The organism is Leucobacter denitrificans, from assembly GCF_014396385.1.
Classification (GTDB): Bacteria; Actinomycetota; Actinomycetes; order Actinomycetales; family Microbacteriaceae; genus Leucobacter; species Leucobacter denitrificans.
On sequence record NZ_CP060716.1, the window covers coordinates 1841248 to 2302620 of the forward strand.

The following is a 461373-nucleotide window of genomic DNA, read 5'->3' on the forward strand; positions in this document are numbered from 1 at the left end:
GATGAAGAGAGTGTTAAGCGGGTACGCGAGTGGGCTGCCTCGTATGAGGGGTAGTGCTTACAGCCGCTCGATCTCAACGAACACGATGTTCTCGTCGGAGTAGCGGTTGCTAATCGTGTGCTCTTGCCCGGCGGAGCGCGTGTAGCTCACGCCCTGCGTGAGTTCGGCGACAAACTCGGTGCCATCGGAGTTCTCGGCATGCATGCGTCCCGTCACCATGGGAACGACGACATACTCGTAATCGTGGCGATGCATCGGAATCGAGCCGCCCGGCTCGATCGTCCACTCAGTGACACGAAAGTGCTCGTTTTCAAGCTGTACTACGCTATGTGATCCGGTACCCACGAGGTCCTCCTTGGCTACGACGATACGCGAGTTCCGAGCACCGCGGGGTTTTCAGGAGCGAGCGCGCCCTCAGCCAGCTTGCGCACGACTCCAGTGAGAGCTTGCAGTCCTGCCAAGAGATCGTCATCATGAGTGAACTCGTCGAGGTTGTGCGAGACTCCGTTGACGCTCGGCACGAAGAGCATGACGGTCGGCACCTCATCCTTCATATTTGTTGAGTCGTGACCCGCGACTGTGAGCACGCGATCGTGGGTGAGTGAGAGTTCGGCAGCGACTTCGCGAGCCAGTTCGACTCCGGCTTCAGGGTACGGGTTCTGGTCCCAGCTGTGTTCAGCAATGATCTCCACGTCCACACCATCGTTCTGGCGCACCTTCTCGACGGTTGCCATGAGCTTTTCGTACGCGTCGCGAATCACATCACCACTTGGGGAACGCAGGTCGAGTAACAGCGTGACCTCACTCGCGACGACAACAGGAGAGTTGGGGTAAACGTTCAGCTCGCCGCACGCGGTGTGCAGCATCCCCGGCTCGAATTCGTCAACGAGTTCACGAGCGGCCACAACGAGTCGCGCTGCACCGAGCAGCGCGTCGCGTCGGTCTGGCATCGCTGTCGCGCCCGAGTGCGCCTGCTCTCCCGTGATCTTGAACTCAAACTTATGCGCCGCCCACGTCGCGTTCACGAGCCCTATGGTTACGCCGTCTTCTTCCATGCTGCGACCCTGTTGCACGTGGATCTCAGCGTAGGAGGCCACCTCGATGCGGTCGAGGTCGCCGCGCTCATCGATGAGGTCGAGGGCTTCTCGAACAGATACGCCTTGACCGTCAACAGTGTCCAGTGCAACGTCGAGAGGAAGTTTGCCGGTGAACACCGAGCTTCCCATCATTGAAGGCTTGAAACGTGAGCCCTCTTCGTTAAACCAGTTCACCACGGCAAGATTGAAGCGGGCGCGCTCTGGGTGGTTGCGGAACTCTTCGGCGAGAGCGAAGCATGCGTGAGCGCCTGACATTACACCATAAGCCCCGTCGAACCGGCCGGCCGTCGGTTGCGAGTCCATATGTGACCCGACGAGCACGAACGGCGCACCCGGTACGAGCTCGAGTAGCCCGAACTGGTTGCCGATTGCGTCTCGTTTCACGGTGAAGCCGTGGCCTTCGAGCAGCCCTTCAAACCACTTGCGTTGCTCGCCGTCGGCAGCGCTCGCTGCTTGTCGTTCGACGCCGTTCGTGCCTTTGACAGCTCCGAACTTCGAGCTCACGGCCCAATCGGTGAGAAAGGATTCGTTTATTTCGTTCACGTGTGTAGCTCCTCGGGTTAGCAATGTATCGGCACTAGCGCAGCGATGGTGGTGCGCAGGTGCGGTTTAGCTGGTGCTCGGCGCGCGAGTCTCGGGGTCGGTGATGACGTGGATCACGCTTCCCGTGCTGCTGGCGAGAGCGCGGTTCAGTGCCGGTGCGAATTCCTCAGTCGTTCGCACCGTTTCTCCGTGAAGCCCGTAGGCCCGACCGAGCGCTGCGAAATCTGGGTTCGTGAGATGGGTTCCCGACGGGCGATCAGGGTAGTGCGCCTCTTGATGCTCGCGGATCGTCGCGAAACACCCATTATCAACCACGATGGCATGCACTTTAGCGCCATAACCGACTGCGGTCGCGAGTTCTTGACCGTTCATCATGAAGCACCCATCACCTGCGACCGTGACGACGGTGCGCTCAGGGAAGATGAGAGCACTTGCGACCGCAGCAGGAACTCCGACTCCCATAGCACCATTTCTCGGTGCGACAAGTGAATTTGGAAGCTCATGGGTGAGGTAGCGTCCCGCCCAAATAGCGTGGTTACCTGCGCCGTATGTGACCACGGCTTCACCTCGAGTTGTTTCCTCGAGTACTTTCATAGCCTGATAGAGGTCTACGCCTGAATCCTCGTGTGCGCTCGGGGTGCGAAACTCAAGGTGCTCGTCACGGGCCTCGGAGCACCAGTCGGTCAGGGCTCCTGCGCGCGGGGGAGCAGGGGCACAAAATTGGCGGGCGTGCTGACGATCTGCAGATCGACGCGCCCCGAGTGCCCAAGCAGAGACGCATCGGGCGAGACGACGACGGTAGTCGCTCCGAAGCCAATGCGGTACCCGTCACTCAGCACGTCCGAGCGTACCGCTCCAACAAATACGAGTAGGTCTGCTTCGTCAAACCTGCGAGCCAGCGCATCGCTGCGGCCATACCCGAGACTCCCCACGTATGAGCTCGAGGCGTGAGGTATCGCGTCGTACGCCCGAAAGTCGGTGGTGACGGGGACGTGTGCAGCTGCAGCCCACTCAGCGAGAGCTGGCCCTGTGCCGTCGCGCCAGCCGTCTCCTCCGAGAACGAACAGTGGGCGTTCGGCACGGTCGAGAAGCGCCTTAAGCTCGGCCATTTGGGCGGTGCCCGGTGCTGGCGACGCAGCTGGGCGCGGTCTCACTGGCTCTTGCTCAGTGAGATGCGTGAGTACGTCTTCGGGAAGTCCGATTACCACCGGTCCGGGCCTGCCTGACGCCGCAGTGAAGAGCGCATCGTCGACGAGCTCCGCAGCGGAGTCGGCGTCGTCGAGTATCACGACCTTCTTCGCGGTGGAGCCGAACCAAGCATGTGGATCAAACTCCTGGAAGGACTCACGATTGCGGTCCGCAACGGGAACCAGCCCGATCATGAGGACAAGCGGCGTCTGATCTTGGTACGCAGTGTGGATAGCGATTTGGGCATTTGCAGCCCCCGGGCCTCGGGTGACAAGCGCAATTCCGGGCTTTCCCGTGAGGCGGCCCTCGGCGAGCGCCATGAACGCTGCTCCACCTTCGTGGCGGGCAACGACGTTCGTAATGTCCGAATCGTAGAGCCCGTCCAGCACATCGAGGAAGCTTTCCCCGGGCACGCTGTAAACTCGTTCAATACCCGACGCAGTCAGTTGCTTGACGATCAGGTGACCGGCGCTATGGGCCATTCTCAGGAGCCTTTCCGTGCGGAGGAAGCGGTGCGCTCGATCACACCGTCGTACTGGCAATCGTTCCATCTTCCCGAAGCGAAGTCGCCGGGCTAACGTCGCGAATTCGACGGCATAGAATGTGCTCATGCACACTGAGTCAGGTTTGGATTCGGATGAGACCAAGGTATGGCGTTCGCTCATGGAGCAGCTCGGGGCCGCAGTAAATGAACTTGCGGACGACTTTGTAGAACGGGTTACCGACATACCCTCGTACAGCGGTGGTGCTGTTGGAATCGAAGAGCTGCACTCTGCGGCGGTTGAATCATTGGGGCTCGTGACAGCTGCCTTGGCTGACCCGACGCTGTTCCCTCGAGTCGAACGTTACGCTCGTGAGCTCGGTGAGCGGCGCGCGTCGCAGGGCGTTCCTTCGGAGGGGCTCACGACTGCCGTGCGACTGAACTTTCCGGTGATCTGGTCAAAACTGACCGAACTGGCCGGTCCGGAGCTGCTGCCCATGCTCATGACCCGGGTCGAACTTGTATGGACAGTGCTCGATCAGTACGCGGTCGCCTGTTACTCAAGCTATGTGGCGGTTCGCATGCGGGAGGCGCGGACAGAGGTGAGCATCAGACAGGAGTTCATCTCGGCCATGTTCACGCCTGAGGGGCAGACACCCATGGCTCAGAACAGGTTCGCGTCAATCTTTCGGGCTCCGATTGATACCCCATACGGGATCCTTGCGGTAAGCGGTAGGCCGACCGAGAGCATGAGGACTGTCGGGCGCGATCCACTGCGCTTTCTGCACGAGACTGCATCGCACACTTACCTTTTCTGGCCGATCTCGGTGACGGAGCTCGCGGAAGGTCCCGCTCTACCTGCCGAGCTCTCAGCATTTCCGTGCGGAATCTCCATGAGCGGAGATCTTGGCGGTGTTGCTGCCGCATCAGAACGAGCGAGGTTTCTGGCCGATCACCTCACCCAAAACGATAATGCGCCGCTTTCGTTCGAAGCGGCGTGGCCTAGGCTGAGCCGCACACACTTTGAAAAATCAGGATTCCTCATTGCCGAAGAACTCGACATAATGCTTGAGGGGCGCGGAGCGAAGACGAGCGGTTTCGTATCCGCGAGACGGTCGAGGTGTTCCTCAACACGGGAAGCATCGCTAAAACTAGCAGCGAACTTTTTGCTCACCGCAACACCGTGCTCAACAGGCTGCGTCGCTTCGGGGAGCTCACGGGAATCGACCTAAGAGTACCTGCCGAATCGGCGCGTGTAGTAGTGGCTTGGCTCGGCTAATGTGCAGATGCCCAATTTTCGTAGGTGAAGCCTGTGCTCTCGCGGCTTGCCCGCCCCGAGATGCCAGTCAATAGTGGGTAGCTAGGGTAGGGCGCACGAAAGCTCCTGCCCGGTATTGCGAGACGGTACCGACGATGGACCTCAGCAGGAAGGCTCACCTCAATGATGAAGAAACGATTCGTGCCAATAGCGGTGCTCTCGGCAGCAGCTCTAGCGCTCACCGGCTGCACCGGCGGAGGGGGCGGCGATGCCGCTGAAGATAGCGACAAGGTATACAACCTAAAGCTTGCCTCGTACCAACCACCAGGGGCAGCTGAGGCTGTCGCGACCGGCAAGTGGGCAGAGCAGGTTGAGGAAGCAACTGACGGACGGGTGAAGATTGAGTTCTTCTTCCAAGAGGGCCTGCTTCCGGGCGCCGAGACGCTCCAGGGCGTCGGTGACGGGCGCGCTGACCTTGGCTACATTGCCGATGCTTATTACCCGAATGAGCTTCCGCTGACGAATATCGCGGGCCTCCCGTTCGCGACGAGCAGCCCAGAAGCACAGGGGCACGCTTTCAAGGATCTCTATGCCGAGAACGAAGCGTTTAAGCAGGAGTGGGAAAACCAGGGCGTGCATGTGCTCATTTGGGCACCAGTCCCACCGAACGCCGTCGCGCTCAAGGACCCGGCAGAAAACCTCGACGACCTCGACGGACGCAAGATCCGTGCTATCGGCTTCTCGGCTGAGGCGTTTCAGGAAGCTGGCATGACCCCGGTCGCAATCTCGCAGAGCGAGGTGTACGAGTCGCTGCAGCGCGGAGTTATTGACGGCACCTCGGGTGGATCGTTCGATATCCTTACCGACCGCGACTACCAAGAGGTCGCGCCGCACTTCATGGACCTACGCTCGGGCAACTACGCCCTGACCATGAACGTCATCAATAAGCGTCTCTGGGACGAACTTCCCGCAGACCTGCAGGGAGCAATCACCGAAGTGAGTGACGGCTACCTCGACACCTACCTCGAAACTCTCTACGAGCACGAAGATGCAGCGTGTGACAAGCTTCTCGACGCTGGCGGCACGATCACCATTCTCGATGAAGCAGAGGCTGACGACTGGGCGGATCGCACGAAGGACCAGGTGAAGGAATCGTGGATGCAGGCAGTGAACAGCTCGGGTGCGGGTGTTGACGCAGAGTCGTTCTACGAGGACTACATGTCTGCGCTCGAAACCCACGAGGCTGACGCGAGCTACGAGCCCGCGCTCCAGCGCTGCGCAGTGCGCTAACACGCAGGATCTCAGTGCCGTGAGGCCCCGCAAGATAGAGAGTGAACAATGACAGAACCTACGACTCAGGTGCGTGAAGGAGTGTTACGACGATCCATACACGTCATCTCACGCACCTTCGGCATCATTGCCGTGCTCGTGATCGTATTTATGATGGTGGCGACCGTCGCTGACGTCGCCCGCCGATACTTCACCGGTGCCCCGATTCCAGGGGTTACCGAGGCCGGTGAGGTGCTCATGGTCATGGCCGTGTTCTTAGGAATCGCGTTCACCGAATATCGCGGGGCCCACGTGCGCGTCACGCTTGTGCTCGAGAAGCTGCCACCTCGGGTGGCGGCTATTATCAACTCGCTTGCGATGCTCGTCGTACTTCTTCTGCTCGCATGGATGGTGTGGGTGACCACGGGGCGCGCCCTCGAATCGATCGAGGTCGATGAAGTACGGTTCGGTCTCGTAAAGATTCCTGTATGGCCGGGCCGCATCGCGATCGCCGTGGGCCTCGCCGCTTACTTCCTTGAGGCGATCCCGAGACTGTACGACTCTGTTCGACAAGCATTCGCGAAAGAGCCAACATTCGTCGTCTCATCCGCTTCGAGCGATTACTGAGTGGTAAGGATCGAAACACACCATGGAAACCATCCCAGTCCTCGTAGCGCTTGCGCTTCTCCTGTTTTTGCTGCTTTCGGGCGTCCCGGTCGCGTTCTCGTTGGCCAGTACCGGCATCGTGGGCCTCGTACTCATCTCAGGCGGCGACATTGTCGGTAGCGTTATCGCCGGCACCACATATACTGCCGTCGGCAAGTCGAACCTTGTCGTTGTTCCGATGTTCATACTCATGGGTATGCTCACGCTCAATAGCGGTATAGCCGAACAACTCTTTGCCGTCGCGGCGAAAGTCTTGAAAAAGCTTCCCGGAGGCCTCGCTGTTGCGACAATCTTTGCCTCCGCTGGCTTCGGGGCAGTGTCGGGCTCGAGCCTCGCGAGCGTTGGAACGATCGGTAAGCTTGCCATTAGCGAGATGGTGCGTCACGGTTACAACCGCAGTTTTGCTGCGGCCTCGGTGGCCGTTTCTGGTTCACTCGCGGTGCTCATTCCCCCGAGCATCATCCTGGTCCTGTACGGTGCGGTGACAGGGGAGTCAGTGGGTAACCTGCTACTCGCTGGCATTATTCCTGGTGTACTCTCGGCCCTAATGCTCGGGGCTTCTCGCTCTACCGAGCATGGCGCAAGCCCGCACTCATCGATGGCAGCGATATGCGCCGGCGCCAGGAGCTCGCTATCGCTAAGGGACAGACCTTTGAGGTCGAAGAAGCTGCCACGGTGAAGATCAGCCCGGCGTCTGTTACAGGCGCGCTGATCGCAATCGGCCTCATCTTCCTCGTCGTTATGGGAGGCATTTACTCGGGCGTATTCACACCGAGCGAATCGGCCGCAGTTGGTGCGGTGGTCGCACTTCTTTTGCTCGTGGGCCAGTACATCAAGAAGCCGCGTGTCATGTTCCGCAACCTCGGCAAGGCGTTCACCGAGACCGTCTCGCTCAATGCGATGATCTTCATGATTCTTGTCGGTGCAGGCATCTTCTCCTACTTCCTAGTCGTTGCAGGAGTACCGACCGCGCTGTCCCAGCTCGTGGTGGGCCTGCCCGTACCGCCAGAACTTACGGTGATCTTCCTCCTGCTGATTCTCATCCCAGGTGGTATGTTCCTCGACTCGATCTCTCTGCTCGTGATCACCGTGCCGCTTGTGTACCAGCCGATCATGGATCTCGGGTTCAACGGCATCTGGCTCGGAATTCTTATCGTGAAGCTCATTGAGCTTGGCATGATTACTCCGCCGATCGGTATGAACGTCTTCGTCACAGCCGGCACCACGAGAGGGTTAGGTGTGCACGAGGTGTTTAAGGGCGTGATTCCGTTCTACATCGCCGACGTCGCGATCATCGCGGTGCTGTTCGCGTTCCCGAGCATCGTGACCTGGCTCCCTGACCTGTCGATGGCAGCAGGAGGCTAGGCGGCATGGCGGCAGAGTCTCTCGAGTCGAAACTCCGGCGCGTAGAGTTTCCTACACTCGGACACTTCCTGGAGGAGGGCTTTCTCCCGTCTCCAGGGGTGCGCGCTATTGCCCCGGGTATGACCACAGTCGGCCGGGCGAGGACAGTCCAGATTCCCGACGCCGACGCGGCCGCAGTGAACCGCGCGATCCTTGGCCTGAATGAGGGTGACGTGCTTGTCATCGATATGGGAGCTACAGACCAGCACGCGTGTGTCGGAGCCGTCACAATCGCTGCGCTCCGGGCGGTCGGTGCCGCGGGCGTTGTCGTCAATGGGCTCGTGACCGATCTCGACGACCTAACTGCGGAGCGAGAGGCCCAGCGCCGGGTGCCCGTGTTTGCTCGTGGAAGCACCAGCTTGACGACGAAGCGTCACGCGTCAGGACATTCGAAGTACGATGTGCCAGTGAACATAGACGGTGTCATCGTCACACCGGGTGATTGGGTGCTCGGAGACCGCAACGGGGTACTCGTCGCGAGCGATGAAGCGCTCGCAGCGGTAATCGATGCGGCACTTGAGTCAGACGCGGCAGAGCCAGCGCTCCTCGAACGCATAGCCGCTGGCGAGCCACTCGCCGCACTGCTCTTTACGGGCGAGTAGACGCTAGATCCTCGCGATCTCCTGCCGCGGGCGCACCGCAATGTCGGTGATCTGGGTATCGGCCGGCGCGTCGATCACGAACCGCACGGTCGCGGCGACCGTCGACGGCTTGATATAGCGCTCGGGCGTATACGACCCGGGCTTGCTATGGTTGCGCAGCATAGGGGTGTCGGTCTGCCCGGGAGCGAGCGTGACGACGCGCACGCGGTGTGGCTCCTCGTCGATCCGCAGCACGTCAGCGACAGCACGAAGCGCGTGCTTGCTCGCCGAATAGATCGCGCTTCCAGGAACAGCCTTCGTGCCAGCGCCCGAGCCAATGAAGATAATTGTTCCCTCGGCTTCGCGAATGAGCGGGAGCGCAACGCGGGTGATGAGCGCGGGGCCGACGACGTTGGTGGTGAGCTGCGCGTCCCAGTCGGCACGGGTTGCGTCGCCGACCGAGAGGTGGTCGCCGATCGCGGCCGTGTGCACGAGCACATCGAGGCGCGAAAGCCCCGCAATCGCGGCCGCAAACGCTTCCTCGTCGGTGACCTCGGCGACGAGCGTGTCACAACCTGTCTCGGTAGCCAGTTCCTCGAGTGCCGAAGCGCGGCGACCCGTCGCAATCACGCGGTGCGTGCGGCTGAGGTCGCGCACAATCTCGACACCCATGCCCCGGTCGCGCCGGTGACAAGAGCCACCGGGCGCTCGGCACCAGCCAGGTCAGCCGCAGTCATTACGGCAGCAGACGGTTCGGGCCGCGGAACAGGTAGGTGGTCTCGCGGATCGACGACTGCTTCAGCATGAGCATAAGCACGCGGTTGAGGCCCATTCCGAATCCGCCGTGCGTCGGAACGCCGTAGCGGAAGAAGTCGAGGTAGAACCCGAGCTCCTTCGGATCCATGCCCTTCTCAACGGCCTGCGCCTCGAGTACGTCAATGCGGTGCTCGCGCTGCGCGCCCGTGGAGATCTCGGTGCCGTTGTAGATGAGGTCGTAGCTGTTCGTGAGCTGCGGGTTGTCGGCGTGCCGCATGTGGTAGAACGGGCGGATCGACGCGTCATAGTCGGTGAGGAACACGAAGTCGTGTCCGTACTTCTTCTTGACGTGTGCCGAGATGCGACGTTCGCCCTCGGGATCCATATCGGCGTCGGCGCGGGGAACCTCGTAGCCCTCGGCCTTCACGATCTCCTTCGCCTCGGCGAGCGGGATACGCGGGAAGGGGCGGGCCGGAACCTCAAGTTCGACATTGAAGAACTTCTTGATCTCTTCGCCGTGCTTCTCCTTGACCGCGGTGAGGCCAGCGACCATGAGCTCCTCGTGCAGCTCCATGACGTCTTCGTGCGAGTCGATCCAGCTCATCTCGGCATCGACCGATGTGAACTCGGTTGCGTGGCGAGAAGTGAATGATGGATCGGCGCGGAATGCCGGTCCGACCTCAAAGATGCCGCCGAAACCAGCCGCCTGCGCCATCTGCTTGAAGAATTGCGGGCTCTGCGCGAGGAACGCCTTGCCCTCGAAGTACTCAACCTCGAAGAGTTCTGCGCGTGACTCAGACGCAGAAGCCATGAGCTTCGGAGTTTGGATCTCGATGAAGCCCCTATCTACCCACACCTGGCGCAGCGCGTGCAAGAACGTCGTCTGCACCCGGAACACGAGATTCTGCTCGGGGCGGCGGAGATCGAGGAACCGCCAGTCAAGGCGCACGTCGATGTTCGAATCGTCGGCGACCGGGTTGTCGGGCAGCGCGGCCGCGACCACATCAATCGTTTCGATCTGGATCTCAACGCCGCCGAGCTTCACACGCTCGTTGTGCTGCAGCTCACCGGTCACGGTAATAAAGGTGCCGTGAGTGAGTTCGGAGATCGTAGTCGTGCGGGGCACGAGAATGTCAGAGCGTGGATTCTCGGGATCGGGCTCGCGCAGCACGCCGCCGTTCACCAGCTGCACCGCGCCACTCTCGTCGCGGAGCACGACGAACTGCACGTAGCGCTGGTCGCGCACCTTTTCGACCCAACCAGAAACTCGTACGAGGCCGTCTTCGCGGGCGGCCAGATCCTTAATTAATACACGCTCAGTCACCCGGTCAGTCTACAAGGGTTCGTTGCCTCTGGCTCGCAGCACCTCGGTGAGCAGCGCATCGGCGACCTCGCGCTTGCTGCCCTGCACGGCACCCGTCACAGAGTCGCTCGCATCAATAAAGATGAGTGAGTTGTCGCCCGCCTCAAAGCCCTCGTTCCAGCCGACGGCGTTGACGGCGAGTAGATCCACACCCTTGCGCGCGCGCTTGCGCTTGCCGCGCTCGACGAGCTCTTCTTCGCTCGCAACAGTTTCAGCAGCAAACCCGACGATTGTCAGCCCCGACCGGCGGTGCTCCTGCACGAGCCCAGCGAGAATGTCTGGATTCTCGGTGAGCGCGATCGACATGCCCTTGCCCCGGGAGTTTTCCTTACGCAGCTTGCCATCTGCGACTTTGGCGACGCGATAGTCGGAGACCGCCGCCGCCATGATCACAATGTCGGCACTCGCGACCTCTCGCTCGACAACACCTTGCATCTCGGTCGCGGTGCCAACCGGCTCGATGCGAACGCGAGGGTGGATCGCATCATCAAGCACGCTCTGCTCGATGTTTGCACTCACGAGCACCACATCTGCACCCCGGGCCGCCGCGGCCGCAGCGAGCGCGACACCCTGCCGGCCACTCGACCGGTTGCCGATGTATCGCACGGGATCGATGGGTTCGCGCGTGCCACCGGCGCTAACAAGCACCCGAATACCCTCGAGGTCTGGGGCGGGCGTTTCGAGATCGCTTTCGGTCAAGATGCGATCCACCGCCTCGGCGATTGCCTCGGGCTCGCTCATGCGCCCCGGCCCACTGTCGGCGCCCGTGAGCTGCCCTGATTCGGGACCGATGAACTCGATACCGCGCTCGCGCAGCACCTGCACATTCGCCTGGGTCGCCGGGTGCTCCCACATCTCGGTGTGCATCGCTGGCGCGACGAGCACCGTGGCCTGGGTCGCGAGCAGCGTCGTGCCGAGCAGGTCGTCGGCGATGCCGGTCGCCATGCGGGCGATCGTGTTCGCGGTCGCGGGCGCGACGATCACCAGGTCGGCCTGCTGCCCGAGCCGCACGTGACGTACCTCGGGCACATCGTCGTGCACGGAAGTCGTGACCGGGTTGCGGCTAATGGCCTCCCAGGTCGGCAGTCCAACGAAACGCAGCGCATCTGCGGTCGGCACGACATGCAGCTCGTGCCCGGCGAGCACAAGCAACCTTGCAAGCGAGACCGCCTTGTACGCCGCAATTCCACCAGTCACCCCGAGTACGATGTTCATACCTGGTATCTTCCCATCTGAACCCGCCGCAGTGGGCGGCTATTTACGAATGGAGCCGCATGTGCACCGCAATCATTGAGGTGCCGCGTGATTCTTCACGGGCCACGCGCATGCTCGCGGTGCGCGACGAAGACCGAAATCGGCCGTGGGATCCACCGGGGCAGTGGTGGCCCGAGCTTCCCGGTGTGATCGGGGTGCGAGACCGGCTCGCGAACGGCGCGTGGCTTGCGGCGTCGCCCGGTCGCGGCACACTTGCGGTGCTGCTGAACCGTGCTCCCGGCGGGCCCACTCACGGTGCCGGCACGCACGCTGACGAGCTCACGCTGCGGTTCTCGCACGCGACCCCGGCAACGTCGGGCCTGCGGTCGCGCGGTTCGATCGTGCTCGCCGCGGCTCAGGGGCTGCCGGTGAGTGACCACCCCGGCACTGGTGCGTTCAATCTTGTTGAGGTGAGTGGATCCACCGCCCGCGTCACGACCTGGGACGGCGCGCGTGTCACCCGAACTGACCTCGAGCCTGGCGTGCACATGATCGCGCACCACGAGGTTAATGATCCGACGACCGCGCGCATCGCTCGCTGGCTGCCTGAGTTTCGCGCGCTCGAGGGGCTCGCTGACGAGAGTTGGCGGGCAAAGTGGATCGCGCTGCTCGACCGCACAACCGACCTGCACCCAGATGACGACCGTGCAATCGTGCGCGACAACACCGTGCATGGGTACCCGACGCAGTCGCTGCTCATGTGCACCGCCGAGGTGCGCCGTGGATCGGGCGTGAGCGGCGCTGAAGTCGAACTCGACTACCGCGTGCTGCCCGAAAAGCTTGGCTAGAGCCCGTAACGCCACTCTTCTGACGAGGGCAGCAGCCCCGACCCATCGAGCCTCGCCTCGACCTCTTCGACCAGCATCGTCGACGCGTTCTCGGGGTAGATGCGCTCCCACGAGATCTCGCCGCGGTGCGCGAATACCTGGCGGATCACCTCAGCGATCAGATCTCCACGCGTCGGCGGGGCCAGGAAGTTGCCGCCAGCAAGGAGCGACTCGCCGCGGTCGGACCCGAAGCGCAGCGTCACACATGGCACCCCGAGCACGTTCACTTCTTCCTGGATGCTCCCGGAATCGGTGGCGATCAGCGCACACCGCTGCATCGCCGCGAGCACGTGCGAGTAGTTGTCCCACACCGGCGTCGAAATGAGCCGGTCACCGTGCCGGGCCTCGAGCTCGTTCAACCACTCCCGCATCCCGAACCGGTCGATCGCCGACTCTGTGCCGTTCAAGCGAATGAACAAGACTGAGTGGCCGCCCTCGAGCAGCTCCTCCATGCCGTCCATGAGCGCGGTGAAGCGGGCCCGGTTTTCCGTGTTCTCCTTGCGGTGCACGCAGTACCTGATGAACTCACCCGACGCGAACGCGGGGAACCGCTCGAGCAGCTCCTGATCCGCCGTCTCAGTCATGCCGGTCTGCAACGCGTCAACGATCGAGTTACCGACCACCGCGATCGTTTTCGGGTCAAACCCGTCTTCGAGTAGGTACTCGCGATTCAACTCCACTGGCGCCGCGTGAAACTGTGCGCCAGCGTCAACGACACGGGTATTGAACTGCTCGGGCGAGGGCTCGCGACTGCCGCGCCCAAAGTTTGCGCGCACGAGGTGCTGCGCCTTGAACGTCTGAAAGTCGAACGAGCCCGTCTCGATACGGTCGTGCCACTCATGCAGCACCTCGCGAATGGGTGAGAGGGTGCGCAGGCCAGCTTCGACGTGCACGAGCCCCTGACCGAGCCCGAACGCGGCGAGCGACCCAGACATCGCGGTCGACGTGTCGCCGTGCGCGTAAGTAATTGGCGGGCCAACCTCACGGTCAAGCTCTGTGAGGTAGTCAGCGAGCTTCCTGGAGACCCCGCTCGTCACGTCGATCGCACTGCCAGACACCCCAAGGTTCACGCTCTCACGAATATTGAACTCCTCGAGCATCGACCCCGACAGGTTGTGCGAGTAGTGCTGGCCCGTGTGGCACACGATCGCGTGATGCCCCCGCGCGACAAGCTCGTGATACACCGGAGCCTGCTTAATGATGTCGGGCTTCGTGCCCACGAGCACGACATGCACCGGCTCGCGGGTGCCCCCGATAATCGGTGTGGATCCATGCGCCTGCGCGTTCACAGCAGCCCTTCCTCTCCAGCGCCCGCAACCGCGGCACGCCACTCCTTTACCGATTCGAGCGAACTCGCGACCGATCGATTCAACACGTACACGGCGTCATCGTGCGACACGATAACGAGATCTTCGACCCCGCACGCAACGATCGGGCGGCCGTCTGTCGAAATTGCCACAATATTGCGCGAATCGGGAATCAGCGCCGCAGGAAGCTCGGGCCCAAGCTGTTCCCGTGCCTGCAGCACGCGCTCCCACGTGCCCACATCGCTCCACCCAAAATCGCGCACGAGCACATCAACCTCAGCGTCCGCAATAAAGAACGGGTCGAGCTCGTGCCCCTCAAGCGGCACCCCGTCGTATCCATAGGTGCGCTCGTCAACATCGTCGACCCAGTGCTTCGCATACGCCACAATTTCAGCGGTGTGGATCGGGTACACCCTACGCAGAATCTCAAGTACGGCGCCCGGTTTCGCGAGGTAATTCGCGGTGTTCCAACACGCAACCCCGCTCTCCCCAAGCTCTTTCGCTTCCTCAAGGCTCGGCTTCTCAGACAGCGTGACCGCATGGAAAAAGTCGGGAGTCTTCGTCGGCTCAAGCCGCATGTACCCGAGACGATCGTCGGGTTCGGTGGGCTTCGCGCCGAGCACCGTCACGGTCGCGCCGTTTTCGAACACACCGTCAGCGAGTTCGGCGATCGTGCGTTCGAACTCTGCCGGGTCTTGTACGTAGTGATCAGACGGGCAGGTGAGTACCCGCACGTTATCGCCGTGTAGCTGCTGCATCACTGCGTGGGCGAGCACGAACGCGGTCGCCGGGCCGAGCGGGCGACGCTCCAAAATAATGTTTTCCTCGGGCACCGGAATGTTCGCGGCGCACACATCCGACAGGTACTTCTCGGTCGTCGAGATGTAGATGCGTTCTGGGGGGAACACGCTGAGCAGCCGATCCACCGTGGTCTGAATGAGGGTCTTCTCGCTCACGACCGACACGAACTGCTTCGGACGATTCTTTCGGCTCAGCGGCCACAGGCGCTGGCCCTTGCCGCCGGCGAGCACGACAGCTACGGGTTCAGTCACGTACGACGACTCCTCGTGAGTAGTTGACACGGGCAGGGTGCTCACCACAACCCGTGCAGTGAACATTTTGCGAAATAAACACAGCCCCGTGGTGAGCCTACCCCAGGGGGTGGATCGGCGACTGGCATCCCGGTGGGAACCCGCAATTACGTGTTTTCATCTGATGAATGCACGGGATTCGGCGGGGAGGGGGTGTGCCGGGACGGCATTGAAATGGTGCCATAATGGAAGACGCAGTGAATTCTCAGCAATGTGGCGCGCCCGCAATTCGAGCGCTTGGCAATGTGATGTGAGCCTGTAGCGTGACGACCAAGGAGGATACTCGTGTCAGCCCAAACCGCAGAAGCCCCGGTGGCGAAAAAGAAGACCCGACCGGGCGGAACGCTCTATCGCGGTAATGAGGGAATGTGGTCGTGGGTGTTGCACCGTATCACCGGTGTTGCGATCTTCTTCTTCCTGCTCGTGCACGTGCTCGATACGGCACTCATTCGCGTGAGCCCCGAGGCGTACAACGCGGTGATGAGCACATACAAGACCCCGATCATGGGTCTCGGCGAGGCCGCACTGGTCGCTGCGATCGTCTTCCACGCGTATAACGGTTTGCGCATCATTTTGGTGGATTACTGGAGCAAGGGCGCTAAGTACCACAAGACGATGTTCTGGATCGTGATCGTGCTTTGGGTTGTGACCATGGCAGGCTTCCTGCCCCGTCACCTGATGAACGTGTTCGGTCACTAAGCGAGGTTTGGAATTATGGCAATGACAATTGACGCGCCCCGCTCGCAGACCCCCGCGAAGAAGCGCACCAACTGGGAAAAGTGGGGTTGGATCTACATGCGAGTCTCGGGCGTACTGCTCGTGGTGCTCGTGTTCGGACACCTGTTCTCAAACCTCATGCTCGGTGACGGCGTGAGTGCAATTGACTTCGGGTTCGTTGGCGGCAAGCTCGCCAACCCCTTCTGGATGGTGTGGGACACGCTGCTTCTTTGGCTCGCCTTGATCCACGGTGCAAACGGCATGCGCACGATCGTGAACGACTACGTGACCCGTCCGGGCCTCGCGAAGACGTTCCGAGTGCTGCTCTTCCTGTCGGCAGCACTCCTGATCATTCTTGGCACCCTCGTGATCTACACCTTCGATCCGTGCCCTGAAGGCGCAGACCCCGAGCTCGTTGCCTCCTTCTGCTCGACCCTGTAGTCAGCGCGAGCGTCTAGATTCTCAAAGATTTCGAAGTTAGGAACCCTGTGACCACGAATACCCATGAGGGCGAGGACGTAACCGTCAAAGACGGTGTGACGTACCACCAATTTGATGTCGTCATCGTAGGTGCTGGCGGTGCCGGCATGCGCGCGGCGATTGAAGCCGGCCCGAAGGCGAAAACCGCCGTGATCACGAAGCTGTACCCGACCCGCTCGCACACCGGTGCTGCGCAGGGCGGCATGGCTGCGGCCCTCGCGAACGTCGAGGAAGATAACTGGGAGTGGCACACCTTCGACACGGTCAAGGGTGGCGACTACCTCGTCGACCAAGACGCGGCAGAGATTCTCGCGAAAGAAGCGATTGACGCGGTCATCGACCTCGAGAACATGGGTCTTCCGTTCAACCGCACGCCCGAGGGCAAGATCGACCAGCGTCGCTTCGGTGGTCACACACGCGATCACGGCAAGGCTGCGGTTCGCCGCGCGTGCTACGCCGCAGACCGCACGGGCCACATGATCCTGCAGACGCTCTTCCAGAACTGCGTGAAGCTCGGCATCAACTTCTACAACGAGTTCTACGTGCTCGACCTCGTGATGACGGGTGAAGGCAAGGACCGCAAGCCAGCGGGTGTCGTCGCATACGAGCTTGCGACTGGCGAGCTCCACGTGTTCCAGGCGAAGTCGGTGGTCTTCGCGACCGGCGGTTTCGGCAAGATCTTCAAGACGACGTCGAACGCACACACGCTCACCGGTGACGGTGTCGGCATCATCTGGCGCAAGGGTCTTCCGCTCGAAGACATGGAGTTCTACCAGTTCCACCCGACGGGCCTCGCGGGTCTTGGCATTCTGCTGACCGAGGGTGCACGTGGTGAAGGTGCTATCTTGCGTAACGCAAGTGGCGAACGCTTCATGGAGCGATACGCGCCGACCATTAAAGACCTCGCTCCGCGTGACATCGTTGCACGTTCAATGGTGCAAGAGGTGCTCGATGGTCGCGGTGCTGGCCCACACAAGGATTACGTCTACCTCGACTGCACCCACCTTGGCGCAGAGGTACTTGAGACCAAGCTCCCAGACATCACCGAGTTCGCTCGCACCTACCTCGGTGTCGACCCGGTAGTCGAGCCGGTTCCCGTGTTCCCGACCGCGCACTACGCAATGGGTGGCATTCCGACCAACGTGCAGGCAGAGGTGCTCATGGACAACGACACGGTTGTGCCTGGCCTCTACGCAGCTGGCGAGTGTGCATGTGTCTCCGTGCACGGTTCGAACCGACTCGGCACGAACTCACTGCTCGACATCAACGTCTTCGGCAAGCGTTCGGGTAACGCCGCAGCCGACTTCGCACAGACCGCATCGTTCGTCGATCTCCCCGCAGATCCGGCGAAGGAGATTCGCGAGCTTGTCGAAAGCTTCCGCACCGGCACTGGTACCGAGCGCGTGGCAGACCTCCGCCGCGAATTGCAGGAGGCCATGGACCGCGGGGCGCAGGTGTTCCGTACCGAAGAGTCACTCACGAACGTGCTTGGTGTGATCCACAACCTTCGCGAGCGCTACAAGAACGTTGGCATCCAGGACCGCGGTATGCGTTACAACACCGACCTTCTCGAGGCGATCGAGCTCGGATTCTTGCTCGACCTCGCAGAGGTGCTCACCTACGCGGCCCGCAACCGCAAGGAGAGCCGCGGTGGTCACATGCGCGATGATTACCCTGATCGTGACGACGCAAACTACATGCAGCACACGATGGCATACCTCACGGGCGACCCGCACTCGGCGAACCCTGAGGATCACATCCGCCTCGACTGGAAGCCCGTCACCGTCACAAAGAATGAGCAGGGCGAGTTGAGGTACCCGCCACTTGAGAGGAAGTACTAGGCATGAGCACCGCAACTGCTGAAGCTGGCGTCGCAGTAGAGGAAGCACCGAAGCCGTTCACGGTCACTCTCCTCATTCGTCGCTACAATCCCGAGTCGGGTCGCGACGCATACTGGGAAGACTTTGACGTCGAGATGTACCCGACCGACCGTATTCTCGATGCGCTCCACAAGATCAAGTGGGACGTTGACGGTACGCTCGCATTCCGTCGCTCATGCGCACACGGTATTTGTGGCTCGGATGCGATGCGCATCAACGGTCGCAACCGTCTCGCATGCAAGACGCTCGTGAAAGATCTCGATATCTCGAAGCCGATCTACGTTGAGGCAATCAAGGGTCTGCCCCTTGAGAAGGATCTCATTGTCGACATGGAGCCGTTCTTCGAGTCGTACCGCCAGGTGCAGCCGTTCCTCGTTGCGAACTCGCAGCCTGAGTCGGGCAAGGAGCGCATCCAAGACGTAGTGGCTCGCGAGCGCTTCGACGATACGACCAAGTGCATCCTGTGTGCTGCGTGCACCTCATCGTGCCCAGTGTTCTGGACCGACGGTCAGTACTTCGGTCCAGCAGCGATTGTGAATGCGCACCGCTTCATCTTTGACTCGCGCGATGACAACGCGCAGGTGCGCCTCGACATTCTCAATGACAAAGAGGGCGTGTGGCGCTGCCGCACCACCTTCAACTGCACCGAGGCTTGCCCGCGTGGCATTCAGGTCACCAAGGCGATCGCTGAGGTCAAGGCAGCGATCCGTTCCGGCAAGACTGACTAGGTTCAGGTTTAGACTCGCCATATGAGCGAGCGCCCATTGCCAGCCGTCGTCACCAAGTGGCGGCGGCTTTGGCATTGGTTCAGGCGACAGCGTCCGTACCGTACGTTTTCGCACTTCACGAACGTTGGCGGCAACGTGCTTTCCGGGGGCATGAGCTACCAGGCGCTGTTCGCGGTTTTCGCGGGGCTCCTTGTCGGATTCGGTGTATTCGGCATTTTTCTCCGCGAACACGAAACGCTGCTCGACGTCATAGTCGACCAGATCAATACGTCGATTCCGGGCCTCCTCGGAGATGACGGCGCGGTATCGGTGCAGGAGCTGCTCGCGACGCGCGCAATCGACTGGACGAGCATCGTCGCCGCAGTGTCTCTGCTGTGGATCGCAGTGAACTGGTTTACGGGAACCAGGCGTTCGATCCGCATCATTTTTGGTCTCGAAGTGAAGGAGTACCGCAACGCGGTCTATCTCAAGATTCGCGACTTTGTGCTCGCGCTTTGCTTCGCACTCGCCATTGTTATCTCGGCCGCGCTCACGGTCGCGAGTTCTAATATCGCAGACACGGTGCTCGGGTGGCTCGGCGCGAACCCCGACAACTGGTTCTTCGGCACGCTCGGCACGGTCGTGAGATACGGCGCCCTGTACGTCTTTGACGTGCTCATTCTCATGGCGATCCACTGGGCGCTCGCAGAGGTGCGTATCGGCTGGTGGAATTTGCTCATCGGTTGTTTGCTCGGCGCGGCCGCGCTCTTTGGCCTGAAGTTTCTCGGTGCCGCGCTGCTCGGTGGAGCTTCGAGCAACCCGCTGCTCGCGACCTTCGCGATCTTCGTGGGTCTCTTGCTCTGGTTCAATTTCGTGTGTCGCGTGTTGTTGCTGACGTCGGCGTGGATCGCGACGGGCCTCGACAAGTCGCTCGGGTTACCTGAGGACCCTGCGCGGCGTAGTGCTTCCGCATTCTTTTGAGAGACGGCCTCGGTAGGATGGTCGCATGGCATTGGGCGACAACGGCAGCATTCGCATTGGCGTGATTGGCGGCGGGCAACTTGCACGCATGATGGTGCCGCCGGCGATCCACCTGGGACTCGAGATTTCGGTGCTCGCTGAGACCGAGGGCATGAGCGCGAAGCGCGCAGCCGATCAGGTGGGCGACTACCGTGACCCAGAAACCGTGTACGCGTTTGCCGAGACTGTCGACGTGGTGACCTTTGACCACGAGCATGTGCCGCAGGAGATTCTGACAGAACTTGAGCGCCGCGGGGTGCCGGTGCACCCGAAACCGCACGCGCTGCAGTTTGCGCAAGACAAGATTTTGATGCGCGAGAAGCTTGCTGAGCTCGGCGTGCCGGTACCGCAGTGGGCTGCCGTCGAAGACGAGGCGTCACTGCAGGAGTTTATTGACGCGAATGGCGGCCGCGCCGTTGTGAAGACCGCGCGAGGCGGGTACGACGGCAAGGGCGTGCGCGTCGTGTCGAACGCCGACGAAGTGCGTGACTGGTTTACGGCGCTCGCAGAGGATGCCCGCGGTGGGTTCCTGCTCGTCGAAGAGCTTGTCGATTTCACCCGCGAGTTGTCGCAGTTGGTGGCACGCCGCCCGTCGGGCGAGATGCGGCACTGGCCCGTGGTCGAGACGATCCAGCGCGACGGAGTGTGCGCCGAGGTGCTCGCGCCCGCGCCGGTTTCGAACGAGGCAATACTCGACGAGGCCGCTCGCATTGGTGAGGCAGTTGCTTCGGGCGTAGATGTCACAGGCGTGCTCGCGGTCGAAATGTTTGAGACAACCGACGGCCGAGTGCTTGTGAACGAGCTCGCGATGCGCCCGCACAATTCGGGTCACTTTTCGATTGAGGGTTCGGTGACGAGCCAGTTCGAGCAGCACCTGCGTGCGGTCGCAGACTTGCCGCTCGGCGACACGTCGATGACGGCTCCGGCAGCGGTCATGGTGAACGTGCTCGGCGGCCCCGAAGAGGGCCCGATGCCAGTGCGTTACCAGAAGGTGCTTGCGGAGTATCCGTCGGCGAAGATCCACAGCTACGGCAAGCAGCCTCGCCCCGGTCGCAAGGTTGGTCACGTAACCGTCGTGGGTGACTCACTCGAAGAGGCTCGCGCCGAAGCGCAGGCCGCCGCGAACGCGTTTGGGTAGTTGCTCGGCGGGTACGATAGACCCATGAGCGAAACGACGCCGCGCGAAACGAGCCAGGGCGGCAGCCCACTCGTGGGCATCATCATGGGATCCGACTCCGACTTTTCGGTGATGAGTGACGCGGTGCAGATGCTGCGCGAGTTCGGCATCGCGCACGAGGTCGAGGTGGTGAGCGCGCATCGCACCCCCGACAAGATGGTCACCTACGCGCGCGAGGCGGCGGATCGGGGCCTCAAAGTCATCATCGCCGGTGCAGGTGGTGCCGCGCACCTACCCGGCATGGTTGCTTCGATGACAACGTTGCCTGTGATCGGGGTTCCCGTGCCGCTCGCGAAGCTCGACGGGCTCGATTCGCTGCTGTCGATTGTGCAGATGCCGGGCGGAATCCCCGTTGCGACGGTGTCGATTGGTGGTGCGAAGAACGCGGGCATTCTGGCTGCGCGGGTGCTTGGCGCGAGCGATCCACAACTGCGCGCGAAGCTCGATGCATATGCGCAAGGCCTCACCGACATGGTGGAAGAGAAGAACGCGGCGCTCAAGGCACGCGTTGCCGCCAGCGAATAGGCGTGAACGCCACACCCGACTTCACGTCTGACGTCCCTGACCGGCGGTTTCAGCAAGGCGGCCGCGCCTACAAGCGCACACTCATCGCACTATTCTGCGCGGGTCTCGCGAACTTCGCGCTCATGTATGCTCCGCAGCCGCTGCTGCCAGAGCTCGCAACCCGATTTCAGGTCAGCGCCGACGCCTCATCGTGGGTCATCGGCGCCACGACGATCGGGGTCGCGCTCGGCGTGCTGCCGCTCGCGAGGCTATCTGACCGCGTTGGCCGGGTGCGCCTCATGCGGTGGGCACCTACATCGCGGGCACCACGGTCGGTGGGCTCGCGGGGCGCATTGTGGCGGCGATGGTCGCCGACTGGTGGTGCCTAAATGCGGGGCAGCTCGCGATCGTAGCGTGTGCCGCGCTCGCGACAGCGGTATATCTCGCGACGATGCAGCCCACGGTCGTGGATCGCAGCTCGTCACTTCCGTTCTGGTCGGCTCTCGCCGCGAACCTGCGAAACCCCGGCGTTATGGTGCTCGTCGCGCAAGCGTTCTTGCTGATGGGCGGGTTCGTCGCGACCTACAACTACATCGCCTTCCGGCTCGAGGCCGAACCGTTCGGGCTGAGCCTCGCCCAGGTGTCGTGGCTGTTTCTCGCGTACCTGGCGGGCACGGTGTCATCGCGGGTGGTTTGGCGATTCGCAGCGGATCGAAACCCAACCTTCACCCTGTTCGTCGTGCTCGGCCTCATGCTCGGGGGTCTCGCGCTCACGCTGATCGAGTCGCTCATCGCGATCATGGTCGGCATCGTCATCTACACGGCGGCGTTCTTTGCCGCGCACTCGATCGCTTCGGGGCTCATCGACCGTCGCGCCACTCGCGCTGGAGTGAGCCTCGCGCCGCCACTGTATTACCTCGGGTACTACGCCGGGTCGAGCGTGCTCGGCTGGGTTGGTGGCGTCGCCTTTTTGAACACAGGGTGGATCGGCGGCTGGGTCGGGACCGTCACGATGGTAGCGGCGACGATCATACTGACCGGAGTGCTTGCGGGGTTGGCTGAGAGGTTTGCGAAGCCCTAGATCGTGGCGTGGGTTTCCCACAACTGCCAGGCGACGCCCTCCCAGGAGAAGGTGCGGCCCCGATCCGCTGCTTGCACGGTGAGCCGCTCAAACTCGCTCGTACCGTCGCCGGGGCTCGCGATAAAGAGGCGCGAGAGCGCGCTGGCAAAACCAACCGGGTCTGACTCGGCGAGGCCACCGTCGAGCACGAGCTCACCCGTCGCGTCGACGCCGGCGTGCAGCACCGGAACCTTCGACATGAGCGCCGCGATAACCGGGTAACCGGTTGCGGCGAACGACTGCGGCTGCAGCATGAGGCTTGCGCCTGAGATGACAGCACCCGCGTCGCGCAGATCGTCGGCGGCCACCACAGTGATGCGGTTGCGTAGACGCTCTGGAATACGGCTCGCGAGCTCGGAGGTGGGTGCCTGCCCCTTGCCCTGCACCACCGGATCGAGGCCGGTGATGACCACAACGTGTGGGAGCGTGGAGTCGGCCTCGAGAGCGTTGTAGACCCAGTGCAGCCGGCCCGCTTCGTCGTTGTTTGCCGTGGTGACCATATAACGCTCGGGTAGACCGAGGCGCGCGCGTCTCGCGGCAGAGTCGACGCCGGCAAGCAACACGTTCGGGGCAACCGGTGGAATCACCTGCACGGGCAAGTTGTACCCGTACATGTTCTGCAGCAGCGACGCGGTTGAGTGAGAGGTCGTCACGATAATGTCGGCGAACCTCACGGCCCGTTTCACGAACGCGCGAACCAGCCGCGCCTGTGCGGGTGAAAGCAGCTCGGGTGCCTCCCACGCGAGCGCGTGGGGCACAGTGACGGTCGACTGGGTGCCGTCGTCGTCGCTCCGAGCACGCAGCGGCATCATCGGGGTGATCGAGTGGGTCATTTCGCCGTCGAGCGGCCTCGCGGTCGCGTTCGACTGCCAGAGAATTGGCAGCGAACTCGCACGCATGGGCAGCACCTCGACAGCGATCTTCGGCGAAGCGAACTCGGGTGCGTGGCTGCCGCGGGCGAGAAGAAATCGCGCGCTACAACTGCGGGGAGCCGTGCTGGCGATGGCATTGACCAGGTCGTGTGCGCCCGCAAAATGCATCGGAGCTTCCCAATCGGGGAAGGGTTCGGCGATGAGGCTGAGCGTCGCCATTACTACCTCCCGTGTGCATGTTGAGCATAGCTTCCACCTATTCTAGGGGGCCGCAAATCACCAGATGTGCGCCCTACCCTGTGAGTTCACGGAGTGCCTCGCGGTTCTGCTCAGTCTTGCGAAGTACCCTGCTTGCTATGCGTGTTCTTCTCACCGGCGGGGCCGGGTACATTGGCTCCCACACTGCTCTCGTGCTGCTCGAACGCGGCCACGACGTGGTTGTGCTCGATGATTTTTCGAATTCGAGCAGCGAGTCGGTGCGGCGGGTTGAAGAGCTGACGGGCCGTTCCATCGAGGTCATCGAGGCGGATCTCGCGAATCGCGAAGCGGCCGACGCTGCCTTGGCTGGGGTCGACTTCGAAGCGGTGATCCACTTCGCGGGACTCAAGGCAGTGGGCGAATCAGTCGCGCAACCCACGCGCTACTACCGAGTGAACATCGATTCGACGCTGAACCTGCTCGACATCATGCGCGAGCGTGGCGTCGACAAGCTCGTGTTTTCGTCGAGTGCGACTGTGTATGGCGACCCCGAGTACGTGCCGCAAGACGAGGAGCACCAGGTCGGTGTGGGTCTCACGAACCCATATGGTTGGTCGAAGGCGATGATCGAGCAGATGATCCGCGATGCGCAGGTCGCGTGGCCGGGGCTCGGTGCGGTGCTGCTGCGCTACTTCAACCCGGTGGGCGCGCACGAGTCGGGGCGCATTGGCGAGGATCCGTCGGGGATTCCGAACAACCTCATGCCGTTCATCGCGCAGGTGGCGGTCGGCAAGCGCGAGAAGCTCAGCGTCTTTGGCGACACGTACCCGACGCCCGACGGCACGGGCGTGCGCGACTACATTCACGTCATGGATCTCGCCGAGGGCCACGCGGCCGCACTCGAGCGCATCATTCCGGGGGTTGCGACGTACAACCTCGGGTCGGGAACCGGTTCGAGCGTGCTCGAGGTGGTGCGCGCGTTCGGTGAGGCGGCCGGGCGCGAGATTCCCTACGTGGTCGTGCCGCCGCGCGAGGGCGACGTCGCCGAGACCGTGGCGAACCCGTCGAAGGCGAATCGCGAACTCGACTGGCAGACGATGCGCACACTTGCTGACGCGTGCCGGGACTCGTGGGCTTGGCAGTCCGCGAACCCTGAGGGGTACGGCGCATGAGCGGAGTCGCGACACACGACGTCGCTGGCTTCGGCCCCGCTTTCGACCTCGAGCGGCCGCTGCGTAACCCAGACCTCACCTCGCCTCCGCTCATGACCAAGCGGGCGCGCTGGCTCGTCATACTCGGGTTCCTGTTTCCTGGCATCGCGCAGTTGCTCGCGGGCAATCGAAAGCTCGGGAGGTTCGGCCTCACCGTCACAGTTATCGTGTGGATCCTCGGCCTCGCCACCCTCGCCGGTCTCATCTGGGCGCGCACCGCGACCCTGTCGGTGCTCACGAACGGTATTTTCCTGTTCGCACTGCAGTGGATCATTCTCGCGGTCGCGGTGATCTGGCTGGTGCTCGGGTTCGACACGCTGCGCCTCACTCGGATAGTGAAGGTCAAACGCGGCTGGCGACTACCGATCGCGATGCTCTCTGTTCTACTCACGGTGGTTCCCGTTGCGGGTGCCGCGTGGGCGTCTACCTTGGTGGGGGCTGGGCGATCCACCATTGGCGATATTTTTGTGGGTGCGCCCGCGGTCGCGCCGGTCGACGGCCGCTACAACATTCTGCTGCTCGGCACCGACGCCGGCTCGGACCGCGAGGGCATGCGCCCCGACTCGATCTCGCTCGTAAGCGTGAACGCCGAGACCGGCCAGTCGGTCATTGTGGGCCTGCCGCGCGAGCTCATCGAGATGCCGTTCCCCGAATCGTCGCCGATGCACGAACTGCACCCGAACGGGTTCGGCGTCGCGCCCAACGTGTTCGGCGACTGGGGTGGCTGCTACACGACCTGCTACCTTAACGCGATCTACACAGAGGTTACCGACTTCCCAGATATCTACGGCGGGCTCTACCCCGACGCGGTGTCGCGCGGCTCGTCGCCCGGCATCGAGGCGACCAAAGACGCCGTGCACGGCGCGACAGGGCTCGACGTGCAGTTCTACGTGCTGCTCAACATGGATGCTTTCTCGAGCATCATCGACGCCCTGGGTGGGGTCACCGTGACGGTGCCCGAGGACCTGCCGATCGGCGGCAGCATCGATGAGTATACGGGCGAACTCGTGAACGTTGAGTCGTGGATCCCCGCGGGCGAGCAGCATCTCGACGGGTACCACGCGCAGTGGTTCGCGCGTTCGCGCTACGGCTCGGTGAACGGCGACTATGACCGCATGCAACGCCAGCGCGACTTGCAGGCGGCGATCCTCGCACAGATGAGCCCGGCGAATGTGCTCTTGCGCTTCCAGGAGATCGCAAAGGCCGGGTCACAGCTCGTGCAGACCGATATTCCCGATTCGATGCTTGGGCGGTTTGTCGATCTCGCTGACAAGGCGCGGGCGCACACGCCGGTCGATGTTGAGCTCGTTCCACCGGCTGTGGATCCCGAGTTCCCCATTTACGCGGATATTCAGCAGCTCGTCGCCGAGGGTGTCGCCGCCGCGACCCCCGTGCCCGAGACCGAGGAGGCCGCCGGCTAGGTCGGTGCGTTGTTCAGAAGCGGTCACGTAGAATAACTAGTTCAGTGGTCACTTTGGTGCAGCAGTTGGCAAAAAGGTGCAGCAAACTGACCACTCAATGAGGGTCAGCGGGAGAGGATTTATGCGCGTTACGGCAGTGCTGGTCGCATACAACCGACGCGAGCTGTTGCGAGAGGCGCTTGAGGCGCTCGCCGCGCAGACGCGACCCGTGGATCGGCTTATCGTCGTAGACAACGCGTCGACTGATGGCTCGACCGAGGTTGCCGAGGAAATCCTTGAGGGGTGGGGTGAGCGCGCGCGATTGATCCGGTTGGACGTGAACACCGGCGGCGCGGGGGGCTTCGCGGTTGGTATCGCGGCGGCCGTTGCCGACGAGGAGACCGAGTGGGTGTGGGTCATGGATGACGACACCGTGCCGCAGCCAGAGGCGCTCGCGGGTGCGCTTGAGACACACGAGCGGTACCGGGCGAATGGGCCCGACGACCTGGCAGTCATGGGTTCGCGAGTCGTGTGGACCGATGGCGAGGACCATCCGATGAACACGCCAAAGGCCAAGATTCGCGCTGATAAGGCAGAGCGTGACCGGGCGGCGAGCGTGGGTGCGATGGAGATCCGCTCGATCTCGTTCGTTTCGGCGTTCTTGCGTGCCTCACGCGTGCGCGAGCTCGGTCTGCCGATCGCCGAGTACTTTCTCTGGAACGATGACTTCGAGTTCTCGGCCCGCCTGCTGCGCGGTGCTCGGGGGCTCTACACGCCAGCCTCGGTGGTGGTGCACAAGACCGCAAAGCGTGGATCGAGCGACGCTGACCCGGGGCCGCGTTTCTACTACGAGGTGCGCAACAAGCTGTGGGTGTTCCGTGCGAGCGACGCGCTGTACCCGTGGGAGAAGGCGCTGTACGAGGCCGCGACGCTTAGGCGCTGGGTGCGTACGTTCAAAGCGTCGGCGGATCGCGCGCAGTTGCAAGACTGCCTGAAGCGTGGCTGGCGCGATGGCACTCGAACGAAGCCGCGCTCGACGCGTGACGTGCTGCGTGGCACCGGAGTACCGGTCGACGTGATGGTCGAGGTAGAGCGCCTCGAGAAGGCCGAGCGCCGCGCGTAGTTCGCTAGTGCTGCGTGCCCGACCCTCTCGAATACAGCTACACCGCCGCGTATGCCTCGTAGGTGGTGTCTGCGGGCAGTGGATCGCTGAACATTACTTCAAACTGTGCGCTGCCTTCAGAGGGTATGCGCTCAACATAATTGGAGCCTGACGCGATGATGCTGCCAGCGGCATCGCGCGCGATTACGACGACTTCGATAAGTTCCTGCTCCTCAGCGAAGGTGCTCGTCACCTTGCCGTGAATCGTGGTGAAGTAGTCGTCGGTAGTAGGCGCAATGTCGGTAACTTCAAACGTGCCCAGGTCGCTCGCTGAGATTCGAGTGGCCTCAGAGGCTGATGGAAATCTCACGTCGAGTGAGTCGATCTCCGAATCTCCGACTGAGTAGAACTCCCCAGCGATAGCTGACCGGCCGGAGAGAAAGGTCTGATAGCTCGACGAAGTGTCGAGGATGGTCCCGTTCGAATCGAGCGCCTCAATTGATGCACCCTCGAAAGCGAAGTCTTCGTTTGGGTTCTCGAGGATCACCGCAAACCACCAGACCGACTCATCGTAGCTTGAGCGGCCGAACACGACTTCCTCGACAACGAGGTCTGCTTCTGCGCCAGCAGAAGCAGTGCCCTCAGTTCCGGAGTAGACGCCACTCAGCTGGCCCTCCTCAAGCATGCTCTGTCCGAGAAGACCGAGCGAGATCAAACCTACAAAGATGGACACGATTCCACCGATGACCGAGAGTGCGAGGCCCGCAATACTGAAGCCTTTGCCGCCCTGGTTTTTCTTGAAGAGTGCGACGAGCGAGAGTACGAGTGCGCCGAGTAGAGCGATTCCAGCGAACCACGTTACAAAAGGTATGCAGGCCATGATGAAGCCCACGATGCCAAGCACGAGGGCAACGATGGCGAGGGTCTTGCGTTCAGTCTTCTGAGGTGGGGCTGGAGGCAGCACCACTGGCGGGACTGAAGGCGGCCCTGAGGGCGGGGCGATCTGCGAATGCTCATTCGGGGCAGGCTCAGGCCGCACAGTTGGGTTAGACATATTTCTCCTATCTTGCGACGAACATACGTGAGCCATCGGTTTGCGACGCGGGCATTGCGCATAGTGCAGGTGAAGCTGCGCATTCTGATCGACAGGCCAGCGAATTCGGGCACCCCGACCTCGCTCATGCTCACTCGGGTCAAGCGCCCTAAGCTAGAGGAGTCATGCACACCAACGCCACGTTTTCCCTGCTCCTGCCCGTATACGCGGGCGACAACGCAGAGTTCCTGAGGCTCGCGTTCGAGAGCTCGGTAAACGATCAGACGCTGCGACCGACCGAGGCGGTCATCGTGCAAGACGGCCCAGTGCCGGTCGAACTCGCGACAGAGCTCGAGCGCATTGAGCGCGAGAGCCCGATCCCGGTCACTATTGTGCGGCTGCCTACGAACCAAGGCCTCACCCGCGCGCTTAATGTCGGCCTCGATGCCTGCACGCAACCGGTGGTCGCCCGCATGGACGCCGACGATGTCTCGCGCCCCGACCGCTTCGAGCGCCAGTGGGCGATGCTCTGCGACGGGTTTGACCTCGTTGGCACGGGCATGGCGGAGTTCGAGCACGACCCGACGCGGCCGGTGTCGGATCGCATTCCTCCCGTTGGGGCCGAGCGGATCCGCAATCACGCTCGCACCCACAACCCCTTCAACCACCCGACCATGATGTATCGCATATCGGCGCTCGATCGGGTCGGCAGGTACGAGCCGTTCGGCAAGATGGAAGACTACTGGCTGGGTGTGCGGCTCATCGCGTCGGGGGCTTGGGTTGAAAACATTGCGGATCCACTGGTGCTGTATCGCGTCGGCGCCGGAGCGTTCGCGCGCCGCGGTGGGTGGCGCGAGGCGAGAACCGAGTGGAAGTTGCAGGGCGCGATGCGCAAGATCGGGTTCATCACTCGCGGTGAATATCTGCGCAATGTGCTCATGAAGGGCGCGTATCGGCTCATGCCGGCGTCACTCAAGCGGGTTTTGTTCCGACGCTTCGTGAGCGGCGGGCTCCCCGGCGATCGCGCCGCCTGAATCAACGCCGGGCGCGCTCCGAGGCGATGACCCCGACTATGCGCTCAAGGTCGTCGGCCTCAAGCGGGCGGTGCAGGGTGAAGCGGATCGCGGTCTGGGCAAGCTCTGGCTCGATGCCCATGGCGAGCAGCGCGGGCGAGGCTTCGTCGTGTCCGGCAGCGCAGGCGGATCCACTCGACACCGCAAACCCCGCCGTGTCGAGCGCGACGAGCACTGACTCACCGCTGATGCCCTCGACCACAAACGACGCGTGTCCCGGCAGCCGCTCGCTCGGGTGCCCAGTGACCCGAGCCCCAGGAACCTCGGCAAGCACGCGCGCAACCAACTCATCGCGTGACTCCATGAGGGCGATTGCGTGGCTCCCGACGTCGACGCGCGAGGCGGCAACCGCGGCGGCGAACCCGGCGATCGCCGCAACATTCTCGGTGCCCGAGCGCAGCCCGCGCTCCTGACCGCCGCCGTGCAGCACGGGCTCGATCGCCAAATTCTGCCGCACGAGCAGCGCACCCGCGCCCTGCGGCCCGCCGAACTTGTGCGACGCCACAGTCAGCGCATCAATGTCAGGCCCCGGCCACGCCCCCGAAGCGAGCGATACGGGCAGCGCCGCCGCCGCCTGCACCGCATCGGTGTGGATCAGCGCACCGCACTCCCGCACCACGCCAACCAGCGAGGGCAGGTCTTGCACGGTACCGACCTCGGCGTTCGCGAGCCCGATGCTCACGAGGGTGGTGTCTGGCCTGAGCGCACGCGAGAGGGCTGAGGGGGTGACGCGCCCGTCGTGATCCACATCGACGAGCGTCAGCTCGAACCCGTGCACCCGCTCGAGAAACCGGCAACTTTCGAGCACCGACGGGTGCTCGATCGGTGTCGTGACCAGGTGTTTGCCGCGGGGGTTTGCGAGCGAAAGCCCGATGATGGCGAGGTTGTTCGCCTCGGTGCCGCCGGAGCTGAAGACGACCTCGGACGGGCGCACCCCGAAGGCGTCGGCGAGGGTGTGACGGGCGTGATCTACGGTGCCGGCGGCGCGGTGACCCGGCCCGTGCACGCTCGATGGGTTGCCCGGGCCCGCCTGGTACACGGCGAGCATCGCTGCGAGTGCCTCGGGGCGCAGCGGCGCGGTTGCGGCGGCGTCGAGGTAGCGGGCGTGTGGATCGGGCGCAGGCCCCCCAGCAAGAGCATTCATGGCGTTGCGGGCTCGGTAACGGCGGGGCCCATAGCGTCAGCAGGTACAGCCCCAGCCTCTACTGCATCGAGCCCGAGGTCGAGCGCGCGGAACCCGTGCGTGAGCCGCCCGACTGAGATGACGTCGACCCCGGTGCGGGCGATGTCTGCGACGGTGTCGAGGTTCACCCCTCCGCTCGCCTCGGCGACCGCGCGGCCGTCGATACGGCGCACGCCCTCGACAAGGTCTTCGAGCGAGAAGTTGTCGAGCAGCACCCCGGTGACGCCCGCCGCAAGCACGGCGTCGAGTTGGTCGAGGCGATCCACCTCAACGATGATCGACACCGTGTGACCCGCGCGCCGGCGCAGCTCGCGCAGCGCAGCGGTGGTCGTCGCGTCGTCGACGGCACCCAAAGCTGCGAGGTGATTGTCTTTGATCATGATCGCGTCGGAGAGGCCGAAGCGGTGATTTGATCCACCGCCTGCGGCGACCGCGTGCTTCTCGAACGCACGCAACCCCGGTGTCGTCTTGCGGGTGTCGGCGATCTGCGCGTGCGTGCCCGCGACGGCGCGAACGTACTCGGAGGTGAGGGTCGCGATGCCGCTCATGCGCTGGCTGAAATTCAGCGCGGTGCGTTCGGCGGTGAGCACTCCGCGGGCCGGGCCCGAGATGCGGGCGAGCGTGTCACCAACCTCGAATGCGGTGCCCTCGGGGGCGAAGCCGGTCACCTTGATGCGCGGATCAACCTGGCGAAAGCACTCTGCGACGACGGAGCCGCCCGCCCAAACGCCCGGTTCGCGCGCGACGATGTCGGCGGTGAGCTGGGCGTCTGCCGGAATCGCAAGCTCGGCAGTGAGGTCGCCCCAGGGCGCATCCTCGGTAAGCGCTTCGCGCACGGAACGTTCGATGGTGTTGGGGGTGAGCACGGGTGGGGCTCCTTCAGTGGGTGGTCGTTGGTTCGAGCGCGGGGGCGCCGGTTGCTTCGGCGCCAGTCGTGGGTGCGTGGTTCGCGGTGGATCGCAGAGCGTCCACCCTCTCCGCGAGATGCGAGCCCTCAAACACCGCCCGCACCGAGCGCCTGACGGCCTGCGCGGGGTCGGTCTCGGGGTAGTCGCTGCGCTGGTGCGCGCCTCGGGATTCGGTGCGGGCCTCGGCAGCGGCGAGGATGAGCGAGGCGAGCTGTGCAGAAGGCGACGTCGAGGTGGAGAACACCTCGGAGGCGGCCCGGAAGTCGTCAGCGTGCCGCACGATTCCGAGGCCCGTACCGATCGCCTCTGAGACGCGAGTTGTGTCAGAGCGGACCTGGCTGCCCCCGCTAGTGAGATCCACAGCGTGTCCGGCCTGGTGAGCAGCAGCATCGCCCGCGATGGCGACGAGCAGTTGTTCGCGCTCGAGATCCGCAAAGGCACCCGGCGCAAGCCACTCAGACCCGCGAGCGCCCGTGACACGACCTCCGAGCCCGACATCACCCGCCCCGGCCGCAGCGCGCCCGGCCCGCGCACCAAACACGAGCCCTTCGAGCAGCGAGTTCGACGCGAGCCGGTTGGCACCGTGCACTCCGGTTGAGGCGACCTCGCCCGCGGCGAAGAGCCCGGGCACGCTCGTGCGCGCATCGAGATCGGTGACGACCCCACCCATGGAGTAGTGCGCGGCGGGGGAGACCGGAATCGGCTCGCGCGCCCAGTCAAAGCCGTGCGCGCGGGCAGCAGCGGTGATCGACGGGAAGCGCTTCTGCAGCGTTCCCGGGCCGCCCTCGCGTTCGATGCCTGTCGCGTCGAGCCACACGGCGTCGTCGCCGCGCTCGCGCAGCACTCGGTGGATCTCGCGCGACACCACGTCGCGCGACGCGAGGTCGCCCTGCGGGTGCGCGACCTCCATGAACCGCGCCCCGGCTCCGTCGCGCAGCACCGCACCGGCCCCGCGCACGGCCTCGGAGACGAGCGACCCGGTGCCGTGAATAACAGTCGGATGAAACTGCACGAACTCGAGGTCTGCGAGCAGCGCTCCGGCGCGGGCAGCGAGCAGTATCCCGTCGCCGCGCACCCCCTCGGCGTTCGTGCTGCGCGGATAGAGGCCGGCGTAGCCGCCGGTCGCGAGCACCACCGCGTCGGCAGCGTGCGCATGCACGACCCCAGACGTATCGCGCAAGAGCGCCCCGCGCACCTCGCCATCGCGAACATCGAGCCCAACTACCGTGCGTTCGTAGAGCACCGCAATGCGCCCGGTGCACACCTCGCTCGCAACTTCCATGCGCAGAAACGCGTGCAGTGCGGCGCCCGAGCGGTCCTCGCCCGCGTGTACGATGCGGTGCTGGCCGTGCGCACCCTCCATGCCCAGCGTGGGGTGGCCTGAGGCGTCTCGATCCACCGCGAAGCCCGCCGCAATCATGTCGCGAACCGCGCGCGTCCCGTCGGCAGTGAGCACCCCGGCCGCGATGGCGTCGACGAGCCCGGCGCCCGCGGCCACGGTGTCAGCGGCGTGCTTCGATGGATCATCGCCCGCACCAATCGCCGCAGCAATGCCGCCCTGGGCGAGCTGCGTGTTGCCGCCGCGGGTCGCGAGGTCGGTGCCGGCCGAGACGAGGGTCACGTCGGCCCCGGCCCCCGCAGCACTGAGCGCCGCCGAGAACCCCGCGACCCCGGTGCCAATCACAAGCACGTGCGCGTGCTGGGTGTGGATCATCAGCGGATCACGGCCGTGCGGCGAGCATGCGCTCGAGTGCGACCCGCGAATCGTGCGCGACCGACTCGTCGACGCGAATCTGGTTCGGGGTCTCGCCGCGCACGAGTGCCTCGAGCGTCCATGCGAGGTAGGCCGGGTGGATGCGGTACATCGTCGAGCACGGGCAGATGACCGGGTCGAGGCAGAAGATCGTGAGGTCGGGGTGCTGTTGCTGCAGGCGGTTCACGAGGTTGATCTCGGTGCCGACGGCGAAAATGGTACCGGGGGCTGCGGCCTCGATTTGCTTGCGTATGTAGTCGGTGGATCCCGATCCATCAGCCGCCTCAACGACCGGGGCGGGGCACTCTGGGTGCACGATCACGCGCACACCGGGGTACTCCGCGCGGGCCTTGTCGATCTGTGCCACGGTGAACCGCTTGTGCACTGAGCAGAAGCCGTTCCAAAGAATGACCTTGGCATCGCTCAACTGCTTTGCGGTGTTGCCGCCGAGCGGAAGGTGCGGGCGCCAGAGTGGCATCTCGTCTTCAGTAATGCCCATCGCCTTCGCGGTGTTGCGCCCGAGGTGCTGGTCGGGGAAGAACACGACGCGCTGGCCGCGCTCGAACGCCCACTCGAGCACCGTGTGCGCGTTCGATGAGGTGCAGACGATGCCGCCATTGCGACCGCAGAACGCCTTGATCGCGGCCGACGAGTTCATGTACGTGACCGGAATCACCGACTGGCGTCCGTCAGCAGCGGTCTCCCCGAGCGTGCCCATGAGCGCCTCCCAGCAGGCCTCGACCTGGTCGATCGTCGCCATGTCTGCCATCGAGCAGCCCGCGGCGAGGTTTGGCAGAATCACCGACTGCTCGGGCGTCGATAGCACGTCACAGGTCTCGGCCATGAAGTGCACGCCGCAGAATACGAACGACTCGGCCTCTGGGCGATCCTTTGCCGCCTGCGCGAGCATGAATGAGTCACCGATGAAGTCTGCGTACTGCACGATCTCGTCGCGCTGGTAGAAGTGCCCGAGAATGCTCACCCGGTCGCCGAGCGTTGCCTTCGCATCGCGGATCCACCGGTCAAGCTCTTCGTCTGTCGCGTTGCGGTACCGCTCGGGCAGCGGCCCCTGGCGCGGCGCCGTCTGCGGAATCTCATCCTGCGTATTCGCACCCGGCCCGTAACCCGGCTTCTCGTCGACCTCCCACGGAGCGACCGTCAGGTCAACGTCGCAGGTGCCAGTCGACTTCAGCGCGATCGGCTTGCGGCCCTCAAGCGTGATCGACCCGGGCGAGATGCCCCCGATGGTCTTCTCAGCGCTCGCCGCAGTACGGATGAGTTCTTGCACGCTAGTCATTGCATGCTCCCTTGGAGTGATGTGGTGAGGGTGTGGTCTTTTGGTGCCGAATCCTGTGTGCTTGACACCTTGTGGGGCGCCATGGGCTCGGGGGCTGTAGATTCTGGATCCGCGCTAAACCGGTACAACTTCGCGGGTCGATGCGCAGACCCGGTGAGATAATCACCGGTCTCTGAGAGGGTTTTGGTGGCGAGCACCTGGCGCCTGAAGTTCGCGGGGTCGACCTGTTGGCCGAGAATTGCCTCGTGCACGCGGCGCAGTTGGGCGAGCGTGAACTCGGGGCCGAGAAAGCGGTGCGCGACTGCCGAGTACTCGGTTTTCACGCGCAGGCGCCAGAGCGCGTACTCGACGATCTCTCGGTGGTCGAACGCGAGCTCGGGCAGGCGGTCTGCCGAGAACCAGGCCACGTTCGGGTCGGGCGTCGCGTCGGCGTGGTTCGTGGGTGCGGGTTCGGGGTGTGGATCGTCCCACCGCGCCCGCCCCCTCTCGCTCTGCTGCGGGGGCGTTGGGCGTGCCGGGGGTGAGGCGAGTTCGCGCTCGCCGTATTGGGCCCAGTAGGCGATGGTGACGAGGCGTTGTGCCTGGGCGGATCGCTCCACCGCACCAAACGCGTAGAGCTGTTCGAGGTATGCGGGTTCGCGCAGCACCGCCGCCGTGAGTGTGCGGAGGGCTGTGTCGGTGAGGGTTTCGTGCCACTCGGTCGGGCCACCGGGGAGCGCCCAGTACCCGGCGAACGGTTCGCGGGTGCGGCGCACCAGCGGGATCCACAGGGTGGTCTCTGTGCCCACTCGCTCGCCAGTCTTACCGAGCAGCGCATCCTCTGGCGGCTCAATTGCGAAGGCGACAGCGGACACCGCGATCGCGGGAGGCATGGTGCGTCGCTCGCTGACGCTTGCTTGCTCGTAGCGCATCTCGCACCTCCGCCCACACCTTCATTAGTTATAGTCAACTTGACCATAACTAAGAATATGCTTGTTTCCCGAGTTGTCAAGTTCGGTTCGCAAAGCAAAACCCCGGATCACCTTTCGGTGAGTCCGGGGTCAGAGTAGATTACGCGACGCGATCGATCTGTGGGTTGAAGCGAACGCCTTCCCACAGCTTCTTGCGAATTCCGCGCTGGAGCTTGCGTGAAACCTTTCCGCGGCGCATTCCAACGAGTACCTGAGCCGCGAACACGAGGAAGTGCGGCTTCGACCGATGGTGCCAATGGAACGAGGCTTGGTTACGCGCTCCGTACGCAAACTTCCAAGCGTTCTTCTCGTCAACCATGCCCCAGTTGACGCCCTTGTTCTCGCCCATGTCGTGCACGGTGACGCTGTCGAGAACCTGGATCCCCGGTGTTTCGCGCGAGATGCGGATCGTGTACTCAGCGTCATCGAACCAGATGAAGTACTCCTTGTAGGGGAGGCCGTGCATTGCGATCACCCAACGAGGAATGAGAACCGATACGAAAGAACACTGCGAGACCAGCACATTGCGCTGACCCTTGACGAGTAGACGCCCCCAGTCCCAGGTGGGAACTGGGTTGTTCATTTCGCAGATTTCACCGTCGGTGAATGTGACCATCGAGCAGGCGAAGGGCACTTGTGCACCAAGCGCGGCACTCGCTTCGGTAAGGCCCGCGTCTAGCTTCGCTAGGGCATCAGGTTCCGGATAACCGTCGTCGTCCATGATCCACACGAAATCTGCACCGAGTTCGTACCCGCGCCGCATCCCAGCGGAGAACCCACCGGCACCGCCCGTATTCGTTTCGAGCGAAACTACCTCGTGAGGTAGGGGTGATGTGAGCTGAGCGAGGTACTCGCCAGTGCCGTCTGTCGACGCGTTGTCGACAATCACGAGGTGCGATGGAGCGTGTTCCTGCGCCTCAATCGACGCAATGACCTTCTTGAGTTTTTCGAGACGATTGAACGTCACAACTACTGCGGCTACGCCTGCCATGATTCGAAGTACCCCTTCATCCATTCGTGCGCAGTCGGAAGCGCTGAAAATTCTTTGACTCGCTCTTGCTGCTCGTCCCAAATACTTTCTCGCAAAGCTTCATCCCGCTCAAAGTTTGCGATAAGTGCAGAGGCACCTTTGATAAACGGGCGTGCAGGGCGGGGGAGTAGAGCATCCCCTTGAACTATTGTGCTCTGCGAACCTACGTCTGTCGAGATCACCGGAATGCCCGCAGCGATCGCCTCAAAGGTGGTGAGCGTCAGACCCTCATTGATCGACGTGACAATAAGAACGTCTGCTTCGGATAATGTGTCATTGACCGGTACATCTTCGAAGCGTTGTTCGATGACGTCGCTCAATTTCATCTGGGCGATGAGTCCATCGACAAGGTTGCGCAGTTCGCCGTCGCCGTGCAGAATTGCGCGGAATCTGACGCCTTGCTTGCGCAGACGCCGCACGAGTCCGAGAAAGACGTCGGGGCGTTTCTGTCTCGAGAGTCTGCCGACAAACGCGATGACGAGTGGCTTTGCGGGGTCATGCGGCTTAAACTCGCCGAGCGCTTCAACTGTGAGTGCGGTAAGTGGGGCGAGCGCGAGCTTCTCTTGATCCACACCCTGCACCCTGGTGAGCCACTGCACAAGTTGCGGCGAAATGACGTGATGCGTGTCGATGTGTTCGTCGTAGTGCGCTGCGTACCCCGGATAACCGCCACCGAGGTATTCGACGATGTGCAGTGAATCTATGACGGGGATATTTGGTCGAACCGAACGAATCCAGGGGAGGCTGCGGTAGAGCCATTCGCTGTGGTGGATCACGATGCCGCGAATGTCGTAGTTCTCGAGTAGTGCGTGCGCTAGCGAGAGATCGAGTTTGTGTTCGTGTTGGGAGAAGCTCAGCGAGATGATGAGCGCGCCCTCGAGTTCGGGGCGGATCGACCACGGGTGCACCGAGTTCTGGTCGGTCACGACGATCGGCACGAAGCCTGCGTCTTTTGCGAGCTGGATCGATTCAACTGCCCAGCGTTCTGCGCCTCCGGTTTGCAGCCAGTGCAAGCCGAAAAGCACTGCCCGAGGCGCGTTCGCGGGTGGGGCGAGCGGTTTACCCACCCAGGCATCGATTACCTCAGGCGATGCGTGAGCTGGGCCCCCTGGGTAACGGGGTAGGCGGGAGCTGATTGCTTGCTCTCGCCGGTTCATGATCGTTTCACGCACCGCATCGACCAGAAGAGGGGCTCGGCGTTCAAGTTCGCGGTAGACGCGTCGAGGTAGCGACTGTGGCGCGGGTGATTCGGTGCTCGCCGGGGAGGCTTCAGCGTGACCGAGACGAATTGTGCGGCGAAGTTCTCGGTCTTGGCCGGGTGAGCCAATCGCGGTGCTGCGAATTGTAATTGTCGCAACTTCAGTGGCATCGCCAGCGGCGGATCCATCGATTGTGGATTCATCGGTGAGCGCGGGCATGCGGGAGGGGCTGCCTACGACGAGTCTGGCTTCGATCCGCGCTGCCGGGTTTGTGAGGGAGTGAAAGTTGAGTGCTGAATTCAGTTGTGCGTGCTGCACAGCTGTGAGTGATTCGAGTGCAGCAGTGGTCGCCTCGTCCGCGACACCTTCAAGCTTGAACAGCAGTGGGGTCGGCACTTCTAACCTTCGGTCAGCTCAAAAGTCATGGGCTTTCGATCTTCTCGGTTGGTCCATTCCGAGAGGTGGCCGTTCAGTACGCTCCATTGCGACAGTTCGGCTTGTTCAAGCAGTACATCACCAGTGGCATAGGCGCCAACGAGTGCCTCAATTTCGGACTGGGGTACGCCTGCGCGTTCCATACCTATCGTGTTGACGCCTTGCACGCGGGAAGGGGATCCGTACGCCTTGGTATAGGGCGGAACGTCACGGGCAACCGGTGTGCCCATACCGACCATTGAGCCTGCACCGATGAAACGACGCTGATGGATGCTCGCATTCATTCCGATGTTTGAGCGGTCTCCAATAACGCAGTGGCCGCCAACAGAGACTCCAGCAGAGATTGTCACCCCTTCGCCAACGAGAACATCGTGCGCGAGGTATGCACGGTTGAGGATCCACGATCCGTCACCGACTGTCGTCTCGCGATAGCTGCCCTGGTGAATGACTGCGTTTTCGCGTATCACCGCACCCTTACAAATACGCACACCTGCATGGAGAAGCTCGCCAGTCCAGGCAGCATTCTGTTCGTGGTCACTCATCTCTGGTGGTGCACCTATTTGGGCGCCCGGACCGATCCAGACATCATCTTCGATGACACAGGGTCCAAGGATCACAGCGCCCGGGCCAATTTTCACATTGGCTCCGAGCTCTACGCCCTCTCCAACGAATGCATGTGGGCTAATCATCGGTTCGCTCAAGTATTAGGCCTTTGTGTCGAGGTGGACCGTGTGACCGTCTCTCGCGGATTCGAGTGCGGCTTCGCAGACCCGCAGAACTTGGAGCCCTTCTCGCAAGGTCACGGCCTCTGAGGGTTTGCCGAGGATGCGGTCGCGGAAAGCTTCTTGCTCACTTTTGAGAGGCTCACGCTTCTCGATTTGGAAACGGGTAATAGTGCCTTCAGTCACGCCGCGGAACGACGTGACTGCCTCCCATTCAGTGGCGTGCGTGCCATTCTCGTAATAGGTGAGGTCTGCAGTGAGGGTGTCGGCGACGAACGACCCTCGTTCACCGGTAACGAGGGTGAGGCGCTCTTTGAAAGGCGTGAGCCAGTTGACGAGGTGATTAGTGATGATGCCGCTCTCGAGTTTTGCCGAGATGCTCATCATGTCTTCGTGCTCGCGACCGCTCTGGTACGCGGTTTGAGCAGAGACATGCGCAAAGTCCGAGCGTGCGAGCCAGGCAGTGAGGTCTACGTCGTGGCTGCCGAGATCTTTCATCACACCGACATCGGCTATACGCGCTGGGAAGGGACCTTGACGGCGGGTGTGGATTTGGTAAACCTCGCCCAGGTCGCCATTCTCCAAACGTTTGCGAAGGCTCATAAGCGCAGGGTTGAAACGTTCAATATGCCCTACGGCGCCGGTCAAGCCTTTGGCTTCGAATGCTTCGACGAGGCGTTCGCCTGCTTCGAGGGAATGTGCTACGGGCTTTTCGATGAGTGCGTGAATTCCCGCATCAGCTAGCTGGAGCGCGACTTCCTCGTGAAAGCGTGTTGGGACTGCCACAACGGCAGCGTCAATGCCGTGTGCGATGAGCTGATCTACTGAATCATAGAGCGGGAGACCACCGGCAACTTTGTGTGGATCTCCCATCGCGTCTGCAACGGCAACGAGTTCGACGTCTTCGATTTCCCTTGCAACGCGCGCGTGGTGCCGACCCATCATGCCGAGACCGATCAATCCGATTCGGAGCGTCATACACTCTCTCCTTTTGCATGCGATTGGATAAGCCTGAATAGCCTGCGGCTCGTAGTGAGACCGTCGCGTGTGCTGCGGGGTCTGAGACTGAGGGTTATTCGAGTCCAGGGGCGAAATGAATTCCAGTATCTAGTGTAAACACGGCTCGACCCTTAGTGAATTGCATCGTGCGCTGTTCAAGGTCTTCAAGGTTTCCATGCGGTTGAGAAACGATCAATCCCCACGGGCCAGTAGGGCCGCCGTTCTTTAGATACATGGGTAGGAAATGGCCACGGGTTAGGCCTTGAGTTACATAATTGCCTGAGTCATCGGTATAGCTGGTTATTACTCCCCGTTCAAAGAGCTGGTAAATTCCCTCTTCCGTGCGTTCTTGGGGCCCCAATGGTTCCCCGAAGTTGCCGGGCTTGGTCAATAGATAGTCATAAATCTCACCCTTTACAGGGTGGGCGAGTTTTAGATCATTGGCGCCAGATTGCAAGCGGACGATAGCTTCGTCGATGGTCCCATCAAACACGATGCGTCCACGTTCCAAAACTATGCCACGTTCGCATAGCTTCCTCACTTGACCAGCATTGTGACTGACGATAAACATTGTCTTTCCTTGCGATTGGAGTTCCAACATGCGCTGCTCGCACTTCAAGCGGAACTCTGCGTCGCCGACCGACAAGACCTCGTCGACAAGCAAGGTATCCAACTCAGTGTGCACAGCGACCGAGAAACCAAGTCGGGAGTACATCCCTGATGAGTATCTCTTTACCTCAGTGTCTATGAAGTCACCGATCTCTGAAAACGCAAGAATCTCGTCAAAGCGGGCATCTGTCTCTTCCTTGCTCATCCCAAGAATTGCCGCATTCAAGTAGACGTTTTCCCGTCCAGTGAGATCAGGGTGAAAGCCTGCACCGACTTCGAGCAGGCCCGCAATGCGTCCCCGCGTGCGAATCCAGCCAGCGTCGGGATCCATAACTCCAGAAAGAAGTTTTAGTGTGGTGGATTTACCAGAGCCATTTCGACCCATGAGTGCAACTGACTGGCCCTGAGGAACTTCGAAATCGAGCCCATCAACAGCATTGAACTGTGTGGATATCTCTTTCCGCTGAATTGCAGAAATGAAAGCTTGTTTAAACGAATGTGCATGCTTTATCTTGAAGGTTTTGCGCACCTCGTTGAATACTATGGCCGGTTTGTTTGACGAACTAAAGGTTCTGGGCAAAGGAACCCTCCAACTTTCTGAAGGTGATCTGGCCAATTACAAAGGTTATGGCGGCAATCGCGAGGGCGATGGAAGTGTGCAGTATTGTGTCGGTTGGTCTGATTGGGTCCTGCGCGATCGGTTCCCAGAATGCGATGTGGAAAAGTTCCACCGCGGCCGTCATAGGGTTCACCATGTAGATCTGGTAGAGCCAGTTCGGTGCGCGATCTGCAACCATCGCTGACGAATAAAGTACCGGTGATGCCCAAGTTGCAAACATGAGGATGAGGTCGACAAAGTTCTTTGCATCTCGGTAGGCCACATTGATTGCACCGAAGAACAGTCCAAGACCTAGAGCGAACATAAGAATGAGGATGATCCCGACCACAAATGCCAGGACCTGAACCCATCCGATAGTCCAACCAAGAAGTAGTGAAACGAGCAAGAGAAGGACTGCTTGGGGGAGGAAGTGCACAAACCCCACTCCAATTGCGGCAATCGGAAAGAGTTCTCGTGGAAGATAGATTTTTTGAACGAGAGATTTGTTGTCAACAATCGAACTCGTGGTATTTCGTAAGGCTTCGCTAAACAGGTTTACCGCAACGATGCCAGCGAAGAGATAGACCGGAAACGGATTCATTCCCTTATTCGCGCCCATAATCACTTCGATGACCAGCCAGTACATAACGAACTGCGCCGCAGGGCGAATATAAGACCATACCCAGCCCAAAGCTGAGCCGTGGTATCGCGTAGCCACGCCCTTCTTGAGCAGCAGTGTGAGTAAGTGTCGTTGTCTGAAAACACCGAGTAGACCACCGCCGGACCCCGGCCGGCGGAACTCAGGATTGTCTAAAATCGCTCTAGCGCTCACATCGGGAGTCTACCGGTCCGGTGCGGACTATCAGATTCAAATCGTTACCATTGAGGGTGGAAGTGTTCATGATGTTTACTACTGCGAGTGAGATGCGATGACTTTCACGGCCGATGCTGCGGGCATCACACTTCCCGACCTTGAATCAGGCACTCCATCGGTTGACGTTTGCTTTGGAAACGATCGCGTCTGGTCGATTGATCTCAGTCAAAGAGGTTCGCCCCATGGGCGGATTCTTTGGCCAGACCCTATCAGGCCCTATCTCGTAGGATTTGCACGAGTTTCGCTCAGAGATTCGAGAGACCACCGAGAAATCGCATCTGTAGATGCTCGCTTCACGGACGCAGATGTCGAAGCTCGGATCCTTGATGGCAGCGGTATACCGCTCGCAATCAACAAGTGGGGAAGATTGGGCAAGACCCTTGAGCTGGGTAACCCGGGAGTGCAAGAACGCATTCTAGATAGAACAGAAGAGGTCATCGAGCACCTTTCCGGGATGGGGCTTCGACCCTTCATTGTCGGAGGGACCCTGCTAGGGGCCATTCGAGAAGGAGCACTGCTGCCACATGACGACGATGCAGATGTAGCCTACTTTTCACGTTTCACGAACCCAGTTGATGTGGCTGTTGAAGGATTCGAGATTGGCCGCAACCTTATCGAACTTGGGTACGAACTCGTTCGCCACAGCGCCACGCATATGCAGCTTTACTTCCGAAATGAAAACGGCGACCTAGACCACTACGTTGACGTGTTCTCCGCATTCTTTACAGAAGATGGTTACATCAACCAACCATTTCATGTTCGGGGCGAGATGAGCCCAGAGCAGATGTTGCCGTTCAGTTCAGTTGAGATTGATGGGCGACCTTTTCCGGCACCTGCCAACCCGGAGTCGTGGTTAATCATCAATTACGATGAGAATTGGCGAACTCCAATTCCCGGGTACCGTTTGGAGACTCCCAGACCCACTATCCGTCGCTTTCAGAACTGGTTTGGTTCATTCCACCGTGATCGAGATTTCTGGAATGAGTACTATCAATCCGGCGCGGGACACTCGGATGATCCTTGGCTTACGGGGCGTAGCTGGATCCTTGCCCAGGAGGCGGACCTTCAAGCCCAGTGGCTCATAAATTTGGGGAGTGGGTCAGGAGCTCTTAGTCAACAGCTGATTGATGCTAATCAAGGTCGACAAGTAGTTTCTGCAGACTATTCACAGTACGCCCTCGACTTAACCACCAGGCAGGTGAGCGAGAGGCATCGTGCAATGCATGCCAATCTGTTTCGAACACATTCACTCAGTTTGCCTCTTGATGCGAATATAGTTGGGCCGTTTGACCTGGTGGCTAATCACCTCATCGATCAACTCGGCACTCATGCGAGGCCTCAGACGATGCGTCTGATTCGTATGTCACTTCGCTCTGGCGGAAGTGCATTTGCAACGCTATATGGAAGACCTGATCCTGAGGCCTTGCCTAATCCCACGGCGCGTGGACTGGCCGTGGGAGAACTCGCGCGTATTGTTGAGCCCTTTGGAATTACCATTGACAAGGTTCGGTTAGCACCTGCAATACACGAAAAACGTCGTGATCCGTATGGAGTGAAGTTCTCCCTAAATTCAACTATCTCTGAGGAGAAGAAATGAAGCAGCGAATCAAAAGATATGCCCGCCGCGTATTGAATCTACTCCCGTCGAGCCCAAACCCCGCGCTTGAGGCTCGCGTCTTGAGACTTGAACAAGAACTTGATGAGTATCGGCGCGATAGCTTGCGGGTGGCTGAGATGTTGGATCTTCTTGAATACCGACTCTCACCAAGTTCGCGTAAGAAAGGTCACTAATGGCAGAGTCTTTCGACGAAAACCGTCCAAATACACGCCCGGTGCCGATTGTTGACCATCCTGCGCATACTAACCTTTCGGGCCGAGTAGCAGCCATAATCGTCACATTTAATAGACTGGGTAAGCTGCCAAAGACGATTGAGACGGTACTCGCGCAAAGCTACGGCTGTGATTGGGTTGTAATCGTAAACAACAACTCGACCGATGGTACCCGCGGATACTTGGATGACCTCAATGACCCGAGACTCCGAGTTCTTCACCTCGATGAGAACCTAGGTGGCGCTGGTGGATTTGAACACGGTATGGCCTACGGGTATAACCTGGGCGCTGACTATGTCTGGGTTATGGATGACGACTGCTATCCAGAATCAAGTGCTCTTGAGATCTTGCTCGATCAACGCGATCGAGCATCTCAGGCGCTCGGCTACGACGTGCCATTTGCGTGCTCTCTTGTCAAGTTCATAGATGGCTCACTATGCGAAATGAATAATCCGATCACCACATGGGATTGGCCGAGAGCTTATCTTGACGGATTGAATTCATTTAAGGTCGCCGAGTGCACTTTTGTGTCAGTTTTGATACCACGATGGGCTATAGAAGAGGTAGGACTCCCACTAGGCGAGTATTTCATTTGGTTTGATGACAAGGAATTCACAAAACGACTTGAGGGACACTTCGGAGCCGGGATTATTGCGCTCGAGAGCCAGGTCGTTCATGACATGGGGGTGAATGCTGGAGTGAACTATCGCCAAGTCGATGAATCCAATATTTGGAAGTTTGAAAAAGGCGCCCGTAATCAGGGTTCCTTCCTGATTCACTATCGCGGACGGATTCCATACGCGCTTTACTGCCTACGCATATTTCGAGAGATGCGCGAAGGCAAAGTTGCCCGGCCGGTTAGGAGGCGAATGTACAAAGCACTCAAAGAGTCATGGAAATTCAATCCGAAACCTAGATTCGCTCAGGACCCACGTTACGCTTTAGGGCAATAGATGACGTCTTGGATGGAAGCAATTCCAGTGATCACGGCGAGCGTCGGGATATTGTTTCTCCCCGGGCTAGTTGTTGCCTATCTGATCGGTCTAAGAGGGCTTTGGGCTGCGGCATTGAGCCCTTTGGTATCAACCACGTTGTTGGTTGTTGCTGCAGTAATTACCCCAGTACTTCGACTTCCATGGTCTATCTTGAGCGCAGTCTCAATCGCAATGATCATTGGGTTCTTGGTGGTTGTATTGCTCCGCGGGGTCTTGCGTACCAGATTCTCATTGCCAGATCGCTCGGGCGGAACAGTTGTCACAGCATGGGCATTGGCAGCCGTTCCGACTGCGCTTATTATTCTGATTTCAATTGGGAACCCTGGATCGATTTCGCAGACTTATGACAGTATTTTTCATCTCAACTTAGTCGAGTTCATACTGGATGAGGCTAACGCCTCACCTCTGGTTGCGGGGCGCCTGGTTTCGCCAGATGCCTCAACCGCTTTCTATCCAAATGCGTGGAATCTCATTGTCTCGCTGGTCGTTGGTTCTACGGGAGCTTCGATCCCTGTTGCTGCCAATGCATTAAACCTAGTACTCGCGGTAGCAGTGTGGCCGATAGGGCTTTTACTTCTCATTCGTCAATTGATTGGGGATTCGAGACTGCACATGTATGCAGGGGCACTTTTGTGTACCGGACTTACAGCATTTCCGCTCAACTTGTTGTATTACGGCGTGCTCTACCCTTTCTTTTTTGGGCTGTTGTTCTTAGCGCCGGTGTTGGCATTGCTGGTTCAGATTCTGCGAGTGGGACATGAAGCACGTATAACTAAGGTTCTAGGGCTTTGCGTGTTGCTTCTAGGAGTTTTGCCTGGAATGCTTATTGCTCATCCTGGAGCTTTTATGGCGGCGCTCGCGCTATCAGTACCATTGGTACTAGTCAGTGCGGGGTCTAATTTTAGGCAGTTGCCTAAAGAGAAGAAACTGCAGCGCTTGCTTGGGGTTGCAGTATATTTTGCTGCTGGGTTATTGATGCTTTTGCGGCTCCGGCCGTCGTACACTTGGCCACCGAGAATCTCGACCTTGGAAGCAGCGGGACGAGTGTTTACCCTAGCATTGCAAGGGTACGGTTTACCTATTGTTGCTGCAGCACTTGCGATCATCGGGCTAGTCGTTGCGCTTCGACGGCGGGGCCCGGCTGATCTTGCAGTAGTTGGGATCTGGATTGTCGGGGCACTTACGTTCTTTGTTGCTGCGGGGATACCGTTCTGGCGTCTCCGACAATTCACCGTAGGCGTTTGGTACGCGGACACTCCAAGGCTTGCCGCTGTGTACGCTATCGCGTTGCTTCCGGCGGCTGTTTTGGGCGCAACGTGGCTTGGTAAATGGCTTCTTTACAAGAGTCGATTTTCAGTTAAATTAACAGGATCTTTCCTTGTTGTTCTTTGCGGTGTCGGGATTCACCTAACAGCAGGATGGACTGAGTTTGTTCCAGTCGTAAACAAGAGCTATTCGGCAGACTCAGATTCTAAGCTGTTAACCGCTGATGAGATTACGATCCTCGAAATGCTTCCAGAACTAGTCCCAGAGAACTCCACTATTGCGGGAAATCCCTGGACCGGGACAGCATTGGCCTATGCGTTAGGGCAGAGAGACGTTCTTATGTCGCATGTTCAGTCCAAACTCAATTCAGACGGAGAGAAGATCGTACAAGAGTTACGCTGGGCAGATGAGAGACCCGATGTTTGCGGCGCACTAAATCGGGAAGGTGTCGGATACGTTTTGGACTTTGGAGATCGTGAAGTCCACGGAGGTAATCACCGTTTTCCCGGTCTGGAAGAGTTGGCTTCCTCACCCGCGGTTGATCTAGTTGCGGTCGAGGGAGAAGCTAAGTTGTATCGCCTTGTAGCCTGCGAGTGATGTGGGCGGCAGGCTTAATCTATTTACCAGAATCACCATGAGAAGGTGATTCCTTTTCTAAAGTGCGTGCTTCGATAAGCGCAACTGCCCGCGCGAGGTCAGTGACACGAGCGTCGCTCCGCGCCTTCGCTCTAATAATTGCTACTGCAAATATCAAAGTCATAACTATGAAGACGTACAACAATAGGTCGGTACCGCGGCCGATACCCAGCACGTTTGCGATAGCGGTCACTGTACTCGGGAAAATGATAGCAAGGATCGCAGCAACCACGAAGAGCAAAGCGAGAATACGTTTGAGCGCAAGGGAGCGCTCACCCGGCAAAACACGAATCGCGAATACTGCTGCACCGACTACGCCGATGATTAGTGCAAACTGGAATATCGTCACGATGTAGTCCTAACGAATGAAGAGATCGACGAGGATGTTTACCGAGTTAAGCAACGATTGCCCCTTCGCTTTCGAGTAGTCAGTGTATAGAACTTTGACCGGGTGCTCAGCGTAAGGCAGTTTGGTCTTACCGAGCTGGACAACAATCTCGGTACCGTGAGCCATTCGGTCTTGGCGCAATTTGATCCCGCGAATAGCGTCTTCGCGAATTACGCGAAGACCGTTATGGGCATCAGTGAGCCTGGTTCGTGTGAGGACATTCGTAACCCAGACGGCAGTTTTAAGGACAATTCTCTTCAGTATCCCTGGATTGGTGCGGTCATCTAGAAAACGTGAACCGTACACAATCGCAAGATTCTCGTTGCGTGCTCGCTCTATCATTTCGGCGGCATCAACGACCCGATGCTGCCCGTCGGCGTCGAATGTTACGACATACCTGGCGTCACGTTCAAGTGCAAACTCAAAACCAGTTTGCAAGGCGGCTCCTTGGCCCAAGTTGATCGGATGCGTGACGACTTGCGCGCCTGCGTTTTGTGCAATCCGACCCGAATTATCGTGTGAACCATCATCTATGCAAACTACGTTAGGGAATGCAGTGAGAAGATCCAAGATCACTCCACCGATTACGGTGGCTTCGTTATAGAGGGGGATAATGACCCAAGTATCGTGATTCGATCGGGCGCCGGTAGGTTCGACCGGGGGATTGGAGATCATGTGTCTTATTCTTGCAGACCGATCTTAAGGCCTGATGTCGTGCTCGAATATCGGAGCGGCATTCTCCAACAAAACTTCGTTGTTCAAGTTATGCTTGAACCTTAGTGTTGGTAATTTAGGGGCGCGGAATGAGAATAATGGGCAGAAATGCTTGGCTGATTGTGCTTGCTTCGATCACCAGTCTTCTCGTGATCATAGGTGGAGTATCGGCAGTTCCGGCGCAGGCTGCTAATCCCTCAGCCGGTTTCGACGCAACTAACATTATTGATGATTCGCTCTTTTACGATGGCGATGCAATGAGCGCCTCTCAGGTCCAGAGTTTCCTCAATCAGCAGGTTCCAGAGTGTTGGTTGGGTAGGCCTGGTTACGAGGTGGGTAAGAAGGTCCATTGGGGGGTGCCAACACAGTTGGCTTCGAAATGCACCAAGGACTTCACCACTCAGACTCAGAGTCGGGCCGCAAATGCATACTGTGCTGCGTACTCAGGTAGCACCAAAGAAACAGCCGCAAATATTGTTGCGAAGGTTGGCAAGGCTTGCGGGATAAGTCAACGGGTATTGCTTATTACGCTGCAGAAAGAGCAGAGCCTGATTACTGATCCGTGGCCAAATGAACAACAGTATTTCCTGGCGATGGGTTACGCCTGTCCGGACAGTGGCCCTGGCGGCACCGCAAACTGTGACACGACTCAAGGTGGTTTCTTTCAGCAGGTTTATCGTGCTGCATGGCAGCTAAAAGTCTATAAAGCCAATCCTGACAGTTTTAATTACAGGCCATTCCGAAATAACACTATTCTCTATCATCCCAATCAGGCCTGTGGTAGCTCACAGGTCTATATCAAGAATTGGGCAACTGCCGCACTCTATATTTACACTCCTTACCGCCCGAACCAAGCTGCTTTAAATGCCGGATGGGGGACTGGAGATTCGTGCTCATCCTACGGCAATCGTAATTTCTATAATTTTTATACCTCCTGGTTTGGTAGCCCGCGTGGTGTAGCTGTGCACGCCACATTTGATTCTTACTATCAGGGCCTTGGTGGGGCGGATAGCATATTCGGTTACCCTGTGTCGCCAGCCCAGAGTGTCAATGGAGGTCTACGTCAGGAGTTTGGCGGGGGTACTTTCTTCTGGTCATCTGTAACTGGGGTGTCGGCTGTAAGGGGTGCCATTGGAAACCTATATCTTTCTAATGGTGGGCCCGCCGGTCACCTCGGTTTCCCTAAGGGCGTTGAGTCAGGCCTCCCAGCTGGGGCGAAACAAGAGTTCGAGAAGGGAACGATATATTACACCGGTTCCACTGGTGCGGGTTCTGTAAATGGTGCTATTAAGGAGCTCTACGAAAGCCACGGCGGCCCGAATGGTTTCATGGGCTACCCAGTGGGGGTAGAGCAAAGAGTATCTGGGGCTGTCAAACAGGAATTTGCGAATGCGACTGTCTATTACACCGGGGCTACGGGGGCAGCTTCCGTGCATGGTGCTATTCGAGCAAAGTTTGAGGAGCTTGGCGGGGTTCTAAGTTTCCTTGGAGTTCCTATAGATGAAGAAATCATAGAAGGAAATTTCATCCGTCAAGAATTCGCACGCGGAACTGCGTTTTACTCTGGAGCCACCGGGGTTTCCACTGTTAATGGGGCTATCAGAACTCTCTACTTGGAAAACGGTGGATCTGGCGGTTACATGGGTCACCCGAAGGGAAGTGAAGTCATTTCGAGAGGTGTGGTTCGCCAGGAATTCTCTAATGCGACTGCTTACTATACGGGCAGGACGGGTGCTGCAGCATTACATGGTCAAATGCGGGACTTCTATTACGAAATAGGTGACATTGAAAGTTACCTTGGCTTACCGATTGGCAGCAGTTTCGGGGACTCTCATTTCAGCGGTCAGGAGTTTGAGCGTGGGACTGCGTACTTCAGTGAGGCTACGGGGGCCGGTGCCGTCAACGGGGCTATTCGGACTTGGTATGTTGCGAATGGTGGCCCTACAGGTTCACTCGGGCTACCGGTCGGGATCGAAACTAAAGTTGGTAGTTCAGTAAAGCAAGAATTCGAACACGGCTTCGCGTTTTACACGGGACCGACTGGGGTTGTATTTGTTGGGGAAGCTTTTGGTGATCTGTACGGGAAGACCGGTGGCCTGACGGGGTTCCTTGGAGAACCGTTGAAGGCTGATCGAACCGTGGGTGGAGTTACGACCCAGGAGTTTGAGCGTGGGACTGCGTACTTCAGTGAGGCTACGGGGGCCGGTGCCGTCAACGGGGCTATTCGGACTTGGTATGTTGCGAATGGTGGCCCTACAGGTTCACTCGGGCTACCGGTCGGGATCGAAACTAAAGTTGGTAGTTCAGTAAAGCAAGAATTCGAACACGGCTTCGCGTTTTACACGGGACCGACTGGGGTTGTATTTGTTGGGGAAGCTTTTGGTGATCTGTACGGGAAGACCGGTGGCCTGACGGGGTTCCTTGGAGAACCGTTGAAGGCTGATCGAACCGTGGGTGGAGTTACGACCCAGGAGTTTGAGCGTGGGACTGCGTACTTCAGTGAGGCTACGGGGGCCGGTGCCGTCAACGGGGCTATTCGGACTTGGTATGTTGCGAATGGTGGCCCTACAGGTTCACTCGGGCTACCGGTCGGGATCGAAACTAAAGTTGGTAGTTCAGTAAAGCAAGAATTCGAACACGGTGTGCTGATGTACGCAGGTGGTAAAGGCGTGTGGGTTGCCTAACCCCGAAGGTTCAAGTTATTCGGCCTGAACCAAAGCACTTGGCTGAGACAGTCGTATCTGGGGCGGCTATGTTTTGTGCTGGTTAAACTAGATCCTGGTCGTAGAGCTCACATGCAAGAAAGAAGACATCGTGACTGATTTCATTCCAGCCGCAAAACCAATCATCGGTGCCGAGGAGCGATTAGCTGTTGACCGGGTACTTCAATCTGGAATCATTGCTCAAGGACCGGAAGTTGCGAGCTTTGAGAAGGAATTTGCTGAGCATTTTGTGTGCGGGCGGGAATCGGTTGCAGTGAATTCCGGCACTAGCGGCCTGCACCTAGGGTTGCTTGCTGCTGGTATCGGACCCGGTGACGAGGTGATCGTGCCGTCATTCACGTTCGCTGCGACTGCAAATTCTGTAGCCTTGACAGGCGCCACTCCAGTTTTTGTCGATATTGAACCGGATTATTTCACATTGGATCCCGCTTCGATCCGGGCTGCGATCACCGGACAAACACGTGGGATTTTGCCGGTCCACCTATACGGTCACCCATTTCTCGTCGAAGAAATTGAGGCAATTGCCACTGAGAATGGGTTACTTATCTTTGAGGATGCTGCACAAGCACATGGCGCAAGCTGGAGGGGACGAAACGTCGGTACGATCGGCCACTTCGCGATGTTCAGTTTGTACCCCACCAAGAATATGACCTCGGGTGAGGGAGGAATGGTTGCTTGTTCAGATTCGGAAACTGCGAGGAAGTTGCGTCTACTCCGGAATCAGGGAATGGAGACGCAGTATTCTAATGAGCTGATTGGATTCAATGCCCGTATGACGGACATTCACGCAGCCATTGGCCGAGTTCAGTTGAATAAGATTGATGCCTGGAATACTAAGCGCAAAGAAAACGCCGACACACTCACGGCTGCACTCGCTGACGTGGCTGAGATCACGGTTCCCAAAGTGGCGTCCGGCGCGGTCCACGTTTACCATCAGTATACGATCCGAGTGGATGCAGATGAGAGAGATAGCATTCAACGAGCGCTTAGAGATGAGTATCAAGTAGGGTCAGGCGTCTACTACCCGATCCCGAACCATCGTTTGCCGTCATTATCTAGGTTTGCGCCAGATCTCTACCTCCCACAAACTGAGCGGGCTGCATCGCAAGTACTGTCTCTACCCGTACATCCGTCACTCACGGCTGCCGACTTAGAACGAATTGTCAATGCTGTAACCGCAGTGGTGAGAGCCGGGGCCTGAGCGGCTGTGCGCGTTGCGATAGTTACACGGATATTCGAACCCGAGCCGAGTGCAGCTTCACTTAGGCTGGGAACATTGGCAAATTCGTTCTCAGAGTCAGGGCACACTGTCAATGTTTTGACGGTTAAGCCAGCTCGTGGGGCTAGGACAAATGATGCTGACCGAACCTATAAGGTTCGCCGCTTCCCTGTGTTGCGAGATTCTTCCGGGTACGTACGTGGATATTTGCAGTATTTGAGCTTCGATATCCCGATCTTCTTCAGAATCCTATTTGGGGCACGGAGGGACATTTTTGTAGTCGAACCACCCCCAACGACTGGACTATTCGTGCGGATCGCTTCGGGGCTTCGCAGAATCCCATACATCTACTATGCGGCAGACATATGGTCTGATGCAGCGGCCCAGACGGGCGCCCCTAAATGGATTCTCCGTTTAGTTAGAGCCGTCGAATTGTTGGCAATGCGAGGGGCTTCGAAAATCGTTTCAGTTTCAGTGGACCTCACTGAACGATTGCATGAGTTCGGTGTTCAGCCACCGATAGTGACGGTTGGTAACGGGGTCGACACGGATCGATTGTCGAAGTCATTGCAAGCTACGGTTACGAGTGGTGAGACTAGGCGTGAGTCGAGAGTATTTGTCTATGCAGGGACCGCCTCGGAGGTTCATGGCGCTGAAATTTTTGTAGAAGCAATGCCAATGGTGCTAAAAACCTACCCCGATGTAAGACTCCGATTTATTGGAGGCGGTTCGGAACGGGATTCGTTAATTCGGCGTGTCAATCAATTGGGCATATCGCACGCGGTGACTTTTGAATCAACTAAACAGATTGAAGAACTTGCCCCAATTCTTCGGCAAGCAACAGTTGCTATTGCTAGCGTTCGGCCCAATTCAGGATATGATTTTGCGTTCCCTACCAAACTCTACGCGGCTGCAGTTTGTGGGGCTAAGTTACTGTACACAGGAAATGGTCCAGCTCGAGACTTTGTGAACGTGGAGCTAAGTGGAGAACCTCTCGGTACTGCTGTAGATTTTGACCCACTTTCAGTTGCAAGTGCAATGGTCGAGTTAATACGAGAGGAACAGTCGATAGAACGCCGTATCGCTGTATCGACATGGGCGAAGGAAGCACTGAGCCTAAAGAAAGTTTCAGAACGAATCGTAGAGGTTGCTTCACAAGTGGTTGATAAAGAGGGGCCAAAGGCATGAAGAACCTATGGCAAACGTTGTCGAAACTTTTTCGCGTACTACCATTTGGTGCGCGCAAGTTCTTCGTAGGATACTCGTTAATAACTGGAGCCTTAGCTCTGCTGGACATAGTCGCGTTGGGTCTAGTACTTCTAACGGTAAATGCGTTAGCTGCAGGGCACGCAGTTAGCCTCCCGCTGCTTGGGGACCTCCCCGAAAGTATGACGGTTTGGGTGGCAGTGGCGGTTGGTGTGCTCTTCATTGTTAAAGGAGTACTAGCAATCGGTCTCCATTGGGTAGCCACTCGTAAATTTGCCAGTTACGAGCTGACTGTAGGTGACAGAATATTTGACCGATATATGAGATCGGACTGGGCAAGAAGATCTCAGATGAGCACTGCAGAAGTGACCCGGCTTGTCGACACTGCAATGGCAAACACCACGATGGGGTTCCTTGTTCCGCTTTCTCAAGTTCCGGTCAACGCGCTTACGTTCGTAGGGGCGCTTTCAGTTCTTGTTGTCTCACAACCGCTTACAGCTTTGACAGCTTTCTTGTATTTGGGTGCCGTCTCGACATTGATGTTCTTTGTGATCACTCCCCAGGCTAGGCGCGCGGGCGATCATAATCGCAAGTTTAGTTACCTTGTAGCGACACTAATCACTGAGATGATAGATGCGTTAAAAGAAGTAACACTTCGAGGTAAATTAGATGACGTCGGTGCGACAATTAGCAGGAACCGGCGTAGAGCTACTCGAGCTCGGGCGAATGTTGCGTTCTTATCTGCGGTACCGAAGTACGTGTTTGAAGCGGCACTGATTGGCGGCTTCCTTGTAGTTGGCGGGGTCGCATACTTGGTTGGTGGGCCTGAAGGGCTTGTAACTGGTCTCACGCTTTTTGCGGCCACAGGATTTAGGATGATGCCTGCGATGAACAGCGTCCAAGCTTCCATCACTCAAGCGTCGTCGAATTCGGTCTATGCCAACGATATAGTCAACGAGCTGCAATTTCCGCTTCGGGAAAGCGTAGAGATAGCCCGTGATGAGTCCAGTCTCCCTTCCAATCCAACTGTATTGAAGCTAAGTGAAGTTTCATTCTCTTACCCGGGCTCCTCTACAAAGGTTCTCGACGGACTCAACCTTGAAATTCCCATTGGCTCGAGCCTGGCACTCGTTGGTCCTTCTGGTGCCGGAAAGTCAACACTGATTGACATTCTCTTGGGACTCAGTATGGCTTCCGGTGGCACGGTCGAACTCGACGGAATGCCGTTAGAGAGTGTTATCTCTCAATGGCGCAGTCGCGTAGGTTATGTCCCTCAGCGAGTGGCTCTATTTGATGCTTCGATTGCCCAGAACGTTGCACTTACGTGGAATGATGATTTTGATTCTTCCAAGGTAGAAGAGGTTCTCGAGCGCGTCAATTTGAGCGATCTCTTGGACCGAGAAGCCGGAATTTATAGGGCGCTCGGTGAGCGAGGAGCTACGGTTTCTGGTGGCCAACAACAACGTATAGGGATCGCTCGGGCTCTGTATTCTGACCCTTTTGTCATGGTGATGGATGAGGCTACAAGCGCTCTCGACACAGCAACTGAGAAGGTCGTAACGGATTCGCTCAATGAGCTTCGAGGAAGTGTTACTTTCATCACAGTGGCACATCGGTTATCGACTATCCGTAACTATGATCAAGTCTGTTATCTGGACAGCGGGAAGATCCTTGCTAAAGGTACCTTCGACGAGGTAGTTGCGGAACTCCCTGAGTTTGAAGCGCAAGCCCGATTGGCTGGCTTAACTTAGGGCTGACGAAAGCGTTTGAGCGTAGCTGGAACGAAGATCAACCGGATTGCGACCCTCAAGCCTCCCGCAGGGTTAAAAATATGCGTTACTCGGTGGGTTAGGAACTTATCGAGAAAGCTACTGATCTTTGAAGTACGGAAAATTGTTCCCAATTCATTGTTCTCGGTAGAGCCAAGTACTCTGGCAGCGCGTGCTTCGTGCGGAGTGAGAAGCCCTAAAGCATTTGGAGACATTCTCAATAGCAGCCACAAAACGTTCCGCGCTGCCTCTCGATCGAGGGGTCCGATTGGCCCAACGGACTCTAAACGATGGCACAGGCGAAGAACCTGAAATTTAATGAGCTTTGCGCAAGCCGCAGTCTTTTGCTGTGGTGAAAGTTCCTTAAACCAATCCATTTGAACTATCCTGGCGACCGGAGCGAGGGCGCTTTCTACGGACAGTGTCCGTCCGGTTACGCGATCAGTTCCATCTTCGTGTACCAAGTAGCCGGATGCATACCGTGAGTATGAAATACTTCTCGTCTGATTCCACAGGTAGAGTCCAAGTTCTATATCTTCGCCGATTGGATAGCCCTCGCTAAACCTTGGCGCTCCAGTAGATTTGAGTACTTCGCGCCGTATCATCACGCCGATCGGTGCGGTTCGATTATTTAGCAAGTCTTTCACTGGATCAAGGTTCTCGAAACGTCGAACTCTTGGTAGGGGCGCCATAATCCGACCTTGTGAAGTGCCCCTTAACTGACCGATTAGCAAATCAGGACTAGACGCAGACTGAAGCTCATTGCAAAATGCGTCGAGTGCACCGATTTCATATTCATCATCGGAATCCAGAAAGGCAATGTATGTTGCAGAGGAAGCGTCAATACCTGCATTTTTGGGACCCGCAGGGGAAAATACTCCGTCACGATGTTCAATGACTTGGAGCCGCTCAAGGTCGAGATCCTTAAGCTTTCTAAGTATACTTTCACGCGGGATATTGTGCGCGATCACTAGCGCTCGAATTCGAGGATTTTTGGCGGAGATGACGCTCAAAACAGAGCGTCGGATAGGTCGTTCAACATTGTGAACGGGGATAATTACATCAAGCGACAAATTCGCAATGCTCAAGTGAACGTTCTCCCTCGCATACTGATCGAAGGCAATCATGCCTAATCGGAGATTGGGCCAGCAAGACCCGCTATATCTTGCGTGAATTTCGAGTAGTTTCTCTCTGCAGACCACTTACTTTCCCAAGCTAGCAAGCTTGCCTTGACGTAATTCGCATAATCTGAATCAGATGATTCCAACAGCGCCTGAATTGCTGAGGCAACTTCTGTGGGACTTGGATCACTACTTAACAATCCAGGAAACATTCCGAGCTTCGTGTTAATTAGTTCGCGAGAGCCGCCGACGTCAGTTGCGATGAGAGGAAGTCCCTGGGCAAGTGCTTCCATCATCGAAACAGGCACCCCCTCAGAAGATGACACATTAATAAAAGCTGTTGCTGGTGTACTGCCGTAAACTGCGCGCAAGTCGGAGTTTGGAATTGCGCCCTTGAAATCAAAGCTCCCGGGCGTAAGCTTTTCCCGCGCGAGAGCAACCACACTGTCCACAGCGCTACCTTCTCCCCACCCGTAGTGGATCCACACAACGTCTGGATGTGATTTCTGGAGGATGGCAAGAGCTTCGATAAGTAGCGGGAGGCGTTTCACGTTACTAATTGCGGAACATGTGACTAGTTGCTTGCTTTGCAAACTAGGATTTCCAGCATTGGTGGCGGCATTTACCCCTAAGTAGCGAGTCTCAATTTGTTTGGCGAAGCGTGGGAACTTTTCCTTCAAATACGCTGTGCCGTCTTCTGATACCGCATAGAGTTTCTTCATATCGGTGATCATTATTCTGCGCTGAGGAAGGTGCCCGTTCAAATGTGCTTCCTCGTAAATGTCGCTACGATGACCCCGAGATATTATCGGAGTGCTTTGGAACTGAATTAGTGATTTGAGTGCGACTGCGACACGGGCCTGAGTGTGGAACCAGTAGCAGTAAATAATCGAGAGTTCTGGGTCGTTGTAATTCTTCGAAAGCGCGCCATTGATATTTTCTGCAAGCATGCTGCAATGAAGGTCAAACATAAGGTCTATGTGCCTGAAGCGCAGCTTCTCCTTGGAGAAAATTGAACGCCTAATTGACAAGAAGAAACGTCCGGGATGCCGCAGTATGAAACTAATGATGTCTCTGAGGTCTGACGCAGTTCGGTAGCGGGCTCCAGGCAAAACCAACTCGACGTTCTCTGGCACCACTCTCGTCTGCGACATTCCAGGCCGATAAGAGAGTGGAGCGATGAGGACCTTAGTGAATCCTTTCGAAAGATAAGTGATCTCGTTTTCGATGAATTCCTCACCAGTTCGGAAAGGAAAATTGCTCGTTAACAACAGGACAATTGATGGCTTCTTTTCAGTATTCTCAGGCAAGTGATTGGCTCTTCTCAACTGCCTGACGATAGGCGTGAATAATAGGCGGCATCTGCTCATCCCAGGAGGGTAGCTGTCTGAGCTCATCCTTGAACTCTTCGATGCTTTCCCTATTGATGCGTGACAACGCGTTCCCCAGCTGTTGCTCTGGGGAACTTAATATCCAATCGTTGGCTCGTTTGCCTAAGTAACGCCTAACCTCGACCAAGTCTGAAGACAGAGACGGTATTTCTGCAGCCAAAGCTTCCATGAATTTATTCGGCGTCGAGAGCTTCCCGGAAAGACTCAAATGCTCAATGAGGCAAAGTCCGACGTCCGCGCCACGTGCGTAGCCAACAACAGACTCAGGCGCTACTGGTGCAAGCCAGTGGATATTGGAGTGTTTGCTTGATGCAGCAACTATGTCGGAACGGTAAGGCCCATCTCCGAGGAACACGACGTGTACTGAAGGGTTCTCAGCGAAGCTCTCCAGAATGACAGGGATACTACGCCCAGCCATTAGGTGCCCAAGATGAATATAAAGCAACTTATCGTCGGGAATACTAAGTAGTGTACGAAGGTCTACACTGCTGCCATCATCTTCTGGAATATTTGTGATCGCGAAAGGACGAGGGATGTCATACTCTGACTCGTACCAATCTGCGATGGACTCGTTCACCACTGAGAACACATCGACGTGACGGATGTATCTCCGTTCGATTGCTTTCGCAATCCGCTGTTTCAAGCCTTTGCTTGCAATACTTTCGGTTTCCAGCTCGTGGGCGTTATAGGCGAAAACAGCACCCGCACGTTTTGCTAGATGGAATGCGAAAGGAAGTAGCCAGACATTGTGTGCCGCAACCGCATCCAACTTCTTATCTCGGTATTTAAACAAGATTGACGGTTGCCAGAGTGCGAATGCAAGTGCCTTCGCGAGCTTGGAACCTCCGAGTGAGCGGCCTATACGAACGAGTTTGACCTCCCCTTGTACGGTTTCTTGAGGGGGAAGGTCTTTGCCACCCATACCTACCGCGTGAGTCTCACTAAAGCATCCCGTTGAATGGATACTCTTAGCAACCTTGCGAACACGCCCTGCGCCAACCAGGGTTGAAGGGTATATGTGCAGGTTCAGCCCCCGGGGATTGAGTGTGTTGCGTGGATCTGCCATTACTCGTTCTCTAAAACATGATTGCCGGAGCATATATCCTGCCCGATTGCAGGATATATTTTAAGATTATCACTGCATTGTGAGTGAGTCCCGGTGGCTCTGTTGGATAGAGTTATGCCTACGATATGTTGGCCCAGGTAAGCTAGTTACGTGAAGATCGCAGTAGTTGCCACAGGCAAAATTGGACTCCCGCTCGCAACTCAATACGCATCGATGGGGCATGAAGTCGTTGGTGTTGACGTTAATGAGGCACTCGTTGCATGCATTAATCGTGGCGAGGAACCGTTTCCTGGTGAGCGCGGATTAGCCGAGAAGCTTGCAGAACAGGTGCCGGCTGGCAAGCTCAGGGCGACCACTGATTACTCCGATGCGATTCCAGGTGCTGACGCGATTGTGATCGTTGTGCCTCTTCTCGTGGATGAGGAGACTTGGGAGCCGGATTTCAAGTGGATGGACGCAGCGACGCGATCATTCGCCGAACACATCACGCCTGGAACGCTTGTGTCATACGAAACCACCTTGCCAGTTGGTACGGTTAGAGGCCGCTGGAAGCCACTCATCGAGGAAGTTTCGGGCCTGACAGAAGGCGAGGACTTTCACGTCGTGTTCTCTCCCGAGCGGGTACTCACCGGTCGCGTCTACGAGGATCTGAAGAAATACCCGAAGCTGGTTGGTGGTCTGAGTGAAGCTGGAACTCAGAAGGCTATTGAGTTCTATGAGTCAGTGCTGACGTTTGACGAGCGAGAGGACCTTCCGCGCCCGAACGGTGTTTGGGACATGGGCACCGCTGAAGCTGCGGAGATGGCGAAGCTCGCGGAGACTACCTACAGGGACGTGAACATCGGTCTCGCGAACCAGTTTGCGCGATTTGCCGACACCGCAGGTATCGATGTGTACAAGGTGATCGAAGCTTGTAACTCCCAGCCGTTCAGCCACATTCATCGCCCTGGAATCGCCGTCGGCGGTCATTGCATTCCTGTATATCCACGTCTCTACCTGTCGACAGATCCGGATGCAGATATTGTGCGCACGGCCCGAAATTACAATGCCACAATGCCGAAGTATGTAGTCGATCGAGTTGAGCAGACAATCGGTGATCTCAGTGGGCAGCGTGTCGTTGTATTGGGCGCCTCATACCGTGGCGGTGTGAAGGAAACCGCGGTCTCTGGCGTGTTCCCAACTGTCGAGGAGCTCAACGCCCGAGGTGCCGTTGTAACTGTGCACGACCCGGTCTTCACCGACGAGGAACTCGCCGGTTATGGTTTCACGGCTCACGCGATTGGTGATCCTGTAGATGTGGCTATCTTGCAGGCTGATCATGCCGACTACCGCGACCTCGGACCGAAGGACTTCCCGGGGATCAAACTGTTTGCTGATGGGCGCAACTACACTGACCCAACGGCCTGGACTGGAGTCCCAAGAATTGTCATTGGCTCAGGTAACTGAGAATTAGGCGTAGCTGAGTCGGCGAATAGACTGGACACCATGGATCTTCTCGTAGTCGGGTCAGGCTTCTTTGGGCTCACCATCGCTGAGCGTGCAGCAAGTGCAGGTAAAAAAGTGGTCGTGATTGACCGCCGGAGTCATATCGGTGGCAACGCATATTCAGAGGCGGAGCCCGAGACGGGTATCGAGATCCACAAATATGGTGCTCACCTATTTCACACATCGAATGAGACCGTGTGGGAGTATGTGAACCGGTTCACGAAGTTCACGAGCTACGTGCACAAGGTCTATTCGCACCACAAGGGAGTCGTCTACCCACTGCCAGTGAACCTTGGCACGATCAACCAGTTCTTCCAAGCCGCATACTCGCCCGAAGAAGCTCGTGCGCTGATCAAAGAACAAGCTGGTGAATTCGATGTGAAGACTGCGCAGAACTTCGAGGAGAAAGGCATCGCTCTCGTCGGTCGCCCGCTCTTCGAAGCATTCTTCCGTGACTACACGGCGAAGCAGTGGCAGACCGATGCGAAGAAGCTTTCGGGCGACATCGTGAGTCGACTACCGGTTCGCTACACCTATGACAACCGGTACTTCAATGACAAGTACGAGGGTCTGCCCGTTGACGGATACACCGCCTGGCTCGAAAAGATGGCTGACCACCCGAACATTGAAGTGCGCCTGAACACCGACTTCTTCGATGAGTCGCAACCCTTAAATAAGAAGGCTGTCGTTGGCAAGACCCCGGTTGTTTATACCGGCCCGGTCGATCGTTACTTCGACTATGCGGAGGGTGAACTCGGCTGGCGCACACTCGACTTCGAGCAAGAGGTCGTGCCTGTCGGGGACTACCAAGGCACCTCAGTGATGAACTACCCAGATGCGAATTTCGAGTACACTCGCATTCACGAGTTCCGCCACTTTCACCCAGAGCGCGAGTACCCGAACGATAAGACGGTCATCATGCGAGAGTTCTCACGCTTCGCTGATAAAGATGATGAGCCGTATTATCCAGTAAATACCCCGGATGACCGTGAACGTCTTTTGAAGTATCGTGCGCTCACTGAGCAGGAGCCGAAGGTGCTTTTCGGGGGTCGACTAGGCACCTACCAGTACTTGGATATGCACATGGCCATCGGTTCTGCGTTATCAATGTGGAACAACAAGCTCAACGAGTCTCTTTAACTCAACCGCAGCAAATCAATCTGCGCGTGGCCTCATATGAGACCACGGGCAGATTGATGCTGTACTCATAAGTTACGTATTTTTCCCTGACTGAATTTTTGACACACGCCCCTAGGCTCCATATCAGACAAATTTTATTACTTGCTGAATCTGAGCGCGTGTCGTCAAAGGGGATGATATGTATTCGACGGGGGATCTATGGTGGCGGAATGCCACGCGATATCCCCTAGCTGCCCTCATCATCACGGCATCATTGCTCCTGGCTATGTCGGGCTTGAGTCCCGCCGTTTCTTACGAACCCGACGAAACACCCGTTCACTCGGTGGCTGAAGTCGTCGTAGCGCCGTCTCCAGAGAATCTTGAAGGGGTTGTCGAGGTTGAGAAGAGTGGCGATGAGGTAATTCCGAGAACCCTTGAAGTTCAACCCGCAATTGCGACACTAGACGACGACCCTCTTGAGGGAACGGCGGAGCCGACGCCTGGTGAGCCACCGGAAGTTCCCTCGGAACCAATCACTGCAGAAGTGGATCCGCCAGAGACGCCTCCTCCTGACTCAGATACTGAGATCGTGGAACAAGAGGAGCCTCTGGATGAGGAAGTTCCGAATATTCCGGAGGGAGGGGAAGCGCCGGTTCCGCAGGACAAGGACCCGCCGGTCGCAGAGCCCGATCCAAACGCGCCAGCGCCAGAACCCACGCCAGCGCCAGAACCCACTCCAACTCCATCACCAACACCCACCCCGCAGCCCGAGCCGAAACCGACTCCCGAGCCGATTCCGGCACCAAAGACTCCTAGTCCGACCTCACCGACGAACAAGTACCCGTCGAATCCGCAACCTGGATCACACGGCCAAATCTGGCTCCAGGGCGCTCCAGCTCCGACGGGCGGTCTCATCGGGGATGACTACCCAACCAAGTACAAGGTGCTCCCTTATTCCCCGATTGTCTGGGATGAATGGGGCTTCGCCCACCGTCAGTGCACCTCATTTGTAGCGTGGCGCCTGCAGCAGGTAAATAAGGTTCCCTTCTCGAATTGGTCGCTTGGCGTTGCCCGATGGGGAAACGCCGGCGAGTGGGGCGATTCCGCTCGAAGGGCCGGTATTCGAGTAGACACGACGCCAGCCATCGGCGCGGTAGCGTACAGCACGCCGTATCACGCGGGTGCCTCACCATTCGGCCATGTGGCATGGGTTGCGCAGGTGCTCGATGATGGCCGCATCGTCGTTGAAGAGTACAACTACGGCTCACCCGCGGGCCACTATTACGCACGAGTCGTACCAAAAGAAACGTTCACCGGATACATTCATATCCGCGACCTTGCTGCCGCTCCTCAGCTTCCGAAGCCTCAGCTAGCATCGGTATCCACCTCGGCGCCCGCACCAGTCCCAGCGTTGGTAACGACTCGAGGACTCACCACAGCGGCTGCATGGCTCACCGAATCCGAACTTGCTCGGTCGCTCGGGCTCAAGGTCGAGCCAGACAAGCGGGAAACGCAGGGGGATAACGAAGCGCAAGAAGAGTTGCAACGACAGAACATTGAGGACTTGCCGTTGCCATTGCAGTTATTAACTGAATCTGAGGCGGTTCGATCAGCAGCGAACCTGTGGTTCGCCATATTGGCAGTCACCATGCCAATCAATACACTCATTGGGTCGCGTGCCCCTCTGTATGCAGATCTTCGACGAGAGATCTTTCTCACCACTCCACGCCTCTGGGTGCTGAGCTTTTACTCGCGACTTCTTAGACCCTCAGATTTAGTGCTGTTGACCGGTCCGCCTCTCGAGGCATCCGGCTCGCTGCTCGCTGCACAGCACATTGAAACGTATCCGGTGGCGCTGGGCCAACCGGTTCGAAATGGAAAGGGGGACATCATGAGAAGCAAGCGCTATGTAGCGGCAGCAATGACGCTGTGCGCATTAGCGATGCTCACGGCGTGTAGCGACGCTGGAGTATCGGGCTTCGAATCGATTGATGAATTAAAAGAGGCATACGTTAATGCGGGTGCCCAGTGCGACGAGTGGCAACTTGGAACACAATCAGGCAGTTGGAGCGCGTTCGGTAACTGCGACGTTACCGGTGCCACGTTGTCAATTTATGACAGCACTGACGACCGGGACAGCATGATCGAACAGCTCCAAGGCGGTACAAGCCTGCACTCGCAGGCGTTAGTGGGATCGAACTGGATCATCACAACCGACACCGATACGTCCATCGCTGAAGAGATGGGTGCCGATGTCGTTGAGCTCTAATTCTTTTCCAGATTTTCACTCACAAAGTCATGACGAAAGCAATGGAGGTTTCGGATCATGAAACAAGAATCACCGCATCGACGGCCTGTTAAAAGGGTCGTCGGTGTACTACTCGGGGCGCTACTTGCGATTCCGATGTATGGAGTAGCAGTCACCCCGGCTGTTGCTGCCACGGATGAAAATCCATCGTTCTATTTGAATGCGAACGATCTCGATTTCATCCTCCGCCAGATCCAGATTTCAGAAGCGCACGCGGCAGGGGGACAACTGCTGTGCCCGACGCCGACGGATAAGTCGGGCAAGTGTGTTGCGAGTCCGAAGCTTCCTCACGGACTTCGTACAGTCGATGGTTCATTCAACAACCTCACCGAGGGACGCAGTCTCTGGGGGGCGTCAGATCAACCTTTCCCGACGATTCTCGAACCCTACTTCCGGCAAGCAGACCCCGCTCTCACCGCACCGGGTGCGCCTCCCGCAGGTAACACTGATATGTGTGAACCGGGACTTACCTGCTACGCGCAGTGGGAACCAGGGCACATTGTCTACGATTCGACTCCGAGAATTATCTCGAACCTTATCGTTGACCAGTCCACGAACAACCCAGCGGCAGTGAACGCAGCCTCGCACCTGCCAGGTTCGGAGATCAGGCCTGATGGCACGATCCACCTGCCAAACATGGCGTCGGACGAAGGTTTGTCAGCGCCGACAAATGCCTTCTTCACCTTCTTCGGCCAGTTCTTCGATCACGGTCTTGACCTGGTCGACAAGGGCGGAAATGGAACTCTCATTGTTCCGTTGCAAGAAGATGATCCGATACGTGACCACCCTGATTTCAACCCTCAGGCACCGTATCTGGTCTTGACGCGCGCAACTCGGCAGCCTGGGCCTGACGGTGTGCTTGGAACGAACGATGACACCCATAACAATGAGACGACACCGTTTGTTGATCAAAACCAAACATATACCTCGCACCCCTCGCACCAAGTGTTCCTGCGTAAGTACGAGATTGCAGAAGGGGCACCGATTGACACTGGTGAGTTGCTTGATGCCCCTTCAGGCGGCCTTGTTACTTGGACGGACATCAAGAATCAAGCACGAGATGTGCTTGGAATTGAACTGACAGACAAGCGGGCGCTTGATGTGCCGCAGGTAGTAACCGACCCTTACGGTAACTTCATCCCAGGCCCTAACGGTTTCCCCTTGGTGGTGACCGATAACGGCGGTGAGCCGCTGAACGTCGAGGGTAACCTCGGGACTCCAGTCAATGCAGATCTTGCCCTGACAACCGGTCACGCGTTCCTCGAAGATATCGCGCACGGCGCCACCCCGGTGGTAGTCGGAGGCGAGTTGATGCCGCGATTCGATGAGGAGGGCAATCCTGTACTTGATGACAGTGGAAATCCTGTTCTGAGCGGGTATGACAATGTCTCGCTCGGTGCACACTTCGTTACAGGTGACGGTCGAGGCAATGAAAACATTGGTCTCTCGACAGTGCACCATGTGTTCCACGCAGAGCACAACCGAATGGTCGGCTCGGTAATGGAAACGCTTGATGCGAACCCTGAACTGAAAAAGGCGTATCAGGGGCTCGAACACGCATGGCCGAATGAAAGGCCGGAGGATGTGCTGCCCGGGCCAGAAGCAGATGACTGGAATTACCCACAACGCGTATTCCAGGCGGCACGATTCGCAACTGAGATGCAGTACCAGCACCTCGTGTTCGAGGAGTTCGCGCGCACGGTTCAGCCATCGATTGACGCAGTCGTGTTCAATGAGAACTCGTACAACGCGAACATCGATCCTTCGATTACGGCAGAGTTTGCACACGTTGTGTATCGTTTCGGACACTCGATGCTCACTGACGAAATTGAGCGGAGTGGATTCGATACCACAAAAGTTGAACTGCTCGAGGGGTTCTTGAACCCCGCGGCCTATACCGACAACGGCAGACTAAGTGCAGAACAAGCTGCCGGTTCAATCGTTAACGGTACAGTTCGACAGCAGAGTTCGCAGATCGATGAGTTCGTAGTAGGTACCCTGCGCAATAACCTGCTGGGGCTTCCACTCGATCTCCCGACGATTAACATGCTGCGTGCACGCGATGCCGGTGTACCGCCCCTGCAAGAGGCGCGTCAGACATTCTTTGACGCCACCGGTGACCCGATGCTGCGACCGTATGCAAACTGGGTCGACTTCGGCGACAGCTTGAAGAACGGTAATATCTTCGGGCGTGATGCTACGAATGCCTCACTTGTGAACTTCGTTGCAGCCTATGGCACGCACGAGTCAATCCTCGCGGAGACCACGATTGATGGAAAGCGCGAAGCAGCTTCGCTTCTCGTTAATGGTACTCCGCTAGGTGACGAAGCATTCATTTCTCGCCTTGCAGGTGGAACTGCTTTCGATACTGCAGTGCTTATCTCGGAGTCGAACTTCTCGCCAAATGTGCCAGTCGTGTACCTGACAACAAACGAGAATTTCCCAGACGCACTTGCCGCAGGGCCTCTTGCGGCTGCAGGGCCTGGCCCACTGCTGCTGACGGGAAAGAGTGTTACGCCTACGGTTACGATCAACGAGTTGATACGACTCAATCCAGCAAAGATCGTGGTGCTCGGCGGTGAGCTTGCCGTCAGACCTTCGGTGGTAGATCAGCTTGAGAGGGCAGATATTGCTCCGGTTGAACGTATGGGTGGAACAACGCTGTATGACACTGCAGTGCTAATCAGTCAACAGCTGATTACGGCTGATGGCGGTGCCGACACAGTGTACGTGGCGACAGGGGAGAACTTCCCAGATGCGCTTGCCGCATCAACAGTTGCCGCAAGGGATGGCGATCCTATCTTGCTCACGAGGAAGGGGCAGCTCCCTCCAGTTACAAGGGCTGAGTTGGAGCGACTTGACCCAGATCGGGTCATCGTGCTCGGAGGAACATCTGCAGTTACGGCCGGTGTGTTCAACGCAATTGTGTCTGCGGTTCCTGGCGCAACTGTGGAACGTGTTTGGGGTCAAACTCAGTACGACACTGCGGCTGAAATCAGTTCAGTTTCGTACCCTGCTGGACATGGAGGAACACTCTATATCACCACAGGTGGAAACTTCCTAGATGGTCTAGCAGTCGGACCCGTCGGTGGACTCAATGACCGACCAGTGTTGCTCGTGCCGCACGGGAACACAACTGGGGTCACTTCGATTCCTGCTTCAGTTATGGCAGAGATTGAACGGCTCCAACCAGACCACATTGTGGTGCTCGGTGGCCCGCTGGCGGTGAATCCTGATGTGGACATCCAGCTCGGAGCCTTTGCGCCGCCGATCCCAACGGAAGTTCCAGAAGATCGCGTGGAGTACATGCTCTCGACTGGCGCCTACACAAATGTGGACGGTAAGACGGTCACAGGCCTTGAGAATGTGGACTTCTGGACCGGTGGTCTCGCTGAACGAGTGAATCCATTCGGCGGGTTGCTCGGCTCATCGTTCAACTTCGTCTTCGAGGAACAACTCGAAGCGTTGCAGTTCGGTGACCGGTTCTACTACCTGTTCCGCAATCAAGGTAACCAGCTGTTTGCAGCTCTCGAAGCGAACTCGTTCTCGTCTCTCATCGAGCGAAATACAGACGCCTCGGAGCTTCCCGCGAATATCTTCTCCATACAGGATCCGGTGATCTCGCTCGCCAATGTGCAGCAACCCTATCCGGGAACGCTGCGGCAAGACCCAGACGATACATGGCGCTGGGTTGGTGACGAGCACATCGAGATCCACGGCACTTCAGGTGATGATCGCATCAGAACCGATGAGGGCGATGATTCCGTCTCAGGTAAGGGTGGAAACGACATAATCGAAGGAGGTTCGGGCAACGACGTGCTCGCTGGCGGAGAGGGTAACGACGTGCTCACCGACACCTTCGGTGATGACGTGCTCAAGGGTCAGTGGGGTAATGATGTTCTTCACTCCGGCCCGGGCTTCGATATCGTGCACGGCGGACCAGGGCATGACTACCTGGTCAACGGCGGCGACACCGACAACATGTTCGCGGGCGACGGCAACGACGTCATCCTCGGCAGTACGGGTCGCATCGTCGCAGCGTTTGGTGGCGAGCAGAATGACTGGCTCGAAGGTAGCCGCCATGCCGACCTCTTGCAGGGCGACAACGGCGACCAATTCCAAGCTGACGTGATCGGCGGCGACGATGTCGTCATTGGTCGCGGTGGTGACGATGACATCGAAGGTGAAGGTGGTGACGACATTCTCGTCGCCGAAGTCTTCGGTACCGACCGTCACCTTGGCAACATGGGTTGGGATTGGGTCACATACTACGGAGAGACGCAGGATGTTGACGCCGACTTCCTCTTCACTCTGCTGCAACGCCCAGACGTGAATGCCGTTCGTGATCGGTTCGATCAACTCGAGGGGCTTTCCGGTGGATCGGGAGACGATGTACTTCGTGGACCGAACCGCGCAGTTGAAGGTGAGTTCGCTGGAGACGAGGAGTACCTCCACAAGATGACAGAGGACACTCTGGACCTTGTCGATGGTCTCCGAGAGATGCTCTACCCAGATGGCATGAACTTCGGACAGCAGTTCATGCGAGAAGGGCCCATCGCAGATTCGGATGGCTTCCCAAGCATCGTCATTGGCGGTGAAGGAAGCGACCTGATCGAGGGTAGATTCGGCAACGATTACCTTGATGGTGACGCGTACCTCGCGGTACAGCTCGCACTGGTCGACGCTGAGGGCAATGTGCTCGAAGCTCACGACAGCGCAAGTGCATACCAAGCGCGGATGCTCGCAGGAGAAATCGACCCGGGCAATCTCCAGATAATTCGGGAAATCCGCTACGACGATCCAGCAAGCGGTGCGATCGATGTGTCAGAGTATGCGGATGTGCAAAGTGCCTACACGGTCACGTACATCAAAGATAGCTACTGGCAGGTTGAGCACACCGGTGCAGTCGAGGCTGAGGAATCGAGTGGTATTGACATCATCAATAACATCGAACGACTTCAGTTCCTTGACAGCTGCGTGATCCTGGATTCGGAGAACGGAACGATGGCACCGTGCGAACCTGTCGGTGAGATTGTGCTGACCTTCGAGGATCCACTCAATGAGGGCACGAATGTTGTTGCCGAACTGCTCGACAACGAGGGCAACGCCTTCGACCTGAGTGAGGCAACGAATGTTCGGTACACCTGGTTCGGTGGTGAAGGTGGCTCGCCCGCTGAGATCACCGAGATTGAAGAACTGACAATCGGTGGCGTCGCCCCGGACCCGGGTACTCCAAACATGAGTACATACGTTCCGACCGACGATGCCGTAGAGCAGTACTTGCAGGTGAACGTGAAGTTCGAGATCGACGGCACGCTCTACACCGTAGTGTCGCCGTGGACCACGCTCGCTGTGGTGAACGTGAATGATCCGGGAGTACCGCCGGCAATTGTTGGGCCTCTCGAGGTCGGATCGACACTCGCCGTCACCGTTCCTCAAGATGAGGACGGGATCGAAGATGTCGTATTCACCTACACATGGCAGAGTGCGGCAACAGTCGATGCTGCTGACGGTGACTGGGTAACGATTCAAGGTCCGGGTTCAAACCCGACTGGAGACACCGCCTACCTGGTCGCTGCCGCGGATGGAGATCGCTTCATCAGGGTCCAGATCACCTACACGGACAATTTGGGAGGGGATGAGACGGTAGTGACTGTGCCGGTCGGTCCGGTGCCGGCAGCCGCTCCAGCTGCCGCTCTGGTAGCGCCGGGAATTCAAGGAGATGAATCCTTAATTCCTGAGGCGGAGCCGCCAGTAACGCCATAATATCCACTGAGAAAAGGAGGAGAAGTGGAGTGGGTCGGTGCGAGCACCGGCCCACTCCACTTCTAGTTACCCGCGATTATCATGAGCAGACAATCTGCAACTTGTATGCGCCCTACATCTCCGCTGCAACGGGTTCGCTGAGGTCTATTGAAAGCGTCACTGAAAGCTCTCGCTGGAGGATTGGTGCGAGGGATCTGGCAAAACTTGCTGACACATGGTCGGCGTCGTAGAACACGGGAACGGCGCCGATGACTCCCGAGCACTCGTTGTCAAGACAGAAGTAGCGAGTGAGATCGATTGAGGTGATTTGCGGATCCGCGACCAAGGCGAGTGCTTCGACCATGGGATCAACATGGAGCACCTCCGATTGCGGCGCCACGCAGCCTCGTGGTTTCTCGCCCATGAGCAACACACAGTCGGCGCCGAGTTTCTCACCGGCAGTTGGTACATCTCGTATGACTACCACCCGAGCTCCAGCGTCAGACCACGCTTTGAGGCTGACTGCCATTCCATCTGCCAGTTGCTCAGATTGAGGTCGTCCCGATCCATCTTCAACGACTTCTGTTGAGGCGAAGTTCGAAACGATGACGAGATCTGGCTCATTCTTGAGTACCCGAGCCGACGCCTCCTCGATCCATTCAAGACACGCATTCTGCTTCGCCTCCGTGGTTTCAGCCCCGAACGCTTGCACCATAGGCACGGGCACACTTGGACAACCGCCCTGCATCGTCGTATGAAGCTCCCACTCATTTGCGCGGGCGATATCAAAGATGGGGGCTCGCCAGTGCTCCGCATGCGAATCACCGATGAGCCACACTCGATACGGGTCGCTTATTGATGCATCATTCTTGAAGTTGCACTCCACGTATGATGGCTTACCGTTTGCCAGGATCTGACGATCCTCTGGGGCGGTTTGGCATTCGGGCGCACTAGCACGCCAAGGCGCTTCAGATTCGGCACCCGCGGGGAAAAGCGCAGGCCCAAACGGATCTTCGCAGGTATTGCCTGATTTGAGGGCCGCGGCACCAAAACATCCGGATCCGATTGCGGCCTCAATGCGCGCTGTTTCACGAGCATGTATTACACCTGCCCCGGCAATTGCGCCCGCAGAGAGTGCTGCGACCACGCCAACGGATGCAAGCGTCGCGAGCAACGTTCTCCGCGGACGAGCTTGTGCAAATAGTTTTGTGCGACCCGGATCCTCCACGAAATGTTTGGTCAGCGCTGCGAGCAGAAAACTTAGCGCGAGCATACCGAGACGATCCACCAGACGCACCTCGCGGGCCAGCGCGAATGGAACGATGACTATCACCGGCCAATGCCAGAGATAGAGCGAGTACGAAATATCACCGACGTACTGCACAGGCTTCCAAGCCAACAGCTTCGCGGGACTCCAGCGCGGAGTCTCGGGTCCCGCGACGATCACGAGCGCCGTGCCAGCGACCGGAAGCAGCGCCCATGGTCCGGGGAATGCGGTCGCATCGTTAAAACGAAGCGCGGACCAAAAGATCATCGCGTATCCGGCGAGTTGAGCTATGCCTCGCAGTGTGGCCACGGGTCGGCGCTGGTACCATCCTGCGATTGCTGGTGCCACGACGGCGATGCCCGCACCAATCATGAACTCCCAAACGCGGCCAAACGTATTGAAATATGCGGCCGCTCGGTTGGCGTCGGTTTGCCACACTGAAAAGGCGAATGAAAGCACCGCAAAAATTGTGATCGCAAGAAGTATCGCCTTTGACCGCTCAGTCCGGAGTCCAAGAATACGGCGTGCTAAGAGCGTGCTGAGAACTACTAAAGTGAGTGGCCAGAGTAGATAGAACTGTTCCTCGACTGAAAGCGACCAGTAATGCTGGGCTGGGGTGGCAGCCTGACCTCGGTCAGAATAGTTCACTGACGAAGCAGTGAGGAGCCAATTCTCGAAATACGCCGCAGAAGCAAAAATCTCTTTGGCAATACGGGACCATCGCTCTGCAGGAATCCATATGAGCGTCGCCACTAGGGTGAGTGCCCCCACGAGCAGCGCGGCTGGCAGCAATCTCCTTGCTCTCCGCGCATAAAACTTAGGAAGAGATACTGTGTTTGTGCGGCGAAGCTCGCTGAGCAAATGAGCCGTGATGAGGAAACCTGAGATGACGAAGAACACGTCGACCCCGACGAAACCGCCACTGAGCCTCATCGGCCAGATATGGTTGAGTACCACCAGCAGAACCGCAATCGCGCGGAGCGCTTGGATGTCGGCGCGGAAAGGCTTGCGCTTGTTTGATTGGCCTGTGGAATCCACCTGATTCTGAGGAGAATTCGTCATAGTCACCCGGTATAACTTACCAGCACGGAGTTCCTTCTGTTACGAAGGGTAATTCAGAGATTCAGCTCGGTAACCACCGTTCGAGTCGCAGATGACCTTTACATTGGCTGCCTGATTCGTGCGCGGGAGATTTAGGTCGACTCTCATCACGGAAAGAGATAAAAAACAATGTTACTTAATGTGCACTTGTGGATCATTGTCGAGAAACAACGATCCACAAGTGGCAGATGAGTCAGCTTGTTTGCGAGGAATGTTCGTCATCGAGCGTTTTCGCTCGCCGGTTTGGGTCATACAAAAGTCCGGCCAGGTCCATCACATTGTGTGTTCGTGGCAAAACTCGGTACTCACCGTTCACAAGCCGGACAAACGTTACCTTGGAACCTGCCGCGAGACCGAGGTCAGCCCGCATCTCGTTCGGGACCGTGAGCCGACCTCTGCTCGTCATAGTTACCGTGAACATACTGAGCCCCTTCTCCTCGCCCGTATCTTATATTCACGTCAAAGTAAGGAGTCAAGCACCGATTCTGGGCAGAGCGCGCACGCTACGAAACGCTCGCGGCCGGTTAGAGGTCTAGCCGATCCGCCGACCGCCACACGGCGACCGTGAGCTCGGGCACCGACTCTGCGATCTCACGGAGCAGCTCGAACTCAACGCGATCGGCGTTCGCGCGATGCACATCTGCGTCGGCGCTTCCCGAGCTAGCCGCCAGTCGAGCGAGTTCGTACTCGGCGAGCTGCCCACGCTCCTCAAGCATCTCGTCACGGAGGGTGAGCACGACGAGCTCGTCGACCTGGGGAACGAGGTCGTAAGCAACCGAAGGATCTTCACCCATGCGCACCCGATGCTCGAGGAAGGTATCGCGCTCGAGCTGAGCGTCGGCCCGCAATTTAATCAGGCGCTCTGTGGTGAGATTCACACTCTCAGGGTACCAACCCAATTCGTGAGCGTCGGTTCGAACTCACACGTGGGAGCTATCGGTCTCGCGCACAATCGGCACCTTGCGCCACGGCACCTTGCGCGGCTCAGCATCGTGAGACGGCAGCTGAAAATCGAACCGTGACTTCACGGCAAGAATGATGAGCAGCAGCCAACCGCTCTCGATCAATATGCGGCTCTCCGCGAGCGACTGAATGACCAGGGCGACCATGAGGAGGAACGGCCAAATCGCACTCGTAGCATAGGGGAGGGCGGGGCCGAAGCCGCGACGCGGCTGATCCACCGCGCGAAACCACACACGCAACAGCGTAAGCACCACGAGCGGCGCGAACACGAGCACCCCAACGATGCCGAGCTGCAACCACACATCAAGCCACGCATTGTGCGCACTCATGACCTGAATGCCGCCCTGCTGATCGAGTGACTCGAACGGCTCGACCCACGGCGCCCAATAGCTCACCCAGCCCCAACCGAACCACGGCCGCTGCTGCGCGAGCTCGATGACCTTCTCCCACGTCTCGAGACGGCCCGTCATGTCGCTGCTCTTGCCGAGCAAGCCAAACACGAAGCCGCGCGCGAACAGCACCGTCGCCGTGATCGCAGCGATGAGGGCCGCGCCCGTGATGTAAACCGGCAGGCGCCGCTCGGGGCCAATGCGTCTCGCCCAAATGACGAACGCGAGAGCGACGGTCACCGCCGCGAGTGCGACCGTCACCGTTGCGGATCGCGTCAGCGCAAGCGTCAGTACTGCCATCGCAACCCAGAACCACCCTGTGAGCCGCGAGACGAGCCCCGCGCGGAGTTGGACCACGAACACGATGAGCGCGATGAGCCCCACAAATCCGAAGAGCGTGGACGAGCCGAGCAGGCCCTGGATCGGGCCACCCTCGAAGAGGAGATCGCGACTCCAATAGAGGAGCTTCGGGGTCTTGCCCTCGGGCACCTCCTGCCACCAGGGGAGGAGCGGTTCTCGGATAAACAGCGAGACCCAGAGCTCGAACGCGAACGAAAGACCGATCACGTACCTGAGCGCGCTGCTCAGCGTTCGGAGCATCTCGTGCCACGTGAGAATGAACGCGAGCACCACCGCGAGTACCGTCGTTGCGATCTGGGCGAGGTTGCCAAGCACACTTTCGAAGCGGTACTGCGACCAGAAGGTCGACAGGAGCGCGAGGATTAAAAACCAGTAGATCGGCGAAGGAAGTCGGTACCAGCGGAAGCGCTCTGGCTTGAGCTTGAGGAACATCACGACGCCCGTAGCGACGAGAGCTACTGCGCAAATAAGGAACCCAGTCCAGTCGAGCAGGTTGCGTACAGCGTTCGTCGAGATCATAAAGACGAAAGCAATGATCGCGTACGCGCCAACGCCAAGCCTGGTCTTGCTATTCGCCATACCTGCAATGGTAGAGCACCGCATATACAACGGCCGGTCGCCTTTCGAGTGAAGACGACCGGCCGTGAAGCTCTTGCTTGCGAGTGGCTGGCTACTCGGCGAGGAGTTGCTGGATGCGGCGGATACCCTCTACGAGTGCCTCGTCGCCGAGCGCGTAGCTGAAGCGCAGGTACCCCGAGGGGCCGAAGGCCTCACCAGGAACCGCTGCAACCTCGGCCTTCGAGAGGATGAGGTCTGCGAGTTCGAGAGAGGTCGTCGGGGTGACGCCGTGAATCTCGCGGCCAAGCGCACCCGTCACATCGACGTAGGCGTAGAACGCGCCCTCGGGTGTCGGGCAGTTGAAGCCAGGCACCTTATTGAGCTCTGCAACAATGAGGCTGCGTCGGCGATCAAACGCCTGGCGGAACTCCTCGACCGGCTCCTGCGGGCCGTCGAGAGCTGCCGCCGCCGCGATCTGCGCAATGTTGTTGATGTTCGAGGTCATGTGCGACTGCAGGTTTGCGACGCCCTTCACGATGTCTGCAGGGGCGATGAGCCAACCGATGCGCCAGCCGGTCATCGCGTATGTTTTCGCGACACCGTTGACGAGGATCGTGTTATTTGCGAGCTCGGGAACTGCTTCGACGATCGAGAGTGCGCGCACGCCGTCGTAGGTGAGGTTCTGGTAAATCTCATCGCTCACGACGAGCAGGTCGTGCTTGAGCGCCCACTCACCAATCGCCTTCGTCTCGGACGGGGAGTACACAGCCCCCGTCGGGTTAGAAGGGGAGCAGAAGAGCAGCGCCTTCGTGCGGTCGGTACGAGCAGCCTCGAGCTGTTCGACGGTGACCTTGTATCCCTGATCCGCCCCCGCGAAGACCTCTACTGCTTTGCCGTCGGCGAGCATGATTTCTTCTGAATAGCTCGTCCAGTAAGGAGCGGGGAGGATGACCTCATCGCCCGGGTCGAGGATCGCCTGGAATGCCGAGTACACGGCGTGCTTGCCGCCGTTCGTGACAACTACCTGGCTGGCATCGATGTCGAGGCCTGAATCGCGCTTCGTCTTGCGCACAATAGCTTCGCGGAGCACCGGCAACCCGACAGCGGGGGTGTACCGGAAATTCTTGGGGTCGTCGAGTGCCGCCCGGGCCGCGTCGACAACGTGTGCCGGTGTCGCAAAGTCGGGCTCGCCGGCCGCATAGCTAATGACCGGTCGACCATCGGCCTGGAGTGCCTTTGCCTTCGCATCAACCTTCAAGGTTGCCGACTCGGCGATAGCTGAAATCTTCTTCGAAAGGCGCGTATTTGTGCTCACACGAAATAGCCTACTCCGCCCGCGTGCCGCACTCTATCCCCTGCCGAATCCGCTCGGTGATCGGAGGGCCAAATACCCTCCGATGGAGGGAGGAGAATTTTTGGTTTAATTTTTGTCCATATTAGGGTTTGCTCTCGTTGTTGCGCGGATTCATAGAGTCCGCGTCCCCTTATACGAAATCGGTATTCACCCCTAATGTTGCAGAAAAAGTACGACGATCAGGTCTCTCCCGAAACCTCGGTGGGACTCACTAAGGCGACGAAGAAGCTCCGCCCGCGCCACGTCACGATGATCACCCTCGGTGGCATCATCGGTGCGAGCCTCTTCGTGGGCTCGGGCAACGTGATCCGCTCGGTCGGCCCCGCCGCGATCATCTCGTACCTTATCGGCGGCCTGCTCGTCTTTCTCGCGATGCGCATGCTCGGTGAGATGGCGGCCGCGCGCCCGGCGATCGGCTCGTTCATGGAGTACGCACGCGTCGGCCTCGGCAACTGGGCTGCCTACCTCGTGGGCTGGCTCTACTGGTACTTCTGGGTGGGTGTGCTCGCTTACGAAGCGGTGCTCGGTGGCGAGACGCTCGGGGAGTGGTTCCCACAGGTGCCCGCGTGGGGTTGGTCGCTTGCGCTGCTCGCGATATTCATCGGCACGAACCTCATCTCGGTGCGTACCTTCGGCGAGGTCGAGTTCTGGCTCGCAAGCATCAAGGTTGCAGCGATCGTGGTCTTCCTCGGTGCTGGTGTGCTCTTCGCGCTCGGCTGGTGGCCAGAGTCGAACTTCTCAGTGCCAAACCTCTGGGAGCACGGCGGCTTCGCGCCGAACGGCCTCGGCGTTGCTGTCACAGGTGTTGCTCTCGTGATCTTCTCGTACTTCGGCACCGAAATCGCGGTTATGGCTGCGGCTGAGTCAGAGGATCCAGCAAAGGGCATCAAGCAGGCAACCTCGACCGTCATCTGGCGTATTCTGCTCTTCTTCGTTGGCGCGGTGCTCATCATCGTGACGATCGTTCCGTGGGACGAGCTGCCAGAGCCGACGAGCGTCGCAACAGCGCCGTTCACCTACGTGTTCTCGCTCTTCGGTCTTCCCGGCGCCGCTGCGGTTATGCAGCTCATCATCTTCACCGCTGTGATCTCGGTGCTCAACTCGGGTCTCTACTCGGCATCGCGTATGTTCTCGGCGCTCGGCGAGCAGGGCTTCGCGCCCCGCATCGTTGCGAAGAAGGCGAAGAACGGCGTGCCAGTCGCGGCGCTGCTCGCATCGACGATCGGCGGGGTGGTTGCGACCATCGTGAACTACGTCGCACCAAGCTCGGGAATCTTCGACTTCATCATGAACTCGGCTGGTCTCGTGGCTCTCTTCGTCTACGTGTTCATCGCGCTCACGCAGATGCGTATGCGCCAGAAGATGACGCCAGAAGAGGTCAAGGGTCTGAAGCTCAAGATGTGGCTGCACCCATGGCTCAACATCCTGCTCATCGTTGCAATCATCGGTGTGCTTGTCATCATGCTCATGTCAGAAAGCGGCCGCACTCAGGTGTGGACGAGCCTCATCGCGACCGCTGTGCTCGTTGCGTTCTGGCCGCTCGTGCGTCGTAATCTCAAGAAGCGGGGCCCGGTTGCCCCTGAGAACACTGACGCGATCTCAGTTCGACAAGACGAGGTGGATCGCGTAAAGTAAACGATAGGCATTGACTTCTGCCATGATCGATCGTGCCCAAAGCATGATCTTGGCGGAAGTCAAACCTATTTAGGGTGGTGGCGCAATTGGTAGCGCAACGGTCTCCAAAACCGTAGGTTGCAGGTTCGAGTCCTGTCCGCCCTGCCACTCCCGGGCCGTACACCCGGGACACTGAAAGGACATCCGATGAGCAGCTCAGAAATCGCTGAGAACGACGGAAACGTCGGCCCCGCGAAAGACGACCGCAAGCGCGGTTTCTTCGGCCGCATCATCCTGTTTATTCAGCAGGTTATTTCAGAGCTGAAGAAGGTCACGACTCCGACCCGCAAGGAGCTCATTAACTTCACGCTCGTGGTGCTCGCGTTCGTCGTCATCATGATGGCGATCGTGTTCGGCCTCGACAAGCTGTTTAGCTTCCTCACTATTTTCCTGTTCGGCTCGTCGGTGTAACCGGCCAGCCGATCCACACCCCGCACACGTAAGAAGGCACCGTTCAGATGACGCCCGAGAACAACTCACCCGAGGCCGAGCTCGACGCAGCACTCGATGCGCTCGCGCACGCAGCTGACCCCGAGGTTGACGCAGCAGTTGACGACGCTCTCGAGATCGACTCCGCGGCAGAGGCCGACGCAGCAGCGAGCGCGATTGTTGATTCGGCCGCTGAGGAGACCGCGGCTGAGGACTCAGCCGACGAAGCAGAGTCTGCGGAAGATCCGTACAAGGCGTTTAAGAAGGACCTGCGTCGTCGCCCGGGTAAGTGGTACGTGATCCACACCTACGCTGGCTACGAGCGCAAGGTGAAGTCGAACCTCTGGAACCGCCGTGAGGTTATGGGTGCTGTTGACGACATCCATGAGATTCAGGTGCCCATGGAAGAGGTCATGGAGGTCAAGAACGGCCAGCGCAAGATGGTGACCCGCGTGCGTATTCCGGGTTACGTGCTCGTGCGCATGAACCTCACCGAGAGCACCTGGTCTGTTGTGCGCCACACCCCTGGTGTGACTGGCTTCGTGGGCAACGCTCACAACCCAGTGCCGCTGCGCCTCAACGAGGCATTCGAGATGCTCAAGAGCACTGTCGAGTTTGAGCCCACCGACACCCAGAAGGGCAAGGCTGCCGCAAACGCAGTTGCTCAGGGTCAGGTCGAGATCGACTTCGAGATTGGTGAGACCATCACCATCAAGTCGGGCTCGTTCGAGGGCCTCGCAGGCACCATCAGCGAGATCAACCCGGCGTCGGGCAAGCTCACCGTGCTTGTTTCGCTGTTTGAGCGTGAAACCCCGGTCGAGCTTGGCTTCGACCAGGTCACCAAGATGGTGTGACCCTGAGCGGGTTACCAACTCTCACTAAAACGCGTGTTGCCCTTTGGGACAACGCGCGTTTTGTGCTCATCGTGCTCGTCGTGGTGGGCCACATGGTTTCAACCGTGCGCACCGACACCGCGCTCGGCTTCGGCCTCTACGCCTACATCTATCTCTTCCACATGCCCGCGATGATTCTGCTCTCGGGGGTGTTCGCGAAACCCGCGGTGAACCCGAAGGCGATCAAGTCGACGGTGCAGCTCCTCGTCGTTTGGCTCGTGTGGGAGGGAATCTGGGCCGTTATTCACGCGGTCGTCGAGCAGAAGGCCCTCTCGAAGAACTTCCTCGTGAGCCCTGCCTGGACACTCTGGTTTCTCGTCACGCTCGCAACCATGCGCGTGCTGCTGCCCTACATCGCGAGGCTCCGGCATCCACTGCTCGTATCGATCGGGTTGGCGCTTATCGCGCCGCTGTTCGAGGGCATCGGCGTGCACTTCTCTTCCGCGCGCACGCTCGCGTTCCTGCCGTTCTTCGTCGTCGGGTGGCTTGCGCGCGAGCGCGGCTGGCTTACCGGCGAGTGGTTCTTGAAGCCACACATTCGCGCGCGAGCCTGGGCGTGGGCGCTGCTCGGCGGGGTCGCCGCACTGTTCTCGCTCGCTCCCGGTGGCTTCAAAGAGTTCTGGCGCATCGACAGGTGGCTCACGCACCGCGACAGCTATTCGTGGATGTTCGAGCACGCCCCCATCGGGTCATTCGGCCCTTCCGGTGACGGGTTCGTGGGGTGGATCGGCTTCGCCATCTCCGGCCTACTCATTTCACTGATACTGCTCGCTGTCGCTGCGGCGATGACCCTCGCCGTGCTGCTCGTCGTACCTAGGTCGCACTCGGCGATCACTGTGTGGGGTGCGCACACCCTCTACGTGTACCTGCTCCACGGGGTAGTGGTGTGGTTCTTGCGCGAGAGCGGGTTCATTGACCTGGTGGGTGAACTTGGGTGGATCGGCGTGGTCGTACTCTCCCTGCTCGCGACCGGCCTTGCAGTTGTGCTTTCAATGCGCTGGGTAACACGGGTGTTTCGCGTGATTATCGAGCCGAAGTTCGATTGGCTGCTGCAGAAGGAACAGAGGGAAGAAGAGCCCAAACCCGTCGGATAGTTACTGGCGGCATTCACGCTCAGGCGAAAATCAAGCACCATACGAAGACTTTTTCGCTGAGAGTGCGCGTGATGCTCAAAGTTCGCCTGAAGCTACACGCCGATGTTGTGGGCACCAGACAGTGTGTTTGGCCCTGTAGGCAGAATGTGTCTGAATTGTGATGCATTGAGCCTCGAAGGCGGTACACTCACCAGTACCATTGCACATAGTAGATGGGTGCTTGTTGCCTATCACTGACCGATGAATCAATGATGACTCGACCGGAAGGAACATAGATGTTCTCACGATCCACCAAGCGCCTGAAGCGCTCGGCGGCAATCGCTGCAATCGCAGCCTCGGCCGCACTCGTACTTTCGAGCTGCTCGGGCGGACTCGCCTCGGGCGGCGATGAAGGCGAAGAAGAGACTGGCCCCATCAAGATCGGCATGCTCGCACCGTTCTCGGGTTCGGAAGCCGCTTTTGGCGATTACATGAAGTTCGGCGCTCAGCTCGCCATCAACGAGATCAACGCAGACGGTGGCATCGACGGGCGCGAGCTCGAGCTCATCACTGAAGACGACGCGTGTGACGCGACGGCCTCGGTCGCCGCAGCGCAGAAGGTCGTCACCGCTGGCGTCGTAGCTTCGGTTGGCGGCTACTGCTCGGGCGCAACGCTCCCGACCCTGCCGATCTTCGCAGAGGCAAACGTTCCCATGGTGATCCCGGCCGCGAACTCGAACGCGCTCGTGGGCCAGGGTGCATTCATGATCAACGGCACGGGCGCACAGCAGGCAGAAGCCGCGCTCACGTTCGCCAAGCAAGAGGGCGCAACCCGCGTGGCAGTGCTCAACGACCAGACCGACTACTCGAAGGACCTCGCGGTGACCTTCATCGGCGACGCTGAGGCAGATGGCAGCGTCGAGATCGTGCTCGACGGTGCAGTGAACCCCGCTGACAAGGACTTCTCGGCAAACGTGAAGAGCGTCACTGACTCGGATCCAGACTTCGTGTTTTGGACGGGCTACTACCAGGCCGGTGGCCTGCTTGCTCGTCAGCTGCGCGAGGCAGGCTACGAGGGCCCACTGCTCGTAGGCGACGGCACCGTTGACGCACAGTTCGCTGCGATCGCGGGCGACGGCTTCACCGAGAACGTATTCGGCACCTTCACCAAGACCCCTGACATGCTCGAGGGTGCAGACCAGTGGATCGCCGACTACCAGGAGGTATCGGGCGGAGCGGATCCCGGCCCCTACTCGATTCAAGCATATGACGCAGTGCGCGTCGTTGCGCAGGGCATGAAGGACGCGGGAACCACCGAGGGTACCGCAGTGCACGAGGCGATCGGAGCGATCGACGGCCTCGAGCTCTCCTCAGGGCCGCTGAAGTTCACCGACGAGGGCACCCTCACCGGTGGCGGCTTCGTCATCGTGACGGTCGGCCCAGAGGGCGACTTCATTCTGCACGACGACCTGCAGGGCTAACGGCGCTGGTCGGGTGGGGAGATCACACAGTGGATCTCCCCACCCGTACGTCCGTGACCACCTGAACCGAGAGGCACCCTCGCAATGTTTCAACTCATCTGGAACGGCCTGTTCGTCGGCTCGTTCTACGCGCTCGTCGCGATCGGCTACAGCATGGTGTACGGCATCATCAAACTGCTGAACTTCGCACACGGCGACATCTATATGCTCGGCGCATTCTTGTCGTTCGTCGTGCTCGGCGGCATGACCGGCATTCTTGGCATCGGCAATTTACCGATCCTGCTGCTCGTGCTCCTCATCGCAATGCTCCTCACCGGTGGCCTCGGCGTGCTCATCGAGCGCGTCGCGTATCGGCCGCTGCGTGGCAGCCCCAGACTTTCTGTGCTCATCACTGCGGTGGGCGTTTCGTTCACCCTTGAGTACGCAGTACGCCAGATTTGGGGGCCAAACCCGAAGGTGTTCCCGATCCGACTCTCTGGTGACCCCATCGAAATTCTCGGCGCACGAATCACGGTGCCCCAGATCGTGCTTATGGCCGTAGCGGGTCTGTTGATGTGGATCTTGCAGCGCTACATCATGCACACCCGCGAAGGCCGTGCAATGCGTGCCATCGCCCTCGATCAAAAAGCTTCGCTGCTCATGGGCGTGAACGTGAACAAGGTGATCTCGCGCACATTCTTCATCGGATCAGCGCTCGCGGGCGCCGCCGGTGTGATGGCGGCGGCGTATTACGGATCCATCGACTTTCTCATGGGCTTCGTGATCGGGCTGAAAGCCTTCACCGCGGCGGTGATCGGCGGCATCGGCAATCTCTACGGTGCGATGCTTGGCGGTCTCGTGCTCGGGCTACTCGAATCGTTCGGCACGAACTTCTTCGGGGGAGAGTGGCGCGACGTCTTCGCGTTCGGCTTCCTCATTCTGTTCCTCACCTTCAGGCCCACCGGCATTCTCGGTGAGCGCGTCGTAGAGAGGGTGTGACCATGGCGAAAGACGCGGTAAGACTGCCGGCTCCCAAGCCGTTCATTGAGCGGCCGCCACAACTGTCGGGCCTACTTGCCCCTGGCACTTTCATGAAGGTTGTCGGCGCGGTACTGTTCATCGCTGCGGCGGTGCTTCCATTCATTACGGCTACGCCCTACATCATCTCGATTCTCACCAGCGCGTTTATCTACATCGTGCTCGCAATGGGACTTAACGTCGTCGTCGGATACGCGGGCCTGCTTGACCTTGGTTACATCGCGTTTATGGCGGTTGGCGCCTACACGAGCGGCATTCTCACGACAACCTTCGGGCTCTCGATGCTCGAGACGCTGCCCTTCGTCGTCATCGCGTGCATCATCGCGGGCGTCATTATCGGTGGGCCGACGCTCAGGCTTCGCAGCGACTACCTCGCAATTGTGACGCTCGGCTTCGGTGAGATCATTCGCATTACCGCGAACAACCTCAAGATCACCGGCGGCCCGTCGGGCGTGCACGGTATTCCAACCTGGTCGTTCTTCGGGTGGTCATTCTCTGACGGCCTTAACCTCTTTGGGATCCACTTCAACTCAAAGGTGCTGTTCTACTACTTCGTGCTCTTCGTGGGCATCGGGCTCGCGGTGGTTGCCGTGTCGAGGCTCGGCCGCGGCAAAATGGGTCGCGCCTGGAAGTCAGTGCGCGACGACGAAGACGTGAGCGAGGCAATGGGTATCAACGGATACACCACGAAGCTCATGGCCTACATCATCGGCGCAGTGTGGGGCGGTTTCGCGGGCACGCTCATGGCCGGCCACCTCAGTGCTATCTCGCCAAATAGCTTCCTGTTCCTCTACTCAGCACTCGTGCTCATGGCAGTGGTGTTGGGCGGTATGGGATCCACCCCTGGCGTGATCATCGGCGCGCTCTTCGTGTCGCTCGCCCCCGAGTTCTTGCGCGAATTCTCTGAGTGGCGCTTCTTGTTGTTCGGCGTGCTGCTCGTTGTCGCGATGATCTTCAGGCCGAAGGGCATCTGGCCGGCGAACGCGGTGCTTCCATTCTTGAAGAAGCGCGAGATTCCGCAGATTCCGCCGACAGCCGCGGTGAGCGTCGTCGGAGTGCTCGACGATGGAACCGAGGACGACGATGGCGACGCGTGGGTAGACGCAGACGCAGACGCAGGAGCAGACGCAGGCAAGGAGGGCAAGCGATGACCCACATCGAGACCCAATCAGAAGCCGAACCAGAGGTCACTCCGGTTGCGCCGGGCGAGCGCGGTCGCACACTGCTCGAAGTAAAGAACCTTGCGGTCTCATTCGGCGGCATTAAGGCCGTCGCGGGCCTGAGCTTCTCGGTGCACGAGGGCGAGATCGTATCGGTCATCGGGCCGAACGGTGCTGGCAAGACATCGGCGTTTAACTGCATCTCGGGGTTCTACCGGCCCAACGAGGGGTCAGTTGTGTTCGACGGCGAGCCCGTGACGCGCAAGAAGCCGTCGTACATCACGCGCAAGGGCATGGCTCGCACGTTTCAGAACGTGCGACTCTTCAAAGAGATGTCGGTGCTTGAGAACGTGAAAACGGGCATGCACTCGCATCTCAGGCAGAATGTGTTCGACGCGATGTTGCACACGGCGAGGTACAAGCGCAGTGAGGCTCAGTGCACCGAAGACGCGCGCGGTTGGCTCGACTTCGTTGGCTTCAAGGCCGACGACGAACTACTCGTCACCCAGCTTCCGTATGGTGAGCAGCGCCGTGTCGAGATCGCGCGCGCACTCGCGACACAGCCCAAGCTGCTGCTGCTCGACGAGCCCGGTGCGGGCCTGAACCACAATGAGAAGAATGAGCTCATGGAGCTGATCCGCCGCATTCGCGACCTGGGAGTCGGCATCGTGCTCATCGAACACGACATGGGACTCGTCATGCAGGTGTCGGAGCGCATCGTTGTGCTCAACTACGGCAAGGAAATTGCTGACGGCACGCCAGAGCAGATTAAGCAAGATCCCGTGGTGATCGCCGCGTACCTCGGGGAGGAAGAGGAATGAAACTCACACTCGAGAACGTCGAGCTCTACTACCACCGTGTGCACGCGCTCAGAAACCTGAGCATTGAGGTGAACGAGGGCGAGATCGTGTCGCTGCTCGGCAACAACGGTGCCGGCAAGACGTCGACGCTGTCGCTGATTTCGGGGCTTGAGCGCGCGAAGAGCGGCCGCGTCACGTGGGGTGACAAAGACCTCACAAAGATGCAGCCGTGGGACATGGTCGGAGCAGGGCTGCTGCATATTCCTGAGGGGCGTCGCATCTTCTCGACGATGTCGGTGCATGAGAATCTGCTGCTTGGCGGGTATCTCGTGAAAGATCAGAAGCTCGTGCAAGAGCGGGCGGATCACGCCTACGAACTCATGCCGCGCCTCGCTGAGCGCCGCGATCAAGAGGGCGGCACGTTGTCGGGCGGTGAGCAGCAGATGCTCGCCCTCGGTCGCGCGCTTGTCGGCGGGCCGAAACTGCTGCTGCTCGATGAGCCGTCAATGGGTCTCGCGCCGCTCATCGTGAAGCAGGTCATGGACATCATCAAGCAGATCAACGCCGAGGGCACGACCGTGCTGCTCGTTGAGCAGAACGCGCGCTCCGCGCTGAAGATTGCGGATCGGGCCTACGTGCTCGAATCCGGGCGTGTCACAATGTCGGGGACCGCTGCTGAGCTTGCGCAAGACGCCCGCGTCATCGAGGCGTACCTCGGGGCGTAGGGAGCTGGCGGCGAGTGCGAATCGGCGCAGAGAAGTTCGTTAAATCCTGAGTGTAGAGCGGATCTTTCTGCGCGGATCTCGTAGGTAGTTGGGGAGGAATCATGATTGATCTCAGACAGTACCGGGCGCTGAGCTTTGACGTGTACGGAACGCTCATTGATTGGGAGGCGGGCATCGCCGCTGTGCTTCGCGAGTGGGCGGGGCGCAGCGGATCCACTCTCGATGACGAGGGGTTATTGCTCGCGTACGCCGACAACGAGGCCGCGGTCGAACGCGAGTACCCCGGGCTCGCATATGCCGAGGTGTTACAGGCTGCGTTTCGGCGCACCGCGGCGGATCTCGAACTGCCAGCAACCGACGAGGACGTGCAGGCGCTCGGCCGGTCGGTACCCGACTGGCCTGCGTTCGACGACACCCACGAGGCGCTCACGCGACTCAAGCGACGCTACAAGCTCATCATTCTGTCGAATGTGCACGCGCAGGGCGTCGCTGGCAGCATCGCGCGCATGGGAGTTGAGTTCGATCAGGTGCACACCGCAGAGAAGATCGGATCGTACAAACCAGCTGCCCGAAACTTCGAGGTGCTGCTTTCGCGGCTCGACGATATCGAGGTCGAACGGCCGCAGTTGCTGCACGTCGCGCAGTCGCTGTTTCACGATCACGTGCCTGGCAAGCAAGCAGGGCTCGACACTGTGTGGATCAACCGACGTCACGACCGCCCCGGCTGGGGTGCGACACCCGACCCCGGCGTCGGGGTGACGCCTGACCTTGAGTTCCCCTCGCTCGCGGCCTTCGCCGACGCGGTCGACGAAGCGTTCAACGGATCGTAGTCGGGAGTTAGTTCTCGAGGTTTGCGAGTTGGGAGAGGGGGAGCGGCTGTGCGATCGGGCGTTTAGCGGCGTTCGCTAGCGACGTGTGATCCGCCACGTCATTCGACGCGAGACCCGACACCGCGAAACCGCACACGCGGCCCTGACACCAGCCCATGCCCGCGCGGGTGGTGCCCTTGAGTGCGCGCTGGTCTTCGCTCGCGAGCGTCTCGCGCGAGGCGCAGATCTCGCCCGCTGTGACCTCCTCGCAGCGGCACACGGTGGTCTCGGGAGTGAGGCGATCCTGCCAGCCCTGGGGCACGGGGTGGGCGAGGTGCATCGCCTCGGCGAAGCGGCGCTGGCGGCCGATCTCGCGTAGCTCGCGCGCGCTCGCAACAGCGGATCGCCCCTGGGACTCAGCACCTGCGACGCGTCCGGCGATCCGCCCCTCGATGACCGCAAGTGCGGCCCCGCCGACCCCCGTCAACTCGCCCGCGAGCAGCAGCCCCGCGACTGAGCTGTGCTGGGCATCATCGACCGGGGCAATGAGCGAACCGTCGACGTCGACACGGGTCGAGACTCCGAGCTGCAGCGGGAGTTCGAGCTGGGGCGTGAATCCCCACCCGAGACCGACGCCGTCGATTCCGGTGATCTCACGCTCACTGCCTGCCACGATCTCGCCTGTCGGACGAACCTTCGCGGTGCGCACGCCGGTCACGTGGTCGTCGCCAAGTATCTCGGTGATCACGGTGCTCGTGCGGTAGGGGATGCGGTGCTTGAGGAACTCCCAGACGTAGCCCGCGCCCTCGACGCCCTTCGCGGGCACGCCCGCCGCTCGGTGTGCACGGGGCAGCCAGCCCATGAGATTCGAGGACTCGCAGACGGCCGCGACTGATCCACCGGCTGCGACGATGTTGGCCGCGACAGGGAGCAAGAACGGCCCCGTGCCCCCGACGACGAACCGCTTGCCTGGGAGTGTGCCGTTCTGCTTCACAAACCCCTGAATGCCGCCCGCGGCCATGACGCCAGGGAGGTCCCAGCCAGGAACCGGTATTTGGCGGTCATAGCCGCCGGTCGCGAGCACGAGGCGCGTCGCGGTGACCGACCGAATGCCTGATGGGGGACCCCAACTCGGGGTGAGTTCGAGCAAAAAATCTTCATCGGCGCGCTTGCGCAACATCCACACACTGGTGCGGGGCAGGTAGTGGATCGCGCCCGAAGCGACGTGCTCGTCGAATGTCCGTCGCAGGTCGAGATACTCGTTCCATCCGTGGTGGAGCTTGCCGTCTTCTGGCACACCGGCCGACTCGCTGCGGTGTCGCCAGTATTGGCCGCCCGGTTGATCGGCCGCGTCGATCACCACGACCCGTGCGCCCTCACTCGCCGCTGCACCCGCCGCCGCGAGACCTGCGGGGCCCGCGCCTACGATCGCGACGTCGAAGCTCGGCCGTGTGCCGGTCTCACGGGGCTGGGAATCGTGCTTCGCGTTCACTTGGTGGCCTCGGAGTTCGAGTCTGAGACGGATGAGTCGTTGCTGGTTGCGTCGCCCGTGGGCGGAGCCGAACTGCGCGAGCGCTGCGGTCGCACATCCATGCCGTCTTCGAGCGGGATCATGCAAGCGCGCTGCCCCGATTCACCGTCGACCTCGACGATGCAGTCGAAGCAGATACCGATGCCGCAGAAGAGTCCGCGCTGCTTGCCGTTCGCTGTCGTACGCCAGGCTGAGCAGCCCGACTCGGTGAGCGCTGCGGCGATGCTCGAGCCAGCCGCGGTTTCGATGGGTTCACCGTCAAATGTGGCGCGCACGCGCTGAGATGCCTGCGGCGTTTGCGGCGATGGTGAGTGGGCTGCGTGGCTCATGCGGCGACCTCCTCATCGGTGTTGCTGTCGTGGTGTGGATCGGGTGCCCCCGGCTCGTCGAATCGCTCTGGCCGGAACGGGGTGAGCGGCATCTCTGGTTCGATGCCAGCGAGCGCCTGACCGAGCAGCTTGCCTGTACCAACCGAAAGCCCAATACCCGCACCCTCGTGCCCGCTCGCGTGCCAGAGCCCTGGCGCCCTCGGATCGTGCCCGATGACCGGCAGATGATCAGGGCAAAATGGGCGGAACCCGTGGTAGTGCCTGAGGATGCGCGTGCGCTCGAGAAACGGGAACAGTTCGATGGCGTTCTGGGCGATTTGCCGCAGTGCGTCGACGCTCACCGACGAATCAAACCCGATCCGCTCGCGGCTTGACCCGATGAGAATTGTGCCCGCCGGTGTGCCCTCGACCACGGGAGACGACTGCAGCGACGCATCGCCCGATCCGACATTGTCGATGTACTCGGCGGCATATACCTTGTGGTGCACCATCGGGGGCAGCTGTTCGGTGACGAGCACGTAGCCACGGCGCGGGTTCACCGGTACGTTCACCCCAGCGAGGGACGCGATCTCGGGGGCCCAGGTGCCGGTCGTGTTCACGACGTGATCCGCAAAGAAATCACCCTGCGGGGTGCGCACGCCAGTCACGCGTGTGCCGTCACGCGTGGGGCCATGAGTGCGCTCGCCGCCGCCCCCACCGCGAATCAGCTCGGTGACGGGCGCGTTCGTCACAAGCTTCGCACCGCGCTCGCGCGCGAGGCGTAGTAGGTGTGAAGCCGCGAGGATCGGCTGCACCTGGCTGTCTTCAGGGTAATACGCGGCGCCGAGTGCGCTATCGGTGACGTTCGGCTCAAGCTCGCGCAAGGCCGCGCTATCGAGCTGTTCGGCGACGATGCCGTGCATGCGTTGTGACGCGGTGACGCGCTCGAGTGAGCGAAGACTCGACTCGCGCGACGCGACGATGATGCCGCCCTTCGACTCGAACTCCCAGAGGTGCCCGAACTCGGCGAGCTCACCTTTCCAGACATCTAGCGAGTACTGCATGAGCTCAAGCTCCGGGCCGCGCTCTTTGTCGGAGACAAGGATGTTGCCCTCGCAGCGTGAGGTGGTGCCGCTCGCGGGAAGACCGCGCTCGACGACGGTGACCGAGAGCCCCTGTAGCGATGCAAAGTACGCCGTTGCCGCACCGATGATGCCGGCGCCTATGACGATGACGTCGCTGGTACCGCTCATGCGCCGTCGGCAGAAGTGGGGTCGCCGGTTGCCCAGGCGTCGCGAGCATGCCCGATGTGCTGGCGCATGAGCTGCTCGGCACCAGGGCCGTCTCCGGCGCGCAACAGCTCGATGAGGCGGTGGTGCTCACGAGCCGAGTCGGCAAGCAGGCCCTTGTTCGCGAGCGCAGCGATGCCATACAGCCGTGTGCGAATGCGCAGTGAGGTAGCAAGTTCAACGAGCTGCGGGTTGCCGGTGTGCTTCAAAATCGCGGCGTGAAACTCCCGGTCAAGCTGCAAATATGCGCGCAGATCCTTGGTTTCGGCGGCTCGCAAGCACTCGTCGGCAAGTGCATCGAGTTCGGTAAATGCCGCATCGGGAATATTCTCGATGACTGCGTGCATGATCGGGGGCTCAATGAGCAGGCGAATCTCTGTGAGGTCGTCAAGATCTTTCTCGCTCATCGTCGTGATGAGAAAGCCCTTATTCTTAATTGTCTCGACGAGGCCCTCGCGCGCGAGATCCATCATCGCCTCGCGCACCGGCGTCGCCGACACGCCAAGTGCCTGCCCAAGCACCGGGGCAGACACGACGGTGCCCTCAGCCAACTCGCCCGTAATGATTGCAGCGCGCAACTGATCGAGCACCGTTTCGCGCAGGTTGCGTGGGCGCTCAAGGGGGGTGAGTTGGCTAGAAAGGCTCATTAGGAATCTCCCTCGATTTCCGTTGTGGCGATGGCGGAGGCACACACGAGATCTTCCCACGACATGCCAACCCCAGAATAGAACGCTGGCTTGCCTGGTGTGCGTGTCGCGTTGCCCTGTGCGAGATCTTGCAGGTTCTTCGGTGGGTTGGCCTGCCAGTCATCGGCACTCAGTGCGGTCGCAAAGTTGCCGTTTTCGCGCTGCGCGGATCCACGGCCCTCGACAAACAGGTCGGCTCGGCCAATGAGCGCATCATCGACCTCGCGGCGCTCGAGCCCGTGCGTTCCGGCTGCCGCGACGATCGCGTGGTTCTGCACGAGATTGCCATCAAATAGTGGATCGCTCGCGCTCGTCACGCAGATGATGACGTCTGCCTCGCGCACCGCCTGGTCGGCTTCGCTCGTGCGGTCTCGCACGGTGAGCCCCGCGGTCTCTTGAGCCTCACTGAGCGCGGTGATGAGATCTGCGATCCGCTCGGGCCTGCGGCCAACGATGTCGAAGCTTGCCCCGGGAAATACCAGCGCTGCGGCGCGCGCGTGGCTCAGCGCCTGCACCCCGGCACCGAAGATGAGCACGCGGGGAGCGGCCGGAATCTCGGAGCCCTCGGGCGCAAGGTTCGCGAGCTGACGAACCGCCGACAGCGTCACCGCCGGGGTACGGATCGCCGTGAGACTCGCGCCCTCGAGCACAGCAACGGGCGTGAGTGTGTCAGACGAGTACAGAATGTAGAGGCCCTGAATCTTCTCGAATCCGCGCTCTGGGTTGTTCGGGGCGACCGTGAGCGCTTTCACTCCCGAGTAGGTCGGACCCTGCGCGGGCATGAGCAGGAACTCGCCGTCGGGCGCGTCGCTGAAAAGCCTCGGCCCGTCATCTTCGGGGTTGATTGCCACCCCGTTCGCATCTCCTCGCAGCGCCTCCTCGAGCGCATCCATGGCACGGTCGAATGGGAGAAACCGCTCCACATCGGCTGCGTCAAAGAACGAGATACTCACAGCAAGAACCCCCTGGGGAACGGGTCAGTTGGATCGAGGAAGTATTGCGCCGTGCCCGTGATCCAGGCGCGACCGGTGATGGTCGGGATGACAGCCTTGCGCCCCGCCACCTCGGTTTCTTCGACCAGGCGCCCGATAAACCGGGAGCCAATGTATGAATCGTTGATGAAGTCTGTGTCGAGCGCGAGCTCGCCGCGCGCGTGCAATTGAGCCATGCGGGCGCTCGTGCCGGTGCCGCACGGTGAGCGATCGAACCAGCCTGGGTAGATCGCCATCGCGTGGCGTGAGTGCTTCGCAGTGGATCCCGGAGCCTCAAGATACACGTGATGGCAACCGCGAATGTCTTCGCGTTCCGGGTGCACCGGCTCGTCGGTCGCATTAATTGCGTCCATGATTGCGAGGCCAGCTGAGAGAAGCTCGTCTTTGTTTTCGCGATCCTCACGGAACTCAATGCCGAGTTCTTCGAGCTTCACGATTGCGTAAAAGTTGCCGCCAAACGCGAGGTCGTAGTTGACCTCACCGAAGCCGGGAACCTCGACGTGGGCGCCCAAGCGATCCGCAAATGAGGGCACGTTTGTGATGGTGACCTGCTCGGCCTTGCCGTCTTTCACGTCGACCTCGGCGACCACGAGGCCAGCCGGGGTGTCGAGCCTGATCGTCGTGACCGGCTCGACGACCTCGACCATGCCAGTCTCGACGAGCACCGTGGCCACCCCGATGGTGCCGTGTCCGCACATGGGCAGGCACCCAGACACCTCGATGTACAGCACGCCCCAGTCGGCATCAGGCCGTGTGGGAGGCTGCAAAATCGCGCCACTCATCGACGCGTGACCGCGCGGTTCGAACATGAGCAACTGGCGAAGCTCGTCGTTGTTCTCCATGAACCAGGTGCGGCGCTCGGCCATCGTCGAACCCGGAAACACGCCGACCCCGCCAGTGATGACGCGGGTCGGCATGCCCTCGGTGTGCGAGTCAACTGCGTGGTAGACGCGAGAGGTGCGCATAAACGGTGTGCCTTCGGGGTGGATCGAGTGTGGTGAGTACTACTTACCGTAGCCCTTTGCCGCAGCAGCGCGGGTGTCGGCGATGATCTTGTCGGCGACCTCCTTGGCGAGCGGGAGGCGCGGTGGGCGGCAGGGGCCACCGTAGAGGCCCAGCTCGTCCATCGAGAGCTTGATCGACTCGACAAACTCGGTCTTCGTGTCCCAGCGCAGCAGACTGTGCAGGTCACGGTAGATCACCTTCGCGCGCTCAAGATCTTGCACGTTGCCCGAGGTCGAGAGCTTGAACAGCTCGACCGTCGCCTGAGGAATCGCGTTCGGGTAGCCAGCAACCCATCCGACAGCACCCGCGATGCCGACCTCGAGCACGCTATCGTCGGTGCCGATGAGGATATCCATCGTGGGAGCGAGCTCTTGGATCTCGTAGATGCGGCGTGGGTCACCCGTGAACTCCTTGACGCCGACCATGTGGCCTGCCTCGTGAATCTCAGCGATGAGCGACGGGATGAGGTCGACCTTGGTGTCGAGCGGGTTGTTGTAGCCGACGATCGGAAGCCCAGCCTTCGCGACGGTTGCGTAGTGGTGCTTTACCTGCTCGTGGTTTGCGCGGAAGGTGTTGGGTGGAAGCTGCATAACGCAGTCTGCGCCAGCCTTCGCGGCCTGCTCTGCCCAGTGCAACGACTCGAGTGCGCCGTAGGCACCGGTGCCCGCCATGACGCTGAAGCCCTCGGGTGCTGCGTCGACCGCAACCTCGATGACCTTGGCGCGCTCTGCCTCGGTGAGGTTCTGGTACTCGCCGAGCGAGCCATTTGGTGCGATGCCGTCGCAGCCGTTGTCGGCAAGAAACTGCACGTGTTCTGCGAACTTGTCGTAGTCGACAGAGAGGTCTTCCTTAAACGGAAGCGCGGATGCAACGATGACACCGTGCCAGGGCTTCTTCTCGGCCATGTGAATCCTTTCGGAGAGGTCTAGTGAGAGTCACACGGTATAACGTGTGACATTGCACAGGTTAGCACGTATTGGATCGCGAGTGGAACAGGTCTCCCTATCGCAGGGTGAAGCCGGTGCCGAGGGTGTCTGCGGGGTCGAGGGTGAACGCTTGCTCGCCGGTGAGGTATGCCGTGCCGGTCACGCTTGGAATGACGGTGGTGGTGCCGTCTGGCCGATCCGCACCTGCGACCCAGCTCGCAGTAAACACCGAATCGACGATCGACCTGTGCTCAAGCGTCTCATTTGCACCGAGCGTGCCGTCGTCGGCGAGCAGCGCAACCCGGGCGCCGGTGCCGGAGCCGCAGGGGGAGCGATCCACCTCGCCGTCGGCAAAGACCGTGATGTTGCGCTGGATCGGCCCCGACTCACTGCGGCCGAGGTCGTCCCAAATAATGGTGCCGTACACGCCCGAGAGCCTGGGGTCATCGGCGTGCTGCGCCTGGGGGAGTCGTTGAGCGCCCACTTGATTTCGCGACCGATCGCGATGAGATCGGTGTAGTGCTGCGGATCGACAGAAAGCCCGAGATCTGAGGCGCGCACCGACGCGTAGATCGCGCCGCTGAAACTCATATCGACTCGCACCGTGTCGCGCGAGGTATCGAGTTCGATCCCACGCGCGATCACGTGCGAGGGAACATTGCGGAACGTCGCCCCGACCAACGCGCCGTCGCGACGTTCCACGAGCGCAGCGACCCGACCCGAAGGCACGTCAATAGTGACCTCGGTGACGCCGTTCGGGTCGCTCTCGACGCGCCCGGTGTCGGTCGCCCAGACACCGAGCGCGATCGTGCCGTGACCACAGGCTGTCGAGAAGCCGTCTTTGTGCCAGAACAGCACGCCGAGATCCGCCCCGTTGTCGTTGGCCGGCACAATGAACCCGCCATACATGTCGGCGTGCCCGCGAGGTTCATTGCAGAGCAGCGCGCGCAGGTCGTCAATGCCGCCCGAGTTCTCGATCGCGGCGATACGACGCTCGCCGACCGTCGACCCCGGCAACGTGGGTACGTCGCTATGCACAATGCGGAAGGGCTCTCCCGCGGTGTGGTAGTCAGTCGTACGCACCCACGTGCGTGCTGCATTGCCTGCCAATTGAACCTCTTACTTGGACTATCTGCCGGGAACCACGATCGACTTGGTCGTCGTGAATTCCTGCTCGATGGCCTCGTCACGCTTGTACGTAGCGAGACTCACGATGATCGCGGTGATGAGCGCGAACACGAAGCCGGGGAGCAGCTCGTACAGGTCGAAGATTCCGCCAGATGCGGCACCCCACGCAAATACCGTGATGGTGCCAACGACCATCGCCGAGAGCGCGCCCCAGTTGGTGAGCTTGCGCCAGTAGAGGCTGAGCAGGACGATCGGGCCGAATGCGGAACCAAAGCCTGCCCAGGCAAAGCCGACGAGACCCAGGATTGAGTCGTTCGGGGTAATCGCGAGCAGCGCAGCGACGATCGCCACCGCGAGCACGCACAAACGGCCGAGCAGCACGAGTGTCTTCTCTGCGGGCGGAGTCTTCCTGATTACTTTGAAGATATCTTCGACAAGTGCCGACGAGCACACGATGAGTTGACTCGAGAACGTGCTCATGATGGCGGCGAGCACGGCAGCGAGCACGAGACCAGCGACGAGCGGATGCAGCAGTGCCTGTGACATGAGCAGCACGATCGTCTCGGGGTTACCGAGGTCGATATTGTTCCGTGCAACGTAAGCGATGCCGATGAAGCCCGAGAAGAGCGCGCCCGCGAGCGAGATGATCTGCCAGGTCACACCGATGCGCCTCGCGCTCTTTGCCTCAGACGGCTTGCGGAGCGCCATGAAGCGCACCACAATGTGTGGCTGGCCGAAGTAGCCGAGACCCCAGGCGAGACCCGAGAGCACCCCGATGGTCGTGACCGAGCTCAGTCCGGTGCCGCCGAAGAGGTCGAAGTGGTTCGGACCGAGCTCGCGAATCAAAGACATCGCCTCTCCTACGCCGCCGACAGAGACGACGGCCGCGACCGGAACGACGATGAGCGCGATGACCATCATGAGGCCCTGCACCACGTCGGTGAGGGAAGCGCCGAGGAAGCCACCGAACAGGGTGTACCCGAGCGTGATGACGGTGACGAGCACCATGCCCCAGATGTACTCGCCGTTGAATGTACTCTCGAAGAACACGCCGCCGGCGACCATTCCCGACGAGACGTAGAGGGTGAAGAAAACGAGGATGATGATGCTCGACACGATGCGAAGCGAGCGGGTCTTATCGCGCGTGCGGTTCTCGAAGAAGCTGGGCAGCGTGATCGAGTTCTGCGACACCTCGGTGTAGGCGCGAAGGCGGGGAGCGACGACCAACCAGTTGAGGTAGGCGCCGAGCGTGAGGCCAATGGCGATCCACGCTTCAATGAGACCGGCGACATAGATCGCGCCGGGCAAACCCATAATGAGCCACCCAGACATGTCTGAAGCGCCAGCGCTGAGCGCCGCAACCCACGGTGGAAGCCCGCGGCCGGCGAGCATGTAGCCCTCGTGCCCCGAGGTTCGTCGGTACGCGATGTACCCGATGAGCAGCATCCCGGCGAAGTACGCGCCGAGTGCTATGTACAGCCATACCTGATCGGACATCTTTGTCCCCTTTCAACGGTTTACAGGTGTTCTGTTCTCTTTCAGCCTAACTACGGGTCGGGCAGACTGCTAGGAATGCCCGACCCTCGCAGATCGCTAGATCAACGAATCGGAGAGGTGATTCGGTGTGCCGAATCGGTGTGCGGTAATCGAAACTGCCTGCTCGTGGAGGTATGGCAGTAGTTCCACGCGACCAGCCGAAACGACCGGGTTGCCGTAAACAGCAACGTCGGGCTTGCCATCGGTCGCCTCGTAAATCGCGGCCACGATCTCGTCGCGTGACTCACCAGCAACCACCCGAATCCGAGCGCTCGCGTGCGGCCCCTGGGCTGCGGCAAGCTTTTCGACCCGCGACTTCCAGGCCTCGTCGTCTTCGAAGTGCACTGCGAACCCAAGGCGCTCGATCGCGGTGCGCAGGGGCTGCGGCAACGCTGTCGGTGAACTCACGGTCACTGCGCCCTTGGCGGCGGTCGCGGCGGCGAGTTCGCGCGCGATATGGTGGATCGGCGCGTCGGCACCTATCCGCACCGTTACCGGCACGGGAAGGTAGCGCAGAATGTTGCGCTCGACCCCGAGCTGCGAGGCGTCGCGGGCAATACCGAACTCAGTCTCCCAAGCAGTCGCGTCGCTGCCGAGGGCCGCGCGCAACCAGCTGAGTTCGTCGCCTGTGGCACCTGACTGCTCTGCGGCGGTGAGGATGATCGCGGCGCGATGCAGCGGTGCACGCAGCTCTTGTGAGACTGGTGCGTCGATCCACGCGCCGAGACCGTGCAGGTAGTTCGGCCCGCCAGCCTTCGTACCGGCGCCGATTGCCGACTTCTTCCAGCCGCCGAAGGGCTGACGCTGCACGATTGCGCCGGTGATGCCGCGGTTCACGTAGAGGTTTCCGGCTTCGATGCGGCGCAGCCAGATGTCGAGCTCGTCGGCGTCGAGCGAGTGCAGGCCGCTCGTGAGTCCGTAGTCGATGTCGTTCACCATGTCGATTGCTTCGTCGAGAGTCTTCGCGGTCATGATGCCGAGGATCGGACCGAAGTATTCGGTGAGGTGGTACTCGGAACCGCGCTTCACGCCGTAGCGAACACCGGGACTCCAGAGTTTGTTCTCGCCCTTCGCGTCGAGTGCGAGCGGGCTGTCTGACTCGAGCGGTGCTGGCTCGATCGCCCAGATCTCGCCCTCGCCGAGCGTCGTGAGCCCGCGCAGCAGCTTGCCCGACGGGGCCGAAATGACCGGGCCGATCTGTGTGCGCAGGTCTTCTGGCGTGCCAACCTTCATCGAATTGATCGCGTCGAGCAGCTGCCCGCGGAAACGTTTCGAGGTGGCGACCGATCCGACGAGGATCACGAGCGATGCTGCCGAGCACTTCTGGCCAGCGTGGCCGAATGCTGACTGTGCGACGTCCTTCGCCGCGAGGTCGAGGTCGGCATTCGGGGTCACGATGATCGCGTTCTTGCCGCTCGTCTCGGCGAGGATCGGGAGATCCTTGCGCAACTCGCGGAACGTCACCGCCGTCTCATAGGCGCCGGTGAGGATCAGGCGATCCACACGGGGGTCAGCGACCAACTTCGAGCCGAGCGGCCGGTCTGCGAACTGCACGAGCTGCAGCACGTCGCGCGGCACGCCGGCCTCCCACAGCGCCTCAACCATCACAGCGCCCGAACGGGCCGACTGCGAGGCGGGCTTGATGATGACCGACGCGCCCGAAGCGAGGGCCGCGAGCGTGCCGCCGGCCGGGATTGCGACCGGGAAGTTCCACGGCGGAATCACCGCGATGAGCTTCTGCGAAACGTACTGAGCACCATCGACCTTCGCGACCTCCTGGCCGAGCGCCGCGTAGTAGTGCGCGAAGTCGATCGCCTCGCTCACCTCGGGGTCACCCTGATCGAGGGTCTTGCCACACTCCGAGCCCATGACCTCGAGCAGGTCGGCGCGGCGGCGCTCCATGATCTGGCCGGCGCGGTGCAGAACTCTCGCGCGCTCGTCAGGCGAGAGCGCTTGCCACGACTCGGAGGCCGCGATGCCGCGCTCGATCACTGTGTTGAGCTCAGCCTCGTCTTTCACCTGCGCGGCCGCAACTGCGTCGACGCCGAGCTTCGAGCCCACCATGCGCGAGGCGATGCCACGACCCCACTCACGGTTGCCCGGCAGGTCTGGGTCAGTATCAGGGGTGTTCTCGAATCCCGCGAGACCCGTCTGGGTGCGCACCTTCACGCCGAGATCGTCGAGTTCTGGGTTCGATACTCGGCGGTCTTGCTGGCGGTTCGACGGCGGCACGTCGAGCTCTGCGTCGGTGCCATCACCGGTGATGTTCTCGAGGTCTGCGAGCGAGGCGAGGAATCGGTTCCTCTCGCGCTCGAAGAGCTCCTCGTTGTCGTTGAGCTCGAAGACTGCCGACATAAAGTTCTCGTGGCTCGCGCCCTCTTCGAGGCGGCGAATCAGATAAGCGATGGCAACGTCGAACTCTTCGGGCTTCACGACGGGGGTGTAGAGCAGCAGCGATCCAACCTCGCGGCGCACCGCCTCAGCCTGGCCGGTCGCCATGCCGAGCAGCATCTCGAACTCGATGCTGTCAGTCACGCCGCGGCTCTTTGCGAGCAGCCACGCGAGGGCGATGTCGAAGAGGTTGTGCCCCGCAATGCCCACGCGCACGTGCTTCACACGCTCGGGGTGCAGCGAGTAATCGAGCACTGCCTTGTAGCTCGTGTCGCTATCTTGCTTGGTGCCCCAGGTGGCGGCGGGCCAGCCGTGGATCGCAGCATCCACAAGCTCCATCGGCAGGTTTGCGCCCTTCACGAGGCGCACCTTGATGGGTGCCCCGCCGCGAGTGACGCGCTTCGCCGACCACTCCTGCAGGTGGATCATCGCGCCGAGCGCGTCGGGGAGATACGCCTGGAGCACGATGCCCGCTTCGAGATTCAAGAACTCGGGGCGGTCGAGGATCTTCGTGAACACCTCGAGGGTGAGGTCGAGATCCTTGAATTCCTCCATGTCGAGGTTGATGAACTTGTGCGGCGTCGATGCAGCGGCGCGCTCGAAGAGTGGCACGAGGTGATTTTCGATCTTTACGACCGCCTCGTCGAACGACCAGTGGTTGTGCGGCGCTACCGTTGACGACACCTTGATCGACACGTAGTCGACATCGTCGCGTGCGAGCAACTCGTGGGTGCCAGCGAGTCGGCGTTCAGCCTCACGCTCACCGAGAATCGCCTCGCCGAGCAGGTTGATGTTCAGGCGCACGCCGTCGCGCTTGATCTTCGCGATCGCGGGGCCGAGCTTCGACTCGGTTGCGTCGACGATGAGGTGGCTCACCATCTGGCGAAGCACCTTGCGCGCAATGGGAACAACTACGCCGGGGAGCGGTTTCGCGAACGCGCCGCCCAGCCCGATCGCGCCGCGCATGACACCCGGGAGGAACTTCGGGGTCAACGGCACGAGCTCCTTGAGCTTCTTCGCCGCTACGTCGAGATCTTCTGGGCGCACGACGCCGTCGACGAAGCCCACCGTGAAGTCGAGGCCGTTCGGGTCGCGGAGCACGCCAGCGAGGCGCTCGCCGGATGCATCTGCGGGAATCTCGGCGGCCTCTTCGAGCCAGCGGCGAACGAGCGCAATCGCGTCGTCGGCGAGGTCTTGCGGGCGCACGTTGACGTCAGCGTCAGCGAGTTCCTGAGGGCGAGCGGGTGCTGGTGGGGTGGTATTCACGATTCTCCTCGAATTCTGCAGGGCAGACACGGCAAGCGGCCGGGCGCGGGTGGCCGTCGACTGCTACGGCTCTCTGCCTCCAGTGTGAATCGTTTCAAGCGTGAAGTACAGCAATAGTATCTACGCGTTATTGTTAAGTAAAACAGAATGATTTGAAGGTGGATCGACATGCTCGACATGAAACGATTGCGACTGCTCTGGGAGCTGTCGGCCCGCGGCACGGTCGTCGCCGTTGCCGAGGCGCTGAATTACAGCCCCTCGGCCGTGTCGCAGCAGCTCGCGCTCCTCGAGCGCGAGGCCGGTGTACCGCTGCTGCGCAAGGTCGGGCGCACCCTCGAACTCACCCCCGCCGCCGAGGTGCTCGTCGAAGAAACCGAGGGTCTGCTCGCCGGGCTCGAGCACGCAGAGGCCGCGCTGCACCGCCGCCACGCTGAGGTTTCTGGCACGATTCGTGTTGCGGTGTTCCAGACCGCTGTGCTCTCGATTATGCCGAAGGCGCTGCACAGTCTGCGATCCACATACCCCGCCCTGCGCGTGGAGATGGTGCAGTACGAACCCGAGATCGCGCTGCGCGAGACCTGGGGGCGAGGGTTCGATCTTGTGGTCGCCGAGCAGTACCCGGGGCACGCGGCGCCGCACTTCGCGGGGCTGGATCGGCAGCCGCTCACGAGCGACTCGATCAAGCTGTGCGTGCCCGCTCACGATACAGACCCTGCATTCGAGGCTGTGACCTCGATTGAGCATGCGGCGGGGCTTCCGTGGGTGATGGAGCCGCGGGGTGCCGCGTCTCGGCACTGGGCCGAGCAGGCGTGCCGCGTCGCGGGGTTCGAGCCCGATGTGCGGTACGAAACGGCGGATCTGCAGGCGCACGTCAGGCTTATCGAGTCGGGGAACGCTGTCGCGATTCTGCCTGGGCTGGTGCAGGTCGGTCAGGCGGGCATGCTGCGCGAGGTGCAACTCGACGGTAAGCCTCGTCGCACGCTCTTCACGGCCGCCCGTGCTGCTGGCGGCATGCACCCGGGCATCGTCGCGGTGCGCGAGGCACTCCAGTCAGTCGCCGCTTCGCTCGTGTAGTTTCTGCGGATTCACACCGATTGCCACTTGTAATGCAGGAATCCACATTTAGCGTCAGGCGAAGTGTGGGCATCAGGCGAACGCTCAGTGCGAAATCGTTCGTATGGTGCTCCATTTTCGCCTGACGCTGAGTGGCAAATAGGCGCTCAGTCTTTGGGAACGAGGAGCTGGTGCTGCGCGAGCTCCCGGTACAGCGGCACCGACTCGACGAGCTCGGAGTGTGTACCCTCGCCGACCACGCGGCCATCGTCAATGACGACGATCTTGTCTGAGTCGACCACCGTCGACAGCCGGTGCGCGATCACGATGAGCGTGCGGCCAGTCGCGACCGAGTCGAGCGCCTCGCGCATGAGCCGTTCGTTGACGCCGTCGAGTGACGCGGTCGATTCGTCGAGCAGCAGGATCGGGGGAGCAGTTAACAGCGCACGCGCTATCGCCAGGCGCTGCTTTTCTCCACCCGAGAGCATGATGCCGTTCTCACCGACCTGCGCGTCGAGGCCGCTGTTTGGGTTTGTGCTCTCGGATCCGCTGCTCGGTGATGGCACGCCATCAGAAAGCGAGGCACTATCCGCCCGGGCTGATCGGTCGAGCAACCCGCCGAGGTTCACGGCCCGAAGCACGCGCTCGCAAGCCGCGTCGCTTGCCTCGGGTGAGGCGAGCAGCAGGTTCTCGCGCAGAGTTCCAGCGAGCACCGGCGCGTCTTGTTCGACGTAGCCGAACTGGCCGCGTAATTCTGCACGATCGAGGGTGCGCAGGTCGGCGCCATAGAGCTCGATCGCGCCTGAGTCGGGGTCGTAGAAGCGCTCGATGAGGCCGAGAACGGTCGATTTGCCAGCGCCAGACGGCCCAACGAGCGCGACTCGGGACCCGCGCGGCACGTCGAATGAGACACCGTGCAGAACGGGCGTTTCGACGATCGGAGCGGGCGCGGCCTCCGCATCGCGACGGCTACCGCGGCCAGACCCGCGCACGAGCTCGCGCGCGTCTACGCGGTCGGGGGCGGCTGAGCGGTATGAAAAATGCACATCGGTGAAGCGGATCGCTGGGGCTTGATCCACCGTGACGTCAGCGAGCGGAATGATCGTGCCTGACGGCGATAGCTCGCGGTCTCGCTCAGTCTCGGTGGGCAGCGAGTCGATCTCTTGAATGCGGCCGAGCGCGCCGAGCGCCTGGTTCACCGCGGAGATCGCGCCGAAGGCCTGGCCGAGCGGCATGATCATCATGAAGAGGAAGATGATGAAGGTGACGAGTTGGGCGATCGAAATTGCACCTGACGCCACGCGGAACCCGCCGAAGCCGAGCACCGCGAGCATAGACACCTGCAGCGCGATGAACGACACTGGCACGATGAGCGCCGAGATGCGTGCGACGCGCACTCCGAACTCGTATGCTTCTTCGGCCTCAGACTCGATTGATTTGCGCTCACGCTCGGCAGCGCCCGCTGAGCGGATCGTGCGCATCGAGCTGATTGCGCGGTCGACCGCGGCAGCAAGGTCACCAACCTTCTCTTGTGACCGGGCGACTGCGGGGCGAATGCGGGCTGACAGACCAACCACGACGACGAGCGACACGAGGATGATCGCGAAGGTGATGAGGAAGAGGAACGGGTCGATGACGAGCATGCCGATGAGCGCGCCGAGGAACAACAGGATTCCCCCGACCGCCTCGACCAGACCCTGCGTGAGCACAGCGCGGAGCAGCGTCGTATCTGAGCCCACGCGCGAGACCAGATCTCCTGTGCGGCGGCGGTCGAACTCCGAGATGGGCAGATGCAGGATCTTCGCGATGAGTCGGCGCCTTGAGCTCAGCACGACACTCTCGCCCATGCGCTGCAGCAGGTAGTGCTGGTAGCTGTTGATGAGCGCGCTGAGCAGCACGATCACGACGAGCGCGCCGACGAGCCACCCGAGCGGAAGCGACTGCTGCACGCGCTCAATGACCTGACCGACCAGCAGTGGCTGGGTGAGTGAAACGAGCGCACCGACGAGGCTGAGCGCAATGATGAACGCGAGTTTGCCCCGCTGTTCAAACAGGTACGGGAGCAGCTGACCGAGTGTCGCCCGAGGACCCCTGGAGCGGCGCTTTGGCGATGCGGGTTTTGGCACGAAATTACTGTACCGAGAGCCGTTGCGCGATCCCTGTGAGGGGTCAGGCGCTCGGGCGCTCAGCCAGGTGCGCGGTTACGCGGTGAGGTCTCGCATCTGGATCGCGAGATGCAGCGCAGCCTCAGCGGCCTCGCGGCCCTTCGACTCCGGAGACCCCTCGAGGCCCGCGCGATCAAGGGCCTGCTGCTCGTCGTCGGTGGTGAGTACACCAAAGCCGACCGGCTTGCCCGCATCGAGCTGTACCCGCGTCAGCCCATCTGTGACCGCGCTCGCGATGTACTCGAAGTGTGGAGTGCCGCCCCTGATGATCACTCCGAGGCACACCGCAACATCAAAGCCGCCGCCACCCGCATCGCGCGAGGCGAGGGCCTTTTGCGCGAGTGCGGGCAGTTCGAAGGCGCCCGCTACGCGGAGCAGCGCGTGATCCGCCCCCGCCTCGGTGACGGTTTCGACGGCGCCCGCAACAAGCCCGTCCATGACCTGTGTGTGCCAGCTGCCTGCGATGATTGCGACCTTAAGCCCGGCCGCGTTGACTGAGAGGTTGGGTGCTCCAGCTCCACTCATGTGTGTACTCCTTGAAGGTCTAAGTGTTTGATCGCGCCGCTCGTGGGCGTGCGCAGTGTGTGGAAGGCGCAGTTAGAAGTCGCCAGCGGGCAGGTCGTGGCCCATGCGGTCACGCTTCACCTTGAGGTACCCGCGGTTTTCGTCGGTGATGCCGACGAAGAGGGGCACGCGGTCGCGCACGCTCAAGCCATGGGCTTCGAGCTGGGTGACCTTGTCGGGGTTGTTCGTGAGCAGGCGCACCTCGTTGATTCCGAGGTCATGCAGAATGCTCGCCGCGGCGGTGTAATCGCGGGCGTCTCCCGGAAAGCCGAGCGCGAGGTTTGCGTCGAGCGTGTCGACGCCCTGATCCTGTAACTGGTAGGCGCGCAGCTTGTTTGCGAGACCGATGCCGCGACCCTCATGCCCGCGAAGGTATACGATCACGCCGCCGCGCTCGTGAATGAGATCCATCGCTGCGTCGAGCTGCGGGCCACACTCGCACTTGAGCGAGCCAAATGCCTCACCGGTGATGCACTCTGAGTGCACGCGCACGAGCGCGCCCTCGCCTGGCATCTCCCCATCTGGTGTGCGGGCGACGAGCGCGAGGTGATCCACACCTGCGCGACGATCGCGGTATGCGAGCGCACGGAACTCGCCGTGCTCGGTCGGGAGCACGGCGTCGGCGCGCAGCGTAACTCGGCGCGGCTGTGGGCCGCTCGCGGGAGCACCCTCGGGGTCGTGCTCATTCAGGTACTCAATGAGCTGCGCAATAGTGATGACGGGAACGTCTTCTTCCTCACCGAGTTCGATGAGCTCTGGGAGCCGCATCATTTCGCCGTCGTTTGCGACAATCTCGGCGATGACCGCAACGAGCGGAAGACCCGCGAGTCGCATGAGCTCGACGCCCGCCTCGGTGTGGCCGTCGCGCACGCGCACCCCGCCATCCATCGCGCGCAGCGGGAGGATGTGCCCCGGGCGGTTGACGTCGGCGGGAACCGAGTTGGGGTTCGCGAGCGTGCGCACCGTGGTTGCGCGGTCGCTCGCGCTGATGCCGGTCGTCACGCCGTGCGCAGCGTCAACGGTCACGGTGTATGCCGTGCCGCGTACATCTTCGTTGCGCTCGACCATCATCGGGAGGTCAAGCTGATCGGCTACCTCGTTCGACATCGGTGCACACAGCAGGCCCGACGAGCGTCGCACGGTCCATGCGATCCAGTCTGGAGTTGCGAGTGCGGCCGAAAGAATTACATCGCCTTCATTTTCGCGATCTTCGTCGTCGGCGACGATAACCGGCCTGCCTGCCTTGATTGCCTCGATCGCATCGTCAATGGTTGAGATGCCGGGCGTGCGTGGAGTACTCATGCGGATGTCCTTTTGGTGATTACAGAGAGTCTAGGAGGTTTCTATAGGCCGGTTGTTACGCGCTGCCATCGGGCGTAAAGCTCAGCATGCGTTTCACGTGGCGGGCGATGATGTCGGTCTCAACGTTCACCCGATCTCCGGGTGCAAGCGCCCCGAGCGTGGTGGCCTCAAGTGTTTCGGGGATCAGCGAAACTTCGAACCACTGCTCGGGCTCAGACGCGTCAGAAATGTTCGACACGGTGAGCGAGGTGCCCGAGAGAGTGATTGACCCCTTGTCAACGAGCATCGGGGCAAGCTCGCGCGAAATTGAGAAGCGCAGCGTGCGCCAGGCGTCGCCGGGCGTGACCGTGAGCAACGTCGCAGTGCCGTCGACGTGGCCCTGCACGATGTGCCCGCCGAGCCTGCTATCGATGCGCGCAGCCCGCTCGAGATTCACGCGGCTGCCTCGCTGCAGTTCGCCGATTGTCGACATGTGGATCGTCTGAGCCATCACATCCGCAGTGAATGTGCCGCGCCCGAGCTCGTCATCGCCGAGCTCAACGACGGTGAGACACACGCCCGACACCGCGATCGAGGCACCGTGCACGGCGTCGCTCGTCACGTGCGGTCCCGCGATCGTGATCCGCAACGAATCGGAGATGTGCTCGACCGAGAGCACCTCGCCGATCTCTTCGATGAGTCCTGTGAACATTAGCGTTCCTCCTTTGGTACGACTGTTGTCGCTCGGATGAGCAGGTCGGCCCCGAGCTGCAGGGTTTCGGTCACGTGTAGGCGCCTGATGTCGGCGATGCTGTTCGCGCCAATGTCATTAAGGGCGAGCCGCGGGCCGCCGAGCAGCGCGGGGGCCACATAGACAAGCACCTCGTCGACGAGCCCGGCGCGAATGAGCGCACTCACAATCGTGGGGCCGCCCTCGACGAAGACGCTGTGGATCCCGAGTGCTTTCAAATGCTCGAGGTCTGCGGCGAGATCGTCGCCAGTAAGGCGAATCGGTTCGGCTACTGGTGTTCCAGACGTGCCGAGCGGGTGACCGAGCCTTGGGTGTTCGAGCAGCTTCGCGCCGCTGGGAATCTCGCGGCGCCCCACCACAACCGGCACGGGTTGCTCTTGGGATGGGACGAGGAGTTCGCCTGCGGGCGTGCGTGCGGTGAGCGACGGGTCGTCTGCGAGCACGGTGCCGGTTCCGACGAGGATCGCATCGGCTGCCGCCCGCCGCCGATGCACATCTGCGCGCGCCTCGGCTCCGGTGATCCACTGGCTCGACCCGTCGGCCGCTGCCGCGCGACCATCGAGAGTCTGCGCCCACTTCGCCGTAATGAAGGGCCTGTTGGGTGCGCTCGTCATGATCCGCCACCGCCCGTCGAACCGGCCGATGACCCTGCTCGCGCGTTGGCTGCGCTGCGTTCAACCCAGGATGCAAGCAGTGCCCGGGCCTCCTCCTCAAGCACGCCACCCACCGCCGGGATTCCTGCGGCTCGCAGCGTCGAGGCACCGCCCGCTGATTCCTGGCCCGGATCCGCCATGCCGTACACAACCTCGGCGAACCCCGCAGCGGAGAGTGCCTGTGCGCATGGGCCAGTGCGGCCCTGGTGATTGCAGGGTTCGAGCGTTACCACGACAGTGAGTCGGCGGGCTTCGGCGAGGTGCTCGTCGGACAGATGCTGCATCGCCGCGATCTCGGCGTGCGGGGTTCCCGCGCCTTCATGCCAGCCCTCGGCTACGAATTCGCCCTGGGGGCCGAGAATGACGCAGCCCACCTGGGGATTCACGTCGGTACTTGGGCCCCGCTCAGCAAGCGTGAGCGCGCGGCGCATGGCCGACTCAATCACCTCTGGTGAGAGTGTGCGCGACACGGGCATTCTTGCTCCCTTAACGGGTACCCGGGGGCGGGTGCACGACACGTATGGCGCGAACCCGCGTTCCTCACATCCGGACTTGTGCGCTCACTTTCGCTTGCACATCACCGTCGGTACCGGAATTTCACCGGTTCAACCCCGCGGGTGCGGGGGTCGCGGACTCTCACCGCCGGTTCGGATTTTCACCGACCCCGGAACACGTAATCAGCATACCCCCATGAGCCGCGGGCCTGCTCGCTAGAGTGCGAGCGTTCGCGGTGGGCGGATCGGAGCCTAGCGGCGGAGGATGCCGAGCGCGTCGTAGACCTCGGCAAGCTTGCGCTGAGCAATCTCGTTTGCCCGGTCGGCCCCGCGAGCGAGCAGGCGGTCGAGCTCCGCGGGATCCGCCATTAACTCTTCTGTGCGCTCGCGCACGGGCGTGAGTGTCTCATCGACTACCTCGGCGACGGCCTGCTTGAGGTGGCCGTAACCCTTGCCCTCGAACTCTGCCTCGATCGAGTCGAGAGTGCGCTCGCCGAGTACCGACAGAATCGTCATGAGGTTCGAGACGCCCGGCTTCGCCTCGCGGTCGAAGCGGATCTCAGCACCGTCGTCGGTGACCGCCCGCATGATCTTCTTCTTGGTCACATTTGCTGGATCGAGAACCTTGATAAGGCCTGCCTCGGACTCCGCCGATTTCGACATCTTCGCCGTTGGGTTCTGCAGGTCGTAAATCTTCGCGACAGTCTTGGGGATCTGCGCCTGGGGGAGTACGAAGGTCTTGCCGAAGCGCGAGTTAAATCGTGTCGCGAGGTCGCGGGTCAACTCAACGTGCTGGCGCTGGTCCTCGCCCACCGGAACGAAGGCGGCGTCGTAGAGCAGGATGTCTGCGGCCATGAGCATCGGGTAGGTGAACAGCCCAACGTTTGCAGCGTCGATACCACCCTTTTGTGATTTGTCTTTGAACTGCGTCATGCGGCTCGCCTCACCGAAACCGGTGATGGTGTTGAGCACCCATGCGAGCTCGGTGTGAGCGGGCACGTGCGACTGCACGAACAGCGTCGACTTCTCGGGGTCGATGCCGCCCGCGATGTACTGTGCGGCGGTGCGGCGGGTGCGCTCGGCGAGATCGCCCTCGCCCTGCGCCGACGTGAGCGCGTGCAGGTTCACAACGCAGTAGATCGCGTCGTAGTCTTCTTGCATCTTCGTCCACTGGGTGAGCGCCCCAATGTAGTTGCCGAGTTGGAGGGAATCGCTCGAGGGCTGCATTCCAGAAAAAATGACAGGCTTAGGTTCGCTCATGATGCTCACCATTCTAGATGCGGTAGTCGACCACGACGGGCGCGTGATCCGACCAGCGAGTGTCGTACGAGGGTGCGCGGTCAATGCGGTAGTCGACCACCCGCTCGCCGAGCGCAGGGGTGACCACGTGGTAGTCGATGCGCCACCCGGTGTCGTTGTCGAATGCCTGACCGCGGTTCGACCACCAGGTGTACGGGCCTTCAACCTCGCCTGCAAAGGTGCGGCCCACGTCGATCCACCCGTGGCCCGGCCCCTCTGAACCGTCGACGCCGGTGATGAGCTCGCCGCGAGCCCCAAAATAGCGGTCAAAGAAGGCGCGTTCGCGCGGAAGGAACCCAGACTTTTTGCGGTTGCCGCGCCAGTTCTTGATGTCGAGTTCGCGGTGACCAACGTTGAAGTCGCCGACGATCGCTGCGAACTCGCGCGTGTCGGAAAGCTCATTCATGCGCTCGCCCATGGCCTCGAGAAACGCCCATTTCGCCTCTTGGCGGGGCGTCTCGGCCTCACCCGAATGGGTGTAATTGCTCACGACTGTGAGCTGCGAATCTCCGAACTCAAATTCGGCCTCGAGCCAGCGCCCCGAGGACTGCACTTGCTCCTGCGCGTCGAGGCCCCCGAGGCCAACTCGGTGCGACAGCGAAGGCACTCGGCTCGCAATCGCGACACCCGCACGGCCCTTGATTTCACAGGGATCGTGGAGCCAATGCCACCCCGCGCTACCCAGGAACTCTTCGAGGTGTTCGTCTTGCGCTCGCACCTCTTGCATTGCGAGCACATCGACGTCTCGAGCGGCCAGCCAGTCACCCATTCCTTTGCGGAATGCAGCACGAATACCGTTGACGTTTACCGATGCGACACGAAGTGAGTTTGCCATGCGTTCTAGCTTAGAGGTGCGACACGCGACACACCGCTGACCCTCAATTAGTGGTTGAGGGTTTAAAATCCTCGGCTTGACACGAGGGGAATGACAAGGGTGTAATTATTCGAGAAAGACGGCGTGGCTACATTACTTGCAGGCACATTCAGGCGAAGGGAGCGGAAATGGATCACAGTTCAGGCTCCGCGGTTCCCAGTAACTGGTTCGTCGATCCCGTATTCCTCGGAACACCTGGCATTCGCCAGTCCGAGGAAGACGAGATTCTCAGTTGGCAGGCTGATGCGCTTTGCGCGCAGACTGACCCTGAGGCGTTCTTCCCCGAAAAGGGTGGATCGACTCGTGAAGCGAAGCGCATCTGCGAGACGTGTGAGGTGCGCAGTGAGTGCCTCGAGTACGCTCTCGAGAACGATGAGCGCTTCGGTATTTGGGGCGGGCTTTCCGAGCGTGAACGCCGCAAGCTCCGCCGCGAAGCGGGCTGACCTTCACGTTGCACGGCATGGCGACCGCAAGTTGTCGGTGGCCCTCTCTAGACTGACGGCGTTATGCGCAGCTCAGTTACCGCCGTTCTCGTAGCTTCCCGTGGTGGGGAGTGGCTCGATGAGACCATCGCCGGAGTGAAAGCTCAGACCAGGCGTCCGAATGCGATCATCGCTGTCAATAATGGTGGATCGGAGCGGGTCAGCTCACAGCTTGTCGAGGCGAGTTACGGCTCAGAAACAGACGGTTCGGCCCGGGTCATCGGTATTCAGTCGAAGGTGTCGTTTGGTCGGGCGGTCGACGCCGCTGTAAGCGCAGTCGCGCCGGGAGACCGGCCCGAGAGTGAGTGGATCTGGCTCCTCAGCGAGGACTCGTGCCCCGAGCCCGAAGCTCTCGCACGCATTCTCGCGCGGGTTGAGAAGGCCCAGTCGGTTGTTGTTGCTGGCCCGAAGCTCGTGGACTGGGATCGACCTGAACGAATTATCGAGCTCGGACAAAGCCTCACGCAGGGTGGATCGCGTTGGCTGCTCCGCAGGCAAGAACTTGATCAGCAGCAGCACGATCACCTCGAAGATGTGCTCGGTGTAGGCCCGGTCGGCATGCTCATTCGCCGAGACGTGTGGGAGGAGCTGCGGGGGTTCGATCCCGCGTACACAAGCTACGACGACGGCCTCGATTTCTCGGTTCGCGCGAGGCTTGCGGGCTACCGCGTTGAGGTTGCCCCGGAGTCTCGGGTGCGCTTTGCGAGAAGCGGTGTCGCTGGCCCTCGAATTGACCGCGCCCGCAAGGTGATGCGCACCGCGCACCGCCAGGCGCGCACCGCACATCTGCACCGTCGCATTGCGTACGCGCCAGCGTTTTCCGCCTTCTTCCTTTGGCTCGGGCTGCCGCTGCTTGCGGTCGTGCGAGTGTTCTGGATGCTCATCCGCGAGCAGCCCGGCAATATGTTCGGCGAGTTCATTGCTGCATTCGCGGTGTTCTTCCGGCCCGCGTCGCTGCTCGCCTCTCGTAAACGCGTGAAACAGGCGTCGAAAGTCGGGTGGGCCGCGGTCCGCCCCTGCGCACCGATCGCAAGACCGTGCGCACCGCGAAAATGATCGATCGCGAGGCCATTCTCGCGTCTCAGGGCCGGGTGCCTCGCGAGATGCACTTTATTTCAACCGGTGGGCTTGCGGTGCTCGTCGCAATGGTCGCGGCGACGATCGCGCTCACCTGGTGGGCAGTCTCGAAAACGAGCCTCATCGGTGGTGGCATCGCACCCCTGAGTGCGATTGGCGAGCTATGGCGCAACACCCGTGCGCTCGATGGTGTCGCAGCAGACCCGTTTGCGTGGGTGCTTGCGGTGCTCGGCTCGCTCACATTCTGGAACCCGTCGCACGCACTCGTCATTGTCATCGTGCTTGCGGTGCCCCTTGCGGGCCTCGGTGCGTGGATCTGGGCAGCACAGATCAGCGAATCTGTGGCCGCCCGCGCCGTCACCGCGATCGGCTTCGCGCTCAGCCCGGTGCTGCTCGGTTCGATCGCTTCCGGGCGGATCGCACCACTCATTCTTGCCGCGGTGATGCCGTGGTTGCTGCTTGCGGCAACGCGATGCCGAGAATCCTGGAGCTGGGCCGGCACCGCTTCGCTGCTCGCGGCCGTCGCGCTTGCCTGCGCGCCGATCCTCATTCCTGTGGGTCTCATTTTCTTGGTCTTTGGTATTCTCAGCCGCCCGCGGGGCACACTCCGAGTGCTGTCGGTGGCGATCGCGCCAGCCGTGCTCTTCGCCCCGAAGATCATCGCGACGGTATTCGATGGTCGCCCGCTCGACCTGCTCATGGATCCGGGCATCGCTCTGCCGTATGAGCCCGGCAACCCGTGGCACATGCTCCTAGGGTTCCCCGAATTCGGTCTTGAAGGCTGGGCAAGCATTTTCGACACGATCGGACTCGGCGGTGCGCCTGCAACGCTGCTCGTCGGCGTGCTCATGCTGCCGCTCGCACTGCTCGCGCTCCTCGGGCTTTACACGGGCCGCGTTGCCGTCACCGTGCTGCATGCGCTGCTCGGCGCGCTCGGCATCATCACCGCGGTCGCGTCGACGCACCTCATGCTCACGACGAACGGCGACACGCAGGTTGCAGTATGGACAGGCTCTGGACTCGTCTTGTACTGGCTCGCGATTCTCGGGCTTGCCGCGGTTGGGGCTGACACGGCCCGCGCCGCAGCTCCGGCCGTCGTGACCGTTGCCCTCATTGGCGCGCTCATCGCAGCTGGCCCGCTCGCGTTCCGCCTCGTGACCGGCAACGTGCCCATGGCCTCGGGCGACACCCAGGTGCCCGCAATTGTGCAAGTGGCTGGCGAGCAAAATCCGAACACGCGCACACTCGTGATTTCGGCGACCGGAGAGCGCAGCCTGCGGGCTGACATTCTCACCGGAACCGGCACCAGGCTCGACGCACTTCGCACAGCGAACAGCGTCGGTGGCCCGACCGAAGAAGATGAGCAGATCGCTGAGCTCGTCGGCGCACTCGCGAGCATTGGCGGCGCTGACGTCGGCGAAGCGCTCGCCGCAGAGCGCGTGAACTACGTGCTGCTGCAGCCTGGCAGTGACGCCGCAGAAGAGACGCTCATTCAGCGCACGCTCGACCAGCACGCCGAGCTCGCGACCGTCGGCGAGACCGCGCAGGGTCTGCTCTGGCGCGTTTCCGACTCTGCGGTGAATCGCGACGAACTTGGCGACGACTCGGTGGCGCTTGAGGGCACATCATTCGCGGGTCACACTGTGTGGATCGCGCAGCTCATCGTGCTCTTCGCAATCTTCCTGTTGGCACTTCCCACCGGTGAAGTGGTCGAGCGCCCAGAGCGACGCAAACGCCCGGGACGGTCGCGCAAGTCGAAAGCGGCGCCGACGCAAGCAGCGGCACCGGCCGCAGCCGAGTCGACTGAGACAGTGTCTGATGAAGTGGACTCAGTGGCGCCCTCAGAACCAGTAGAGGCAACCACCGAAGCTACTCACCCGGCTGATCCGGTGGCCCATGACGCGCTCCGCGAGCATCACGCCCCAGACGAAACGTTCTCGATCACCGAGACCGCGCCGGCGGTGACCTTCGAGGAGGCTCCACCGGTTGATCACGAGGCATCCGGCGATCCACAGGTTGCACAAGAAGCACAGACGGCCCAGGATCCGGAGGGAGAGAAATAATGACCGAACGTACGAAGCTCGTAACGGGCGGTGCACGCGCTCTCACCGGTGTACTGATCACCGCCGCGGCTGCCGCTGGAGCGCTCCTCATCGGCACGCTGAATTTCCCGACCGTTGAGAGCGAACCAAGGGCCACCCAGGTCGACACGATGCAGACTGGCGCGCGCGAACTCGTGTGTGCGGGTGCCTTTGCCGAGCTTGGCGCCGATCCATCGCGGCCCGACGTCGCTCTGCCAGTCGGCCGCACGAATGTGTCGGTGAGTGGCGATGGTGAGCGGAAAGAACTGGGGTCGAGCGACACTGATTCGACGAGCGTCGGCGGTGCTGCCGTATTCACCGGCACGATGAGCGAGCCGCTTGCCGCTGCGCAGATTCAGCAACTCGATACCGCGACGCTCTCGGGCACGGTCGCGGGCGAGTGCGTCGAACCAGTGAACGAGCAGTGGTTGCTCGGTGGTGCCAGCATGCTTGGGTATTCGACGACCCTGAGCCTTGGTAACCCGGGGTCGGTCGCTGCTACCGTGCACATCTCGGTGTTCGACGAGAACGGCAAGATCGACGACCAGCAAACTTCTGGAGTCATCGTCGCGCCGCAGTCGCAGCAGATCATCTCGCTCAACGGATACGCGCCCGACAGTGAGCGCTTCGCCGTTCGCGTGACGAGCACCGGTGCTCCCGTCGGTGCGAGCTTGAGTGTCTCGCAGATCGACGGCATCAACCCCGTAGGCGCAGCAACTGTGACGCGCCAAGTGCGTGCTGAGACGGTATCCGTTGTTCCCGGGGTCGCAAACGAGGCCGTCGGCAATCACGGCGACGGCGACGCTGACTCGTTCCCAGTGCGCGTGCAGGCGATCGCGCCAGGCGAAGCAGCGGGCACCGCTGAGGTATTCGCACTGAGTGCCGAGGGCGAGCGCATCTCCCTTGGGGGATCGAATTGCAGCCAGGCACACTCAGCGAGCTCGAGGTCGTCACCTGGCCAAAGAGCGCCAATGCGGTGGTTGTTGAGTCCGAGGTGCCGGTGTTTACTGCGGTCGGTGGATCAGCGAACAACGACACAGCCCACGATTTTGACTGGTTCATCCCGGCCCCAGAACTCTCGGCAGACACTGAACTGCGCGCCGCGATCGTGCCGGGCGGCAAACTCATTCTCACGAATAGCGGATCGGAGCCAGCAACGGTGACGATTAGCAGTGACGACGATTCCGCTCCACGCACCGTCGAGGTGCAGGCGGGAAGCGCTGTGCCAACCGATGCGAAGGGCAGCGTGACGATCGAAAGCACCGCCCCGGTTTCGGCAGGTGTGCGCGTGCTCTCTGGCGGAGCGATTGCGGGCTACCCGGTGATCCCAAGCTCGGAGCCCGACGGCGAACTCACCATCTACACCAGGTGACCGCTGATTAGACTGGTGGCATGAACGTTCGCCGCACCCCTGGCCGTGGCACGCCCACCCGCCACGGGCGTCGGCCGATCCGCTCATCGATCACCGGGCCTGCATTGCCGAACCCGCACAGCCGCGTCAATCGGTTCGACTCAGACGCTCGTGGCGTCGTCGAGTTTCTGCAGTCGATGTTTCCCGAAGAGTTGCACGATGTGCAGATCGGGTTTCAGACTGTGCCGACGGGGCTCGGCACGAGCAACAACCCGCTGCTGTACTCAGTGGATCGCAAGGCGAGAACGATCATGATGTACCGCATGCCGATTCAGCGCGCGAGAGGGTTGCACGTGAATGACGACGAGCATCGCCGGTATTTTGTTGAGCACTGCGTGTATCTCGCGGTGTGTGAATACCTCGGCAAGGAGCCGTGGGATCTGCTTCCGGGCCGCTTCGATCACTTCTGAAACTGCCAGCCTCCCATTCTTTTGAGCGTTTCCCGACATAATGGGAATCATGAGCGCACGAATCCTTGTAGTGGACGACGACAGGGCACTTGCCGAGATGCTGAGCATGGTCTTGCAGGGCGAGGGTTCTTGGTTGAGCACGCATATGACGGGCCTACCGCGGTGGATCAGTTTCGTGCGAGCCGCCCCGACCTCGTGCTGCTCGACGTGATGCTTCCGGGTCTCGACGGCATTGGGGTGTGTGAACAGATTCGCGCAGAATCTGGCGTACCGATCATCATGCTCACCGCTCGCACCGACACTCGCGATGTCGTTCGCGGGCTTGAGGTTGGTGCCGATGACTATGTTGTGAAGCCGTTCAACCCGGCCGAGCTTATCGCGCGAATTCGCGCGCGCCTTCGCGAGCCGCAGGACGACGTGAGCGAAACGCTCGCGATCGGCGACCTGTCAATCGACGTTGCGGGCCACCAGGTGACGCGCAATGGCGAGATCATTCCGCTGACACCGCTCGAGTTCGATCTCCTCGCGATCCTCGCGCGCAAGCCTCAGCAGGTGTTTACCCGTGAGGTGCTGCTCGAGAAGGTGTGGGGCTACCAGTACAAGGCCGACACTCGCCTCGTGAACGTGCACGTGCAGCGTTTGCGCGCCAAGATCGAGGTCGATCCTGATCATCCCGTCATCGTCACGACTGTGCGAGGCGTCGGGTACCGCGCGGGTGCACGCGCAGAATAACTGGGCACATGGCTGAGACGGGGTCACGCGGCAGCACACGGCGCGCGTGGCGCCGTGTGAGGCTATTTGCGCAGCGCACCTGGCTACGAATCAAGCGGCTGGTTCGGCCGATCCTCGACCCCTTCATCACACTGTGGTCGCGCTCGCTCATGGTGCGCACCATGACAATCACCGGTGTCGTGACCGGCGCGATGATTGCGAGCGCTGGCGTCTTCGTGCTCACGAGCGTGAGCAACGACCTGTACTCGTCGCGACGCGACCAGGCTCTCCAAGACTCGGCGCGAGCGACAGTCGCCGCGCAGGGGCTTCTCGATTCGTTCGATACGGCGGATCGTGGCGGCCTCTCCTCACTCGCAAGCTCTGTGACGCAGACCGTGCAAGACACCTCGGCGAGCCAGATGATCTTCGTGCGTCGCCAGATCGGGCAGACACCGTTTCTTGAGATTCCATCGTCGTTCGACACGACCTCGGTGCTCGTGCAGGCTGTCTCAGCCGAGCTCACGGCGTCGGTGCGGAGTGATGGCGAGCCGCAGCACTGGCAACCCGTCACCTTCTACCGAGACGGTGGCGACTCCTCGCCGGGCATCATCGTTGCGTCATCGCTCACCTTCCCATCAGGCGCGGGCGTGTTCGACCTGTATATCGGTTACGACCTCGCCGACACCGAGCAAACGCTCGCGTTCGTCGCGCGCACCCTGCTGCTCACAGCCATCGCGATGATGCTGTTCATCGGCCTGCTCGTACTGGTCATCTCGCGAATCGTGTTCAGGCCGATCCGCGTCGCAGCAGACACGAGTCGACGGCTCGCCGCAGGCGAGGCAGACGCACGCATGCCGCGCCAGCACGACGAGCACTTCGACGTGCTTTCCGACGGCTTCAACGACATGGCAGACACCCTGCAGGCCCGCATTCGCGAACTCGATCAGCTTTCGATCATGCAGCAGCGATTCGTGTCAGACGTGTCGCACGAGCTGCGCACCCCACTCACTACGATCCGCCTCGCAAGTGAGGTGCTCAAGGGTGAGCAGGATTCGCTCGGCGCGGGGCAACAGCGCGCCGTCGAGGTGCTGAGCACGCAGGTGGAGCGCTTCGAGCTGCTGCTCACCGACCTGCTCGAGATCTCGCGCTATGACGCGGGCCGAGTCACCCTTGAAACCGAGCCCACGAACCTCGTGCACCTCGTTGACGAGGTCGTCGCGTCACTGCAGCAACTCTCACCAAGTGTCATCGAAATTCGTGCGCTGGGCGGCTACACGCCGGTCGATGTCGATGCGCGGCGAATCAGGCGGATCGTCTCGAACCTCGTCGGCAACGCCATCGAACACGGCGAAGGCCACCCCATCGTGGTCACCATCGACTCAAACGCAGATGCCACCGCGATCGCCGTGCGCGACTGGGGTGTGGGCATGAGCGAGCAGTCGGTTACGCACGTGTTCGATAGATTCTGGCGAGCCGATCCATCGCGCAAACGAACGCTCGGAGGTACCGGCCTCGGGCTCGCCATCGCGCGCGAAGACGCCGCGGTGCACGGCGGATTGCTCGACGTATGGTCGCGACTCGAAGAGGGCTCGCAATTTCGCCTCACCCTGCCGAAGCGAGAAGACGTCACCGACTACATGTCACCGATACCGCTCGTTCCCGAAGACGTTGACTCGAGCACCTACCAGACCGACGTCACCGGCGGGTGGCTCAAACGACCGTTCCGCCGAATCCTCCGAGCACCGAGGGAGGGACGCTCATGATCCACACTCGAATTCGCAGGCGCGCGAAACGCCTGGCGCAACTCGCGCTCGCCGCAGTGGCGGCGGTGTCGCTCGCGGCCTGCGCCGCGGTGCCGGGGGATGGGCCGGTGCAGTTGGGTCTGTCTGATCTACAGCAGGCCGAGCGGCTCGTGCAGTTCAGTGCGTCGGGCCCGTCGGCGGGTGACAGCCAGGAGCAGCTGGTGCGCGGATTCTTGCTCGCGGCAAACTCGAGCGCAGACGACTACGCGGTCGCGCGCGAGTTTCTCGCGACGCCGTACGCCTCGCAGTGGGATCCGTACGACGGTGCGCTCGTGTACGAGGGCACAAAGCCGTACCGCGCCGACGGCGAGAATGCCGGCATGCTGTCGCTCGCGATCGTCGCGAACGTCGACGCCGCGGGGTCGCTTCTTCCCGTCGAGTCGGGCGCGAGTACTGAGCTTAGGTTCGAGTTCGTGCGGCAGGGCGAAGAGTGGCGCATTTCGTCGGCCCCGAGTGGCGTGATTGTGGATCGCTCGAGCTTCACCACCGTTTGGTCTGCGCACCAGCTGTACTTCCTCGGCCCGGGGAGCGCATGGTCGCCGACCCGCGCTGGTTCCTGTCACGTACCGCGCTCGCGACCGAGGTTGTGACCTCGCTCATCGAAGGACCGAGCGCGCGGCTCTCGCAGGTCGTGCACTCCGGATTCCCGCCTGGCGTGCGACTCACGAAGGGCACCGTGACCGTGGCCGACGGGCTCGCACGCGTCGATCTCACGGGCGACGGACTCGAGAATGACTTGGCGCAGCGCGAGATACACGCGCAGCTGCGGTCGAGCCTGCAATCGGTACCCGGCGTCAACCGGGTGGAGCTGCTCATCGACGGAGTCGCGGTTGCCGACCCATCGAACCCCATCTCCGACGAGCCCGCGAGCCAGGGTGCGATGAAACCCGTCGGGTTTGTCGATGGCACCTTCGGCATTATTTCGGCCGCTGAAGCCGAGCCGATCACAGACATCAGCGAGTTCGTTGAGTCGCTCGACGCCAATGCTGTTTCCGTGTCCCGCTCACGCACGGTCGCAGCGGTGCGCAATAGTGATGGCGTCAGCATCATTTCCGGTGGATCGGTCGCGCTCATCGACCAGCGGCGAGCGCTGCTCGAACCGAGCGTCGATGACGATCTGTGGGCGTGGACTGTCAGTGCCGCAGATCCGACCGTGATTCGGGTCACGACTGCCGATGGGGCGCAGCACGCCTTCTCGGCGCCGTGGCTTGCAGACCTCGACGTGCGAACGCTGCGCGTGGCGCCCGGGGGCAGCCTCGTCGCTGCCTACATCAACGACGGCGCTAACAGCAGGGTGCTCGTGGCCGGGGTGATTCGCGATAACGACGGAGTGCCGACCGGTGTGAGCGAGCAAGCCGACGTGGAGATGTGGGTCGGAGGCGAAGCGATTGACTTTGACTGGGTCGACTCGCAGCGCTTCGTCGCGCTGAGCAAGCAAGGCAACGCGGGCAAGGTGACCGTGGGAGGCCCCGGCATGTTCTCTGTCGAGCAGGGGTCGGTGCCAAACGCGGTGCACGTCGCGGGCGGGGGGAGCCGTGCGCAGATTCGCGTCGCGACCTCGGACGGTGAGTTCTACGCGCCGCAGGGCAGCAGCGGCTGGCAGCAGGTGGCGAACTCGGTCGAGCTGCTCGGTAAGCGCGGGTAGCGTCGCGCGGCCAGTAGCGTCGCTCACAGCGTGCTTCGACGCTCATTTGCCGGTTGGTGCGTGAGTTCGTTGTGGATCGCGGCCAGCCAGCTTTCTCACTGCGTCATGATCACTGCATGCAATCGACTGCACTGCTTCGCACGCTCCATTTCCTGAGGGAGCTCTGGTTCGACCTTCTCGCGCTACTGTGGCCGACTTCGTGTGTGGGGTGTGGGTATCAAGATCGCGACCTGTGCTCATCGTGTGCTTGCGTGGTGCGTGAGGTGCCCGAAGTGCATCCGGAGCACCTGAGTGCTGGCCCGCCGTACTACGTTGCAGGTGCATACGAAGGGGTTGTGCGCGACACGCTCATTGCTTTTAAGCACGACAGCGCATACGGGTTTGTGAAGCCGCTTGGGAGTCGGCTCGGGCGCGTGCTTCGCGCGGCCTGTAGAGAAGCGGGTGCCGATCCACCACTGCTCGTCACGGTGCCGTCGCGACCGGCCCGCGTGCGGTCGCGTGGGTATCGTCACGTTGACGCGCTCGTGCGCGTGGCAGTGCGGCGTGAGCGACTTCCGCTCGATCTCGTGAATGTGCTGCGCGTGCTTCGAGGGCGCACGGGACAGGTTGGGCTCGACGCAGAATCTCGAGAACGCAATGCGCGTCGTGTCGCTGTGCGTAAACGCGCGACGAAACTCGCAGGTCGAGAGGTGATTCTTGTCGATGACATCGTGACCACCGGTGCGACAACTCGCGCCGCGTGTGAGGTTCTAGAAGCCGCCGGAATGCGCGTAATTGCGGTCGTCGCGCTGTGTCACGCGGTGAGAAAAGACAGCTCTCAGAAAACTCAAGTGGAAGAGTAGGGGCAAAACGCGATAGTGTTCCGGAAAGGCGTGAAGGTGCGCCACACAGGCCCACCCGCCTCGTCACCAGGGAGGTCGTCATGGACGTCAACATCCACGGTCGGAATGTCGGAATAACGGATCGATTTGAGAACTACGTCGAGTCCAAAACCGAGAAGGTGGCGGGGTTACTCCCCAAGTTGCAGACTATGGAGATACGGGTCTCCAGGCAGACAGATAAGAGCCCGAAACACGGCGATCGAGTTGAGATTACGCTCGTAGGCCCCGGGCCCACCATTCGAGCCGAATCGATGGGCGCCGACAAGTACACCGCGTTCGATATGGCGTACGGTCGCGTGCTCGAACGCATTCGTCGGGCGAAAGACCGCAAGCAGGACCGCCGTGGGCGTGGTCGTACCTCGCTCGGAGATGCTGCAGCCGCAGATTTCTCAGTCGTCGACATTCGTCCCGCACCCGCCGAAGTGATCGATGCGGTTGCGTCAGGTTCGATCCCAACCGTGGAGGAGAACGAGGAACAGCAGTACAGTCCGGTTGTCATCCGCACGAAGCAGTTCCCTGCGGAGCACCTCTCAACTGAGGAGGCCGTCGACCAGATGGAACTCGTGGGTCACGACTTCTTCCTCTTTATTGAGAAGGGCAGTGAGAAGCCAAGCGTCGTTTACCGCCGCAAGGGCTGGAACTACGGAGTCATTTCTCTCGCCGAGTAAGGCGGATCCGCACACCCCAGGTGAGCACGCTGGCGAGCGCCTCGAAGATGATCCCGAGCGACATCTTCGAGCGCCCGTCAGCACGCTCTACAAAGGTGATCGGCACCTCCGCGACCGGGCAGCCTGCGCGCTCGAGTAACCAAGCGCTCTCGACCTGAAACCCGTATCCGTTCGACGAGATTTCTGAGAGGTCGACTCGTTTGAGCCAAGTGGTGTCAATCACGCGGAAGCCGCTCGTGAGGTCGCGCAGCTGAGAGCGCAGCGATCCACGAGCGACTGCGGTGCCGATTCGAGAGATGCACACGCGGTACCACGGCCAGTTCTCGATGCGTCCGCCGTCGATCCACCGGGCACCAATGACCAGCCCGGCACCCGCGCGCGCGGCATCGAGCAGCGCGGGCAACTGCTCGGGAAGATGTGAGCCATCGGCATCCATTTCGATCGCCCAGCGATACCCCTCAGACACAGCGTGCTGAAACCCCGCGAGGTAAGCGGTTCCGAGGCCGAGCTTGCCTTCGCGGTGGATCACGCGCACCCGCCAATCATTTGCGAGTTCATCTGCGATCTCGCCCGTTCCATCGGGGCTTCCGTCGTCGATGACGAGCACGTGCGCGCGCGGAATCTGGGCGAGCACACGATCCACAATGCTCGCTAGCGTTGCGCGCTCATTGAACGTCGGGAGAATGACGAGCGCGCCGTCACCTTGTTCCGCCATTCGATTCCTCACTCGTGGGATGCCCCGCCATTCCCGGCAATTCCGAGGTATTCCAGTGAATTTGCGGTGGGCTACAAGGGGGAGCTTGCTAAGCTGGGGCGTTGTCACAATTGGGCAACAACGATGCCGCTTCGCAGCGACCATCGTGCACTACGGTACAGGAGACACAACGTGGCGACAGTCCTCGAGAAGATCCTTCGCGTCGGCGAAGGGCGCACACTCAAAAAGCTCGAGAGGTTAGCGAAGACCGTTGAAGACCTCGAGCCTTCATTTGAAGCACTGAGTGACGAGGAACTCCGGGGAGAAACCGAAGAGTTTCGCGAGCGCCTCGAGAACGGTGAGACCCTCGACGACCTGCTGCCAGAAGCGTTCGCGGCGGTGCGCGAGGCTGCGCGTCGCACGATCGGCCTCCACCCGTTCCATGTGCAGGTCATGGGCGGCGCGAACCTGCACCTCGGCAACATCTCTGAGATGAAGACCGGTGAAGGTAAGACGCTCGTGGCAACGATGCCCGCGTACCTCAACGCCCTTGCTGGCAAGGGTGTGCACATTATTACTGTCAACGACTACCTCGCGAGCTACCAGAGTGAGCTCATGGGTCGCGTGTTCCGCGCGCTCGGCATGACGACCGGCTGCATTGTTGCGGGACAGGATCCGACTGAGCGTCGCAAGCAGTACAACGCAGACATTACCTACGGCACGAACAATGAGTTCGGCTTCGACTACCTCCGCGACAACATGGCGTCGAGCGCAGCTGAGCGCGTGCAGCGCGAGCACTACTTCGCCATCATCGATGAGGTCGACTCCATCCTTATTGACGAGGCGCGTACCCCGCTCATCATCTCGGGCCCGTCGTCTGGCGAAGGTAACCGCTGGTTTGGTGAGTTCGCACGCATCGCGAAGACCCTGGTGCCAGAGGTCGACTACGAGGTCGACGAAAAGAAGCGCACTGTCGGTGTGCTCGAGTCGGGCATCGAGAAGGTCGAAGACTACCTCGGCATTACGAACCTCTACGAGTCGGTGAATACGCCGCTCATCTCGTTCTTGAACAACTCGATCAAGGCGAAGGCGCTTTTCACGCGCGACAAAGACTACGTCGTTTTGAACGGCGAGGTGCTCATTGTTGACGAGCACACCGGCCGTATCCTGGCCGGGCGCCGCTACAACGAGGGCATGCACCAGGCTATCGAGGCGAAAGAGGGGGTGCAGGTCAAGGCTGAGAACCAGATGCTCGCTACCGTGACCCTGCAGAACTACTTCCGCCTCTACAAGAAGCTTTCTGGCATGACGGGTACCGCCGAGACCGAGGCGAGCGAGTTCATGTCGACTTACAAGCTTGGCGTCGTGCCAATTCCGACCAACCGCCCCATGCAGCGTGTGGATCAGCCTGACCTCGTCTACAAAAACGAGGAAGCGAAGTTCGCGGCCGTCGTCGAAGACATTGTGGAGCGTCATAGGGCCGGTCAGCCAGTGCTCGTGGGTACGACCAGCGTTGAGAAGAGCGAGTACCTTTCGCGCAACCTTGCTAAGGCTGGCGTGCGCCACGAGGTGCTTAACGCGAAGAACCACGCACGTGAGGCTTCGATCATCGCGCAGGCCGGCCGGCTCGGTGCTGTGACCGTTGCAACGAACATGGCTGGCCGCGGTACCGACATCATGCTCGGTGGCAACGCAGAGTTCCTCACCGTGCAAGAGATGACGGCGCGAGGGTTCTCGACTGAAGAAGATCCAGAGGCCTACGAAGAGGCCTGGGACGGGGTATTCGAGGCAGTCAAGGCGGCCGTCTCAGAAGAAGCCGCGAAGGTTACCGAAGCCGGTGGTCTTTACGTGCTCGGTACCGAGCGCCACGAGTCCCGTCGTATTGACAACCAGCTGCGCGGTCGTTCTGGCCGTCAGGGTGACCCTGGCGAGAGCCGGTTCTACCTGTCGCTCGCAGACGACCTCATGCGTCTGTTCAACTCGGGTGCCGCTGCGGCGCTCATGAACCGCGACAGCTTCCCCGACGACCTCGCCATCGAATCCAAGATGGTGACTCGCTCGATTCAGAGCGCACAGAGTCAGGTGGAATCGCGCAACGCTGAGATCCGCAAGAACGTGCTCAAGTATGACGACGTGCTCGACCGTCAGCGCAAGGCAATCTACAGCGACCGCGCGCAGATTCTTGACGGTGAAGACATCCAGAACCGCGTGACCGCGTTCCGCGAGCAAACCATCGATGCGATTCTCGAATCGCACGGTTCAGACGAGAACTGGGACTTCGATGCCCTCTGGTCTGATCTCAAGCAGCTCTACCCAATCGGGCTCACCGTCGATGAGGTCGTTGCCGAGGCAGGAACCCGGGTCACGCAAGACTTCTTGCGTCGAGAGATCACCTCTGACGCTGAGGTTGCGTACGCGAAGCGTGAGGAGACGCTCGGCGAAGACGCGATGCGTGAACTCGAGCGCCGCGTTGTGCTCACCACGATTGACCGTCGTTGGCGCGATCACCTCTACGAGATGGATTACCTCAAGGAGGGCATCGGCCTGCGCGCGATGGCGCAGCGCGATCCACTCGTTGAGTACCAACGCGAGGGCTACACCATGTTCGAGAGCATGATGGGTCAGATCAAGGAAGAAGCGACTGGCCTGCTTTACAACCTCGAGGTTCAGGTGCGCCCAGCGGTCGGCCCGCAGGATCACGTGCACCTTGAAGGTGGAGGTCTCGACGAGAAGTCTGGCCCCGACGCTGCACAGTTGAGCTACAGCGCACCCGACGAAGACGGGTCAACCGCGATGAGCGGCGCTGGCGCACAGGAGGCGCGTGCGCAACAAGCTCGCGCACAGCAAGCCAGGGCCCAGCAGGCCCGCGCGCAGCAGAACCGTGCGGCTAAGCAGCAGCCCGCAGTCCGTGGTGCCTTCGGCCAGCAGGTCGAAGGTGACGAGGCCCCCGAGCCCGCGAACCGCGCAGAGCGCCGAGCCAAGAAAAAGAAGTAACTTTCCAACTACCTAGCCCCGATTTCGCACCCCGTGCGATCTGCAGAGGAGACAAATCTTGTCGAATGAAAGCTCGTCGAGACCGACGAAGAATGAGCGCCGCGCCGCGGCCCGCGAGCAGGCACGTCTCGCACGCGAGGCCGAGAAGAAGCGCGAGAAGCGCAACCGCCTGTTTATTCAGGGCGGTGTCGTGCTCGGTGTTATCGCGGTTCTCGCGATCGTCGGTCTCGTGCTCACCCAGTCGCTTAAGCCCGCTGGCCCGGGGCCAAAGAACATGGCATCGGGTGGCGCGATCTTCACCGAAGACCTCAAGGTCATTCCCGGTGATCGCCTCGAAGACCCCGCGGCACAGCGCATCGCCCCAGTTGTGGATCGCGAATCGGTGCCACTCGACGTGAGCATCTATGTCGACTACATGTGCCCGGCCTGCGGCAACTTCGAGCAGCAGAACGGCACGATGCTCGAGAACTATGTTGGCAGCGGTGACATCACGTTGCGTGTGTACCCAATCAACTTCCTCGACGGACAGTCGCTCGGTACCAAGTACTCGACCCGCGCCGCTAACGCGTTCGCGTGTGTCGTCGACGAGCAGCCAGACTTCGCATTCGCGCTGCACACCCGCCTGCTGAGCGCAGAGGTGCAGCCGTCTGAGGGCACAACCGGACTCGACGACAAGCAGCTGCTTGAAGAGGCCGTCGCCGCTGGTGCTGAACCCACCACCCAGCTGCAGAATTGCATCCGCGAGCGCTCGTTCGCCGGGTTCATCGATGGGAACAATCAGTGGGCAATGACTGACCTTGTGGGCATTGCCGAGGGCGAACAGCTCATTGCGAGCACCGACAACCAGGGCAACCCGGTCGCATTCCAGGAGGCCGATGGGCCGCAGCGTCTCGTGAGCACGCCGCTTGTGCTTGTGAACGGTAAGCAGTGGAACGGTGCGCGCGACGGTTCGCTCGAGTCCTACATCTTGAAGGTGAAGGGCGAGATCGAGTCGGCCATGGCCGCAAACGGCGAAGAAACTGAGGCTGAGGATTCGGCTGAGGATTCGGCGACAGAGGAATAATCTGAGTAGACTAGGGGAGGCGATTTTATCGCCGATGCCGACTTAGCTCATCTGGTAGAGCAGCGCCCTTGTAAAGCGCAGGTGATCGGTTCGAGTCCGATAGTCGGCTCCAACAGGTGAGGCCCCGGTGAAAGCCGGGGCTTCACTTATTTTCGACCTTTTTCTAGAATTCTCGGCGGTTCGTCTACCCCGGACTTGCATCATCAGATGATATTCGTCAGACTATCTTTTGGTAACTGAACTTAGGTATGCCTCAGTTCGTCTCGATGCTCGGTCATCGCTTGCGTTCGTGCGCGCGCGTAGCCCCCTGCCTTCACTCAAGGAGAAAACTCATAGTGAGTACACTCGCCGCCAGACCGCGCCGCGCAGGCGTGGCCTTACTGGCCATCGTTACGTCATTCCTGGTGATTCTGAGCGGCATGTTTGTCGCTCCCGCCGCGCACGCTGCTCCTGGAGCTGTACTCACGGCAGCAACTGTCACTCCTAATGCGGTTACAGGGCTCACGATCGAAGCCAGTTTCTCTGGAGTCCCAGACTCACCCTTGCCGCCATACCAAAGTGATGGAGTGTACCTCACTTTGGTTGAGCAGGGTGCGGTAGTTGCTGTCGATGGCACTGATTGGGTCACTGGGGACGAAATTGTCGCTAGATCAGGAGTTGCATCCTTCACTGCAGCTCCAGGTGTATTAAATCGAGGCACGCAATATGAACTCTTGATGTGGCATGCACATTCAGAGCCAACAAGCGAAACTATTATTCTTCGTCAGGGTCTGACGATAACCGAAGATCAGTGGGACATCGTATTCCCTCCGGCGACGCCAACGGAGACAACAACGGCACTTAATGTGACGCCAGCTTCCGTCGTTGAGGGTGGCACAGTAACGCTCACCGCAACAGTTACTCCCGCTGAGGCAGCAGGGTCAGTTGCGTTCCACAATGGTGGGACACAGTTTGGTGGCACACAGACCGTTGCTGGCGGTGTTGCAACACTTGCGACAGCATCGTTGCCAATTGGTGCGAACACGGTTACAGCCGTATTCACTCCGGCCGACGCGCAGACGTTCAGGGCATCGACATCATCCGCATTAGTCGTGACTGTGTCAGAGATGGAGGACCCCGCTCCTGTTGGTCCGTCGGTTGAGGTTGTGGGTTCGGTGTCGGATCTTGACCCTGAGGCTGAGACTGTTGTGACGGTGAAGGGTTCGGGCTTCTTGCCTGACGCGCCTGGGACGAGCGGTGCTCGTCCGCCGTTGGCGGGACAGTTCTCTGGCGCATATGTTGTGTTTGGTTCGTTTGCGGATGTGTGGAAGCCTTCTGCCGGAGCTCCGAGTTCGAGTCGTGTTGTGCTCGAGCAGAAGTGGGCTGTTCCTGCTGCGAGCATGAGCATGATTGGCGGCGCTGGTTCGGGAGCGATTGAGCTGCAGGCTGACGGTTCGTTCGAGACCACGTTGGCGCTGTCGCCGGATGAGTCGAAAGCGATTGCTGATGGGACCTACGGTATAGCGACGTACTCGGGAAGTGGTGCGAAGTATGCTCCGTTTGAGACGTTCACACCAGTCACCTTTGCTGAGCCTGTTCCTGTTGGTCCGTCGGTTGAGGTTGTGGGTTCGGTGACGGATCTTGACCCTGAGGCTGAGACTGTTGTGACGGTGAAGGGTTCGGGCTTCTTGCCTGACGCGCCTGGGACGAGCGGTGCTCGTCCGCCGTTGGCGGGACAGTTCTCTGGCGCATATGTTGTGTTTGGTTCGTTTGCGGATGTGTGGAAGCCTTCTGCCGGAGCTCCGAGTTCGAGTCGTGTTGTGCTCGAGCAGAAGTGGGCTGTTCCTGCTGCGAGCATGAGCATGATTGGCGGCGCTGGTTCGGGAGCGATTGAGCTGCAGGCTGACGGTTCGTTCGAGACCACGTTGGCGCTGTCGCCGGATGAGTCGAAAGCGATTGCTGATGGGACCTACGGTATAGCGACGTACTCGGGAAGTGGTGCGAAGTATGCTCCGTTTGAGACGTTCACACCAGTCACCTTTGCTGAGCCTGTTCCTGTTGGTCCGTCGGTTGAGGTTGTGGGTTCGGTGACGGATCTTGACCCTGAGGCTGAGACTGTTGTGACGGTGAAGGGTTCGGGCTTCTTGCCTGACGCGCCTGGGACGAGCGGTGCTCGTCCGCCGTTGGCGGGACAGTTCTCTGGCGCATATGTTGTGTTTGGTTCGTTTGCGGATGTGTGGAAGCCTTCTGCCGGAGCTCCGAGTTCGAGTCGTGTTGTGCTCGAGCAGAAGTGGGCTGTTCCTGCTGCGAGCATGAGCATGATTGGCGGCGCTGGTTCGGGAGCGATTGAGCTGCAGGCTGACGGTTCGTTCGAGACCACGTTGGCGCTGTCGCCGGATGAGTCGAAAGCGATTGCTGATGGGACCTACGGTATAGCGACGTACTCGGGAAGTGGTGCGAAGTATGCTCCGTTTGAGACGTTCACCCCAGTCACCTTCACGGTGAAGACGGGTCCGTCAGCAACGACTTCGCTGCCTAGAGTTACTTCGGCTGGTCTAGAGGTGGGCGTGAAGGCCTCGAATCTCCCAGGCGATGTTTACGCAGCCATTATTGAACGTGGAACGGAATCAGAAGTCTCGACCGATGAGGGTTATGTTGCCTTCATGTACCAGCCACCTGTTGTAAATGGGTCCTCTGAATTCACGCTCGTTGCGCCCAAGGGCAACTTAGACCGGAGCAAGCAATACGAGGTGATCATCTGGAAGTCGCACAACGGCGTCAACGCAAGCACCCTCTATGCCCGTTCAAATATCAACATGACTGACGAGCTTTGGGACAAGCTTGCAGGCACCGTAACCCGGCCGCCAGCAACCAAGCCAACCCCGAAGCCGGCAACGCCGTCGCAGCAGGCGGGCTCACTGTCGTGGGGCGTCTCGTCGAACTTCGCTGACTACGTAACGAACCCGAACCGGCCAGGCGGCATGTCAGGTGGCCGTATCGACACCAGCGGTGTTGGTAAGAGCGGCGGCGCGTTCCTCTTCCCGCAGGCAACTGGCGGATCGTGGAACAAGTCGACCCAGACCGGTTCAGTGCAGTTCTCGGGCATCGTGACGTTCTACGCGCACCACGGTGGCATCAACCGTAGCTTCGCGAATCCCGTGATTACGGTGTCGAGTGCAACTTCGGGATCGATTTCGGTGAACGGCGCATCCTACGCGTTGAACCTCGCAGCTGGTTCGACGTCGGTTGGTTCGAACGGTGAGGTTACCTGGAGCAATGTTCCGGTGAACGGCTCGATCAGCGGCGGCGGCGATGGCGGCGGCGGATCATTCACACTGGACTCACTGAGCTTCACTGTCGGGGCTGCGAGCTCGATCCAGTATGGATCCACCACCCAGACTAAGGAAAAGGTTGAGCGCGAGGCCGCGGCAACGCCCCCGACCACCGACGGCATCACGGTCGTGACCCCTGAAGACGAGCTCGTCGCCGGCGGCGAGATCGAAATCAAGGCGCCTGGATTCGAGGCGAACGAGCGCGACATTCTCGTGGTGCTGTACTCCGACCCGATTGTGCTCGACCGCAAGGCCGGCGCGAACGAGTCGGGCGACGTGCGGTGGATCGGCACCCTGCCCGAAGACCTCGAGCCAGGCGAGCACACCATCACGCTTCAGGGCAGCATCGATGCGGGCGCGGTGATTACCGTGGTTGACGCTGACGAGAAGAAGACTGAGACCCTCGAACAGGCTGTCACAACCAGCGCGGACGGTTCAGCTGAGGCAGTCTTCGCCGAGGTCGCGGGCGCAAGCTCTGACTCGGCATGGATGTGGTGGGTTGGCGCAGGCGCGCTGCTCCTCCTCGCAGCAGCCATGGGCGTGCTCGTCGTGAACCAGCGCCGCAACGCGGCAGGAAGAGACGTCTAAGCACCGTATGAATAGCGAATACATGGTGAAGAAGCAGCGCTCGCGGGCAGCCGCAGCAGGCATCACCGCAGGTATCATCGCGGCTGGTAGCTTGCTGCTCAGCCCGGCGGGCCCCGCGGCCGCCCACGACGGACATGACCATGAGGTCGCAACGTGCGCAGTCGACTCCGCTGAGCTGCGCTGGGGTGTCAAAGAGAGCTTCCGCAACTACATCAGCGGCAGCATCGCGAACGGCGAGTGGATCACGGAGAACGGTGTGACATACGAGACCCCGGCGTTTAGCTGGGCGAACGGTGTTGGCTCGTTTGCATCTGACCTCAGCGAGGGATCTATCGAATTCACCGGTGACATTCACTTCACCGGCCACAACGGCGGCCTCACGCTTGATGTCTCGAACCCTAAAATCGTCTTCACAGGGCCTGACGCCGCGCAGCTCGTGCTCGACATGGGCGAGGCCGACGAGACGGGCAACGTCGCATATGAGCGCGTCGTCGCCGCAAAGGTGGATCTCGCGGGTTACGACGCAGGTGACGGTTCGACGCTGACGGTCGAAGAAGCGCCAGTCGCGCTCACGGCTGAGGGCGCAGACGCGTTCAACGGGGAGTACGGCGATTACTACGCCGGGCAGGAACTCGATCCACTCGCCCTGAACCTTGCGTTCTCGGGCTGCGACCTCGCATCTTCTGAAGCGACTCCCGCGCCGAGCGAAGAGCCCGAGGAGACCGAAGAAGCGAAGGTACCGATCTCGGAAGACGTGGAGGAGAGCGAATTCCCATGGCTCCCCGTTGCGATCGGCGGCGTTGCACTCATCGTGATCGGTGTGACCACCGGCATGCTAATAGCCGGCAACAAGAAGAAGCCGAAAGCGTAAGTAACGTGATGTGATCCACACTCTGTGACTCACGACGAGGCCCCTCACCGCGCAACCGCGCACGGTGAGGGGCCTCGTCGTTATATTGACCGACTTCGGAGCGACATTACTCCTGTGCTGTAGCCGCGTGGGACTCCCGCGGAGCCTCATTCATCGCGAGCAGCGCGGCGAAAGCGGCCCACAGGATTGCGAGCGGCATTGCCGTGTCCTTGCCGTTCCAACTGCTCGACTGCCACATCGCGAACCATTCGGACCCGATCACGATGAATCCGACGAACCAGATGAGCAGGCCAACGCCGTACGAAGCGTAGCCCCACGAACGCGCGCGATCATATACAGCGACGCCAGCGTTGCGGGCGAGGTAGAGCTTCACGCCGCCGACGAGTCCGAGTAGCGCGAAGATGCCCTCGGCGATGATGATGCCGATGTATCCGACCGTCCAGATCCACGGTGCCGTGAGCGCACGCCACATGAGCGCGTTGCCCTCGAACGTCGTGTCCATGGAGAGCACGTGCTTGACGAATTGGTAGTTAGAGTCGTAATCCATGAGATTGCCCATGAAGACGAAGAGGCCGAATAGGCCAGCGATGAACACAGTGAATGCTTGGAGTATGCGGAGCGGACGTTTCATTTCTTCACCTTTCGCGAAAACACCAGATCGATACGTGGTTCGGCGTGATTCTCGAACGAAACGGCCTGTACGAACTCCCATCCGTCTCCTGCCCGTTCGCGAACCACCTGCTGATAATCCTTGGCGAGCAGCGATCCCTCTCGGCGACGCTGCACGGCAATGCTGACAAACGAATATTCCTTCATGCGGGACCTCCTTGGCGCTTAGCATCGCAGTAATCAGGGGTTTTAGTGCTCATTCAGGCGCGGTTGTCGAAAATCGATGAGATCGCTATGTGTGGATCGAAGTACCTTTTCCGCCCTTGGTCGGTCTGGTTCGCGGTGCCACAAAACGCAAGGCGGGGCCGCACCTTTCGGTGCGACCCCGCCATTTGCAATCAGTGGGACTTAGAAGTCCATGCCTGCGCCTGGGTCAGCTGGCATAGCCGGTGCTGGCTCTGGCTTGTCTGCGACAACTGCCTCGGTGGTGAGGAAGAGGCCAGCGATCGAAGCTGCGTTCTGCAGTGCCGAGCGGGTCACCTTCACCGGGTCATTGATGCCTGCAGCAAGCATGTCGACGTACTCGCCGGTTGCAGCATTGAGGCCCTGGCCGATAGGAAGCTCAGAAACCTTGTGAGCAACAACGCCTGGCTCAAGGCCAGCGTTCATTGCGATCTGCTTGAGCGGAGCCTCGATAGCAACGCGCACGATGTTCGCGCCGGTTGCCTCGTCACCCTCGAGCGAAAGCGACTCGAATGCCTTAGCGCCTGCCTGAATGAGTGCAACGCCACCGCCGGGGACGATGCCCTCTTCAACTGCAGCCTTTGCGTTACGCACTGCGTCTTCGATGCGGTGCTTGCGCTCCTTGAGTTCAACCTCGGTCGCAGCGCCAGCCTTGATCACTGCAACGCCACCAGCGAGCTTCGCGAGGCGCTCCTGGAGCTTCTCACGGTCGTAGTCGCTGTCGGTGTTGTCGATCTCGCGGCGGATCTGCTGAACGCGACCCTGGATCGCCTCTTCTTCGCCGCCACCCTGGATGATGGTCGTCTCATCCTTGGTGATGATGACCTTGCGTGCGGTGCCGAGCATGTCGAGGGTTGCGTTCTCGAGCTTGAGGCCAACCTCTTCGGAGATGACCTGGCCGCCGGTGAGGATCGCGATGTCCTGGAGCATTGCCTTGCGGCGATCGCCGAAGCCTGGAGCCTTGACGGCAGCCGACTTGAAGATGCCACGGATCTTGTTGAGCACGAGGGTAGCGAGTGCTTCGCCCTCAACGTCTTCAGCAATGATGAGGAGCTGCTTGCCCGACTGGATTACGGGATCGACAACTGGGAGCAGATCCTTGATGTTCGAGACCTTGCTGTTCACAACGAGGATGTATGGCTCCTCGAACACGACTTCCTGGCGGTCTGCGTCGGTGACGAAGTATGCCGAGAGGTAGCCCTTGTCGAAGCGCATGCCCTCGGTGAGCTCGAGCTCGGTGCCGAAGGTGTTCGACTCCTCAACGGTGACAACGCCTTCCTTGCCGACCTTGTCGATTGCCTCTGCAATGAGGGCACCAATCTGCTCGTCAGCTGCCGAAATCGAAGCGGTTGCTGCGATCTCAGCGGTGGTCTCGATCTCCTTCGAGTTAGCGTGCAGCTCGGTGATAACTGCTGCCACAGCCTTCTCGATGCCCTTCTTCAGGGAGATGGGGTCGCTGCCCGCAGCAACGTTGCGGAGGCCCTCGCGCACGAGTGCCTGTGCGAGTACGGTAGCGGTGGTGGTGCCGTCGCCTGCTACGTCGTCGGTCTTCTTTGCAACCTCCTTGACGAGCTCAGCGCCGATCTTCTCGTACGGGTCGTCGAGCTCGATCTCCTTAGCGATGGACACACCATCGTTGGTGATCGTGGGAGCGCCCCACTTCTTCTCGAGAACAACGTTGCGGCCGCGTGGGCCGAGCGTCACCTTGACGGTGTCAGCGAGAATGTTGAGACCACGCTCGAGGCCACGACGTGCCTCTTCGTCAAAAGCAATCATCTTTGCCATGTAATTTCGCCCTCCTGGACGTGTTCGGAGCTGCGGTGGAACCAGCCGGCATCCACGCGCGGATTTAGCACTCAGTCGATCCGACTGCTAACCACAATTTTGGCACTCTCCTGCTGTGAGTGCAAGAAGAGGTGCTCGCCTAAAGCGAACGCACCGAAGTTAGTCCGAGTTATCCTTCGTCTTTGCCGGGGCCCGCATAATCGGTGCCGAGCAGAACGACGAGTCTGGCCCCGTATTCGGTGTAGTCGGTTGAGGGGTAGGTGGAGATTCCGCCGAGCTCGCTTGCAAGACCCAGTGCCGCTGACTCGTCAGCGGGATCCGCAAAGAAGACCGCTGAGATCGTGACATCGGAACTCGCTGCGGGAGCAGCTGCCAGAATGGCGCCGAGCTGCTGCTCGGTGATGATTGGTGCGAGCCGCAGCGCGAGCTCACCGTCTGCCGACGTTCCATCGAGCAAAACGACCGTCGCCTCTGGATCGAGTTCAGCAGACACTTTCGGTGCCTCCTCGGTGGGCTTTTGCGTCTCAGAAGGCAGCGGAGGCAGGCTGCCCGTGGTGTTCGCGATGTTCACGCCAATGATGCCAGCGGCGGTGAGCAGCGCTGCGCCAGCAAGGGTGATGAACACATACAGCCAAAACACCTTGGGCTGCGCCGTAACGCGGTGGGCCCCAACGCGACTCGAACGGGGAATATCGTCGAATCGGTCAGTCGGGTAGCTCTGAGTCGCAGTGCCGCGAGTTCGCTCGCTCCGCGCTGCCTCATGCTGCTGTGTCACCCGTGTCCTCCGGTGGTATCAAACTTCAATTCGGTGTGGATCGTGCCACAGCCTACCGACCTAGAATAACCCGACCGGCTGCAAACAATCTTCAGGACACTGGGCTGGTCGATCCGCCCGACTTACCCGAGCGAATCAGGAGCATAGATCGCGCGCGCCAGAGCGTCGATCACATCGGGGATGCGTGGGCCGCTCGCAAAAATCTTCGCATCGTCGATGTCGATAATGCGTCGATGCTCACCTGCAGCCGTGAGTGCGATGCTCGGTTGTGCCTCGAGCAGCCCATCGACACCGTTGGTGCTGTCGAGTCCCTTCGTCATCACAATGATGATGTCGGGGTTCATATCTATGAGTGCCTCGTCGGTCATTGGCCGCTGACCGACCCATCCGACTTCTTCAGCCACGTCGACCACGCCCAGCGAATCAAAGAGTGAGTCGACGCTGCTGCCCTCACCGAAGAGGTAGAAAATTCCCGATCCACCGCGAACATAGAGGAAAGCGACGCGGGGGACCTTGCTTTCGTCAGTGGGAATGAGGCGCGCGACCTCGGCTTCTTTTGCTGCGATCGCTGCTTCGACCGATGCATTGAGCTGATCGGCTGCCGAGGCAACACCGAGTGCGGCAGAAACCTGCTGAATTGCTTCAGCGCTGGTCTCGGGATCGACCGAGCGATCGATCACGACAACAGGGATACCGGCGTTACGCATCGTGTTCACGAAGTCGATGCCACCGATGCTCAGGTCGGTGAGAATGAGCGTCGGCTCAAGGCCCAGGACCGATTCGGCCTCAATATCGTGACCAGAGCGCACGACGAGCGGCAGATCTTCGACGCCGGGGAACTCAGTGGTCGCGTCGCGACCCACCAGTTGATCGCTGAGCCCGAGCGTGTAAATAATGTCGCTGAGCGTGCCGGTCAGCGAGATAGCGAGCACGCGTGACGTGTCGGTGATCTCGACCTCGACATCACCCGCGCGATCTTTCGACATCACGGTCGTGGGGAGCACAGCCTCGGGGGTTTCCTTGAGCGGCTCGATGCTCGGGGAACCAACGAGGGCGGTTGTGGCGCCCTCGTACGTTCTCGGATTGTCGACAGGAGTGACTGAATCGAGCGGAGGTAGCTCCACCGTTGTGCTCGACGCGCTCGTCTCTGCTGGGCCTGCGGTCTGGCAACCGGTCAAAGCGATCGCGAGACCGAGTGCGAGAGCAGTGCCAGCGCGGGCGCGCGATGAGCGAGACGCCCGACGGGCGTGTGAGTGAAGCATCAAGTTCCTCCAAAAGGTGCCGGAGTAAGCTTAACCTTTGAAAGATATGATGAAGTGAGAATTTTCTCAGTCAACACGTTTGGTCGGGCGCTTTTTCGCGCCGCACAGAACTTCAATGTAAGGATCACCGCGCGCGCATGAACAGCCCCGATCGCACCGTGCACAAGCGTCACGGACGTCGCGTCCCGCTGCTCTACGTCGTACTCTCGGTGCTGCTCGTGTTCGGCGTGCTCGTCTCGGCTGGCACCGGCCAACTCGCGATCCCACCGCAGGAGGTGCTCGGGTCGATCCTGCATCGCATCGGAATTGACTGGCTGCCGCTGCCGAGCGTGAACGCGGGGGACCAGGCGCTCTGGGCGATCCGCTTCCCGCGCGTCGCGATGGCGGTGCTCGTTGGTATTGGGCTCGCGGTCTCGGGTCTCGTGATGCAGGCGATCTTCGGCAACCCGCTCGCTGAGCCCGGCGTTATCGGTATTTCTTCGGGTGCTGCGGTCGGTGCTGGCATCTCGATTGTCTTTGGCCTCACGGTGTTCGGCGAGTGGACCACCGCGGTCCTCGCGTTTCTCACGGGTCTCGCGGCAACGCTCGTCGTGTACGTGATGAGCCGCGCCGACGGCCGCACCGAGGTTGTCACCCTCGTGCTCACCGGTATCGCAGTGAACGCAATCGGCGGCGCGGCCATTGCAGGGCTCACCTTCGTCGGCGACACCCAGTCGCGCGAGGCCATCGTGTTCTGGCAGCTCGGCAGCCTCAAGGGCATGGGGTGGACCCAGGTCATGATCGTGACCCCGATCATCGCGATCGGTCTCATCGCCGCATATCTCTCGGGCCGCAAGCTCGACCTCCTCGCACTTGGCGAGCGCAACGCACGGCACCTCGGCGTGAACGTTGAATTATTGCGGATCGGCATGATCCTTGTCGTCTCTCTACTTGTTGGGGCGGCCGTCGCGTTTGCTGGCATCATTTCGTTTGTGGGCCTCGTGATCCCTCACCTCATGCGCATGATTATGGGACCCGCGCACCTTCCGCTCATCACCGCTTCTGCGCTCGCTGGCGCGCTGCTCATGACCCTCGCTGACCTCGCAGCTCGCACGATCGTGCCTATGGCTGAATTGCCAATCGGCATTCTCACCGCGCTCGTCGGTGGCCCGTTCTTCTTCTGGCTGCTCAGGCGCACACGCAAGCGCTCGGGAGGGTGGGGATAATGGCCGCGCGACACATCGGGCTCCCCACGCGGGTCGCCGCCGGAACCGTCGTTTACTCAGCGACCGGCATCACGCTCGAGCGCGGCAGGCGTCGCCTGCTCGACGAGGTGAACCTTGAGGTGCGTGCGGGTGAGGTGCTCTCGCTGCTCGGGCCGAATGGCGCGGGCAAGTCGACACTATTGCGGATCCTCTCAGGCGATCTTGAGCCCGACGCTGGCACCGTGATGTTCGGCGGCCGCAACCTCAAGGAGTGGTCGTTGCTCGACCTCTCGCGTCGACGCAGCGTGCTGTTGCAGGACAACCAACTGCTCTTCCCGTTCACGGTTCATCAGGTCGTCGAAATGGGGCGTGCTCCCTGGCGGCGCACAGCACTCGAAGACGAAGACAATGAGGCGATTAGCGAGTCCATCGAGGCGACCGACATCGGTCACCTCGGGAGTCGGCGCGTACCCTCGCTCTCGGGTGGCGAGCGAGCGCGCACAGCCTTTGCCCGCGTCATTGCGGGTCGCACTGGCATGCTCATGCTCGACGAGCCAACCGCTGCGCTCGACCTTGGTCACCAGGAGGCAGTGCTCACGCTTGCGCGCGAGCGCGCCGCAGAGGGAGATGCGGTGCTCATCGTGCTGCACGATCTCAACCTTGCCGCCGCGTACTCCGACCGCATCGCGCTGCTGCGCGAGGGCCAACTTGTCGCTTGTGGCGAGCCGTCTGAGGTGCTCAACGCAGAGACATTGAGCGAGGTGTATCGCACCCCGGTCGAGGTGATCCCGCACCCCACCACCGGGCACGGCATCGTGCTGCCGATCCGTAGTCAGGGCTGATAATCTGGCCCGTACGGGTCTTTAGCTCAGTTGGTAGAGCGCGTCGTTCGCAATGACGAGGTCAGGGGTTCAATTCCCCTAAGATCCACTACTGGTCCACCATTGATCTGACATCGTGACGCTGGGCGCCCAGTCACCGCGCACTCAGCGATGCGCGAACCGTTTCAAGGAAGGCGGCCGGGTCGTCGGCCCAGAACCTGAGCACGGTGATCTCGTGGGTGCCGCCCTTCGGATGTAGGCCAGGTAGTTGGATCTTGGTCGGTCGTTCGAAAGAGATCTCAAGGTTCGTCTCGTGCGAGATTCTCACCGCGCAGACGGTTTCGTCTCCTTCGACGAACACTCGGCCTTTGATACGGTCTGGATCATTCGGATCCACTGCCGTGTCAAACCGCCTGATCGAAGCGAATTCGTCCCAGGGCACGAAAATGTCGAGTTCCAGCCCCTCACGCACGCGAATTCCCTCAGCTGAAACAGTGTGTGGCCGGGTAAGGAACGCGCAGAGCAAACCGATCATCCAGGTCAGCCCCCAGATGCCAATTGCGAGGAAGAAGATGCGCACGGGAAGCCAGCGGTGCACGATCGCATCGAGAATCGGGATCTCGACTGCCGAAAGCACCATGAAAATGATGAGAACGGTGAGCACCGGGCGATGGTAGGTGAAGCCGCGACCTCCGATAGGGATCAGCGGCTTTCGTGCGATTGCACGCCACAGGCTCACGTAGATGCGCAGTTCGACTTTCACCGCACGTTGCGCGAGGTTGCCAGCCCTGCGCCAGAACGAAGCAGCAGGGAGTGTGGGCGGGAGCGACGTTGTCACTTTTCCTCCCACTCAATGTCGCGGTAGGTCACTTCCTCGCCGCTCACGAGTGCATTCAGGCGAGCGAGGACAGCGTCGATGCCACGTTCGAATACTCCGCGGTCTTGGGGATCGACAGCCTGCAGGAGCAACTCGGAGAGTCGTGCGTGATCTTCGCGCATGCGGCTCATCATGCGCGAGGCTTCGTCCGTGAGCGTCACGAGCACGGCCCTGCGGTCCCCCGGGTTCGGGGCTCTGTATACGTAGCCGGTAGCCTCCAACCCATCGACGAGCGCGGAGATGTTTCGTGGGGTCGAGCCCAGCGCTTCGGCAAGGACTCGCTGGGGTGACGGGCCCGAATGCAGGAGAACCCAGAGCAGGTGCACGCGGGGTTCAGTGAGAGTGGTGCCTGCGAACGAGCGCTGTGTGTCCTCGTGGAGCAGGCTGCTGATCGCTAGGAGTCGGTCGAGGATAGTGGATCGCACGTTAGTTACAGTAGCACATAGTTACATTCGGTAATTAAAAAGCTGTGGAGAATATGGCTCAGGTTTTTTTGGCCCGAGAGTTTCGGTAAGCTACTGGGGTTGGCCCCTATAGCTCAGCGGTAGAGCTACGGACTTTTAATCCGCAGGTCGCAGGTTCGATCCCTGCTGGGGGCACCACCACAAATAAGCAAAATGCCTGGTCAGAAACATTTCCTGTCTGGGCATTTTAATTGTCTCATTATCCGCAGGTCGGCGTGGGGCATACGTGGGGCTGGCCTAGTGCTGGCCCCTCACTTGACTATTCGGGAAAGCAAAGGGCGGGGTAGCCAGAAATCTGACAGCCCCGCCCTTGCTGAGTTCAGCAGTTACAGTACGAGAATATTCGCAGCCTGCATGCCCTTCGGGCCGCGTTCTGCATCGAAGCTAACCTTCTGGTTCTCTTCGAGGCTGCGGAAGCCTCCACTGTTGATCGCGCTGAAGTGCGCGAACAGGTCCGCGGTGCCATCGTCGGGTGAGATGAAACCGAAGCCCTTGTCGGAGTTGAACCATTTGACGGTGCCTGTGGCCATGACGTCGTTCCTTAATTGTCTGGGATCACGAATGATCAATATCTGCACGGGGATTCCCATGCGCAAGTGATGCTTGTTGGTGGTACGCGTGAGCTCGCATCAGTTCTACGCGTGAGGGGCGGTGATTCAAATACTGTTCAACCGTCTGGTTGAGCTTTCAAGTCGGTCCGAGATTGCTCGGCAGAAACGCAACTTCCTGTGCCCCTCCGATAGATACTACACCAGTAGGTGGAATGCCCCGGCATATGTCTACTTGCGGTTGCTGAGCAGTGTGGCTGCTGCCTGGTTTTTGATCCGCTTCGCCGCCTTCTTCTCTTTCGCGGTTGATGCTGCGGGTTTCTTGACGGCCTTCTGGCCTTTGTCTTTGGACATCTCTGTGTCCTCATTTCCGGGCGTATGCGCCCTTCCCCGACCATAGCCCATCAGTGTGTGGGCTTCACAGCTAGGAGTTCGCTTTGGCGATCCTCATCAATCACGCGCCCTGTGGGGCGGCAAGAACGGTATGAAGCATGGCCCCACCGTGAGAGAGCTACTGCAGCATACGCAGACACGGAGCGACATGTACCGGGATTCCCATGCTGTCGATATTGTGCTTGTCGGCTCTGATTCAATCGAAACCGTCAAAGTTACTCATTCCACTTATTTCAGGGATGGATCGATGCCGCTCATTGAACGTTCTCTTAGAGAGCCTTCATCGCTCTAGGTCATTTTGACATGATGCCCCGTGTCCTCGATTTTCGGAGTTGAGGGTGCGGGGCTCTTTTCGTTCTGATTGCTGGCAGTGTTCACAGGCTCGGTTTCAAGGACTCGGTGCGAGGTATCGTCAGGGTAGAGGCACAAGAACTCTTGAGCCTCAATAGAAAGCAGGGACATAATGTCCGACGAAAAGCGAAATCCTAACACTCAGAACATGGCTGAGAAGCCCGCTGAGAAGCGCGATGACAAAGACCAAGCCACGGAGAAGGGGAAGGTTCAGAGCCGCCCCAGCGCCGAGTAACGGACTCAGAGATTCCTGAGCCCTGCACCTACCATCTCGGTGGGTGTAGGGCTTCTTTAAAATTATCATCGTCGATGAGATGCACGGAGCATCCCTCAGCATCGTTACTCATGTCTCCACTGTTCGTGTCCGGAGTGGGTTCCTGCGTTGTCGGCGAAACGGGCTGAGTGTGTTCGCCGCTTGCGCAGCCCAACGGCTGTCAGCCGCGAGCATTATTTGATACGGCTCTGAAAGTAGCGAAGCGAGTGAAAGGTCATCGGTGGCGAACCGTGAGCACATCCCTACCGCGAGCACATCCCTACCCGTAGGGGTTCACGGTCGGCTCGTGGTCTTCGAGGTCGCGAATCAGCGCTGGGTCTTCGTCGCCTTTGCGCGGATCCACATCGTCATCTGAGTGGTCGGTCGCCCCGTCCATGACGGGCTCGTCGAGCGTCTCCTCGGGCTTTTCGTAGTCCTCGGGTTTCTTCTCGTTCATGATGTTTCCAATTCCTCCACATCGAAGTTCTGATTGAGTAAAGCTTGGAACAGTCCGCGACGCACTTGAAGGGGGTTGCGCGAGGCGTGACAGATGTGCAATTGATCAGAAATCAAGAAGTCAAGACGAGCCCGCGCGCATAGTGTGGTGCACATGAATATCACTATCCACACCACAGTTCTTCCGCACATTGACCCCGAAGCATCACTTGCCTTCTATCGCGACGCACTCGATTTCGAGGTGCGCAGCGATGTGGGGCAGGGTGAAATGCGGTGGATCACGGTTGGTCCAAAGAACCAGCCCGAAACCTGCATTCTGCTCGCGCCGCCGTTCGCCGACCCAGGTATCACCGATGATGAGAAGCGCGTCGTTACCGAGATGATGGCGAAGGGCACATATGGGTGGATCATGCTCGCCGCCCCAAACCTCGACGAAACGTTTGAGCGCGTGCAAGGCCACGATGTTGAGGTCGTACAGGAGCCGACCGACCAGCCGTATGGCACCCGGGATTGCGCATTCAGAGATCCGGCAGGCAACATGGTGCGCATTCAAGAGGTCGCCGGGTAACCTACGAACATGTGCCACTCCGAGTGGGCGAAAGCCAAAGAGGCAGAGCGCGCCAAGCAGAGCTTCGCTGATCTGTCGCGTCTCCGTCGCGTGCGCGACCGCATAGACCGTGAATATGCGAAGCCGCTCAATGTCGAGGAGATCGCTCGGGCAGAGCACATGTCTGCGGGCCACTTGAGCCGGCAGTTCAAAGAGGCCTACGGTGAGTCTCCGTATGCGTATCTCATGACGCGGCGCATCGAGCGAGCGATGGCGCTCCTTCGGCGCGGCGACATGCTCGTCACCGACGTCTGCATCGAGGTTGGGTGTGCTTCGCTCGGCACCTTCACCACTCGCTTCACCGAGCTGGTGGGCATGTCGCCCGGCGCGTTTCGTCGCGCGGCGGCGAGCGAGGCGGCGGGTCCTGAGGCGGTGGATCCCGCACCTCGTGAGCCAGCCTCACTTCAGGGCGTGCCAGCGTGTATCGCGAAGCAGGTCGCGCGCCCCGTGCGTTAGAAGTCCGACCCAGGCAGTGAGCATCCCACCTGTTCGCTGATGGCTCAGAAACAGCGGGAACACAGCCGCAGCCGCATACACTTGCCGTGAATCGTGAGCGCAACACGCCTCGCGAATGCGATCAGCAGGGAGGAGATGCGCATGACCTGGGAGCTCATTCCCGACGCGTCTGGCCCGCAGAACACGCCGGGTAACGGCAGCGGCAGCCCGAAGCGTAGCGCTAGTCCGCGGTGGGTCATGCTGCTCATCGGCATCGTGGTCGCGCTCCTCGGCGCTGCGCTAGTGGTGTGGCCGTTCTTCGCGGCGAGCCGCATCGTGGCGATCCTCGTCGGTGCAGCGCTCATCGCGAACGGAGTCGCGGCAATCGTCGGCACACCAGTGCGCGCGCTCGGCGCGCCAGCTGGCGTGCTCCTCATTGTTCTCGGGCTCTTCGCGCTCGCATTCCCTGAGTTCACAGTCAGTATGCTTGTGGGCTTTGTCGCGTTCTTGATGCTGCTGTTCGGCGGTATTTGGTTGCTCATCGCGATCCGTCTGCGCACGAGAATACGCCCCCTGTTCATCGTGCTCCCAGCGCTCGTGGTCGCTCTCGGTCTCGTCGCACTGTTCTTCCCCGCCGTCGCGCTCACGGTTGCGGCGCTCGCCGCGGGTGTGGTCACGCTCCTCATCGGTGGATCGATCGTCTGGGGTGCGCTCGCACTTCGCCGCGGCACGCTTCCCAGAGACTGAGAGTAACCTTGCTCCCCGTATGACACGACAGCATCAGAAACCTATACTTCAGCCAAGCGCTTCTTTCGATTGGATCATCGGCTCAGACGACCCCGGTGCCTCGCACCGCATTGCCCAAGAAACCTCGTGGGCGTTGCTCGATCGGGTGCGTGCGGTTGCGGATCCCGAGATTGTTGCCCGCGTACTCGAGGTCGCATCGGGCGAGGGCATCAACGACATTGCAGAGCTGTGGTCTCGCGAGAGCACCCACACGCTCGCTGGCGTGCTCTGGCGCATGTACCTCCTGCGCCGCATCGTCGCCGCTGACGCAGCGGGCGCGGCAGACCTCTTTGCTCGTGGATCGCAGCGCATCGGCACCATCGACCCGATCGTTGCTGGCGCACAGGAGCCAGTGTCACCTGAGTCCATCGCGGTGCTCTGTGATGCAATCTTGCGCGGCGCATTCGTGGGCGACCTCGGTGACGCGCTCGACCGGGCTGCATCGTATGCGCGCATCATGGCCGCGGGTGCGGCGGATCTTGCAGACGAGCGCGATCCACACGATGATGCGCACGGCAGCGTGCTCACAACCCGGGCGCTGCGGTACGCCTCAATTGCCCGCGAGCTCGATGCTGGAGCGGGACGCTGGCGCAACGGCACACTCGGGTAACACGCCGACTCCACACTTTACGAATCGCGCGTTACAATGGTGGCGCCGGGCCGCAGTAACCCCGGGCTCCAATTTTTGCCGCTTCGAGCGGCCTTCCGCCGAGAGGCGTCACTGCGGTTCGGCTTCTTAACGCCCTATCCGAAGCGACCCGACACGTAATCCTCGGTCGCCTGCACTGAGGGCGAGCCGAAGATTGTCGTTGTGTCGTTGTATTCGATGAGCTTGCCCGGCTTGCCGGTGCCCGCGATGTTGAAGAAGGCGGTTCGGTCGGAGACGCGCGAGGCCTGCTGCATGTTGTGCGTCACGATGACGATCGTGTACTGCTGCTTGAGCTCCTCGATGAGGTCCTCAATCGCGAGTGTTGAGATCGGGTCGAGCGCCGAGCATGGCTCGTCCATGAGCAAGACCTCTGGCTCGACGGCGATCGCGCGAGCGATGCACAGACGCTGCTGCTGGCCGCCCGAGAGACCGCCGCCCGGCTTTTCGAGGCGATCCTTCACTTCGTTCCACAGGTTCGCGCCCCGTAGCGACTTCTCGACGAGCGCGTCTGCATCGCTCTTCGAGATGCGACGGTCGTTGAGCTTGACGCCTGCGAGCACGTTGTCGCGAATCGACATGGTGGGGAAGGGGTTCGGGCGCTGGAATACCATGCCAACCTGGCGGCGCACGAGCACTGGGTCAACACCCGGGCCGTAGAGATCTTCGCCGTCGAGTAGCACCTTGCCTTCGACGCGTGCGCCATTGATGGTTTCGTGCATGCGATTCAGGGTGCGCAAGAATGTCGACTTGCCGCAGCCCGACGGGCCGATGAATGCGGTGACCGAGCGGGGCTCGATTGCGAGCGAGACATCCTCGACCGCGAGAAACTTTGAGTAGTAGACGTTGAGGTCTGAAACTTCGATGCGCTTCGACATGTGATGCTTTCTGTGGGGTGTGGATCGGGTCTGGCGTGCGCTCAGCGGGAGCTCGGTGAGAACTTCTTCGCGATGAGACGAGCGATGAGGTTCAGCGCCATGACGATGATGATGAGGAGCAGGGCTGCGGCCCATGCGCGCTCAATGAACGCGAATGCTGGGTTGCCCTGGTTTGCGAACTGGGTGTACACGTACACCGGCAGCGACTGCATGCGGTCGGCGAACAGGTTGTAGTTCATGCTCGCGGTGAATCCTGCGGTGATGAGGAGCGGCGCGGTTTCGCCGATGACGCGGGCAATTGCGAGCATGACACCCGTCGTAATACCTGCCATTGCGGTGGGGAGCACGATCTTGAGAATCGTGCGCCACTTCGGCACGCCGAGCGCGTATGACGCCTCGCGCAGCTCGTCGGGCACGAGTCGCAGCATTTCTTCGCTTGAGCGAACGACCACCGGGATCATGAGGACCGCGAGAGACACCGCGCCAACGATACCCATGCGCACTCCGGGGCCGAGGATGAGCACGAACGCCGCGTAGGCGAACAGGCCCGCGACGATCGAAGGAATGCCGGTCATCACGTCGACGAGGAAGGTGATGATCTGGGCGAGTCGACCGCGGCCGTACTCGACGAGATAGATCGAGGTCATGAGTCCTAGCGGAACCGAGATGATCGTCGCCGCAAGCGTGATGAGCAGCGTTCCGATCATCGCGTGAAGTGCGCCGCCACCCTCGCCGGTGATGTTGCGCATCGATGAGTTGAAGAATTCGACATCGAAACGTGCGACACCGTTCGCGACGACGGTTGCCGTGAGCGAAATGAGTGGAACGAGCGCGAGCAGGAAGGCGCAGGTGACGAGCACAGTCACGAAGCGGTCAGTGAACTTGCGGCGCCTGGTCGTCGAAGTGAGGGATCCGGTGAGAGACATAGTTACGCTCCAGCCTTTGCGTTCTGACGGCTCACGATCCACCGCGCTACCGCGTTCACGATGAAGGTGACGATGAAGAGAATGAGGCCGGTGGCAATAAGTACGTTCACATTTTCGCCGTACGCCTCTGGGAACGTGAGGGCGATGTTCGCGGCAATCGTTGACGGGTTATCGGAGGTAAGTAGCTCGAACGTGACATTGCCCGTTGCAGAGAGCACCATCGCGACGGCCATGGTCTCACCGAGTGCGCGGCCGAGGCCGAGCATGGCACCCGACACAATGCCGGGGCGGGCGAACGGAATTACCGACATGCGGATCATTTCCCACCGGGTCGCGCCCAGCGCGAGCGCCGCTTCCTCGTGCAGCTTCGGTGCCTGCAAGAACACCTCGCGCGAGATCGCCGTCATCACGGGAAGGATCATGACCGCGAGCACGATCGCTGCGGTGAGAATTGTGCGGCCGGTACCGGTAACGACACCGCCGAAGAGGGGGATCCACCCGAGGTACTCATTGATCCACACATAAATGGGACGAAGTGCGGGCGCAAGCACCAAAATGCCCCACAGGCCGTACACGACACTCGGGACCGCCGAGAGCAGGTCGATGAGGTAGCCGAGTGACTGCGCGAGCTTGCGGGGCGCGTAGTGCGAGATGAACAGTGCGATGCCGATTGACAGCGGCAGCGCGATTGCGAGCGCAAGGATTGCGGCCCACACCGTTCCAAAGATGAGGGGACCGACGTAACCCCAGAAGTTTGTGGTGAGAATCGACGCGGACTCACTGTCTGCGACGAGCGCGGGCAGACTCTGCACAATGAGAAATACGGCGACGGCGGCGAGAATGACAAGGATCATGCTCCCAGACACAACTGCTGTGCGTGAGAACACTCGATCGCCGCGGCTGAGCACCTTGCGCGATGCGTTCGTAACTGAGGTCACTAGGGGCGTGCTTTCCGGTGGGTCTGAATGAATGGGTAAAACACCAGTAGGCCGGATCGTTCCCTAGCGTAAGGAAACGATCCGGCCTGCATGGTTTAGCTGATCATGTCGACCGCTGCGACTGCCTTCTCGCGGAGCGTGTCAGAGATCGGAGCCGAGCCGGCTGCGGTCTCAGCGGCCTTCTGGCCCTCTTCGCTCACGATGTAGCTGAAGTACTCCTTGACTAGTTCAGCGTTTGCCTCGTCAGCGTACTGCTCGCAGCCGATGAGGTAGCTGATGAGCACGATTGGGTAGACGCCCTCAGCGGTGCTTGCGCGATCGAGTTCGATTGCGAGGTCACCCGCGCTGCGGCCGTCTTCGAGCGGTGAAGCGTCGACGATAGCGGCTGCTGCCTCAGGGCTGTAAGCGATGAACTCTTCGCCAACCTTCACCTTGACGGTGCTGAGGTCGCCAGCCTTCGATGCGTCAGCGTAACCAATGGTGCCAACGCCATTCTTCACTGCCTCAACGACGCCAGAGGTGCCCTGGGCTGCCTCGCCACCGCTGATCTCGGCTGGCCACTCCTCAACCGAACCTGCGGTCCATGCCTCTGGGGCAGCTGCTGCGAGGTAATCGGTGAAGTTGCCGGTCGTGCCCGACTTATCTGAGCGGTGCACCGCAACGATTGCCTGGTCAGGGAGTGAAGCATCTGGGTTCATCTCAGCAATGGCTGGATCGTTCCAGTTCGTGATCGAACCATTGAAGATGTTCGCCATGGTTGCGGCATCAAGGTTGAGGTCTGAAACGCCCTCAACGTTGAAGATAATCGCGATCGGCGAGATGTATGCGGGGATCTCAATGATGTCGTTCGTCAAGCATGCGTCGAACGGACCAGCTTCGATCTCATCGACCTTGAATGCGCGGTCAGAACCAGCGAATGCAACCGCACCCTGCTGGAGCGACTCACGGCCAGCACCCGAACCCGAGGGATCGTAGTTGATGGTGACGTCTGCGTTTGCGGTCTGGAAGCCAGCGATCCAACCTGACTGCTGCGCAGCATCCTGTGACGAAGCGCCAGCACCGGCGAGGGTGCCTGACAGTGATGACGCCTGAGCTTCGTCAGTTGCCGGTGCGGCTTCGTTCGCAGCGCAACCGGTGAGCATGAGGAGGGCGGCGCCTGCAGCAACCGCTACCTTCATTGAGGGTGAGAACTTCACGAGTGTCGTGTCCATTCTGATGTTGTTGAACTTCAGGAAAGTGATGGGATGTTGACCCAACACCCATAACGCTAAAGATCGGAAGTGGCCGCGAATTCACCTTTGGGTGAACGAGAGGTGAACTCGCTGTGACGTTTCGGCTCGAACCGCATGCGGATCCCGTCGTCGAAATATAGGCGGCACCGTATAGCCGCCTAGAATTAACACATGCGAAATAGGAGACTTCAGATCGTACGGGGTATGGGAGCTGGAGTCGCAGGCCTCGCGTTACTACTCGGGGCAGTGGGTTGCGCGCCTGAACCGGAGCCCGCGCCAGAGCCTGCTCCCGTTGCTCCTACGCCCGAGCCTGAGCCCGAACCAGAGCCAATGCCGGGCGTGGGGCCCGAATGCCCAACCAACCACTGCGTGAGTGTCGCGTTTGCAGGTGACTTCCTGTTCCACCAAGGGTTGTGGTCGCCATTTGCGATTCCGACAAATGACGCGGGGCAGAACTTTGATTTTATGCCGCTCTTTGAAGGTGCGAAGCCTTACCTAGACAAGGCCGACCTTGCGATCTATCAGCAAGAAACCCCGCTTTCTGCGCCGGGTGGGCCATACGCGGGGTTCCCGCTGTTCAGCACGCCGCCAGAGGTTGCAGACGCGGCCAAAGCCATTGGGTTTGATGTCGCCACGACCGCTTCGAACCACAGCGTCGACATGGGCACCGAGGGTCTCGTGCGCACGCTCGACAAGCTCGACGCGGTTGGCCTGCAGCACACCGGCACCTATCGCGCAGAGGGCGAGCGCGACGTTCCTCTCATCGTCGAGGCCAATGGGGTGAAGATCGCGATCATCACCTCCACCTACGGACTCAACGGTAACTATAGCGAGTTCCCGTGGCAGGTTGATTTTAGCGGCATCGACTTCGATCTCGACGTCGAGCGGTCTATCGAGAAAGCGAAGAAGGCGCGCGAGATGGGGGCCGATCTGGTGATAGGCATTCAGCACAACGGTGCCGAGTACTGGTCAGAACCCACGGTCGAGCAGACAGCCGATGCACACGCGCTCATGGACAGCGGTGAGTTTGACTTCATGTACGACCACCACACGCACTCGATTCAGCCCTTTGAGATGTACAACGGCAAGTGGATCCTCTACGGAACCGGCAACTTCATCAGCGAATCTGCCCCCGCCGACACTCAGGTCAACAACGAGTTCTTGCTCTCGCGCATTCAGTTCGCGAAGCAGGAAGACGGAAGCTGGACCACGAACGACCTCGCATGGACGGTCGCGACAAACACGCAGAATGGTGGGTACAAGTGGTGTTCAGTCGCAGCCGACGCACCGCAGGGCGTGTGCCAGTGGCCCGAGTTCGATGCGGGCGTGCTTGAGCGCACCCGCGCGACCGTCAACTCGATGGGTGCCGCCGAGCACGGCCTCCGCGAATGGTTGATTACTGAGGAACAGTAGCGTCCGATCGGACGGAGTGAGGCCCAAGCGCGCCTCGCCTGCTAGGCAGGGGACCCCGCGCGTCTTGCACCGCGCGCTCTGATGCGCATTCGAGGCGCACTTGGGCCTCACTCCTCAGGTACTACGCGAGGAGCGTGAGCGCTCCCGGGGCGATGTGCACCTCGAAGGGGCCGGTTCCTACGGGCTCTCCGTCAGAGTAGGCGATTTCGGCATCTGCCTCGATGCGTATGTGCCGCACCTTCGTGATGGTTACCTCGGGGAGGGACTCGTGCGTGCCACGTGCCAGCCTGCCGAGCACGCTCAGCACCCGGAGCTTGCCAGCATGCGTGACCTCGACCAGGTTGAGTTCACCGTCGGTCACCGAAGCTCTTGGCGCGAGCGGGATACCGCCGCCGACAGCGCGGGTGTTCATCACAGTTGCGAGCAAGCCGGAGAATGTGCGCTCGCCCGCGTCGCCAGAAATCGTGAATCTACGCGACTTGAGCACCGTGAGCTCGGCGAGCAACCCGAGCTGATACCGCAGGGGCCCGAGGGGCAAGCCGATCGCATTTGCTCTTCGATTAATTGCTGCGTCGAACCCTACGTTGAGTGCCCCTGCGAACCAGTGTGTGCGCCCATTCGGCAGCGACACCACTCCGAGATCCACTCGCTGAGGCCGCGGCTCTGCGGCCAGAATGCGGGCGATTGCGCGAGCCGGGTGATGACTGAGTGCGAACTGACTCGCGAAGTCATTACCGCTGCCCGCAGGCACGATGCCTATCGGCAGATCGCGCGCTTCGGGCACCTGAATGACGAGCCCGATGAGCCCGTCACCACCGATCAGAATGAGCCCGCGAAGCTCACCGGTTTGGCACTCTTCTCGCACTCGTTGTTGACAGTGGATCGCGTCGCGGCCGGTAATGACCCGCGCCGGAATGCTCGCTCGCTCGAGCGCTCGCAATACCTTCTTTGCTGACCGGGCCCCGCGGCCGAGCGCAGAGCGCGGGTTCACGACGACCCCGAATGGGGCGGTATTCGAAGGAACGGCGCCCACCGGGTGAGCCCCGGTCACGAGTGCTGCGGTGCGGTGGACTGCGGCGCCCCGTGCTTCAACGGGTACGTCTCGACTCCCAGAATTCCTGCTCCTGGGCGTTTCTTTGAGAAGTGAAACACCGAGAATCCCGCGGGCGGCAGAGCCGTCGCTTCATCGAGATATGAGCCCGGAAGGCTGCCACTCGCGAGCACGAGCTCGCGTGCAAGGTCGGGGAGCACGGGGCGATGGCTGCACACCACCACAGACTTGCCGCGCTTCACGATCTTGCCAATGAGTTTTCGCGTTTCGGCAAGGTCGCCAGTGTCCCAGAAGCCCTGGCTCAAGCTCACACGCTCTCGCACTCCCTTTCCGAGAAGGTGAGCGAGCGGAGCAACAGTGCTGAGGCAGCGATCGGCAGTCGACGAGTAGATGCGCTTCGGGCCAAATGACGCGAGGATCGGGGCGAGCATTTCTGCCTGGTGCAGACCCGTGGGTGAGAGGGGGCGCTGATGATCCACCGGGAAGGTCTCACTGCGAGGTTCGGCCTTCGCGTGACGTAGCAATGTCACCGAGAATGTGTCGATGAGCCCCGGCTCGGTGAGCCGCATGAACACGTCGAAGAGTTCACGATCGGCCTCGTAGGTGAGTAGCTCTCGAGCATTCTTCGCAAGCACCCACTCGAGTGCTTGAATCTCACCGTTTGGTTTGAACGTCGAAGCGAGCGCCTTCTTCGGAGTGACCTTCGCCGCCCAATACTGCACGATCTTCTCGGCACCGTTCGGCAGCTCGTAGTTGATGGTGCCGAGACACACCCCAAGTTTTACCTTGAGGCCCGTCTCTTCTCGCGTCTCACGAACCGCGGCCTGCGGCATGCTCTCGCCAGGGTCGAGCTTGCCCTTCGGAAACGACACGTCGCGCTGTTTCGTGCGGTGAATGAGCAGCACCATGAGCTGAGACTTACCGGCTTCGTCTGTGACGATTCGCCAGGGAATCGTGCCTGCCGCGAATATGCGCTTCGCCATCTGTTACCTTCTCCGAGCTCTCGTGCGATCGACCATCACCAGATCTTGCAGATCTGGAAGCGGCTCGCCCGTCTCGCTCACCACGCTACGGTGCCAGGTGCCGTCGGGGAGCATGCGCCATGACGATACGTCATCGCTAAACGCGAACTCGAAGAACTTGTCGATGCGCGCGAAGTGTTCGCGCTCTGAAAGCGCGACGAGCACCTCGATGCGGCGGTCGAGATTGCGGTGCATGAGGTCGGCACTGCCGATGTAAATCTCACGGTCGCCGTCATTGTCGAACGCATAAATTCGCGAGTGCTCGAGATACCTACCGAGCACCGAGCGCACTCGGATCGTCTCCGAGAGCCCGGGCACCCCTGCACGAATCGAACAGATGCCGCGCACCCAGATCTCGATCGGCACGCCCGCCTGGCTCGCGCGGTACAGCGCATCGATGATGTCTTCGTCAACCATCGAGTTGGCTTTGAGGCGGATCTTGCTCTTGCGACCGTTTCGCGCGTGCTCGGCCTCTCGCTCGATGCGCTCGAGCAGGCCACTGCGCAGCTGGAGTGGCGCCACAAGTAGGCGGTTGTAGTCGGTCTCGATCGCGTACCCCGAAAGCACGTTGAAGAGCTTCGTGACATCGCGGCCAATCTCAGGTGACGAGGTGAAGAGCCCGAAGTCTTCGTAGATTCGACTGGTCTTCGGATTGTAGTTGCCTGTGCCGATGTGGCAGTAATGAGCGAGCTGGCCGCTCTCTTCTCGGATCACCTGGATGAGCTTGCAGTGCGTCTTCAGGCCAACGAGGCCATATACGACGTGCACGCCAGCCTGTTCGAGCTTGCGGGCCCAGGTGATGTTGGCCTCTTCATCGAACCGCGCCTTCACCTCAACAAGTGCGAGCACCTGCTTGCCTGCTTCTGCCGCCTTAATGAGTGACGCCACGATGGGGCTATCGCCAGAGGTGCGGTACAGGGTCTGCTTGATCGCGAGCACATCTGGGTCGGTCGCGGCCTGCTCAATGAAGGCCTGCACGCTCGTCGCAAACGACTCGTAGGGGTGGTGCACGAGAACTTCACGTCTCGCGATCGCACTGAACGTGTCGGGTTTGTCACTCGGCGAGTTCGTGCGGAACATCGGGTGAGTCACCGGAATGTGCGGCTGGTATCGCAGATCAGGTCGGCGCACACCGCCGAGCGCGAACAGACCCGACAGATCAAGTGGGGCGGGCAGCGTGTACACCTGCTCCATGTCGATGTCGAACTCGCGTACGAGTAGTTCGAGCGTCGCCGCGTCCATATCATCAGAGATTTCGAGGCGGATCGGAGGACCAAATCGCCGCCGCAGCAACTCTTTCTCGAGCGCCTGAATAAGGTTCTCGGTCTCGTCTTCCTCGATCTCAACATCCTCATTGCGCGTGACGCGGAAGACGTGGTGATCAATCACTTCCATACCCGGGAAGAGACCATCGAGCTGATTGGCAATGAGCTCTTCGAGCGGGATAAAGCGCACGTTGTCGTCGGTCTCCCGCCGATCCACACGAACGTAGCGGGGGATCATCTGAGGCACCTTCAACCGCGCAAACTCGATCTTGTCGGTCGTCGGGTTGAGCACACGGATCGAGAGGTTGAGCGCGCGGCCCGAGATGTATGGGAACGGGTGCGCTGGGTCGACCGCGAGCGGCATGAGCACGGGGTAGATGTGGTGCTGGTAATAGTTTGTAAGCACTTCGCGGTCGGCATTGTCGAGCGTGTCCCACTCGACAATGTGCACGCCAGCTTCAGAGAGCTGTGGCTTGACCTGCTCAGCAAAGCACCGCGAGTGGCGACGCTGCAGTTCGTATGCCGCATGGTTAATCTCTGCGAGCACGTCGGTCGGAGCGCGGCCGACATTCGTCGGTACCGCAAGCCCCGTAAGAATGCGGCGCTTCAGGCCGGCAACCCGCACCATGAAAAACTCGTCGAGGTTCGAAGCAAAGATTGCGAGAAAGTTTGCGCGTTCGAGCAGCGGAATCGTCTCATCTTCTGCGAGTTCGAGCACTCTCTGATTGAACGCGAGCCAACTCAGCTCACGATCAATGTAGCGATCTGCGGGCAACGTCCCGTCATTGATCACCTGAATTTCGCGGGTCTCTTCGCTCATGACCCTATTCTGGCACCCCTACGCCACTGCCTGCTGCGCGAATCTACGGTAAACCCCACAGCTTCATACATGCGCACCGCCCGTTCATTTTCGCCATCGACGTAGAGCGTCACTCGCTCAGGCGAGTGTGTGGCCATGCGGGCGAGCGTTGCATCGAGCAGAGCGCGGCCGAGTCCAAGACCTGCGTGCTCTGGGTCAACGCCGATCGCATAGAGCTCGGTCTCGGTGCCGGTTGCTTCGTCGTCAGAGTCAACAACCGTCTTGATCCAGGTAAACCCAGCAAGCCTCACATCCGCATCCTCGAGCAGCAGTAAGTCATGTGGATCGAACCACGGCTCCTCGCGCATGAGCGCAAAGTCGGCCTCCGTCACCCGGCCCTGCTCTGGGTGATCTGCAAAGGCGGCCGCGTTGACGCGCACCCACTCGGCCGGATCATCGGCGCCACCAAATGAACGCAGCGTGAACCCCTCGGGAAGTTTCGTCGCATACGGGTTGCTGTTTGCGGTAGGCAGCTTCGCGGGGTCGAGCGCCATGCGAAAAAGTGAGCGGATCGGCGAAAACCCTGCACCAGCGAGCAGTGCATCGGCGGCAGGATTGTCTCCGTGCGCCCAAGCAAGCAGCGCGTCAGGAGCTTTTTCGAGCAGCGTGCCGAGCGCCGCAGAACCGACACCGCGGCCGCGTTCTCGCGGATCTACCACCAGGTCGACCTCGCCCTGACCGAGTACGCCGACTGCGATCGGCGCCGTGACCTCTGCGTTGTCAGTACCCTGCTCAGTGAACAACCAGAGGTCGCGTTGGTGCTGCGACACCGCGAGGAGTGCCTGATCTGAGATAGGGGAGGAACCGTCGAACCGCTCGGCCCGATCGAGCAGCGGGCGCGCGTCTTCAATACCAGCAGCGCCAGCAACCACGGCGACCATCAGTCCTCCTCTTCTTGGCGACCTCTCGCAAAACCGTAACCAACGCCCCGGACCGTGCTGATGAGCCACTCGTGCTCACCGAGTTTTGCCCGGAGCCGCCGAACGTGCACGTCGACCGTGCGGGTACCTCCAAAGTAGTCGCTACCCCAGACATCCGCGAGCAACTGCTCGCGAGTGAACACGCGGGCGGGGTTGAGGGCGAGGAAATGGAGGAGTTCGTACTCCTTGTAGGTGAGATCGAGCGTGCGTCCGTGAACCTTCGCCACAAAGTTCGACTCGTCTATCTCAATACCCGATTCCTCGACCGCACCGGGCTGCTCGGTTTCGCCGGTCGCGGCCTTCGCAATGAGTAGCCTGAGACGCACCTCTATCTCAGCTGGGCTCGCGTCTGGTGTGAGAAAGTCGGCGATGTCCCACTCGGGAGTAATCGCAGCGAGTGCCGCGTCGCGAAGTAGCGCAACCCGCGGAATCTCGGTGCGACCGGAAAGCGTCAGTGCCGCATTTCGCGCGGCAGCGGGGGAGGTGGTGCCATCAATGAGGATCGCGCTCGGCGCAAAGTCTCCGCGCCCGTCCGATCCGCTTCGCGAAACAAACGCGTACATGGGCGACTCAATTGAGGCCATGATGACCTCGTGCGCAAGCACCTCGAGTGAGGGAAGCGGAGTGTGTTCGCCCGCACTGAGGAGAAGTAGTTGCATTCGCGCACCCCCTTCCAGCACCGGACCGGTTTATATATTACTGGTGCGCGGTATGGGAGGATGTGAGGGTGAGTACGCCAGAGAATACAGAACCGGTGCAGTGGCACCTGTCGCGGCTCATCATTGCCTGGACTGTCGCGGCAATAATCGGTGTGCTGGTGACCGTGTTCACCGATGCGATTCGGTTTCCGTGGTTGGTTCTCGCTATCGGCGTGTCGACCTTGGTTTCGTTCGCACTCCAGCTCGGAACGGCGCAGCGCGAGGGGTTCATCAGTCGCCTCGCCTTTAGCATTTCGGGTTCGGTCGTAGTAATTGCGGTTATTGATCTCATTGGTGCATTCATCTGATTCGCTGGCCACTGACGAGTTGCTAGACTGAACTCATGCTGTTGGCACTTGAACTCTTCTTCCTTGGTCTTCTCGGACTCGCAAGTCTCGCGATCGCGTGGGTTTCTGGCACCGTTATCTACAAGCTCTTCAAGGGGCAGCAGTAGCATTGCGGGTGGTCGCATGACCAGTCCATTTCTTAATCTTCCTGGCGCGGTCGGCGAGGTCGTCGCGTCACACTACGGTGCGCCCGTGCAAGAGCAGCGTTCGCTCGAGGCCGGTGACGCACTGGTCGATCTGTCTCACCACGGCATCGTCACCGTTAGTGGTGTTGATCGGCTGACATGGTTGCACTCGATGACGAGCCAGCAGCTTGCGGGTCTTCGCGCGGGCGAAAGCACTGAGACTCTGCTTCTCGACCCAAATGGTCGCATCGAACATGCGATTCGCGTCGTTGATGACGGCGAAACAACCTGGTTGCTTGTTGACTCAGACGCTGCACCAGCACTCTGCGCATTCTTGAACCGCATGCGGTTCGCTTTGCGGGTTGAGATCGCAGATCGCACCGAAGATTTTGCCGCGGTCCTCGCCTTTGCTGGTGGATCGGCGCTGCCTGCGCTCCGAGAACTGCAACCGGCAGTGATCTGGGAAGACCCCTGGGCTGAGATTACGGCTGGTGGCATTCAATACTCGAACGGGGAGCATCCGGGTAGCGCGTGGAGCGCGACGACTCTGGTCTTTCCGAGGGAGTCCCTGGATGAGGTGGCAGGGCTCGTGCGATCCGGCATCGTACGTGCCGCGGGCACGATGGCGCTCGACGCTCTCGAGATCCGCGCTTGGCGTCCGTCGCAAACCGGTGACGTCGATGAACGATCCATTCCCCACGAGTTCGACTGGTTGCGCACAGCAGTGCACCTCAACAAGGGCTGTTACCGGGGGCAAGAGACCGTTGCGAAGGTGCACAACCTTGGGCACCCGCCGCGTAGGCTCACCCTCTTGCACCTCGATGGGTCAGATGGTGAGCTGCCGGTTCCCGGTGCGCTCGTGTTCAAAGCAGGCGAGGGCGGAGATGCGGGCGCTCGCCCGGTCGGCCGAATCACTCGTGCTGCGCTGCACCACGAGTGGGGTGGCATCGCGCTTGCGCTACTGAAGCGAGCCCTTCCGTCTGATACTCCTCTCGAGGTTCGAGGGGGCGACGAGGCTGCCGATGCAAATGCAGCCCCTGGTGCACTCATCGCCGCGGCGCAAGAGATTATTGTGCCGAGCGATGCTGGCGCGACGCGAGACATTCCAAAGCTGAAGCGGTTGTAGTCGTTCAGCTCGAATGACTAGGTAAGCTGGAGACATGACGAACACGTTGATCCTGCTCCGTCACGGCCAGAGCGAGTGGAACAAGAAGAATCTATTCACGGGATGGGTCGATGTTCGACTCACTGAGCAGGGGCGCAGCGAGGCAGCTAACGCGGGTAAGCTGCTTGCCGAAGCGGGCAAGCTGCCTGACGTGCTCTTCACTTCGGTGCTGAGCCGCGCAATTCAGACCGCGAACCTCGCGCTCGAAGCCGCCGATCGCATGTGGATTCCGGTGGAACGCTCGTGGCGACTCAACGAACGTCACTACGGTGCACTTCAGGGACTCGACAAGGCAGACACACTGCAGAAATACGGCGAAGAGCAGTTTATGGAGTGGCGTCGTTCCTTTGATACTCCGCCGCCCGCGCTCGACGACGCCAGCGAGTGGTCGCAGGCGAATGATCCACGATACGCAAACATTGACGGCGAACGGCCGCAGACCGAGTGCCTCAAAGACGTCGTTACCAGGCTCGTTCCGTACTGGGAGGGCAACATTCTGCCCGAGCTCAACTCAGGCAAGACGGTGCTTGTCACCGCGCACGGCAACTCGCTGCGAGCACTCGTGAAGCATCTCGAGCAGATCTCAGACGCAGACATCGCTGCCCTCAACATTCCGACCGGAATGCCGCTCGTCTACGAGATCAACGAAGACGGCACCCCGACGGGTAAGGGTCAGTACCTCGATCCTGAAGCAGCAGCAGCGGGAGCTGCCGCCGTCGCAGCGCAGGGAAAGTAGCCTTTCGGCTGCGTTCCCTGCGCTGCACCAGCAACGGGAATGCAGTCGGCTGCTTACTAGCAGCCCGAGAGGTTACTTGTCTTCGCCCTCAGCGCTGTCGTCGTCGCTGTCGTCGTTGTATTTGTCTGCGTACTCAGCCCAACGATCCTCTTCTGAGGGATTACTCGAAGCGAGCTCGCGCTCTAGCTGCGAGTAATCGGTGTTCGGGCTGAAGTACTTCAACTCCCGTGCGACCTTGGTGTGCTTTGCCTTCTGACGGCCGCGCCCCATGCGTGACCCCCTTACACATTCGGGCCCCGCATAAATGCGAGGCAGTACTTCTTTAAACATGGACGTATGGGGTTGATTCTAGCATGTGCTGATGCGCACTTGCAGCGATACGATGAGGATATGAACGAGTCAGCATCCAAACGATCTGTCGTGCGCATCGTGCTGGTTGTTTTGCTCGTGCTGGCGCTCATTGTGCTGGCCGTGGTTGCTACCGTTCTGCTCCCTATACTCACTCATCGCAGTTCGGGCGGTTCTGGGCAGGAAGTTCCTACCGGTTTCGTGTCTGAGTCGAGCGCAACTGGCGCTGACGGGCGCACCCGAATGCTCAAGGTCACTTCGGAAGATGGTGAACCCGCGGATTTGGCTGAGGTGCGCGTGGGCGACGAACTGATCGTGTCTGGCCACGGGTTTGATTCCGGTATCGGTATATACGTGAGTTTCTGCGCGATTCCCGAGAATGCCGAGACGAAGCCTGGTCCATGTCTCGGAGGCATTCCAGAGGGCGCAGAAGAAGGCGATCTCGCCGTGGACCAGGAGCTATCGAGTGCGTGGGTGACGAATGATTGGGCGTGGCGAGCGTTCGCCTCACACACGTACGACAACTCGGATGAGGGCACGTTTGAGGTGCACTTGACCGTGCCCGAACCGGTCACTGAGTCGCTCGACTGCACGGTACAGCAGTGCGCAATCGTGACCCGGGCGGATCACACTGCGGCGAACGATCGGGTGCAAGACATGGTGCTCCCGGTGGCTTTCGCGCAGGAGTAGATTCGAGATTTACACACCCGCGAGCGGAGCAATGACTAGCTGTGCAATCGCGAAAATCGCGAGGCCCGCGAGCGAGCCGATCACGGTGCCGTTGATGCGAATGTACTGCAGGTCTTTACCAACCTGAAGCTCAATTTTCTCCGCAGCCTCCTGCGTATCCCATCGCTGCACAGTGTCTGAAACGACCTGTGCGAGGTCGTGCCGGTAAGTGCTAACGAGATATTCCACTACGTTCATAACCCACACGTCGATCTTGAACTGCAGCGTTGAATCGGCTTCGAGATTGCGTCCGAAATCCTGAAGGGCGACCGTCATGCGCTGCCTCAGCTCACTCTGCGGGTCCTCGAGCATCTCGACGAGCGCGGCGCGCGCGGCCTGCCAGGTGCTCGCCGCGAGAGTGCGGATTCGTGGGCTGTTGAACACCTCGTGTTTGAACGCCTCGAGCTGTTCTTGGAGCGATTCCTGGTGCTGCAGGTCACGTGAGAGGTCCTCGAGAAACTTGGTGATCGCCGCACGAGCGGGGTGATCCGGTTCGCCTGCAACACGTCGCACGAAACGCACCGCTTCAGCGTGAATGCGCTGATCCACAAAACGATCGACAATGCTCGGCACCCACTGCGGCAACTGAGATGACAGCATCTTGTCGAACGCTTGAGGGTGCTGCACGAGCCACTGCTCGATGCGCCCCGCGGCGAGCTCGACGAGCGCCTCGTGGTGCCCGCCGGTGACAAACGATTCGGTCGCGCGACCGAGCAGTGGCCCCCAATCTGGATCCACAACGTGGCGCCGCACCAGCGACTCGGTGAGCTCTTGCACATCTTGGTCATCGAGCACGGTGAGCGCGCCGAGTGCGATTCCCGAGATCATCTCACTGACGCGCTCGGCGTGACCGGGCATGCGGAGCCATTCGCCAGCCATGCGCGCACCGCTGATCTCAGAAAGTTTGTTGTGCACGACGTCGTCGGCGAGAAAGTTCTCTTCGATGAAAGACCCGAGACCCTCTCCTATCTCATCTTTCTTGTTGGCAATGAGGTTGGTGTGGGGAATCGGAAGTCCGAGCGGGTGCCTGAACAGTGCGGTCACCGCGAACCAGTCGGCGAGTGCGCCGACCATGCCGCCCTCGCTCGCAGCACGCACATAGGCAAGCCACGGGAGTCGGTCTTGAAAGATGAACGATACGACAAACAGCACCGCCATAAACCCCAAAAGACCGAGGGCGAGCCCCTGCATGCGTCTAAGCGAATGCAGTCGGTCAAAGTCGGCGGGGGTGACGGCGCCGAGCGTTCGGCGGTGGATCAAAGGCACGTACCCATTATGCGCTGTCGACACGTCACGCTTAAAAATTGTCATTTTTCCCCGCGCAATCCCGATTGGCGCAAATGCGATCATTCGCTATTGACCGCGTGAAACGATCCGCAATATGCATCTCCTCACCGCGCTCAGTCTGAAGAACAGATCACTCATTGCGCTTGTAACCATCGTGGCGGCGGTGTTCGGAGTCATCAGTGTGGGTTCACTCAAGCAAGAACTCGTGCCCTCAACCGAGTATCCAACAATAGCCGTGGTGACGACCTACCCGGGCGCTTCGCCTGAGGTGGTGAACAATGATGTCTCGGGGCTGATTGAGACGGCCTTGCGTGGGGTTCCAAGGCTCAAAAGCACACATGCAACCTCGAGCACGGGCAGCTCAGTCGTGCTTGCCGAATTTACCTACGGGGCAAATATTCCGGCCACCGAACAAAAAGTAGAACGCGCGGTTGGCCGCATTTCGCAGTTGCTGCCAGAGACGGCCGACACACAAATCTTCGCCGGAAGCCTCGACGATTTTCCTATTATTCAGATAGCGGTGAGGCCGCCACCAGGGGTCGACTCAGAAGAGACGGCGAAGCTCATCGATCGCCTCGTGGTGCCCTCTCTCGGTGAGCTTAGCGGTGTGCGGCAGGCGCAACTCTCGGGCGATTGTGGTGACCGGGTCACGATTACGCCCAACGCCGACGCACTTGCGGATCGTGGATTGACCACCCAGTCGATCACCGATGCGTTACAGCAGAGCGGAACGCTCGTCGCGGGCGGAAGCGTTGAAGACGAAGGTTCGACGCTCGCGGTGCAGATCGGTTCGCGCCTCACCTCTGTTGAGGAAATAGCCTCAATCACGATTCCACGCACCGCGCAGGAGTTTGCGGAGTACCACCAAGCTCTGCAGATACAGAAGGCGCAGCAGGAGAAGCTTTCACAAGAGGCAGAGCTTTCGCAAGACGCACAGCTTCTTCAGCCGACACAGGATGCTCAAGGAACGCAGCCTCTGCCTCAGGAAGCACCATTTGAGGCTCCGACGCTGAGCGATGTCGTATCCATCGGAGACGTTGCGAGTGTCACGCTCGAGCCGAACCCGGTCACCGGATATTCACGAGTGAATGGTGAGCCTGCCCTAACGATTAGCGTCACGAAGACTTCTCAGGCCAACACCGTCGAAGTCTCGCATCAGGTGCGAGCTGAAATCGAGAATATTTCGGCGCAACTCAATGGTGCAAAACTCACCGTTGTGTTCGATCAGGCGCCGTACGTCGAACAGTCAATTGAGTCGCTCACCACAGAGGGTCTGCTCGGCCTGTTGTTTGCGGTGCTCACTATCCTTGTGTTCCTTCTGTCGGTACGTGCAACCCTCGTTACCGCCATTTCGATCCCGACCTCGATACTCCTCGCCTTCATCGGAATGTACTTTGCCGATTACTCGCTCAACATGCTCACGCTCGGCGCCCTCACCATCTCAATCGGTCGGGTAGTCGACGACTCGATTGTGGTGATTGAGAACATCAAACGCCACCTCGTAGTGGGCACAGGTCGCGCGGAAACAATCATTCGAGCCGTACGCGAGGTAGCTGGTGCGATTACTGCCGCGACCATGACCACCGTTGCGGTGTTCCTACCCATGGCTTTCATAAGCGGTATTGTCGGCGAACTCTTCAAACCCTTCGCCTTCACAGTGACGATCGCGCTCGCCGCATCGCTGTTCGTTTCACTCACGATTGTGCCGGTGCTTGCTTACTGGTTCTTGAAGCCAGAGAAGCGTAAAGATCTCGCGCTAGCCACCTCGAAGTCTGAGGAAAGCAGCGAGGCACGGACAACGAACTGGCTCACCAAGGGTTACCGGCCGATCATTGAGTGGACCCTGAAGCGCCCCGCGATCACATTGCTCATTTCAGTGCTTATTCTCGGCGGCACCGTGCTCGCGACGCCGCTTATGAAGACGAACTTCTTGAGTGAAGACGAGCAGAACTCGATCGGCCTCACGCAGACGCTCGCGCCGGGCGTGAGCCTCGACGCGCAACTTGAGCAGGTGGAGCGCGTTGAGGGCGCCCTTGAAGACGTGTCCGAGATCGATATCGTCCAGGTCTCGATTGGCGGTGACGGTTCGGGCATCGCCGCGCTCTTCGGTGGTGGATCGGATGGGGCTATCAGCTACTCGCTCACCATCGACCCCGATGCTGATCAGGCGGCCGTGAAGGACTCAATCCGCACTGCCGTCGACGCGCTTGACGACGCTGGTGAGTTCGCGCTCGGCCAAGCAAGCGGAAGTACCTCAATGACGAGCACGATTGAAGTGAACGTCACTGCACCCGACCAGGAGGCGCTTGCTGAGGCGAGCGACGCGGTGGTCACGGAGCTCAAGAAGCAGTCGAGCCTAGAGCAGATTGAGAGCGATCTTGGCGCGTCACGCCCATACGTGAATGTCACGGTGGATCGTGAAGCGGCAGCCGAAGCAGGACTGAGCGAAGCCGCTGTTGCGAGCCTGGTCTCGAGCAGTATTGAGCCGAGCCGAGTCGGCGAGATCGCGATCGAGAACTCGACCGTGAATGTCTATGTGGATCGCGGTGTCGCCCCCGAAGATGTTTCTGGTGTTGCGGCGTTGAAAGTTGAGACTGCGCAAGGAGAAAAACGACTTGACGAGTTGGCGACGATCGAATTTGCAGACGGCCCGGTCACTGTGCGCACTGGGAACAACCAACGCATGGTGACGGTCTCGGCGCTACCAAAGGCCGACAATCTCACAGCCGCAAATGCTGACGTAATGAGCGCGCTTCGCGCCGTCAACTTGCCGGCTGGGGCCGAGGCGAGCGTTGGTGGCGTCTTGGCTCAACAAGCAGAGGCATTCGAACAGCTTGGTCTTGCGCTGCTCGCATCTATCCTCATCGTGTATGTCGTAATGGTCGCGACGTTCCGCAGCCTCTTGCAACCGCTGTTACTGCTCATATCGGTGCCATTTGCGGCAACCGGGGCGCTGCTATTGCTTATTGCAACAGACATTCCCCTCGGCGTCGCGTCGCTCATCGGCGTGCTCATGCTCATCGGCATCGTGGTGACGAACGCGATCGTGCTCGTCGACCTCGTGAACCAGTATCGGGAACGAGGCGACGCGCTCCGAGAGGCCGTGCTGCACGGATCCCTACAGCGTCTTCGCCCCATCGTGATGACAGCGCTCGCAACAATCCTCGCGCTCACGCCGATGGCGCTCGGAGTGACCGGCAAGGGCGGCTTCATCTCGCAGCCGCTCGCCGTGGTCGTGATTGGCGGGCTGTTTTCTTCAACCCTGCTCACGCTTGTGGTGCTGCCTACGCTCTACTACATCGTGGAGAGACATCGAGACACCCGATCATTTGTCAGTGGCTCCGTGAAATAATTCACAGCATGCATCTCCTCACCGTGCTCAGCCTCAAGAACAGAGCACTCATCGCGCTCGTTACCATCGTGGCGGCGGTGTTTGGAATGATCAGCATGAGCTCGCTCAAGCAAGAGCTCATGCCCTCCATCGAGTATCCGGCTATTGCGGTAGTCACCACCTACCCGGGCGCATCGCCCGAGGTCGTGAACAATGACGTTTCGGATCCGATTGAGACCGCGCTGCGCGGAGTTCCGCAGCTCGAAAACACGACGGCCACTTCGAACACGGGCAGCTCGGTTGTTCTTGCGGAATTCACCTACGGGGTCGACATTGCGGCCACTGAACAAAAGGTAGAGCGCGCGGTCAGCCGCATTTCGCAGTTGCTGCCGTCGACCGCTGACACACAGGTGCTCGCGGGTAGCCTCGACGACTTTCCGATTATTCAGATTGCAGTAACCCCACCGTCAGGGGTTGACGCAGAGGAGACGGCGCGGCTCATTGACCGTCTGGTCGTTCCGTCGCTCGGTGATCTCGACGGTGTGCGACAGGCACAGCTCTCGGGCGCTCGTGGCGACCGGGTCACGATTCTTCCTGACGCAGACGCACTGGCGGATCGGGGCTTGACCAACCAATCGATCACCGATGCGCTGCAACAGAGCGGTGTGCTCGTCGCCGGTGGCACCGTCGAGAACGAGGGTTCGACACTCGCGGTGCAGGTCGGATCGCGGCTCACCTCGGCAGAAGATATCGCCTCGATCACCATTCCCCGCACAGCGCAGGAGCTCGCGGCGTACCAGCAGGCTCAGGCACAGTTGGCGCAGCAGGCAGAATCGCTGCCTCCGGGCGTTTCTGTCGAGGCGCCTTCGCTCAGTGACGTCGTATCCATCGGAGACGTCGCCGATGTCACGCTCGAACCGAACCCGATCACCGGGTACTCACGTGTGAACGGCGAACCCGCGCTCACAATCGCGGTCACGAAGACTTCGCAGGCGAACACGGTCGAGGTGTCTCACCTCGTGCAGCAACAGATCGATGAGATCTCTGAGCAACTCGGCGGCGCAGAACTCACAGTGGTGTTCGATCAAGCGCCATACGTTGAAGAGTCCATCGAATCGCTCACCACCGAGGGGCTTCTCGGTCTTGTGTTCGCGGTGCTCATCATCCTCGTGTTCCTCATGTCGGTGCGCGCGACTCTCGTCACCGCCATTTCAATCCCCACGTCAGTGCTGCTCGCGTTCATCGGCCTGAACTTCGCCGAATACACGCTCAACATGCTCACGCTTGGCGCGCTCACCATCTCGATTGGCCGCGTGGTCGACGACTCGATCGTCGTGATCGAAAATATTAAGCGCCACCTGGTCGTGGGTGCAGACAGAACGCGCACCATCATTCGTGCTGTGCGCGAGGTAGCTGGCGCAATTACTGCGGCAACAATCACCACGGTTGCAGTGTTCCTACCCATGGCATTCGTGAGCGGCATGGTCGGCGAGCTCTTCAAGCCTTTTGCCTTCACGGTGACGATCGCGCTCGCCGCATCGCTGTTCGTTTCGCTCACTATCGTGCCGGTGCTTGCCTACTGGTTCTTGAAGCCAGAGAAGCGTAAAGATCTCGCGCCAGCCACCTCGAAGTCTGAGGAAAGCAGCGAGGCACGGACAACGAACTGGCTCACCAAGGGTTACCGGCCGATCATTGAGTGGACCCTGAAGCGACCCGCGATCACATTGCTCATTTCAGTGCTTATTCTCGGCGGCACCGTGCTCGCGACGCCGCTTATGAAGACGAACTTCTTGAATGAAGACGAGCAGAACTCGATCGGCCTCACGCAGACGCTCGCGCCGGGCGTGAGCCTCGACGCGCAACTTGAGCAGGTGGAGCGCGTTGAGGGCGCGCTTGAAGACGTGTCCGAGATCGATATCGTCCAGGTCTCGATTGGCGGTGACGGTTCGGGCATCGCCGCGCTCTTCGGTGGTGGATCGGATGGGGCTATCAGCTACTCGCTCACCATCGACCCCGATGCTGATCAGGCGGCCGTGAAGGACTCAATCCGCACTGCTGTCGACGCGCTCGACGACGCTGGTGAGTTCGCGCTCGGCCAATCTGGCGGCGGCGTCTCGCTGACGAGCGCAATCCAGGTGAACGTTACGGCCCCCGATCAGGAGACCCTCGCTGAGGCGAGCGACGCGGTGGTCACGGAGCTCAAGAAGCAGTCGAGCCTAGAGCAGATTGAGAGCGATCTCGGCACCTCGCGCCCGTACCTGAGCGTCACGGTGGATCGCGAAGCAGCGGCAGAGGCCGGGCTCAGCGAGGTCGCGGTTGCGAGCATGGTTTCTGGCAGCATGCAGCCGAGCCGCGTTGGAGAGATCACGATCGACAACTCGAGTGTGAATGTCTATGTGGATCGCGGCGTTGCGCCCGAAGATATTGACGGCGTTGAGGCGCTGCAGGTGCAGACCGCGGTGGGCGAGAAGCGGCTCGACGAGCTCGCAACTATTGAGCTCGCAGACGGGCCGGTCACTGTGCGCACCGAGAACAACCAGCGCATGGTGACGGTGTCTGCGCTGCCAAAGGCCGATGACCTCACGGTAGCGAGCGCCGATGTGACGAGCGCGCTTGAAACAGTCAACCTGCCGGCCGGGGCCGCCGCGAGCATCGGCGGCGTCTTGTCACAGCAGGCAGATGCGTTCGAGCAACTCGGACTCGCGCTACTCGCCGCGATTCTTATTGTGTACGTCGTGATGGTTGCGACGTTCCGCAGCCTGTTGCAACCGCTGCTACTGCTCGTGTCGGTGCCATTTGCCGCCACAGGTGCGCTGCTGCTGCTTATCGCGACAGGAATTCCGCTCGGCGTCGCGTCGCTCATCGGCGTGCTCATGCTCATCGGCATCGTGGTGACGAACGCGATCGTGCTCGTCGACCTCGTGAACCAGTATCGGGAACGAGGCAACGCGCTCCGAGAGGCCGTGCTGCACGGATCCCTACAGCGTCTTCGCCCCATCGTGATGACAGCGCTCGCAACAATCCTCGCGCTCACGCCGATGGCGCTCGGGGTCACGGGCAAGGGCGGGTTTATCTCGCAGCCGCTCGCCGTGGTCGTGATCGGCGGCTTGCTCTCGTCAACCGTGCTCACACTTGTCGTGCTGCCGACGTTCTACTACATCGTGGAACGCCGCCGCGAAACCCTGCGCGAACGTCGAATCGCGCGCCGCAATGCTCGAGAGAGTGAGCGCGGCGAAGAGGCTGCTGGCCTTGAGTCGGGGGCCGCGCCAGCAGGGACAGAGGACTGATACGTGGCGCAGAAGAAGCGGCGCGGGTTCAAAGCGCCAAAGAACTATGATCCGAATCGGGGGCGCGCCCCGAAGCGAAAGTATGGTGCGCGCGCCGAAAGCGCTGGAGGCGCAGATGCGTCCTCTGGCAACACGAGATCTCCTAAAAACGCGACAGATCGCAGGTCTTCTGCGGGCGCCCAGGTAGGGTCGGGCGCTGACTCACGCGAACGCATCGATGTGCGTGGTGGATCGAGCACCAAGGCTGAGGCGCCACAGCAGCGCAAACTTGGTCCACGCAAGTTCGAGGCGAAACTCACCACGGCTGAGGACACGGTCGGCAAGACCTTTGCGAGTCTTGGGCTCGGCCAAAACCTCGTGCGCACGCTTGGCGAGCTCGGGGCTGAGTCGCCGTTCCCGATCCAGGTCGCCACGATTCCAGATGCGATCGCAGGCAGAGACGTACTCGGTCGGGCAGAGACGGGTTCTGGCAAGACAATTGCGTTTGGTGCTGCGCTTGTCGAGCGGCTGCTCTCTCTGAAAGCGCAGGGGGTGCTGGGCGAGAAGCGATCCACAAAGCAAGAAAAACCCGCAAAGCGCGGTGAACGAATTGACCGCGGAAAGCGCCCACCGGCCCGAAACCCGAAGGCACTCATTCTCGCGCCAACCCGAGAGCTAGCGCTGCAGATCGACCGCACGGTGCAGCCGCTTGCGCGATCGGTTGGCTTCTACACCGCGCAGCTCGTTGGCGGTGTGCCGATCGACCCCCAGGTGCATGCGCTCGAGCGCGGCATCGACATCGTCATCGGAACACCGGGGCGCATTCGCGACCTCGTGCAGCGTCGCAAACTTGACCTCCGTGAGGTATTGGTCTCGGTCATCGATGAGGCAGACCACCTGTGCGAGCTCGGTTTTCTCGATGAGACGCAGTGGGCGCTCAGACAGACAGAGCGGGGTGGGCAGCGCCTGCTCTTCTCGGCGACGCTCGACCGAGATGTTGAAGAGCTCGTCGCCGAGTTTTTGAGTGATCCGGCCGCTCACGAGGTTCCGAAAACGAGTTCGACCGTGCCGCACCGGGTGTTCCTGGTGCTTCGCGAAGACAAGGAACAGGCGGTGCTCGAATTCGCGAACCTACCTGGCCGTGTCATGATGTTCTGTCGCACCCGCGTGTATGCCGAGCGAGTCACCGAGCTGCTATCGGGAGCCGGGATCTCGGCCACGTCGCTCCATGGAAACCTCAGCCAGGCGCGGCGAGAACGCAACCTTGAGAAATTTTCGACCGGCAAATCGCGCGTGCTCGTTGCGACAGATGTGGCGGCTCGGGGGATTCACATCGATGACGTCGACGTCGTGGTGCAGCTCGACCCGCCCGACGATTCGAAGACCTTCGTGCACCGCTCAGGCCGCACAGGGCGTGCCGGTCGCGAGGGTGAGGTCATCACGCTAATTCCGAGAACCCGCCAGAAGCGCACCCGCGAGCAGCTCGAAGAGGCGGGCATAGAGCCCAAGTTCTTTGGGGATTATGAACCCGGGAGCTCATCGAAGCGTCGCTAGCGTATTGCGATAGTTTCTGGCGCGTCTTATTGGTGGTTTTATACAACTGCCTCGTGAGTCTCACTTGCGCGATTGTCGAGTGAACGGTGGCTGCTTGTCTGCAACTAATGACCCGCCTAGCCTGGCCGTATGACTACCTCTGCGCCACGCGTGAACGTGCAACTTGTCGCCGACGCCCTCCTCGGCAAATGGAAGGCCGAGCGGCTCGAATCGCGCGCGCTGGCCTCTGACGAGCGCTTTCACACGATCCACGGTCAGCCCATGGACGAGCACCGGATTCGTGCGCTCAGCCAGTTGCAGCAACTCGCAGATGCGGGTGCCGTGCAGCGCGCATTCCCGTCGAGCCTCGGTGGTAATGACAACCACGGCGGCAACGTCGCGGCGTTCGAAGAGCTCGTGCTCGCTGACCCTTCAATGCAGATCAAAGCGGGGGTGCAGTGGGGACTTTTCGGATCCGCAATCTTGCACCTCGGAACTGAGGAGCACCACAAGAAGTGGTTGCCCGCAGTGATGGACCTTTCCCTGCCGGGAGCTTTCGCGATGACCGAGATAGGGCACGGCTCAGACGTCGCCTCGGTCGGAACCACCGCGACCTATGACCCCGAAGCTGAGGAGTTCGAGATCCACACCCCGTTCAAGGGTGCGTGGAAGGAATTTCTCGGCAATGCGGCGCTTCACGGTCAGGCGGCCGTCGTGTTTGCGCAACTCATTACGAAGGGAGTGAATCACGGCGTGCACGCGTTCTTTGTGCCGATCCGCACCCCCGGCGGTGAGATGATGCCGGGCATCGGCAGCGAAGACGACGGTGTGAAGGGCGGCCTGAACGGTATCGACAACGGTCGGCTGCACTTCACACACGTGCGGATTCCGCGCGAGAACCTGCTCAACCGGTACGGCAATGTCGAGGCCGACGGCACCTACTCGTCACCGATTGAAAGCCCGGGCCGACGCTTCTTCACCATGATCGGTACGCTCGTGCAGGGCCGCGTTTCGCTTGACGGATCGGCCGTGCGTGCGATGCAGGCGGCGCTTACGATCGCGATCCGCTACGGCAACGAGCGCCGTCAATTTCCCGGGGCTTCTGGTCGCGAAATCGTGCTGCTCGATTACGGCCAGCATCAGCGACGGCTCATGCCACGCCTCGCTCAGGCTTACGCGATGGCGTTTGCCAGTGAGCGGTTGCTCACCGTGTTCGACGAGGTGTTCTCGGGTGCGAAGGACACGGATGAGAACCGTGAAGACCTCGAAACCCTCGCGGCCGGTCTCAAACCGCTCTCGACCTGGGCCGCGCTCGATACGCTTCAAGAGGCGCGCGAGGCGTGCGGTGGTGCCGGCTTCATGGCGAAGAACCGCCTCACTGGGCTCCGCGCAGACCTCGACATTTACGTCACTTTTGAGGGCGACAACAACGTGCTCTTGCAGCTCGTGGGCAAGCGGTTGCTCACCGACTATGCCGACCAGTTCAAAGACGGCGATAAGGCAGCCTACGCGCGAGCGGCGGCAAGCCAGCTCGGCGATCGCGTGAGCCGGTTTGGGTTGCGCCAACTAGGCCAGAGCATTGCTGATCTCGGGCAGATGGCTCGATCCATCGAGAGCCTGCGCACCTCTGAAGCGCAGCGCGAGCTTCTCACCGACCGCGTCGAAACGATGATCGCTGAGATCGCTTCGGCGCTGCGTGACGCAACGAAAGATGTGCCGAAGGCAGAGCGCGCTCAGCGAGGTGAAGATGCGTTTAATGCGCAGCAGCACAAGCTCATTCAGGCGGCGACAGCGCACGTCGAGCTGCTGCAGTGGGAGGCACTGACCGAGGAGGTTGAGAAGCTCACCGACGCGGGAACGAAGCAGGTCATGACCTGGGTACGCGACCTCTTCGGGCTCGGTCTGCTTGAACGAAACATGACCTGGTTCCTCGTGCACGGACGCATCTCTGGCCAGCGCGCCGAGGCGCTCACGGCTTACGTCGACCGCCTCATCAGCCGCGTGCGTGACCACGCTGTTGACCTCGTCGATGCGTTTGGTATTCCGGCCGAGCTTCTGCGGGCTGAGATCGCCACGGGTATTGAGGCCGAACGCCAAGCAGAGGCGCATGCGTACGTCGAGGCTCAGCGGGCAGCAGGAACCTGGCCGATCCATGAGAAAGAACTGCGTGCCCAAGCGAAGGCCGAAGCGAAGGCTGAAACGAAGGATGCCGCTCGCCGGTAGTCAGATGGTCAGGTAGCCATGAAAACATGGCGGGTATGAATCTCCAACGTGTGCTCGACTCCGTGTACGAGTCTGTCCAACCTCTCATTGGATCGGGCAATGTAGCTGAGTACATTCCCCGACTCGCGGCGGTGAACCCAGACCAGTTCGGAATGACGGTCAGCACGGTTGACGGAGAAAGATACTCGGTTGGCGATTCCTCGGTTGAGTTCTCGATCCAGAGCATCTCGAAAGTGTTCTCGCTCGCACTTGCCATCGCAGGTGACGACGAGGAGATCTGGGCGCGAGTGGGTCGTGAGCCTTCCGGCGCTGCGTTCAACTCGCTCGCGCAACTCGAGTACAAACGCGGTATTCCGCGCAACCCGTTCATGAACGCGGGTGCGCTCGTGGTTGTGGATCACCTCATCTCGCTCGAGGAACAGCACGTACCCTCGGTGCTCGATTTTCTGCGCACCGAGTCTGGGAACGAGAGCATCTCGATCGATGCCTTGACCGCCGCATCTGAGCTATCTCACGGCGATAGAAACGCTGCAACCGCCCACTTTTTGCGAAGCTATGGGAACCTGCGGAACGAGGTGTCTGCGGTACTCGACAGTTATGTCAATCAGTGCTCGATTGCAATTTCGTGCGAAGACCTTGCAACCGCTGGCTTGTTTCTCGCTCGCGACGGTCAGGGAAATCATGGACGCGAGTGGCTCACGGAGGCACAGGCGAAGCGTGTCAATGCGGTCATGCTCACTTCGGGCTTCTACGATGCGGCTGGAGAGTTTGCCTACCGCGTGGGGCTGCCCGGGAAATCGGGGGTCGGCGGTGGCATTCTCGCGATCGTTCCCGACGTGTGCTCAATTTGTGTGTGGGGACCTGGCTTAGACGCCTCGGGAAATTCACTCATTGGGATGGCAGCGCTGGGCGAACTCACGGACAGGACCGGCTGGTCAATCTTCTAGATGTTCCTCTTGATGAGGCGAGCGGTTGCTGCGCTGACGCGGTAAAGTTCGAGCATGACGTTTAACGACAACGTGCGTGTCGATACGAGTCACGTGCAGAAGCGAAGCGGTGGCGCGCGCCGCGGCGGCCTCGCGGTCGGCGGCGGCAGCATCGGGCTGCTCGTCATCCTGTTCATCGGCTCGCAATTGCTCGGTGTCGATCTCACCGGCCTCGCAACTGGGTTCAGTAGCGCAGGCGGTGGATCGTCGAGCGAAGAGGTCGTGGCGCTTGATAACTGTAAATCAGGCAAAGACGCCAACGATAACCAGGAATGCCGCATGGCCGCCGCGAGCGACTCACTCAATCGTTACTGGGCTTCGCAGGTGAATAACTACCGTGCACCTGCACCCGTTGTGCTCTTTAGCGGATCAACGCAGTCGCAGTGCGGCACAGCCTCTGCCGCGACCGGGCCGTTCTATTGCCCGCCCGAGGAAGCGATTTACGTTGATGTCTCGTTCTTCGAGACTCTGCGAAGCAACTACGGTGCAACGGGAGGCTCGCTGTCTGAAATGTACGTGCTCGCCCACGAATGGGGTCACCACATTTCGAACCTGATTGGCTCACTTGACCAGGCCGGTCGTGAGTCGGGGGCCACCTCGGGGTCTGTGCGACTCGAACTACAGGCCGACTGCTTCGCGGGTGCCTGGGTGGGAGCGGCTCAAACCATCACAGATGACAGTGGCGTACCTTTTCTGCAGCCGATTACACAGTCCCAGATTGACGATGCGCTGAGTGCTGCGGCAGCGGTCGGCGACGACAGTATTATGGAGAACGCGGGAATGCAGGTAGATCCAGACCGATTCACCCACGGCTCTTCCGAGCAGCGCCAGAAGTGGTTCATGACCGGCTACGAACAGGGGCCCACGATGTGCGGCACGTTCGATGTGGCAGCAAGCGAGCTCTAACGCCGCTTCTTAGCTTTGCGTTTGGCGGCCTTCGCACGCTCAGCTTTCTCGCGTGCTGCCGCAAGCTGTGCGCCTCGAGAATTGGGCTTAAGCGGCTGCTTTTTCTTCGCCTGTGGCTGCCGAAATTTTTGCTCGGGCTCGCGTTTCACGGTACCGCCAGATTCATCTTCTCGGAGTCGCCGAGACGAATTCGCGGTGCGGCCCCGCATAATGCCAGCGAGCTGCTGAAGGTAGGGGGAGTCCCGATCCACACCCCAAACGGCCCAGATGGTGGTGCCAGCAATCGGCGCATCACTGACGAGCTGCAGTAGCGCATGGTCGCGCTTGTTTGAGAGATGCCGCGCGAGCGGCAGCGGTGCGAGTAGGCCGCCAGCGCCCGTTGCTACAAGCTCGAGTGCGGCTGGTAGGTGCTTGGGTTTCCACTCGGGGTTCTCCCAAGGTTTTGCCGCGGGCCAGCCGGGGGCGTGATTCGGGTGGTCGATGATCGTAATAAGTGCGAGGTCGCCTTCGTGGATCTCCGTCTGCTCGGCAAGCTCATGATCATGCGGCAGAACGAGTGCAATCGACTCTTCGTAGAGCAAGATTGCGTGATGCGTGCGGTTCCCGTGATCATCCATCTGCGCCGGACGCTCGCCTGGTGCATACCTGGCAAGCTGCATGTCCGCAGTGGCGGCGTCTCCTCGCGTCGCAAGGCCGTAGGGTCGCTCAAACGGAATGAGCTCGAGCGCGCGCTCTGGAACGGCCCGCTTCCAGCGCTGAGCCCACTTGCTCGGTGAGATACCGCGTGTGAATCCGAGGCGGATCGGGGACTGCTCGCTCAAAATGCGACCTCCGCGTAAATTTCGTGCGTGTAGGGGAGCCTGGCCGATGAGAGTGCGATTCGGTAGTCATCTGGTGATGCGACGCGACGAAGCGGTGTTCCCTCCTCGCGGTAGTGGGGCAGCGCAAGCCTCGCGTGCCCCTGTGGAGGAAGCCCACTTGCAGGCACGACTCGCCACCAGGCCACCGCGTGACCGTAGAGCGCCATGACGCGGCCGACGGCGCGCGGTGCCTCTGACCCAATCGCGATTCCAACGTCACCATAGGTCATCACGCGCCCGCTCGGAATTCGTTCGACCACCGCAAGTACAGCGTTGACGAACTCCTGATTTGGCACGCGTACAGCTTACGCGCTCGAAGCGAGCAGCACGTTAGCCGATTTCAGAGACGCCGAGCAGCGTACCGATTGTGTACGTCGCGGCTACGGCGATTCCCCCGAAGATTAACTGTCTTACAGATCCCCAGAGCCAGTTATGTTTGGTGGTGACTGCTGCGAGACCGCCAGCGACAAGTAACCCAACGCCACCGAATGCGAGGCCGATCCAGAGATTCCCGAAGCCGAACACGAACGGGATGATCGGAATGAATGCTCCAATTGCGAATGATAGGAACGACGAAACTGCTGCGACGAGGGGCGAAGGTCGTTCCTCAAGATTGAGGCCCAGCTCGTGGGTGATGTGCACGCGAACGGCGCGCTCGTCGTTCTTGTGCACCTGCGCTGCGGCGAGGTTCGCGATTTCTGCGCTCATACCGACTCGAGTGAACAGTGCGGTCAGTTCGGCCTGCTCGCCCTCGGGGTTGCGCGCGTGGGCTTCTCGTTCGGTACGCACCTCTGCATCGAGTTGCTCGTTTGCGGTTCGCACGGAGGTGAACTCGCCGAGGGCCATAGAAACAGCGCCCGCGATAAGGCCCGAAATGCCGGTAATTGCCACGATCGGATTCGATGCTCCGGCTGCTGCGATGCCCGCAATGAGACCACTGTTCGATACCAGTCCGTCCATGGCGCCAAACACCGTGGCGCGCAACCAACCCGACGAAGTGTCTGAATGATGATGGTCGTAGTCGTGCGGCCGCGCGATGTCGTGCGGCTCGTGAACGTTGTTCACCGTGTCCTCTTTCGTGTGTCAACACGCGGCAAATATGCTGCGCAAACCTTAACGCTAACAACAGTGCGCGGAGAGGGAGTAGCCTCAGTTTGACCTCGCCTAGGCGATGCTCGGAGTTCGATATGGCGAACTACAGAATCGTGATCGAAGTGGCCTGCCAGCGATTGCGCGTCTGCTCGAATCGGAGTGCGATAGCGCGGCAACGCCCAGAAACGTCGACGAGCACGGTAGCCTCGATGACCCGCCGCGTTGGCTGTGAGGTGCGCACACGGCGCACTGACGGAACATGCCTGCGCGAATCACGATAGAGCGAACGACGTTCGATGGTTAGTGCACGGTATTGCGAGAGTTCTTGGGAGACGTTGTACGAGATCCACCTTCCAAGCTGGCTGACGCTTCTCGTGCCCTCCACAGCCTCGAATGCGAAAATCGCGATCTTGCTAATGGTGGTTTCTGAAAGGGAAGGGCGAAGTGGCGTTCGTGCGAGGTTAGTGTCTGCCGCCCTGGGGGAATCGCAGGGCCCGGGGGAATCGTGCGGTTCGCGTGGTTCGTGAGACTCAACCGCACGCAGTATTGGTGGTGGGGGAGTCTGAACCTCAACGAGCTCAAAGGAATTCGCGGGGACTCGGAGGGCAACGGCACTCATTGCACTGCTTTCTAAATAGGTGATGGACGGTTCATCCCCACGCAGAACCTTGGTGTGAGGCACAACGTTACGTGTCTGCACTTTGCCAGCGTCAAGTGTTCAATACCGCCAGGTACTTTTCGACCTGTGTAAAGCTGTATCGAACGCTCCGCGCGGTTCAAAAGGTGCTTTAGGCTTGTGCCGTGGCAACTCTTCGTAATCTCGCAACCAAGTACTCGGAACTCACCGAAGAGGAGCTCGCCTGGCTTGAACACCTCGCGCTTGAGCTCCCGCTACTTGCAGACGTCGCACTCAGCGATGTGGTGATCTGGGTGCCGACTGAGAACGAGGATTACCTCGCGGTCGCGCACAGCCGCCCGACCGGGTACGTCACGCTGTTTTATAGAGACATCATTGGCGATTTTCTGCGCCCCGACTGGCGCGAAGTTGTGGATAAGGCGCTTGAGACAGGGCAGCCAGCGGCATCGACGTCACCAGCTTGGTATGAAGAGAACCCGATGAGGCTCACTGCCTATTCGATCAGCCGTCGCGATGCTTCTGGCGCGGTGATCGGGCCGATTGCGGTCGCGACGGTGCACACGAGTGCGAACGATGTGCAGCACGCATCGCGAATCGCCGCTGCATTCCGCGAGGTGTCGACAGATTTGTTCGGCATGATCCAGACCGGCGCGTTTCCCACTCCCGGAGGCGCGGGGGGCCAACAGGGCGCGCCGAGGGCAACAGACGGTCTTGTGCGGGTGAACCTCGAAGGCGTTGCAACGTTCGTGAGCCCAAACACGCAGACCACCTTTACGCTGCTCGGGTACCGCGACGAGATCGAAGACCAGAACTTCTCCGAGGTGGTGCAGGAGATACTGAAAGGCCAGTTCGACACCAATGAGTCGCTGCCGCTCATTTGCCAGGGCAAGGTTGCGAAGCGCACCGAGGTGTTTGTGCGCGGTCACTCGATCGCACTGCGATCGATCCCCGTGTACCGCAATGGTGAGCGGGTCGGCGGCGTCGTGCTTACGCGTGACGTGAGCGACCTTCGCCAGCAGGCGCAAGAGCTCATTACGAAAGACGCGACGATCCGTGAGATCCACCATCGCGTGAAGAACAATCTGCAGACTGTGGCTTCGCTACTGCGGGTGCAGGCGCGCCGCGCGCGTTCCGAAGAAGCGAAACAGGTGCTCGGTCAGGCAATGCGTCGCGTTGCCGCGATCGCGGTCGTGCACGACACGCTGTCGACTGGCCTCGCTCAGATCGTCGATTTTGACGTGGTCTTCGAGCGCGTGCTCGGACTTGCCGCCGAGGTCGCCTCGCTGCACGGCACGACGGTGCACCCGCGCAAGGAGGGCAGTTTTGGAGAGCTGCCATCTGAATACGCGACACCGCTCGCGCTCGCGCTCACCGAGGTGGTGACGAACGCGGTCGAACATGGGCTTGCGGGCCGCGAGGGCGAGGTGTTCATTCGGGCAGATCGCACGCCGGAGCGGCTCGGCGTCGAGGTCATCGACACCGGCACTGGCCTCCCCGGCGGAACCGTCGGTGATGGACTCGGCACTCAGATTGTGCGCACCCTCATTGAGGGCGAGTTGGGTGGATCGATTTCGTGGGGTGCCGACTCAGGTGGTGGCACTCGAGTGGTGATTGAGATCCCGCTTCACTGGCTCGCTGCCGAAACGCGCCCTATCCCGAAGGTCATGCAGTAGAACGCTTATCGGTTCTGCCGAGAGTTTCGAAGTAGCACAGCGATTCCAACGACGAGCAGCAGCGCACCGACGCCAATGATGGTCGTGATGAGCCAGGTAGTCGTGTCGACCGACCAGCCCTCAGTGCGCACAAAGACGTAGGCGCAGAACACGAGGATCAGCGAGCCCCAGACGATTGGACTCGTGCGCGGGGTTGGTTTTGTGGTCCGCTTCGAGTCTGCAGCGAGTGGTGCAGCCGCGGTGGAGTCTGTGGCAGCTGCGGCCCGTTGCTCGGGCATTGGTGTCGTGGGGACAGTGTTTGCGGCTTCAGTCGCGGGCGGCGCCGGTGGAGTCGGCGCCTCGCCGTACTGCTCTGGCTCCGGTGGTGTGAGTGGTTCGGTGTTCATCGTGCGTACTCCTCTGCGGGCAAACGTTCAGAAAGTGAGAGCGCGGGATCAGCCAGCTCGTTGAGTTCTGCCTGGTCTTCCGCGATGGATCGCAGCAGTGAGCGCGTGGTCTGCAATCCGTCTGGGTACTCGACGCGAACATTTCCGCCGAGCATGTAGACGGTCACGTGGGCTGCAGCCGTCTTGCCCTCGGTGAGATCGAACGTGCGACTGAGGAACGGGCCTGCGCTGTAACCCGATCCACCAGAGAGCGATGGACCAGATATATTGCCGGCGAGCAGATTTACCGTAACCACCACAGGTTCATCGTCAGGCACCGTCACAACAGAGTTGCCAGCGAGGTGCCACACCTGGACGTCGTCGAAGCTGGAACTGGCAGAGAATTCGTCGACGTGCACACGAGACGATCCCGCGATCAGCACGGCGCCGGGCGCCTCGTTCCCAACCTCCATGATCCCAAACGGCTGGAACCGCGAACCCCACGGCACAATCGTCGTTGCGATGAGTGCGACGACACCACAGAACGCGAGGAAGCCTACCCATCCGGTGTGACGCCCACGAATGCCCGCAATAATGAGCGAGATCGCGAACACCACTGTTGCGCCGAGCGTTGCGGCAATGACCACATTCAGGTTGTTGGGATTGGCCCCGAAGACTCCGTTGTTCAGCGTCCACAGAGCTGCCCCTCCCGCTGCGAGCAGCGCAAATGCGAGGGTGATGACGACGTGAGCTGCACCGAGGCGGTAGGTATCGTGTTGCTCCGCGAAACGCGCGCTCCACTCATCGGTCTGCTTTCCGATGTCTTCACCCCACTTGCTCGCGCGCTCACTGAATTCGCTCGCGCTCGCGGAGATCCGCTCACCGAGGTCGTTTGCCTGCGCGGTAAATCGCTGCCCAAAGTCACTCGTGGGTGCATCGCTAGCCGTGTGTCCCGGGTTCGTGGTGTAGCTCGCGCTCGCAGCGGGTCCCGCGTTTGCGGTGGATCCTTCGCTCGTGACGTGCTCGTCGGTAGAGAGACGTTCCTCGTCGCGCACCTTTCGCCCGTGTTTCAGGAACAGCTGACCGGCGAGAATGATTGCCGCAGTCACGGCCACGATCCATACCAAAACAATCGTCAGTGTCGACAGCCACTCAGGTATGCCCAGTACATTCCACAGGCTCCAGCTCCCAAACGGCGTACCGAACAGGAATGGAAGCACGATGATCGCTCCGACCGCGACAGTTACGACGACCGCCGCGGTCCCGCCTCGCCCCCGGAAGACCTCCTCGAGGTGAATCCGCCCGTTGCCGCCCGGCAGCAGCAGCCATCCGGCGAGGTAGAGCAGAATACCCGGGCCGCCGAGCAGGGCGAGTACCACGAAAATTCCGCGTACGATCAGTGGATCGATACCGGCACGCTGCGCAATTCCGCCTGCCACGCCGGCGAACCAACGGTCTGAGCCGCGCTCGATTCGAAGGCCACGAAGCCAATTGAAAAAGCCCGAGCCAAAGGGTGCCTGCCCGGCACCTGAGGATGGAGTTTGTTCGTTCATACTTCGAGTGTGCTGGGAATTTTGCGCGCACACCATCAGGGATCACCCTGAGCCCACCCTGGTTTGGTTCCCTGAGGCGTGTGAATGTCGGAGCCTAATGCTTTGATAGAAGCATGACGACTCCGGCTGCCGACAGACTGCCGCTCACGCGCGCGAGCGACGAGCGCATGCTCGCCGGCGTGTGTGGTGGTCTCGCTACTCACCTCGGTTTTCCGGTGCTTGGGGTGCGCATTGCGATGTTGATCTTCGCATTGCTCGGTGGGGCTGGTGGGTTGTTCTATGTCTGGTTGTGGATCACGGTTCCACCAGAAGGAGAAACAGACGGCATTGTTCCGTTGCGGCGCGCACTCACGAAGCCCGCAACCGGGCAAACGTCGTATTCGGCGGCGCCCCTGCGGGAGGATCGGGTCGACCAGCTAGGCCCGCAAACACGTGAAACGCGTTCTACGCCGGATTTTTCTGTGCCGACTTCTTCTGTGCCGGTTCGGGTGGCATCTGCGTCTGGCGAGCCGCCCGCGGCCACACACGCGGCGGAGGCGCCACAGCGACGCACGAAGTGGCCGGTTGCAGAGTTGCTGCTCGGCACTTGTCTAGTGCTCGTCGGGGTTCTGCTCGTGTTGCAGCAGCTCGGGGTCGAACTGCAGCTCACGGTCATCTTGCCAGGGCTCGCAGTGCTCGTCGGCGTTGGCCTCACCTGGTGGCAAATTGCAGATCGCGAGCGACCAGACCGCAACCAGCTGCCGCGAGTTCTCGCCGCGCTCGCGCTCGTCGCGGTCGGTGTGCTCATGTTTTTTGTGACCTCAGATGCACCGAGCACCTGGACTGTCATTACTGCCGCACTCGCTGTGCTCGCCGGGGTCGCACTCGCGATTGCGCCTTGGTTGCTGAGGCTGAACCGCGAGCTCATTGCCGAGCGTGCTGGTCACGCACGCGAGGCAGAACGCTCAGAAATTGCAGCGCACCTACACGACTCAGTGCTTCAGACCCTCGCGCTCATTCAGCAGCGATCAGAGCCCGGCAGCGAGGTCGCTCGCCTCGCGAGAGGCCAGGAGCGTGAGCTGCGTGATTGGCTGTTCCGTGCGGGTGACGGCGGCGCGCAGACTCCTCGGGAATCGCTCGCGTCAGAGTTGCGGGCTCATGCGGCGGTGCTCGAGAACGACCACGCGGTGCGCTTCGAAACGGTGAGCGTTGGCGAAGAGGTCGTCGCACCCGAAGCGATTGTTGCAGCAGCCAAAGAGGCCATGCTCAATGCTGCGCGCCACGCTGGAGGGAACGTGACGGTATACGCAGAGGTCTCGCCCTACCGCGTGGCAATCGATGTGACAGATCGAGGGCCGGGCCTCGACCTCAATGCGCTACCAGACGGGCGCATGGGGGTGCGCGAGTCGATTCTCGGACGAATGTCACGAGCGGGTGGCTCGGCAAACATCGTTGCAGGCCCCGGTGGCACCGGAACATCTATACGGCTTGAGATGCCTCGGGAGCATGTCTCAGTGCCAGAAGCCTCAGGAGGCACAGTATGAGCGATTCCCCGATTTCCGTAGTCATCGTCGACGACCATCAGATTTTTCGCACAGGCTTGCGTGCCGAACTTGGTCCAGAGGTCGATGTTGTCGGCGAAGCCGCAACGGTAGACGAGGCGGTTTCGGTCATTCCCGCTCTGAAGCCTGCGGTGGTGCTGCTCGACGTTCACCTTCCTGGTGGATCGGGCGGGGGCGGTGCCGAGGTGCTGCAGCGGTTGGCGGCAGACCCGAGTCTCGCCGACACACGATTTCTCGCGCTCAGCGTGTCAGACGCTGCTGACGACGTTGTGAGTGTGATTCGTGCTGGGGCTCGCGGCTACCTCACCAAGACCGCGTCTGGTTCGGAGGTCACCCAGGCCGCAATTCGAGTGCGCGACGGCGACGCGGTGTTCTCGCCACGACTGGCGGGGTTCGTGCTCGACGCTTTCGGCACCGGGGGTGGCGAAACGGCCGCAGCAGATGACGAACTCGACCGGTTGACCGCGCGCGAGCAAGAAGTCATGCGCATGATCGCGCGCGGCTATGCCTACAAAGAAGTCGCGGCCGAGCTGTTTCTCTCAATTAAGACCGTCGAGACCCACGTGTCGAGCGTGCTGCGCAAGCTGCAGCTCTCGAACCGCCACGAGCTCACGGCATGGGCGCTGAGCAAGCGGTTGCTCTAATTAGTCCCACCCCGGCAGCCAGTGGTGCCAGTGCCAGAACCAGTTTGGAATCGGCTCACCAGACCACACAGGGAAGAAGAGCACCGCGAGGATGAGCGCCGCCGCAATGAAGAGTGCGGCCGCAAGGCGACGCCCGAGCAAAACTTCTGCATCGGGGCCTACGGTGGACCCAGATGCGTCCTCAGAAGCGACCTCACCTGGCTCACCGTTCAGACCAGACTCGCCGGACTCACCGATGAGGTTGGCATCACGCCCACCGCGTGCTCGGGGCAACAGCCTGCACCATTCACCAATGACCAACGCGATCGCGATCGCCGCAAACGGAGTGAGCACGACCGCATAAAACTGAAACACTGCGGGTCGCGAAAACGTGAGGATCCACGGGATCCACCCCGAGAGATACCCGGTGAGCACGAACGCCGACGTAAACACCAGGGTGCCGGGCGTGAACACGCGCCATACGCGATCGGGGAATGAGCGGCGCGCGATCCACCACGCCAACACAATGAGCGCGACCACACCGCCGATGATGACTACGGGATTCGGTATCGATGAAATCGCGGCCGTGTACCCGTCGCCGACGGTTGCCTCGTACATGCCCGTGGGCCTGAGAGCGAGTGGCCAAGTGAGCGGATCGGCGCGGTACGGATGCGGTGCCGACAACGTTGAGTGCCACGCGAAGATGTCGACGTGGTACGCCCACAGTTCGCTGATCCACGAACCAGACCCGCGACCCCAGCCGCCCGCGGTCACGATCCACCCCGACCAGCTCGCGATGTACATGGCGAGGGTAGTCGGCAGCGCGATCAGCCCGGCAACCGCGGCCTGCAAGAGCGCCCGACCCCACGCCCGAACTTGGGAAGCACCGTGCGTGCGCGCGGACCTCAGTCGATAGGCCACGTCGCGCGCAGTTATGAGCAGGAGGAACGCCGCGAGGGGATACAGCCCCGACCACTTCACGGAGGCAGCACACCCGAAAGCGACGGCGGCGGCGAAGAGCCACGGTCGCCACCACAGCACTTCGGGGTGTGAGGGGGTGGTGCGATCCACCACCCACACATGATCGCGCCAGACGAACAATGCGCCGAGCACCACAAAAAACGTGAGAAACCCGTCGAGCAAACTCACGCGGGTGAGCGTGATGTGCACGCCGTCGACCGCGAGCACGAGACCCGCGATGAGCGTGATGAACGTATTGCGGCTCATAAGCCAGGCGAGGCGCATCGTGACACCGACCGTCGCGACGCCGAACGCGGCGACCGCGAACCGCCAGCCCCACGCAGAGTGCTCGCCGAACAAGAGAACCCCGAGGCCAATGAGCCACTTGCCGAGCGGCGGGTGCACCGCGAAGTCGGGGGAACTCAAGAACGTCGCCCCCATGCGCGTGTCGTCGTCGGGCCAATTCGTGGGGTAACCGTAGGCGAGCTGCGAGATCGCGTCGCGCACATAATACAGCTCATCGAACACCAGTGAACCCGGCTGAGCGAGCGCCCAAAACCTTGCGAGCGATGCGATTGCGAGCACCGTCACTACGCCGATTGAGGTGAACCACCTCGAATCTGAAAGTGTACGCGCGGGCATGAAGCCAGCCTACGGCTACGATAGTGGGGTGATCACACGGCTCAGTTCATTCTTTCTCAAGACCCTGCGCGAGGATCCCTCAGACGCAGAGGTCATCAGTCACAAGCTCCTGCTGCGCGCGGGCTATATTCGCCGCCAGGCGCCGGGCGTGTTCGCCTGGCTGCCGCTCGGGCTGCGCGTAAAGGGCAAGATCGAGCAGATTATTCGCGAAGAGATGGCGGCTGCGGGGGCACACGAGGTGCACTTCCCGACCATGCTGCCGCGCGAGCCGTACGAGGCGACCGGGCGCTGGGAAGAGTATGGCGACGCGCTATTCCGTTTGAAGGATCGGCATGGTGCCGACTACCTGCTCGCACCCACGCACGAAGAGGCTTTCACGCTCATGGTGAAAGACATTGTGACGTCGTACAAAGATTTGCCGCTCCAGCTCTTCCAGATCCAGGACAAGTACCGCGACGAGGCTAGGCCGCGCGCGGGCCTACTGCGCGGGCGCGAGTTCACCATGAAAGATGCGTACTCGTTTGATGTCTCAGACGAGGGGCTCGACGCGAGCTACCAGTCGCAGCGCGACGCGTACGAACGCATTTTTGCGCGTCTGGGGCTCGAGTACGTGATCGTTTCGGCCGATGCTGGCGCAATGGGTGGATCGCGATCTGAGGAGTTCTTGCTCCCCATTGAGATCGGCGAAGACACCTTTGTGCGTTCGGCCGGGGGATACGCTGCGAACGTCGAGGCATATGAATCGCCCGTGCCTGCCGAATCGCCGATCGAGGGCCAGCCCGAGGCTGTTGTGTTTGACTCGCCAGATACGCCGACCATTGAGACGCTTGTCACGCACACCAACGCCGTGCTCACTCGTGCCGACGGTCGTGAGTGGAACGCTGCTGACACGCTCAAGAATGTGGTGCTCGCGGTTACTGATCTTGAAGGTACGCGCGAACTCGTGGTTATCGGTGTTCCCGGTGATCGTGACGTCGACATGAAGCGTGTCGAGGTTGCCTTCCCGAACGCCGAGGTTGAGCCGGCAACGCCAGAGGACTTCGCGAAGCACCCCTTGCTCGTTAAGGGGTACATCGGGCCGGGTGCTGCTGGGGCTCCCGTGCTCGGCGCCAAGAGCGCAACGGGTATTCGTTATCTCGTCGACCCGCGTGTCGTGAACGGCACCTCGTGGGTGACGGGCGCGAACGAAGACGAGAAGCACGTTGCGTACCTCGTCGCCGGTCGTGATTTCGTTGCTGACGGTGTTGTCGATGTCGCTTCAGTGCGCAATGGCGACCCTGCGCCCGATGGATCGGGCCCGATCGAGACCGCGCGCGGCATGGAGATCGGCCACGTGTTCCAGCTCGGCCGCAAGTACGCTGAGGCGCTCGGGCTTAAGGTGCTCGACGAGAACGGAAAGCTCGTCACCGTCACCATGGGGTCGTATGGCATCGGCGTGACCCGAATCATGGCGGTGCTCGCAGAGCTTAATCACGACGAGCGTGGACTCGTGTGGCCTCGAGCGATTGCGCCGTTTGATGTGCACGTTGTCGCTACCGGCAAAGACCCCTCGATCTTCGAGACGGCTGAGTCGCTCGTTGCAACGCTCTCGGGTGCTGGTGCCGACGTGCTCTTCGATGACCGCCCGAAGGTGTCTCCAGGCGTGAAGTTTGGCGATGCCGAGCTGCTCGGTGTGCCACGTGTCGTGGTTGTTGGCCGCGATACAGCAGAGGGCTTTGCCGAGGTGTGGGATCGCGCGGCGGGCACCAAGGAAAAGGTTGCACTGGCCGACGTGCCCGCGCTGTTCGGGGCGTAAGCCTGAGGTTGAAGTAGGGGTGCGTGATCCACACCGGATCACGCACCCCTCTCGCGTCTGCACCCCTGCTCGCGTCTCGGCCCCTTCTCGCCTGCCGACCTCGCTTCGGTGGTCAGTTTGGTGCCTCAAAAGTGTGGATCGCGCACCAAAGTGACCACTGAACAGCTCAACCTCAGCAAAGGGGGTCAGCAGATAACACGAAAGTGCCCGCAGAAAACTCTGCGGGCACTTTGCGTAACTAAAAACTCAGGGAACCTACGAAGCGAGAACCTCGTCGAGGATTTCGTTAGCCTTGTCTTCGTCGGTCTTCTCGGCGAGCGCGAGCTCAGATACGAGGATCTGGCGGGCCTTTGCGAGCATGCGCTTCTCGCCAGCAGAAAGTGAACGCACTTCCTGGTCTCGGCGCCACAGGTCGCGAACAACCTCTGAAACCTTGATGACATCGCCCGAGGCGAGCTTTTCGGTGTTTGCCTTGAAACGGCGTGACCAGTTCGTTGGTTCTTCGGTGAAAGGGGTGCGCAGCACTTCGAACACCTGCTCAAGACCTTCTTGGTCAATGACGTCGCGGACACCCACGAGATCGCAGTTCTCTGCAGGAACCTCAATTGTGAGATCGCCCTGATCGACCTGAAGCTTCAGGAACAGCTTTTCTTCGCCACCGAGCTTGCGCTTCTTCACCTCGATGATCTTGGCTGCGCCATGGTGAGGGTAGACGACGGTCTCTCCGACCTCAAATTGCATCGAGTTGCTCCTTGTTGTTAACCAACCACTAGAATACCACAGCTCTTGGGCTAAGGTAAGGGTGACCTAAGTCGCAAGCGGTTCGCTCATCGCGATAGTATGGGCGCAGGTCTGTGCGTTTATAGCGCGCAAAACACAGCAACTACATGGCTCGGAGGCCCTCTTGAAGAATCGGATCGCCGCTTCAATCGCACTGGCAGCTGGGCTCGCGCTAGGCGCGAGCGGCTGCAGCCTCATTGCGCACAACGGCACAAACGTGCAGTACGCGCCAAGCGACGGTGTCGAGATCTCGGCCGAGGGTGTTGCGCTTCGGAACATCATTCTTGTGGCCGATCAGTCGGGCGAGAACTTCAACGTTGTGTTCACCGCGGTGAACAACACTGAAGCCCCCGCGAGCGTATCGATCACGTTCGAGACCGACAGTGAGTCGTCACTCGTTGAATTTGTGGCACCTGTTGGCACCACTTCGTTCGGCAATCTCGAAGAGGGCCAAGAAGTGCTGGTAGCGACACTCTCGAACCTCCAGGCGGGTCAGACCGTTGAGGCGTTCTTCACCATCAACGGCGAGGGCGACCTGCACGAGTACGTGCCAGTGCTCGACGGCACGCTCGTTGAGTACCAGCAGTACGTGCTCGACCAGAGCATGTTCGAGGTTGAGGCTGTGGAAGACGTTGAGCTCGAGACCGAAGCTGATGCAGAGGCCGAGGCCGGTGCCGAGGCTGAGGCAGACGCAGAAGCGACCACCGAGACCGAGTAACACTCGATCCGCATCGAATTCCCGAGAAGCACTTCACCTGAACGGTGGGGTGCTTCTCAGGTTTTAAGGCAGACGGCTCAGGGCTTACGGCTGGCGAGGCTACCCGAAGCGGTAGCCCACACCGCGCACGGTCGAGATGAGCTTCGGCTTTGCAGGCTCTTCTTCGATGCGTGAGCGCACTCGCTTCACGTGCACGTCGAGCGTCTTGGTGTCGCCGTAGTAGTCGCTGCCCCACACGCGGTCGATCAGCTGGCCGCGTGTGAGCACGCGGCCGCTGTGGCGCATGAGCAGCTCAAGAAGTTCAAATTCACGCAGCGGCATCGTGATCTCGGTTCCGCGCACGGTCACTGAGTGGCGTTCGGTGTCGAGGCGGATCCCGTGCTCTTCGAGCGCCGCATCGGCCTCGTCCTCGACGCCCTCACCCTCGCCTGACGCGGCCCCACGACGGAGTGCAGCGCGCACGCGAGCGAGCAGTTCCCGTGTCGAGTAGGGCTTCGTCACGTAGTCGTCTGCGCCGAGCTCAAGCCCAACAACGATGTCGATCTCGCTATCCTTCGCCGTGAGCATGATGATCGGCACCTGCGACTGCTGGCGAATCTCCCTGCACACCTCGGTTCCGGGAAGCCCCGGGAGCATGAGGTCGAGCAGCACGAGGTCTGCGCCTCCCGAGAAGAAGGCGCGTACCGCTTCCGATCCATCATCGACAACGGTGACCCGGTACCCCTCGCGCTCGAGAAGGTACGCGAGTGGCTTAGAGATCGACTCTTCGTCTTCGACCAGGAGGATGTGTGCTGCCACTACTCGTGTCCTTTCGTTTCGGTGAGTTGCTTGAGGGCTTTGCGAGCGCGCTTGACGCTTTTCTCGCGTCGCTTTTTCGGTGCGTCTCCGAGTGGAAACGTGAGGGTGAAACGCGCACCTTTGCCGACCTCGGAACGGAGCGTGATGTCGCCCCCATGTGCGCGCAGCGAGTGGCGGGCGATGCTCAGTCCGAGGCCCGTGCCGCCGTCGGTGCGACTGCGGGCGGTGTCGACGCGGTAGAAACGCTCGAAGATGCGCTCTTGGTGCTCGGGGGCGATGCCCTCGCCGTTATCCCTGATCGAGACCGCAAAATTGCGTTTGCGATGAGACATGCGCACCTTCACGGTGCCGCCTTCGGGGGAGTGGCGGATCGCGTTGCTCAGCACGTTCGCGAGTGCACTCGCCAGCGCACTGGCTCGCCCGTGAATTGAAGCCTTGCGCTTCGGATCAGACTCATCGATGAGCACGAGGTTTACGCCGTGCTGCGCGGCAAAGCCCTCGTGCGCCTCAACTTCTTCGCGCACGAGGGTTCGCAGCTGAACCTTCTCGAGCGACTCTGGCCGCAGCTGTGACTGAGCTTCTGAGAGTTGAATGATGTCTTGCGACAGGTTCGCGAGTCGCTTCGACTCTTTGATGAGGCTCGAAGCGAAATCGCGCACGAGTTGCGGGTTGTCGGCGGCTTCGCGAACCGCTTCCGAGAGCAGCCCGATCGCGGCGATCGGGGTTTTGAGCTCGTGCGACACATTCGCGATGAAGTCGCGGCGCATCGCATTCAGTCGCTGCTCCTCGCCAAGGTCTTGCGCGAGCAGCACGATCAGGTCTGGCTCGATGCGCATCAGGTGCGTGCGCACGGTGTCTCGCGGGTCGTCGGGGTGTGGATCACGACTCGACGGCACCCCCGTTTCGAGCACGCGCTGCGCCCGATTCATGAACATGGGCGACTGCAGCATCGATCCACTGATTGTCTCGCTGCGCCTCGCCGCGGCGTTCGCAAAGACGGGCGTCAGCGTCGAATCGAAGATGACCGCGAAGGTGTCGATGCCTTCGAGAATCGTGGTTGCGATCTCGGGAAGGCCGTGGCGCTTCGGCAACTCAGCGAGCGGGAGCATGTCTTCATCGTAAACGTGAGGGGACCGTTCGCGCACCGCACGGTGAAGAGTTCAGGCATTGTTTACCTGATAGAGACTGTGGGTTCATGAAATCGAGAGAAGGTAGATACGCACGGTTGTCGGCCAATGAAAGGACCCCATGCGCCAGGTATTTCAGCAGTCGCTGAGTGAATTACAGGAGCGACTCGTTGGTATCGCCGAGCTCGTAGAGACCTCGATTACCGAAGCCACGCAGGCGTTTGCGACGTCTGACGCTGAGCTCGCAGAGAGCGTCATCGAGCGCACCGAAGAGGTCGAGGCGCTCGCGCTCGAGCTCGATGAACTCGCGATCAACATTCTGCTTCGCGAGTCGCCAGTCGCTTCCGACCTGCGGCTCGTCGTGAGCTCGCTGCGCATGAGTTCCTCGCTCGAGCGCATGGCGGATCTCGCCCAGCACATCGCACAGCTCGCCCGTTACCGGTACCCCGAGAGCGCGATCCCGCAGGGTCTTCGTAAGATCTTCTCGAAGATGGGTGCGATCGATGTCGAGATGGCAAGTGCCGTTGTGACTCTCTTGCGCGAGCAGGAGCCCGAGACGGTCAACGTGATCCGCGACCTCGACGACGGACTCGATAAGCGCCATGCAAAGGTGTTCGAAAAGGTGCTCAGCGACAAGCTCTCGGCTAACCCGCTTGGGGTCGTCGACGCGACGCTCGCGAGCCGGTACCACGAGCGTTTTGGCGATCACGCGGTAAGTGTCGCGAAGCAGATGCAGTACTTCTTCTCGGGCGAGCTCGCCTAGCGCGCGCCCACACGAACTTTTCGCACGAAACCGGCCTGCGCGAACGCTAGGCTTATAGCGTGACGCAACGCATTTACGACTCGCGCGAGCAGGCAGTTGTCGACTTCACCCCGCGGCAAGCGGGCAAGGTTGGCATGTATGTCTGTGGACCGACCGTGCAGTCGTCGCCCCACATCGGGCACCTGCGCAGCGCGCTCGTGTACGACCAGATGCGCCGCTGGCTGACAGCCACTGGGCATGACGTCACGCTGATCCGCAATGTCACTGACATCGACGACAAGATTCTCGACAATGCTCGCGCGGCCCAGCAACAGGGTGGCGCCGAAGAGTGGTGGGCGCTTGCCTACCGGGTGGAGCGCGAGTTCACGGCGGTGTATGACGCGCTCGGCATATTGGCGCCGACGTACGAGCCGCGCGCCACGGCGAACATTCGCGAGATGATCGACCTCATTGAACGACTCATTGAGCGCGGTCACGCGTACCAGGCAGACGACGGCTCGGCGAGTGTCTACTTCGACACGGCAACGTGGGCCGATTATGGCGAACTGACCCGCCAGAAGCGTGACCAGATGGAAGACGCGGCGGACTCGGAGCCGGTTGGTAAACGAGACCCGCGCGACTTTGCTCTCTGGAAGGCGTACCGCGATCACGAGCCAGCGACGGCCTCGTGGGACTCGCCGTGGGGGCGCGGTCGGCCCGGCTGGCACATTGAGTGCTCGGCAATGGCTGCCCGGTACCTCGGTGAGTCGTTCGACATTCACGGAGGCGGGCTCGACCTTCGTTTTCCGCACCACGAGAACGAGATGGCGCAGTCGAAGGCTGCGGGCCAAGAGTTTGCGAAGCACTGGATTCACAATGGCCTCGTGAACATTGGCAGTCAGAAGATGTCGAAGTCGCTCGGCAACTCTCTGTTCGCGGCTGAGCTGCTGCAGCAGACGAGGCCGATCGTGATGCGCTACTTCTTGGGATCTGCGCACTACCGGTCGGTGCTCGATTTCTCAGAGACGTCACTGGCTGAGGCCGCAGCGGCCTTTGAGCGCATTGAGGGCTTTCTTGCGCGAGCAGAGAGCAGCTTGTCGGGTGTGGATCTCGCACCGCTTAGCGGGTCAGCCACGGTCGGCGACCTTCCTGCCGAGTTCACTGCGGCGATGCTCGACGACTTCGGCATTCCACAGGCGCTCGCGGCTCTGCACGGCGCGGTGCGCGCGGGCAATACGGCGCTCGACGCCGGAGAGACTGAGGCGGCGGCACGGTGCGCGGCCGAGGTCGTTGCGATGCTCGATGTGCTCGGTCTCGACCCTCGCGATGCAGCTTGGGCTGATCGATCCGCCACTGGCGATGCCGCGGCCACTACTGCGCTCGACGCCCTGGTGAACGCGCTCATCGAGCAGCGGGCACAGGCTCGCGCCGACAAAGATTTCGCGACAAGCGACCAGATCCGCGACCGCCTCTCGGCCGCAGGAATCACCCTAGAAGACAGTTCAAACGGAACCCGCTGGAGCCTCACATGAGCAACAAGAAGGGGCGCCCAGGCGCCGTACGCAAAAAGGGACTCGGCAAGGCCGTAGGGTCTGGAGGCCAGGGAAGGCAGGCGCTCGAAGGGCGCGGCCCCACCCCGCGGGCTGAAGATCGCGATTACCACCCCGCGGCGAAGAAGAAAGCCGCGCGCGATCGCTACGAAGCAGCGAAGGCACGCCACGCCGGTGCAGGTCGCGGTGGCGCCCCGGCCGGCAATCGCAGCGGATCGGGCCGCAAGGCCGACGAATCCGAGCTCGTAACGGGCCGCAACGCAGTGCTCGAGGCGCTCCGCACCAAGATTCCCGCGACTACGCTCTATGTCGCTGCGCGCATTGAGATGGATGATCGCATGCGCGAGATTCTGCGCCTCGCGACGAATCGCGGCGTCGCCGTGCTCGAGGTCATGCGTCAAGAACTCGATCGCATGACCGAGCGCGACACCGTGCACCAGGGGGTCGTACTCAAGGTGCCGCCGATGGAGTACTCGCACCCGATGGACGTGCTCGAAGAAGTGCTCGAACGCGGTGAGGTGCCGCTGCTCGTTGCACTCGATGGAGTGACCGACCCGCGCAACCTCGGGGCGATTATTCGCTCGGTCGCCGCCTTTGGTGGGCAGGGTGTGATTATTCCTCAGCGCCGATCCGCTGGTTTGAATTCGGCGGCGTGGAAGACGTCTGCCGGGGCTGCCGCGCGCATCCCCGTTGCGCGCGCTTCAAACCTTACTCAGACCATTAAGGAACTCAAGAAGCAGGGGCTCTTTGTCGTGGGTCTCGATGGTGAAGGAGACGTCAGCTTGCCAGGGCTCGATCTTGCAGGGCGGCCGCTCGTTGTCGTCGTTGGAAGCGAGGGCAAGGGCCTGTCGCGACTGGTGACCGAGACCTGCGATGCGATCGTTTCGATTCCGATTTCGGCCGCGACCGAGTCGCTCAATGCCGGTATCGCCGCGAGCGTCGCCCTCTACGAGGTCTCGAAGCTGCGCGCTGAGCAGGCCGAGGCCCAGTAGCCCCGGCCTCCAGTTTCGCCGCTCTCAAATCGGCGCAGAGAAGTCAGCCTTTTCATCGCAGAATTGCTGATTTCCCTGCGCCGATTTTGCTAGGCGTGGCAGGGAGGAGGCGTCGCCTACAGGCGCTCGAGCACGTAGTCGATTGCGCCGGTGAGGGTTCGCACGTCTTCGGGATCGATCGCGGTGAATGTCGCGATGCGCAGCTGGTTGCGCCCGAGTTTGCGGTACGGCTCGGTGTCGACAATGCCGTTCGCGCGGAGCGCCTTCGAGATTGCTGACGCATCGATCGAGTCGTCAAAGTCAATGGTGACGACGACCTGCGAGCGGTGTGCGGGGTCGCTTACGAACGGTGTCGCAACCTCGCAAGCTTCGGCCCAGTCGTAGAGCACCCCGGAAGACTCGGCGGTGCGCTCAGAAGCCCAGGTCAGGCCACCATTGCTGTTGATCCACCGAACCTGCTCGTCCATGAGCGCGAGCGTCGCTAGTGCCGGTGTGTTGAGCGTCTGATTGAGGCGCGAGTTCGTGAGTGCGCCACCGAGGTTCAGTGTCTCGGGAATGTAGCGGTCGCCGTTCGTGACGCGCTCGATGCGTTCGATAGCGGCGGGTGAAACGAGGGCAAACCAGAGGCCGCCATCTGAGGCGAAGTTCTTCTGCGGGGAGAAGTAGTACACGTCAGTTGCTGATGCGTCGAAGTCGATACCGCCAGCGGCGCTCGTTGCGTCGACAACGGTGAGTGCGCCGGCATCGACGTTCTCACCAGCCGCGCGCACAACATTGGTCATGACGCCGGTCGAGGTTTCGTTGTGTGGGTAGGCGTACACGTCGACGCCCGAGCGCGGCTCCAACTCAGAGCGTGAGCCCGGCTCTGCCTCGACGATGACCGGCTCCTCAAGGAACGGTGCCGCCGCAGCTGCCTTGCCGAACTTGGCGCCGAACTCACCAAAGGTGAGGTGCTGGCTGCGGCGCTCGATGAGCGAGTGCACCGCCGAATCCCAGAACGTGGTCGCGCCACCGTTCGCCAAGAGAATCTCGTATCCCTCAGGTGCACGGAACAGTTCAGCGAGGCCTTCGCGCACGCTTCCCACAAGATTCTTCACCGGGGCCTGACGGTGTGAAGTGCCGAGAATCTCGGGCTGAATGCTGCTCAGAAACGTGAGTTGTTCGTCTCGAATTTTCGATGGGCCGCAGCCAAATCGTCCGTCGGTGGGCAGCAAATTGGTGGGGATCTCGATCTCGGCCATTCTCACAGTCTAAATTACTCGGGAGGCACCTTGCCGCACAGTGCCGTAAGCTGGCGGGTAGACACCAATGCTGTTGGGAGACATTTGACGGACCTGATCGATACCACCGAGATGTACCTTCGCACGATCCTCGAACTCGAGGAGGAGGGCATCGTGCCGTTGCGCGCGCGCATTTCTGAGCGTCTCGGCCACTCCGGTCCCACGGTCTCACAGACCATTGCCCGCATGGAACGCCTCGGGCTAGTGGTGGTTTCGAACGATCGTCACCTCGAGTTCACCGAAGAGGGGCGAACGCTCGCCACTCGCGTGATGCGCAAGCACCGGCTCGCAGAACGTCTCCTCGCCGACGTTATCGGCCTCGAGTGGGAGTACGTGCACGAAGAAGCGTGCCGCTGGGAGCACGTGATGAGCGAGCAGGTAGAGCGCAAGCTCCTGAGCATCCTTGATCGCCCCACTGTGTCGCCGTATGGAAATCCAATTCCTGGCCTCGAAGAACTCGGCGGCGCACCGATGCTCCCGCTCGATCCGCACGAACTCAGCATGAGTGAGTGGATCGCGGGCACGTCTGGAACATCGAAGGCGTCGATCCGCAGACTTGCCGAACCCGCCCAATTTGACCCCGAACTACTTTCTCAGTTCGCGGCCGCGGGCGTAGTGCCCGGAAACAGAGCTTCTTTCACCCGTATCGACGATTTCGTGCGGATCGAGGTGGAGGGACAACGTGAGGCTATCGACATACCCGTGGAGATGGCCGCGCACATTTTTGTCTCGTAGATGAGACAGCGCCCGCCTGGGCGTCCGCAATCGCTACGTTTGGCGAGCCCATTTCAATGGAGCTGATAACCCGAGGAGACCCCCTGTGTCACTTCCCACCCCTGAGGCGCACCTGAGTGCAGTACTCGAGACTGTAGAGCGTAGAAGTCAGGCAGAGCCTGAGTTTCAGCAGGCCGTTCGCGAAGTGCTTGAAACACTGGAGCCCGTGCTCGAAGAGCACCCCGAATACATTGAGGGTGGCATTCTCGAGCGGCTCGTGGAGCCGGAGCGACAGATCCTCTTCCGTGTGCCCTGGGTCGACGACAGCGGCAAGGTGCAGGTGAATCGCGGCTACCGTGTGCAGTTCAACTCCGCGCTCGGTCCGTTCAAGGGCGGTCTGCGATTCCACCCAAGCGTCAACCTTTCGGTCGTGAAGTTTCTCGGGTTCGAGCAGATCTTTAAGAACGCGCTCACATCTCAGCGAATCGGCGGCGGCAAGGGCGGCTCCGACTTCAATCCTGCCGGAAAGAGCGATGCTGAGGTCATGCGGTTCTGCCAGGCGTTTATGTCTGAGCTCGTGCACTACATCGGTGAGCACACTGACGTGCCTGCTGGCGATATTGGCGTGGGCTCGCGCGAGATCGGCTACCTCTTCGGTCAGTACCGTCGCATGACGAACCGCTATGAGGCGGGCGTACTCACTGGCAAGGGTAAGGGTTGGGGTGGTGCCGAGGTGCGCACCGAGGCCACCGGCTACGGTGCGGTCTTCTTCGCTGAGGAGATGCTGCAGCGCGTTGGCGAGAGCGTTGCCGGTCGACGAGCAGCGATCTCGGGGTCTGGCAACGTTGCTATCTACGCGATCGAGAAGGTGCAGCAGCTCGGTGGTCGCGCGGTGACCGCGTCTGATTCGGGCGGTTACATTGTCGACGAGGGCGGCATTGATGTTGAGTTGCTCAAGCAGATCAAAGAGGTCGAGCGCGGGCGCATCTCTGAATATGCGGATCGCAAGCCTGGCTCGCACTTCGTCGCAAACGGCTCGGTTTGGGACGTGCGCGCTGAAATCGCGATTCCCTGCGCAACCCAGAACGAACTCGGCGCTGACGGGGCCCGTAGCCTGCTCAAGAACGGAGTGCGTGCCGTCACCGAGGGTGCGAACATGCCGACGACCCCCGAAGCCGTCGAACTGTTCCAAGAAGCGGGTGTGCTCTTCGCGCCGGGCAAGGCAGCAAACGCCGGTGGCGTTGCGACCTCTGCGCTCGAAATGAGCCAGAACGCGGCCCGCTCGCGCTGGGACTTCGATAAGAGCGAGAACCGCCTGCACGAGATCATGCGCGACGTGCACGACATGACCTTTGCTGCTTCAGAGCGATACGGAAAACCGGGAGATTATGTGCTCGGTGCGAACTCCGCCGGGTTCGTGACGGTGGCCCAGGCGATGCTCGAACAGGGAATTATCTGAGTCTTGAGACCTGAATGTGACATTCGGGCAGCACTCAACTAGTCTTGTGAAGGTTTCGCTTCAAACGGTCAAGGGAACCGCCCGAAGCAACAACGTGAGGTATTAGATTCAGTGGTTCAGCACCCAAACACCGAGGTCGTAGCTGCGGCCAATCAGGCAGCACCAACAGCCCCAACTTCGGTGAAGGTAAAGAAGATCGCCAAGGTCACCGGCGCGGCAGTATTCACATTCGCAATGTTCGGTACGCTCGCGCTGCCTGCATACGCGATGAACTCGTCTGACGCACCTGCAGAGATCGTTCAGAGTGCACCAGCACAGTCGATCAAGGTCACAGCTGGGCCCGCACTCGTCGCAATCGATGATGTGCCGCTCGAGGTTGCGACCAGCGCAATTGAGCAGGAGCGACTCGAGCGCGAGATCGCTGAAGCAGAGGCTCAGGCAGAAGCGCGTGAGGAGGCGGCTGCCGCTGCAGTTGAGGTTCCTGCAGGTGAGGGTGCAGGCGGGCTCGTGTCTGCAGCGCTCGCTCAGGTTGGCGTCGCCCAAGATTGCACTGACCTCGCACAGAACTCGCTCGCTGCCATCGGTCTCACTGAGCGCCGTGACCAGGGTGGGTACGACCACGGTGTGAGCGACTTCTTCCGATACGGCGAGTCGACCGCGTATGTGCACGGTACGACCGCTCTCGCTCCGGGCGACTTGCTCATGTGGCCGGGCGCACCTCACGTTGCTGTCTACATTGGTAACGGCCAGGCTGTGCACGGCGGATGGACCGGCGGTACCACCGTGGTTGCGGGTCTGAGCATTTACGCTGGGCTTCCGACACACGTTGTTCGCATGAGCTAAGAGACATCGATGAAAGGCGCGGCCCCCGGGCTGCGCCTTTCTTTTTGCGGTGGATCCGCCTTGCGATCTCAGGCCTCACCGAATGAAATGCACTGATTGTAATAAGAACGTGACAATTTCGTGACATTCGGTTAGTCTTGACGAGTCTTCGCTTCAAACGGCCTAAAGGTGCCGCCCGAAGCAAAAATGTGAGGTAGATATTCAGTGATTCCAAACCCAAGTACCGAGATCGTAGCGGCGACCACTCCAGCAGCAGCTCCAACCTCGGCGAAGGCCAAGAAGATCGCAAAAATCGCCGGCGCAGCCGCGTTCACGTTCGCAATGTTTGGAACGCTCGCGTTACCGGCATACGCACTGAACCCGGCGACGAACGTCGAAGCTGAGATTGTGCAGGCATCTACTGCACAGACAATCAAGGTCTCGGCCGGTCCGGCACTTACGCCTATCGACGACATCCCTCTCGAGGTCGACACCAGCATCGTTGAGCAGGAGCAGCGCGAGCGCGCAATTGCTGAGGCAGAGGCAGCCGCAGAAGCTGCTGCTGAGCAGCAGCAGGCAGCAACAAAGGCCGAGCCGGTCGCTGCAGTTGATGTACCCGCAGGTCAGGGCGCGAGTGGCATTGTGAACGCCGCACTCGCACAACTTGGTGTCGCTCAGGATTGCACCGCTCTCGTAGAGAAGTCACTCCGTGCGGTTGGTCACTCGGTCGGTGACCTCGCACCAGCACAGTTCACTGCGTACGGCCCGAGCGTTGGCTACTCTCACGGCAGCACCGTTCTCGCACCTGGTGACATTCTCATCTGGGGCAACGCTCACGTCGCTATCTATGTCGGTGGCGGCAAGGTTGTTCACGGTGGATGGGACGGGTTCACCACAGTGGTTGCCGGTCTGAGCACCTACCACGGCCTCCCCACAACTGTGGTTCGCATGAGCTAATCAATTTTTAAACGAAGGGCGCAGCTTGTGAGCTGCGCCCTTCGTCGTTTACGCGGGCGACTCCGCTCCTGACCTCATTGCACTGCGCGTCTGCGAACAAGATCCTGCACCGAGGCTTTCAGACAGCGCCGCCGCTCTGCGCTAGACTCTCAGAGGCCCCTCTCGAGGCGGTCGCGCCTCAGTAGCTCAGTGGATAGAGCACTTCTCTCCTAAAGAAGGTGTCGTAGGTTCGATTCCTATCTGGGGCACAAGAATAAGGCAGCAGTTGAAGTGCTCAGGAACCACGTGTAGCCATATGCTGCAATACTTGCTCCGCAAGGTGTAGTATGAATTACGAGGGGCACAGGAAGTTGCGTTTCTGCCGAGCAATCTCGGACCGACTTAAAGCTCAGATATTACGTTGAGCAGTATTTGAATCAATGTCCCTCGCGCGCCAACCGGCTGATGTGAGCGGTTTGCGTACCAACGAGATCGCATCGACTCTTCCAAGCAGTACTGCTTGGAAACATGTTCAGATCATTCGTGATCGCAACTTTAAGGAATAACGTTATGGCTACAGGCACCGTTAAATGGTTCAACGCCGACAAGGGCTTCGGCTTCATCTCACCAGATGATGGTTCCGCAGATCTGTTCGCACACTTCAGTGCGATCAACAGCGGCGGCTTCCGCAGCCTCGAGGAGAACCAGAAAGTCTCTTTTGACGCAGAGCGAGGCCCGAAGGGCATGCAGGCTGCAAACATTCTTGTGCTCTAGTTTCTAGCAGCGGTAAAGCGGGGAGGCCAGAATTCTGGCTCCCCGCTTTTCTTGTTTGCTAAGGACTCGATTTTTCGTATCAGCTCTGATCGGCTGTCACCGCGCCAATTTCTTCGAATGCGGCCTCACTTGTCTCGAACGGGCCTGCATTGAGGCCATCCGGGCGAGTCCAGTTTGCCTGCGGAAAAATACGCCAGAGACTATCCTCTCCGCATTCGACAGTCGCGAGTTTCGCTTCGTCCCGCCCGACGATGTCGAACTGGGTATCGGAAATGGCTTTGTATCTCAGTAGCTCCATGTCGCAAGAGTAACCAGCCATGGTTGAGTCGACAACCTCCTTGAGCCTCGCGCATTGCTCAGATATAGACCTGACCTCGCGAATCCAGCTTCTCGTTCGAAACAGAGAATTTCGGTATGAATAGCGGGAATACTGGCAACAAACCTGGCGTTGAGTCACTTACTCGAATCAACCTTGGGCGTTCTGAAAGGAGGACATCATGAATGACGGCACTTGGACACCGGGATACGCTGACACGGTGTCTAACGGTCAGGATTGGCTCGACAGCCTGGTGACTGTCGGCGAGCCGCCCTGTTAAGCAATTAGAACTTTGTGCCCGCTACGCGCGTCGCGGCGGGTACAAATCTGTTAACACAGGTCGATCGGCGCATCTCCGCGGAAACGGAGAAATGGGTCAGGTGATTAACCACGTGGCACGGGTGGGCCGAGCCATAGCAGGGTGACGAAAACGGCCGAGACGAGCAGCACCACGAGCACAATCGAGAGCACTAGGTTTCGTAGAATCCACGCCTGCACGTGCTCGAAGAAACCACTCGGCTCCTCACCACCAGCGGCGAGACGCCATCCACCGGCCAGCAACCCTTTGCGATCCACCACGATTTCAAACGGCACCGTGGCAAAAGGAACAACTGCGAGCACCAAGCCGGTGAAGCCGAGACCGAAGCTCCACTTCTGATTCACCCACACGAACAGAGTGGTCGCTGCGTAGCACAGAAACACGAACCCGTGGATGCCGCCCGCGATCGGCACGAGGTTCGCGACATCGAAGGCGCGAAGCAGTAGCGCAGTGATGAGACCGGCCCAGGTGAACATCTCAGCGATCGCGAAGATGCGGAAGAGCGCTCGAGGGCTCAGAGTTTTGGATTGCGTGTTCACAGACATCACAGAAGATCCTCTCACTCGCACCTGAGCCGATCATGACTGGCAGTCGCAGTCGGAGCTGTTCAGCTGGAATCAGTAACCGCTGCGCGCACGGCGGCTTCGGCGGTGGTATGCGTGAAGGTGAAACCGTTCGCCTCGAGAGCACCGGGGCGCACGTCAGCGTCGACAGTGAGCAAGGATTCGGTTGCCGCCGTTCCGAGCACCACTTTGAGTCCCCATTGTGGTGCGGGGAGCCAGAACGGGCGACGCAGCTCCCGCGCAAGCGACCGGCCGATGTCGTTCGCGGTTGCCGGTATCGGCCCGCACAGATTGACCGGGCCCGTCAGCCCCTCGTCGATGACGTGCAGTAGCGCGCGCACCTCATCCTCGAGTGAGATCCACGGCCAAATCTGCGAGCCGCGACCGAGCGGGCCGCCAAGACCGAACGACGTCAAGGTGATCATAGGGCGCAGCACTCCGCGACGGTGGATCACTGGCGCGGTGCGCACGAGTGCCACGCGAGTGACGGTCTCTGCCTCGCGTGCAGCACCCTCCCAGGCCTCGCAGAGCTTCGCTAAGAACGTGTTACCTACACCAGCGGTTTCTGTGAGCACTTCGCCGGGGGCATTGCCGTAGTACCCGACCGCAGAACCTGACACGAGCATCGGTGCCGCTGATCCGAGCTCGCGAAGCGCGTCGACCATCGTTTGTGTTGAGTCGATACGTGAGTTCAACAGTTTCTCTCGATATGACTTTGTCCAGGGCATTCGACCCACGCTCGCGCCATTCAATAACACCACAGCGTCAGCTCCCTCGAGTGCTCGAGGCGACAACCGCCCCGCAGCGGGATCCCACTCGACCTCGCCAGAGTGGCGACCGGGCCGTCGCACGAGCGTCGTGACTCGGTCACCTCGCGCGGTGGCTGCGCGAACCAGACCCTGCCCGATGAGGCCAGAGGCACCCGCTATGACAATGTGACGGCTCATGTTCGCTCCCAGCTCTCGATGACCCCAGGTATGAGTGTAAAGAGCGGGTGCGTCGTTGGGGTGGATCGGTGCCACCGTTCTGCGTCTCCGGGGCTTCGGCGCGCGAGCTTCTCTCCGAGGTGCGCCCATTCGTACGCAAGTTGTCCTTCAGTCACGGTAAGTTGCCCCGACTCGCGATCCGCGGCGAGAACCTTGCTCTCATCAAAGCGATATCCACGTCGCTCGGCCTCGCGGTGCAGCTCGGTGAGATAGCTGCCAATCGCCGCGAGCGGATCACTAGCGGCGCGAAACCGAATGAGCTGAGGATGATGTTGGTATCCCTTGGTGCGCCCTGCGAGTACAGCTTGGGCGAGGAGCGCTTCCCTCCATCCCGCGACGAGCCCCGCACGATCGAGGTGAAGCGGATGCAGCGACCAGAGCCTCATAGCCGGTTCCATTCGAGAATGAGCAGCATGGTGACGAGAAAACCAGAGAAGTAGTTGAGCACGATGAAGCGGCGCCAGGCTCGATTGGTGGATCCAGATCCTTCATCCGTGACGCGCCAATATGGGGCGCAGTTCAACAGGTATGGAATTGCGATGATAGCCGCGAGTGGTCCGGGCCACTGCGTAAATAGCATGAGGGTTCCGGCCGCCAGCCATAAGACGAGTGACAGGCGAACGGTTGCGCGGGCGCCGATAGCCGTAGCAATGGAGTGGATCCCCGCCTCTCGGTCGGGCACGATGTCTTGAACCGCTCCGAATGCGTGTGCCGCCATGCCCCAAAGAAAGAAGGCGGCGAGAAGCGACACGAGACTCGAGTCGAACTGTGCGCCTGCGAGGAGCAGGCCGACAACGGCGGGGCTGACGAAGTGGGTGCTTGATGTCACTGAATCGAGGAACGGGCGTTCCTTGAATCGCAGCACTGGTGCTGAGTACGCAACGACGGCGAAGGCGCTCACGGCGAGTGCGATCCAGGCCCCTGGACCACCGGCCAAGCCGAGCAGCACTAAGAGCGGAATGTTTGTGAGCGCGGCGATCCATAATGTCGGCCTATGTAGGCGCGGCGATAAGAGAGCGCCTTCAATACCACCCTTGCGTGGGTTCGCGAGATCAGACGCATAATCAAAGACATCGTTGATGCCGTACATCGCGAAGTTGTAAGGGATAAGGAAGTAGAGGAAGCCGAGCAGCAGCACCCAGTCGATCTCGCGCGTCACGAGCAAGTACGCTGCCCCAAACGGAAACGCAGTGTTGATCCAACTGACTGGCCGCGACGACAAAACGAGTTGAGTGAAGTCGCGACGACGTTTGTCACCACCTCGCTCGAAGGCCGCCCAGAGCGCTGGAAGTAGTAAAGCCCCCGCTAAGGGATACGAGAAATCCTCGATAGGCGCGAGGCCGATGCTCACACCCACCAGGTGTTCAGGCGCATAATGAAAGAGGTCTGCCGCGATCATCAGGCTGTCGAAGACAGCAGTGAGCGCCACGAGAACGAGGATTGTCACCACGATCGCGATTGCGTAGCGACGCGTGACTGGTCGATTGCGCATGCGCGCATACACGCTCAGCACGAGGCACCCGACGAGAGCAGCCGCCAGTCCGATAAGCGCGAGCGTTCCATAATTCATGAGGTATGGCGCCTCTCGAGAATCTTCGTCGAGCCGGTAAACACCACCATCGTGCACAGCACGAGGAAGACGAGAAAGACCGGTTCTTCGAGGGGGAGCTCTGGTGCCAGTACGATGCCTGACGCAATGACCGCGTCGCCGCGGAGAAACACGCCAGCAGCAATTCCTGCGATATCCCAGATCAGGAAGAGGGCGGTGCCGAGTGCAGTGATGAGTGCGGCGACTGCCGGATCATGCCAAAAGAACAACTGAAATCGCCGATCAAGTAACAGCATGCAACCGATGCCGGCGAGCAGACTCAGCAAGTACAAAAATCCCATCAGAGCGAGACCCCGACGCGGTCTGGAACCGGCAGAGGACCCGGACTGTGATCTCCTCTGATTCGCTTCAACACGAGCTCAGCGCTGATAAGGCACATCGGCACCCCGACCCCTGGCGCGGTCGTTGCGCCAGCGTAGTAGAGGCCAGCGACCTTCTTCGATGCGTTTTGCGGCCTGAACATCGCGCTCTGGCTGAGAATGTGCGCGGGACCAAGCATGCCACCACGCCATGAGTAATAATCCTGTTCAAAATCTTTGGGGCCGAGAGACTCCCGCACCACGACTCTCTCGTGAAGATCAGAAATTCCAGCCCACTCAGCGATCTGGTCGATCGCCGAGTCGACGGCGCGCTCGACGAGGGGCGACGATCCACCGTGTACCGTTCCTCCGCCAATCTCGGGGTCAGCCGGCACCGGGATGAGCACAAAGAGATTCTCGTGATCCTCGGGTGCCACTGAAGAATCTGTGGCGCTCGGTTTGCACACATAGATCGATGCCGGATCGGGGATGCGGGTCTTCTTGCCAAAGATCGCATCGAAGTTCGCCGCCCAATCCTTTGTGAAGAATAGCGAGTGATGCGGCAACTGGGGAAGTTTCCCTTGAACCCCGAGCAGAGCGATCACGGCTCCTGGACCGCTGGTTCGGCGCCGCCACCAGCGTTCGGGGAAACTCTGGTCCTGTTGAGAGAGTAGGCGGGTTTCAGTGTGGTGTAGGTCGGCCCCTGAAACGATGATGTCTGCGGGTTCGTACCGCTCAGTCGGGCGCTCATCGCCCGTAGAAATGCTCCAGGTGACTCCCTCGACCTTGCGTTGTTTGCTCCCGCGCCGAAGTGGGGTGTTTCTACCGGTGTGGATCCTCACCACCTCTGCGTTAGTAATTATGCGTGCGCCAGCGGAGCGAGCGAGCGCCTCAAGACGCTCCACGAGGAACCAAAACCCTCCCATGGGGTACCGCACACCTTCGTCGAGGTCGAGAGCGCTCATGAGGTGATACATCGCCGGCGCATCGGCGGGGTTGGTGCCCAGGAACACCGCCGGGTACCCGAGTACTTGTCGCAGCACTGGATCGGCGAACTTGCGTGCCGCATGGGACTCGAGCGAATTCGCGAGAAGTCGTACGAGCTCAGGCACACCGCTCAGCACCTCAGGCTTCAGCAGAGATTGAAGTCTCGTAAACGGATTGTAGAGAAAGTATCGTTCTGCAAGCTCGGTTGTGCGGGAGGCCGAAGCGAGGTAATCGTGTAGTTCTGCGGCACTACCTGGCTCGACGGATTCAAATGTTTGAAGAACGCGGGACTTACCGAGCGGGATCGTCAGTGGATCACGACGCTGCCCGTTCGGGGTGGGCTCGCTAAAGACCCGATACCCGGGCTCGATGAATTGCAGGTCGAGCTGCTCTTCGGCTGAGGTGCCCAGCAAATTAAAGAAGTGTTCGAAAACGCGAGGCATGAGGTACCACGAGGGCCCGGTGTCGAAGCGAAAGCCGTCTTGTTCGAACGTTCCTGCCCGACCACCGACCCGGCTGTTCTTTTCAAGTACGGTGACCTCATGCCCCTCTCGGGCGAGAAGCGCCGCGGTTGCAAGGCCCGCGATGCCGGCGCCAATGATTACGGTATGGGTCATCGCTTGCCCTCCATGAGCGTGGCCAGAACTGCGGACGAGGCGAGAGCCGCCTTAACCGGGTCAGGCACTCGGACGCGTGAGCTGTATAGTTCCTCGACAGGAGTGCGAGCGAGCCGATCGGTGAGGTGGCTAAAGAGAGACAGTGCACTCCGTACCGCAGCGCGAGCGTCTGAGGGGAGCAACGGAATCGACGCTTCGGCTTCTGAAAGCTGTGAGCGGATCTCGCCCACCCAGAAGCGCAGGTCTGCATCGGTGAGCGCCCCATCGCAACCGAGGTAGCTGCGGCCGAGCCGGTCGATATCATCGCCGAGATCGCGAAGAAAGTTGATGTTCTGGAACGCGGCACCCAGCTGCTGTGCACCGCGCTCTAGTTGCTCGCGCTCGGTCTCGGTGAGCACTGAATCTCGAGTAAAAACGCGAAGGCACATGAGACCAACGACTTCTGCTGACCCGTGGACATAGTCGGCGTGCGCGCGACGGTCGAAAACTATGCGACCGTCAGCGTGAGACTCGGAGGGCGATTCGGACGCGAGGTCGGCGCGCATTGACGCGAAGAAAGGTTCGGTGAGAGTGCGGTCAATGCGTGACGCGCGGGCCGTCTGCGCAAAAGCGTGAATGACGAGGTCGGTGCTGTAACCAGTGCGGATTGCTTGATGCGTGTCGTTTTCGTAGCGCTCGAGCACCTCAAATTGCTCATCGGCAGAGAGCCCTGCCTCTCGAGCCACCCCATCGACAATCTCATCTGCCACTCGAACCAGCGCGTAGATGTTTCGGATGTGGTTTCGGTGTCGTTTACCGAGCAGTTGCGTCGCAATGCCAAACGATGTGGAGTATGCGCCGATCACGTTTTCGCTCACAGCCTCAGCTGTGCGTGAAAATCGAGCGAGCGACGACGAGTGCTCGCTGCCCCTCTGGTTCTTGCTCATGATTTGCGACCTTCGAATCGTGCGGCAAGATCAAGCAACACATCTCGGACTCTAGTGGGAATGCTCGCAGTTTCATTCACCACCGCGAGCGACTCGTAAAAGGCACCCAGTTGTTCCTGAATCAGCCCGAGCACAAAATCCTCTGCGCCACACTCGCGCAAGAGATCGCGCAAGTGTTCAGCACGTTCAAACGAGAGTTGTGGATCGGCGAAATCGGGCTCGATACTTGGCCACGAATTGCTCATGCGTGCGAACGATATTATCGCCGTCTGTTTGCCTTCGCGAAGATCTGAGTACGCATCTTTGCCGTGAGCCGCCGCGTCTCCGAATGTCGAAAGAAGATCGTCTTGCAACTGATACGCAAGGCCGAGATGTGCCCCGGCTGTGCTGAGTCGACGCTCGAGCTCTTGCGATCCACCAGAAAGAATCACTGCGGCTCGGAGGGGCAGCTCGAAGCTGTAACAAGCGGTTTTACGGCCTGTCATTTGCAACACAGTGCTGAGGTCAGACCTAATCACCCCATCGCTGAGTCCCACATCGACAAATTCACCCGCTGTGGTTTCGAAAATCGTATGTTCGAGAAGGTCGAGCAGACGTTCCTTGAGTGAGCCCGAGACGTTCGCACGCGCAAAGAGCTGATGGGTCGCCGAAAGCAGGAGATCGCCCGCGAGAATTGCGCCCGACTTCGCCCAGTGCTGCGCTGCGTCAGAGTGTGTCTCGTCGAAGGAAGATGTCGCGAGTTCGCCGATGAGGTTCGGACGCCCCCTCCGAACGAGGTCACCGTCGATCACATCGTCGTGGAGGAGGAACGCAAAATGCAGGACCTCGATAGCTGCCGCAATCCGAACCGCTTCTGACCGGTTCGATGCCGAAGGTTCGTTCGAACCGAGTGCCTCAAACATCTCGAGCATGAGCAGTGGTCGTATGAGCTTGCCCCCCTGTGCGTGGTCGGCAGCGAGATCCCAGAGGCCCAAAAACTCAGGGCCGTACGCCTCAGCGGTGCGCCTCGAACGCGCAAAAATGTCCTCAAGTTCTTGCGTGACCTCTAAGCGGAGCCGCGCGTGCTCGGAGCGAGTTTTGAGGAGATTCGTCATGTGCGACCTACGCTTCCAGGGCCGAAGGAAGGAGTGGTTTCGACCGCGCGTGCTATAGCGAGCGCCGGAAGTTGCAACACCATCCACGGGCTAAATGCGAACGGCGTGAGCACCGCGGCTTTGGCGAGGGCAGCCGGTGCGATCCACTGCCACTCACTTACCTCGCCTGGGTGAGGGGCGAGAGTTCCAGAAATCGTTGCTTCGTACACCGGGCAAATCTCGTTCTCGACAATTCCGCTCGCGTCGGTCGCGTGGTACTTAAAATCAGGATCTACGATACGCAGATTGTTGATCGTCGTCCCCAGTTCCTGCCGAGCGCGTCGCTCCACCGCATCTTCAGTTGATTCGCCCGGCTGAGGGTGCCCACAGAAACTATTCGTCCACACGCCAGGCCATGTGCGCTTTGAGAGCGCCCGCCTGGTGACTAGCACGTTGCCATCTTCATTGAATAGGTAGCACGAGAATGCAAGGTGGAGGGGAGTGGAATCAGTGTGAACCGAAGCCTTTTCTTCGGAGCCGATGGGGTTCCCAGACTCATCGACCAACACGACTCGCTCGACCGTGTCCGGTTCCTTGAGTAGTTGACCCATGTCGCACCTCCTCACTTTGTTAGCCAGACATATTGCTAGCCTATCTAATAACATTCCGGGTTGAAAACACAAGCTGCGATATTATGTGAGTATGTCGACACCCGAGGAACACGCTCCCTCGCTTTCGTCTACCCTCTATGACGTCGAGAAGAACGATCCAGACTCGTTACTCATCGACCGATCACAAGTCTCGCCGCAGGATTTGTCGGAGATTAGTGGTGTCATGGCAGCTCTGGGGCGGTTGCGTGAGGCCGAGCAAAAACTCACCGAAGCATCTCAGCGATATATGAAGCTCGGCAGGTCAGACATGAGGGCGCTGCACTTTTTGATCGTCGCGTTTCACTCAAAGACAGTGGTGACTCCGAGCGCCATCGCCGCCCACCTCGGTATCTCAAGCGCTTCGACCACAAAACTTCTTGATCGACTCGAAGCGGGCGGTCACATTGAGCGTGCGCCGCACCCGAACGACCGCAGGGCGCTCGCGATAACCGTCACCGATGAAACACGTGAAGCTGCGATGCAGACCGTGGGTAGGCTGCAGGCGAAACGTTTCCATGCGGCTGCCCGCCTGAATTCACAAGAACGAGCTTCTGTTGTTCGCTTTCTCGATGACATGACCGAGCAGATTCGTATACGAAACGAAGCGTGGACGCAGGAGTCTGAGTAATTTCGCTCATGCTTCGAGCCGACCCGCGATGAGATCGATGCGCTCGTTCAGGTAGTCAGCGAGCGTCGGGGCGCCCTCGAGAGATGCGCCCGCGCGCCAGCGAACCCGAATCGTGTCACCCACAACACCGAGCGGATGCTCTGGGCCGAGCTCACGCAGCGCCGCGTTATCGAGCGGAATCGGCACGGCGTTGTAGTGCACCGCTTGACCCTCGGGATACCCGCCAGCGAGTGCCGCGGCCGCAATGTCGCGGCGTTCCTCACGAGAGATTGACTGGTTGCCTGGGTGGAGGCGTTTCGCAGCGCGGGTGGCGGGGCCAGCCACAAGCAGTGGCGGATCGCTGTGCCGATCCACACGCAAAAGTAACGTGCCGAGACGCCACACCTCACCGAGAGGCCGCATGGTGGCAGCACGCTGAATGAGGAACTTGCGACGTGAGGGCACATATTCAGCAAGTGCCTCAGGTTCGATGCCGAGAGCTTTCAAGCGCGATGCCGTGTCGTTGGCCGCTCGCAGAAGTGAATCGGCCAACGCAGTCATGGTCTCAGTGTATTGCGGCCAGCCCTTGGCCGCGCTCTGACGGTTGCTAGACGAGTTGCGCGTCGACCGTAATGTTGGCGCCGGCGAACAAGCGCGAGACCGGGCAGAGCGCGGCTGCTTCGTCGACGATGGCCGAGAATTTGTCTCCATCGATCCCATCGATCTTTGCGCGCACCGTGATCTTCGAGGTAGTGATCGTCGGCTTGCCGTCGGCCTCCTCAAAGACGACCTCCGAGCTGATCTCGAGACGCTGCGGGGGAGCGTCGTGCGAGCCGAGCGTGAGCGCGAGCGCCATCGAGAAGCATGACGAGTGCGCGGCCGCGAGCAGTTCCTCGGGGCTGGTCTTGCCCTCTGGAGCGACCGTTCTCGAGCCCCAAGTCACCTGCTGCCCATCGAGCGCACCGCTGCTTGAGTCGCCGAACGTGCCGGTTCCGGCTTCGAGCGTTCCATCCCAGGTGGTTGTTACTGTACGTGTTGCGATGGCCATCGTGTACTCCTTTAATTTTCACCGGATCTCTTGTGGTTAATTACCCTACTCTTCACGAGAAGCAAAAGACAGGCTTTGCGATCCACCCGACTCGTTGCGTGCTCGTGACTCGCCGCTCTAGCTCTAAGCTAAGCGGGTGACCGATCTCCCTTCCCGCCGCTCCGCGACGATCCGCGCAATGCTGCTCGTGCTCGCAGGCTCCGCGGGTATGCAAATCGGCGCAGCGGTATCTCTCACACTCTTCGATGACCTTGGGCCCGCGGGCACGAGCGGGCTGCGTCTTCTCATCGCGGGGCTGCTCATGGTCGCCCTGTTTCGCCCGAGACTTCGTGGGCGCTCGCGCGCAGAGTGGATCGGCATACTCCTCTACGGCGCCGCCATGGCAGCGATGAACCTTCTGCTGTACCAGGCGCTCGAGCGACTTCCACTCGGTGTAGCCACGACGCTCGACTTTCTCGGCCCGTGCGTGGTCGCGTTTCTCTCATCGCGCCGCCTGCGCGAAGGGCTGCTCGCAATCGCGGCCTTCACTGGCGTTGCGCTCATGGCTGGCTTCGGCGGGCCATTTGACCCGATCGGTCTCGTGTGGGGCGTGCTCGCGGGAGCGAGTTTTGCGGGGTACACGCTGCTCGCGCCGCGCATCGGAAAGTCAGGCGGCGGTATGCAAAGCGTCGCGCTCGCGCTCGTAGTCGCCGCAGTCGTCACGCTGCCGTTCTCTGCGCCGCTCCTCACGAGCGCCAGCCTCCCGCAGTGGGGTCTTCTCGCGCTATCGGCGGTTGTGGGCACGGCGATTCCGTTCGTGGTCGACACCATCGCGGGTAAGTTGACCTCTGCGAGGGTACTCGGTGTGTTCTTCGCATTCGATCCAGTGCTCGGAACACTCGTGGGTGCGCTGTTCCTCGGTCAAGTGCTCACGCCAATCGCGTTGCTCGGTATCGCACTCGTGGTGTGTGCGGGCGCGGGAATTGTGTGGTTGGCTGGCAAGCATCAGGAAATAAAGGAGCCGCCCATGGAGCCCGCATCAGAGTCGCTTGAGATCGAACGGAAGTATGAAGTTCCTGCCGACGCGGAGGTTCCGGGGTCCGATGTGTTCGAGACAGGTGGACTCAGCGCCGGCCGCTCCGTCACGCACGAGCTTCACGCGCGGTACTTCGATACTGCTGACGGCGTGCTCGCCCGCAATCGATTCGCGCTGCGCATGCGCACCGGTGGATCGGACGCGGGGTGGCACCTCAAAGAGAAGGGTGAGCACGGTACGCGCGAGCTGCACTGGCCGATCAGCGCCGAGCTGCCCGCGGCGCTTGCTCACGAATTGAGTGAGCGCCTCAGCGTCGACGCAGCAGACATCGCCCCGCTCGCCGAACTTCGCACAGAGCGTCGCGTGATGCGACTCTCAGATCGCAACGGCGCAGAGGTCGTCGAACTCGCCGACGATCGCGTGCTCGCGACCGACCTGCGCGGTGGCGTACCGGTGAGGCGAGCATGGCGCGAGTGGGAGGCGGAACTCATGCCGGGGGCGGGTCCGGAGTGGCTCGAAGTCGTTGAGCGCATACTTGCCGCAGCTGGTGCAACGCTTTCGCCGAGCTCGGCAAAGATTGCGCGAGCGACCGGCAGCCTCATCGCTCTCGCACAGTCTCGAGGCGCATCTGAAGCGGAAATCGAGCAGTTGCAGGAGATGGACAGGCTCGACCAAGAAGCTGCACGTAGGCTGGTGCTATGAGTAAGCCAGGCAAGAGTGACGGCCCATCGCCTCAGGCTCGACGCAAGCAGATCATCGTTGGCCTCGTGATGGGCGCAGTGATTGGGATCATCATCAGTGCGCTTACTCAGTTCTGGCTGTGGCTGCCTGCGGGCCTCGCGCTCGGTCTCGCGACCGGCGCGATCATGAAGCCGCCCGCGGAATAGCTCAGAGTGTCGGTTTCGCTAGTCGGAACGGCCTGTTGCCACGAAAATCGTGGCTGTTTAGAATGAGTGCAACAATTTCAGTGAAAAAGCGGGAATCAACGGAGACCTCGGATCAGCATGGAACAGACAGTATTTGAAACGCATCGACCAGCCGCACGCATCGTCGATGAGTCGCTCGCAGAGACGAAGCTCGGCGTCTACTGGACCGACGATGTCGCTGACAGCGCGCCCACTTACCCAGAACTTGACGGCGATCAGCAGGTCGACGATGCCATAGTTGGTGGGGGATACGCGGGTCTCTGGACCGCGATCAAGCTGAAGACCGAGCACCCCGAGCGTCGCGTCATGCTGCTCGAGTCTGTGCGCATTGGGTGGGCGGCCTCGAGCCGAAACGGTGGGTTCTGCGAGGCAAGCATTACGCACGGTGAACCAAACGCAGAGACGCGTTGGCCAGACGAGACGGGCGTGCTGCGCAGGCTCGGGCACGAGAACCTCGACGCGATGGAACGGTTCATCACTGAGAACAATCTTGATGCAGAATTTGAGCGCACTGGGGTGCTCAGCGTTGCGAATAACCCGCATCAGGTTGATTGGATTGAGGAGAGCAACGACCCCGATGTGACCGCTCTCAACGAGGAAGAGGTGCGCCAGCGCATCAATTCCCCGACCTTCCTCGCGGGCGAGTTTGCCTCGCGTGAGAACGCGCTCCTGCACCCCGCGAAGCTCGCCGTCGAGCTCGCAAAGCACGCTGCGTCGATCGGCGTTGAGATTCACGAGGGTACCCCGGTGGATCGACTTGATGGTGCGATCGATGCGCCGATCCGCCTTGAGACGAGCCGTGGCACCGTGACCGCAAATCGAGTTGCGCTCTGCACGAATGTGTTCCCGTCGCTACTTAAGCGGTACCGTTTTCACACGGTTCCGGTGTACGACTACGTGCTCATGACTGAGCCGTTGACCGATGAGCAACTCGCGTCGATTGGGTGGGAGGGGCGCGAGGGCCTCGCCGACATGGCGAACCAGTTCCACTACTCGCGGCTCACGAAAGACAACCGAATTCTTTGGGGTGGCTACGATGCCGTCTACCATTCGGGCGGCCGTATCAAGCGTGAGTATGAGGATCGCATGGAGAGCCACCGTAAGCTCGCGAGCCACTTCTTTACGACCTTCCCGCAGCTCGCGGGGCTGAAGTTCACGCACCGCTGGGCCGGTGTCATCGATACCTCGACCAGGTTCTGTGCATTCTTCGGCAAGGCCTACGGCGGGCGCGTGCAGTACGTTTCAGGCTTCACGGGTCTTGGGGTCGGGGCTACGCACTTTGCGGCAGACGTTATTGTGGATCGGCTCGAGGGCCGCGTCACCGAACGTACCGAGCTTGAAATGGTGCGTGAGGTTCCGCTTCCGTTCCCACCAGAGCCAGCGGCGTCGATCGGTATCAACCTCACTCGGTGGGCTCTCGATCGAGCTGACCACAATCGAGGCAAGCGAAACGTGTTGCTCAAGACGCTTGATGCGCTCGGGCTTGGGTTCGACTCATGAGTGAGTTGCTGCCCGAGGGAGCGAACTTGAGCGTTTCGGGTCTCGAGGCTGACGTTGAACTCGAAGCCGTAGACGCGGCAGACACCATTTCGGGTTCACCAGAGCAGGGTGTTGCCGAACTCGGATCAATTGGTGGAACCGCCTTGGGCATCTGGGAGCTGCGTGGTGGCACCGTCACCGACACCGAGGTCGACGAATTGTTCGTTGTGCTCTCGGGAGGGGCAACGATCGAATTTCTCGACGAAACCCGAGCCGACGGCTCGCCGAGAATGGTCGAGGTGAAGGCTGGCGATGTCATGCGACTCGTCGCGGGCAGCCGCACGCGCTGGAGCGTCGAAGACCATATTCGTAAGGTCTACATCGCCGAAGCATAGGTTCGGGGGTCGCTCCCGGTGGTGCGTAGGTTTCGCGCACCAGTAAGATGTTCCCCGGTGCGCACATGGGGTTGCGCCTAGGAAGAGGAACTCATGGCGCTGCCCTGGAAGCTGCACGGCGACGGAACGACAGTCAAACCAGATGCGATTGTGCTCCCCGAAGAGCGACTCGGTTGGGCGAAGACCATCGGTTTCGGTGCTCAGCACGTCGTCGCCATGTTCGGCGCGACCTTCCTCGTGCCGCTCATCACCGGATTCCCTCCGACAGCGACGCTGTTCTTCTCAGGGCTTGGCACGCTCCTCTTCCTGCTGATCACGGGCAACCGCCTGCCGAGCTACCTCGGTTCATCGTTTGCGTTTCTCGCGCCCATCGCGGTGGCGACGGCCGGGTTCGACTACGGTGACGTTGCGGGCCTCGCGCGGGCATCGTTCGCCATCGTGGTTATGGGCGTCTTGCTCGCTGTGGTTGGCATCATCGTGCAGCGCTTCGGCATCGGCTGGGTCAACGCTCTCATGCCCCCTGTCGTCATGGGCGCCATTGTCGCGCTCATCGGCTTCAACCTTGCCCCCGCGGTGAAAAACAACTGGTTCGGCAACGTCGCGAATAACCCAGACGCTGACCCCACCCTGCACTCCACTGCGGCGCTCATCACGATCGGCTCGATCATCTTGATCACCGTGCTGTTCCGTGGGCTCATCGGGCGTCTCTCGATTGTGCTTGGCATGGCTGTCGGATACATTGCAGCAGCACTCATGGGCATCGTCGACTTCAGTGGTGTGCAAAACGCGGCGTGGTTTGGGCTCCCCGATTTCCACCTTCCGGCGAGCCCGTTCGAAGACCCGGCCCTGTGGGGCATCCTCCCGGCGTTCCTGCCAGTCGTACTCGTGCTCGTTGCCGAGAACGTGGGTCACGTGAAGAGTGTCGGGCTCATGATCGAGCGAGATCTCGATCCGGTGACGGGCCGCGCGCTGCTTGCAGATGGCCTTTCGACCATACTCGCGGGCTTTGGCGGTGGATCGGCAACGACGACGTACGGCGAGAACATTGGCGTGATGGCAGCGACCCGCGTCTACTCCACAGCCGCGTACTGGGTTGCGGGCATCATCGCGATCTTCCTCGGCTTCTCGCCGAAGGTCGGCGAGCTCATCTTCTCGGTTCCGGCCGGTGTGCTCGGCGGTGTGACGGTTGCGCTGTATGGCCTGATCGGCCTCATTGGTGTGAAAATATGGATCGACAACAAGGTTGACTTCTCGAAGCCGATCAACCAGTTCACGGCCGCAATCGCACTCATCGTAGGTATCGCAGACTTTGGAATGCAGCTTGGCGACGTGGTCTTCAATGGCATTGCGCTCGGCTCGATTGCCGCGATTGTCGTGTACCACCTCATGCGCACGGTGACCCGCCTGCGCGGCGGTGAGGCCGATGTGGTTGATCCCGTGGTGACGGGCGGCGAGCTCGTTGAAACTTCGGCAGAAGAAACACCGAGATAATTCCGCGAGAAACCGTGTTTACCGCTTAGGGTTGCGGTGTGTGGAGTGTGGATCGACGTAGGCGTTCCGAACCTAGGGAAGACGCCGTAGAGACACCGGAAGCCGCTCAGGCGGCACAGCCGGCGGGCGAACGCGCGCCTGAATCGTCGCTCGCGGCAAACCTTTCAGTCGACCACTTGGCCACCGAACTCGGAGGGCCGGTATCGGTTGTGGAAGCGTTCACCGCGGAACACGAGGCGTGGCGAAAAGAGATCACGAGCATCGGTGGGCGAAACCCACTGCTCTATTTCGACGACCACCCGGCGAACCGCATTGAGCTTTCAACGACCCACCCAGGTGGTCTGCCGCAGTTCATTTCGGGCAACAAGATATTGCTCTCGGCGCTTATCCGCGACGATCTTGCACTGCGGCATGCACGAGCGGCTGCTGCCCGGGTTACCGACAAGGCCAACGAGATGCGTGCCGTGCGCGGCATCGAGACGGTCAACCTGGCAGTGGGCCTCGCGAAGTGGGGATTCGAGGGCGACGAGTTTTCGGCTCCGGTGCTGCTTCGCCCTCTGGCGATCCGCCGCTACGGTCGCGACTTCGAACTTAAACTGAAGAAGTACCCGGTCGTTAATTCTGAGTTGATTCGCGCGCTTCGCGAGCAGCTCGGCATCACGATTGATGCGCGTTCGCTCATCGAGCTTTCGCAGTCTGAGGGTGTGTTCAAACCTCAGCCGGTCATTGACCGCCTGAGGCAGATGGTTGCTGGTGTTCCAGACTTCGTCGTGCAACCGCGGCTTGTGGTCTCGTCGTTCCACAATGTCTCGCAGCGCATGCTCAGCGACGCGGTGCGTCTCGACACGCCGCTGCTCAACGCTGTGTGCGGCAGTGAGCCAGCGAGGCGCGACCTCGCCGAGGCATACCGGCCAGTGAGCCCGGTCTCACCGGATCGGATCGCGCCCGAGACTGATCGCTGCCTGTACGACTCAGACCCCGAGCAAGACGATGTGCTCGCGCAGATCGATGCGGGTCATTCGCTTGTCGTACATCAGCTTCCGGGCACCGGCGGCACCCAGACCGTGGTGAACGCGATTGGAAACCTGGTTCGCGCTGGCAAGCGTGTGCTTGTGGTGTCGCCGCGCCGATCCACCATCGACGGAATTACGCACCGGTTGACCCGTGCCGGCCTACCTGGGCTCGCGGTCACACCAAGGCACCTGCGCCGCAACCTCGTCGAGGGCATTAGCCGCAACGAGAATGCGTCGGCCGAACAGATGCGCGACGTCGACGAGGCGCTCGTGCGACTGCGCAACGTGCTGCTCGACTACCGCGATGCGCTCGGCCAGACTGACGAACGGTTCGGCGTGACGCCCCTTGAGGCGCTGCGTCAGCTCACGCATCTCTCGCTGGGCGCGAACCCGCCCTCGACCACGGTGCGCCTCGACGACCAGTCGCTCGGGCAACTCACCATCGACCGCTCATCGGTCGCAGACGACCTTACCGAGGCGGCGAGGCTCGGGCAGTTCCAGTACGGGCCAGAAGACTCACCCTGGTACGGCGTTGATTTCTCGACGACCGAGGAGGCGCGCGCCGCGTACCAGGTCGCCGTAGACCTCGCGGAGTCGCAGCTGCCACGGCTTATCTCTCTGGCAAACGAGGTCATCGAGCAGACCTCGATGCGCCCGTACGAAACGATCTCTGAGCTCGGCGTGTTCTTGCGGCTCCTCATGGGCGTGCGCGACACGCTCGATCGCTTCACCCCCGAGGTGTACGACCGGTCGCTCGCAGAGGTCATCGCGGCCCACGCGCCGCGCGGTGGCGAAGACATGTCTCCGGCGAATAGGCGCAGGCTGCGCAAGCTCGCCCGTGAGTATGTGCGCCCTGGCGTCAGCATCACCGACATGTACGCGAGGCTCGTGCAGATTCAGCAGCAGCGCGTGCTCTGGCAGCGCTACACGACCATCGTTGGCGCACGTCCCGAGGTTCCGCTCGGCATCGCTGACGTTGTCGTCGCGTTCCAGGCTGCGTACCAAGATCTCGACAAGCTCGACGGCGTGCTCGGCACTACGCACGATGCGGATCGGCTGAAGAACCTGCCGCTTCAAGAGCTGGCAGCGCGCATCTCTGAACTCGCGAAAGAGTCAGAGGTGCTGCAGAACATTCAGGAGCGCACCACGATCGTCGAGCGGCTCCGCAGTGCGCGGCTTGGCCCGCTGCTCGATGACCTCTCGGCCCGCCATATTCCAGCGGATCAGGTCGCGTCAGAGCTCGAACTTGCCTGGTGGCAGTCGGTACTCGAGCGCATGCTGAAGACGAACCCCGCGCTGCTCAGCGCAAACACCGGGGTCATTGAGCGGCTCGAGGCAGACTTCCGTCTCGTTGACGACGCACACGCAGGAGCAAACGGCTCATTGCTCGCTTCGAAGCTCGCTGATGCTTGGCGCATTGCGGTGCTCGACAACAAGCAAGAGGCGCTCGCGCTCCGCGGTTCGCTGCGAAGCGGCTACGTGACCATCGCCGCGCTTGCGCAGGACGCGCCGACGCTGTTTGGTGCGCTCGCTCCGGTGCTCGCGATGTCGCCATATGAGGTGCCCCAGATTCCCGAATCCATGCGGTTCGACACCGTCATTCTGGTTGATGCCGGCGCCACGACCCTCGCTGAGAATCTTGGTGCGATCAGGCGCGCAGAGCAGGTAGTCGCGTTTGGCGACGACATGACTCAGACTCCATCGTCGTTCGAGATCTCGGTGCAGGCGCCGAATGACGGCGATACTGAATCTGGGCCCGAGACTGATAAGCGATCTGCATTCGCCGAACTCAGTGAAGTGCTGCCGAAGCTGAAGCTCACCCGCAGCTACCGCGCAGGGGGCGAGGATCTCACGAACCTCGTCAACACCCGGTTCTACGACGGCGAAATTCAATCGCTCCCGTGGGCCGGCAGTTTCCTCGGTCACTCGAGCCTCACCTACGATTTCGTCTCGGCCGGTCAGGGGCTTCCAGACCAGCAGACTGGCGCGGTCGAGAGCACCGACGCAGAGGTGGATCGGGTCGTGCAGATGGTGCTCCAGCACGCGCACGAGCGCCCGAACGAGTCGCTCATGGTCATTACCGCGAGCGAGAAGCATGCGGTGCGGGTGTATCAGTCGGTACTTCAGGCGTTCTCGAAGTTCCCGCAGTATCGCGAGTTCTTGCTCGGCGAGCGCGCAGAGCCGTTTGCCGTGCTCACACTCGAGCAGGCCACGGCGCAGAGCCGCGACCGTGTCATCTTCTCGATTGGTTACGGCCGCACACCGCACGGGCGAGTGCTGTCGAACTTCGGCGCACTGGGACGCCCCGGTGGCGAGCACTTGCTGGCCGTCGCTATGACGCGAGCGCGTCGTGCGATGACCATTGTGAGCTGCTTCAGGCCCGAAGACCTCGACACCGCCCGTCTGCGTTACGGAGTGGTGGAGCTCGCCGAACTGCTCGCCTTTGAGCACCCTGAGCCCGAGCCAGAGTCGCTGCCGTCAGAACCCGATCCACTGGTGAGCGAGTTTGCAGAGCGCCTCGAGCGCCTCGGAATGAAGGTCGAACTCGACTACCACGGCGTCATTCCCATCGCGGCGTCGTATGACGAGCGCGCGATCGCAATCGACATCGATCTCGGTACCGCGAGCGAAGAGGGTTCGAGCCTGCGCGACGCACTGAGGCTGCGCCCGTCGGTGCTGCGCCGGTTGGGCTGGCACTATCACAGGGTGCAGAGCTTCGACCTGTTTGCTGACCCCGAGGGTGTTGCTGAGCGCATCGCGCGTGTGCTCGGCGTGACCGATGCGAGCGCGGCTGAAACTGACGCTGGCTCCGCCGATTCGTCAAAGTAGTTTCGCGTGAGTGCTGAGCGGTCACCGAGAAAGCCGCGGCGCGCGCAGCGCCCGGCGGCAGAGGGTGTGGATCCACACCCTTCAGAGCACCCGCTCACTTCGCGCGCGAGCGAAGACCGGCCCGAGGGCTGGGGTGACGCGCAAACGAAGCGCACCAAGAAGCAGGGTGCTGGGGAGAACGACGACCGTCTCAAGCAAGACCGCCCCCCGCACTGGGGTTAGCTTGCGCTTGGGGCTGGCGTTGATGTCGACTTGGTCGACGAGGATGAGTCGGAGCCAGAAGAGGAGCCCGAGCTCGAAGAAGACGAGCCCGAGTTTGACTGCGAGTCTGTGCGGTAAAAGCCCGAACCCTTGAAGCTCACGCCGAGCGAGCCGAACACCTTGCGAAGCTGACCCTCGCACTCTGGGCACACTGAAAGCGCCTCATCAGAGAACGACTGGTAGATGTCAAAGCTGTGCTCGCAATCGGCGCAGCGGTAAGCATAGGTAGGCACAATGCCCCAGTTTAGCCGAAGTTGTGAATGCGAACCTCAGTGACTGCGCCGTCGATGGGGGCATCATGCGGTTCGAGGGGGAGCGCGCTGTGAACCTCGTCCTCGAACACGACGGCGTATACGGGAGCGAATTGCGTGGGATGTTCGTCTCGCAGCGAGTCGATCGCGCGATCAAAGTATCCGCGCCCCCACCCGATTCGAGTACCGAGCACGTCGACGCCTGCGGCGGGAATGATGAGGAGGTCGCACGAGGCGAGTATGTCTGGCGGCAGCGCCTCACCGATTGGCTCCGGGATTCCGAAGGCGCCCGGGCGCAACGGCTCATCAGTCTGCAGCACCCACTCGAGTTCTCCCGCGGGTAGCGAGCGGGGCAGGAGTACCTCGACGCTGTTCTCGCGAGCCCACGCGAGAAATCCCGACGTGTCGGGTTCGTTCCGGGTGCTCGCAAAGCAACTCACGCGGCGGGCCTGATGCTGTGAGACGAGAGCGGTGAGGTGCTTCGTGAACTGAGCGTGGGTGTCAGTGGATCGCGATCCACGCAGCGCACGCGCCTGCCTGATCTCGGCACGCAACTGCTGTTTGGCCTCAACTATGGTGTCGGCCGGGTGGTGCGCTTCGTCGTTCACGTCTTTACTGTACGGCTCTACGACTCCGCGTGGGCATAAGATGTCGGTACCCCGCGATAAGGTTGAACCTATGAGTGATTCCACATCGAGGGTTGTGAAGGCAGTTATTCCGGCGGCGGGGCTGGGTACACGCTTCTTACCGGCAACCAAGGCGATGCCGAAAGAGATGCTTCCAATCGTCGATAAGCCGGCGATTCAGTACGTTGTTGAAGAGGCTGCGCACGCTGGCCTTGATGACGTGCTCATCATCACCGGCCGCAACAAAGATAATCTCGTCAACCATTTCGATGGCGTGCCAGAGCTCGAATACACTCTGCAGCGCAAGGGCGACGAGGGCAAGCTTGGCAAGGTGCATGAGTCGAGTGAACTCGCAGAAGTGCACTTCTTGCGTCAGGGGCAGCCACTCGGGCTCGGACACGCGGTTGGGCGGGCCCGGCAGCATGTCGGCGACGAGTCGTTCGCGGTGTTGCTCGGCGACGACCTTATTGATGCGCGCGACCCACTGCTCGAGCGCATGGTCGAGGTGCATGACACACGCGGAGTGACCGTTGTGGCGCTTATGGAGGTGCCGCCTGAGTCGATCCACCTCTACGGGTGCGCGGCGGTCGAGGCGACCGACAGCGATGATGTGGTGCGCATTACCGCGCTCGTCGAGAAGCCGAGTCGCGAAGAGGCGCCGTCAAACCTCGCGGTGATCGGTCGCTATGTCTTGCGCCCCGAGATCTTCGACATCATTGACGACCTGGAGCCGGGTCGCGGCGGCGAGTATCAGCTCACCGACGCGCTCAACGTGCTCGCCGCGGGGCGAGGCAAAGACCCGGTTTATGGCGTGATCTTCAAGGGGCGTCGTTACGACACTGGTGATCGTGCTGACTGGATCAAGGCGAACGTGCTGCTCGGTGTCGATCACGATGAGCTCGGCGACGAGATTCGTGAGTGGATCCTCGAGTTCGCAGATAAGCTGCGCGCCGGCTAACGAGACAGGCCATATCAGTGACCGGTCCCACGCACGGTGAGCTTCCGAGCTCGCTCGGTTCTGGGCGCGTCGGGATCCGCCTCATTCACAAGCGCGACGCGAAGGTACTTGAGCGATTTCTTCGCGAAGATCGCCAGTGGTTGGGGCCGTGGGAAGCGACGCATCCGGGTGGGTTGAACCCGACCCCCGGGAGTGTCACGCTGAAACCGGTGATCAAGCGGCTTCGACAGCAGTTTCAAGAGGGGCGCGGGGTGCCTTTCGTGATGACCTACGACGGCGAGGTTGTGGGTCAGCTCAGCGCTTCAGATATTTCGCGCGGTGCACTCTGGTCGGGGAGCATTGGGTATTGGATCGCGTCGGAGTACGCGGGTCGCGGCATCACCCCGGTCGCGGTCGCACTCGCGATTGACTACCTGTTTTCGACAATCGGGCTACACCGGGTCGAGATATGCATTCGCCCTGAAAACAGTGCCTCGCTGCGTATCGTGGAGAAGCTCGGGCTGAGGTACGAAGGGCGTCGCAAGAGCTACATTCATATCGACGGCGCATGGCGCGATCACGAGAGTTTCGCGGTGACGCGTGACGAGGTGCACGGCAGCATGCTCGCCCGCCTCGACGACTGAAAGCGGCGCCTTATCGGCGCGCCGGGGGTGTGCCTCGGCTACCGAATCGTTACAGTTAGCCACATGGGTAGCGGAGGTCTCGGCGGCGGAGTGATGTTTCTTGCCATCGCTCTGCTCTGGGGCGCGGTTCTCGTGCCGGCCTGGTTTCGCAGGCGTGAGTTTAATGCTGCTGAGCGAAACGCCCTTCGACTGCAGCGAACGCTGCGCGTGCTCGCGGAGACAGCCGAGCTGCCAGAAGAGGTCCGAGTCGAAGCGACTGCGCGCGAAGCCCTCGCTCACGAGCGCTTGCTGCGCACCGCTCAGAAGCGGCAAGAGGCAGAGCGTGAGGCCGAACTGGCGGCAGCCAAGGCAGAACAAGTGCGTGCCGAGATCCACGCACAGCAATTGCGGAGAAAGCAGGTAGCCATGAACCGGGCAGCGAAGCTGCACAAGCCGATCGTACGGAGAATGCGCTCGCTCGCAGCACTGATTGGTCTGCTCGGCTTTGTGGGCGCGCTCCTCGGTGGTGGAATGATGATTGCCGGAGTCGGCCCTGCCGTGCTGCTGTGGTCGCTGCTCGCGTTCAGTGTTGGAGTCGGCACACTCGTGCTGATCGCACCGGGTCGCGCAAAGCTCGCCCCGATCGCCGCTGAGCAAGAGGTGCTTGCAGAAGCCACCAGCCAGAGTGCGACGCCCGAGGCCGCGGTTGAGGTCTCAGCTGAGAACACCGCTGCCGCGCATCAGAATGCTCAGCGTGCGGCGGCCGAGCGCATCGAGCGTGCTCGTGCCATGGCCCGTGCTCGCCAGGTACGTGCTGCGGCACCGCGGGAGAATCAGCCGGACTCCATGCTGCTGCGCGAGGTGCGCCGAGAGGCCGCACGCGCACACCAGCAGGCGGCAGCCTCGGCAAGGAATCAATCAGCCGAAACTCAGCCGACGGCTGGAACCCGGCCAGCGGCAGAGACGCAACGCTCAACGCAGGCGCCAGCCAATCCAGCCAATCCAGCCAATCCAGCCAAACCTGCCGCACCGGCTACGCGCCCCAACCGTCTGAGCGAACTCGGCGTCGTGGGCGACACGAGCGAGGGCATGCCAGACCTCGATCAGGTACTGCGCCGTCGTCGTACCGCGGGTTGAATCTCACTGCGTAGCGGGTGGTACGTCGACTACTCTGCAGCCGAAACAGCAGGTACACCGCAGGCTAAGCAGCAGGCAGGTCGACCCTAAACGTCGCGCCGCCACCCGGTGTCTCGTGCACGCTGACGGTGCCCTTGTGGGCGTCGACGATCGATTTCACGATGGCGAGTCCGAGACCCGATCCACCGGTTTCGCGGTTGCGTGAATTATCTGCGCGCCAGAAGCGGCCGAAAATCTTCTCGCGAAGCTGCTCGGGAACGCCCTCGCCGTGATCCACGATCTCAAAACGCACCATGTCCACCGGCGCCGGCGCACCCGGTGCGGTACCACTGAGCGGGGGCCTCGACACCACGATCTCAATCGGGCTGCCGTCTGCGGTGTGTATCAGGGCATTGCCGATGAGGTTCGTCATGAGCTGCCGCACTTTGTGCTCGTCGCCGAGTACCTGCGGGTCTGCGGGGTCTGCTACGACAGTGACCTCGCGCTCCGGTGATCCCGCGCGGGTATCTAGTGCAGCGTCGTGTGCGAGCTGATTGAGCGAGAGCGGTGCGAGCTCGAGGGGGCGACGCTCGTCGAGCCTTGCGAGCGCCAGAAGGTCTTCGACGAGAGACGTCATGCGGATCGCCTCTTTCTCAATGCGGCCCATCGCCTGCACGACCTGCTCCTCTTCCTGGAGCGCGCCCATGCGGTAAAGCTCGGCATACCCGCGCACAGAGACGAGCGGTGTGCGCAGCTCGTGTCCCGCGTCGCCGACGAATCGACGCATTTGGGTGATGGTACGCTCGCGATCCTCAATCGACCCATCGAGCCGATCGAGCATGACGTTGAGCGACTCACCAAGGTGCCCGACCTCGGTGTGCGGACTCGCAACCATGATGCGCTTCGAGAAGTCGCCGCGCGAAATCTCGAGTGCGGTTTTCTCGACTTCGGCGAGCGGAAGCAGCGTCGTCGTGATGAGAATGCGCGTGAGCGCCGCGCCAAGGAGGATCACGGCAACGCCGAACCCGGTGAACACAATCACGTATTGCGCGACCATCTGATTGATGCGCGCCGTGGATTCGGCAATGAGAAGTACGCCCTGCGGCACGTCATTGATGAGTATCGGCATAGTCACCGACTGCCAGCGCGCACCGTTCGGGCTGCGCAGCGCGACAAACGAGTTTGGGTTCTCTCGCACCCAATCGAGCGTGATCGTAGAGGGAGGAATACTCGGAAGCGTTGACGTGTTTCGGTCGCGTGCGTTATCGAACTTTACGTCGCCATTGATATCGAGCATCGCAACGTAGTACTGGCTGTTCGCCGCAATGACGTCGTCTTGCGTGAGCCTTCGATCTTCGGCGTCAAGACCGAGCACGCGCATCGGGTCGTTACGCAGCTGAAGCAGCGCGGCATTCTGCTGGTTGATGAGCATCGGGCGCAGCACCGAGAAGGTGCCGACGCCCGCGACGATGAGCCCGAGGAACAGAATGAACACCGTGACGATGGTGATCTTCGTGCGGAGTGATACGTCTGCCCACCGGTCGCTGATCTCACCCTTTTGTGTCACGGGGCTAAGTCGGCCTTAAGCATGTAGCCGAATCCTCGCTTGGTTTGAATGAGCGATTCTTCAGTGAGTGGATCGAGTTTGCGGCGCAAGTACGAAATGTAAGATTCGACGATTCCCGCGTCGCCGTTGAAGTCGTACTCCCACACATGGTCGAGAATCTGCGACTTCGAGAGCACGCGGTTTGCGTTCTGCATGAGGTAGCGGAGCAGCTTGAACTCGGTGGGGGAGAGCTCGACTGACGTGCCAGCAACCGAGACCTCGTGGGTGTCTTGGTCGAGCGCGATTGGGCCCACTTCAAGCATCGACTCTTCGTCTTCTTGAATGGTTCGGCGCAGCACCGCGTTGATGCGCGCAATAATCTCGTCGAGGCTGAACGGCTTGGTGACATAGTCGTCGCCGCCAACGTTCAAGCCCTCGATTTTGTCCTCGGTGTCGTCTTTCGCGGTGAGGAAGATGATCGGCGCCGTGTAGCCGGCCGACCTGAGTCGCTTCGTCACGCTGAAGCCGTTCATATCGGGGAGCATGACGTCGAGGATGATAAGGTCTGGCTCCTCCTCGAGTACCGCGGAGATGGTTTGCGCACCGTTCGCGACGGCACGTACGCCGAAACCTGCGAACCGTAGGCTCGTAGTGAGGAGCTCGCGAATGTTCGGCTCGTCGTCGACGATGAGGATTCTTGGTCCTTTTCGCTGAGTATTCATGTTCACAGTCTCTGATAATTTGCTATGAACTTGCTGGAAGTTTCGCGGTGCGTCTTGAGCATTAGGTCAGACGTTCGCGCTGCGTCGAGAACCATTCGCGCAGCGCTTCGCGCCCGTTCAAGCCGAGTTTGCCGTACACGTGCGCAAGGTGAGTCTCGATCGTGCGGGCAGACAAGTGAAGGCGCTCAGCGACGTGTTTCGACGAGTATCCCAGCGAGGTGAAGAGTGCGATCTCTCGTTCGCGCCCCGTGAGCTGGCTTGTGGGTGGCAGCGGAAGCCAGACGCCGAGTTCCGACAGCAGACGTTCTTCTGGCTCGATTCCCGAATCGTTTGCGCCCTCCTCGCACCGGGTGAGTGTTCGAATGTGGGCAAGCAGCGCCTCGCCGATGGGTGAGTCGATGTGTGTCGACAGCATCTCGGCGCGTTGCAGCAGGGCCGGTTCGGGCTTCGAGAGTTCGTGGGCCGCAATATCAAGTGCCTCGAGTTCGATGAGCGCGAGATCCTCATCGCGAGCCCAGGCTGCGACCTTAAACGCGCGCTCGACGAGCGACGTATCACGGAGCCAGTGGTGGGTGCGAAGTGTGATGATCTGAACAAAGCCACCAAGAGCAAGTGAAAGCCCGGGAGCTTGGCGCTCACTATTGCTGAGGGCCTCACGCGCACCTTCGGTGTCGCCGAGCACTGCCCGAGAAAGTGCGAGCATTGCCTGAGCAAGTTCGGTGAGCCCGAATGGATCATTGCTCTCAAGCTCTCGCAGGGTGCGCTCCGTAAGCGTTGCGGCCTCAGACCAGCGTCCATCCTGAATCGAAACGAGCGACACCGCGAGGTCAATCGTGCCAGATTGCGCCCTCGCCGAGATGAGGTCGGGTCGTTCTTTCGGAAGAGAAGAGAGCACTCGTTTTGCAGCCCCGGTCGTACCTCGGGCCCAGTGCGACAAGAACATCGCGAAGCACTCAAGGCCACCTGAAGCGGTCGCGGGAATGCCGTGAAGCAGCGAGAGCTCGCGTGCGGTGGAGGCGATGTCGAGTGCCTTCTTGAATGACCCCCGCTGCACGAGGGTGACGGCTTCGAAGATTCTGGCTGGGAGCGAGAGCATCTCTGTTTCGAGGTTCTGGCTGATTGCTCTCGATCCACGTGCCTCGAACGCGAAGCGAAGATTGCCATTCATGGCGTGTAGACGCATACGGTGTGCACGCACAACGTAGGTCACGTCGCAGCCCGACTCACGTGCGCGCTGCTCTGCCTCGTCGAGTTGACTGAGTGCCCCCGCGATATCTCCGCGATTCATCGCATTGAGATATGCGGCGGTGAGTTGCAGTTCGAGTCTCGTGCTCGCCGTCACGCGGGCGAGTTTCGTTTCTGAATTGAGCAGGTGCATGAGCACTTCAGTCGCCGTTCGCAGCGAGTTTCGGTCGCCGAGAAAGTGCGCGATTTCACAGGCGCGCAATGTAGCCTCGGCGGCTCGCTGGGGGTCTTCGTGCTGGATCGCAGCGAGTGCGAGTGTCAGCGAAAACCTCAGGTCTGCCGAGTGCAAGGTTTCGTGCATGGCTTGCCAAGCCCAGTCGGCGGGCACGGGTTCGCCGCTCTCGAGGCCAAACCTGACGAGGCGGGATCGACCGGTGTTGATGAGTGTGGTCGAGAGATCCACGGAGTTCAATGCCTCGAAGCACAGCGATGCAAGTTGCGTGCGACGCACCGGAGATATGCGCGCGCGCACCGCATCGCCTGTCACTGGCAGCCGCGTGGTGAGCACGGAGTTGCCGCGGCTGTCGGTTTGCACCGCGAGAATCTGACGCTCGATGAGCGATGTCACCGATTCAGAATCGAGCAATCGCAGCAACTGCGGCTCCATGATGGTCTTTGCGTAAGAAACGAGCTCGAGGTTCGCGTACTCGGTGGGCGAGAGGTCACCCAGATGCGTGACGAACTCTGGAGACGGGATATCGTCTTGCGGCTCGACCCAAGCGACTTGATCCGCACGACGAACGGCGCCGCGCCTCTCGGCACCCAACGCGAGTGTCACGAGGGCGTGAGCGTTTCCTCGCGTCGCCGCGTGCCAGCGGTTGAGTGTCTCTTCGGTGACCTGACTCACCCCGAGGAGTCCCGCGACCATCTCACTAGCTTCAGTGAATGAGAGGGGCGCAATGCCGAACTGTTCCACGTCTGGGTTTCTTGCGAGCCGATCCGCCGCCCCTGTCAGCTCTTGCGCCGTACACACGAAACGCAGGTCGCCGATGCGCACGAGGTGCTCGAGTACGGCAGCGTCGTACGACGAATACTTGTCGATGTTCATCGCGATGATGACAAGGTTGGTGGATCCGTACCGTTTTGCGAGTGCGGCACTAATGCGTTCGCTCTCGTGACGTGCATTCTGAGAGTCAATTCCCATCATCGGGTCATCGAGATCGGCGAACTTCTCAATGACGATGCGTTCTACCGGACTCTTCAATGACTGAGCAAGCGATGTGACCGCTGCCTGGGCGACAAACGACTTTCCGCTGCCGAGCTCGCCGATGAGCACGACACAGGATCCATCTGCCGAGAGCGCTGCGGCAACCCGCGGCACCCTGTCACTTGTGGCCTGCACGAAGAAGTCGTGTGGTTCCAATTCTGTGTCTTGGCGATTCAGCGTCGCCGAATCCCCCCAAATCATTTCCATCTTCAGTTACCCCCGCCGTAAGCATGCGCCTTTATCTCGCAACTTACAAGAGGTACGTAATTAACACACAGTAGTTGATTAAAAGATACGTATTTTTCCCTGAGGGTGGAAAGTTGGCATTTCTGTGAGTTTATTTAGGAATTCACCGGCGATTTACTCCAAAAATTCGGCTCCTACATGGTAAATAGCGGCGAGTTTCATGAGTTTTTCATAGGATACGGACTTTCTCCGCACTGTTGGCACCAAAAATATTTACGTACTTCTCCCGGATCCCCTCTAGGTCGGCTGCTTTTAGCGTTGCGGATAGATCACAGGGGAGTGAGGCCATCATGGCAACTTGGAAGGCGTTTGAGCGCCGGGGGAACGTTCTATCGAACGCCCCCATGCACGAAATAAGAACGAACGCGCGGGCGCATCGGGGGCGAATGGCTCGTCGCGTTCTCGCAGTTACATCAGCATTTGCGATCGCGCTCGTGGGCGCCACGCCGGCATTGGCAGATGACGCAGTGCTTGATGAGACTGCGAGTGTGGTGGCTCCGGAGCAGGCGGCTCCGGAGCCTGCACCTGCGCCCGCACCAGAACCTGCTCCAGCGCCTGCGCCCGCCCCGGAGCCTGCGCCCGCCCCGGAGCCTGCGCCCGCACCAGCTCCAGCGCCTGCACCGGCACCTGAACCAGCTCCAAAGGCGGAGCCCGTTCCAGCGAAGACACCTGCTGAACCAGCGCCTGCACCGGAGACCGAGCCTTCTGCAGCCAAGAGCGCGGCTCCACAGACCAAAGCCACCGCCGCGAACGATTCAGGCGTCGAAGTGCTCCCTGCTCCTCCGTACCTGCGCTGGAAGACTGTAGACGCCAATGGTGCAACAGTTCAAGACGCGACGATCGTTGTAGAAGGGCCAAGGAACGACGCAGTCAATGACGACGGCGCCGATTCGCAATGGGCGAATGCGACATCGACGACGGTGTCAGATAACACAGGTCAGGCAGGATACACCGGAGCCGATGAGGATCCGGAGCCAGGCGTATTCCTCGTGAAGGCACTCATCGACGACGATGACGCGACCCGCACCCCGGTCAATGTGCTCGCTACTGACAGCCCATATCGGGTGAGTGGATCGCTCACAAATGGTGACGTTGCCGATTGGGTGACGACCCCCGTGACACTTGCCGCGAACGACAACGTCACCGCGATCACATTCGCGCCCAAACCGGTTGCGGTGCAGGATATTGAATCTCTCTCAGAGGGCGATGCTGGCGGACTCGGAGACTTCGGAATCATGTCGCTCGGGCCCGACGGGCCAGGGGGAGTGGAGCTCGACGCACCGTATGTGTACTGGTCGGTGAAGAACGGCACAACTCTCATCGGTGGGGCGACGTTCACCATCCAAGGACCGCACGTCAGCAACGCCAGTAACGACAATAACAGTAGCTGGGGGAACTCCTACTCTGTGACGGACAACACCGGGCAAGCAGGATACAACGGGCTCGACCGTGACCCAGATCCGGGAGAATTCGCTGTGACCGGCATAGGAAGTAACGGTCAGACCGCCATCAGTAGTGACCGGCGGTACCGCGTACAGATGACGAGTGCCCCGTCTGGCATGACGTCGAGCAATACAGGGTGGGAAACTATTCCGCGTCGAGGCAATAACAATAGTGGCTACCAGCTGCCAGCAACAGACGCCTGGGATGACAACGACACCTACGACTTCGGCGTATGGGGGGTCGGGCAGTCTCGCACAGTCAGCCTGAACATCACAAAGATCGGCGACCGCACTGGGAGTGGACTAACGGACGCGACGAGGGTCCCGGATGCAACTTACACCGCATACGCTTCGACAGGCGGAAATCCGGGTTCACCGACCTCAACGGTGCTCGGCACTTGCACTACCGACGGAAATGGCGAGTGCTCAATCCAGGTTTCGCGTACAAATACCAACGGGGTATGGGTCGTTGAGACCGGTGTTCCCACCGGATGGAGGGCAATATCAGCGATCGGTACCGGCCCATACCAAAATTCGAAAACTGCGACTCCTTATCGTTTCAAGGTGGACATCACCAATGGTTCTGGTTACCAGACGCGAAACATCACAGCGGATAGCAACTCCCCGAATACTGACGTGAGCGGGGCGTGGGTGAACGCCCGCGTTAATCCGGAGTTCCCTAGTTCGTGCGGGCTCTCAATTGCAATGGTGTTTGATACCTCAGCCTCCATTAACCAAAGCGAGATGACGAGCTTTAAAGATGCCGCCAAACTATTTGTTGGCAATGGTGGGCTTGGGGGCACACCTTCAACGGTGACGATGTTCAGTTTTGATTCCACGGCATCGACGATGAACGATGGCAACTTCTACAATCTCGCAATCCAGGGGTCTGCTGGTTCGAACACAGGTTGGGCGGGTGCAGCGAATCAAATCCAGAACGGATTGCCGAACGAGGGTAACAGCAGTGGCTACACCAACTGGGATGCGGCATTTCGACTCGTGAACTCGACGGGCGCTTATGACATGGTGGTGTTCCTCACAGATGGAGATCCCACGGCGTATGACAATGCCGGCAGTGGTGAAACAAACACTACCGTTCAGTTCAGGATGGTCGAGCAGGCAGTGCTCTCGGCAAATACGGTGAAGGCAAGGACCACACCGTCGGACCCTACCAAGACGACGAAGATTGTTGGTGTTGGTGTTGGGCTCTCGACGAACTCCCACCTTAATCTGGAGGCAATTACGGGACCCACTCCGGGTGACGACTACTTCCTTGCTGGAAGCTTCTCCGACCTCGAAACCACGCTTCGTGACCTCGCGCTGCAGAACTGTGGCGGCACAATCAGCGTCGTCAAAGAGTTGCAAGATGCGAACGGTGACGTGGTCAACACGAGTGCTTCAGGCTGGACATTCACCGCCTCAGGCGGAGTTGTTGATGGATCACCTGCAGCGCATACAACCTCTACTTCTGGAACGAACTTCGAACTCACGTTCAACGACCTCAACACGCACAACGTAGTGATACAGGAAACGACGCAGACGGGGTACGACTTCGTCAGCGCATCCTGCACAAATACTGCTGGCGCAGTGGCTGTCGACGCAGCGAACGCGAAGTTCACGGTTCCCGTCAAGAGTGGGCTCATCACGGCCTGCAAAGTTGTGAACAAGGAGAAACCGAAGCTCGTCTCCCTCACCGTGAACAAGGTTTGGCAGGTTGTAGATGGCGATGGAGATGTCATTGACACCTACACGATTCCGGGCGGTGCCGTACCAGCGTGGCTCAATGCGTCGCTCGAACTCGATGGAGATGTGGAACCCTGGGGCGTCGCTGATCCTGGATACCTGGTAGGAAGCACCGCCCAAATCGGTGAGCAATCCTCATTAGGCCTGACAGCGCCTCACGGATGTGAGATCACCTCTCAGCGAGTGACATTGGTCAACGGAGTTACGACAGACCACGATGTGTCTAACGGAGCGTACGCGCACACTATCACTGAGCTGCCGAGTCCGAACACCGCGACCATCACCAACCGGGTGACCTGCTTGACCCAACTCACACTCGTGAAGCACGTGGACAACAGTGAGTTCTGGGGTACGAACGCCGCGACTGATTGGGACCTTACCGCGACTGGCCCGTCGACCGTCACCGGTGAAACCGGAGACGCGAACGTGTGGCCAGCGGTGATCACCGAGGGTGATTACACGCTCAGCGAGGTCGGCCCCGCCGGATACGCGCAGAGCGCCTGGACCTGCACGAGGTTGACTGACAACGGCTCCGAATCCGTGACAGTAACTGGTGATGAGGTGACCGTGGCCTTCGGTGACAACGTCACGTGTGAAATCACGAACACCGCACTCCCAGGCTCAGTGAGCTGGGCAAAGATCGCTAACGGTTCTGACGCATCACTTGCTGGATCGACCTGGACCCTCACCGGCCCCGGCGTACCAGCGAACACCGTCGTCGTTGACTGCACATCAGGTCCGTGCACCGTCGCAGCATATGAGGACACGAACGCAGCAGCGGGCAGTTTCAAGCTAGAGAATCTCAAATGGGGCAACTACACGCTGACTGAGGAGACACCTCCTCCGGGGTATGTGCTCGATACGACGGTGCACGCGTTCCAAATCACCGGCGCATCTCTTGACTACGTGTTCGACGAGGCATTCGTGAACACTCAACTGCCGGGACCAAAGCTTCCACTTACCGGTGGAATTGGCCGAGATCAGGTCTACATCGGAGGCGGGATCGTGCTTCTCATCGCGATCGCAGCGTACGGGTTCGTCACGCTGAACCGCCGACGCGGACAGGGGCGCATCGTATGACGCTTCTCCGAGACCAATTTGAACAGCAGAACTACAACTAACCGACCGGCGTCCAGATGGCGTTGGTGGCAACGGAAAGAAGGAAAAAATGAATACGAGGAAAACGTCGCTCCGACGCCTCGCCGCAGGCGTGGGGGTCCTGTCCCTCGCGCTGGTCGGGTTTGTCGGTGGCAACGCGGCATCAGCCGCAACGGGGGAAACGCCGTAGCAGGCAGTATCGACACTACGCTTACTGGATCACTGACGATCAACAAGCACGAGAGTGATCCGCAGAGTATAGCGGGGAACATCCTTGGAGATCCACTCGAGGGCGTCGTCTTCCAAATTGAGCCAATCACCAATGTCGATCTCACGACTGAGGAAGGCTGGACAACTATTGAGGCTGCGTATGCTCCTCAGCCGACCGCTGCACCAATCCTGACGGGTCTCACGCTCGGTACGGCGACATCGCTCACCCCGACGAACGCATCGGGTGTTACGGTCGAGGATAACCTGCCCGTCGGTGCCTACTATGTCACCGAGATCAGCTCAGGTCCAAACATCATCACCGCTCCGGCGATCCCGTTCATCATCACAATCCCTGAACCAAACGCCAACGGCACCTGGAACTACAACCCGGTTGCCTACCCGAAGAACGACGTAGGTACGGTTACTCCTACGAAGACGGTAAGCGACCCGATCGATGGAGTCTTAGGTCTCGACAAGAACGTCGACTGGACCATCTCGGCACCGTTACCCGCAACGAGTGTCGGTTACACCGAGTTCAAGATTTCGGACAGCCTTGACCCGGATCTCACGTTTGTCGCATGGCAAAGTGTGAGTGTTGGAGCAACCCCACTGACTCCAGGAACCGACTTCTCGGTTAATCCAACGACGCACGAGATCATGTTCCTTGCACCAGGACTCTTGACGCTGAACAACGCGCTCGAAGAGGGCAATGTGACTGTGACGGCAGTGCTCCGCACCACGGTAACCGAGGTTGGTGCTCACACCAACGTGGCGAACATCACTGTGAACGGAAACACGATTCCGACGAATGAACCGCAGACAAACTGGGGCGCACTTGAGATTAAAAAGGTTGATTCCGAGAACACCCAGGAGGTTCTGGGCGGAGCAGACTTCGAGGTGTACCTCGCTGACACCAACGGGGATCCAACAGGTACTGCAATCGCCTCGGGCACCACTGATGCGACTGACGGAACGCTCCACTTTGATTTCTACATCGGAAGCGGAGCAACGACATCGATGACCGTCGTGGTTGTTGAGACTGTGGCTCCTCAGGGCTACGTGCTTCCTGACGATCCAACCTATGGTCCGTTCACCATCACAGCAGGTTCGACGGTAACAGCCTCGACCGTTTACGAAACGATCGAGAACTACGAGCCGACGGCACCGAACCTGCCACTCACCGGTTCGACTGGCACGATGGCCTTCACCCTTGGTGGCCTCGCGCTGATCGCGATGGGTGCGGGCATGATGCTCGTACGCCGCACCCGCTCCCACCGCTGAGCGTCAACTGGTAACTAACCATTGACCGTGAAGGGGCGGGGGACTCAGATTCCTCGCCCCTTCACGACACAGAAAGACCTCTCATGACACTCACATCAGCTCCACAGCTGCGGAATCCGAAGTCGGACTCCCCGGCACGGTGGCGCATGCCCTGGGGAACCGCGGGAGTCGCCCTCCTTGCGTTCCTCGGAGTACTTGTCATGCTGTACCCGAGCACCGCCTCATGGTTCTCGCAATACAACCAGTCGCAGATCGTGGTGAGTCTCGACGACACGGTGAGTGAAGAGCAACCGTCACTGTTGCGCACCGCAATCAGTGACGCTCACGCCTACAACAGCGCACTCATCAGGGGTGAAATAGATCGAGGCGCAATGCTCGACCCATCGAGCAACGTTCCAACTTCACACGCATCAACTCCGGGTGGGTTCGACTACGATCAATTGCTACGCGCAAGTGCTGACGGCGTTATGGCCCGGCTGCGCATACCCGCAATCAACGTAGACTTGCCCATCTACCACGGCACGTCAGAGACAACACTCCTCAAAGGCGTCGGCCATCTTGAAGGAACCTCACTGCCAGTGGGTGGTGACTCCCAACACTCGGTTCTCACCGCTCACCGTGGGCTGCCAGAAGCAGTACTGTTCAATGAGCTCGATCAGTTGGAGATCGGGGACACCTTCACAATCGAGGTGTTCGGCGAGGTACTCACGTATCGCGTGTTTGAAACACAGACCGTTCTTCCGGATGAGTCCCAAAGCCTGCTGCCAGAGTACGGAAAGGATCACGTCACCCTGGTGACCTGCACTCCGCTCGGCATTAATAGTCACAGGTACCTTGTCACTGGCGAGCGTATACTTCCAACCCCCGTAGCGGATATTGAAGCCGCTGGTGCGAGGCCCGAAATCCCAGGATTTCCCTGGTGGACCGTAGCGCTCGGCGGATCAATACTCGCGTACGTCTCAATCATCGTCGTTGCGGGTAGAACCGCACGACCTACCGGAGAGGAATCGGTAACTCTCTAACCCAAGAACGCCCCCCTGTCGCTGCGAAAGTACCGTTCGATACACCGTCGCCGCTTGCCTCCCCAGTTAAAGAAGTCGAAATGCGCTCCCCCGTAAATTGCGCGGCGACTTCGCAAGCACCGAGAAGAATCGATCAGGGAAACCAGGCGGCAGGGGGGTTCTATTTATTAGGCAGCAGCGGGTAGATCAGCAGCGTTCATAATCGTGTACGAGTACCCCTGCTCCGCGAGGAACCGCTGACGGTTCTGCGCAAAGTCCTGATCCACTGTGTCGCGCGCGATGAGCGTGTAGAACGACGCCGTCACACCGTCTGCCTTTGGCCTGAGTAGGCGGCCGAGGCGCTGCGCCTCTTCTTGGCGCGAGCCGAACGAGCCAGAGATCTGAATCGCGACTGATGCGTCTGGCAGATCCACCGAGAAATTTGCGACCTTCGACACGACGAGCGTCTTCACTTCGCCTGCACGGAACGCCTGGAAGAGTTCTTCGCGCTCGTTCACCGGGGTCTGCCCGGTGATGAGTGGCGCGTCGAGCGCTTCGGCCATCGACTCGAGCTGGTCAATGTACTGCCCAATAACTAGGGTGCTTTCGCCCGGGTGTCGGTCGATGATCTCTTTCGCGATGCGCTCTTTTTGCGGGGTCGAGGAGGCTATGCGGTACCGATCTTGATCCTCCGCGACGGCGTACTCGAGTCGCTCAGATTCAGGCAGGTCGATGCGGATCTCAAAGCACGCGGCCGGTGCGATGAATCCTTGGGCCTCGATATCTTTCCACGCGGCGTCGTATCGCTTCGGGCCAATGAGGCTGAACACGTCACCCTCTCGCCCGTCTTCACGCACGAGCGTCGCGGTAAGGCCGAGGCGGCGCCGCGCCTGCAGGTCGGCGGTGAGCTTAAACACGGGGGCGGGTAACAAGTGCACCTCGTCGTAAACGATGACGCCCCAGTCCTGCGCGTCGAGGAGCGACAGGTGTGCGTATTCACCCTTTCGCTTGCTCGTAAGAATCTGGTACGTCGCGATGGTGACGGGCTTGACCTCTTTCACCTGACCCGAGTACTCGCCGATCTCATCCTCAGTGAGGTTCGTGCGGCGAAGCAACTCGTCGCGCCACTGGCGAGCAGACACCGCGTTCGTCACGAGAATGAGCGTCTTCGCACCCACCGCAGCCATCGCGGCCGCGCCCACGAGCGTCTTGCCCGCGCCACAGGGGAGCACCACGACCCCCGATCCACCGCGCTGAAACGCCTCGACCGCCTTGTGCTGGTAGTCGCGCAGACTCCAGTCGCTCTCGTCGAGCTCGATCTCGTAGGGTTCGCCCGGCGTGTACCCGGCGAGATCTTCGGCGGGCCAGCCGCGTGCCACGAGCTGCTGCTTGAGTTCGCCGCGCGCCCACGCTTCGACGGGCATGCTGAAGTCGTCAATCTTGTTGCCGAGCAGCGGCGCGACCTTCTTCGCAGACGACACCTCACGCAAAATCGCCGCGTCGTCAGAGTGCAGCATGAGGTCACCGTCTTCGGTGCGCTCGATGGTGAGCCTGCCGTAGCGCCGCATCGTGTCGGCGATCTCGGCAGCGACCCCGCTCGGCACCGGAAACTTCGCGTAGCGATTCAGCGTCTCAAGAATTTCTTCGGCCGTGTGCCCGGCCGCGCGCGCGTTCCACAAGCCCAGGCGTGTCACGCGGTAGGTGTGAATGTGTTCGGGGGCGCGCTCGAGCTCGGCGAATACCGCGAGTTCATGCCGTGCATCTTCAGCGTCGGGGTGCGCAACCTCGAGCAGCACGGTGTGATCGCTCTGCACAATGAGTGGGCCAAGAGTCATAACTAGCCATTTTACGCGCTCTCGGTGAACTGCGCAGGTCAGGTGAGCTGTGCGACCGCAGTTATCGCTTCTAGCGGAAGCGTGCGCTCGACCCCCGCTGCCTCATCGAGGGCGCGCATGCGGCCCGACGCAAGCGAGATTGGCACGATCGAAAAGTCACGAACTTCGCCGCGGATCTCGACCGTGACGCGAATCGAACTCCGGTCGCGAATGGCCAGCGTGATCTGTCGGCTGATGTCACTCGGGCTGTCGGCCGTAGACGCCAGCACGCGGTCGACGAGAGAGTCGAGCGGATCAGCCTCATCTTTTGCAGGCCCGCGCGGCAACATGATGGGGCGTGTGTCATCGTCTACGCCCTGCGTTTCGGTCTTCGCCGGGTACCGTGCGTCGAGTAGCGCCGCGAGCACGTGATCGGCACGAAGCCGGGAGTAGAGCGGGGGGATGGTCGTCTCTGTGAGCAGTCGCCCCGACGGTTCGGCGAGCTGCAGGTGTGCGAGCCTTCGATCCACCAGGATCGAATTGCGCAGCGCCGTGCTCGCGAAATCGACGCGACTGCGACCGTGCTCACTGAAGTTCGCGGTGACGATGACACTGCCTGCGCGTTCGCCGAGTGCGGTAATGAGATAGTCGAGCGGCTGCGGAATACCCGACACCGTGAGACCCGTGAGCATGTCGCGGATAGCAGCGGCCTCAAACCCACGATCGATGGCCTCGCCGAGAGAAGCCTCAGTGATGCGCAGCGTTGACGCGACGCCGAGCTGTTCGGGTAGCGTGATCGCGGCAAGCGCCGTTTCGTCGGCGATTGCCAGCGGCCCGGGAACAATAACGCTGAGGTCTGGCTGAATATAGATGCCCGGAGCGATGGCGGGAAAGCCGAAGTCGGGGAGTGCTTCTGCGGAGCCCGGCGCCACGGGGTTGCGCAGCACGTAAGCCCCACCCGCGCTGAGGTGTCCGTGCACCGTGATTCCGAGGCGCTCCCAGAGTGCGGCGGCTGCGGCGACCTGAGCGAGGGTGGTCTCGGTCGCGAGAGGGAAACGGTGAGGAAACTCGGTGAGCGCTGGGTGAATGTTCTGGCCGGTCGCTGCCTCGGCCGTGTCGAGCATGTCGAGCAGACGCTGCGGCATCCGTGCGGCTGCGGTGCGCGCCAGCGCGATCCACCGAGCCTCGTGGCCCGAACCGAGCCAAGCATCTGCCGTCGCCACGAAGCCGTGACCCGCGGGCCCAGCGAGCCCGGCGCCGCGCACGAGATCTACGAGCTCGGCCCCGCGGGGAATCGAGAGGCGCTCCTCGAGGCCCTTCACCCACGCCGCGGCGACATCGCCGTTGCGATTGAGCTTGGCGGGTGTGCGCGCGAGGTCGCGAAGCAACCAGGCCACCTGACCCGACGCGGTGAGGGCCTGCGCGAACCAGCCAGACACGTCTGGCGCGGGCGCGTCGTCGTGCTCTGTCGCCTTAGATTGTGGATCCGCAAGCGCATCCAGCGAAACCCTGCCATCGATCTCAGCGCCGAACACCCCTACAACCTCTGGGAATGGTGTGGCATTAGGTGAGACGAGCCCCAGAGCGATGAGTGACTCTAGTTGGCGCTGGAGCTCGGGAGGAACGCCAGCATCTTGAGCGGTGGCCCCCAGCCCTGAGATGCGCGCGAGCACGCCGAGCTCATCGCGGGTGAGCTCGGTGAGAGCCTGCGCGATCGAATCAGGCTTAAGCAGCTCTTGCGCAAGATCGAGCGAATCGCTCACAGACTGCGGCGACGCGATACGACGCGACGAGACAAGCCCCATCAAGCCCACTCGATCGAGCGAAGCTATATATGAAGAGAGAGGGAGCGTGCCGCTCATGCGTGGACCAGGTCAGCTCTTTCCCTGGCGCGCGTCTCGGCTGCGCCTGCGCTGCGCCAGTATGAGCAGCAGAATGAGAAGCACAAACCCGACGGGCAATGCGTACAGCGAAATGCCGAAGACCCAAGCCCACAACCCCTCGGCGACCGCCTCACGGTCATTCATTCCGACAATGAGTGTCGCGAAGTACGAGCCGAGAGCGGCGACGATGATCGTGATCGTCACGTAGGCCAAGACGCGTTCGAACCGTGACGGGGTGCTGTGATCTTCAGTGCTCATCCCTACAAGTTTACCCCTCACAAGCCTGAGCGTGTTCGTGCAGGGTCTCGGCAGTCTCGGGGCCGATAGAATGCTGGGGTGTGCGTAACGACGAGTTGCGCCCGGGTTGTGCGGTATTTCGCTGCTACGCCCGTGTGAATTCCAAGGAAAGGGCGAGACATGCCGAACGGCAAGGTCAGGTTCTACGACGAGGACAAGGGCTTCGGCTTCATCCAGGGCGATGATGGTCAGCAGGTGTACCTGCACGCTTCCGTGCTTCCCGCCGATGCCGAGGTCGGCACGGGCACCCGAGTCGAATACAGCGTTGCAGAGGGGCGCCGTGGCCCACAGGCTCTCTCGGTTCGTGTGCTCGACACCCCTCGTCTTGCTAAACGGAACCGCAAGTCGGCCGACGAGATGGCGCTCATCATTGAAGACCTAGTGAAGCTGCTCGACGGCGTCGGCGGCAGGCTCAAGGCCGGTCAGTACCCAGAGCGCCAGGCTTCGCGCAAGGTCGCGACAATGCTGCGGCACGTGGCAGATGATTTCGATGTCTGAGAATCAAGATTCCGGTGACGCCGTCGCGGTGGATCCGCAGCTGCTGAACTCCCGAGACCTCGCTCGCGAGGCGCTCGCCGAAATCACAGACCCGCAGACCATCGGTGCCGATGAGGGGCACGAGATTCACGACGCCCAGACCGTGACCTTGTACTTTGAGTGCCGGCTGCCGGGTTATCCGGGGTGGCGCTGGGCTGCAGCACTCGCGCGGGTCAATGATGAACTGCCAGTTACAGTGCTTGAGGTTGAGCTGCTTCCGGGCGAAGGCGCGGTGCTCGCTCCCGAGTGGGTGCCCTGGTCGGAGCGCCTGGCGCGATTCCGCGAGGCTCAAGCACGTCAGACCGAGGAAGAGAAGGCGGCTGCCGAGAGTGCGGCTGCTGAACTCGCCGACGAAGACGACGTTGATCCCGATGACGATGTGATGGAGAACGACTACTCCGACTTCGACGATGAGCTCGATGGCGTCGACGTTGATGAGGACGATGACTCGGACGACGAAGACTCGGATGACGAGTATGACCGCGAGGATTCCGACGACGAGGAATAACTCGGCGCGGTAACCGCAAGAGCTGGCGCATCGCCCCATCGGGCCCGCAACCAGCGATCGTGCGATGCCACAATGAGCGCTCCGCTGTAGGTTTGCAGCGCGTCCTCGAGTTCCTCAACGAGGGTGAGCGAGAGGTGGTTTGTCGGCTCATCGAGCAGCAGTACAGGCGGTGGATCGGCGACGAGCATTGCAAGCGCGAGCCTGCGCCGCTGGCCGACGCTTAACGAGCCGACCGCCCGATCCACATCGCGACGAGCCAGTAGACCGAGCGACGTAAGAGGTACACGGTCGGCGACTGCCTCGCCGACACGTTGGCGATAGGTTTCTGCGGCAGAACGCGCGGGATTCTCGAACGTCACCTCCTGAGGCAAGTACCCTACCCGAGTGGAGCGCACGACGGTGCCCTGCTCGGGCGTGAGGGTACCCGCGAGGATTGCGAGCAGCGTGGACTTGCCCGACCCGTTCGGTCCGGTAAGCAGCAGTCTGCCGTGGGGTTCGAGATCCACTGAGACTTCGCCGAGCCTGCCCGAGATCGCAACCCGATGAGCGGAGAGGGTCGGCTCGGTTGCGGACTCGGCAACTGTGCTCGGAGACTGACCAGTGCGGTCGGCACAATCAACAACGCCTGGGCCCGGCTCGGCGCTTGCGCTATCCTGCTTGAACCCTCGAAAGCGCAGCGGCTCGGGCGGCTTTCGAACGCGGCGGCGTTCGAGTTGCTCGAGTCGCACGCTCGCGTTTCGAGCGCGTCTCGCCGTCACTCTCGCGTCTTTATCGGCGTAGAACTTTTTCGTAATGCGCGACTCAGATTTCGACTCGTGTTTTTGATTCACCTCCCGCGAGCCGACCGCGATCTCATGTTCGAGTGCGCGCAACTCATCTGACTCGCTGGCGTACCGTTCCCTCCAACGTCGCATCTCGGCTTTGCGCTCGCGGCGGGCCTCAGAAAACCCGACTCCCCACACACGAATCCCAAATCCCGAGCCAGCGTCGTTGACCTCTGAAGTGATTGCATCTTCACTGTCGGTGAGTTCGCGCGCCGCGACGGGCAGTGGATCGAGATCGACCATGCGGGTCGTCACTGCGTCGAGCAGCGCGCGATCATGACTCGCGACAACGACGATGCCTGGCCAACTGGTCAGTACTCGTTCGAGGTAGGCAGCTGATTCGTCGTCGAGATGGTTTGATGGTTCGTCGAGCAGCAGCGTTTGCGGTGCGCTCAGCAGAAGTGCGGCGAGTGAGAGGCGGATCCGCTGACCGCCAGAAAGCTCACCAATCTCGCGCGTCTGGGCAATTCCATCGAGCCCGAGGCCAGACAGCATCTCGCCGCGTTGGGACTGCGCTTCCCAAGCGCCGAGCCGATCCGCATCAGCGAGCGCCACGGCATACTGGTGCGACACGGTGGCATCGTTGGGATGCTCTGCGAGCGCGTGAGCCAGTTGCTCGATATGCGCGACTGCCTCAAGGTTCGAGCGCTGTGCATCATCGAGCACCTGCGACATTGGGGTGTTGTCGGAGTAGGGGAGTTCTTGCTGCAGCAGCCCCACGGTTCCGGGTAACGAGATTGACCCGGACTCTGGCGCCTCGATGCCCGCGAGCAGGCGCAGCAGCGTCGACTTGCCGGTGCCGTTCTCGCCGATGAGGCCGATGCGGTCGCCCGCGGCCGCAGTGAACGAGACTTCCGACAGCACTCGGCGATCAGGGTAGGTGTGGGTGAGATCGACCACCGAGAGGTGCGTAAATCGTTGGTCGCCATTGGGCGTGGAGTGCGCGGTGCGTTTTGCGTGGGCGAGTTGAGGAGTTTGTTGGGGAGCGGGCATGTCTGCCGCCTTTCAGAACCAAGACTGGTTCCGCCGGGCGATGCCGAGACACGTGAGTCAGCCGGTAACCAGCCTTCAACTGAATGCACTCCGATAGTGCTATCTGAATCGAAGTCAGTACGCACGTGTTCCCGGCGCCTCGGGCGCGGAACGGGAACTGCGTTACTTCTTCACGCCGAAAAGGCTACGTGAACTCGACCCGATCCACAACCCCGGATTGGCTACCCGCTTTGTCGGCGTCAGCTCGTCTGTGTGGCCTCGACCCAGCTGAGGTATTCCTCGTCGACATTGCCGCTGATGTACTCGCCGGTGAAGCAGCTCGCCTCGAGTGACTTCACCGCGTCCTGGCCGTCAAGAATCGCACGATTCATGCCCTCGACGGTCTGGTACACCAGGTGATCCGCACCGAGAATCTCGGCAATCTCTGCGGGAGTGCGGTCGTGCGCAATGAGCTCTTGCCGCGACGGCATGTTGATGCCATACACGTGAGGGAAGAGCACTGGGGGAGCCGCTGACGCGAAGATCACCGACCGCGCACCTGCAGCGCGTGCCATCTCGACGATCTCACGCGATGTTGTGCCGCGCACGATCGAGTCATCGACGAGCAGCACGTCTTTGCCCTTGAACTCGACACTCATCGCGTTGAGCTTCTGGCGCACGCTCTTCTTGCGCACTGACTGCCCGGGCATGATGAAGGTACGGCCGACGTAGCGATTCTTGAAGAACCCCTCGCGGTACTCGACGCCAAGTTTGCGCGCGAGCTGCATGGCGCTCGGCCTGCCCGAGTCAGGAATCGGCATGACCACGTCGATGTTCACATCTGGAAGTTCGGCCTTGATCTGCTCTGCGAGCACATCGCCGAGGCGAAGCCGTGCGTCGTACACCGAGATGCCGCTGAGCACCGAGTCTGGCCGCGCGAGGTAGATGTACTCGAACGCGCACGGTACGAGTTCGGGGTTCGGCACGCACTGACGCGACGTCATCGTGCCGTCGGACTTGATAAGAATGGCCTCTCCTGGCTCGACGTCGCGAACGATTTCGTACCCACCCGACTCGAGCACGAGCGACTCAGACGCTACGACCCACTCGTCCTTGCCCGAATCAGTGGTGCGGTGACCGAGAACAAGCGGCCGAATTCCGTGTGGATCGCGGAACGCAATAAGGCCGTACCCCGCAATGAGCGCGATCGCCGCATATGAGCCCTCAACGCGCTCGTGCAACCGGGTGACTGCCTCGAAAATCTGCTCTTCGTCGAGCGAGAGGCCCGCGATGCTCGTTTGGAGTTCGTTTGCGAGCACGTTGAGCAGCAACTCGGTGTCAGAGTGCGTGTTGAGATGGCGGCGGTCAACGTTGTACAGCTCAGCGGTGAGCTCACGCGTGTTTGTGAGGTTACCGTTGTGCACCAAGATGATGCCGTAGGGGGCGCCCACGTAGAAGGGCTGCGCCTCTTCTTCGCGAGCAGCATCGCCCTTTGTCGCGTAGCGAACGTGCCCGAGACCAACGTTTCCGAGCAGCTGGCGCATATCGCGCGTGCGGTACGCCTCGCGCACCTGCCCGCTTGCTTTCACCATGTGAAAGAAGTCACCCTCGAGCGTCGCGATTCCTGTCGAATCTTGGCCCCGGTGCTGGAGCAAGAGCAGGCTGTCATATACCTGCTGGTTGACGAGATCAGATGAGACGATGCCAACGATGCCGCACATATTGCGAGTTCGCTCCTGGGGTTGAAGGGAGCGCCAGGTGGCGCACCTACCTATTTTCGCATAGTTCTGTGCGGCGTTCGGCATGATGCTGAGTGCGCACACAGGGTACCCTTGGCTTGTGAGCGAAAACTCGTCGATCTATGCCCAGTCCGGTGTTGACACTGCCGCCGGAGACCTCGCTGTCGAACTTATGAAGTCGGCCGTATCAAGAACTCATGGCCCTGAGGTACTCGGAGGCGTCGGTGGGTTTGCCGGCATGTTCGATGCTTCGGCTCTGACCTCGTACAAGCGGCCGCTCCTTGCTTCGTCGACCGATGGCGTGGGCACGAAGGTAGCGATCGCGCAGGCGATCGACAAGCACGACACCATTGGCCAAGACCTTGTCGCGATGGTCGTTGACGACATTGTTGTGGTGGGCGCGAAGCCGCTGTTCATGACCGATTACATTGCGTGTGGCAAGGTGGTTCCGCAGCGCATCGCAGACATTGTTCGCGGCATCGCTGAAGCGTGCGAGGCGACCGGAACCGCGCTTGTTGGCGGTGAGACTGCGGAGCACCCTGGTCTTCTGGGCCCCGATGATTACGACGTTGCAGGAGCTGCGACGGGCGTCGTTGAGGCCGACAAGATGCTTCACCCGGGCCTCGTGAAAGACGGCGATGTTGTCATCGCAATGGCAGCCTCTGGCTTGCATTCGAACGGCTTCTCGCTCGTGCGCCACATCCTTGCAGAGCGCGGCATTGGCTACGAAGCCCCGAGCCCCGAACTCGGTGCGACGTATGGCGAAGCGCTGCTGACGCCAACGGCGCTGTACACAGCGCCGCTGTTGCGCGTACTCGAAGATCCATCGACTGCTGGTGCGATTCACGCGCTGAGCCACGTCACCGGTGGTGGTATTGCGGCGAACCTCGCTCGTGTGCTTCCGCAGGGTGCGTGGATCGAGGTGGATCGCTCGACGTGGTCACCGCTGCCGGTCTTCCGTCACCTTGCAGACCTCGGCGGGCATTCACTCGAGTCGCTCGAGGGTGCCTGGAACCTCGGCGTGGGCATGTTCGCCGTCGTCTCGGCGGATCGCGCGCCACTCGTCGCCACAGCGCTCACCGCGGAGGGGCTCGATACCTGGGTCGTTGGCTCTGTTTCGACCTCCTCGCGAGACCTCGAAGGTTTCGAGCAGGGCGCGAAGGGTGTCGACGGAGGCGCTGTGCGCCTCGTCTCGACCTACGCGAGCTAGCGAGTGATGAGGGCGGTCGCTATAGCAGCGATGCCCTCTCCTCGGCCGGTGAGGCCGAGGCCGTCTGAGGTTGTCGCACCTACCGAAACCGGTGCGCCCACGAGTTCGCTGAGCACGCGCTCCGCTTCGTGACGCCTCGGCGAAAACTTCGGCCTGTTGCCAATCATCTGAACCGACACATTGCTGGGGCGCCAACCCTCTGCCTCGAGTTTGTCGAGAGCTAAACGCACGAAGCCGGTGCTCGCTGCGCCCGCGGTCTCCGCCCGATCCACACCGACGAGACCGCCGATGTCACCGAGACCCGCAGCCGAGAGCAGTGCATCGACGATCGCGTGGCACACGACGTCACCATCGCTGTGCCCAGAGAGACCTGGTTCACCGGGCCAGCTCAGGCCCGCGAGCGTGAGCTTCGCGTCGGCATCAAACGCGTGCACGTCGACGCCGGTGCCGACACGAATCTCAGGCAGTGCGCTCACTTTTCGCCCTCAGATCGCACACGAAGGAGCGCCTCAAGCAACCTGAGATCTGCCGGAGTGGTGAGCTTGTGCGCGAGTGGATCGCCGGGCACCGTGAGTACCGTGGCGCCCGCGCGCTGCACGACCTCAGCATCGTCGGTGGGTGCGTCGGCCTCATTTGATGCATCGCGAAGCGTTTCATGTGCCGCACTGATGAGCTCGCGCGGAAAGCCTTGCGGAGTCTGCACCGACACGAGCGACGAGCGATCCACCGTTTCGTGAACGGCGCCGTCGGCACCGACACGCTTGACGGTATCGACAACAGCGAGTGCGGGAATGACCGGCTTGCCTGTGCGGTGCACCTCTGCGCCGACACGTTCGAACTGATCGGTCGGCGTGAGCGGGCGGGCCGCATCGTGGATCAGAGCAATTTCAATGTGATCTGACAGCGCGGAAAGCCCAAAGCGCACTGATTCGTGCCGTTCGCGACCGCCGGGAATTACCGAGATTTCCCACCCATCGGTGAGGTGCGAGACGCCCTCGACGATGGAGAGCGCCTGAGCAGCATGCGAATCTGGCACCACGACGACGAGATGACCAGAGTGTGGCAAGGCGCAGATGGCCCGTACGCAATGCTCGATAAGTGTGGATCCACTGAGTTCAACAAACGCCTTTGGCGTCTGCGCGCCGAGCCGCTCACCCTTGCCCGCAGCGACAAGCACGACGCCGAGCGCGGGAAGCTCGTGAGGTGTCAAATTGACGGGACTGGAATCGGGAGCGGTGCTCATACCCCTAGGGTAGCGGCGAGTTCGCCGCAAATTGAGCTATTCTTGGGGATTACCCTGTGCGTCGCCGCGCAGGAAAAGCTGAATAGACATTTCAATATTCGATGGAGGACACAGTGAAGATCGATCTCGCAATGCTTCGAGGGCTTGAGCGTGAAAGGGAGATCCCTTTCGAGGAACTCGCCGAAATTATCGAGCAGGCGATCCAATCGGCGTACATCAGGCACGCTGAGAACCAAAAGCTTCCCGTTCCCTCGACCGAAGACGTGCGCGTAACACTCGATCGCAAGACCGGAGAAATCTCGGTGCTCGTGCCAGAGCACGATGACGAGGGTGCGGTTATTGGTGAGGCGTACGTGACGACCGATGAGTTCGGTCGCGTGGCATCGAGTGCCGCTAAGCAGGTCATCAACCAGCGACTTCGTGACCTCTCAGACGACGCTGTTCTTGGTCAATTCAAAGACAAAGAGGGCCAGGTCGTTTCGGGCGTCATTCAGCAGGGCCCGAACCCGCGCATGGTGCATATTGAGCTTGGTGACGTTGAGGGTATCCTTCCGCCGGAAGAGCAGGTGCCCGGCGAGAACTACGCTCACGGAACGCGTATTCGTGTATTCGTGACGAGCGTTTCGAAGGGGCTCAAGGGCCCGCAGATTGTTGTGTCTCGTACTCACCCGGGTCTCGTGCGCAAGCTGTTCGAACGTGAGGTGCCCGAGCTTGGCGAAGGTCTTGTCGAGATCGTTTCGCTCGCTCGCGAGGCTGGCCACCGCACAAAGGTTGCTGTTCGCGCGAAGCAGGCTGGCATCAACGCGAAGGGCACGTGCATCGGTGAAATGGGCAGCCGCGTGCGCGCAGTGATGAGTGAACTCGGAGACGAGAAGATCGATATCGTCGATTACTCACAAGAGCTTCCAAAGTTTGTGGCGAACGCGCTCTCGCCAGCCAAGGTGACCGATGTGTTTATGATCAACGAGTCGCTTAAGCAGGTTCGCGCGCTTGTTCCTGATTTTCAGCTGTCGCTTGCAATTGGTAAGGAAGGCCAGAATGCGCGCCTCGCTGCAAAGCTCACGGGCGCGAAGATTGATATCCAGCCAGACTCGATCATGAACGACTAGATCACGTATCTCAGTTCGCTTCGGCGGGAAGCTGGTAGTATGGATCCGATTCGGACATGTGTGTCGTGCCGTAAGCAAGGTACACGCGCAGATCTCCTTCGCTTGGTGGCCATGGATGGGCGTCTTCTTTTAGATGACCGTGCTGTGCTGCCTGGGCGGGGCGCTTGGGTGCACGAGACTGCGGAATGTCTGAGTTTGGCTGTGCAGCGCAGACCCTTTGTGCGTGCACTGCGGGTATCGGGGCAGCTCGATACCTTCCCACTAGAGAACAGGCTGAAAATGCTGATGGACAACTAATGAGCGGCTCACGATGAGGCCCGTCCGATAATTATGGTTCTCGCCTGTCTGGCGTGAACCCCAGACAGGAGAAAAGTGGCAAACCCACGCGTTAGCGAGATCGCTAAAAAGCTCAATATTGAGAGCAAGAAAGCGGTCGAAATCTTAAATGACGAACTCAATGAGTTCGTAAAAACACCGTCCTCGACAATCATGCCGCCGACGGTACGCAAGCTTGAGGCATACATTAAAGAGCACCCAGAGCTCGTTAAGAAGCCAGAGGGTGAGGCAGCAGCGAAAGACGCGCCGGCGAAGGCAGCTGCGTCGAAGTCTGCTGCTCCGAAGCCGGGCAAGCCCGGTCCGAAGCCAGGCAAGCCAGAGGCTGCGGCTGCGAAGCCTGAGGCCGATGCGCCTGCTGCGCCAAAGCCTGCACCCAAGGCAGAAAAGCCAAGTGCGCCTACTCCAGGCGAGGCCAAGCCTGCTGCGGCCAAGTCTGACGCTGTAAAGCCTGGTGCTGCAAAGCCCGGTGCAGCGAAGCCTGGTGCTGCAAAACCTGGTGCGAAGCCAGGTGCTCCGAAGCCTTCGGGCCCGAGGCCAGGCAATAACCCGTTCGCTTCGAGCCAGGGCATGGGAATTCCGCGCCCACCGCGCCCAGGCAACAACCCGTTCTCGGCGAACCAGGGTATGGGCCGTAATCGTCCATCGCCAGGTAATATTCCTCGCCCAGGAGCGCCCCGCCCAGGTGGCGCCGGTGGCCCAGGTCGTCCAGGCGGCGGTGGCCGTCCCGGTGGCGCCGGTGGTCCAGGTCGCCCGGGTGGCGGCGGCGGTGGCTTCAACCGTCCAGGTGGCGGCCCCGGCGGTGCTGGTGGTCCCGGTGGCGGCTTCGGCGCACCTCGTCCGGGTGGCGGCTTCGCGGGTCGTGGCCGTGGCGGCCGTGGCGCTGGTACGGCCGGTGCGTTCGGTCGTGGCGGTTCTAAGAACAAGGCACGAAAGTCGAAGCGGGCAAAGCGGGCAGAATTTGAAATGCGCGAGGCGCCGTCACTTGGCGGCGTCAGCGTACCTCGCGGCAACGGATCCACGGCGATCCGCCTGCGCCGTGGTGCCTCGCTCTCTGACTTTGCAGAGAAAATTGATACGAGTGCTTCGAACCTCGTAACGGTGCTGTTCCACCTCGGCGAAATGGCGACCGCGACCGAGTCGCTTGACGAGGCAACATTCGAGATTCTTGGTGAGGAGCTGGGTTACAAGATCCAGATCGTCTCACCGGAAGACGAAGATCGTGAGCTCCTCGAAGGCTTCGACATCGATATCGATGCCGAGCTTGAAGACGAGGGTGACGATGTACTCGAGCAACGCCCACCGGTTGTGACTGTGATGGGTCACGTTGACCACGGTAAGACGCGACTGCTCGATGCGATTCGTCGCGCCGATGTTGGTGAGGGCGAGGCCGGCGGCATCACCCAGCACATCGGTGCGTACCAGGTGCACACCCAACATGACGGTGTGGATCGGGCACTGACCTTCATCGATACCCCGGGTCACGAGGCGTTCACCGCCATGCGTGCTCGTGGTGCGAGCGTCACCGACATCGCGATCTTGGTTGTGGCTGCTGACGACGGAATCATGCCGCAGACGATTGAGGCGTTGAACCACGCCCAGTCGGCAAACGTGCCGATCGTGGTCGCAGTTAACAAGATCGATAAAGAAGAAGCGAACCCCGAGAAGGTGCGCCAGCAGCTCACCGAGTTCGGTCTGGTTGCCGAGGAGTGGGGCGGCGACGTAATGTTCGTCGACGTGTCTGCTAAGAACGACATTGGCATCAACGAGCTTCTCGATGCCGTGCTTCTCACCGCAGATGCTGGCCTCGACCTGCGTGCGAACCCGAACAAGGCCGCCCGTGGTGTTGCCATTGAGGCGAAGCTCGATAAGGGCCGCGGCTCGGTTGCTACCGTGCTCATTCAGTCGGGTACGCTCCGCGTTGGCGACGCCATCGTTGCGGGTACTGCGTACGGTCGCGTTCGCGCCATGCAAGACGAGAACGGTGACGCGGTTGAGGCTGCACTACCGTCGCGTCCGGTGCAGGTGCAGGGCCTTTCGAGCGTGCCACGCGCAGGTGACAATTTCATCGTCACCGACGAAGACCGCACCGCGCGTCAGATCGCTGAGAAGCGTGAAGCGGTTGAGCGTAATGCTCAGCTTGCGAAGGCTCGTAAGCGCATCAGCCTTGAAGACTTCACGAAGGCGCTTGAAGATGGCAAGGTTGAGTCGCTCAACCTCATCATCAAGGGTGACGTTTCGGGTGCCGTTGAGGCGCTTGAAGAGTCGCTCATGAAGATCGAGGTCGACGATTCTGTGCAGCTGCGTATTCTTCACCGCGGTGTTGGTGCGGTCACCGAGTCCGATGTGGATCTGGCGACGATCGACAACGCGATCGTCATCGGCTTCAATGTGCGCCCAGACGTCAAGGCTCGCGAGCGTGCAGCACGCGAGGGCATCGACATCCGTTTCTACAACGTCATCTACAACGCGCTTGATGACATTGAGGGCTCGCTCAAGGGCATGCTCAAGCCAGAGTACGAAGAAGTTCAGTCGGGTGTTGCAGAGGTTCGCGAGATCTTCCGCTCATCGAAGTTCGGCAACATTGCTGGTGTCATCGTTCGCAGCGGTACCATCACGCGCAACGCAAAGGCGCGCGTTATCCGCGAGGGCGTCGTGGTCGCCGATGGTCTGGCCATCGAGTCGCTGCGCCGCTTTAAAGACGACGTCACTGAAGTGAAGACCGACTTCGAAGCAGGTATTGGTCTTGGCAAGCACAACGACATCCAGGTCGGCGACGAGATCGAGACTACTGAGATGGTCGAGAAGCCGCGCGACTAATGTCATGAGCTGTCGCGTGACCTAGGTTTTGCTTAGGTGTCGCGATACAACGCAAGAGCCTCCGTGAGTAGATATTCACGGAGGCTCTTGCGTTTGCGCCTAAGCAGACTTAGCGCCAAGCGAAGTTTGAGCATCAGGCTAACTCTCCGAAAAATTCCTTTCGTAAGACGCTCGAATTTCGCTTGACGCTACCTGTTTCGAACGAAGCGGCGCCCGCGCACCTTCGACGGAAGGGCGTGCAAGATGAGGAGCACGATCCCGCCAAAGAAGGGCACGAGCGAGATGAAGAACATCGGCCCAGCAAGGTCAGCGTCGTGAAGCCTGCGCCACGTGATGGCGAGTGACGGAACGATGATGCCTACCCATCCGACGAAGACGACAAATCCGAGCATCGACTCAAGTATTGAGATGCTCGAGTACGAGATTGAGCTGGAGTAGTACATCGCCTCGCTAGCAATCCCACCGATAATTGCGAGGACCAGCCAAGCTCCAAAGAGCATGAGTGCGACCCACCAGTACTCGCTTCGAGACGCGCGGCCAGAGAAGGCCGCGTAGTTCTTGAAGAAGCGTACGAACGCCTGACCGATGCTCGCGCCGTACAGAGGGCGTGAGAGGTCGTCGGGATGCGCTGCACCGTCAAAGGGCTCGCCCGGTCCTGGCTCTGGGTAACTCTGGAACTGAGGCGCCTGGTATTGCTGGCCGTATGGAGCCTGCCCGTATTGCGGTTGCCCGTACTGCTGCCCATATGGTTGCTGACCATATTGTGGTTGCACATACTGAGGCTGCCCGTATGCCGGTTGCCCGTATGGTTGCTGGCCACTCTGAGGCTGCTCATAGGAAGGCTGCCCGTACTGGGGCTGCTGCGCTGGCGCCACGGGCGGAACTGGCGGCACCGGAGGTACCGGCGCCGCTGCGCCAGGGGCTCCGTAAACTGGTGGAGCGTATCGAGGCTGCTGCGGTTTAGGCTGCTGCGGATCTGGCTGCTCGGGTACCGGGGGCGTGTCGTTCATGCTGACCTCTCGTAAAGACCGTTCTTCTCAAATCGTACGGGTAAAGAGTGGGCGCTGCGCGGGTAGGCTTATCTCATGAGTAATCCACGTGCAGGAAAGGTCGCCGAGCGGATCCACCAGATCGTCGCTCGTCGCCTTGATAAGGGGCTCCGTGACCCGCGGCTCGGCTTTGTGACCATCACCGATGTTCGTGTGACCGGTGATCTGCAGAGCGCAAGCATTTTCTACACCGTCTATGGCGATGAGCAGGAGCAGGCCGACACTGCGGCGGCGCTGAAGGCTGCAACCGGCATGTTCCGCACCGAGGTCGGCAAGCAGCTTGGAACCAGGCTCACCCCGACGCTCGAGTTCATCCACGATGAGCTGCCGTCGTCTGCTGAGCACTTGAGCGAGTTACTCGCCGAGGCGAAGCGACGTGACGACGAGTCGCGCTCTCTCGCCGCCTCTGCGCAGTATGCGGGCGACGCTGATCCGTACTCGAAGCCAGAGCGGCCAGAAGAGACCGATGATGACGAGGCAGACGACGACCTCGATGTCGAGCTTGACGACGATTTTGACGAGGAAGACGAAGATGGCCTCGACGAAGAAGATCTCGACGACGACGAGCGCCGAGACTAGCTGATCATCCACCGCGCAGATCCGAGTCGAAGAATGCGGTCAAATCGCGCGTCTTGAACGCAAACTCTGACTCGGATCTGGTGCTTAGGGCAGCTTGAGGGCTCCCTCGTATTCGACGACGAGCCCATCGGTGACCAGCGAGTCGAGCGCGCGCTTCGGCTGAAGTTCGTCGGCGACGCCGCCATGCGCAGCGGCGGTGAGTGCGTCATCGTGGCTTACGGGGTCGTGGGTGGATCGGAGCAGCTGCATGATCCGCCCACGAACCTGGCGATCGCTACCCTGAAACGCCGCTTGCTTCGGCTTCTTCGCTGGTGCGTTGTCTGGATACCCGGCACCGCGCCACTCGCACCAGCGGCTGATTGGGCATTCGTCGCAGCGGGGCGCTCGCGCCGTGCAGATGACGGCCCCGAGTTCCATCGCGGCAGCATTGAAGACCGCAGCGGAGTCACGGTCGCTCGGCAGCAATGCCTCCATGTCAACCAGGTCGCGCGCAGCTGGCATGCCAGCTGCAGCAAGGCCGTGCACGGCTCGCGCGATGACTCGTCTCGTGTTCGTGTCGACGACCGGGTGTCGCTCGTGAAATGCAAACGCGGCAACTGCTCGCGCGGTGTACGGCCCGATGCCAGTGAGGCCGAGCAGCGTGTCGACGTCGGAGGGAACCTCATCTCCGTACTGCTCAGCAATTTCCATGGCGGCACGGTGCAGCCAGAGCGCCCTGCGCGGGTACCCGAGTCGCTTCCACGCGCGAACCGCCTCGCCTGGCTCGGCAGCCGCGAGAGCCGAGGGGGTGGGCCAGCGCTCCATCCATTCGAGCCAGTGGGGGATTACCCGATCCACCTGGGTTTGCTGCGCCATGAATTCTGACACCAGCACGCCCCATGCAGTCGTGCCATCGGCGCGCCAGGGCAGAGGCCGAGCGTTTCGCAGATACCAGGCGTTCAGAGCCTCTGATGCCTGCTGTGCGTCCATGCCATCGAGTCTATTCAGTGTGTGAGGTGTGCCAGTTCAGGGTGGCCTAGGGTAGTGGGGTGAGATTTGATGCGATGCCTCAGGGTGCGATTGTGCTCGTAGACAAGACCGATGGCTGGACGAGCCACGATGTCGTTGCGAAATCGCGCCGCGCGCTTGGCACCCGGAAGGTTGGGCACGCGGGCACACTCGACCCCATGGCGACGGGGCTGCTTTTGCTTGGAGCAGGACCTGCGACACGGCTGCTGACGCACCTGGTCGGCCTCGACAAGACGTATGTTGCGACGATTCGCTTGGGCGCCTCGACCGTTACTGACGACCGCGAGGGCGAGATAACCGAGACGGCCCAAGTAGACGACGTTGCGCGGGTCTTCGCGAGTCCTGACCTCATCGCGAGCGGGGTGGCGAAGCTCACGGGTGCGATCGAGCAGTCGCCTAGCGCGGTGAGCGCGATCAAGGTCGACGGCAAACGCGCCTATGACCGTGTGCGCGCGGGCGAGCAGGTCGAGCTCAAGAAGCGGCCGGTGACGATTCACTCGTTTGAGATCAGTAATGTGCGGCTCGCCGATGACGGCCAGGTGATTGATATCGATGCGGTGATCCGCTGCTCGTCGGGCACCTACATTCGTGCGCTCGCGCGTGACCTTGGCACAGACCTCGGAATTGGGGGACACCTTACGGCACTCAGGCGCACCGCGGTCGGCCCGTTCTCGGTTGAAGCCGCGACGCCCCATGCGCAGCTCGTCGGCGACGAGACGACGCCCGGCGACCCGGGCACGCTCCATGCGCCGGCCGACATTGCGCGGCTACTGTTTCCGGTGCTCACTCTCACGGTCGATGAGGCGCACGATCTCGCGAACGGCAAGCGTCTCGATGTGGATCCCAAGCGCCAAGACAAAGCCCCCCTCGTTGCGGCGATCTTGCCCGCCGAGGGCGACGCCGCAGACAGGCTCGTAGGGCTGGTTGAGGTGCGTGGTGGGAGGTCGCGTGTCGTCACGAACTTCCCCGCACCCGAGCGCACGGACGGCAGCGACAAGAAGGGCGAAGCATGATTCTTTGGTACGGAATCGCGACCATCGCGATCTCGCTGGCCGCAGCGATCGTGTGCATCGTTGAGGCCGCGAGAAAGCGCAAGCCGAACGACTACACGATGGGGGCGACGCTGCTCGTTGCTCTCCTGCTGCTCGTGCAGATCATCATCAGCATCATTGCCCCGCTCGCGGGTAACCCTCCCGAGGGCGACCTGCTCGAGTTTTGGATGTACCTCATCGTCGCGTTCGCGCTGCCCGTGGGCGCGGGTATTTGGGCGCTTGTCGACCGCACCCGGGCGGCGAATCTCGTGCTCGCGGTCGTTGGGTTCGCTGTTGCGGTGATGACCTACCGCATGCTTGTCATCTGGGGTCTGGCCTAGGCACTCGCGCAGGCAGCACGCACACAGCGCGGCGACGGTAAGATTGAGCGCGTGTCTGAAGTAGTTGAAGCGCCGAGCGAGGCCACACGAGCCGAGCGAATGGGCGCACTGGGGCGTGTCCTCATCGCAGTGTATGTCGTGCTTGCTTGCGCGGCGACGTTTCGGTCGCTGTACCAAATCATCACGAAGTTTGATGAGGCGCCACTCGCGTACTCGCTCTCTGCGGTTGCCGGCGTCGTCTACATTCTTGCCACCATTGCACTGATTCGGCGCGGCCGCGGCGCATGGCGGTGGATCGCGTGGGCGGCACTGAGCTTTGAGCTTGCTGGCGTGCTCATCGTCGGCACACTGAGTCTCGTCGCACCAGAACTCTTTGGTCACCCATCGGTATGGTCGGTATTTGGTCAGGGCTATGTCTACATTCCGCTCGTGCTGCCTGTGTTGGGCCTTATCTGGCTGTATCAGGAGGGCAAGCGCGTCTCATGAAGGTGATCACGTCGCTCGAAGAGCTGCGATCCACTGACTTCTCTCAGGGGACAGTCGTGGCTGTCGGCAAGTTCGACGGCGTGCATCGGGGGCACCGGGCGATCATCGACTCACTGCGTGGCGAGGCTACGAAGCACGGGTTGCTGTCGGTCGTGTTCACGTTCTCAAATAACCCGCTGAGCTACCTGAATCCCACCGCGTGTCCCAGGCCACTGTCGAGCCCGCAGCAGCGCCTCGAACTCATTGAGGCCGAGGGCATTGACTACTGTGTGATGGTCGAGTTCAATCAGGCGATTGCACAGATTCCTGCCGAGCAGTTTGTTGACGACTTGCTGGTGGAGGTGCTTCACGCGAAGCACGTGCTACTCGGCACCGACTTTCGGTTCGGTCATCTCGGCAAGGGCGATGCCGCCATGCTTCGCGAGCGGGGGGCGAATCAGGGCTTCTCGGTCGACGTTGTCGAGAAGGTCACCGACGTTGCTCGGGGTGCCGTTTCGTCGTCGCGAATTCGTGAGGCCGTAGGCGCTGGCGACGTTGCGCTCGCCGGCGAGATGCTGGGGCGCACGTACTCGGTGCGGGGCACCGTTGTGCACGGTGATGCGAGGGGGCGCGAGCTCGGGTTCCCTACTGCGAACCTCGGCGACGTCGAGGGCCTCATTCCCGCGGATGGCGTGTACGCGGGCAGCGTCGTGATCGACGAGGTCGAGCGTGTGGCCGCAATTTCGGTGGGCGTAAACTTGACGTTCGACCCACAGGGCGAACCGCGGGTTGAAGCGTTCGTGCTCGATTTTGAGGGTGATCTCTACGGCAAAGAGATAGTGGTGCGATTCGCTGAGCGGATCCGCCCGATGCTGCCCTTCGAATCTGCGGAGGCGCTCATCGCGCGCATGCACGACGATGTTGCCGAGACACGAGCGCTACTCGATCGTCGGTAATTTGCCGCTCACTTAGTAAATTTGTCGATCACCCACAGAACCTCAGGTTCAAAGTGTTAGTATTGAGCCACGGTTGCGTAACGTCTATCGAATCCCGTGCAATCCACGGCTCAGATTCTCGGCGATAGCAGCTATTCCAGCCACAATGCGGCGCTTCAGTGTCGCAGGCGAGTATCCATCAGGAGATGAATTGGCAACTACGACTGCCACGCGCCAGCATTCACGCAAATCACGAGCCGGTGCACCCCGCAAGCATGCCCACAACGAGGGAATCATTCCGCTGCTCGCACGGGCGGTGCGCGAGGTTGAGGCCTCGGCCCAGCGCGGCAAGGCGAGCCCGCAGAACCGCACCAAGTTTCAGGTCATCGCGCTGCTCATGCGCGAAGAGCGTGCTCGGGTAAAGACAGACGAAGCGGTGAGCGACGCTGAGCGCGCTGAGACGCTGAAGCGTCTTGACGGGGTCGCGTCGATCCTCGCAAAGACCGCGGCTCGCGACACGAGCCTCATCGCGCTGCTCGAACCAACTGCCACGATTAGTGACTCGACGCGCCAATTGAAGCGCAAGATGCTTGAGCAGGCTGGTATTGAGCTGCCAGAAGAAGAGAAGAGCGTAGCGGCGCAGGCAAAGGCGTTTGTGCCGCCTGAGCTCGCTGAACGTCAGGTTGAGCCCGCGCGCATCGACTCTCGTATGCTCGCAAACCCGTTCCTCGCGCCGTCGCTCGCGGCGCCGAAGCGTCCGACTCCGGTGGTACGCCTCGCGAACTGGGAGCTACTTACGCCGCTGCTCAAGTCGTTCGAGCAGGGTGGCAACGGTGCGGCGTGCATGCCGCTTCCCGAGGCGCCGATTCCTGACAGACTCTCACCCGCAGGGCGCGAGCTCATGCCGCACCAGGCGCGCTTTCTCGCGAGCGTGAGTGAGGGGCACCGCAGCTACTTGCTCGCCGACGAACCAGGCCTCGGCAAAACCGCGCAGTCGGTCATTGCGGCGTCGGTTGCCGACGCCTACCCGCTGCTCGTTGTCGTACCAAACGTCGTAAAGATGAACTGGGCCCGCGAGGTCGAGCGGTGGACACCGCAGCGCCGAGTGACCGTGATCCACGGCGACGGCGATGATATGGATGCGTTTGCGGATGTCTTCGTGGTGAACTACGACATTCTCGACCGTCACCTGAGTTGGATCTCACGATTCGGGTTCCGCGGCATGGTCGTCGACGAGGCGCACATGATCAAGAACACGCAGTCGCAGCGCTCACGCAACGTGCTCGCGATCGCCGACAGTATTCGTGAGCGCATGCGCGGTTCCGATCCACTGCTCATTGCACTCACTGGTACGCCGCTCATCAATGACATCGATGATTTCCGTGCGATTTGGCGCTACCTGGGGTGGACTGACGGCGAGAAGCCGGGTTCTGAACTCCTCGCGAAGCTCGAGAACAACGGATGGACCCCGGCAGATTCGTCGTTCTACCGCGATGCCAGGCAGAGCGTTGTCGAGATGGGCATCGTGCGCAGGCGCAAGATTGATGTGGCGGCAGATCTGCCATCTAAGCGCGTGGTCGACTTGCCAGTCGAACTCGACGACGAGCTGGGTCGTGGCATCAAAGAAGCAGAGGCGAAGCTCGCGAAGAAGCTGCTCGACCGGTTTACCGCAGTCAAGAACGGCAAGCTCGGCGCGAAGCTCAGCGACGAGGCGATCATTCGCATGGTGTGCGCGCAAGAGCTCGAAGAGTCGAACGCTTCGGCAGACGGCATGAACGTGTTCTCGATGGTGCGCACCATCGGTGAGGCCAAGGCCGGACTCGCCGTTGACTACACCGCACAGCTCGCGCGCTCGGTGGGCAAGGTCGTGTTCTTTGCAAAGCACATCGATGTGATGGATCGGGCGGAGCGCCAGCTCGCCGAAGCCGGTCTTCGCACCGTCTCGATTCGAGGCGACCAGACTGCTGCCTTCAGGCAGGAACAGATCGACGCCTTCAACAACGATCCAGAGGTGTCGGTTGCCGTATGTTCACTGACAGCCGCTGGCGTCGGAGTGAACCTGCAGGCAGCCTCGAACGTCGTGCTCGCTGAGCTCAGCTGGACTGACGCCGAGCAGACGCAGGCAATCGACCGCGTGCACCGCATCGGCCAGGAGGAGCCAGTGTTTGCGTGGCGCATCATCGCCGCACAGACGATCGATGCGAAGATCGCAGAACTCATTGACGGCAAGGCCGGTCTCGCAGCGCGCGCGCTCGACGGTGCCGCAGCGGTTGATGAAGACGCAGATCCGGTGCAGTTGCTCGCACTCATTAGCGTGCTCACGCAGGCGGTGCAGCAGGCCCCGTAGCGTCGCTCGCGGCTAGCATGGTGCACATGCGTATTGGTGTGCTTTGCTCGGGCGGCGATAGTCCCGGAATGAATGCCGCGATTCGCGGTGCCGTGTTGCGTGGCGTTGACGTGCACGGCTTCGAGATGATCGGGTTTATTGACGGCTGGCGTGGGTTTCATGAGGGCGAGTTCGTGCAGCTCGACCGGCCAGCCGTGCGCGGTATCTCGCCACTCGGCGGCGTGTTTCTCGGCACAAGCAGGGTTCCACCATTCGGCACGATCCCGACCGATGAAGAGATGCGCGAATTTCGCGAGAAGATGGCTGAGTACGGCATCGACGGCTTCATGCTTATCGGTGGTAACGGAACGCAGACCGTGTCAAAAATACTCTCTGACCATGGAATTCAGGTCGTGGGTCTACCGAAAACCATCGACAACGACCTCTGCGGCACCGACTACACCTTCGGGTTCGATACAGCGGTCTCGGTTGCGTCAGAGGCCATTGACCGCTTGCGCACGACCGGTGAATCGCACAGCCGGTGCATGGTGCTCGAGGTCATGGGCCGAGACGCTGGGTGGATCGCGTTGCACGCCGGCATGGCGGGTGGTGCGCAACTTACGCTGATCCCAGAGTTCCCAGAGAGCATCGATCAGGTGTGCGATTGGGTCATGAGCGTGAGAGACCGCGGCCGGTCGTCGCTCGTGGTCGTGGCAGAGGGCTTCACATTTTCAGATACCGGCGAAACGGTCACGCGAGAGGGTGTCGACGAGATGGGTCGACCGAGACTCGGAGGCATTGCCGAGGTGATCGCGCCGATCATCGAGTCGCGCACCGGCATAGAAACGCGTGCGACCGTTCTTGGGCACGTTCAGCGGGGTGGATCGCCAACCGCCTTCGACCGGGTGCTCGCAACACGCACTGGCATAGCCGCAGCTGACGCCGCGCTTGCCGGAAAATGGGGCAACATGGCGGGGCTCAGGGGAGACCGCATTGAACTCGTGCCCTTTGCTGAGGCAGTGGGCAAACTCAAGACTGTTCCTGAGGAACGCTACGCCGAGGTGCGGCTGAACTTTGGCTAGGTAGCCGCCCTACCTGCTCGATCGCTAGAGACCGAGCTTCGCCTTCACATCGTTGAGTGATGGGTTCGTTTCGGTCGATCCATCAGGGAACACGACAGTGGGAACCGTGCGATTGCCGCCGTTTACCTGCTCAACGAGCTCTGGGGTGCCCGGGGTGTTCTCAATGTCGACCTCGGTATATGGAATTCCGGTTGCGTCGAGCATCACCTTGAGCCGCTTGCAGTACCCACACCACTCGGTTGAGAACATGGTGATTGCGCCAGATTCGGGCGTGAACTCAGCAATTTGTGCGGTAGCCAACGCGATGCCTCCAATAATGTTTCGACGTGGGGCCCGATGGCCGCCCTCACCACAATTCAACAGCATAAATCTCGCAAATATTCCGCTACAGAATGTTCTGAATTCGGGTCGAAAGTTAACGAATGGTTAACGCGGGCATCCTGGCTTGACCTCTAAATGACGAGGTGGAACTATTTAGGTGAAGCGTGCGTGAACGATACCCCAATTTTTGGGAGCACCGTGGATGCGCCGAGACTTATGCAAAACGGAAGGCACCGGTGGAATTCACACTCATCGTGCTGCTAGTTATCGTGCTGGCACTCTTTTTCGACTTCACGAACGGTTTTCACGACACGGCAAACGCGATGGCGACGCCCATCGCGACCGGCGCGTTAAAACCCAAGACTGCGGTCTTACTCGCCGCGATCCTGAACCTGGTTGGTGCGTTCCTCTCGACTGAGGTCGCAAAGACCATTTCGGGTGGGCTCATTCGAGAGGGTGAAGGCGGTGTGCTCATTAGCCCCGAGATGGTGTTTGCGGGGCTCATCGGTGCGGTGGTTTGGAACCTGATCACTTGGCTCTACGGCCTGCCATCGAGCTCGTCACACGCGCTGTTCGGCGGCCTCATCGGTGCTGCAATCGTGGGCGCTGGGCTCTCTGCCATTGACGGCGGCGTCTTCCTCTCAAAAATCATTCTTCCGGCGCTCGCCGCACCGCTCACAGCGGGCATCGTTGCGTTCACTGCAACGCGGGTTGCTTATGCCATTACTCGCAGGCATGACGGCCGAAAAGACGGTCGCGGCCGATTCCGCTACGCACAGATCGCTTCGTCGTCGCTCATCGCTCTCGCGCACGGCACCAATGACGCACAGAAAACAATGGGTGTCATTACGCTGACGCTCGTGGCCGCTGGCATTCAAGATCACTCGGAGCCAGAGCTCTGGGTCATCATCGCCTGTGCGCTCGCGATTGCGATCGGCACGTACTCGGGCGGCTGGCGCATCATCCGCACGCTCGGCGCAGGACTCACCGATGTGAAGCCAGCACAGGGCTTCGCTGCAGAGACCTCGACGGCCGCGACGATTCTCGCGTCAAGCCACCTTGGTTTCGCGCTCTCAACCACGCAGGTTGCGTCGGGCTCGGTTATTGGTTCGGGTCTTGGCCGCAAGGGATCGACGGTGCGCTGGCGCACCGTTGGCCGTATCGCATCGGGCTGGCTCTTCACGCTCCCAGCAGCCGGCGCTGTCGGAGCACTCGCTGCGTTCATTGCCCACTTTGGAATCTTTGGAATCCTTGCAGACGCAGTCATCGGGTTGTTCGTGATTCTCTTTATCTTCTGGCGTTCAAAGCGCAATGAGGTCAACGCAGGAAACGCAATCCCGGTTCCTGATGTCGCCGAGTCGGGTTATGCCGTGCGCATGGGCAAGGGTCGCGTCAAGAAGGTGAAGACGAAGACTGGCACTGTGCCGCCACTCACTCCCGTCGCCCAGTCTGCAGTTCGTTCAGACAAGGCACGCAAGGCCGCTGAGAAGGCACGAAAAGAAGCAGAGAAAGCGGCAAAGGCAGCCCGAAAGGCTGCGAAGAAAGCGGCGAAGCAGGAGCGCGAAGGGAACGAATCATGATCGACTGGATGGCGTTCGTGACCGTGTTTGTCGCGTCACTCGTTTCTGCCGTGTTCGTTGTTGCGCTGTACTCGCTCGGAATCCGTTTTCTCGCGCTTCCCGCACCGCGGGTGCGATGTGAGGACGGCACGTTTGAGCCTGACGGCCCTGATCGCGACGACGAAGACGACGACATTGAAGCTGTTGGCCGCCCGCGCTGGGCAACAGTTGCCGCAAATGTCTGCTTCGGGCTCTCAGCCATTGCGGTGCTTGTAGGCATCTACCTCATCGTGCCCGCGCTGCACGGCTAACTCTCGTTGATCCACCACTCAATTTGAGGTGGATCCCCAATGCCCAGCAGTAGTGTGGTGCGCATGGGTGTTACCGCTATCGAGAGTATTCCAGAGATCGTCGCAGGCCTTCGCCACAGTTTCAATCTCGGGGTCACACGCCCAATTGAGTGGCGCAAACAGCAGTTGTCTCGACTTCGCACGATGCTTGTCGATCACAGCGCTGACTTCGAAGCGGCACTGCACTCAGACCTCGGAAAATCAGGTACCGAAGCCCAATTCACCGAGATCGCGCTGCTCGTAGCCGAGATCGACTATGCGCTTGAGCACGTCGACCGGTGGGTTAAGCCACGCCGCGTTGGCGTGCCACTGGCACTCCAGCCCGCGGCGGCAAAGGTTATCGCAGAGCCTCTCGGGGTGGTGCTTGTCATTGCGCCGTGGAACTATCCGCTCATGCTTTCACTCTCACCGCTCATCGGGGCGATTGCAGCTGGCAACGCAGCCATCGTGAAGCCCAGTGAGCTGGCTCCTGCGACCGCGACACTTCTGTCGAGACTTCTTGCTGAAGCTCTCGATCGCCGCGCGTTCACTACGGTCGAGGGCGGCGTCGAAGAAACCACCGCTCTGCTGCGCGAGCGGTTCGACCACATCTTCTACACGGGCAATGGGCGTGTGGGGCGAATTGTCGCCCACGCCGCGGCAGAGCATCTCACGCCGGTGACCCTTGAACTCGGCGGCAAGTCGCCTGCATACGTCGACGAGAGTGTTCCACTCGCTGAAGTCGCGAAGCGTATTGCGTGGGGCAAGTTTTTGAACGCGGGGCAGACGTGCGTCGCACCCGATTACGTTATGGGCACAGCGTCGACGCTTCGACGCCTGAAGGTATTGCTCGCCGAGGCGATCCACGACCTGTACGGGAGCGCGATTGACCGTAACCCCGACTACGGCCGCATTGTGAACGCCACTCAGTTTGACCGGCTCGTGAGCTATCTTGGCGACGGCGAGGTCGTGAGCGGTGGAGTGTTTGATAAACCGTCCCGCTACTTCGCACCGACGGTACTCGCTCAGGTCGACCGCGAATCGCGTGTTATGCAAGACGAAATCTTTGGGCCGATTTTGCCGCTCATTGAGGTGTCTGGTCTTGATGATGCCCTCAGCTTTGTGAATGCGAACGATCACCCACTTGCGGCGTATGTGTTCAGCGACGACGCGGCGGTTCGGCGTCGGTGGGAACAGGAGACGAGTTCTGGGGCACTGAACTTCGGTGCGCCGATGATTCACCTGAGCGCGCCCGAGATTCCGTTCGGGGGAGTCGGAGCGAGCGGAATCGGCGCGTATCACGGTGAGCACTCATTCCGCGTCTTTAGCCACGACAAGCCGGTGCTTTCGAAGCCACTGAAACCAGACACTCTCGCGTCGACCATCATGCCTCCCTACACTTCTGTGAAAGATTCCCTAGCTCGGAAGTGGCTGCGTAAACTCCTCTGACGGTGAACAGTGACGTCAGTCGCATACGCTGCTCAGTAGACTGAGCACGTGGAAGAGCGCAGCAGCACCCCAGGCACAGAGCCTCAGCCCGCGCGCGCCGAAGACGAGCTGCCGCTTGGAATCCGGGTGGCTGCCGCGTGGTCATGGAGACTCATCCTCGTGGCGCTCGCAGCGTCTGCGTTGATTTGGGCGATCGTGCAGATCCGCATCATTGTCATCCCACTGCTCATCGCCATACTGCTCACTGCGCTACTCTCGCCCATCGTGAGCAATGTTGTGAGCTGGGGGCTGCCGAAGTGGCTCGGGTTGCTTGCGGCGCTTGCAGCACTCGGGCTCGCGCTTTGGTTGCTCATTGGCCTCATTGTGTCTCAACTGAAGAACGGCTTTGGAGACCTTTCAAGTCGCTCCGTTGAAGTGTGGAACGAATTTCTCGAGTGGTTTGAACACAACAATTTCGGTATTTCGGCGGATCAGCTGCGTGAATACGGCGAGCAGGCGTTGCGGCTGATCGAGTCGAACCAGGGGAGTATCTGGACGGGCGCTCTCGGCGTCGCGACGTCGGCTGGGCAGTTCATTACCGGCATGCTCCTTGTGGTGTTCTCGCTTATTTTCCTCCTGCTCGATGGCAAGCGGATCTGGTTCTGGGTGCTCGGGTTTCTTCCCGCAAAGGCACACTCTCCCGTCGATTCAGCGGGTCGAGCGGGCTGGGTCTCGGTGGGGCAGTACGTGCGCGTGCAGATCTTCGTAGCCTTTGTCGACGCGGTCGGTATCGGTGTGGGCGCGGCCCTACTCGGTGTGCCGCTCCCCATACCGATCGCGATCCTCGTATTTTTGGGTTCATTCATTCCATTCCTCGGCGCGATCGTAACCGGCCTTCTCGCCTCATTTATTGCGCTCGTGTACAACGGGCCCGTGAACGCGCTCATGATGCTGGGCGTTGTGGTGCTTGTGAACCAGATCGAGGGTCACCTCCTGCAGCCGCTCGTCATGGGAAATGCGGTGCGCGTGCACCCACTCGGTGTGGTGCTTGCGGTCACTACGGGTACGCTGCTCGCGGGTATTCCAGGCGCACTGTTCGCAGTTCCGATTGCCGCCGCTGGTAACGCGATAGTTAATGTGTTGGCGAAACGCCAATGGGAGCCAGATGTGGATCCGGTCGCGGAGTTCCACCGCCGCAACGAGGCGAGAACGACAGCGAAAGACAGACTGAGAGCGATTGCAAAGAGGGCAGGAAAGGGACAGGCCGAATGAGTGAGGATTACACGGTACCGAGCCTTGAAGATTTCGAGCAAGCACTTGAGACTGTTCATCGGGTAACGCAGAGAACCCCTCTTGAGACATCACGGTTTCTCGCTGGGCTCCTCGATGTTCCGCAGGTGTACCTGAAGTGCGAGAATCTGCAGCGAACGGGAGCGTACAAGCTTCGCGGCGCCTACAACCGTATAGTTCAGTTGAGTGACGAAGAGAAGGCTCGTGGTGTGGTTGCTGCGTCTGCCGGCAACCACGCCCAGGGCGTTGCGTTTGCCGCGCGTGAGCTCGGCATTCGCGCGACGATCTTCATGCCGAAGGGCGTAGCGTTGCCGAAGTTGCAGGCGACCCGCAACTACGGTGCCGAGGTCGTGCTCACTGGCGATATTTTTGACGAGACGCTCCACGCCGCGCAAGAGTTCGTGCGCGAAACCGGGGCAGTGTTTATCCCACCGTTCGACGACCCCGCGGTTATTGAGGGCCAGGGCACGGTCGCGCTTGAAATTCTCCACTCGGCCCCAGATGTCGAGAACATCATTGTGCCGATTGGGGGCGGTGGCCTCATCTCTGGTGTCGCCGCGGCAGCGAAAGCCTGGGCGAAGAAGCACGGTCGCAACATGCGGATCATCGGGGTGCAGGCCGAAAATGCTGCGCCGTTCCCGGTCTCAATTGACGCTGGTGAACCGACCACGATCAAGACGAAGCCGACGATCGCAGACGGCATTGCTGTTGCGCGCCCCGGCGACCTGAACTTTAAGTTCGTGCGTGACTATGTCGATGAGATAGTCACCGTGAGCGACGACGATATCGCTCGAGCAATCGTCTTCCTGCTCGAGCGGGCAAAGCTCGTCGTCGAACCGGCCGGTGCCGCGGGTGTTGCGGCGATCATCGCGGGTAAACTCTCGCTCACTGGGCCGACCTCCGCGATTCTCTCTGGCGGAAACATTGACCCACTGCTGCTGCAGCGCGTCATCGGGCACGGTCTCGCGGCATCTGCGCGGTACATGAAGCTGCGCATCTTGCTGCCCGACGTTCCAGGCCAGCTCGTTCGCACCGCGACGATCGTTGCAGAGAAGAACGCGAATGTGGTCGAGGTGATCCACACCAGGCACGCAACCGAACTGCCCGTGAGCCAAGTCGAACTCGAGCTACACATTGAAACGCGCGGCAAGGATCATGGAGACGCGGTTGCTACCGCGCTGCGCGAAGCCGGCTACGAAGTGAGGGTTGGCGAGAGCTACTAAGACGAAAACGCGAATGCGTTTTCGGGTAGCTCTCGGTGCCGCCCACGCTGACGCAGTAGCGTCACCACGGAATATGCATAATCGCTATGCGATTTTGCCTGAATATTCCGTGCCCACGGAGCGCAGCGCGGGGTGGAGAGCTACTAAGCGTAGTTCTCGACGGCGAGCACCTTGACCGGAATCGCCTTACCGTTTGGCGCCTCGTAGCTCGTCTCTTCGCCGATCTTCAGGCCGAGAATCGCAGCACCGAGCGGGCTCTCTGCGCTGTAGACATCAAGGTCTGATCCATCGGCAAGGTTGCGATTGCCGAGCAGGAAGCGCTCTTCGTCGCCAAAGATTTCTGCGGTGATTACCGTGCCAACCACGACAACACCGCTTGCTTTTGGTGCCTCGCCCACGGTCGCGTGCTTGAGCAGTTCGGTAAGGTCGCGAATCCGCGCCTCCATCTTTCCCTGCTCGTCTTTCGCGGCGTGGTAGCCGCCGTTCTCCTTGAGGTCGCCCTCTTCGCGTGCGGCCTCGATACGTGCGGCGATGTCTTTTCGACCGGGGCCCGAGAGTTCGTCGAGCTCGGCTTGAAGCCGGTCATACGCTTCTTGTGTTAGCCAGGTCTTGGTGGGCTCGGCCATGGGGATCCTCGATTCGCGTGTGCGGTGGTGCTGCACCTGAGCATCACCGCTGGAGTAAGACATAACGCCCCGTTCACCAGGGCGCCTCGACCAGCGTACCAGTGTGTACTGTGCTAGTTCATGATTGTTGCGGCAAGACTATTGGCGCTGCCGGACTATTGCCGCCGGGCTACAGTTCGACGGGCCAGCACGACTTTGCGTTGACTGCGGTGGCTGGCCCGATGGTGATGACGTTCACCGTCACGTCTTGGGAGCGGGTGTCGATGACCGGCAGATCCACAACCTTCCACCCAACCGTTGCCTTCGACGTATTGAGCGCCTCAACGGCGCAGCTCACGCGAACACCTGGGTCGGTATTCACCTCGAACCGTGTCGTTGCTGTGTAGATGCCGCTCTCGGCCTGATCTTTGTTCAGCGAGAAGCCGATGTTCTTCACCTCGAGCGTGTCCTGCTGCCAACTGCCGAAGCCGATGACCAGCGCGCCGATCACAACGGCCGCGCCGCCGACGGCCCAGCCAATACGACGATCGAACCGTCTCGAACGACGCGTGCCGTAGCGGTCTGCGACGGTTTCGCGCGACGCTTCAGTCACCTGAAACCCCCATACTCTGCTGGTTAGACTAGTCGTTGTGCCAGCGTAGCGGGAATGCTTGACTGTCGCATGTGAAAGGATGCCGATGACCCTCCGATTGATCGCCGTGCATGCCCACCCAGACGATGAGTCGAGCAAGGGCGCGGGCACGTACGCGCACTACCTTGGCCAGGGTGCCGAGGTACTCGTGGTGAGCTGTACCGGGGGCGAGCGCGGCGATGTGCTTAACGAGCTTGTGAGCCGCGATCCACGAAGTCGCAGAGATCTCGCTGGCTTGCGCCGCAGCGAAATGGAGCGCGCGCAAGAAATCATCGGGTTTCAGCATGTGTGGTTGGGGTACGAAGATTCTGGCCTCCCGGGTGAGGGCGATCCCATTCCCAGTGGATCGTTTGCGCACGTGCCAAAGGAAGTATCTGCTGAGGCACTCGTGCGCGTGATTCGAGACTTCAAGCCACACGTGATGATCACGTATAACGAGCAGGGTGGATACCCGCACCCCGATCACATTCGGTGCCACGAGATCAGCTACCGTGCGTGGCAGCTATCGGGTGATCCTGAGGCCTATCCCGAGGCAGGGGAGCCCTGGGAAATGAAGAAGTTGTACTACGAAGACATTTTCAATTCGGCGCGCGTGAAGGCGATCCACGAATGGCTCTTGGAGAATCAGCCAGAATCGCCGCTGCTCGCGGCCTTCGAAGAGATGCGCGAGTGGATGATGCGCCGCGAATACACCGGCACCGCGCGTGTCGACGTCGGTGATTTTCTTGATGTGCGCGACGCAGCATTGCTTGCCCACGCCAGCCAGGTATCACCCGACAGCTCGTTCTTCTTTTGGCCCAACGAGGTGCAACGGCAGGCTTGGCCGTTTGAGGATTATCGCCTCGCCGAGTCGCGAGTTGCGACAGCAGAGTTTGAGTTTGATTTGTTTGAAGGAATTGAGGAAGACGCGTAATGACATTCATCGCGACTGCACTGCACACGATCCACGCCACTGCACTTTACGTATTCGCTGACGATGACACCGAATTTAATGCGGACAAGGTGACGCCGGGACCCGAGGGGTTCATTGTCACCGCAGTGTTTGCGGCTGCCGTGCTCGTGCTCGGGTTCTTGCTCGTGCGCCGCATTCGGCGCAACAGTTACCGAAGCGAGATTCGTGAAGACATCGCGGCGGAGTTGGCGGCCAACGAAGTGTCAGCGGCCGGTGGCGGCGAGGAGACTCCTGACGCTGATGCGCCAAAGAAGCCAAGCGATTCATAAGCACGACTGATCGTGACTGATCGAAATCCGCGGAGCATTCTTGCCGAGGTCTTCGGATACAGCGAGTTTCGGGGCGAGCAAGAAGCAATTATTGAGCATGTGATTGCGGGCGGTGACGCAGTTGTGCTCATGCCCACGGGCGGCGGCAAGTCACTGTGCTACCAGATCCCCGCGATTGCCCGTGAGGGCACCGGGATTGTGCTCTCGCCGCTCGTTGCGCTCATGCACGATCAGGTGATGGCGCTTCGGCTCGCGGGTGTGCGGGCCGGGGCACTGAACTCGTCGCTCGCTCCTAAGGAACGGCGTGAGGTTGAGGCGGCCTACCTCTCTGGCGAACTCGATGTGTTGTACCTCGCACCCGAGCAGCTCGCGTCTGCTGGCTCGCGGACCGTTGAATTGCTGAAGCGAGGGCGCATCGCACTCTTCGCCATCGATGAGGCACACTGCGTTTCGCAGTGGGGGCACGACTTCAGGCCCGACTACCTGAAGCTCGGAGCGCTCGCCGAAGTTTGGCCCGACGTTCCCCGCATTGCGCTCACGGCAACCGCGACTCCCGCAACGCACCGCGAGATCACCGAACGACTGCACCTCGAGTCGGCTAGGCACTTCGTGTCAAGCTTCGATCGGTCGAACATCAGCTACTCCATCGTTCCGAAGCAGAATGTTCGTGCGCAGCTGCTCTCGTTTATCCGCGATGAGCATCAGGGCGAAGCCGGTATCGTCTATGCGTTGAGCCGCAAGCGCGTCGAACAGACGGCCTCGGCGTTGCGAGACGCGGGCATCAACGCGGTTGCGTATCACGCGGGAATGGCCGCGGAGGCGAGACTCGAAGCCCAAACCCGGTTCCTGCGGGAGGACGGCGTTGTCGTTGTCGCGACGATCGCTTTTGGCATGGGCATCGACAAGCCTGATGTGCGCTTCGTTGCGCATATCGACCTGCCGAAATCAGTTGAAGGGTACTACCAGGAGACCGGACGTGCTGGCCGAGACGGGCTGCCTTCGGCGGCGTGGATGGCGTACGGCCTCGCTGACGTCGTGCAGCAGCGGCAGTTCATTGAGGCGAGTGACGGTGACCAAGCAGCCAAGGCCAACCAGAGCAGGCACCTTGATCACATGCTCGCACTGTGCGAGAGCGTTACGTGCCGCCGAAAGTACCTGCTCGAGTACTTCGGTGAGCGCGAGATTGCGGATCAGTGCGGCAACTGCGACGTGTGTCTCGAGCCACCGAAGTTGTGGGACGCGACGGTTCCTGCGCAGATGCTGCTGTCTACCGTGATCCGCACACAAAAAGAGCGAGGCCGAACCTACGCGGCCGGTCAACACATCGATGTGTTGCGTGGCGTGCAGTCAGACCGTGTTGCGCAAGTGCGACTCGACGAGCTTTCAACCTGGAACATCGGCTCTGAGTGGTCGGCGACGCAGTGGCGGGGAGTCGTGCGGCACCTCGTCGCAACCGGGCTGCTCGAGGCGCGGGGCGAGTGGGGAGTGCTGTGGCCAAGCGAGGCCGCGAAGCCAGTCTTGCGAGGCGAAGCCCAGGTGCACATGCGCGAAGAGGTCATTGCGCGCAAGGCCTCGCGCTCGTCGGGCGGTGGATCGAAGCGCTCTGCCGCCGCAGCAGATCTCACCCCCGAACAAGCTGAGGTGTTCGAGCGCCTGCGCGCGTGGCGGGCCGACGAGGCTAAGGAGCAGGGAGTGCCCGGATATGTTGTATTCGGTGACGCGACGCTGGCCGCGCTCGCCGTGCACCAGCCGACCACTGACGACGGGCTACTCGCTATCTCTGGCATCGGCCAGGTGAAACTCGAGCGCTACGGTGCGGCAGTGCTGATGGTGCTCGCTGGGCGAGGTGAGTGAACCTACCGCAGGTGCACGGGGTCGAGAGCCACGAGCAGCGCGGCCGTCCAGTGGCAGAGAAACGCGAGCACAGTCAATGCGTGAAAAATCTCGTGAAACCCAAACACCCCGGGAACAGGGTTCGGCCGCTTGATTCCGTACACGACGGCACCCAGCGTGTACATGAGTCCGCCGACGACGACGAGCACCATCGACGCGAGGTTGGCATGCGCGATGTCAACGATGTACATCATGGCTGCCCACCCGAGCAGCACATACAGCGGAACGTACAGCCATCGCGGCGCGCCGATCCAGAACACTCGAAAACCTATGCCGAGTAGCGCGCCAACCCAGACGAGCACGAGCAGCAAAATGCCCTTTGAAAGCGGCAGAGCAAGTAGCGCGATCGGCGTATAGGTACCGGCGATGAGCAAGAAGATGTTGGCATGATCGAGTCGCCTGAACACCTGCTTGGTCGTGGGCTTCCAATTGATGCGGTGGTAGAGCGCCGAAATGCCAAACAGCAGCATGCTCGACAGCATGAACACGGCCGCGGCCCACTTCGCGATCGCGCCGTGCGCAAGTGAGATGAGCACAATGCCGGCCGCGATGGTGATGGGAAAGTTCGCGGTGTGGATCCACCCGCGCCACAGCGGCTTCACCTCTGCGATGGGTGCAGAGTCTGCAGAATCAACAGGCTCAGCGCCGTGACCATGCTCGAGCGTATCTTCGAGCAGAGGGAGCGATATGCCATCGGGCTTCGGAAACGAGCGGCTCTTGTCGGGGCGCTCGGGCTGAGCCTCGGAGGCAGTGTCATTCATGAATCGAGTGTATGTTGCGCACAGATCTAGTTGGGCATATATGTAGAGAATCCCCAGTAAACACTGGTGGATCGCCAGGCTCTTCGTGCGAAGACATCGCTACAATAACTGGGTGACGACACCCAAAATCGCGCCGCGCGCCGGCCTGCTCTACCGCCTGTATCAGCGGAGGCTGCGCCGAGAGATTGTGCCGGGCCGCGTTCCGCAGCACATCGCGGTGATTGTCGACGGTAATCGCCGGTGGGCGAAGCAGCGACTGCAAGAGCGCGCTTCGTTCGGGCACCGTGCGGGCGCACGGAAGATCCCTGAGTTCTTGGGATGGTGCGAGAATGCGGGGGTAAAAACAGTAACGCTCTACCTTCTCTCCGCAGACAACCTGACGTCGCGAGACGCGACCGAACTCAACGATCTCGTCGGAATCATTGCCGAGCTTGCGAGTGAGCTCGCGAAGAATGAGCGCTGGCGCGTCAAGCATGTTGGGTCGACGACCGGGCTGTCGCCGGAGCTGTGTTCGGCGCTCGCAACAGCAGAAGAGCACACGAGAGGGAACGCCGGCCTGCATGTGAATCTTGCGGTCGGCTACGGAGGTCGAAGCGAGATCGCGGCGGCCGTGCGCAGTGTCATCGAAGAGCACAGCAAGGCTGGGGGCACACTCGACACTCTCGCCGAGACGATCACTGAAGAGATGATCGGCGAGCATCTGTGGACGCGGGGGCAAGCTGACCCTGACCTCGTGATCCGCACATCGGGCGAGCAGCGCCTGAGCGACTTCATGATCTGGCAGTCGGCCCACTCTGAGTTTTACGTCGTAGAAGCGCTCTACCCAGACCTTCGTGAGGTCGACTTCTTGCGTGCATTGCGAGATTATTCTTCGCGCCAGCGCCGCATGGGTGGGTAGCCTGGGCGCATGAGTGACTTCACGGTACTTCGCGCAGACGCAATGCTCACCCCGGGTGGGGTGGTGACCCCAGCAGAACTTGAGTTCGATAGTGGTGGATCCATAACCTACGTCGGCCCACCTCGCGCTGACAGCAGTGTCACGCATGACTTAGCGGGCCACGCGCTCATGCCCGGCCTCGTGAACGGCCACACGCACTCGGCGATGACGCTGCAGCGTGGCGTCTCAGATGACGATGACTTCATGACGTGGCTAGGCAAAGTTCAAGACGTTGAGCAGAGGCTCACGCATGACGACCTCGTGGCAGGGCTCGAGCTCGCGCTCCTCGAGATGATCGAAACGGGCACGGTCGCATTTGCCGACATGTACTACTGGGATGAAGAGCTCATTGAGCGGGTGCGTGCCTCGGGAATGCGCGTGTTTGCAGGTCTCGCGTGTTCGGCTACCGATCATGTTGCCTACCCGACAGTGTCGCCAATCACGGGTGCCGAGGTGCTCGATGAGACTGAGCGGCTGGCCGCGAAGTATCGTGAGGATCCACTCGTTCGCGTCGGTTTCGCGCCGCACGCCCCGTACACGTGTACCCCGAGTTCTTGCGTGAGGTGCGCGAGCGCGCGATCGCTTCTGGAATCCCGATCCACACCCACGTCTCGGAGTCGGCGGCCGAGGTCGCGCAGCTGACAGAGCAGTACGGCAAGACGCCGGGGGAGCACCTTGATTCGCTCGAGTTTTTTGACGCCAACGTGCATGCTGCGCACTGCGTGCATCTCACCGAGAATGAGATCGTCACGTTCGCGCGCACGGGCACATCGGTGAGCCACAACCCGGTGTCAAACCTGAAGCTCGGCAACGGCGTTGCTCCGCTGCCCGAGATGATCGCGTCGGGGGTTCGCCTGGCGATGGGCACTGATTCGGTCGCGAGCAACAACTCGCTTGATCTGTTTGAGGAGCTCAAGCACGCGACAATTCTTCACCGGGGTGCGAGGCAAGACGCGGGTGCGGTGCTCGCCCCGAGCACGCTACACATCGCGACGCAGGGCGGCGCAGAGGCGATTGGGTTTCCGCTATCTGGTGCGCTTGAGGTCGGTAAGTTCGCCGACGTCATCGCGGTGGATCTTGGGGTAACCACGTTCGCCCCATTGCAGGCCACCGCGCTCGTATCGCATCTCGTGTTTGGGGCAACCGGGCGCGATGTAGCGCATGTCTTTATTGGCGGCAGGCACGTCTATGCCGACGGGAAGCACCTTACGCTCGACGCTGCGGCGGTGCGGGCACGCGCGACGGAGGTGCGAGCGCGGCTCACCGCTTAGGCGATAATCGACCGATCGAACGCGTCGATGCTGATGCCCTGATCGAGCACGACCTTCGCCCATTCCTTCGCGGAGTGCAGGCTGTGGTCGCGGTAGTTACCGCAGCTCTCGGCCGTTGTGCCGGGAACGTCGTTCCACGTCACGCGATCCACAATGTCTTCGAGCGAGGCCTTAATCGCCTGAGCGACGACGGCCGCGGTGGGCTCGCCCCAGGCGATTATATGGAAACCCGTGCGGCACCCGAACGGAGAAATGTCGATGAGCCCCTCGAACCGGGTGCGAAGGAGACCCGCGAGCGTGTGCTCGATCGTGTGCAAGCCAGCGGTCGGAATCTCGCCCTCATTCGGCTGCACGAGGCGGATATCGAAGTTCGAGATAGCGTCACCCTTTGGCCCGTGCTCGACGCCGATGAGTCGAACATAGGGTGCGAGCACCTTCGTGTGATCGAGGGAAAAGCTCTCAACCTCGGCAAGCTCTAGATCAGTCATGCGGCCAGTGTATTACCGGCCGCATGAGGTGAGTCAAACGCGAGGCGACTGTGTGACAGTTGGTGAAGCGCTGCTTGTTACGCAGCTCGGCTGAACGCGATGCGAGCATTGTCGCCCGCTGCATCAACCGACACGTCCCAACCTGCGCGGTTTAGGTGCGCTAGGTCGCGACGTGCGTCACCGTACTTCTCGGTTTCGACTACGTACAGGGTGCGGCCTGCGCTGCGATACACCGAACGGTGCTGTGCCCAGTTGGGAATGTGCATGGTGGAGTTCTCGCCGAGCGAGTGGTACGGGGTACGCGGTGCTGGGCGGATCTGGTTGTCATAGTGAGTTTGCATAGTTATGTCCTTAGGTTTGTCGCGCAGCTTCGGCCGGGCGACGGTTCTTTCAGCGCGAACCAGTCGGTAACGCGCTGGCGCGGCAGGTGTGCTCGCGCATGTTGTTCACGCGGGCGCTGAGTGCGGCGCAATGCGTGGGCGGCCTCGGTAAAGGCCCCGTCTGATCGCAGTGGATCAGGGTGAGTCGCTATGAACCTCGCTGGAATGGGAATCTGCCCTGCACTGGGCGAAATCGCGGGTCTCGAACGAACTCGACTTCTCATAATAGAACAAATTTTCGAATACCGCTAGTCTGGAGTTCGTTTACAAGGCACCGAACCCGGGGAGTTTCATGGGAGACCAGACCACACTGCTGGTATTTGCGCACGGCGACGAGGCATCGGCCTTCGCAAATGTGGCCCATTTGGTGACAGGCGTCGGCAAGATCAACGCCTCGGTCTCGCTCGCAAAAGCTTTGGCCGGTCATGCGTATGAGCGAGTGGTCGTGCTCGGCACCGCGGGGGTCGTGGATGGCGAGCGAGGAAGGCTCTCCCTCGACACCATTTATCAGGTGACGGCGCTTCTGCAGCACGATTACGCGCTAGCATCGCCAACACTGAAACCGGCAGGTGAGCTGGTATTGCAAGACACCGCGACTATGGCGACCGGTGACCAGTTCGTGACGAGCGACGAGCAGCGAACACACATCTCGGGCCTCGGCGCGCAGCTCGTCGACATGGAGGGGTACGCCTACGCGAGCGTGTGCGAACGCTTTGGTGTGCCTCTGCAGCTCTTCAAGATTCCGTCGGACTATGCCGACAGTTCGACGACAATGCAAGATTGGGACGACATAGCGGTGGCGAAGAGTCACCAGCTTCGAGAGTTTTGGGACTCGAAGCTGGTCTGATCCGCCTACAGCACCACGTCGTGCCCTGTTTTTCCGCGCACGCGATCACCCGAGAGCCACCGGAGCCAGACGAGGTCCGAGTCGCGCTCGAGTATGAGTGCTCGTATGAGCAGTGTGAGTGGGATCGCGAGAATCGCGCCGAGCGGTCCAATGATGAAGGTCCAGAACAGAACTGACGCGAAGCTCAGGGTGAGGCTCAGGCTCACGGCATCGCTCACAAACTTCGGCTGAATGAGCACCTGCAGCAGCACGTTGGCAACCGAGTACACCACGATCACGCCGACCATGAGCGGAACCCCGCCAACCACAAGGGCGAGGATCATGGGTGGCACCAGTCCAAGGATGAAGCCGATGTTTGGCACGAAGTTCGTGACAAAGGCGAGAATCGCCCACACCAGTGGCGCAGGAACCCCCATGATCGCGAGGGCGACTCCATCGACCGCGGCAACGAGTAGACCGAAAGCTGCGTTCACTACGTAGTACCTGCGAACACTGCTGTTGAACTTGCCAATTTTGCGGGCGCGGGGTGCAGAGTCTGGGCCGAACTCGTGTGAGGCACGATTGAATCTCGCAGCGTCTGCCGCCATGAAGATCGCGTAAGCAAAGATGAAGAAGAGTGCTGCGAACACCCCAATGATTCCGCCTCCGAGCGACGTCGCGTAGCCAATGAGTTTTGCGGGGGTGAGGTACGCGAGGGCAGCGTCAGAGACCTGGGCGTCGAGCCCAAAGGTTGCGAGCCACTCAAGGGTATTGTTCGCGGTGTCGCGCAGATCTGGAGCAAACGCGATGACGAGCTGAGTGAACTCGGTGGTGGCCCACGCGAGCATTCCCGCGAGTACGAGCAGGATCGCCCAGGAGACCGCAATGACGATGGTGGTCGAGATCCAACTCGGCAACCCAGCCCGGTCGAGTGGGCGCCTGATGGGATTGCAAATAATCACAATGACGGCCGCGATTGCGAGTGGGCCGATGATGTCTCTCGCTTAGGAAACCCCTGCCAGTACGATCACCGAGGCTGCAAGCCCGAGAAGTACTGCGAGTGCAGACGTGATGCCACGCTCAGTTGAGGGGCCGTGCTTCATCGCGGAATCCATAGGCCCAGCGTAGTGGCTACACCCACTTTGGCTTCGGAGGCTGCCAATTGGCGATTTTCTCAAACAGCTCGTCAGTGCTCGTCGCGACGATGAGCGAGTCACGTGCGACAGGTGTCGAGAACCCTGAATCGACCATGTGGTCGATCATGCTGATGAGCGGCTGCCAGTACCCGTCGATGTCGAACAGGGCGACGGGTTTGGTATGAATCCCGAGTGTGACCCAGGTCCACACCTCGAAGAGCTCTTCGAGCGTTCCCGGGCCGCCTGGCAATGCGACGAACGCATCGGTAAGGGCGGCCATGCGCTGCTTTCGCTCGGTCATCGTGCGCACGACCTCGAGTCGCGTCAGGCCCTCGTGCCCCGTCTCGCCGTTGATGAGCGCTTCGGTAATCACCCCGAATGCGTTTCCGCTTGACTCGAGCACGCCATCGGCAACGGCGCCCATGAGCCCTACTTTTCCACCGCCGTAGACAAGCTCGATTCCCGATGCCCCAAGGGCCGCGCCAAACTCACGTGCGACCTGCTCAAACCTCGGGTTCACGCCGAGCGCAGACCCAGTAAATACCGCAACTCTCTGGGCGGGTCGTGCGGAGTTCGCGAGCGCAGGGAAAACGTGCAGCGTGTTGAGCGGGGCCATCGCGGGGTGTGGATCGTCTGGGTGCAGCCATTCCAGGTGCTCGATTTCGGCGCGCGGCCGATCCACCGTGACGAACGGATGCTCATAGACGTGCGCGAGCACCTCGAACCCCGACTCGTTCGCGGCTGGGGCACGAAAATCGCCAAGGCCGCGAAGTCGCAGTGGATCGAGCTCGACGCCAAGCTCCTCAGAGAATTCGCGAATCGCAGTGTCGCGGGGGTCTTCGCCGACCTCGGGCTTGCCTCCCGGCAACATGAGGGTGTCGGTGCCGCGCTTGCGCACGTTGAGCACGCGGCCTTCGGAGTCGCGCATCACCACCGCGCTCACCTCGATCGTGCGCACTGGCGTTGAGTCAGTTTCGACCGGGTGTGTTACTGCGTGGGCCAATCGACGAACTCCTCAAACTCCGGATGCTTTTTGAGCCACGCGGCAACGTAGGGGCAATACGGCACAATGCGGCTCCCCGAGTCTCGCACGTCGGCAAGAGCCCATGTCACAAGCTTCCCGGCAAGTCCGCGGCCACCGAACTTTTCATCAACCTCGGTATGGATGAATGCGACTCCCTTGCCACTTTGAGTAGACCGGTACTTCGCGAACCCCGCTAGCTCACCGTTTACCGCGATCGTGTACCGACGCTCATCAGGCACATTCTCGATATGAATGTGCTCGCCCTGCTCTGTCATCTCATCATCCTGACTCTGCTGTGTGGTGGGAAGTGGGGGTAGGTGCCCGCGCGGCTTCAGCCTCGCGATGGGCGCGGGCGGCGCCGGCAATGGTGGATCGGGCTCATCGTCGGGAATTCCGAACTGATCGTCTTCCCTCGCGGTTCCGTCGATTGTCGCCATCCAAGCCTTGCGCGCAGCGATAACTTCTTCGTGGCTGCGACCCACGAAGTTCCACCACATTACGAGCTGCTCTCCGAGCGGTTCGCCGCCGACGAGCATGAGGCGTGCGCCCTCGCTGCCTGCGGTGATGCGCAACGACTCGGCACCTACCGGCGCAAACCCGAGCTGTGCCCAGCCAAGCGCCTGCGGAGGCCCGTGCTCACCGTGACTGAGCGTCACATCGCCGGTGTCGACTAAGACGCCATGCTCGTGCGTTCGATCCACCATCAGGTCGAGCGTGACCTCCGGATCGAGCGAGATCTCAGCCCCGACCGTCGGCGTGTGTGCGTGCACAGGCGACGTATCGCCGAGGAGTGACCCGAGAAACACCTGAGCCCGGTACCCATCGCCCGCAAGCAGCGGAGGCGCATAGTGGTCGAAGCGCTTGCGCACGTGGCGGGTGCGGTCGGGGAGCGCGATCCACAATTGCACACCGTGAAGAATCTCAGTGTCGGGCGTCGTGCGCTCTGAGTGGCTAATGCCAGAACCCGCGGTCATGAGGTTGAGTTCACCCGGCCGAACGATAGCGTGATTGCCGGCGCTGTCGCGGTGCTCAATTGTGCCAGAGAACACCCAACTCGCGGTTTGCAGGCCGGTGTGCGGGTGAGCCGCAACATCCATGGGGCGAGACGTACGCATGTCATCCGGGCCGTAGTGATCAAGGAAGCACCACGCGCCGATGAGGCTCCGTGCCCTCTGCGGAAGTGTGCGCCGCACGTTCATCGCTCTGAGCCCGCCGAGGGGCACGTCACGGGGTTCGAGCACCTCGATTACTCTCTGGTCGCTCGACTGCTCGGCACAGATCGTTTCGGTCGGGTCTACCTCAAGATTGCTCATGGCGGCCTCCTGTCTGGCAGCCTACCGAGGGTTGTGCGTTTGCGGCAGGGGAGGGGCCCACTGCTGTGCAATATCTGCACGGGCGACGAGCTTCATTTGTGCTCGACCCGAATGTCGCGTACGTTCTTGCAGTGGGTGTGCACAACTGCAGTGACGCCCATTTTCCTATCTGTATAGAAGGATCTGAGGGGAGATTCTCTTTAAACGAAAGAGTCTCAAATGCAGAAATCTAATTCGGCAATGCTCAAGATTGGCCTCTCGGCCGTCTCAGCACTCGCAATCTCGCTGGGCGCAGTTTCCCCAGCGTTTGCGGCAAACATTCAAGTTAGCCCAGAGAATATCGCTCCGTTCGAGGTCGGCGGCAGTGGATCGGAGCCTGGGTACAACTACGACCAGTGGCACATCGGGTCGCAGACGAACGCCGATGCCGCACTTGAGACGAGTGTCTCATTTGAAGAGTGCTCGCTGACCACGCTCACACCAACGGCGCCGTCGACGAACAGCAACGTGCAGGTGCTCAAGGGGTTCCCGGTTGACGCGCGTCCGACAACTGACGTATCAACCGCGCCTATTGAGGGTGTTATTAATTCGACCTCGATCTCAGTCCTCTCCGGCCCGGTAATTATTGATATGCCGATGGCCGTTATGTGGAGCGGTGAGGATGATCCAGTCGAGATGACGTTTCGCTCGGAGCCGCTTGGGCCCGGAACCTACAATTTTGCTGACCTTCGTATTATTGAGTCAGGGGACCTTGGTGAGATCTTGGACCCTCTTGACGGCGCGCCGACATTCGGTGAAATGCTCGAGTACTTCCAGGCCGACATCGACGAGTTCGGTGCCAACTACCAGATCCTGGGGGTAGGGTTCACCGGCGCAGAGGGCTCAGCAGTCGAATCGTTGGCCTTTGGCGGCGACACCTACGTGTTTGGCGAGGGCAACTGTGTCACTGCGCAAGAAGGCAGCGGCGGAGACAAGGCTGGTAGCGGTGGCAAGACGACCACGGCCGTCGCAGCCACCCCTCCCACCAAGATCGAGACCGCGGTTTAACGCCCGATTCACGTAGCACTGAGGTGCTTGCTGGGACGATTCCGCAAGCGCCTCAGTGTGCAGCTTTGAGGAGACTCGTGAGTGACGAGGTTATAGAAGAAGTTCCCAAGGGTCGAAAGCGACGACTGTGGTGGTATGTGGGAGGCGCAGCAGCGCTCGTCGCGCTCGCCGCGCAGATCGCGGTGCTCAGTGGGCTGTTCGCGAATGACCCTGGGGATGAGCTACAGAAACCCGTTTCGGCGTCGACTCGCGAGCGAGATCCACACCCTGAACCGAAACCAGAACCCGAAGCTGGACCCGAATCACCGGCGGCGCTCGACCCCGATCTGGCCGTCAACATCGAGAATGTGCGGGAAATGCCCTACTCGTCGGTATGGCGGCCCGCGGATGAGGGGCAGGGATTCTGGCAGATTGTTGATGACGCCTACGGCTACCCGAGAGACGGCGGAACGGACTTTATACTCGCGCACTCTTGCGACAACCGAGATTGTGCGGGCGACGAACTACGAACTCTCGAGGTCGGAGAAACGCTCACCTACGAGGGCGACACCTACACTGTTGAAGACAAACGGTCGATCATGAAAGACGAGATTGCATCGCAAGACATATGGACGCATGACCCTAATCGTTTAGTCATTGTCACGTGCATCATTGAGACAACGTGGGAGTTCTCAGACAAGAACGAGATCTTCATCGCGACGAAGACTTCGGGGTAGCACCGACACTGGGTTAGTACCGACGCTGGTGAGCGCCGACACCAGGTTGGAGCCCGGCTAGTTCGCAGACTCCTGATCCACCTCCCATGTTTCGGCCAGAACCGAAAGGTCGGCAGCCAGCGTCTCGAGTGTGGCTCCCTCACTCGAGCGTCGGCCCAAGGCGAGACCGAGCAAAAAGGTGCTGAGTGGTGCGGCAGGTCGTGCGACCCCGTGAGCCACATCTGCCGCCACGTCGAGAATGAGCGGAATCGGCACCTCCGCTCGATCCAGGTGTAGCGTCCGTGCGGCTCGCTCTAGCCAAGCATCAAGCGCCTCCGGGGGCAGTCTCTTTGGCTCGTTCGTCATGGTTGTGTCCTTTCCTGTGATCGAGCATGTGCGAGTTGTTCGGGTGTGTCAATGTCGAGCGTGGTGCCGTTCAGTGCCTCGACCTGCTCGAGATCGAGTAGTTTAAAAACCACTTTGAGCGGACGATTTGCCAGACTTTGCCCTGAACTCGTGAATTTGTGGATCGCGTCGCGTAGCGACCTAGTGCGCAGGCAGCTCGCGAGCCACTGCGACCGCCCGTCTTCGTCGACGAGTATGAGGCCGTCTGCATCAGGCGCCGATGGCACGCTGAGCTGTTGCACTACCTCTGCGGGGTGCACGAGGTCACAGGCGAGCAGCATCACGAACGGAGACTCCACCTCATTGAGCCCCGCCGCGACCGCCTGGAGCGGGCCCGAGAATGGAGGATCCTCTCGAATCACTCGGTCGGCCAGCGAGCCAGTGTGATCCGGTCCGACAATTATTGTGCGGTGCGCTCCCGCCGCGCGTGCAGCGGCTGCCACTCGGTCGATAAGACGCTCACCCTCAATCTCGATTGCCGCTTTGTCGGCACCGCCTAGGCGCGATCCACGCCCGCCGGCGAGCACGATCGCGTCGAAGCTCTCACCGATTCCCAGGGCTGTGCTCACAGTAATCCTGTCTCGATAACCCGGACCTGATCGCCAGCTGCAATGTCACCACGCCCAGGCTCGACGAGCGCGTACCCGTCGGTGGCCCCGTGTCTTCCGACCGAGTGCGACACCCCTTTCGGCGGTACCGCCGGGGCACAGGTGAGGCCCTCGGGCCCCTCGGAAAGCGTCACGGGTAGCACCTGTAAGACACCGGACTTGCCGCGCCATCCGGTTGTCGCCGTAGCTTCGAGGCGCCGACGCTCAGGAGCGGTGATGCCGGCCATCTTGCGCAGTGCAGGCCGCACGAATAGCTCGAAGCTCACTGCGGCGCTTACAGGGTTGCCGGGCAACCCGAATATGAAGGCGCCTGCGCTGTGCCGGCCCGAGCACTGGGGCTGGCCCGGCCGAACGGCAACCCGCACAGAGCGTATTTCCGGTTCAGGTTCAAGGGCGATCCGCACGACGTCGTGCAGACCCGGCCCGACACCTCCTGTAGTGATGACTGCGTCGTGATCCGCCGCGAGTTGCGCGAGCCGCTGCCGCAGCGAGGCCGCATCGTCGGTGATGTGCTCGACCGTGCGCGCCTCGATTCCTACTTCTCGCAGCATTCCTGAAATGAGCAACGAGTTCGACTCGGGAATCTCGCCGCGGAGAAGCGGCTGCCCGGGTTCACGTAGCTCTGATCCGGTGCTTACGACCGCGACGCGTGGTGTGCGATATACCCGAACCGACGCTACCCCGGCAGCAGCAAGAGCGGAGAGTCGTGCAGCACCGAGCACTTCGCCAGCGTGCGCGATCGTCTCTCCCTGAACCACGTCTTCGCCGCGCCTGCGAACATTCGCCCCACGGTCAACGCCGCGAAGCACCTGAACTTGGTCATCGGCCCACCCGTCGGGCTTCGAGCCGCGTGTGAGTTCAACGGGAATCACGGCATCTGCCGCAGTGGGAACCGGAGCCCCCGTCATGATCCGCACCGCTGAGCCTGAAGGGAGATCTGGGTCGAGGCTGCTTCCAGCCTCGACCTCACCGATGACACGAAGCATCACAGGAGTTTCGTCGGTTGCTGTCACCGTGTCAGCCGAGTGGATCGCGTACCCATCCATCGCCGACGCGCTCCAGAGCGGCAGATCGACCCCGGCACTCGCTGACTGCGCGAGCACACGCCCGTGCGCGCCCGCGATCGAAACCTCGACGATCTCGGTCGCCTTGATACGCGACAGGATCCACTCTGAGTAAACCTCAGGCAATTCGGTCACAGTGCACCCCTCATTTCATGTTCATTCTTCACCACTCCGGCGGTGTGCGCCACGCCTTATCTGTTGTCTGTGCTCACAAGGTTTGGATAGACTCAAATCATGCCCCGCCGTGTCGAGGATTTTCGAGGATTGACGCAGGCTAGCAGAGTGAAACTCATGCGAGCCGTGCAAGATGAGCCCGGGCAAAAGCTCGAAGAGTTGGCTGCTCAGGCCGAGATTCATATCAATACCGCACGAGATCACCTGCGTGTGCTCGAAGAAGAGGGCCTCGTTGCGAGCAGGCCCCTGGCGACGGGAACTCGGGGTCGACCGCCGGCGGGCTTCTACCCTGTTTGCGGGCCGGGAATGAACCCGAGTGCCGACGAACGAGTGATGGCGTCGCTGTCGAGGGGCGACATGCTTCGTCGGCTCTACCCATCGCTCGACAGAAGTTCGGTGATCGGAGAGGAGGCGCAGCATCAGATCGATACGCTCGTTGCCCACCTCGAAGATGTCGGGCTTGAGCCCGACCTCGATCTCGACAGGCTCGAGGTCACAGTTGTGCCGTGCCCGGAGTACGATCTGTGCGACGAGAATCGAGCTTCGATTTGTGATGTGCACGAGCGCTTGATTCGGGATCAGTTGAGCCAGGTGTCTGGCCCGCTTGAGGTCGAACAGCTTGAGCCTTTTGTGACTCCTGACGAGTGCAGGCTCACGCTCTCGATGCGCAAGCAGCGGCTGCCAAATCCGGCCATGCCTCCGCGCAAACAGCAACGCTGAACTCACCTGACTGGTAATTAACGCAGCCTTGTCGCCTACTTCGAGCGTGCCCCCTTGAGCATGCCCGCGACAACAAGCGCAAACGCGCCGACGAGCACGAGTAACCATAGGCCCAGCGAGTACGAGTTGCTCTCGGGGTGGTAGGTCGCGCCCATGACGAGCGGCGGGAAGTATCCGCCGAGACCGCCCGCAGCCGCCACGATACCGCTGACTGCGCCGACCTTCTCTTTCGGGGTCGAAGGCCCGATCCACGCAAAGACCGCACCCATGCCGAGCCCCATAGCCGATGCCATTGCGATGAACGTGACGCCAGTGAGGATTCCCTCAGCAGGCTGCTGACCAACCACGTACGCAAGCGTCACAATGCCCGCGAGTGAGATGAGCGAGATGATTTTCGGGCCAAAAATATCAGCGAGAACGCCACCAATTGGGCGCGCGACCACCGCGGCGACGGCGAACAGTGCGGTTCGAGTGCCAGCGCCCACCGGTTCGACGTCGTCTGGATAAATCGTGACGAGATACTTCGGCAAGAACGTTGAGAACGCGACGAAGCCGCCAAATACGATGCCGTAGAGGAACGACATTTCCCACGTAATCGCAAGCTTAAGCGTGCCCATGACCTTGGGGAGGAACGGCTCTCGGTTTGGAACCCATTCTGGGGATTCGCGCATGAAGAACCACACGATCACCGCCATGACGAGCATGATGCCGGCAACCAGAAGATGGGTTTCGAAGTACCCGATGGTGCGCAACAGGCGCGGCGTTACGAATGCGGATACTGCAGTGCCGATCATTCCCATGCCGAACACACCGGTCGCGAAGCCGCGACGTTTTGGTTCGTACCAGGCGCTCGAGAACGGAATACCAATCGCGAAGATTGTGCCCGCGACACCGAGGTACGTGCCGGCAATGAACAGCAGAACGAAGCTGCCGATGGACCCCGCGACTGCAACGAGTAGCACCGCAGGTATCGAAATGAGCAGGATAGCCGTGAACATCTTGCGCCCGCCGAACCGGTCAGTGAGCGAGCCGGTGATGATGCGACCGAGTGCACCGACCAGCACCGGGGCGGCGAGCATGAGCGAGATTTGCCCCTCACTCAGCTGCATCTCTTCCGAGTAGAACGCCTGGATCGGGGAGATAATCATCCACGCCCAAAAGCCAACCGTTGAGGCGAGCATGGCGAGAATGACCTGCGTGAATTGACCGCGCAGATTGCCGGAAGTTGTAGTGATTGCGGTGTCGTTCATGAGTACTCCGTTCACTGAAGTCGACACTGTTGAGCCTGAGACTAGCCGTGGATCAGGCTGCCTGACTAGTGCTTTGCCCGTGATTATTCAGAATTAATCATCAGATGTCACGATCTGAATAAACACGGTGCAAAGGGTTCCAATTCGTCGCAAAAAGGGAGACTCTTGGGGAGACAACGTTTTCCGGGGGAGGAGTTCCGCCATGAACGACAGGCCGAACGTGCAGACACACGCTGCAACCGATGGTGCGCTCGCCGACACGCTACTGAAGATGGGGCGTTTCCTTCGTCCCGGCGAACAGTCGCAGGACTTACGTGCGCTGTTTCTTGATGGTGGGAGGCAGGGCGATGTGTTCTACCGCGACCGCTGGGCGCATGACAAGGTGGTGCGCTCGACGCACGGCGTGAACTGCACGGGCTCATGCTCATGGAAGGTGTACGTCAAAGACGGCGTCATCACCTGGGAAGCGCAGCAGACTGACTACCCATCTGTTGGCCCGAACTCACCCGAGTATGAGCCGCGTGGCTGCCCACGCGGTGCAGCCTTCAGTTGGTACACCTATTCGCCGACGCGCGTGCGCTACCCATATATTCGCGGCGTTCTCGCGGAGATCTATCGAGAGGCAAAACGCCAGCATCCAGATCCGGTTGAGGCCTGGGCTTCGATCGTGGAGAATCCAGAACTTGCACGCAAGTACAAGAGTGCGCGTGGCAAGGGTGGGCTGATCCGCACCACTTGGGAGGAAGCGATGGAGATCGCTTCGGCAGCCCAGGTGTATTCGGTCAAGAAATATGGGCCCGACCGTATCGCAGGATTCTCGCCGATTCCGGCGATGTCGATGGTCTCTCACGGTGCCGGTTCACGGTATCTCAACCTCGTTGGCGGCACGATGTTGTCATTCTACGACTGGTACGCCGACCTTCCCGTGGCGAGCCCGCAGGTGTTCGGCGACCAGACTGACGTGCCGGAGTCGGCGGACTGGTGGAACGCCGGTTACCTCATTATGTGGGGCTCGAACGTGCCGGTGACCCGCACCCCTGACGCCCACTTCATGACTGAGGCGCGCTACCGCGGCCAGAAGGTCGTGACCGTCTCACCCGACTACACCGACAACACGAAGTTCGCAGATGAGTGGGTGTCACTCCACCCGGGCACCGATGCGGCGCTCGGCATGGCGATGGGGCATGTCATTCTGCGTGAGCACTACGTCGAGAAGCGCACGGCTCGCTTCGAAGAGTACATGCAGAAGTTCACCGATTCGCCCTATCTCGTTGCGCTCGAGCAGCACCCTGACGGCGGGCTTGTGCCGGGCAAGTTCCTCACCGCTTCCGATCTGGAAGACGAGCGGAGCAGCCTACCCCGTGCTGACTTCAAGACCGTGTTGCTCGACGAGCACGGAAACGCGGTGGTTCCGAACGGCTCACTCGGCCACCGCTTCACTCCAGAGGACGAGGGCCGCTGGAACCTTGACCTCGAGGGCGTTACCCCGCCGCTGTCGATCGCAGACCTCGCTTCATGGGACGGCGAAGTGCGAGAGATCTTGCTTCCGCGGTTCGACCTCGCGCCCGAGGCGGGTCAAGAACACGCCGGTGGATCGGGAACAATTCGCCGCGGAGTTCCCGTACGCACCGTTGCGGGTCAGACGGTTACGACAGTGTTCGACCTCATGCTTGCGCAGTACGGTGTCGGTCGCGATGGCATGCCCGGTGAATGGCCAACGGGGTATGACGATGCGCAGTCGCCTGGCACCCCGGCGTGGCAAGAAGAGCTCACGTCTGTGCCACCAGAGCAGGCGATCCGCATTGCTCGCGAGTTCGCCGACAACGCAGATCGCTCGGGTGGCCGCTCGATGATTCTCATGGGGCCGGTACGAACCACTGGTTCCACTCAGACACCATTTACCGCACCTTCCTTGCACTCACGATGATGACGGGCTGTCAGGGAGTCAACGGTGGCGGCTGGGCACACTACGTCGGCCAAGAGAAGGTGCGACCGATTACCGGGTACCAGCAGTATGCATCTGCTGGCGACTGGAACCGGCCACCTCGCCACACCATCGGTACGGCGTTTTGGTACCTCGCAACCGACCAGTGGCGTTACGATGGATTGCCCGCGGATCAGCTTGCATCTCCGCTGGCACGCGGAAGCTTTGAGGACAAGACGACGGCTGATTGCCTGGTCGAATCGGTGAAGCGCGGGTGGATGCCGAGTTACCCAACCTTCGACCGCAATCCGCTCGATCTTGTCGACGAGGCTGAAGCGGCGGGCAAAGAACCTGCGGCGCACATTGTCGATTCCCTGAACGATGGGAGCCTTGGCTATTCGGTTGAGGATCCAGATGCTCCCGAGAACTTCCCGCGTGTCGTGCTCGTGTGGCGCGCGAACATTCTCGGCTCGTCGGGCAAGGGTAACGAGTACTTCCTCAAGCACCTCCTCGGTACTGACGCCGCGATTCGCGCACCCGAAGCGGCCGAGGGGTCGAGGCCCCGCGATATGGTCTGGCACGACGAAGCACCCGAGGGCAAGCTCGATCTGCTCGCGACTGCCGACTTCCGCATGACGAGCACGACCCTCTTCTCAGACCTCGTGTTCCCCGCGGCCACCTGGTACGAGAAGTACGACCTGTCATCAACCGACATGCACCCGTTCATCCACTCGTTTAACCCCGCGATCGCACCGCCGTGGCAAACGAAGACAGACTACGAGTTGTTCGGGCTCATGGCGAAGCGGTTCAGCGAACTCTCCGAGAAGCATCTCGGGGTGCGCAAAGACATCGTCGCCACACCGCTGACGCACGACACCGCAGACGTGATGGCAACGCCGAAGGGCCGGGTCGAAGACATGCCGCTGGTGCCCGGGGTAACGATGCCAAAGCTCACGGTGGTCGAGCGTGACTACCCGAATCTCTTCGAGAAGTGGCGCACGCTCGGGCCTCTGGCAGAGAAGCTTGGCCTCACGACCAAGGGAATCAACTACCGCGTTGAACCTGAGCTGAAGAAACTCGCAGAGCTCAACGGTACGGTTCCCTCGGGTCCGTTCGCAGGGTCTGTGCGACTCGACTCCGACAGGCGCGCGTGCGAAATGATTCTCGCGCTCTCGGGCACGAGCAACGGCCGACTTGCCACTCAGGGCTTCAAAAAGCTCGAGCAGCAGACCGGCCAGCAGATGGCGTTCCTCTCGGAAGAACACGAGGGGTCGCGCATATCGTTCCACGACGTGCAGGTGCAGCCTCGCAGCGTCATCACCTCACCCGAGTGGTCGGGCTCCGAGCACGGCGGCAGGCGATACACGGCGTTTGCGATCAACGTCGAGCACCTGAAGCCCTGGCACACCCTCACGGGTCGCCAGCACTTCTATCTCGACCACGACTGGATGGAAGACCTCGGGGAGAATCTCCCGATCTTCCGGCCTCCGCTCGACATGCATCGCCTGTTCGGCGACGCCCAGGTCGGTGCGCAGGGTGTCGATTCGGTTTCGGGCAGCTCCGAGGTGTCAGTGCGGTACCTGACACCACACTCGAAGTGGTCGATCCACTCTGAATACCAAGACAACCTCTTCATGCTTTCGCTCTCGCGCGGCGGCCCTACGATCTGGATGAGTGTCGAAGATGCCGCGAAGATTGGCGTTCGCGACAATGAGTGGATCGAGTCCTACAACCGCAACGGCGTCGTAGTCGCTCGCGCAATCGTGTCGCACCGCATGCCAGAGGGAACGGTGTACATGTACCACGCGAAGGATCGCACGGTGGACGTGCCGATTACTGAGACGAGTGGCCTGCGAGGCGGGATCCACAACTCACTCACGCGAATTCTCATGAAGCCGAGCCACCTCATTGGCGGGTACGCGCAACTCGCGTGGGCGTTCAACTACCTCGGACCGACAGGCAACCAACGCGATGAAGTGACGACGATTCGTCGCCGCAACCAGGAGGTGCGCTACTCATGAAAGTAATGGCCCAAATGTCGATGGTGATGAATCTCGACAAATGCATCGGCTGTCACACGTGTTCGGTGACCTGTAAGCAGGCCTGGACCAACCGTTCGGGTGTTGAGTACGTCTGGTTCAACAACGTTGAGACGAGGCCCGGCGTGGGGTACCCCCGCGGGTACGAGGATCAGGAGAAGTGGAAGGGCGGCTGGGTCCGTGACAAGAAGGGGCGCCTGAGGCTGCGCGACGGAGGTCGTCTGCATAAGCTCTCGCGCATCTTCTCCAACCCGAAGCTCCCAGAGATCCACGACTACTACGAGCCATGGACATACGACTACGACATGCTTCTCAACTCGCCGCAGGGCGAGCACACCCCGGTGGCGAAGCCGAAGAGCCTGCTCACGGGCAAGGACATGAAGATTGGGTGGTCGGCAAACTGGGATGACAACCTCGGTGGATCGCTTGAGACGATGCAAGACGACCCGATTCTGCAGAAGATGAGCGAAGAGGTGAACGCCGAATACGAGAAGGCGTTCATGTTCTACTTGCCGCGCATCTGCGAGCACTGCCTGAACCCGTCGTGTGTCGCATCGTGCCCGTCAGGCGCAATGTACAAGCGTCAGGAAGACGGCATCGTACTCGTCGATCAAGACGCCTGCCGGGGCTGGCGCATGTGTATCTCGGGATGCCCGTACAAGAAGGTGTACTTCAACCACCGCACGGGCAAGGCCGAGAAGTGCACGTTCTGCTACCCCCGCATTGAGGTCGGTCTGCCGACGGTGTGCGCTGAAACCTGTGTCGGTCGCCTCCGCTACTTGGGCCTCGTGTTGTACGATGCAGATCGTGTTGCTGAGGCGGCGAGCGTCGAAGATCCGCACGAGTTGCTTGCAGCTCAGCGTTCGGTGCTGCTTGACCCGCACGACCCCGAGGTTGTGCGCGCTGCGCAGGCAGAGGGCATTCCTGAGGACTGGATCGCGGCAGCACAGGCGAGCCCGATCTGGAAACTCATTCACGACTATGAGGTCGCGCTACCGCTGCACCCCGAGTACCGCACCATGCCGATGGTTTGGTACATCCCGCCGCTGTCACCAATTGTTGATGTTGTGTCTGGATCGGGCAACGACGGTGAAGATGCTCGGACACTGTTCGCGGCGATCGACAAGCTGCGCATTCCGATCAGCTACCTCGCCGAACTGTTTACGGCGGGTGATGTGAAGCCCGTCGACCTGGCACTTCGCAAGCTCGCCGCGATGCGTTCGTACATGCGAGGAGTAAGCATTGACGACGAACGCGACGAAAGCATCGCGAACGCGGTGGGCATGACCGGTCCGCAAATCGAAGAGATGTATCGACTGCTCGCCATCGCGAAGTACGAGGAACGATACGTTATTCCACCGGCGCACGCCGAGCAGGCTCACGATCTCGAAGAGATGGGCTGTTCACTCGACTTCGACGGCGGCCCTGGCATGGGGGGTGCAGGTCCGTTCGGCTCCTCGAGCGGCCAGCAAGTGCCGGTCGCCGTTGAAAACTTCCAGTCACTGCAGAACCGGCAGACGGCGGATCGCCCGTCGACTCCGGGACGCATCAACCTGCTGAACTGGGATGGAAACGGCACACCATCGGGCCTGTTCCCACCCAAGGATCACGAGGGCCAGTAGATGAGTATCACGGCCCTCAAAAACAGAGTCACGCGCAAGCAGGCATTGCCCGATGCGCTCGTTCCGGTAAAGCTGAACCGGAACGAGCGGTCGCGCGCGCATATGCTCGCTTCGCTGCTGCTCGACTACCCGACCGAAGAGTGGTTTGCGCGACTTGACGTGCTCGAGCGCGAGGCGAGTACATTGCCTACGCCGATCGCCGATCCACTGCGCACATTCATTGCTGAGGCTCGCGCCGCAGGCATCGATACTTGGCAGAAGCAGTATGTCGTGACGTTCGACATGAAGCGTAAGTGCAGTCTGTACCTGACGTACTTCGCGACCGGGGACACTCGCAAGCGCGGAACCGCGCTCGTGACGTTCATCGAGGCCTATCGAGCCGCAGGGTGGGAAGTTGATGCCGACGAGCTCTCGGATTACCTGCCGATGGTGCTTGAGTTCTCGGCCGTGTCTGAAGACCCAATCTCAGAGGCGCTGCTTGCCTCGCATCTCGAAGGGATTGAGGTGTTGCGCGCGGCGCTCGAAGGCATGAACAGCCCTTGGGCGCAGGTGGTGCGCACCATCACACTCTCGCTCCCGCCCGTCGACCGGAAAACCCGCGAACGGGTACTCGCCCTCGTAACAGAGGGGCCACCCACTGAGACCGTAGGCCTCAGTTTTCTCGGCAACCTGCCACCGTTCAAGTCACGGGAGGAATCATGAATCCGCTCGACATTGTGCTCTGGGTTGCGCTGCCGTACGTTTGCGGCGCGGTCTTCATTGTGGGGCACATCTGGCGCTACCGATATGACAAGTTTGGTTGGACGACCCGGTCGAGCCAGACCTATGAGAGTCGGCTGCTCCGCTGGGGATCACCGATGTTTCACTTCGGTATTCTCATGGTCATCGTCGGCCACGCAGTGGGTCTGTTCATACCGAGGGAATGGTTATACGCCATAGGTATCTCCGAGCAGATGTATCACATTGGTGCGACTGTGATGGGCACGTTTGCGGCGGTACTCACGCTTGCCGGTCTCGCGATTCTCATCTTCCGCAGGCGAACCGTTGGCCCAGTGTTTCTTGCAACCACGGTCATGGACAAGGTCATGTACGTGTTTCTCGGGGCCGCACTCGGCTTCGGAACCCTTGCGACCGTGGTCTATCAAGTCTTTGGTGCCGGATTCCACTACCGGGAGACCATCTCACCGTGGATCAGAGATCTGTTCATCTTCCAGCCCAAGCCAGAACTCATGGTCGATGTTCCGCTGCTCTTCCAGCTCCACGTCATTAGTGCACTGCTGCTGTTCGCACTCTGGCCATTCACGAGGCTCGTTCACGTGTTTTCGGCTCCAATCGGATACCTGTTCAGGCCATATGTCGTTTATCGCTCACGTGACGCGGTACAGCAGGGAAGTCGCCCGGTGAAGCGCGGGTGGGATCCGATCACGCAGCCCGACGAGAAGAAGCTGCGCAGGCCGTAGCGGATCTACTCAGTTTCCACAGTTGAGTGATCGGTCGAGCGGCCGGTTGAGCGGGCGAGTGCGCGAACGAATCGGGTTGCTGGTTCGTCGAGCACCTCACTCACCGATCCTGCCTGAGTGATCTCGCCTCCCTCAACAATGAATAGGCGGGAGGCGAGCTGTTCTGCGTCGCGCGCATCGTGAGACACGAGAACCGTAGTGGTGGGGTGCTCCTGGAGCTGTGCGGTGATGAGTTCACGCATGTCCTGCGCGGCCTCCACGTCGAGCGACACGAGCGGCTCATCGACTAGGAGGAGCTGAGGTCGCGCAGCGAGCGCACGTACGAGCGCGATCCGCTTCGCCTGCCCACCAGAGAGCTCTGAGGGTCGGTTCGAGGTCAGGGCTGTGAGGCCGATCCGCTCGAGCCATTGACCGGCCTCGGAGAGCGCGGTCTCTCGATCCACACCCCGCGCGCGGGCCGCGAACGCGATATTCTGCAGCGCTGTCATGTGCGGAAATAGGTCGCCTTCTTGACCGAGGCTACTCACGCGCCGCTTGCTCGGAGCGACATGCACCTCGCGTTCTCGATCCGCGAGCACACGGTCGCCGAGCTGAATTCGGCCGGCGTCGATGGGGATGAGCCCCGAGAGCGCACCGAGCACTGTGGTCTTGCCCGCGCCGGAGGGGCCCATGATTGCGATGGTTTCGCCGGGTAGCGCGTCAATCGTGATGTCGAGTGAAAAGCCTGGCCGGTGCACGGAAAATGAAGCCGAGAGGGCTGAGGTCTGCAGCGTCTCGCTCATTTGAGTGCTCCCGGTCTCCAAGCGCGCAGAGTGAGGAGTACGAGAAGCGCGGCAGCGAGAAGGAGTAGCGACAGCGCAACAGCCGGGCCGCGCCCGTCGCCACCACCGTTGAATGCGGTGTAGATCGCGAGCGGCATGGTCTGTGTCACGCCGGGGGCATTGCCGGCAAACAGTGCGGTCGCCCCAAACTCTCCGAGGGCCCGCGCGAAGCTCAAGATCACCCCAGCAAGCAGGCCCGGCGCTGCGAGCGGAAGTGTGATGCGTGTGAGCACCATCCACCTTCCGGCACCGAGGCCAGCAGCAGCCTGCTCGTAGCGCACTCCCGAGCCGCGCAACGTGCCTTCGACCGCAAGCACCAAGAAAGGGAGCGCCACAAATGCCTGTGCCAATACGACGGCAGGGGTAGTGAACGGCAGCGTGATGCCCCAGAGGCTGTCGATCGCCTGACCGATCGGGCTCGAGCGCCCGAACAGAAACAGCAGAGCTACGCCGCCCACCATCGGCGGCAGCACGAGCGGCACCGCGACCAGGGTGCGCAGTAACGCAGACGTGCGAGCGCTCGAGCGGGCCATGAGTAGCGCGAGCGGCACTCCGAAGAGCACGCACAGGACTGTCGCGGCGAGCGCCGTTCCGAACGAGAGGCCGAGCGCCTGGAGTGCTGTTTCAGAGGTGATGTCTTGCCACAGCGTCGACCACGAGGCGCGTGAGATGAGCGCGATGAGCGGAAATACGAGGAGGGCGAGGCCGAGCACGGCGGGGAGAAGGGCAGCAAGCGGAGCCCGACTTCCGGTGTCGTTGGTACGCAAACCACGTTGCTTATGCGCCACTGAATCCATACTTCGCCAGGATCTCTTGGCCTGCTTCGCTGAGCACGAAGTCAACGAATGCCTGTGCTGCGTTGGGCTCGGCTGTGCCTTTGAGTGCGACGAGCGGGTAGCGGTTCACGACTTCTTCTGCACCCTCGGGTTCGAAGCTCTCGACCTGGGCGTCACCGATCACATCGGTCGCGTATACGAGTCCTGCGTCTGCCTCATTGGCAGCTACCTTCTGCAAGACAGCCGTCACGTTCTGTTCGAGGCTTGCGGGCGTCACCGAAACATCTGCGGCTTCGAGCAGGCGAACAGAGGCGCTCCCGCACGGCACCTCCGGCGCGCACAACACCGTGGTGACATTCGCAAGATTGGCGAGTGATTCGACGCCGCCCGGATTACCCGAGGGCACGGCCACGACGAGCGTGTTCGACGCAAACAGCTCTGGGGATTCCGCGTTCCCGGCATTGACGACGATCTGCATGTTTTTCTCGTCGGCAGAGGCGAACACATCGGCCGGAGCACCCTCGTTGATTTGCGTCGCGAGTGTTGACGAGCCATCGGTGACAAGTTGCTCGACGACGATGCCGGCATGTTCGGCCTCGAATGCCGTTGCGATTTCCTCGAACGCACCTTTGAGTGATGCGGCCGCAAAGACAGTGATCTCTTGCACCTCGACAGCGGCCGTGCCGCTCTCGGCATCAGCACCAGGGGCGGACGTAGATGAGCAGGCGACGAGCGTCGAGCTTAAGGCGAGGAAACTGGCCGCAAGCACGGGAACAAAGCGACGCTGACGCATGAAGTTCCCCTCTATATCGGTTTCTTGGAATCGTAACCTGAATCAAGCCTAGCGAGAGATAGGCTGAAGGCATGAGCGCTCGATCTCACGAGTCGGCAGCACGCCAAGGAGAGTTCCGCTCCGCGCCCGGGCGGGGAGCGACGATGCTGCCAGCGACTGGCCTGACCGACCGACTCGGCCGCGAACTTCATGACCTTCGCATCTCGATCACCGATCGGTGCAACTTCCGCTGTGTCTATTGCATGCCAAAAGAAATTTTCGGCAGAGACTTTCAGTTCATGGAGCGCTCAGAACTGCTCACCTTCGAAGAGATTGAGCGCCTCGCCCGTGTCGCCGTATCGCTTGGCGTGCGCAAGCTGCGGTTGACGGGCGGAGAGCCGCTATTGCGGCGCGGCGTCGAAGAACTCGTTGCGCGGCTTGCCGCGATCCACACCCCTGACGGTACGCCGCTCGACCTTGCACTCACGACGAACGGGTCGGCGCTGCCGGTGAAGGCGGAGGCGCTCGCCGCAGCGGGTCTCGGGCGCGTGACAATCTCGCTCGATTCGCTGCGAGATGAGCGTTTTCAGGCGATGAACGACGTGCGCTTTCCGGTGAGAAGAGTGCTTGAAGCGATAGTGGCGGCCGAGGCCGCGGGGCTTGGCCCGGTGAAGGTGAACACTGTGCTCAAGCGGGGCATGAACGACGACGAGATTTTAGAACTCGCCGAGCATTTCAGGGGCGCCCCGCACCCGCTTCGGTTCATCGAGTACATGGATGTCGGCAGCTCGAACGGGTGGGAACTGAAAGACGTGGTGCCATCCGCTGAGGTCATCAGCCGTATCTCCGAGGTGTACCCGCTCGTGCCGGTCGCTCCTGCGCACCCGGGAGAAACTGCGAAGCGCTGGCGTTACGCAGACGGCACACCGGGAGAGATTGGCGTCATATCAAGCGTGACCGGCGCGTTCTGCGGCGACTGCACCCGCGCCCGCGTCTCCGCCGAGGGCAAGCTCTTCACCTGCTTGTTCGCAAGCGAGGGCACCGACCTGCGTGCGCTTCTGCGCAGCGGAGCGGCAGACGACGAGCTTGCTGCCGCACTCACCGGCGTGTGGCACGAGCGTGACGACCGCTATTCCGAGATCCGCTCACAAGCGAGCGCGAATCGCGGTGGATCGACGCGGCGCATCGAAATGTCCTACATCGGCGGTTGAGGCTGGCTTGAATGCCTAGAGCCCGACCCAGTCAGATGAGCCGCTCGTGTAGTGCTGCCGCTTCCAAATCGGCACTTCGGTTTTGATCCGCTCAACGAGCGTCTCGATCGCCGCGAATGCCTCTGCGCGGTGGGCAGATGCGGCTGCCGCAACCAGTGCCGCATCGCCGATCTCGAGCGAGCCGACCCGGTGCCAGGCCGCGAGCCTCACGCCAGTTCGCTCGGTCTCCTCGCGCACGACTTTCGCGAGCAGCTCCTCCGCGAGCGGATGCGAGCTGTAGTCGAGCGCGCGCACGTCTTCGCCGCCGTCATGGTTGCGAATGACTCCGTGAAACAACGTCACCGCACCACAGTCGGGTGCATTCACCGCCTCGCGAACAGCAGCCTCGTCAATTGGGGTGTCTGTCACCCGCGCAAACACGCCTGTCGCAGTCTCGGTCATGCTGATTCCAATCGTGATTCGTTTCCGGACTCAATGAGCTGCGGCGCCTCGCGAGCGAACTGCTCAATACCGCCCGCCAAGTATTCGGCGTCGATGCCGTGTTCCTTGAGCAGGTTTGTGGCCCGTATGGATCGCGGACCCTTCGCACAGTACACGGTGACGCGGGCTCCGGGCTCAAGCGACTCAACAAGGTCGCCCGCCTCAAGCTCCGGCAGTGGTACCGCAATCGACGGCACTATGCGTGCGGCCTCACGCTCATCAGCGTTGCGCACGTCAAGCAGGGTGGGCCTGCCCGATTCGAGCCGCGCTATCAGCTCTGTCGCGGTGATCGAGCGTGGTGCCTGTTCTCCCGCGCAGAAGAGTTCGTAATCAATGAGTTCGGTGATCTTTGGTGCGAGCTCGTCGCGCCCGTATCGAATCTCGCGGGTGCTCGCGCGCATCGCGTCGTACACGAGTACGCGCCCGATAAGAGGCTCGCCGCTACCTGTGATGAGCTTCATTGCCTCGGTGACGAGGAGCGACCCGATCGTGCCGCAGAGCCCCGGCAGTACCCCGCCTGACGCGCAGGTAACGACGTCGCCGGGATCGGGCGGTTGTGGGAAGAGATCACGGTACCCCGGGCCATATGCGTGCCACGCGACACTTACCTGACCGTGGTGCCCGAGAATCGAACCCCACACGAGTGGAATACCGGCGAGTGACGCCGCGTCATTCACGAGATAGCGGGTTGGAAAGTTGTCGCTGCCGTCGATTACCAGGTCGTATTTGCTGAAGATCTCGAGTGCATTCGAAGACGTGAGGCGCAGGTCGTGTTCGATCACGTTCGTGCCGGGGTTGAGCGCGAGTGCCGTTTCTCTCAGTGAGGTGGTCTTGCGTCGACCGAGGTCTGCTGTTTGATGCCCAATTTGTCGGTGTAGGTTCGAGAGCTCGACGACGTCGTTGTCGATGATGCCGATGGTGCCGACGCCTGCGCCTGCAAGGTATGGCACACTCGCGCTCCCGAGCCCTCCCGCGCCAACAATGAGTACCCGGGCAGCTTGGAGCCTGCGCTGGGCCTCGTCACCAAAGTCGGGCAGCAGCATTTGTCTCGATGCTCGCTCCTGCTGGTCACGAGTGAGCTGCGGCCCGGGCCCGACGAGCGGCGCGGGTCGCGGTGAATCGGCTTCGCGAGACCTCATACTCGCATGATACTTGCCGCGCCTCATACAATGGGGCCATGGCTACGATCACCGTGCGTTACTTTGCTGCGGCAGAAGATGCGGCCGGCACCGGGCAAGAAGAGTGGGCAGCGCCTACCGGGGCAACGCTTGAGTGGTTGCGCGGTGCGCTCGTTGAGAAGCACGGTGATGCGATGGATCGGGCGCTTCGCGGTGGATCGTTTCTCATAGACGGCCAGGTGCGCCGAGATCCGGGGCCCATAGGCGGTCTAGAGGTCGACGTGTTGCCCCCATTCGCGGGTGGGTAGCGCGATGACTATCGCCCCCGGTGTACGGACACTTGAGCAGCACCGCGACGAAGTGACCGCACTGCTCACTCCGCTGATCGAATCGCTGAGTGGGCGCTTTGAGGGTGTGAATCTCGCGGATCCCGATGCTCTGGGGCGAGTCCTTGCAACCGCAATCACCGCGCACTCGCCGGTTCCGGCGTTCGATAATTCGCAGATGGATGGGTATGCAGTGTGTGCTGCCGACTTGCTGCGCGCGTCCAACGAGAATCCGGTTACGCTTCCGCTCGGCCTTACGGCAGCGGCTGGAGATGCCCCGGTTGTGCACGCGTCTCGAACTGCGTCACCCGTGATGACGGGTGCAGCGATTCCTGTGGGTGCCGATGCGGTTGTGCCTGTCGAGGCGACAATGTCGCCCGAGTTTCCTGAGCTTGTTCGCGCCGTGGAGCAGACGAGCGGGCGAACGCCTGCCGGGAGCGCGACGTTCCTCGAACCGGTCACACACGGAGCGTTCGTCAGGTTCGCAGCCGAAGACATCGCGGTGGGGGACACAGTGCTGGATGCCGGGACTCGCCTGACTCCGGCTCGCATTGGTGCGGCGGCGGCTGTCGGCGTGACTCGAGCGCAGGTTCGCCCGCGGATACAGGTGCTGCTGTGCGCGACCGGTGACGAGCTCACGCACGGAGCGCAGACCACGCTTTCACAGGGGCACATCTACGACGCAAACACGCCCATGCTCGCGGCCGCACTGCGCGAACTCGGTGCCGAGGTGCGAGTCGTGCGAACGGGCGACAATCCCGACGAGTTTCTCCGAGCTCTGCACGGGGTGACGGGCGAGTACCACCTCGTAGTGACGTCTGGCGGTATCAGCAAGGGCGCATACGAGGTCGTGCGCGCGGCACTCGCTCCGCTCGGGGTGTGGTTTGGTTCGGTCGCGATGCAGCCCGGCGGCCCCCAGGGCCTCGGAGAGATCGACAGCTCAAGTGGGCGAGTTCCGGTGCTGTGCTTTCCGGGTAACCCCGTGAGCTCGTTGCTGTCTCTCGAGTTGTTTCTCGCGCCAACGCTCAAGGGGCTGGCTGGCCGATCCACCACGCCCGACATCGCGCACCTACCGCTCGCCCACGACGTCGACTCGCCACCCGCTAAGCACCAGATTCGGCGGGGGAGCGTGAACTCAGACGGCACGGTCAGCCTGTCGGGGCCGGGATCGCACCTCATCGGCGACCTCGCCGCGGCCGATGTGCTCGTACACCTGCCCGTAGGCCTCGCACACGCAGAGGCCGGCACCACCGTTGAAACCTGGAGGTTTAATGACTGAGCAGCTGCACCCAGAAGGGCTCACTCACTTGCGAGCCGACGGCAGCGCGCACATGGTTGACGTCACTGACAAAGCCGTCACCAAGCGCACGGCGACAGCCGAGGCGTACTTTGTGTCCACGCTCGACACAGTTGCGCGTCTTATGAATGGTGACTTGCCGAAGGGTGAAGCGCTCGGCACCGCGCGCATCGCCGGAATCATGGCCGCCAAGCGCACCTCAGACCTTATTCCGCTCTGCCACCCACTGCCGCTCACGCGCATCGAGATCGACTTCGAATCACACGATGACCGTGTGCGGGTAGTCGCGAGCGTCACGACGAAGGGCGTCACGGGGGTTGAGATGGAGGCGCTCACCGCGGTGAGTGTTGCGGCGCTCACGCTCTACGACATGACGAAAGCGGTGGATCGCCACGCATCGGTCACAGGCATTCGCGTCTGCGAAAAGAGCGGTGGCAAGAGCGGGGACTGGTCGGTCGAATGAATCCCGGAGCTGCCCGAAGCGCGGCCGTCATCGTGGTGTCCACGTCGGCGGCATCAGGGGCTGCCGTTGATGAGACCGGCCCGGTGATTCGCGCGTGGCTCCAAGCGCGCGGCTTCGAGACAGCTGAGGCCGTAGTCGTCGCCGATGGTGAGGCGGTGGGGGCAGCGCTGCGCGCGCAAGTGGATCAGGGACACCGTGTCGTGCTCACGACCGGAGGTACCGGGATCGCACGCGACGACAGTACGCCCGAAGAGACCCGCCCGCTGCTCGATGTCGAGCTTCCAGGGCTTGTCAACCTGCTCAGAGAACGCGGACAAGAAAACACCAAGTACGCAGCGCTGACACGAGGCGTCGCGGGATTTGCTGATGGCACGTTTGTGATGAACCTGCCCGGGTCCCGCGGGGGCGTTGCCGATGGCCTTGCGATACTGGGCGACCTACTCGACCATTTGCTGGAACAACGAGAGGCCTCGGCGGGGCATCCGCCGAGGCGATCCACGTGAAAGGAACTGCGATGAACGCCGAAGCAGCGCGCCCCACGAGCGATCCACACCTTGCGATGGAGGTGTCGAATGACCTGCGTGCAAATCTCGACGCACAGCGAGCAGTCTGCCCGGTGCATCACGAATCAGACGGAAGCGTAACCGGTGCTCTCGCATGCCGAGGTGCGCGACGCAGCGATCGACGCCGAGACGTTCTCGAGCGCGGTTTCGCGATTTCGGGCGATACCGAACAGCCTCGACGGTGACGAACACCGAACGTACCGCGACCTCATCGACACCTACTTCACCGACGAAGAGGTGGCGGCGCAGGAGGCGCAGTGCCGGGCGCATGCGTCAGCGATTGTTGCGGGTCTTGCCCGCGGCGAGATGGTGCGCACGGTGATTGACATCGGCACCACGTTCGCAGTGCGAGCGCAGAGCACGTGGCTCGGGTGGCCAGAAGATGTCGAGAATGATCTCGTCACCTGGGTCAATGACAAGCGGGATGCGAGCCGTGAGGGCAATGACGCGCAGCTCGCCGAGATTGCGGATCGCTTCGACGCAATCATCACGCGCGTGCTTGACGCGAGCAAGTCTGGAGACCCGGAGAGCGTTACCGCCCGGCTCACCCGCGAGCAGGTCGACGGGCGACCGCTCGAGCACGAGGAGATCGTGTCGATCCTGCGTAACTGGACCGCGGGAGACCTAGGTTCGCTCGCTGCGTGCGTCGGCGTGATCGTGCACCACATCGCAACCGACGTAGCGTTGCAGCGGTATCTTCGCGAGCTCTTGGCCGCTGCAGATCCGCGCCAGTTCGAAGACGCGCTCGAAGAAGTACTCCGCATCGACAACCCGTTTGTCTCAAACCGTCGCGTCACGACTCGCGATACGCAGATTGCGGGGGTTGATGTGCCTGCTGGCACGAGGGTGCACCTCAATTGGACATCGGCGAACCGTGACTCTGAGGTCTTCGAGTCGCCCGACTCGTTCAACCCCGACGCGAATCAAGCGCAGAACCTCGTCTTCGGTATCGGGCCGCACGTGTGCCCCGGCCGCGCACTCACCCTCATGGAGCTACGAGTCATCGTCTCAGAACTCTTGAACCAGACCGACACCATCACGATGTATGCGGGCGAGAAGCCACTGCGCGAGCGCCCGCCAGCGAGCGGCTGGGCCCAGGTGCCGATCGTGCTTGCCTGACGGGACCGCGCTGAGACAGACGCACTTCGACAGAGTACGCTCGATCCAATGGAAATCAACAAAGCGCGGGCCTTTCTCGCGGTCGCCGAAGAACTACACTTCGGTCGCGCTGCCGAGCGCCTGCACATCGCGCAGCCGCCGCTGAGCCGCATGATTCGCGCGCTCGAACGAGAGCTCGACGCCGAGCTGTTCGTGCGTAGCCCTCGTCAGGTGTCTCTCACCCCAGTGGGCGAGGCGCTTGTTGAGCCCGCGCGCGAACTCATTATGCAGTCTGAGCGCATGTTGCACCTCGTGCGGCGGGTGCAGCGCGGCGAGACCGGCCGCGTGCGCCTCGGATTCTCAGGCGCGTCGATGAATTCAGTCGTGAGCGAGTTGGTGCGCAGAGCTCATGTGGATCGGCCAGACCTCACCATCGCACTGCAGGGCTCGCAGCTGTCACAGCCCGGGCTCGAGCGACTCAAGGCGGGTGCGCTCGACGCCGTTGTCGGGCGCTGGGATGTACTGCCGCCGGATATAGACTCGCGAGTCATTGCTCGGGAGCAACTTGTGCTTGCGCTGCCTCGAAACCACAGGCTCACCTCGCAGCGTGCGGTGTCGGCGACGGATCTTGCGGCAGAGCCGTGGGTGGTGCTGCCCGGGGGCAGTGGATCGACGCTCTCGTCTCGACTCCATGAGCTTGCACTGCGGGGTAAGTTTGTGCCGCGCATCGTTGAAACCGCTGCCGATTCGGCCACGCAGCTGCTCATGGTCGATGCGGGTATCGGCGTGGCACTTACCTTCTCGGGAGTGCGTGAAAATGTGCCGGTGCACACCGTCGCGTTTTTGCCACTCGAGCCTTCGCTCGGCGAGGTCGAGGTGCGACTCGCGTGGCGTCGCAACGAGGTGACGCCACCTCTTGCGGCAATTATCGAGACCGCTGAGGGGCTTGGGGCCGCTATCGATACCTAAAAGGTATTCAACCAGGTCAAAGTTGATACTTCACATCAACGCGGGCTTCAGGGAGACTGAATCTATGACCCTCCCACTCGACGGTGTGCTCGTTGCCGATTTCAGCCGCGTGCTGGCGGGGCCGTACGCTACAACAACGCTCGCGGATCTCGGTGCTCGGGTCATCAAGGTCGAGCGGCCTGGGGCTGGAGATGACACCCGCGCGTGGGGCCCACCGTGGACAGACAACAGCGCTGCGTATTTTGAGAGCGCCAACCGCAATAAAGAGTCGGTGACGCTCGACTTAGGCGATCCACAAGATCGCGAGCTCGCGAAAGAACTTGCGCGTCGCGCCGATGTGTTTATCGAAAACTTCAGGCCCGGGGCCCTTAACCGCTTCGACCTCGGGTTCGAGCAGGTGTATGAGTCGAACCCCGGGGTCGTGTATTGCTCGATCAGTGGGTTCGGCAGCGGGGGCGGGGCACACCTGCCCGGCTACGACTTTCTCGTGCAGGCCGTGGGCGGCCTCATGTCGATCACTGGCGACCCCGATTCCGCGGGCGGCACCCCGATGAAGTCGGGAGTTGCGCTCGTCGATGTGCTCACCGGCAAAGACGCAACGATCGGCATCCTTGCAGGTCTGCACGCGCGCAACGCAACGGGCCGAGGCCAGCACGTCGAGGTCAACCTGCTCTCAAGTTTGCTCTCGTCACTCGTGAATCAGGCCTCAAGCTTCCTTGCCACCGGCACCTCGCCTGGTCGTCTCGGTAATGCGCATCCCTCGATCGCGCCCTACGAGTCGCTGCCTTGTGCAGATGGCCCAATCGCGATCGCATGCGGAAACGACGGCCAGTTTCGCAAACTCGCTGCCGTGCTCGGTGACGAATCGCTCGCTGATGATGAGCGTTTTGCCACGAATGCCGCGCGAGTGCAGAATCGCCCCGAGCTCGCAGTCGTACTTGCCGAGCGGCTCGCTGCCGATGAAGCCAGTGCCTGGGTGAAGAAGTTTCTCGCCGTTGGTGTGCCGGCAGGCAATGTTGGCACCATCGCCGATGGCTTCGCGCTCGCGACAGAGCTTGGCCTCGAACCACTGGTCGAGGTCGGTAAGGGCCAGCCCGCCCAAGTTCGCAACCCGATTACCTTTTCTGATACCCCAATTACCCAATACAACGCGCCGCCACGACTCGGCGAGCACAGCGATGCCGTGCGCGCATGGCTACACCAGGAGGAACAATGAGCCACTTCGACCCCACCAAGCTGCCAGCGCTCGATCCGACAGATCCCGCGGGCCTCGACGACCTGCTTACCGAAGACGAGAAGGCCATTCGCGGCGCCGTTCGCCAGACGCTCGACTCGATTGCTGAGCCATACATCGCAGAGTGGTTCGAACAGGGCGGTATCCCGAACATTCGCGAACTCACCAAGGAACTCGGCTCGCTTGGCGTGCTCGGCATGCACCTCGAGGGCTACGGCTGCGCGGGCATGAGCGCGACCGAGTACGGCGTCGCTTGCCTCGAGATCGAGGCGACCGACTCAGGCCTTCGCTCGCTCGTTTCTGTGCAGGGGTCACTCGCGATGTTCGCCATCTGGCGCTGGGGCTCAGAAGAACAAAAGCAGGAATGGTTGCCCCGCATGGCCGCGGGCGATGCAATCGGCTGCTTCGGTCTCACCGAGCCAGATGTCGGGTCAGACCCCGGCAACATGCAGACCCGCGCTCGCCGCGATGGTTCTGACTGGGTGCTCGACGGCCGCAAGATGTGGATCTCGAACGCCCCCTACGCTGACGTCGCCGTCGTGTGGGCACAGACTGACGACGGAATTCGTGGGTTCGTCGTGCCGACCGACACCCCGGGATTCTCGGCTCCCGAGATCAAGCACAAGCTTTCATTGCGCGCATCGGCGACCGGTGAACTCGTGCTCGACGGCGTGCGCCTGCCTGAGTCGGCTATGCTCCCTGAGGCCCGCGGACTCAAGGGCCCGCTCTCGTGCCTGAACGAGGCACGCTACGGCATCGTGTGGGGTTCACTCGGTGCGGCCCGCTCAAGCATGGAGGCCGCGCGCCGCTACTCGCAGGAGCGCGTGCAGTTTGGCAAGCCGATCGGTGCGTTCCAGCTCACCCAGCAAAAACTCGCAGATATGTCGCTCGAGTACATCAAGGGCTACTTGCTTGCGGTTCACCTCGGTCGCCGCAAGGATGCGGATCAGCTGCGCCCCGAACAGGTTTCGATTGGCAAGCTCAACAACGTTCGCGAGGCGATTGAGATCTGCCGCACCGCACGCACGATCCTCGGTGCGAACGGCATCTCGCTTGAGTACCCGGTGATTCGCCACCAGAACAACCTTGAGTCTGTGCTCACCTATGAGGGCACTGTTGAGATGCACACACTCGTGCTTGGGCAGGTGCTCACCGGCGAGGCTGCCTTCCGCTAGGCCGCTTGCTTCTGGCACGGCCTGCCCGCATTTCATGCGGGCAGGCCGCCCGCGCCACTGAGCGTCAGGCGAAAATCTAGCGTCATACGAAGCCCCGCCCGGCGTGTCGGTGCGCCTGATGCTCAAACTTCGCCTGACGCTCGCACCTGGCCCGAAGTTCAAAGCAAAACCCCCGGATCCCTTGCAAATGCTGGGATCACGGGGGTTTTTCTGTGGCGGTGACGGCGGGATTTGAACCCGCGGTGCAGGGTCACTACACACAACATTTCGAGTGTTGCACCTTCGGCCGCTCGGACACGTCACCGCGGAAAAGCTTACGGGATTTGGGCTCGATGCGCGAATCGAACTCCTCGATAAGCGAATCGATTGGTGGATCTCGAAATGTCCGAGGTCCCATATAGGCTCACCACATGGCAAAAACGACAAGCACCTACGTTTGCACTGAGTGCGGGTGGCAGGCTGCGAAGTGGGTTGGCCGCTGCGGCGAGTGTCAACAGTGGGGCACGGTTGAGGTGCGCGGTGCACCCAAGGCGACACTCGCGAGAACTGTGCGCCCGAGTGCTCCTGAGGTCGGCAGCGAGGCCCGCCCGATCACCCAGGTGTCAGGCGACGAGGTGAAACACCGGCAGACAGGCATTGCCGAGCTTGACCGCGTACTTGGTGGTGGCATTGTGCCGGGAGCCGCAATTCTTATGTCGGGGGAGCCGGGCGTCGGCAAATCGACGCTGTTACTAGATGTTGCTGCGCGCATTGCCCGTCACGGCGCACGGGTGCTCTATGTGAGCGGCGAAGAGTCAGTCGGACAAATCCGTATGCGCGCCGAACGCACAAATGCACTCGAAGAAACACTCTTCCTCGCGAGCGAGACCGACCTTGCGACGGTGCTCGGGCACATCGAAGCCACCCAACCGGGGCTCCTTGTCATCGACTCGGTGCAGACGCTCGCGAGTGACCAGGTCGAAGGCATTGCCGGTGGCCCCTCGCAGGTGCGCGAGGTTGCTGCCGCGCTCATTCGGGTTGCGAAGCAGCAGGCAATCCCGGTGGTGTTGGTCGGGCACGTGACGAAAGACGGGTCGGTAGCCGGGCCGAGGCTGCTCGAGCATCTTGTCGACGTCGTGTGTCACTTTGAGGGCGACCGAAACACTGCGCTGCGGTTCTTGCGAAGCCTGAAAAATCGCTTCGGCCCCACAGATGAGGTCGGGTGTTTTGAGATGACGGGTGGGGGCATTGCCGAGGTTGCAGACCCGAGCGGGTTGTTCCTCAGCCGTGGATCGAGTCCGGTAAGCGGCACCTGTGCAACCGTGGCGATGGAAGGTCGAAGGGCATTGCCTGTCGAAATTCAGGCGCTCGTCGCGAAGAGTGCGACACCGAACCCTCGGCGGGTCACGAGCGGGGTCGATGCCTCGCGCGTAGCAATGATTCTCGCGGTGCTTGAGCGCCGGGCTGGCCTGCGCCTGCACGATCAAGACGTGTACGTCTCAACCGTAGGCGGGGTGAAGCTGAGCGAGCCGGGAGCAGATCTGGCGATAGCGCTAGCGGTGCTTTCGGCTGTGTCCGACCGAGCACTTGCGCACGACCTCGTTGCGTTCGGTGAGTTGAGTCTCGCGGGTGAGATCCGCCCGGTGTCCTCAGGGACACAGCGCATTGCTGAGGCGCGTCGGCTGGGCTATAGCAGCATCATCGATTCTTCTGTCGGCACGCTTGCGGAGGCGCGCCGATCCACCGCCGGGCAACCCGTGGGGTCACCCTGAACCAAGCCGTGAACAAGGGGAGGTAGACTAAGAGATCGTGAGCAAGAACACGGTAGACGTTGTATTGATCGGCGGCGGCATCATGAGTGCCACGCTCGGAACACTCATCAAGCAGGTTCGCCCTGATTGGTCGATCGAAATCTTCGAATCTCGCGGTGAGGTAGCAACCGAGAGTAGTAATGGTTGGAACAACGCGGGCACCGGTCACGCCGCCCTGTGTGAGCTCAACTACATGCCTGAGGGCAAAGATGGCTCTATGTCTACCGCCAAGGCGGTGGCTATCAACGAGCAGTTCCAGCTTTCGCGCGAGTGGTGGTCGACACTCATTGAGCGCGGCATTTTGGGCGAGCCATCGAGTTTCATTAACTCGACTCCGCACATGACGTTTGTCTCTGGCGAAGACAATGTTGATTATCTGCGTCGACGCTTCGAACTGCTCAAAGATGAGCCGCTGTTCGCTGATATGGAGTTTTCAGACGACCCGCAGCAGATCGCAGAGTGGGCTCCGCTGCTCATCGACCGCCGTGCAAAAGACGAGGTGGTTGCTGCAACCCGCTCGGAAAGCGGTACCGACGTTGATTTTGGTTCGCTCACCCGCCAACTGTTCGATTACCTCGAACGCGAGGGCGCTACGCTGAACCTCGCGCACGAAGTGACCAAGCTCAAGCGTCACGACGACGGAACGTGGGATGTGCACGTGCGCAATCTCGCGGGCTACGGCACTTCGCTCATGAAGGCGAAGTTCGTGTTCGTTGGAGCCGGTGGCGGAGCGCTATCGCTCCTGCAGTCCTCGGGCATCCCCGAGATCAAGGGCTTCGGCGGGTTCCCAATCAGTGGCAAGTTCTTGAAGACTTCAAACCCAGAGGTTGTGAAGCTTCACCAGGCCAAGGTGTACGGCAAGGCGGCAGTCGGCGCCCCACCCATGTCGGTGCCTCACCTTGATACCCGCATCATCGACGGCGAGCAGAGCTTGCTGTTCGGCCCATACGCTGGCTTTAGCCCGAACTTCTTGAAGAAGGGCTCGTGGCTCGACCTTCCGCTGTCGATCCGCACCCACAACATCGGGCCCATGATCAAAGTTGGTCTCACTGAGTTCGCACTTGAGAAATACCTAATCTCAGAGGTGTTTGCGAGCCGCGAGAAGCAGCTCGAAAGCCTGCGCCAGTACATGCCCACCGCGAGGTCGGAAGACTGGGAGATGATCACTGCCGGTCAGCGCGTGCAAGTTATGAAGAACGACCCTGAAAAGGGCGGCATTCTGCAGTTCGGCACTGAGATTATCACCGGTGCTGAGGGCTCGATTGCTGGTCTCCTGGGTGCCTCACCTGGAGCTTCTACCGCAGTATTCGCGATGCTCGGTGTGCTCGAGAAGTGCTTCCCTGAGCAGTATGCGAACGAGTGGGAGCAGAAGTTCAAGCAGCAAGTTCCTGCGCTCGGTGAAGGCCTCAATAGTCGACCTGAGGCTGCAAAAGAGTCGCTTGCTCGCACCAACCGCATTCTCGAACTCGCACCCGCGGCACAGGCCGCAGAGGTTGAGGTTGAAGCAGGGGCAGCGCTCTAGTCGCAGCCCGTGGGCAATCGCCGGAGTGGCCGAGCGAGCGTAAAAAGTTCGTCTGGGCAGGCGGCTAGACTGGTTGAGTGACCAGGCACTTTCTGAGAGACGACGACCTTACCCACGCTGAGCAACTCGAGGTGCTCGAGCTTGCCGCGAGCATGAAGGCAGATCGTTACCGAGAGCGACCCCTCGAGGGGCCACAGTCGGTCGCAGTGCTGTTCGACAAAACATCGACGCGCACCCGCTTCAGTTTCGCCTCTGGAATTGCCGATCTTGGCGGCAACCCGATTATCGTGAACCCCGGTGAGGCGCAGCTCGGCGCGAAGGAGTCAATTGCTGACACCGCGAGAGTGCTCTCGCGCATGGTGTCGACGATTGTGTGGCGCACATTTGCTCACGCTGGCCTCGAAGAGATGGCCGAGTATGCGAGCGTGCCAGTCATCAATAGCTTGAGCGACGACTTTCACCCTTGCCAGATTCTCGCTGACTTACAGACGATTCGTGAGCAAAAGGGCGATCTCAAGGGTCTCACCGCAACGTATCTCGGTGATGCTGCGAACAACATGGGCCACTCGTACCTGCTCGGGTTCGCGACCGCGGGCATGCACATTCGTGTCGCAGGCCCAGAGGGGTACCACCCGCGCGCAGACATCATCGAAGATGCGACGCAAATTGCGGCCGAAACCGGCGGTAGTGTGACGGTTCTCACTGATCCAGTCGAATCAGTCGCTGGTGCAGACACGGTCATCACTGACACTTGGGTGTCGATGGGTCAAGAAGCAGAGAAAGAGCAGCGCATCGCGACCTTCGGTGCGTATCGGGTAACGCCAGAGCTTATGGCAGAGGCGAAGAGCGACGCGATTTTCTTGCACTGCCTCCCCGCGTATCGAGAGTTTGAGGTTGCGCCGGAGGTCATCGATGGCCCGCAAAGCGTCGTCTGGGATGAGGCGGAGAATCGCGTGCACGCACAAAAGGCGCTCATGGCCTGGTTGTTGAAGGAGAGCAAGTAATGACTGAAACCGGTAACCGTGCGGCAGAAGCTGGGGCGCTTTGGGGTGGCCGCTTTGCGAGTGGTCCGTCGCCCGAGCTGCAAGCAATTAGCAAGTCGACGCAGTTTGATTGGGTTCTCGCACAGTACGACATTCGCGGCTCAAAGGCGCACGCCAAGGCCCTCGCGGCGGCCGGCTTTCTTACCGAGCAAGAACTTACTGACATGCATGCCGCGCTCGACGAGCTTTCGGCACGTGTCTTTGATGGTCGATTCGTTGCTGCTGAAGAAGATGAAGACGTGCACTCTGCGCTCGAGCGCGGCCTCATTGAGATCGCAGGGGTGCAGCTCGGGGGCAAGCTTCGGGCGGGCCGCAGCCGCAATGACCAGGTTGCGGCGCTCGGCCGCATGTATTTGCTCGAGCACGCAGAGAACATCGCCCAGTTAGTGGTGGATCTCGTGGAGGCCCTCCACGCTCAGGCCGTTTCCCACGAGGGTGCGATCCTCCCTGGTCGCACGCACATGCAGCACGCGCAACCGATACTCCTTGCGCACCACCTTGGCGCGCATGCATGGCCGCTCATTCGCGATCTTGAGCGTCTTCGCGATTGGAAGATCCGTACCACTGCGTCGCCCTATGGGGGCGGTGCGTTGGCTGGATCGTCGCTGGCGCTCGATCCGCGACTCGTTGCGAGCGAGCTGGGACTTGGTGAGCCACTTGAGAACTCGATTGATGGCACTGCGGCTCGTGATGTGTTTGCGGAATTTGCTTACATCACTGCGCAAATTGGCATTGACGTTTCGCGTCTTGCCGAAGAGATCATCATTTGGAACACGAAGGAATTCGGGTTCGTGCGATTGCATGACGGATACTCGACCGGCTCGAGCATCATGCCCCAGAAGAAGAATCCAGACATAGCCGAGCTTGCGCGCGGCAAGTCGGGGCGCCTTATCGGCAACCTCACTGGGCTGCTCGCCACGCTGAAGGCCCAGCCACTCGCGTACAACCGCGATCTGCAGGAAGATAAGGAGCCGGTCTTCGACTCGATCTCGCAACTCGAGGTGCTCCTGCCGGCCTTCACCGGCATGGTCGCGACAATGACCTTTAATACCGAGCGCATGGCAGAGTTAGCACCGCAGGGCTTCTCGCTCGCAACCGACGTCGCAGAGTGGCTCGTGAAGCAGGGCGTCATCTTCCGTGACGCACACGAGATTTCGGGAGAACTCGTGCGTTATTGCGAAGAACGCGGCATCGAGCTCCACGACCCGAGCGACGAAGAACTACAGTCGGTCTCAGAGCACCTGACCCCGGGTGTGCGCGAAGTTCTCACCATCGAGGGCTCGGTGAACTCTCGTATTGGCGCGGGTGGTACAGCGTCGGTGCGTGTCGCCGAGCAGCTTGCAACGCTCGCTGAGCGAATCGCAGAGTTCAAGAGCTAGACCGCGCCCATCGCGTCACACGATTGACTAGTTAAAACTACCTAGTCCATTCGACGAACACCTATCGCAGCCATATTCTCTTGGATGGGGGCTGTAGGTGTCGGGGGACGCGAGTGCGGTGGGTTGATCCATCGCACTCGCCTGACACCTATTTCTATTGGCGTTAGCGAGGTTCAGGGATCCACGCGACTAAGCGAGCGCCGTCGTCTTCTGACGCGAACTGGAGATCACCGCCGAGGTCTGTCAGACGCCGCCTGAGCCGCGCTAGCCCGCTCAGGTTGATCGGCTTCTTCGGCGGAACACCGCGGTGACGCACGCTCAGGCCATATGTGGGATTGCCAGATTCGGAGTCATGCGTGAGGTCGATGGAAATGCTCGCAGCTTTGCCGTGTCTCAGCGCATTCGTCACGCCTTCCTCTGCCACTCGGACGAGAAGCAGTCGTGACGACGCATCGAGATTGTCGGGTGACGGAAAGCCTTCAGTGAAGAGTTGCACCGGGATCGATGCAGGAATTCGGGCAGTGAGCGCGCGAGTTGCTGGAATAAGACCGCGGTCGAGCGCCTCGGGGTAGAGCGCGGCGCTGAGGGTGCGAAGATCTTCTTCCCGCATCGAATCGAGTTCAGTCCGTACTCTCCGGATACGACTCGCCGGTGTGTCGGAATCGGTTGGTTCGGAGACACCAGTTTCGGGTGCAAAGCCTTTGATATCGGTAGCGATGGATTCAAGTTCAGTCGACAGGAGCACAAGGCGCTGCTGCATCGTTCCGTGAAGTGCGTCAGCTACTTCGCGCCGAACTCGCAATTCCTCCTGTTGGAGTGAGGTGAGCGCCTCGGCCGCCCGTATTGCCGCGCGCTGATGAGCCTGTTCCGCAGTTCGGGCCTTGCGATTCAGCATCACGAGGGCTCGAGCGATGAGGAGCACAACTACACAGACCGGCGCGGTGATCAGAGCATCACTGAGTGCGGTGCTGAGGTCGTCGTAGACGCCGATGGTGAGTTGGAGCAGTGTTCGAATCGCGGCGGCGAGGCACGAAGTAGTCGTGCCGAACAAAAAGAACGAGCCGAGTGATCTGCTGAACAAGTGAAGCCAGGTTGAACCAAATGCGAGGAGCGCCACGCAAACAAGATTCACCGCTATGCGGATGCCAACGTCAAACCCGGGAGCGACCTCTCGCTGCCCGATCGACACCGCATCGATCCCGAGCACGATGACTGACTGAGCAGTTACACCAATCGCGAAAACTGCGCCGATTAGAAGTACCGACGCTAGGAACAGTGTTCGGTCGGCGTGATGCTCATTCTGTGGTGGTGCGGCGGGTCTCACACTGAGTCCTGTAAAAATGCGCGCACGGCAGATACGCGTGGGTTGTGGGTCTTGTCGTTCACACCCAGCGCCGAATACATCGCATTGACGTGATTGTTTACCGAGTTCAATGCGATTCCCAATCGTTCAGAAATTGCCTGATTTGTGAGGCCCTCCGCGACGAGCGTGAGTACCGAGTACTGCCGAGTGCTCAGCGCAGTGAGTGGACTTCCCGTTCGCGGCGTTCTGCGCGCAATAACGCTCGGGTCGATAAATGATCCACCGTTTGCGGCGAGGCGGATCGTGCGCACCAGGTCAGCGGACGAAGTGGCCGAGGTTTTTGAAAGGTAGCTCCACCGCTCTTGATCTTCGGTCTCGAGGAGCGAGCTCGCGCGATCCACCGCAGACAGCAACACCACGCCGAGCCCTGGGTTGGCCCTTCGCAACTGCCGCCCCAGCTCAAGTCCCGTACCATCGGGCAGTTCGAAATCGAGCAAAGCAACGTCGAGTTCTTCGGCGTTCCAACCCGAGGTTTCTGAAACCTCGCTGGCAGTTCGCACGCGAAATCCGGGTACTGATCCGAGGAGATGCTGCAGCATTTCGCGAAAAGGCGGTTGGTCTTCGACGATTCCAATGCGCAGCACCTGTGGCGGAGCATGCATCGTCGATCTCCTCGTAACACCGTTGTGAAGCAGCAAATTCTATGCGCCAGTGTAGTTCTTACAATGGGTCGTTGTGGCATTAGCGTATCGGTGTGTTCGCTCGGTGCCATGTTGTGGATCGACCCACGGTAAACTGCCAGTCGTGACTGCAAGTAATGAACGCTCAGAAATTCTCGCAGCTCAGCGCAACGACGACAGTTTCTCTACGCTTTTCGAGGAACTGGAGTGGCGCGGGCTCGTGCACGTGTCGACAGACGCAGAAGCGCTGTCGAATCTGCTCGAGGGTGAGTCGTTCACGTACTATTGCGGCTTCGATCCGACCGCACCCAGCCTGCACCTTGGTAATCTCGTGCAGCTGCTGCTGTTGCGTCGCATCCAGCTCAAGGGTCACAAGCCGCTCGGGCTCGTCGGTGGATCTACGGGGCTCATCGGCGACCCACGACCAACCGCAGAGCGCACACTCAACAGTCGCGAGACCGTTGCCGAGTGGGTCGGCAAGTTGCAAGCGCAGGTGACGCGCTTTCTCTCGACCGAGGGCGAGAATTCCGTGCGGATCGTGAACAATCTCGACTGGACGGCACCGCTTTCGGCGATCGACTTTCTGCGCGAGGTAGGCAAGCATTTTCGCGTGGGCACTATGCTCAAGAAGGATGCGGTGGCGGCTCGCCTGAACTCAGACGAGGGCATCAGCTACACCGAGTTCAGCTACCAGATTCTGCAGGGATTCGACTTCCTTGAGCTCTACCGCCAGTACGACTGCAAGCTGCAGTCAGGCGGCAGCGATCAGTGGGGCAACCTTACGAGTGGTACAGATCTCATTCGCAAGGTCGAAGGTGTCTCCGCGCACGCGATTGGTACACCGCTCATCACGAACTCTGATGGAACCAAGTTTGGAAAGAGCGAGGGTAACGCGATCTGGCTCGATGCCGAGATGTGCTCACCGTACGCGTTCTACCAGTTCTGGCTCAATCAGGCCGACGCCGATGTTATTGATCGTCTCAAGGTGTTTACCTTCATGTCTCGGGCTGAGATTGAAGACTACGCGCGCCAGGTAGAGGAAGAGCCATTCCGTCGCGCCGCGCAAAAGCGTCTTGCGCTCGAAGTGACGACACTTGTGCACGGAGCCGCAGCTACTCAGGGAGCGATTGATGCCTCGGCCGCTCTCTTCGGCCAGGGCGAACTCTCGGGCCTAGATGCGGCGACACTTGCGGCCGCGCTCTCGGAGCTTCCGACCGCGACAGGCGCGGAAGGGTCGAGTGTTGCACAACTGCTCGTTGATACTGAGCTCGTAAAGGGACTCGGCGAGGCGCGTCGTGCGATTGCTCAGGGTGGCGTCTACGTGAACAACGCGAAGGTTGAAGCAGACGATGCGGTGCTTGCGGCGGGCGACCTGCTGCACGGCCGATACGCCGTACTTCGTCGTGGCAAGAAGACGCTTGCGGGAGTTGTCGCAGCGTAGTTCGTGCTCTGGTTATCCACAGCCATCGTTGAAGCGATTTGTTGGCTGGGTGTGTGACCTGTTAACGTCGGGTCATCATCGCGATTGACGGTGATGCGTTTCTAAATAATATGGCGCGTACCAGGGGCTCTGCGTAGAACTGAAGGGAGCCCCCGTGGCGAATATTGCTGTTTTCTTTTTAGAACCTCAGGTGTTTCTGACGCCGTCTCTCGTTACCAAGAGCAAGTAGCGGTGCGGGGCAACTTAGCCCAGAACTCTGATTGCAATCACCGACAGGCTAAGCCTGTGAGTGGGGTGACCCACAATGGTTGATTTGCGATTGCGTTCTGATGGCCTAAATGAGGCTGCCGTATTATCTTCCCGCGCCCGCGGGTTGGCGAGTGAAGCCCACTCACGAATTCTGCCCATGGAGCACGCGGATACCTATACCGCAGCAAACGATGCGATAGCCGCATTTATGAGTTCTGTGAAACTCAGCATCGCGGTATTAGAAGGTGCCGCTAGTTCTGCGGAGGAATCGATACGGGGCGTGAAACAAGCGGCCGCAGATCTCGACGACACACTCATGCGTGGTGTGATACCCACGAGCACGGAGGTGTGACAGTGCCAGTCGCAATGCCTCCAATAGAGCTCGTGCTTCCCGAGCGATCCCCGGTAGTTGGTTCACCTGATGAAGCTTCGGCAGCCGCAACTGTTCTGCGAGGACTCTCAAGTGAATTTGTTCAATTTTCTGTGTTTGCAGCAAGCGCGATGCACGGCCTGCAGTCGTCGAGTGGAATGAGTATTACCAAGGCGCGTACTCAAATCGACATGCGGCTTATCTCGGGGGCGCGTGAACTCCAACAATCGCTCAACTTCGGTGCGAATGCATTTGGTGAATACTCGATGGCTACCGAAGATATTCACCGGTCGGCAAACCGGGTGCTTCATCAGGTGCTCGAGGATCTCTCGGTGATCGTGTCAGCATCTTCTCGAGTGGAGTTAGCTGCATATGGTCTTGGCCTGTCCCTCTCAGCTATCCCTTCGCGATGGGACGCTGCGCCAGCAATGTTGCCACCCGCAGGCACTCTTTCGCTCTCGGTAACTGATCTTTCACCATCACAGTTGTACGCGCTCGGCCAGCATACGGAGCAGTGGACTTCGGCCTCGTTAGCTTGGTCTTCCGCACTCGGCCGTATTGAAGAGCAACGCCGATCTTGGAAGCGATTGATTGACGAGCGAGTGAGTGTTGAACAAGTGCTCGTGTCCAAACTTGAGCGAACTTCGCTCGGTGCACAGCTGCGGTCGTCGGGCGGAGGTGGATATCAACCTGCGGTTCTGAAAGCACTTTCGCATGCGATCCTGCCGCCGAATGATCAAGCCTTCAATCCCTACATGCAAGCCATCCTCAGCGGAAAACTCACTGAGAAGGAGGTGGCAGCTCACTGGGCAACGATGGATCTGTCTCGCGCCGAAGTGTCACGGCTGCCGCTCGATATGCTCGCAACGCTTGCGCACACGAATGGTCTGCCTGCTTGGGCGCAAGACATTGCTTCGCGGAGAATCTTGAAACTCGCCATCAACAATCCCGAAGTTGCGTATGAGTTGATGGGTTTCTCGGGTAGCCATCTGAGCCTTGAGGACTTCACAGAGCAGACCAAAGCATTACTCGTCTCCCTCGTCGAAGCGAAGCTCATCGCGGATGATCTTCCCGGAGAATTCAAAGTGCAACTTATTGGATTTGGGAGTCACGATGGTGCGCTCACCGCCGGTATATCGCTCGGTGATCTCGACAACGCCTCAAAAGTTGGAGTGAACGTTTCAGGGAAGGACTCGAACGTTGCGAGTTTTAGTAGCAGTTTGCATGGCTCAAACGAAGTATTGATAGCCGCGAGCAAGGTCGATCCTAATTCATCCTTCGCGATGGTCGCGTGGATTGGTTATCGCGCGCCAACAACGATCGGTGGTGCTCAGTCGATGGAGTGTGCGGACTCGGGAAAAACACAGCTTGCGTCATTCATCGATGGATTTAGCGAAAGTCGTATTGCGCTGGATCGTCCAGTCGAACAATTCGCGGTGTTCGCACATTCCTACGGTTCGACGACGGCAGTTGAGGCCCTGAAAGAGACTAAGCATCCGATCGACTCGCTGGTCACATATGGGTCCGCAGGAATCAAAGACGGAACAACTGTCGAACAGATTCACACCGAGAACGTATTCGCGACGAGTGCAGATGGTGACGGTTATGCCTGGGGAGGCTTCGGTAACGACAAGAAGACAGACCCACGTGACATCATCCCGGAGGAAAATGTGTTCTCCGCCGAGGGCGGTGAAGGTGAGAAGCGAACGACAGCACATGACATGTTTACAGAGGAGGGTTCCTTGGGCTGGACGAACTGGGGCGGCAAGGTCGGATACGAATCCAAAGGCACCAGTTCCGTCAATCAAATGGGTTATGTACTTGCAACAGGGGAATTGAAATGAAACGAGAGTATGGTCGTGCAGTGTTCCGCGCGGCAGTGATTGTGAGTGTGTTGGTCATAACCATTGGGCTAGCTGCGTGTGCCGAGGAGGTTGAAGTGAAAATGGGTGTTACTGATGCTGGGAGACTGACGCGTGGCGAGGTTGAGGAAATGTCGCTTCATGAGCAGTTTGATCTGTTCGGTGAACGGCGAGCCCGAGCTGAACAATTGATTACCGATGTTCAACTACAGGTGAGCTCAGGAGAGTGGTTCTGGGGTAGTGGATTGACCCTCCCACACACGGGTTCGACTGCGCGAAATGGACTTCCGGGGGCGAATGGTGAGAATTCGTACCATTTCTCGATCGCGCGCATGATCCAACCTCAAGGGGCAGTGGGGGCGCGTGACGATATTGATCCGGTTGTTTCATATTTCAAATCCCAAGGCTGGGAGGTCTCCTTCAACGAAGTCAGAGAGAACTTTTATGAGGCGCTAGCGGACACTGGCGACGGGTATGTGCTCGAATACGTGGTGCGTCCCACAGGAAATTACAGCCTAGAAGTGTCTTCCTATTTATTCTGGGGCGACTACAAGGGGTTGTTACACGCGATTGCTGATCGTGTTCCGGATGAAAAACTTGGTATCAAAAAGTCTTTGCCGGGCATATTTATTCCATTCCCGGAATGGAGTGATCCGGTAGTCGAATACGACCCTTTCGCTGACCTTTGATGATGCACATACGTTGGCTGGTTCGTGTCGTCGTGTTGCTTGGCGCTGCCATGGTTGCCCTCGGGATGGCTGCATGTGCTGAGAAGGTCGATGTGAAGATGAGTGTGGCTGATGCCGGAGGGTTGACTCGTGGCGAGGTTGAGGAGATGTCGCTTCATGAACAGTTTGATTTGTTTGGTGAGCGGCAGGCTCGAATTGAGCAATTACTCACAGAGGCTCAGCTTCAAGTCAGTTCCGAATCGTGGACGTGGAGCGGACAGATGCTGATTCCTTCTTCGGGCCAAACTGCACTAAATCAACTTCCTGGAGCAACCGCAGAAAACTCCTACTACCTGTCTATGGCACGATATATTCACGTTCCCGGGGCGACCGGTGGTCGTGAAGATATCGAACCGATCATTGACTACTTCGAGTCCCAGGGCTGGGATGTTTCCCTGAATGAGGTAAGCACAGACCACTTGATTGCGCGAGCAGACACCGGAGATGGCTACATGCTGGAGTACTGGGTGCAGGCTAGCGGGCAGTACAACATGATTGCGCGAAGCTACCTGTTCTGGGGCGACTACAGGGGGTTGTTGTATGCGATTGCCGACCGAGTACCCGACGAGAAGCTCGGTGTTTCGGAGTCTGTGCCGGGCGTATTTACTCCATTCCCAAAATGGAGCGACCCGGTAATCGAAGACGATCCTTACGCTGACCTCTGATATGCCGTTTGTCAAGTTATCCACAGCATCAAAATAGGGATTTGAGGTGTCGGTGGAGGAACTGTTAACGTCGGGACATCATCGGATTTCCGGTGATGAATTACTGAATAATATGGCGCGTACCAGGGGCTCTGCGTATTACTGAAAGGAGCCCTTCGTGGCGAATATTTCTGTTTCATATGGTGAGATCGAGCAGTCGGCGACACAGCTCGGGGTAGGGCGTGACGAGATCACGCAGAAGCTGCAGGCGATGCAGGCGCAGATCGGCAACCTGGTGTCTTCCGGTTTCGTGACCGATCAAGCTTCAGGCAAGTTCAACGCAGCGTTCCAGGAGTACACGACGAACGCGAACGCTGTCGTTGCGAAGCTGACTGAGATTCAGAGCTTCCTCACGCAGACTGCCTCGGCGATGCGCGACATGGACTCTCAGCTCGCAGCCAAGATTAGCTAATCGTTTGAACCACTGATCTGAGCACGCCCTGTGCTCGGGAGCTTCTGAGAAGCTGCGGCGCACGGTGGTCCGTCGGCTAGACACGAATAGTACTTAGCTGACGGACCCGTGCTGCTGTGCTTTGCTTCGAAATGAGACTCGGAAGCTTCCCAACTCGATCCAGGTAATTCAATGAAGCTCAGAGTGACTTTAGCTCTGCCACAAGAACAGCATCATGACATTACGGTGTCTTGTGACGTCACTGTTTCCGTGGCCGACACAGCGCGATCCCTTATCCGTGCGGGGGTTACGGGTGATGCTCAAATCGAAGAGATCGCTTCGCGTCGCCTTGCTCCGGTGACGCTGCAAGGGCGTGCACATTTTGATTCGCCTCCTATGCTTCTCGACCCAGACTCACCGATTGGAGAATCGGGGCTCCAATCGGGATGGATCATAGAGCCAGTGCTTGAATTTGGGGCACGGAGTTCGCGCTCCAGACTCGTCGAAGTTGCCGGTAACGTCGAAGTGCTTTCTGGCAAGCACGCCGGAGTCTCATACAGCCTTATCGCGGGAGTGAACCTTATTGGGCGCGACGATGCAAGCCGAATTCAACTCAGTGATAGCTGTGTATCTCGACGTCATGTAGCGATAGAAATCGGTGCCGAAATTGTGCTCCATGACATGGGATCGGCGAACGGGACGCTAGTTCAGGGTGAAGCAGTAGCCGCAGCGCGGATCGATCGGCCGTGCATTGTCTCTCTGGGTGATGTAGACCTGCGAGTGACACCCGGGCCACCTGCCGCCCATAGTCAGACGCGCTCTCACAAAGTCATGCACACCAGGGTTCCAAGGGTGGCGTCGAGCTTCACGACAAGTACGCGAGAGCTTCCCTCGCCACCGGCTGCTGCTGCACCTAACAGAATTCCGGTTCTCGCAATGCTCGCCCCGATGCTGCTCGGAGGGGCGATGTTCGCGATCACGCAATCACCCATGAGCCTCATGATGGTGGCATTCTCGCCACTCATGATGATTGGCTCGTGGCTTGATAACACCTTGGGTAGGAAACGAAAACTGCGTAAAGAGCTCAAACGCTTCGAAGAAAGCATGGCTATCGAACGTGAACAACTTGCCGCGCTAAAAATGCAGGAGGTCACCCTGCGCGACCGAGAAACACCAACGATGGCAGAAATTGGTGCGGCGATACGTGAGCGTGGCAGCCTGCTCTGGACTCGCAGACCAGAACACAGTGCATTTCTCCAAGTTCGTTTCGGCGAGGGAACACTCCCAAGTCGCACCGAAGTGACGCTTCCACCTCGCGGTGAAACCGCACGTGAGCAGTGGGATCTGCTGAATAGTTTCGTAGCTGAGTTCGGCCATGTCGAACCGGTGCCTGTGCTGGAGCAGTTCGATCGATGCGGATCCGTTGGCATCACTGGGGAGCAAGAACTTGTAGAAGGTATGGCAAGATCGCTTATTCTTCAACTCGCTGGGCTTCATTCGCCAGCCGAGTTGGCAATTGCCTGTTTCGGCAGTCCGATGCACGTTCCGGGGTGGGCCTGGTTAAAGTGGTTGCCCCATACTGATGCGGTCTCAAGTCCGATCTCAGCGTGGCAACTGACTGACGATTCATCGAGTTCAATGGCGCTTCTTGTTGCACTCGAAGGCCTTCTTGAGCAGAGGTTATCTCAGGCAAGCGGCGGGCGAAAAGTTCGCTCGCACCTAGGCGAGGAAACGCGCAATGATGAAGCACAAGGTGAAGCGGTGACTAATCTGCCGGTGCTCCCTTCCGTGATTATCGTCATACTCGAAGACGAGCTTGTGGATCAGTCGAGACTCATTGCATTGGCCGAGCACGGACCAGACGTTGGGATCCACTGCGTATGGGTTGCTCCTGATCACAAGAAAGTTCCTGGCGCATGCCGAACCTATCTTGAACTTTGGCAAGGACAGGGGCGCGTCAACTTCGTGAGAACTGGAACCACAGTTCCATTGCGTTACTTGTCACTGATGGATTCAACAGAAGCATTTGCGCTCGCCCGCAGTTTGGCGCCGGTCGAAGATACAAGCACCCGAGTGCTCGACGAGACCGATTTGCCTAAATCTGTACACCTGCGCGAATTGCATCAAACCGATCTGGTCGGGGGAGCGCAGCCCATTCTGCGTGCGTGGGAAGCATCGGGCTCCCTCATGTCGAACTGGGTTCCCGGCTACGAACGGGAGCCAGTCTCACTCCTTGCGGTTGTCGGACAAGGTGTTGACGGTCCAGCAACGGTTGACTTACGCACCCATGGGCCACATGCTCTCGTAGGCGGAACGACGGGAGCAGGCAAGTCAGAGTTTTTGCAGACTTGGATCATGAGCATGGCTGCTCGTCTAAGTCCCGAGCGACTAAATTTCTTACTCGTTGACTACAAGGGTGGCGCCGCATTCGCAGAGTGTACTGATCTTCCACACACGGTCGGTCTCGTCACTGACTTGAATTCGCACCTGGTGAAACGCGCGCTCACTTCGTTGCGTGCCGAACTGCACTATCGAGAAGAACTGCTCGCAAACCACGGCGCAAAAGATCTCATCACTATGGAACGACGGTCGGACTCAGCGGCGCCACCAGTGCTCGTCATTGTCATTGATGAGTTTGCGGCCCTTGCGAATGAGGTTCCTGAGTTTGTTGACGGGGTGATCGATATTGCGCAGCGCGGGCGTTCGCTCGGGTTGCACCTCATCATGGCAACGCAACGCCCTGCGGGCGTCATCAAAGATAATCTCAGAGCCAATACCAATTTGCGCGTTGCCTTGCGCATGGCGGATGAAGCAGACAGTAGCGACGTCATTGGGGTGACCGATGCGGCGTTCTTTAGTGCTGAGACCCCCGGGCGCGGGTCGATAAAGATTGGCCCGGACAAAATAAGTCACTTCCAAACCGGATACCTCGGGGGCCGTGCTGCATACACGAATTTTGAGGCTCAACTTGAGATACGTTCACTTAATTTCACAGAGGGTGAAGCTTGGGCGATCCCGCCAGAAGATCGCAAAGCACAGCGAAAGCAGGCTGTTCCGCGGGATATCGAGCAGTTGCGCGACGGAATTATCGAAGCAGCAAACCTATTGCATCTCACCGCCCCGCGAAGGCCCTGGCTGGATTCATTGCCAAATCAGATTGACCTATGCGAAACCAAATGGCTCGCAGCCCAACATGCGTCAGAAATTGAAGATGAACATTTAAGCGATGCTGCTGTAATTGGGCTACGTGATGAGCCAACGTCGCAATCTCAAAACCCCGTTTCGATCGACCTCGAAGAGTCTGGCAATGTGGCCCTCCTCGGAACGGGTGGAGTTGGAAAAACCTTTGCTCTGATTACGCTTGCTGCATCGCTGAGCCTAGACGCCGAGAAATTTCCGGTCGAGATTTACGGCGTTGACGCAGCCGGCGGAGCACTCGGGGTACTCGAGTCTTTGCCCACCGTCGGCGCGATTGCATCACTCACTGACATCGAACTTGTGTGTCGTGTACTTCAGCACCTACTCGATCTGATCGCCGAACGTGCTCAGCGTTTTGCAGCGGCTCACGCAACTGGGCTTGCGGAGTTCCGACGAACACCTGGAGGGGAGGTGGAATCTCGAGTCCTTCTCCTGATCGACGGCTTTGGTGCGTTTCGACAAGCTACCGAAACACTTAGTGGATCAGCCCAACCATTCCAAATGCTGAGCGAGATCATGGCAACTGGACGATCGGTTGGTGTACACGTCGTTCTCTCCGCTGAGCGACCCGGGTCAGTTCCTGTGACGATGGCATCGAGTATTCAGCAGCAATTTATTCTGCGCCTCGCCAATCCCCACAATTATGCACAAGTAGGCGTTGACAGCGAATTGTTCGAGAACGCGCCTGCAGGTCGTGCGGTACTCGCGGGGAGCAACGAAGAGATTCACATTGCGCTACTCGGGGAGCGTCCTGACCTTGCTGGCCAGGCGGAAGCGCTTCTGGAACTTGCCGCGTCTTTGCGCGACAGCGACGTGAGAGCGGCTGTTGAGGTCTGCAATGCTCCAGAACTTGTTCCAATTGACTCACTTCCGAGCGATGTTGGAGGCGAGCCTGTCTGTGGCATTAATACACGGACCTTCGAGCCAGTTCCGATGCTATCGAGTGGGCTCGCCGTCATTTCTGGCCCTGCGGGTTCAGGACAATCCACAGCGGTTTTGAGTTGTGTCGAAGGGTTCGAGCGATGGTCTCTCGCCGAAGGGCAAGCGGTGGAGAAAGTGTTGCTCACATTTTCGAATGACGGGTTGATCCAGAGAGGTACTTGGGATCGGGTTGCCCGTGGTGAAACTGAGGTCAACGAACTTGCAAGGGAACTCGTGATTGCGTTGGGAGGAACGCCTCCCGCGGGTGTAAACGGGATGCTTGTCGGGCCCATTGGAGAGCCGAATTGCGAAGGAGATTCCGAACCCGCCCGCACTCCTGATCTCGCATCTGATCAAATCTTCCCTCTCCCCGGCAAACGTGGCGTCATCGTCATCGAAGGGTCGGCAGAGTCTGAAGGTACCCAAGCCTTTGAAACGCTTGTTGCGCTGGCGAAAATTGCCCGCCGAACGAGCGTATTGGTCATATTCGAGTTCGAACAGGGAATGGCTAGTGGCGTGTGGGAATTGCTAAACGCACTGAAACAGTCTCGGTGGGGGATTGCGCTGCAGCCTGATGAGAACGAGAGCCAGACTCCGTTCCGTGAATCACTCGGTCGGGTGAAGCGCGCAGACTTTCCACCAGGCCGAGGTTTTGCCGTTACTAGAGGTCGGGTAACGCCCATTCACATGGCGTTCCCGAGTGCCGGAGTCGGTGCGTCTCACGCACGGGCTCAAATACAAATACGAACGACAGAGAATGAGGAGAACCCAGCATGAATGACAAGCAGGAAACACCAGAGAAGCCGACGCCCGCATTTATCGGAGCCTCGTGGGTGGCACTATTTATCGGAATGGCAACCTATTTCATTGGCCTGTACAACTCAGACCTCCAACTCAATGAGAAGGGCTACTACCTCGCTGTTTTCCTGTTTGGTCTCTTCGCAGCGATTTCCCTTCAGAAAACGGTGCGTGACAAAACAGACGGGCTTCCAGTGACGAATCTCTATTTCGGTATCGCATGGTTCGCGGTTCTGAGCTCGCTGTTGCTTCTCGCAGTTGGCTTATGGAATGCGGGTAACTTGTTGCTGAGCGAAAAGGGGTTCTATGGAATTGCATTCGCGATGAGCCTTTTCGCAGCAGTCGCGGTGCAAAAGAATGTTCGAGACCTTGCACGGTTTCGAGTAGAGGGCGATGCCGAGGAATCAGCTGAGTTGAATGCGAGCTCTTCGTATTTGACTTCAGGCCACCCCTCGTTGGGAACCCCGCGTCCCATCGATTAACGATTTACGCTGCGCCACTCCACGCGGCGGGGGCGAGGATCCACATGATTTCAGCGCCCGCCGCGCCCGCAACCCAGGTGTGCGGAGTGCTACCCGGAAACGTGGTGGTGTCACCAGCTGCTAGGTCAATCTCACGGTTCGCGAAACGAAGCGTAAGGTCGCCACTAATGAGGTGCACAGACTCAACATCGCAATTCACGGTGTACAGTTCAGTACCGCCTGTGCCATGCGGCTCAACTGTTGAACGCAGCACTTGAACCAATTCAGCTGAGCGAGGCGTTAGCAGGCGCTCATCTGCACCCGTACCTCCCATGTTGATTCGAGGCGCGGTCTCGAGCGGTATGTGGTGGATCTCTGGCTCTTCGAACAGCGCGCCGATCGGCAATGAAAGTGCCTGACAAAGTTGCACAAGAGTGGGGACACTCGGCATCGTCTCATCGCGCTCTATGCGACTGATGAACCCTTTAGTAAGTTCTGTCGATTTCGCAAGTTGCTCGAGGGTGAGGTTCTGAGCGAGACGAGATGAGCGCAATTTTGCGCCGATGCGAATCTCTGAGGGGCTCGAGGTGAGATTAAGGGCGCGCACGGTTGCTCCGAAGTAATTGACCGCAATGACAAATGTCGCATATAGTGGCAACAGGTTTACTAAGAATAACCTAAAGTTTACTGTCATGCAACAACCACGCATTGGAGCACACGTGTCAGCACATTCTCCTCAAGGTCCCGTCGATGCGAGTCTCACCCCGAGATACGCCGGAATCGCGACGTTCGCGAAACTTCCACGCATCGAAGACGTGCCGTCTGCCGATATCGCAATTGTCGGAGTGCCGTTCGATACAGGGGTGAGTTTCCGCCCCGGTGCACGGTTCGGCCCAACCCACGTTCGAGAGGCCTCGCGGCTTCTTCGCCCGTACAACCCGGCCCAAGACGCTTCGCCGTTTGAACTCAAGCAGGTCGTAGATGCCGGCGACATTTCGGCAAATCCGTTCAGCCTCGAAGAGGCTGTCAATGGCATCGAAGCAGCTGCGACCGAACTCGGCGAGCAGGTCGACAAGATCGTCACCATCGGTGGCGACCACACAATCGCACTCCCGTTGCTCCGCGCGATTAACAAGAAGCACGGTCCCGTTGCGGTGCTCCACTTTGACGCTCACCTCGATACCTGGGACACGTACTTCGGCGCGCCCACCACGCACGGAACCCCGTTCCGTCGCGCATCTGAAGAGGGCCTTATCGACATGACAGCGTCGATGCACGGCGGAATCCGCGGCCCTTTGTATGGAAAGCAGGACCTCGCAGATGACGAGATGCTTGGCTTTCAGATCGTGACGACTGAGTTTGTCGAGGAAAACGGCGTGCCTGCCACGCTGGAGCGGATCCGCAATCGAGTGGGGGGCAAACCGCTCTATATCTCGATCGACATCGATGTGCTCGACCCATCGCACGCACCGGGCACAGGAACGCCAGAGGCGGGCGGTCTTACAAGCCGCGAACTCCTGCGAATGATTCGGGGCCTTGCAGACCTCAACATCGTGGGCGCGGATGTCGTGGAAGTCGCCCCGGCATACGACCATGCCCAGATCACTGCTGTTGCGGCGAGCCACGTCGTGTACGAGCTTGTCACCGCGATGGCGGTGCGCGGATAACGGCGCGCAAACAACAACCACCAAACACAGAAAGAATCCAAGGACGTATTCATGAATACACCGACCGAAGTACAAGTGCTGGAGGCGGCAGACGCAATTGTCGCCGCCTTCGCAGCGACCGACACCGAAGCCTACTTTTCTGGCTTCTCAGAAGACGCAACTTTCATCTTCCATCCAGAAGAGTCGCGACTGAACTCTCGCAATGAGTACGAAACCCTCTGGGCGAGCTGGGTTGAATCCGGGTGGAAAGTCACCTCCTGCAGTTCGACCGACCGGCTAGTTCAGGTGTTCCCGGGCGGTGCGGTTTTCAGCCACACCGTCGCGACGAGCATCGACTCGAGCGACGGGCCAGATTCCTATGTCGAGCGCGAGAGCATTATCTTCCGATCCACCACTGACGGGGCGCTCATCGCGATCCATGAACACCTTTCGACCGTTCCCGAGGCCGCGGCTTCGCTCACGACAGAGGAGGCCTCAGCATGAGCAGCCCTGAAACTATGGCCGTAAACCTCGACGGACACGATGACTCTGCAGGCCCGGTGAGAGGCACGCAGGGTATTCTCCGGATCGGCATGATCTGGCTTGCCGCGAACCTTGTCGTGACGACGCTGCTGACCGGCACACTGTTTACACCTGCCGTTTCGTTCGGCACCGCGAGCGCGATGATTGTTGTCGGAACGCTCCTCGGCGTCATCGTGCTCGTGCTCGTCGGTAACATCGGTACCCGCACGGGCCTGCCGACCATGGCGCTCACCCGCGGATCGTTCGGAATCCGTGGCAGTATGCTGCCAGCTGCAGCCAACCTCATCATCCTCATGGGATGGAGCTGGGTGCAGGCGATGCTCGCCGGCGTCACGATCAACTACCTCATCGCAGAGGCAACGGGTTTTTCGAACCCAATCCTCTTCTCCGCGATCTGCCAGGCGATCGTCGTCGTGCTCGCGATCTTTGGGCACACGGGTATCTCGCGGGTCGAGCCGTGGCTCGCACTCGCGATCCTCGTCGTGATGGCATTTGTGTTCATCGCTGCGTTTTCGGCGTTTAGCCCGTCAGAGTTCGCGGCCATCCCAGTGGATCCAGAGCTCGGTGGCACCCCGTTCATCACGCTCGACATGGTGATTGCGACCGCGATCTCCTGGACAGTGCTTTCAGCCGATATGAACCGCCACGCGAAGAACAGCGTAGCTGGCGTTGTGGGCTCGGGCATCGGGTACACCCTGTCGACGTCGATCGCGATGTTCCTCGGACTCATTGCGTACTGTGTTGTGCTCATGCGTGGACACGAGGCAATCGCGTTCGACCCATCGGTCATCGTGTCTGAGTTTGGTTGGCCGCTCGGTATCGCGATCTTCCTCTCGGTGATGGCAACCAACACGATGGTGGTATTTGGCATGGTTACCTCCACTGTGAACGCGCAGTCGAAGTGGCACCTGAAGTTCCTTCCGACCGCACTCGTGCTCGGCGTGATTTCGATCATCGGCTCGACGTTCCTCGGGCTCCTTAACCAGTTCACCGACTTCCTATTCATCATCAGTGCGTTCTTCGTGCCGGTGTTCGCAATCATGATCGCTGACTATTACCTGCTCAAGCGCCGTGGGTACTCTCGCCAGATTCTTCACGAGCGCCCCGAGAGCCGGTACTGGTACCGTGGCGGCGTGAACTGGGTTGCCATCGTTGTGTGGATCGTGGGAGCCGTGCTGTCATACGTACTCGCGTACGTGTGGATCAGTCCGATCGGTGCGAATATTCCTGCCTTTGCGGTGAGCTTCTTCCTTTACCTCGGTCTCATGGTTGGGATTGGACGTAATGGCGCACTCGGCCTTCGCGATTCACGAGACGCCGAGCCAACTGGTCACCTGCTTGATGGCGCAGACCAGACCTCTGCGCTTCGCGTCGGGGGATAGCGCGCCATGAGGTTCGTCGACCTGAGCCACCCCATTGCCACTGGCATGCCGGTGTACCCCGGTGACCCAGAGGTCGCGATCGAGCATGCGCTGACGATCGATACCGACGGGGTAGCAGTGGATCAGCTCTCCCTAGGGTCTCACTCGGGTACGCACCTTGATGCGCCATCTCACTCGATCGTGGGTGGCCGAACGGTCGATGAACTTTCGCTTGAGCAGCTTTGGGGTCGTGCTCGCGTGCTGAGAGCGAGTGTGGATCCGGGATCTGAGATCGGCGTTGCCGACCTCGAGATCCCGGATCGCCTCCCGGGAATCGTTGTCGTCTCAACAGGTTGGGATGCGTACTTTGGTACGAGTGCCGCGATTGAGCACCCGAATATTTCGCTCGACCTTGCGAAATTGCTCTGGAGTCGAGGCGCCAGAGTGCTCGGAGTCGATACCTTGAGCCCAGACGCGACTGGTAGTGAAGTTCTGGACATGCCCGTGCATGAGTTCTGGCTTGGGAATGATGGAGTCATCGTCGAGAACTTGAGGGGCCTGGGTGCTATCCCAGACGAGGTGGAGGTCTCGATGCTGCCACTTCGACTTGCCGGGGTCGACGGATCACCGGTCAGAGTCGTCGCACGATTCAACGCGTAACTCGAACAAATGGGGAATCACTGAGGTGGTTCCCCATTTTTCGTTCTCGGGCGCGACACACCCGGAAAACAGATGAATTCGTGACAAACATTGGGAACTCGAGATTGCAGCGCATCTCGATTTGTGGGGTGCCCGGATCGCAGGTAATGTTATCTCTCGTTGGCCAGGACGGAAAGCGAAAAGCGAAACGGACAGGCCGCGAAAATCTTCTAAATTACATCTCCACTATGGCTTGAAATAGCTCGTGAAGCAGAGGTAAACTAGAGATTCGCTTCTCACCATGATGGTGGTCACCTTCGGGTGGCAAATCTCCAGCCGAGATATTCGGCCAGATCCGCATGTCGCAATAGTGACAAGCTGGATTTGCGCGGGAAACATAATGGTGGTAAGTTAGAAAAGTTGCTTTTCGGAGGGCCCGGTTGGGTCGGTACGGGGGGTGTCTGGTTCTTGAGAACTCAATAGTGTGCACTTAAATTGTCAAATGCCAATTTTTTATCCCGTCGCATAACCCGTTTGGGTTGTGTTGATGGCGATTCCTTTTGGACAAAATTATATGAACGTCAGTATTGATGTTTGTTGTTTGTCAGGTTGAACTCGCATTCACGATCATGCTTATTCCGCTGGTTGTGGTGCATGTAATTTTTTACGGAGAGTTTGATCCTGGCTCAGGACGAACGCTGGCGGCGTGCTTAACACATGCAAGTCGAACGATGAAGCCCCTGCTTGCAGGGGTGGAAGAGTGGCGAACGGGTGAGTAACACGTGAGTAACCTGCCCCTGACTCTGGGATAAGCGCTGGAAACGGTGTCTAATACTGGATATGACCTATCACCGCATGGTGTGTGGGTGGAAAGATTTATCGGTTGGGGATGGACTCACGGCCTATCAGCTTGTTGGTGAGGTAATGGCTCACCAAGGCGACGACGGGTAGCCGGCCTGAGAGGGTGACCGGCCACACTGGGACTGAGACACGGCCCAGACTCCTACGGGAGGCAGCAGTGGGGAATATTGCACAATGGGCGCAAGCCTGATGCAGCAACGCCGCGTGAGGGATGACGGCCTTCGGGTTGTAAACCTCTTTTAGTAGGGAAGAAGCGAAAGTGACGGTACCTGCAGAAAAAGCACCGGCTAACTACGTGCCAGCAGCCGCGGTAATACGTAGGGTGCAAGCGTTGTCCGGAATTATTGGGCGTAAAGAGCTCGTAGGCGGCTTGTCGCGTCTGCTGTGAAATCCCGGGGCTCAACCCCGGGCCTGCAGTGGGTACGGGCAGGCTAGAGTGCGGTAGGGGAGATTGGAATTCCTGGTGTAGCGGTGGAATGCGCAGATATCAGGAGGAACACCGATGGCGAAGGCAGATCTCTGGGCCGCTACTGACGCTGAGGAGCGAAAGCATGGGGAGCGAACAGGATTAGATACCCTGGTAGTCCATGCCGTAAACGTTGGGAACTAGATGTAGGGCCTGTTCCACGGGTTCTGTGTCGTAGCTAACGCATTAAGTTCCCCGCCTGGGGAGTACGGCCGCAAGGCTAAAACTCAAAGGAATTGACGGGGGCCCGCACAAGCGGCGGAGCATGCGGATTAATTCGATGCAACGCGAAGAACCTTACCAAGGCTTGACATATACGAGAACGCTGTAGAGATACAGAACTCTTTGGACACTCGTATACAGGTGGTGCATGGTTGTCGTCAGCTCGTGTCGTGAGATGTTCGGTTAAGTCCGGCAACGAGCGCAACCCTCGTCCTATGTTGCCAGCACGTTATGGTGGGAACTCATGGGATACTGCCGTGGTCAACACGGAGGAAGGTGGGGATGACGTCAAATCATCATGCCCCTTATGTCTTGGGCTTCACGCATGCTACAATGGCCGATACAATGGGCTGCGATACCGCGAGGTGGAGCGAATCCCAAAAAGTCGGTCTCAGTTCGGATTGGGGTCTGCAACTCGACCCCATGAAGTCGGAGTCGCTAGTAATCGCAGATCAGCAACGCTGCGGTGAATACGTTCCCGGGCCTTGTACACACCGCCCGTCAAGTCATGAAAGTCGGTAACACCCGAAGCCGGTGGCCTAACCCTTGTGGAGGGAGCTGTCGAAGGTGGGACTGGTGATTAGGACTAAGTCGTAACAAGGTAGCCGTACCGGAAGGTGCGGCTGGATCACCTCCTTTCTAAGGAGCACTCGTCACCGTTTGGTGGCGCAGAATACTCAGATCAGTGACGAATGTTCACTGCTGGGTGCTCATGGGTGGAACATTTGACAACATAAGCATTCAATTGGGTGTGTGAGTGAGTACGCCAGGTCTTCGGGGCTGGTTGGAAATGTTTGCGCGTTTGAGGGAATGGCTTTTTTGAGTGCATACTGTTGGGTCCTGGAGACCCAGACCATTTGCTTGTCCCGATTTTTTGGGGTGGGTGGGTGTGCTTGGTTTCTTCAGTCCATGCTGCCGCAACGTGTTGTGTGGTGGGGTGGGTTTGACCGTACGTTGAGAACTACACAGTGGACGCGAGCATCTTCGATACATGCATGATCATTTTTTGGTTGTGTGTGTCTCATTGGTTTCATGCATCAACCCTTTCGGGGGTGGGTGTGTGTTTCTGTAATTATTTACTTATGTGATTTCAAGTTTCGAAGAGCAAACGGTGGATGCCTAGGCATCTGGAGCCGAAGAAGGACGTAGTAATCTGCGATAAGCCTCGGGGAGCCGATAAACGGGCTGTGATTCGAGGATTTCCGAATGGGGAAACCCCGCTAGGCGGCTTGCTGACCTAGTGACTCCCGCCTGAATATATAGGGCGGGTAGAGGGAACGTGGGGAAGTGAAACATCTCAGTACCCACAGGAAGAGAAAACAACATGTGATTCCGGGAGTAGTGGCGAGCGAAACTGGATGAGGCTAAACCGGTGGTGTGTGATACCTGGCAGGGGTTGCATCATCGGGGTTGTGGGATCTTTCTGGCTGCGCTGCCATGCAGCCGACGTGAGTGTCAAGGTATAGCGGAACAGCTTGGAACGGCTGGCCGGAGTGGGTGAGAGCCCCGTATGCGAAATGCCTTGGCCGCGTGAAAGATATCCCAAGTAGCACGGGGCCCGAGAAATCCCGTGTGAATCTGTCAGGACCACCTGATAAGCCTAAATACTCCCAGATGACCGATAGCGGACTAGTACCGTGAGGGAAAGGTGAAAAGTACCCCGGGAGGGGAGTGAAATAGTACCTGAAACCGTTTGCTTACAATCCGTCGGAGCACCCTTGTAGGTGTGACGGCGTGCCTTTTGAAGAATGAGCCTGCGAGTTAGCGATATGTGGCGAGGTTAACCCGTGTGGGGTAGCCGTAGCGAAAGCGAGTCTGAATAGGGCGAATATAGTCGCATGTCCTAGACCCGAAGCGAAGTGATCTATCCATGGCCAGGCTGAAGCGTGTGTAAGAGCGCGTGGAGGGCCGAACCCACTTAGGTTGAAAACTGAGGGGATGAGCTGTGGATAGGGGTGAAAGGCCAATCAAACTTCGTGATAGCTGGTTCTCTCCGAAATGCATTTAGGTGCAGCGTTGCGTGTTTCTTGCCGGAGGTAGAGCTACTGGATGGCCGATGGGCCCTACAAGGTTACTGACGTCAGCTAAACTCCGAATGCCGGTAAGTGAGAGCGCAGCAGTGAGACTGTGGGGGATAAGCTTCATAGTCGAGAGGGAAACAACCCAGATCACCAACTAAGGTCCCAAAGCGCGTGCTAAGTGGAAAAGGATGTGGAGTTGCTGTGACAACCAGGAGGTTGGCTTAGAAGCAGCCACCCTTGAAAGAGTGCGTAATAGCTCACTGGTCAAGTGATTCCGCGCCGACAATGTAACGGGGCTCAAGCACGCCACCGAAGTTGTGGCATTCATATATGTGGTAGGCCTTCGTGGTCCAGCCGTATGGATGGGTAGGAGAGCGTCGTGTGGCGAGTGAAGCGGCGGTGTGAACCAGTCGTGGATGCCACACGAGTGAGAATGCAGGCATGAGTAGCGAAAGACGGGTGAGAAACCCGTCCTCCGGAAGACCAAGGGTTCCAGGGTCAAGCTAATCTTCCCTGGGTAAGTCGGGACCTAAGGCGAGGCCGACAGGCGTAGTCGATGGACAACGGGTTGATATTCCCGTACCGGCTGGTAACCGTTCAAGACCTAACGAGTAGTGCTAAGCAAACCAATATTCTGCGGATCCTTCGGGTGATGTGGGGTGGCGGCTGCGAACCCGAACTCGGGTGGTGAGCGTGAGGTGTGACGCAGGAAGGTAGCCTGTGCCGGGCGATGGTTGTCCCGGTGTAAGTATGTAGCCCGTCAGTTATGAATAGTTTCTGGCTTTGGGTGAGATACGATGCGGACCCGTATGGGGAAGCAGGTGATCCTATGCTGCCGAGAAAAGCATCGACGTGAGGTTGCTAGTTGCCCGTACCCCAAACCGACACAGGTGGTCAGGTAGAGAATACTCAGGAGATCGAGATAATTATGGTGAAGGAACTCGGCAAAATGCCCCCGTAACTTCGGGAGAAGGGGGGCCATCCACTTATACCAACTTGCTTGGGAAAGGGTGTGGTGGCCGCAGAGACCAGTGGGGAACGACTGTTTACTAAAAACACAGGTCCGTGCTAACACGCAAGTGGACGTATACGGACTGACGCCTGCCCGGTGCTGGAAGGTTAAGAGGAGCGGTTAGTGGTCTTCGGACTGCGAAGCTGTGAATTTAAGCCCCAGTAAACGGCGGTGGTAACTATAACCATCCTAAGGTAGCGAAATTCCTTGTCGGGTAAGTTCCGACCTGCACGAATGGCGTAACGATTCCCCAGCTGTCTCCACCATAAACTCGGCGAAATTGCAGTACGAGTAAAGATGCTCGTTACGCGCAGAAGGACGGAAAGACCCCGTGACCTTTACTACAGCTTGGTATTGGTGTTCGGTGTGGCTTGTGTAGGATAGGTGGGAGACTGTGAAGCTGGCACGCTAGTGTTGGTGGAGTCGTTGTTGAAATACCACTCTGGTCATATTGGATATCTAACGACGAACCCTGATCGGGTTTTCGGACAGTGCCTGGTGGGTAGTTTAACTGGGGCGGTTGCCTCCCAAAATGTAACGGAGGCGCCCAAAGGTTCCCTCAACCTGGTTGGTAATCAGGTGGCGAGTGTAAGTGCACAAGGGAGCTTGACTGTGAGACTGACAGGTCGAGCAGGGACGAAAGTCGGGACTAGTGATCCGGCAGTGGCTTGTGGAAGCGCTGTCGCTCAACGGATAAAAGGTACCTCGGGGATAACAGGCTGATCTTGCCCAAGAGTCCATATCGACGGCATGGTTTGGCACCTCGATGTCGGCTCGTCGCATCCTGGGGCTGGAGTCGGTCCCAAGGGTTGGGCTGTTCGCCCATTAAAGCGGTACGCGAGCTGGGTTTAGAACGTCGTGAGACAGTTCGGTCCCTATCCTCTGCGCGCGTTGGAGATTTGAGAGGATCTGACCCTAGTACGAGAGGACCGGGTTGGACGGACCTCTGGTGTGCCAGTTGTTCTGCCAAGGGCATGGCTGGTTGGCTACGTTCGGGATGGATAACCGCTGAAAGCATCTAAGCGGGAAGCCGGCCTCGAGATGAGATCTCCGTACACCTTTAGGGTGTGTGAGGCTCCCAGTAGATTACTGGGTTGATAGGCCAGATGTGGAAGCGCTGTAAGGTGTGGAGCTGACTGGTACTAATAAGCCGATGACTTGACTTCATCCCAAATAGTGTTTTGGGGCATGAGTTTGTAAGTGTAACGATGTTCGCGTCTACTTTGTGGTTCTTGACGTACGGCCACACCCCCTGGGTTTGAGTGACTTAGGCCTGTGGTTGGTGGGGTGTGTATATGTCAATAGAGTTTCGGTGGTTATAGCGTCAGGGAAACGCCCGGTCACATTCCGAACCCGGAAGCTAAGGCTGACTGCGCCGATGGTACTGCGAGGGGGACCTCGTGGGAGAGTAGGACACCGCCGAACAACCTTTACAAAGAAGGGGTTGTTTAGATGAGTTGACCATGATGGTCTTCACATCTAAACAACCCCTTCTTTCATTTGTAGACTTTTCAGTAGTACCGTCTCGCAAGAGACACACAATCACACAGGGAGCACCGCAATGAACGACCGCCACGATCGACCCGATAACACCGGGCGACCCCGGCGCTCCCACAACAACGGCTCGCGTCCGGAACGATCAGGTGAGCGTCGCCCATATCAGGGCGATCGTAATCGTGACGATCGTGGTGGTTACCAGGGCGGCCGAAGTCGCGACGATCGCGGTGGTTACCAGGGCGGCCGAAGTCGCGACGAACGCGGTGGCTACCAGGGCGGCCGAAGTCGCGACGAACGCGGTGGCTACCAGGGCGGCCGTAGCCAGTCAGGTGAGCGTCGCCCGTATCAGGGCGATCGTAATCGTGACGATCGTGGTGGTGAGCGCAAGCAATTCCGCAATGATCGCGACGATCGCGGTGGCTACCGAGGTGATCGAACCCGCGACGGTGAACGCAAGCCCTATCGGGGCAACCGTGACGACCGGGGAAGTTATCGCGGAGATCGTGATCGCAATGACGATCGCAAGCCGTACCGTGGCGACAGGAACGAAGGTCGTACCGGGTACCAGGGCGACCGCAATCGCGACGGCGAACGGAAGCCCTACCGCAACGATCGTGATGGCGAACGTCGCTCGTACCAGGGGGATCGCGCTCAATCAGGTGAGCGTCGCCCATACCGTGGTGACAGGAACGAATCTGGGGATCGCAGATCATTCAACAGCGACCGTGGCGAGCGTCGCTATGACCGCAACGACCGTGGTGAGCGCAGCAACGACCGCAATGAACGTCGCAACGACCGCAACGAACGTGGCGAGCGCCGTTATGACCGTAGCGATCGTACTGATCGCGGTGGGTATCGCAATGAACAAGACTCACGGGGCCGCGGTGGTACGCGAGGCGGCGGCCGAAGCGACCGCGGCGGTCAGGCTCGCGAGTACACCGAAGAGGAACGTCTGCGCCATTCATTGCGACCGGTTCGCAGCGAGCACGAAGATCCGATCGTTGCCGACCACATTCAGGCGAGCGACCTGCACCCGTCAGCCCGTAACGAACTAAAGACGCTCGATGCTGAGGTGCAGGAACGTGTAGCCCGCCATCTTGCGATGGTGGCGCTCCTTATGGATGAGGATCCAGAGCTTGCGCATCAGCATGCGATCTCTGCGAGCCGACGTGCCGGTCGCATTCCTGTGACACGTGAGACACTTGCTCTCACTGCATACCGTACCGGCGATTTTGCCCTCGCCATCCGCGAGCTGCGCACCTATAGGCGACTCAGCGGGCGCGACACAAACATCGCAATAATGGTCGATTCTGAGCGTGGGCTCGGGCGGCCAGAGAGAGCGATTGAGACCGGACTCGAGGTAGACCGCTCAAAGCTCGATACGAGAGACCGTGTGCACCTCGCAATTGCGATGTCGGGGGCACGCCTCGACCTCGGGCAAACGCAGCAGGCACTCTTTGAACTCGAGATTCCAGAGCTCAACCCCAACAAGGCGTTTGAGTGGAGCCCCGAACTGTTCGGCGCCTACGGGGCTGTGCTCGAAGACCTTGGGCGCAACGATGAGGCCGCGAAGTGGTTCGAGCGCGCAGACCGTGCAGCAGCTGCTCTCGAAGACCACTTCGGAGGGCTTGATGAGCTTGAGGTGATCGAGATTCGTGAGCACGATTATCTAGCAGAGGACGAGCTGGCAGAAGGCGCCCAAGCTGAGGCTGAACAAGCCGAGGAGGACCAAGCTAAAGATGGCGCGCAAGCAGAAGACAAAGAGGACAAAGAGGAATAGTTGAATGGGTCTGTTCAGTTCGCGTGGAAAGTTTGATCCCGCACCAGTAGACGGTCGCGACCTGCTGCTTGCTGATCTCGACGGAGTCATCTACCGCGGAACACGCGAGCTCCCAGGAGCGGTCGACGCATTGAATACGGCGGCCCAAAACTCGAAGCTCGGGTACCTCACCAACAACGCCTCACGAACCGATGTAGCGGTAGCTGAGCACCTCAGCGAACTGGGACTCAACGCTGCACCCGAAGACGTCGTGACTTCACCGCAGGCCGCCATAGCACTTCTGCGCGAACTTATTCCTGCAGGCTCGCGCGTGCTGGTGGTCGGCGGCGAAGGGGTCACAGCAGAACTCACCAAGGCCGGCTTCGAGTGGACACGCAGTGCTGAGGACAATCCTGACGCGGTTCTCCAAGGCTTCGCTCAAGACGTCGGGTGGGAAGACCTCGCAGAGGCTTCGTACGCGCTGCAGGAGGAGCCTGGGCGCGATCCACTGCCATGGGTGGCAACCAACACAGACTGGACAATACCGCGCGCGCGGGGAATCGCGCCGGGTAACGGGACTCTGGTTTCGGCGGTGCACACGGCGGTGCAGAGGCTGCCGGTGTTCGCAGGCAAACCCGAGACGCCGATTTATGAGTCTGCGTTTGAGCGGTTCGGCACTCGTAACGCGCTGATGATCGGCGACCGACTCGACACCGACATCAAGGGTGCGGTCGCGGTTGGTATACCGTCATTGCTGGTGCTCACTGGGGTGGATCGGCCGAAGCAGCTGCTCTCGGCCTCAAAAGACATGCGGCCCGACTACATCGTCGCCACACTCCGCGACATGCTTGAGCCGTACCGGGCGGCGGAGACGCTTCGTGACGGGACTGTGCGCGTGGGGTCTGCGAAGGTGCGCATGGACGAGCACGTGGTGCGAGTGATGGCTGAGGGTGATGATCCACTGAATCTCTTGCGCGCCGGGTGCGAAGCTATCTGGGCGTCAGGGCGTGCGATTTACGCGCTCAAGGTACCCGAGATTCTGCTTGAGGATCACTGGCGGTAGCGAGTTGCCATTACAGGCCGAGTGCCATAGACAGTAACAGCCAGAGATTTAGCCCAATAATCAGCGCAACGACGACGAGCGCTGTGAGTCGCAAGGGGAGCTTGTTTGCGAACTCGCCCATGAGCCCACGCCTACTCGTGAGCTTGATGAGCGGTATGAGCGCAAACGGTATGCCGAACGAGAGCACCACCTGACTCACGACGAGTGCCCAGGTCGGATCAACGCCGATGCCGAGGAGTATGAGCGCGGGCAGGAGCGTCACCATGCGCCTCGCGAGCAGAGGCACCCGAATAGTCAACAGACCGGCCATAATCTCGGAGCCCGCATAGGCGCCGACCGACGTCGAGGCAAGGCCCGATACAAGCAATCCGATTGCGAAAATTACCCCAACGGCGGGACCTAAGTGTTCGCTGATCGCTGCTGCGGCGCCCTCGATTGTGTCAGTGCCTTCGACGCCGGGGAGCGAAGCAGCTGCGAGTAACAGCATCGAGATGTTCACGCCACCCGCGACGATAAGCGCGAGGATCACATCGAGCTTGGTTGCTCGGAGGAGCATACGGACACGCATCGCCCCCGATTCACCCGGCCCGTGGTCTCGACCGTGCCTGTCGCGTGCGAGGGACGAGTGGAGATAGATGGCGTGTGGCATGACAGTCGCGCCGAGCATGCTTGCGGCGAGCAGCACCGATTGGCTGTCTGCGAAGCGGGGAGCGAGGCCAGCGAACATGGCGGCCGGGTCGAGGTCACTCACGAACAGGCCACCCACGAATCCGAAAGTAATAATGAGCAGCATTGCCATGATGACCGCTTCGAATGCGCGCTGCTGCCTGCCCTGCAGCGCGAGGATGAGCAGCGAGAAGGCGCCGACGATGACGCCACCCGCGAGAAGCGGGATACCAAACAAGATGTACAGCGCAAGCGCGCCACCAATGACCTCTGCGAGATCTGTGGCGGCGGCCACCAGTTCAGCCTGGATCCAATACAGTCGCCGTGAGGCAGGCTTGAGACGAGCGCCGAGCAACTCGGGGAGGCTCTTGCCAGTGACCAGCCCGAGCTTTGCCGAGAGGTACTGCACAATGACCGCCATCGCGTTCGCTGCCACGAGCACCCAGAGCAAGAGGTATCCGTAGGTCGCGCCGGCCGAAAGGTTCGCCGCGACATTGCCCGGATCTACATACGCGATAGCCGCCACAAATGCTGGACCGAGCAGGCGCAAGAGGCCTCTCTCGGGCGCTGGTTTCGTGGCGGGCTTAGTGGCAGTGGTCATGGTGTTTCTATAATAGTCCGATCTGCAGAATATAAAAGTTCGTCATGCCGAACATCTGTGGAAAACTGGTTCGCAGATCAGGGTTTGCGGCTAGTCTTGAGGTATGGAGAGCGCAACACCAAGTCAGCCCGAAGACGGTGAAGTGCTGCCAGAGGAAGGCAGTGACGGGCTGCTCGACCGTCTCGAACTCATCGAGTCTCAGCCGCTCGAGCATCGCGCGGCAGGCTTTGAGCAACTGCATGACGCACTCCTTGCTGAGCTGCAGCGTAGCGACCACGATGGTGCATGACTCGGTAGTGCCTGAAGCAGCGAGGGCTGAGCGGCGTTGGGCAGGGGTGCCGACACGAGCAGATCGCGCGCTTGCCGAAGTCGGACTCGCGCGCTCTCGTAGCCATGCGTCTGAGCTCATCGCGTCGTCCCGGGTGCAGGTCGACGGAGTCGTCGTGACGAAAGCCGGAGTGAAGGTACACGAGGGTGCTCTGCTTGAGGTGACAGGTGGCGACGACTACGTGAGTCGAGGCGCACACAAGCTTGTCGCTGCACTCGACAGTTTCAATATCAACCCAGCGGGCCGTCTCGCGCTCGACCTCGGTGCCTCTACTGGCGGATTTACGCAGGTCTTGCTCGAGCGAAATGCCCGCAAAGTGCTCGCGGTAGACGTGGGGCACGACCAACTTGCCGATCAGATCCGGGCCGACTCACGGGTTCGCGTGGTTGAGGGCTGCAACGCCAGAAATCTCGATAGTGAAGAGCTTTCGCGTCTCACCGATGTGAACGAGGCGCCGAGCCTCGTCGTGGCAGACCTTTCGTTCATCTCGCTCACCCTCGTGCTTCCCGCGATCTCGAGGTGTGCGTCGACAGACGCAGATCTCGCACTGCTCATCAAACCGCAGTTCGAGGTGGGTCGTGTGCGCGGTGGCGTCGTGACCGATCCGGCGCAGTGGCGGGAGGCGATCCACAAAGTGCTTGACGCGGCGAGCCAGTGCGGCCTCGAACCATGGGGCCTCGCGCTCTCACCAATCGCGGGGAGCGAGGGGAACCGAGAGTTTCTTGTGCACTTCGTGCGCGGTGAGACAGCAGATCCGAGAGAATGGGAAGAGCGCGTGCGTGAACTGTGTGCGCGAGCCGCTGCAAAAGGAGAGGGGAGCCCCGTATGACCCACGATGCGTCGAAGCGACACATGCTCATCGTTTCCCACACCTACCGGCCCGAGGCTATCGTGGCGACCAACGAGGTCGTGACTGCGCTCCTTGACGCAGGCGTGGTTCCGGTGTTCTGTGAAGAGGACTACACGGATTTCTCGACACACGTCGATATGACGCGGGCAGCGGTGCTCGGCACAGACGTGCCGCTCAGTGACGTCGAGGTTGCGTTCGTGCTCGGTGGTGACGGCACAATCCTGCGAGCCGCAGAGGTACTTCGTGGATCGGCGTGCCCCATCATGGGCGTGAACCTTGGGCACGTGGGCTTTCTTGCCGAAATGGAAAGCCTTGACCTCGGTTTCACCGTTGAACAGGTGCTCGCTGGCAACTACACGGTCGACGAGCGGCTCGCGCTCGAGGTGCTCGCGGAGCACGACGGCCAGATTATCGCCGACACGTGGGCGCTCAACGAAGCCTCGGTCGAAAAGGGTCGACGAATGCTCGAGGTGTCGGTGGGCATCGACGATCACCCAATCTCAATTTTCGCCTGCGATGGAGTCGTGCTTTCGACGCCCACAGGCTCTACCGCTTACGGCTTCTCCGCCGGCGGACCAATTGTGTGGCCGTCAGTGCAAGCGCTTCTCGTAGTGCCGATTGCGGCCCACGCGCTCTTCAACCGACCCCTCGTTGCGGGCCCAGATTCCGAGCTGACGGTGCAAATTCTTCCCGAGAACATTGGGCCCGCGGTGCTCTGGTGCGACGGCCGGCGAAGAACTGAGTTGCCTGCCGGGTCGAAGGTGACAGTGCGGCGCTCACATGAACCTGTGCGGATCGCGCGGCTCGACGACGCCCCGTTCTCTGAGCGGCTCGTGCGCAAGTTCAACCTTCCGGTATCCGGGTGGAGGGGCGACCGCGGGAAAGGGGTCGCATGATCGACGAACTGCGTATCTCTGACCTCGGAGTGATCGCCGACACCACCCTGCCGTTGGGCCCTGGGTTCACCGCGATCACCGGCGAAACGGGAGCCGGAAAGACCATGGTGGTCACCGCACTTGGACTGCTCATGGGTGAACGCAGCGATGCGAGCGGCGTGCGAATCGGCGCGAACCAGGCTCGGGTGAGCGGCATTATTCGCACCGACGACCCAGAAGTTCGAGACCTCGTCGAGGAACTCGGGGAGACGTCGAAGAGGGCGAGCTCGTCATGAGTCGCACGGTCAACGCCGAGGGGCGAAGCCGCGCTGTTGTAGGTGGTGCCGGTACGCCGGTTGGCGCGCTCGGGCGCATTTCGTCGCTGCTGTTCGCGGTGCACGGTCAGTCGGATCAACTCCGCCTTCGGTCGGGTGCAGAGCAACGAGACACCCTCGACCGGTTCGGTGGTGAGACGCTCGCAGATGCGCTCGCCGCGTACCGATCCACACACACTGAACGCAAAGAGGCCGAAAGTCAGCTTGCGCGACTCACCGAATCGCGCGAGTCACGCGCCGCCGAGGTCGTGAAGCTGCGTAGTGAGCTTGAAGAAATCGCAGCGGTGGATCCACAGCCTCGCGAAGAGGAAGAACTCTCGCGCCGCGTGGAGGTGCTTGCGAACGTCGAGGCACTTCGCGCCGCTGCGATGAACGCGAGTGAGGCGCTGGCGAGTGAATCTGACGACCCGATGCAGCGAGACGCGAGCGGGCTCGTCAACGAGGCGGCACACGAGGTTGAGCGGGTGGCAACACTTGATTCGCGCCTGGGCGAGTCGCTCGAGTCGCTCCGCTCGATCAGCTTTCAGCTCGCAGACGTCGCGAAAGATCTCGCAGCGTATGCGAGCGACCTCGATGAAGAGGGGCCGGGCGAGCTTGAACGCGCGAACGAACGGCTCGCTTCGCTAAACACCCTCTTCAGGCATTACGGTACCTCAAGCGAAGAGGTGCTCGCGCATGGCGAGCGCGCATCGAACAGGCTCATCGAACTCGACAGCGAAGAGGACGTGTTGGGTGGACTCGATGAGCGGGTTTTGGAACTGCGCGAGCGCGAATCTCAGCTCGCAACTCAGCTCTCTGAGCTTCGGAAGGAAGCAGCAGAAGCGCTCGGCACTGCAGTGACGCGGGAGCTTCGCGAGCTTGCACTGCCCGACGCGCGGTTTGTAGCCTCGGTGAACGCGCTTGAAACGCTGGGCGGGCACGGCGGCGACGAAGTGCAGTTTTTGCTCGCTCCGCACCCAGGTTCCGAGCCTCGACCGATTGCGAAGAGCGCATCGGGGGGCGAACTCTCGCGGGTCATGCTCGCGCTCGAGGTGGTGCTCGCGGGTGCGGATCCGGTGCCAACGTTCGTCTTTGACGAGGTTGATTCGGGCGTCGGTGGCGCCGCGGCTATCGAGATTGGGCGCAGACTTGCGCAGCTCGCGAAAACCTCACAGGTCATCGTAGTGACGCACCTCGCTCAGGTCGCTGCGTTTGCAACGAACCACCTACGAGTTGTGAAGGATTCGAGCGGTGGGTTTACCGAGAGCAGCTGTCAGCGTCTTGAGGGAGACGCGCGGCTCGCGGAGATGGCGCGGCTGCTCTCAGGGCTCGATACCTCTGAGAGCGCACTCGACCACGCCGCAGAACTTTTGCAGCTTCGGGTGTGATTCCCCGCTCGCAGTGTCGCAGGCTGCTGCTACGCTCACTCCATGTCGTTGTTTAAGCGTAAACGAGGCCGTGCTCAGGCAGACGCCGAGGCTTCTCTGGCGAGCACTGAGCGCGACGAGCATCCACTCGTGATGCATGCTGACACGACTCAGATGGATACCGAGCTACGCGCGATGTATCGTGACGCGCGCGAGGCGGCTCAAGATTATGAGGACGAGTCTCGCAAGCGGGCTCGCAGAGACTTCAATATCCAGCACCCGTTCGCGCTTGGGTTTACGATCACTCTCGGGGTGCTCGTCGCCCTGGTGTTTGGCGGAATGGTCGAACAGCTGAGTTCGATCCTCATGTATGTGATTGCCGCGCTGTTCATAGCACTCGGGCTCGACCCGCTTGTGCGCTGGCTTGAATCGCACGGAATTAAGCGGCCGCTTGGCATCGCGATCGTATTCCTCAGCTTCATACTTTTGCTTTCCGGCATCCTCGCTGTTGTGATTCCGATGATCGCGAATCAGATTGCACTGCTTGTGCAGAATGCTCCCTCGCTCGTCAACGATGTGTATAACCAAGATTGGTACAAAGATCTCAACTCTCGCTTCGGAAACTACATAGACTTCAACGCACTGCTCGAAACTGGGCGAGATTTCATTGGAAAGCCAGCGAACTGGGCCTCGCTGGCGGGCGGTGTGTGGCAAGCAGGCATTGGTATAGCGAACGGCCTCACCGCGACGCTTATCGTGCTCATCCTCTCGTTGTACTTTCTCGCCTCGCTGCGGTCGATCAAGCGCGGGTTTTACTCGGTCGTGCCTCGCTCGGGCCGCGCGAAGGTTATCGATATCACTGAGCAGGTGACGAAGTCGATCGGTGGGTACATCAGCGGCATGGCGACACTCGCGCTCATTAACTCGGTGCTTGGCTTCGTAATGATGACGATTATTGAGGTGCCGTTTGCTGGACTCGTCGCGGTTGGCGTGTTTTTGCTTGCGCTGATTCCACTCATCGGGTCGGTGCTGGCAACGGTATTGGTAACAGGGATCGCGCTGTTCAATTCTCCGGTCACCGCGCTTATCGCAGTGCTCTACTACCTCGTCTACATGCAAATAGAGTCGTATGTTCTTACCCCGCGCATCATGAACCGGGTGGTTTCGGTCCCCGGTTCGCTTGTGGTGATCGGAGCCCTGGCTGGTGGCACGCTGCTCGGTCTACTCGGGGCACTCATCGCGATTCCGGTGACGGCAACAATTCTCATGATCGTGAAGCAAGTGTGGATTCCGCGTCAGGAACAGCGGTGACAGTGATAGGATTGAAGCCCGTGGGAACAAACGCGGATCAGAGTAAGACAACCAAGCACATATTCGTCACCGGTGGGGTTGTTTCCTCACTCGGCAAGGGACTAACCGCCGCGAGTCTCGGTAATTTGCTTACCGCGCGCGGCCTTCACGTGGTCATGCAGAAGCTCGACCCGTACCTGAACGTCGACCCCGGAACCATGAACCCGTTCGAGCACGGTGAGGTCTTTGTCACCGACGACGGGGCCGAGACCGACCTCGACATCGGTCACTACGAACGCTTCCTCGGCATTAATCTTTCACAGGCTGCGAACGTCACGACCGGGCAGATCTACTCTGAGGTGATTCAGAAGGAGCGTCGCGGAGACTACCTCGGTGCGACCGTTCAGGTCATTCCGCACATCACCAACGAGATCAAGCGACGCATGCGTTTGCAGGCCGAGCAAGATCCGCAGCCCGACGTCATCATCACTGAGATCGGCGGCACGGTTGGCGATATCGAGTCGCAGCCATTCCTCGAGTCGGCCCGCCAGGTGCGTCACGAACTCGGTCGTAAGAACGTCATCTTCGTACACGTTTCGCTCGTGCCATACATGGGTGCATCAGGGGAGCAGAAGACGAAGCCGACGCAGCACTCGGTTGCAGCACTGCGCTCGATCGGTATTCAACCTGACGCGCTGGTGCTGCGCTCAGACCGACCGGTGACTGGCGATAACCTGCGCAAGATCGCACTCATGTGCGACGTTGACGAAGACGCGGTTGTGAACGCGATCGATGTGAAGAGCATCTACGATCTGCCGCAACTTCTTAACACGCAGGGCCTCGATCAGACTATCGTTGATCACCTTGAGCTTGGCGCCGTCGCGAACGACGTCGACTGGTCGCGCTGGCGCCCTGTACTCGACGCCGTGCACAACCCGAAGGGTGAGGTCACCATAGGCCTCGTCGGCAAGTACATTGATTTGCCCGACGCATACCTCTCGGTCACCGAGGCGCTGCGCGCGGGCGGCTTCGCTCACGCGACGAAGGTCAATATTGAGTGGATCGCGTCGGACACATGCGAGAGCCCTGAGGGCGCACGCGAGCAGCTGTCACACCTCGACGCGATCTGTGTTCCCGGAGGCTTCGGCATTCGTGGCATTGAGGGCAAGCTTGGCGCACTGCGCTTCGCTCGCGAGAACGGCTTGCCGACACTCGGTCTCTGCCTGGGCTTGCAGTGCATGGTCATCGAATACGCCCGCAACGTAGTGGGTCTCGAGGGCGCATCGTCCACTGAGTTTGATCCAGACACTCCCGTGCCCGTGATCGCGACGATGGCGGAGCAGGTAGATATCATCGACGGCGGTGACCTCGGAGGCACCATGCGTCTCGGTCTGTACGAAGCGAAACTCGCTGAAGGGTCGATCGCGGCAGAGCTGTACGGATCCACCACGGCGAGCGAACGCCACCGTCACCGCTACGAAGTAAACAACGCCTACCGCGACGAGATTGCGGCCTCGGGCCTCTCGTTCTCGGGGCTGAGCCCAGACGGCGGGTTGGTCGAATACGTCGAACTGCCCCGCACTGCGCACCCGTACTACATCGCCACGCAGGCACACCCCGAGTTGAAGTCGCGCCCAGGAAAGCCTCACCCGCTGTTCGCCGGCCTTGCGGCGGCCGCGATTCAGCGTCGCGATGCGGCCCACCTCTTTGATGTTGAGGAAGAGTCGGGAGAGTAGCGAGTGTGAGCGGCCCGAACCCCGAGAACTCAGATCTCGCTGACGCCCCCGCACTCGACGTGCGCGTCAGCCAATCTGAGCAGCTCGTGGCCGGGTACGTCTGGGACATCAGGCGAGAGCGCTTCACCTTCGGTGACGGTGAACTCGTTCGTGACTACATGGATCATCCGGGAGCCGTGGCGGTCGTTGCGTTAGACGACGAAGACCGCATCCTCATGTTCAGGCAATACCGGCACGCGATTGCCCACCGAGACTGGGAGATCCCTGCCGGCCTGATGGACATTCCGGGCGAGGGTGGCCTGCTCACCGCGCAGCGCGAACTCGCCGAAGAGGCCGATCTGCAGGCAGACCATTGGGCGCTACTGCTTGACCTGTTTTCGAGCCCCGGCGGCTCGAGCGAGGTCATTCGCGTGTTTCTCGCACGCGGGTTCTCGGAGGTCGAGCACGATTTCGTGCGCGACGGTGAGGAACAGGAACTGGTACCCGAGTGGGTGCCGCTCGACGAAGCGGTTGCCGCAGTTCTCGATGGCCGTATCGCGAACGCGATCACGGTGAGCAGTGTGCTCGCGGCCTCAGCCTCGAGAGCTTCGGGTTGGGCGACGCTACGCGATCCACACGCCCCGTGGGTCGCGAGAGACACCGTGCGCGGAGAACGATCGAAGTAGCCATGGCCCTGGCACCCGAAACCGCGATCTCGAGGTACCTCAGGCACCTGAGTATTGAGCGCGGGCTTTCAGACAACAGCTTGGCCGCATATCGCCGCGATTTCGCGAGGTATGCCGAGTGGCTGGGCGCTCAGGGCATCAGCGATCTCGTCGAGGTGCAACCAGAGACGCTTTCAGCCTACGTGGCCCACCTCGCGAGTGTTGGGGAGGACAGTGCATACTCGCCCGCGACGATCACGCGGATGCTGTCGACCGTGCGCGGGCTTCACCGATTTATGTTCGATGAGGGGGCGCTCGCGGAGAACGCGGGCCGCGGGGTGCGAACCCCGAAGAAGGCGGAACGGCTGCCGAAAGCACTCTCGATTGAAGACGTTGAACTGTTGCTCGGAGCTGTCTCTGGGGAGGACCCCGTAGCGCTTCGCGATCGTGCACTGCTTGAACTGCTCTACGCAACTGGGTCTCGCGTGAGCGAGGTGACCGCCATCGACATCGATGATCTCTACGCGGGGTCTGACGCCGCGGGCAGCGACGTGTGGGGAGACCCCGAGGTGTCGTTGCAGAATGGTGGCTTGCTGCGCGTTACTGGCAAAGGTTCGAAGACGCGAATCGTTCCGTACGGCAGATACGCGGGTGCTGCGCTCGCGGCCTACCTCGTGCGCGTGCGGCCAGGTTTTGTGGCGCGTGGCAAGGGAACGCCTGCGCTGTTTGTCGGCCCACGGGGCGCGCGAGTGTCACGGCAGAGTGTCTGGCTCGTGATTCGCGCCGCCGCAGAAAAAGCGGGGCTCACGCAAGAGATCTCGCCCCACACACTGCGGCACTCATTCGCGACGCACCTGCTCGCGGGAGGGGCCGATGTGCGCGCGGTGCAGGAGTTGCTCGGGCACGCCTCTGTCACGACGACGCAGATTTATACTCAGGTCACCGCAGAGACGCTGCGCGAACACTATCTCAGTGCGCATCCGCGGGCGAAATAGATCGCGGGCGGGCGCCTTGGGCGGGTTTCGATGTGCCGCGAGGCTGCCGTGAGCTGGGCTCGAGGTAGACCCGAGGTGGCCTGACCTGGAGTTTCAGGGGGTAAGTGAGCCTAGCGCGCGATAGGATGGGGCGAAAACTTGCGAAGACTTGCGAAGGGAGTCGGAGTGGCGAAGCAGCAGGGCGATCTAGGTCCGACAGGACGCCCCGAACGCGTGATTCCCGCACCCGCAAAGCTCGAGCGACACGGCCCGGCGCGCATTATTGCGATGTGCAACCAAAAGGGCGGGGTTGGAAAGACGACCTCTGCTATCAACCTCGCGGCAGCGCTCGCCCGCTATGGCAGGCGTGTGCTCGCGGTTGATTTCGATCCACAGGGAGCGCTCTCTGCCGGTCTCGGCGTGCAAGCGCACGACGTGCCGACGATTTACGATCTCATGCTCGGCAAGGTCAAAGACCCGAAAGAGGCGATTCAGCACACTGACACCGAGGGTCTCGACGTCATACCGGCTAACATCGACCTCTCTGCTGCCGAAGTGCACCTGGTGAGCGAGGTTGCCCGCGAACAGATTCTTGGCGGAGTGCTGCGCAAGGTCGTCGACGACTACGACGTTATTCTTGTCGACTGCCAGCCCTCGCTCGGCCTGCTGACGGTGAACGCACTGACCGCGAGCCACGGTGTGCTCATTCCGCTGGCGTGCGAGTACTTCGCGCTCCGTGGCGTAGCTCTCCTCGTCGAGACGGTCGAGAAGGTGAAGGATCGCCTGAACCCCTCACTCGAGCTCGATGGCATTCTCGCGACGATGTTCGATCCACGCACCCTCCACGCACGTGAGGTGCTTGAGCGCGTCGTCGACACCTTTGGCGACAAGGTCTTCGACACGGTCATTGGTCGCACAGTCAAGCTGCCAGACGCACAGATTGCTGCGCAACCAATTCTCACGTACGCGCCGTCGAACGCGGCGGCCGAGGCCTATTTGAAGCTCGCCCGCGAGCTCGTGCAACGCGGCGTGGTTGCCTGAGCGGGTTCACGTGACAGCGCTCGAAACGGACGCGGAGGCGCAGGGAGAGCCAGGGTTTCGGGTCTCCCTTGAGGTCTTCGACGGGCCGTTCGACCTGCTGCTCAATCTCATCGGCAAGCACGAACTCGACATCACGGAGGTCTCGCTGAGCCTCGTGACCGACGAGTTCATCTCGTACCTCTCAACCATCGAGGGGCAGGGGCTCATCGAACTCGATCAGGCCTCTGAGTTTCTCGTCGTGGCGGCGACGCTGCTCGACATGAAGATCGCGAGTTTGCTACCTCAGGGCGAGGTCGTCGACGCCGAAGACATTGCGCTGCTTGAGGCTCGAGACCTGCTCTTCGCAAGGTTGCTGCAGTACCGGGCATTCAAGCAGGTGAGTAGTTGGTTTCACGAGCGGCTCGTCGCGGAGCAGCTGCGACATCCGCGCCAGGTGCCGCTCGAGGCGAAGTATCGTGACCGCGGCCCCGAACTCAACTGGACGCTCACGCCCGAGGACTTCGCCGCAATAGCGACACTCGCATTCACGCCGCGCGCGGTCCCGACCATTGGCCTCGACCATCTGCACGCGCCGCTCGTGTCGATTCGCGAGCAAGCCGCCATCATCGTCTCGCTGCTCAAGCAGGGTGGATCCAAGAGCTTTCGAGAACTCATCTCTGGTGTGAGCGAGAAGGGTGTCGTGGTGGCGCGATTCCTCGCGATACTCGAACTTTACCGGCGCGATGCCCTGTTGTTCACGCAAGACGAGCCCCTCGGCGAACTCAACATGGAGTGGTCGGGTGAGCACTGGAACGACGAAGAGCTTTCGACACTAGGAAGTGATTATGACTGAAGTGGCACTTGAGGAGTCTGAACTCGAACGCGTGAGGGCGCAGCATTCGCTTACGCAGCAGTTGGAGGCGCTGCTCATCGTTGCCGACGAACCGCTGTCAGCGGTCACGCTCGCGACCGCGTGCGATCGGCCCGTGCGCGAGGTGCGCGCAGCGCTCGACAGCCTCGTCGCAGAGTTCAACGGCACCGCGGAGCGCGAGTCCGATGACAGGCCACCACGGGGATTCGAGCTGCGCGAGATCGGAGGCGGCTACCGTTTCTACGTGCGTGAAAGCCTCGATCCACTCGTTGCCGACTTCGTGCAACAGCAGAGCCCCACGAAGCTCTCGCAGGCAGCACTCGAGACACTCGCTGTGATCGCCTACCGCCAACCTATTTCACGCGGGGCGATCGCGTCGATCCGCGCGGTGAACGTCGATTCGGTCGTGCGTACCCTGCTTGGCCGTGGGCTCATCGAGGAATCGGGGCACGACCCAGAAACCGGCGCCGTGCTTTACGGCACGAGCGAGACGCTGCTCGGATACCTCGGCATCGGAGACATTCAAGAATTGCCGTCAGTCGTGCCACTGCTCGACGACGGATCGGAAGGGTTTGACCATGAATCGATCTAAGCGCCCAGACGACGATATGGGCGGTTCGTTCACCGTCGACGGCGAGGCCGTAGAGATTGATATGGCCGAGTGGGGGTGGGATCGGCCCACCGGTAAGTCCTCGGCAGGGGGAGCAGCTTCGGGCACGGAAGACTCCGCAGAGGACACCAGAGTGCGCCTGCAGAAAGCGCTTGCGAACGCCGGGGTGGCTTCGCGACGGGCGTGTGAGGCGCTCATCACTGGCGGCAGAGTCACGGTAAACGGCCAGGTGCAACGCGAGCTTGGTTCGCGCATCGACCCCGAAACCGACGAGGTGCGCGTCGACGGCGTCGTTGTGCAGCTCGACGTGTCGAAGCGCTACTTCGTGCTCAACAAGCCGCGAGGTGTCGTCTCGACCATGAGTGACGAGCAGGGGCGACCAGACCTCAGAGAGTTCACCGATCAAATCGAAGACCGCCTCTACAACGTTGGAAGGCTCGACACCGACACGAGCGGTCTGCTCGTGCTCACGAACGACGGCGAGCTCGCGCACAAGCTCGCGCACCCGAGCTTCGGGGTGCAGAAGACGTACGTCGCGAAGGTACGAGGGCGGGTAACGGCCGCCGTGATCCAGCAATTGCTCGATGGGGTCGAACTCACCGACGGGCACATCAAGGCAGACGCCGCGAAACTCTTGCCCGGTGGATCGTCGCGCTCCCACTCACTCGTCGAGATCACGCTGCACTCGGGCAAAAACCGCATTGTGCGTAGGCTCCTCGCGCATGTTGGGCACCCGGTTGAAGAGCTCGTGCGGAGGCAATTTGGGCCGCTACACCTCGGCACGCTGAAGGTCGGCGAGATGCGCGAGCTATCCACGGGCGAGCGCGGGGCTCTGCTCTCAGCGGCCGAGGGAAACGCGAAGGGCACGGGTGGTGCGCGCGGCAATCGCGGCCAAATCACCGCCGGTCGCCCGGGAGACGGCAAGGGAGCCCGCGGCATGCGCGGTGTCGCGAAGCGCGGAAACCCGAAGCGTGGCAAGGCGTGACGCATGGAAACCGCTAAAATCAATGGAGCCCCACTCGGGGATTCATTTATAGCGCACTGAATCTTGATGCAGGCGCCCAGAACGGAGACATCGCAGCGATGAACGAACCCGCATCTCGCGTGCACAGTACCGTTCGTTCGCGCGTGCACGGCACCGTGCACATCGTGGGTGCTGGGCTTCTCGGTTCGAGCATCGGGCTCGGCCTGCGCGAACGCGATGTCGACGTGACGCTCGAAGATTTGTCGCCGACTTCGCTCGCGCTCGCCGCAGACTATGGGGCTGGGCGGGTGCGGGCTGCTGAGGATCCACACCCTGCGATTGTCGTTGTGGCCACGCCGCCCGACGTGACCGCAGACACGGTTGAGCGAATGCTCGCAACCTACCCGAGCGCTGTGGTGACTGACGTTGCGAGCGTGAAGCTCGCCCCCTACCTCGAGCTCGTGCGCCGAGGCGTCGACCTCACGAACTACGTCGGTTCGCACCCTATGGCGGGCCGTGAGCGCGGCGGCGCAATCATGGCGCGAGCCGATCTCTTCACGGCGAGGCCGTGGGTGATTTGCCGCGACGGCGAGACTCCGGCAGAGGCGCTCGCGCTCGTAGAGGCCGTGGCTCTCGACCTTGGTGCCGTGCTGCTCGAGATGACGCCCGAAGAACACGATCGTTCGGTCGGGCTCGTGTCGCACCTTCCGCAGGTGGTGTCGAGCCTGCTCGCTGCGCAATTGATTCCTGCGACCGAGCAGGCGATTGGCCTCGCTGGAGGCGGTCTCAGAGACACTACGAGAATCGCGTCGAGCGACCCCGAACTTTGGGTGCAGATTCTTGGCGCGAACCGCGAGCCGGTTATCGCGCTGCTCGAATCGTTTGCAACCGACATCGAGCGCTTTACCGAGGCGCTTCGCGCGGTCGACGAGCCGGGTTCGAAGCGCAAGCTCGCAGACCTGCTTTCGAGCGGGATGCGCGGTGTCGGGCGGATCCCGGGTAAGCACGGCACATCTGAGCGCTTCGTGACCGTGACCGTACTCATCGACGATAAGCCTGGCGAACTTGGCCGCCTGCTCACCGAACTCGGAGAACTCGGCATTAACATGGAAGACTTGCGCCTAGAACACTCGCCGGGTGCGCAGATTGGATTCGCTGAGATTGCGATCCTGCCTGAGGTCGCCGACCGGGCGGTAACTGACCTTGCGGCACGCGGATGGAGGACACTGTGACGGAGACTACTGTCCTTGTCGCAATCGACGGACCCGCGGGGAGCGGCAAGTCGAGTGTCTCTCGCGCGGCGGCGGATCGGCTGGGCTTCGGCATCCTCGATACGGGCGCCGCATACCGTTCGCTCGCGTGGGCGGCGGGTGAGACGGGTGCTGACCTCGATGACGAGGCCTCGATGCTCGCGGTGATGGATCGCTGGAGCTATCAGACCACCCTGCTTGGTGACCAGCGCATCGGGGTGCTGCTGAACGACGGCGCCGAATACAAGACCTACGACATCACGGCCGCGATCCGCACCCCGGAAGTGAGTGGGCAGGTGAGTCGCGTATCGAAGCACGCAAGTGTGCGCGTGCGTCTGAACGAGATGTTTCGCCAGATCGTCGCCGAATCGGGGCTGCCCGGTGTGGTGATCGAGGGGCGCGACATCACGACCGTCGTGGCACCCGATGCGCCAGTGCGCATCTTGATGACTGCGTCGCCTGAGGTTCGGGCGACGCGCAGGGCGGGCGAGCTGCCCGGGATGTCGCACGAGCAGGTGCTCGCCGACATCAACGCTCGAGACATGAAGGATGCGAAGGTCGTCGACTTCCTCAACCCCGCACCCGGCGTTACGCTCATCGATACGAGCGACATGAATTTTGAACAATCGATCCAAGCAGTGATCGACACCGTTGATGCCGCGCGCACCACGCGCTCATCGACCGAATAAGGGAACGCAGATGAGCGAGAATCAAGATTTTGACCTGTCGCAGGTTGATCCATCAGAGATCATTTCGGGTGAAGACATCGAGGTGACCGACGAGGAGCGCCTGCGCGCGATGCGTTCAAACCTCGACGCCTTTTCGCTTGAGGATGAGGATCGCGAGATTCTCACCGCGGACGGCGAGTTTCTCGGGTTTGCTGAGCCGAGTCTCGAAGCCCACCCAGTAGTGGCGATCGTCGGGCGGCCGAATGTCGGCAAATCGGCGCTCGTGAACCGTATTCTCGGTCGTCGCGAGGCTGTCGTCGAAGACGTGCCGGGTGTTACGCGAGACCGCGTGAGCTACCCAGCTGAGTGGCAAGACAAGCGCTTCACACTCGTTGACACAGGAGGGTGGGAGCCCGATGCTCGCGGAATCGACGCTTCGGTCGCGCTGCAGGCAGAGGTCGCCATCGAACTCTGTGACGTTGTGATGTTCGTCGTCGATTCGCGCGTGGGCGCCACGGCAACCGACGAGCGTGTCGTGCAGTTGCTGCGCCGAACGAAGAAGCCGGTCTTTCTTGTGGCGAACAAGGTCGACGACGCAGCGCAGGAGCACGAGGTTGCGTCGCTCTGGTCGCTCGGTCTCGGCGAACCGCGCCCGGTTTCGGCGCTCCACGGTCGAGGCGTCGCCGACCTGCTTGATGACGTCGTGAAGGTGTTGCCTGAGGAGTCGGCAGTCGCACAGCCAAAGCTCGCAGGCCCCCGCCGCGTTGCCCTGCTCGGTAGGCCGAACGTCGGCAAGTCGAGCCTGCTGAACAAGGCCGCTGGTGAAGAACGCGTTGTCGTGAACGAACTCGCTGGCACAACGCGTGACCCCGTCGACGAACAGGTCGAGATCGCTGGCCGCGTGTGGACCTTCGTGGACACCGCCGGTATTCGCCGCCGCGTGCACCTGCAGAAGGGTGCAGACTTCTACGCGACGCTGCGCACCTCGGCAGCGCTCGAAAAGGCCGAGGTCGCGGTCGTGCTTATCGACGTCACGCAAGAGATCAGCGACCAAGACTTGCGCATTATCGACCTCGTGCTTGAGTCAGGGCGTGCGCTCGTGCTCGCCTTCAACAAGTGGGATCTGCTTGACGACGAGCGCCGTAAGTACCTCGAGCGCGAAATCGACCAAGATCTCGCACACGTCGACTGGGCGCCGCGCGTCAATATCTCGGCCCGCACCGGGCGTCACCTCGAGAAGCTCGTGCCGGCACTTGAGGTTGCGCTTGAGTCGTGGGACACCCGAATTCCCACGGCGAAGTTCAACGCGTTTCTCGCAGAGCTCGTGCAAGAGCATCCGCACCCCGTGCGTGGTGGCAAGCAGCCCCGCGTGCTCTTCGGCACCCAGGTGCAGAACAGGCCACCAACCTTCGTGCTGTTCACCTCTGGGTTCCTCGATCCCGGGTATCGCCGGTACATTCAGCGTCGACTTCGCGAGAACTACGGATTCGAGGGCACGCCGGTCGTCATCAACATGCGCATCCGCGAGCGCAGGCCGCGCCCGTAGCCGCACCTATGGCAGGTGAACACCGCGAGCTCACGCGGCTTGAGCGCGCGATTGACCGTGCCGCGAACCGTGTACTCGAGGGCAAACCCGAGAGTGGCCCGCGCGCCGTGCTCGTCGAGTGCGCGGTCTTCCTGCTCAAGCAGGCCTGGGCGTGCGTGTTTGGGGCGCTGCTCCTCGTCATTATTGTGGCGGCGAGGCTCTGGTACCCCGAAGACGCGTTGCTTGCCCGCAATGATGCGCTGACGATTGCGGCTGTCGCGATCCAGATCGGAATGCTCGCATTTCGGCTCGAAAGCGGCCGTGAGCTCTGGGTGATTGTGCTCTTTCACATCACGGGTACCGTGATGGAGCTGTTTAAGACCGATGTCGGGTCGTGGTCGTATGACGTCGACGGTGTGTTGCGCATCGGGGGAGTGCCGCTGTTTAGCGGGTTTATGTACGCGGCAATCGGCTCGTACATGGTGCGCGTGTACCGGCTGCACGACCTCAAGTTTTCGAGGTACCCGGCTCGGTGGGTAACGACAATTGTCGCCGCGCTCATCTACGCGAATTTCTACACGCACCATTATGTTTTTGACGCGCGGTGGATCCTGCTTGTCGCGGTTGTCGTTATCTGGCTGCCAACACAGATGCACTTCCGCGTGTGGCGGAAGACCCTCCGCGCACCGCTACTTGCGGTGTTCGCGGGAGTCGCCCTGTTCATTTGGTTTGCCGAGAATATTGGCACCTGGGCGGGCGCGTGGATCTACCCGCACCAGGAGGCAAGCTGGGAGCTTGTTTCGCCACAAAAACTCGTGGCGTGGTTCTTGCTCATGATCATTTCGGTGGTCATGGTGACCTGGGTATACCCACCCGAGGAGCCGACTCGGACTAAACCCATGCTCCTGAGAAGGCGCCGCCAAGCACGCTGAGCATGAAGATCCCAACGACAACGATCCCGATGAGTACGGAGAGCGCGAGCATCGCGGCGTTCAACCAGACTCCCCAGAGCGCGAGAGTGCGCTCAGCGGTGCGGCGGCGGAGCGAGATGATGCCGAAGATCAGTCCGACGATTGGGGCGACGAATGTCCACCCCGCGACGATTGAGGCGATACCGAGCACGAAGCTCGTAACCGCGAAGGCGTTGCCCTGGTCGCTCGCCGATGACTGGGCTGGCTGAGCGGGCTGCACTGGCTGAACGGGCTGCGTGGGCTGGGCGCCCTGCGCCGATCCATCTGCCGCAAATTGGGCCGGTGATTCAAGTGTGTGAGTTGACATGGTGTCGCTCCTGTTCTGTGGTGTATCACCAACGTACGGCTGGTCGACCCCCTGGCGCGTCCTGCCTCGGTATTATCGCTGTAGTACCTCGGTACATATTCGTGAGTCGCATTTTCACAATTTCAACGACGAAAGGACGTGCGATGGACACCGTCAGCACTGCTGATCTGTACGACGAACGCGGAGACGAACTGCAGTCGATTTCGACGCAGTTTCAAGACATCGGGGGCGAAACCGGGTTCACCGGCACTGTGCGAACTGTGAAGTGCTTTCAAGACAACGCTCTGCTCAAGAGCATTCTGTCGACGCCCGGTGACGGCTCGGTGCTCGTCATCGACGGCGGCGGATCGCTGGAGACCGCGCTCGTCGGCGACATTATCGCAGGACTCGGGGTCGACAACGGTTGGGCAGGCCTCATTGTTAACGGAGCGATCCGTGACCGCGTGGCGATCGGTGTGCTGCCGCTCGGAGTGAAGGCGCTCGGTTCGAACCCCGCGAAGTCGACGAAAACCGGCGAGGGAGAGAGCGACGTCGAAGTGTCGTTCGGTGGCGTCACTTTCAGGCCAGGGGCGACCGTGTGGGCCGACGCTGACGGAATTCTCGTCGAGCGATAGCAGTGCAGTGAGGTGGTTGCGGCGCTACGTCGCCTTTCTTCCTTTCGTCGCGATGTCGTTTGTGCACGTGACACTCTTGTTTATCGAGAGCCCTATTGCGGGCCCAACAAAGCTGTGGCTCATGCCGCTGCTCGCGCTCGGCGTGCTCTCCACCTCCACCGGAATACATCCGTGGCCATGGCCCGCGATGAGTCTCGTGATCGGGGCGATCGGGTTCTCGTGGCTCGGCGATGGATCCGCGACCTTCTTTCCAATGTTCGACGACGAACTGCCGATGATGCTCGCGTGTTTCGGGCTCGCCCACGTGGTGTACGTGCTCATTATGTGGCGAGTTCGCGGGGTTTCACGAGGCGGGTTTCCGCTCTGGTCTGTCATCTATGCGGTGGCGTATGCGGTGCTCATGGTGTTGCTTGTTCCGCACACCGGCTCGCTCACCATTCCGGTGATGCTCTACGGGCTGTTGCTCGTCGCGACCGCCGCATTCGCGTCGCGGTGCGGAAAGACCATTGCCTGGGGAGGCGCATGGTTTTTTGTCTCTGACGCGATCCTCGCGTTTCGGCTTTTCAGGCCCGAGATCATGCCCGACTGGACGAACCCGGCCGTGATGCTCACCTACTGCCTCGGGCAGGGGCTGCTCGTGTACGGAATCTTCGTCGCGCTGCGCAAACGGTCGCTAGTGACCGGCCTGGTCGAGGAGCTTCAAGAGCCTCGTCGATCCACGCGCTGACTCGGCGCCTGCCGCCTCACAGCGCACGCGAAGTTCGGCGTCGCTCGTCACAACGGTGATCAAGCCGCCCTGCTCGGCGCGCGACTGAACCTCGGCGACAATCGTGTCGTCGCCCGAGCTTTCGGAGTCGACCACACCCACGTGCGAGGTGCTTTCGATGCCGCGGGCCGTGCTTTCGGTGATGAACACCCACTCGGGGTAGACGAGTGCAAGGTCGAAGATCTGGGGGATATCCATGAAACCGGGGCGGATCCCCTCGCCACTCACCGCGAGTTCGTGGATGCGGTCGCGCAGCTTTTCAGTGGCGCCCTTGCGGTCCTTCCACCATCCGTCAGGAACCGCGCCGACCACGTTCGCGGAGTCGACGATAACTGTCGGCCTGCGCCGCACGATCGGCAGCAGCAACTGCCAGGTGCCAGCGAAGGCCGGGTGAAGATTGCGGTTTGCGACCTCGTCAACCCGCACCCATTCGAGCGCATGGCTCTCGGGGTCAGTGATCTCGGGCTCGAACGGGGTGACCACCTCGGCGACGACGGTCGTATAGCTCCACACACCGCGGTCGAGCACGTGTGTATAGCTCGGAACCACCGCGTTGTCGGGCACGCCAGCCTCTTCTTGCGACTCGCGAATTGCGCCCGAGATCTTTGGTTCGTGTTCGTGGATCGCGCCGCCCGGAATACCCCACGTGTCTCCGTGATCGCTCCAGCTCACGCGATGCTGCATAAGGATAGCGTCGAGATTGCGATCATAGGCGAGCAGCCCTGCGGCCCCAAACTTGCCCCAGTACCTATTTCCGTCTGCAGCGGTTACCCACGCATCACCGGAAGCTCTGAGGTCACTCATTGCTCCAGACTATCGTGAGGGTGCCGATCCACCGCCTGTGAGTGTGACAAAGCGCAATATCTGGTTTGTCGCGCAGCCTACGGTGCCTCATAGTCGGGGTGCGCGTCGATTCCGTACTTCTTATTGAGTGGATCGATGAAAACGTCTGGTTCCTCTGGCGGTCGGAGCGTAAAACGAAGGAACGCGAGCAGGATCCCCACGAGGAAACAACCCGCGAGGGTGATCGTCGCCCACGACGGGTCGAGCTGCTCGAGTACGAGCACGAATAGTGTCTGAGCGATGGCGATGATCATGAAAAACGAAGCAATATCTAGCCAGAGCACATTTCTCTTGGTGACCAACTTGTACAGAAATACGAGGCCGAGCATGCTGATCGGCAAAGAATAGAGCGCGATCGTTGCGGAAGGAATGAACGACGGGATCCTGTAACCACCTGCCGCGAACAAAACTATTTGCAGCAGCACGACGGGCCAAATCGCGATCTTGATGTGCTCCCAGTAACTCTCGTTCACCGCACTGAACACCGCGGCAAATCGATTGTGCCGTGACCAGTCGAATGTGAAGTGCAACACACTACCGATGACGCCGAGTGGAATGATCATCCACCAGCTTGTCGCGACAATGGTTTCGAGCGTCATATGCACAAGGTAACACCAACCTCACCGTCGCATTGGAGTTCGGTCGATCCACCGCCTACAAGATTGTGACGAAGCGCAATATCGCGTCGGTGAGGAGTGAGGCAAGGCCCGGATCCGCACCCATCTGCTCGCGCGCTTCGACCGCGACATCGGGATGATCGGTGATGATGCCGTCGACGTCGTCGCGCAAGAGTTGGCGGATCTTGTTCGTGTCGTTGACCGTCCAAACGAACATTCCGAGGCCCGCGCGGTGAGCCTCTGCGGTGAGATCGCCGGAGTAGGACCACTCTTCGACAACGATGAAATCAGCGGCGGTCTGGGGAAGCGCGGTGCCCGCGAAAGCCATGGTGTATCCGACCGTGAGGCCCGGACGCATGCGCTTGAGCCCCTCGACACTCGGTGCGTCGAGCGAGTGGTAAATGTGGTCTTCTAATGCGTCTGCTGACTCCATCTCTGCGACGAAGAGGTCGAGGAAGTCATCAGTTTCGCTGCCGTGCAACTTGATCTCGACGAGGAGCTGCTGCTCAATCTGCTTTGCGTGCGCGAGGTAGTCGGCGAGGCTCGGAATCGTGTCGCGATTGCCGTGCTGATCTTGCACCTCGATCGCGGTCGCTTCGTCGAGCGTGAGTTCTGCGATCGAAACGTCGAGATTTGCTAGGCGACCAAGGGTGGCATCGTGGAATGCGACGAAGCCGCCGTCGGCTGTTTGCATCACGTCCATCTCGACGAGGTCTGACTTTGCCGCCCTTGCCCCGTCGAGGCCCGAAATCGTGTTCTCTACGCCGAGGTCGGAGAACCCCCGGTGGGCGAGAACGAGCGTGTCAGGGTGCTGTGCGAGCTGCAACATGACTGGCGTCGCGAGGGTGCCAGAGCCTGCTGCGATTGCGAGGAGTACCGCGCTCGCCGTAAGCGTGGCGCGCTTGCTTGGGGCGTTGTTGTGTTCGGTAGACGCGATGGAGGTCTCGAGTGTGAGAGCGACTTTCGGGGTTTTGGCGATCGAACGCTCGAGGCATTCGAAGAGGATCGCGGCGAAGACAACCACGGCGGCTCCCGAGATGACCGTGCCAGCTGTGATCGCGACGGCGATGCCGAGCGTCGCCGCTACGGGCGAGGCCTGCGCGAATACCGCGTCGGTGATTGCAGTTGGGGCGACGCACACGATGAGGAGGAGTGCGCCCGCTAACGTTGTAGCGATCACGAGTGCGAGGACTGCCAACACGAGTGGGATTTGGGATCTTCGAGTCAGGCGCCAACTCAGCCTGCTCGCCTTCGCTCCGGATACCCGCGCGGTGAGAAAGACGGGGATCGTGAGTGCGAACCGAAGTACGAGCACGAACATGACGAGGAGGAAAAGCGCGTAGCCAACGGTGCCTGAGGTGCTCTTCTTGAGCTCGCCGGTGATGAACTCTGGAACGGCAATGGTGCTGGTCAATGCTGACGCGAATCCGAATCCAGCGAGCGGTAGCAGAATGAGGAGGTAGGGGAGCAGGCCTATCGAGCCGGGGCGAATGAACTTTCGGGCCGTGCTGCCGACCTCGGTGAGTACCGCGCGCAGGTGTAGTCCGTCTCCCGTGCGTGTGCGCCGTACCGCGACGAAAAGCAGCAGGAGTTGTGCGAGGACGAGCACGTAACTCAGTAGGAGCACGGTCGCGAAGAGTCCAAGTGATGCCGGGGAGTCGAAGACGCCACCAATGTGCGCCATGTCGATGCCTACCAGCCCGGCCGCCTTGAGTGCCTCTGAAACGAGCCAGCCGAGGAGTGGAATCGCGGCGAGTGTGATCACGGCCTGGGATGCGACGTAGAGCAAAAGTAAAGGGGTTCCGCCGCGGCGGAGCACGCTGAGGCCCGACTTCAGGTAGTGGCCGACGTCTGTGACGATGCCAGTGATCGCCGTCGATTGTTTGCTGGCAGAGTTCACTGTCAACCTTTCGCAACTGGCCACTCTCGACAGCGAGAGCGGAGACGAAACGAGTGCGCGGCTTCCCCGTCCGACGCAATGGCTTCAGCATATCGACGAACTCGCGCGTTGGGGCCCTTCTTGCCGTGCTTCCCTTGCCATGATGCATTTGTTCGCACGGTTCGCGGGTAGCCCGATCGTTCGGCTAAGATAGGGGAGTTGCCTACGCGTAAGCGAGGGTAACGGGCTGTGGCGCAGTTTGGTAGCGCACTACACTGGGGGTGTAGGGGTCGCAGGTTCAAATCCTGTCAGCCCGACCATGAAGTAGTCAGAAACCCCGGAAAATCAACGATTTTCCGGGGTTTTTTGTTGCCCGGAATTAGCTGAATTGAACCTCTGTGCCCGCTAGTGTGCCCGCAGGCCTCGCCACGAAAGGCCGAACACGCCCGGGATTCCGCGCTCCTTCCTCTGATTCTGTCGGACGCTGTTTCCTTACAAGTCACGTTCTGTAACGCTGAATGCCACCCCTGCGCCGTTCGAGTCCTCACTGTCTCAAAAGCCCTGGGTTCCCAGGCTCAATTGCCGTTTGATGACGTAGCGCTCAGATCCGTGTTCCAGCAGGAAGGGCGGCCTGGTTGCTTCGAAGGATAGAGCTCAGAGTTCTGCGGGCTTGTCCTGCCGCGCTGACTCCTTCGGGGTCGCGCACGGCGACAAGGAGAGCCTAGGTGCACCAGATGTACCGGAAGTCGGTGCTGGTCTGGACCCGAGCGCCCAACCCAATCCGTCGAGCCTGGGCAACAATGGAGGCATCAGAAGTGCGCGGAGAGGAGCTTCGGCAGTGATTGACCGGATCTACTGCGAGGACCAGACTCACTGGTCTGACGCGGACTACTACGCGCTCTGGCGGTACTTCGACCGCCTGGCCGAGTACTTGGGCCCGACGCAGGCGCAAGCCCAGCTCCCCGAGCGCCGATCGGCTCGCATTCAGGCCCGCAAGACCGGCGTCCGCGACGATGAGTTCGCCACGATCGACCTGGCCCGCATGCCTGCAGAGAGCCAGAGGTTGCTCAGGGCGGTGCTCGTCTCGCAGCAGCGTTACGACCTGGTGCTCGAGAAGTTCCCGAATCTCGCGGCCCTGGCCCAGGCTGTCCCGGAGGCAGAGCCCAGAGGCTTCAGCCAGTACCCGCCTGCTGTGCAGGAACTATTGACGCCCCGCGATTGACCCCGTGGAGCGCTTAGAGACGTCCCGGGCCGAGGCTCCGGCCACGCGGTCCAGCGACTTGCTGCCGGCCAGCGCCGGCCTTACCAAGCCTCAGATCCGTCCTGGCCCGAGCGCCGTTCGAGCAGGATGGTGTCGCGCCACTGGCCCGCGAGCGGGCCGTGCTCCATGAGCGCTATTCGCTCGCGCCGGCCGACCTGGCGGAACCCCGCTCGCTCGTGGAGGCGGAGGCTGGTCGTGTTCTCGGGGAAGACCGACGACTGGATGGTCCAGACGCCCGAGCGCTCAGCGGCGCTGATCAGCCCCTCCAGCAGGAGACGCCCGACGCCTCTGCCCGACGACTGCGGCGCGACATAGACGGAGTGCTCGACCACGCCGCGGTACACGGCGCGGGCGGAGATGGGGCCCGCGGCCGCCCAGCCGACGACCGTCGGTCCGTCCGCCGCGACGAGCATGAGACCAGGATGCTTGCCCGCTACGAACCTGCCCCAGGAGGACGGCGGCTCGGCTTCGAACGTCGCGTGACCGGTCTCGATCCCGGCGCGGTAGATCTTCTCGACCTCGGGCCAGTCCGCCTCGGCCATCGGCCGGAGCCCGATCGCTCCCATCAGCCCAGCAGTGCCTTCGCCGCGTCGGCGAGCGTGCCGGTGGTTGGCTGGTAGTAGGCCCATTTCCCGCGCTGCTCGCGGGTGACGAGGCCCGCCTCGACGAGCAGCTTCATGTGGTGGGAGACCGTCGGCTGCGACAGGCCCACGGGGTCCGTGAGGTCGCAGACGCACATCTCGCCGGCGCTGCTCCCGACGATCATGGAGAGCAGCTTCACCCGCGTCGGGTCGCCGAGCGCCTTGAAGACCTTCGCGAGGTCGTGGGCGGTGCCGTCGTCCATCGCCTGGCCGGGGGCGCAGCAGGAGCCTGCGCTGGTGTCAATGGTGACGGGCAGTGCGTTCATGGCTCCATTCTGCCCGACGTATTGACATCTGTCGATATGAGCGTCAAGATCGTCTTGTCTCACATCGAAGAACGTCAATGCATGGAGGTCGCAGTGAACCCTGTCGTCGTCATCGGGGCCGGTCCGCAGGGACTGGCCGCCGCAGCCCATCTGATCGAGCGGGGGCTCGAACCGCTCGTCCTGGAGTCCGGCGACACGGCTGCCTCCGCGGTAGCCGAGTGGGGCCACGTGCGCCTGTTCTCGCCGTGGACGGAGCTCACCGACCCCGCGTCGCGACGCCTGCTGGAACCGACCGGATGGTCGGCCCCGACGCAGGGCTACCCGACCGGCGCGCAGTGGATCGAGCAGTACCTCGCACCCCTCAGCAATGTGCTCGGCGACCGCGTGCGCTACGGGACGCGGGTCGTCGGCCTCGGCCGCAAGGGCCGCGACCTCTCCGTCGACGCCGGCCGTGCCGAGCAGCCCTTCATCGTCCACGTCGAGCGCGCGGACGGCTCCGAGGAGCGGATCGAAGCCCGCGCCGTGATCGATGCCTCGGGCACCTGGCGGACGCCGAGCCCTGCCGGGGCTGACGGGCTTCCTGCCCTCGGTGAGAGCGCAGCGGTCGATGCGGGGCTCTTGAACCACCGCATGCCCACGATCGAGGACGCGACTGCTCTGGCCGGCCAGCACGTCGTGGTCGTCGGCAACGGGCACTCCGCGGCGACGACGATCGGCACGCTCTCCCGCGTGGCCAAGCGCGAGCCGGGGACGCGGATCACCTGGGTGCTGCGCCGCGGCGCGGTCGGCAACACCTTCGGCGGCGGCAGCGCCGACGAACTGCCCGAGCGCGGGGCTCTGGGCCAGCGGGCGAAGAAGGCCGTCGAGGACGGCCTCGTCGATCTCGTCACCGGGTTCCGCACCGAGCAGGTCGTCGTCGACGGCGGCCAGGCGGTGCTCGTCGCAGAGGACGGCCGCCGCCTCGAGCCTGCCGCTCGGGTCTTCGTCGCCACCGGCTTCCGTCCTGACCTCTCCTTCGTCTCAGAGATCCGTCTCGACCTCGACATGCGCCTGCAGGCACCGTCGAAGATCGCTGCGGAGGTCGACCCGAACCTGCACTCCTGCGGCTCCGTCCGGGCCACCGGCGCGGCCGACCTCGAGCAGCCCGAGCCGGGGTTCTACATCGTGGGCGCGAAGTCCTACGGCCGAGCGCCGACCTTCCTCGCCCTGACCGGGTTCGAGCAGGTGCGCAGCGTCGTCGCAGCCATCGCCGGGGACCGCGAAGCCGCCGAGCGCGTGGACCTCGCCCTCCCGGACACCGGCGTGTGCGGCGGCTCCGGCCTCTTCGACGCGCCGGACGAGCAGTCCGCAGCCGGGTCCTGCTGCGCCTCTGCTCCGCAGCTCATCCAGCTCGGCACGGCACCAGCTGGCCGCTGAGTCGCGGACACCAGGAAGGGGCAGGAACCAGACGGTTCCTGCCCCTTCTCACGTGCGGTGCCGCTCAGCCCAGGAGCTCCGCCAGCAGCGTTTCGACGCGGGCCTTGATGTCGTCCCGGATCGGACGCACCGCCTCGATGCCCTGACCGGCCGGGTCCTCGAGCTTCCAGTCCTCGTACCGCTTGCCGGGGAAGAACGGGCACGCGTCGCCGCAGCCCATGGTGATCACGACGTCGGAGTCCTGCACCGCTTCGGTGGTGAGCACCTTGGGCTGCTCGGCGGTGATGTCGATGCCCTCCTCGCGCATTGCCTCGACGGCGACCGGGTTGATCTGGTCGGCGGGCATGGATCCGGCCGAGCGGACCTCGACGCGGTCGCCTGCGAGCTCGCGGAGATAGCCGGCGGCCATCTGGGAGCGGCCGGCGTTGTGGACGCAGACGAACAGGACGGAGGGCTTCGGGGTTTCGGTCATGACGGGCTCCTTCAGGCTTTGCTGGTGAGAGTGGCGAGGAGGCCGCGGACACGGTCCTCGATGTCGTGGCGGATCGCCTCGACACCTTCCGGGGAGGCCAGGGCCGGGTCGCCGACGGCCCAGTCCTCGTAGTGGACGCCGGGGATGATCGGGCAGACGTCGCCGCAGCCCATCGTGACCACCACGTCGGCCGCGCGCACGGCGTCATCGGTGAGCGGCTTCGGGAACGCCGTCTCGGCCTCCAGTGCGCCCTCGATCTCGGTGAGCAGCGAGCGCACGTGCGGGTGCACATCCGACGCCGGGGCGGAACCGGCGGAGCGGGCGATCACGCGGCCGTCGGCGAGCTGGTTGACGATCGCGGCGGCGAGCTGGGAGCGGCCCGCGTTCTGCACGCACACGAACAGCACCTGCGGCACCCCGGTCTCATGGTCGCGGGTCATGTCGGCGAGGCGCTGCCGGGCGAACCGCTCGGTCAGCGGGATCATGTGCGCCGTCAGCTTGGCCGAGCGCACCAGGCCGGCGTAGGACTCGCGCACGATCGCGATCACGAGGTCCCGGTTCAACCCGGTCAGCTCGTCCGCGAGCTCTTCGGCGAGACGGGTCACGCGGGCGTCCATCTGCCGCAGGGCCTCGGTCCGTGCTGCGGTGTCTTCGGGTTCGTCGGTGACGGCGGCGGCGGGAGCGAACGCGTCGAGGAGGGCCGCGACGGCGCGCTGCTTGCCCGGGGCGATGCGGTAGTACACCCAGGTGCCGCGCCGCTCGGACAGCAGCATTCCGGTCTCCTTCAGCACCTTCAGGTGGTGCGAAACGGTCGGCTGCGACACCTCGGCGAGGTCGGCGAGGTCGCACACGCAGGACTCGCCGCGCGGGTCGGTCGCGATCGCGGAGAGCATCCGCAGCCGCAGCGGGTCAGCGAGCGCTTTCAGTGCCCCGGCCACGGTCGTGGCGGCCTCGGTGCCGATCGCGTGCGCCGTGGACGGTGCGCACGTGTCGGCGTCGGAGATGACGGTCGTGTCGGTCATGACGTCCTCGATTCGGTGGCGTAGGGGTCGGTGTGGAACCAGGCCTTCGCGGCCCAGAGCGAGACGTAGACCAGGCCCACGAGCACGGGCACTTCGATGAGCGGGCCGACGACCCCGGCCAAGGCCTGGCCGGATGCCGCGCCGAAGGTGCCGATCGCGACCGCGATGGCGAGCTCGAAGTTGTTGCCCGCTGCGGTGAACGCGAGCGTCGTGGAGCGCGCGTAGCCCAGGCCGAGGGCTTTGCCGAGCAGGATCCCGGCGAACCACATCAGCGCGAAGTAGACCAGCAGCGGCAGCGCGATGCGGGCGACGTCCATCGGGTGGGAGGTGACCTGTTCGCCCTGCAGGGCGAACAGCAGCACGATCGTGAACAGCAACCCGTAGAGCGCCCACGGCCCGATCCTCGGGAGGAACTTCTCCTCGTACCAGTCGCGCCCCTTGCGCTTCTCGCCGATGAACCGGGACGCGAAGCCCGCGACGAGCGGGACGCCGAGGAACACGAGCACGTTCAAGGCGATCTGCCAGACCGAGACCTCCAGGCCCTGCGCGTCCAGGCCCAGCCAGCCCGGCAGCACGGTCAGGTAGAACCAGCCCAGCACCGAGAACATCACGACCTGGAACACGGAGTTGATCGCGACCAGTACCGCGGTCGCCTCGCGGTCGCCGCAGGCGAGGTCGTTCCAGATCACGACCATCGCGATGCAGCGGGCGAGTCCGACGATGATCAGTCCGGTCCGGTACTCGGGCAGGTCCGGCAGGAAGATCCAGGCGAGAGCGAACATCACCGCGGGCCCCACGAGCCAGTTCAGCACCAGCGAGGAGACCAGGAGCTTCTTGTCACCCGTGACGGCGGCGACCTTGTCGTAGCGGACCTTCGCGAGCACTGGGTACATCATCACCAGCAGGCCCAGCCCGATCGGGATCGAGATCCCGCCGACCTCCATCGCCGAGAGCGCGTCCGAGAGCGCGGGCACGAAGCGGCCGAGCAGGAGGCCCGCGACCATCGCGAGGCCGATCCACAACGGCAGCCACTTGTCGAGTGTAGAGAGCCGTTTCGGAGCGGTCCGGGTCAGGGTGTCGGTCATGCGAGCAGCTCCTCGATCTTCGCGATGTAGACGGGTTTCGGGTGCGCGCCGATCAGCACGTCCACGCGTTCCCCGTCCCGGTAGAAGCCGAGGGTCGGGATCGAGGTCACGCCGGCCGCGGTCACGGTCTCCTGGTTCTGGTCGGCGTCGACCTTCACGACCTTCACCCGGCCCGCGTACTCGCCGGCGAGCTGGTCCAGTATCGGGGCGATCGCCCTGCACGGGCCGCACCAGGTCGCCCAGATGTCGACCACGACGGGCAGCTCGGACTCAAGAACCTCCGCCCGGAAGGTCGCGTCGGTGACGGGGACTGGAGAGGCTTGATTCGACATGCTTCTATATTGAAGCTCTTCTATTCAGATCGCAACCTCAAGCCGTACACGTCATCGAATGTTCACTTTCGCGCGGGCACCGAGTACCGCCTCGCAAGCAATCACAAGTCGCCGAGCGATGGTCAGTCGTCGAGGCCGAACTCGTCGGTCACCTGCTCGATGGTGAACTTCTGGCGCAGCTTCGCCGCGGTGTTCTGGTTCGCGAACATTCCGTTCTTCCACACGGCCTGCTCGCGCGGCACCGTCTTGGTCCACTCGACGGGCACGACCCACTCGGCACTGTCGTCCTCATCGTCGCCCTCGTGGCGGTACGTGCCGACGAGCGGGAGGCTCTGCAGCGGGGTCTCGACGCCGTCGACGTCGACCATCGCCGCGTCGAAGCGGCGGGCCTCGCCGATCACGGTCCCGACGCCGACGTAGCCGGCTTTGGGGATGTGCACGAAGACGCGCGCGCCGATCGGCAGGTTCTTCAGGGTCCGCGAGAACCATGCCCCGCCGCCGCCCGAGACGAAGCCGTACTTCTGCCCGTCCGCCCACTGGCGGGTGCCGCTGTCCTCGCCGAACGCGACGTACCAGTCGCTGCCGTTCCATGCCTCGCGGGTCTTCGTCTGCCGGGCGGGCGCAGCGCCGGGAGCCTGCTGGCCCTCGTTCTCGACCAGCCAGGTCCGGGCGAGGTACTTCGCCCCGTTGTCCTCGAAGTGGCGGAAGAAGACGACGTTGATCGGCACGGCGAAACCCTCGTTGAGGAACCGCACGATGCGCTCGGTGGCCGCATCGACGCTCGCGGCGACGATAGTGAACGTCTGCGTGCTGTTGACCTCCTCGAGCGCGACCCCGGGCTTGTACGCCTCGAAGATGGCTTGGATCTGCGTGCGGCCGAGCCCCGCGACCCAGGATCCGTAGTCCAGCGCCTGCGCGGTGACGTCGCGCGGAGTCTTGTCGCGCTTGAGCTCGATGACGTGCACTGCGGCGGTCTCGTCGAGCGCGAGCAGGTCGATGAACCCGCCGAAAGCCGTGGGGACCTGGCGGCCGATGATCAACAGCGTCTCGCCGAGCATCGACGGGTCGGACTCGATGTACGTCTCGAGCTGCGACTCGAGTCCGATCGAGGTCGGGACGATGCGGCTGAGCCGGCCGCCGTCCGCGCGCCACAGGCCCATTTCAACTGCCATTGCTATTTCACCCTCCACCACCGTGAGGCGTCCGGTCGCCTGGCAATGAGCCTATCGAGAAGTGCTCTGCGAGCGAGCGAGTCGGCTGTACATCCGATGCCGGGCTGAGCTCTAATTGTGAGGAGGCATAGTCAATTCATAATTTGCCTGACAAGCCGCGCTCAGGCTTCGCTTCTGCACAGCAAAAGCCTCGCGCACAACTACAACTGAACAGAGTGATTCGAGTTGAAAGAGCTCACCAAATCCGGCGCGCGATTGCACCGGGCTTCATCAAGATCGAGCACACGGCTGCTCGGACTCCTCGCAAGTGGCCTCGCCCTGAGCGTCTTCGCGACCCAGCTCACCCCGATCGCATCGCTCGCTGCTCCGGCTGAGCCAACTGCTGCGACGGCCGAGAATGCGACAAGCGAGTCCAGTCCGACTTCGCTGTCTGAAGAGTCCTCAACTGCTTTGCCGACTCCGGCACCAGAAGAGACAATGGACCTAATGAGCGGCTCGGCAACCGTCGCCGAACCAGCTCTCAGCTCCGATGACCCGGCGACGCCCCTCAGCGGTGAGGTGATTGTCCCGACGCTTCCGGGTGGAGGCTCTGTGTTCAGCACCGGCGGGACGCGGGAGCTCCGTTACAGCGAACTCGTCAGCTTCTCCGACCTGCCCGAGGACGAACGGACCTGTCCATCGCTGCCCCCTGCGTTCATCCTGGCCACCGACGCGGACGGCACCTCTTCGTGGGCTGATCTCCCGGCGCTGCCTGAAGGCACCGATGCCTTCGGCAACAACACGTTCCGGATGACGCTCGACGAGACGGGCATGCGGTACCCCGGCGGCGAGCTCACGCTCACCTACTTCGGCAAGGCCGCCAACGGTATCGGCTGCAACATCATGTCCGACCCCTCAAACCCGAACGACACCGACGCACTCGTCTCCTACAAGACCACCACGCTGAGCGTCGAGTGGTCCACGCCCGAGATCAAGAAGGCCCGCACCACTTTCAACGCCAACGGCGAGCCGGAGATCCTCATCGAGGTCGACCCGGCCTGGAGCGACTTCGACAAGTCCGTGCCCTACGGCGGCGTCGCTGCCTTCCTCCTCAAGGACTACGGCACTGACCGCCAGAAGGTCTCCGAGGTCGACAACACCTGCGGCTCAGAGGATGTCCCGGTTGATCCCGATCGAACGGGACTCGCCTGCTTCTTCTCCGGCTCGTACCCGGACGCGGGGGACGCCATCGGCGTCGCCGCGATGCCGGACGACGTGGACACCGGGAGCGTCGCCCAGTGGCCTCCTGCCGAGGCGATCTCGTCGAGGGCCGTCCACAGCGTGAAGGTCCTCGGCAAGCACCTAGTTGTGCGTCGATCCCGCACGCACGGCAACAAGCCGCCTCATTAGTGAGCGATCCAGCGCGGTTCGTCGGTGCCCCATTCGTGGAGAGGGGAGCGGTAGTTGGTGGGTGCTCCGGGGTAGTCGAGGAGGGGCGGGGCGCACGTGACCAAATGAGTATCGCGGGTCGGAGAGTTGACTGGCACCTGCACAGTCGGGAGGTCTTGGGGCGCAGGCTGATCCACCCAATTGTCGGCGAGGCCTGCGGCGAGCAGTTCGCCCGCAATTTTGGCGAGGCTCATTTGGATGTCGTACGATCCACCCCCTGTGCGCTGGCGCCGCAGCGCCGTCGCAATTGCGGCAACGAGTAAGTGGCCCGCCGAGTGGTCGAGCGCCTGCACTGGCAGTGCGCCGGGGGTCTCGCCGCCGTCCTTGCTCTCGAGCACCGCGATGCCGCTCGCCGCCTGCACGAGGCTGTCGAATCCGCGCCGGTCGCCCCACGTGCCGCGCGTTCCCCAGGCTGAGAGCTGCGCCACGATGATGCCGGGAAACTGCCGGTGCAGGGTCTCGAAGTCGAGTCCGTATTTGGCGAGTGCGGTAGGGCGATAGCCGTGCACGACGACGTCGGCCCCTGCGAGCAGCTGTTGCAGCATTGCGAAGTCAGCAGGGTCGTCGAAGTCGAGCAGGGTGGATCGCTTCTCGTGACCCGTATCGAGGTGTTGCCAGGCGGGCTCGGGCAACCTCGGGGAATCTATGCGCAACACGTCGGCGCCCACGATGGCGAGATCTCGCGTTGCCACCGGGCCCGCGATTACGCGCGTCAGGTCGAGCACGCGCACGCCGGAGAGCGGGTGTTTGTTGGTGTTATGCCAGGAGCGGGGTGGTGCTTGCCCGCGCGCCTCGAAGTGGATGACCGGACTCTGCTCGAGCGCCGGATACTGAGGGTGGTGCCGCCACTCAGACTGATCTCTCACTGCGATCGCGAGCGCCCCAACTTCTGCCGCTTGCGCTTCGAGAGCGAATCGGGTCCAGTGCAGCATTTTGGCTTCGACTGTTGCGCGATCCGCTTCGGGTGAGAGACCAAGAAGCTTCGCAAGGCGCTCTGCGTGATGCGGGTAGTTGCCGTGCGTGCGCACCCATCCGTCGCTGACCCGCCAGAAGCCAGAGAGCGACGCCCAAATAGTCGGAGTTCTGCCGTCGAATCGGAACAGCTTCTCGCTGCCGAAGGAGGCTTGGAGTCGCGACGCATTCGGCATGATCCGCTGCTCTAACTGCGGGGAGATCTCGCGGTCTTTACTAACTAGGTACATCGCCAGCGACGCGAGGGCGGCGCTGTCGTAGGCAAGTTCTGCGACGCGCAGATTCGATTGCCAGGTGGGAAGCGTAGGTGTTGGATCGAGTTTGCTTAGATCATGCGGTTCGAGGTCGAGTGCGTCGGCAACCTGTGCGCCGACGTGGTGGAGTGGTTTTGATTCGTTCGGTGCGGGCATTCGAGTCATCTTTGACACCTCCGGGTAATTTATGGTCGCAGCATCGAGTGCAAAATGACCAGTGTTAATTAAGCGAAAATGCGTGGCCGAACCCGCTTCAGTGGTCAGTTTGGTGCTTCAGGCGGCGAAACCTTGCACGAAAGTGACCACCGAAAAAGAGGTCAGTACGCCCGATCCCAACGCCCATCGGCTTGGGCCCGTTCAATCTCTGCGAACCCCCGCTCGCGCATCCGGCCCGCTTCGATGAGGCGGGTGACGCGCTCGACGTTTCGTTTCGACCAAGTGGATCGGGCGCGACGCGGCGTGAACAGTTCTACGTAGGTTGCTGCGTCGAGTGATTCTCTGCGCCCGTCGATCCACCCGCTACACAGCGCCTCTTCGAGGGCCTCAGCGTAACTCAACGATGTGGGTGTTGTCGTGCCCTTCTTTGCGAGCGTCAGCCAGACACCGTCGCTGGAGCTTTCGTGTTCGTCGAGCCATGCTCGCCAGCTTGCTGCGTCAGCGACAGTGAGGCGCTCAGTTGAATTATCGATGATGGTGGCTCCCTCCGAGATTCTGTTCTGTGCTCACCCAATCAGGTCGAGGCGCTCGCGCTCGCGGGTCTCGAGGTCGATAATGGCGGCGGCGTCGGTAGCCGCCGCGGTCCACCCCGTGCGCGTGATGCCGCTCGAGATCACCGTGAAGCCCGATGAGTCGTGGCGGTAGTCCATGGCGTAGTACTCGTTGCCGTGGCGTGCCGGAACCGCGTCTGGTGACTCAAACAGCGCGCGCACCTTGTCCTGCGGAGAATCTGCTCGGCTGTTCACGTGGATCGCAAACAGGTGAGTGCTCGTGAGGAGCAGGGCGTTGAGGCTCGCATTTGGGAAGTGGTGCATGAGGATGCGCAACGCCTGCGTCACCCCCTGACGCTCGTCACCAGTCGCTTCAACGCACTGGCGAATGAGCTGAAAATACCGCTCACTATCGGTGGCACCGCGCAACCGGCTCATTGAATCGGCCGTGAGCAGCTCCTCGAGCTGGCTAATCGGTTCGATGTTGCCGTTGTGCGCGAACGCCATGTTGTCGTCGAGAAACGGGTGAGTGTTTTCTTGCGTGATGGCGAGGTTGCCGGTCGCCCAGCGCAGGTGCACGAACCCGGCCTTACTGTGCAACTGGGTTGAGAGCTTAGCGTACTCGGGGTCATTGTCGGCGCGGAGCGGCGATCGTCGCACCTCGATCCGTTTTGTCTCTGGATCTCGCCAGGCCATGCCCCACCCGTCAGAGTGCACGCGAGTGAGTGATGTGAACTCCTCGAAGTCCTCCTCGCCGAGTTCCTTTACGGGCGACGTGCGTTCGTGTGAGACGTATCCGAATAAGCGACACATATCGCTCCCTTCGATCGGGTACTTCCACGATCTCGCGTGTGGGCCGCGAGCGCAACGGTCTGTTTGTGATGCCCTCAGTTAGCTACAGGCGAAGTTTGGGCGTCATACGTACGATTTTTGCCTGAGCGTTCGCCTGGTGCTCAGACTTCGCCTGACGCTTGGTGGGTAGCGAGGTGTGTTGTGAGCAGGGCGCGCAGTTGGGCGAGCGTCTGGTCAGCGGGTGGATCGACGAGCGCATCGATGATCTTTGAAGCTGCTGCGGGCCCTGCGGCTGGAACGAGGAGATCATGCGCCTTACGGAGGCGCGCCTGCTTGTCGAGTGGCCGCTGCGGTGAGCCCAGGGCGTCGCGAATGGTGACGGTGTTGTGTGTGGGATCATCGCCCACGGTGACACGGGCGGGGTAACCGGTGCCAGGATCCGCATCTAAATCGGGGTCGACCTCGAGCCGCACGCGGTCAGTCTGCCGTTGAATTTCTGGATCACCGACGAGTGACTTGAGCGGCACGCGACCGAGGCTGCGCAACCCGTCAACCCCTCTCGCAATGGTCAGGCCGATGAGGAATGGCACCGCGAACTGCGCCTCGCCGAGGTCGACGGGTCGGCGTTCGGTGAGAGCTGCGGCTCCGGCGGGAAGACCGACGAAGATCGGGGAGTCGGTTAGTGGATCAAGCGCGCCAGAATCGAGAAGTTCGAGCGTCGCATCGATCGCTGCGTGTGCCGCACGGCAGCAGGGGTAAGGCTTGAAGTAGCAGCCGGGTGCCAAGAATCCCTCGTCGAGGTTGTACCAGCGTGACTTAGGGGCAGCACCAGCAGGGTCGAAAAGAGTGGGGCCCGCGGGCACAACGGCGCGCTCTTCCTCCGCGCTCGGGGCGAGACCAGATAGCGCAAGTTCCACGGTGCCCACGGCAGTGAGCGCGGCCCAGCCCGTTGATTCGCGCGCGCCACCAGACACGAACGATGCCACGGGTGCGTGCGCGGTCGCGAGGCGGATCGCCGCAGCAATGAGCGCCGTGCGCGAAGTTGGGGGTGCTGGTGCATCGAGCATCTCGTCGGAACCGGTAGCGGCAGAAGCGGCAGCAGCCGCACCGATCGCGGCGGCATAGCCGCTCGTGCGGTAGTCGTGACCGGAAACATCTGGCGACGCGAGGTAGCCCGCACGAATCGCGACCTCGTAGCCGATCACCATTGCTGAGCGCAGCTGCGCGGTGGTAACCGTGTCTGGCGCGGCGGCCAGCAGAGTGCCAACGACGGTTGAACCCGCGTGGATCCCACCCCCTTCAACGTGACCATCGTCGTAATCGAGCGCGTTCGCCGCGGTGCTCAGCACGAGCGCGGCCCACTCGGGTGAGGCAGAGCCGGGAGCAACGAGTAGCGGCGCCGCGCCAAGGTGGCGACCAGCAGCAGCGATCGCTGCGCGCGTCACTCGCGTACCGGCGCCGCCCACGGCCACCGCGACTGTGTCGAGTAGTGCCCAGCGCGACCACTCATCGACGTCGGCAGGTATGCCGTTCGCCATGATTTGCGCAGCAGCGGCGCCGAACCTGGCTGGTCCGGTGGCGGGTCCAAACGAGGGCTCGGGCGTAGATGGGCGGTGTGCACCGCCCACGTCGCCAACGCTGGCAGCGTCGCTCACACCGCTCCGAGCATCGGGCGTGCCGCGAGTAGCGCCTGCGTGTAGGGGTGCTGCGGCGAGCCGTAGACCGCATCGGTCGATCCTGACTCGACAACGACCCCGTCCTTGAGCACGAGCACGTCGTCACACACCTCGGCGATGACCCCGAGGTCGTGCGAGACGAACACGATGCCGAGGTCGCGCTCGCGCTTGAGTCGATCCAACAAATCGAGAATCTGCGCCTGCACGACCACGTCGAGTGCCGACACGGCCTCGTCGCAGAACAGAATCTCTGGTTCGGCGGTGAGCGCGCGGGCGATCGCGATCCGCTGTCGCTGCCCACCCGAGAGCTGCAGCGGGTGCCGTGTGAGCACGGTTGTTGGTAGCGCGACCGCGTCGAGCACCTCGGCGATGCGGCGGTCGCGCTCGCCCGCGGGCACGCGCAGCAGAGCCTCGCCGAGTACCTGGCTCACGTCGAAGCGTGGGTTGAAGGCACTCAGTGGATCCTGCGCGACCAGCTGCAGCCTTGGCCGCCGAACGCGCCGCTTCGCTTCTGGAATGCCAGACCAGGGCTCGCCGTCGAGTGTGACGTTGCCTTGCGCGGGTTCCTGCAATGCGAGGAGCACACGGAGGAGCGTGCTCTTGCCAGACCCGGACTCCCCGACGATACCGAGCGCGCGCCCCTGGTGCACCTCGAGGGAAACGTCGCTGAGCCCGATCTTTGGTTCAGGCACGCCCGGCACGCGGTAAGTGACGTGCAGCCCGGTGGCCGTGAGCGTCGCGGGAGCGGTGGGCGCAGGGTCGACGGCTTGAGGGGAGTCGGCACGCTCGTCGGCGCCGGCCGTGCCGAGCGGATCAGCGGGATCCGCCGAACTCGCGGGCTCCGTCCCGGGTACCGCCGCAATGAGCGACCTCGTGTATTCGTTCTGAGGGTTCTCGAGCACCTCGGCAGGCGTGCCCTGCTCGAGTACCTCGCCGCCGCGCATGACGAGCACGCGATCCGCAATCTCGGCGACGACCGCGAGGTCGTGACTGATGAGCACAACCCCGAGACCCTGCTCGCGCTCCTGGCGCAGCAGATCGATCACCTGCCGCTGCACGGTCACGTCGAGCGCGGTCGTCGGCTCGTCGGCGATGAGAATGCGGGGCTCGCCCGCAACCGCCGTTGCGATGAGCGCGCGCTGACGCTGCCCACCCGAAAGCTGGTGCGCGTGCTGGCGCACGTGCGTGGCGGCGTCAGGCAGCCCCACGCCCTCGAGCGTGGGGATCACCGCAGCCTTGCGTTCCTTACGCCCTAGCTTCTTCCCGCTCGCACGCATCGCTTCCGACACTTCCTGGCCAATGCTTCGCAGTGGATCGAGTGACACAAGCGCGTCCTGCAAGACGAGGCCGACGGTTCCACCGCGCACCGAACGCCAGTCGCGGTTATCGAATGAGAGCGCGTCGCGACCCTCGATTTCGAGAGTGTCGGCATTCACCGTCGCTGAATTGCCGAGCAGACCGAGCAGTGCGCGGCCCACGGTGGTTTTGCCCGAGCCTGATTCGCCTACGAGCGCGACGCACTCGCCGGGGTGCAAATCGAAGGAGATGCCGACCGCCGCGTGCACGGGGCCGTGCGCTGAGGCGTAGTCGACACTGAGGTTGCGAACACTGAGCAGAGGAGGAGTGGTCATGCGGTGAGCCTCCGTTCGAAGCGGCGCTGCAGGTACCGGCCGAGCGCTGTGCACGAGACGATCGTGACGACGATTGCGAGGCCGGGGAAGACGGTGGGCCACCATCCGTACGCGGCGACGCTTCGGCCCTCGGCGAGCAGCGAGCCCCATTCGGGTGCGGGGCGCTCGGGGCCGAGGCCGACGAACGAGATGCCAGAAACGGTGAGGATCGCAGCACCGACCTCGATTGCGGCGAGCAGCAGAACCGACGTGAACACGTTCGGAAGAATGTGTCGCAGCACGATGCGGAACCGCGTCTCGCCAAACGTGACCGCTGCGGTGACGAAGTCGGAGTCGCGAATTGCGAGTGCCTGGCGCCTGATAATCCTGCCAAATGCCGGAATGATCGCGATGCCAACGGCGAGCGCGAGATTGATGGTGCCGCGGCCGAAGAAGGTGGCGAACAGCAGCGCCATGAGGATCGACGGAAACGCCGAAAGCAGGTCGAACAGGCGGCTGAGCACCTCGTCGAGCACGCGACCACCGAGCGCAGCGAGCAATCCGAGCGCACCGCCTACAACAACCGCGAAGATGACCGCGAGCACGCCAATCACGACCGAGTAGCGCGCACCGTAGACGACGCGCGAGTACAGGTCGCGACCCAGCTCGTCGGTGCCAAACCAGTGCTGGGCACTTGGCGGCATGAGTGAAGTCAGTGGATCGGTCGCGTTCGGGTCTCCCGCACCGAGCAACCCTGGCGCGGTGATTGCGATAACGATCACGAGTGCGACGAGGAGCGCCGCCCACACTGTCGCGGGGAGGCCGCCGAGGCCGCGCCGCTCGGGCTTGAAGACCGGGCCACGAGGCTTGCGAGCGCGCCCTCCCTTGAGCTGGGGTGAGGTGGTCATGCGAGTTCCTCCCGATAGCGGGGGTCGATCCAGAGCGCGATGAGATCCACCACTGTCGAAATCACGACGCATGCCGTGGTGATGAGCACAACCACCGCGATGATCACCGGGGTGTCTTGCGACCCGACCGCGCTGAGCGCCACGCGCCCGAGACCCGGCCTGCCGAATACGGTTTCAACGATGACCGCGCCGCCGATGAGCGAGCCGAATAGTGTGCCGGCAACCGTGAGCGTCGAAACGGCCGCGTGCGGCACGAGGTGCACGTTGCGAAGTCTGAACTCGCTGATGCCGCGGCTGCGCGCGCTCACGACGTAGGGGAGGCGAAGTTGCCGGCCGATCTCCTCGCGCATGAACTGTGAGAGCACACCGGCGAGCGGCAGGAGCAGCGTGATCGTCGGCAGCACGAGCGCAGCGGGACCATCAGCGCCCGATGCCGGGAACCAGTTGAGCCCGAACGAAAACCAGATGATGAGGAGCGACCCGGCCCAGAACGTCGGGATGCAGATCGCGAGCAGTTCGGCGATGCCGATGATGCGCTCGGTGCGTGGGGAGCCGCCAGAGGTGGTGACGGCAATGATCCACACCACGACCAGCGCCGTGAGGAGTGAGGCGCCCGCCAACTGCAGTGTCGGGCCCAACTGCGAGAAGACCACGTCAGAGACATCGGCGCGGAGCACAAATGAGCGGCCAAAATCGCCGGTAATTATCTGGCCGAGATACTGAAAATACTGCACGAGGATCGGCTGATCGAGGCCGAGGCTCGAACGCACCTGCTCGCGCAGGCCCGGTTCGTTCGCGTGGATGCCGAGCACGACGTCTTCGACGGAACCCGGCATTGCGCGGATGCCAATGAACGTCACGGTGACGGCCGCCCAGAGTACGACAACGGCCCCTGCGAGACGCCGAAGGGCGCCCCGCAGGAGCACGATGCTCTGAGAGTTTAGGCTCATTCGGTGGCGGCCACCCAGACTCCGTAGTTGCCGTCGGGGTTCGCGCTCGAGTAGTCGAAGCCAAGGCCACCGACCGATGCGCGCGCTGCGATCTGGAAGGTCGACTCAGCAACTGGAACGAAGATCGCTTCGTCCATCACGAGCTCCTGCTGCACGGTGTTCAGTGCAGCGACGCGGTCTTCCTGGGTGAGGGCGTTCGCCGCCTGCGTTGCGGCCTCGATAGCGCCAGTGGGCTTGTAGTCGGTCGCGGCGAAGAAGAAGCCGCCCCAGACGCCAATCACGTTGTTCGCGTAGTCGACCTTGCCGAACGAACCGGGGTATACCGACCAGGTGCCCTCGGCGATCTGTGTCGAAACCTCGGCCCAGGTTGGGGTCGTGAAGTTGACCTCGATGCCAACGTTCTTCGCGGCCTGATCTTGCACGGCCTCGATGAGGGTGTCACGCGAATCGCGGATCGAATCCGAGTCGTAGGTCACGTCGAGTGTGAGGCGCTCGCCGTCTTTCACGCGGTAGCCGTCGCTGTCGCGCTCGGTCCAGCCTGCTGCATCGAGTAGCTCGTTTGCGCCCTCGGGGTCGTTGCCCCACGCCTCGACGAGCGACTCATCGAACTCGGGGCTGTCGCCACCGACGTAGCTGTACGCGCGATCGACCTCGCCGCGGTAGACCGACTCAACGATGGCGTCGACGTCGAAGCTATCGCGGAACGCCTGGCGGAGCGTGACCTCGTCCCACGGCGCATTCGCCGCGTCGGCGTTGATCGTGAAGCCGAACGGCATCGACGTGCGGGGTCCGTTGAGGTACTGCAGCGATGCGTCTGACTCGATGCCAGCGACGTCGAGCGCCGGGATGCCCGAGATCGCGTCGACCTGACCCGACTTCAGCGCACCGATGCGCACCGAATCCTCGGGAATGAACTTGTAGGTGACCTCTTCAAGGTACGCCGCACCGTCGTGATCGAGGCTCTCGGGTGCCGACGTGTAGTCGTCGTTGCGGGTCAGGGTGAGCTGGTCGCCGCGGGTGTAATCACCGAGCACGAACGCTCCAGTGCCTGCGAGGCCCGAGTCGATCGCGCACAGTTCGTCGCCTAATTCGACGCCAACGGGCGAAACAATGCCGAGCGCGACGCTCGAGAGCGAGTCGAGCAGCGACGAGTCGGGCGAAGACAGCTGGATCGTGAGCGACTGGCCGTCAGCAGTAATCTCGCTGACCGAGCCAAGCAAACCAGCGTAGGTCGAACCGTTCGCGGCGTCGCGCGTATAGTCGAGGTTCACCTTCACAGCCACGGCAGTGAGCGGCTCGCCGTCGGTGAACGTCACACCCTCTGCGATGTCGAAGGTGTAGGTCGTGCCGTCTTCAGAAACTTCCCATCCGGTCGCAAGCCACGGGGTGAAGGTGCCATCTTCTTCCTGGTACACGAGCGAGTCGATGTAGTTGCGGATCACCGCGCGGTCTGAAAGCAGCTGGTGAAACGCGGGGGCAAAGCACGACGGCTCCGCGGCAATGGCCCAGGTGAGGGTTCCGCCCTCGACCGGGTCACCTGCGTCTGCCGCTGGCGATCCACTGCCAGATGCGCACCCGGTGAGCACGAGCGCGGCTGCGAGTGTTGCGGTGCCGGTGACTGCGGCGAAAGATCTCTTGGTCATGGTGTTCCTCTTGGATTGTTGGTGGCTGCTTAAAAGCCGACGGTGAACGTTTTGCCGGATTCGATGCCCGCGATCGACCTGAGATAGTGCTCAGCGACGAGGCGCGCAGGAATCGGGGTGTGGCCGGGAAGCGGATTGGGGCCGCCGAGCTTGTCGATCGACTCTTGCAGAATGCTCGGGCTCACGGAGTTGATGCGGCGGTCGAGGTTCAGCTCGGCAGCCATTGCGACAACGAATGCGTCGAGTCCGCCGTTGACCACGGCCGCAGTGATGCCGCCGCGCCAGGGGATGCGCGACATGATGCCCGACACGAGGGTGATCGATCCACCGGGCTTGAGCGTCGCGAGTGACTGGAGCGCAACATCGATCTGCGAGGTGAGCTTGCTCGAGATCGAAGACGTGATGGCACTGAGTTCGAGGTCTGGGAGCTGAGCGAGCTCGAGCTCGCCGACGGTCACCGCCACGGCATCGATCTCTCCGGCGGCAGCGAGCACTTTCGCGATCGAAGCAGAATCGGTGATGTCGATGTGGTGATCCGCGATTCCGGGTGCTTCATTGAAGTCGGCGGTCACAAGTTCGTACCCCGCTTCGGTCAGCACCTCGCGCACCGCCGAACCGACTGTGCCCGTTACGCCGATGAGTAGTACCCGGCTCATGCGAGGCCCCCGTTCTTCAGGTCAACTGTGAACCAGTCGATGCCCGCCCCAGCACTGATGGTCTGCAGCAGCTCTGGCGAGTATTCGACCTCGGACTCGTCGAGATGCTTCTGCGTTACAACGCGGTGCGTGATGCGCCACCCGTCTTCGGTTCGCGACCACGCGTCTGCATAGAGTGACCCGCCGCGCGAGCGCTTGAGCACACCCTCTTGCTCGGTGGTCTGCAGCGTGAGGTGGAACACCTCAGAGACGCTGCGGGCCTCGTCACCGTTCAACTCGATGAGCGTGTTGGTGATAAGGTGCTGGCCCGTAACGCGGGTGCGGTTGAAGTCTTGCAAGAACCCGCGCATCGCTTCTGCGTTGAGTGGCGGAACTGGCAGGCCCTTGAGCTCGATGACCGAGTCGCCTGAAAACACGCGGTCGAAAAGTTGCCATTTGTCCTGATCCTGCGCCTGAGCGTATGCATGAAGCGCGTCTTCGATCTCAGCCCGGTCGGCGAGCTCGGAGAGAGTGAACGTCATAGTTGGGTGCTCCTGAAAGATTAGAGGCCGGCGCTCGCCGGGTTCGTGGCCGCATCTGCAATGAGTGCGATCTGTTCTGGGGTGCGCTCGTTGAGATACTGCTCATCGTTCTTGCGCACGAGCACGCGGTGCGAAATGAGCCACTCGCCATCATGGCGCACGAGGTCATCGACCTGCAGGCCGCCCGAGTACTGCGTACGAACGCGAGTATCGGTCGGGTCGTCTGACGCCCGCTCCGCGTTGACTGCGAGAAACTCAGTCACCGAACGCGCGGTGCCCGGCCCGCTTGCCTCGCCCTCGAGCGTCTCAGTTGGTCCGAACTCGATGAGAGTGTTTGCCAGGTGATGCTGGCCAGACAGTCTGATCGCATCGAACTCACCGCTGAGCAGTTCGATGAAGTGTTCAGCTGTGACGGAGCCCTCGATCCACCCCGGAATCGCAACCGTAGCGCCGGGCGCGAACGCTGAGCGATACAGATCCCACTGGCGCTGATCCACACCCTGCGCGTAGCGGCGCAGTGTGCGGTGGATCGACTCGCGATCTGCGAGCTCGCGAAGGCGCTGATCGGTGTGAGCGCTCATTACTTCGCGAGGTGCCACTTCGCGGCCGAGGGGCCGGTGAGTGGCTCGGAGATCGAAACAAACTTATTGACAAAGATGCCGTCGACAGCCTCGGCGATTGCGAAGCGTGCGAGGTCTGAGACCGGGATCTTCGAGGTGTCGTCGAACTCAACCTGCTCAAACACGCCGAATGGGCGGCCGCCCTGGCCCGGGTAAATCAGTGGGTTGCGGATCACGGTGAAGTCGATCGGTGCGTCACGGTTCGCGTCGATAAACGCCTCCATGTCGTCTTTGTCTTTCACGCGCTTGCCTACCCAGTCGCGCAGCTGCACGACGTAGGGGGAACCGTCGTTGCTCGTGCCCGAGCCGTGCGTGCTCATGAGAACGAGGCGCTTGATGCCGTGCTGGGGGAGGTGCTTGTAGAGGTGCTTCGTGGACTCGTAGCAGACGTTGACCTCGACCGAGTCGTCGATTTCTGCCTTGCTATGGCCAGATTCGGGGCGGCCGAGGCTCGCGATCACCGCATCGTGTCCGGGAACCAGGTTGGCAATGACCTTTTCCTCGGTCGCGTCGCCGACGACCACCGAAAGTCTCTCGTGCGTGACATCGAGCGCCTCTGGGCGTCGTACAAGTGCAGTGACCTCGTGGCCCTGAAAGAGGGCCTGTTTGACGATCTCGCGCCCTGTTGCCCCTGTTGCCCCGAGTACTGCGATGCGCATTGCGCCCCCTCCGCCAGTGTCGCAAGTGGATCGCTCGCGACTTCTGTTACATTTTGTCTCGAAGATAATGAAACCTTACTTGAGGTATAACTTGCAACTCGGCATGCTGGATCTCGGTAACACGGTGAAACAAACTGACGGAGGACTCATGGCGCTCGAGCAGGTGGTCGATCCGCGAGCACGTCGCTCGCGCCGATGCATGCTCGATGCCACCGCGAAAATACTCGCGACAGAAGGGCTCATTGGCCTCACCCACCAGAACATTGCGCGCCACGCAGACGTCTCGCGGGCGACCGTATACCGGCACTGGAGAACCCGAGAAGACCTCGTGGTTGCGCTGCTCGAAGACTTTCGGATGCCGCACTTTACTGCGGGCGGGGGCAGCGTGCGGGAGCGGCTGCGCGACAGCCTCGAAGTGCAGTGGCGCACACTCCAAGATCCGCACTACCGCGCCGTGTACTTGGCAGCGCAAAGCGTTGCGGATCTGCCCGCCGTAAAAACCCGGTTGCGCGAGATCAATGTCGAGCGCGTTGCCAGCGTCTGCCGACTCGTTGAACCCGAGTATCGACTTGAAAGCGACGAGAGTGTCACCGATGTGCTCGCGCTCGCCGTCGGACCGCTGCTGCAGTACGCAACCTTTGTTGGTGACGAGAGCGAGCAGCTGCGAGAGTCAGTACTCGATTCGGTGATTCAGTATCTTGATCGGCACTGCCAGGCACAAGCTTAGTGAAGCAAACCGCCGACAGTTAGCGCCTCCGGGGGCCGATCCGCAACCCCCTTTCGCGTCATTACGCGCAGATGAAAGTGTGGTCTCGAACCAAACAAACTAAGGAGGCCACCATGGGCGCATCAGACAAGATGGAAGCTGGAATAGACAAGGCAAAGGGCAAAGTGAAGGAATCGGTCGGCGAGATGACCGACAACGAGAAGCTCGAAGCTGAGGGCAAGCTCGACCAGGTTAAGGGCGACGCGAAGAGCGCCGTTGAGAATGCGAAAGACGGCTTCAAGGACGCTTTCGATAAGTAGTGTCTTTTTGCAGCGTTAGGCCCGAACTACCTCACGTAGTTCGGGCCTAACGCTGTCGAGGCCGCCGAGCGGTGCGTGAGCTCGATCGCTTCAGTCACCACGGCATGAGGGCTGTCGGTGCGAAGAAGGGTGTTCCTCTGCTGATCCGCCCCAGTGCCACGCCGGAAGATATCGTCGACAGCTCGCTCCGTTCGTGCGAAATCACCATTGCTCGTGAGCGCCGACTGAACGTGAGCGAGCAGCGCATCAATGGCCCTACGCGCATCGCAGGGTTCACCGAGAAGCGGATTGAGCAGGTGCTCACGAATCCCGAATCGGCTCGCTGACCACATCGCGAGGCGAAGTACCTCGGTAGGCACGGGATCGGGTTGAAAGCCATTTGCCCACTCTTGAGCGGCAACGTCAACGAGTGCGCGAGCGAGCGCCGTAACCGCGACCGCGTGCTCAGGATCTGTGCAGATATCGGCCACCCGAAACTCGACCGTCGGATAGTGGTCACACAGACGCGCGTCGAAATAGATCATTCCGCTGTCGAGCGGAACTCCCGTATCGATGAGGCTGCGTACCCTGCGCTGATACTCGTTTACGGAACCGAATACGTCGTACGGGCCAGATGTCGGCCAGCGCCCCCACGCCTGGTACCGGTAGCTTGCGAAGCCGGTGTCTACACCGTTCCAGAATGGAGAGTTTGAGCTCAGCGCGAGAAGCGCGGGGAGCCACGGGCGAACCCGATCGAGTACCGCGATGCCCTCTTCAGGACTCGAAATACCCACATGCACATGGAATCCGCAGGTGAGCTGCTCCTTGAGCGTGATGCCAAACCGTCGACGTATCGCCGCATACCTGGCGCTGCGTGCGAGGTGCGACGGGCTCGGCAGCACGCTCGTGCCGAGGGCCACCGCGCGAACCCCGAATTCTAGTGCCTTGCTGTCGGCGAGTCGGCGGGCTTCAGAAATTGAGCGAGCAATCTCGTCGAGCGTTCGCAGCGGGGGAGTTGTGACCTCAATCTGCTCCTGCTTGACCTCGCGTTCCAAGCTCGGCGACTCAGTCGGCTCGGGCTGGTCTCCCATAGTCGACAGCATGAAGTCGGCCGCCGCAACCGGGCGTCCATCGAGTGGATCGACAAGAAGAAACTCCTGCTCGACCCCGACTGTGCGCAAACCGCTGCCGAGTGAGGTGGTGTTCATGAGCCCGCCCAAGGTGTAGTTGTGGATCTGACTGACGTGAATTCAGGGGGAGCTGAGTTCTGTCGCCCAGCGAAGTGAGGCGATGGGCGGATCGGGCTCAGCGTGTGCGCGCGGTGAATCTTCTGATTCGAACTGTTCTTCATTAATAATGACTCTCGCGCCTGTGAGAACGGCCGCGCGAGCGAGCGCTTCTGCGGCAGAAACCATTCCGAGCGACTCGGCGTCTAGGTCATTGGGCGCATCTTCAGATACCCACGGTTCGGCACTGAGCGCATGGAGCTGTTCGCTCGAACCTTCGAGTCTCGCGTCGAGCACGAGCGTATCGACCCGCGCCTGTTGAAGCGCTTCGACAACCTCTTGCACACCCTCTGCTCCGAGTGCTCCGTCGCTTGATCTGGCCCGATCCACCACTGCCGCTATGCCATTCGCGACGTGCGACTCGGCGATTTCTGCGATGGCGTTCGCGATACCGTCGTCGTCTGCGCCGTCAGCCCTCGTGTGCACTTCGAACTCGTGCACGAGTGCCGAGCTCGCGTCGGAGAGGCCCTCGATGAGCAACTGTCGCGCACGAACATCTCCCGAGATCAGAATGAAATCTGGCCTGTGCTGCTTGACCAGGCGATCAGTGACTTCAGCGACCTCAGATTGGGTGTGCTTCCACACCTCTTCGGCAGCTCGCTGATACCGTGCGTGCGAGGTGCCACCCGTCTGCACCTTCGTGAGGCTGTCGGTTCGCCCCTCAACCTGTTCCGAGTGCTCAGGGGTATGTTGATCCGCACGCTCGAGACGCACCTCTGCCCCCTCTCGATCGGTTTCGATAACGAGGTAGCGAACGCGTCTAGAACGGTGCCTGATTAGGGGAAGCAGTGTTGGTAGCGGGCCCGAAGCAGCTATCTCGCTTCCAAATCTGTGGCCGGGGAAGGTGATGTCGGCCTCAATTGATCCATTTCTGGCAACTAAGTATCGCGCCGAGGGGCTCGGCGTTCCGTTGGCTTGGGCAAGCGCGCCATCAATCGCCTCGACATCAGCTTTCGGGGCACCAGCCGACCGCAGCCGGTCAAGCAACGCCTCGCGCCGAGACTCTTCTTCGACCTGAGGGAGCGCCCTCGGCCCGTCGACGTATGCGACCGTCGAGACGCCCGCCGTTGAAGCTAATTCCTGGAGCAAAGTGCGGCTGCTCATCATTCTCCCTTCGTCTCAGTTCAACCAGGCTAGAGAGGAGTTCGCTCGCCATCGATCGGGTTGACACAAGGGGGTTCTGCGGGTACAGAACTGCGCCCGGCCGAGCGCGTTCGACCGGGCGCAGTTGGGGGCGAATCAGTGAGGGGTAATCAGTGATTCGAGTTTGGGCGGATCGGGTTAGCGCTTATTCCCGCTGATGCTTCGCAGGAGCCACATGATGACAGCTATGACGAGCAGCACGATACCTACCCACAGGAGGAAGTTCACTGCTTTCACGAAGCCGCCAACAAGAGCGAGAATAATCGCGATTACGATAAGTGCTATAAATATGCCGTTCATGGTTAAAAGCTATGGGGAGTCAACGCGAACAGGTACCCCCTTGCGGGAGTGGATCAGAGGGTGGTAGGCGTTCTTGAGGCCTGTCGGTCGGATTTCTTCGGGGCATAGACTTCTGAGGAACCCATCGGAAGGCGTGGCTCATGACCGTAGAGCTCCTGCTCGTGCTCGGGCTGCTTGCTGTCGTCATCGTGCTTTTCAGCATTGGTAAGCCAAGACTTGATGTCGTCGCGCTTCTCGCTATCGTCGCGTTTCCGCTCACCGGCCTGCTCACGGTTCCTGAAACCCTCGCTGGGTTTGCGGATCCGAACGTGCTGCTCATCGCCGCGCTCTTCGTCGTTGGCGAGGGTCTCTCGCGCACCGGCGTCACCTACAAGCTGGGGGATTGGCTAGCGGCCAGGGCGGGCTCGAACCGCACCAAGCTTGTGATGCTGCTCATGGTGACAGTCGCGGGACTCGGTGCGGTTATGAGCTCGACCGGGGTCGTCGCGATCTTCATTCCGGTGGTCATGAGCCTCTCAAAGCGACTCGGCATGTCTCCACGGCAGCTCATGATGCCGCTGAGCATGGCGGCACTCATCAGCGGCATGCTCACACTCATCGCTACCGCACCGAACCTCGTGGTCGACGCCGAACTGAAGCGCCAGGGTGAAGCGGGGTTCGGCTTCTTCTCAGTCACGCCGTTCGGCATCATGGTGCTCGTGCTTGGGGTCGGCTACGTGCTGCTCATGCAGCGCTTCTTGGGCGATGACGAGAGTGACGAGCAGGGTGGATCGCGTGACTCGTTTGGCGACCTGCTCAGTCGATACGGCATCGAGCAGCAAGCCGGAAGGTACCGGGTTGAGACCCGTTCGCCGCTTATTGGTATGTCGGTGGAGCGAGTCGACTTCGGAGAAACGACGAGTTTTGTGCTCGGCGTCGAACGCAAGCGATTCTGGCGCAGCGCTACGCTTCTCACAGAGCCAGACACGCGAATTAAGCGCGGAGATGCACTCGTCGTCAACTTCGCACCGACGTCGGACGTGTTGGACCGGCTGGGGCTCAACTTTATCGGTGAATCTGACTACGTGTTCGACGATCACTCGCGGCAGCTCGGCATGATCGAGATCGTGGTGCCGCCGGAGTCGCGAATAGTTGGCAAGCGTGTTGATGAGCTGCGCCTCGACTCGAAATATGGCGTGACGGTGCTCGGCCTTCGGCAGTCTGGTCACGAAATTGCTGAGGGCTTTGCGGATCGGAAGTTGAAAGCGGGAGCCATGATGCTCGTGGCGGGGGATTGGAACGCGATCCGCCGCATTCGTCAGGTAGCTCGCGAGTTCGTGCCGATGGCCCTACCCGCAGAGGGTGATGAGATCGCACCAGCCGCATCTCGGGCACCACTTGCGCTCGCGAGCGTGGCGCTCATGATCGTGCTCATGGTGACCGGCATCGTGCCGAATGTCATCGCGGCCCTCATCGCGGCGCTGCTCATGGGACTGTTCCGTGCGATCGATATGCCGTCGGCGTACCGTTCGATCCACTGGCCGACCCTCGTGCTCATCGCGGGCATGCTGCCGTTCGCCCAGGCGCTTGAGCAGACGGGCGGAATCGACCTCGCGGTCGACGGGCTCGTGAGCGCATTCGGTGGCGCGGGGCCGCACGCGCTGCTTGCGGTGCTCTTCGCTGCGACCGCACTGATCGGGCTCTTCGTGTCGAATACCGCAACCGCGGTGCTCATGGCACCAATTGCTATAGCTATGGCGCACACGATGGGACTGTCTCCGTACCCCTTCGCGATGGTCGTGATGCTCGCCGCGTCGTCGGCATTCGTCACGCCGGTGTCGTCACCCGTGAACACGCTCGTGATGGAACCGGGGCGCTATCGGTTCTCAGACTTTGTGCGCTTTGGTGGGCCATTCACCCTCGTCATCATGCTCGTGAGCGTGGTGACGGTACCAATTTTCTTACCGTTCTAGGCGATGCTTCCCCACATCCAGTCCGCTGCCACCTCGGGTGAGGGGAGCGGATCTTGTGAGAGCCAGAACTCTATGACGCCGAGTATGGCGCCCGCCGTTCCCGCAGCCTCGACTTCGACCGGAAGCTCGGTGTTGCGGCGCACTGGAGATCGCTCGATGCCCTCCTGAACGATGGCAATGGTGCGCGCGCGGACACGGCTAGCAACACGCGCAGACCCGTGAGGACCGAGCGCCTGCCGGTACAGGTCGGCGTGTTCAGCGAAGTGGCGTGCGAAGCGCACAAGTTCGGTTGGTGGTTTTGTGGAGTCATTCAAGTGCACTGGCTCCTGCGGCCTGGCCGCTTCTGTTTCGAGTGATTCCAGCGCGCTCGCGAGCAGTTCTTCGCGGTCGGTGAAGTGCTGATAGAAGCTGCTGCGATTCACCCCGGCGCGCGTGACGATTTCGGTGACCGGAATCTCGCCGATGGGTCGATCAGCGGCGAGCGCGAGTACCGCCTTGAAGAGCACTGATCGTGTGTGTCTGGCTCGTGGATCCATGCCTCTGATTCTGCCAGTATCTGCCAGTTCGCCGTGAGCACAGTCACAACGCTAGCTTCTCCGACACCTGTCGGAGTAATGTGCAGGTATAGGCACACCGGATTCGACCGGTTCGCACTGAGAAAGGACTCGCAATGGCAAAACTCACCGCAAACAGCACGATTGGCGAATGGCTCGATGATCCACAGGGAAGCGAGGCGGTTGGTGCATTGCTCGCCGCCTCGGGTGCCGACCCGAGCTCGCTCGAGCCCGTGAAGTCACTGCCCCTGCAGCAGATGGTCGCCCTCAGCCAAGGCAAGATGCCTCAGTCAGTCATTGACGATCTCGTTCGCTCGGTAAACGGTGGCGAGATTCCCGAGGAAGAGTCGACCGGGGCCTGGCAGGAGCAGGTCACCAGCGGCCGGTTCGCGGGACAGACCGTAATTGTCACAGGTGCTGCGAGCGGCATTGGTCGCGCGACCGCGTCACGCATCGTGCGCGAGGGCGGCAAGGTCGTAGCAGTTGATATCTCTGAGGAGAAGCTTGAGGAGTTCGCCAAAGAGGCACCCGAGGGGAGTGTTATCGCGGTCGCCGCAGACGTGACGAAGCAAGAAGACATCGATCGTGTCGTGAGCGCGGCAGGTGAGCGGATCGATGGACTTGCGAATATCGCTGGCATCAACGACGACTTCTCGCCGATCCACGAGACGAGCGATGAGATTTGGGATCGCGTCATCGGCATTAACCTCACCGGTGTGTTCAAGCTCACCCGCGCGGTCGTGCCGGCGATGCTCGCCGCAGGCAAGGGCTCGATTGTGAACATCACCTCGGAGGCAGGCATTCGCGGAAACGCCTCGGGCAATGCGTACACGGTCTCGAAGCACGGCGTCGTGGGCCTCACCCGTAGCGCAGCGTTCATGTATGCGAAGCAGGGCATACGCGTGAACGCGGTTGCGCCGGGCGGAGTTGCAACAGGCATCCCGTTCCCGCCGAACGTTTCTGAGGTTGGCAGCGCGCGCCTGCATCCCTTCCAGTCGGCGATTCCAACGCTCGCGACCGCCGAACAACTCGCGGCGTCGATCACCTTCCTGCTCAGCAACGATGGCGTGAACATTAACGGCGCGATTCTGCCGTCTGACGGCGGTTGGTCGGTGCAGTAACTTTGTGACGCAGTAAGCGCACGACGCGAGGCGGGTCCACACTTGGCAGTGGATCCGCCTCGCGTGTTTAACGCTGCGTGTTTAGCGGTGCTTGTCTCGACGCTTCACCCAGAGCGCGACACCTACGACGATGCCTGCCGCAACAAAGATCGTCCAAGAAATAACAGCGCCCAGAACCATGCTGTAACCGTATCAGCGAGCCCTGTGTCTTATTGGCCCTGCGCAGACCGGTAAGGTCCTTGTATGGCAAAACTGCACTTCCGTTACGCGGCCATGAACGCTGGCAAGAGCACTGCGTTACTCCAGGTCGCGCACAACTATGACTCGCTGGGCAAAAGCGTCATGATCGTGAAACCAGTGGTCGACCTGAAGGGTGGCGACCGCATCGTGTCGAGGCTCGGTGTTGAGCGTGAGGTCGACTACCTCTGGGCTGCCGGGGTCTCACTGCCAGTGGCCGAGACACTCGACGTCATTCTTGTCGACGAAGCCCAGTTCTTAACGGTTGAGCAGGCAGATGAGCTACTCGACGTCGCCGTTCGCGTGGGCGTCACCGTCATCGCGTACGGCCTGCGCACCGACTTCCGGGGCGACAGCTTCCCGGGTGCGGCCAGGTTGCTCTCGATCGCGCACGAGATCGAAGAAATCCGCACGCTGTGCAGGTGCGGGTCGAAGGCAACCATGAACCTGCGCAAGATCGACGGTGTTACCGTGTTCGACGGAAACCAGGTCGCGATTGATGACGGCAGTGTCGTCTACGAGTCTGTCTGCGCGAGGTGTCACGCGAGAGAACGAGACATTGGGATGCGGGGCGCGACAGTTCGCGCGTAGTGTGGGTGCATGGCACGCATCATTCTTTTCGGTGGACACGGCAAAGTAGCGCTTCTCACGGAGCCGATACTTGCGGGGCGAGGTGATGAGATCACCGCGGTGATTCGAAACCCCGACCACGAAGATGCGGTGCGGGCTGCAGGTGCGACGCCGGTCGTCGCCGACATTGAGCAGCTCGATGTCGATGCGCTGGCAGAGCTCATCTCGGGTCATGATGCGATTGTGTGGTCGGCAGGTGCAGGCGGTGGTAATCCCGCTCGCACCATCGCAGTGGATCAGGACGCGGCTATCCGCACCATGGACGCTGCACTGCAGACCGGAGTCACCCGCTACGTGATGGTCTCGTACTTTAATGCGTCGCGAGAGCACGGGATCGACCCGGAGAATGCGTTTTATCACTACGCCGAGGCAAAGGCTTCAGCGGACACTTACCTGCGCCACAGCTCGCTCCAGTGGACCATTCTCGGGCCGAGCGGCCTCACGCTTGAGAAGCCGACCGGCCGCATCGACGCCCACGCGGCCGAATCGGGAACTGTCTCGCGCGGAAACGTTGCACGCGTTATTGCGGCCGTGTTGGCTGACGACTCGACGATCCACCACACGATTACCTTCAACGACGGCGACGAGCCAATCAGCGAGGCAGTGAAGCACGGGGTGCCCGCGTAACGACGGGTTAATCGGGAACGTCGAGCGAGATGATGTCCTCGTCTTGACGCTTGTGCTCGACCTTCTCGCCCTTCTTCTCCGTCGCTTCTTCGCGTGTCTCTGCGACATCAGCGGCCTCGTCGGGGTCGAGGTTGGTCTCGGTATCGAGGTTTGTGTCTTCGTCTTCGTCACCGCCGCCAGACTTCTTTGCGGCAACCGGTGGATCGGCCGCATCCTGGCCATCCTTACCCGCGTACTCGGCCTCCTCGTAGACTGACTCCTCAACCGAGGGTGGCGCGGTTGCTGTGGGCTCCTGTTGTGAATCCTTGCCCTGCTGCGACATGGTGACCTCCCTGAATGCTGGTTAGTGATCTACTCATACTTCTAGAAACCACTTGCTGTTTCAGGCGAGCATATGCTCACCCAGACGGCCACCGTCAGGGGGTTGTGAATGCTGAGCTAAACAGCTAGACCGGTGATGTTGCGAGGCAAGTCGCACACCGCGGCATGTTTGCTACGAGTCAGAGTGCGCCCGCAAACCCTTGCTGGCGCCACGCCTCGTAGATTGCGATCGATGCGCAGTTTGCGAGATTCATTGAGCGACGCCCCGACACCATCGGAATGCGTAGCTTGTCGGTAATGGCTTCGTGCTCGAGGATCTCGTCAGGCAACCCTGTCGGCTCGGGGCCGAAGAGGAGCACATCTGTCGGCTCGTACTCGACGTCGGTGTACCGTCGCTCAGTGTGGGCGGTGAACGCGAAGATGCGGGCGGGAAGCAGCGCTTCAAGCGCCGCCTCGAACGAGTCGTGAAGGTGCACGACTGCGAGGTCGTGGTAATCGAGGCCCGCGCGCCGCACTTTCTTATCCTCAAAGTCAAAGAGCGGCTTCACTATGTGAAGCTCCGCCCCGTGCCCGCGGCCAGACGAATCGTATTGCCAGTGTTTCCAGCGATGCGGGGTTCAAAAAAGAGAATGCGAGTCACTCACGAAGAATACCGCGTCACGCCTTTGTGCCCCCGGCGAGTGGCCAAGCGAGCGCCTTCCAGGGGCTTTCGGATGAAGTAGTCAGCCACTCAATCGCGTCAAGAAATGGGCGTCGCCCGTGCTTCGTGTAGCCGTGCAGGCCTTCGATGTAGGCCTCACCAAATTCGTTCCAACTACTGAAGCCGGTGAGCGCAGCGGTCGCGAGCACATCTGACGCCTCGCGCACTGCCAGATAATCGAGATACCCCACGCATCCGGCCCATCGCACGAGGTTCGCGAACCTCGCGATGTCAAACGCAAGGTCTGGCAACAGTTCTACACCCTCGTCGGGTGTTTCGAGCCCCTCTGCGATGTGTGACGCGATGAACTCCGCGGCCTGCTCGGGCGCACCATCGGCGACGAGTCGTGCGCGCAGGGTGAGCTCCGTTTCACCCCGAGCTGCCGCGTATTGCGCGGCACTCCTCGCCGCGATGCCGACAGTGTTCCGCACCTGCACCTTCGCCTGATCGGCCCGATTCACGTGCCAGTCGGTTGAGAGAACCTTGCGTAGTGTCGCGAACGGGAGTACCGATCCATACCCAAAATATGTCTGTTCTGGTGAGTGTTTGCGCTTCGATTCTCGCGTGTGTACCCACTCAGGCCTCGCATACACCGCGGCGAGCGCTGGCCCGAATCGTTCCCAGGGGTCAGTTGAGACTCTGGCAGATGGGCTGCCCGGTCCCTCGAAGTAGGCGCGCAGTGTTCGTTTGCGGATCACCACAGCGATACACACCACCACGATCGACAAGAGAATGACGGCCGCAAACAACCAGATGATGAGTGTCAGCTGTTCGGGGCTCATGTGCTCACTGTAGCGACTTGTGGCTGCCAGAGGTAGGTTTGCGACACGTGTGGAAAATGGTGTCGTGTCGAAAACGTTATAGAGCAATTGGGGTAAACGTAGGCTAGGGTTTAGGTATCGGCGCTTTCTTTCCGTTTTGCTTCGCTTCAGTGTCATCCAGTCGCTGGTGTGGTTACCCCGGGCTGGCACGCTGATACCAGTAAGCTCGCGTATTTTGCGCGAACAGTTATGAGTCGCGCAAGCGGCTCCGCATCACAAAGGAATGCTTTCATGGCAACCGGCATTGTTAAATGGTTCAACTCCGAAAAAGGCTACGGCTTCATTGCTCCCGACGACGGGTCAGCAGACCTCTTCGCTCACTTCAGCGCGATTGAGGGCTCAGGCCGTCGCGATCTCGAAGAGAACCAGCAGGTTGAATTCGACACCGAAGACGGCGCTCGCGGCCCACAGGCTGTGAACATCCGCAAGCTGTCCTAATTACACGCGCCCTTCGGGGCGTATGTGCAAAAGGAGGCTCCTGGTTTTCCAGGGGCCTCCTTTTGTTTGTCATGGTTAATTACCCCGTGCGACATACACTTCGACCCGGCAGTCGTTGCTGCTTTCACAGAAGTGAACGAGCAACGACTGCCGGGTCGATGGCAAGGGAAAGCTTCGTTAGTCCTGTCGCTTGAGAAGCGAAGCGGCTGCAGTGTCGAGCACAAACACGGCGTTCGGGTGAAGCTGCGCGATGCTCGCGGGCATCTCGGTGGTTACCGGCCCCTCGATTGCTGCGGCAACGGCCTGCGCTTTCGATTCGCCGATCGCAACGATCACCAGCTTGCGGGCCTCCATGATGGTTCCGAGTCCCTGCGTGATTGCCTCGGTAGGCACATCGGCCTCAGACGGGAAGAATCTCGCGTTGTCTGCGATTGTCTCGGGAGCCAGCGACACCCGTCGCGTGCGCGAGTCGAGTGCAGACCCGGGCTCGTTGAACGCGAAGTGACCATTCCGGCCGATGCCCAAGATCTGCACGTCGACGCCACCGGCTGCAGCGATAGCGGCCTCGTAAGCAGACGCCTCAGCAGCGGTGGCGAGCACCGAAGGCACCGCCACGAGCGACGGCGTCAGCCCGAGAAGCTGCACGACCTCCCGATCCACCACTGAGTGATAGCTCTCGGGGTGCCCAGCGTCGATATCGGCGTACTCATCGAGCGCGAAGCCCCGCACCCGCGAAACATCGATACCGCGCAGCGCGACCGCCTCTGCCCACGCGTGATAGAGCGGCAACGGGGTCGACCCCGTTGCGAGCCCAATCACCGCGTCTGGGCGCGCAAGGATCGCCTCCACGACATGCGAAGCGGCGAACCGCCCGAGGTCTGAGAGGTCGTCGAAGACGCGAACCGTCATGCGTGCGCGGGCGCCTAGTGGCCCTGCGATGCGAGTCGCTCCTGAGCCTCGACGATGAGCTTCTCGGCAGCTGCCGCTGAGCCCCAGGCGTCAACCTTGACCCACTTGCCATCTTCGAGATCCTTGTAGCGCTCGAAGAAGTGTGCGATCTCTTTGCGGGTGTACTCAGGGATATCGTCCACGTCCTGAATGTGGCTCCAGCGTGGATCCTTCACCTGCACCGCAACGACCTTGTCGTCTCCGCCTGCCTCGTCGCTCATGTGCAGAACGCCGACCGGGCGCACCTTGATGCCAACACCGGGGTAGACCGGGTAGTCGAGCAGCACGAGCACGTCAAGCGGATCGCCATCTTCGCCGAGCGTCTCCTCAAAGAACCCGTAGTCGGCGGGGTAAACAAAATTCGTGTACAGCACGCGGTCGAGGTAGACGCGACCGGTCTCGTGGTCAATCTCGTACTTGTTACGGCTTCCCTTGGGAATTTCGATGACGGCGTCGAATGCGGCGGTCATGCGCGCTCCTTCGTGTGTATGGCCGTCAGAAGCGGCCGAGTTAACGGTGTAATGCCGAGAACAAGCGTACCCGACGGTAGCGTGGGTGGTGTGAATCACCCCGCGCACATGCTCACTCGGCTGTCGGTGCGGCGTGCGCTGCAGTCGGTGGATCGCGGCGCGCTTGTGCTCGTCGGGCTTTCGGGCGGTGCCGATTCGCTCGCGCTCGCCGCGGCTCTTGCGGCTGAGGCTGGTGCGGCTGGGGTGCGGGCCGGGGCAATCGTGGTGGATCATGGCCTGCAAGCTGGCTCTGCCGATATTGCGGCACGTGCCGCAGCACAGGCACGCGAGCTTGGACTCGAAGAGGTGCACGTGCTCAGGGTGCAGGTAGATGCCGGTGCGACTCAGAGCGAGGGGCCGGAATCTGCGGCACGCGCTGCGCGGTATGCAGCATTCGAAGAGATCGCACAGAGCACAGGGGCAATAGCGATCCTCACAGCGCACACGCGAGACGACCAGGCAGAGCAGGTGCTGCTCGCGCTCGCACGCGGGTCAGGCACTCGCAGCCTCGCCGGCATTCCGCCGATCCGCCAATTGAACGACTCGACTGCGCTTATTCGCCCGTTTCTTGCAGAAGACCCAGAGGTGCGCCGCGCGACAACCGTCGCCGCCTGCGAGGAGCTGGGGCTTGAGGCGTGGAGCGATCCACACAATATCGACCACACATATGCGCGAGTGCGGGTTCGCGAGGTGCTCATGCCCGCGATTGCTGAGGCGCTTGGTGCCGGGGTTCCGGTCGGCCTTGCGAGAAGTGCGGATCTGGCCCGCGAGGACGCGGAGGCACTCGACGTCTGGGCTGCTCAAGTCTTTACCGAGATTGTGCGTGTTGTGGACGAAGGCGAACCGGCCGCCACGATCGAAGCATCGGACGTCAAACGGCTCGCAGAACTCCCGGCTGCGGTGCGGCAGCGCGTGATCCACCGGGTCGCAAGTCAGGTGTTTGGTGCGAGCCTCGGTCGCTCGCACACACTCGCCATTGCTGCGCTCGTGACGAAGTGGATCGGGCAAGGCCCCATCTTTGTGCCCGGCATTCGCGTTACTCGAGCTGCGGGAGCGCTGCGCTTTGAGCGACAGCACGGTTCGCCGCGGAAGGCAAAAACGAACAAGCAGGGCTGAATTCGCGCACTACGATGGATCCATGGACGCGAAACAACTGGGGGATGACCTCACTGAGGTGCTGCACACAGAAGCCGAGCTGCGAGACCGACTCGCCGAACTGGCTCGAGAGATCGAACGCGATTACGCCGAGCAACCGCCGCTACTCGTAGGTGTGCTCAAGGGCGCGGTCATGGTTATGGCCGACCTTGCGCGTGAACTGAACTTCCATGCGCAGATGGACTGGATGGCCGTCTCATCGTACGGCGCGGGAACGAAGTCGAGCGGTGTCGTGCGAATCCTCAAAGACCTCGACTCAGATATCACTGGTCGCGACGTGCTCATTGTCGAAGACATTATTGACTCGGGTCTTACTCTGTCGTGGCTCAAGGAGAACCTGCAGAGCCGCGGGGCAAAGTCTGTGCGTATCTGCACGATGCTTCGCAAGCCCAAGGCTCTCAAAGTCGAGATTGACGTTGAGTACGTCGGCTTCGACATTCCCGTCGAGTTCGTTGTTGGGTATGGGCTCGACTACGCAGAGGATTACCGCAACCTGCGTGACGTCGCGATTCTCGCGCCGCACGTTTATAGCGGCGAATAACAGATCGCTCCGCCGAGAGCGTACAGCGCGCACGAGACGAGATAAGTTTCAGGTGCCTCGGATACGCTTACGTTGCTGCATAGACTGCTGACCGAAAGGCCCGAACTTGGCTGAACAAGCGCCTAAGACCCCTTCCCGGGGCCGACGCCTACTTCGAGGACCACTCCTCTACTTCATCATCGCACTCGTGTTCGTGATGATTGGGTGGTCGTTCTTGTCGGGCGGCAACTCGGCAGAGGTGAATACCGATCGCGGGCTTGAGCTCATTGCTGAGGGCAGCGTGAAGCAGGCCGAGATTGTCGATGGTGATCAGCGGGTCAACCTGACACTCGAAAAGGTCGACGCAGATGCGGGCACCGACAGCGTCTACTTCTACTACGTGAATCAGCGCGGCACCGAGGTCATTCAGGCAATCGATGAGGCGCAGCCCGAAGAGGGCTTCAACGACGTTGTACCGCAGCCGAACCCCTTCTGGTCGCTGCTCGGTATTCTGCTTCCGCTCCTCCTTATCGGTGTGCTGCTGTGGTGGATGATGTCGTCGATGCAGGGTGGCCGTGGTGTCATGCAGTTCGGCAAGTCCAAGGCGAAGCTGGTCTCGAAGGAGACCCCGGTCGTCACGTTTGCTGACGTCGCTGGTGCTGACGAAGCAGTGGAAGAGCTGCAGGAGATCAAAGACTTCTTGCAAGACGCATCACGCTTTCAGGCGGTCGGTGCGCGAATCCCGAAGGGTGTGCTGCTTTACGGCCCTCCCGGAACAGGTAAGACCCTGCTCGCTCGCGCAGTCGCGGGCGAGGCCGGTGTGCCGTTCTACTCGATCTCTGGTTCTGACTTCGTTGAGATGTTCGTCGGTGTCGGCGCGAGCCGCGTGCGAGATCTCTTTAAAGAGGCAAAAGCAAATGCCCCGGCGATCATCTTCGTCGATGAGATTGACGCGGTTGGGCAACGACGCGGCCAGGGCATGGGCGGCGGCCACGACGAGCGCGAGCAGACTCTGAACCAGTTGCTCGTGGAGATGGATGGCTTCGATCCGAAGACCAACGTCATCATGATCGCTGCGACGAACCGCCCAGACATGCTCGACCCGGCGCTTCTGCGCCCAGGTCGTTTCGACCGTCAGATCGGGGTCGATGCGCCAGACATGAAGGGTCGCCTCAAGATTCTTCAGGTGCATGCGAAGGGCAAGCCGCTCTCGAAGAACGTCGACCTCGACGTCGTCGCGCGCAAGACCCCGGGATTCTCGGGTGCCGATCTCGCAAACGTGCTTAACGAGGCTGCCTTGCTCACCGCCAGGTCGAATGCGCAGCTCATTGATAACCGCGCGCTCGATGAGGCGATTGACCGCGTGATTGCCGGGCCGCAGCGGCGTACCCGCATGATGAAGGATCGCGAGAAGCTCATCACGGCATACCACGAGGGCGGTCACGCACTCGTTGCAGCAGCACTCAATCACACCGATCCCGTGACGAAAATCACCATTCTCCCGCGCGGTCGCGCGCTCGGTTACACGATGGTGATTCCGCTTGAAGACAAGTACTCGGTCACGCGCAACGAACTGCAAGATCAGCTCGCGTACGCACTCGGCGGCCGCGTCGCCGAAGAGCTCGTATTCCATGACCCGACAACGGGCGCTGGCAACGACATCGAGAAGGCGACCGCAACCGCTCGCAAGATGGTCACCGACTATGGCATGACCGTCTCGGTGGGCCCGGTGAAGCTCGGCCAAGCCCAGCCTGGTGCTTTCATGGGCGAGTTCGGTCAGTCGCGTGATTACTCCGAGGGAGTGGCCGTTCAGATTGATGCCGAGGTGCGCGCATTCGTTGAGCAGGCCCACAACGAGGCCTACGAACTGCTCGTCAAGAACCGCGACACCCTCGATCTGCTTGCGCGCGAGCTTCTTGAAAAAGAGACGCTCGACCACAATCAGCTCGCTGAGATCTTCAAAGATGTGCAGAAGCTTGATCCGCGACCTGTGTGGTTGTCGGGCAGCGACAGGCCGGTGTCTGATCGACCACCGATCGAGGTGCCGCCGGCGCCCGCTCCGGAGTCACCTGACACACCGACGTCTGACGACGACGAGTAGGGTACAAGTGTGAACGCGGGAGTGGATCGGGAGCGGATCGCTCGTGCGGTGCGTGAAATGCTCTGTGCGATTGGAGCTGATCCGGACAGCGTGGAGCTTCAGGAAACTCCACGCCGGGTTGCGGAGTCGTACGGGGAGTTCTTTGCTGGCATGGGTGTCGATCCCGGCTCGTTGCTCGTCGATGCCGCGGTTCCGGTGAACGGAGACACTGGCGAACTCGTATTGATGCGAGACATCTCGCTCCGCTCAGTCTGCGAGCACCACCTGCTGCCGTTCCGCGGTCGCGCCCATATCGCCTATCAGCCGGGAGAACGCGTTGTCGGATTGAGCGCACTGCCTCGCGTCGTTGCTGCTCTCGCAGCGCGCCCGCAAGTACAGGAGCGACTCGGTGAGCAGATTGCGCAGGTACTCGAAGATGGGCTCTCACCGCGCGGGGTTGTCGTGGTGCTCGAGGCCAAGCACGGGTGCGTAGCGGATCGGGGAGTGCGCGAAACCGATGTCGAGGCAGTGACCATTGCTTCCCGTGGCGCACTTGCAGACCCCGCGGCTAGGGCCGAAGTTCTCGCACTCATCGGGCCAGGTGTCGAAAGGCAGTCGAAGTGAGGCGCACACACATCATGGGCGTGCTTAACATTACTGAGGATTCGTTCAGTGATGGGGGTAAATACCTGGGCACTGAAGCGGCGCTCGAGCAGGCGCAACGCCTGGTGAGCGAAGGCGCCACCATCATCGACGTCGGTGGCGAATCAACGAGACCGGGTGCTATACCCGTGCCACGCGAAGTCGAACTCGCTCGGGTCGTACCCGTAATCGAAACGCTCGCAGCAGATGGTATCGCCGTATCGATCGACACTTTTCACGCCGAAACCGCAGCCGCAGCTGTTCGCGCTGGCGCCCGGTATATCAATGATGTCTCGGGCGGGTTACACGATCCACAGATGCTTTCTGTCGCGGCCGAGGCATCGCGCGACGCGCAAGTGACCTACATTGCGGGCCACTGGCGCGGCATTCCAGATCTCGCCCACACGCGCTCGCACTACGACGACGTGGTCACCGATGTGCGCTCGGCGCTCGGCGACATCGCGGCCGCTGCGCTCGCCGCAGGGGTTGAGCGCTCGAAGCTGATTCTCGACCCGGGCCTCGGGTTCGACAAGACCGGAGAGCAGTGCTGGGAGATTCTCCGACGACTTGATGAGCTCCAGTCGCTCGGATACCCGGTGCTCATTGGCGCGTCTCGAAAGCGGATGATCTCGGAAGCGCTCGCGGGTGTCGTCGGTGCGACACCTGAGTCCCGTGACCTTGCGACGTCGGTCGTGAGCGCACTCGCTGCAAGGGCTGGAGCCTGGGGTGTTCGCGTGCACGACGTGGCCGCGACCTCGGCCGCTCTCGCCATCGAGCGCGCGTGGCAGGGCGAATCGATCGCAGCCACCTCGACGACGGTTCCGGCGTGGGGGCAAGACCACATTCGGCTCACAGGGCTCGAGGTGTTCGCGCACCACGGCGTCTTTGATTTCGAGCGCGAACAGGGCCAGAAATTCCTCGTCGACGCCGACGTGCAGGTGGATCTGCGCGCGGCCTCGGCAAACGACGACCTTGCGAGCACGGTGCACTATGGTGAACTCGCGGAGGCGATCGTCGCGGCCGTATCGAACGACCCGGTTGACCTCATTGAGACGGTTGCTGAGCGTGTGGCCGAGGTCGCGCTGTCATTCTCTGCGGTGACAGAGGCGCGCGTCACGATCCACAAACCCGATGCCCCAATCGAGGCCGAATTTGCTGATGTGTCAGTGACGGTCGTGCGACACCGAGGAGCGAGATGATCGCGCAGCTCGTGCCCGTGCTCATCGCATTTGGCGCAAACCTTGGGGACAGAGGCGAGACCATTCGCGCAGCTCAACGCGAACTCGCGGCGTCACCCAGCATCTCAAATTTTGCGGCGTCGCCGCTGCGCGAAACCATCGCGCTGAAGCTCGACGGCACCGATCCAGACGCGCCGCGGTACATCAACGGAGTGGCAACCGCTGACACGACACTCGATCCACACGCGCTGCTCGATCTCATGCAGCGCATCGAGCACGATCACGGTCGAGAGCGCGGCGAGCGATGGGGGGATCGCACGCTCGACATTGATCTCATACTCTTCGGCGGTCGGGTCATTCAAGATGACCGCCTCACAGTGCCGCATCCGCGCGCGCACGAGCGAGATTTCGTGTTGTCGCCCTGGCTCGACCTCGACCCGCACGCGGTGCTCATGGGGCACGGACGAGTGGCGGATCTGCTCGAACGAGTGGGGGATACGACGTCGCCACTCGCGGAGGCAGACTCGTGAGCCGCACCCCAGAGTTTCAAAAGCTGAACCCGGTCAACCTGTTCGGTGCGATCGCCATCGGTGTTGGCCTTGGGCTTGCAGTGCAGTTCATCTTGAAATCGCGTGGGTTATCGCCGCTCGTGCCTCCGTATTCGATGGCCATCACACTCGTGTTGCTTGCGGCGCTGCTCATCGTGCTTGGGCTACGGCTGCGTCGACATGTGGCCACTGGTACTGGTGCGGTGAACCCGTTTCAGGCTGTCAGGTTGCTTGCGACTGCCCGTGCCGGGCAGATAGTCGGCTCGCTGTTCAGCGGGTTCGGTGGCGGGCTGCTGCTTATCCTCGTTGGGCGCAGCGTGCCAGCGCCCAGTGCGACGTGGCTGCCAATGGTCGTGACCGGCGCGGCCGGGCTCGTGCTGCTCGTGTGCGCCATCATTGCTGAGCGAATGTGCCGCGTTCCTCCGAATGACACGGGTGAAGACGGCGAAGAAGACACGGGCCTCGCTAGGCTTGAGGCGTGACTGAGCAAACTCTTTCTGAAGCAACACCAAATTGGCAGCGAGTGTCGCCCAAGTACGCAATGGCAGACCTCGCAATCAACCTCGTGACCTCGCTCGTGCCCTTGGTTGCGCTTGTGATTCTGTTGGTTGTGCGCGATGGTGACGTGTCGCCGTGGTGGAGCATTGGCCTCGGTGCTCTCGTAGTGATTTTTATCGTGAACTCGTTGCTCGCGTTTCGACGGGTCAAGGCGATCGGCTATGTGCTCAGGGAAGACGACCTGCTGTTTCGGCGAGGCATCATGTTCGAGCGCATCGTTGCGGTGCCCTATGGGAGGCTGCAACTGGTTGACGTGAATCGCGGCCCACTGCTCCGAGCACTTGATCTATCGACGCTGAAGTTTGTGACCGCGGCGGTTGCGACGGGTGTGCAACTCCCAGGTCTCGCCCGCGAAGACGCGGAGGCACTGCGTGATCGGCTTGTCGAACTCGCAGAATCGAGAAGGTCGGGCCTGTGACCCACGAGGTGAATGACGCGGGTCTTGACCTCCCCGGCACGCCGAATGCAGAGGGCTGGCGCAGACTCCACCCACTTTCGCCGGTGCTTCGCGGTGGCATCTTTTTCTTGGTGATCGTCGGTGTAGTCATCGCGAACCTTCGCGATGTAATCGTCGGGATCTTTGTCGCAGGGAACGATGAGGGCGACGGAGAAGGCGGAAACATTATTGACCTCTTCGAGTTTCTCGTAGAGGAGGGCCTCGTTTGGCTTGTTGTTGCTGGGGTGCTCGGAATTATTTTGTTCGTCGTGCTGCTCTCGTGGGTGGCATGGCGGTTCCAGACTTATCGCGTTTCCGCTGACACCGTCGAGGCGAGAAGCGGAGTGCTCTTTCGCCAGCATCGCCGGGCGCCACTCGACCGCATTCAGAGCGTGAATCTGCAGCGTTCACTGCTGGCCCGCATTGTCGGCCTCACAAAGATTGAGGTGCTTACGGGCGGGCAGGGCGGCAAGGTCGAGCTCGCTTATCTCGGTCATCGCGACGCGAAGACGGTGCGCGAGCAGATTCTGCAACTCGCCGCTGCACGCCGCGAGGGACGCGATATCGCTGATGCGGTAGAAGAGATAACGGGCACAGCCCCCGTATCCTATGACGGTTCGGCCTACGCCGAGGCAACTGACGCGTTTACCGGTCGCGCACAAGACTTCGTCGATTTCGATGTGGATCCGGAGGCCGCGGCATCTCAGTCTCTCGTACGGGTTCCTGTTGGCCGACTCGTCGGCGGCATTGCCCTGAGCTGGGAGACGGTGTTCACCGCAGCACTCCTTCTCGTGGCCCTATTCTGGGGCGTGATCGGCACGATTCTTGGTGCAGTAGGTGTTGGCGACGGTTTCTTTGGATCGGGCGGCGCTGCACTACTCACGCTCATTCCGCTCGTGCTCGTAATGATCGCGGTCATTTTCGGTCAGTTCAACAAGGGGTTCAACTTCACCCTGTCGCGCGGAAAAGATGCGGTTCGTGTGGGGGCAGGTCTCACATCGACTGTCACTGACTCGATTCCGTTTGGGCGGATTCACGCAATTGAGGCGCGTCAGCCACTGTTCTGGCGCCCATTCGGCTGGTGGCGTGTTCGAGTGACGGTCGCCGGTCACTCGGTGATGCAGGGCGGCCAAAGCGCAACACAAAATCTCGTGCTCCCGGTTGGCCCCGAAGATGACGTGATTCGCGTCATCGAGACACTTGTGCCTGGCACAGTTGCGGGTCTCAGAGATGGCCTCTCCGGGCCGGGCGACGGGTACATCGGTGCCGGCCCCCGATCCGGTTGGGTGCTCTGGTTTGGTAAGGCTCGTGCGGGTGTGCGCATTGATGTACCTGAACTGGACCCGGCGAATGCAACCCTTCGCATTCGCCGCGGGTACCTCACTCGTTCGCTGTCAATCATGCCGGTCGTGCGCGCTCAGTCGATTCAGCTGCGCAGACCAATGGTGCACTACTGGCTGGGCCTCGCTTCGATTCAGGCTCACACCGTCATGGGACCAGTGAATCTCGAACGCCGCGGGTTAGCACTCGCCGATGCCAGGCGCGTCTTTGACGAGCTTGAGCGCACGATCCTTGAGGTGCAGCGCAACGATCAGAGCGGGCGGCAGACCAGGTGAGCAGCGTACAAGCGAGCCGACTCGGCATCGGAATTATCGGGGCCGGCCACGTCGGGCCTGTGCTCGGCCGTGCGCTCGCCGGAGCTGGTCACGCGATCACCGGAGTGAGTGCAATCAGCGACGAGGGCAAAGAGCGCGTGCTCGCAATGCTCCCTGGGGTCCCGATCCTTGACGTCGAAGAAATTGTTCGCAGGTCTGAACTCGTACTGCTTGCTGTTCCCGCAAGCGAGTTACCGGGACTCGTCACTGGGCTCGCCAAACTTGGTGCCTGGCAGCCGGGGCAGCTGGTGATCCACACCGCGCCCGAATACGGCACGGAGGTGCTCGCGCCTGCCGCCGGGGTGATTCCTATCGCGCTGCACCCGGGCATTGTGTTTACGGGCACAAGTCTTGATCTCGCGAGGCTCAGTGGCGCCACGATTGCGGTGACCGCTCCCGCGGTTGTGCAGCCAATTGGTCAGGCGCTCGTTGTTGAGATGGGTGCCGAGCCTGTCATCGTCGACGAGTCGCAGCGCCCGGCGTACGCCGAGGCTGTGCGGATCGCGAGAGAGACGACCAAGTCGACCGTTCGCGACGCGATCCACACCCTTGATGAGCTTGGAGTGTCGCGGGCCGACCGCATCATTGGCGGGATTGTTCGCGCGACGATTGACGAGGAACTCGGGAGGCACTCGACCGACCGCGAGCTCGGCGCCTAACTGCGGCGAGCGCCTACAGCCTCGCGTGCTTGAAGGCGAGGTACACGCCGATGACGAGCACGAGTACTCCGAGCGGTAGGTGCACCGACATGCCGAGGCTCAGATGGCCGAGTGTGAATTGCCCGAGCTCAAGTGCCGACAGGGCGATCGAGCCGGTGAACGCGGCTTTGGGCCACTGAGACTTACCCTTCCACGCCCACCAGGTCATGAGAATCTGAACGAGGCCGACTCCGGTGAGAGTCATCGCGACCATTCGGTGCATTTGCTGCGGTGCGGGGCTCATCGCGTCGAGCATCGCACCGGCCAAGATGGGCTGCGCGATAAGTAGTGCGGCGTGAACGATGAGAAACCAGCGGGTGACTGCCGCCACTACTGTGCGCTCGCGCTGCTTAGTGTCCGTCATGCTCGCCTCCGTCTTGGGTTACGGGTGAAATGATGGGCCCGGCAGCCTCACCGGGGTTCACGACGACAAACTGGGCCATCATGCCCTGGTCTTCGTGCTGCAGCATGTGGCAGTGAAACATGTACGGCAGGTGTGGATCGGTCGCGGTGCCAAACTCGACATCGATAACGACGGTGCGACTCGGCGGTGCATACACGGTATCTTTCCAACCCTGCAGTTCGATTGCCGGCTTCGATCCACCGATTGAAACGATGCGAAAACGCGCGTTGTGTATATGCAGGTTGTGGGCGAGGAAGTGCTCGTTCGTGATGAACCAGCGTTCGCGCGCGCCTACCGTGACGACCTCGTCGATACGGCTCATGTTCATGCGTCGATGGTTGATCTTGGCGTCTTGCATGGTGACCGTGCGCCGTTCGTCGGGCTCATCGAGGGGCGGGATCACGGCGGCGAGTGTGCCGCCTGCGGAAGCAAGGAGGGTCTCGAACACCGGTTCCCCAGTTGAGGTTGCTGGCCGCGAGAGCTCAAGCAGGTCGAGAGGGTCGCGGGTTCCGCTCGCGCGCTCAGTAGTGCCGAGCAAGCCGAGCGTGTGCGGCAGCGAGCGCAGCATCTTGGTTTCGCCCGGCTCGAGTTGAACGATCACCTCGACGCGCTCGCCCGGGGTGAGGGTAATTGCATCGACCCGTTTCGGCTCGGGAACAAGACCCGCGTCTGTGCCGACCAGCAGTAGGGATCCGCCGTCGAGCTGAACGCGGTACGTTCGCGCGGTTGATGCGTTGAGAATGCGCAGGCGGGTTTCGGCGCGGGTTGCTTCGAACGTTGGGTTCACCGTTCCATTGACAAGAATTGTGTCACCGAGCATGCCCGCGGCGGAGCGGTGTGTCTCGTCGAATGAGCCGTCGGGCAGAAACGCGCGGTCGCTCACAACCACCGGAATATCGTCGACACCGTAGTCGTGGGGGAGCGGGTCGCGATCGGTGCCGGTCGCTTCGTCGTCGATGAAGAACAAGCCTGAGAGGCCGCGGTACACGTGAACCTCGGTCGTTCCGTGGTTGTGCGGGTGGTACCAAAGGGTCGCCGCAGGCTGCTCGACGGTCCACTCCGCAGTCCAAGTCTCGCCGGGGTGGATCGGCTGATGCGGACCCCCATCTGCCTTTGCTGGCAGCTTCATGCCGTGCCAGTGCGCGGTGGTGACCTCGTTCAATTCGTTGGTGACTTCGACGCGCACAGACTCACCCTCGCGCGCACGAAGGGTTGGGCCTCCGAATGCTCCGTTGTATCCCCACGTAGTGGTCTGGGTGTCGTAGAGAAACTGCGTGCTTCCGACCTGCGCGGTGAGTTCGAAAACTCGGGTTCCGTCGGCGTCAACAGTTGCCTCAGCAAGCGGAGGGATCTGCAAGGTGCTTCGCGATCCACCGCTGACAGCGCCCCCATCAGTGCGGATCGGCCGCTGCTGCAACCGCCATCCACCGAGACCCGCGATCGTTGCCGTGATCGCACCCGCAGCAGCAACGCCGATAACCCCACGTCTGGTGATTCGGGGTTCGGGCGACATGCAATACTCCTCGGCGTGCGGGTGAAGAGCGCACCCTTGCAGATTAGTACGTGGTGAGCCTCACGCGATGGGAACGACGTGAGAGACCTCGCCTAAGATAGATAGGTACGCCAACACAACGGAGGAACCCGCCCCAATGAGCGAGAACACCGCGCCGAACCCCGCTTCACACGACGCAGCGCACGAAGAAGAGATCTTTGAGCAGAAGCGGGTACGCCTTGAAAAGCGCGCGCGGCTCAACGAATCGGGCGACCTGGGTGGAGGCGCATACCCCGTAGCCGTGCCCGTGACTGCGACAATTCCAGAGGTTCGTGCGAAGTTTGGCCACCTCGAGGAGACTCCAGACACGGCATCGGGCGAGACCGTTGGAGTTGCCGGTCGTATCGTGTTTCAGCGCAATACCGGCAAGCTCTGCTTCGCCTCGCTGCAGTCGGGAGACGGAACACGTATTCAGGCAATGCTGAGTCTTGCCGAGGTGGGCGAGGAATCGCTCGCCGAGTACAAAGAACTGACAGACCTCGGAGACCACCTCTTCGTGAGCGGCGAGGTTATCTCGAGCCGTCGCGGCGAACTCTCGATCATGGTGCGTGAATGGCAGGTCGCGTCGAAGGCCATCGCACCGCTTCCGAACCTCTACACCGAACTCGGTGAAGAGACCCGCGTGCGTCAGCGCTACCTCGACCTCATCGCACGCGAGCAGGCGCGCATCAACGTCGTGACACGTGCCCGCACGATGGCGAGCCTCAGGCAAACATTCGCAGACCGCGGCTTCATCGAGGTTGAGACCCCGATGCTGCAGACCATGCACGGCGGCGCATCTGCGCGTCCTTTCGTCACACACTCCAATGCGTTCGACATGGAGCTGTTCTTGCGCATCGCGCCCGAGCTCTTCTTGAAGCGGGCCGTGGTCGGCGGTCTTGAACGCGTCTTCGAGATCAACCGCAACTTCCGTAACGAAGGCGCTGACTCAACGCACAGCCCCGAGTTCGCCATGCTCGAGTCATACCAGGCATACACCGACTACAACGGCATCGCAGACCTCACACAGGAGCTCGTACAGAACGCCGCGCTCGCCGCAAACGTCGGCACCGAGCGTGAAGGCACACATGTTGTGAAGTGGGCCGACGGAACACTGTTCGATCTCGGTGGCGATTGGGCGCGCGTCTCAATGTACGGCTCGCTATCTGAGGCCGCTGGTCGCGAGATCACGCCAGAAACTTCGGTTGACGAGCTGCTCGCACTGGCCGAGGCAGAGGGCATTGAAGTGAAACTGCCAAACCACGGCAAACTCGTTGAAGAGCTGTGGGAGCACTTCGTGATCGACTCATTCACGGGCCCAACGTTCGTTATGGACTTCCCGGTTGAAACGAGCCCGCTTACCAGGCACCACCGCTCAATCCCGGGCGTTGTTGAGAAGTGGGATCTCTACGTGCGTGGGTTCGAACTCGCAACCGGGTACTCCGAGCTCATCGACCCGGTTGTGCAGCGTGAGCGCTTCATGCAGCAGGCTGCGGAGAGCGCGCGCGGCGACGACGAAGCAATGCCGATCGACGAGGAATTCCTTCGTGCGCTCGAGCACGCCATGCCTCCGAGCGGTGGAATGGGCATGGGCATGGATCGACTGCTCATGGCACTCACCGGTCTCGGAATTCGTGAAACGATTCTGTTCCCGCTCGTCAAGTGAGGTACGAGGGAACGCCCAGGTTTCGCACCGACGACCCGGGTACAGTGTGAGCTATGGATAATTGGTGGGTGAATGCGCTCTGGTCGATTGCTCCGACCGTTTTCATCGGGCTTTTCTTTTGGCTCGTGCTGCGCCTCATTCTCCGCGCCGACCGCACCGAACGCCGCATCTTTCGTGAGATAGAAAACGAAGAGCGCGTCAAGGCTGGTCTGCCAAAACGAGACGACTAACCCCGACTTTTCGCTAGAGTAGCCTCAGTGCGTGGCTATGCGCACTTACATGGTGCGGCGAAGGGTGAGTATGGACCTGTTCACCGGTTGGGACTGGGCCTATATCTGGGCGATATTCGTCATCATTCTCGACAACACCATTCGCATCGTCGCTCTCTTCGTGGTGCCACACAATCGGCGCCCTACCTCGGGCATGGCATGGCTGATCGCGATTTTTGCACTCCCGGTTCCTGGCCTCATTCTGTTCCTCATCATCGGAAGCAAGAGTCTTCCAAAAAAGCGCGTCACGAAACAGGGCGCAATTAACCAGTACGTTGCAGATATTGCCGAGCGTGAGAACCGGGGTCTTATTTCAGACACCAGCGGAATGCGGCCGGGAATTCAGAGCGCCGTTCGGCTTGGTCAGACGCTCGGCGCACAGCCGATGCTTCGCGGCAACACTGCAACGATCACGATCGACTATGAGCACTCCTTTGAACTCATGGCACAGGCGATACGTGAGGCCAAGGTGTATGTGCACATCGAGTTTTACATTCTTGTGCATGACGAAACCACCGACGTCGTCTTCCAGGAGCTCCGGGAAGCTGCGGCCCGCGGCGTAAAGGTGCGTGTGCTCCTCGACCACGTTTCGTCGCTTCGTAATCCGGGTCGCAAGCGCACCGCAAAGTCGCTCACCGACATGGGTGCTGAGTGGAGCTATATGCTTCCGGTTCGGCCGTGGCGTGGCGAGTACCAGCGACCAGATCTGCGAAACCACAGAAAGCTCATCGTCGTCGACGGCAGGGTCGGATTCACTGGCTCACAGAACCTTGTCGACTCGAGCTACAACATGAGGAAGAACATCCGCAGAGGACTTCACTGGCGAGATCTCATGGTGCGCGTCGAAGGACCAATTGTACTGGGCCTCGAAGCAGTGTTCCAAGGTGACTGGTATCAAGAAACCGGCAACTACCTCGAACGGCTCAACATCGAGGAAGTGCCAACTGATTTTCCAGGCGACCTCGACTGCCAGATCGTGCCGAGCGGGCCGGGCTACGCGGCCGAGAATAACCTTCAGGTGTTCGTGTCGCTGCTCTACACGGCGCGACGACGCATCAGCATTACCAGCCCGTACTTTGTGCCAGATGGCTCGATCATGAATGCGCTCCGCGCCGCAACCGCGCGAGGCGTAGAGGTCGAACTTTTCGTGTCCGAGGTGGGAGACCAGGTGCTGGTCTATCACGCGCAGCGTTCGTACTACGAAGAACTGTTGAACGCAGGGGTGCGCATTTGGATGTATCGTCCGCCCTACATTCTGCACTCGAAGCACTTCACTATTGACGACGAGGTTGCGGTCGTTGGGTCGTCGAATATGGATCCGCGCTCGTTCGGCCTCAACATGGAGATCTCGATGGTGGTCAATGGCGCGAGTTTTGTGCGTGATCTCGATGAGGTGAATGACTTCTATCGGGCGAACTCAAGGGAGTTGCTGCCTGAGGAGTGGGACAAGCAGCCACTCTGGTCGAGGCTCTTAGACGGGCTTGCTCGTCTCACCTCAGCCCTTCAGTAGGTACCGTCACGAGTAGCTCGCCAACTTCGCAATCGAGCACTCGGCAAATCGCGGTGAGTGTCGAGAAGCGAATCGCCTTCGCCCTGTCATTTTTGAGCACTGAGAGGTTCACGAGGCTCACGCCCACCCGCTCGCTGAGTTCGGTGAGTGTCATGCCGCGCTCGGCGAGCAATTCGTCGAGGCGACAGTGGATCGCGTGCCCCTCCTCGGGCTCCGCGGGAGTCATACGAGCCCCTCAGTCTCACGCTGCATCCTCGCGCCCACCGTATACGCAGTCGCAAAAATACCGAACGCGAACGCAATGAGCACGAAGGGCAGTGGATCGGCAGTCATCACCGCGACGTTTTCAAGGGAACCTCCGCTCAGGCTGAGCAATACCTCATTGCCAACCATGCGATTCAACACTGTGGTGATTCCAAACCCGACGAGTGCGGTCATTCCCGCACCGATGACGAGTCGTGTATTTCCCCGGCTGAAGATTCGTCCGCGCAGACTGTTGATCGCGAGCAGTATGAGGCATGTGACGAGGGCGGCGACGACTGCGAAGTGTAGAAGTGAGGAGACGATCGCAGTGCCGAGGGCGAGGCCGGTGAGCTGATCCACCATGATTGTGGCCGAATCTATGCTCATCGGAACCATCGTTTGCGCCTCGCCAACTGGCACATCGACAGTGGTGTTCACGAACCCAACCGTTGCCCCAATTTCTTGCCCGCGTACGACGCGGGTGATGTACATGGCCGAACTTATGCCGCTCCAAACGACGAGTGCGAAACCCAGCACCATAAAGAACATGATGCCGACGCGGTCGCCAACTGAGGGTCGAAAGTTGAGTGGATCACTAGTGGACATGAATTGCTCCTTATCGATTATCGATATTATCGCTTATCGATAAGTTTGCGTGGTGGAAACGAGTCTGTCAAGTAACCTGCACGCCTTCGGCGAACATCGGCCCGCTCACGGCTTATGGCACGTAGCCTTGATTCATCGACGGATCCGCGACCGCGCGAACTGTCAAGGAGGGTACAGATGTTTGAGAGATTCACCGACCGCGCTAGGCGCGTGATCGTGCTCGCCCAAGAAGAGGCGAAGCTGCTCAACCACAATTACATTGGCACCGAGCACATTCTGCTTGGCCTCATCCACGAGGGTGAGGGCGTTGCGGCCAAGGCGCTCGAGCAGCTCGACATCTCGCTTGATGCGGTGCGCGCGCAGGTGACCGAGATCATCGGCACCGGCCAGCAGCCACCGTCGGGGCACATTCCGTTCACGCCGCGTGCGAAGAAGATGCTCGAACTGAGCCTTCGTGAGTCTCTGCAGCTCGGCCACAACTACATTGGTACCGAGCACATTCTGCTCGGCCTCATTCGTGAGGGTGAGGGCGTTGCCGCACAGGTGCTCGTGAAGCTTGGTGCAGACCTGAACCGCGTGCGCCAGGCAGTGATTCAGCTGCTCTCTGGTTACCAGGCGGGCAAAGAGAGCGCGACCATTGGCGCACCCGAGGCCGGCAACGAGCCGAAGGGCTCGCAGGTGCTCGATCAGTTCGGTCGCAACCTCACCCAGGCTGCGCGCGAGGGCAAGCTCGATCCTGTCATCGGCCGCGAAAAAGAGGTCGAGCGCGTGATGCAGATTCTCTCGCGCCGCACGAAAAACAACCCAGTGCTCATTGGTGAACCCGGCGTCGGTAAGACCGCAGTCGTCGAGGGGCTAGCGCAGGCAATCGTCAAGGGCGAAGTACCCGAGACGCTCAAAGACAAGCAGGTCTACGTGCTTGATCTCTCGTCGATGATCGCCGGTAGCCGTTACCGCGGTGACTTCGAAGAGCGCCTGAAGAAGGTCACCAAAGAGATCCGCAACCGCGGTGACATCATTATCTTCATTGACGAGATCCACACTCTCGTTGGTGCTGGCGCGGCAGAGGGCGCGATTGACGCGGCGAACATCTTGAAGCCGATGCTTGCGCGCGGCGAACTACAGACCATTGGTGCGACGACGCTCGACGAGTTCCGCAAACACTTCGAGAAAGATGCGGCGCTTGAGCGTCGCTTCCAGTCGATCATGGTGAACGAGCCGTCGCTGCCGCACTCGATCAACATTCTTAAGGGGCTGCGCGACCGGTACGAGGCACACCACAAGGTGTCAATCACCGACGGTGCGATTGTCGCTGCGGTGAACCTCGCTGATCGATACGTGCAAGACCGGTACCTGCCGGACAAGGCGATCGACCTGATCGACGAGGCGGGCGCTCGCCTGCGCCTGTCGATTCTCTCTAGCCCACCCGAGCTGCGTGAGTTCGACGAGAAGATCGCGGTCGTTCGCGCTGACAAAGAGCAGGCGATCGAAGCTCAAGACTTCGAAAAGGCTGCGAACAAGCGCGACGAGGAGAAGAAGCTCATTGCTGAACGCCTCCGTCTCGAAAAGCAGTGGCGCGCGGGTGACGTTGCGACGCATGCCGAGGTTGATGAGGGACTCATCGCTGAGGTACTCGCGCAGGCAACCGGCATTCCGGTTTTCAAGCTCACCGAAGAAGAGACAAGCCGTCTTCGCTTTATGGAAGAGGCGCTGCACCAGCGCGTTATCGGTCAGAACGAGGCAATTGCTGCGCTCGCGAAGACGATTCGCCGCCAGCGTGCAGGTCTGAAAGACCCGAAGCGTCCTTCCGGTTCATTCATCTTCGCTGGCCCCACCGGCGTCGGCAAGACCGAACTCGCGAAGGCACTCGCCGAATTCCTGTTCGACGACGAAGACGCGCTCATCTCGCTCGACATGTCGGAGTACGGCGAAAAGCACACCGTTTCGCGCCTCTTCGGTGCGCCTCCCGGGTTTGTCGGCTTCGAAGAAGGCGGCCAGCTCACAGAGAAGGTGCGTCGTCGTCCGTTCTCGGTCGTGCTCTTTGACGAGATCGAGAAGGCACACCCCGACATCTTTAACTCGCTTCTGCAGGTACTTGAAGAGGGTCGCCTGACCGACGGTCAGGGTCGCGTGGTCGACTTCAAGAACACCGTCATCATCATGACCACGAACCTTGGTTCGTCGGCAATCGCCGGTGGCCCTGTTGGCTTCCAGGTCGAGGGTGACTCGCAGGTCGGCTACGAGACGATGAAGGGCAAGGTGAACGAGGAGCTCAAGAAGCACTTCAAGCCGGAGTTCTTGAACCGTGTCGATGACACGATCGTCTTCCCGCAGCTGTCGAAGGAAGAGCTGCTGCAGATTGTCGACCTCTTCGTGAAGCAGCTGAAGGATCGCCTGCTCGACCGCGACATGCACATCGAGATCTCGCAGGCCGCTCGCGAGCGCCTTTCCGAGATTGGGTACGACCCCACGCTCGGTGCGCGTCCGCTGCGCCGCGCGATGCAGCGGGAGATCGAGGATCGCCTTTCAGAGCGCATCCTCGGTGCAGAGCTGCTTGCAGGTGACACCGTGGTGGTCGACCTCAAGGATGGGGAGTTCACATTCGACACCAAGGGTGGCAAGGACAAGGCGCACGGCGAGGCTTCAGCTTCGGCCGCAGCGGCTGCCGCTGCCACAGGGATCACGCCCGGAACGGCTGAGTAGGAGCCACTAGACTCGCACTATGACGACGAGTGAGCCCCATGAGGGCGTGCTAATTAGGCCCGCAAAGACTCGCGATGTTGCACACATTGTGAAACTCATGGAGCCACTCGTCGCCGAGCGAATCTTGCTTGGTAAAGACCTCGTAGAACTGTACGGGGCGGTGCCCGAGTTCACGGTCGCAGTCGATTCAGACGACCAGGTTATCGGGTACGGTGCATTGCACGTCATGTGGGAGCACCTCGGAGAGGTTCGCACGCTCGGCGTCTCACAAGACCATCTTGGCAAGGGCGTCGGATACGCAATTCTCAAAGTGCTTGAGGAGCGGGCGCGGGCTCTCGGCCTTCAGCAACTCTTCTGCCTGACATTTGAGACCGAATTCTTCGGTAGAAACGGCTTCGAAGCGGTGGGAGAGAACACCGAGCTTGTTGCCGCCGATGTCTATTCTGAGCTCTTGCGCTCGCAAGACGAAGGCATCGCAGAGTTTCTCGACCTTGCGCGAGTGAAGCCGAACACGCTTGGCAACACTCGCATGTTGAAGCGGTTGTAGGCGAGCCTCGGGGGTACGCTGAGGCCATGGCTCCCGCAAAAGATCGAAGCGTATATGTGCGCAGGCGGATCGTGGTGCTTCTTGCGCTAGTTGCTGTTGTCGCCGCGGTTGTACTCATCATCGTTCGCCCGGGTTCGAGCGGCGGCGCGAAAGAGGTAGCGTCGGTCGAGGTGCCGAGCGATCTCACTGAAGACCCCGAACCAGTCAGCACTGAGGAAACACCGGAGACTCCCGCGTGTCAGTCAGCGGATCTCGACGTTGTAGCAGTCACCGATCAGCCTTCGTATGGGGCAGGTGAGAACCCTGAGTTCTCGCTCACCGTCACGAATTCTGGCTCCGAGGCGTGCATCGCAGATCTGGGTACTGCGGGAATGACATTCGCAGTCTCGAGTGGCAGTGATGAGGTGTGGCGATCCGCCGACTGCCAAACTTCGCTCGACAGCCTGCCCGTCATTCTCGACGCGGGTGAAAAACTCGAAACTGAGTCGGTGTCTTGGGACCGCACCCGTTCGAGCGCGGAAACCTGTGACATCACGCGAGACGCGGTCGTCGCAGGCGGTGCCTCGTACCACCTGACAGTTTCTGCCGGTGGCTCCGAAAGTAAGGAAACCGCCCAGTTCTTGCTCTACTAGCATTGAGAGCATGACTCAGCAGCCTCCTCACGGGTATCAGCCGCCGCAACAACCGCAGTACCAGCAAGTGCCGCCCACCTACCAGCCGGCGCCGCAGATGCCCGCACCGAAGCCGCCGACAAATGTCTTCGCGATCATTTCACTTATTGGTGCATTCTTCTTGAGCATTGTCGGCATCATCTTCGGCCACATTGCGTTGAGTCAGATTAAGCGCACGGGGAGAGCGGCCGGGGGCTCGCACTTGCGGGAACGATTATTGGCTATGTGCGCCTTGCGGGTGAAGTGCTGGGTATTGTCTTCGCAATCTTGTTCTTTGGCATCTTTGGGTCGCTCGCCTCGCAGAATATCTCGGGCACACTCGAACAACTCGAACAGTTTGAAGAGCCGTATTACGGCGAGGATTCCGAGCTGCAAGACATGCCGTGGTCGGGAACCGAGAAGGAAGCGTTTTGCACCGCTCTCGATAACTACGACCTGAGCTATGACGATGAGTATGCCTATTACGAAGAACTGCTCGCAGTAACCGACGACCCGGAGTTCGCCGCACTTGTTGAGGCGCAGTTAGACTCGTTCGAGCTCGACTTCGAGAACATGACTGAAGAGGAATACACAGAGTTCCTTGATCAGACTGAAGCCTGGGCGCAGGCCCATGGAGAGCAACTCGACGAGTGCTATTACATGGAGTAACTTGCTCGTCGTCTAACCTGCTGCGACTGAGCGACCAGCGGCTCGCCCAGAGAAAAGGCAACCGCCGAGGAACGTGCCCTCGAGCGCGTTGTACCCGTGCACGCCTCCACCACCGAACCCGGCAGCCTCACCAACAGCGTAGAGACCAGGGATCGGCGCACCTGACTGATCGAGCGCCCGCGATTCGAGGTCGGTCTGAATGCCACCGAGGGTCTTGCGGGTCAGCACGTGTAGTTTGACGGCGACGAGCGGGCCCGCATCCGGATCCTGCAGTCGGTGAGGTTTTGTAGTGCGGGTGAGCTTGTCTCCCAGGTAGCGGCGAGAATTGTGAACGCTCATCGCCTGTGCGTCCTTCGAGAACGGATTATCGAACTCCGCGTCTCGGGCGCGCACTACCTGCTCGACGGTTGTTGCGTCGAGTAAGGGCTCGTCGGTCAGTGCGTTCATCTTCGCGACGAGTTCGGCTACGGTGTCGGCAACTACGAAGTCCTCTCCTCGATCGATGAACGCCTGGACCGGCCCAGGAGCCCCCTTGCCCAGACGTGTCTTCAGAAGGAGTTTGCGATCTCGTCCTGTGAGGTCGGGATTTTGCTCGGAACCGGAGAGCGCGAACTCCTTAGCTGCGATACGGCTGGTGACAATAAACCACGAGTGCGAGTGCTCCGAGAGACCCGGAAGAGTGCGAAGCAGTTTTAGCGTGCCGAGGGTATCGTGGCCGGGCAGCCCCGGAGCGGGGAGCCGTCTGCCGAGTGCGTCGATCCACAACGGCGAAGGACCGGGCAGAATGCGAATCGCGTGCCCGGGCCAAACCGGATACCAGTTCTTGATTCCCTCGGTGTAGTGCCACATTCGGTCTTGATTCACGAGGCGAGCCCCGGCCTCGCCAGTGATGCCAATCATGCGACCGTCAACGTATGCGGGAACACCGGTCACCATTTCCTTCGGAGCGGTTCCAAGCCGCTCAGGCCAGTACTTACGCACGAGGTCGTGATTGCCGCCGATGCCGCCACTCGCGACAATCACTGCGCCAGCGCGAAACTCGAAATCGCCGATGACATCTCGGTTCGAGGCGACTGCTCGAGGGCTGTCGTCGTCAGCGAGGCGTGCACCCCGAACCCCGACGACCGAACCGTTCTCGACGATAATCTCGTCCACCCGGTGACGGTGCATGAAACGCGTGAGACCAACGCTCGCGGCTTCCTTCGCCGATTCGATGAATGGCGCGATAATTCCCGTGCCGGTACCCCAGGGGATATGAAAGCGTGGCACCGAGTTACCGTGTCCGGTGGCAGAAAGATCGCCGCGCTCCGCCCACCCGACGACAGGAGTGAGGTCAATGCCGACCTCGCGGATCCACTCACGTTTTTCACCCGCGGCCCACTCAACGTATGCGCGGCCCCACCGCGCAGCCCAGCCGTCTTCGCCAAGACCATCGCCCTGCTCGTCGTCGTCCACTCGATCCCACTGCGCGCTGCCCTGCCAGTCTTGCCAAGCGAGGTCGAACGAATCTTTCACCCCAAACCTGCGCTGCTCTGGCGAGTCGACGAGAAAGAGGCCGCCGAAAGACCACCAGGCCTGACCGCCGAGGTTTTGTGGCCCCTCCTGATCCACAATGATGGTGGTGAGCCCCGCTAGATAGGCCTCGCGAGCGGCTACCAGGCCCGAGAGCCCCGCCCCCACGATGATGAGATCGGCATTGATTTCCATGCCGCCATGCTATGCCCCGCGGCCACCCTCGGCATAGGTGTCGGCGCGCTCCTGCCCGGTAAGTGCGTGGATCGCCTCCATGATTCGCTCGGTAGCCTCCCTGCGGGCGCGGCCGGCTGGGAGCGAGGCAAGATCGCTGAGGTCGAGCGGCTCTCCATAGCGGATCGCAACTCGCGGTACCCTCCCAGATTGTGGATCTTTGAGCTTGCGATTTGTTCCAATGAGCCCGACGGGTACGACCGTCGCTCCGGTTTCGAGTGCGAGCCAGGCGGCTCCGCTTCGACCGCGGTACAGTCTGCCGTCGCGGGAGCGGCTCCCCTCAGGGAAGACAGCGAACACGTTGCCGGTGGCGAGCACATCACGGCCGGCGTCGAGAGCGGATTGCGCAGCTGAGGAGGCCTCGCGGTGTACCGGTACCGCGCCGATGCTCGTAAAGAACCACTTGCCAAAACGGCTCCTGAAGAGCGATGCCTTCGCGAGAAACTGCACCTTTCTCGGTGCGAATGAAGGGATAAGGATCGTGTCGAGTCCCGAAAGGTGATTGCTCGCGAGCAAGACTGGGCCCTCGGCAGGTACGTGTTGCCTGCCGGTTATGCGCGGGCGGAATCTGATCCACAACAGCGGAATGAGCAGCGCACGGCCGATGACATATACCGGCCCCGGCTTGGCTGCCGCTGCGAGAACACTTCGATCCACGATAGGAGCCTAGCGCTAACCCGCGTAGTCAGGGGCCGCTGGGAGGCCGAAGAACTCCTCGAGCGTGAGCACACCCGTGTCTCGCATTTCAAGTGCCAGTTCAGTGCCGACGTAGCGGTAATGCCAAGGCTCAGGCATGTAGCCGGTCACTGATTCTTTGCCCGCAGGGTAACGCTCGATGAAGCCGTACTCGGGGGCATGCTCGTGCAGCCACAGGCCCGAGGGCGTGTTCGCGAAGCAGCTGTCAAGCGTGCATCCATCGGCAGCGTCGAAGTCGGCGGTGAGACCGGTCTGATGCTCGGAATGTCCGGGGCGCGCCGAGGTGGTATCGGCAAACGCTTGCCCCTGATTCGTCACGAAACTGCCGTACACGCTCACTTGCGTGTCATAGCTGCGATAGGCGCTCGCGATACGCAGGTACAGCCCATCTGTCGCGGCCGCCGCCACCATTTGTTCAGTGGCCTGTGATGCAACCTGGCGGAGCGGCTGACCGTTTGTGTTATCTACCTGCGGGTACACGAGGTCTGTTGGCACGTAGCTCGGAGGATTGAGTGGGCGCAACTTGTTTACGACAACCCAGATCGATGTTGGATCATCGATTGAATAGGCGCTGGTATCGAATGCCGGTGGTTCAGGCGTCGGCTCTGGCTCTTCAGTCGGGGTGGGTGCCGGGCTTGGCTCAGCGGTGGCAGTGGGTTTTGGTGTTGGCTCGGGATCGTCTGCGGCGCAACCGGCCGCACCAAGAAGCAGGCCCACGGTGCTCAACATCATCAGCGAAGAAAGCGCGTTCCTTGAAAACTTTCGTTTGGTCCGGGTCTCTCCGCGATTGAGCATGGGTTTATCGTATCGTCGGTGGCAGAATGAAAGCATGGTGATCGGAACCGCAGACCTGCCCGAATCGGATGGACCGGAGGACCGCCCGACGCCAGCCGGAAACCCTGCTTGGCTGAACGACGAAGAGCTTCATTTTGTACGTTCACGGGTGCCGGTGCTTTACGTTGAGGCGGTGCCAGTTCGGGTCGATGGGCTCGGAAAAGTGACCGATGTTGGGTTGCTTCTGCGCAGTACACCTGAGGGACACCTCACGCGGGCCTTTGTATCTGGACGCGTTCGTTTCGGAGAACCCGTGCGCGAGGCACTATTCCGTCACCTTGAGAACGACCTCGGCCCGATGGCATTTCCGCAGATGCCGTCGACCCTGCTGCCTGCGCAGGTCGCCGAGTACTTTCCAATGCCGGGTATTTCACAGTTCGTTGACGAGCGGCAGCACGCGGTTTCGCTCGTCTACGTTGTGCCAGTAACCGGAAGTTGCAACCCTCGCCAAGACGCGCTCGAAGTCACCTGGATGAGCCCAGAAGACGCGCTCGCCGACGATATGCTCTCGCAGCTTTCCGGCGGGCGCGGTGCGCTCCTGAGGCAGGTGCTCGGCGCAGTCGGCTGCTAGCTCGCGACGCGTCTACGTTGCCACCGAATGAGGTGCGCTTCGTTGAAAGCGCCGCGCTCACATCTGGTACATGAATTTGGGCGCGACGGCTTGCGGTAGCGATAGTGAGCATGGCCCCCGGGGCAGAGACCTATCCAGGGGGCCTGCTCTTGTGAGATGTCGCCTGAGTGAGTGCGGCCGCCGACATAACCGAGACCCCTTGCGATCCGCCGCCATTCGGGGCCATGACCCGCGTCTGGGCCCGCGAGCGCGTGCGCGACCTCGTGGAGAAGCGTCTGGTGATTCTCATCGTCGTCGAATTCGGCCGCGAGGTAGCGAGATACTGTGATTCGGCGATCGGTGTAGTTGCACAGGCCAGCGCGGCGCTTCGCTCGGTCAAAACCAAAGGTCCATGCTCCCTCACCAAATTTTGGGTCGAGATGGAGGCGGATCAGTGCCTCGGCCCAGATCTGAACGCGACTGAGCTCACTCACTCCTCTCTCCCGAAAATTCCGGGCGAGGGGGCTGGCGAGTCTTTCGCGGTCGCGTCTGTCACCGGCTTCGTCGTACCAATGAGTTCTGAGAGTTCTCGCCCCGCAAGCAACCGGGCCGGGTGGGGGCCACCGGCGAGGAGCCGTGGAAGCCAATCGAGTTCAGAGTGCGAACCGCTGTCGTCTACTTGAGAAGCGAGCATCACGACGTTACCGAATCGGCGCCCCTTTAGCACCTGTGGTTCGGCAATTACCGCGACCTCAGAGAACAGTGAAGAGAGCGTGGCGAGCTGGCCGCGCACAAACGGGAGTCCTTTCCCATCTGCCGCATTCACGACCACGAGTCCGCCGGGCGCGAGCAGTGGGCGAACTTGTTCGTAAAACTCAACGCTCGATACGTGCGCAGGTGTTTGCGATCCAGCAAAAATATCGACGATCACCAGATCCATCGCACCGTGCATACCTGCAGGGAGCTTGCCGAGCACCTCGCGAGCGTCACCGTGACGCACACGAATGCTCGCGCGTCGGGGTAGGGGAGCAGCTTCACGCACGAGGTCGACGAGTGCACTTTCGAGTTCAATGACTTGCTGCCGACTACCGGGTCGCGTTGCTTCGACATACCGTGGAAGAGTGAACGCACCGCCACCGAGGTGCAACGCTGATATTGGCGCACCCGGAGTGCGGAAGAGGTCAATGACATGGCCGATACGACGCATGTATTCAAAGAACAGATCTGAGGGGTCGCGAAGGTTCACGTGTGACTGCGGCGTGCCGTCAACGACGAGTTGGACTGCCCCAGGAACCCAACGATCTTCTTCAATATGCGCCGATCGACCGGAAGACAATGTAATTGGTTCGGGTAACTTCACAGATTGGCCTCGCTCATGGCCCAAAGTCTACGTGGGGCATCAGACAATCGTCTTGATGTGAAATCTAGTTAAACTTTTTTGGCAGAAACTTGGCATCGAACTCTTACGGCACATAAGCTTTTTGTTGTGATTGCTGCGGTGCGGCAATTTTTTATGTGAGAACATCTTCGTCGAGAGGGGCCCACCGTGGCTGATATTCGTGTAACTTCCGAGTCGCTTTCAGGTGTGGCTGGCCAGCTTTCGAGCGGCTCGCAGTCGATTGAATCGCAGCTCTCGAACCTGAAGTCGCTGGTCGACGGCCTGGTCGGTGGGGACTGGTCGGGTGCGGCGTCGCAGTCGTTCAACGAACTGTACGGTCAGTGGGACCAGGCAGCGATTCAGCTCAAGGAATCTCTCCAGGGAATCAGCGAACTGCTGAACCAGGCATCGCTCTCGTACGAAGATTCTGAGAACCAGATCTCTTCGACGTTCCAGGGTTAATTCTCTGAGTCGAGCCCTGCGGGGCTCCGCGTTCAGATAGATCCCGGAAGGAGTGAACCATGACAACGTTTCGCGTACGCGCCGCGAGCCTTGGCGAAGTCTCGGCTCAGCTGCAAGGTGTACTCGCAGTGTTCGATGCGCACGTAGCTTCTGTGACCTCAAAAGTGAATGCGGTTTCGGGTGTTTCCTGGGAGGGCGAAGACCAGGTCGCATTTGCTGAGCGTTTCGCAACATGGCAAGAGACTGCAGATCTCGTACGCATGTCACTCACCACTCTTTCGATGCAACTCAACGGCGCTGAAGGCGCGTACACCCAGCTCGAAGCCGGGGTGCGCGGTCGCATGCTGCAGGGCAAGCAGAATCAGGCCCCGCTGCTCGAGGTTGCTGAAGATATTGAAGAAGCGGTTGACACGGGTCTTGAGCGCTCGCGTACCGCTGAGAAGAAGCCAGTTGGCGGTGCCGTCGTCGGCGGCTCGGTGACGGCACGCACTGGCCGTGGTGAAGCTGGTCAGGGCGAGAAGGTTTCCCTCGCCTCTGCGACGGCTCAACCTACACAGGTTCCTGCGGGGGAGACAGCATGAGTGAGCAAGCAGCAGACGTAGCAGCACTGCAGAGCATGAACGAGTCGCTGACCTCAATGATTGAGTACGCTGACGCGCTTCGGGCTGGAGCCTCGGCATTTGCCTACATGCTTCCGGCCGAGTGGCAGGGGCCTGCGTTCTCGCGGTTCCTCGTCGCGTTCGAGACCTGGGCTGCGGGTGCTCAGTCGCTTACAGAAGAGACCGCGCAGCTGCAGGCGCACGCCGCCGCAGTGCTCTCAGCGTATGAGCAGGGAATTGAAACACTCGATTCGCAGTGGTCGACATATCGCTCCCAGATGAGCGCATAAAGGGAGAACTTCCGAGTGTTAGTGCGTGTGAATGCGTCATCGTTCGCTTCTGAATCATCTTCGGTAGCTGCGGCGGCGAAGAGCATCGAGACCGCAACGATTTCTGCGGGTTCTTCATTGCTGTCGTGCCAGGGTATGGCAGGTATTGACCCGAACGCCGAGGAGTTTGCGCTCGGTGTGAAAGACGAGGGCGGGTACGACCTGTCTGCGGCGTCGATGATGGAGGCGGGCATTACGCTCGCGAAAGCTGTCACCAGTTTCGAGGGTTACCTGTTGGGGCTCGCGGCCGGGTATCGGGCGATCGAACTTGCTGGCGCGAATGGCGGCACGAACCAGTTCGCATCGATGACGCCATCGCAGATCACGAGTTCCGCGCCGAACGTCGGTACCGCACTGGGGGATGAGCAAAGAGGCACCCCGCAGGGCGAGATCATGGAGTGGATCGAAAACACTCTGAAAGACACCGCCGGGATTGTCATTCCCACGGCAGATACCGGCAAGGTGAACCAGGCAGCGTCAGCGTGGTCGACCTATCAATCACAGTTGGTATCTGCGAAGTCGAAGATTGGCGCCGCGATTCCAACATCGCTCGCTGCAGAGTTTCCACAGCAGGCAGATGTAGCGGCGGTACAAACAAAGCTCGAAGAGCTCGTGCAGAACCTTGCAGATGATGCTCAGTCGCTCGGCGACGGGTGCACCGCATATGCGAATAACGTAGAAGCGATTCGCAGTGAGCTGCTTTCGATGCTTGGCCAGCTCGCACTCGAGATCGCAATCGATATCGGTGTCGGTATCGCACTGTCGTTCTTTACCTTCGGTGCAGGTGCACTGGCGGCCGCCGGTAAGGCCGCGATGACGGTTGCTCGGTGGGTGCCGAAGCTTCTCGCCGTAGTGAATAAGCTGAAGACCCTCATTATGTCTGCAAAGCGCACGATGGCAGTGATGCGTCGAGCTGCGATCGAGGCTATTGAGTCAACCGTGTCGGGAACGATTGCAAATGCTGGAGCATCGCTCGCGTTTGGCAACTTCTCGTTCAGTGATTTGGGTGGTGCCGCGGTATCGTCGGCTTTTGGTGGCGCGGTTGCTGGTCCGTTCTCGCATATCGGTGGCAACATTGCGTCTCGCGGCACCCGCATTACGGTGCGGTCGTCGGTTGACGCGGTCACCGGTGGTGTCGGTGGCGTGGGCGGCGAGTTCCTTGCCTCGCAGGTCACCGGGCAAGACTTTAATCTTCTTATGTCGGCGCTTGTCGGCACCGCGGGTGGTGCAGCTGGCGGCGGTCTGACCTCGATTAAGAATCCTTCGGTCAGCCCCAATGTGTCGCTCACAAACACATCAACTGCCCCGTCGACCGGCGGCACAGCACCGGTGACGACCACCGCGGGCGGATCCCCGTCAACCGGCGGTACGGCTACAGACGCCGGTGCTCCTTCAGGGGGCGCCCCGAGTGGCGGCGCGCCTGCAGCGGGCGGTGCAGCTGGTGCTGGCGCTCCTGCAGGTGGAGGCGCTCCTGCGGGCGGCGGTGCTCCCGCGGGTGGCGCTGGCGACGGTGGATCGGGCGCTCCTGCAGGTGGTGGCTCTGGCGGCGGCGACGCCGGTAGCACGGGTGGCGCAGGTGGCACCGATGTGCCGCAGAGCGACGTTGAGGTTCCAGCCTCACTCCCACAGGACACCCCGGCGGGTGGCGGCGCTACCCAGTCCGAGGTGCCGACGACTGCCCCACGACGGATGTGGATCCAGGCGGAAGTGTGGGTCCCGAGGCTACGAGCATCCCCGACACGAACATCGAAGTGCCGACATCGCTTGCCAGCGATGCGCCACAGGGCGGCGCACCCATTGCGACTGGTGCAGCTGGTGGAGCTGGCGCTGCAGGCGCGGCTGGTCACGGTATTCACGCAGACGGCCCCGAGCAGGTCGTTGTGCCTGAGAGCCTCGACGGTGCCGATGGCCCGTCGAACACTCCTGAACCTGCGAGCGATCCCGACAGCACTCCTGTTGACGGAAGCGATGAAGGTCCTGCGGGTGATGACGTTCCGAACGCAGACGAGGGTGCGACCCCAGACAACGGTGAGACTCCTGTCGATGGTGGCGACCAACAGAACCAGTCGGGCGACGACGTTCCGCCGGTCGAAATGCAGCCTGCGGCAAAGCCTGAATCGACGTCCCCACTCGAGATTCGACGCAATCCAGCCACGCTCGTAGAGGCAAGCCCAGAGGGACAGGCCATCATCGCGGGCACTGATTCGCATGGACCAGGCTGGCGAAGAGTGCACGACGCAGGAATGGCAGAGTCTGGATACGGCGACGTCAAGCCAACAACTGGCACGCTCGACAATCGTTTTGCGCCTGATGCGCAGACGATCACCGATCCGCGCACTGGTGTCTCTCAGGTGACGGCAACGCAGCCGGGTAATGCCTTCCTCTTGCTCGACGGCGATCCGAATGCTCCGTTCGGTTACCACCCTGAGACGGGTAGCCCAATGACGAGGTCGGAGTGGGAGTCTCGGTACATCAAGCCAGATCCCAATAATCCAGGCGGTGTTGGCTCGATGCACTGGTCGCCAAACCAGGGCTCCGTGATCGGCACGCGCGTTCAGTTTACAGATCTCACGGAGTTCCGCAGGATCTTTGGCGATCTCCCTATGGACCGTGTTGGTTCAGCGGGCGGAGAGTACATCGGGATCGGCGGCGGATCGATCAGTGACCGAGCGCTCGGGCCGAACCAGGTCGGGGCTACGGAACTCTGGGACGTGCGGTTCGCTGAGAATCCGCAACTTCCTCCAGGGTGGACACTTGAAATCAGCATGATCGGTGAAGCGTACGGTCTAGACGGCGGTGGATTACAACTCGTCATTCGTGATGCTGATGGAGAAGGCGTGAGGCTCGACACCCCTGAAGCCCGCGACATCTTCCAACTGGATAAGTGGTGAGCCTCAAGGTGCGTGAGGAGAAGTTGCGGGAGTTCTGGGAATTCCTCCAACAGTTTCCGGAACTCGTTTCGAAAGGTCAGTCGTTAGAAGGCTTAATTACTTCTGATCTGTTTCTGCTTCGCGCAGAAGGTGATGTGTCCTACGAGCTATCGACTGATAATGAGGGGGTTTTCACTCTCCTGAGGTCGGATCGCGGACAAGGCGGACCGATATTTGTGACGAACAGCGTTCGTGCGCTTGTCGTGCAGCTTGCATACCGGGTGTTGAGCGGTCGAGCGGATCTGGACCTTGGACATTCGCCGTATGAGGAAGCTCCATTCACTTTCACATTTGAAGAGCGTCGGGTTCTGAACGAGTATGAAAACGAGTGTGTAGTCGTTCGTTGGTTCTGGGGCAATAGCTTCTGGGCCGAGGTGGTTGGTGCGTATTCGCTATTGGAAGGCCTGACCTGGGCATGGGTGTTCACGTCGAGCGATCAGACAATTAGAAATTGTTTAGCAGACCGGGATGGCCGACCTTTATTCGGACAGGTGCCTGGACCGAGGTACGATCGTCCACCAGGGGCAGTGCAGCAACTGTCAGTGGAGCAGTGGAACGCGTGGCGTGAAAGTCGTCTGGAAGGGAAACAGGATGGTTGAGCCAGGAAAGACGCTTTCTCGAGACGAATGGGCCGCGCTCTATTTAGACGCCAATGGTGACTTGATCCCAGCAGCGAACAACGGTTCACTGCCTGATCGACGAGTGCAGTTCACCGACATCGCCGAGTTGCTCAAAGCGTTTCCCGCGACGCAGGATGTGCTCGGTGATCCACTTTCCGAATTCCTCACCATGACTGGTGGGTCATTCAGTCAGCGCATACAGTTGCCTGACGAGTCAAACGAGTCGATCGCAAAGCTCTTGACCGTGGAGTTCACCGGGTTCCTGCCAGAAAACTGGATGGTTGAGGTGGGGCAAAACGCACCCGCGTTTGGTCAAGAGGGTGGATCCTATTACTCGGTCATCCTCGGCGCCAATGGCGCGAAGATGTGCCTGTTCGAAGCTATTGATGCGGGGGTGCTCCGTGTGGTCTCTTGATCCTGCGCTTGCAAAGCTGATTGCAGATCTCGGGTGGCAAGCCCGTTTGAACTCGCAGAATCCTGCCGAGATGATCATTGGTGACTATGCCCGTGGATTTCTCATATTAGGTCGTGAGCACGACGTACAGGTTGCCCGGCGGTCGGTGCGGGGCGGACCATCGCTGAAAATGTGGACCCCTGACGTGGAAGCCGCGCAGAAGTATGTGGCGTTCTTTGCGGCACGACTCCTTCGTTTTCGTCAGGGTCTCGGTGACGTTGCGGTGCCGGTTGATTCAGCGACGCTGGAATCTCCCTTTGCAGATGCATCAGCTCATCCGTTGCAGACCAAGCTGGAATGGGGAAGTAGCTGGGCTGAGTTTGGCGCAGGCAATGGCTTTGCCGCTGTGCAGTTCTCGCACTACGGTCGTGGCAGTGTCGCCGACACGATTGCGTATGTGTTGGATGCACGATCGGTCTGAGCTCCGAGCAGAGCAGTAACCCATAATCATGTTCAAAGTTCCAGTTCGAGACGTTCCTGATGTGGGACTCGACTGGGAACAGCGGGGCTGCCAAGAGTACAGAAAGTTTTGGGGCGGCGGCGTCACTAAAGAACCCCGGTTTCTCGGTGAGAACGACAGCCGTGGTGAACGCTACTACCGCTGCGCTATCTGTGGGGCTTTTTGGAGTTACGGTTGGGGCAACCCCGTTGAGATCTCAATTGATAAGGCTCAAGAGTATTTGCCGGACCTTAGGCAGTTGCTTATCGACAACGGCTTCGCGGCATAGTGGGTCGGGGTCCTGAATGGCGCGCTACGCGAGTAGTTGAACTCAATGGGCAGTGGCAGATCTTTGGAGAGGTGCTGAGCGAATGAGCATGCTGAACGATGATCTCTATCCTGAGATTTCGGGCGCTCCGCCGATGTACAGGTTTGACGCTTACAAGAACGTTTTGCGGCTCCTATAACGTTGCAGGGTGATATCGTCGCCTACCTTTTCCACGGTTCAGATGCAGAGCCAGAGGCGGCCGGGCTGATTTCAAGATCCGGGAGGGCTTTCCGTAAGGAGGGGGCTAAGTACTGGAAACGTACGTTGAGTGCGCTGCGCGAGGATGGCGTCCCAGCAATAGATGCAGTGCGGTCCCTACTTGGTACTGCGGGTCCTGGCTTTGCGGGTTCGATAGGTGAGGAGATTGTCGAATATTCTGGCAAGCACTCGCTTGAAGAAATCCTCAATCCGGAACGTGTGAGGCGGCGCTCGGAGAATGAGTCAGAGCGCCGCGCAGCTCAGACACCCCCGCAAGTGGTGGGTCCCGTGCCGAAATCGACGCCGCATTGCGAGGAGAAGCTGAGCTGAACTCTGGTGTACTCGCTAGGGTGGCTGAAATTGATGAGACCTTGGAACTTCGCCCCACTCCCGAGGCGATCGTAGTGACCCTGGTACCGACGAGTGCGCGCATCCCGACTGCTCTCACGCAGGGTGACCGTGTTTTTGAGCCAAGCTACTTAATGTCATTTCTCATGGGATTAAGTGAGCCGGTTGAAGATATTCCATTACTTGTGAGATTGAGCGTCCCCGCAGGAACCCCAGCCCTTTTCCAAGAACCAGCCCTGCCTGGTAACCCAGGTACACTGCTACTCGCCCGCGGTATCGAATGGGAAGTGATGCGTGTTGTGAAATTGCCATCCCAAACGATGGTGACTGCACGAGTAATCGAACGTCGCCCTCAGCAATTGCGGGACTAACAAGACTTTAAAATCGAGCATTAGTCTTGAGTCATGGCTGAGCAAGCGTTGTCTGTCAAGACAGGTCGTTGTGAGCAGACTGTTCGGGAACTTTGGGGCATGCTGCTCGAATTTCCTGGACTCATTCAGAAGAGTAGGCGAGTAGAGGACCTGCTTCTTGCCTGCCTGTATGTTCTAAGTGTCGATGGCGACATTGCCCGCAAAGTCACTATTGATGACGACGGTGTGCTTACGCTTATTACGTCAGACCGTGGCAATGATCGAATTACCTTCGTCACGAACAGCGTGAGGGCGTTTGTCGTACAGCTTGCCTACCGAGCCCTGAACGGCAGAGCTGACTTTTACCCCGGGCCCAAGCGGGATGTTCCTCCGGGTGACTTGCAGAACCTTAGTTTGAGTGAGTGGGAGCAGTGGAGGGCTGAGCTTCTTTCACCGGAAGTTGACCACTAGACAAGGTGTAATTCCGCTGCTATTGTAGATAGTTGCACTACGGACACCAGTGTGCCTTCATATAACGGAAGGCCTCGGGAGCTGGCGCTTACGCGCAGATATGCCCCGCTCGATGATCCTAACGCAATTCTTTGCAAGACCAGGTCTACAGCCCGACGGGGCTCACGGAGGTAATTCCTTGGCTGCTGCGCGCAACGCATCGTCCACCAACAATCCGAAGAACGGTCGCGATCACCAGCGTCTCTCCTTCGCTAAGATTTCCGACACGCTGTCGGTGCCGAACCTTTTGGCACTGCAGCTTGAGAGCTTTGACTGGCTCGTCGGCAGCGACGCTTGGAAAGAGCGCGTCGCTGAGGCACAGGCTCAGGGGCGCGATGACATCGCGCTGAAGAGCGGCCTTGAAGAAATCTTCGAAGAGATCTCGCCGATCGAAGACAACGCTGGCACTATGCAGCTGTCCTTCGAAAACCCGATCCTCGACGAGCAGAAGTTCTCGATCGAAGAGTGCAAGGAGCGCGGTAAGACCTACTCGGCACCGCTCTACGTCGAGGCGGCGTTCTACAACACCGAGACTCAGGTGCTGAAGAGCCAGACGGTCTACATGGGTGATTTCCCCATCATGACCGACAAGGGCACCTTCATCATCAACGGCACCGAGCGCGTCATCGTGTCGCAGCTCGTCCGTAGCCCCGGCGTGTACTTCGAGCGCGCACAGGAGAAGACCTCGGATAAGGACGTCTTCACCGCTCGCGTGATCCCGAGCCGCGGCGCATGGCTTGAGTTCGAAATCGACAAGCGCGACCAGGTTGGTGTTCGCATCGACCGCAAGCGTAAGCAGTCAGTGACCGTGTTCCTCAAGGCGCTCGGCATGACTACCTCTGAGATTCTCGAGGAGTTCGCTGGGTACGAGTCGATCACCCTCACGCTTGAGAAAGACGGCATCGTCGAGAAAGACGGCGTCAACCTCCAGGAAGAGGCGCTCAAGGACATCTACCGCAAGCAGCGTCCGGGTGAGCAGGTTGCAATCGAAGCAGCACGCGCGCTCATCGACAACAGCTACTTCAACCCGAAACGCTATGACCTCGCGAAGGTCGGTCGCTACAAGATCAACCGCAAGCTTGGTCTCGACGCACCAATCACTGACTCGGTGCTCTCGCTCGAAGACATCGTCTCCACGATCAAGTACCTCGTCGGCCTGCACGCTGGTACCGAGACCCTTCCGGGTATTCGCGATGGCAAGGAGATCGAGCTTCGCCTCGACACCGACGACATCGACCACTTCGGTAACCGTCGCATCCGCGCGGTTGGCGAACTGATCCAGAACCAGGTACGCACCGGCCTCAGCCGCATGGAGCGCGTTGTGCGCGAGCGCATGACCACTCAGGACATCGAGGCGATCACCCCGAACACCCTGATCAACACGCGCCCCGTGCTCGCAGCGATCAAAGAGTTCTTCGGAACCTCGCAGCTGTCGCAGTTCATGGATCAGAACAACCCGCTTGCGGGCCTCACGAACAAGCGTCGTCTCTCGGCACTCGGCCCAGGTGGTCTTTCGCGTGACCGTGCAGGCGTCGAGGTTCGTGACGTTCACCCGTCGCACTACGGCCGTATGTGCCCGATTGAGACCCCGGAAGGCCCGAACATTGGCCTCATTGGTGCTCTCGCGACATTCGCGCGTATCAACGCGTTCGGATTCATTGAGACCCCGTACCGTCGCATTGTTGACGGCAAGGTCACCGACCAGGTCGATTACCTCACCGCCCACGAAGAGGACGAGTTCCTCATCGCTCAGGCTGGTGCTCCGGTAAACAAGGACGGCAAGTTCTCTGAGAAGCAGGTTCTCGCCCGCCCACGTGGTTCCGAGGTGCAGCTTGTTGACGCAGAAACCGTGCAGTACATGGACGTTTCGCCACGCCAGATGGTGTCGGTTGCGACGTCGCTCATTCCGTTCCTCGAGCACGACGATGCGAACCGCGCGCTCATGGGTGCGAACATGCAGCGCCAGGCTGTCCCGCTGCTCCGCAGCGAGTCGCCGATCGTCGGTACCGGTATGGAAGGGTACGCAGCCATCGACGCAGGCGACGTTATTGTCGCTGAGAAGGCCGGCGTAATTTCCGAGGTTTCCGCTGACTACGTCACTATTCAGCAGGACGAGGGTGGCACGAAGAGCTACTTCATGCGCAAGTTCGACCGCTCGAACCAGGGCACGAACTACAACCACCGCGTTATCGTCAAGGCTGGCGAGCGGATCGAGGCTGGCGAGGTCATCGCTGACGGCCCCGCAACCGAGAACGGTGAACTCGCACTCGGCAAGAACCTCCTCGTGGCGTTCATGTCGTGGGAGGGCCACAACTACGAGGACGCGATCATCCTGAGCCAGAACCTGGTGAAGGACGACACGCTGTCGTCGATCCACATCGAAGAGTACGACGTCGATGCACGTGACACCAAGCTTGGTAAGGAAGAGATCACTCGCGATCTCCCGAACGCAAGCATGGAGGCTCTGAAGGATCTCGACGAACGCGGCATCATCCGCATCGGTGCTGAGGTCAACCCTGGCGACATCCTCGTCGGCAAGGTCACGCCAAAGGGTGAGACCGAACTTTCGGCTGAGGAGCGCCTGCTCCGCGCGATCTTCAACGAGAAGAGTCGCGAAGTTCGCGACACCTCGCTCAAGGTGCCGCACGGTGTCGCAGGTACCGTGACTTCCGTCAAGGTGTTCGACGCAGAGAGTGGCAACGACGATGACCTCGGCTCGGGCGTAAACCAGCGCGTGGTCGTATACATCGCTCAGAAGCGTAAGATCACCGAGGGCGACAAGCTTGCTGGTCGTCACGGTAACAAGGGCGTCATCTCGAAGATCCTCCCGGTCGAAGACATGCCGTTCCTCGCAGACGGAACGCCTGTTGACGTGATCCTCAACCCGCTCGGTATCCCGGGTCGAATGAACTTCGGCCAGGTTCTTGAGATCCACCTCGGGTGGATCGCGAAGCAGGGTTGGAAGATCGACGGATCGCCAGAGTGGGCAGCAAAGCTCGCCGAGGCAGCCCTCGAAGCAGCCCCGAACACCAAGGTTGCAACCCCAGTGTTCGACGGCGCGACCGAGGAAGAGATCGCTGGTCTGCTCGACTCAACCCTTGAGAACCGCGACGGTGAGCGCCTCATCGACTCGACCGGTAAGACCCGTCTGTTTGACGGTCGCTCGGGCGAGCCGTACCCGTACCCGATCTCGGTCGGCTACATGTACATCCTGAAGCTCCACCACCTCGTCGATGACAAGATCCACGCTCGTTCGACCGGACCATACTCGATGATCACCCAGCAGCCACTCGGTGGTAAGGCCCAGTTCGGTGGCCAGCGCTTCGGTGAGATGGAAGTGTGGGCGCTCGAGGCCTACGGTGCCGCTTACGCGCTGCAGGAGCTGCTCACGGTGAAGTCCGACGACATCCTCGGCCGCGTGAAGGTGTACGAGGCAATCGTGCGCGGCGAGAACATTCCGGAGCCTGGCGTTCCCGAGTCGTTCCGAGTGCTCATGAAGGAAATGCAGTCGCTCTGCCTGAACGTCGAAGTACTCGGCGCAGACGGCAACGCTGTGAGCCTTCGTGACAACGACGACGAGGCACACCGCACTGCGGAAGAGCTGGGTATTAACCTTTCGGCCCGTTTCGAGGCAGCTTCGGCTGACGAGATCTGAGTTGACTGAAGCCCCGCCTGTGATGGCGGGGCCCAGTCCCCACACTTAAGAATTCAATTTCACCCCAAGGAGAAACATTGCTCGAGGGTACGAGTTTTAATGAGCTGCAGATCCGTCTGGCAACCGCCGAGGACATTCGCAGCTGGTCATTCGGCGAGGTAAAGAAGCCAGAGACCATCAACTACCGCACGCTGAAGCCTGAGAAGGACGGTCTGTTCGGTGAACAGATCTTCGGCCCCAGCCGCGACTGGGAGTGCGCGTGTGGCAAGTACAAGCGCGTTCGCTACAAGGGCATCGTCTGTGAGCGCTGTGGCGTCGAGGTCACCAAGTCGAGCGTTCGTCGTGAGCGCATGGGCCACATCGAGCTTGCCGCTCCCGTCACCCACATCTGGTACTTCAAGGGCGTGCCTTCACGTCTCGGGTACCTGCTCGATATGGCACCGAAAGACCTTGAGAAGGTCATTTACTTCGCTGCGTACATGATCATCGACATCGATGAAGAGGGCCGCCACGAAGACATGGCAGAGCTCGAGGCCGAACTGCGCCTCGAACTCAAGGCACTCGCTGATCAGCGCGATATCGCCGTTGCTCAGCGCCAGCAGCAGGCAGAGACCGACCTTGCGGCACTTGAGGCTGAAGGGGCGAAGGCGGATCAGCGCCGTCGCGCCGAAGCTTCAGCTGAAAAGGACATGACGCAGATCCGCAAGGGATACGACGAAGACATTTCTCGTCTCGAGCGCGTCTGGGACGACTTCCGTGGTCTGAAGGTCGGCGACCTCAAACCTGAGGACGCAGTATTTGCTGACCTCATCGACCGCTACGGTGATTACTTCGAGGCCTACATGGGTGCCGAGGCAATCAAGAAGCGTCTCGAGGGCTTTGATCTCGAAGCTGAGGCTGAGACCCTGCACCTGCAGATCTCAGAGGGCAAGGGGCAGAAGAAGATCCGCGCGATCAAGCGCCTCAAGGTAGTGAGCTCCTTCCTGCAGACCGGCGCAAGCCCGGCCTCGATGGTGCTCGACGTGGTTCCCGTGATTCCACCTGAGCTTCGCCCGATGGTGCAGCTCGACGGTGGTCGCTTCGCGACCTCAGACCTCAATGATCTGTACCGCCGCGTGATCAACCGCAACAACCGTCTGCGCCGCCTGCTCGATCTCGGTGCACCCGAGATCATCGTGAACAACGAGAAGCGCATGCTGCAGGAGGCCGTCGACGCACTGTTCGACAACGGTCGCCGTGGTCGCCCGGTCACTGGTACCGGTAACCGTGCGCTCAAGTCGCTCTCTGACATGCTCAAGGGCAAGCAGGGCCGCTTCCGTCAGAACCTGCTCGGTAAGCGTGTTGACTACTCTGGCCGTTCGGTCATCGTTGTCGGCCCGCAGCTGAAGCTGCACCAGTGTGGTCTGCCAAAGCAGATGGCGCTCGAGCTCTTCAAGCCATTCGTGATCAAGCGCCTGATGGATCTGTCGCACGCTCAGAACGTGAAGGCTGCAAAGCGCATGGTTGAGCGTTCGCGCAGCGAGGTTTGGGATGTGCTCGAGGAGATCATCCGCGAGCGCCCCGTGCTCCTGAACCGCGCACCGACCCTGCACCGCCTCGGTATCCAGGCCTTTGAGCCTCAGCTCGTTGAGGGCAAGGCGATCCAGCTTCACCCACTCGTGTGTGCAGCGTTCAACGCCGACTTCGACGGTGACCAGATGGCGGTTCACCTGCCACTCTCGGTTGAGGCACAGGCAGAGGCTCGCGTGCTCATGCTCGCTTCGAACAACATCCTGAAGCCTTCAGACGGCCGCCCGGTCACCCTGCCTTCGCAGGACATGATCATCGGTCTGCACCACCTCACCACGGTGAAGGAAGGTGTCGTTGGCGAAGGTCGCGCATTCAGCACAGTTTCTGAGGCAATTCTCGCAATGGATGAGAAGACGCTCGATCTCGGTGCGAAGGTGAAGATTCGTCTCGCCGGTTACACCGACGCATCAGGTGTCACCTCTGAGAAGCCTGTGCTTGTTGAGACCACGCTTGGGCGTGCGCTCTTCAATGAAGCACTGCCAGCTGACTACCCCTACTTCGAGAAGGTTGCCGACAAGGGCACCCTGTCGTCGCTCGTCAATGACCTGGCAGAGCGCTACCCGAAGGTGGAGGTCGCTGCGACCCTCGACCGCATCAAGGACGCAGGCTTCCACTGGGCAACTCGCTCGGGTGTGACTGTTGCGCTCTCCGACATCGTGACCCCGTCGAACAAGGCTGAGATCCTTGCGGCGCACGAAAAGGAAGCGGCGGCAGTGCAGAAGCGCTTCGATCGCGGTCTCATCACCGATGAGGAGCGTCACGCTGATCTCGTGAAGATCTGGACCGAGGCAACTGACGAAGTTGCTGCAGCGATGCGCGAGGCATTCCCAGAAGACAACACCATCTTCCGTATGGTGTCGTCGGGTGCTCGTGGTAACTGGCTGCAGATCCGCAACATTGCGGGTATGCGTGGTCTCGTGAGCGATCCGAAGGGTGAAATTATCCCTCGCCCGATCATCAACTCGTACCGTGAGGGCCTCTCGGTTGCCGAGTACTTCATCGCGACGCACGGTGCTCGTAAGGGCCTCGCTGACACCGCTCTGCGTACGGCAGACTCGGGTTACCTGACCCGTCGTCTCGTCGACGTTTCGCAGGATGTCATCATTCGCGAAGAGGACTGTGGCACCGGCCGCGGCCTTGACCTGCCGATCGCCAGCGAAGTTGACGGTCAGCTCGTTCGTGATGACGACGTTGAGAACTCGGTCTACGCACGCACGCTCGCTGCAGACGCAGTGAACGAGCAGGGTGCTGTCATCGCTACAGCTGGCACCGACGTGGGCGATGTTGTCATCGACCAGCTCGTTGCTGCTGGAGTCACCGAGATCAAGGTTCGCTCAGTACTCACCTGTGAGTCGGCGGTTGGCGTGTGCGCCACCTGCTACGGTCGTTCGCTTGCAACCGGTCAGCGCGTTGACATCGGTGAGGCCGTCGGCATCATCGCTGCACAGTCGATTGGTGAGCCAGGTACGCAGCTCACCATGCGTACCTTCCACACCGGTGGATCGGCGTCGGCTGACGACATCACGCAGGGTCTCCCTCGTGTGCAGGAACTGTTCGAGGCACGTACTCCAAAGGGAGCATCACCGATTGCCGAGGCCGCAGGTCGCGTCACGATCGAGGACACCGAGAAGAGCCGTCGCCTGATCCTCACGCCAGACGATGGATCGGAAGAACGTCAGTACCCAGTGCTCAAGCGTTCGACCCTGCTCATCGAAGATGGCGACCACGTCGAGCTCGGCCAGCCGTTCCTCCAGGGAACGCTCGATCCGAAGGACATCCTTCAGGTCGGTCAGACCGACAATGGCAAGCACATCCCAGGCGAGCGTGCGGTTCAGCGCTACCTCGTAGAGGGTGTGCAGGGCGTGTATCGTTCGCAGGGTGTGCCGATCCACGATAAGCACATCGAGGTCATCGTGCGCCAGATGCTGCGTAAGGTCACCGTGGTTGACCATGGCGAGACCGAGCTGCTTCCGGGCGAGCTCGTTGACCGAGCACGCTACCAGCGCATCAACCGCGAGGCGCTCGTTGACGGCAAGCGTCCGGCAACCGCGCGTCCTGAGGTCATGGGTATCACCAAGGCTTCGCTCGCGACCGAGTCGTGGCTGTCGGCCGCGTCGTTCCAAGAGACCACCCGCGTGCTCACGCAGGCTGCGATGGAGGGATCGAGGGATCCGCTCGTCGGTCTCAAGGAGAACGTCATCATCGGTAAGCTCATCCCGGCCGGTACCGGGCTCAGCACCTACCGCGATGTCGATGTGTCTGCGACAGAAGAGGCGCGTGCCGAGCGCTACCCGAACCGCATGTTCGCGGGCGAGGGTACCTTCGACGAGAACGACTTCTCGTTCGTTGACTTCGACACGTTCACCTCGGATGAGTTCAACCCGGGCAACTACAGCTAAGTCCGAACACGGTTTCGCGTAAGCGAGGCTGCACGCGAAAGGCGTCTCTTCTTCGGGAGGGGCGCCTTTCGCGTTGTGTCACGTGACTCGCCAGTCCGGGTTGGTTACTGGCTGGATGGGGGAGCCAAGGGGCGAAGTCGAAGATTTCCGCGCGGGAAGACCGCTTTCTTCGACCAAGCTTGTATCGTGGCCGCAAGGCCCCACGTATCCGAGAGGTAACACGATGAGCGACGAGCGCGAAACCACTGCTAACTATGAACCTGGCGCACCGGTCGAAGAGCAGTCTGTCAGCGATGCCGCAGTGCAAGATGCGGTGGATCGCGCAGCCGAAGTGCCCGCGCCTTCTGAGACACCTACCGGTGCAGACACAGCAGTGAGCGCTAACTCGGAGACAGTCGCTGACGTCGACGTCTCGAAGAGCACGGTGGTTTCGGACACCAGTGTCGATGCAGACGCGGCGACCGAAGCTGCCCGCGCAGAGCAGGCTCATCGCGAAGAATTCTCGAAGGTCGATACCGAACTCGACCTCGAGCGTCCGGCTCTGCCCGTCCAAGTTCCCACGACGCTTGACGATTTGCCGAGCGCTGCCGCCGCACCAGCAGTATCTCCCGAGAGGGACGGCGAGATCCGTATCAGTTCAGATCACCCCATGGCTGCGCTGTACATGCAGACGCCGATGCCACCAGACCTGAAGGGCAACCGCGGCGCCGGCGTAGCAATTGCGTTGCTTGCGACGCTTGCGTTTGCTGTGCTCTACGCGGGCATTATTGCAGTGTGGATCTCACAGCAATACCCACCCTCAACATTCTTGACTGAGGGGCTGCTTCCGTGGGTGACGTCTTGGGGCTTCATCGCCGGGGTCGTCGCGTTCTTCGTCGGACTCGTCATTCTCGTGCTCGTGTTTGGCCGCGCTGGCTGGTGGGCTTACGTCATCTTCAGCCTGTTCGTCGGAGTCGTCGTGTGGGCATCCGCCACCGGCGTATTCGCCTACATCGGCACGCCACTCGAGGCCGCAGCTGACCTGCGCGATGACAACGGTGGCCTTATCGGCGCTGCGAGAGCGCTCGCCTTTACTGTTCCGACACTGGGCGCTGCAGTGCTTGCACGTGAGGTTGCCGTCTGGTTCGGTGCGTGGATCGGCGCCCGCGGGCGCAGGGTAACAGCGAAGAACGCAGAGCTTCTCAAAGACTACGAGACAGCACTCGCTGAGGTGCGAGCGCAGCAATAATGAACGAGGGTGTTCGCCGCGGGGTGACTCGGGGATACGTCTTCGGGCTCATTGCGGCGACGCTCATTTTCACTGCCGCACTCGTTGTGATGTCGTGGGGAATGCTCGGCTTACTGTTCGGGCATGGGCCGATCGTCACCGACGGCGTACCACTGTGGTTCGGAGTCTTTACGATTGCAGTCGGTCTTGTAATGCTCGGGGTGCTCCTGTGGAGGCAGGCTCTTTCGCTGCTGCGGGGGAGTCGCGCTCCCGTGTGGAGCATCGTAATCGGTGCAGCCTTCGGTATTTACCTGCTGTGGTGCCTATTCGGGATCGTTGGCGGTCTTCAGCTTGATGAGACATGGGCGAGCCTATTTGCGATAGTGCTCGCTCCGATCTGGGCGATCGGCGTACTTGTGTTCTGGCTAGTGCTCGCGCGGCGCATCTACACTGATCGTCCCGCCCCACGGTGGCCTTGGGAGCGACACGAAGGCGAGAGTGAGTGATGGCGGCACCTTCGCTTGAGGCTCAAGTTGGTGCTGCTGTTGATGCTTGGCTTGAATGGGTTCCGAAGTGGGTGCCCGCTGCCCACCGTGGACGGCCGAGGTTGTGTCGTAGGTGTACGGGGTCGCCGATAGTCCTAGCGTCTGGGATTGCCGCAGATACACCGCACCAGGTAAAACATGCGCTGGTTTCTCGCATGCAGCGAATTATCGACCGTGCGGTAGACCTCTACACGAGTGAGCATCTACCGATGCTGCAGGCCGAACTCACGGGCGCGGATCTCTGGAAAACTGGCGGATACGACCCGGTAGCGGGACTTGATCCCGAATTCGATGGCATTGACCCTGACCCGGAGCCCGACGAATCGGGCCAGCCATTCTTATTTACCCTCGGCGGACTCGCTGAAGAAACGAGACCTGAGCCGACGCTTCCTCGACCGCCGCTGAGCGAGAGCGAGAAGCAGCAGTTGCGTCGCGAGGTCGAACTTGCAGATCGACAGGCGAGCTCAGTCGGGAACGAAGTGTGCTTTGCCTTGCTCATGCATCAAGCCCGTATTCAGGGCGCAATTGCGCGATTTGTTGAGCCGCAGGTGCAAGCCATGCTCGACGACCTCTCGAAGCATCTCGAGCAACCCGAGTGAGCGTCGAGATGTATGGTGGATCGAATCGCTCGATCTTCCTTGCGCTCGCGCCTTTCACAGCGTAAAGTTGTCCTTTGGTGCATTCCACCTCTCTACGCGCGTGCGCGAAGGCAGGAGGAGGGCACTGTGGGTCACTCGCTCCCAGAGCTGAAACCCCCACGGCATAGCTGCACTCAGAGGCCGAGACCCGCGTTTCGGATTCAGCAGCTCCGCGCCCGTGCAAACGTGCGCACATGCTCAACCATATGAAGCATTCCTGTCACCGTGCAGGACTAATGAGGAGAATCAGTGCCTACTATTCAGCAGCTGGTTCGCAAGGGCCGGTCGCCAAAGGTCACCAAGACCAAGGCGCCCGCTCTGAAGGCGAACCCCCAGCAGCGCGGTGTGTGTACTCGTGTGTACACCACCACCCAAAGAAGCCGAACTCGGCGATGCGTAAGGTCGCTCGTGTGAAGCTTTCGAACGGTACCGAGGTTACGGCTTACATCCCCGGTGAGGGCCACAACCTGCAGGAGCACTCAATGGTGCTCGTGCGCGGTGGTCGTGTAAAGGACCTCCCCGGTGTTCGCTACAAGATCGTGCGCGGCGCACTCGACACGCAGGCGGTCAAGGACCGCAAGCAAGCTCGTAGCCGCTACGGTGCAAAGAAGGTGAAGTAATGCCTCGTAAAGGACCTGCTCCCAAGCGCCCCGTTGTCGCTGATCCCGTATACGGCTCACCCGTAGTGAGCCAGCTCGTCAACAAGATTCTTGTTGACGGCAAGAAGGGCCTCGCAGAACGCATCGTTTACGGTGCACTCGAGACCGTCGCAGAGAAGAGCGGCCAAGACGCCGTGACCGTACTCAAGAAGGCGCTCGACAACGTGCGCCCAACCCTTGAGGTTCGTTCACGTCGTGTTGGTGGCTCGACCTACCAGGTGCCCGTTGAGGTCAAGCCGCACCGTGCGAACACACTCGCACTTCGCTGGCTCACGAGCTACGCGAAGGCTCGTCGCGAGAACTCGATGACCGATCGCCTCACCAATGAAATTCTTGATGCTTCGAACGGCCTCGGTGCCGCTGTGAAGCGTCGTGAAGACACGCACAAGATGGCCGAGTCGAACCGCGCGTTCGCTCACTACCGCTGGTAGTCATCTGAGTCAGGGGTGGATCCGCAGGCGATCCACCCCTGACTGCGGGTTCATCCCGCGATCCACATACTTACATCCCCACACACTGGAGGAGATCCCGTGGCACAAGACGTGCTCACTGACCTGAGTAAGGTCCGCAACATTGGCATCATGGCCCACATTGATGCCGGCAAGACCACCACAACCGAGCGCATCCTGTTCTACACGGGTGTGAACCACAAGCTCGGTGAAACCCACGACGGTGGCGCAACGACTGACTGGATGGAGCAGGAGAAGGAGCGCGGCATCACGATCACGTCTGCCGCCGTGACCTGTTTCTGGAACAACAACCAGATCAACATCATCGACACCCCCGGCCACGTTGACTTCACCGTTGAGGTGGAGCGCTCGCTCCGCGTTCTCGACGGTGCAGTTGCTGTGTTCGACGGTAAAGAGGGTGTTGAGCCTCAGTCGGAGACCGTGTGGCGCCAGGCAGACAAGTACGGCGTTCCCCGTATCTGCTTTGTCAACAAAATGGACAAGATGGGTGCTGACTTCTACTTCACGGTAGACACGATCATCAACCGTCTCGGCGCAAAGCCGCTCGTGATGCAGCTTCCGATCGGCTCGGAGTCTGACTTCACCGGTGTCGTTGACCTTCTGACGATGAAGGCATTCGTGTGGGAAGGCGATTCGAAGGGTGACGTTACCCTCGGCGCAAACTACGAGACTCAGGAAATCCCTGCAGACCTGCAGGCGAGGGCCGAAGAGTACCGTGCAAAGCTCGTTGAGACTGTCGCTGAGACCGACGATGAGTTGCTCGAGAAGTTCTTCGGTGGCGAAGAGCTCACGATCGACGAGATCAAGGGCGGCATCCGCAAGCTTGTTGTGAACAACGAGATCTACCCGGTCTACTGTGGTTCTGCATTCAAGAACCGCGGCATCCAGCCGATGCTCGACGCAGTCGTTGACTTCCTCCCGAACCCGCTTGACGTGGGTGCGATCGAGGCTCACGATCCCCGTGACGAGTCAGTCGTTATCGAGCGCAAGCCGAATGCAGACGATCCGTTCTCGGCACTCGCGTTCAAGGTTGCTGTGCACCCGTTCTTCGGTCGCCTCACCTACGTTCGCGTCTACTCGGGTCACGCTGAGTCTGGTGCTCAGGTCATCAACTCGACCAAGGGCAAGAAGGAGCGCATCGGAAAGATCTTCCAGATGCACGCCAACAAGGAGAACCCTGTTGACTCGCTCACCGCTGGCAACATCTACGCGGTTATCGGCCTGAAGGACACCACCACAGGTGACACCCTTTCAGACGCGAATAACCAGGTTGTTCTCGAGTCGATGACCTTCCCAGAACCCGTGATCGAGGTGGCTATTGAGCCCAAGACCAAGGGTGATCAGGAGAAGCTTTCGCTCGCTATTCAGAAGCTTGCTGAAGAGGACCCAACCTTCCGCGTGAGCCTCAACCCGGAGACCGGTCAGACCGTGATCGCGGGTATGGGTGAGCTTCACCTCGACATCCTTGTGGATCGCATGAAGCGTGAATTCAAGGTCGAGGCGAATGTTGGTAAGCCTCAGGTTGCGTACCGCGAAACGATCCGCAAGACCGTTCCGAAGTACGACTACACCCACAAGAAGCAGACCGGTGGATCGGGCCAGTTCGCAAAGGTTCAGATCTCGCTCGCTCCGCTCGAGGCAGACAGCGAAAAGATTTACGAGTTCGAGGACAAGGTGACCGGTGGTCGCGTTCCTCGCGAGTACATCCCATCTGTCGATGCCGGTATCCAAGACGCAATGGAGTACGGTATCCTCGCAGGCTTCCCTGTTGTGGGCGTGAAGGCTCAGCTGCTTGACGGCCAGTACCACGACGTTGACTCGTCGGAAATGGCCTTCAAGATCGCTGGTTCGATGGCGTTCAAGGAAGCGGCTCGTATGGCACAGCCTGTGCTGCTCGAGCCAATGATGGCCGTCGAGGTTCGTACGCCTGAGGAGTACATGGGCGACGTTATCGGCGACCTCAACTCACGCCGTGGCCAGATTCAGGCCATGGAAGACGCAAGTGGTGTCAAGGTCGTACGCGCCCTTGTCCCACTGTCAGAGATGTTCGGGTACATTGGTGACCTTCGGTCGAAGACCAGTGGTCGTGCCGTGTTCTCGATGACCTTCGATTCCTACGCTGAGGTGCCGAAGGCCGTGGCCGATGAGATCGTTCAGAAGGCTAAGGGCGAGTAATATCGTCTGCCGATCAGTGGCGGAATACGCATTCCGCCACTGATCACTGAGTTCAGGTCGCGAATAGAGACCAGAGCTTGTAACATAAGTACACACCCCAGTGCTCGCGCCCCCTCGAAACCGTCGAGGCGGGAACAGCACTTGAATGTCCTGAGGAGGACCATAGTGGCGAAGGCCAAGTTCGAGCGGACCAAGCCGCACGTAAACATCGGTACGATTGGTCACGTTGACCACGGTAAGACGACTCTTACCGCAGCGATCTCGAAGACGCTTGCCGACAAGTTCCCGTCTGACGTGAACGTGCAGCGCGACTTCGCGACCATCGACTCGGCTCCAGAGGAGCGCCAGCGCGGTATTACCATCAACATCTCGCACGTTGAGTACGAGACCGACAAGCGCCACTACGCGCACGTTGATGCACCAGGCCACGCTGACTACATCAAGAACATGATCACCGGTGCTGCTCAGATGGACGGCGCGATCCTCGTGGTTGCTGCTACTGACGGCATGATGGCTCAGACCAAGGAGCACATCCTCCTTGCAAAGCAGGTTGGTGTTCCTTACCTTCTCGTTGCACTCAACAAGTGCGACCAGGTCGACGACGAGGAAATCCTCGAGCTCGTCGAGATGGAGGTCCGCGAGGAGCTCTCGAAGCAGGGCTACCCCGGAGACGACGTTCCAGTTGTTCGCGTGTCGGGCTACCAGGCACTCCAGGGCGAAGAGAAGTGGGTTAACTCCGTTCTCGAGCTCATGCAGGCTGTTGACGACAACATCCCCGATCCAGTGCGTGACAAGGACAAGCCGTTCCTCATGCCTGTTGAGGACGTGTTCACCATCACCGGTCGTGGCACCGTTGTTACGGGCCGTGCCGAGCGTGGCACCCTGAAGATCAACTCTGAGGTTGAGATCGTTGGTCTCCGCCCAACTCAGAAGACCACCGTCACCGGTATCGAGATGTTCCACAAGCAGCTCGACGAAGCATGGGCTGGCGAGAACTGTGGCCTTCTGCTCCGCGGCACCAAGCGTGAAGACGTTGAGCGCGGCCAGGTTGTTGTTGCACCGGGTTCGATCACCCCTCACACCAAGTTCGAGGGAACCGCCTACATCCTGAAGAAGGAAGAGGGTGGCCGTCACAACCCGTTCGAGACGAACTACCGTCCGCAGTTCTACTTCCGTACGACTGACGTGACCGGTGTTATCACCCTTCCCGAGGACAAGCCAATGGTTATGCCTGGCGACACCACCGACATGGTTGTTGAGCTGATTCAGCCAATCGCTATGGAAGATGGCCTCGGCTTCGCGATCCGTGAGGGTGGCCGCACCGTCGGCGCCGGCACGGTGACCAAGGTTGTTGAGTAAGTCTCAGCGCTAAGTTTCGGTCTCTGACCGATCGAGAACCCCGGAAGTTTTCTTCCGGGGTTCTTTGCGTATCTGTGCCCTCCGCAGGGTGGCGATTCTTCGATGCTGTGCGCGTTGCCGGGTTGCTCCCTGGCGGCGCGGTATTCTGGTTATGTTCATAACGTTCGGGTTACGCTGAACTGCATTCTGGGGCAAGTGCCCATTCACTCTCGGGAGGGCGCGTGCGGAAGCCTGCGAGTGGCCGTCTGGCTCATTTCGTTGATACCTATGGAGGGCTTTTCCTCCTCGACGCGGTCGCTTGGGCGATCGGTATCATCGTCGCGCTCGTGCTTCGCTTTGATTTCGGCTTCCAACGCATTCACTGGGGCTGGACACTTGCGGTCATCGGTGTTGCCGTGATCCTGCAACTGATCGGTGGCTGGGCGTTTTGGATTTACCGATCCAGGTACGCGATTGGTAGCTTCGACGAGGTACGTGCACTCGTGCTCAACGTGACCGCGGTCACGGTCGTCACCTGGGTATTCGCTTACCTTGTGGGGTACGGCAACGGTATTCCCAGAAGCACACTCATCATTGCCGCTCCAATTACGTTCACGTTCATGGGGGTCGTGCGGTACCTGTTTCGTGAGACTGCCGAGCGCAACCTCAAGCCCGCACGAGCAGAGCGGATCCTCCTGTATGGATCTGGATACCTTGGCGTGCAGACCGCAAAACGTCTGCTCACCGATGCGAAGTCGTCCTACCTCCCGGTCGGTTTTCTTGACGATGACCCTGCGAAGCGCAACCAGGAGGTGCGCGGCGTCAAGGTTCTTGGAAGCATTGACGATCTTGAGCGTGCGGTGCGATCCACTGCTGCGACGTCGGTGCTCGTGTGCATTGGCGACGCAGATGCCGCGATGTTGCGCCGACTCGACGCGTCAGCTGACAAACTCGGCATTAACGTGATGGTGTTGCCGCCGCTCGATCAGCTGCTCAACAATTCTGCGTCTCTGTCAAACGTGCGCGAGCTCTCGATCGAAGACATCATCGGCCGCCACCCTGTGCGCCTCGACACCACCTCGATCGCAGATTATCTGCAGGGCAAGCGCGTGCTCGTGACTGGCGCTGGCGGATCCATCGGCTCGGAGCTCTGCAGACAGCTCGTCAACTTCGCCCCGGCCGAGCTCATCATGCTGGATCGCGATGAGACCGCTCTGCAAGAGGCGCAGATTTCGATCGTCGGTCACGGGCTTCTCGACACGAAGGACGTGGTGCTCGCAGATATCCGCGACGAGAAGACGCTCAAGGACATCTTCTGCGACCGCAAGCCCGAAGTTGTGTTTCACGCTGCGGCGCTCAAGCACCTTCCGATGCTTGAACAGTATCCCGATGAGGCATGGAAGACGAACGTGCTCGGTACGCTCAATGTGCTGAACGCAGCGCGCGCGGCCAACGTAGGTACCTTCGTGAATGTCTCCACTGACAAGGCTGCGAACCCAACGAGCGTGCTTGGGCATTCAAAGCGCGTTGCAGAGAAACTCACCGGGTGGATGGCGGGGGAGACCGGCGGGCGATACCTGTCGGTGCGGTTCGGCAATGTTCTTGGGAGCCGCGGATCTATGCTGCCAACGTTCCGCCATCTCATCGAGAAGGGCGGGCCAGTGACGGTGACCCACCCAGACGCGACACGATTCTTCATGACAATTCCTGAGGCGTCACAACTCGTGATTCAAGCCGGGGGCATCGGCCGTCCGGGTGAGGTGCTCATTCTCGATATGGGGGAGCCCGTGCGCATTCTCGATGTTGCGAAGCGCATGATCGCTCAGTCAGGCAAGAACATCGAGATCGTCTTCACTGGGCTCCGTCATGGCGAGAAGCTCCACGAAGTACTCACCGGCGACGGTGAGGGCGATGAACGGCCATTCCATCCGAAGATCTCGCACGCTCATATCGGGGTTATTAGCCCGAATATCCTTGACCATGAGGGGTGGATCGCACGGATGGATCTCACCAAAGAAGCCGAAGGGCGAGTGCATTGATTACTGCAACGATGCTCGTTGTCTTGGTGTCATTTGTCATCACATTTTTGTTGAGCCTGCTTCTGCCTTTTGTGGTGAAGCCACTTCTTGTGCGGCTCGGTGTTGTGGACGTGCCGAACGAGCGCTCCTCACACGAGAAGCCGGTGCTCCGCGGGCTCGGCTTGGCCGTGCTCATCGCGATCGTGCTGGTTGAAGCGGTCTTCACCGTACTGACAGCCAGCACAGATCCCGACGGGACCGCATGGAAGTATCTCCTCATCATCACCCTGGGTACGATGTGCTCGGGATTCCTGGGACTGAGCGAGGACCTCAAAGGCATCAGTGTTCCGGTGCGGAGCGCGGTTCTGCTGCTCATCGCGACTACGACTTCTGTCGCGGTGATCTGGCTCACGCGAGCACTGTATTCGGCACCCACGTTTGGGTGGAATCCGCTTCCATGGGTGACGACGGTGTCTGTGTGGGTGCTCGTGCTCCTCGGAATTTACGGCGTCTTGTTCATTTCGAGTTACATCAACGTCGCGAACTTCATGGATGGGCTCAATGGAATCAGCGGATTCCACGGCGTTATCGCCGGACTCACGTTCGCAGCGGCCGGATACCTCACGCCGGGAGCCGGCTGGCTCATCATCGCTGGTCTCGTGCTCGCTGCGGGTTTCGCCGGTTTCTTGCCGTGGAACCTCACCAAACCCGGTGCATTCTTGGGTGATGTCGGCAGCTACCTGCTTGGCGGTGCCGTAGCGATCACGAGTTTCACAGCACTCATTGCAGGGGTGCCGGTACTCGCCACGATCGGGCCAATGATCATTTATTTCGGCGATGTGGGAACAACGCTCGTGAAGCGGGTGCGCGCTGGCCATAAGTGGGATGAGCCGCACAAAGAGCACGCCTACCAGCGCCTGCAGCAACTGGGCATGTCACACGTCGCAGCCTCGGGCGTGAATGCCGCATTCACCGTGGCAGCTTCGTTGCTTGGGCTCCTGTCCTTGCTGGTAGCGCCGGTGTGGTGGATCCTGCTCCTCGTGCTCGGTATTGCGCTCGTGGTGTTGTACCAGCTCACTCCGCGGCTACTGTCGCGCAAGATGACTGCCTAGCCTCACGGGGAGTACGGTGGGAGTGTGAGCGAAGAAGCCAGTACCCATCGTGTGATAGATCCAAGCGTGCTGTATTTGGGCACCCCCGTGTATTTGGTGGGTACGAAGAACCCAGACGGATCCACCAACCTCGCACCGGCATCGAGCCACTTTGCGCTCGGTCGCATGATCGTGCTCGGCCTCGAGGAGGGTGGCCAGTCACTCGATAACGCCAGGCGCCACGGGGAGATCACAGTGAGTTTTCCGTCTGCTGAGCAATGGCAACACGTCGAGCGCCTCGCGGGTGTGACTGGGAAGAACCCCGTGCCTGACGACAAACGCGACGCGTATGCGTTTGAACCAGCCAAGTTTAATCGTGCAGGCCTAACGCCACTTGCGGGGGATGAGGTTTCGGTGGATCTGGTGGCCGAAGCACCGATTCAGCTCGAGGCACTTGTTCGGCGCATCACCCCTGGTGTCGCTGGCATCTACGGCATTGTCGAGGCTGAGGTCGTTCGCGTGCATGCACAGCATGAAGTAACGGTCGCGGGTACGAACCACATTGACCCTGAGGCGTGGCATCCGCTCATTTACGCCTACCGGCACTTCTACGACCGGGGAGCTGAAATCGGGTGGACCAGGAAAACTCCGTTCCCTACAGCGCCAGAACCCATCGACAGATGGGAAGCGAGTGGCGGCGCCTGGCGGGTTGCCGCAGACACGGGAACCACCGCGACCGTTGAGCTGCTTCGCTGCGATGGTGGCGAAGTGGTGGATCAACTCACCCTCACCGACCAACGCGATCTTCGGTGGGCCAGAGTGCAACTCGCGATCGGGGGCAAGGCATGAGTGTTTGGGCAGCTGAGCTGGGTCTCGAGCATCCCATTGTGTGCGCGCCTATGGGCGGTGTCGCCGGTGGACGACTTGCGGCTGCCGTTTCGCGGACGGGTGCACTCGGAATGATTGGCATGGGAAGTTCGGGTTCCGCCGTAGCGCTCAGGCGTGAGCTCGCGAACTTTCGAATGTACGCTCCCGCGGAACCGGTTCCATGGGGCATCGGTATGGTCGCTTGGGGCATTGAGCGAGACCCGGAAATGCTCGACGTGGCACTCAGCGCCGGACCGAGCGTGATCTCGGTGGGGTTTGGTGATTGGGAGGCCGATCCACAATCAACCTGGATCGACGCGGCCCGCAGTGCCGGTGCGCAGACGGTGACCCAGGTCGCGACGGTCAGCGAGGCGCGATACGCGGCAGACGCTGGCGTCGACCTGATTGTCGCGCGCGGAATGGAGGCCGGTGGTCACGGGCAACACTTTCGCCCGCGTGATGATTTGCTTCGCGAGGTCATCGCGGCCGTTGACGTGCCGGTGCTTTCTGCTGGCGCGATTCACACCCCGGCACAGATCGACCATGCGCTCGCCGCCGGGGCAGCAGGGGTGTGGATCGGCACAGCCTTTCAGGCCTGCACCGAATCACTTGTGAGCGACGCTGCGAGGCGCGTGCTCTTTGCGGCAACGGGGGAGGACACGATGGTGTCGCGCGTGCTTGATGTCGCGCTCGAACGGCCTTGGCCCGAGCGGATTCCGGAACGGCTGCTGCGCACGCCTTTTGTCGAGCGCTGGGACGGACGGGAGGCGGAGCTCGCGTCGAATGCTGAGGCGCGGGCCGCATTCAGGGAAGCCTACGCTGCCGATGACTTTGCGGTGGTGCCGATTGATGCTGGCGAGGGCGTCGGCGCGCTGACCGAAGAACTGAGTGCGGCGGAGGTTATTCGGCGACTCACTGGTGGGCTCTAATACTCGCGTGTGGGCACGCCAGCCGGGTGTGCCTGACAGCTTCTATGATGAACCTGTGAACAATACCCGGCCCGATGCTGCTGCCACTACCAACGTTTCCGCACGACTCGATGCGCTCCCGCTCAACCGCAAGCACATGCGTGTGCTCTCAGGCTCGGGCATCGGGTGGGCGCTCGATGCCATGGATGTGGGACTCATCTCGTTCATCATCGCCGCGCTCACTGCACAATGGGGGCTTACGAAGGGCGAGGGCGGGCTCATCGCCTCAATCGGATTCGTTGGTATGGCGATTGGTGCGAGCCTGGGTGGCTTGCTGGCTGACCGCATTGGTAGGCGGCAGGTGTTCGCGCTCACGCTGCTCATTTACGGTGTCGCGACCGGTGCAAGCGCACTCGTCGGTGGAATCGCGCTACTCCTTATCCTTCGGTTCTTCGTGGGGCTAGGCCTCGGAGCTGAGCTTCCGGTCGCATCAACCTACGTCTCTGAGTTTGCGCCAGCGCGAATTCGAGGCCGACTAATCGTCATTCTCGAGGCATTCTGGGCCGTCGGATGGACGGCGTCTGCGATTATCGGATACTTCGTTGTGCCCGCATCAGACAACGGTTGGAGATGGGCGTTTGCCATCGGCGCGATTCCAGCCGTGTACGCGCTAGTGGTGCGGTGGGGGTTGCCCGAGTCCGCGCGTTGGCTTGCCGGTCGCGGCAAAGTCGCTGAGGCCGAGCGCGTCGTTGCAGACTTCGAGGCGTCTCCGGCTGTGTTTGGGAGCGAGCCTGTGGCTCAAACTCCGGTCATTCCTGGCGCTTCCGGTGCGACGCAGCCGCAGCGACCTGGTGGTTCGCGCAATCGATTCGCAGCGCTGTGGTCTGCGGAGTACCGGGTGCGCACGCTCTCGATTTGGCTGGTCTGGCTCTGCGTGAACTTCGCGTATTACGGCGCGTTTATTTGGATCCCGAGCATTCTCGTCGATGCTGGCTTCAGTCTCGTTCGCTCATTCGGATTCACGCTCATCATTACGCTCGCCCAGCTCCCCGGGTACGCGGTTGCGGCGTGGCTTATCGAGAAGTGGGGCCGCAGACTCACCCTGTCGGTGTTTCTCGCTGGATCGGCGCTCTCTGCAATCGCCTTTGGTACCGTGCACGTCGAGTGGGCGATCATTGCTGCTGGCATGGCGCTTTCGTTCTTTAACCTTGGCGCCTGGGGAGCCGTGTATGCGGTGACTCCAGAGTTGTATCCGACCGACCTTCGTGGCACCGGTGCTGGGTGGGCTGCCGGGTTCGGGCGCATCGCATCGATCGTTGCGCCTATGCTCGTACCCGTATTGCTCATTGCGGGCGGCACGGGCTTGACGTTCACGGTCTTTGCGATCTTCTTTGTCATTGCGGCAGTCGCAGCCTGGGGCCTCAAAGAGTTCGCAGGCAAGGCGCTCGCCGAGCACTAACGTGCGGTTCACCGCAGTTACGTATACGGTGCGCGAGGGGTGCCTGACGGTGCGCTAGGCTAGTGGAGTTGACTTTGCTCGCCTCCGTAGCTCAGGGGATAGAGCGCCGGTTTCCGGTACCGTAGGTCGGGGGTTCGAATCCCTCCGGGGGCACTCAACAAAAAGCGGCTCTGACCAGGTGTTTATCACCTCGTCGGAGCCTCTTTCCTTTGTCTCAGGTGCCGCTCCGCGGGTCATGCCAACCTAAAATGCCGAAAATCCGCGTGATTCCGATTTGCATGGTCTCAACCTCATATGAGTAGAGTGTGTCGGGAAGTCACCGCGGTAGGGGCGTCCTCATTGGACTGGTGGTCGGCCGATACATGCCTAACGTCCAAACGATGAGATAGCTGGTTAGGGTCCGGGTTTATCGGAGCTATTCGACTGAGAAGCGCTAGGCGTCATTTTCAGTGAAAACTCCAAACGAGAGTGACCGACCTTATGAACGAAGTATTTGATACTGGAACGAGAGCCTTTCGCCCAAAGGGGTCCACCATATACAGGTGCACGAAGTGCCTCTCAGTAACTTTTGTGAGTATAGCGGTGCTTTCGCTCCTTTCACCGTATCTTGCGGATCGTATGGACCCGGGTGGAAGTTCAGGCCTCGCAGCGATGATAATCGGATGGCTGGTGGTAGTTCCCTGCGCGGTTGTACTTGCTGTCATTAGTGGCGCAGTGGCGTCAATTCTTTCCATACGGATGGCATCTGGCACGCTGCAAAACCGAGGAAGGACGTTTTTTACCTGGTCGTTGATACCGGGAGCAGCCGTGATTTTCTATGTGTTGTTGGGAAACACAGTGCCCTCTCTACTTGTGCTCTTGCTTCTTCCGCTTGTACTGATACTCGCCGCGTCGTGTGCTGTTCTGGTCAAGGCCATGAACAACATCAGGTCGGAGAGTTAATTTGTACTGCCTGAACCAATACTTAAAGGCAAGGCCATTGGTCGGAAACTTTTCTCGAATGTGGCGCTATTCTGAGCGTATAATCCAGCGGTTCTCCGCACGATGGAAGGCAGTGTGAGATGAACGGTAGTGAAGTCCGCGAATTCGCGGCAGTAGAAGTAGAAAAATCGAGGCCCCGAACTGGGTTCTGGATTCTCATTGGGTTGCTCGCACTCTCGGGCGTCGTGATGGCAGTGATTGTCTTTCTCGGCCTTACCGAATCGAAGGCGTTCACGATAGCGGGACTCATCTTTCTTGCCGACGTCTACCTCATCATCTCGCTCGCGGCGCGCCACATTTGGCTTCAGCGAACGATTTGGGTCGGAACAGCGATCACGTTCATCCTCGGAGTCGTTGTCGCATTCTGGGAAGAGACCGAATACTACGTTGGCGAGTGGGATCCAGACGTTCCGTACGACGAAATGCAGCGCTCGGTCTACGGCTTCCTCTCTGACCTCACATTCGCGGCGCACACCATACTTGGGTGCTTGCTTGCACTTGGCATTATCTCTATTGCGCATCGGTGGATCCGGCGCGAACGAATCCTGATGAGTATTTACTACTTCATGTTTGTTGCCGGGATCGTGGCGGGAATCCTATGGGCGATCGGATACATGATGCAGTTCTCCGACGATCTCGTTCCGCTGCAGCTCGGAGTGAGTATTCTTGCACTCACCGCGGCCGCGATCATTATCATTGCGGGGTTTGTGCAGAGAAAGGCGCAGCAATCGGAAGAGCAATCGCGTCAGCTCGCAGCGGCAACACAGATTTCGGGTGGGCTGTCAGACGATGCGCTCCGAGCACGAGTGCGTGAACTTGTCGATGAATACCTGGAGGAACGCGGGCGGTAGACTAGATCCTTGTGACGCCACAAGAACTCTCCCAGGCACTTGCCCAAATTCTCGCTGATAACTTTGCCGCGCGCGGTGGCGATGCCGCGACGATTGAGGTGACCGAGCAGGACACCCAGGTTGAGCGACCGAAGAACCGAGAGCACGGCGACTGGGCCTCCAACGTGGCTATGAAGTTCGCGAAGCGCGTCGGCACGAATCCGCGCGCACTGGCAGAAGAGATTGTCGCTGAGACCTCGAAGATCGACGGCGTGGCCAAAGCTGAGATCGCGGGCCCAGGATTCATCAACATCACGCTCGACGCGGCAAGTGCAGGCGAAACGGCACGTCGTGTCATCGAGCAGGGCGAGGCGTACGGTCGAGGCGATGCACTCGCGGGCCAGAACATCAACCTGGAGTTTGTGAGCGCGAACCCCACGGGGCCACTGCACATGGGGCACACCCGTTGGGCGGCACTTGGCGATTCAACCGCGCGAGTGCTCCGTGCTGCGGGTGCGAAGGTCACCAGTGAGTATTACATCAATGATGCGGGCGCGCAGATGAACAAGTTTGGTCGCTCGGTGCTCGCCGCTGCGTTGAACGAAGAGGCGCCGGAGGACGCATACCCGGGCGAGTATATTCAAGAACTGGGCCGCAAGGTGCTCGCACAGGAACCGAAGCTCGTCGAACTAGCGGCGCACGATCGCGAGGCAGCCCTCGAGCTCGCTCAAGAACTTGGGTACCAACAGCAGCTCGCAGAGATCAAAGACTCGCTCGAGCGCTTCAACGTGCATTTCGACGTGTACTTCTCAGAGCGCACGCTCCACGCTGCTGGTCCGAATGGCGAGCCTAGCCCGATTGAGGCGGCAGTTGGCCGACTGCGCGAGCAGGGGCACGTGTTTGAAGAAGACGACGCAATCTGGGTGCGCACAACTGACTTTGGTGATGACAAAGACCGCGTGTTCACGCGTGGCAACGGCATCTACACCTACTTTGCCGCAGACGCTGCCTACTACCTCACGAAGAAAGACCGTGGGTTCGGCGAGAAGATCTACCTCCTCGGTGCAGACCACCACGGATACATTGGTCGCCTCACCGCGATTGCGGGCGCCGCGGGCGACAACATCGAGACCGATATCACCGTGCTCATTGGGCAACTGGTGAATCTCAACGGTGCCAAGCTCTCGAAGCGTGCGGGCAACATTATCGAGCTCGATGACCTGCTCGAGTGGCTCGGTTCCGACGCATTGCGCTACTGGTTGGCGCGCTACCCAGCTGATTCGCCGCTTGCCCTCGATGGTGAGAAGGTGCGCAGCCGTACGAACGATAATCCGGTCTTCTACGTGCAGTACGCGCACGCGCGCACCTGTGCGGTGGATCGCAATGCTGCGGCAGCAAATATCGCCCGCGATGCGTTCGTCCCAGAGCTGCTTACGCACGAGACAGAAACGGAACTGCTCGGCAAACTGCAGCAGTACCCCGGCATCGTCGCGGGTGCGGCTGAGCTTCGCGAACCACACCGTATCGCGAGGTTCCTCGAGGAGTTGGCTGCCGCATATCACCGCTGGTACGACAACTGCCGCGTGATCCCGCTCGGCGACGAGCCGGTGACCGACCTGCATCGTACGCGCCTGTGGCTCAATGACGCTGCACAACAGGTGCTCCGGAATGGGCTTGATTTGCTCGGCGTGTCAGCACCGGAGCGGCTCTAACGCAATGCCTCGGTGGGGGAAGGCGCTCCTTGTCTTCGCGGCATTGCTCATCGTGCTGGCCGGCGTCGGCGAAATTGGTCTGCGCAGTGTCATACCCGGCATAGTGCAGAGCCAAGTTCGTGACAAACTGAATCTCCCCAAGAGCCACCCGGTATATGTCGAACTCGGTGGATCGGCGCTACTTCATGCGATCCAGGGAGGTGTCGGCAACATTGATGTTGAGGTGCCTGATGCTCCGGTGGCAGAAGGCGTTGAGGCGACACTGTCTTTGCACGCTGATCGGATTCCGTTCGCGGTGACCTCAGGAGAGATGCGAGGAGCGACCGCCTCGGTATACGTTCCGTCGGCGAAACTGAGCAGTGTGATTTCGACGCTCACGAGCGGGCTTGCTGATGAGGGGCGCACGCTTGGCGGAACGCTCATTGTTGGTAAGACGATTGAGGCGTTTGGGTTCTCGGTACCGCTCGAAGGTACGCTCAAGCTTTCGGCAATCGATGGTGACGTTCAAGTCACCCCTACTGGTCTGTCGGCCGTGGGGTTCGACCTGAATACCGACCAGATTGTCGCGGCGACCGGCGGCCTGCTTGAGCCTCTGCTTTCACCGCGAGTGATTTGCATTGCCGACCAGATACCCCAGGGTGTCTCGCTCGAGAAGATCGACGTGGCGACCGGCGGGGTGCGCGTCGACGTTGCTCTCGTCGACGACTTCCTGTCGAACCCCGCCCAACTCGAGCTCGGCACCTGTGAATAGGGCTAAGGCTCACTAGAATCTATCTTTGGGCTTAGAACCTGCCCATACTTCGAGGAGAACACATGACCGAGCAGCGGCACGTAGACGTTAACGGAATCGATGATCGCGTGTTTCCGAAGGGTGCCCGGCGCGGACGTGAGTGCCGCCAACTCAAGCTCGGAGGAATTCGGGCGACCGAACTTGTTGAGCAGTTTGGCTCGCCGCTCTACGTTGTCGACGAGGATCAAACGCGCGCAACGGCCCGCGAGATTCGAGATGCATTACGGTCAGAAGCGCAACGCATCGGCACTGACGCGAAGGTGTATTACGCGAGCAAAGCGTTTCTTTGCGTCGAGGTAGCACGTTGGATGGACGAGGAAGGTCTGCCAATCGACGTTGCGAGTGGCGGCGAGCTCGCTGTGGCGCTTGCCGCGGGTGTGGATCCACAAAATATTGGCTTTCACGGTAACAACAAATCTGAGGCCGAAATCGCGCGTGCGATCGAGGTGGGCATCGGCACGATCATCATCGACAGCGAGATTGAGGTGGAGCGAATTGCTGCCGCGGCATCGGCTGCGGGCCGCACTCAGTCGGTTCGGCTGCGCGTAAATAGCGGAGTGCACGCTTCGACTCACGACTATCTCGCTACCGCTCACGAAGACCAGAAGTTTGGAATGCCGCTTTCAGAAGCGCCAGCGATGGTGCGAAAGATCGTGGCACATGAGAACCTGAACTTTTTGGGTCTGCACTGCCACATCGGTTCGCAGATTTTTGCCACCGAAGGGTTCCGCGAGTCAGCGGAGCGACTGCTCAGCGTCTACGGCGAGCTTTCTGAGATTACCGGTGGCCCGATCGCCGAACTCAACCTCGGGGGAGGGTTCGGCATCGCGTACACACCCGATCAGGCAGGGGAAGCGCCTGACGTGCGAGAGATCGCGCGTCAACTCGCCGACATTGTGAAGCAGGCATGTGATGATGCAGGGCTCCCTCTTCCGAAGCTCGCCTTTGAGCCTGGTCGAGCGATCGTGGGGCAGTCTGGCGTCACGCTCTACACCGTCGGCACCACAAAGCGAGTGCAACTTGCCGGAAGTGATGCGGCGGCCGACCCCGCAGATCACGGGTATGGTGAACGCATCTACGTGAGTGTCGACGGCGGCATGAGCGACAATGCTCGACCAGCGCTCTACGGTTCTGATTACCACGTGCGCATCGCGAACCGTGTCAGCGATGCTGAGCCCGCACTCGTGCGAGTCGTCGGCAAGCACTGCGAATCTGGCGACATTGTTGTGTACCGTGACGAGCTACCGGGCGATGTTTCGCCCGGTGATGTGCTGGCTGTCGCAGCAACCGGAGCATACTGCTGGTCGCTCTCGAGTAATTACAACTATGTTCCAAGGCCACCGGTGGTCGCGCTTCGAAATGGAGAAGCACGTATCATCGTCAGGGGCGAGACAGAGAACGACTTACTCGCGCTCAGCGTGACAGAGTAGGCGAGTAGGCCTAGAAAGATACGGAGTTTTACGTGAACGGATACCGCGATCTTCGCGTTGCCCTGCTGGGAAGTGGATCAGTTGGAGCGCAAGTGGCCCGACTCATTCTCGAGAACGGCGACGAACTTGCAGCTCGTATTGGTGCTCGCCTGACACTCGCAGGAATCGCGGTGCGCAATCTCGACGCAAAGCGCGACGTTGACCTGCCGCGCGAACTCTTCACAACTGACGCTGAGCGTTTGGTGCAGGGCTCCGACATCGTGATTGAGCTCATGGGCGGCATCGAGCCGGCTCGCACTCTCATTCTTCAGGCGCTCGAAGGCGGTGCCGATGTGGTTACCGCGAACAAGGCGCTCATCGCCGCGCATGGTCGCGAGCTCACAGATGCAGCTGACCAGGTCGGAGCACAGTTGCTCTATGAAGCGTCGGTTGCAGCAGCGATCCCGATTTTGCGCCCGCTGCGCGAAAGCCTCGCTGGCGACCACATTACCCGGGTGATGGGTATTGTGAACGGTTCGACGAACTACATTCTCGACCGTATGGATCGATTTGGTGAGTCAACAGAAAGCGCAATGCGCTTGGCGAGCGACCTCGGCTTTCTCGAGGCAGACCCGACGCTTGACGTCGAGGGGTTCGACGCAGCTCAGAAGGCGACCATTCTTGCGAGCATTGCCTTCCACACCGAAGTTCCCGACAGTGCGGTGTACCGCGAGGGCATCACCGGTGTCACGCTCGACCAGATCGAGGCGGCAAAGAGCGCGGGCTTCGTCGTGAAGCTGCTTGCAGTTGCTGAGCGCCTCAATGCAGCGGACGGAACCGAGGGTGTTTCGGTGCGTGTCTACCCGGCATTGATCCCGCGGGAACATCCCCTCGCTGCGGTGCACGAGGGCAAGAATGCGGTATTTGTTGAGGCAGAATCTGCTGGCGAGCTTATGTTTTATGGTGCGGGCGCTGGCGGCAAGGAGACCGCTTCGGCTGTGCTTGGCGATCTAGTGTCGGTTGCGCGCAGGCACGTCATCGGCGGCCCGGGAATCCCGGGATCCACCCACGCGGAATTGCCAGTGCTGCCAATCGGTGAAGTGCTCACCGCGTACCAAATCATGCTTGAGGTGCGTGACGAACCGGGCGTGCTCGCACGCATCGCGGGCATCTTGTCAGCGCACGGCGTTTCGGCCGCAAGCGTTGAACAGAACATTTCGGCCGGAGCCGAGGGAAGCGCGCTGCTCACCATCGGCACCCACGAGGCTCGCGAGGCAAACCTCGCAGAAACCGTCGAAGAGCTTCGAAACGACGCTGCAGTTTCACAAGTTTTGAGTGTCATTCGTCTCGAGGGCCGAGCATGAGCTTCAGCTCTAGGGCACTCCGGATACATGTTCCCGCGACCAGCGCAAACCTCGGACCAGGGTTCGACACCCTCGGGCTCGCGCTAGCCTACGGTGACGAGCTCACTGTAGTAACGCGTGAAGAGCCGGGTGCCCACGTCACCGTTCAAGGTGTGGGCGCGGGCGAGATTGAAACCGACGAAACTAACCTTGTGGTGCGGTCTGCGGCGTATGTATTTGAGCGACTCGGACGGGTACTTCCGGGGCTTGAGATCGAGGCGAACAACCGCATTCCGCACGGTCGCGGCATGGGATCATCCGGATCCGCGATCGTCGCCGGGGTCATGATTGCAGCGGGCCTTCTCGCGAGCGACCCAGACGATCCACTTGAACTCACCGAGGATCAACTGTTGGCCTATGCGACCGACCTCGAGGGGCACCCCGATAACGTGGCGCCCGCGCTCTTCGGCGGTCTCACTATCGCGTGGACTAATGAAGACGGCCCGCGTTTCAAGCGGCTGCTCGTGCACCGCGGTGTCGCGCCGCTTGTGCTTGTTCCGACCTTCACCATGTCGACGCAGCACGCCCGCAGTTTGCAGCCTGAGCATGTGCCTCACGAGGACGCAGTGTTCAACCTCTCGCGTTCGGCCCTGCTCATTGCAGCGCTCACGCAAAGCCCCGAGTTGCTGCTCGAAGCCACCGAGGACCGCCTTCACCAGAGCTACCGTGGGGAAGCAATGCCAGCGACCCGTGACCTGGTGCGAGCATTGCGCGCGGCGGGCCACCCCGCCGTTGTTTCGGGGGCTGGGCCGTCGATTCTCGTGCTCTCGAATGGGCCCGCGGAGCGACTTGCGGCGTCAGATCTCGTCGGTGAAATCGCGCCCGAATGGCGGGTTCTCACGCTCGCTATCGATATCAAGGGTGCTACAGTAGAAGAGATCCCGGTCGATTCAGCGTTCTCTTCGCGAGTCTGATGCCGCTTCGTCGGTAGGCCAGATCGATTTCCCAGCACGGATTCACATCCGAGCTTTCCGCACATGTGTGCATGTTTGTGGCTGTGTAGCCCAAACCAATAACGTTCCGAAAGGATAACCGTGGAACTTAATCCAGAAGAAACCACACCCGCAGCCGAAGGCGCAGAAAACCAAGAGGCCGCAGCGCCGGTTCGTCGCCGGGCATCGCGGCGCGCAACGGCCGCCGCGGGCGCTGCGACTGACGTCACGGTCACTACGACCGAAGCGCCAGCGGCAACAGAGGCCCCCGCAGCAACAGAGGCTCCCGCAGCAGAATCGGCAGAAGCAGTAGAAGCTCCCGCAGCTCCGAAGCGCGCGACCCGTTCGCGTAAGAAGGTAGAGCCCGCAGCTGAAGAAGCTGCTCAGACCGAGCAGACGAGCACCTCCGCAGGAGAAGCGGCCTCTGAGGCTCCCGCAACGGAAGCGCCGAAGAAGCGTGCGACTCGCTCGCGTAAGAAGCCAGAAGCTGTGACCGAGGCGCAGGCCGACGCAGCCCAGGCTGATTCAGCTGCGGCAGAGCCCCAGCAGTCGGAGTCGAAGAAGTCTGAGTCGAAGCAGGCCGAGTCGAAACAGACCGAGACGGAGCAGGGTAGCTCGAGCGAGGTTACAGCAGAAGGCTCGGCTGTTGAAGAGCAGCAGGAGACGTCGAACGGTCGCCGCTCACGCCGCCGCTCAAATGCTGCAGATAAGTCTGACAAGTCGGAAAAGGCTGAGAAGTCTGACCGCCCAGATGCTGCGGAGCCGGCTGAGAAGTCTGACGAAGATTCGAGCGATCAGGCAGGCGACGAGGGCAAGTCCCGCGGTCGTAACAAGCAAGACAAGCAGGATAACGGTAAGCAGGACAACTCGAAGTCTGATGCTGACAAGCAAGAGGGCAACTCTCGCTCAAGCCGTACCCGCCAGCGAGACCGCAAGCGCCGCGGCGGCGACGACCACGAGGTCGAGATCACCGAAGACGACGTTTTGCTTCCGATTGCCGGTATCCTCGACGTTCTCGATAACTATGCGTTTGTACGCACCAGCGGGTACCTTCCTGGTGTTTCCGACGTGTACGTTGCCCTTGGTCAGGTCAAGAAGTACGGCCTGCGTCGCGGCGACGCAATTGTCGGCGCGATCCGCCAGCCACGCGAGGGCGATGGCGGCGGCCGACAGAAGTACAACGCGATCGTGAAGATCGATTCGGTGAACGGCAAGCCCGTCGAGGAGACCGAGAAGCGCCCCGACATTGCCGACATGACGGCGATCTTCCCGCAGCAACCACTGCGTTTTGCGCAGGCTGGTAGCAAGAGCCTTGGCGCCGAGATCGACAAGCATGCTCCGATGGGACTCGGCCAACGTGCACTCCTAACGCTTCCCGCCAAGACCTCATCAACTAAGGTGCTCGCAGACCTCGCCACTGCAGTTACCGCTGGCGCACCTGACGCTCATCTCGTTGTCGTCGCAACGAACACCAGGCCAGAAGAGGCGACGCATCTGCAGCGCTCGGTGAGCGGTGAAGTGGTTGCCGCGACGTTTGATCGAGCACCTGAAGACCAGGTTACGATCGTGGAGCTCGCGGTAGATCGCGCGCGCCGCCTCGCCGAACTAGGCCACGACGTTGTCGTGCTGCTCCACTCTTTGAGCGATCTTGCTCAGGCTTACGAACAGCACAATCAGGGTGGCCGCACCACTCCTGAGGCCGCGCGTGCGCAGGCAATCACTCAGGTGAAGAACGTGCTTGCTGCTGCTCGCAATCTCGAAAATGGTGGCTCGCTGACGTTGGTCGCTACCGCTCGCACTAAGAGCGGATCGGCGTTCGATAAAGAACTGCTGCGCGAGATTCGCCCCGTTGCGAACAGTGTTGTAAAGGTTACCGGTACCGGCAACGAGCTTGAGGTTGACGCCGAGAAGTCGTACACAATCTCGTTCTAATTGGAGGCATGGTGTTCGAACAGGTTGAAGGGCTGCTAGAAGAGCACGCTCGTCTGCAAGACGAACTCGCAGACCCTGCTCTGCACGCTGACGCTGCCCGCGCGAAAAAGGTGAATCGTCGGTACGCAGAGCTCAGCAAGATCAAGGCTGCGCACGAGCACTGGGTGCAGCTTGGCGACGACCTCGAGGCAGCGCGTGAACTCGCGAAAGAAGATGAGGCGTTTGCTGAAGAGGTTCCAGAGATGGAGACCGCTCTCGCCGAGGCGCAAGAGAAGGTGCGACGCTTACTTATTCCGCGGGACCCTGACGACGCGCGTGATGTAATCCTTGAGATCAAGGGTGGAGAAGGTGGAGCCGAATCTGCTCTCTTCGGCGCTGATCTGCTGCGCATGTACATGCACTACGCGGAGTCGAAGGGTTGGAAGACTGAGATCCTCGAAAAAGACGAGAGCGATCTCGGCGGCTACAAGAATGTGCAGATCGCGATCAAGTCGAACGCAAGCGATCCCTCGCAGGGCGTTTGGGCTCACCTGAAGTTTGAGGGTGGCGTGCATCGCGTGCAGCGCGTCCCGGTGACGGAGTCACAGGGACGGATCCACACCTCGACGACCGGTGTGCTCGTGTACCCAGAGGTCGATGAGCCAGAAGAAGTCGAGATCAGTCAGAACGACCTGAAGATCGATGTGTACCGTTCATCTGGCCCCGGCGGGCAGTCGGTGAATACGACTGACTCAGCGGTTCGCATTACCCACTTGCCGACCGGCATTGTGGTTGCGATGCAGAACGAAAAGTCGCAGTTGCAGAACCGAGAGGCTGGAATGCGAGTGCTGCGTGCCCGTCTGCTCGCGAGACTGGCAGAAGAGGCTGCAGCAGAGGCGAGCGCGCATCGGTCGAGTCAGATTCGCACGATGGATCGCTCGGAGCGCATTCGCACCTACAACTTCCCAGAGAACCGAATTGCAGACCACCGCACGGGGTACAAGGCCTACAACCTTGATCACGTGATGAACGGCGCCCTCGACCCGGTAATCGAATCGTGCATTCGAATGGACGAGGAGGAGCGCCTCAAGGCACTCGGCCAGTAAGGTGTGGAGTATGACGGAAGATGTGCTCCCCTCTGAGCCCCTAGTAGGGCCGTTAGTTTCATTGCGTGCACCCGTCCAGGGTGACCTTGAGTCGCTCGTTGCTATCCTCGCAGAACCAGAGGTGTCGCTCTGGTGGGTGGGCTACACACCTGAGCGAGTGCGGGAAGAGTTCATTTCTTCGCCTAAGATCACCCGCATCATCGAAGTTGAGGGGGAGTGCGCGGGCGCGCTCTATGTGCTCCGGGGCGACGACCCCGAGTATCCGACAACGGTCATGCACCTCTTCATCGGCACGCGCTTTCGGGGCCGTAGGATCGGCGAGGAGGCGCTTGCGCTTGCGATCCGCCACGAATTTGCGAATGGAATTACGCGGGTGACCCTCGACCCGAATGTTGGCAACGAGGGAGCTATTCGCAGCTACGAACGTATGGGGTTTCGTCGCATTGGTGTGCTTCGCGACTACCAGGTACGACCCGGTGGTCACCTCGAAGACGCGCTCTTTCTTGACCTCACACGCAGTGATTTTCCCGATGGCCCACCATTGCCGGTGCGCGCGTGAGCCGTACAAAGTCGATTCTGCCGTGGGTGGTCTGGGGCACCGCCGTGGCACTCTACTCGATCGCAATTATCAACAGGTCGTCGCTCTCGGCGCTTGGCCCCGCGGCACAGCATCATTTCGACATTGATGCGTCGGTTCTTGCGACGTTTCCGGTAATTCAGCTGATTGTGTACGCTGCCTGCCAGATTCCGGTGGGCATGCTGCTCGACCGGTTTGGTCCGAGCGTACTCATCATCATCGGCGCCGTGATGATGGGGCTCGGTCAGGTCGCGATGGCCCTCGTGAGCGACGTGAATATCGCGATTCTTGCTCGCATACTCGTTGGTGCGGGTGATGCCTGCACGTTTATTTGCGTCATGCGAATGGTTCCTGAATGGTTCCATCCGCGCCAGATTCCGACGGTGAGTCAGCTGACAGGTCTTGTCGGGCAGGCTGGCCAACTCATCTCTGTCACCCCACTCGCTCTGGTTGTTTCGGTCTTTGGTTGGGCAACGGGATTCCTTGGCATCGTTGCTGTCGGACTGCTGTTCACGATTCTTGGGTTCTTCGTGCTTCGTGACGCACCAGGAAGCCGCACTCTGCTCGAACGGGTGACCGGGAAGACCGGTGGAATTACCGAGAGATCCGCGAGGATTGGCAGCACGCCCGCGACAGCCGTGATGGCAGTGCCGCCGGCTACCGAGATGATCCCCGTGATCGGTGGATCGCGTCGGCGGAAGCAAGCCAGAGACGGCAACCCGAAAGAGGGTTTCATTGGGCGAATGCGACGACTGCTCTCGATTCCTGGGGTGCGTGCAGCCTTCTGGATCCACTTTGTTTCGCCATACGCGGCGAACACTTTCTTGCTGTTGTGGGGCACCCCGTTTCTCATGGGCGGCCTTGGACTGAGCGCGCCGGTCGCCGGTGGCCTGCTGAGCATTACGGTGGTGTCATCGATGCTGTCTGGACTCATCATGGGACCGGTCAGTTCGCGATTTGTAGAGCGACGGGTGTGGGTGGTCATTGGCATCACGCTGCTCATAGCAGTGACGTGGTCTGCCGTGATTTTCTGGCAGGGAATACCGCCGCAGTGGCTCATCATTGCCCTGCTCATCATCATTCCGCTAGGCGGACCAGCGTCGATGGTTGCCTTCGAGGTCGCCCGCTCGCACACTCCGCGCAGCTTCGCCGGGCTCAGCACGGGCACCGTGAATACTGGTGGTTTTATCGCGACGATCATCGCGGTTATGAGCATTGGCGTCGTACTCGATCTGCAGGGTGCCGGATCACCGTCAACCTACTCGCTCGACGCTTTTCAGCTTGCATTTGCAGTGCAGATACCAATTTGGGTGCTCGGGCTCGTGATGGTGATCATCGAAAGCCGACGCACCAAACGCTGGATGCAGACGCACGGCCGCACGCTGCGTTAGTTCGCGAGCGAGCTTGCCGTGCGGCCGCGACTTTCCTGTTTAGATGACGTAGAAGTCGGCCATGTCTGGGCGCTCGGCCCGAGGCGCACCACGGCGCGGGCGCCCGGTCGCGGGAATGCCCGTAAGCGTCGTCCAAGGTTCGGCGCCGCGCACAACAACCGCGTTCGCGCCAATAGCCGAGTCATGGCCTATTTCGATGGGACCGAGAAGTTTCGCGCCCGCGCCGATGACCACCCGGTCTCCCACCGTGGGGTGGCGCTTGCCGTGGTCGTGGCCGGTGCCGCCGAGCGTGACGCTGTGGTAGATAAGCACATCATCGCCGACCTCAGCCGTCTCCCCGATAACAACGCCCATGCCGTGGTCGATAAAGAGTCTGCGACCGATGGTCGCGCCTGGGTGGATCTCGATACCGGTAAAGAATCTGGTGAGCTGCGAAATGGCGCGGGGGAGGAACCGCATGCCACGGTTCCAGAGTCTGTGCGCGAAGCGGTGCCACCACACCGCGTGCAACCCTGAATAGACGAAAAACACCTCAGCAGCGCCGCGCGCAGCGGGATCGTGCGCGCGGGCTGCTGAGATGTCTTCTCGAATACGCTTGAAAATCGTTACACCTCGAGGTCTGCGTACAGTACCGATGAGAAGTAGCGCTCACCGAAGTCGGGGAGCACGACGACGATCTTCTTGCCCGCGTTCTCGGGGCGCTTCGCGACCTCGGTGGCCGCCCAAACAGCTGCGCCGCCAGAAATACCCGCGAGGATTCCCTCATCGGTGCCGAGTGCACGAGCCTTCTTGATTGCGTCTTCGTCTGCTACGTCGATGACCTCGTCGTATACATTCGTATCGAGTACCTCTGGAACGAAGTTTGCGCCGAGGCCCTGAATCTTGTGGGGGCCAGCCTGTCCTCCCGTAAGAATCGGTGAGCCGATTGGCTCGACGGCAACAATCTTGATCTCTGGGTTTTGCTCCTTGAGATACCCACCCGCGCCGGTGATCGTGCCACCCGTGCCGATTCCTGAGACGAGAATGTCAACGGTGCCGTCGGTGTCGTTCCAGATCTCGGGTCCGGTCGTTGCGCGGTGGATCGCGGGGTTGGCTTCGTTGCCGAACTGGTTTGCGAGGATCGAGCCCGGCGTATTGGCAACGATTTCCTTTGCCTTCTCGACCGCGCCCTTCATGCCGAGTGGTCCCTCGGTGAGGACGATCTCAGCGCCGTATGCGGCGAGCAGCTTGCGTCGCTCGATACTCATCGTCTCGGGCATGGTGAGGATCACCTTGTAGCCGCGCGCGGCGCCGACGAACGAAAGCGCGATGCCGGTGTTGCCGCTCGTTCCCTCGACGATCGTGCCTCCTGGCTTGAGAGCGCCCGACTTCTCAGCCGCATCAATGATCGCGATGCCAATGCGATCTTTCACGCTGCCTGCGGGGTTGTAGAACTCGAGCTTTGCGTAGACCTCAGCGGGTGCGTCTTCGGTGACGCGATTGAGGCGCACGAGCGGGGTGTTACCGAATGCCTGGGTGATGTTGTCGTAAGTCCGTGCCATGAGTGTTATTCCTTTGATGGATGCGGTTGTGAACTATGCCTTAACGTTATCGGAAGGTTTCTCAATACTTATACATGAGACACACTGTTACAACACAGCACGCGGGGGAGTATTCCCGCAGTGCGACGAAGTGTGCCTCATGCGAGAGAATAGAGAAGTGAACGCAGACGATCAACCTCTCACACGCATTATTCATGTTCTGGAGGCGGTGCGATCCACTCTCGAGACCGCCGGCATCGACGACCCCGGTGCCGATGCCGAGCTCATCATCGGTCATGTGCTGAAAGAATCGAGGGGTCGCGTTCAGGCCCTCGCCATTATGGGGGCCTCGCTCACCCAAGAGCAGTATGAGCGAGTTTTTGAACTCGCCAGTGTGCGGGCGGATCGGGTGCCGTTGCAACACCTCACGGGCGTCGCCCCGTTTCGCTCGCTTGAGCTACGCGTTGGTCCGGGCGTCTTTATCCCGAGGCCCGAAACCGAAACAGTGGCGCAGTTCGCCATCGACGCACTCATGATGGCACCGGCGGCAGAACCTATCGCGGTCGATCTCTGCACTGGCAGCGGGGCCATCGCCTTGTCAATCGCCCACGAGGTGCCCACTGCGAGGGTGTGGGCTGTCGAGAAGAGCGAGAACGCTCACGCGTGGGCCACCGAGAACGTCGCTAAGTATGGCGACGGCCGTGTCGAGCTCGTTCACGGTGACCTCGCCGAATTCGTGCCGGGCAGGCTTGCGCCTCAGCAACTCGAGGCAGGCGTACATGTTGTCGTCTCGAACCCTCCATACGTGCCCTCCGGGTCGATCCCGCGTGATCCTGAGGTTCGCGAGCACGATCCCTCGCTCGCGCTCTACGCGGGTGAAGATGGGCTCGACGCCATTCGAGTGATTAGTCGGGTCGCGGCGCCACTGCTCGTAGATGGTGGATCGCTCGTGCTCGAACACGCAGAAGGCCAGGGGGCTGCGATCCGCGACCTGCTCACCCGCGATGGCTGGCGTGCCGCAGCAACGCACCAAGATCTCACCGGGCGTGACCGTGCAACCACCGCCCTCAAGTAGAATTGCCGATTATGGCCGAGGTGTATAACTGCTCAGAACCCGCTCAAGTGCTCGAGGGAACGAGACTCGCTCGCCAAGCACTCGGTCGCGGAGAACTCGTCGTGATTCCTACCGACACCGTTTACGGTGTCGCGGCCGATGCGTTTTCGCCTGCTGCTGTGCAACGGCTACTTGAGGCCAAGGGGCGTGGAAGGCAATCTCCGCCTCCTGTGCTCATTCCAAACGTGGGCACACTCTCGGCGCTCGCCGCAGATGCTTCCGAGCCGCTGAGGCAACTCGCAGAGGCATTTTGGCCGGGCGCACTTACCGTTATTGTGCAGGCTAACCCGTCGCTCGACTGGGATCTCGGGGAAACGGGCGGCACTGTCGCACTTAGAATTCCCGGAAATCAGCTCACCCGTGAGTTGCTCCAGGAGACCGGTCCGCTCGCGGTTTCCTCCGCTAATAAGACCGGGGAGCCGGCTGCTGGAACTGCGGCTGAAGCGCTCGATGCACTCGGCGAATCTGTTGCCGTGTATCTCGACGGGGGAGAAGCGCGCGGACAGGCGTCGACGATCATCGACGCGACCAAGCTGGAGGCCGACGGAACGGGAACTGTCGCTGTGCTGCGCGCCGGTGCGATCACGGCTGATGCGATTCGTGAGGTACTCGTCGACGCAACTGTTGTCGAGGGGGCTGCTCCCGAACCGGCACTCCCGAAGCCCGCTGACCCTGAGGCTGAATGACCCCGGCTACCGTTCTCGTACTCGCGGTCGCGATTGGGGTAACCGCAGTCTCGTCGTATCTTGTGTTGCGGCTGGCAAGGCACTATGGGCTGGCGCCGCAACTTCGTGAGCGTGATGTGCATCGTGTGCCAACACCGCGGCTTGGTGGGGTGGCAATGTTTATTGGGCTCCTTGCAGCCTTTGGCGTTGCCGCAACGCAACCCGAATTCAGGCCACTGTTTAACGGCGATATGAAAATATGGGCGCTCATCGGTGCGTGCCTGCTTATCGCAGTCATTGGTGTGCTCGACGACGTGCTCGATCTTGACTGGATGATCAAGCTGGGCGCGCAGCTCCTCGCCGCCGGAGTGCTGGCGTGGAATGGCGTGCAAATAGTTTCGTTGCCGCTCGGAGACACACTCGTTATTGGTTCGCCCATCGTGAATTTTGTGCTCACTGTCTTCTTGATGACGCTGGTGATGAACGCGGTGAATTTTGTCGACGGGCTCGACGGGCTCGTCGCTGGTGTTGCGATCATTGCGAGCGCCACTTTTTATGTTTATACGCTGGTGCTCACGTCTCAAATGGGCCATGTAGTGTCGGTCACCTTCTCGAGCCTTATTGCACTCGTGCTGGTCGGCATCTGCCTCGGCTTTCTCCCGTTTAACTGGCACCGGGCAAAAATGTTTATGGGAGACACGGGCGCACTACTCGTTGGCTTACTCATGGCAACCTCGACCGTCTCGGTGACTGGTGAGGTGAATCCCGCAGCGCTCGATATTCAGCTTGTTCTTGCGAGCTATATTCCGATTATTCTGCCCGTTGCGGTACTTGCGCTGCCGCTCGCAGACTTCTCGCTCGCTGTGCTGCGTCGCGTGCGCGCGGGCAAGAGTCCCTTCGAGGCGGATCGCAGGCACCTGCACCACAGGCTCCTCGACATGGGCCACTCACCCATACAGGCGGTGCTTTTCTTCTATCTCGGAACTGCGGTGCTGTCGGTAGCTGGTCTACTCGTCTTCATCATGCGCGATTTCACGATTCCTCTTTTGGTACTCACCGTCGGTGGGGTCGTTGCGCTCTGTGTACTCTTCTTTCCAGTCAGCCGGATTCGTGCAGCCTGGGCGCAGAAGAGCTTGGTACCGTTGAAGCCATTCAGAAACCCGCAGCGAGTCTCCGCTGTTGAACTTGACCCGCACCCCACTGTGGCGTTGCCTAATCGAGAGGACTCCGAGTGACGGACGTCAGTAGCCCACAAGCGCAACCGGATAAGCCTCAGATGCCGAGTTCGCAGCCAATTCTGATGCGAGCAATGAAGTGGGGTGGCCTCGCAACGATCGGCCTCATGATTATCTTCGGGGTGATCGGCGCATTGGTTTCTGGCTCAACAGGGGTTATTGCCGGTGTGCTCGGTGCGGCATTCTCGGGTCTCTTCCTCATGCTCACGGTGGGAAGCATTGCATTTGCGAACCGATTTATCGCAAGCCCCTCGTATATTGCGCTCTTCTTCGGAATCGTGATGGGGAGCTGGCTCCTCAAATTCATCGTGTTTATCGTCGTATCGCTGCTCCTGCGAAACCAAGATTGGCTCAACCCGACAATTTTCTTTATCGCTGTGGTGTCCGGAGTAATTGTGTCACTGGTCGTAGACGTACTGGTGATAACGAAATCGCGCATACCTGTGGTGTCCGACCCACAATAGGTCTAAGATTTCGGTTTTCACTCAGCCACTTTTATTGATAGGCTGAGTCGTGTTCCCTACAGGGCTTACTTCTGGTGTGCCTTTGACTGGTGGGGGCACGAAATACCGTTCATACTGTGTAGCTTGCCAAGAGCCGCACCCGACTCAGGAGAATGGCGCTGTTCGCTAACGCTATGCAACTCGTTGCCCCAGGCTTCTTCGCAGCCGATGAGGGGGGCTTCCACCCACCCTCGATCGAAGAATTCTTCCCTCCGGCGATCTTCTTTGAAGGTACGCCGTTTGAGATGAACCGCATCATGCTCATTCGCGTGATCATGACCATCGTGCTTCTCGTGGTCTTCTACCTCGGTACACGCAATATGCGAATCGTGCCGGGCCGTTTCCAGTCACTTACTGAAATGGCACTTGATTTCATTCGAGTGAACATTGCTGAAGACCTGCTCGGCAAGGTCGACGGTCGTCGCTTCCTGCCTATCCTCTGCGCAATCTTCTTTATGATCTTTGCGTTCAACATCACCGGCATTATTCCTGGCTTCAACATCGGCGTTTCTGCAGTTGTTGGTGTACCGCTGGTGCTTGCTGTGGTTTCCTACATCACCTTTATTTATGCCGGTATCAAGAAGAGCCCGGGCAAGTTCTTTAAGAACTCCCTCTTCCCGGCTGGTGTGCCGAAGCCGTTCTACATTTTGGTGACACCGATCGAGTTCTTCTCGACCTTCATTCTGCGCCCGGTCACACTGACCTTGCGTCTCATGATGAACCTGGTGGTTGGTCACCTCTTGCTCGTGCTGTTCTTCAGTGCAACGTGGTTCTTCTTCTTCCAGGCAGAAGGCCTACTTAAGGGACTTGGTGTGCTTACCCTCGCGGTTGGTTTCGCCTTCACCCTGTTCGAAATCCTGGTGGCGTTCCTCCAGGCATACATCTTCACAATTCTCACAGGCGTCTACATCCAGCTCGCGCTGGCTGAAGAACACTAAAACCAAAACAGGGCACGACAACCGTCGCGCTCACAACGGAAGGAAACACCTACTGTGTCTGTTCTCGCTGAAGTTTCGGGTAGCATCTCGACAGTCGGCTACGGCCTTGCAGCAATCGGCCCGGCAATCGGCCTCGGCATCGTCGTTGGCAAGACCATTGAGGGCGTTGCTCGTCAGCCCGAGCTCGCCGGTCGTCTCCAGGTGCTCATGTGGATCGGTATTGCGTTCACCGAGGCGCTCGCGCTCATCGGTATCGCTACCCACTTCATCTTCACTGTCTAAGACGTCCACCTCTTTCTAGTCTCGAAAGGGAGGCTCGATGAATAACGCAGTACGTATCGCTGCGGAGCAGTCGGGGGAAGCCCGAAACATCCTGTTCCCAGAGGTGTACGACCTTGTGTGGTCTGCGCTGGTCTTCATCGTGATCCTCGTTGCGTTCTGGAAGGTGTTCCTGCCAAAGCTGCAGGTAATGCTTGACGCTCGCGCCGAGGCAATCGAAGGCAACATCGCTAAGGCTGACGAGGCGCAAGCTAAGGCCGAAGCTGCTCTACAGGAGTACACGGCTCAGCTCGCAAGCGCACGCCAGGAAGCTGGCGAGATCCGCGAGTCTGCACGCGCAGACGGTGCCAAGATCGTTGCGAAGGCAAAGGAAGACGCGACGACTGAACAGGCTCGCATTGCGCAGGCTGCTCAGGCTCAGATTGAGGCTGAACGTCAGTCCGCAATCGTCTCGCTCCGCAAAGACGTCGGTACCCTCGCAATTGACCTCGCCTCGGGCGTGGTTGGTGAGAGCCTCAGCGATGACAACAAGGCGTCGGCGCTCGTCGATCGATTCCTTGCTGACCTCGAGGCTTCGGAACAGGCGGCGAAGTAATGGGTAGCGCGTCACGCGAAGCACTCGCGGCGGCTCAGGCCTCGCTCAGTGGACTTCTCGGCAAGACTGTTGGCTCTGACTTATTAGCCGTCGCAGCGCAGCTCGACACGTCGCCAGCGCTCGTGAGTGCGCTCGCTGACTCGTCGCTCGCGGCCGAAGCTAAGACAGGCATTCTCAGTCGAGTATTCGGGAGCCTTTCCGATGGCGCGCGCTCAGTGCTCACCGCAGCCGTCACTCAGAACTGGTCGAGTGCTCCCGAGCTCGTTGACGGTATTGAGGAGCTCGGTATTCGTGCGCAGGCAGTCGCGAATTCAGAACTCGCTGATGAGCTTCTCGCCGCCACCGCCGTGATCGACGGCAGCCACGAGCTCGAACTCGAGCTTGGTAACAAGCTGGGAGATCCGAACGCTAAGGCCGGTCTTGCAGAGAAAATCTTCTCTGGAAAGCTCTCGGCAAGTGCGATGAACGTGATCACCTACTTTGTCGCGCACCCGCGTGGTCGTCGCGTGAGCGCCGCACTTCGTGAGAGTGCACGTACCGCGGCGGATCAGGGTGGTAGCGAACTCGCAACTGTCACCGTAGCCGCGCCGCTGAGCGATGCCCAGCAGCAGAAGCTTGCTTCGCTGCTTGAGCAGAGCGCAGGTCGTCCGGTGAAGGTCACCACCGTGGTCGATTCAGACCTAATTGGTGGCGTCCGCATTCAGATCGCCAACGATGTCATCGACGGAAGTGTTCGGGCTCGCCTGGATGACCTCCGCCAGCGGCTCGCTGCGTAGAGCACAACATAGTTACTTGCCGGAGATCCCTCTCCGGAACAGATAGAGGAAACGAAATGGCAGAACTCTCAATCAGCCCGGACGAGATCCGGAGTGCGCTGAAGGAATTCGCAGCGTCGTACGAGCCGGAGCAGGCAGGCAAGACCGAGGTCGGCACCGTCGTGGACGCCGCCGATGGTATCGCGCACGTCTCAGGACTCCCCGGCGTTATGGCAAACGAACTCATTCGTTTTGCGGACGGAACGCTTGGACTTGCACAGAACCTTGAGGAAGATCAACTCGGTGTTGTCGTGCTCGGACCATTCACGGGTATCGAGGAGGGCCAGCAGGTCACTCGCACCGGTGAAGTTCTCTCGGTCCCAGTGGGCGAGGGTTACCTCGGGCGTGTGGTGAACCCGCTCGGAACCCCAATCGATGGCCTGGGTGAAATCGCTGGTCTCGAGGGAAGCCGCGCACTAGAGCTTCAGGCTCCCGGCGTCATGCAGCGTAAGTCGGTACATGAGCCGCTGCAGACCGGCATCAAAGCAATCGATGCGATGATCCCCGTTGGCCGTGGCCAGCGACAGCTCATCATTGGCGACCGCCAGACCGGTAAGACCGCTCTCGCGATCGACACCATCATCAACCAGAAGGCAAACTGGGAGTCGGGCGACGTCAACAAGCAGGTTCGCTGCATCTACGTTGCTATCGGCCAGAAGGGCTCGACCATCGCTTCGGTGAAGGGCGCCCTCGAAGATGCAGGTGCGATGGAGTACACCACCATCGTTGCATCGCCAGCTTCTGATCCCGCAGGCTTCAAGTACCTTGCTCCCTACACCGGCTCGGCAATCGGCCAGCACTGGATGTACGCGGGCAAGCACGTACTCATCATCTTTGATGATCTGTCAAAGCAGGCAGAGGCATACCGCGCCGTGTCACTTCTCCTCCGTCGCCCACCAGGGCGCGAGGCGTACCCAGGTGACGTCTTCTACCTCCACTCCCGTCTGCTTGAGCGTTGTGCAAAGCTCTCTGACGAGCTTGGCGCAGGCTCGATGACCGGTCTTCCGATCATCGAGACGAAGGCGAACGACGTTTCGGCGTACATTCCGACCAACGTGATCTCGATCACCGACGGACAGATCTTCCTCCAGTCCGACCTCTTCAACGCTAACCAGCGCCCCGCGGTCGACGTGGGTATCTCGGTTTCGCGTGTTGGTGGCGACGCACAGGTGAAGTCGATCAAGAAGGTTTCGGGTACGCTCAAGCTTGAGCTCGCTCAGTACCGCGCACTTGAAGCATTCGCTATGTTCGCTTCAGACCTCGACGCAGCGAGCCGTAAGCAGCTCGAGCGTGGTGCCCGACTTACCGAACTGCTCAAGCAGCCACAGTACTCGCCGTACTCGGTTGAAGAGCAGACCGTTTCGATCTGGGCTGGCACAAACGGCCACCTCGACGACGTGCCGGTTGAAGACATCCTCCGCTTTGAGCGCGAGTTCCTCGACTACTTGGGGCGCAACTCCGAGGCGCTGAACACGCTTGCTTCAACCAACGTGCTTGACGACGACACCGTTGCTGAGCTTGTGAAGCAGATTGAAAAGTTCAGAAGCGAGTTCCGCACCGCCGAGGGCAAAGCCCTGAACGAGCAGTTCGAGGCACTTGACGAGGCAGAGATTCAGCAGGAGCAGCTGGTAGTTAAGAAGTAGTTGATCAGGTGGGGGCGTGAGCCCCCACCGATCCACAACTTCGCAGCACACCAGCCAGCCCAACCAGTACAGGAGAGACATGGGAGCGCAACTTCGGGTCTACCGGCAGCGTATTCGCTCTGCCCAGACGACCAAGAAGATCACGCGTGCGATGGAGCTCATCGCTGCCTCACGCATTCAAAAAGCGCGTGCACGTGTTGATGCCTCGACCCCTTACGCTCAGGCGATCACCCGGGCCGTGTCGGCCGTCGCAACACACGCGAACACCGACCACCCGCTGCTCACCGAAGCCGAGAAGGTCGACCGCGCAGCAGTAGTGATTTTCACCTCAGACCGCGGTCTTGCAGGCGCATTCAACTCGCAGGTGCTTCGTGAGGCGGAGGAGCTCAGCGAGCTGCTTCGCGCCGAAGGCAAGGAGATCTCGTACTACCTCATCGGCCGCAAGGCTCAGGGGTACTTCGCCTTCCGCCGTCGCGCTTCAGAGCGTGTGTGGATCGGTGACACCGAGAACCCCGTATTTGCGACAGCAAAGGAAGTTGCGGAGGCGCTCGTCGGAGCGTTCGAGCGACCTTCTGAAGACGGCGGTGTGCAGGAGATCCACCTCGTATACAACCGCTTCGTGAGCATGGTGACCCAGGAGCCTCAGGTTACGCGTCTGCTGCCGCTTCAGCTTGTGGAAGGCGTCGCTGAGAAGAGCGAAGTTAACCCGCTCTACGAGTTCGAGCCCGAGGCAGACGTGGTGCTCGACAAGTTGCTGCCCGACTACATCGAGTCACGCATTTTCAACGCGATGCTCGAGTCGGCAGCGGCGAAGCACGCAGCTACGCAGAAGGCTATGAAGTCGGCAAGCGACAACGCTGACACGCTCATTCGCGATTTCACCCGTCTTGCGAACAACGCACGTCAGGCTGAGA

Annotated in this window: 424 protein-coding genes, 8 tRNA genes, 3 rRNA genes, 9 pseudogenes and 1 riboswitch (2 of these 445 cut by a window edge); of the genes and pseudogenes, 267 read left to right on the plus strand and 177 right to left on the minus strand. The window is 60.7% G+C overall.

Going from position 1 to position 461373, the window contains the following annotated elements; translation table 11 throughout:
* A protein-coding gene (locus tag H9L06_RS08955; RefSeq protein WP_187554854.1) for a VOC family protein crosses the window boundary here: on the plus strand, positions 1-54 show its final stretch. It extends 450 nt beyond the left edge of the window; only the last 54 of its 504 coding nucleotides appear in the window; its start codon lies beyond the left edge, outside the window; the stop codon is at positions 52-54.
* Positions 55-57: 3 nt separating this feature from the next.
* On the opposite strand, the gene H9L06_RS08960 is transcribed toward H9L06_RS08955, so the two are convergent.
* The 4 genes from H9L06_RS08960 to H9L06_RS11980 all read right to left on the minus strand — a co-directional run bounded on the left by H9L06_RS08960 (position 58) and on the right by H9L06_RS11980 (position 3310).
* Complete coding sequence (locus H9L06_RS08960) at positions 58-345, minus strand: cupin domain-containing protein (RefSeq protein WP_187554855.1); 288 nt, start codon at positions 343-345, stop codon at positions 58-60.
* Positions 346-359: 14 nt separating this feature from the next.
* Complete coding sequence (locus H9L06_RS08965) at positions 360-1640, minus strand: M20 family metallo-hydrolase (protein ID WP_187554856.1); 1281 nt, start codon at positions 1638-1640, stop codon at positions 360-362.
* A 66-nt stretch (positions 1641-1706) separates the two neighbouring features.
* Positions 1707-2234, minus strand: a complete 528-nt coding sequence (locus tag H9L06_RS11975; RefSeq protein WP_343069239.1) for a thiamine pyrophosphate-dependent enzyme — start codon at positions 2232-2234, stop codon at positions 1707-1709.
* 89 nt (positions 2235-2323) lie between these two features.
* Positions 2324-3310, minus strand: a complete 987-nt coding sequence (locus tag H9L06_RS11980; protein WP_343069240.1) for a thiamine pyrophosphate-binding protein — start codon at positions 3308-3310, stop codon at positions 2324-2326.
* Positions 3311-3491: 181 nt separating this feature from the next.
* Here H9L06_RS11980 and H9L06_RS12080 point away from each other — a divergent pair.
* The 7 genes and pseudogenes from H9L06_RS12080 to H9L06_RS09000 form a co-directional block, all read left to right on the plus strand.
* Positions 3492-3851 (plus strand): annotated as a pseudogene (locus H9L06_RS12080) (RsbRD N-terminal domain-containing protein); the annotation flags it as partial.
* Positions 3852-4429: 578 nt separating this feature from the next.
* Positions 4430-4588: a helix-turn-helix domain-containing protein gene (locus H9L06_RS08975; protein WP_187554857.1), complete on the plus strand. Its 159-nt coding sequence runs from the start codon at positions 4430-4432 to the stop codon at positions 4586-4588.
* A gap of 162 nt (positions 4589-4750) precedes the next feature.
* Entirely contained in the window at positions 4751-5857 is a 1107-nt protein-coding gene (locus H9L06_RS08980; protein WP_187554858.1) for a C4-dicarboxylate TRAP transporter substrate-binding protein, read from the plus strand.
* A gap of 48 nt (positions 5858-5905) precedes the next feature.
* Positions 5906-6463 (plus strand): TRAP transporter small permease subunit, encoded by a 558-nt coding sequence (locus H9L06_RS08985; protein WP_187554859.1) that lies wholly within the window; start codon positions 5906-5908, stop codon positions 6461-6463.
* Between the two features lie 22 nt (positions 6464-6485).
* Positions 6486-7181: a TRAP transporter large permease subunit gene (locus H9L06_RS11915; protein WP_187554860.1), complete on the plus strand. Its 696-nt coding sequence runs from the start codon at positions 6486-6488 to the stop codon at positions 7179-7181.
* The gene (locus tag H9L06_RS11920; protein ID WP_187554861.1) at positions 7112-7867 is read left to right on the plus strand and encodes a TRAP transporter large permease subunit; all 756 of its coding nucleotides are present in this window, start codon (positions 7112-7114) and stop codon (positions 7865-7867) included. Before H9L06_RS11915 ends, H9L06_RS11920 begins: the two co-directional genes overlap by 70 nt.
* A gap of 5 nt (positions 7868-7872) precedes the next feature.
* Entirely contained in the window at positions 7873-8508 is a 636-nt protein-coding gene (locus H9L06_RS09000) for an RraA family protein (RefSeq protein ID WP_187554862.1), read from the plus strand.
* A 3-nt stretch (positions 8509-8511) separates the two neighbouring features.
* Here the strand turns inward: H9L06_RS09000 and H9L06_RS09005 are convergent, their stop codons facing one another.
* The 3 genes from H9L06_RS09005 to coaBC form a co-directional block, all read right to left on the minus strand.
* Complete coding sequence (locus H9L06_RS09005; protein WP_187554863.1) at positions 8512-9159, minus strand: SDR family oxidoreductase; 648 nt, start codon at positions 9157-9159, stop codon at positions 8512-8514.
* A 64-nt stretch (positions 9160-9223) separates the two neighbouring features.
* Positions 9224-10567, minus strand: coding sequence for an aspartate--tRNA(Asn) ligase (gene aspS / locus H9L06_RS09010; protein WP_187554864.1), 1344 nt, complete (start codon positions 10565-10567; stop codon positions 9224-9226).
* A 9-nt stretch (positions 10568-10576) separates the two neighbouring features.
* Positions 10577-11821 carry a bifunctional phosphopantothenoylcysteine decarboxylase/phosphopantothenate--cysteine ligase CoaBC gene (coaBC, locus tag H9L06_RS09015; protein ID WP_187554865.1) on the minus strand — a complete coding sequence of 415 codons (1245 nt, stop codon included), beginning with the start codon at positions 11819-11821 and terminating at the stop codon, positions 10577-10579.
* A gap of 59 nt (positions 11822-11880) precedes the next feature.
* On the opposite strand from coaBC, the gene H9L06_RS09020 reads away from it, so the two are divergent.
* Positions 11881-12648, plus strand: coding sequence for an NRDE family protein (locus tag H9L06_RS09020; protein WP_187554866.1), 768 nt, complete (start codon positions 11881-11883; stop codon positions 12646-12648).
* Here H9L06_RS09020 and H9L06_RS09025 read toward each other — a convergent pair.
* Positions 12645-13976 carry a UDP-N-acetyl glucosamine 2-epimerase gene (locus H9L06_RS09025; RefSeq protein ID WP_187554867.1) on the minus strand — a complete coding sequence of 444 codons (1332 nt, stop codon included), beginning with the start codon at positions 13974-13976 and terminating at the stop codon, positions 12645-12647. The two genes, H9L06_RS09020 and H9L06_RS09025, sit on opposite strands and share 4 nt — an antisense overlap.
* Positions 13973-15046 (minus strand): sugar phosphate nucleotidyltransferase, encoded by a 1074-nt coding sequence (locus tag H9L06_RS09030; RefSeq protein ID WP_187554868.1) that lies wholly within the window; start codon positions 15044-15046, stop codon positions 13973-13975. The genes H9L06_RS09025 and H9L06_RS09030 overlap by 4 nt, the downstream gene beginning before the upstream one ends.
* Before the next feature lie 405 nt (positions 15047-15451).
* Here H9L06_RS09030 and sdhC point away from each other — a divergent pair, with 405 nt between their 5' ends.
* The 9 genes from sdhC to H9L06_RS09075 are packed head-to-tail and all read left to right on the plus strand — an operon-like array spanning position 15452 to position 22651.
* Positions 15452-15784, plus strand: a complete 333-nt coding sequence (gene sdhC / locus H9L06_RS09035; protein WP_246454539.1) for a succinate dehydrogenase, cytochrome b556 subunit — start codon at positions 15452-15454, stop codon at positions 15782-15784.
* Positions 15785-15799: 15 nt separating this feature from the next.
* A complete protein-coding gene (locus H9L06_RS09040) occupies positions 15800-16243 on the plus strand; it encodes a succinate dehydrogenase hydrophobic membrane anchor subunit (RefSeq protein WP_187554869.1) in 444 nt (147 codons plus the stop codon).
* Positions 16244-16290: 47 nt separating this feature from the next.
* Complete coding sequence (gene sdhA / locus H9L06_RS09045; RefSeq protein WP_187554870.1) at positions 16291-18123, plus strand: succinate dehydrogenase flavoprotein subunit; 1833 nt, start codon at positions 16291-16293, stop codon at positions 18121-18123.
* A 2-nt stretch (positions 18124-18125) separates the two neighbouring features.
* Complete coding sequence (locus H9L06_RS09050; RefSeq protein WP_187554871.1) at positions 18126-18890, plus strand: succinate dehydrogenase iron-sulfur subunit; 765 nt, start codon at positions 18126-18128, stop codon at positions 18888-18890.
* Between the two features lie 21 nt (positions 18891-18911).
* Complete coding sequence (locus tag H9L06_RS09055; protein ID WP_187554872.1) at positions 18912-19850, plus strand: YihY/virulence factor BrkB family protein; 939 nt, start codon at positions 18912-18914, stop codon at positions 19848-19850.
* Between the two features lie 25 nt (positions 19851-19875).
* A complete protein-coding gene (locus tag H9L06_RS09060; protein ID WP_187554873.1) occupies positions 19876-21027 on the plus strand; it encodes a 5-(carboxyamino)imidazole ribonucleotide synthase in 1152 nt (383 codons plus the stop codon).
* Between the two features lie 24 nt (positions 21028-21051).
* The gene (gene purE, locus H9L06_RS09065) at positions 21052-21591 is read left to right on the plus strand and encodes a 5-(carboxyamino)imidazole ribonucleotide mutase (RefSeq protein WP_187554874.1); all 540 of its coding nucleotides are present in this window, start codon (positions 21052-21054) and stop codon (positions 21589-21591) included.
* A 2-nt stretch (positions 21592-21593) separates the two neighbouring features.
* Positions 21594-21959: an MFS transporter gene (locus H9L06_RS09070; RefSeq protein WP_187554875.1), complete on the plus strand. Its 366-nt coding sequence runs from the start codon at positions 21594-21596 to the stop codon at positions 21957-21959.
* Positions 21875-22651 carry an MFS transporter gene (locus H9L06_RS09075; protein WP_187554876.1) on the plus strand — a complete coding sequence of 259 codons (777 nt, stop codon included), beginning with the start codon at positions 21875-21877 and terminating at the stop codon, positions 22649-22651. The genes H9L06_RS09070 and H9L06_RS09075 overlap by 85 nt, the downstream gene beginning before the upstream one ends.
* Here the strand turns inward: H9L06_RS09075 and H9L06_RS09080 are convergent.
* The gene (locus H9L06_RS09080) at positions 22648-23781 is read right to left on the minus strand and encodes a glycosyltransferase family protein (RefSeq protein WP_187554877.1); all 1134 of its coding nucleotides are present in this window, start codon (positions 23779-23781) and stop codon (positions 22648-22650) included. The genes H9L06_RS09075 and H9L06_RS09080 overlap by 4 nt on opposite strands.
* A 137-nt stretch (positions 23782-23918) precedes the next feature.
* On the opposite strand from H9L06_RS09080, the gene galE reads away from it, so the two are divergent.
* The 3 genes from galE (at position 23919) to H9L06_RS09095 (ending at position 27494) form a co-directional block, all read left to right on the plus strand.
* Positions 23919-24932: a UDP-glucose 4-epimerase GalE gene (gene galE / locus H9L06_RS09085; protein ID WP_187554878.1), complete on the plus strand. Its 1014-nt coding sequence runs from the start codon at positions 23919-23921 to the stop codon at positions 24930-24932.
* Positions 24929-26392 carry an LCP family protein gene (locus tag H9L06_RS09090; RefSeq protein ID WP_187554879.1) on the plus strand — a complete coding sequence of 488 codons (1464 nt, stop codon included), beginning with the start codon at positions 24929-24931 and terminating at the stop codon, positions 26390-26392. Before galE ends, H9L06_RS09090 begins: the two co-directional genes overlap by 4 nt.
* Positions 26393-26513: 121 nt before the next feature.
* Positions 26514-27494, plus strand: a complete 981-nt coding sequence (locus tag H9L06_RS09095; protein ID WP_187554880.1) for a glycosyltransferase — start codon at positions 26514-26516, stop codon at positions 27492-27494.
* 37 nt (positions 27495-27531) lie between these two features.
* Here H9L06_RS09095 and H9L06_RS09100 read toward each other — a convergent pair whose 3' ends face one another.
* Entirely contained in the window at positions 27532-28527 is a 996-nt protein-coding gene (locus H9L06_RS09100) for a DUF4190 domain-containing protein (protein WP_187554881.1), read from the minus strand.
* Positions 28528-28691: 164 nt separating this feature from the next.
* Here H9L06_RS09100 and H9L06_RS09105 point away from each other — a divergent pair, with 164 nt between their 5' ends.
* On the plus strand, positions 28692-29540 hold the full coding sequence (locus tag H9L06_RS09105) for a glycosyltransferase (RefSeq protein WP_187554882.1): 849 nt from the start codon (positions 28692-28694) through the stop codon (positions 29538-29540).
* Position 29541: 1 nt separating this feature from the next.
* Here the strand turns inward: H9L06_RS09105 and H9L06_RS09110 are convergent, their stop codons facing one another.
* From H9L06_RS09110 to H9L06_RS09160, 11 genes are all read right to left on the minus strand, one after another.
* A complete protein-coding gene (locus H9L06_RS09110) occupies positions 29542-30723 on the minus strand; it encodes a cysteine desulfurase family protein (RefSeq protein WP_187554883.1) in 1182 nt (393 codons plus the stop codon).
* Positions 30720-31628, minus strand: a complete 909-nt coding sequence (gene nadC / locus H9L06_RS09115) for a carboxylating nicotinate-nucleotide diphosphorylase (protein ID WP_187554884.1) — start codon at positions 31626-31628, stop codon at positions 30720-30722. The genes H9L06_RS09110 and nadC overlap by 4 nt, the downstream gene beginning before the upstream one ends.
* 13 nt (positions 31629-31641) lie before the next feature.
* A complete protein-coding gene (locus tag H9L06_RS09120; RefSeq protein ID WP_187554885.1) occupies positions 31642-33384 on the minus strand; it encodes an L-aspartate oxidase in 1743 nt (580 codons plus the stop codon).
* Between the two features lie 7 nt (positions 33385-33391).
* Positions 33392-34720, minus strand: coding sequence for a quinolinate synthase NadA (gene nadA, locus H9L06_RS09125; protein ID WP_187554886.1), 1329 nt, complete (start codon positions 34718-34720; stop codon positions 33392-33394).
* Positions 34717-35631, minus strand: coding sequence for an NUDIX hydrolase (locus tag H9L06_RS09130; RefSeq protein WP_223165191.1), 915 nt, complete (start codon positions 35629-35631; stop codon positions 34717-34719). The genes nadA and H9L06_RS09130 overlap by 4 nt, the downstream gene beginning before the upstream one ends.
* Positions 35632-35770: 139 nt before the next feature.
* Positions 35771-36661, minus strand: coding sequence for a glycosyltransferase family 2 protein (locus H9L06_RS09135; RefSeq protein WP_187554887.1), 891 nt, complete (start codon positions 36659-36661; stop codon positions 35771-35773).
* Positions 36649-38295 carry a glycosyltransferase gene (locus tag H9L06_RS09140; RefSeq protein ID WP_187554888.1) on the minus strand — a complete coding sequence of 549 codons (1647 nt, stop codon included), beginning with the start codon at positions 38293-38295 and terminating at the stop codon, positions 36649-36651. The genes H9L06_RS09135 and H9L06_RS09140 overlap by 13 nt, the downstream gene beginning before the upstream one ends.
* A 2-nt stretch (positions 38296-38297) precedes the next feature.
* Positions 38298-39023 carry an LbetaH domain-containing protein gene (locus H9L06_RS09145; protein WP_187554889.1) on the minus strand — a complete coding sequence of 242 codons (726 nt, stop codon included), beginning with the start codon at positions 39021-39023 and terminating at the stop codon, positions 38298-38300.
* A 15-nt stretch (positions 39024-39038) separates the two neighbouring features.
* Positions 39039-40034: a Gfo/Idh/MocA family protein gene (locus H9L06_RS09150; RefSeq protein ID WP_187554890.1), complete on the minus strand. Its 996-nt coding sequence runs from the start codon at positions 40032-40034 to the stop codon at positions 39039-39041.
* Between the two features lie 94 nt (positions 40035-40128).
* A complete protein-coding gene (locus tag H9L06_RS09155) occupies positions 40129-41193 on the minus strand; it encodes an ABC transporter ATP-binding protein (RefSeq protein ID WP_246454348.1) in 1065 nt (354 codons plus the stop codon).
* Positions 41194-41227: 34 nt separating this feature from the next.
* The gene (locus H9L06_RS09160) at positions 41228-42094 is read right to left on the minus strand and encodes an ABC transporter permease (RefSeq protein WP_187554892.1); all 867 of its coding nucleotides are present in this window, start codon (positions 42092-42094) and stop codon (positions 41228-41230) included.
* Positions 42095-42191: 97 nt separating this feature from the next.
* Between H9L06_RS09160 and H9L06_RS09165 the strand changes: the two genes are divergently transcribed.
* The 4 genes from H9L06_RS09165 to H9L06_RS09175 are packed head-to-tail and all read left to right on the plus strand — an operon-like array spanning position 42192 to position 46824.
* Positions 42192-43733, plus strand: coding sequence for a LicD family protein (locus tag H9L06_RS09165; protein WP_187554893.1), 1542 nt, complete (start codon positions 42192-42194; stop codon positions 43731-43733).
* Positions 43730-43927 (plus strand): DUF6752 domain-containing protein, encoded by a 198-nt coding sequence (locus H9L06_RS12060; RefSeq protein ID WP_382336696.1) that lies wholly within the window; start codon positions 43730-43732, stop codon positions 43925-43927. Before H9L06_RS09165 ends, H9L06_RS12060 begins: the two co-directional genes overlap by 4 nt.
* A complete protein-coding gene (locus tag H9L06_RS09170) occupies positions 43927-44919 on the plus strand; it encodes a glycosyltransferase family 2 protein (protein WP_187554894.1) in 993 nt (330 codons plus the stop codon). Before H9L06_RS12060 ends, H9L06_RS09170 begins: the two co-directional genes overlap by 1 nt.
* 12 nt (positions 44920-44931) lie before the next feature.
* Positions 44932-46824, plus strand: a complete 1893-nt coding sequence (locus H9L06_RS09175) for a DUF6541 family protein (protein WP_187554895.1) — start codon at positions 44932-44934, stop codon at positions 46822-46824.
* 19 nt (positions 46825-46843) lie between these two features.
* Here H9L06_RS09175 and H9L06_RS09180 read toward each other — a convergent pair whose 3' ends face one another.
* Positions 46844-47212 (minus strand): DUF2304 domain-containing protein, encoded by a 369-nt coding sequence (locus H9L06_RS09180; protein WP_187554896.1) that lies wholly within the window; start codon positions 47210-47212, stop codon positions 46844-46846.
* A 9-nt stretch (positions 47213-47221) separates the two neighbouring features.
* The gene (locus H9L06_RS09185) at positions 47222-47926 is read right to left on the minus strand and encodes a glycosyltransferase family 2 protein (protein ID WP_187554897.1); all 705 of its coding nucleotides are present in this window, start codon (positions 47924-47926) and stop codon (positions 47222-47224) included.
* A gap of 137 nt (positions 47927-48063) precedes the next feature.
* Here H9L06_RS09185 and H9L06_RS09190 point away from each other — a divergent pair, with 137 nt between their 5' ends.
* From H9L06_RS09190 to H9L06_RS09205, 5 genes and pseudogenes are all read left to right on the plus strand, one after another.
* Positions 48064-50649 (plus strand): hypothetical protein, encoded by a 2586-nt coding sequence (locus H9L06_RS09190; protein ID WP_187554898.1) that lies wholly within the window; start codon positions 48064-48066, stop codon positions 50647-50649.
* Between the two features lie 130 nt (positions 50650-50779).
* Positions 50780-51889 carry a DegT/DnrJ/EryC1/StrS family aminotransferase gene (locus H9L06_RS09195; protein ID WP_223165192.1) on the plus strand — a complete coding sequence of 370 codons (1110 nt, stop codon included), beginning with the start codon at positions 50780-50782 and terminating at the stop codon, positions 51887-51889.
* Positions 51890-51895: 6 nt separating this feature from the next.
* Positions 51896-52402: pseudogene (locus H9L06_RS12065) on the plus strand (glycosyltransferase); the annotation flags it as partial.
* Positions 52403-52429: 27 nt separating this feature from the next.
* Positions 52430-53095 carry a glycosyltransferase gene (locus H9L06_RS11810; protein ID WP_246454349.1) on the plus strand — a complete coding sequence of 222 codons (666 nt, stop codon included), beginning with the start codon at positions 52430-52432 and terminating at the stop codon, positions 53093-53095.
* A 368-nt stretch (positions 53096-53463) separates the two neighbouring features.
* Positions 53464-54864 carry an ATP-binding cassette domain-containing protein gene (locus tag H9L06_RS09205; RefSeq protein WP_246454350.1) on the plus strand — a complete coding sequence of 467 codons (1401 nt, stop codon included), beginning with the start codon at positions 53464-53466 and terminating at the stop codon, positions 54862-54864.
* Here H9L06_RS09205 and H9L06_RS09210 read toward each other — a convergent pair.
* From H9L06_RS09210 to H9L06_RS09220, 3 genes are read right to left on the minus strand one after another with little or no spacing between them, the layout of a single operon-like run.
* Positions 54861-55970, minus strand: coding sequence for a glycosyltransferase family 2 protein (locus H9L06_RS09210; RefSeq protein WP_187554901.1), 1110 nt, complete (start codon positions 55968-55970; stop codon positions 54861-54863). The two genes, H9L06_RS09205 and H9L06_RS09210, sit on opposite strands and share 4 nt — an antisense overlap.
* A 41-nt stretch (positions 55971-56011) precedes the next feature.
* A complete protein-coding gene (locus H9L06_RS09215) occupies positions 56012-57313 on the minus strand; it encodes a glycosyltransferase (RefSeq protein ID WP_187554902.1) in 1302 nt (433 codons plus the stop codon).
* On the minus strand, positions 57306-58460 hold the full coding sequence (locus H9L06_RS09220; RefSeq protein WP_187554903.1) for a glycosyltransferase: 1155 nt from the start codon (positions 58458-58460) through the stop codon (positions 57306-57308). Before H9L06_RS09220 ends, H9L06_RS09215 begins: the two co-directional genes overlap by 8 nt.
* Positions 58461-58610: 150 nt before the next feature.
* Between H9L06_RS09220 and H9L06_RS09225 the strand changes: the two genes are divergently transcribed.
* The 4 genes from H9L06_RS09225 (at position 58611) to H9L06_RS09240 (ending at position 69138) form a co-directional block, all read left to right on the plus strand.
* Positions 58611-59906, plus strand: coding sequence for a nucleotide sugar dehydrogenase (locus H9L06_RS09225; RefSeq protein ID WP_187554904.1), 1296 nt, complete (start codon positions 58611-58613; stop codon positions 59904-59906).
* A 39-nt stretch (positions 59907-59945) separates the two neighbouring features.
* Complete coding sequence (gene glf, locus H9L06_RS09230) at positions 59946-61085, plus strand: UDP-galactopyranose mutase (protein WP_187554905.1); 1140 nt, start codon at positions 59946-59948, stop codon at positions 61083-61085.
* 322 nt (positions 61086-61407) lie between these two features.
* Entirely contained in the window at positions 61408-63333 is a 1926-nt protein-coding gene (locus H9L06_RS09235) for a CHAP domain-containing protein (RefSeq protein ID WP_187554906.1), read from the plus strand.
* Between the two features lie 57 nt (positions 63334-63390).
* Positions 63391-69138, plus strand: a complete 5748-nt coding sequence (locus H9L06_RS09240; RefSeq protein ID WP_187554907.1) for a peroxidase family protein — start codon at positions 63391-63393, stop codon at positions 69136-69138.
* Between the two features lie 112 nt (positions 69139-69250).
* Here H9L06_RS09240 and H9L06_RS09245 read toward each other — a convergent pair whose 3' ends face one another.
* The 5 genes from H9L06_RS09245 to H9L06_RS09265 all read right to left on the minus strand — a co-directional run bounded on the left by H9L06_RS09245 (position 69251) and on the right by H9L06_RS09265 (position 75070).
* Positions 69251-71446, minus strand: a complete 2196-nt coding sequence (locus H9L06_RS09245) for an acyltransferase family protein (RefSeq protein ID WP_187554908.1) — start codon at positions 71444-71446, stop codon at positions 69251-69253.
* Between the two features lie 232 nt (positions 71447-71678).
* A complete protein-coding gene (locus tag H9L06_RS12070; protein ID WP_187554909.1) occupies positions 71679-71906 on the minus strand; it encodes an AbrB/MazE/SpoVT family DNA-binding domain-containing protein in 228 nt (75 codons plus the stop codon).
* A 103-nt stretch (positions 71907-72009) separates the two neighbouring features.
* Positions 72010-72363, minus strand: a complete 354-nt coding sequence (locus H9L06_RS09255; protein WP_187554910.1) for a hypothetical protein — start codon at positions 72361-72363, stop codon at positions 72010-72012.
* 42 nt (positions 72364-72405) lie between these two features.
* On the minus strand, positions 72406-73776 hold the full coding sequence (locus H9L06_RS09260; protein WP_187554911.1) for an O-antigen ligase family protein: 1371 nt from the start codon (positions 73774-73776) through the stop codon (positions 72406-72408).
* Between the two features lie 91 nt (positions 73777-73867).
* Positions 73868-75070 (minus strand): pyridoxal phosphate-dependent aminotransferase, encoded by a 1203-nt coding sequence (locus tag H9L06_RS09265; protein ID WP_187554912.1) that lies wholly within the window; start codon positions 75068-75070, stop codon positions 73868-73870.
* A 195-nt stretch (positions 75071-75265) separates the two neighbouring features.
* Here H9L06_RS09265 and H9L06_RS09270 point away from each other — a divergent pair, with 195 nt between their 5' ends.
* The 11 genes from H9L06_RS09270 (at position 75266) to H9L06_RS09320 (ending at position 85191) form a co-directional block, all read left to right on the plus strand.
* Positions 75266-76744 carry an amino acid permease gene (locus H9L06_RS09270; RefSeq protein ID WP_187554913.1) on the plus strand — a complete coding sequence of 493 codons (1479 nt, stop codon included), beginning with the start codon at positions 75266-75268 and terminating at the stop codon, positions 76742-76744.
* A 71-nt stretch (positions 76745-76815) separates the two neighbouring features.
* A tRNA-Trp gene (locus H9L06_RS09275) sits at positions 76816-76891 on the plus strand.
* A 39-nt stretch (positions 76892-76930) separates the two neighbouring features.
* On the plus strand, positions 76931-77194 hold the full coding sequence (gene secE / locus H9L06_RS09280; RefSeq protein ID WP_187554914.1) for a preprotein translocase subunit SecE: 264 nt from the start codon (positions 76931-76933) through the stop codon (positions 77192-77194).
* Between the two features lie 47 nt (positions 77195-77241).
* Entirely contained in the window at positions 77242-78066 is an 825-nt protein-coding gene (nusG, locus tag H9L06_RS09285) for a transcription termination/antitermination protein NusG (protein WP_187554915.1), read from the plus strand.
* Positions 78063-79199, plus strand: coding sequence for an acyltransferase family protein (locus tag H9L06_RS09290; protein WP_246454351.1), 1137 nt, complete (start codon positions 78063-78065; stop codon positions 79197-79199). Before nusG ends, H9L06_RS09290 begins: the two co-directional genes overlap by 4 nt.
* 275 nt (positions 79200-79474) lie before the next feature.
* The gene (locus H9L06_RS09295; RefSeq protein WP_187554916.1) at positions 79475-80659 is read left to right on the plus strand and encodes a branched-chain amino acid ABC transporter substrate-binding protein; all 1185 of its coding nucleotides are present in this window, start codon (positions 79475-79477) and stop codon (positions 80657-80659) included.
* Between the two features lie 84 nt (positions 80660-80743).
* Complete coding sequence (locus H9L06_RS09300; RefSeq protein WP_187554917.1) at positions 80744-81637, plus strand: branched-chain amino acid ABC transporter permease; 894 nt, start codon at positions 80744-80746, stop codon at positions 81635-81637.
* A gap of 2 nt (positions 81638-81639) precedes the next feature.
* Positions 81640-82827: an ABC transporter permease subunit gene (locus H9L06_RS09305; RefSeq protein WP_223165193.1), complete on the plus strand. Its 1188-nt coding sequence runs from the start codon at positions 81640-81642 to the stop codon at positions 82825-82827.
* A complete protein-coding gene (locus H9L06_RS09310) occupies positions 82824-83657 on the plus strand; it encodes an ABC transporter ATP-binding protein (protein ID WP_187554918.1) in 834 nt (277 codons plus the stop codon). The genes H9L06_RS09305 and H9L06_RS09310 overlap by 4 nt, the downstream gene beginning before the upstream one ends.
* Entirely contained in the window at positions 83654-84361 is a 708-nt protein-coding gene (locus tag H9L06_RS09315) for an ABC transporter ATP-binding protein (protein WP_187554919.1), read from the plus strand. The genes H9L06_RS09310 and H9L06_RS09315 overlap by 4 nt, the downstream gene beginning before the upstream one ends.
* 101 nt (positions 84362-84462) lie before the next feature.
* On the plus strand, positions 84463-85191 hold the full coding sequence (locus H9L06_RS09320) for a haloacid dehalogenase type II (RefSeq protein WP_223165194.1): 729 nt from the start codon (positions 84463-84465) through the stop codon (positions 85189-85191).
* A 7-nt stretch (positions 85192-85198) separates the two neighbouring features.
* Here H9L06_RS09320 and H9L06_RS11925 read toward each other — a convergent pair whose 3' ends face one another.
* From H9L06_RS11925 to H9L06_RS09370, 10 genes and pseudogenes are all read right to left on the minus strand, one after another.
* On the minus strand, positions 85199-86662 hold the full coding sequence (locus H9L06_RS11925; RefSeq protein WP_223165195.1) for an FAD-dependent oxidoreductase: 1464 nt from the start codon (positions 86660-86662) through the stop codon (positions 85199-85201).
* Positions 86659-87030 (minus strand): (2Fe-2S)-binding protein, encoded by a 372-nt coding sequence (locus tag H9L06_RS09330; protein ID WP_187554920.1) that lies wholly within the window; start codon positions 87028-87030, stop codon positions 86659-86661. Before H9L06_RS09330 ends, H9L06_RS11925 begins: the two co-directional genes overlap by 4 nt.
* Positions 87027-88262, minus strand: coding sequence for an NAD(P)/FAD-dependent oxidoreductase (locus tag H9L06_RS09335; RefSeq protein WP_187554921.1), 1236 nt, complete (start codon positions 88260-88262; stop codon positions 87027-87029). The genes H9L06_RS09330 and H9L06_RS09335 overlap by 4 nt, the downstream gene beginning before the upstream one ends.
* On the minus strand, positions 88259-88945 hold the full coding sequence (locus H9L06_RS09340; protein WP_187554922.1) for a GntR family transcriptional regulator: 687 nt from the start codon (positions 88943-88945) through the stop codon (positions 88259-88261). The genes H9L06_RS09335 and H9L06_RS09340 overlap by 4 nt, the downstream gene beginning before the upstream one ends.
* A complete protein-coding gene (locus H9L06_RS09345) occupies positions 88945-89937 on the minus strand; it encodes an ornithine cyclodeaminase family protein (protein WP_187554923.1) in 993 nt (330 codons plus the stop codon). The genes H9L06_RS09340 and H9L06_RS09345 overlap by 1 nt, the downstream gene beginning before the upstream one ends.
* A complete protein-coding gene (locus H9L06_RS09350; protein ID WP_187554924.1) occupies positions 89934-90941 on the minus strand; it encodes a proline racemase family protein in 1008 nt (335 codons plus the stop codon). Before H9L06_RS09350 ends, H9L06_RS09345 begins: the two co-directional genes overlap by 4 nt.
* 39 nt (positions 90942-90980) lie before the next feature.
* Positions 90981-91886, minus strand: a complete 906-nt coding sequence (locus tag H9L06_RS09355; protein ID WP_187554925.1) for a dihydrodipicolinate synthase family protein — start codon at positions 91884-91886, stop codon at positions 90981-90983.
* Between the two features lie 97 nt (positions 91887-91983).
* A pseudogene (locus H9L06_RS12075) lies at positions 91984-92990 on the minus strand (proline racemase family protein).
* A 45-nt stretch (positions 92991-93035) separates the two neighbouring features.
* Positions 93036-94532, minus strand: a complete 1497-nt coding sequence (gene putP, locus H9L06_RS09365; protein WP_187554926.1) for a sodium/proline symporter PutP — start codon at positions 94530-94532, stop codon at positions 93036-93038.
* Between the two features lie 96 nt (positions 94533-94628).
* Positions 94629-98231, minus strand: coding sequence for a proline dehydrogenase family protein (locus H9L06_RS09370; RefSeq protein WP_187556464.1), 3603 nt, complete (start codon positions 98229-98231; stop codon positions 94629-94631).
* Between the two features lie 165 nt (positions 98232-98396).
* Between H9L06_RS09370 and H9L06_RS09375 the strand changes: the two genes are divergently transcribed.
* Positions 98397-99302, plus strand: a complete 906-nt coding sequence (locus H9L06_RS09375) for a LysR family transcriptional regulator (protein WP_187554927.1) — start codon at positions 98397-98399, stop codon at positions 99300-99302.
* 146 nt (positions 99303-99448) lie between these two features.
* Here the strand turns inward: H9L06_RS09375 and H9L06_RS09380 are convergent, their stop codons facing one another.
* From H9L06_RS09380 to H9L06_RS09410, 8 genes are all read right to left on the minus strand, one after another.
* On the minus strand, positions 99449-101407 hold the full coding sequence (locus H9L06_RS09380; RefSeq protein WP_187554928.1) for an ABC transporter ATP-binding protein: 1959 nt from the start codon (positions 101405-101407) through the stop codon (positions 99449-99451).
* A gap of 75 nt (positions 101408-101482) precedes the next feature.
* Positions 101483-101971, minus strand: coding sequence for a 6,7-dimethyl-8-ribityllumazine synthase (gene ribH / locus H9L06_RS09385; RefSeq protein WP_187554929.1), 489 nt, complete (start codon positions 101969-101971; stop codon positions 101483-101485).
* A 72-nt stretch (positions 101972-102043) separates the two neighbouring features.
* A complete protein-coding gene (gene ribA, locus H9L06_RS09390) occupies positions 102044-103312 on the minus strand; it encodes a GTP cyclohydrolase II (RefSeq protein WP_187554930.1) in 1269 nt (422 codons plus the stop codon).
* 55 nt (positions 103313-103367) lie between these two features.
* Entirely contained in the window at positions 103368-104003 is a 636-nt protein-coding gene (locus tag H9L06_RS09395) for a riboflavin synthase (RefSeq protein WP_187554931.1), read from the minus strand.
* Positions 104003-104656 (minus strand): RibD family protein, encoded by a 654-nt coding sequence (locus tag H9L06_RS11985; protein ID WP_343069243.1) that lies wholly within the window; start codon positions 104654-104656, stop codon positions 104003-104005. Before H9L06_RS11985 ends, H9L06_RS09395 begins: the two co-directional genes overlap by 1 nt.
* On the minus strand, positions 104653-105171 hold the full coding sequence (locus tag H9L06_RS11990; RefSeq protein WP_343069244.1) for a bifunctional diaminohydroxyphosphoribosylaminopyrimidine deaminase/5-amino-6-(5-phosphoribosylamino)uracil reductase RibD: 519 nt from the start codon (positions 105169-105171) through the stop codon (positions 104653-104655). The genes H9L06_RS11985 and H9L06_RS11990 overlap by 4 nt, the downstream gene beginning before the upstream one ends.
* Positions 105172-105225: 54 nt before the next feature.
* Positions 105226-105371: riboswitch (FMN riboswitch) on the minus strand.
* Between the two features lie 70 nt (positions 105372-105441).
* Entirely contained in the window at positions 105442-106449 is a 1008-nt protein-coding gene (gene trpS, locus H9L06_RS09405) for a tryptophan--tRNA ligase (protein ID WP_187554932.1), read from the minus strand.
* 13 nt (positions 106450-106462) lie between these two features.
* The gene (locus H9L06_RS09410) at positions 106463-107323 is read right to left on the minus strand and encodes an exodeoxyribonuclease III (RefSeq protein WP_187554933.1); all 861 of its coding nucleotides are present in this window, start codon (positions 107321-107323) and stop codon (positions 106463-106465) included.
* 167 nt (positions 107324-107490) lie between these two features.
* Here H9L06_RS09410 and H9L06_RS09415 point away from each other — a divergent pair, with 167 nt between their 5' ends.
* The 12 genes and pseudogenes from H9L06_RS09415 to hpf all read left to right on the plus strand — a co-directional run bounded on the left by H9L06_RS09415 (position 107491) and on the right by hpf (position 118530).
* Entirely contained in the window at positions 107491-107805 is a 315-nt protein-coding gene (locus H9L06_RS09415; RefSeq protein ID WP_187554934.1) for a WhiB family transcriptional regulator, read from the plus strand.
* 63 nt (positions 107806-107868) lie between these two features.
* Positions 107869-108900: a glycosyltransferase family 2 protein gene (locus H9L06_RS11840; RefSeq protein WP_246454353.1), complete on the plus strand. Its 1032-nt coding sequence runs from the start codon at positions 107869-107871 to the stop codon at positions 108898-108900.
* Entirely contained in the window at positions 108882-110984 is a 2103-nt protein-coding gene (locus H9L06_RS09420) for a glycosyltransferase family protein (RefSeq protein WP_246454355.1), read from the plus strand. Before H9L06_RS11840 ends, H9L06_RS09420 begins: the two co-directional genes overlap by 19 nt.
* Complete coding sequence (locus H9L06_RS09425) at positions 110984-112165, plus strand: DUF5719 family protein (RefSeq protein ID WP_246454357.1); 1182 nt, start codon at positions 110984-110986, stop codon at positions 112163-112165. The genes H9L06_RS09420 and H9L06_RS09425 overlap by 1 nt, the downstream gene beginning before the upstream one ends.
* Complete coding sequence (locus H9L06_RS11845; RefSeq protein WP_246454359.1) at positions 112162-112374, plus strand: hypothetical protein; 213 nt, start codon at positions 112162-112164, stop codon at positions 112372-112374. Before H9L06_RS09425 ends, H9L06_RS11845 begins: the two co-directional genes overlap by 4 nt.
* Before the next feature lie 20 nt (positions 112375-112394).
* Positions 112395-112823 carry a metallopeptidase family protein gene (locus tag H9L06_RS09430; protein ID WP_246454361.1) on the plus strand — a complete coding sequence of 143 codons (429 nt, stop codon included), beginning with the start codon at positions 112395-112397 and terminating at the stop codon, positions 112821-112823.
* 49 nt (positions 112824-112872) lie between these two features.
* Positions 112873-113555, plus strand: a pseudogene (mtrA, locus tag H9L06_RS09435) (MtrAB system response regulator MtrA).
* A gap of 8 nt (positions 113556-113563) precedes the next feature.
* Complete coding sequence (gene mtrB, locus H9L06_RS09440) at positions 113564-115297, plus strand: MtrAB system histidine kinase MtrB (RefSeq protein ID WP_187554935.1); 1734 nt, start codon at positions 113564-113566, stop codon at positions 115295-115297.
* A complete protein-coding gene (locus H9L06_RS09445) occupies positions 115294-115926 on the plus strand; it encodes an LpqB family beta-propeller domain-containing protein (protein ID WP_187554936.1) in 633 nt (210 codons plus the stop codon). Before mtrB ends, H9L06_RS09445 begins: the two co-directional genes overlap by 4 nt.
* Positions 115869-116981 (plus strand): LpqB family beta-propeller domain-containing protein, encoded by a 1113-nt coding sequence (locus tag H9L06_RS09450; RefSeq protein WP_187554937.1) that lies wholly within the window; start codon positions 115869-115871, stop codon positions 116979-116981. Before H9L06_RS09445 ends, H9L06_RS09450 begins: the two co-directional genes overlap by 58 nt.
* Positions 116982-117253: 272 nt before the next feature.
* Complete coding sequence (locus H9L06_RS09455) at positions 117254-117823, plus strand: ComF family protein (protein WP_187554938.1); 570 nt, start codon at positions 117254-117256, stop codon at positions 117821-117823.
* A gap of 80 nt (positions 117824-117903) precedes the next feature.
* Positions 117904-118530 (plus strand): ribosome hibernation-promoting factor, HPF/YfiA family, encoded by a 627-nt coding sequence (hpf, locus tag H9L06_RS09460; protein WP_187554939.1) that lies wholly within the window; start codon positions 117904-117906, stop codon positions 118528-118530.
* Here hpf and H9L06_RS09465 read toward each other — a convergent pair.
* Complete coding sequence (locus H9L06_RS09465; protein WP_187554940.1) at positions 118511-119245, minus strand: polyprenol monophosphomannose synthase; 735 nt, start codon at positions 119243-119245, stop codon at positions 118511-118513. The two genes, hpf and H9L06_RS09465, sit on opposite strands and share 20 nt — an antisense overlap.
* Before the next feature lie 171 nt (positions 119246-119416).
* On the opposite strand from H9L06_RS09465, the gene secA reads away from it, so the two are divergent.
* The 5 genes from secA (at position 119417) to H9L06_RS09490 (ending at position 128051) form a co-directional block, all read left to right on the plus strand.
* Positions 119417-122218 (plus strand): preprotein translocase subunit SecA, encoded by a 2802-nt coding sequence (gene secA, locus H9L06_RS09470; RefSeq protein WP_187554941.1) that lies wholly within the window; start codon positions 119417-119419, stop codon positions 122216-122218.
* A 58-nt stretch (positions 122219-122276) separates the two neighbouring features.
* The gene (locus tag H9L06_RS09475) at positions 122277-123281 is read left to right on the plus strand and encodes a DsbA family protein (RefSeq protein ID WP_187554942.1); all 1005 of its coding nucleotides are present in this window, start codon (positions 122277-122279) and stop codon (positions 123279-123281) included.
* 36 nt (positions 123282-123317) lie between these two features.
* A tRNA-Thr gene (locus H9L06_RS09480) sits at positions 123318-123393 on the plus strand.
* 223 nt (positions 123394-123616) lie between these two features.
* Positions 123617-127180, plus strand: a complete 3564-nt coding sequence (locus H9L06_RS09485) for an HtaA domain-containing protein (RefSeq protein ID WP_187554943.1) — start codon at positions 123617-123619, stop codon at positions 127178-127180.
* 7 nt (positions 127181-127187) lie between these two features.
* Positions 127188-128051, plus strand: coding sequence for an HtaA domain-containing protein (locus H9L06_RS09490; protein ID WP_187554944.1), 864 nt, complete (start codon positions 127188-127190; stop codon positions 128049-128051).
* A 106-nt stretch (positions 128052-128157) separates the two neighbouring features.
* On the opposite strand, the gene H9L06_RS09495 is transcribed toward H9L06_RS09490, so the two are convergent.
* The 5 genes from H9L06_RS09495 to H9L06_RS09515 all read right to left on the minus strand — a co-directional run bounded on the left by H9L06_RS09495 (position 128158) and on the right by H9L06_RS09515 (position 132725).
* Positions 128158-128682: a DUF2165 family protein gene (locus tag H9L06_RS09495; RefSeq protein WP_187554945.1), complete on the minus strand. Its 525-nt coding sequence runs from the start codon at positions 128680-128682 to the stop codon at positions 128158-128160.
* Complete coding sequence (locus H9L06_RS09500; protein ID WP_187554946.1) at positions 128679-128867, minus strand: DUF4177 domain-containing protein; 189 nt, start codon at positions 128865-128867, stop codon at positions 128679-128681. Before H9L06_RS09500 ends, H9L06_RS09495 begins: the two co-directional genes overlap by 4 nt.
* A 201-nt stretch (positions 128868-129068) precedes the next feature.
* Complete coding sequence (gene groL, locus H9L06_RS09505) at positions 129069-130688, minus strand: chaperonin GroEL (protein WP_187554947.1); 1620 nt, start codon at positions 130686-130688, stop codon at positions 129069-129071.
* A 169-nt stretch (positions 130689-130857) separates the two neighbouring features.
* Complete coding sequence (locus tag H9L06_RS09510) at positions 130858-131463, minus strand: hypothetical protein (RefSeq protein WP_187554948.1); 606 nt, start codon at positions 131461-131463, stop codon at positions 130858-130860.
* Positions 131464-131585: 122 nt separating this feature from the next.
* Positions 131586-132725: a heme/hemin ABC transporter substrate-binding protein gene (locus H9L06_RS09515; RefSeq protein WP_187554949.1), complete on the minus strand. Its 1140-nt coding sequence runs from the start codon at positions 132723-132725 to the stop codon at positions 131586-131588.
* A 137-nt stretch (positions 132726-132862) separates the two neighbouring features.
* On the opposite strand from H9L06_RS09515, the gene H9L06_RS09520 reads away from it, so the two are divergent.
* The 3 genes from H9L06_RS09520 to H9L06_RS09530 all read left to right on the plus strand — a co-directional run bounded on the left by H9L06_RS09520 (position 132863) and on the right by H9L06_RS09530 (position 134839).
* On the plus strand, positions 132863-133930 hold the full coding sequence (locus H9L06_RS09520; RefSeq protein WP_187554950.1) for a FecCD family ABC transporter permease: 1068 nt from the start codon (positions 132863-132865) through the stop codon (positions 133928-133930).
* Positions 133930-134751, plus strand: coding sequence for a heme ABC transporter ATP-binding protein (locus H9L06_RS09525; RefSeq protein WP_187554951.1), 822 nt, complete (start codon positions 133930-133932; stop codon positions 134749-134751). The genes H9L06_RS09520 and H9L06_RS09525 overlap by 1 nt, the downstream gene beginning before the upstream one ends.
* A 15-nt stretch (positions 134752-134766) precedes the next feature.
* A tRNA-Ala gene (locus tag H9L06_RS09530) sits at positions 134767-134839 on the plus strand.
* A gap of 45 nt (positions 134840-134884) precedes the next feature.
* Here H9L06_RS09530 and H9L06_RS09535 read toward each other — a convergent pair.
* Both H9L06_RS09535 and H9L06_RS09540 read right to left on the minus strand, forming a co-directional pair.
* On the minus strand, positions 134885-135568 hold the full coding sequence (locus tag H9L06_RS09535; RefSeq protein ID WP_187554952.1) for a hypothetical protein: 684 nt from the start codon (positions 135566-135568) through the stop codon (positions 134885-134887).
* A complete protein-coding gene (locus tag H9L06_RS09540) occupies positions 135565-136032 on the minus strand; it encodes a MarR family winged helix-turn-helix transcriptional regulator (protein WP_187554953.1) in 468 nt (155 codons plus the stop codon). The genes H9L06_RS09535 and H9L06_RS09540 overlap by 4 nt, the downstream gene beginning before the upstream one ends.
* A gap of 102 nt (positions 136033-136134) precedes the next feature.
* Between H9L06_RS09540 and H9L06_RS09545 the strand changes: the two genes are divergently transcribed.
* Positions 136135-136209, plus strand: a tRNA-Lys gene (locus H9L06_RS09545).
* A gap of 188 nt (positions 136210-136397) precedes the next feature.
* Here the strand turns inward: H9L06_RS09545 and H9L06_RS09550 are convergent.
* From H9L06_RS09550 to H9L06_RS09555, 3 genes are all read right to left on the minus strand, one after another.
* Complete coding sequence (locus H9L06_RS09550; protein WP_187554954.1) at positions 136398-136601, minus strand: cold-shock protein; 204 nt, start codon at positions 136599-136601, stop codon at positions 136398-136400.
* Between the two features lie 249 nt (positions 136602-136850).
* Entirely contained in the window at positions 136851-136973 is a 123-nt protein-coding gene (locus H9L06_RS11930) for a hypothetical protein (RefSeq protein WP_281381605.1), read from the minus strand.
* Positions 136974-137896: 923 nt separating this feature from the next.
* Positions 137897-138073 (minus strand): hypothetical protein, encoded by a 177-nt coding sequence (locus H9L06_RS09555; RefSeq protein WP_187554955.1) that lies wholly within the window; start codon positions 138071-138073, stop codon positions 137897-137899.
* A gap of 153 nt (positions 138074-138226) precedes the next feature.
* On the opposite strand from H9L06_RS09555, the gene H9L06_RS09560 reads away from it, so the two are divergent.
* The 4 genes from H9L06_RS09560 to H9L06_RS09575 all read left to right on the plus strand — a co-directional run bounded on the left by H9L06_RS09560 (position 138227) and on the right by H9L06_RS09575 (position 140510).
* A complete protein-coding gene (locus H9L06_RS09560) occupies positions 138227-138640 on the plus strand; it encodes a VOC family protein (RefSeq protein ID WP_187554956.1) in 414 nt (137 codons plus the stop codon).
* A gap of 9 nt (positions 138641-138649) precedes the next feature.
* Complete coding sequence (locus tag H9L06_RS09565; protein ID WP_187554957.1) at positions 138650-139135, plus strand: helix-turn-helix transcriptional regulator; 486 nt, start codon at positions 138650-138652, stop codon at positions 139133-139135.
* A gap of 93 nt (positions 139136-139228) precedes the next feature.
* Positions 139229-139861, plus strand: a complete 633-nt coding sequence (locus H9L06_RS09570) for an HdeD family acid-resistance protein (protein ID WP_187554958.1) — start codon at positions 139229-139231, stop codon at positions 139859-139861.
* A gap of 19 nt (positions 139862-139880) precedes the next feature.
* Positions 139881-140510 (plus strand): hypothetical protein, encoded by a 630-nt coding sequence (locus H9L06_RS09575; RefSeq protein ID WP_187554959.1) that lies wholly within the window; start codon positions 139881-139883, stop codon positions 140508-140510.
* 134 nt (positions 140511-140644) lie between these two features.
* Here H9L06_RS09575 and pstB read toward each other — a convergent pair whose 3' ends face one another.
* The 4 genes from pstB to pstS form a co-directional block, all read right to left on the minus strand.
* Positions 140645-141424, minus strand: coding sequence for a phosphate ABC transporter ATP-binding protein PstB (gene pstB, locus H9L06_RS09580; RefSeq protein WP_187554960.1), 780 nt, complete (start codon positions 141422-141424; stop codon positions 140645-140647).
* Between the two features lie 41 nt (positions 141425-141465).
* Positions 141466-142350, minus strand: a complete 885-nt coding sequence (pstA, locus tag H9L06_RS09585; RefSeq protein WP_187554961.1) for a phosphate ABC transporter permease PstA — start codon at positions 142348-142350, stop codon at positions 141466-141468.
* Positions 142351-142352: 2 nt separating this feature from the next.
* Positions 142353-143288 carry a phosphate ABC transporter permease subunit PstC gene (pstC, locus tag H9L06_RS09590; protein ID WP_187554962.1) on the minus strand — a complete coding sequence of 312 codons (936 nt, stop codon included), beginning with the start codon at positions 143286-143288 and terminating at the stop codon, positions 142353-142355.
* Between the two features lie 95 nt (positions 143289-143383).
* Positions 143384-144484: a phosphate ABC transporter substrate-binding protein PstS gene (pstS, locus tag H9L06_RS09595; protein WP_382336782.1), complete on the minus strand. Its 1101-nt coding sequence runs from the start codon at positions 144482-144484 to the stop codon at positions 143384-143386.
* A 207-nt stretch (positions 144485-144691) separates the two neighbouring features.
* Here pstS and H9L06_RS09600 point away from each other — a divergent pair, with 207 nt between their 5' ends.
* Positions 144692-145933, plus strand: coding sequence for a CapA family protein (locus H9L06_RS09600; RefSeq protein WP_246454363.1), 1242 nt, complete (start codon positions 144692-144694; stop codon positions 145931-145933).
* Between the two features lie 121 nt (positions 145934-146054).
* On the opposite strand, the gene H9L06_RS09605 is transcribed toward H9L06_RS09600, so the two are convergent.
* From H9L06_RS09605 to H9L06_RS11935, 5 genes are read right to left on the minus strand one after another with little or no spacing between them, the layout of a single operon-like run.
* A complete protein-coding gene (locus H9L06_RS09605; protein ID WP_187554963.1) occupies positions 146055-146966 on the minus strand; it encodes a diacylglycerol/lipid kinase family protein in 912 nt (303 codons plus the stop codon).
* A gap of 14 nt (positions 146967-146980) precedes the next feature.
* A complete protein-coding gene (locus tag H9L06_RS09610) occupies positions 146981-147967 on the minus strand; it encodes an NUDIX hydrolase (RefSeq protein WP_187554964.1) in 987 nt (328 codons plus the stop codon).
* Between the two features lie 3 nt (positions 147968-147970).
* Complete coding sequence (locus H9L06_RS09615) at positions 147971-150091, minus strand: RNA degradosome polyphosphate kinase (protein WP_187554965.1); 2121 nt, start codon at positions 150089-150091, stop codon at positions 147971-147973.
* A complete protein-coding gene (gene mshD / locus H9L06_RS09620; RefSeq protein WP_187554966.1) occupies positions 150088-151011 on the minus strand; it encodes a mycothiol synthase in 924 nt (307 codons plus the stop codon). Before mshD ends, H9L06_RS09615 begins: the two co-directional genes overlap by 4 nt.
* Positions 151011-151709 carry a winged helix-turn-helix domain-containing protein gene (locus H9L06_RS11935; protein ID WP_187554967.1) on the minus strand — a complete coding sequence of 233 codons (699 nt, stop codon included), beginning with the start codon at positions 151707-151709 and terminating at the stop codon, positions 151011-151013. Before H9L06_RS11935 ends, mshD begins: the two co-directional genes overlap by 1 nt.
* Before the next feature lie 68 nt (positions 151710-151777).
* Here H9L06_RS11935 and H9L06_RS09630 point away from each other — a divergent pair, with 68 nt between their 5' ends.
* The 3 genes from H9L06_RS09630 to H9L06_RS09640 all read left to right on the plus strand — a co-directional run bounded on the left by H9L06_RS09630 (position 151778) and on the right by H9L06_RS09640 (position 154121).
* Entirely contained in the window at positions 151778-152056 is a 279-nt protein-coding gene (locus H9L06_RS09630; protein ID WP_246454364.1) for a hypothetical protein, read from the plus strand.
* A gap of 162 nt (positions 152057-152218) precedes the next feature.
* Complete coding sequence (ygfZ, locus tag H9L06_RS09635; protein ID WP_187554969.1) at positions 152219-153346, plus strand: CAF17-like 4Fe-4S cluster assembly/insertion protein YgfZ; 1128 nt, start codon at positions 152219-152221, stop codon at positions 153344-153346.
* 34 nt (positions 153347-153380) lie between these two features.
* Entirely contained in the window at positions 153381-154121 is a 741-nt protein-coding gene (locus H9L06_RS09640; RefSeq protein ID WP_187554970.1) for a phosphoglyceromutase, read from the plus strand.
* 72 nt (positions 154122-154193) lie between these two features.
* On the opposite strand, the gene H9L06_RS09645 is transcribed toward H9L06_RS09640, so the two are convergent.
* On the minus strand, positions 154194-154391 hold the full coding sequence (locus H9L06_RS09645; RefSeq protein ID WP_187554971.1) for a DUF3073 domain-containing protein: 198 nt from the start codon (positions 154389-154391) through the stop codon (positions 154194-154196).
* A gap of 120 nt (positions 154392-154511) precedes the next feature.
* Here H9L06_RS09645 and H9L06_RS09650 point away from each other — a divergent pair, with 120 nt between their 5' ends.
* Positions 154512-155159, plus strand: a complete 648-nt coding sequence (locus H9L06_RS09650; RefSeq protein WP_187554972.1) for a hypothetical protein — start codon at positions 154512-154514, stop codon at positions 155157-155159.
* A 9-nt stretch (positions 155160-155168) separates the two neighbouring features.
* Here the strand turns inward: H9L06_RS09650 and H9L06_RS09655 are convergent, their stop codons facing one another.
* Positions 155169-156509 (minus strand): DUF445 domain-containing protein, encoded by a 1341-nt coding sequence (locus tag H9L06_RS09655; RefSeq protein ID WP_246454365.1) that lies wholly within the window; start codon positions 156507-156509, stop codon positions 155169-155171.
* 70 nt (positions 156510-156579) lie between these two features.
* Between H9L06_RS09655 and H9L06_RS09660 the strand changes: the two genes are divergently transcribed.
* From H9L06_RS09660 to ypfJ, 6 genes are all read left to right on the plus strand, one after another.
* Positions 156580-159837, plus strand: coding sequence for an efflux RND transporter permease subunit (locus tag H9L06_RS09660; RefSeq protein ID WP_187554973.1), 3258 nt, complete (start codon positions 156580-156582; stop codon positions 159835-159837).
* Positions 159838-159845: 8 nt separating this feature from the next.
* Positions 159846-163103: an efflux RND transporter permease subunit gene (locus H9L06_RS09665; protein WP_187554974.1), complete on the plus strand. Its 3258-nt coding sequence runs from the start codon at positions 159846-159848 to the stop codon at positions 163101-163103.
* Between the two features lie 3 nt (positions 163104-163106).
* The gene (locus tag H9L06_RS09670) at positions 163107-164636 is read left to right on the plus strand and encodes a DEAD/DEAH box helicase (protein ID WP_187554975.1); all 1530 of its coding nucleotides are present in this window, start codon (positions 163107-163109) and stop codon (positions 164634-164636) included.
* Positions 164637-164765: 129 nt separating this feature from the next.
* Entirely contained in the window at positions 164766-166838 is a 2073-nt protein-coding gene (locus H9L06_RS09675) for an acyl-CoA dehydrogenase family protein (RefSeq protein ID WP_187554976.1), read from the plus strand.
* A gap of 35 nt (positions 166839-166873) precedes the next feature.
* On the plus strand, positions 166874-167785 hold the full coding sequence (locus H9L06_RS09680) for a glutaminase (RefSeq protein ID WP_187554977.1): 912 nt from the start codon (positions 166874-166876) through the stop codon (positions 167783-167785).
* Positions 167786-167839: 54 nt separating this feature from the next.
* Positions 167840-168730 carry a KPN_02809 family neutral zinc metallopeptidase gene (ypfJ, locus tag H9L06_RS09685; protein WP_187554978.1) on the plus strand — a complete coding sequence of 297 codons (891 nt, stop codon included), beginning with the start codon at positions 167840-167842 and terminating at the stop codon, positions 168728-168730.
* Here ypfJ and H9L06_RS09690 read toward each other — a convergent pair.
* The 4 genes from H9L06_RS09690 to H9L06_RS11855 all read right to left on the minus strand — a co-directional run bounded on the left by H9L06_RS09690 (position 168727) and on the right by H9L06_RS11855 (position 171067).
* A complete protein-coding gene (locus tag H9L06_RS09690; RefSeq protein ID WP_246454366.1) occupies positions 168727-169551 on the minus strand; it encodes a LysR substrate-binding domain-containing protein in 825 nt (274 codons plus the stop codon). The genes ypfJ and H9L06_RS09690 overlap by 4 nt on opposite strands.
* Positions 169548-169886, minus strand: coding sequence for an MGMT family protein (locus tag H9L06_RS09695; RefSeq protein ID WP_187554979.1), 339 nt, complete (start codon positions 169884-169886; stop codon positions 169548-169550). Before H9L06_RS09695 ends, H9L06_RS09690 begins: the two co-directional genes overlap by 4 nt.
* 34 nt (positions 169887-169920) lie before the next feature.
* On the minus strand, positions 169921-170655 hold the full coding sequence (locus tag H9L06_RS09700) for a VIT1/CCC1 transporter family protein (RefSeq protein WP_187554980.1): 735 nt from the start codon (positions 170653-170655) through the stop codon (positions 169921-169923).
* Between the two features lie 130 nt (positions 170656-170785).
* Positions 170786-171067 carry an Rv3235 family protein gene (locus H9L06_RS11855; protein ID WP_187554981.1) on the minus strand — a complete coding sequence of 94 codons (282 nt, stop codon included), beginning with the start codon at positions 171065-171067 and terminating at the stop codon, positions 170786-170788.
* Between the two features lie 416 nt (positions 171068-171483).
* On the opposite strand from H9L06_RS11855, the gene H9L06_RS09710 reads away from it, so the two are divergent.
* On the plus strand, positions 171484-172992 hold the full coding sequence (locus tag H9L06_RS09710; RefSeq protein WP_187554982.1) for a sensor histidine kinase: 1509 nt from the start codon (positions 171484-171486) through the stop codon (positions 172990-172992).
* A 5-nt stretch (positions 172993-172997) separates the two neighbouring features.
* On the opposite strand, the gene H9L06_RS09715 is transcribed toward H9L06_RS09710, so the two are convergent.
* Positions 172998-173378 carry a hypothetical protein gene (locus H9L06_RS09715; RefSeq protein WP_187554983.1) on the minus strand — a complete coding sequence of 127 codons (381 nt, stop codon included), beginning with the start codon at positions 173376-173378 and terminating at the stop codon, positions 172998-173000.
* Positions 173375-174910: a PspC domain-containing protein gene (locus H9L06_RS09720; RefSeq protein WP_187554984.1), complete on the minus strand. Its 1536-nt coding sequence runs from the start codon at positions 174908-174910 to the stop codon at positions 173375-173377. The genes H9L06_RS09715 and H9L06_RS09720 overlap by 4 nt, the downstream gene beginning before the upstream one ends.
* Positions 174911-175023: 113 nt before the next feature.
* On the opposite strand from H9L06_RS09720, the gene H9L06_RS09725 reads away from it, so the two are divergent.
* Both H9L06_RS09725 and H9L06_RS09730 read left to right on the plus strand, forming a co-directional pair.
* Positions 175024-176433, plus strand: coding sequence for an ATP-binding protein (locus H9L06_RS09725; protein WP_187554985.1), 1410 nt, complete (start codon positions 175024-175026; stop codon positions 176431-176433).
* A complete protein-coding gene (locus tag H9L06_RS09730) occupies positions 176430-177095 on the plus strand; it encodes a LuxR C-terminal-related transcriptional regulator (RefSeq protein WP_187554986.1) in 666 nt (221 codons plus the stop codon). Before H9L06_RS09725 ends, H9L06_RS09730 begins: the two co-directional genes overlap by 4 nt.
* On the opposite strand, the gene H9L06_RS09735 is transcribed toward H9L06_RS09730, so the two are convergent.
* The gene (locus H9L06_RS09735) at positions 177096-178676 is read right to left on the minus strand and encodes a phospholipid carrier-dependent glycosyltransferase (RefSeq protein ID WP_246454367.1); all 1581 of its coding nucleotides are present in this window, start codon (positions 178674-178676) and stop codon (positions 177096-177098) included.
* 28 nt (positions 178677-178704) lie between these two features.
* Between H9L06_RS09735 and H9L06_RS09740 the strand changes: the two genes are divergently transcribed.
* The gene (locus tag H9L06_RS09740; RefSeq protein ID WP_187554987.1) at positions 178705-180471 is read left to right on the plus strand and encodes a proline--tRNA ligase; all 1767 of its coding nucleotides are present in this window, start codon (positions 178705-178707) and stop codon (positions 180469-180471) included.
* A gap of 255 nt (positions 180472-180726) precedes the next feature.
* On the opposite strand, the gene H9L06_RS09745 is transcribed toward H9L06_RS09740, so the two are convergent.
* Positions 180727-181212, minus strand: coding sequence for a CarD family transcriptional regulator (locus H9L06_RS09745; protein WP_187554988.1), 486 nt, complete (start codon positions 181210-181212; stop codon positions 180727-180729).
* A gap of 163 nt (positions 181213-181375) precedes the next feature.
* Here H9L06_RS09745 and H9L06_RS09750 point away from each other — a divergent pair, with 163 nt between their 5' ends.
* Positions 181376-181969: a DNA modification methylase gene (locus H9L06_RS09750; protein ID WP_187554989.1), complete on the plus strand. Its 594-nt coding sequence runs from the start codon at positions 181376-181378 to the stop codon at positions 181967-181969.
* A 99-nt stretch (positions 181970-182068) separates the two neighbouring features.
* Here the strand turns inward: H9L06_RS09750 and H9L06_RS09755 are convergent, their stop codons facing one another.
* Positions 182069-182767: a response regulator transcription factor gene (locus H9L06_RS09755; protein WP_187554990.1), complete on the minus strand. Its 699-nt coding sequence runs from the start codon at positions 182765-182767 to the stop codon at positions 182069-182071.
* Entirely contained in the window at positions 182767-183876 is a 1110-nt protein-coding gene (locus tag H9L06_RS09760) for a sensor histidine kinase (RefSeq protein ID WP_187554991.1), read from the minus strand. The genes H9L06_RS09755 and H9L06_RS09760 overlap by 1 nt, the downstream gene beginning before the upstream one ends.
* Before the next feature lie 139 nt (positions 183877-184015).
* Here H9L06_RS09760 and phoU point away from each other — a divergent pair, with 139 nt between their 5' ends.
* From phoU to rlmB, 3 genes are read left to right on the plus strand one after another with little or no spacing between them, the layout of a single operon-like run.
* On the plus strand, positions 184016-184657 hold the full coding sequence (gene phoU, locus H9L06_RS09765) for a phosphate signaling complex protein PhoU (protein ID WP_187554992.1): 642 nt from the start codon (positions 184016-184018) through the stop codon (positions 184655-184657).
* A gap of 59 nt (positions 184658-184716) precedes the next feature.
* Complete coding sequence (cysS, locus tag H9L06_RS09770; protein ID WP_187554993.1) at positions 184717-186168, plus strand: cysteine--tRNA ligase; 1452 nt, start codon at positions 184717-184719, stop codon at positions 186166-186168.
* Positions 186165-187178, plus strand: coding sequence for a 23S rRNA (guanosine(2251)-2'-O)-methyltransferase RlmB (gene rlmB / locus H9L06_RS09775; RefSeq protein WP_187554994.1), 1014 nt, complete (start codon positions 186165-186167; stop codon positions 187176-187178). Before cysS ends, rlmB begins: the two co-directional genes overlap by 4 nt.
* Before the next feature lie 116 nt (positions 187179-187294).
* Here rlmB and serC read toward each other — a convergent pair whose 3' ends face one another.
* Positions 187295-188419 carry a phosphoserine transaminase gene (serC, locus tag H9L06_RS09780; RefSeq protein ID WP_187554995.1) on the minus strand — a complete coding sequence of 375 codons (1125 nt, stop codon included), beginning with the start codon at positions 188417-188419 and terminating at the stop codon, positions 187295-187297.
* An 84-nt stretch (positions 188420-188503) separates the two neighbouring features.
* On the opposite strand from serC, the gene H9L06_RS09785 reads away from it, so the two are divergent.
* The 6 genes from H9L06_RS09785 to H9L06_RS09810 all read left to right on the plus strand — a co-directional run bounded on the left by H9L06_RS09785 (position 188504) and on the right by H9L06_RS09810 (position 193163).
* The gene (locus tag H9L06_RS09785) at positions 188504-189193 is read left to right on the plus strand and encodes an iron-dependent transcriptional repressor DtxR (protein WP_187554996.1); all 690 of its coding nucleotides are present in this window, start codon (positions 188504-188506) and stop codon (positions 189191-189193) included.
* A gap of 85 nt (positions 189194-189278) precedes the next feature.
* A complete protein-coding gene (gdhA, locus tag H9L06_RS09790) occupies positions 189279-190631 on the plus strand; it encodes an NADP-specific glutamate dehydrogenase (RefSeq protein WP_187554997.1) in 1353 nt (450 codons plus the stop codon).
* A 111-nt stretch (positions 190632-190742) separates the two neighbouring features.
* Entirely contained in the window at positions 190743-191474 is a 732-nt protein-coding gene (locus H9L06_RS09795) for an NlpC/P60 family protein (RefSeq protein WP_187554998.1), read from the plus strand.
* Between the two features lie 204 nt (positions 191475-191678).
* A complete protein-coding gene (locus H9L06_RS09800; RefSeq protein ID WP_187554999.1) occupies positions 191679-192410 on the plus strand; it encodes an NlpC/P60 family protein in 732 nt (243 codons plus the stop codon).
* Positions 192411-192585: 175 nt separating this feature from the next.
* A tRNA-Arg gene (locus H9L06_RS09805) sits at positions 192586-192658 on the plus strand.
* Between the two features lie 301 nt (positions 192659-192959).
* Positions 192960-193163 (plus strand): cold-shock protein, encoded by a 204-nt coding sequence (locus tag H9L06_RS09810; RefSeq protein ID WP_187555000.1) that lies wholly within the window; start codon positions 192960-192962, stop codon positions 193161-193163.
* Between the two features lie 79 nt (positions 193164-193242).
* On the opposite strand, the gene H9L06_RS09815 is transcribed toward H9L06_RS09810, so the two are convergent.
* The 10 genes from H9L06_RS09815 to idi all read right to left on the minus strand — a co-directional run bounded on the left by H9L06_RS09815 (position 193243) and on the right by idi (position 201469).
* A complete protein-coding gene (locus H9L06_RS09815; RefSeq protein ID WP_187555001.1) occupies positions 193243-193461 on the minus strand; it encodes a hypothetical protein in 219 nt (72 codons plus the stop codon).
* Between the two features lie 402 nt (positions 193462-193863).
* Positions 193864-194343 carry a DUF3817 domain-containing protein gene (locus H9L06_RS09820; RefSeq protein WP_187555002.1) on the minus strand — a complete coding sequence of 160 codons (480 nt, stop codon included), beginning with the start codon at positions 194341-194343 and terminating at the stop codon, positions 193864-193866.
* A gap of 62 nt (positions 194344-194405) precedes the next feature.
* On the minus strand, positions 194406-195308 hold the full coding sequence (locus tag H9L06_RS09825) for a TIGR01777 family oxidoreductase (protein ID WP_187555003.1): 903 nt from the start codon (positions 195306-195308) through the stop codon (positions 194406-194408).
* A complete protein-coding gene (locus tag H9L06_RS09830) occupies positions 195305-195733 on the minus strand; it encodes a pyrimidine dimer DNA glycosylase/endonuclease V (protein WP_187555004.1) in 429 nt (142 codons plus the stop codon). Before H9L06_RS09830 ends, H9L06_RS09825 begins: the two co-directional genes overlap by 4 nt.
* Positions 195730-196917, minus strand: a complete 1188-nt coding sequence (locus H9L06_RS09835) for a prenyltransferase (RefSeq protein WP_187555005.1) — start codon at positions 196915-196917, stop codon at positions 195730-195732. The genes H9L06_RS09830 and H9L06_RS09835 overlap by 4 nt, the downstream gene beginning before the upstream one ends.
* On the minus strand, positions 196914-197237 hold the full coding sequence (locus H9L06_RS09840) for a lycopene cyclase domain-containing protein (protein WP_187555006.1): 324 nt from the start codon (positions 197235-197237) through the stop codon (positions 196914-196916). The genes H9L06_RS09835 and H9L06_RS09840 overlap by 4 nt, the downstream gene beginning before the upstream one ends.
* Complete coding sequence (crtI, locus tag H9L06_RS09845) at positions 197237-198859, minus strand: phytoene desaturase family protein (RefSeq protein ID WP_187555007.1); 1623 nt, start codon at positions 198857-198859, stop codon at positions 197237-197239. The genes H9L06_RS09840 and crtI overlap by 1 nt, the downstream gene beginning before the upstream one ends.
* The gene (locus H9L06_RS09850; RefSeq protein ID WP_187555008.1) at positions 198856-199785 is read right to left on the minus strand and encodes a phytoene/squalene synthase family protein; all 930 of its coding nucleotides are present in this window, start codon (positions 199783-199785) and stop codon (positions 198856-198858) included. Before H9L06_RS09850 ends, crtI begins: the two co-directional genes overlap by 4 nt.
* A complete protein-coding gene (locus H9L06_RS09855; protein ID WP_187555009.1) occupies positions 199782-200879 on the minus strand; it encodes a polyprenyl synthetase family protein in 1098 nt (365 codons plus the stop codon). Before H9L06_RS09855 ends, H9L06_RS09850 begins: the two co-directional genes overlap by 4 nt.
* Positions 200876-201469, minus strand: coding sequence for an isopentenyl-diphosphate Delta-isomerase (gene idi / locus H9L06_RS09860; RefSeq protein WP_187555010.1), 594 nt, complete (start codon positions 201467-201469; stop codon positions 200876-200878). The genes H9L06_RS09855 and idi overlap by 4 nt, the downstream gene beginning before the upstream one ends.
* A gap of 91 nt (positions 201470-201560) precedes the next feature.
* Between idi and H9L06_RS09865 the strand changes: the two genes are divergently transcribed.
* The gene (locus H9L06_RS09865; RefSeq protein ID WP_187555011.1) at positions 201561-202136 is read left to right on the plus strand and encodes a MarR family winged helix-turn-helix transcriptional regulator; all 576 of its coding nucleotides are present in this window, start codon (positions 201561-201563) and stop codon (positions 202134-202136) included.
* A gap of 6 nt (positions 202137-202142) precedes the next feature.
* Here the strand turns inward: H9L06_RS09865 and H9L06_RS09870 are convergent, their stop codons facing one another.
* On the minus strand, positions 202143-202676 hold the full coding sequence (locus tag H9L06_RS09870) for a hypothetical protein (RefSeq protein ID WP_187555012.1): 534 nt from the start codon (positions 202674-202676) through the stop codon (positions 202143-202145).
* Positions 202677-202722: 46 nt separating this feature from the next.
* Positions 202723-203163, minus strand: a complete 441-nt coding sequence (locus H9L06_RS09875; RefSeq protein ID WP_187555013.1) for an OsmC family peroxiredoxin — start codon at positions 203161-203163, stop codon at positions 202723-202725.
* Between the two features lie 136 nt (positions 203164-203299).
* Between H9L06_RS09875 and H9L06_RS09880 the strand changes: the two genes are divergently transcribed.
* The 7 genes from H9L06_RS09880 to H9L06_RS09910 all read left to right on the plus strand — a co-directional run bounded on the left by H9L06_RS09880 (position 203300) and on the right by H9L06_RS09910 (position 212533).
* On the plus strand, positions 203300-204880 hold the full coding sequence (locus H9L06_RS09880; RefSeq protein WP_187555014.1) for an EamA family transporter: 1581 nt from the start codon (positions 203300-203302) through the stop codon (positions 204878-204880).
* A complete protein-coding gene (locus H9L06_RS09885; protein WP_187555015.1) occupies positions 204877-205065 on the plus strand; it encodes an HPP family protein in 189 nt (62 codons plus the stop codon). Before H9L06_RS09880 ends, H9L06_RS09885 begins: the two co-directional genes overlap by 4 nt.
* A 117-nt stretch (positions 205066-205182) precedes the next feature.
* The gene (locus H9L06_RS09890) at positions 205183-206604 is read left to right on the plus strand and encodes an NAD(P)/FAD-dependent oxidoreductase (protein WP_187555016.1); all 1422 of its coding nucleotides are present in this window, start codon (positions 205183-205185) and stop codon (positions 206602-206604) included.
* On the plus strand, positions 206601-206978 hold the full coding sequence (locus H9L06_RS09895; RefSeq protein WP_187555017.1) for a cupin domain-containing protein: 378 nt from the start codon (positions 206601-206603) through the stop codon (positions 206976-206978). Before H9L06_RS09890 ends, H9L06_RS09895 begins: the two co-directional genes overlap by 4 nt.
* Before the next feature lie 93 nt (positions 206979-207071).
* Positions 207072-208469 (plus strand): uracil-xanthine permease family protein, encoded by a 1398-nt coding sequence (locus H9L06_RS09900; RefSeq protein WP_187555018.1) that lies wholly within the window; start codon positions 207072-207074, stop codon positions 208467-208469.
* A 38-nt stretch (positions 208470-208507) separates the two neighbouring features.
* Positions 208508-212311 (plus strand): AAA family ATPase, encoded by a 3804-nt coding sequence (locus H9L06_RS09905; protein WP_246454368.1) that lies wholly within the window; start codon positions 208508-208510, stop codon positions 212309-212311.
* Positions 212312-212317: 6 nt separating this feature from the next.
* Complete coding sequence (locus H9L06_RS09910) at positions 212318-212533, plus strand: hypothetical protein (RefSeq protein WP_187555019.1); 216 nt, start codon at positions 212318-212320, stop codon at positions 212531-212533.
* On the opposite strand, the gene H9L06_RS09915 is transcribed toward H9L06_RS09910, so the two are convergent.
* Positions 212530-212805, minus strand: a complete 276-nt coding sequence (locus H9L06_RS09915; protein WP_187555020.1) for an FmdB family zinc ribbon protein — start codon at positions 212803-212805, stop codon at positions 212530-212532. The two genes, H9L06_RS09910 and H9L06_RS09915, sit on opposite strands and share 4 nt — an antisense overlap.
* 11 nt (positions 212806-212816) lie before the next feature.
* Positions 212817-213431 (minus strand): 5-formyltetrahydrofolate cyclo-ligase, encoded by a 615-nt coding sequence (locus H9L06_RS09920; protein WP_187555021.1) that lies wholly within the window; start codon positions 213429-213431, stop codon positions 212817-212819.
* A 70-nt stretch (positions 213432-213501) separates the two neighbouring features.
* Between H9L06_RS09920 and H9L06_RS09925 the strand changes: the two genes are divergently transcribed.
* From H9L06_RS09925 to H9L06_RS09935, 3 genes are all read left to right on the plus strand, one after another.
* Positions 213502-214407 (plus strand): UTP--glucose-1-phosphate uridylyltransferase, encoded by a 906-nt coding sequence (locus H9L06_RS09925; RefSeq protein ID WP_187555022.1) that lies wholly within the window; start codon positions 213502-213504, stop codon positions 214405-214407.
* A 17-nt stretch (positions 214408-214424) separates the two neighbouring features.
* Complete coding sequence (locus tag H9L06_RS09930) at positions 214425-215030, plus strand: GNAT family N-acetyltransferase (RefSeq protein WP_187555023.1); 606 nt, start codon at positions 214425-214427, stop codon at positions 215028-215030.
* 63 nt (positions 215031-215093) lie between these two features.
* Positions 215094-216146: a hypothetical protein gene (locus H9L06_RS09935; protein WP_187555024.1), complete on the plus strand. Its 1053-nt coding sequence runs from the start codon at positions 215094-215096 to the stop codon at positions 216144-216146.
* A 64-nt stretch (positions 216147-216210) separates the two neighbouring features.
* Here the strand turns inward: H9L06_RS09935 and H9L06_RS09940 are convergent, their stop codons facing one another.
* From H9L06_RS09940 to H9L06_RS09950, 3 genes are all read right to left on the minus strand, one after another.
* Positions 216211-217692, minus strand: coding sequence for a sensor histidine kinase (locus H9L06_RS09940; RefSeq protein WP_246454369.1), 1482 nt, complete (start codon positions 217690-217692; stop codon positions 216211-216213).
* Positions 217689-218393 (minus strand): response regulator transcription factor, encoded by a 705-nt coding sequence (locus H9L06_RS09945; RefSeq protein WP_187555025.1) that lies wholly within the window; start codon positions 218391-218393, stop codon positions 217689-217691. Before H9L06_RS09945 ends, H9L06_RS09940 begins: the two co-directional genes overlap by 4 nt.
* 61 nt (positions 218394-218454) lie before the next feature.
* A complete protein-coding gene (locus H9L06_RS09950; protein WP_187555026.1) occupies positions 218455-221052 on the minus strand; it encodes a LuxR family transcriptional regulator in 2598 nt (865 codons plus the stop codon).
* A gap of 329 nt (positions 221053-221381) precedes the next feature.
* Between H9L06_RS09950 and H9L06_RS09955 the strand changes: the two genes are divergently transcribed.
* From H9L06_RS09955 to H9L06_RS09965, 3 genes are all read left to right on the plus strand, one after another.
* Complete coding sequence (locus tag H9L06_RS09955; RefSeq protein ID WP_187555027.1) at positions 221382-225356, plus strand: SpaA isopeptide-forming pilin-related protein; 3975 nt, start codon at positions 221382-221384, stop codon at positions 225354-225356.
* A gap of 18 nt (positions 225357-225374) precedes the next feature.
* Positions 225375-226865 (plus strand): SpaH/EbpB family LPXTG-anchored major pilin, encoded by a 1491-nt coding sequence (locus H9L06_RS09960; RefSeq protein WP_187555028.1) that lies wholly within the window; start codon positions 225375-225377, stop codon positions 226863-226865.
* Between the two features lie 83 nt (positions 226866-226948).
* Positions 226949-227887, plus strand: a complete 939-nt coding sequence (locus tag H9L06_RS09965; protein ID WP_246454370.1) for a class C sortase — start codon at positions 226949-226951, stop codon at positions 227885-227887.
* A 167-nt stretch (positions 227888-228054) separates the two neighbouring features.
* Here H9L06_RS09965 and H9L06_RS09970 read toward each other — a convergent pair whose 3' ends face one another.
* Genes H9L06_RS09970 through H9L06_RS09980 form a run of 3 tightly spaced genes read right to left on the minus strand, consistent with a single transcriptional unit; the run spans position 228055 to position 231821 of the window.
* On the minus strand, positions 228055-229701 hold the full coding sequence (locus tag H9L06_RS09970; RefSeq protein ID WP_187555029.1) for a DNA repair helicase XPB: 1647 nt from the start codon (positions 229699-229701) through the stop codon (positions 228055-228057).
* Between the two features lie 38 nt (positions 229702-229739).
* Positions 229740-231542 (minus strand): helicase-associated domain-containing protein, encoded by a 1803-nt coding sequence (locus H9L06_RS09975; RefSeq protein WP_187555030.1) that lies wholly within the window; start codon positions 231540-231542, stop codon positions 229740-229742.
* 12 nt (positions 231543-231554) lie between these two features.
* Positions 231555-231821, minus strand: coding sequence for a hypothetical protein (locus tag H9L06_RS09980; protein ID WP_187555031.1), 267 nt, complete (start codon positions 231819-231821; stop codon positions 231555-231557).
* A gap of 159 nt (positions 231822-231980) precedes the next feature.
* Between H9L06_RS09980 and H9L06_RS09985 the strand changes: the two genes are divergently transcribed.
* Positions 231981-232358, plus strand: coding sequence for a cold-shock protein (locus H9L06_RS09985; protein ID WP_187555032.1), 378 nt, complete (start codon positions 231981-231983; stop codon positions 232356-232358).
* Positions 232351-232905, plus strand: a complete 555-nt coding sequence (locus H9L06_RS09990) for a DUF3027 domain-containing protein (protein WP_187555033.1) — start codon at positions 232351-232353, stop codon at positions 232903-232905. The genes H9L06_RS09985 and H9L06_RS09990 overlap by 8 nt, the downstream gene beginning before the upstream one ends.
* Here H9L06_RS09990 and H9L06_RS11940 read toward each other — a convergent pair.
* Both H9L06_RS11940 and purF read right to left on the minus strand, forming a co-directional pair.
* Positions 232791-234722 (minus strand): ABC-F family ATP-binding cassette domain-containing protein, encoded by a 1932-nt coding sequence (locus H9L06_RS11940; protein ID WP_187555034.1) that lies wholly within the window; start codon positions 234720-234722, stop codon positions 232791-232793. The two genes, H9L06_RS09990 and H9L06_RS11940, sit on opposite strands and share 115 nt — an antisense overlap.
* A 239-nt stretch (positions 234723-234961) precedes the next feature.
* Positions 234962-236422: an amidophosphoribosyltransferase gene (gene purF, locus H9L06_RS10000; RefSeq protein WP_187555035.1), complete on the minus strand. Its 1461-nt coding sequence runs from the start codon at positions 236420-236422 to the stop codon at positions 234962-234964.
* 85 nt (positions 236423-236507) lie between these two features.
* On the opposite strand from purF, the gene purM reads away from it, so the two are divergent.
* Positions 236508-237650 carry a phosphoribosylformylglycinamidine cyclo-ligase gene (gene purM, locus H9L06_RS10005; protein ID WP_187556474.1) on the plus strand — a complete coding sequence of 381 codons (1143 nt, stop codon included), beginning with the start codon at positions 236508-236510 and terminating at the stop codon, positions 237648-237650.
* Here purM and ispF read toward each other — a convergent pair.
* Positions 237647-238126 (minus strand): 2-C-methyl-D-erythritol 2,4-cyclodiphosphate synthase, encoded by a 480-nt coding sequence (gene ispF, locus H9L06_RS10010; RefSeq protein ID WP_187555036.1) that lies wholly within the window; start codon positions 238124-238126, stop codon positions 237647-237649. The two genes, purM and ispF, sit on opposite strands and share 4 nt — an antisense overlap.
* Positions 238123-238893 carry a 2-C-methyl-D-erythritol 4-phosphate cytidylyltransferase gene (ispD, locus tag H9L06_RS10015; protein WP_187555037.1) on the minus strand — a complete coding sequence of 257 codons (771 nt, stop codon included), beginning with the start codon at positions 238891-238893 and terminating at the stop codon, positions 238123-238125. The genes ispF and ispD overlap by 4 nt, the downstream gene beginning before the upstream one ends.
* Positions 238894-239006: 113 nt before the next feature.
* Between ispD and nusA the strand changes: the two genes are divergently transcribed.
* The 3 genes from nusA to infB all read left to right on the plus strand — a co-directional run bounded on the left by nusA (position 239007) and on the right by infB (position 243155).
* Positions 239007-240002, plus strand: a complete 996-nt coding sequence (nusA, locus tag H9L06_RS10020) for a transcription termination factor NusA (protein ID WP_187556475.1) — start codon at positions 239007-239009, stop codon at positions 240000-240002.
* 111 nt (positions 240003-240113) lie between these two features.
* Positions 240114-240299: a YlxR family protein gene (locus H9L06_RS10025; protein ID WP_246454371.1), complete on the plus strand. Its 186-nt coding sequence runs from the start codon at positions 240114-240116 to the stop codon at positions 240297-240299.
* 75 nt (positions 240300-240374) lie between these two features.
* Positions 240375-243155 (plus strand): translation initiation factor IF-2, encoded by a 2781-nt coding sequence (infB, locus tag H9L06_RS10030; protein ID WP_187555039.1) that lies wholly within the window; start codon positions 240375-240377, stop codon positions 243153-243155.
* Between the two features lie 188 nt (positions 243156-243343).
* Here infB and H9L06_RS10035 read toward each other — a convergent pair whose 3' ends face one another.
* Entirely contained in the window at positions 243344-244165 is an 822-nt protein-coding gene (locus tag H9L06_RS10035; protein WP_187555040.1) for a DUF805 domain-containing protein, read from the minus strand.
* 75 nt (positions 244166-244240) lie between these two features.
* Here H9L06_RS10035 and rbfA point away from each other — a divergent pair, with 75 nt between their 5' ends.
* On the plus strand, positions 244241-244783 hold the full coding sequence (gene rbfA, locus H9L06_RS10040; protein WP_187555041.1) for a 30S ribosome-binding factor RbfA: 543 nt from the start codon (positions 244241-244243) through the stop codon (positions 244781-244783).
* 84 nt (positions 244784-244867) lie between these two features.
* Here the strand turns inward: rbfA and H9L06_RS10045 are convergent, their stop codons facing one another.
* Positions 244868-245752: an HhH-GPD family protein gene (locus H9L06_RS10045; RefSeq protein WP_187555042.1), complete on the minus strand. Its 885-nt coding sequence runs from the start codon at positions 245750-245752 to the stop codon at positions 244868-244870.
* A gap of 74 nt (positions 245753-245826) precedes the next feature.
* Here H9L06_RS10045 and truB point away from each other — a divergent pair, with 74 nt between their 5' ends.
* The 6 genes from truB (at position 245827) to H9L06_RS10075 (ending at position 251971) form a co-directional block, all read left to right on the plus strand.
* Positions 245827-246804 carry a tRNA pseudouridine(55) synthase TruB gene (truB, locus tag H9L06_RS10050; RefSeq protein ID WP_187556476.1) on the plus strand — a complete coding sequence of 326 codons (978 nt, stop codon included), beginning with the start codon at positions 245827-245829 and terminating at the stop codon, positions 246802-246804.
* Positions 246801-247163 carry a hypothetical protein gene (locus tag H9L06_RS10055; protein WP_187555043.1) on the plus strand — a complete coding sequence of 121 codons (363 nt, stop codon included), beginning with the start codon at positions 246801-246803 and terminating at the stop codon, positions 247161-247163. The genes truB and H9L06_RS10055 overlap by 4 nt, the downstream gene beginning before the upstream one ends.
* Positions 247164-247262: 99 nt before the next feature.
* On the plus strand, positions 247263-247649 hold the full coding sequence (locus H9L06_RS10060) for a hypothetical protein (protein ID WP_187556477.1): 387 nt from the start codon (positions 247263-247265) through the stop codon (positions 247647-247649).
* Positions 247646-248584 (plus strand): bifunctional riboflavin kinase/FAD synthetase, encoded by a 939-nt coding sequence (locus tag H9L06_RS10065; protein ID WP_187555044.1) that lies wholly within the window; start codon positions 247646-247648, stop codon positions 248582-248584. Before H9L06_RS10060 ends, H9L06_RS10065 begins: the two co-directional genes overlap by 4 nt.
* Positions 248585-248729: 145 nt before the next feature.
* The gene (locus H9L06_RS10070; protein WP_187555045.1) at positions 248730-250910 is read left to right on the plus strand and encodes a DEAD/DEAH box helicase; all 2181 of its coding nucleotides are present in this window, start codon (positions 248730-248732) and stop codon (positions 250908-250910) included.
* A gap of 26 nt (positions 250911-250936) precedes the next feature.
* Entirely contained in the window at positions 250937-251971 is a 1035-nt protein-coding gene (locus H9L06_RS10075; protein ID WP_187555046.1) for a 6-phosphofructokinase, read from the plus strand.
* Between the two features lie 24 nt (positions 251972-251995).
* Here H9L06_RS10075 and H9L06_RS10080 read toward each other — a convergent pair whose 3' ends face one another.
* Positions 251996-252220: a mycoredoxin gene (locus H9L06_RS10080; RefSeq protein ID WP_246454544.1), complete on the minus strand. Its 225-nt coding sequence runs from the start codon at positions 252218-252220 to the stop codon at positions 251996-251998.
* A 308-nt stretch (positions 252221-252528) separates the two neighbouring features.
* Between H9L06_RS10080 and H9L06_RS10085 the strand changes: the two genes are divergently transcribed.
* From H9L06_RS10085 to ilvA, 5 genes are read left to right on the plus strand one after another with little or no spacing between them, the layout of a single operon-like run.
* Positions 252529-253872, plus strand: coding sequence for an inorganic phosphate transporter (locus H9L06_RS10085; RefSeq protein ID WP_187555048.1), 1344 nt, complete (start codon positions 252529-252531; stop codon positions 253870-253872).
* Positions 253869-254162, plus strand: coding sequence for a hypothetical protein (locus H9L06_RS10090; RefSeq protein WP_187555049.1), 294 nt, complete (start codon positions 253869-253871; stop codon positions 254160-254162). Before H9L06_RS10085 ends, H9L06_RS10090 begins: the two co-directional genes overlap by 4 nt.
* A gap of 39 nt (positions 254163-254201) precedes the next feature.
* Complete coding sequence (locus H9L06_RS10095) at positions 254202-255629, plus strand: aldehyde dehydrogenase family protein (RefSeq protein WP_246454373.1); 1428 nt, start codon at positions 254202-254204, stop codon at positions 255627-255629.
* Between the two features lie 48 nt (positions 255630-255677).
* Positions 255678-256880: an AI-2E family transporter gene (locus tag H9L06_RS10100; RefSeq protein WP_187555050.1), complete on the plus strand. Its 1203-nt coding sequence runs from the start codon at positions 255678-255680 to the stop codon at positions 256878-256880.
* Complete coding sequence (gene ilvA, locus H9L06_RS10105; protein ID WP_187555051.1) at positions 256877-258121, plus strand: threonine ammonia-lyase; 1245 nt, start codon at positions 256877-256879, stop codon at positions 258119-258121. Before H9L06_RS10100 ends, ilvA begins: the two co-directional genes overlap by 4 nt.
* A gap of 143 nt (positions 258122-258264) precedes the next feature.
* On the opposite strand, the gene greA is transcribed toward ilvA, so the two are convergent.
* Positions 258265-258747 (minus strand): transcription elongation factor GreA, encoded by a 483-nt coding sequence (gene greA / locus H9L06_RS10110; protein ID WP_187555052.1) that lies wholly within the window; start codon positions 258745-258747, stop codon positions 258265-258267.
* Between the two features lie 169 nt (positions 258748-258916).
* On the minus strand, positions 258917-259339 hold the full coding sequence (locus tag H9L06_RS10115) for a DUF4307 domain-containing protein (protein WP_187555053.1): 423 nt from the start codon (positions 259337-259339) through the stop codon (positions 258917-258919).
* Between the two features lie 85 nt (positions 259340-259424).
* Here H9L06_RS10115 and mca point away from each other — a divergent pair, with 85 nt between their 5' ends.
* Genes mca through recQ form a run of 3 tightly spaced genes read left to right on the plus strand, consistent with a single transcriptional unit; the run spans position 259425 to position 262453 of the window.
* Entirely contained in the window at positions 259425-260291 is an 867-nt protein-coding gene (gene mca / locus H9L06_RS10120; protein ID WP_187555054.1) for a mycothiol conjugate amidase Mca, read from the plus strand.
* A complete protein-coding gene (locus H9L06_RS10125; RefSeq protein ID WP_187555055.1) occupies positions 260291-260599 on the plus strand; it encodes a ferric reductase-like transmembrane domain-containing protein in 309 nt (102 codons plus the stop codon). The genes mca and H9L06_RS10125 overlap by 1 nt, the downstream gene beginning before the upstream one ends.
* A 12-nt stretch (positions 260600-260611) precedes the next feature.
* Positions 260612-262453 carry a DNA helicase RecQ gene (gene recQ / locus H9L06_RS10130; RefSeq protein WP_246454374.1) on the plus strand — a complete coding sequence of 614 codons (1842 nt, stop codon included), beginning with the start codon at positions 260612-260614 and terminating at the stop codon, positions 262451-262453.
* Positions 262454-262455: 2 nt separating this feature from the next.
* On the opposite strand, the gene trhA is transcribed toward recQ, so the two are convergent.
* Positions 262456-263253, minus strand: a complete 798-nt coding sequence (gene trhA, locus H9L06_RS10135; RefSeq protein ID WP_187555056.1) for a PAQR family membrane homeostasis protein TrhA — start codon at positions 263251-263253, stop codon at positions 262456-262458.
* Positions 263254-263365: 112 nt separating this feature from the next.
* On the opposite strand from trhA, the gene H9L06_RS10140 reads away from it, so the two are divergent.
* A complete protein-coding gene (locus H9L06_RS10140) occupies positions 263366-264151 on the plus strand; it encodes an isoprenyl transferase (RefSeq protein WP_246454375.1) in 786 nt (261 codons plus the stop codon).
* Positions 264152-264355: 204 nt separating this feature from the next.
* A pseudogene (locus H9L06_RS10145) lies at positions 264356-265461 on the plus strand (amidohydrolase family protein).
* Here H9L06_RS10145 and H9L06_RS10150 read toward each other — a convergent pair.
* Together H9L06_RS10150 and H9L06_RS10155 are read right to left on the minus strand one after the other, a co-directional pair.
* A complete protein-coding gene (locus tag H9L06_RS10150; protein WP_187555057.1) occupies positions 265458-265949 on the minus strand; it encodes an S-ribosylhomocysteine lyase in 492 nt (163 codons plus the stop codon). The pseudogene H9L06_RS10145 and the gene H9L06_RS10150 sit on opposite strands and share 4 nt — an antisense overlap.
* 77 nt (positions 265950-266026) lie before the next feature.
* Complete coding sequence (locus tag H9L06_RS10155; RefSeq protein WP_187555058.1) at positions 266027-266290, minus strand: hypothetical protein; 264 nt, start codon at positions 266288-266290, stop codon at positions 266027-266029.
* Between the two features lie 331 nt (positions 266291-266621).
* On the opposite strand from H9L06_RS10155, the gene H9L06_RS10160 reads away from it, so the two are divergent.
* Positions 266622-267176 carry a phosphorylase family protein gene (locus H9L06_RS10160; RefSeq protein WP_187555059.1) on the plus strand — a complete coding sequence of 185 codons (555 nt, stop codon included), beginning with the start codon at positions 266622-266624 and terminating at the stop codon, positions 267174-267176.
* Between the two features lie 5 nt (positions 267177-267181).
* Here the strand turns inward: H9L06_RS10160 and H9L06_RS10165 are convergent, their stop codons facing one another.
* The 3 genes from H9L06_RS10165 to H9L06_RS10175 all read right to left on the minus strand — a co-directional run bounded on the left by H9L06_RS10165 (position 267182) and on the right by H9L06_RS10175 (position 270628).
* A complete protein-coding gene (locus tag H9L06_RS10165) occupies positions 267182-268117 on the minus strand; it encodes an AI-2E family transporter (protein WP_246454376.1) in 936 nt (311 codons plus the stop codon).
* A gap of 169 nt (positions 268118-268286) precedes the next feature.
* Positions 268287-269294: a TIGR00730 family Rossman fold protein gene (locus H9L06_RS10170; RefSeq protein WP_223165197.1), complete on the minus strand. Its 1008-nt coding sequence runs from the start codon at positions 269292-269294 to the stop codon at positions 268287-268289.
* On the minus strand, positions 269279-270628 hold the full coding sequence (locus H9L06_RS10175) for a bifunctional pirin family protein/GNAT family N-acetyltransferase (RefSeq protein WP_187555060.1): 1350 nt from the start codon (positions 270626-270628) through the stop codon (positions 269279-269281). The genes H9L06_RS10170 and H9L06_RS10175 overlap by 16 nt, the downstream gene beginning before the upstream one ends.
* A gap of 219 nt (positions 270629-270847) precedes the next feature.
* On the opposite strand from H9L06_RS10175, the gene H9L06_RS10180 reads away from it, so the two are divergent.
* The gene (locus H9L06_RS10180) at positions 270848-271675 is read left to right on the plus strand and encodes a hypothetical protein (RefSeq protein ID WP_187555061.1); all 828 of its coding nucleotides are present in this window, start codon (positions 270848-270850) and stop codon (positions 271673-271675) included.
* A 77-nt stretch (positions 271676-271752) separates the two neighbouring features.
* Positions 271753-272391, plus strand: a complete 639-nt coding sequence (locus H9L06_RS10185; protein ID WP_187555062.1) for a sortase family protein — start codon at positions 271753-271755, stop codon at positions 272389-272391.
* 57 nt (positions 272392-272448) lie between these two features.
* Here H9L06_RS10185 and H9L06_RS10190 read toward each other — a convergent pair whose 3' ends face one another.
* From H9L06_RS10190 to H9L06_RS10200, 3 genes are read right to left on the minus strand one after another with little or no spacing between them, the layout of a single operon-like run.
* The gene (locus H9L06_RS10190; protein WP_187555063.1) at positions 272449-272736 is read right to left on the minus strand and encodes a DUF6457 domain-containing protein; all 288 of its coding nucleotides are present in this window, start codon (positions 272734-272736) and stop codon (positions 272449-272451) included.
* Entirely contained in the window at positions 272733-273344 is a 612-nt protein-coding gene (gene mobA, locus H9L06_RS10195) for a molybdenum cofactor guanylyltransferase (RefSeq protein ID WP_187555064.1), read from the minus strand. Before mobA ends, H9L06_RS10190 begins: the two co-directional genes overlap by 4 nt.
* Positions 273341-274582: a molybdopterin molybdotransferase MoeA gene (locus H9L06_RS10200; protein WP_187555065.1), complete on the minus strand. Its 1242-nt coding sequence runs from the start codon at positions 274580-274582 to the stop codon at positions 273341-273343. The genes mobA and H9L06_RS10200 overlap by 4 nt, the downstream gene beginning before the upstream one ends.
* A gap of 156 nt (positions 274583-274738) precedes the next feature.
* On the opposite strand from H9L06_RS10200, the gene H9L06_RS10205 reads away from it, so the two are divergent.
* Complete coding sequence (locus H9L06_RS10205; protein ID WP_246454546.1) at positions 274739-275341, plus strand: helix-turn-helix domain-containing protein; 603 nt, start codon at positions 274739-274741, stop codon at positions 275339-275341.
* A gap of 35 nt (positions 275342-275376) precedes the next feature.
* Here the strand turns inward: H9L06_RS10205 and H9L06_RS10210 are convergent, their stop codons facing one another.
* On the minus strand, positions 275377-276618 hold the full coding sequence (locus H9L06_RS10210; RefSeq protein WP_246454377.1) for an MFS transporter: 1242 nt from the start codon (positions 276616-276618) through the stop codon (positions 275377-275379).
* Between the two features lie 175 nt (positions 276619-276793).
* Here H9L06_RS10210 and H9L06_RS10215 point away from each other — a divergent pair.
* The 4 genes and pseudogenes from H9L06_RS10215 to narI all read left to right on the plus strand — a co-directional run bounded on the left by H9L06_RS10215 (position 276794) and on the right by narI (position 283636).
* Positions 276794-280536, plus strand: a pseudogene (locus tag H9L06_RS10215) (nitrate reductase subunit alpha).
* Positions 280533-282176: a nitrate reductase subunit beta gene (gene narH / locus H9L06_RS10220; RefSeq protein ID WP_187555067.1), complete on the plus strand. Its 1644-nt coding sequence runs from the start codon at positions 280533-280535 to the stop codon at positions 282174-282176. Before H9L06_RS10215 ends, narH begins: the two are co-directional and overlap by 4 nt.
* A complete protein-coding gene (gene narJ, locus H9L06_RS10225) occupies positions 282177-282878 on the plus strand; it encodes a nitrate reductase molybdenum cofactor assembly chaperone (protein WP_187555068.1) in 702 nt (233 codons plus the stop codon).
* A complete protein-coding gene (gene narI, locus H9L06_RS10230; RefSeq protein WP_187555069.1) occupies positions 282875-283636 on the plus strand; it encodes a respiratory nitrate reductase subunit gamma in 762 nt (253 codons plus the stop codon). Before narJ ends, narI begins: the two co-directional genes overlap by 4 nt.
* 5 nt (positions 283637-283641) lie before the next feature.
* Here narI and H9L06_RS10235 read toward each other — a convergent pair whose 3' ends face one another.
* The 3 genes from H9L06_RS10235 to modA are packed head-to-tail and all read right to left on the minus strand — an operon-like array spanning position 283642 to position 286026.
* Complete coding sequence (locus H9L06_RS10235; RefSeq protein ID WP_187555070.1) at positions 283642-284418, minus strand: ABC transporter ATP-binding protein; 777 nt, start codon at positions 284416-284418, stop codon at positions 283642-283644.
* Positions 284415-285254, minus strand: coding sequence for an ABC transporter permease (locus H9L06_RS10240; RefSeq protein WP_187555071.1), 840 nt, complete (start codon positions 285252-285254; stop codon positions 284415-284417). The genes H9L06_RS10235 and H9L06_RS10240 overlap by 4 nt, the downstream gene beginning before the upstream one ends.
* On the minus strand, positions 285235-286026 hold the full coding sequence (gene modA / locus H9L06_RS10245; RefSeq protein ID WP_187555072.1) for a molybdate ABC transporter substrate-binding protein: 792 nt from the start codon (positions 286024-286026) through the stop codon (positions 285235-285237). The genes H9L06_RS10240 and modA overlap by 20 nt, the downstream gene beginning before the upstream one ends.
* Positions 286027-286097: 71 nt before the next feature.
* Between modA and moaA the strand changes: the two genes are divergently transcribed.
* Positions 286098-287216 carry a GTP 3',8-cyclase MoaA gene (moaA, locus tag H9L06_RS10250; RefSeq protein WP_281381609.1) on the plus strand — a complete coding sequence of 373 codons (1119 nt, stop codon included), beginning with the start codon at positions 286098-286100 and terminating at the stop codon, positions 287214-287216.
* A gap of 15 nt (positions 287217-287231) precedes the next feature.
* Here the strand turns inward: moaA and H9L06_RS10255 are convergent, their stop codons facing one another.
* Together H9L06_RS10255 and H9L06_RS10260 are read right to left on the minus strand one after the other, a co-directional pair.
* Complete coding sequence (locus tag H9L06_RS10255) at positions 287232-287657, minus strand: molybdenum cofactor biosynthesis protein MoaE (protein ID WP_187555073.1); 426 nt, start codon at positions 287655-287657, stop codon at positions 287232-287234.
* Positions 287654-288835 (minus strand): ThiF family adenylyltransferase, encoded by a 1182-nt coding sequence (locus tag H9L06_RS10260; protein ID WP_187555074.1) that lies wholly within the window; start codon positions 288833-288835, stop codon positions 287654-287656. Before H9L06_RS10260 ends, H9L06_RS10255 begins: the two co-directional genes overlap by 4 nt.
* Positions 288836-288873: 38 nt before the next feature.
* Between H9L06_RS10260 and H9L06_RS10265 the strand changes: the two genes are divergently transcribed.
* The 9 genes from H9L06_RS10265 (at position 288874) to H9L06_RS10305 (ending at position 295939) form a co-directional block, all read left to right on the plus strand.
* Positions 288874-289122 (plus strand): MoaD/ThiS family protein, encoded by a 249-nt coding sequence (locus H9L06_RS10265; RefSeq protein WP_187555075.1) that lies wholly within the window; start codon positions 288874-288876, stop codon positions 289120-289122.
* 4 nt (positions 289123-289126) lie between these two features.
* A complete protein-coding gene (locus H9L06_RS10270; protein WP_187555076.1) occupies positions 289127-290419 on the plus strand; it encodes a molybdopterin molybdotransferase MoeA in 1293 nt (430 codons plus the stop codon).
* Positions 290412-290900: a cyclic pyranopterin monophosphate synthase MoaC gene (gene moaC, locus H9L06_RS10275; protein ID WP_187555077.1), complete on the plus strand. Its 489-nt coding sequence runs from the start codon at positions 290412-290414 to the stop codon at positions 290898-290900. Before H9L06_RS10270 ends, moaC begins: the two co-directional genes overlap by 8 nt.
* Positions 290897-291403 (plus strand): MogA/MoaB family molybdenum cofactor biosynthesis protein, encoded by a 507-nt coding sequence (locus H9L06_RS10280; protein ID WP_187555078.1) that lies wholly within the window; start codon positions 290897-290899, stop codon positions 291401-291403. Before moaC ends, H9L06_RS10280 begins: the two co-directional genes overlap by 4 nt.
* Before the next feature lie 11 nt (positions 291404-291414).
* The gene (locus tag H9L06_RS10285; RefSeq protein WP_187555079.1) at positions 291415-291648 is read left to right on the plus strand and encodes a hypothetical protein; all 234 of its coding nucleotides are present in this window, start codon (positions 291415-291417) and stop codon (positions 291646-291648) included.
* Positions 291566-292582, plus strand: coding sequence for a cytochrome P450 (locus tag H9L06_RS10290; protein WP_187555080.1), 1017 nt, complete (start codon positions 291566-291568; stop codon positions 292580-292582). Before H9L06_RS10285 ends, H9L06_RS10290 begins: the two co-directional genes overlap by 83 nt.
* Before the next feature lie 48 nt (positions 292583-292630).
* Positions 292631-293530, plus strand: coding sequence for a LysR substrate-binding domain-containing protein (locus H9L06_RS10295; protein WP_187555081.1), 900 nt, complete (start codon positions 292631-292633; stop codon positions 293528-293530).
* Between the two features lie 64 nt (positions 293531-293594).
* The gene (locus tag H9L06_RS10300) at positions 293595-294746 is read left to right on the plus strand and encodes a CaiB/BaiF CoA transferase family protein (protein WP_187555082.1); all 1152 of its coding nucleotides are present in this window, start codon (positions 293595-293597) and stop codon (positions 294744-294746) included.
* Positions 294743-295939: an acyl-CoA dehydrogenase family protein gene (locus tag H9L06_RS10305; RefSeq protein ID WP_187555083.1), complete on the plus strand. Its 1197-nt coding sequence runs from the start codon at positions 294743-294745 to the stop codon at positions 295937-295939. The genes H9L06_RS10300 and H9L06_RS10305 overlap by 4 nt, the downstream gene beginning before the upstream one ends.
* A gap of 213 nt (positions 295940-296152) precedes the next feature.
* On the opposite strand, the gene H9L06_RS10310 is transcribed toward H9L06_RS10305, so the two are convergent.
* Positions 296153-296243 (minus strand) — tRNA-Ser (locus H9L06_RS10310).
* A 106-nt stretch (positions 296244-296349) separates the two neighbouring features.
* On the opposite strand from H9L06_RS10310, the gene radA reads away from it, so the two are divergent.
* The 4 genes from radA to argH all read left to right on the plus strand — a co-directional run bounded on the left by radA (position 296350) and on the right by argH (position 301673).
* On the plus strand, positions 296350-297690 hold the full coding sequence (radA, locus tag H9L06_RS10315) for a DNA repair protein RadA (RefSeq protein WP_187555084.1): 1341 nt from the start codon (positions 296350-296352) through the stop codon (positions 297688-297690).
* Between the two features lie 82 nt (positions 297691-297772).
* A complete protein-coding gene (gene mqo, locus H9L06_RS10320; RefSeq protein WP_246454547.1) occupies positions 297773-299251 on the plus strand; it encodes a malate dehydrogenase (quinone) in 1479 nt (492 codons plus the stop codon).
* A gap of 77 nt (positions 299252-299328) precedes the next feature.
* A complete protein-coding gene (gene argF / locus H9L06_RS10325; RefSeq protein WP_187555086.1) occupies positions 299329-300255 on the plus strand; it encodes an ornithine carbamoyltransferase in 927 nt (308 codons plus the stop codon).
* A complete protein-coding gene (argH, locus tag H9L06_RS10330) occupies positions 300255-301673 on the plus strand; it encodes an argininosuccinate lyase (protein WP_187555087.1) in 1419 nt (472 codons plus the stop codon). Before argF ends, argH begins: the two co-directional genes overlap by 1 nt.
* Before the next feature lie 163 nt (positions 301674-301836).
* Here the strand turns inward: argH and H9L06_RS10335 are convergent, their stop codons facing one another.
* Both H9L06_RS10335 and H9L06_RS10340 read right to left on the minus strand, forming a co-directional pair.
* Entirely contained in the window at positions 301837-302997 is a 1161-nt protein-coding gene (locus H9L06_RS10335) for a sensor histidine kinase (RefSeq protein WP_187555088.1), read from the minus strand.
* Positions 302994-303638: a response regulator transcription factor gene (locus tag H9L06_RS10340; RefSeq protein WP_187555089.1), complete on the minus strand. Its 645-nt coding sequence runs from the start codon at positions 303636-303638 to the stop codon at positions 302994-302996. The genes H9L06_RS10335 and H9L06_RS10340 overlap by 4 nt, the downstream gene beginning before the upstream one ends.
* A 142-nt stretch (positions 303639-303780) precedes the next feature.
* Between H9L06_RS10340 and tyrS the strand changes: the two genes are divergently transcribed.
* The 8 genes from tyrS to yiaA all read left to right on the plus strand — a co-directional run bounded on the left by tyrS (position 303781) and on the right by yiaA (position 314800).
* The gene (tyrS, locus tag H9L06_RS10345) at positions 303781-305097 is read left to right on the plus strand and encodes a tyrosine--tRNA ligase (protein WP_187555090.1); all 1317 of its coding nucleotides are present in this window, start codon (positions 303781-303783) and stop codon (positions 305095-305097) included.
* Between the two features lie 406 nt (positions 305098-305503).
* Positions 305504-305698 (plus strand): hypothetical protein, encoded by a 195-nt coding sequence (locus H9L06_RS10350; RefSeq protein WP_187555091.1) that lies wholly within the window; start codon positions 305504-305506, stop codon positions 305696-305698.
* Entirely contained in the window at positions 305695-307560 is a 1866-nt protein-coding gene (locus H9L06_RS10355) for an alpha/beta hydrolase (RefSeq protein ID WP_187555092.1), read from the plus strand. The genes H9L06_RS10350 and H9L06_RS10355 overlap by 4 nt, the downstream gene beginning before the upstream one ends.
* Positions 307557-308267: a hypothetical protein gene (locus H9L06_RS10360; protein WP_187555093.1), complete on the plus strand. Its 711-nt coding sequence runs from the start codon at positions 307557-307559 to the stop codon at positions 308265-308267. Before H9L06_RS10355 ends, H9L06_RS10360 begins: the two co-directional genes overlap by 4 nt.
* A complete protein-coding gene (locus tag H9L06_RS10365; RefSeq protein WP_187555094.1) occupies positions 308267-308971 on the plus strand; it encodes a hypothetical protein in 705 nt (234 codons plus the stop codon). Before H9L06_RS10360 ends, H9L06_RS10365 begins: the two co-directional genes overlap by 1 nt.
* 157 nt (positions 308972-309128) lie before the next feature.
* The gene (locus tag H9L06_RS10370; RefSeq protein WP_187555095.1) at positions 309129-309422 is read left to right on the plus strand and encodes a WXG100 family type VII secretion target; all 294 of its coding nucleotides are present in this window, start codon (positions 309129-309131) and stop codon (positions 309420-309422) included.
* Positions 309423-309671: 249 nt separating this feature from the next.
* Positions 309672-314297, plus strand: coding sequence for a type VII secretion EssC family protein (locus H9L06_RS10375; RefSeq protein WP_246454380.1), 4626 nt, complete (start codon positions 309672-309674; stop codon positions 314295-314297).
* Entirely contained in the window at positions 314294-314800 is a 507-nt protein-coding gene (gene yiaA, locus H9L06_RS10380) for an inner membrane protein YiaA (protein ID WP_187555097.1), read from the plus strand. The genes H9L06_RS10375 and yiaA overlap by 4 nt, the downstream gene beginning before the upstream one ends.
* 4 nt (positions 314801-314804) lie before the next feature.
* Here yiaA and H9L06_RS10385 read toward each other — a convergent pair whose 3' ends face one another.
* The gene (locus tag H9L06_RS10385; RefSeq protein WP_223165198.1) at positions 314805-315473 is read right to left on the minus strand and encodes a helix-turn-helix transcriptional regulator; all 669 of its coding nucleotides are present in this window, start codon (positions 315471-315473) and stop codon (positions 314805-314807) included.
* On the opposite strand from H9L06_RS10385, the gene speB reads away from it, so the two are divergent.
* From speB to rrf, 7 genes are all read left to right on the plus strand, one after another.
* A complete protein-coding gene (gene speB, locus H9L06_RS10390; RefSeq protein ID WP_187555098.1) occupies positions 315472-316446 on the plus strand; it encodes an agmatinase in 975 nt (324 codons plus the stop codon). The two genes, H9L06_RS10385 and speB, sit on opposite strands and share 2 nt — an antisense overlap.
* A gap of 51 nt (positions 316447-316497) precedes the next feature.
* Entirely contained in the window at positions 316498-316929 is a 432-nt protein-coding gene (locus tag H9L06_RS10395; RefSeq protein ID WP_187555099.1) for a YybH family protein, read from the plus strand.
* Positions 316926-318350: a purine-cytosine permease family protein gene (locus H9L06_RS10400; protein ID WP_187555100.1), complete on the plus strand. Its 1425-nt coding sequence runs from the start codon at positions 316926-316928 to the stop codon at positions 318348-318350. The genes H9L06_RS10395 and H9L06_RS10400 overlap by 4 nt, the downstream gene beginning before the upstream one ends.
* Before the next feature lie 6 nt (positions 318351-318356).
* Entirely contained in the window at positions 318357-318989 is a 633-nt protein-coding gene (locus H9L06_RS10405; RefSeq protein ID WP_187555101.1) for a cyclase family protein, read from the plus strand.
* Between the two features lie 642 nt (positions 318990-319631).
* A 16S ribosomal RNA gene (locus H9L06_RS10410) occupies positions 319632-321156 on the plus strand.
* A 449-nt stretch (positions 321157-321605) separates the two neighbouring features.
* Positions 321606-324716 (plus strand): 23S ribosomal RNA (locus H9L06_RS10415).
* 142 nt (positions 324717-324858) lie between these two features.
* Positions 324859-324975, plus strand: a 5S ribosomal RNA gene (gene rrf, locus H9L06_RS10420).
* The 16S, 23S and 5S rRNA genes sit together here, the layout of an rRNA operon.
* A 397-nt stretch (positions 324976-325372) precedes the next feature.
* On the opposite strand, the gene H9L06_RS10425 is transcribed toward rrf, so the two are convergent.
* Positions 325373-325702, minus strand: coding sequence for a hypothetical protein (locus H9L06_RS10425; RefSeq protein WP_187555102.1), 330 nt, complete (start codon positions 325700-325702; stop codon positions 325373-325375).
* Positions 325703-325756: 54 nt separating this feature from the next.
* A complete protein-coding gene (locus H9L06_RS10430; protein WP_187555103.1) occupies positions 325757-325915 on the minus strand; it encodes a hypothetical protein in 159 nt (52 codons plus the stop codon).
* Positions 325916-326011: 96 nt separating this feature from the next.
* Here H9L06_RS10430 and H9L06_RS10435 point away from each other — a divergent pair, with 96 nt between their 5' ends.
* Both H9L06_RS10435 and H9L06_RS10440 read left to right on the plus strand, forming a co-directional pair.
* Complete coding sequence (locus tag H9L06_RS10435; protein ID WP_246454381.1) at positions 326012-326827, plus strand: tetratricopeptide repeat protein; 816 nt, start codon at positions 326012-326014, stop codon at positions 326825-326827.
* Positions 326828-326831: 4 nt separating this feature from the next.
* Complete coding sequence (locus H9L06_RS10440) at positions 326832-327869, plus strand: HAD-IIA family hydrolase (protein WP_187555104.1); 1038 nt, start codon at positions 326832-326834, stop codon at positions 327867-327869.
* Between the two features lie 10 nt (positions 327870-327879).
* Here H9L06_RS10440 and H9L06_RS10445 read toward each other — a convergent pair whose 3' ends face one another.
* Positions 327880-329136 (minus strand): Nramp family divalent metal transporter, encoded by a 1257-nt coding sequence (locus tag H9L06_RS10445; protein ID WP_187555105.1) that lies wholly within the window; start codon positions 329134-329136, stop codon positions 327880-327882.
* Positions 329137-329239: 103 nt separating this feature from the next.
* On the opposite strand from H9L06_RS10445, the gene H9L06_RS10450 reads away from it, so the two are divergent.
* From H9L06_RS10450 to H9L06_RS10525, 17 genes are all read left to right on the plus strand, one after another.
* Positions 329240-329425 carry a hypothetical protein gene (locus tag H9L06_RS10450; RefSeq protein WP_187555106.1) on the plus strand — a complete coding sequence of 62 codons (186 nt, stop codon included), beginning with the start codon at positions 329240-329242 and terminating at the stop codon, positions 329423-329425.
* Positions 329426-329432: 7 nt separating this feature from the next.
* Entirely contained in the window at positions 329433-330293 is an 861-nt protein-coding gene (locus H9L06_RS10455; RefSeq protein WP_246454382.1) for a TlyA family RNA methyltransferase, read from the plus strand.
* Positions 330290-331210: an NAD kinase gene (locus H9L06_RS10460; protein ID WP_187555108.1), complete on the plus strand. Its 921-nt coding sequence runs from the start codon at positions 330290-330292 to the stop codon at positions 331208-331210. Before H9L06_RS10455 ends, H9L06_RS10460 begins: the two co-directional genes overlap by 4 nt.
* Complete coding sequence (locus H9L06_RS11995; protein ID WP_343069245.1) at positions 331207-331485, plus strand: AAA family ATPase; 279 nt, start codon at positions 331207-331209, stop codon at positions 331483-331485. Before H9L06_RS10460 ends, H9L06_RS11995 begins: the two co-directional genes overlap by 4 nt.
* The gene (locus H9L06_RS10465) at positions 331482-332891 is read left to right on the plus strand and encodes a DNA repair protein RecN (RefSeq protein WP_343069246.1); all 1410 of its coding nucleotides are present in this window, start codon (positions 331482-331484) and stop codon (positions 332889-332891) included. The genes H9L06_RS11995 and H9L06_RS10465 overlap by 4 nt, the downstream gene beginning before the upstream one ends.
* Positions 332892-332933: 42 nt before the next feature.
* Positions 332934-334181: an AI-2E family transporter gene (locus H9L06_RS10470; protein WP_187555109.1), complete on the plus strand. Its 1248-nt coding sequence runs from the start codon at positions 332934-332936 to the stop codon at positions 334179-334181.
* Between the two features lie 20 nt (positions 334182-334201).
* Positions 334202-335896 carry a CTP synthase gene (gene pyrG / locus H9L06_RS10475; protein WP_187555110.1) on the plus strand — a complete coding sequence of 565 codons (1695 nt, stop codon included), beginning with the start codon at positions 334202-334204 and terminating at the stop codon, positions 335894-335896.
* A gap of 5 nt (positions 335897-335901) precedes the next feature.
* A complete protein-coding gene (locus H9L06_RS10480) occupies positions 335902-336561 on the plus strand; it encodes an NUDIX domain-containing protein (RefSeq protein ID WP_187555111.1) in 660 nt (219 codons plus the stop codon).
* 2 nt (positions 336562-336563) lie between these two features.
* On the plus strand, positions 336564-337535 hold the full coding sequence (locus H9L06_RS10485; RefSeq protein WP_187555112.1) for a site-specific tyrosine recombinase XerD: 972 nt from the start codon (positions 336564-336566) through the stop codon (positions 337533-337535).
* A 165-nt stretch (positions 337536-337700) separates the two neighbouring features.
* On the plus strand, positions 337701-338555 hold the full coding sequence (locus tag H9L06_RS10490) for a ParA family protein (protein ID WP_187555113.1): 855 nt from the start codon (positions 337701-337703) through the stop codon (positions 338553-338555).
* Positions 338556-338565: 10 nt separating this feature from the next.
* The gene (locus H9L06_RS10495; protein WP_246454383.1) at positions 338566-339387 is read left to right on the plus strand and encodes a segregation and condensation protein A; all 822 of its coding nucleotides are present in this window, start codon (positions 338566-338568) and stop codon (positions 339385-339387) included.
* The gene (scpB, locus tag H9L06_RS10500; RefSeq protein WP_187555115.1) at positions 339380-339997 is read left to right on the plus strand and encodes an SMC-Scp complex subunit ScpB; all 618 of its coding nucleotides are present in this window, start codon (positions 339380-339382) and stop codon (positions 339995-339997) included. Before H9L06_RS10495 ends, scpB begins: the two co-directional genes overlap by 8 nt.
* A gap of 61 nt (positions 339998-340058) precedes the next feature.
* Entirely contained in the window at positions 340059-341000 is a 942-nt protein-coding gene (locus H9L06_RS10505) for a pseudouridine synthase (protein WP_187556485.1), read from the plus strand.
* A 98-nt stretch (positions 341001-341098) separates the two neighbouring features.
* Positions 341099-342211 carry a prephenate dehydrogenase gene (locus H9L06_RS10510; RefSeq protein ID WP_187555116.1) on the plus strand — a complete coding sequence of 371 codons (1113 nt, stop codon included), beginning with the start codon at positions 341099-341101 and terminating at the stop codon, positions 342209-342211.
* Complete coding sequence (gene cmk, locus H9L06_RS10515; protein WP_187555117.1) at positions 342196-342918, plus strand: (d)CMP kinase; 723 nt, start codon at positions 342196-342198, stop codon at positions 342916-342918. The genes H9L06_RS10510 and cmk overlap by 16 nt, the downstream gene beginning before the upstream one ends.
* Before the next feature lie 109 nt (positions 342919-343027).
* Positions 343028-344443, plus strand: coding sequence for a ribosome biogenesis GTPase Der (gene der, locus H9L06_RS10520; protein WP_425490013.1), 1416 nt, complete (start codon positions 343028-343030; stop codon positions 344441-344443).
* 8 nt (positions 344444-344451) lie between these two features.
* Positions 344452-345354, plus strand: coding sequence for a DUF817 domain-containing protein (locus H9L06_RS10525; RefSeq protein ID WP_187555119.1), 903 nt, complete (start codon positions 344452-344454; stop codon positions 345352-345354).
* Here H9L06_RS10525 and H9L06_RS10530 read toward each other — a convergent pair.
* Positions 345314-345700, minus strand: a complete 387-nt coding sequence (locus H9L06_RS10530) for a DUF4190 domain-containing protein (RefSeq protein WP_187555120.1) — start codon at positions 345698-345700, stop codon at positions 345314-345316. The two genes, H9L06_RS10525 and H9L06_RS10530, sit on opposite strands and share 41 nt — an antisense overlap.
* A gap of 143 nt (positions 345701-345843) precedes the next feature.
* On the opposite strand from H9L06_RS10530, the gene rraA reads away from it, so the two are divergent.
* Together rraA and H9L06_RS10540 are read left to right on the plus strand one after the other, a co-directional pair.
* Positions 345844-346314 carry a ribonuclease E activity regulator RraA gene (gene rraA / locus H9L06_RS10535; protein ID WP_187555121.1) on the plus strand — a complete coding sequence of 157 codons (471 nt, stop codon included), beginning with the start codon at positions 345844-345846 and terminating at the stop codon, positions 346312-346314.
* A gap of 7 nt (positions 346315-346321) precedes the next feature.
* A complete protein-coding gene (locus tag H9L06_RS10540; RefSeq protein ID WP_246454384.1) occupies positions 346322-347041 on the plus strand; it encodes a lysoplasmalogenase family protein in 720 nt (239 codons plus the stop codon).
* Here H9L06_RS10540 and H9L06_RS10545 read toward each other — a convergent pair.
* From H9L06_RS10545 to H9L06_RS10555, 3 genes are all read right to left on the minus strand, one after another.
* Positions 346988-347884: an NUDIX hydrolase gene (locus H9L06_RS10545; RefSeq protein WP_187555122.1), complete on the minus strand. Its 897-nt coding sequence runs from the start codon at positions 347882-347884 to the stop codon at positions 346988-346990. The genes H9L06_RS10540 and H9L06_RS10545 overlap by 54 nt on opposite strands.
* A 77-nt stretch (positions 347885-347961) precedes the next feature.
* A complete protein-coding gene (locus tag H9L06_RS10550; RefSeq protein WP_187555123.1) occupies positions 347962-348522 on the minus strand; it encodes a DUF6512 family protein in 561 nt (186 codons plus the stop codon).
* Positions 348523-348577: 55 nt separating this feature from the next.
* Entirely contained in the window at positions 348578-350440 is a 1863-nt protein-coding gene (locus H9L06_RS10555; protein ID WP_187555124.1) for a glycerophosphoryl diester phosphodiesterase membrane domain-containing protein, read from the minus strand.
* A gap of 222 nt (positions 350441-350662) precedes the next feature.
* Between H9L06_RS10555 and H9L06_RS10560 the strand changes: the two genes are divergently transcribed.
* Positions 350663-350739 (plus strand) — tRNA-Pro (locus H9L06_RS10560).
* 518 nt (positions 350740-351257) lie between these two features.
* Positions 351258-351641, plus strand: a complete 384-nt coding sequence (locus H9L06_RS10565; RefSeq protein ID WP_187555125.1) for a hypothetical protein — start codon at positions 351258-351260, stop codon at positions 351639-351641.
* An 80-nt stretch (positions 351642-351721) separates the two neighbouring features.
* On the opposite strand, the gene H9L06_RS10570 is transcribed toward H9L06_RS10565, so the two are convergent.
* Both H9L06_RS10570 and H9L06_RS10575 read right to left on the minus strand, forming a co-directional pair.
* Positions 351722-352246 carry a GNAT family N-acetyltransferase gene (locus H9L06_RS10570; protein WP_187555126.1) on the minus strand — a complete coding sequence of 175 codons (525 nt, stop codon included), beginning with the start codon at positions 352244-352246 and terminating at the stop codon, positions 351722-351724.
* A complete protein-coding gene (locus H9L06_RS10575; protein WP_091182437.1) occupies positions 352246-352587 on the minus strand; it encodes an ArsR/SmtB family transcription factor in 342 nt (113 codons plus the stop codon). The genes H9L06_RS10570 and H9L06_RS10575 overlap by 1 nt, the downstream gene beginning before the upstream one ends.
* An 81-nt stretch (positions 352588-352668) precedes the next feature.
* Here H9L06_RS10575 and H9L06_RS10580 point away from each other — a divergent pair, with 81 nt between their 5' ends.
* Positions 352669-354003: an NAD(P)-binding domain-containing protein gene (locus H9L06_RS10580; protein ID WP_187556487.1), complete on the plus strand. Its 1335-nt coding sequence runs from the start codon at positions 352669-352671 to the stop codon at positions 354001-354003.
* Between the two features lie 64 nt (positions 354004-354067).
* Here H9L06_RS10580 and H9L06_RS10585 read toward each other — a convergent pair whose 3' ends face one another.
* From H9L06_RS10585 to H9L06_RS10605, 5 genes are all read right to left on the minus strand, one after another.
* A complete protein-coding gene (locus H9L06_RS10585; RefSeq protein WP_187555127.1) occupies positions 354068-354475 on the minus strand; it encodes an arsenate reductase ArsC in 408 nt (135 codons plus the stop codon).
* Between the two features lie 11 nt (positions 354476-354486).
* Positions 354487-355497, minus strand: coding sequence for a metalloregulator ArsR/SmtB family transcription factor (locus tag H9L06_RS10590; protein ID WP_187555128.1), 1011 nt, complete (start codon positions 355495-355497; stop codon positions 354487-354489).
* On the minus strand, positions 355494-356582 hold the full coding sequence (gene arsB / locus H9L06_RS10595) for an ACR3 family arsenite efflux transporter (protein ID WP_187555129.1): 1089 nt from the start codon (positions 356580-356582) through the stop codon (positions 355494-355496). Before arsB ends, H9L06_RS10590 begins: the two co-directional genes overlap by 4 nt.
* Positions 356579-356914 carry a thioredoxin gene (gene trxA, locus H9L06_RS10600; RefSeq protein ID WP_187555130.1) on the minus strand — a complete coding sequence of 112 codons (336 nt, stop codon included), beginning with the start codon at positions 356912-356914 and terminating at the stop codon, positions 356579-356581. Before trxA ends, arsB begins: the two co-directional genes overlap by 4 nt.
* 122 nt (positions 356915-357036) lie before the next feature.
* Positions 357037-358086, minus strand: coding sequence for a PDDEXK family nuclease (locus tag H9L06_RS10605; protein WP_187555131.1), 1050 nt, complete (start codon positions 358084-358086; stop codon positions 357037-357039).
* A gap of 486 nt (positions 358087-358572) precedes the next feature.
* Between H9L06_RS10605 and H9L06_RS10610 the strand changes: the two genes are divergently transcribed.
* Positions 358573-359475, plus strand: a complete 903-nt coding sequence (locus H9L06_RS10610) for a hypothetical protein (protein ID WP_187555132.1) — start codon at positions 358573-358575, stop codon at positions 359473-359475.
* Here H9L06_RS10610 and H9L06_RS10615 read toward each other — a convergent pair.
* From H9L06_RS10615 to H9L06_RS10670, 12 genes and pseudogenes are all read right to left on the minus strand, one after another.
* Complete coding sequence (locus H9L06_RS10615) at positions 359472-360905, minus strand: CoA transferase (protein ID WP_187555133.1); 1434 nt, start codon at positions 360903-360905, stop codon at positions 359472-359474. The genes H9L06_RS10610 and H9L06_RS10615 overlap by 4 nt on opposite strands.
* Before the next feature lie 155 nt (positions 360906-361060).
* Positions 361061-361429, minus strand: a pseudogene (locus H9L06_RS10620) (YdeI/OmpD-associated family protein); the annotation flags it as partial.
* A gap of 33 nt (positions 361430-361462) precedes the next feature.
* Positions 361463-362260, minus strand: coding sequence for a class II glutamine amidotransferase (locus H9L06_RS10625; RefSeq protein ID WP_187555134.1), 798 nt, complete (start codon positions 362258-362260; stop codon positions 361463-361465).
* 140 nt (positions 362261-362400) lie between these two features.
* Entirely contained in the window at positions 362401-363894 is a 1494-nt protein-coding gene (locus H9L06_RS10630; protein ID WP_187555135.1) for an MmgE/PrpD family protein, read from the minus strand.
* The gene (locus H9L06_RS10635; RefSeq protein ID WP_187555136.1) at positions 363891-365546 is read right to left on the minus strand and encodes a dipeptide ABC transporter ATP-binding protein; all 1656 of its coding nucleotides are present in this window, start codon (positions 365544-365546) and stop codon (positions 363891-363893) included. Before H9L06_RS10635 ends, H9L06_RS10630 begins: the two co-directional genes overlap by 4 nt.
* Positions 365543-366433, minus strand: coding sequence for an ABC transporter permease (locus tag H9L06_RS10640; protein WP_187555137.1), 891 nt, complete (start codon positions 366431-366433; stop codon positions 365543-365545). Before H9L06_RS10640 ends, H9L06_RS10635 begins: the two co-directional genes overlap by 4 nt.
* A complete protein-coding gene (locus H9L06_RS10645; RefSeq protein ID WP_187555138.1) occupies positions 366430-367383 on the minus strand; it encodes an ABC transporter permease in 954 nt (317 codons plus the stop codon). Before H9L06_RS10645 ends, H9L06_RS10640 begins: the two co-directional genes overlap by 4 nt.
* Positions 367380-369026: an ABC transporter substrate-binding protein gene (locus H9L06_RS10650; RefSeq protein ID WP_187555139.1), complete on the minus strand. Its 1647-nt coding sequence runs from the start codon at positions 369024-369026 to the stop codon at positions 367380-367382. The genes H9L06_RS10645 and H9L06_RS10650 overlap by 4 nt, the downstream gene beginning before the upstream one ends.
* A 29-nt stretch (positions 369027-369055) precedes the next feature.
* Positions 369056-369682, minus strand: coding sequence for a short chain dehydrogenase (locus H9L06_RS10655; RefSeq protein ID WP_187555140.1), 627 nt, complete (start codon positions 369680-369682; stop codon positions 369056-369058).
* Positions 369679-370203 (minus strand): nuclear transport factor 2 family protein, encoded by a 525-nt coding sequence (locus H9L06_RS10660; protein WP_187555141.1) that lies wholly within the window; start codon positions 370201-370203, stop codon positions 369679-369681. The genes H9L06_RS10655 and H9L06_RS10660 overlap by 4 nt, the downstream gene beginning before the upstream one ends.
* A 20-nt stretch (positions 370204-370223) precedes the next feature.
* On the minus strand, positions 370224-370784 hold the full coding sequence (locus H9L06_RS10665) for a nuclear transport factor 2 family protein (RefSeq protein WP_187555142.1): 561 nt from the start codon (positions 370782-370784) through the stop codon (positions 370224-370226).
* On the minus strand, positions 370784-371482 hold the full coding sequence (locus H9L06_RS10670; protein WP_187555143.1) for an NAD(P)-dependent oxidoreductase: 699 nt from the start codon (positions 371480-371482) through the stop codon (positions 370784-370786). Before H9L06_RS10670 ends, H9L06_RS10665 begins: the two co-directional genes overlap by 1 nt.
* 91 nt (positions 371483-371573) lie before the next feature.
* Between H9L06_RS10670 and H9L06_RS10675 the strand changes: the two genes are divergently transcribed.
* On the plus strand, positions 371574-372209 hold the full coding sequence (locus tag H9L06_RS10675) for a TetR/AcrR family transcriptional regulator (protein ID WP_187555144.1): 636 nt from the start codon (positions 371574-371576) through the stop codon (positions 372207-372209).
* Between the two features lie 113 nt (positions 372210-372322).
* Positions 372323-372508 carry a CsbD family protein gene (locus H9L06_RS10680; RefSeq protein WP_187555145.1) on the plus strand — a complete coding sequence of 62 codons (186 nt, stop codon included), beginning with the start codon at positions 372323-372325 and terminating at the stop codon, positions 372506-372508.
* Between the two features lie 26 nt (positions 372509-372534).
* Here the strand turns inward: H9L06_RS10680 and H9L06_RS10685 are convergent, their stop codons facing one another.
* The 3 genes from H9L06_RS10685 to H9L06_RS10695 form a co-directional block, all read right to left on the minus strand.
* Positions 372535-373695 carry a carboxylate-amine ligase gene (locus H9L06_RS10685; RefSeq protein WP_187555146.1) on the minus strand — a complete coding sequence of 387 codons (1161 nt, stop codon included), beginning with the start codon at positions 373693-373695 and terminating at the stop codon, positions 372535-372537.
* 42 nt (positions 373696-373737) lie between these two features.
* Positions 373738-374877, minus strand: a complete 1140-nt coding sequence (locus tag H9L06_RS10690; protein WP_187555147.1) for a baeRF2 domain-containing protein — start codon at positions 374875-374877, stop codon at positions 373738-373740.
* Between the two features lie 177 nt (positions 374878-375054).
* The gene (locus H9L06_RS10695) at positions 375055-375216 is read right to left on the minus strand and encodes a hypothetical protein (RefSeq protein WP_187555148.1); all 162 of its coding nucleotides are present in this window, start codon (positions 375214-375216) and stop codon (positions 375055-375057) included.
* A gap of 140 nt (positions 375217-375356) precedes the next feature.
* On the opposite strand from H9L06_RS10695, the gene H9L06_RS10700 reads away from it, so the two are divergent.
* Complete coding sequence (locus H9L06_RS10700; protein WP_187555149.1) at positions 375357-377168, plus strand: SLC13 family permease; 1812 nt, start codon at positions 375357-375359, stop codon at positions 377166-377168.
* On the opposite strand, the gene H9L06_RS10705 is transcribed toward H9L06_RS10700, so the two are convergent.
* Positions 377165-377704 (minus strand): TetR/AcrR family transcriptional regulator, encoded by a 540-nt coding sequence (locus H9L06_RS10705; protein WP_187555150.1) that lies wholly within the window; start codon positions 377702-377704, stop codon positions 377165-377167. The two genes, H9L06_RS10700 and H9L06_RS10705, sit on opposite strands and share 4 nt — an antisense overlap.
* 134 nt (positions 377705-377838) lie before the next feature.
* Between H9L06_RS10705 and H9L06_RS10710 the strand changes: the two genes are divergently transcribed.
* The 3 genes from H9L06_RS10710 (at position 377839) to H9L06_RS10720 (ending at position 380337) form a co-directional block, all read left to right on the plus strand.
* Positions 377839-378843 (plus strand): SDR family NAD(P)-dependent oxidoreductase, encoded by a 1005-nt coding sequence (locus H9L06_RS10710; RefSeq protein WP_187555151.1) that lies wholly within the window; start codon positions 377839-377841, stop codon positions 378841-378843.
* Between the two features lie 243 nt (positions 378844-379086).
* The gene (locus tag H9L06_RS10715) at positions 379087-379671 is read left to right on the plus strand and encodes a thymidine kinase (RefSeq protein ID WP_187555152.1); all 585 of its coding nucleotides are present in this window, start codon (positions 379087-379089) and stop codon (positions 379669-379671) included.
* Positions 379672-379680: 9 nt separating this feature from the next.
* Positions 379681-380337, plus strand: a complete 657-nt coding sequence (locus tag H9L06_RS10720) for an SDR family oxidoreductase (protein WP_187555153.1) — start codon at positions 379681-379683, stop codon at positions 380335-380337.
* Between the two features lie 7 nt (positions 380338-380344).
* Here H9L06_RS10720 and H9L06_RS10725 read toward each other — a convergent pair whose 3' ends face one another.
* The 3 genes and pseudogenes from H9L06_RS10725 to H9L06_RS10735 all read right to left on the minus strand — a co-directional run bounded on the left by H9L06_RS10725 (position 380345) and on the right by H9L06_RS10735 (position 382140).
* The gene (locus tag H9L06_RS10725) at positions 380345-380659 is read right to left on the minus strand and encodes a hypothetical protein (RefSeq protein ID WP_187555154.1); all 315 of its coding nucleotides are present in this window, start codon (positions 380657-380659) and stop codon (positions 380345-380347) included.
* A gap of 178 nt (positions 380660-380837) precedes the next feature.
* Positions 380838-381298, minus strand: a pseudogene (locus H9L06_RS10730) (tRNA (cytidine(34)-2'-O)-methyltransferase).
* Positions 381299-381315: 17 nt separating this feature from the next.
* Entirely contained in the window at positions 381316-382140 is an 825-nt protein-coding gene (locus tag H9L06_RS10735; protein ID WP_187555155.1) for a DUF1266 domain-containing protein, read from the minus strand.
* A 270-nt stretch (positions 382141-382410) separates the two neighbouring features.
* Here H9L06_RS10735 and H9L06_RS10740 point away from each other — a divergent pair, with 270 nt between their 5' ends.
* Entirely contained in the window at positions 382411-382617 is a 207-nt protein-coding gene (locus tag H9L06_RS10740) for a cold-shock protein (protein ID WP_187555156.1), read from the plus strand.
* Positions 382618-382794: 177 nt separating this feature from the next.
* On the opposite strand, the gene H9L06_RS10745 is transcribed toward H9L06_RS10740, so the two are convergent.
* Together H9L06_RS10745 and ppa are read right to left on the minus strand one after the other, a co-directional pair.
* A complete protein-coding gene (locus tag H9L06_RS10745) occupies positions 382795-383526 on the minus strand; it encodes a glucosamine-6-phosphate deaminase (RefSeq protein WP_187555157.1) in 732 nt (243 codons plus the stop codon).
* 14 nt (positions 383527-383540) lie between these two features.
* Complete coding sequence (gene ppa, locus H9L06_RS10750) at positions 383541-384035, minus strand: inorganic diphosphatase (RefSeq protein WP_187555158.1); 495 nt, start codon at positions 384033-384035, stop codon at positions 383541-383543.
* A 108-nt stretch (positions 384036-384143) separates the two neighbouring features.
* Between ppa and tilS the strand changes: the two genes are divergently transcribed.
* The 10 genes from tilS (at position 384144) to H9L06_RS10800 (ending at position 393505) form a co-directional block, all read left to right on the plus strand.
* Complete coding sequence (tilS, locus tag H9L06_RS10755; protein ID WP_223165246.1) at positions 384144-385190, plus strand: tRNA lysidine(34) synthetase TilS; 1047 nt, start codon at positions 384144-384146, stop codon at positions 385188-385190.
* A gap of 22 nt (positions 385191-385212) precedes the next feature.
* Positions 385213-385770, plus strand: a complete 558-nt coding sequence (gene hpt, locus H9L06_RS10760; RefSeq protein WP_187555160.1) for a hypoxanthine phosphoribosyltransferase — start codon at positions 385213-385215, stop codon at positions 385768-385770.
* Between the two features lie 106 nt (positions 385771-385876).
* Positions 385877-387850: an ATP-dependent zinc metalloprotease FtsH gene (ftsH, locus tag H9L06_RS10765; protein WP_187555161.1), complete on the plus strand. Its 1974-nt coding sequence runs from the start codon at positions 385877-385879 to the stop codon at positions 387848-387850.
* A gap of 57 nt (positions 387851-387907) precedes the next feature.
* Positions 387908-388453: a GTP cyclohydrolase I gene (folE, locus tag H9L06_RS10770; protein ID WP_246454549.1), complete on the plus strand. Its 546-nt coding sequence runs from the start codon at positions 387908-387910 to the stop codon at positions 388451-388453.
* Positions 388450-389670, plus strand: a complete 1221-nt coding sequence (gene folP / locus H9L06_RS10775; protein ID WP_246454385.1) for a dihydropteroate synthase — start codon at positions 388450-388452, stop codon at positions 389668-389670. The genes folE and folP overlap by 4 nt, the downstream gene beginning before the upstream one ends.
* A complete protein-coding gene (folK, locus tag H9L06_RS10780; protein WP_187555162.1) occupies positions 389667-390179 on the plus strand; it encodes a 2-amino-4-hydroxy-6-hydroxymethyldihydropteridine diphosphokinase in 513 nt (170 codons plus the stop codon). Before folP ends, folK begins: the two co-directional genes overlap by 4 nt.
* Positions 390176-390679: a DUF3180 family protein gene (locus H9L06_RS10785; RefSeq protein ID WP_187555163.1), complete on the plus strand. Its 504-nt coding sequence runs from the start codon at positions 390176-390178 to the stop codon at positions 390677-390679. The genes folK and H9L06_RS10785 overlap by 4 nt, the downstream gene beginning before the upstream one ends.
* Positions 390676-391173 (plus strand): PH domain-containing protein, encoded by a 498-nt coding sequence (locus H9L06_RS10790; protein ID WP_246454386.1) that lies wholly within the window; start codon positions 390676-390678, stop codon positions 391171-391173. Before H9L06_RS10785 ends, H9L06_RS10790 begins: the two co-directional genes overlap by 4 nt.
* Positions 391170-392807, plus strand: coding sequence for a PH domain-containing protein (locus H9L06_RS10795; protein ID WP_246454387.1), 1638 nt, complete (start codon positions 391170-391172; stop codon positions 392805-392807). Before H9L06_RS10790 ends, H9L06_RS10795 begins: the two co-directional genes overlap by 4 nt.
* Positions 392804-393505, plus strand: a complete 702-nt coding sequence (locus H9L06_RS10800; RefSeq protein ID WP_187555164.1) for a DUF2520 domain-containing protein — start codon at positions 392804-392806, stop codon at positions 393503-393505. Before H9L06_RS10795 ends, H9L06_RS10800 begins: the two co-directional genes overlap by 4 nt.
* A gap of 13 nt (positions 393506-393518) precedes the next feature.
* On the opposite strand, the gene H9L06_RS10805 is transcribed toward H9L06_RS10800, so the two are convergent.
* A complete protein-coding gene (locus H9L06_RS10805; RefSeq protein ID WP_187555165.1) occupies positions 393519-393908 on the minus strand; it encodes a hypothetical protein in 390 nt (129 codons plus the stop codon).
* The gene (locus tag H9L06_RS10810; RefSeq protein ID WP_187555166.1) at positions 393895-395460 is read right to left on the minus strand and encodes a multicopper oxidase family protein; all 1566 of its coding nucleotides are present in this window, start codon (positions 395458-395460) and stop codon (positions 393895-393897) included. The genes H9L06_RS10805 and H9L06_RS10810 overlap by 14 nt, the downstream gene beginning before the upstream one ends.
* 136 nt (positions 395461-395596) lie before the next feature.
* On the opposite strand from H9L06_RS10810, the gene lysS reads away from it, so the two are divergent.
* The 3 genes from lysS to cls all read left to right on the plus strand — a co-directional run bounded on the left by lysS (position 395597) and on the right by cls (position 398923).
* The gene (gene lysS / locus H9L06_RS10815) at positions 395597-397144 is read left to right on the plus strand and encodes a lysine--tRNA ligase (RefSeq protein ID WP_187555167.1); all 1548 of its coding nucleotides are present in this window, start codon (positions 395597-395599) and stop codon (positions 397142-397144) included.
* Between the two features lie 53 nt (positions 397145-397197).
* Positions 397198-397374: a hypothetical protein gene (locus H9L06_RS10820; RefSeq protein WP_187555168.1), complete on the plus strand. Its 177-nt coding sequence runs from the start codon at positions 397198-397200 to the stop codon at positions 397372-397374.
* Between the two features lie 70 nt (positions 397375-397444).
* Positions 397445-398923 carry a cardiolipin synthase gene (cls, locus tag H9L06_RS10825; RefSeq protein ID WP_187556492.1) on the plus strand — a complete coding sequence of 493 codons (1479 nt, stop codon included), beginning with the start codon at positions 397445-397447 and terminating at the stop codon, positions 398921-398923.
* On the opposite strand, the gene H9L06_RS10830 is transcribed toward cls, so the two are convergent.
* Positions 398904-399149 (minus strand): helix-turn-helix domain-containing protein, encoded by a 246-nt coding sequence (locus H9L06_RS10830; RefSeq protein ID WP_187555169.1) that lies wholly within the window; start codon positions 399147-399149, stop codon positions 398904-398906. The two genes, cls and H9L06_RS10830, sit on opposite strands and share 20 nt — an antisense overlap.
* Positions 399146-399772, minus strand: a complete 627-nt coding sequence (locus H9L06_RS10835; RefSeq protein WP_187555170.1) for a hypothetical protein — start codon at positions 399770-399772, stop codon at positions 399146-399148. Before H9L06_RS10835 ends, H9L06_RS10830 begins: the two co-directional genes overlap by 4 nt.
* A 177-nt stretch (positions 399773-399949) precedes the next feature.
* On the opposite strand from H9L06_RS10835, the gene H9L06_RS10840 reads away from it, so the two are divergent.
* The 4 genes from H9L06_RS10840 to H9L06_RS10855 all read left to right on the plus strand — a co-directional run bounded on the left by H9L06_RS10840 (position 399950) and on the right by H9L06_RS10855 (position 404341).
* Complete coding sequence (locus H9L06_RS10840) at positions 399950-402475, plus strand: ATP-dependent Clp protease ATP-binding subunit (protein WP_187555171.1); 2526 nt, start codon at positions 399950-399952, stop codon at positions 402473-402475.
* 19 nt (positions 402476-402494) lie between these two features.
* Entirely contained in the window at positions 402495-403022 is a 528-nt protein-coding gene (locus H9L06_RS10845; RefSeq protein ID WP_187555172.1) for an amino-acid N-acetyltransferase, read from the plus strand.
* 26 nt (positions 403023-403048) lie between these two features.
* Positions 403049-403654: a hypothetical protein gene (locus H9L06_RS10850; protein ID WP_187555173.1), complete on the plus strand. Its 606-nt coding sequence runs from the start codon at positions 403049-403051 to the stop codon at positions 403652-403654.
* A 264-nt stretch (positions 403655-403918) separates the two neighbouring features.
* On the plus strand, positions 403919-404341 hold the full coding sequence (locus tag H9L06_RS10855) for a hypothetical protein (RefSeq protein WP_187555174.1): 423 nt from the start codon (positions 403919-403921) through the stop codon (positions 404339-404341).
* Positions 404342-404353: 12 nt separating this feature from the next.
* On the opposite strand, the gene H9L06_RS10860 is transcribed toward H9L06_RS10855, so the two are convergent.
* The 3 genes from H9L06_RS10860 to H9L06_RS10870 are packed head-to-tail and all read right to left on the minus strand — an operon-like array spanning position 404354 to position 407515.
* Positions 404354-406042, minus strand: coding sequence for an FAD-binding dehydrogenase (locus H9L06_RS10860; RefSeq protein ID WP_187556493.1), 1689 nt, complete (start codon positions 406040-406042; stop codon positions 404354-404356).
* A 15-nt stretch (positions 406043-406057) separates the two neighbouring features.
* Complete coding sequence (locus H9L06_RS10865) at positions 406058-406744, minus strand: lysophospholipid acyltransferase family protein (RefSeq protein ID WP_187555175.1); 687 nt, start codon at positions 406742-406744, stop codon at positions 406058-406060.
* Between the two features lie 15 nt (positions 406745-406759).
* Entirely contained in the window at positions 406760-407515 is a 756-nt protein-coding gene (locus tag H9L06_RS10870; RefSeq protein WP_246454389.1) for a M15 family metallopeptidase, read from the minus strand.
* 97 nt (positions 407516-407612) lie between these two features.
* On the opposite strand from H9L06_RS10870, the gene H9L06_RS10875 reads away from it, so the two are divergent.
* The gene (locus H9L06_RS10875) at positions 407613-408188 is read left to right on the plus strand and encodes a DUF4916 domain-containing protein (RefSeq protein WP_187555177.1); all 576 of its coding nucleotides are present in this window, start codon (positions 407613-407615) and stop codon (positions 408186-408188) included.
* Here H9L06_RS10875 and H9L06_RS10880 read toward each other — a convergent pair.
* Together H9L06_RS10880 and H9L06_RS10885 are read right to left on the minus strand one after the other, a co-directional pair.
* Positions 408185-408661 (minus strand): SprT-like domain-containing protein, encoded by a 477-nt coding sequence (locus H9L06_RS10880; RefSeq protein WP_187555178.1) that lies wholly within the window; start codon positions 408659-408661, stop codon positions 408185-408187. The two genes, H9L06_RS10875 and H9L06_RS10880, sit on opposite strands and share 4 nt — an antisense overlap.
* Complete coding sequence (locus H9L06_RS10885) at positions 408658-409527, minus strand: spermidine synthase (RefSeq protein WP_187555179.1); 870 nt, start codon at positions 409525-409527, stop codon at positions 408658-408660. The genes H9L06_RS10880 and H9L06_RS10885 overlap by 4 nt, the downstream gene beginning before the upstream one ends.
* A 186-nt stretch (positions 409528-409713) precedes the next feature.
* Here H9L06_RS10885 and H9L06_RS10890 point away from each other — a divergent pair, with 186 nt between their 5' ends.
* From H9L06_RS10890 to H9L06_RS11065, 36 genes and pseudogenes are all read left to right on the plus strand, one after another.
* Positions 409714-410007 (plus strand): WXG100 family type VII secretion target, encoded by a 294-nt coding sequence (locus tag H9L06_RS10890; protein WP_187555180.1) that lies wholly within the window; start codon positions 409714-409716, stop codon positions 410005-410007.
* 59 nt (positions 410008-410066) lie between these two features.
* Positions 410067-410588, plus strand: a complete 522-nt coding sequence (locus H9L06_RS10895) for a WXG100 family type VII secretion target (RefSeq protein WP_187555181.1) — start codon at positions 410067-410069, stop codon at positions 410586-410588.
* The gene (locus tag H9L06_RS10900) at positions 410585-410896 is read left to right on the plus strand and encodes a hypothetical protein (RefSeq protein ID WP_187555182.1); all 312 of its coding nucleotides are present in this window, start codon (positions 410585-410587) and stop codon (positions 410894-410896) included. The genes H9L06_RS10895 and H9L06_RS10900 overlap by 4 nt, the downstream gene beginning before the upstream one ends.
* Positions 410897-410911: 15 nt before the next feature.
* Entirely contained in the window at positions 410912-413098 is a 2187-nt protein-coding gene (locus tag H9L06_RS10905; RefSeq protein ID WP_187555183.1) for a hypothetical protein, read from the plus strand.
* Positions 413099-413178: 80 nt separating this feature from the next.
* Entirely contained in the window at positions 413179-413826 is a 648-nt protein-coding gene (locus H9L06_RS10910) for a hypothetical protein (protein ID WP_187555184.1), read from the plus strand.
* Positions 413823-414464 (plus strand): hypothetical protein, encoded by a 642-nt coding sequence (locus H9L06_RS10915; RefSeq protein WP_187555185.1) that lies wholly within the window; start codon positions 413823-413825, stop codon positions 414462-414464. The genes H9L06_RS10910 and H9L06_RS10915 overlap by 4 nt, the downstream gene beginning before the upstream one ends.
* Positions 414457-414900: a hypothetical protein gene (locus tag H9L06_RS10920; RefSeq protein ID WP_187555186.1), complete on the plus strand. Its 444-nt coding sequence runs from the start codon at positions 414457-414459 to the stop codon at positions 414898-414900. Before H9L06_RS10915 ends, H9L06_RS10920 begins: the two co-directional genes overlap by 8 nt.
* A complete protein-coding gene (locus H9L06_RS10925; RefSeq protein ID WP_187555187.1) occupies positions 414887-415360 on the plus strand; it encodes a hypothetical protein in 474 nt (157 codons plus the stop codon). Before H9L06_RS10920 ends, H9L06_RS10925 begins: the two co-directional genes overlap by 14 nt.
* Positions 415361-415388: 28 nt before the next feature.
* Positions 415389-415667 (plus strand): hypothetical protein, encoded by a 279-nt coding sequence (locus H9L06_RS10930; RefSeq protein WP_187555188.1) that lies wholly within the window; start codon positions 415389-415391, stop codon positions 415665-415667.
* Positions 415668-416254: 587 nt separating this feature from the next.
* Positions 416255-416623, plus strand: coding sequence for a hypothetical protein (locus H9L06_RS10935; RefSeq protein WP_187555189.1), 369 nt, complete (start codon positions 416255-416257; stop codon positions 416621-416623).
* A gap of 33 nt (positions 416624-416656) precedes the next feature.
* Positions 416657-417073, plus strand: coding sequence for a hypothetical protein (locus H9L06_RS10940; protein ID WP_187555190.1), 417 nt, complete (start codon positions 416657-416659; stop codon positions 417071-417073).
* A 178-nt stretch (positions 417074-417251) separates the two neighbouring features.
* On the plus strand, positions 417252-420767 hold the full coding sequence (gene rpoB / locus H9L06_RS10945; RefSeq protein WP_187555191.1) for a DNA-directed RNA polymerase subunit beta: 3516 nt from the start codon (positions 417252-417254) through the stop codon (positions 420765-420767).
* Between the two features lie 77 nt (positions 420768-420844).
* A complete protein-coding gene (locus H9L06_RS10950; protein WP_187555192.1) occupies positions 420845-424735 on the plus strand; it encodes a DNA-directed RNA polymerase subunit beta' in 3891 nt (1296 codons plus the stop codon).
* Between the two features lie 223 nt (positions 424736-424958).
* Entirely contained in the window at positions 424959-425963 is a 1005-nt protein-coding gene (locus H9L06_RS10955; RefSeq protein WP_187555193.1) for a YrzE family protein, read from the plus strand.
* On the plus strand, positions 425963-426448 hold the full coding sequence (locus H9L06_RS10960; protein ID WP_187555194.1) for a hypothetical protein: 486 nt from the start codon (positions 425963-425965) through the stop codon (positions 426446-426448). The genes H9L06_RS10955 and H9L06_RS10960 overlap by 1 nt, the downstream gene beginning before the upstream one ends.
* Positions 426449-426642: 194 nt before the next feature.
* Entirely contained in the window at positions 426643-427086 is a 444-nt protein-coding gene (locus tag H9L06_RS10965) for a hypothetical protein (protein WP_343069249.1), read from the plus strand.
* A gap of 288 nt (positions 427087-427374) precedes the next feature.
* Positions 427375-427745 (plus strand): annotated as a pseudogene (gene rpsL / locus H9L06_RS10970) (30S ribosomal protein S12).
* On the plus strand, positions 427745-428215 hold the full coding sequence (gene rpsG, locus H9L06_RS10975) for a 30S ribosomal protein S7 (protein ID WP_187555196.1): 471 nt from the start codon (positions 427745-427747) through the stop codon (positions 428213-428215). The pseudogene rpsL and the gene rpsG overlap by 1 nt, the downstream one beginning before the upstream one ends.
* A 99-nt stretch (positions 428216-428314) precedes the next feature.
* Positions 428315-430429, plus strand: a complete 2115-nt coding sequence (gene fusA, locus H9L06_RS10980; RefSeq protein ID WP_187555197.1) for an elongation factor G — start codon at positions 428315-428317, stop codon at positions 430427-430429.
* 165 nt (positions 430430-430594) lie between these two features.
* Positions 430595-431788: an elongation factor Tu gene (tuf, locus tag H9L06_RS10985; protein WP_187555198.1), complete on the plus strand. Its 1194-nt coding sequence runs from the start codon at positions 430595-430597 to the stop codon at positions 431786-431788.
* Positions 431789-432009: 221 nt separating this feature from the next.
* Positions 432010-433806 carry a polysaccharide biosynthesis protein gene (locus H9L06_RS10990; protein WP_187555199.1) on the plus strand — a complete coding sequence of 599 codons (1797 nt, stop codon included), beginning with the start codon at positions 432010-432012 and terminating at the stop codon, positions 433804-433806.
* Positions 433803-434897: an MraY family glycosyltransferase gene (locus H9L06_RS10995; RefSeq protein ID WP_246454391.1), complete on the plus strand. Its 1095-nt coding sequence runs from the start codon at positions 433803-433805 to the stop codon at positions 434895-434897. The genes H9L06_RS10990 and H9L06_RS10995 overlap by 4 nt, the downstream gene beginning before the upstream one ends.
* Before the next feature lie 24 nt (positions 434898-434921).
* Positions 434922-435725, plus strand: a complete 804-nt coding sequence (locus H9L06_RS11000) for a flavin reductase family protein (protein WP_187555200.1) — start codon at positions 434922-434924, stop codon at positions 435723-435725.
* Complete coding sequence (locus H9L06_RS11005) at positions 435722-436672, plus strand: NAD(P)H-dependent flavin oxidoreductase (RefSeq protein ID WP_187555201.1); 951 nt, start codon at positions 435722-435724, stop codon at positions 436670-436672. Before H9L06_RS11000 ends, H9L06_RS11005 begins: the two co-directional genes overlap by 4 nt.
* A gap of 136 nt (positions 436673-436808) precedes the next feature.
* Positions 436809-438110 carry an MFS transporter gene (locus tag H9L06_RS11010; RefSeq protein WP_187556495.1) on the plus strand — a complete coding sequence of 434 codons (1302 nt, stop codon included), beginning with the start codon at positions 436809-436811 and terminating at the stop codon, positions 438108-438110.
* An 80-nt stretch (positions 438111-438190) separates the two neighbouring features.
* A tRNA-Arg gene (locus tag H9L06_RS11015) sits at positions 438191-438263 on the plus strand.
* Positions 438264-439171: 908 nt separating this feature from the next.
* Complete coding sequence (locus tag H9L06_RS11020; protein WP_187555202.1) at positions 439172-439942, plus strand: hypothetical protein; 771 nt, start codon at positions 439172-439174, stop codon at positions 439940-439942.
* Positions 439943-439953: 11 nt separating this feature from the next.
* Positions 439954-441633, plus strand: coding sequence for an arginine--tRNA ligase (gene argS / locus H9L06_RS11025; protein WP_187555203.1), 1680 nt, complete (start codon positions 439954-439956; stop codon positions 441631-441633).
* A gap of 4 nt (positions 441634-441637) precedes the next feature.
* Positions 441638-442384 (plus strand): LmeA family phospholipid-binding protein, encoded by a 747-nt coding sequence (locus H9L06_RS11030; protein ID WP_187555204.1) that lies wholly within the window; start codon positions 441638-441640, stop codon positions 442382-442384.
* Between the two features lie 62 nt (positions 442385-442446).
* Positions 442447-443853: a diaminopimelate decarboxylase gene (gene lysA, locus H9L06_RS11035; protein WP_187555205.1), complete on the plus strand. Its 1407-nt coding sequence runs from the start codon at positions 442447-442449 to the stop codon at positions 443851-443853.
* A gap of 32 nt (positions 443854-443885) precedes the next feature.
* A complete protein-coding gene (locus H9L06_RS11040; protein ID WP_187555206.1) occupies positions 443886-445196 on the plus strand; it encodes a homoserine dehydrogenase in 1311 nt (436 codons plus the stop codon).
* Entirely contained in the window at positions 445193-446149 is a 957-nt protein-coding gene (gene thrB, locus H9L06_RS11045; protein ID WP_187555207.1) for a homoserine kinase, read from the plus strand. Before H9L06_RS11040 ends, thrB begins: the two co-directional genes overlap by 4 nt.
* Positions 446150-446269: 120 nt before the next feature.
* Positions 446270-448099: a hypothetical protein gene (locus tag H9L06_RS11050; RefSeq protein ID WP_187555208.1), complete on the plus strand. Its 1830-nt coding sequence runs from the start codon at positions 446270-446272 to the stop codon at positions 448097-448099.
* An 11-nt stretch (positions 448100-448110) separates the two neighbouring features.
* Positions 448111-449184 carry a peptide chain release factor 1 gene (gene prfA / locus H9L06_RS11055; protein WP_187556496.1) on the plus strand — a complete coding sequence of 358 codons (1074 nt, stop codon included), beginning with the start codon at positions 448111-448113 and terminating at the stop codon, positions 449182-449184.
* Positions 449185-449194: 10 nt separating this feature from the next.
* On the plus strand, positions 449195-449743 hold the full coding sequence (locus H9L06_RS11060) for a GNAT family N-acetyltransferase (protein WP_187555209.1): 549 nt from the start codon (positions 449195-449197) through the stop codon (positions 449741-449743).
* Complete coding sequence (locus H9L06_RS11065; protein ID WP_187555210.1) at positions 449740-451152, plus strand: MFS transporter; 1413 nt, start codon at positions 449740-449742, stop codon at positions 451150-451152. Before H9L06_RS11060 ends, H9L06_RS11065 begins: the two co-directional genes overlap by 4 nt.
* A 39-nt stretch (positions 451153-451191) precedes the next feature.
* Here H9L06_RS11065 and epsC read toward each other — a convergent pair whose 3' ends face one another.
* Both epsC and cysK read right to left on the minus strand, forming a co-directional pair.
* On the minus strand, positions 451192-451788 hold the full coding sequence (gene epsC / locus H9L06_RS11070; protein ID WP_187556497.1) for a serine O-acetyltransferase EpsC: 597 nt from the start codon (positions 451786-451788) through the stop codon (positions 451192-451194).
* Positions 451758-452693 carry a cysteine synthase A gene (gene cysK, locus H9L06_RS11075; protein ID WP_187555211.1) on the minus strand — a complete coding sequence of 312 codons (936 nt, stop codon included), beginning with the start codon at positions 452691-452693 and terminating at the stop codon, positions 451758-451760. The genes epsC and cysK overlap by 31 nt, the downstream gene beginning before the upstream one ends.
* A gap of 139 nt (positions 452694-452832) precedes the next feature.
* Between cysK and prmC the strand changes: the two genes are divergently transcribed.
* From prmC to H9L06_RS11125, 10 genes are all read left to right on the plus strand, one after another.
* Positions 452833-453747 (plus strand): peptide chain release factor N(5)-glutamine methyltransferase, encoded by a 915-nt coding sequence (gene prmC, locus H9L06_RS11080; RefSeq protein WP_187555212.1) that lies wholly within the window; start codon positions 452833-452835, stop codon positions 453745-453747.
* 11 nt (positions 453748-453758) lie between these two features.
* Positions 453759-454472 (plus strand): L-threonylcarbamoyladenylate synthase, encoded by a 714-nt coding sequence (locus tag H9L06_RS11085; protein ID WP_187555213.1) that lies wholly within the window; start codon positions 453759-453761, stop codon positions 454470-454472.
* On the plus strand, positions 454469-455686 hold the full coding sequence (locus tag H9L06_RS11090) for an MraY family glycosyltransferase (RefSeq protein ID WP_187555214.1): 1218 nt from the start codon (positions 454469-454471) through the stop codon (positions 455684-455686). Before H9L06_RS11085 ends, H9L06_RS11090 begins: the two co-directional genes overlap by 4 nt.
* A complete protein-coding gene (locus H9L06_RS11095) occupies positions 455683-456150 on the plus strand; it encodes a Cg1360 family ATP-synthase-associated protein (RefSeq protein ID WP_187555215.1) in 468 nt (155 codons plus the stop codon). The genes H9L06_RS11090 and H9L06_RS11095 overlap by 4 nt, the downstream gene beginning before the upstream one ends.
* Positions 456151-456323: 173 nt before the next feature.
* A complete protein-coding gene (gene atpB / locus H9L06_RS11100; RefSeq protein WP_246454394.1) occupies positions 456324-457127 on the plus strand; it encodes a F0F1 ATP synthase subunit A in 804 nt (267 codons plus the stop codon).
* Between the two features lie 54 nt (positions 457128-457181).
* Positions 457182-457409: an ATP synthase F0 subunit C gene (gene atpE / locus H9L06_RS11105; RefSeq protein WP_187555217.1), complete on the plus strand. Its 228-nt coding sequence runs from the start codon at positions 457182-457184 to the stop codon at positions 457407-457409.
* Between the two features lie 37 nt (positions 457410-457446).
* A complete protein-coding gene (locus tag H9L06_RS11110) occupies positions 457447-458001 on the plus strand; it encodes a F0F1 ATP synthase subunit B (RefSeq protein ID WP_187555218.1) in 555 nt (184 codons plus the stop codon).
* A complete protein-coding gene (locus H9L06_RS11115) occupies positions 458001-458777 on the plus strand; it encodes a F0F1 ATP synthase subunit delta (protein ID WP_187555219.1) in 777 nt (258 codons plus the stop codon). Before H9L06_RS11110 ends, H9L06_RS11115 begins: the two co-directional genes overlap by 1 nt.
* A 56-nt stretch (positions 458778-458833) precedes the next feature.
* Positions 458834-460459: a F0F1 ATP synthase subunit alpha gene (gene atpA / locus H9L06_RS11120; RefSeq protein WP_187555220.1), complete on the plus strand. Its 1626-nt coding sequence runs from the start codon at positions 458834-458836 to the stop codon at positions 460457-460459.
* 79 nt (positions 460460-460538) lie between these two features.
* Positions 460539-461373: the 5' portion of a F0F1 ATP synthase subunit gamma gene (locus tag H9L06_RS11125; protein ID WP_187555221.1), read on the plus strand. 50 nt of this gene lie beyond the right edge of the window; the window shows 835 of its 885 coding nt (coding positions 1-835); it begins with the start codon at positions 460539-460541; the stop codon falls past the right edge of the window.

Coding starts and splice junctions, on each gene's coding strand:
- modA (WP_187555072.1), bottom strand. CDS start 286,026: ATGCGTCAGCGTCGCTTTGTTCCCGTGCTTGCGGCCAGTTTCCTCGCC.
- H9L06_RS09490 (WP_187554944.1), top strand. CDS start 127,188: ATGAATAGCGAATACATGGTGAAGAAGCAGCGCTCGCGGGCAGCCGCA.
- trhA (WP_187555056.1), bottom strand. CDS start 263,253: ATGAATGACACTGCCTCCGAGGCTCAGCCCGAGCGCCCCGACAAGAGC.
- H9L06_RS09120 (WP_187554885.1), bottom strand. CDS start 33,384: ATGATCCACACCCAGCACGCGCACGTGCTTGTGATTGGCACCGGGGTC.
- ribA (WP_187554930.1), bottom strand. CDS start 103,312: ATGAGTACTCCACGCACGCCCGGCATCTCAACCATTGACGATGCGATC.
- ypfJ (WP_187554978.1), top strand. CDS start 167,840: ATGACGTTTAACGACAACGTGCGTGTCGATACGAGTCACGTGCAGAAG.
- H9L06_RS09100 (WP_187554881.1), bottom strand. CDS start 28,527: ATGTCTAACCCAACTGTGCGGCCTGAGCCTGCCCCGAATGAGCATTCG.
- H9L06_RS09945 (WP_187555025.1), bottom strand. CDS start 218,393: ATGAATACTCAGCGAAAAGGACCAAGAATCCTCATCGTCGACGACGAG.
- ispD (WP_187555037.1), bottom strand. CDS start 238,893: ATGAGCACCGCTCCCGATTCCAGTCCCGTCAATTTGACACCTCACGAG.
- H9L06_RS10365 (WP_187555094.1), top strand. CDS start 308,267: ATGATGCACATACGTTGGCTGGTTCGTGTCGTCGTGTTGCTTGGCGCT.
- H9L06_RS10505 (WP_187556485.1), top strand. CDS start 340,059: ATGGCCGAGTGGGGGTGGGATCGGCCCACCGGTAAGTCCTCGGCAGGG.
- H9L06_RS11935 (WP_187554967.1), bottom strand. CDS start 151,709: ATGCAACTACTTCTCCTCAGTGCGGGCGAACACACTCCGCTTCCCTCA.
- H9L06_RS10545 (WP_187555122.1), bottom strand. CDS start 347,884: ATGAGTGACCTCAGAGCTTCCGGTGATGCGTGGGTAACCGCTGCAGAC.
- H9L06_RS09965 (WP_246454370.1), top strand. CDS start 226,949: ATGACACTCACATCAGCTCCACAGCTGCGGAATCCGAAGTCGGACTCC.
- H9L06_RS09415 (WP_187554934.1), top strand. CDS start 107,491: ATGGATCACAGTTCAGGCTCCGCGGTTCCCAGTAACTGGTTCGTCGAT.
- H9L06_RS10075 (WP_187555046.1), top strand. CDS start 250,937: ATGCGTATTGGTGTGCTTTGCTCGGGCGGCGATAGTCCCGGAATGAAT.
- H9L06_RS10605 (WP_187555131.1), bottom strand. CDS start 358,086: ATGGCAGTTGAAATGGGCCTGTGGCGCGCGGACGGCGGCCGGCTCAGC.
- H9L06_RS09425 (WP_246454357.1), top strand. CDS start 110,984: ATGACCGAACGTACGAAGCTCGTAACGGGCGGTGCACGCGCTCTCACC.
- H9L06_RS09610 (WP_187554964.1), bottom strand. CDS start 147,967: ATGGCGAAGCGCATATTCGCGGCAGGCACGATTCCCTGGCGAATCGTC.
- H9L06_RS10125 (WP_187555055.1), top strand. CDS start 260,291: ATGACATTCATCGCGACTGCACTGCACACGATCCACGCCACTGCACTT.
- H9L06_RS12060 (WP_382336696.1), top strand. CDS start 43,730: ATGAAGCAGCGAATCAAAAGATATGCCCGCCGCGTATTGAATCTACTC.
- pstA (WP_187554961.1), bottom strand. CDS start 142,350: ATGTCTCTCACCGGATCCCTCACTTCGACGACCAGGCGCCGCAAGTTC.
- H9L06_RS10590 (WP_187555128.1), bottom strand. CDS start 355,497: ATGACCGACACGACCGTCATCTCCGACGCCGACACGTGCGCACCGTCC.
- H9L06_RS10940 (WP_187555190.1), top strand. CDS start 416,657: ATGGCTGAGCAAGCGTTGTCTGTCAAGACAGGTCGTTGTGAGCAGACT.
- H9L06_RS09080 (WP_187554877.1), bottom strand. CDS start 23,781: ATGGCGACGCTCAGCCTCATCGCCGAACCCTTCCCCGATTGGGAAGCT.
- crtI (WP_187555007.1), bottom strand. CDS start 198,859: ATGACCCATACCGTAATCATTGGCGCCGGCATCGCGGGCCTTGCAACC.
- H9L06_RS11090 (WP_187555214.1), top strand. CDS start 454,469: ATGACCCCGGCTACCGTTCTCGTACTCGCGGTCGCGATTGGGGTAACC.
- phoU (WP_187554992.1), top strand. CDS start 184,016: ATGCGCCAGGTATTTCAGCAGTCGCTGAGTGAATTACAGGAGCGACTC.
- H9L06_RS10655 (WP_187555140.1), bottom strand. CDS start 369,682: ATGAGCCGGGTACTACTCATCGGCGTAACGGGCACAGTCGGTTCGGCG.
- H9L06_RS10080 (WP_246454544.1), bottom strand. CDS start 252,220: ATGTTCTCAACCGAGTGGTGTGGGTACTGCAAGCGGCTCAAGGTGATG.
- H9L06_RS11840 (WP_246454353.1), top strand. CDS start 107,869: ATGCGCAGCTCAGTTACCGCCGTTCTCGTAGCTTCCCGTGGTGGGGAG.
- H9L06_RS10850 (WP_187555173.1), top strand. CDS start 403,049: ATGGCTCCCGCAAAAGATCGAAGCGTATATGTGCGCAGGCGGATCGTG.
- ilvA (WP_187555051.1), top strand. CDS start 256,877: ATGAGTGAGGATTACACGGTACCGAGCCTTGAAGATTTCGAGCAAGCA.
- H9L06_RS09825 (WP_187555003.1), bottom strand. CDS start 195,308: ATGAGCCGTCACATTGTCATAGCGGGTGCCTCTGGCCTCATCGGGCAG.
- H9L06_RS10920 (WP_187555186.1), top strand. CDS start 414,457: ATGGTTGAGCCAGGAAAGACGCTTTCTCGAGACGAATGGGCCGCGCTC.
- tilS (WP_223165246.1), top strand. CDS start 384,144: ATGCTCACTCGGCTGTCGGTGCGGCGTGCGCTGCAGTCGGTGGATCGC.
- hpf (WP_187554939.1), top strand. CDS start 117,904: ATGGACGTCAACATCCACGGTCGGAATGTCGGAATAACGGATCGATTT.
- H9L06_RS09395 (WP_187554931.1), bottom strand. CDS start 104,003: ATGTTCACAGGACTCATCGAAGAGATCGGCGAGGTGCTCTCGGTCGAG.
- H9L06_RS09950 (WP_187555026.1), bottom strand. CDS start 221,052: ATGGAAATGATTTGGGGGGATTCGGCGACGCTGAATCGCCAAGACACA.
- H9L06_RS10235 (WP_187555070.1), bottom strand. CDS start 284,418: ATGAGCGAGACGCTGCAGACCTCAGCCCTCTCGGCTTCATTTTCCGTG.
- H9L06_RS09980 (WP_187555031.1), bottom strand. CDS start 231,821: ATGAGCACTGAAGATCACAGCACCCCGTCACGGTTCGAACGCGTCTTG.
- H9L06_RS10280 (WP_187555078.1), top strand. CDS start 290,897: ATGAATCCCGGAGCTGCCCGAAGCGCGGCCGTCATCGTGGTGTCCACG.
- H9L06_RS09600 (WP_246454363.1), top strand. CDS start 144,692: ATGCGAAATAGGAGACTTCAGATCGTACGGGGTATGGGAGCTGGAGTC.
- H9L06_RS11020 (WP_187555202.1), top strand. CDS start 439,172: ATGAACGGTAGTGAAGTCCGCGAATTCGCGGCAGTAGAAGTAGAAAAA.
- H9L06_RS09835 (WP_187555005.1), bottom strand. CDS start 196,917: ATGAATTATGGAACGCTCGCGCTTATCGGACTGGCGGCTGCTCTCGTC.
- cls (WP_187556492.1), top strand. CDS start 397,445: ATGGACCTGTTCACCGGTTGGGACTGGGCCTATATCTGGGCGATATTC.
- rlmB (WP_187554994.1), top strand. CDS start 186,165: ATGAGCAACAAGAAGGGGCGCCCAGGCGCCGTACGCAAAAAGGGACTC.
- H9L06_RS09355 (WP_187554925.1), bottom strand. CDS start 91,886: ATGGCCGAGAAGAAGCCCTGGCACGGTGTCATCGTTGCATCCGCGCTT.
- folK (WP_187555162.1), top strand. CDS start 389,667: ATGATCGCGCAGCTCGTGCCCGTGCTCATCGCATTTGGCGCAAACCTT.
- H9L06_RS09340 (WP_187554922.1), bottom strand. CDS start 88,945: ATGAGCCTTTCTAGCCAACTCACCCCCCTTGAGCGCCCACGCAACCTG.
- H9L06_RS09735 (WP_246454367.1), bottom strand. CDS start 178,676: ATGCCCGCGCGTACACTTTCAGATTCGAGGTGGTTCACCTCAATCGGC.
- atpB (WP_246454394.1), top strand. CDS start 456,324: ATGCAACTCGTTGCCCCAGGCTTCTTCGCAGCCGATGAGGGGGGCTTC.
- H9L06_RS09885 (WP_187555015.1), top strand. CDS start 204,877: ATGAGTAAGCCAGGCAAGAGTGACGGCCCATCGCCTCAGGCTCGACGC.
- H9L06_RS10615 (WP_187555133.1), bottom strand. CDS start 360,905: ATGACTCGAATGCCCGCACCGAACGAATCAAAACCACTCCACCACGTC.
- H9L06_RS10910 (WP_187555184.1), top strand. CDS start 413,179: ATGGCAGAGTCTGGATACGGCGACGTCAAGCCAACAACTGGCACGCTC.
- H9L06_RS10270 (WP_187555076.1), top strand. CDS start 289,127: ATGACTATCGCCCCCGGTGTACGGACACTTGAGCAGCACCGCGACGAA.
- H9L06_RS10685 (WP_187555146.1), bottom strand. CDS start 373,695: ATGAACACCACCTCACTCGGCAGCGGTTTGCGCACAGTCGGGGTCGAG.
- H9L06_RS09575 (WP_187554959.1), top strand. CDS start 139,881: ATGACACGACAGCATCAGAAACCTATACTTCAGCCAAGCGCTTCTTTC.
- galE (WP_187554878.1), top strand. CDS start 23,919: ATGCGTGTTCTTCTCACCGGCGGGGCCGGGTACATTGGCTCCCACACT.
- H9L06_RS09990 (WP_187555033.1), top strand. CDS start 232,351: ATGTCTGAGAATCAAGATTCCGGTGACGCCGTCGCGGTGGATCCGCAG.
- H9L06_RS10645 (WP_187555138.1), bottom strand. CDS start 367,383: ATGAGCCTAAACTCTCAGAGCATCGTGCTCCTGCGGGGCGCCCTTCGG.
- H9L06_RS11930 (WP_281381605.1), bottom strand. CDS start 136,973: ATGTCCAAAGACAAAGGCCAGAAGGCCGTCAAGAAACCCGCAGCATCA.
- prmC (WP_187555212.1), top strand. CDS start 452,833: ATGCGAGAGAATAGAGAAGTGAACGCAGACGATCAACCTCTCACACGC.
- H9L06_RS10065 (WP_187555044.1), top strand. CDS start 247,646: ATGAAGGTGATCACGTCGCTCGAAGAGCTGCGATCCACTGACTTCTCT.
- H9L06_RS10460 (WP_187555108.1), top strand. CDS start 330,290: ATGACCCACGATGCGTCGAAGCGACACATGCTCATCGTTTCCCACACC.
- H9L06_RS10470 (WP_187555109.1), top strand. CDS start 332,934: ATGTCGTTGTTTAAGCGTAAACGAGGCCGTGCTCAGGCAGACGCCGAG.
- H9L06_RS09245 (WP_187554908.1), bottom strand. CDS start 71,446: ATGACGAATTCTCCTCAGAATCAGGTGGATTCCACAGGCCAATCAAAC.
- H9L06_RS10635 (WP_187555136.1), bottom strand. CDS start 365,546: ATGACCACTCCTCCTCTGCTCAGTGTTCGCAACCTCAGTGTCGACTAC.
- H9L06_RS10260 (WP_187555074.1), bottom strand. CDS start 288,835: ATGAGGTCTCGCGAAGCCGATTCACCGCGACCCGCGCCGCTCGTCGGG.
- groL (WP_187554947.1), bottom strand. CDS start 130,688: ATGGCAAAGATGATTGCTTTTGACGAAGAGGCACGTCGTGGCCTCGAG.
- H9L06_RS10060 (WP_187556477.1), top strand. CDS start 247,263: ATGGGCGCACTGGGGCGTGTCCTCATCGCAGTGTATGTCGTGCTTGCT.
- narH (WP_187555067.1), top strand. CDS start 280,533: ATGAAAGTAATGGCCCAAATGTCGATGGTGATGAATCTCGACAAATGC.
- H9L06_RS10955 (WP_187555193.1), top strand. CDS start 424,959: ATGAGCGACGAGCGCGAAACCACTGCTAACTATGAACCTGGCGCACCG.
- H9L06_RS10700 (WP_187555149.1), top strand. CDS start 375,357: ATGACCGTAGAGCTCCTGCTCGTGCTCGGGCTGCTTGCTGTCGTCATC.
- H9L06_RS09495 (WP_187554945.1), bottom strand. CDS start 128,682: ATGAAACGTCCGCTCCGCATACTCCAAGCATTCACTGTGTTCATCGCT.
- H9L06_RS09335 (WP_187554921.1), bottom strand. CDS start 88,262: ATGAGCGGTACCAGCGACGTCATCGTCATAGGCGCCGGCATCATCGGT.
- mtrB (WP_187554935.1), top strand. CDS start 113,564: ATGGCTGAGACGGGGTCACGCGGCAGCACACGGCGCGCGTGGCGCCGT.
- H9L06_RS11920 (WP_187554861.1), top strand. CDS start 7,112: ATGCGCCGGCGCCAGGAGCTCGCTATCGCTAAGGGACAGACCTTTGAG.
- H9L06_RS09550 (WP_187554954.1), bottom strand. CDS start 136,601: ATGGCCACAGGCACCGTCAAATGGTTCAACTCCGACAAGGGCTTCGGT.
- H9L06_RS09095 (WP_187554880.1), top strand. CDS start 26,514: ATGCGCGTTACGGCAGTGCTGGTCGCATACAACCGACGCGAGCTGTTG.
- H9L06_RS09175 (WP_187554895.1), top strand. CDS start 44,932: ATGGAAGCAATTCCAGTGATCACGGCGAGCGTCGGGATATTGTTTCTC.
- H9L06_RS09165 (WP_187554893.1), top strand. CDS start 42,192: ATGACTTTCACGGCCGATGCTGCGGGCATCACACTTCCCGACCTTGAA.
- H9L06_RS10695 (WP_187555148.1), bottom strand. CDS start 375,216: ATGAACGGCATATTTATAGCACTTATCGTAATCGCGATTATTCTCGCT.
- H9L06_RS10045 (WP_187555042.1), bottom strand. CDS start 245,752: ATGGACGCACAGCAGGCATCAGAGGCTCTGAACGCCTGGTATCTGCGA.
- idi (WP_187555010.1), bottom strand. CDS start 201,469: ATGGGTCAACTACTCAAGGAACCGGACACGGTCGAGCGAGTCGTGTTG.
- H9L06_RS09720 (WP_187554984.1), bottom strand. CDS start 174,910: ATGAACGAACAAACTCCATCCTCAGGTGCCGGGCAGGCACCCTTTGGC.
- H9L06_RS11940 (WP_187555034.1), bottom strand. CDS start 234,722: ATGCCCGCTCCCCAACAAACTCCTCAACTCGCCCACGCAAAACGCACC.
- thrB (WP_187555207.1), top strand. CDS start 445,193: ATGAGCTTCAGCTCTAGGGCACTCCGGATACATGTTCCCGCGACCAGC.
- H9L06_RS10670 (WP_187555143.1), bottom strand. CDS start 371,482: ATGCGCATCGCAGTACTCGGGGCAACAGGGGCAACAGGGCGCGAGATC.
- nadA (WP_187554886.1), bottom strand. CDS start 34,720: ATGACTAGCGTGCAAGAACTCATCCGTACTGCGGCGAGCGCTGAGAAG.
- H9L06_RS09310 (WP_187554918.1), top strand. CDS start 82,824: ATGACCCACATCGAGACCCAATCAGAAGCCGAACCAGAGGTCACTCCG.
- lysA (WP_187555205.1), top strand. CDS start 442,447: ATGACCGAGCAGCGGCACGTAGACGTTAACGGAATCGATGATCGCGTG.
- rpsG (WP_187555196.1), top strand. CDS start 427,745: ATGCCTCGTAAAGGACCTGCTCCCAAGCGCCCCGTTGTCGCTGATCCC.
- H9L06_RS09055 (WP_187554872.1), top strand. CDS start 18,912: ATGAGCGAGCGCCCATTGCCAGCCGTCGTCACCAAGTGGCGGCGGCTT.
- moaA (WP_281381609.1), top strand. CDS start 286,098: ATGAGCGCTCGATCTCACGAGTCGGCAGCACGCCAAGGAGAGTTCCGC.
- purE (WP_187554874.1), top strand. CDS start 21,052: ATGAGCGAAACGACGCCGCGCGAAACGAGCCAGGGCGGCAGCCCACTC.
- H9L06_RS09330 (WP_187554920.1), bottom strand. CDS start 87,030: ATGAGCCACGCAGCCCACTCACCATCGCCGCAAACGCCGCAGGCATCT.
- speB (WP_187555098.1), top strand. CDS start 315,472: ATGCAACAACCACGCATTGGAGCACACGTGTCAGCACATTCTCCTCAA.
- H9L06_RS09725 (WP_187554985.1), top strand. CDS start 175,024: ATGACGACTCCGGCTGCCGACAGACTGCCGCTCACGCGCGCGAGCGAC.
- argH (WP_187555087.1), top strand. CDS start 300,255: ATGACTGAAACCGGTAACCGTGCGGCAGAAGCTGGGGCGCTTTGGGGT.
- H9L06_RS09465 (WP_187554940.1), bottom strand. CDS start 119,245: ATGGCGGAACAAGGTGACGGCGCGCTCGTCATTCTCCCGACGTTCAAT.
- H9L06_RS09730 (WP_187554986.1), top strand. CDS start 176,430: ATGAGCGATTCCCCGATTTCCGTAGTCATCGTCGACGACCATCAGATT.
- H9L06_RS09810 (WP_187555000.1), top strand. CDS start 192,960: ATGGCTACAGGCACCGTTAAATGGTTCAACGCCGACAAGGGCTTCGGC.
- H9L06_RS10830 (WP_187555169.1), bottom strand. CDS start 399,149: ATGACTCCCGCGGAGCCCGAGGAGGGGCACGCGATCCACTGTCGCCTC.
- H9L06_RS10385 (WP_223165198.1), bottom strand. CDS start 315,473: ATGACAGTAAACTTTAGGTTATTCTTAGTAAACCTGTTGCCACTATAT.
- H9L06_RS09615 (WP_187554965.1), bottom strand. CDS start 150,091: ATGAGCGAAGAGACCCGCGAAATTCAGGTGATCAATGACGGGACGTTG.
- truB (WP_187556476.1), top strand. CDS start 245,827: ATGCCTCAGGGTGCGATTGTGCTCGTAGACAAGACCGATGGCTGGACG.
- H9L06_RS10360 (WP_187555093.1), top strand. CDS start 307,557: ATGAAACGAGAGTATGGTCGTGCAGTGTTCCGCGCGGCAGTGATTGTG.
- H9L06_RS09410 (WP_187554933.1), bottom strand. CDS start 107,323: ATGGCAAACTCACTTCGTGTCGCATCGGTAAACGTCAACGGTATTCGT.
- H9L06_RS09865 (WP_187555011.1), top strand. CDS start 201,561: ATGTCGACACCCGAGGAACACGCTCCCTCGCTTTCGTCTACCCTCTAT.
- H9L06_RS11110 (WP_187555218.1), top strand. CDS start 457,447: ATGAATAACGCAGTACGTATCGCTGCGGAGCAGTCGGGGGAAGCCCGA.
- H9L06_RS09000 (WP_187554862.1), top strand. CDS start 7,873: ATGGCGGCAGAGTCTCTCGAGTCGAAACTCCGGCGCGTAGAGTTTCCT.
- scpB (WP_187555115.1), top strand. CDS start 339,380: ATGACTGAAGTGGCACTTGAGGAGTCTGAACTCGAACGCGTGAGGGCG.
- H9L06_RS09890 (WP_187555016.1), top strand. CDS start 205,183: ATGGAACAGACAGTATTTGAAACGCATCGACCAGCCGCACGCATCGTC.
- H9L06_RS09190 (WP_187554898.1), top strand. CDS start 48,064: ATGGGCAGAAATGCTTGGCTGATTGTGCTTGCTTCGATCACCAGTCTT.
- trpS (WP_187554932.1), bottom strand. CDS start 106,449: ATGAGCGAACCTAAGCCTGTCATTTTTTCTGGAATGCAGCCCTCGAGC.
- H9L06_RS10640 (WP_187555137.1), bottom strand. CDS start 366,433: ATGACCACCTCACCCCAGCTCAAGGGAGGGCGCGCTCGCAAGCCTCGT.
- H9L06_RS09645 (WP_187554971.1), bottom strand. CDS start 154,391: ATGGGGCGCGGCCGTCAGAAGGCAAAGCACACCAAGGTCGCACGGGAG.
- H9L06_RS09745 (WP_187554988.1), bottom strand. CDS start 181,212: ATGCAATTTGAGGTCGGAGAGACCGTCGTCTACCCTCACCATGGCGCA.
- H9L06_RS10705 (WP_187555150.1), bottom strand. CDS start 377,704: ATGGATCCACGAGCCAGACACACACGATCAGTGCTCTTCAAGGCGGTA.
- H9L06_RS10090 (WP_187555049.1), top strand. CDS start 253,869: ATGATCGACTGGATGGCGTTCGTGACCGTGTTTGTCGCGTCACTCGTT.
- H9L06_RS10240 (WP_187555071.1), bottom strand. CDS start 285,254: ATGGATTCAGTGGCGCATAAGCAACGTGGTTTGCGTACCAACGACACC.
- putP (WP_187554926.1), bottom strand. CDS start 94,532: ATGTCCGATCAGGTATGGCTGTACATAGCACTCGGCGCGTACTTCGCC.
- H9L06_RS10805 (WP_187555165.1), bottom strand. CDS start 393,908: ATGACGGACACTAAGCAGCGCGAGCGCACAGTAGTGGCGGCAGTCACC.
- glf (WP_187554905.1), top strand. CDS start 59,946: ATGGATCTTCTCGTAGTCGGGTCAGGCTTCTTTGGGCTCACCATCGCT.
- H9L06_RS09760 (WP_187554991.1), bottom strand. CDS start 183,876: ATGCTCCCGCTCGCTGAGTTGCCGAAGCGCCACGGCCTTCCCGAGATC.
- H9L06_RS10400 (WP_187555100.1), top strand. CDS start 316,926: ATGAGCAGCCCTGAAACTATGGCCGTAAACCTCGACGGACACGATGAC.
- H9L06_RS09135 (WP_187554887.1), bottom strand. CDS start 36,661: ATGGCAGGCGTAGCCGCAGTAGTTGTGACGTTCAATCGTCTCGAAAAA.
- H9L06_RS09655 (WP_246454365.1), bottom strand. CDS start 156,509: ATGACAATTTTTAAGCGTGACGTGTCGACAGCGCATAATGGGTACGTG.
- H9L06_RS09295 (WP_187554916.1), top strand. CDS start 79,475: ATGTTCTCACGATCCACCAAGCGCCTGAAGCGCTCGGCGGCAATCGCT.
- mshD (WP_187554966.1), bottom strand. CDS start 151,011: ATGGTCGCCGTGGTTGCTGGCGCTGCTGGTATTGAAGACGCGCGCCCG.
- H9L06_RS10570 (WP_187555126.1), bottom strand. CDS start 352,246: ATGGGAGCGATCGGGCTCCGGCCGATGGCCGAGGCGGACTGGCCCGAG.
- coaBC (WP_187554865.1), bottom strand. CDS start 11,821: ATGAACATCGTACTCGGGGTGACTGGTGGAATTGCGGCGTACAAGGCG.
- H9L06_RS09830 (WP_187555004.1), bottom strand. CDS start 195,733: ATGAGGCTCTGGTCGCTGCATCCGCTTCACCTCGATCGTGCGGGGCTC.
- H9L06_RS09555 (WP_187554955.1), bottom strand. CDS start 138,073: ATGAACGAGAAGAAACCCGAGGACTACGAAAAGCCCGAGGAGACGCTC.
- H9L06_RS10485 (WP_187555112.1), top strand. CDS start 336,564: ATGGCCCTGGCACCCGAAACCGCGATCTCGAGGTACCTCAGGCACCTG.
- H9L06_RS09975 (WP_187555030.1), bottom strand. CDS start 231,542: ATGAGCGGCACGCTCCCTCTCTCTTCATATATAGCTTCGCTCGATCGA.
- H9L06_RS10810 (WP_187555166.1), bottom strand. CDS start 395,460: ATGTCGCCCGAACCCCGAATCACCAGACGTGGGGTTATCGGCGTTGCT.
- H9L06_RS09105 (WP_187554882.1), top strand. CDS start 28,692: ATGCACACCAACGCCACGTTTTCCCTGCTCCTGCCCGTATACGCGGGC.
- H9L06_RS10550 (WP_187555123.1), bottom strand. CDS start 348,522: ATGACGCTCGAAACCATTGTCGCGACAAGCTGGTGGATGATCATTCCA.
- H9L06_RS10740 (WP_187555156.1), top strand. CDS start 382,411: ATGGCAACCGGCATTGTTAAATGGTTCAACTCCGAAAAAGGCTACGGC.
- arsB (WP_187555129.1), bottom strand. CDS start 356,582: ATGACCGACACCCTGACCCGGACCGCTCCGAAACGGCTCTCTACACTC.
- H9L06_RS10745 (WP_187555157.1), bottom strand. CDS start 383,526: ATGACGGTTCGCGTCTTCGACGACCTCTCAGACCTCGGGCGGTTCGCC.
- H9L06_RS09150 (WP_187554890.1), bottom strand. CDS start 40,034: ATGACGCTCCGAATCGGATTGATCGGTCTCGGCATGATGGGTCGGCAC.
- H9L06_RS09130 (WP_223165191.1), bottom strand. CDS start 35,631: ATGCGCTACGAGCAAGCAAGCGTCAGCGAGCGACGCACCATGCCTCCC.
- H9L06_RS10445 (WP_187555105.1), bottom strand. CDS start 329,136: ATGACCACTGCCACTAAGCCCGCCACGAAACCAGCGCCCGAGAGAGGC.
- H9L06_RS09680 (WP_187554977.1), top strand. CDS start 166,874: ATGAATCTCCAACGTGTGCTCGACTCCGTGTACGAGTCTGTCCAACCT.
- H9L06_RS10070 (WP_187555045.1), top strand. CDS start 248,730: ATGCGGCGCTTCAGTGTCGCAGGCGAGTATCCATCAGGAGATGAATTG.
- H9L06_RS10035 (WP_187555040.1), bottom strand. CDS start 244,165: ATGAACGACACGCCCCCGGTACCCGAGCAGCCAGATCCGCAGCAGCCT.
- H9L06_RS11085 (WP_187555213.1), top strand. CDS start 453,759: ATGGCCGAGGTGTATAACTGCTCAGAACCCGCTCAAGTGCTCGAGGGA.
- H9L06_RS09270 (WP_187554913.1), top strand. CDS start 75,266: ATGTTGCAGAAAAAGTACGACGATCAGGTCTCTCCCGAAACCTCGGTG.
- H9L06_RS11115 (WP_187555219.1), top strand. CDS start 458,001: ATGGGTAGCGCGTCACGCGAAGCACTCGCGGCGGCTCAGGCCTCGCTC.
- H9L06_RS09430 (WP_246454361.1), top strand. CDS start 112,395: ATGAACGTTCGCCGCACCCCTGGCCGTGGCACGCCCACCCGCCACGGG.
- H9L06_RS09855 (WP_187555009.1), bottom strand. CDS start 200,879: ATGACGAATCTCCTCAAAACTCGCTCCGAGCACGCGCGGCTCCGCTTA.
- H9L06_RS10300 (WP_187555082.1), top strand. CDS start 293,595: ATGACCCTCCCACTCGACGGTGTGCTCGTTGCCGATTTCAGCCGCGTG.
- cysK (WP_187555211.1), bottom strand. CDS start 452,693: ATGGCACGGACTTACGACAACATCACCCAGGCATTCGGTAACACCCCG.
- H9L06_RS09260 (WP_187554911.1), bottom strand. CDS start 73,776: ATGGCGAATAGCAAGACCAGGCTTGGCGTTGGCGCGTACGCGATCATT.
- H9L06_RS10660 (WP_187555141.1), bottom strand. CDS start 370,203: ATGACGTTCACTCTCTCCGAGCTCGCCGACCGGGCTGAGATCGAAGAC.
- H9L06_RS10610 (WP_187555132.1), top strand. CDS start 358,573: ATGAGCGGCTCGGCAACCGTCGCCGAACCAGCTCTCAGCTCCGATGAC.
- H9L06_RS10585 (WP_187555127.1), bottom strand. CDS start 354,475: ATGACCGAAACCCCGAAGCCCTCCGTCCTGTTCGTCTGCGTCCACAAC.
- H9L06_RS08980 (WP_187554858.1), top strand. CDS start 4,751: ATGATGAAGAAACGATTCGTGCCAATAGCGGTGCTCTCGGCAGCAGCT.
- H9L06_RS09525 (WP_187554951.1), top strand. CDS start 133,930: ATGGCCGCGCGACACATCGGGCTCCCCACGCGGGTCGCCGCCGGAACC.
- H9L06_RS11060 (WP_187555209.1), top strand. CDS start 449,195: ATGACGGAAGATGTGCTCCCCTCTGAGCCCCTAGTAGGGCCGTTAGTT.
- H9L06_RS10465 (WP_343069246.1), top strand. CDS start 331,482: ATGAGTCGCACGGTCAACGCCGAGGGGCGAAGCCGCGCTGTTGTAGGT.
- H9L06_RS11030 (WP_187555204.1), top strand. CDS start 441,638: ATGCCTCGGTGGGGGAAGGCGCTCCTTGTCTTCGCGGCATTGCTCATC.
- H9L06_RS10690 (WP_187555147.1), bottom strand. CDS start 374,877: ATGAGCAGCCGCACTTTGCTCCAGGAATTAGCTTCAACGGCGGGCGTC.
- H9L06_RS10190 (WP_187555063.1), bottom strand. CDS start 272,736: ATGACGAACGAGCCAAAGAGACTGCCCCCGGAGGCGCTTGATGCTTGG.
- nusG (WP_187554915.1), top strand. CDS start 77,242: ATGACGCCCGAGAACAACTCACCCGAGGCCGAGCTCGACGCAGCACTC.
- H9L06_RS09445 (WP_187554936.1), top strand. CDS start 115,294: ATGATCCACACTCGAATTCGCAGGCGCGCGAAACGCCTGGCGCAACTC.
- H9L06_RS10725 (WP_187555154.1), bottom strand. CDS start 380,659: ATGTCGCAGCAGGGCAAGGATTCACAACAGGAGCCCACAGCAACCGCG.
- H9L06_RS09450 (WP_187554937.1), top strand. CDS start 115,869: ATGGTCGCCGACCCGCGCTGGTTCCTGTCACGTACCGCGCTCGCGACC.
- H9L06_RS10900 (WP_187555182.1), top strand. CDS start 410,585: ATGAGTGAGCAAGCAGCAGACGTAGCAGCACTGCAGAGCATGAACGAG.
- H9L06_RS10665 (WP_187555142.1), bottom strand. CDS start 370,784: ATGAGCGCTCACACCGATCAGCGCCTTCGCGAGCTCGCAGATCGCGAG.
- lysS (WP_187555167.1), top strand. CDS start 395,597: ATGAGCGAGAACACCGCGCCGAACCCCGCTTCACACGACGCAGCGCAC.
- H9L06_RS10175 (WP_187555060.1), bottom strand. CDS start 270,628: ATGAGCAATCTTGAGGTAGACCCGACCGAAACGATCTGTGCCGAGCAG.
- H9L06_RS09820 (WP_187555002.1), bottom strand. CDS start 194,343: ATGTCTGTGAACACGCAATCCAAAACTCTGAGCCCTCGAGCGCTCTTC.
- H9L06_RS10205 (WP_246454546.1), top strand. CDS start 274,739: ATGCGAGCCGTGCAAGATGAGCCCGGGCAAAAGCTCGAAGAGTTGGCT.
- H9L06_RS09515 (WP_187554949.1), bottom strand. CDS start 132,725: ATGCTTCACTCACACGCCCGTCGGGCGTCTCGCTCATCGCGCGCCCGC.
- H9L06_RS10510 (WP_187555116.1), top strand. CDS start 341,099: ATGAACGAACCCGCATCTCGCGTGCACAGTACCGTTCGTTCGCGCGTG.
- mca (WP_187555054.1), top strand. CDS start 259,425: ATGACCCTCCGATTGATCGCCGTGCATGCCCACCCAGACGATGAGTCG.
- H9L06_RS11995 (WP_343069245.1), top strand. CDS start 331,207: ATGATCGACGAACTGCGTATCTCTGACCTCGGAGTGATCGCCGACACC.
- H9L06_RS10295 (WP_187555081.1), top strand. CDS start 292,631: ATGGAAATCAACAAAGCGCGGGCCTTTCTCGCGGTCGCCGAAGAACTA.
- H9L06_RS11915 (WP_187554860.1), top strand. CDS start 6,486: ATGGAAACCATCCCAGTCCTCGTAGCGCTTGCGCTTCTCCTGTTTTTG.
- H9L06_RS09955 (WP_187555027.1), top strand. CDS start 221,382: ATGGCAACTTGGAAGGCGTTTGAGCGCCGGGGGAACGTTCTATCGAAC.
- H9L06_RS12070 (WP_187554909.1), bottom strand. CDS start 71,906: ATGTTCACGGTAACTATGACGAGCAGAGGTCGGCTCACGGTCCCGAAC.
- H9L06_RS10150 (WP_187555057.1), bottom strand. CDS start 265,949: ATGACTGATCTAGAGCTTGCCGAGGTTGAGAGCTTTTCCCTCGATCAC.
- cmk (WP_187555117.1), top strand. CDS start 342,196: ATGGAGGACACTGTGACGGAGACTACTGTCCTTGTCGCAATCGACGGA.
- H9L06_RS09020 (WP_187554866.1), top strand. CDS start 11,881: ATGTGCACCGCAATCATTGAGGTGCCGCGTGATTCTTCACGGGCCACG.
- H9L06_RS09240 (WP_187554907.1), top strand. CDS start 63,391: ATGAAACAAGAATCACCGCATCGACGGCCTGTTAAAAGGGTCGTCGGT.
- H9L06_RS09970 (WP_187555029.1), bottom strand. CDS start 229,701: ATGACTCTTGGCCCACTCATTGTGCAGAGCGATCACACCGTGCTGCTC.
- ygfZ (WP_187554969.1), top strand. CDS start 152,219: ATGACCAGTCCATTTCTTAATCTTCCTGGCGCGGTCGGCGAGGTCGTC.
- ribH (WP_187554929.1), bottom strand. CDS start 101,971: ATGAGTGGAGCTGGAGCACCCAACCTCTCAGTCAACGCGGCCGGGCTT.
- H9L06_RS09925 (WP_187555022.1), top strand. CDS start 213,502: ATGAGTGATTCCACATCGAGGGTTGTGAAGGCAGTTATTCCGGCGGCG.
- H9L06_RS10285 (WP_187555079.1), top strand. CDS start 291,415: ATGAACGCCGAAGCAGCGCGCCCCACGAGCGATCCACACCTTGCGATG.
- greA (WP_187555052.1), bottom strand. CDS start 258,747: ATGGCCGAGCCCACCAAGACCTGGCTAACACAAGAAGCGTATGACCGG.
- H9L06_RS09675 (WP_187554976.1), top strand. CDS start 164,766: ATGACTACCTCTGCGCCACGCGTGAACGTGCAACTTGTCGCCGACGCC.
- H9L06_RS10930 (WP_187555188.1), top strand. CDS start 415,389: ATGTTCAAAGTTCCAGTTCGAGACGTTCCTGATGTGGGACTCGACTGG.
- H9L06_RS09650 (WP_187554972.1), top strand. CDS start 154,512: ATGAACGAGTCAGCATCCAAACGATCTGTCGTGCGCATCGTGCTGGTT.
- H9L06_RS08985 (WP_187554859.1), top strand. CDS start 5,906: ATGACAGAACCTACGACTCAGGTGCGTGAAGGAGTGTTACGACGATCC.
- H9L06_RS10820 (WP_187555168.1), top strand. CDS start 397,198: ATGGATAATTGGTGGGTGAATGCGCTCTGGTCGATTGCTCCGACCGTT.
- H9L06_RS10875 (WP_187555177.1), top strand. CDS start 407,613: ATGGTGATCGGAACCGCAGACCTGCCCGAATCGGATGGACCGGAGGAC.
- H9L06_RS09090 (WP_187554879.1), top strand. CDS start 24,929: ATGAGCGGAGTCGCGACACACGACGTCGCTGGCTTCGGCCCCGCTTTC.
- trxA (WP_187555130.1), bottom strand. CDS start 356,914: ATGTCGAATCAAGCCTCTCCAGTCCCCGTCACCGACGCGACCTTCCGG.
- serC (WP_187554995.1), bottom strand. CDS start 188,419: ATGGCCGAGATCGAGATCCCCACCAATTTGCTGCCCACCGACGGACGA.
- H9L06_RS09520 (WP_187554950.1), top strand. CDS start 132,863: ATGAACAGCCCCGATCGCACCGTGCACAAGCGTCACGGACGTCGCGTC.
- H9L06_RS09350 (WP_187554924.1), bottom strand. CDS start 90,941: ATGCGCACCTCTCGCGTCTACCACGCAGTTGACTCGCACACCGAGGGC.
- H9L06_RS10305 (WP_187555083.1), top strand. CDS start 294,743: ATGAGCCACTTCGACCCCACCAAGCTGCCAGCGCTCGATCCGACAGAT.
- H9L06_RS10530 (WP_187555120.1), bottom strand. CDS start 345,700: ATGTCAACTCACACACTTGAATCACCGGCCCAATTTGCGGCAGATGGA.
- H9L06_RS10395 (WP_187555099.1), top strand. CDS start 316,498: ATGAATACACCGACCGAAGTACAAGTGCTGGAGGCGGCAGACGCAATT.
- H9L06_RS10625 (WP_187555134.1), bottom strand. CDS start 362,260: ATGTGTCGCTTATTCGGATACGTCTCACACGAACGCACGTCGCCCGTA.
- H9L06_RS10960 (WP_187555194.1), top strand. CDS start 425,963: ATGAACGAGGGTGTTCGCCGCGGGGTGACTCGGGGATACGTCTTCGGG.
- H9L06_RS09005 (WP_187554863.1), bottom strand. CDS start 9,159: ATGGGTGTCGAGATTGTGCGCGACCTCAGCCGCACGCACCGCGTGATT.
- H9L06_RS10715 (WP_187555152.1), top strand. CDS start 379,087: ATGGCAAAACTGCACTTCCGTTACGCGGCCATGAACGCTGGCAAGAGC.
- H9L06_RS10720 (WP_187555153.1), top strand. CDS start 379,681: ATGGCACGCATCATTCTTTTCGGTGGACACGGCAAAGTAGCGCTTCTC.
- H9L06_RS10575 (WP_091182437.1), bottom strand. CDS start 352,587: ATGAACGCACTGCCCGTCACCATTGACACCAGCGCAGGCTCCTGCTGC.
- H9L06_RS09145 (WP_187554889.1), bottom strand. CDS start 39,023: ATGATTAGCCCACATGCATTCGTTGGAGAGGGCGTAGAGCTCGGAGCC.
- H9L06_RS09715 (WP_187554983.1), bottom strand. CDS start 173,378: ATGAACACCGAACCACTCACACCACCGGAGCCAGAGCAGTACGGCGAG.
- H9L06_RS10840 (WP_187555171.1), top strand. CDS start 399,950: ATGTTTGAGAGATTCACCGACCGCGCTAGGCGCGTGATCGTGCTCGCC.
- H9L06_RS09300 (WP_187554917.1), top strand. CDS start 80,744: ATGTTTCAACTCATCTGGAACGGCCTGTTCGTCGGCTCGTTCTACGCG.
- atpA (WP_187555220.1), top strand. CDS start 458,834: ATGGCAGAACTCTCAATCAGCCCGGACGAGATCCGGAGTGCGCTGAAG.
- H9L06_RS09320 (WP_223165194.1), top strand. CDS start 84,463: ATGATTGATCTCAGACAGTACCGGGCGCTGAGCTTTGACGTGTACGGA.
- H9L06_RS10965 (WP_343069249.1), top strand. CDS start 426,643: ATGCAGCGAATTATCGACCGTGCGGTAGACCTCTACACGAGTGAGCAT.
- H9L06_RS11985 (WP_343069243.1), bottom strand. CDS start 104,656: ATGACGAGCGCACCCAACAGGCCCTTCATTACGGCGAAGTGGGCGCAG.
- ppa (WP_187555158.1), bottom strand. CDS start 384,035: ATGACCGCCGCATTCGACGCCGTCATCGAAATTCCCAAGGGAAGCCGT.
- H9L06_RS10895 (WP_187555181.1), top strand. CDS start 410,067: ATGACAACGTTTCGCGTACGCGCCGCGAGCCTTGGCGAAGTCTCGGCT.
- radA (WP_187555084.1), top strand. CDS start 296,350: ATGGCAAAAACGACAAGCACCTACGTTTGCACTGAGTGCGGGTGGCAG.
- H9L06_RS09110 (WP_187554883.1), bottom strand. CDS start 30,723: ATGAATGCTCTTGCTGGGGGGCCTGCGCCCGATCCACACGCCCGCTAC.
- H9L06_RS10180 (WP_187555061.1), top strand. CDS start 270,848: ATGCAGAAATCTAATTCGGCAATGCTCAAGATTGGCCTCTCGGCCGTC.
- pstB (WP_187554960.1), bottom strand. CDS start 141,424: ATGTCGAAGCGCATCGAAGTTTCAGACCTCAACGTCTACTACTCAAAG.
- H9L06_RS10055 (WP_187555043.1), top strand. CDS start 246,801: ATGATTCTTTGGTACGGAATCGCGACCATCGCGATCTCGCTGGCCGCA.
- H9L06_RS11990 (WP_343069244.1), bottom strand. CDS start 105,171: ATGCCCGTGTCGCGCACACTCTCACCAGAGGTGATTGAGTCGGCCATG.
- moaC (WP_187555077.1), top strand. CDS start 290,412: ATGACTGAGCAGCTGCACCCAGAAGGGCTCACTCACTTGCGAGCCGAC.
- folE (WP_246454549.1), top strand. CDS start 387,908: ATGCTCTGTGCGATTGGAGCTGATCCGGACAGCGTGGAGCTTCAGGAA.
- H9L06_RS11975 (WP_343069239.1), bottom strand. CDS start 2,234: ATGAAAGTACTCGAGGAAACAACTCGAGGTGAAGCCGTGGTCACATAC.
- purF (WP_187555035.1), bottom strand. CDS start 236,422: ATGTGCGGCATCGTTGGCATCGTCTCATCTGATCTCGTCAACCAGCAG.
- H9L06_RS09900 (WP_187555018.1), top strand. CDS start 207,072: ATGGCGCTGCCCTGGAAGCTGCACGGCGACGGAACGACAGTCAAACCA.
- rbfA (WP_187555041.1), top strand. CDS start 244,241: ATGAGTAATCCACGTGCAGGAAAGGTCGCCGAGCGGATCCACCAGATC.
- H9L06_RS10265 (WP_187555075.1), top strand. CDS start 288,874: ATGGCTACGATCACCGTGCGTTACTTTGCTGCGGCAGAAGATGCGGCC.
- purM (WP_187556474.1), top strand. CDS start 236,508: ATGCTGAGTGCGCACACAGGGTACCCTTGGCTTGTGAGCGAAAACTCG.
- H9L06_RS10440 (WP_187555104.1), top strand. CDS start 326,832: ATGGGTCTGTTCAGTTCGCGTGGAAAGTTTGATCCCGCACCAGTAGAC.
- H9L06_RS10835 (WP_187555170.1), bottom strand. CDS start 399,772: ATGTCCACTAGTGATCCACTCAACTTTCGACCCTCAGTTGGCGACCGC.
- sdhC (WP_246454539.1), top strand. CDS start 15,452: ATGTGGTCGTGGGTGTTGCACCGTATCACCGGTGTTGCGATCTTCTTC.
- narI (WP_187555069.1), top strand. CDS start 282,875: ATGAATCCGCTCGACATTGTGCTCTGGGTTGCGCTGCCGTACGTTTGC.
- H9L06_RS10525 (WP_187555119.1), top strand. CDS start 344,452: ATGGCAGGTGAACACCGCGAGCTCACGCGGCTTGAGCGCGCGATTGAC.
- H9L06_RS10350 (WP_187555091.1), top strand. CDS start 305,504: ATGGAGCACGCGGATACCTATACCGCAGCAAACGATGCGATAGCCGCA.
- H9L06_RS10680 (WP_187555145.1), top strand. CDS start 372,323: ATGGGCGCATCAGACAAGATGGAAGCTGGAATAGACAAGGCAAAGGGC.
- H9L06_RS09815 (WP_187555001.1), bottom strand. CDS start 193,461: ATGGAGCTACTGAGATACAAAGCCATTTCCGATACCCAGTTCGACATC.
- secE (WP_187554914.1), top strand. CDS start 76,931: ATGAGCAGCTCAGAAATCGCTGAGAACGACGGAAACGTCGGCCCCGCG.
- H9L06_RS10580 (WP_187556487.1), top strand. CDS start 352,669: ATGGAGGTCGCAGTGAACCCTGTCGTCGTCATCGGGGCCGGTCCGCAG.
- H9L06_RS10735 (WP_187555155.1), bottom strand. CDS start 382,140: ATGAGCCCCGAACAGCTGACACTCATCATCTGGTTGTTTGCGGCCGTC.
- H9L06_RS09315 (WP_187554919.1), top strand. CDS start 83,654: ATGAAACTCACACTCGAGAACGTCGAGCTCTACTACCACCGTGTGCAC.
- H9L06_RS10255 (WP_187555073.1), bottom strand. CDS start 287,657: ATGACCGAGACTGCGACAGGCGTGTTTGCGCGGGTGACAGACACCCCA.
- mqo (WP_246454547.1), top strand. CDS start 297,773: ATGAGTGCCACGCTCGGAACACTCATCAAGCAGGTTCGCCCTGATTGG.
- H9L06_RS10450 (WP_187555106.1), top strand. CDS start 329,240: ATGGAGAGCGCAACACCAAGTCAGCCCGAAGACGGTGAAGTGCTGCCA.
- H9L06_RS09840 (WP_187555006.1), bottom strand. CDS start 197,237: ATGGGATTTTTGTACTTGCTGAGTCTGCTCGCCGGCATCGGTTGCATG.
- H9L06_RS09850 (WP_187555008.1), bottom strand. CDS start 199,785: ATGAGCAAGAACCAGAGGGGCAGCGAGCACTCGTCGTCGCTCGCTCGA.
- H9L06_RS11010 (WP_187556495.1), top strand. CDS start 436,809: ATGCGTGTGCTCTCAGGCTCGGGCATCGGGTGGGCGCTCGATGCCATG.
- H9L06_RS09375 (WP_187554927.1), top strand. CDS start 98,397: ATGCTCGACATGAAACGATTGCGACTGCTCTGGGAGCTGTCGGCCCGC.
- H9L06_RS10845 (WP_187555172.1), top strand. CDS start 402,495: ATGACGACGAGTGAGCCCCATGAGGGCGTGCTAATTAGGCCCGCAAAG.
- H9L06_RS09050 (WP_187554871.1), top strand. CDS start 18,126: ATGAGCACCGCAACTGCTGAAGCTGGCGTCGCAGTAGAGGAAGCACCG.
- H9L06_RS09220 (WP_187554903.1), bottom strand. CDS start 58,460: ATGGCAGATCCACGCAACACACTCAATCCCCGGGGGCTGAACCTGCAC.
- H9L06_RS10025 (WP_246454371.1), top strand. CDS start 240,114: ATGGATGGGCGTCTTCTTTTAGATGACCGTGCTGTGCTGCCTGGGCGG.
- yiaA (WP_187555097.1), top strand. CDS start 314,294: ATGAATGACAAGCAGGAAACACCAGAGAAGCCGACGCCCGCATTTATC.
- H9L06_RS09060 (WP_187554873.1), top strand. CDS start 19,876: ATGGCATTGGGCGACAACGGCAGCATTCGCATTGGCGTGATTGGCGGC.
- H9L06_RS10160 (WP_187555059.1), top strand. CDS start 266,622: ATGGGAGACCAGACCACACTGCTGGTATTTGCGCACGGCGACGAGGCA.
- der (WP_425490013.1), top strand. CDS start 343,028: ATGCGTTCAAACCTCGACGCCTTTTCGCTTGAGGATGAGGATCGCGAG.
- H9L06_RS10650 (WP_187555139.1), bottom strand. CDS start 369,026: ATGACCAAGAGATCTTTCGCCGCAGTCACCGGCACCGCAACACTCGCA.
- H9L06_RS10155 (WP_187555058.1), bottom strand. CDS start 266,290: ATGCAAACTCACTATGACAACCAGATCCGCCCAGCACCGCGTACCCCG.
- H9L06_RS09935 (WP_187555024.1), top strand. CDS start 215,094: ATGGGTAGCGGAGGTCTCGGCGGCGGAGTGATGTTTCTTGCCATCGCT.
- H9L06_RS09665 (WP_187554974.1), top strand. CDS start 159,846: ATGCATCTCCTCACCGTGCTCAGCCTCAAGAACAGAGCACTCATCGCG.
- H9L06_RS09565 (WP_187554957.1), top strand. CDS start 138,650: ATGTGCCACTCCGAGTGGGCGAAAGCCAAAGAGGCAGAGCGCGCCAAG.
- hpt (WP_187555160.1), top strand. CDS start 385,213: ATGGACGCGAAACAACTGGGGGATGACCTCACTGAGGTGCTGCACACA.
- H9L06_RS09660 (WP_187554973.1), top strand. CDS start 156,580: ATGCATCTCCTCACCGCGCTCAGTCTGAAGAACAGATCACTCATTGCG.
- H9L06_RS11980 (WP_343069240.1), bottom strand. CDS start 3,310: ATGGCCCATAGCGCCGGTCACCTGATCGTCAAGCAACTGACTGCGTCG.
- H9L06_RS10870 (WP_246454389.1), bottom strand. CDS start 407,515: ATGATGTTGAGCACCGTGGGCCTGCTTCTTGGTGCGGCCGGTTGCGCC.
- H9L06_RS09040 (WP_187554869.1), top strand. CDS start 15,800: ATGGCAATGACAATTGACGCGCCCCGCTCGCAGACCCCCGCGAAGAAG.
- H9L06_RS09305 (WP_223165193.1), top strand. CDS start 81,640: ATGGCGAAAGACGCGGTAAGACTGCCGGCTCCCAAGCCGTTCATTGAG.
- H9L06_RS09875 (WP_187555013.1), bottom strand. CDS start 203,163: ATGGCCATCGCAACACGTACAGTAACAACCACCTGGGATGGAACGCTC.
- H9L06_RS09205 (WP_246454350.1), top strand. CDS start 53,464: ATGAGCACTGCAGAAGTGACCCGGCTTGTCGACACTGCAATGGCAAAC.
- H9L06_RS09985 (WP_187555032.1), top strand. CDS start 231,981: ATGCCGAACGGCAAGGTCAGGTTCTACGACGAGGACAAGGGCTTCGGC.
- H9L06_RS09640 (WP_187554970.1), top strand. CDS start 153,381: ATGACGAACACGTTGATCCTGCTCCGTCACGGCCAGAGCGAGTGGAAC.
- narJ (WP_187555068.1), top strand. CDS start 282,177: ATGAGTATCACGGCCCTCAAAAACAGAGTCACGCGCAAGCAGGCATTG.
- H9L06_RS10095 (WP_246454373.1), top strand. CDS start 254,202: ATGCCCAGCAGTAGTGTGGTGCGCATGGGTGTTACCGCTATCGAGAGT.
- H9L06_RS09560 (WP_187554956.1), top strand. CDS start 138,227: ATGAATATCACTATCCACACCACAGTTCTTCCGCACATTGACCCCGAA.
- H9L06_RS09170 (WP_187554894.1), top strand. CDS start 43,927: ATGGCAGAGTCTTTCGACGAAAACCGTCCAAATACACGCCCGGTGCCG.
- H9L06_RS09870 (WP_187555012.1), bottom strand. CDS start 202,676: ATGACTGCGTTGGCCGATTCACTTCTGCGAGCGGCCAACGACACGGCA.
- H9L06_RS10340 (WP_187555089.1), bottom strand. CDS start 303,638: ATGCATGCTCCGCCACAGGTGCTGCGCATTGGAATCGTCGAAGACCAA.
- H9L06_RS11005 (WP_187555201.1), top strand. CDS start 435,722: ATGAGTGTTTGGGCAGCTGAGCTGGGTCTCGAGCATCCCATTGTGTGC.
- H9L06_RS09500 (WP_187554946.1), bottom strand. CDS start 128,867: ATGAAGGAATATTCGTTTGTCAGCATTGCCGTGCAGCGTCGCCGAGAG.
- H9L06_RS09185 (WP_187554897.1), bottom strand. CDS start 47,926: ATGATCTCCAATCCCCCGGTCGAACCTACCGGCGCCCGATCGAATCAC.
- H9L06_RS10405 (WP_187555101.1), top strand. CDS start 318,357: ATGAGGTTCGTCGACCTGAGCCACCCCATTGCCACTGGCATGCCGGTG.
- H9L06_RS10710 (WP_187555151.1), top strand. CDS start 377,839: ATGGCAAAACTCACCGCAAACAGCACGATTGGCGAATGGCTCGATGAT.
- H9L06_RS09895 (WP_187555017.1), top strand. CDS start 206,601: ATGAGTGAGTTGCTGCCCGAGGGAGCGAACTTGAGCGTTTCGGGTCTC.
- rraA (WP_187555121.1), top strand. CDS start 345,844: ATGGACACCGTCAGCACTGCTGATCTGTACGACGAACGCGGAGACGAA.